We start from the raw sequence: 461,373 nt of genomic DNA on the forward strand, positions 1-461,373 counted from the left end.
TTCAAAAATAACACTCCCTTTTCATTATCTTACTTCTTCATTATCGGAGTGTTTTTTAATTTGTATAGAATAATTCATCTTTTTAAAGAGAAATTAATAGAAAAAACATCGAAAAAGTAACTTACTAAAGAGTCGCTTAAAATAATAGGTTCAATCAAAAACTGCCTGAGTCTATAATCAAAGAACACAATAAAAAACCCATGATTTCATGAGTTTCTTCTCAGTCCATTATTAAAAAATCCGTCACAAGGCAAGCGGGCTCTCCGTTTTGATCTAGCCCCAAAAGCTTGGATACATCCCGTCGCCGAAGCCTGTTGTAAACATGGCAATGTCCACTTTGTCATGAAAACGGGTGACGAGCCAGTCCCATGTGTGCTTGTAGTTTTGCTCAAGCGCTTCTGCAAATTCTTCATAAAGATAGAAATCATTGTCCTCTTTATATCGCTTATCCTCTTAAGCTTGTAAATATCGTGCTGCTTCCGCATCCATGAAACAACCCATTCCCGTATTTACACCGTAGCCGAAGAACTCGTCTTCTTTCAATTGATTGAGTTCCTGCCCTGCTCTTGTGGCAAGCTCCCATTCTGTTGCTTGCTCGTTTGTGAACTTGATCATTGCATAGGCAACGCGTTCGTCACCGCTTTGCAACCGCTTAACTATAAGTAGAATAGGATATTTTCCTAGAGCAACCTTCCTCGTAAACGATTGGTCCCCTTCTGAAACAAAAGGATCGCAGGCAACGATATGACCGCTCGTGATCTCGGTATAGCCTAACTGTTTGGCGAATAATTGATCACCCTCTTGACTGCTTGTTGTCTCTCCATTTCTATATAACAGGTGTGTTGGATTGATGTTGTACAAGTGACCATTCCTTTCTTTGTTTTTCTGGGACGTTTGGGATTATGTACTTTTCCACCATTTAACCTGTCAATTTTCTAAGGATAAATTTCAAAGTATGATCATCCATAAAACATCCATTTCCAGTATCAACTCTATAACCGGAGAACTGATCCCCCTGTAAATCACTTTCTAACTGTCCATTTGATAATGCAAGTTCCTACTTAAAACTCGATTCATCTTTTCCTTCTACTATACATCTTAATTTTTTTAGTTGGAGAAAAAATTATTCTCTCTTTTGAATATTTACCCTTTGCGATGTCTTTTTCATTAGTAAAAATAAATGGAAGGTTAATTAAAAAACGCCCTTCCAATGAAGGGCTGTGTTATTAACTATTTTCTTTTGAGTATTTCTTAATTAATGCTTCGCTAATCCTGCTTACGATATAGATCGCAACTGCTAAAATCAGCATCAACGGAAACATGCTTAAACGATCATCTGCAACATATACAATGATCCCCACAATGATAGCCACTACGATTGCCGTTAAAAAATGCTTCACCGCCATCTCACCCCTTTGTATAAATCATATACATTTTATTACACAAAAGGTTTAATTGAAATAATTTCCATGAAATCAGCAAGTTTCGTTTGTCCGCTCTTAAAGTAGATTGCTATCCCCTTATGTTGTTCGTGAAATTTCCATATGTTAAAATCAACTAAAATACCTATTTAATGGATCAATCAGGAGGTCATTAAGTGACACAGCAAAGCACGCCATCCAAAATGTTATTAATTACTTTACCCGGCGCTATTATTGCCCTTGTGATGATCTTAGGGAGAATTGATACACCTGTAACAAATGTTTTATTTTATATTGTAGCTTTCAGTGTGATGGGTTTAGTGGTTTCAAGCTTATTAAAAGACTACAGAAAAAAGAAAAATTAACTCCTCATCTTGGGAGCTGTCGTTTATGCAGCTCGCTGTCTGTTTGTGAAAGCTCCAAACTTTAAGGATTTAAGCAAACTTAATGATTCATAAAATAATTAAATGAAATTTAGACTTCACCGTGTTATCTAGCTTACCAGCCACCATACCAGCCGCCGTGTCCTCCACCGTGTCCTCCGCCGTGTCCTCCGCCGTGTCCTCCGCCGTGTCCTCCGCCGTGTCCTCCGCCGTGTCCTCCGCCGTGTCCTCCGCCGTGTCCTCCACTAGGTTGACATAACGTTCCGGGTTGATTAATTTGAGCAACATCTATAGGACTAACTCTTCTTCTAATTGGAGCACCACCACCTGGAGGATATTGGTCAAATGTCCAAAGAAAGTCATTAGGTGTAGCTGGTAGACCTGTTGGAGAAGCAATCATGTCTACACTTATAAAGCGTACATTACCAAAACATGTACCATCGTTCATCAGAATATCAACATTCTTATTAATCCATTCAGTTCCCGCTCCAGCTGGTTGGTAGTGAAATACACGCGTTCCTTGCTGCCTGTAAGGATCGTAATTATTATTCACTTATATCTCCTCCTCATTGATAAAAAGACCATTTGTCTAAATATACATATGGTTAATTTTCCTGCTGGTTTAGACTAATACCTATATGTAAAAGCCTAATTTTTTTAGATTCAAAAGAAAGATTGTTATATGTACTTTTTGAAACAAATTTGCTAATCGAAAACAACCGTATAAAAGCGGTGATATCTTTCCTTAGATAGCACTCAAGTATATAACATGCTATAGATTATTCTTATCGAGTAGCATTGATTGTTTTGTCACGTTACCGCACTAAAACATGCCCTTTATTCTTCAACTGTTGGTTTAGATATTGAATCGGTTAAAGTAGAACCAGGTAAATCTTCCAATAAACTTCTCACATCAACTTTTACATCAAACAAACCTTTTCTTTTGATCATACAAAAAACCTCCTATATCGTTAGTAAGTCGATATACGGAGTAATTTCTTACATGACCGTTATACTGACCGTTTGACTAAACGATATAAGAGGTTGATTTTATGGGCTTTAGCACCCGATTTATTAACGTCCCAGGAGAGATTCGAACTCCCGACCGACGCCTTAGAAGGGCGTTGCTCTATCCAGCTGAGCTACTGGGACATGTTGTTATGTAGTGTGCTGTGGTGTATTACCTCAGCGACAATATTTATTATATTACTATTGTTCTTTAAAGTCAACGGTTTTTCGAAAGTTTTTTCATAAGGGGCAAATGCTGCACCCTTATGAAATACCTTCCAATGTGACAGTGTTTTCGAGGTCTTGTATGGCTTGACCTTCGTCTGTGAAAAACTGTACGTTTGCTTCGCTTCCATCTAGTGTCAGTATAGCGTAGCTGCGCTCTTTACGTACTCTTGGCAGGTGCACGCTGCCTGGGTTAATGAGCAGTTTTCCTCTTAGCAGCTCACTGCCTGGGATGTGCGAGTGGCCAAAGCAGATAATGTCTGCGCCTAGCTCTTCTGCACGGTAGTAGACTTGAAGCAAGGATTGTTTGATGCCATGCAGATGTCCGTGAGTGAGAAATAGTTTTCCGCCTCCATCAAGTGAAAGCAGGAGCTCTTCTTCAAAATCGCCCATAAAGTCACAATTTCCTTTGACGACTTTGTATCCTTCGAGAGCTGGGTGGTTCGTGTCGAGTTCTGAATCTCCGCAGTGAATCATCATGTCGACTTCAGCCGCATGCCGTTTGGCAATGGTTTGAAGTTCGTCTGTGAGTCCATGACTGTCACTAATGATGAGTATCTTCATGGCTTCATTCCCCCTTATTCATTTGCGTCTAGCAGTGATGAAAGCTTTTGAAGCGCGACCGCTCGATGGCTGATCTTGTTTTTCTCCTCTGGTGATAACTCGGCCATCGTCTGGTCTTTGTCTTTGACGATGAAAATTGGGTCGTATCCGAAGCCGTTTTCGCCGATTGGTTCCTCTGCGATGAAGCCTTCTACTGATCCTTCTACCGTCTTTGTTTCTTTACCCGGTATGCTGACAGCCAGGGCACATCTGAATCTAGCTGTGCGGTCTTCTTTTTCAATGCCTTGAAGTTCGCTCAGCACTTTTTCTACATTCTCAGCATCGTTTTTATGTTCACCAGCGTATCTCGCTGAATAGACGCCAGGTTTTCCGCCAAGAAAATCAATCGACAAACCGGAATCGTCTGCAATGACCATTTCACCTGCTTTGGCTTGAATCGCCTCGGCTTTGATAATGGCATTTTCTTCGAAGGTTTGTCCTGTTTCTTCAATCTCTTCAGTAAAGCCGATGTCTGCTAGTGTTTTGACCGTGAATCCTTTTGGCTCAAGAATGGCTTTGAATTCTTTCGCTTTGCCCGCATTGTGCGTTGCAATGATGGCTGTTTTCATCCTGATCAAACCCTTCTCTTTATTCGATGACTTCTCCTGTCACTGCTTTTTGCTTTTCGATTAATTCTTTGATGCCCTTTTCGGCTAAATCAAGTAGTCCGTTTAGCTGTTCTCTTGAGAATGTCGCTTCTTCGCCTGTGCCTTGAAGTTCAACAAAGCGTCCAGCACCTGTCATGATGACATTCATATCTACTTCAGCTGAAGAATCTTCTTCATAATTTAAATCTAACAGAAGACCTTGCTGAGAATCAATTCCGACGGATATCGCCGCTAAATAATCAGTGATCGGGTTTTGTTTGATGACACCTTCTGCTCGAAGCTTTTGAATCGCAAGCGTCATGGCAACAAAAGCACCGGTAATAGATGCTGTGCGTGTGCCCCCGTCTGCTTGAATGACATCACAGTCAATCCAAATCGTGCGCTCGCCAAGCTTTTCTAAGTCAACGACTGCACGGAGTGCTCGTCCAATTAATCGCTGAATTTCCATTGTACGTCCTGTCACTTTTCCTTTAGATGATTCTCTAATGGTTCTTTGAGCGGTTGCTCTTGGAAGCATGCTATATTCTGCTGTAATCCAGCCTTTTCCTTGTCCTCTTAAAAAAGGAGGTACGCGGTCTTCGATGGATGCGTTACAAATCACCTTCGTATTGCCCGCTGAGATTAAGACAGAGCCTTCTGGATGCGTAATGTAGCCTGCCTCTATTTCAATTTTTCTTAATTCGTCATAGTGTCTTTCATCTAATCTCATGATTTACCTCCGTTACAATATACATTCCGCGCGGATGCCAGCGGGGTTCTCCTACTAACTTTGACAACCTCGGCTCGTTCTAATCGCTTGGAATAAAAAAGAGGCAGCGAATATGCATGCCTCTTTTTCTCCATTATATCAATGTGTGCCGTTAAAAACTACCTGTATTCACTTGTTCTGGTCTTGAAACCGGCTTTGTCAGCTCTGCTCCTTTTTCGTTCACAAGCTCAGCCTTGCCGTTTACCTTAACGGATACGCTTTTGACATCCGGCAGCTCTGTTAATGTGAGCACGATGCTATCAAGAACTTTTTGTGAAATCACCTTTTTCTTTTCATCTGCGCTGCCGAAAATGGATTCGTTGAAATCAAGTGTCACATGTCCGTCTTTTACTTTCGGGATATCATTCAGCTTTACATCTTGATCAAAGTCTGTGAGCAAATGGCTTTTTTTGCTTGGTCCAGAAACGAGCTCATCAATGGCCGCTGTAATTTGATCATCCTCATCTTTTGGCGCCCTTTTGGTCACCGGAACATAATACGTCTGTTCATCAGATTCAGCTAAGTAATAAACCGTCACTGGCTTTGTCGATGTCATATCAGCAGCAGCCTCGTGCTGAATATTAATACCGTCTTCTCTGCTTAAATCATCTGAAATCGGTGTACCGTTCACAGGCATTTCTTTTAGTTCATGACCATTCATTTTCAATTTGACTTTGGCGACAGAATCAAACTGCGTTAACGTCCAAGTGACAGATTGCAGGATGCGCTGTTCGTCTTCTTTTTTATAGTTTTTGAATTCATTTGAAAAATCCACTACGGCCGTTCCGTCTTTAATATCGACAGATACGCTCGTGTCGGCCGGCAAAACAGCCCGGAATCCATTTGGCATGAGGTTCGAAATCGGTCCTCCGTCCACGAGATATTCAAGTGTTTGTTTGGCACTTCCTTCGTTTTTCGGTAGTGGAATGGATTGAGAGACGACATACCCGTTTTTATCAATTAAATATAATTCTCTCATGACTGTATCTGCCTGCTTCTCTTCTTTTCCTTCTTTGGCTGTTTGTTTATCTTCTTTATTATCTTTCACATATGTGACGTTTTGTGGCGGGTCAATCTCTGTTTTCGCTTGGTCTGTTTGAAACAATCCGCATCCTGACAAAAGCATGGCTGACGCGATACACGTCACAGCTGCTGTAGATCCTTTTTTCAGCATACTTCACCCTCCTCTAGTAGTTTGTACTACTATGTATACGAGCTCCCTCTGCGGATTAGACCCTTTTCATAAAAAAATAACCCACTTCAAATAGAAGGGGGTTATTGCTGATAGACGTGTTCGAGTGATACGGTTTCGACCTTCCCTGGCAGGTAGCCAAACCAGTCACGAGCGATGTTTTCAAAATTTTGCTGCTGCCCTGTTGTATAAAATGTATGAACAGGCGCTTCTTTAGAGGTATTTAACAGCCCTTTATAGGAAAGAATCGTACTTGCTTCTCTCGCTGTCTCGTCCCCTGATGAAATGATGCTCACATCACTGCCCATAAAGCGCTGAATCGACTCTTTTAAAATCGGATAGTGTGTGCAGCCAAGAATGAGTGTATCAATTCCAGTTTCTTTCATCGGTTCAAGGGAATCTTTCACCACTTCATCTGCTGTCTGATCTAAAAACGTCCCGCTTTCCACAAAGGGAACAAGCAACGGACATGCCAGACTTTGAACCGCTAGTCCTGCTTTTAGGGATAGCAAAGCTTCTTTGTATGCCTCGCTTTTGATCGTATTGGCTGTACCAATGACACCAATCTGCTGATTGTTTGTCACCTTGATGGCTGTGCGGGCGCCGGGCTGAATCACGCCAATGACCGGAATATCAAGCGTTCCTTTGATTTCATCTAGTGCGATCGCCGTCGCTGTGTTGCATGCGATGACGAGCATTTTAATATGATGATGTCTTAATAAGTAGTGTGCCATTTCCCAAGTATATTGAAGAACCTCTTCTTCTTTCCGAGGGCCATACGGGCACCGTTTTGTATCGCCTACGTAAATGATTTTTTCTTTTGGCAGTTGTCTCATGATTTCCTTTGCAACGGTTAAACCGCCGACGCCGGAATCAATGACGCCAATTGGTTGATCCAACAAAATCGCCTCATTTTCTTTTCATTTGCTGCTGTAGTTTCGTTAAGGATTGATTGAAAACGATGGCTTCTTCTTCTGAGAAAGCCCCTAGAAGTTCACTGACGTATTCTTGGCGTTTAACAATCACTTCTTGAATGATCCGCTCGCCTTCAGGCAATAAATGAATGCGAACCACGCGGCGGTCAGAAGGATCTTTTACTCGTTCGACAAGTTCACTTTTTTCCATTCGATCAATTAAGTCGGTGGTTGTACTGCAAGCCAAATACATCTTTTGTGATAGCTCACCTATTGTCATATCTCCGAATTCATAAAGCCACTGAAGCCCTACAAATTGAGGAGGTGTAATCGTATATTGATTCAGGATTTCTCTGCCTTTTTGCTTAATAATTGCAGCAATATGGCGCAATGATTTTTCAATCTCTGCTACATGGTCGAACTCATTCGTTTCCATTTCATTGATACCTCACTATAGCATCTCACTTTGATTAAAACGTACATTCCTATTTTCCTCGTTTTTCAGAGAAAATGCAAGAAGAGACTCATGGAAACCATATAGAAATAACCGGCTCCTCCCTTGTATGGAAGGAAAACCGGCTGACTTTAGAGCTCTAGCTCACCCATACGCAGAAGCTCGACTACGGCCTGTGAACGACCTTTGACTCCTAGCTTTTGCATGGCATTCGAAATATGATTTCGAACAGTCTTTTCGCTAATAAAAAGCTCGCTTGCAATTTCTTTTGTTGTTTTATCTTGGACGAGCAATTCGAATACTTCTCTTTCTCTTTTGGTTAATAGCGGCTTGGATTGAAACTCTTTCTCCTTCAAGTATTGTAACCCTCCTTGCTAAGGTGAGAGCTCTAGTCTCTATAGAATGGGATTCTGTATAGTCGAGATATCATATGCCGGCTGCCCGAGGTAGGTGACGTTAAAATTGAGAATTCCTGCATATGAGCGTCCATTTTGTACGCTTTTATCCGCACAAAAAAGGACGAGTCTCCTACCTGAGACATCGTCCTTTTCATACATATATTTAAAAGATAGAAATGGCACCTGTCAACAAAGCGATCAATGTTGTAAAAAGGGCAGTTAACACGGTCCATAGCAGTGCATATTTTTGCAAATCACCAATATCTTTGTTCAGCATACTGACAAGAAGCAGCGTTGAAGCCACAAGAGGGCTAAGCAAGTGAACAGGCTGTCCTATAATAGAGGCACGTGCAATCTCCACCGGATCAATCCCGTATGCTGCACCGGCTTCAGCCAAGATCGGAAGCACCCCGAAATAATACGCATCATTTGAAAGAACAAATGTAAATGGCATACTCGTCAAAGCGACAATGAGTGGAAAAAATGAGCTGTAGGAATCTGGAATCATGTAAATGACCAAATTAGCAATGGACTCCACCATTTTTGTTCCCGAAAAAATCCCTGTGAAAATTCCAGCTGCAAACACAAGGGTAATGACCGTTAAGGCATTTCCTGCATGCGACAAAATTCTCTCGCGCTGATCTTCAACCTTTGGATAGTTGATCATGAGAGCGATGACAAATCCAATTAAGAAGAGAACTGGAATCGGTACGATATCTAAAACAAGTGTCGCCATCACCGCAATCGTCAAGAAGAAGTTCACCCAAATGAGGTTGGGTCTTTTCATGTCTTCTACTCCATCTTCGATTGACGCTGCCAATTCAGGGGAGATCGAGGTCTCTTCTTTGTACTGAATCTCTGCAACCCCAATTCGTTTCCGCTCTTTTTTTCCAAGCACATACGCAGTAAAAAGAATAAAAAGACCGCCTCCAACCATTGTTGGAATTAATGGAATAAAAAATTCACCAGCATCTAATCCAAGCGCCGCGATGGCACGGGTAGCCGGACCGCCCCAAGGCGTCATTCCGCTCATAATTCCTAAAGACAATAATGAAATCGTTCCTAAAATTAATGGGTTCATCCCAATTCTTAAGAAAAGTGGTAGCATTGCTGATACGGTAATCATATACGTTGTTGTTCCATCACCATCTAAAGCAACAAGCATAGACAAAATCGCTACCCCAAAAGCAATTTTGACAGGATCACCTTTTACAATACGTAAAATGAGTTTAATCAGAGGATCAAATAATCCAGCATCCAGCATGACACCAAAGAATAAAATCGCAAATAACAATAAAGCAGCTGATGGTGCAACAGTTTTCAGTCCATCAAGCATCATGTCCCCTAATCCTTTGTTAAAGCCACCAATCAATGCAAATATGATAGGTACAACGGTTAGAGCCACCACCGGATGCATACGTTTTGTCATAATGAGAAATGTAAATGTCAAGACCATCAAGATCCCTAAAATAGCTAGCACTTTATATCCCTCCATCCTCTTCTTTACATGATCTGCAAGCGCCCCCTTGCACTTGCGATCTATATGTTAGCGCTTTCTATTTCAAGGATATAATAGCTTTTTTCATAATGAAAATATTGATTTTTTCGTATATTCTATAAATTTCTTTTATAATCAGCCTTGCTGACTTCTTAAAAACTCAATGAATGCTTTCACAACAGATAAATGAAGGGAGTCTGGCTGGTACATAAGCCATGTATCTCTTAAAACAGGCTGTCCATCTTTATACGAAAGACCTTTTACAAATAGCTCATCACTTGGTCTGAGGCAAATTTCTGGGACAATGGCATAGCCTAAACCATGCTTGACCATCTCTTTTGATGTATCCTGGCGGTCTGTCTCCATCGTCACAAGTGGAGGCATGGTGAACGTTTCCTGCCACCATCTGTTAATCAATCGTTTTAATGAACTATCTGTATGATAGTCAATGAGCGGCAGATTTGGGAGGTCTTTCAGCTGGATTTCTGATTTTGAAATGATACAAAGCCGCTCTTTATCGAGCAAAAACCGCTCTCCATTCCAGTCGTAATCCCCTCTTAAAATCCCTAAATGGACACTTGATGTACCTAATAAATCCATGACTTTTGTGCTCCAGCCTGTATTCACCATGAATTGAACATGTGGATACTGCTTAGAAAATTCTCTTAAAATTTCTGGGAGCTTATACTGAGCAAAGTTACTTGAGACCCCTAACCGGATTGTCCCTTTGACCTTTTTTTGCATATTCAGCATGCCATCTTTCGTTTGCTGAAGCTGTTTGAGCATGTCATTTGCGTATGCAGCCAAGTACTCGCCTTCTGACGTAAATTCAATCCCTCGTTTTCTTTTGAAGAAAAGCTTCATATCGAACTCTTCTTCAAGCTGCTTCAACCGATAGCTTAAGGCAGGCTGAGAGACAAATAATTTTTCCGCCGCTTTTGTGATGTTCTTTTCTTCATAGAGCACCTTTAAAAACCGCCAGTCTTTCTCATCCATTGTGTGCCCTCCTTTTTCACTAGTTATAAAAAAAATTTATTGATTCATCTTAAAATAATGTATTTAACTTATTTCTTATTATACTTTACCATTTTGATTAGATAAACAGTTCATTAAAAATTGAGGGTGAGAGCAATGAGAAAAGTTCCAATCACAATCATGCGAGGCGGTACAAGTAAAGGGGTATTCATTCAAGCAAACAATGCACCATTTGAACACGATGAGCTCGAGGCATTCCTACTAGACATTATGGGCAGCCCTGACCGGTTGCAGGTCGATGGAATCGGCGGCGGTAATTCTTTAACAAGCAAAGTGGCCATTATCGATAAAGCCACACGTCCAGATGTGGATGTGAACTATACGTTTGCACAAGTCAGCATCAATGAGAGATATGTCGACTTTAAAGGGAACTGCGGGAATATCTCATCAGCGGTTGGACCATACGCCATCATTAAAGGACTTGTTCAAGCGGTTGAGCCCATTACGACTGTACGTATCCTCAATACCAACACAAATAAAGTCATTACAGCAGAGGTCGAAGTCGAAAATGGAGAAGTGAAATTTGAGGGACAGGCAGAAATTCCAGGAGTAAAAGGGACAGGTTCTCCCATTTATTTATCTTTTGAAAATCCTGAAGGCGCTGTGACAGGTAAAACCTTTCCGACTGGAAACAAAATTGATACGATTCAAACAAAGTTTGGAGAGATTCCCATCTCGATCGTTGACATTGCAAATCCCATTGCCTTTGTTCGTGCCAAAGATATTCAATTAAAAGGAACTGAATTGCCTGAAGAGTTTACAGACGAATTACTGGATGATTTAGAAGAAATTCGTTCCATCGCTGCTGAAATGTGTCACTTTGCACCAAAAGAAATGGCGACATTACAGTCTCCAGCTGTTCCAAAGCTTGCGCTCATTAGCGAGCCTGCTGATTATGTAGATACTAATGAAATCTTGAGAAGAGCAGCCGATATGGACATCATCGTTCGTATGCTATCGATGCAAAGACCGCACCAAGCACTCGCCATTACCGGCTCTGTCTGCGTGACAGCCAGCTGTTTCTTGGATGAAACGCTTCCGGCTCAGCTGTTTAAAGGGCAAGATGACACACTTCGTATTGGGCATCCTGCTGGTATTATGCAAACTGAAATTGACATCTCTCAAAACAGAGTCAAAGTCATTCGAACCGCAAGAGAAATTCTAGACGGGGTTGTCTTTACGAAACAAGATTATATTGTGCAGCCTCATATTAAAAGAGAAGCCTGAAGCAGACGAGAATACGTCTGCTTTTTTTAATGTTGAAGCGGGGCATCAATATCTCCGGCAGAATGAGCTTTGATCTGTCCTTTATCATCTTTTAGCTGAAGATGACCAAAGCGGTTAACGCCGTAGCAAATGCCTTCTTCCCATGTTTGTTTTTCACGATCTAACGAGATGCGAAGCGGCTTGTTGAGACGATATAACCGTTTATTATAAAGGGCAGTGAGTGCTTCAAACCCTTCATTCTGCCAGCGTGTATGGTATTTTTCAAAAGCCGCTGCCAGGTTTTTCACTAGCTGATCGGCTTTCACCTCTGTCAGCTCTGATAAGCAAATGGTTTTGTACGGGACATGCTCCGGCTTCGTCTCTACATTGATGCCAACACCGATATAAATGGCGCTGCGATCTGCTTCAATTAATGTGCCGGATACCTTTGCTTCATTAATGAGGATATCATTCGGCCATTTGATCGCCAGCTGATCGTCCGCTCTTATGAGTGGTTTCAGCACATCATAGATTGCTAGCGCTGTTAGCGGGGCGATCGTTGACTGGGTGGAGAGTTCTTCTGGCGGCATGACTGTCATGGTCACTGCCACATTCCCTAAAGGTGTTTCCCACGGCCTGCCGAGTCTGCCTCTTCCTTCTGTCTGCTGGCGTGCATAGACAGCAAATGAGGGCTTTTCTCCTTGCTGCATGAGCCTTTTCGCTTCATTATTTGTACTATCAATGGTGTCATATTGAAAAATCTTCATATGTTCTCCTCTTGTTTCTTCTTGATATGATGCTTTTATTATAACAAAATGAAGCGTGCACGTTGATGAGCCAGCATGCTACTCATTTCGCTGCGCCCTAAATGTCTCTTTTTCTTCTTCAGTAAATGGGACAGATGTGCCTGTATCTTTACTAATTTGCACCATGGTGACTGAGCCTGTAAAGCATGGTTCCTGCTGTTCATTTTCTCCTAAATAATGAAGAATGAGTGAGCTTGAGCCGACCTTCTCAGGCTTAACATACACTCGAAGCCTCTCTCCAATCTCTACCTGCTTGATGTAATCACATTGCAGGTTAGCGACGACTGTCATGGTTTCTCGCACACGTTTCATCCGTTTATCAACAATTCCTGTTTTTTGAAAAAAGGCAATGCGCGCCTCTTCAAAATACACAAAAGGGGTAACATTGTTCATGTGGCCAAACATATCCGTTTCTGAAAACCGAACGGTCGTTTCGACATAAAATCGAAAGGATGCCCTCCACTCTTCAAACGGTTCTTCAATATATGATGGCAATCTCACTTGATCATCTCCTCATTTGGAAACAAAACGCCTCTCCCGTATTGGAAGAGGCGTTTGTTTCAATATTGCATCCAGCCTCTTAAACACTCATCATGATTGGCAAAGAGGACTGAATGTGATGTTATTCTGCGTGATCGCTTCCGAAGAAGTTTCGGAATGCTTGTAAAGTTGTATCTCGGTTAAGTGCAGCAATTGACGTTGTCAGCGGGATTCCTTTCGGACAAGACTGCACACAGTTTTGGGAGTTCCCGCAGTTCGCAAGACCACCGTCCCCCATAATTTCTTCTAGACGGTCAGACTTATTCATCGCACCTGTCGGATGTGCGTTAAATAGACGAACTTGCGAAAGCGGTGCAGGTCCCATAAAGGAAGACTTATCATTCACGTTTGGACAAGCTTCAAGGCAGACACCACATGTCATACATTTAGAAAGCTCGTATGCCCATTGACGTTTTTTCTCAGGCATTCTTGGTCCAGGACCAAGATCATACGTACCATCAATCGGTACCCATGCCTTCACCTTTTTCAAGGAATTGAACATCCGGCTTCTATCAACCTGCAAATCTCTCACAACCGGGAATGTCTTCATCGGCTGAAGACGAATCGGCTGGTCTAACTTGTCAATCAAGGCTGTACATGATTGGCGCGGTTTTCCATTAATGACCATAGAACAAGCTCCGCACACCTCTTCAAGACAGTTCATATCCCAGTTGATCGCCGTTGTTTTTTTCCCTTGTTTATTGACTGGGTTCCGTCTAATTTCCATGAGTGCGGAAATGACGTTCATATTTGGGCGGTAAGGGATTTCGAATTCTTCATCATAAGGCTTTCCATCTGCTGTATCTTGACGTGTGATTATGAATTGAATCGTGTTTTTTTCACTCATCTTATTTCTCCACCTTTTTCTTCGAGTAATCTCGTTTACGAGGTGCAATTAACGATACATCGACGTCCTCATAGTGGAATGCAGGCTTTTGATTTTTTCCTTTGAACGTAGCCATCGTTGTTTTTAGGAACTCTTCATCGTTTCTCTCTGGGAAGTCCGGTTTGTAGTGTGCGCCTCGGCTTTCATTTCGGTTGTAAGCCCCGATCGTAATGACTCTTGCCAGCTGAAGCATGTTGTCAAGCTGACGTGTGAAGGCAGCGCCTTGGTTGCTCCATGAAGCTGTATCATTAATGTTGATCTGCTTGTAGCGCTCCATTAGTTCTTCGATCTTCTGATCTGTTTTTAAGAGTTTGTCATTGTAACGAACAACTGTGACGTTATCCGTCATCCATTCTCCAAGCTCTTTATGAAGCACGTACGCATTTTCTGTTCCATCCATGCCGAGGATGTTGTCCCATTTCTCCTGCTCTTTCTTCACAGCGCTGTCAAATGTTGCAGAAGATAGGTCTTCCGCAGACTTTTCAAGGCCGCTAATGTACTTCACTGCATTTGGTCCAGCGACCATTCCGCCGTAAATGGCTGAAAGAAGTGAGTTTGCACCAAGTCTGTTTCCGCCGTGCATAGAGTAATCACATTCACCGGCAGCGAATAGACCTTTGATATTTGTCATTTGATCATAATCAACCCATAATCCGCCCATTGAGTAATGAACCGCAGGGAAAATTTTCATTGGAAGTTTACGAGGGTCATCACCCATGAATTTTTCATAGATTTCAATGATGCCGCCAAGTTTAATATCAAGTTCTTTTGGATCTTTATGAGAAAGATCGAGATATACCATGTTCTCTCCGTTGATGCCAAGCTTTTGCTCGACACATACGTCAAAGATCTCACGTGTTGCAATATCACGCGGTACAAGGTTTCCGTATGCTGGATATTTTTCTTCTAGGAAGTACCAAGGCTTCCCGTCTTTATATGTCCAAACACGTCCGCCTTCACCACGAGCCGATTCACTCATGAGACGAAGCTTGTCATCTCCAGGGATCGCTGTTGGGTGAATTTGAATGAATTCTCCATTTGCGTAATGAGCCCCTTGCTGATAGACGATAGATGCAGCAGAGCCAGTGTTAATCATGGAGTTTGTTGATTTTCCGAACACGATTCCAGGACCGCCTGTTGCCATGATCACTGCATCTGAACGGAAGGATTCAATTTCCATTGTTGTTAAGTTCTGCGCGACAATGCCTCGGCATACTTCCTCGTCATCTAACACAGCGCCAAGGAATTCCCAACCTTCATATTTCGTGACAAGTCCTGCTACTTCATAGCGGCGAACCTGCTCATCAAGTGCATATAATAGCTGCTGACCTGTTGTAGCTCCAGCAAATGCTGTACGGTGGTGCTGTGTTCCCCCGAAACGGCGGAAGTCCAGTAATCCCTCTGGTGTTCTGTTAAACATCACACCCATCCGATCAAGTAAGTGGATAATGGACGGCGCTGCTTCACACATTGCCTTAACTGGCGGCTGGTTGGCTAAGAAGTCTCCGCCATACACCGTATCATCAAAATGTTCATAAGGTGAATCCCCTTCACCTTTTGTATTCACCGCTCCGTTGATTCCGCCCTGTGCACATACAGAATGTGAACGTTTTACAGGTACGATTGAAAATAGTTTAACAGCGGTTCCCGCTTCTGCTGCTTTAATAGTTGCCATAAGACCAGCTAAGCCGCCTCCGACAACGATGATGCTAGAATTACTCATTGTAGCCCCTCTCCCTCTTCTACTAATCTATTTCCTCTTAAACAAAAGCGAAAATTGCTCTTAGCCCTACATATGAAAGCGCTATAAATATACCTAATGTCACATATGTGGAGATTCTTTGTGAGCGTGGTGAAACAGTAATTCCCCAGCTGACAGCAAATGACCACAAGCCATTAGCAAAGTGGAAAATAGTAGATAAAACGCCGACAATATAGAAGCCTAGCATAAATGGAGAGCTTAAAATATTCGCCATCATGTCATAGTTCACTTCAGCTCCAAGCTGCGCTTGAATTCGTGTTTCCCATACATGCCAAGTGACAAAAATTAATGTGATGATACCTGAAACCCTTTGCAGTCTGAACAACCAGTTTCTTAAGTAACTGAAGCGAGACGTGTTGTTTTGTGCCGTAAAGGCTATGTACACCCCATAAACAGCATGATAGATCAGTGGTAAGAAAATCACGAACAGCTCAAGTGCATATCTGAATGGAAGCTGTTCCATAAAGTGTGCAGCTTTGTTAAACGCCTCTGGTCCATTCGTCGCAAAGTGGTTAATCACTAAGTGCTGAATTAAAAATAGACCGACCGGAATGACGCCAAGCAAAGAATGCAATCTCCGATAAAAAAATTCTTTGTTCCCCGACATTACTTTACCCCCTAGTAAAAAGTGCAATTGCTGAAAATTGTCTTACCCCCGCTTCTTTCAATTGTAAGCACTTTATTCAAATTTATTGACAATTTCATTTTACTCCTATGTCAAAAAAGCGTCAAGAAACCGCGTACATAAATTAAAATTTTCCGAAATTTAAAAGTTTTAAATCAAAATTCGTTTTACTACAATAAGAATTTCTTAGACTTCAGGGAAAACTCTGTCATCATATGCTCACATAAGCTATAATAAATTGTTGAAAGAGGGGAGCCGTACAATGAATAAATTCGAATCTAACTTAGAACAGCTAAAAGAAATTGAAGTCAATGGATTTGCCTACGAGCTGATACGCGAAGTTCTGCTGCCTGATATTTTGGGTCAGGATCATTCATCTATGATGTATTTTGCGGGTAAGCTGCTTGCTCGTAAATTCCCTCAAGAGTCATGGGAGAAAATCCCCGAATTTTTCCATGATGCCGGATGGGGAACTCTCACGATGGTCCATTCGAAAAAACAGGAAATTGAGTTTGAGCTCGAAGGACCACTTGTATCAAATCGACTTACCTATCAAAAGGAGCCATGCTTTCAGATGGAAGCAGGTTTTATTGCTGAACAAATCCAGCTTCTGAACGAGCACGTGGCTGAATCTTATGAACAAGTGAAAAAGCGTGCTGATAAAGTCATTTTAACCGTTAAATGGGATTTAAGAGACCCTAGCTAACACTCTTTATGAAAGGCGCGGACTTTAGGTCACGCCTTTTTTGTTTGCCTTCTTCTATCATAGCATACTTAGTGAATGGGTTTACGTACGTTTTCCTTTCTAGTATGGGGGTTTCGGATATAAAAAAGAGGTGCACTCTTTTAAGAGATACACCTCCCTGCCTGTTTAAGAATGGGCAGCTACCTTTGATAAATCAAACGCATCGTGCAACGCTTCAACTGCTTTGACCATATCGTCACGGCCAACCACTGTTGAGACTTTGATTTCAGACGTACTGACCATTTTCACTTGTATGTCTTTTTCCGCTAACACAGCGAACATTTCAGCGGCTACGCCTGGATTTGAAACCATACCAGATCCAACGATAGATACTTTGGCTAATTTGCTTTCTGTCTCGATCTGTTCGTAGCCAAGTGCTCCTTTATATTCTTCTAACACTTCAACTGTTTTAGACAAATCATCCGTTTTCACAGAGAAAGAGATCGACGTCTGATTGGTGCTTGTGACGGACTGAATGATGATATCCACATTGATATTTTGCTTCGCAAGTGTCGTAAAGATGGTCGACAATGTGGTGAGACCGCTTGAAAGACCGCACACCGTCACGCGTGTAATCTGATCCTCAAATGCAATGCCTCTGACGACTAAATTTTGTTCCATGGATGATTCCTCCTCAATTAACGTACCCGATTCATTTTCAATACTAGAACGGACTTCTAGTGGGACTTGATAATTTTTCGCAAATTCGACAGCTCTCGGATGCAAGACACCAGCTCCTAAATTAGCCAGTTCGAGCATCTCATCGTATGAAATACCTGCAAGCTTCCGCGCGGCCGGTACATAGCGCGGATCTGTCGTAAATACTCCTGGTACATCTGTGTAAATATCACATTTATCCGCTTTTAGTGCGGCAGCAAGTGCTACAGCCGTCGTATCTGATCCACCGCGTCCAAGTGTTGTAATATGCAGGTCATCTGCAATTCCTTGGAAGCCTGCTACAACCACTACTTTTCCTGCACTTAATTCCTCTTTTATTCTTGATTCATCAATATCGACGATTCTTGCGTTACCGTGTACCTGCTCTGTTTTCATACCAGCCTGCCAGCCTGTAAAGGAAATCGCATCATAGCCTTTTGCTTGCAGCGCCATCGTTAATAAGGAAATGGTCACTTGCTCTCCAGTTGCGAGCAGCATATCCATTTCTCTTTTTCTCGGATGATCTGTGAGTTCTTTCGCTAGGTCTACTAGAACATCCGTTGATTTCCCCATTGCCGACACAACCACAACCACATCATGTCCGGCCTCGCGTTCAGCGATGACCCTTTCTGCAGCATTGCGAATTTTTTCTGTCGATCCAACAGACGTTCCGCCAAATTTTTGTACAATTAGTCCCATGTCTACCACCCTTTTTCAAAAGATCACGTGTGAGAGAAGAGGCAAGAAGCGGCTTTGGAGACTGCCTGCTCACTGCAAATAAAAAAGCAATGAGAGAACAGATCTCCCATTGCTTTATAATCATCATCAAACGATGCAAACAATGAGATAGCCCTCCAAGAAATACATTCTTGACAGCCCTACATTTCTTCAATGTACAGCCAGCGAATAAAATGAGTGGATTTTATTCACTTCGGCGACGCTCCCCTTTCAGCCCTCTTCCTAGATCCCATCGATCTCTGAAGGCTTACTCTTGAAGTTCGCACCTCTATCTTCAACAAACAACACGTTCATTTATTAAATTTAGTCACAATCTTAACAGACTTTTGGAAAAAGTACAATCTATTTTTTTAAAGCTTCCATTAAAAGCTCGGCCGTTTGTTTCGGGATACCAGCCTCCTGAAAGTCTTGGATAGAGGCTTCTTTCATCTTTTTCACAGAGCCAAAATGTTTAAGAAGCTGTTTTTTACGCTTTTCTCCGATACCTGGCACATCGTCTAAAATAGATTGAAATGCATTTTTTCCGCGCAGCTGCCGGTGAAAGCTAATCGCGAACCGGTGCACTTCATCTTGAATACGCTGCAATAAATAGAAGGCCTGGCTATTTCGCTCTAGTGCAACAATTTCCAGTGTATCGCCCATCATCAGATTCGACGTCCGGTGCTTTTCATCTTTGACTAGACCTGCTACTGGAACAGACAGATTCAATTCATTTTCAAGCACATCTATCGCTGCATTGATCTGTCCCTTTCCTCCGTCAATTAAAATCAAATCTGGTAGCGGGAGCTCATCCTTTAACACGCGGGTATATCGCCTTCTAATGACTTCACGCATCGATGCATAATCATCTGGACCTGTGACGGTTTTAATTTTGTATTTTCGGTATTCCTTTTTATACGGCTTCCCGTCCTGAAAGACGACCATGGCAGAAACCGGGTCTGCACCTTGAATATTCGAGTTATCAAATGCCTCAATCCGGTAAGGCATATAAATATTTAGTGCATCTCCAAGCTGCTTCACTGCACCAATGGACCGCTCTTCATCACGCTCAATGAGCGAAAATTTTTCTTTTAAGGCGATTTTGGCATTTTGATGGGCAAGTAAAAGCAAATCCTTTTTCTTTCCTTTTTTCGGCTGATGAACGTTCGTCTCAAGCAACTGTTCAATCATCTCTTGATCTACGCTATCTGGCACCAAAATTTCCTTCGGCAGAAAGTGGTTGTTCTTTGCATAAAATTGTCCCATAAATGTGAGAAACTCTTCCTCAGGGTCTTGATACATAGGAAACAGGCTGACATCACGTTCAATCAATTTCCCTTGCCTGATAAAGAAGACCTGGACACACATCCAGCCCTTGTCATAGGCATATGCAAAAACATCTCGATCTGATAAATCGCTCATCGTCATTTTCTGCTTCTCCATCGTAGAGTCGATATACGCGATTTGGTCTCTGAGTTCTTTTGCCCGTTCGAACTCTAATTGTTCGGCGGCTTCATTCATCTTTTCGGTGAGTTCTTTTTTGATTTGCTGATGTCCTCCGTTTAGAAACCTTATGATTTCGTCCACGAGCTGCTTATTCGTTTCTTCAGAAATGTCATACACACATGGCGCGAGACATTGTCCAAGATGATAATATAAACAGACGCGATCAGGGAGGGTGGCACATTTTCTGAGAGGATATAAACGGTCGAGCAGTTTTTTCGTTTCACGTGCTGCCTGTACGTTCGGGTATGGTCCGAAATATTTCCCTTTGTCCTTTTTCACATGACGGGTGACGATCAGCTTAGGATGCCGTTCATTCGTAATTTTAATAAAAGGATACGTTTTGTCATCCTTGAGCATGACATTGTATTTTGGGTCGTATTTTTTGATTAAATTTAGCTCTAAAATGAGTGCCTCGATATTAGAAGAGGTGACAATGTATTCAAAGTCCTCAATTTCACTGACAAGCCGCTGCGTTTTGGCGTCATGAGATCCAGTGAAATAAGAGCGTACTCTATTTTTTAAGACCTTTGCCTTCCCCACATAAATGACTGTATTTTGTCGATCTTTCATTAAATAGCAGCCTGGTTGATCTGGCAAGACCGATAGCTTTTCTTTGATCATTTTGTTCATATTTTCATCCGTCCTTGTTTTCCTCTTTCACTCCTTCTAGTGTATCACGAACATTTGTTTTATACCATATTGAAAGAAAAGCGGCTCTCGTCTTTACGAGAACCGCTTTAGTGAGTATGCCGATTGGGCATAGACAGGTTTATAGATGTTTGTTAACAAGCTCAGCAAGTGCTTCTTTTGGTTTGAAACCAACAGAAGTTTCTACCACTTCACCGTCTTTTAAAACAAGAAGTGTTGGGATACTCATCACGCCGTATTTACCAGCAGTTTCTTGGTTATCGTCTACATCAATTTTTACAATTTTCATTTTATCGCCCATTTCTTGATCAAGTTCTTCAAGAACTGGAGCAATCATTTTACAAGGTCCGCACCATGGTGCCCAAAAGTCCGCAATAACAACACCTTCTGCAGTTTCTTGTGAAAATGTTGCGTCAGTAGCTTTTACGATTGCCATTATTCATTCCTCCAATGTAAATTATGATTTTTAGTATAGCATCTACCAATGTGACTTGCGAATGAAATGCTTACGAATCTTTTTTTATGAAATGAATTAAAAAACAAACCGTACAATCGCACCAATGACAACAATTGCACCGATAATCATGAGAATCGTTCTAAGCATATAAATAACTCCCTTTCCGCTTCGTTTACAATGTATGATGCCCCAACATCCTGCTCATCAAACATCTAAATATGCGATCAAGCGAGATCAATCGTAATCATCACCACAGACATTGGCGGCAGACCTATGGTCAACTCACCGGGTTTTACAGCAAATTGCTGAAACTCTGCTGGCTGGACAGCATGAGGGTCATCAAATGTGTTGTGCGCATTCATGCGGTTTGCTGTCAGCACGCGGCCCGTGACTTTCGTTTCTGCATCCACACCTTCAATGGCAAGGGATACTTCGTTTTGTTCATGCGGATTCAGGTGACAGAAGCTAATATGCATCTTATCTGACGAACGCGAAGCTGACACGCTAACCTGAGGTATTTTTTCTCCTCTGCGTTCATAAGGCGTTGACACGAATTCCACTTCAAGTGCTTCTTCCTCTTGATGCACTTGAAACATGTGAAACACATGATACGTAGGTGTCAGAAGCATCTTTTCGTCTTCCGTTAACACCATTGCTTGCAGAACATTGACCGTCTGGGCAATATTCGCCATATGAATCCGCTGGCAATGACGATGAAAGATATGAAAATGAAGGGCACAAACAAGTGCGTCCCTTAGTGTGTTTTGCTGATACAAAAATCCTGGATTCGTCCCTGGTTCTGGGTCATACCATGTTCCCCATTCATCAATAATCATCCCAATTCGCTTGTCTGGATCATAACGATCCATGATCTCTCCATGATCCACGACAAGCCGTTCCATCTCATAGGCTTTTTTCAACGTGATAAACCATTCATCTTCATCAAATTCAGTCGCTGACCCTTTCTTCTCCCACGTACCAGGTACAGTGTAGTAATGCAAACTGAGTCCATCCATCCAAGGTGCGGCGCGCTCCATTAATACTTTTGTCCAATTCACATCATTTGAATTGGCTCCGCACGCAATTTTGTATATGGATTGACCTGCAAACTCTCTCACATACGTTTGATATCGTTTATATAAATCGGCATAGTATTCAGGCGTCATATTCCCGCCACAGCCCCAGCTTTCGTTTCCTACACCAACATAGGTCAAATCCCAAGGTTCTTGTTTTCCATTTTGAATGCGCCAATCAGACATAGGTGTTCCCTTTGGAAAGGTGATGTACTCGACCCAGTCTGCTAATTCTTGAACAGTCCCACTTCCCACATTTCCGCAAATATAAGGCTCACATTCAAGCAGCTCACACAATTTCATAAACTCATGTGTACCAAATTCATTGGATTCAACCGTACCACCCCAATGAGTGTTCACCATCGGCTTTCGTTCGCTGAGATCTCCCACACCATTTGCCCAATGATACTCGTCTGCAAAGCAGCCGCCCGGCCACCTAAGCACCGGAATATGTAATGCTTGAAGGGCTTTTAGCACATCCGTACGAATCCCCTCAATATGATCGATCTCTGAATCTTTTCCGACCCAAATCCCATCATAAATCCCTCTTCCTAAATGCTCTTGAAAATGTCCATAGATGTGTTTAGAAATACGTCCGATCACGTCATTCACTTTTACTGTTCCCTTCACTTATCAACCGCTCCTTTGTGTATTGATTACATACAAAAAAACCCAGAATACCTAGGCATTCTGAGTGTATGAGCGTTACGAGTGGATATTCATCTTTTTTAACTCTTCATTCAAAAGCGGTACCACTTCAAACAAGTCACCGACGATTCCGTAATCGGCAATTTTGAAGATCTCAGCTTCTGGGTCTTTGTTAATCGCCACAATGACTTTACTGTTAGACATCCCGGCTAAATGCTGAATCGCTCCTGATATCCCGCACGCAATATAGAGATCAGGTGTGACGACCTTGCCTGTTTGCCCAATTTGCAGGGCATAATCACAGTAGTCTGCGTCACAGGCACCACGCGAGGCACCGACTGCTGCGCCCAGCGTCTCAGCGAGTTCATTCAGCGGTTCAAACCCTTCCTTACTCTTGACCCCGCGTCCCCCGGCGACGATAACTTTTGCTTCAGATAAATCTACACCTTCTGACGTTTTTTTAATGACTTCCTTCACGATCGTTCGCAGGTTCTGAATATCGACAGAAACCGGTGTAATGTCACCGTTTCGTGAGGCATCCCGCTCAAGAGGTGCCACGTTGTTCGGGCGTATGGTGGCCAAAAGCAGACGATCTGTTGAAATCACTTTTTCGAAGGCTTTTCCAGAGTAAATCGGTCTTGTGAAAACAAGATGTTCTCCGGTAACGCTTACATCAATCGCATCTGAAATTAAACCAGTCTGCAAGCGTGCAGCTATTTTCGGCGACAAGTCTTTTCCGATAGACGTATGGCCAAAGAGGACGGCATCTGGGTCAACCTGATCTAATATGGCTTGAAGTGCCTGCGCAAAACCATCTGACGTATAGTATGAAAGGTGCGGATGCTCCACAATCATGACATGATCCGCTCCATAGTATAGCAGTTCATTCGCTTGGTCTTTGACGTCATCCCCTATTAACACGCCAATGACTTCACCGCCATCTGCCACTTGATGAGCGGCAGCAATCGCTTCAAATGTCACATTTCTTAATTTACCGTCACGACTTTCTCCAAGTACAACAACTTTTTTACTCATCTTTCAAGTTCCCCCTTGTTCTCGTGATATCGTAAAGTGGATGTTTAGATGACCTTTGCTTCATTTCTTAATAAATCCGTCAGTTCTTTGACTTGATCCTGAAGCTCACCGCTCAGCACCTTGCCACCCTCTTTTTTCTCCGGTAAGAAACGTTCAATTGTTTTGATTTTATATGGCACATCGTCTTCATCCAGATCTAAATCATCCAGTTCCAATTCTTCTAAAGGCTTTTTCTTTGCCTTCATAATGCCTGGTAATGATGGATAGCGAGGCTCGTTGAGACCTTGCTGCGCAGTGACGACAAGCGGGAGCTCAGCAGAAATGACTTCCACATCACCTTCTGCATCTCGTTCAATCGAAGCAGAGCCGCCGTCAATTTGAATACTTGTAATCGTTGTGACATATGAAAACCCAAGTAATTCAGCAAGACGCGGGGCAACCTGTCCAGAGCCACCGTCAATTGCCACATTCCCTGCTAAAATCAAGGAAGCCTCTTTGTCTTTTAAATAATGGTAAAGAATCGTAGAAGCTGAATATTGATCCCACTCTTCTAAGTCGTCTTCCACATTTAATAAAACGGCTTGATCGCAGCCCATAGCAAGCGCTGTTCTCAGCTGCTTTTCCGCATCCTCACTGCCAACTGTCACAACGGTCACTTCTCCCCCGTGCTCGTCGCGAAGCTGGATGGCTTCTTCTATGGCGTACTCGTCATAAGGATTAATAATGAACTCTGCTCCATCTTCTTGAATTGCACCAGACTGAATGGAAATCTTCTCTTCCGTGTCAAACGTACGCTTCATCAAAACAAATATATTCATCCATTTCTCCCCCTTGTTTCGTTTGAATCCTTTATTCCCCTTTAAAATTCGGCTTGCGCTTTTCGATAAAGGCTTGTATGCCTTCTTTGGCATCATTCGATTGGAAAATCTCACCGAACTTTTTGGCTTCTAGCTTCATTCCGCCATCATATGAATACAATTTTGTTGCGTTCAATAAATCCAGCACATACTCGAGTGATTTTGGACTTTTCGTTGCAAATTTTGACGCAAGTGTTTTGGCTGCTTCGAGCGCCTCTTCCTCTGTTTCTGCCAACTTTGAAACAAGTCCGCAGGCAAATGCTTCTTCACCTGTAATCGGTTCAGCTGTACCCATCATTTCCAGCGCTTTAGCAGAACCAACATAGCGCGGCAGGCGCTGCGTACCGCCGAATCCTGGAATGATGCCTAGGTTTAGTTCCGGCAGTCCAAGCTTCGCATCTTTTGTGGCGATTCGGATATCACAAGACATGGCAAGCTCAAGGCCCCCGCCTAATGCCGCTCCGTGAATTGAAGCAATGACCGGTTTTGGACATTGTTCAATCCGTTCAAAGACCTGTTGCCCTCTGTCTGCAAGGCTTGAATAGTCAGATTCTTCCTGTAACGTCGTAAATTCCTTAATATCAGCACCTGCTGAGAAAAATCTTCCTTCCCCGTGGATCACAATGGCTCTTACTTCTTCATTTTGTTCGAGCTGGTCAAACATGTCATTAAGCTCGGTGAGTAGCTGAGAAGATAAGGCGTTTGCTGGTGGATGCTGAATCGTGATAAGTGCTGTCTGTCCTTCATGATGTAAGGTGAGTATCTTTTCCATGTCAATCATCCTTTTTCAAAATGTCTTTAAGATTGATGTATTCCGTTTAAGAGTAGATCACGTACGTTTTCTGCGAGTGCAGGAAGATCATATTTTTGATCATTCATGACCCATGTTGTAGCGGTTTCATCAATCGTCCCAAATACCATTTGTCTCGCTAAGCGGACATCTAGATTTTGTCTGAATTCTCCTGTTTTCTTTCCTTCTGCTAATATCGACTCGAGCATATTTAAATACCCTTTCAGCACCTCATTGATTTTTTGCCGCAGCTCAAGGTTTGACTGCCTGAGTTCAAGCTGTGTCACAAGAGCCAAATGATGATTTTGCGCAAGCATACGAAAATGCTCCTCAATAAGCAGTAGAAGCTTTTCTTTCGCCGACGGTTTCTTTTGAATATCTGTTTCCATTCGTTCGATGAATTGTCCCATTTTTTCTTTGAACAATGAGATCAAAATATCCTCTTTATTTTTGAAATAAAGATAAATGGTTCCATCTGCTACCCCTGCTTGTTTCGCAATTTTTGAAACTTGTGATTGGTGATAGCCGTTCTCTGCAATCACCACAACTGCTGCATCAATAATTTGCATGTACTTCGGTCTTTTCTGCTTCAATGTGCTTCGTCCCTTTCTGGATTGAATGAGTATTCATTCATAACTTTATGTTAAAAAGAAACGGGCGATTTGTCAAGTGATCTTCTTCTTTCTTTTCCACCTTTAGCATACCAGAGGAGGCGGTCAACATTCAAATCATCCGGCCGGTGGACCGGATGATGAAGCCGTTATGTTTTCGGTTGATCGGCAGGCGTTTCAGATGAAGAAGCGTGCTTTCTTTTTTCTTCTTCAATTAATACTCTGCGCAAAATCTTCCCGACGGCTGTTTTAGGCAGTGACTCTTTAAATTCATACACGCGCGGTACTTTAAATGAGGCAATTCTCGTCCTGACAAAGCGATCAAGTTCGTCCTCTGTTAAGTAGGCATCCTTTTTCGGTACAATAAATGCTTTCACTGTTTCTCCTCTGTACGGATCTGGAATACCTGCGACGACGACTTCTTGTACAAGCTCATGCTCATAAAGGGCTTCTTCGACTTCTCTTGGGTAAATATTATAGCCGCTCGCAATGATGACATCTTTTTTCCGGTCGACAATATAGAAAAAACCGTCCTCATCCATATACCCTATATCTCCGGTGAAAAACCAGCCATCTCGTAATACAGCCTCTGTCTCCTCTGGCTGATTCCAGTATCCTTTCATGATCTGGGGCCCTTTGACAATGATTTCTCCATGCTCATATGGTTCTTTGAAGCCTCCGGTTTCCTCGCAATAAATACCGGCATCTGTATTAGGCCACGGACAGCCAATGCTGCCTGTTTTGTTCGCTCCCCATAAAAAGTTAGAATGAGTGACGGGTGAGGTTTCTGAAAGTCCGTACCCCTCCACTAAGCGTCCTCCTGTTAATTTTTCAAAGCTTTGTTTGACTTCAACAGGAAGTGCCGCTGAGCCGCTTAGACATGCAGTGATGGACGATAGATCATACTTTTCAATGTTCGGATGATGCAGCAAGGCGATATACATGGTTGGTGCACCTGGAAAGAGCGTCGGCTTCTGTTTTTCAATCGTTTTGAGGGTATCAGCTGCGTCAAATCGCGGAAGTAGAATCATTGAATGCCCTTCTTTGACAGCAAGATTTAAGACGGTCGTCATTCCGTAGACATGAAAAAACGGAATGATGCCGAGGATGCGTTCTTTCCCCCTGGTCGTTTTATACATCCAGGAAGCGCACATTTCAGTATTCGCTAAAATATTTTCATGTGTGAGCATGACGCCTTTTGGTAACCCGGTCGTTCCGCCAGTATATTGCAAAACAGCGATATCCTCTTTCGGATCAAAGGCAAGTGCGGGTATCTGCTGTTCACCTTCCGATTCTTTCATAATCTGCGCGAAGTGATGAATGGTGTCATTTTTCTCCACTTGTATGATCATTTTATTTTTTCTTCTTTGCACAATAGGAAACAGTATGTTTTTTGGGAATGGTAAATAATCTTGTAGTTTGGTGACGATTAAGTGCTCCACACTTGTCAGCGCTTTCATTTTATAAGCCTTTGGATACAACAAATCTAGCGTGATCAGCACTTTGGCGCCGCTGTCTTCCATTTGATATTCCAGTTCCTTCTCCGTATAAAGCGGGTTTGTTTGAACAACGATGCCGCCTGCTATTAAAACAGCATAATAAGAAATGACCGATTGAGGACAGTTCGGCAGCATGATCGCTACTCTGTCACCTTTTTTCACGCCAATTTTCAGCAGATGACTGGCTAGTTTCAATACGTCTTCTTTTAGTTGTTCATAGGTGATGTTCTTTCCTAGAAAATGAATGGCTGTATGCTCAGGTGCAGCCTCTGCGGAGCTGAATAAGTAAGATTGTAATGTTTCATTTGGGATGGTGAGTTCGTGGGGAATTTGATTCGGGTAATGCAGAAGCCAACGTTTATCTGACTGCATAAAAACCCTCCTTCCTGAACTTTCGTACTATTATATTATAGCAAACTTTTCCTTAGGGCAGTTTGCTTTTTTCTAATAGGGCTTGGTTCAATTGCACATGTTTACTTGTTCGCCGGTGTTTCGATAGAAGCTCTTTTTCCTTCATGATGCCACTGTTCATATAAACCGCCAATTGTACGAAATGACTCGTTGACTCTATCCACGATCTGTTGATGGATACTTGGATCATTCGGTAAATGCGTCTGGATGTTGTCGACTTGATACTTCCTCATCATGTCGATGTAAACCGTGAGAAAAATGGTGTCTTCTAAAATCCAGTAAATGACTTCATCCGCCACTTTTGTTCTTTTATGCAGCATTTGAATTCCTCGTTCATATTGTATGAGGATATAACCACTCGAATCGATTTGAATATAGGGACTCAAATCATCAAAAAATCCTGACGTTTGAAATGGACGTGCAATATACGGTTTGTATATGTCTCTTGGAAGGGATGTCATTTGAAGACAAGTATCAATGCGCTTGATCAGTTCGTCTTTTTGCAGAATGTGCTTCATGTCATTCGCCGCCTTTGATGAGATAAAAGCTGCCAAGGGATTCCCTGACAGCTTTCTAACGCCTGTTTTTTTCATTTCACAAGAACAGATAAACGGCACCAATGACCGCAAAAGTGCAGGCAACTACGATTAATACTTTTGCTAGCTTTTCCATGTCGTCTCCTTAAATGCCGGCTGCTACTACGTAAGACAGCCCAACTGAAATGATGAGTGAAATAAACCCGACCGCTCTATTATCATTTTCAATCTCTTTGTCTACTTTAAAACGTGGTGTTAAAAATTCAAAAATGAAATAGCTGACAAGCAGCATCACAAAGCCGTATACGCCCCATCCAATCATTTGAAGAAGGGAATTGTGCTGAGCGATTGAATGCTGAAATACATTCGCAATCCCAAAGATTTTCCCGCCTGTTGCCATGGCAACGGCTAAGTTCCCCCGCTGAATCTCTTCCCAATTCTTATAGGAGGTGACGAGTTCAAAAATGGTTAGAAATAAGACGAGACACAGGACGGCCACGCTATAATAGGCGGCAATTTCCACAAGTTCATTTTCCCAAAAGGCTTTCATGCGTTTTCTCCTTTTTACTTTAATTCGACGATGGTGACGCCTGATCCTCCCTCACCTTGTTCGCCAAAACGGGCATTTTTCACACTTCGATGCTGTTTCAATAATTCCTGAACCCCTTTTCTAAGGGCGCCAGTTCCTTTACCGTGAATAATAGACACACGCGGATAACCAGCTAATACAGCATCATCTAAATATTTTTCGACTCTGCTTAAGGCATTTTCATAACGCTCGCCTCTTAAATCGAGTTCCAGCGAGACATGATAATCTTTCCCTTTGACTGCCGTGATGGCTTTTTCTTGCTTAAATTCAGGTGCTGATTTGATAAATTCCATGTCTTTTTCTTTTACCTTCATTTTCAGAATGCCCATTTGGACACTCCATTCTTTGTCGCCTGTTTGTTCAAGCAACGTTCCTTTTTGCCCGAAGGTAAGCACTTTGACTTCGTCGCCTGACTTCAGCTGTCTTACTGCTTTTTTCGCTGGCTCTGGCTTCTTTTTCCTGTCAAACTCAGGAACAGCTTCTTCAAGACGCTTTCGCGCATCGATGAGTTCATGCTCTTTGAATGAGCGGTGCTCACTTTTTATCGACCGGAGCTCTTGAATGATATCTTCTGCTTCTTTTGATGCTTGTTCAATTTTCTCTTTCGCTTTCTGTTCAGCTTCTTCAAGCAGTTTATCCTTTTGCTCATTCCATTCAAGAATTTGTCTTTGCAATTCTTTATGAAGCTTTTCTGCTTCTTTTCTATAGACTTCTGTCTCATGCAGTTCTTCTTCTGCTTGTTTCTTGCTATCTTCTAATGAAGCGATCATTTGGTCTACTTCATTATGCTCTGCATGCATATCTGCTTTTGCCCGGTCTATAAGGTGATCTGGCAAACCAAGACGCTTTGAAATTTCAAATGCGTTACTTCGTCCAGGCACACCGATGAGCAGGCGGTACGTTGGAGATAAGGTTTCAATATCAAACTCCACGCTTGCATTTGTGACGCCTTCCCGGTTATACCCATATGCCTTCAGCTCGGGGTAATGAGTCGTTGCGATGACACGTGCATTCGTTTGATGCACTTCATCTAATATGCTCATCGCAAGTGCCGCACCTTCAGCTGGGTCTGTTCCTGCCCCTAATTCATCAAATAAGACGAGAGAATTAGAAGTCAAATGCTTTAAGATATCGACAATATTGACCATATGAGATGAGAACGTACTCAAGCTTTGTTCAATGGATTGTTCGTCTCCAATATCAGCAAAGACTTGGTCGAACACAGCCACTTCAGAGCCTTCTTCAACTGGAATATGGAGGCCCGCCTGTGTCATCAGCGTCAGAAGACCTAGCGTTTTTAAAGTAACGGTCTTTCCCCCTGTATTTGGTCCAGTGATCACGATCGTTGAAAAATCTTTACCGAGCTCAATATCATTTGCGACAACTTGATCCCGGGGCAATAGAGGATGTCTTGCTCGTTTTAAATAGATTTCTCCTTGATCATTCACAGCAGGTTTTGTGGCTTTTTCTGTCTTTGCATATTTAGCTTTAGCAAAAATAAAATCTAGCGTCTGCAGTTCCTTTACATTGTGAAGCAGTTCCCCAATGTGCTCTGAAACGCTCTCTGTCAGCATTTGCAGAATCTTTTCAACCTCTTGCTTCTCTTTTAAACGGGTTTGCTGCAAGGTGTTATTTACATCCACGACCACTTGCGGCTCAATAAAAAGGGTCGCCCCTGATGAAGATTGGTCATGAACAATTCCGCCGTAATTCGAGCGGTACTCTTGTTTCACAGGAATAACAAACCGGTCATTACGAATGGTGACAATTGTGTCTGACAGCATTTTCGAAGCCGATTGTGAACGAATCATCGATTCTAATTTATCGCGGACCTTTGATTCTAGTGAGCGTAATTGAATACGCAATGAACGAAGTGCAGGAGTTGCATGATCAAGCACTTCTCCATTATCACCAATACAGCTTTCGATTTCTTTTCTGATTTCAGGCAGTAATATCAGTGTCTCAGCATATGTATGAAGGCGCGGTATATCTACTCCATCTTCATACATGGACGTGAGAAAGTGCTTCATATTTTTCACCGCATATAATAGTCCTGCGATTTCCATCAGCTCAGAAGGACTTAATGTACTGCCGATTTCTGCCCGTTTCACTGCGCGTCTAATATCCGTAAGCCCGCCAAATGGCGCTGATCCCTTTAAGCGGATCACATCTTGTGCTTCTGCTACCTCTTCCAGCAAATGCTGAATGGTTTCTATATCTGTCAGAGGTGTTAAATCCTGCGCTCTTTCTTTTCCTAATGTGGATGCGGTATAGGACATCACTTTTTCTTTTACTTTATGAAATTCTAATGATGCTAACACTTTTTGTTGCAGCATGGTCCAGCCTCCTAACGACTACCTGTCACGCGTTAAAAACTTTTTGATCTCGTTTAGAGTAAAAGTATTCACGACATTTACTTTTGGTGTCCAGCCCTTTCTTGCAGCTGTTACACCGACTTCCATATGTTCCAGCATGGCGATGTTGTGCGCATCTGTATTGATCATGATGTGCACACCCGCTTCATTTGCTTTCATTAAATGCTCTGTTTTCAAATCAAGTCTTGACGGATTACTGTTGAGCTCAAGTGCAGTGCCCGTTTTCTTCGCAAGCTCTATGAGTTGGTCTATATTTAAGGCATAGCCATCCCGTCTGCCGATCAAACGGCCTGTTGGATGTGCAATTAAATCGACATGCTGATTACGCAAGGCATTTTCAAGGCGTTCCATAATGACTTCTTCCGGCTGAGAGAAGCTAGAATGGATAGACGCAATGACAAAATCCATGTTTTTTAAAAAGTCATCATCATAATCTAACGATCCATCCGGCAGGATATCCATTTCGACCCCTTTGAAAATGTGAAAATGCTCGAATTCCTGATTAATCTTATCAATTTCTTTTGCTTGCAGACGCAAACGTTCTTTTGTTAAACCGTTTGCTACTTTTAAATATTGCGAGTGGTCTGTAATCGCCATGTATTCATAGCCTTTGGCAATACATGCTTCCGCCATTTCACGAATAGAGAATGCTCCGTCACTCCATGTCGAGTGCATATGAAGGTCGCCTTTAATATCTTTCAGTTCTACAAACTGCATACTTTCTTTATACGTATCAATCTCCGCTCCGGTTTCACGAATTTCTGGCGGAATGAGCGGAAGTTGAAAATGTGCATAAAAAGCGCTTTCGTCTTCAAACGTTTTTACTTCTCCAGTTTCAATTGTTTCCACACCATATTCGCTAATGCGCTCTCCGCGTTCCTTCGCAAGCTGACGCATTCGAATATTGTGATCTTTTGAGCCAGTGAAATGGTGCAGTGTAGTTGCGAATTGGTCTACTGTCACAAGCCGGAAGTCGACACTGATCTCAAAATCAAGGGCAAGCACAACAGATACCTTCGTATCACCGCTTGCGATAACATCTTTGACATCATCAAGTGCAACGAGCTGCTCTCTAACTTGCTCAGGATTGTCTGTTGCAATGATATAATCTAAATCTTTGACGGTTTCGCGTGCACGTCTTAAACTGCCGGCTCTTGAAAAACGGATGATACCTTTCATCTCTTCAAGGGCATAATCAATCCGCTCTGCCACATCTAATGCAAAGCCAATTGGCAGTCGTTCCGGCTGCTTTCCTGCTTCCTCAAGCGCTGCGAGAATCTTTTCTTCTGTTTTTTTGCCGAAGCCAGCAAGCGCTTGTACCTTTTCCGCTTCGCATGCTTCTTTTAGAGATTGTGCATCATGGACGCCAAGCTCTTGGTAAAGCTTAGCGATCTTCTTCCCGCCGAGTCCTGGTAATTTCAAAAGCGGGACAAGTCCTTCGGGCACTTCCGTTTTTAATTGTTCGAGTGTTTCTGATTGTCCTTTTTCGATATACTCAGTGATCACAGCAAAGGTTCCTTTTCCAATGCCAGGTAATGCTAATAGATCATCTATTTGAGAAAGGCTGCGGTCATCTTGCTCCAGTGCCGCTGCTGCTTTACGAAAGGCAGAAATCTTAAAAGGATTATCTCCTTTTAGCTCCATATATATTGCAATTGTTTCAAGAAGTTTGATAATATCTTTTTTATTCATCTCTCATCCTCCAGCCGCTTTGGCATCTTCCTTTATAAATATACAAACTTTTCCTTCATCCTACAACTTTCTGTCATGGAATGAGAAAAAACTTCTCCAAGAAAGGAGAAGTTTTTAAACTCCATACGTCGTCCATAAGTCTTTGACAAGACCGGACAGATAAGGGGTGTTGCTTACGATCGCATCTGCTAATATGGATTTACTCAACATTGTTTGCAGTGCATCGACTGGAAGTAATGCAGCGACAAACAAGAGAATAAATACAAATAGATAGGTTTCAAGAAATCCTAAAACACCGCCAAGCAGTTTGTTGACCTGCTTAATCACAGGTATACTTGCAATGGTTGTGAGCAATCCGCCAATGATGGCGAGCAGGATTTTGGTCAAGATAAACAGAATGATAAACGCAATGGTATTATAGTAAGCTGTTTCTAGATTCCCACTAAAGAAAGCGAGCTGCGCTTGACCGCCGCTAAAATTAGGTGCTGGAATCCACGTAAGCTGTGGTGCAAGTGACTGATAAAACATGGAAGCCACTAAGATAGAAACAACAAAGCTGATCAATTTAATAAATTGAAGAATAAACCCGCGTTTTAGACCGACAAGCGTTCCCATAAGAAGCAAAAACAAAATGATGATATCGATCACGGTAATTTCATTCCTTTTCTTTAAGCTGAATCTCTAGTTTTTCGTATTGCTCTTTTAATTTCATGTAGTCGTGGACGACATTGACTGCTGTCAGTACAGCTAATTTGTTTATATCAAGGTATGGGTTTTTTTCATTTATTTCTCTCATTTTATCATCAACAATTGAAGCAACGTGTCGCATATGCATCTTCGTTTCTTGACCGATGATCGTATAGGACTGTCCGTAAATCTCAACTGTTGTTTTCGTTTTACCGCCGTCAGACAACGTTTCTCCTCCATTCCACGAGAATCCTAGTCTCTATCATAACATGTTTAGACATTGAATGGAAAGACGAGCCCTTCCCTGTTATGGTACACTTTAGAAATCAATGATATCAAGGTAAAAAGGAGTTATCCACTGTGCCCCAATCCGTCTTAAAAGCAACATCAGAAGACCTTAAAAAAATGAAGAGCGCGTATGCGCACCACTTAACTGATACGTTACCACCAGGCGCCCTTTTTCAAGCAAAGGTCTCTGGCTGTACAATTACAGCCTATCGATCTGGAAAAGTGCTGTTTCAAGGACAAAAGGCTGAAGCTGAAGCTAGTCAATTCAGCCATTTAAAAGCAGCTGATACGAAAAGCCCAAAAGCACCGGCTGTCACAAAATATAGTCCGCCGTCAGGGATTGCTTCTATGTCCGTCATCGGTTCAGATGAAGTAGGAACAGGTGATTATTTTGGACCGATGACGGTCTGTGCCGCTTATGTTGATGCCAGCCAGCTTGCTCTTATGAAAGAGCTTGGCGTAAAAGACTCAAAAGGTCTAAAAGACCCGCAGATTATCAATATTGCCAAAGATCTCATCAAAACCATTCCGTTCAGCCTTCTTGTGCTCCGAAATGAAAAGTACAATGCGATGCAGGAAAAGGGCATGAGCCAAGGGAAAATGAAGGCGCTTCTTCATAACCAAGTCATCACCTCTGTGCTAGAGAAATTAGACGGGAAGCAGCCTGAAGCTATTTTGATTGACCAATTTGCAGAACCAGGTATTTATTTCAAGCATCTTGCTGGGAAAAAAATCATTCGGGAGCGGACGTACTTTAGCACAAAAGCAGAAGGCATTCATTTGTCAGTTGCTGCTGCTTCCATTATTGCAAGATACGCTTTTTTAATTGAAATGGATAAGTTATCTAAAGCAGCAGGGTTTGACATTCCAAAAGGAGCCGGTCCTCATGTGGACAAGGCGGCTGCAAAGCTCATCAAGCTGCACGGCGAAGAGGCTTTACGTCAATTTACAAAACTGCATTTTGCCAACACACAAAAAGCGAAAAAATGGCTATAAAAAAGAGCTAGGCCCATATGGCCTTAGCTCTTTTTTCTTTAACCGCGCAAGACGGCTTGATACGTATCTTCTAATGCTTTCAATACGTTTGTATGAACAGCCGTGACTTCTTCCTCTGTCAATGTTTGTTCCGGATTTAGATATTGGAGAGAGAATGCAACAGATTTTTTGCCTTCTTCCATATGTTCACCTTCATACACATCAAAGACGGATAGGTCTGTCAGTAAATCCCCGCCTGCCTCATAGATGACGCGCTCCAGCTGTCCGCTTGAGATATTCTGATCTACAACAAGTGCAATATCTCTTGTCACAGCAGGGAATCTCGGAATCGCTGTATATTTCATATCCTTCGATTCAGATGTCATCACATCTGTTAAATCAAACTCGAAGACATATGTTTCTTTTAAATCTAATTCCTTTTCAATGACTGGATGAAGTGCAGCAACAAACCCAATGACTTTTCCATTTAAATGAACATCTGCTGTTCGACCTGGGTGAAGACCCTCACGCTCTGCTTGAACATATGTGATTTGGTCTGATACACCAAGCTTTTCAAATAGACCTTCTGCAATTCCTTTCGCTACATAAAAATCGACGGCTTTTTTCTCGCCCTGCCAAAGATTTTTATGCCATAAGCCTGTCAGCGCACCAGCGACATGCTCTTTTTCCACCGGTTTTGCTCCTTCAGCTTCTGCTAAGAACACAGAACCCGTTTCATAAAAACCAAAGGAATCAGCTTGTCTTGCCAAGTTATATGCAACTGAATCAAGTAAGTTTGGCAGAAGACTTTGTCTGAGTACACTTCGTTCCTCACTCATTGGCAGGGAAAGTCTTGTTTTATAAGCTGGATTCAATGCAAGGGCAGTAGACTTATGCTGATTTGTCAATGAATACGTGATCGCTTGAGAAAGACCTGCGCCTTCTAAGAAGCGTCTCACCTTTCTGCGCTTCACTTGATATGGCGTAAGACCGCCAACTGTACCAGCTGTCGCAGGCAGTGTAGACGGGATATTATCGTAGCCATATAATCTCGCAACTTCTTCAATGAGATCTTCTTCAATCGTAATATCCATTCTGCGAGAAGGAACCGTTACAACAAGAACGTCATTTGATTCGCCTACTGTAAAGCCCAGTTTGTTGAAAATTTGAATCATATCTTCTTTTGAAATGCTCATGCCAAGCACCTTGTTCACACGCTCAGTAGATACTTGGATGACATTCATACTTGTTTCAAGGTGGTTTTCCTCCACAGTCCCGCTTAGCACTTCACCACCTGCATAGAGACTGATCAGTTGCGCTGCTCTTTCGGCTGCAGATTTCGTACGCTGCGGATCAAGTCCTTTTTCAAATCGTGTGCTTGATTCACTGCGAAGCCCTAAGTCTCTAGATGCTTGACGGACTGTTTGACCGTTGAAATATGCCGCTTCTAAAAGAATTGTTGTCGTTTCATCACGCACCTCTGATTCAAGACCGCCCATGACGCCTGCGACAGCGTGCGCTTTCGTTCCATTAGTGATCACAAGATGCTTTGATGAAAGTGTACGTTCTTGCTCATCAAGTGTTTGAATGCTTTCGCTATCAGTCGCTTTACGTACGACCACTTGCTTTGAACCAAAGCGGTCATAATCAAATGCATGAAGCGGCTGACCGTATTCAAGCAGTACAAAGTTCGTAATATCGACGACGTTGTTAATTGGGCGAATGCCTGCATTCATCAATCTTGTTTGAATCCAAAGCGGTGCTGGTCCAATCTTTACATTTTTAATGATCTTCGCAGCATAAAGTGGATTCGCTTCTTGATCTTCAATTTTCACCGAAATATAATCTGCTGCTTTTTCTGAAGACGTGTCATGTGCTGTATCAGGAAGTTTGATGTCTTTCCCTAAAATGGCTGCAACCTCATAGGCGACACCTAGCATATTCAGGGCATCCGCACGGTTTGGCGTTAAGCCAAGCTCAAGTACCGCATCGTCTAATTGAAGTGCCTGAAGGGCATCATCTCCGGGTTTGACGTCATTTGGGAAAACAAAAATACCTTCTGCATATTCCTTTGGTACGAGTTTGCTTTCTACACCTAATTCTTGCAGAGAACAAATCATTCCATGAGACTCTTCGCCGCGCAGCTTTGCTTTTTTAATTTTAAAATTCCCAGGAAGGACTGCGCCAACCGTTGCGACAGCCACATATTGTCCTTTATCCACATTCGGAGCTCCGCAAATAATTTGAACAGGTTCGTCTTCTCCGATATCCACGAGACATTTGTTTAATTTGTCAGCATTTGGGTGCTGTTCTCGCTCCACGACGTGTCCAATGACAACTCCTTTAATGCCTTCGCCTTTATATTCAACGGCTTCCACTTCAATTCCGCTTCTTGTGATTTTTTCTGCTAATTCATCCGGCTGAATGCCTTCTAAATCGACATAGTCTTCTAACCATTTATATGAAACAAACATGTTGATTTCCTCCTCTTAGTCCTGCTTGAATTGCTTTGTGAATCTAATATCATTTGTGTAGAAATGGCGAATATCATCAATGCCGTATTTGAGCATTGCAATCCGTTCAACACCCATTCCAAAAGCAAAGCCTTGGTAAGTTTCTGGATCAAATCCGCTCATCTTCAGGACATTTGGATGAACCATCCCAGCTCCTAAAATTTCAATCCAGCCTGTTCCTTTACATACAGAACAGCCTTTCCCGCCGCATTTAAAGCAAGACACATCCACTTCGACAGATGGTTCTGTGAATGGGAAAAAGCTTGGACGCAGTCTAATTTCACGATCTTCACCAAACATTTTTCTCGCCACTGTCTCTAGCGTACCTTTTAGATCACTCATACTAATATTGTGATCGACAACAAGCCCTTCAATCTGCATAAATTGATGTGAATGAGTCGCGTCATCACTGTCTCGTCTATATACTTTCCCAGGGCAGATGATCTTCACAGGACCTTGTCCTTTATATTTTTCAAGTGTACGTGCTTGAACTGGTGACGTTTGTGTTCTGAGTAGTGTATCCTCGGTAATATAGAAGCTGTCCTGCATATCACGTGCCGGATGCTCCTTTGGAAGATTCAGCGCTTCAAAGTTATAATAATCCGTTTCTACCTCAGGACCTTCCTCAACGGTATAGCCCATACCAATAAATAAATCTTCAATATCTTCGACAACAATCGTTAATGGATGTCTTGCCCCCATTTTGATTGGGCTTGCTGGCAATGTAACATCGATCGTTTGTGACGCAAGTTTCTTCTTCACTTCTTCTTTTTCTAGCTGTTCATTTTTTTCAGCAATAGCACCAGCAATCTGCTCTCTCACTTCGTTTGCGAGTGCGCCCATTTTTGGTCTTTCTTCTGCGGAAAGCTTGCCCATTCCGCGAAGCACCTCTGTGATCGGCCCTTTTTTCCCTAAATATTGAACACGAATGTCATTGACTTCTTTGAGCGAGCTAGCTGCTTCAACCTTCGCTATCGCTTCTAATTCAAGCTGTTTTAACGTTTCTTGCATGAGTGTAATCCTCCTTTTGATATACAAAACCGTCTGGATAAACGGCTGTTTGATCGTTTGAAGACAATAAAAAAACCCGTCTCCTCTAGAAAAGAAGGGACGAGTTGTGGTCGCGGTACCACCCTTGTTAAGCACAAATACATGTGCGAATAAGCTTCATTGACATAACGGAATCAAACGAATCCGGTTCACCTTTACGCAAAGCTTGCGGTCCCGGTGACAACTCCAGAGGTGAATTCCTGTTTCAGCATTCCTTAAATGCACTTTCAGTCTACGATGCATTCTCCCTATAAGGCCGCTCCTTGAAACAATCTTCCTCTATCATGGTTTTTAAAATATTAGTTTCATTATAGTGAAAATAAGCGCATGTTGCAACACTATCCACGCAAATGATAGACAAGAACAGCTGCTGCAACAGCCACATTTAATGATTCTGCCTGTCCATACATTGGCACATATAAATTATGGTCTGTCATTTGCAGAATCTCTGGGTTTATACCCGCGCCTTCATTGCCCACAATTAATGCAAACGAACCTTCTGCCGTTACGCTTCTATACGCTTTCGCATTGTTTAGAGCACTTCCGTATACAGGAATGCCTTGCTCCTTACATGCTGGTATGGTCTGCTGAAGGCTTTGCTTTAAAATGGGCAGGTGGAAATGTGACCCTTGTGCGGAACGGAGCGTTTTTCCGTTAAACGCATCCACTGTTCCATCGCCTAAGATCACAGCATCAAGTCCAGCGGCATCTGCTGTCCGAATGAGTGTGCCTAGATTCCCTGGGTCCTGCACTGCATCTAATAGAAGAAGTCGTTCATACTTCTTTTCTTCAAATACAGGAACTGTACAAACTGCCGCGATGTGCTGAGGCGTTTCCGTTTCGGTCATGGCAGAAAAGGCTTCCTCGCTCAGTTCATAAAGTTCAATGTCCGGATCAATATGAAAAGGAAGCTTATCAGGCGATGTGACCATTAATTCTTTCACAACTCCGCTCTTCAATGCTTCTTCCACTAAGTGGATTCCCTCCACGAGAAACAGCCCCGTTTTCGTTCGTTCTTTTTTCGTATGGAGCTTTTTCCACTGTTTAATGTTTGTGTTTTTAGCTGATTCTATATATTTCAAGCGACTTTAACTCCTTTAAATATCATGAATTTATTATATCTCATGCACACTACATAATAAACCTGTCTTTGAGACAGAATAGGGCTATTACCATCAAAAAAGGAGTGTGGGCAATGGATTTTAATTTAAGAGGCGCAGTCATTCAAAACATCACTGGCCATAATCAAGAGCAGCTTGAGCATACGATTTTAGATGCCATTCAAAGCGGTGAGGAAAAAATGCTGCCAGGCCTTGGCGTGTTGTTCGAAGTGCTATGGCAAGAAGCATCAGAAAACGAGAAAAACGAGATTCTTGAAACATTAGAGCAAGGCTTAAAGCCTCATCAGCAGCAATAAAAGAAGCCGGTTTGCTTATCATAGCAAACCGGCTTTTTCATTTAGCCAGTGATCGGTGTTTCCATCCGAAGCGCTGGATCACGCCAAATGTCGACCCATTTTTTAATCGCAAACACAATAATCACAAATCCTAAGATCAGCATAATGATTGACAGCACAGCATTCAGCACGCTGTAACCTGCTGCCTCGGGATTAAGGTATACATTTGCTACCATCCAATAGCCCGCATAATTCACTGTCACATATAAGTAAGCAAGTGGAATTAAACAAGTCAGCATATATCGCCTTTTATCTGCAATTTTTAAGACAACGGTTGCTCCTATGATGAGACCGACCGATGCCATTAACTGGTTTGATACCCCAAATAGTGCCCAAATGGACCCGATGTCTCCAGAGTAAAGCAAGTACCCCCACATAAAACAAGCAAACGCACTTGCGAACACCGACCCAGGGACCCAGTCATTTCGTTTAAGCGGTTTATAAGCTTCGCCAAAGAAGTCTTGAATCAAATATCGTGCCACACGTGTCCCTGCATCAATAGCGGTTAAAATAAAGACGGCCTCAAACATAATGACGAATTGGAAAAAATAAGACGCCAAATGACTAAAGAACGGAATTCCCGTAAAGATATACGCCATCCCTACAGCTAATGTCACAGCTCCACCCGTTCTTCCTTCTAAATCAAGACCAATTTCCTTACTCAGCTGCGGAAGGTTCTCGACACTCATCCCGAGTGTTCTGAACACTTCTGGCGTACTGTTTATCGCAAAATAATCGCCTGGATGAAGAGCGGTAGCGGCAATTAACGCCATAATTCCAACTAGACATTCTACTAGCATTGCGCCAAAAGCGACAGGCTTCATATCACTCCAGCGGTCAAGCATTTTAGGTGTTGTCCCAGATCCAACAAATGCGTGGAAACCAGATATGGCACCGCAAGCAATGGTTATTGAAATAAAAGGCCAGACAGGACCAGCTAAAACAGGACCTCCTCCATTCACAAACTCCGTAAAGGCTGGGAATTGAATCGTTGGATTGACGACAAAGATTCCAGCAATCAATGCGATAAAAACACCTATTTTCATAAAGCTGCTTAAATAGTCCCTCGGTGCGAGCAGCAGCCAAACCGGCAATGCCGCAGCAAAAAAAGCATAGATCGGCAAGGCAAGAGCAAGTGTTTTTGTATCAAGTGTTAAAAGATCGCCAAGTGCCGTTCCTTGAATATTCGGCCCAAGGAATACACCAACCATCAGCAAAATAAATCCCGCAGTTGTCGCCAGTTTTAAATTGCCTGTCTTTTTATAATAAAGACCAACCCCCATCGCAATTGGAATCGTGATTCCGACTGCAAATGTCCCCCAAGGGTTACGTTCTAACGCATGAAGCACAACCATAGACAGTCCTGCCATTGTGATCGTAATGATAAACAGCATCGCAAGCCCTGTACAAAATCCTGCGACAGGTCCTAGCTCTTCCTTCGCTACCTCTGATAACGATTTCCCCTTTTTTCGCATCGACGCAAATAAGACGACAAGATCATGTACAGCTCCGCCTATCACTGCGCCAATTAACAGCCAAAGGAGACCCGGTAAATACCCGAATTGCGCAGCTAAAATCGGACCCACTAACGGACCTGCAGCTGCAATCGCAGCAAAGTGATGCCCAAATGTGACCCATTTATTGGTTGGCACATAATCCTTCCCGTCCTCTAATGTGTGAGCCGGTGTAGGATGATCGTCTGTCACCTTTAAGACCTTGACCATCATAAATGTGCCATAAAGACGATAGGCAATCGCTAAAATACACATAGATGCTATGACAATTGTAACCGCATTCATTTAACCATCCCCTTTGCACAAACAATTTGTTACAAATATAACATAAATTGATTGATTTTTCTCTCCTTTAAAACCAAGTTGACAAATAAGAATAATATGTTTATTCTTAAGGTAGCTTCACCTACTTCCATAAACTCTCTTTTGACAGGGCTTTCTTTAGGCTCTGTCCTTTTTATTGCTTTCATCTTACAAAAATAAAAGCCAGATCACATGTGCCTTATTCACTAGAATATTTTTTCTTCTTCTCTCAAAAACAGTTCTTTTGGCGTAACTTAAAATGACAGTTCATTTCCTGGGAAATTCAATGAAATAAAAAAAGCCCTTCCCCTATACTGAGGAAAGGCTTTCTTACTTAAGAACCGTACGTGATCTGCTCAACCGTTTTTTGATCAAGTCTTTTGATCACTTCTGTTAAAAGCTTCACTGCATTTTCATAATCATCTCGGTGAATCATCGCTGCATGGGTATGAATATATCTACTTGGTATCCCGATCGATAGTGATGGCACACCATGACCTGTTAAATGGATACCGCCAGCATCTGTCCCGCCGCCAGGCATAGAGTCATATTGGTACGGAATGTTCAATTCATCCGCTGTTTGGACAACAAAATCCCGAAGCCCTTTATGCGATACCATAGAAGCATCAAATACAACAATCGTTGGTCCTTTGCCAAGTTTGCTTGTTGCTTCTTTTTCAGTAATGCCCGGTGTGTCTCCTGCTACACCAACATCAATGGCAAATCCAATATCAGGCTGGATTGTAGCCGCTGCTGTTTTGGCACCACGCAGGCCAACTTCCTCTTGTACAGTTGCAACACTGTAAGCAATATTCTCATGCTGAGTATTGTGTAAGTTCTTCATGACATCAATCGCAACTGCACAGCCGATACGGTTGTCCCATGCTTTTGCAAGGAGCATTTTTTCATCATTCATCACTGTAAACTCAAAATAAGGGACGATTTGATCTCCAGGCAGAACGCCCCACTCCATTGCCTGTTCTTTGCTTGATGCACCGATATCAATAAACATATCTGTCATCTCGATCGATTTTTTTCGAGCTTCAGGTGACAAGACGTGCGGCGGCTTTGAGCCAATCACACCTGTTATGTCTCCCTTTTTCGTTACAATCGTCACACGCTGCGCGAGCATGACCTGTGACCACCATCCGCCGACAGTTTGGAAGCGAATGTAGCCTTTGTCATCAATTTTTGTCACCATGAATCCTACTTCATCTAAGTGACCAGCAAGCATAATTTTAGGTCCGTTTGCGTTTCCTTCCTTCTTAGCAATTAAGCTGCCAAGGCGGTCACTGGAGACTTCATCTGCATATGATTCTATGTATGTCTGCATGACTTTTTTGACATCACGTTCATTTCCTGGAATCCCTTTTGCATCCGTTAGGTCTTTCAGCATAGTTAATGTTTGATCTAGCTTTGTCATTCCATATATCCTCCTTTATCTTCATGGTGCATTCTTATTATACAAAACCTTTTTCGTTCAATACGATCTTTTTATGAATATTTTTTCGTTTTCCGAAATATTTTTTTAAAAAAAGTTGAAACCTTTTGGCCTTTTCATTCGTAGTACATCAGATAACGGTATTGGAGGTGCATCCTGTCATGTTTGTAATCCTCATTAGACTAGCTCTTGTTGCACTGCTTGTCTACATCTTCTACATGGCGGTAAAATTCTTCTCAAATCCGAGAAGAAAGCTGAAACAAGCACAATTAAAAGAAGGCTTTTATTTTATGGACGAACAACAAAATGCACGTAAAAATTTTAATTTCGTCTATAAAGGTGTCTTGTTTGAAGGGGAGAAGCATGTTCCTTCTAAGGATCATCCTCTATTTGTCCACTCCATTTACGTTTGGACGGAGTCACCTGAGAAGCTAAGTGAATTTACATTAGAAGACTTTGAAAAATTGGAGGAAAACATTATCGAGCGTTATCCTCAAACAAAAATTGATTGGGATCAGCCCATTAAAAAAATCAAACAAAAAAAAGGAGCAGACACGCCGTCTTGATGGCGTCTGCTCCTTTTTCAGATGAACTTGATATATCCTAATATGATCAACTGCACCATGATTAACACTGGCATGCCAATTTGAAAGGCAGGATGCTTTGTTTTATGACGGAAATACTGCATCCCTAGATACGATCCGAAAGCCCCAAAAAGCACGGCAGCACTCCATAAGTGCGCCTCTGAAATTCTCCATTTATGCGCTTTTGCCCGGCGTTTGTCCTCTCCCATGAGAAAGAAACCATAGCCATTTACCAAGATCAGCAGCACAATCAACGCGATATTCATTCATTTCACCTCACATGATGAGCAAAAAAGATCACCCCTCGACGGAATGATCTTTCATATGACTTACTTGTCTAGTTGTGCTTTTGCAGCATCAGCAAGCTGATTGAATGCACTTAGGTCATTCACAGCAAGGTCAGCAAGCATTTTGCGGTTTACTTCGATACCAGAAAGCTTTAGGCCATGCATTAAACGGCTGTAAGAAAGACCGTTCATACGAGCTGCAGCATTGATACGAGTGATCCATAGTTTACGGAAGTCACGTTTTTTCTGACGACGGTCACGGAAAGCGTAGTTTCCAGATTTCATCACCTGTTGGTTTGCTACTTTGTATAATCTATGTTTTGAACCGAAATAACCTTTTGCTAATTTAAGAACCTTTTTACGACGCTGACGCGACACAGTTCCGCCTTTTACTCTTGGCATTGTAATTCCCTCCTATGATTCCTATTCCAAATTACTTGATGTTTGCAAGTTGTTGTTTGATACGTTTGAAATCTCCAGCACTTACGATTGCGCTCTTACGCAATTTACGTTTTTGCTTTGTAGATTTGTTAGCGAACAGGTGACTTGTGTACGCATGAGAACGTTTAAGTTTACCAGAACCTGTTTTTTTGAAACGTTTAGCAGATCCGCGGTGAGTTTTCATTTTTGGCATTGGATATTTCCTCCCTCTGTTACTTTACTTTTCGACTTTTGGTGCAAGCATGAGGAACATGCTACGTCCGTCCATCTTAGGTTTTGTTTCTACTGTTGCTACTTCAGCGCAAGCTTCAGAGAAACGGTCTAACACGCGCTGTCCGATTTCTTTATGCGTAATCGCACGCCCTTTAAAGCGGATAGAAGCTTTCACTTTATCGCCCTTTTCAAGGAATTTGATTGCATTACGGAGCTTCGTGTTAAAATCATGTTCATCAATTGTCGGGCTCAACCGAACTTCTTTTAAGCTAATGATTTTTTGATTCTTACGTGCCTCTTTATCCTTCTTCTGCTGTTCGAATCGGAACTTACCATAGTCCATGATTCGGCAAACAGGTGGTTTTGCATTTGCAGCAACTAACACAAGGTCAAGATTGGCTTTCGTAGCAATTTCCAGAGCTTCCTGGCGGGTTTTAATCCCCAGCTGATCGCCATTTTGTCCGATCAAACGAACTTCACGCGCACGAATACCTTCATTAACTAATTGATCTTTGCTAATAGTGAGCCACCTCCATGAGATTTTGAATTGAGTTCACAATTCATTTTGACCATTTCGTTGTATGTTTTACAGGCAAACAAAAAGTGTGGGCATATAAAACACCCACACTGCGAACATTTGCATGAAAAAATAAATGTACGGTCAACCTGTCAACTACAAACACGTGTCAATCAGGTGAGAAGCGGGTGCTTCTGCTTGTGATATCTATTCAATTCGTTAATTATTCTACACAATTTTCATTTGTCCGTCAAGTAACCGAACTCTTGAAACAACTTTTTCATTTTAGCATGATTAAACGAATTGGGCAAGGCTTTTCAAAACAATGACGTCATCAAAGAATCAATTGCATAAAGATTGGGATGACGATGACGGTCACAACCCCTACGACCACAACAGCAATACTTGCCATGGCCGCTTCCACTTCACCCATCTCAATCCCAACAGAGACGCCAAGTGCATGTCCTGATGTACCGAGTGCAAGCCCTTTTGCCACTGGATTTTTAATTCGAAACCATTTTAAGAAGAAAGCACCTAGTGCATACACAATGACTGCATTAAATATGACCGCAAAGGCTGTGATATCTGCAATTCCGCCAATATCCTTTGCAATCGGAAGAGCAATCGCTGTCGTCGCTGCCTGTGGGAGCATACTTTTCATTACAGCCGCATCAAGATGAATGCCTTTTGCTACGACATACACAATTGTAATGGAACAAAGTGATCCTACAAAAATAGCGGATAAAATCTGCCACCAATATTTTTTAAGCAATGCGCGCTGCTTATAAAGCGGAATAGCGAAAGCAATGGTCGCAGGCTCTAAGAAAAACTTGATAATCTTGCCGCCCTCATTATAATCTGCATAAGAAAAACCGCCAATTTTCAAAAATAAAATACCTAACACCATGGCGACAAAAAGTGGTGTAAATAAGAAGAAGCCTTTTGATTTTTTAAATAAGAATGTACCGATTCCAAAGGCGACCAATGAGACGACTATACCAAAATAAGGACTCATTGTACTTGTACCCATCCTGCATCTCTCCTTTAATGCGTACTTGAAGCTGGTTTATTAGAATGAGAAGGAGTCGATTTGCTCTCCTTTGTCTCTTTACGTTTCTGTGGTTTGTCTGATAATTGCATGAGAAGCTGCGTGAATAGCCCTGTCGCTGCAAGTAACATAATCGTTGCAATGATAATGACACCGACGACTTGCACACCTACTTCTTGCATGACACCTAGTGATTGAATAACCGAGATACCAGAGGGAACAAATAGAAAGCTAATGAGCCCTGTCAATGATGTACCTAATTGCTCCACTTGCTCCAGTTTGACGATTTTCGTTGTCAGCAAAACAAATAATAGAACCAGACCAATCACAGATGCAGGCATCGGAATTGGTAAATACATTGAAATGAGATTAGAAACGAACATTACGGTTGCAAAGATAAATGCTTGAGATAGAAATCCGTATACTTTAGTGGCACTCATGCCCCTTCACCTCTTTCTTCGACTGCCCTCAGTATACGGCATGAAATAAATGAATGAAGCGTTTACAATCAAACTCGCCGGATTCAATGAATGAAATGCAGAAAACGAGTATTGAAATACAATTAAAAAAAGCCGTCCTACTCTAGCAGGAGCGACTTCTTTAGTTCTTTGGCGTAAGTGCGGCTGACAGGAATAATCGACCCGTCTGTCATATGTAGATTATACGTCGAATTAAACCACGGCTGTACTTCTTTCATATGAGAGGTGTTCACGATATAGCTTCGATGAACCCTCATAAAGTAAGCCTCAGGGAGTTTCTTTTCAATGACCACAAGCGGTTCTGTGACCTCATACATGTGATCCTTTGTTTTCACGACCTTTTTCCCTTCACTGAGCCCTACATACATGATCTCTTCTACTTGCAGAATGACAATTGAGTCATCAACTGAAATGGCTAGCTTTTGCTGATGGGGTATTCTCTCATCTGACAGCTGGTGGTCTTGCGTCTCAACAGATTTCCACTTTTTAAACTTTTGGATCGTTTGCAAAAGCCGTTCTTCATCAAATGGTTTTGTTAAATAATCGAGCGCACTGACCTCAAACGCCTTCAGCGCATACTGATCAAAGGCTGTCGCAAATACAATCGCTGGCGGATCAGACATCCGGTTGAGCCTTTTGGCAATATCAAATCCATTTTCACCAGATAAATCAATGTCTAAAAAGAGCAGGTCCGGCTTATGATCCACCATCCGGTCAAAAGCTGATTCTATATTTTCTGCTTCCTCTATTTGAACATCCTCTTTCGTTCTGCGTAATAAGTATTTTAATTCGTCTCTTGCTAACACTTCATCATCTACGATTAATACATTTATCAACGAAAATCATCCTCTTTTACATAGTCCATTGGAATGCGAAATGAGATGTCAGTGCCTTGGCCGCTATGAATAGATAGAGCGGCTTGTCTGCCAAAAATCCCTCTTAACCGCTGATCTAAATTAAAAAGAGCCGTACCTGTTCCTTCTTTGGATTCAACAGGCGCTTTTAATAACTGAGCCATCTTGTCATTCTCGATTCCCTGTCCATTATCCGTCACTTTCATATAAACATGCCCATCTTTCATCACAGCAGATACGATGACTTCACAGCTCGTTTGATGTTTAGGAAATGCGTGTCTCACTGCATTTTCAACAAGCACCTGAAGCACAAATGGCGGAATCATCACCTGCTCTAGCTCCTTTTCAATTTGAAAGGTCACGTGGTATTTATTTGGAAACCTTGCTTGTTCAAGTGACAAATATGCTTCTACATGCTGAATTTCTTTATGAAGTGGAATGAGCAGCTGGCGGGCGCCTTGCAAATTGGATCGAAAATATATACTCAGCTGAAGCAGCAGCTTCCTAGCCATCTCTACGTTCGTTCTGCACAAGACAGAGATGGTATTAATGGCGTTAAATAAAAAGTGCGGATTCACTTGCGCTTGAAGTGCTTTGATCTCTGCATCTTTTAGCAGACGGCTTTGGGTTTCTGCCTCCCCAAGCTCAAGCTGTGTGGAAAACAGCATCGCCAAGCCTTCTGCAAGCTCCTCCTCTACCCTGCTTAATCCGACCGGAGAATTGAAATACATTTTTAACGTTCCGATCGTTTGACCATTGGAGGTGAGGGGCAGCACAATCGCCGCTTGAAGCGGGCAATGGGTGACTGAACAATTGATTTCATCTTTCGAATGCGCCTTCATAATTTTGCCGCTCATCAATACTTGTTTCGACAGTCCTGTAATGAGGCTTTTCGATGGAATATGATGATCTGTCCCATCTCCAACATGCGCTAAAATCTTTTCTGTATCGGTTAAGGAGACCGCATCTGTTTCTGTTAATCGATGAATGATCTCCGCCACGCTTTTACATGACTGTTCATTTAACCCTTGGCGGAAGAAAGGCAGCGTTTGATCGGCGATTGAAAATACACGGTGTGTCTGCATCGCCTTTGCCTGCTCTTCTTGCCGAATGACTGACTGTAAAATCGATAAAAAGATAAAGCTGCCAATTCCATTCACAAAAATCATCGGCAGGGCAATAATACTCACAAGCCCCCAAGCATCAACAAATGGCTTTGCAAATAGAAGGATAATAATCATCTGCAAGGATTCCATTGCCACACCAAAAAGTGCGGCTTGGCGAGGTGTCACCATTCGATTCTTCCGCTTAAACCTGCTGCCGACATAACCTGCAATCACACCGGCTAAAATCGAAGAAATCGCACAGCTGAGTGCCGTGCTTCCTCCTAATGAATAGCGATGAATACCAGCTAGAAGCCCTGCACCAATGCCAACAAACGGCCCTCCTATTAATCCGCCCATTTCGATTCCCATGATTCTCGTATTGGCAATTGAGCTTGACGAGCCGAGATGATAGGAAAACTCATGATTCATGACCATCTGCTGCTGGATTTCAATTCCTGTGTAATTGCTGATAATACTAAAAGAAGCAAAAATAAAGACAAGGACTGCCTTTTTTTGAAATCCTTCATTATGAAGCAATAGATTGCGAAAGCCCTTCACATGGGCAAGCACAAACCCTAAAATAACGATGATCCCAACACGCTCGATCATCATAATAATTAAATGAAGCAAACCTGCCACCTCAATTGATGTATGTATTATTTACTGTCTTTCTATTCTATCATGTGCGGTCAATGTTCAAATATCTCTCAAATCTTTTCTTTATTGCCCTCATCTTCTATTGTAAAATGAACTTGAGCCGTCACTTGCAATTGAAGGTAACACATACATAACAAGGGAGAAGATCATGAAAGCCGTAATTTTCGATTTAGATGATACTTTGCTTTGGGATGAAAAAAGCATTCACACCACTTTTCAGGAAACATGCCGCGAAGCGGAAAAGAAATATGGACTGAATCCAGAAACATTTGAACAGATTGTTCGTGAAGAAGCAAGAAAGCTGTATTCGTCCTATGAAACATATGATTATACTGTCATGATCGGAATTAATCCTTTCGAAGGACTGTGGTCCAATTTTAGTGAACCGATTAGCGAAGGCTTTCAAAAATTGAATGCCCTTGCACCAGAGTACCGCAAGAACGCTTGGACCAATGGCTTAAAAGAAGCAGGAATTGACGATGAGGCATTTGGACAATATTTGGCTGATTTCTTTGCAGCAGAGCGGAGAAAACGCCCATTTGTCTATGAAGAAACGTACCCTGTTTTAGACCGTCTGAAAGGCAGCTATGAATTGCTCCTTTTAACAAACGGAGATCCTAGTCTTCAAAAGGAAAAACTGGCCGGTGTTCCTGAGCTTGCACCTTATTTTAATGAAATTGTCATTTCAGGAGATTACGGGAAAGGCAAACCTGACCCTAGCATCTTTGAGCACTGCCTTCAGCTGTTAAATCTAACAAAAGACGATGTGATCATGGTAGGAGATAATCCAAAAACAGATATTCTTGGGGCATCTCGAGCCGGGATTCAAACCGTTTGGATCAATCGACATGGCAAAAAGAACGAAACAGATGTAACGCCAGATTATGAAATCAAAGACTTACATGAATTGTTTGATATATTAAAATAGAACAAACGAGAAAACACCCTTCTCCTAACGAGATTGGGTGTTTTTTGTGTGCTCAAACTACACAATTCCCGCTAGACTTTGCGCTTGCTTGTCTAAGCTGCGGGCTGCTTCTCCTACATTCATAAATTCCTCACTTGCCTGCTTTACAAGATCGCGATTTGTAAACACCGTTGTCTTGGCCCGGCTCGTTCCGCTGCTGACCTTCTCTACTTCCGCATGAATCGCCTTTACATATTGATCTACTTTGACGATCGCTTCTTTTGCATCAGTTGCAAGCTTTCGAATTTCTGCCGCCACTACACTAAAGCCATTTCCATAGGAACCTGCATGGGCTGCTTCGATCGCCGCATTTAATGCAAGGAGCTGGGTTTGTGAGGAAATGCTGTTAATCGTTGTAGCGATGGAACTGATGGACTCTACCTGCTCTGTTAATCCTTCTAGTAAGCTCATATTTTGATCTGTTTCGTTTGCTATATGATCAAAGGAGACATTGACTCTTTGACTATGCTGGATGCCCACTTCTGCTCGCTCCATTAATTTCGCAGACATGTCCTTTAAATCGCCTACGACCTGTTTCATCGTGCTTTCTCTTTCTGTTATGTCTGTTGCGACTTTCACAACACCCACTACGCGTTCCTCTTCATTGCGGACAGGTGTATATGTCGCTTCAAGCCATAAATTGTCACCATTCTTCGTCGTCCGCTGCACCTTTTCCTGAAAGACTTGCCCCTCTTTCAAACGCTTCCAAAACATTTGATAGCTTGCGTGTTCTGCAATATGAGGAGGACAAAACTGTCTATGTTTTAAACCAATCATCTCTTGCTTTGAATATCCCATGGCTTTTGCAAAAATATCATTGACCCATAGCACTTCACCTGTCACATCAAATTCAATCATCGCCAGTGAGTGTTCCAATGCACGAAGTACTGCTGATCGCTCCAATACTTGTGATGATAAAGTGTTTGTTGTTTTCATCATCGCTTTCATACCCCCAATTTAACTCGAACCAATAGTACATACTTACCCATACTTTCATACTATCTAAACGTATCATTCAAGGGACTGGATCACTAGTGGAGAATTTTTCCCAAAAAGAAAAAGCCAGTGATCTAAGGAGAAAGATCACTGACTGCTTCGCTTGAAAAAGATTATTTTTTCGCTTCTGCTACTGCATGTTTCACAAAGGCTTCAAGATCCATTGTTTCTGAATCTTGCTCTCCGTATTTTCTTACATTGACTGCGCCATTTTCTGCTTCTTGATCTCCGACGACTAGCATGTACGGAATCTTTTGCATTTGCGCTTCTCTAATTTTGTATCCGATTTTTTCATCACGGCTGTCAAGCTCTACACGAAGACCTTCAAGCTGCAAACGTTCTTGTACTTTTTTCGCATAGTCTAAATGGACAGAAGGTGAAACCGGGATGACTTGGAATTGTACAGGTGCCAGCCAAGTTGGTAGGGCTCCTTTGTATTCTTCAATTAAGAAGGCAACAAAACGCTCCATTGTAGAAACAACACCTCTATGAATCACGACTGGACGATGGTGCTTGCCATCTTCTCCGATATATGTGAGATCGAAGCGCTCTGGAAGTAAGAAATCAAGCTGTACAGTAGACAGTGTCTCTTCTTTTCCAAGAGCTGTCTTCACTTGAACGTCAAGCTTCGGACCATAAAATGCCGCTTCGCCTTCTGCCTCATAATAGTCATGACCAAGCTCGTCCATTGCATCCTTTAGCATCGATTGCGCTTTATTCCACATTGCATCATCGTCGAAATACTTCTCAGTATCTTCTGGATCACGGTAAGATAAGCGGAATGTGTAGTCATTCAAGCCAAAGTCTTGATACACTTCTTCAATTAGGCGAACTGTACGAATGAATTCGTCTTTGATTTGATCTGGACGTACAAAGATATGGGCATCGTTTAATGTCATACCGCGAACACGCTGAAGGCCGGATAAAGCACCTGACATTTCATAACGGTGCATTGTACCAAGCTCTGCAATACGAATTGGCAATTCGCGATAGCTATGCGGCTCGTTTTTGTAAATCATCATATGGTGAGGACAGTTCATCGGACGAAGAACAAGATCTTCGTTGTCCATTTCCATCACAGGGAACATGTCTTCTTGATAATGCGCCCAGTGCCCTGATGTTTTATACAATTCAACATTTGCAAGAACTGGTGTATACACATGCTCATAACCAAGGCGTACTTCTTTATCGACAATGTAACGCTCAATAACGCGGCGGATCGTTGCGCCTTTTGGCAACCAAAGCGGTAGACCTTGACCTACCTTTTGAGAGTTCGCAAACAGTTTCAGCTCTTTTCCTAGTTTACGGTGATCGCGTTCTTTCGCTTCTTCAAGCAGGCGTAGATGCTCATTTAGATCATCTTTGCTGAAGAAAGCTGTACCGTAAATACGCTGAAGCATTTGATTGTTGCTGTCACCTCTCCAGTATGCACCTGCAAGGCTTAACAGTTTAAACTCTTTGATTTTCCCTGTTGATGGCAAGTGAATGCCGCGGCAGAGGTCAAAGAATTCACCCTGCTCATAAATCGTGACAGCTTCACCTTCTGGAATCGCCTCTAACAGCTCAAGCTTTAATTGATCACCAATCGCTTCAAAGCGTTTTTTCGCTTCTTCTCTTGATACTTCAATTCGCTCGATTGGCAGATTGCTGTTAATGATTTTTTTCATTTCTTTTTCAATCTTTGGTAAATCTTCCGGTGTGATGGCAACATCGATGTCCACATCGTAGTAGAAGCCATTTTCAATCACAGGACCTACGCCAAACTGAACGTGATGCTCTTTTCCATACAGGCGTTTGATTGCCTGTGCTAGCAAATGAGCTGTGCTGTGGCGCATAATGTCGAGTGCTTCATCACTTTTATCTGTGATGATCTCAATTGTTCCACTTTCTAGTAGCGGCGTACGCAGATCTATTTCTTTGCCGTTCAATTTACCGGCAAGCGCTTTTTTCTTTAGGCCTGGGCTAATTGATGCCGCGATGTCTTCTGTTGTAGCTGTTTTGTCAAACTCCTTGACTGCTCCATCTGGAAATGTAAGTTGAATTTGTTCTGACATCTCTGGTCACTCCTTTTTTTGGCAATATAAAAACCCCGCCCCCTGGAAAGGGACGAGGTTGAATAAAACGGAATCGTGGTTCCACCCTTTTTCCCGTATTTGCAGCTTACTTTTTCATAAGCAAACACGGCTTGTGGTTCGATAACGGGAATTCCCGTCAGCCATTACTAAAACGTTCACAGCTGATGTTCAAAGGTGGTAAAGCAAATGGTCCTCTGCTAGGAAGCTTTCAGCCGCGGCTTCCCTCTCTTTAAGCGGGTGTTCATTTGTTCATGTCCTTATCAATACGGTCTTTGTATGAAGTTACACCGTATTATAAAACGTTTTTTCGTGAAAATCAAGAAAGCTTTTCACTTTTCTGTTCCAAATGGTCATGGACAAATTGAACATTGTGTTCTTGAAATGAATGAGCCGGGAATACCTCGACCCTTTCTTGAAAAATATTTTGAATGGTCTGTACCATCGAGTGACCTGTATCATTTGTAAACAGGTCAATCTTTTTGGGCGCTATGGATACGAGTGGTGCAATCAGCTGCGAATCAATATACATTGGATGCTCTCTTACAAACTGTCTGTCTATGTATTGTTTTTGATCACGCTCAGAAGCGTACCGAAATTCCCAAATCATCAGGCGATCCTGATGCACAACATGTACTTTTTCGAGCTTCGGTTCTTTTGCCATCACATAGTCTCGAAGCGATTGAATGAAGTTTTGATATTCTTGTTCCATTTTGTATTCTTCAATGGAGACTTCAACATAGTTCTTCAGCCTCCTGTCATACTCTGACAGTCTGAATGTCATAAATGAACCAATTGAAAAAATACCTTGCTGTAAAGAAATCGTCTCGAGCTCCTTTGTTAACAGGGCTTCTCTTGACGGTTCTTGATGAATGCCGGGAATATCATCTAAATCCCCGTTCATGATGCTGTGGGCAATTGAAAGAATTTGGTGCTGCTCTTCAGGATCTTTAAATAAATACGTGTTTTCAAGAATGCTGCGCATGCGCTCATTTTCTTTGCATTCCAAAAAAAAGTGAACCAGTAATGGCCGCACAATGGACTCAAGTCCTTCCTTTGATTCCTTCGCCTCTATGAGAAGCCGGTCTTTCCCTTGTTGAATTGACATGTGATGCCGACTGTCCAAGTGTTCAGCAAGATGTAAAAAAGCGGCGGTATCATATTCATCTTCAAAGATTATTTCAAGCATGTTTGTCCCCCCTAACGACATCTGTTACATATATATGGGGAGAACATAAAAAATAGACGCCTAAAATAAATCAGGCATCTTTCTTTTTAAAATGAGCGGAACTGAGATAAAGATTAGATAAATCAAACAAACGATTGCTAAAGCGGCATAATTGCCGCTGACAAAGCTTGAGCCAAGGACATTTAATGCAACTGTACCCGGTATTAAGCCTAAAAAGGTAGCTGCCGTAAATGCACGATAATTTGCACGTGAAGCTGCTGCCGCATAGCTGACAAAGTCAAAATGGATTGGGGCAATTCGCAATAACAAAATGTAAAGAAACCCATGCTCCTGAATGCGGGACGTCACCGCTTTCAGCTTCCGGCTGCTTGATTGTGTTTCCTTCTTTTTTGCACGAAAGGTTGTGGCAAGCAGGAAGGAGCATGTTGCTCCGGCGGTAGCACCAACGAGGGCATAAATCGTCCCAAGAACACTGCCAAATGCCAAACCTGCTGCCAGCGAAAAAACCGTAATAGGGACGAGAACAAACGGGCGAAAAAGAGATAAGAAAAGAAAAACAAAGGGTGCCAGCATCCCAAATTGAAGCACCCAATTTTTCACATCTTTTGGCGCCAGCTGAAGATGCTGTTTGTTCAGCCACCAAAGTAAAACAGCGAGACCTGCAATCACGAGAAAAAGCAGCCATTTTCTTTTGTTCATTTCATTTGCTCCTCCTTCAGGTGATAGACGCTTTTATAAATGACGGCGGTTTTCTCCTTCGAGCAAGACTGTCTCTGCTAAATAGAGAATCCGTTCCATTAAACGAGCGGCTTTGACCTCTTCTTTTTCCCCGCGCTGTGAGTACGTAAAGTGATGCTTCAGTTCACTTGGTGAGAAATTAGAAGAGAAGAAAGTCGGCAGCTGCTCTGCCATACGGTATTGTAAAATCGTTCCGAGTAGTTCATCTCGAACCCAGCTTGTCATCGACTCTGCCCCAATATCATCAAGCATTAAAATAGGTGTGGATTTGACCATGTTCAGTTTTGATTCTAGTGTATGATCGGCTAACGAATTTTTTAGCTCTCTCACAAATTCAGGCACGTACACAAGGAGAGATGGGTATTCCTTCTCCGCTAACTGCTGCGCAATGGCTGCCAGAATATACGTTTTTCCTACTCCAAACTTTCCGTGTAAATATAAGCCCTTCCCTTTGCCCGTCTCATCATAGCTTTGCAGGAATTGCCCTACTTTTTGAATGACTTCCTGTCTTCCCACAACGTTCAAATCAGCGAACGTCGCTTGAAGAACATTTTGCGGAATGTACATGCTTTTCATGAGCTCTTGCTGTTTTTTCTGTCTATCGAGCCGCAGCTTGACTGGACAAGGGGAATATTCAATATCAATACTCTGACCTTTGATCACAAGCTTCGGGTGATAACCGTCTAAAATCGCATTGACGTTCTCTTCATCTAAGCAATATGAACAGCCCTTCGACTGCTGCACATATTCAAAAAGCCGGTTCAAGCTGCGATTGATCATGTCTTCGTGTATGTCTTCTTGGTGCTCCTGTAAAAAGGCTTTTACATCTTCATCAGATAACACACTCTCTTTAATCTGATTGTATCTCACACGAAAATCTACGCGCCCTTTTAGCTGTTCAAATGAACGACCGATCGGTTTCATCCTCATCTCACCTCATCTTAATGTGCATTGTACTTTTTCATATTTTTAAACTGATCTAACAGTTTTTCTTTTTCTCGTTCGAGGTCTTCTGTCGACAGGCTGTCTGTTTGTTCTTTTGCTGGCTGTTCTTTCGTTTCGGTTTCTTTCATCCAGTCAGGAAGCTTCTCTTCACGGACAACTTTCCCTGATCCGTATGTGCTACGCTGCTTTTTCTGCTGCGCCCACTCTGTCATTTGCCTGTTCTCTTCTTTGGCCATTTTCATGGCCGCCGCTACGGTTTTAATTTTCTTTCTCACCCAATGAGCGGCGATTTTTTGCATATATGTTTTCGACAGCTTCATATCTGTTTTCAATAATGTATAGTAGATCAAAACGTTCATGACACCTGGCTCTAGCTGTTGCTCAAGCATAATATCTTCGACAATTCTTAAGTCGGCATATGTTGGCTCAATGCCGTCAGCCATATCTTTTAGCAGCTCCCTAGGCGAAATATGATCAAGCTTTTCAATCAATTTGGCATCCGTCGTATCTGCCACTGGCGCTTTTGAAGCATCTTGACGCAAGTGTCTCGGCTGTTTTTGATCAATGAGTTTTGGCTGCTCGCCTCTGTATTCAATTTGGTACCAGTCTCTTGCCGCTTTTCTCAGCTCTTCTGTTGAGATCATTTGATCCGAACCACAGGCGCCTGCTACAATATTTTGCATTTGAAGCGGGGTGATGCCGTATACAACGGCTAACTTCTTAATGGTTTCTTTCACCTGCTTTGTCAAAGCCTTTCTTGGAATCATCATATCAGACATGCCTGCTAACAATAAATCGAAATCAAAGGATTCGTCTGAGAGAGGAGCCGGCTGACTCGATCCAACGGTCACATATTCATAGCCCTGATCAAGTGATGACGCCTGATTGATTTCTTCTGTCATCCTGCGTTCACCTGGCTGCAATACGTGAAAAACTTCTTCAAACGACCGCGAGATGTTCTTTGCCTCTGCCGGAACACCGGGATATGAGAAATAATCACGAAGCTGCATATATTTCGCTTTCTCTACACGATGGTACAGCAGAACATTCAGCATACCATCTTGGAAAAACTCATCTGGTCTTAACGGCGGCACAAGCTCATATGTAAACAGTCTGCCTTCTTCCGTTTCCTGTTCATATGTGCGGAGTAAACCAATCGCTTCAAGCTTTAAACGTTCCTCAAAAATATCATTCAAATTCGTTTGCAGCATGACCATGAGCTGCCGATGAGGTGCGGGTTTCCCCCACATACGATTTTGTTCCAGCTCTCCCCACAGCGTCATATATAAGCTGAAAGCGGACATGCCTATAAGCGGCTGATATAAAAGAGTGATGAGCTGTCTATCGATGTCACCGAGCAATGAAGCGCTTTTGACGACATACGGATCGACGGCTAGCATTTCCTTCCAATGCTCTGTCATATGCTGATCCTCCCCATGAATTGCAATTGTTTCTATTGTACACCCTTTTTGCGTTTTACGCTTTACGCAGGAAAAAGAGCATGAAGAATCTTCAGCTCTTTTTTAGCGTTCTTTCTTTAATAAATCTTTTAATTCATCAATAAAGACGTTGATATCTTTAAACTGCCGGTAAACGGAGGCAAACCTGACGTAAGACACTTCATCAATTTTTGCCAGCTCGTCCATCACCATTTCACCTACAAGCTCACTTTTCACTTCTGACATGCCTTGATTACGCAGTTCTTTTTCAATATTAAAGCAGACATCCTCCAGCTGCTTTAAAGCAACAGGTCGCTTTTCACATGCTTTAATGAGTCCTCTCAGCATCTTTTCGCGGCTGAATTCTTCTCGAATTCCTTCTTTTTTCACCACAATCAGTGGTAATTCTTCTAATTTCTCAAACGTCGTAAAGCGATATTGGCAGCTTTCGCACTCTCTTCTACGACGGATGGATTTCCCTTCATCTACTGGTCTTGAATCAAGCACCCTTGTGCCAAGGTGCTGACATGTGGGACATTTCATTTCATCAGCTCCGATCTATTCTTGGAAGTTGTTTGTCTAATTCATCATAAAGGGAAAAAACCGTTTTCTCACTATAGCCAAAATCTGTTGGCAAGGCTGTTTCTGTTGTCACATTAAAATCGACAGCTGTTTCAAAAGGACGAATTGAAATGACAGTCGCTACGAGAAAGGCTTTTTTCGGCATACTGATGTTTGCGCTAATTTCACCTCGTTCTGCTGAAACAGATGTCACTTGATAGGAAGCGTGCCCAGAAAGCATGGCTTCCAGCGCTTGAAAAACTTGCGCATCCGTCGATTTGTAGTAATGGCTTTTCAGTTCTGACACTGGATGCTCGTCAGATGTTTCTGTATGGTTTGACATGAACCGTTTGAACTTTTGTCCTAAAATCATCTACGTATCCCCTTTGCCATAATGCCTCTTCTTTATTTTATAAAAAAAACCTTTGTTTTCCTAGAACAAAAGTATAGGCAAGTTGGGGAATGTTGGATTTTCTCTATCAAACAAATATAAAAAGGAGCATAACACAAAGGCATTTCAATGCTTTTGGCCAGCTCCCATTGCGATCTTTTTTTATGTTTACAGTGCTTTGGCTTGCGCCTGTTTCACTTGTACAGGTCCCATGCCTCGAGGAATTTCAATGTTTTCTCTTGTTTCAGCACCTAATTCATCTCCGATATGATCTGCTGCGATATTCGGATCTAGGTCGCCGCAAGTATAAACATCTATGCTCGCATAACCATGTTCAGGAAAGCTGTGAATTGTCAGATGAGATTCAGAAATAATGACAACTCCACTTACTCCTTGAGGTGCAAATTTGTGAAAAGCAACCTCTCTTACTTCAGCTCCTGATTTCAAAGCTGCATTTACAAACGTTTTTTCAATAAAATCCATGTCGTTCAGTTTATCACAGTCGCATCCCCATAGCTCGGAGATAACGTGACGTCCGATTGTTTCCATCATGGACCCCCCTTAAACAAGAATGAAAGAGTGAAGTTCTAAGCAGCCGGACCGGACATATACCACGGGGGAAAGTTAGTCCAAAGAGGTCCTAACCCTTTAAGTATACCCGAATGAGTCTGCGAACAAGAAGTTCACGAAAAATAGTATACTTTGTTTAGACCCATTTTGCAAGCTGTGTTTTCAATGGGATTTTCTCTCATTCCTTGAAAAGGGACGTTCGTCTTCTTCATTTCAAACAGCAGAAAGCTCTTTCATCTGCGATCCGACAAACTTCACGAGATCCACCACTCTGCATGAATAACCCCATTCATTGTCATACCATGCAAGAACTTTTACTTTTCTATCCCCCATCACCATCGTTGTCAGTCCATCTACGACAGCTGAATAAGGGTTCGTATTAAAGTCTGTAGAAACAAGCGGCTCATCCGTGTAATCTAAAATACCGGAAAGAGAAGTTTTTGATGCATTTGAGAAGGCTGCATTGACTTCTTCTGCTGTGACATCTTTTTTCAAGTCGACAACAAGATCAACCATCGATACATTGGAAACTGGCACGCGAAGTGCAAGTCCATGCAATTTCCCTTTCATGTGCGGCAGCACTAAAGAAAGCGCTTTAGCGGCACCCGTCGTCGTTGGAATAATGGACTGGGCACATGCTCTTGCCCGGCGCAAATCCTTATGCGGGTTATCGATATTTTTTTGATCATTTGTATACGCATGAACCGTTGTCATTAAACCGTTGTCGATGCCAAATTCATCATCTAACAATTTGACAACTGGTGCTAAACAGTTTGTTGTACAAGATGCGTTTGAAATAACGACGTGCTTTTCAGGATCAAGATCATCCTCATTGACACCCATCACAATTGTAATGTCTTCATTTTTACCTGGAGCTGTAAGTACGACCTTTTTCGCTCCGGCATCTATATGGCCCATCGCTTGATCTTTTGAATTAAATTTTCCGGTTGCTTCTATGACGATATCAATCCCAAGCTCTCCCCACGGAAGCTGCTTTGGGTCTCTGTTATTGAGCAAAAGCACTCTTTTCCCATTTACAATCAGTGCGTCATCTTCTGCTGTCACATCGCATTCGTAACGTCCATGATTTGTATCATATTTAATTAAATGTGCTAGCGTTTCGGCAGGATAGCTTGCGTTCACCGCTACAATTTGAATTTGATCATCAAGCATTGCTTTTCTGAAGACCATGCGTCCAATTCTGCCAAACCCATTGATCGCTGCTTTTACCTTCATGAACAGGTCACTCCTCTATTATGTGTTATACTCAATAAATTTATTTATGAAATTAGTATATCACATTAGATTGTAATTGCCAGTATATAAACGTATATTTTCTAAAAAGGGCTGTTCTTTTCATGAGAAATATAAAAAGCATAAAAAAAGAAGAGTACGTGTATGTACTCTTACTTATCAGTATGTTCCCATTCATTTAATATGTTCTGCAATTGCTTTCTAATAAAAGCAAGATCTTGTGTATTTTCTATCACCCGGTCTGCTTTCTTACATTTTTCCTCAAGAGGCTGCTGAGAGTGAATCCGATTCAGCGCTTCTTCCGCGCTAAGGTCGTTTCGATTTATGAGTCGTGATAGCTGTAATTCTGGTGTTGTATACACCACAATAATGCGGTCGACGAGACTTTCCAGCTGACTCTCAAATAAAAGCGGGATATCCAGGACAACGAATGTTTCTCGGCTGTCGATTCCTTCATCTCGCTGCCTGAGCATTTCCTTTCGCACTTCTGGGTGAACGATCGCATTTAGCTGCTTTCTTTTCTCTTCATTAGAAAAAATAATGGCTCCCAGCTGCTGCCGGTCTAGCTCTCCATTTGGCAGGAGGACACCCTCACCAAAGGTTTGAACGATATGATGAAGGGCGGGTGTTCCTTTGGCGACCGCTTCTTTTGCAATCACATCTGCGTCCACAACCCGGATGCCCTGCTCTTTTATCATCTGCGAGACTGTGCTTTTTCCGCTAGCAATCCCGCCGGTTAATCCAATGACAAGCGTCAATTGATTTCCTCCTTTTACAGCTTCCAAACCCCAATTAATATGAGCAGAAGCCCTGGTAAGCATGCGAGTTTATCGATCCAGCGCCAATTTGCCAAGTAATGACCGGCACGCAGACCGATACATACAAAAAGTGAGCTCATCACTGCGACCGTGATACTCATGACAATTGGAGAAAAGCCTAGTATCGCTGCGCCAATCCCTGCGCCAAATGCATCAATGGATAAAGCAATTCCAAGAAGTACCGCTTCTATTCCATTAATCGTCCCAGATCGGTCAATATCTGCACTTGTTGGCTTTCTTAAAATGTGAATGACAAGCCCAAGCGATTGGACTTCCACATTAAGCAATGTCTTTTCATGAAGAAGCAAATCACGCTCTTTCGCTGGTTTGTAAAATTGATACAGGACCCAAAGACCAATGGCAATTAAGATGCCTCCCCCCAGTTTATCGGTCACTGAGACAGGGAGAAATGTCGTCAGCAAGCTGCCAATCAGCATAGAAATGAGCAGCACAATCCCTGAGCAGCATGCAATAATGACGATGGCTTTAAATGGGATCCTCATTTTGCGGAGACCATACGTAAAGCCTACAGAAAAGCTGTCGATGCTGACTGCAATAGCTAAAAACAGGAGCGAAATCGAAATCATACCTGAACTCTTCCTTTCTGTTCATGCAACGATGATCAAGAGTCTCTAGGCGTTCTTAGACTCTTCTTCACTATATGAAGAGCAGGTGGGCTGTGTGTCAGTCTACACCTTGCTGAAAAATGAATGTTTTTTATCGTATGCATAGCAAAAAGGAAGCATGCTCATGGCTAAGCTTTATTGAGGACGTTTTTGGCAGGTCACACAAAAGTGTGTACCGCGCCCTCCGACTACTGTTTTCTCAATGATGCTTCCGCATGTTTGGCAAGGCTCTCCCCGCCGGTCATATACAAGAAGCTGCAATTGAAATGTGCCAATATCTCCTTGTGAGTTGATATAAGAACGAATTGTACTTCCTCCCGCATCTACCGCCACCTGAAGCGTATCGATGATCTGTTTGTGAAGCACTTTGCAAGATTCCAGGCTGAGCTGATTCGCTTTCGTTTCTGGATGAATCCCTGATTTAAACAGGACCTCATCTACGTAAATGTTACCAAGTCCTACGACAATCTTTTGATCAAGCAGTGCTGTTTTGACCACGCGAGTTGTTTTTTTCAATTGCTCCCATAAATACTCAGGAGTAAACTGTTCATCGAATGGTTCATATCCCAGCTGTGATAGCGGGAGTTCCCTTTCCTCTTCACCCGGCTGAAATAAATGCATCGTGCCAAATTTACGCACATCATGGTACCGAAGCTCCGTCCCATCTGTAAACGTAAAGACGACGTGTACGTGTTTATCATAAGGCTCATGCGCTTCATGTACACGATATTTCCCTTCCATCCTTAAATGGGAGACCATCACATAATGGTCTAAATGAAAGAGGAGGAACTTTCCTCTTCTTTCAATGGTTTGTATGGTTTCTCCAACCAATCTTCTTGCGAACTCTTCCGGCTCCCCAGGACGTTTGATGATGTTTGGCCATTTGATATCGACCGTTTCAATCGTCTTTCCTTCGACTAACCGCTTGAGAGTGCGCCGGACGGTTTCAACTTCTGGTAATTCCGGCATGCTCCTCGCTCCTTTTTCTCTCTCTATTATTTATTTCGCATCGTACCAAGATGGACCTGAAGCAAAATCAACTTTTAGCGGCACATCAAGCTGAAGTGCATTTTCCATGACTTCAGGAACAATCTTTTCAAGAATGGCGATTTCTTCTTTCGGCGCTTCAAAGATCAATTCATCGTGCACCTGTAATAAAAGATTTGTCTGCAGGTTTTCTTCTTTGAGCCTTCGCGCCATATCAATCATCGCTTTTTTAATAATATCGGCTGCGCTGCCTTGGATCGGTGTGTTCATGGCTGTTCGTTCTGCAAAGCTTTTGATATTAAAATTTCGGCTTGTGATATCTGGGATATACCGTCTGCGTTTAAGAAGCGTCGTGACGTAGCCTTTTTGTTTCGCTTCCTGAACGATTTCTTCCATATAGGTTTTCACGCCTTTAAAGCTTGTTAAATAGCGCTCGATAAATGCGGCGGCTTCTTTTCTTGTGATCCCAAGGTTTTGAGAAAGTCCATAGTCGCTGATTCCGTATACAATACCGAAATTTACCGCCTTGGCTTGTCTTCTCATAGCGGAAGTCACTTCTTCTTCTGAGACATGGAACACATCCATCGCTGTTTTCGTGTGAATGTCCATGTCCCTCGTAAATGCTTCGATCAAATTCTCATCTTGTGAAATATGAGCGAGTACACGCAGCTCGATTTGTGAATAGTCAGCTGCAAACATGAGCCAGCCTTCTTTTGAAGGAACGAATGCTTGACGAATCTTCCGTCCTTCTTCTAAACGAATCGGGATGTTTTGAAGGTTTGGATCTGTTGAGCTTAATCTTCCTGTTTGGGTGAGTGCTTGATTAAACCTTGTATGCACTTTATGGGTATCCTTGCGCGTTACTTTCATTAACCCTTCTACATAGGTCGATTGCAGCTTTCCGATTTGCCTGTAGTGCAGAATGGATCGAATGATTTCATGCTTATCTTCAAGCTTTTCAAGCACATCTGCAGACGTTGAATAGCCTGTTTTTGTCTTCTTGATAATCGGGAGACCTAATTTTTCAAAAAGGATGACACCAAGCTGTTTAGGAGAATTGATGTTAAACGTTTCTCCTGCTAAGCGGTGAATGGTTTCTTCATATTCTTTGAGCTTTTTCGTTAATTCTTCACCCATTTTCTCTAGGCGCTTTATATCTACCTTTACTCCAAGAGATTCCATTTCGCCTAAGATGAGTGCTAGCGGCAGCTCTAAATCTTCATATAGTTCATGCTGATCATTTTTTTCTAATGCTTCTAATGTTAAATCATGCAAGGCTGAGATCGCCGCTGCTTTTCGTCCGAGATGTCCCTTCAGTTCATCTTCAGGTGGAATCGCCTGTTTTGCTCCTTTTCCGTATACTTTTTCATCAGAAAGAGCGATATTCAGACCATATTCCTTCGCTACACTTGCGACGTCTTCGTATGATTTCTGCGGGTTGACGACGTAGGAAGCGAGCAGAACATCATTGTCGACACCTTTTAGGTCGACATCATGCCATCTGAGAGCGACAACTGCTCTTTTTGAATCAAAGACCCATTTTTTCTTCGTTTCATCCTGTACCCATTCTTTAAATGCATCTGATTGAAGCGCATCTTCTTTCGTCATAAAGAACGCACCATTTTCATTATGGATCGCAAAACCGATCAAATCCGCTTCGTGATAATTATCTCCAAGCTGTTCTACCACAAGGGCTGCATGATCTGTCAGCATGTCGCCTCCTGCAGCTGTCATTTTTTTCACTTCTAATGCGTCTACTTCAACCTGTTCATCTGTTTCTGGTGCTTCTCCTAGACGCTCTAGCAGGGTTTGAAAGCCTAGTTCTTTATAAAGAGAGATCACTTGATCCATGTGTGGACCTTCGTAGGCAAGATCTTTGCTCGACACATCAATAGGTGCTTCTACGAGAATGGTCGCCAGCTCTTTACTCATGACTGCTTGTTCTTTATATTCTTCAAGCTTTTCTTTGAGCTTTTTCCCGTTCACTTCATCAATATGTTCAAGCAGGTTCTCAACTGTTTCAAACTGCTTTAACAATTTAATGGCTGTTTTTTCACCTACACCTGGGACGCCTGGGATATTATCTGAGGAATCTCCCATCAGCCCTTTCATATCAATGATTTGATCTGGTCGCAGGCCATATTTCTCTTCAATATGAGCAGGTGTGTAGTATTCTACTTCTGTGATGCCTTTTTTCGTAATAGCGACTGTCGTATGATCTGTTGAGAGCTGTGTTAAGTCTTTATCTCCTGAGAAGATTTTGACTTCAAAGCCGTTTTTTTCTGCCTCGACAGCCAATGTACCGATAATATCATCTGCCTCATATTGAGGAAGCTCGTACCTTTTCACCTGATAGGCATCTAATAGTTCACGGATGAATGGCATTTGTTCTGATAGCTCTGGCGGGGTTTTTTGTCTTCCGCCTTTATATTCTTTAAATGTCTCGTGGCGGAAGGTTGTTTTTCCCGCATCAAATGCGACGAGCATATGGGTTGGCTTCTCGTCCTCCAGCATTTTCATTAAAATCATCGCAAAGCCATAAATAGCATTTGTATGTACGCCTTTATCATTTGATAATAGCGGCAAAGCAAAGAAGGCTCGATATGCGAGGCTGTTTCCATCCACTAACACTAATTTCTTTTTGTCTGTCATGTTTTAATCCTCCATCGGCTGAGCCATCTCAGCCGTCTCTTTCACACATTGTATCTTCATTTTATCAAAGTTTATTTTGAAAAGAAAATAGTCGAGCCTGCATAAAAAAGGGACGAAAACAACAAGTGTTTTCGTCCTTCCAAAATTGGCTCCTTGGATGAAGGGGTTCCTATTCATCCTATCAATGAATGTTTAACAAAACATGAATTCATTGTAAAGATCATGTAAATTTTAACGTGACTTTCCTTTTTTCTCTATGTCGATTTCAGGCTCACTGTAAAAGTCGTTCCTTTACCTTGTTTGCTGCCGACAGAAATTGTTCCTTCATGCGCCTCCACAAGGTGTTTGACAATGGCAAGACCAAGACCTGTACCGCCTGAATTTCTGCTTCTATCTTTATCAATTCGATAAAATCTCTCAAATATTCTTGGAATCTCACTTTTCTTCATACCAATTCCTGTATCTGCTACATCAAATTCATAGGCACCTTTTCGCGGTCTTGCTGAGATGGTGACACTTCCTCCCTCTGGTGTATAGGTAAGGGCATTATTAACGAGATTGAGAAAAATTTGCTTTAACCTTAGCGGGTCTGCCATGACATAGACCGGTTCTTTTGGGACACGCACATATAATTGAATGCCTTTTTCTGTAGCCTTTTGACTTAACAGCACTTGAATCTCTTGGATGATTTCTGTCGCATTGGCTTCTTGAATATTCAGCTTGAATTGCTGTTGCTCAATTTTAGAAAGATCAAGTAAGTCTTGAATCAATGTTTCTAGACGGACACTCTCTTTTAAAATGATAGAGAGGAATTCTGTCAGTGCTTCTTTGTCATCAATCGCGCCATCAAGAAGAGTTTCAGAAAATCCTTTAATCGACGTAATCGGTGTTTTTAACTCATGAGACACATTGGCGACAAAGTCTTTTCGCATCTGCTCCAGCTGCTTCGTTTCTGTCACGTCATGAAACACGAGGACAATTCCTTTCCATTCATCGTCTGTACTTAAAATGGGTACACCATCCACTTGGAAGTAGCGTCGTTCAATGTCAACGGCTAAACGTAAAAACTTCCGCACCTTCGTTTCTGTCATGAAAATTTCGTCAATTAATTCGATAATCTCTTCATGGGTAAACGCTTCGTGATACAGCTTGTGCATGTAAATGTGCTTTTGCACCTTAAACTGCTTGCGGAAGGTTCGATTGACAAGGTGGATATACCCCATCTTATCAATCAATATAATCCCCGCTCCAATATTTTCAATGACCGTTTGCAGCCGGTCTCTCTGCATTTCACCGGCACTTGTCATTTCTTGAAGACTTCCTGCCAAACGCTTCATGGAAGTATTCAGTTCACTTGTTTCAATCATCAGCTCTTCATAATTATTCGTATCATAGTTCCCGCGTTCTAGCTGTTTGGCTACCTTTGTCGCATAATCAATTGGTTTCACATATTTCATCGACATGCGGTACCCAAAGAAAACGATAATGATAATCGCCGAGCCAAGACAAAAGGCTAATGCAAGCCAAAGCTGGCCGTCAATTTCATTTAAAGGCTCGTATGACGCATGAAGAAATAAATAACCCGCTGGTTCGTTTTGTTTTAAGATCGGGACAGCATAATGGAAAAGCGCATCCTTCTCATCGTCAATAACGACTCCTTTTGTTTGGAGACGTTCATTGTTTAGTGTGTTTTGAATGACAGCCTTTTGTTCTGCTTGACCCGTTGTATGTATGATCTTCCCCTTTAAATCCACAATCGACGCATTCATGTCAAAATGCTGCTTTGCCTGATTGAGGACCTCTTTGTTTTGCTTCGCCTTTAAATCATCACCATTCATAGAAGACAGGAGAAAGCTCGATTCCTTTTCCATTCGTTCCGTTAATTTTGTTTCATAGAAAACATGGAACATGTGATCCAGGAAAAGACCAAGTGCCACAAACACAATAAAAAGGAGAAAAATGAGTCCCGAAAACAGACGGGTTCTAATTTTACTCATTTGACTTTGGCTCCTCCAATTTGTAGCCTAAGCCGCGAATCGTTTTAATGTATGTTGGTTTTTTTGTGTTCTTTTCAATTTTGTCCCGCAAGTGACTAATATGGACATCCACAATACGAGTGTCACCTGCAAAGTCATAATTCCAAACGGCACTTAGCAATAAATCACGCGTGAGGACACGTCCTTTATGCTTCGCCAAATAAAGCAGCAGTTCAAATTCTTTTGGCGTCAGCTCTAGACGTTCTTCCTGGAAATAGACTTCGTAGTGTTCTGGTAAAATACGCAGTTCACCAATTTTGATTTGATCTGCAATGATCTCATCCTTCTCCTCTTGCGTGGGGGTAGGCTGAGATTGCTGTGCTCTTCTCAAGATGGCTTTTACCCGAGCACCCACTTCTCTAGGACTGAATGGCTTTGTCATGTAATCATCGGCCCCAAGCTCAAGACCTAGCACCTTATCAAATTCATCGTCCTTTGCTGTCAGCATTAAAATAGGGAACATCATTTTTTGAATTCTCAGTTGTTTGCACACTTCAAGGCCGTCCATCTTCGGAAGCATTAAATCTAATACAATGAGATCAGGCTGTTCACTTGCTGCTTTTTCAAGTGCTTCTTCCCCGTCTCTTGCTGTGACGACATCATAGCCCGCTCTTTCAAGGTTATAGCTTAGAAGTGTTACAATCGATTCTTCATCATCCACAACTAATATTTTTTTATTCATGTTGTGCCTCCAATTAGTGATTTCCCCTGCATCCGTTTTTTGTATCTTATGTGAAAAGCGAGAAGTCATGCTTTCTCTTTCATTTTAACGAAAGCTTAACAAGAGAACAATTTAAAATTTCGACAAGATTTGTTTTGTAAACAAAAAGAAGACTCCTCATACGAGAAGCCTTCTTTTTTATTCATATTAAGACAATACTTTCATGACATTCTTAACTGATTCAACAGAACGGTCAAGCTGACTTCTTTCTTCTTCTGTCAGCTCAAGCTCGATGATCTGCTCAAGGCCGTTTCCACCTACGATTGTTGGTACACCTAGGTAAATGCCTTCGTAGCCATATTCACCTTCAAGGTAAGCAATCGTCGGCATGACGCGGCGCTGATCTTTAAGGATCGCCTCAACCATTTCGACTAGTGAAGCAGCAGGTGCATAATATGCACTACCGTTACCTAATAGGTTCACGATTTCGCCGCCGCCTTTTCTTGTTCTTTCAACAATTGCATCAATTCGCTCTTTAGGAATCAATGTTTCAAGCGGGATACCGCCTGCATAAGAGTAACGAACAAGAGGAACCATGTCATCGCCATGCCCACCAAGCACAAAGCCCGTCACGTCTTTAACAGATAGGTTTAATTCTTGAGCAACGAACGTACGGAAACGTGCTGTATCAAGAATGCCCGATTGTCCAATGACTTTTTCTTTTGGTAATCCTGATTCTTTATAAACTGCATACGTCATTGCATCAACAGGGTTTGTTAATACAACAATGATTGTTTCTGGAGAATATTTAACGATTTCGCGTGTCACACTGCGCATGATTTTTTCATTTGTTGACACGAGATCGTCACGGCTCATTCCCGGCTTTCTTGCAATCCCCGCCGTAATGACCACGACATCAGAACCGGCTGTATCTTCGTAGTTAGAAGTTCCTGTAATGTTTGCATCGAAGCCTTGAACAGGACTTGCTTCCAGCATATCAAGTGCTTTCCCTTTTGTTGGGTTCTCAAGCTGCGGGATATCGACTAATACGACGTCCGCTAATTCTTTTTGAGCCGTTAGAAATGCTGTAGTTGCTCCAGTAAAGCCTGCTCCGATAACAGATACTTTTTTACGCTTGTTTGCCATTTCCTTTTTCCCCTTTAACTTTAAAGTTTAAGAATCAAGACAAGTTTTTGATGAGCTCGTCAGCAAACTCAGAACATTTCACTTCTTTTGCGCCATCCATTAATCTAGCAAAATCGTAAGTGACGACTTTTGATGCAATTGTATTTTCAACAGATTGAATCACTAGATCAGCTGCTTCCTGCCAGCCAAGGTGCTCAAGTAAAAGCACGCCTGATAGAAGAACAGAAGATGGGTTCACTTTATCAAGACCAGCATATTTTGGTGCTGTTCCGTGAGTCGCTTCAAAAATAGCGTGTCCTGTTTCGTAGTTGATGTTCGCACCTGGTGCGATACCAATTCCACCAACTTGTGCTGCAAGAGCATCAGAGATGTAATCTCCGTTTAAGTTCATTGTTGCCACAACATCGAACTCAGCTGGACGAGTTAGGATTTGTTGAAGGAAAATATCTGCAATGCTGTCTTTGACAATAATTTTGCCAGCAGCTTCTGCTTCACTTTGCGCTTTGTTTGCCGCATCTTTTCCATCTTGTTCCACAATACGATCATATTGTGCCCATGTAAAGACCTTGTCGCCAAACTCTTTTTCAGCCACTTCGTAGCCCCAGTTTTTGAAGGCTCCTTCTGTGAATTTCATGATGTTTCCTTTGTGAACAAGTGTCACAGACTTACGGCCTTGGTCGATTGCATATTGGATAGCCGCTCTGACAAGGCGAGAAGTTCCTTCTTCAGAAACTGGCTTGATTCCGATACCTGATGTTTCTGGGAAACGGATTTTGTTTACACCTAATTCGTTTTTTAAGAAGTCAATTAACTTCTTCACTTCGTCTGATCCTTGTGCATACTCGATACCAGCATAGATATCTTCTGTATTCTCACGGAAGATGACCATATCTGTGTCTTCTGGACGTTTCACAGGAGACGGTACGCCTTTGAACCAGCGAACTGGACGTAAGCATGTGAATAGATCAAGCTCTTGTCTAAGTGCCACGTTTAACGAACGGATTCCTCCGCCGATTGGTGTTGTCAGTGGTCCTTTGATTGCGATTAAATATTCACGAATGTCTTCAAGTGTTTGCTCAGGAAGCCATTCTCCAGTTTTATTGTAAGCTTTCTCACCGGCATATACTTCTTTCCAAGTGATTTGCTTTTCACCTTTATATGCTTTTTCTACAGCGGCTTCAAGTACTCTTGATGCTGCTTTCCAAATGTCAGGACCGATTCCGTCCCCTTCAATAAACGGGATGATTGGATTATTTGGTACATTCAATACGCCGCCAGTAACTGTAATTTTTTCGCCTTGTGACAATGATATTACCTCCCAGGTTATGTAGTGAATATTTGAAACTTCTTGGCTTGATGTCTGCAAGCGAAGAAGTTTTTCACGTGATTCGTTTTTTGTTGATCTAGAGGCTGATTGGCCTTCGTGAGGATCAGCCCCCGCTTATTCTATAAACATTAGTCTCTTTCACTGATCGGAACAAACGTTTGAAGATCAGGTCCAATGTAGTCAGCTCTTGGACGGATGAGACGATTGTTGTCATACTGCTCTAAAATGTGAGCAATCCATCCAGAGAATCGGCTGATCACGAAAATTGGTGTAAACAAGTCATGATCAATCCCTAGACTGTGATATACAGATGCAGAATAAAAATCAACATTTGGTGGAAGATTCTTCTCTGATGTCACGATTTCCTCTGCACGAACAGACATTTCATACCATTTCGGCTCGCCAGTCAGGTTTGTTAAACGCTGGCTCATTTCTTTTAGATGCTTTGCACGCGGGTCACCTTGACGGTATACGCGGTGGCCAAAGCCCATAATTTTTTCTTTCTTCTCTAGCTTACCATGAATATAGGAATCTACGTTTTCAACTTCGCCAATTTCTGAAAGCATCTTCATCACGCCTTCGTTGGCTCCGCCATGAAGTGGTCCTTTCAGCGCACCGATAGCCGCTGTTACACCAGAGTAGATATCTGATAGTGTAGCAACACATACACGCGCTGTAAATGTCGATGCGTTTAATTCATGATCCGCATGTAGAATGAGTGCCTTATCAATTGCCTCAATTTCTACTGGTGACGGCTCTTCGCCATTTAGCATATACAAGAAGTTCGCAGCATAGCTGTATTCTTCTTTTGGCTGTACAGGCTCAAGTCCCTTACGAATGCGTGAAAACGCAGCGACTAGTCCAGAAATTTTCGCCTGTAAGCGAATGGCTTTTCTGTAATTTGCTTCTTTGTCCATAATCTCTGATTCGTCATCAAGTAATCCTAGTAAGGATACCGCTGTACGAATCGCAGACATTGGATGAACCCCATCCAGCGAATACGATTTAAAGTGCTCAATGATTTCTTGCGGAATGTGAGCATTTTCGTTGAGCTGCTGTTTTAACTCACTCAGCTCTTGCTCATTCGGCAGCTTTAAGTGCCATAACAGGTAGACAATTTCTTCGAATGTAGCTTTTTCAGTTAAATCATCGATATTGTACCCTACATAAGTAAGAGTATCATCAATAATTGAGCTTACGGATGAAGTTGTTGCCACGATACCTTCAAGACCTCTTGTTGCTGTCATGTTCAATCTCCCCTTTTTAAAAAGATTCCCCTTCGTTGCAGAATTCTCGCTTTTTGAAAGCGCTATCCAATCCGAATAAGTCGGCACGTTCAGAAAAGAAAATGCTTACATTTACCTATACGGTTAGAGCGCTTTTAGCCTCATATCTCTTGTGTGATCAATGAGTTCAAAATTAAGCCTATTCCCATTATAAACAATAATCAGACATTTGTTAAATGTTTAACTATAATTTTTTTTGATATTTTTTTTTCCAGTCTTCCATATCAGGCATGGAATAAAGGGATTTTGCTTCTTTTATTATATTTAATTATGTTTTTTTGCAAAAGCTCACGCAAGAAAAAAATAAAAAAGAAAGTGGCATGAACCACTCTCTTTTCAACCGCTGAAAAATTTCACAGCCTGCATCGCCAAATAAGCAATTCCTGCTCCGATCAGCGGACCGACAGCTACTCCTTTAAATAAGCTGACTGCCAAAATCGTCCCGAACACAAGCGCTGCTGTGATATGCGGATCATTTTCGAGTAGCACAATACCGTTTTTTGCGATTAATGCTACTAATATACCCGCTCCAAGTGCAATCCAAGCATAAGAGGATTTCATGGCTTCTCCAAGCTGCTTAAATCCAATGTCACCTGTTGCAATAGGAACAAGCACAGCAATTGTAATGACGGTGACCCCCCAATTGATGCCCTTCGACTGAAGAACTGGGAAAATTTTTTGATCCAAACCAATCAGCTTAATCCCAATGAGCACAGAAACCGCTAAAATTAATGAATTGTTTTTTGCAATAAGTGCTATAACGAGTAAAAGAACCAAAAATAAATTTGCTTGAGTAAACATACGCCGCCCCTTCCTTTCTTTTTATTGCGACCTTTTCATATTACTAATCTTTTTGAATAAAATGAAGTATCGGACATGCTTGTTTTTTGGAGGGGATTGTGTGAATCACACCTATATGGCCATTTTTCTACGAAGTTTGATGATGATCGGCATTGCTGTATTTACGGTTGTCTTTTTATATCAGTCTTTTCCTTTTTTATATCCTTTTTGGATTGCACTTATTGTATCCTGCCTCATTCACCCTGCTGTATGCAAAATAGAAGAGATCACCGGAATGCCAAGAGGATTTGTTGTCGTCATTGTACTACTGCTCTTTTTAGTAGTAGCAGCCGGTTTCATCACACTCTTAGTAGCAGAAATCATTTCAGGAAGTGCTTATTTGGCAAAGGTTCTGCCTGGTCACCTTGATCAAATGATTGGGATTGTGGAACAGTTTTTTACAGATAAGATCCTGCCATTGTACCATGATGTAACCGCCCAATTTAATACACTTCAAGCTGGTCAAAAGGAATCGATTTTGGGACAAATACAGGCGCTAGGCGATGAAGCTGCCGCAAAAATAGGGACTTTTCTTTCAAAAACACTCGAGCTCATCCCGGCTTTTTTAGGTCTTTTGCCTGATGCAGCCGCAACCCTTTTGTTTTCTGCATTGGCGACTTTTTTTATCACGAAAGATTGGTTTACATTAAAAAAATATGGTTCTCGTATCTTTCCCGCAAAATGGATGCAGCATACACGAGCCATTTTAACTGAAATCAAAAAAGCCATTACCGGTTTTATGAAGGCGCAGCTTTTGCTTGTTGCGATGACCATCGGCCTTGTCATCATTGGACTGATCATCTTAAAAGTCGAGCACTCCCTTGTCATTGCTTTATGTATTGGGTTTGTCGATTTACTTCCTTATATCGGGAGCGGCACCGTTTTTCTGCCGTGGATCATTTACTCCGCCATGACAGGAAACCTTTCACTCGCCATCGGGCTCGGCATTTTGTATATTGTCGTGCTCATTCAAAGACAAATATCAGAGCCAAAAGTCTTAAGCAAATCCATTGGGCTTAATCCTTTAGCCACGCTTGTGGCGCTATTTGTCGGGTTAAAATGGTTGGGTTTCCTCGGACTCGTCATTGGCCCTGCTTCCCTTGTCGTGTGGCAAGCATTTCGTAATGCAGGTGTTTTCAGGGATATCTATCAGTACATTAGGTACGGCATGCAAAAGTAAAAGAGACCTTCAGCTCAAGGTCTCTTTAGCGAATAATTGTATAGCGACTGCGATTAGACATGTTTCTAAGCCAGCGTTCAAAAAGCGGCTTGATTTGCTTTCTCGTCATCGGAATGAGCAGCAGCGCACCGATGATATCTGATAAGAAGCCGGGAATGAGTAGCAGCAGACCGCCGATTAGAATGCAAAAACCATCGACAATCGCTACCCCTGGCATTTTGCCATATTGTAAATCTCTTTGCACTTTTTGAAAAGCTTCGATTCCTTGTTTTCTTGCAAAATAAGCACCTAATGCACTCGTGAGTACGATCATCAGCATCGTTGGCAAAATGCCAATGATTTTACTTGATATTAAAAATAAACTGATTTCCACGGCAGGGAACAGAATCAATAATAGTAGCAAATATTTTTTCAAGCCATATCACCTCATGGGGTATCTTTCACCCGAAAGCTGTTTTACTTTTTTAGTGTAACATAAAAAAAGAGAGGAGTCAGACAACTCCCCTCGTGTGTATCAATTAAAGGACGCTTGCACGGCCTTTGTAGATCGCTCCGCGTGCCGGATCTACTGTAATCTCTTCGCCTTCTTTTAGCAGTGTTGTTGCACCATCAAGACCTACAATCACTGGAATGCCAAGGCTAAGTCCAACGACTGCTGCATGGCTTGTTAGTCCGCCTTCTTCAGTGATCAGGGCAGATGCTTTTTCTAAAGCACCCATCATATCACGGTCTGTACAGTTTGCAACAAGAATTGCACCATCATACATTTTTTCCTCTGCTTCTTTTCCGCTTTGCGCAATGACAACCGGTCCAAATGCAGATTTACGGCCAATTCCTTGACCTTTCGCAATGATGTCACCGACAACATAAACTTTCATTAAGTTTGTTGTACCTGTTTCACCAACTGGCACACCAGCTGTAATAACGATTAAATCGCCATGTCTCACGTAGCCTGTTTCAATCGATTTCTCGACTGCATTCTCAAGCATTTCATCAGTAGACGTCGTTTTTGAGCCGCTCTTTGCAAATACACCGAATACAAGAGATAGCTTTCTCGCAACTGATTCGTTTGCTGTAACTGCTACGATTGGTGCTTTTGGTCTATATTTTGAAATCATTCTCGCTGTATGACCGCTTTCCGTAGGTGTCACAATCGCTGCAACGTCAAGCTTCATCGCTGTATGTGCAACAGATTGACCGATGGCATCTGTAATGCTGACATCTACTTCTTCGCTTCTGCGAGAAAGAATGGCTTTATAGTTGAGTGCATCTTCTGAACGTGATGCAATGTTATGCATCGTTTGTACAGCTTCTACTGGATATGTTCCTGCTGCTGTTTCACCAGAAAGCATAATCGCATCTGTGCCATCAAAAATGGCATTTGCCACGTCACTTGCTTCCGCACGAGTTGGACGAGGATTACGCTGCATGCTATCAAGCATTTGGGTCGCTGTGATGACTGGTTTGCCTAAGCGATTGCATTTTTTGATCAGCATTTTTTGAACAAGCGGTACTTCTTCTGCCGGGATCTCTACACCAAGATCTCCACGTGCAACCATCAAACCGTCTGATACCTCAAGGATTTCATCGATGTTATCAACACCCTCTTGGTTTTCAATCTTAGGAATGATTTGAATGTCAGCCGCATTATTCTTTTCAAGAAGCTCACGAATTTCAAGAACATCAGAAGCTCGTCTCACAAAAGAAGCTGCGATGAAATCGACGCCTTGTTCAACTCCGAACAGAATATCATTGGCATCCTTTTCTGTAATACCTGGCAGGTTCACACTTACACCTGGTACGTTTACACCTTTTTTGTTTTTGAGCGTGCCTGTATTCATGACCTTTGTGACGATTTCTTTGCGGTCCATGTTAATTTCTTTCACTTCTAAACCAATAAGACCATCATCTAATAGAATCGTTGAGCCTACTTCTACATCATGAATTAACTCTTCATACGTCACACTAATTTTTTCCGTATTTCCAACAATGTCTTCCATACTTACGATAAGATCTGCACCAGCGACTAGCTCAATTGAGCCGTTTTCAACTGTGCGTGTACGGATCTCTGGACCTTTTGTATCAAGAAGGATCGCAATGTCCTTGCCTAATGTTTTACCTGCTTTACGAATGTTTTCAATGCGTGCACCATGCTCTTCAAAATCTCCATGAGAGAAGTTTAGTCTGGCTACATTCATTCCTGCTTCAATCAATTCAGTCAGCTTTTCAATAGTTTCACTTGCTGGACCGATTGTACAAACGATTTTTGTCTTTCTCATTACTGTTCCTCCTAAGGTCTTCTCGTTTTATATAGAGAGCTCTTGTGAAAGTCGGTACATATTTTGATCGACTGTATGTTTTTTATCTAAGATATCTAAAATATCGTGGTGAACGAGTTCGTTGCTTTGAATACCCACACAGCGTCCGCCTTTTCCTTCAAGAAGAAGTTCTACTGCGTATGCTCCTAAACGGCTTGCGAGTACTCGGTCAAATGCGCTTGGAGAACCTCCGCGCTGAATATGTCCTAAGACAGATACACGGGTTTCAAGGCTTGTCTCCTCTTCAATCCGCTTACCAAATTCAACACCGCTGCCTACGCCTTCTGCGACGATGATGATACTGTGCTTCTTGCCGCGCTCGTGTCCTCTTCTTAATCTCGCGATAATTTCATCCATGTCATAGTCTGCTTCAGGAATCAAAATAGATTCGGCTCCGCCTGCAAGACCTGACCAAAGAGCAATATCACCAGCATGTCTTCCCATTACTTCCACTACGTATGTACGTTCATGAGATGTGGCTGTATCACGAATTTTATCAATGGCGTCAATGACTGTATTCAGTGCTGTATCAAAGCCAATAGTGAAATCAGTACCTGGGATATCGTTGTCAATTGTACCCGGGACACCTACACATGGAAAACCGAGCTCAGTTAATTTCTTCGCTCCCATGAATGAACCGTCTCCGCCAATCACAACAAGTCCTTCAATACCGAATTTTTTTAAGTTCTCAATGCCTTTTTCACGACCTTCAACTGTCTTGAATTCAGGGCATCTTGCCGTGTAAAGTTTTGTTCCTCCACGATGAATGATATCGCCAACTGAACCTATTTCAAGTTTCTCAATTTTACCGTTAATTAGACCTGAATATCCATTATAAATACCGTAAACTTCAACATTATGGTAAATCGCTTTCCTTACAACTGCGCGCACAGCTGCATTCATTCCTGGGGAATCCCCACCGCTCGTTAAAACTCCTATACGCTTCATCTTTTTCACCTCAGAGACCATATATGAATTAAACATACCATTTCCACTGCTTGAAAACAATCATGAGCAAAACCAGATGTTTTCAATACGTATTTCTAAAACCGTACTTATTATACAATTAAATAAACCGTTTTTAAACAAAAGTTAAGAAAATCATGAAAGCAATTCTTTCAAAAGCGAGGAAGATCCAGCCTTCTAAAGCCCACCGTATCAGGGTTTTCAGACGTTTCAAACTTTATGAAAACAAAAGAAAATTATTTTCAAATAGCGCTTACATGAGGTCGGTTTTCATGAAAAAGGATGAAAAAAAAATAAACGCCAGCCAAAAAGGCTGTACGTTTATTTAGTTTACCCCAATATATTGATTTTCAACCGATACTTTCCCGATTGCTTTGTATTTTTGATATCTTTGTTCGACTAGTTCTTCAGGTGTTAGTTTGAGCAAAGATGTAAGTGACTGTTTTAATGTTTTTTCAATGTAGGCTGCTTGTTGTTTCACGTCTCGGTGTGCTCCACCTTGCACTTCTTTAATAACATCATCTATAATATCTAATTCTTTTAGGTCTGGAGCCGTAATTTTCATTGATTCTGCAGCTTTTTTCGCAAGTGATGAGTCCTTCCAGAGCAGTGCTGCTGCACCTTCAGGTGAAATCACTGAATACGTTGAATTCTCTAGCATGTATAGGTGGTTTCCTACGCCTAAGCCTAGTGCGCCGCCACTTCCGCCTTCTCCAATGACAATACAGACAACCGGTACACGAAGTCCTGCCATTTCGAATAGGTTTTTCGCAATTGCTTCACTTTGCCCGCGTTCTTCAGCTGCTTTACCAGGATAAGCTCCTTTTGTATCAATAAAGCAAATGATCGGGCGATTAAATTTATCTGCTTGTTTCATCAAGCGCAGCGCTTTACGGTAGCCTTCTGGATGAGGCATTCCGAAATTACGGCGCAAGTTTTCTTTTGTATCTTTACCGCGCTGATGGCCAATCACCGTGACAGGAAGCCCTTTAAACGTGGCAATTCCTCCAACGATCGCTTCATCATCGCCATAAAAACGGTCACCATGACACTCGAAAAAGTTGTCAAACAGCTCTTGAATGTAATCGAGAGTTGTTGGGCGCATCGCATGACGAGCAATCTGTACTCTGTCCCACGGTTTTAAATTTGTATAAATGTCTGCTTCAAGTTTGCTCAGACGTGTTTCAAGACGCTCAATTTCTGCACTTAAATCCATTTCTGAGTTTTGTGTGAACTTTTTCAGTTCATCAATTTTCGCTCGAAGTTCAATGACAGGTTTTTCAAATTCTAGTTCTCCAGCCACTCTCGTTCACCTCCTGTGCTGTGTAATGCTAAGATTCTGCCTAGTGTTTCTTTCATCTCTGCACGATGAATGACAGCATCCAATTGACCATGCTTCATTAAAAATTCAGCCGTTTGGAAGTCCTCTGGCAGGTCTTCACGAATGGTTTGTTCAATGATTCTACGGCCTGCAAACCCAATTAAAGCACCAGGTTCTGCAAAGTTGTAATCACCAAGAGACGCGAAACTAGCTGATACACCGCCAGTTGTTGGGTTCGTCATCACAGAGATAATCAAACCTTGATCCTCGCTGAACAACTTTAATGCTGAGCTTGTTTTTGCCATCTGCATAAGACTGAGGATCCCCTCTTGCATTCTCGCTCCGCCAGATGCAGTAAAGATGATAAATGGCACCTTGTCCGCTTTTGCTTTCTCGATCGCAAGTGTGATCTTTTCACCAACAACTGAGCCCATGCTGCCCATACGGAATGTGGCATCCATGACAGCGATCACAGCACGCTGGCCTTCAATTTCACCTTGACCTGTGACAATGGCTTCATTCAAAGACGTTTTTTCTCTGTCTTTCTCAAGCTTTTCTTCGTAGCCTGGGAATCCGAGCGGGTTTTCTGAGATCAGGTGCCCGTTAAATTCTTCAAATGTGCCTTCGTCAACAAGGCTGTCAATACGCTGTTTTGCATTCATTTGCAAATGTCTACCGCAATTCATGCAAACACGTAAATTTTTATCTAGTTCTTTGGTGAGCATTATTTTTTTACATTGCGGACATTTGGTCATGATGCCTTCAGGCACATCTTGACTTGCCTGTTCAGAGGGTACAGATGCATATTTTTTCTTTTTACTGAAAATATTTTTGATTGACAAATGACTACCTCCCTTTTTGAAGGGTTTTTTCTTTACACGCACATCCACTATTATAGGACATGTCATAACTGTACCGAAACTATTGTACTTTTTTTGTCAAACGCTGTCATCCTTCATTCAATTTTTTCAGTGGGGAATTGATGAGAAATGAGTATGTGTTTGGGGCGCTGAGCAGTTGATATATGTGAATTGTGAACGTCTACAAAAAAATATCATTCCGGATGAAAAAATTTTCGCGTATGAGAGGAAATGGTGCACGTCTTTCCTCCAATTTCAGAAAGAACGTGCACACTTTTCCAATTGATTATTCGCCGATAATCGTTAATTTTCTTGTTTTTTCAGCGACTTCTTCTGGGTCGACTTTGATTCTTGCAACGCCAGTTTCCATTGCTGCTTTTGCTACTGCTTTTGCTACCGCTGGTGCTACACGTGCATCAAATGGTTCAGGGATGACGTATTCAGCTGACAATTTATCATCTGAAACAAGAGAAGCAATTGCTTCAACGGCTGCAATTTTCATTTCTTCGTTAATGTGGGTTGCACGTACATCTAGTGCTCCGCGGAAAATCCCTGGGAATGCCAGTACGTTGTTTACTTGGTTCGGGAAGTCAGAACGGCCTGTTCCTACAACACTTGCGCCTGCTGCATGTGCATCTTCTGGCATGATCTCTGGATTAGGATTCGCCATTGCGAAGATGACAGGATCTTTTGCCATTTTGCCAACCATTTCTTTTGTTAGAGCGCCTGCTACTGAAACCCCAATGAAGACGTCAGCGCCTTCAATCACTTCTTCTAACGAACCTTCTTTACGGTCTTGGTTCGTGAATTTAGCCACTTCGTTTTTCACTGCATTCATACCGTTCGGGCGGCCTTCGTAAATTGCGCCTTTTGTATCACACATGATGATATCACGTACACCGAAATGATATAGAAGCTTGATAATCGCAATTCCCGCTGCTCCAGCGCCGTTTGCCACCACTTTGATAGAGGACATTGATTTTCCAGACAGTTTCAGTGCATTTACAAGTCCAGCTACTGTCACAATCGCTGTTCCGTGCTGATCATCGTGGAACACTGGAATGTTTGTCTCTTTTTTCAAGCGCTCTTCAATAATAAAGCAGTTTGGAGCTGCAATATCTTCAAGGTTGACACCGCCAAACGTTGGCTCAAGAAGCTTTACTGTTTCAACGATTTTGTCTACATCGTTTGTCGCAAGCGCGATTGGGAAGGCATCAACGCCAGCGAAGCTTTTGAATAATACAGCTTTTCCTTCCATGACTGGAAGAGATGCTTCTGCACCAATATTTCCAAGCCCTAAAACAGCACTTCCGTCTGTGACAACAGCGACCATATTGCCTTTCATTGTATAATCATACACTTTGCTTGTGTCGTCATAAATATCTTTACATGGTTCTGCAACACCAGGTGAGTAAGCCAAGCTCAAGTCTTTCGCATTTTTCACTTGTACTTTTGATTTTGATTCAAGTTTGCCTTGATTCTCTTTGTGCATATGTAATGCTTCTTCTCTTAATGACATGTGATGAACACTCCTTCAAGTGGAAAATGATTTAATGAATTGCTAAGTTGATAAGCACATACTGGCAGTTTTAAATACACAGAATCTTTAAAATGATAACACAATAGGTGAATTTGTAAAACATATTCAGGCGATTTGTCATCATTTAATCACAACGTTTTGTTCACCGAGTAGCTCTTTTAACTGGAAAATGACAGCATGATCTGCATGAACTTTGTATGCATCTGGAAGTCTCACTGTCTTTTTTTGCTTCTCATAATACAAATAGACATCTGCTTCTCCGCTGTGCATCGAGATCACCCGCTTTACTTGCTCTAGCAGCTCCTGCGTATGATTTTCTTCTTTCACTCGAATGTAGACAGACTCTTTTCTTTGTGTGCCCATCTCTTCAAGCAGAACGGCTTCTTGCACGATGATCTGGCTGCTGTCATTTCTGACATCTATTCTGCCTTCAACATAAAGCATGGCGCCCTCCTCAAGTAAGGGGGACAGCTTTCTAAATTGCTCTGGAAAGACGACGCCTTCCATTTCTCCCGTTTCATCCCCAAATGTGACAAATGCCATCGATTGTCCATTTTTTGTTCGAATCGATTTCACTTTTGTCAAAAGACCACCCATTGAGACCCTTCGCTTTATATAGGAAGAAAGTCTGATGATTTCCACTGCACCATTCTCTCTTAAGCGATCTCGGTACGCTTGTACAGGATGATTTGATAAATATAGTCCAAGTGCCTCTTTTTCAAATTGCAGGAGATCGACTAGCGGCAATTCTTCTATCTCCGCATATTTTGGCTTAATGGAGAAGGTTGTATCCCCTAGAAAGTCGAGCTGATCATCTGGATTTAAAAATGACACGTGGTCTAATGCAATATCTATTGATGCCAATAACGAAGCACGATTTGGATAAAGCTCATCCATCGCCCCTGAAAAAATGAGCGCTTCAATCGTTTTTCGGTTGACACTCTTTGCTGATACTCTTGCGCAAAAATCAAATAAATCTTCAAACGGCTTTTCCTGTCTTGCCCTGTATATATCCTTTACAGCTGACACTCCGACATTTTTGATCGCTCTTAAGCTGTAGCGGATCTCCCCTTTTTCAACCGTAAATGGAAATTCACTCTTATTAATAGAAGGCTTCAACACAGATATCCCTTTTTCCTTTGCCTCATAGAAATATTGAGCGACTTTGTCTTCATTTCCAATCACACTCGTTAAAAGTCCGCACATAAAATATAACGGATAATGCGCTTTTAAGTAAGCAAGCTGAAAGCCAATCATGCTATATGCAACAGCATGGCTTCTATTAAAACCATAGTTTGCAAATTTGACGATTAAGTCATAAACGTCATTTGCAATGTTAACAGGATACTCCTTTTTTAGGCATCCTTCAACAAAATGGCTCCGCTCTTCATCAAGGACCTTTTTATCCTTCTTCGAAACAGCTCTTCTTAATAGATCTGCCTCGCCAAGCTGAAAGCCTGCCATCTTCGCTGCAATCAGCATAATTTGCTCCTGATAGACGATGACCCCATATGTGTCTTTTAAAATGTCATATAAATCAGGATGCGGGTAAGAGACCTTGACTCTGCCGTGCTTTCGGTCGATAAAAAGCGGGATATTCTCCATTGGACCTGGGCGATAGAGGGCATTGACTGCCACGATGTCTTCTAAACTAGAGGGCTTAAGGCGTCTCAGCACCTGACGCATCCCTTGTGATTCAAGCTGGAAAATCCCAGTCGTATCTCCCGCTGATAACAATTCAAATGTTTTCTGATCTTCATATGAAATGTCACTAAAGTTAATGTGGACGTTTTCCTGTCTTTCAATCTGGTTTTTAATGGATTCAATTAAGGTTAAGTTTCTTAGTCCTAAGAAATCCATCTTTAAAAGCCCAAGATCTTCTAAATAATTCATCGCATACTGCGTTAAATACACACCATCATGACCGTCTTGAATAGGAACAATCTCTGTCAGCGGCTCCTCGCTCAGCACAACGCCGGCTGCATGTGTCGAGGTATGTCTTGGCAAGCCTTCTACCTTTAAAGCAGTTTGAAAGACTTGCCTGAGCTCTTCGGACTGCTGGAGCATTGCTTTTAATTCAGGAGATGCAGCTAGCGCTTCTTTCAGCGTCGTTCCTGGCTTTGATGGAATCAGCTTTGCAAGACGGTCCGCTGCCTTTGAATCAATCCCCATCACACGCCCGACATCTCTTAAGGCTGCTTTTGCTGCAAGTGTTCCAAACGTGACAATTTGCGCCACATGCATGTCTCCGTATTTGTCTTTTACATAAGAAATGATTTCATCTCTTCTCGTATCGGGGAAATCAATATCAATATCAGGCATACTGATTCGCTCAGGATTTAAGAAACGCTCAAATAACAGGCCGTGACGGAGCGGATCAACATCCGTAATAAACAGTACATAGGCAACAAGTGAACCTGCTGCCGATCCCCGGCCCGGCCCTGTGACAATGCCTTGGTCATGGGCATACTTCATAAAATCCCACACGATGAGAAAATAATCACTGAAATTCATTTTTTGGATAATGCTCAGTTCGTACTCAAGTCTTTTCACATACGCGTCATTTGAAGCAATCTTTTTTTGCTTCATCCCTTCTACACACACTTTGCGTAAAAACTGATCTGCTGTTGATTGATCAGGGGTCGGATAGGATGGGAGTTTTGTCTGCCCAAGATTTAAATCGACTTCACAGCGGTCTGCGATCTCCACCGTTCTTGATAGCAGCTCCGTATCCTGCGTATACCATTCCTTCATTTCTTCAAAGGTTCTGAAATGCTTTTCTGCTCGGTCTTCCTCAACCTCAGGCAGCTGCTGCCCTGCTTTAATAGCCTTTAAACACATATAGGCCGTTTTGTCTTCCATGTTGATGTAGTGGACATCTCCTGTCGCAACAAGAGGAATGTCGGCACTTTTTGAGACGTCCCTCAGTTTACCGGCGAGCGATTCGTCTTGCTGAAATGGCTGAAGTGCGATGTACACATGTCCCTCACCGAAAATATGTTTCAATTGTTTCGCCGCATCATGCGCTTCTTCTAGCTGATCATGCTGAAGCAGCGTTTCAATGTAACCAGAAACGCCTGGTGTGATGGCAATGAGCCCGCGGTGGTAGCTTTTCAGCCATTTTTCTTTCAGTCCAGCTTTTGATTTTGATTTCAGCACACTGCTGATCTTGATCAAATTTTGGTAGCCTTCATTGTTTTTGGCAAGGAGTACCAAGGGATAAGCCTCTGTCTCTTGTTCATCTATGAAGACAGAAGCTGTTAAACCGATGACCGGCTTGATGCCATGTTTTTTACATTCCTTATAAAATTCAACCGTTCCATACATCACATGGTCATCGGTAAGAGCGAGCGCCTTGCAGCCAAGTTCTTTCGCTTTCAGCACGAGCTCCTTTACTTTTGCTGCACTGCTTAATAAGCTGTATCCACTGTGGACCTGAAGATGAACATAAGACATGCTTAATCCACTCCTTTCGTCTAAAGTCATTCTTTCATTATAAAACGCGATGCGATGAGAAACAAATGTTCTTTCTTTTCTGTCCGTTCATACTTGTCCCGCACGCACCATATATTGAATAGAGTGAGGTGGACAAAATGGATGTGAAGGAAGCTTTTATTCCAAATTTTATTAGCTGTTATTTTATTGCACTTGGGGTCATTTTGGGTGGTGCCATTATAGGCGGTGTTGGTGCTTATTTGTCCGGTCAGCCGCCTTTATCCATTATTACGAGTCTTGCCAACCGTTTAAAGATTTGGGCGCTTGTCGCAGCTATCGGCGGAACGTTTGATGCTGTTTATAGCTTTGAAAGAGGTATTTTTGAAGGGAACACGCGTGATATTTTCAAGCAGATTTTATTAATTGTCTCTGCCATGGGCGGTGCGCAAACGGGTTATCTTATTATCACGTGGCTCACACAGGAGCATGTGTCATCATGAGGGTGCCGGAGCTGTACAAACGTCCAGGCTGGCAGCGTTTTTTTGCGGGGATGATGTTTGGCGCGATTGTGAGCTGGCTCATTTTCCTCTTTACATACGGAACCTTTCAGGAAAAGCAGGTGACACTGCTGAGAAGCCAGCAGCACCATATGGACAGTCTGAAAGAACAAATCACACTCTATCGGGAAGATTTGCATAAGTTAAATGAGGATAATAAGAAGCGGCTGCTGATCCAAAGCGTAGATGTCCATCTCGTCAATCGTGAGCAATATAAAATCCCAGAGCCAGATACGCTAAAATTTGAAGATCAGGTCAAGGAGGATATCTCAGAGGTTATTACAAAGGATATTGAAAGTGTCTATAAAACAAAGGAATTATTAAAACGCACGGTCGAAAACAAAGAATATACCATTCGGGAAAAGGCATACCGCGCCAAAGTGACAGAGCTGACAATTTATACAAAGCTTTCACTTGAAGTGCGCATTTCATTTGCTGAATAAATGATCATGTGGAATTTTTATGAATTTCTGCCCTCAATGATCGCTTTTCCCCCTTAATTTTTATACACTAAAAGTAGAACGAGATCTAAAACAGAAAGAGGTGAGGACAATGGAGGTTTATAGCTATCGTCAAATGGCACGAGACAAAGCAAGCCGGATCAAGGACGGCATGTGTGCTTATGCTGAGACAGAAATGATGGCTCATTTAATTAAAAAAGAATTAAAGCATCAAAATCTCCAAGCCTATGAAGATTCAACTGACATCGGCTGCTGGTTTATCCCTGTATGCAAGTAACCCTTTTCTCCATGACAAAAAAAGAGAGAGGGGACTTGAAGCCCCCCTCTCTCATGATGATGATTTACATACTTCTTCTAAATCACGCAAAATCTCATCTGCCACGGCCCAATCATAAATAGACGCACCAGCTGCAAGCGGGTGGCCGCCGCCATGATATTTTTTCGCAATGGTATTAATGACGACGCCTTTCGAGCGGAATCTAACACGAATCTGATCGTTTTCTTCCACAAAAAAGACCCATGCCTTAATCCCTGCAATATTTCCAAGTGTCCCAACAAGCTGTGAGGCTTGCTGCGCTGTCGTTTGGAACGATTCCAAAATATCCTGCTTAATGAAAACAGAAGCGACCCCATTCTCTGACAAAGAAATATGTTGAAAAATATAGCCATTTAATTTCACGACATTGAGATCCGTCTCATACAATTGATTGAAAAGGTCTGAAGATGAAAATGGATATTCAATCAGTTCTCCAGCATATTTGAGCGTCTTTTTCGTCGTGTTTGGGAAAAGGAAGCGGCCTGTGTCTCCTACAATGCCGGCATAAATGAGTTCTGCCGCCTTTGTATTCAGCTGATATCCTTCTTCTTTCCCCTCTAAATACAATTCATAAATCATTTCGCTCACAGAGCTTGCCTCTGTATCCACCCAAAGCAAATCACCATAAGGATCTTCATTTGGATGATGGTCAATTTTCATCAGCTTATCGCCCATTGAATAGCGCTGATCGTCAATTCTTGCTTGATTGGCTGTATCGCAGACAATGACAAGGGCGTCTTTGTACACGTCATCCGGCACTTCATCAAGTTCATATAAAAATGAAAGGGATGGCTCCGGGGTTCCTGTCGCATAAATATTTTTTTCTGGATAGGTGGCACGCAAGATTTCCGTAAGGCCGCACTGCGATCCATAGGCATCAGGATCTGGTCTTACATGTCTATGAATGATGATGGTGTCATATAATGATATGGTTCTAATCAGTTCTTTTTTCATAAAAACTCCTTCTTATCCGATACTCTTTTTATTATTAAATCATAATCTATCCTGACGGAAAAGTGAGGAATAGACAATTTATTCTAGTAAGCAAGCCTATTTACGTTTAAAATAGGGTTGTAACCACTTACAATGGAGGCTTGGCACATGCTTGTTTTGATTGTGTTTATTATTTGTTCTGCCATGTTTTATTTATACTACAAAGCAAAGAATGTACGTACGAACCGCCCAGTCGAAAAGAAATTCTGGTCGGCGAAATCCAGTATGGCACTTGGCTGCTTTGTCCTGCTCTTCGGTGTGAATCAATTATTTTTAAACCGCTCGTCACTCGCATTTGTCATTGGATTTATTTTTGTTGCTGTCGGTATCGGCAGTACGTGGGCTGGATATAAAGCCTACAAGCATTACCTTCCGCTCTTTTTAAAGGAAGGCGAAAAAGATCACGCATAATAAGAGAGAAGGGCTAAAATGATGTTTATTTTAGCCCTTTGTCTTTTTCAGCAGATTATCCTCTCTCCATGAGCTGCACCATCAGCATGGCTTTACCGACGATATTCGATTGATGATAAACTTCCACTTCCAGCTTTCCAAACTTGCGTCCTACTTCTAAAATATTTGGCTTGATCTGTATCGTGGATTCCATTTGAACCGGTTTTAAGAAGTAGACAGAGAGACTTTCGACAATCAGCTCCCCTTTTTTATGAGACTTTAAGAAGCGGTTGGCGGATTCAATTAAAATTTGCGTGAACACGCCATATGAAATGTTTCCGAGCTGGTTTGTCATTTGTGGTGTGACCTCATATTGATACACGGCATCTGCCTTTGGTTTTTCTGTATCGGTCTCTTTAAACCCTCTTGAGACAACATCATCCAGTTTTTCTCCGACCTGCGGCTGCTTTTGAATCATTTGAAGCGCCTTCAGCACGTCCTGACGACTGATCATTCCAATCAGTTTCGCATAATCATCTACAACAGGCAGCACCTCAATGCCTTCCCATACCATCATTTGAGCAGCAGAAGCGACAGAGGTTTTGCCAATGACTGTCAGTGGGTTTTTCGTCATGACCTTTTCAATCGGTGTGGAGCGGTCATGCCCCGCGATATCCTTTGAGGTGAGAATGCCGTGAATTTTCATTTGGTCGTCTGCGACCGGAAAGCGTCCGTGGCCAGTTTCATAGTTCTTTTCATACCATTTTTCAAGCTTATCCTCTGGTGATAAATACACTGTTCGTTCTATCGGCGTTAAAATATCTTCCACAAGCACAATCTCTTTTTTTATGAGTTGGTCATAAATGGCCCGGTTAATGAGAGCTGCTACGGTAAATGTATCGTAGCTTGTCGATAAGATCGGCAGCTCAAGCTCATCTGCGAGCTGAATGATTTCATCATCTGTTGAGAAGCCGCCCGTGACCAGCACAGCTGCTCCTGCCTCTAATGCTTGTCTGTGGGCATTGATCCGGTTTCCGACAATTAGCAGGTTTCCAGCTGCCGTATAGCGCATCATCGCATCAAGCTCCATCGCTCCGATGACAAATTTGTTTAATGTTTTATGTAAGCCCGCTCGTCCTCCAAGCACCTGTCCGTCAATCACATTGACCACTTCTGCATATGTCAGTTTTTCAATATTTTCTTTTTTCTTCTGTTCAATTCGAATGGTACCAACTCGTTCAATGGTACTGACGAATCCTTTATTTTCAGCATCCTTGATGGCCCGGTAAGCGGTCCCTTCACTCACTTTCATTTCTTTCGCAATACGCCGGACAGAAATTTTCTCTCCGACTTCTAATGAATCAATATACGATAAAATTTGTTCATGCTTTGTCGCCAATCCCGTTCACCCTTTTTGTTTTCAGCGTTTTCATCTAACTTTCATTATAAGGGCAGGAGGCTTTTAATAGCAATTTGTCTTTTTTCAGCGCGATACATGTAAACAAAAAAGCCGGCATTTGAGTGCCGACTTTCAGGTTGTTGACAAAGGGCTAAAATGATCTTGATTTTAGCCCTTTGTCTTCTTTTCAGCGTGATAGAAAACCTTTGCAGCCCTAGGAAGGACGAGTACTGGCGTGGAGCGAATTTGACATTCGTGAGCACCAGCACGCAGGACTGACACCGAATGCGAGGGTTTGTCTACACGCTGGAAGCCAGCATTTGAGTGCCGGCTTTTTGCTATGTTGATTAAATCTCTATCGATTCTCCGCTGTTTAACACATGACCGACGCCGCCATGCAGGCTGTCTGCAAATGCATGTGGGTCCTGCTCAATCGGCGGGAATGTGCTGTAGTGAATTGGCACGACTTGCTTCGCCCGAAGCCATTCGGCTGCGATTCTTGCATCGTCCGGTCCCATCGTGAAGTTATCACCGATCGGAAGGAATGCAAGCTCAATATGATTCAGCTCACCGATCAGCTTCATATCTGAAAAGAGTGCAGTGTCTCCGGCATGATAAATCGTTTTGCCCTCTGCAGTAAATAAAATACCTGATGGCATGCCTGTATACATAATCGTTTTTGCATCTTCATCAATGATAGCAGAACCATGGAACGCTTGAGTGAGCTTCACTTTACCAAATTCAAACTCACGTCCGCCCCCAATCGAAAGCGGGTGCGTTTTCACCCCTTGCCAGCTTAAATAAGTGGCAAGCTCGAATGGCGCAATAACGAGCGCATCATTGTTTTTGGCGATTTCAATGGTGTCACCGATGTGATCTCCATGCCCGTGCGTGAGCAAAATGACATCCGCTTTGACATCTTGCGGTTTGATATCTGTGTGCTTATTTCCATTTAAAAATGGATCAATCCAAATATGGTATCCGTTTGTTTCAATGTGTACGACTGAATGTCCGTGATATGTAGCTTTCATGTGAGTATATCCACCTTTCGAATTTGATCTCATTTCATCTATTCCCTGTATAAAAAACTGAAAAACTTAATGTCTGTGAATGACGTTAAGACCACCTGTTGCTTCAATAACGGTTCCTGTAATCAGATCAGAGCGGTCATCGCATAAAAAGGAAATGATGCGCCCGATATCTTCTCCAGTACCAGACCTGCCAATCGGCGTTTCATCGTCTTTCATCTGGCGCGCTTCTTCTATTGTCGATTCTTTCATGTCACCAACGATTTTGCCTGGACAAACCATATTGGCTGTGATGCCATTTTCGGCTTCTTCAATCGCAATGGTTTTCGTCAGTGACGCCAGCCCCACTTTTGCTGCTCCGAAGGCTGATCTGTGCATCCATCCCGGCGCATGGTCTGCGCCTTGAAAGCCATATGTGACAATTCGGCCGAAGCCTTGCTTTCTCATCATTGGGATGACCATACGGAACAAATGGAACACAGCAGATAGGTTGCCTTCCATCATTTGATACCATTCATCTTCGGAATAATCCGCTAGTTTTTTTCGTTCGAAAATATAAGGTCCGGCATTGTTAATCAAGGCATCGATCCGCCCAAATCGCTCGGCTGCCAGCTCGACCATATTTTTTAAATCTTCTTTGTTTGTCACATCGCCTTGGACAAATTGAATCTTCTCTTCATATTGCTGCAATTCTTCTTTCATCTGGCGCACAGCTTCATCATCACTTCGATAATTGACTGTCACAGAATACCCCATATTCAGTAAAGACTCGGTGACTTTCCTGCCAAGTCCCTTAGAACCCGCTGTTATTAATGCGTGTCGCACACAATCTCCTCCTAAAACAAAGGTTGCAAGTTCATGTGTTTCTTTTGTTATCTTTACTTTACTATAAACCAGCATCTGGCGCACTTATGAACCCTTTCTGCTATTTCTATTTAGAATGAAAAAATGAAGGATGATTCATCCACTTTTGGATATCCCACGAGTCATGAATATCAAGAAGCAGCGAAACAAAACGGTAGCATTCTCTCACCTCATAAAGCTGGCGAGGAAGCGGGCAAATCTCTTCATAGCCCAACTGAACATCGTGTGCAGCTTCTTTCGTCAAAAGGTATTCCAATGCAATAAAATCAAACGCAGCTGGTCCAAATACGACGTATTCCGTATCAACTAGACTCGTCACTTGATCATACTTTTCAATATATTGCGACGGATCTAAATCAATTAAAATGAGACTGGCTGAATCAGGAGTACTGAGGTGGTCTAGCTTTTGCTGCACCATTTCTCCATAGCACTGAAATTCAGGCTGATCAGCGTAATAGCGGCTTATAAGTTTAGACACAGCCCTTTTTAAAAGAGCATGGAATTCACTCAAATGTCTCTTTTCTGCTCCGTATATAGTACCGAAGGAGTGAGTTCGATGTGAATGAAGATGTGCTAGTTTCCTCCCGTAATTCAAATAGAAATCTGATGAACGTCCCTTAAAAGATGTTAAAGGTGTTCTTTCTACTTTTTCCATGACATCATAATGTCTCCCCGCCATCTTCACTTTACGAACAACTTCCGGAATATGAAAGGAATTCGTCAGAGCCAGCTTTTCATTGATTTGATCGAGATGCTATTGTCCCATATCGGCATTTACCCCATAGATCATGTTGATCCCATATACAAATTCACTTTCTGCTTTTGTCATTTTAGGAGATTTCACCACATATTCCGTTTTGTCTTGTAAGGAGATCAGCCACACATCATTGGCCCGTCCGTCGTACTGTTCTCCTAACGTCTTAACTGAGACGATGGGCTGGTCAAACAAAGCCTGAAGCGTTTTCTTCATGAACTGCTGTCACTCCCTCTTTAGCTTGGCACTGGTATGCTTTCAACTTCTCTAATGATGATCAATTTCCTTGTTCCATTACAAAAAACCATCCGTATAAACGAATGGTTTTGGTCAGTTATGCTAGGCAGGCTTTTGCTTTTTCTAAAGCGAGCTGAATTTGTTTAAATCCAGTTCCACCTGCGCTTGTTCTTTTTTCAACAGCAACATAAGGATCAAGAACGGTGTAAATGTCTTCTTCAAAAAGATCGCTCGCTTCTGTAAATGTCTCAAACGGAAGATCACTTAAGTAGATGCCTTTTTGAATGCATGTATACACGAGCTTGCCAACGATTTCGTGTGCTTCACGGAATGGCATGCCTTTTTTCGCAAGGTAGTCTGCCACTTCGGTCGCATTTGAGAAATCTTCTTTCGTTGCTTTTTTCATGACATCTTCGTTCACTGTCATTGTTTGAATCATGCCTGTGAAGATTTGCAGGCTGCCGGCGATGGTTTTGACTGTATCAAACATGCCTTCTTTATCTTCTTGCAGGTCTTTGTTATACGTAAGCGGCAAGCCTTTCATAATGGTGAGAAGCCCCATCAGGTTGCCATATACACGGCCTGTTTTCCCGCGGATCAATTCTGCCATATCCGGGTTTTTCTTTTGCGGCATCATGCTGCTGCCTGTTGCATATGTGTCATCAAGCTCAATGAATTTGAATTCTTGAGAGCACCATAAAATGATTTCCTCACAAAGACGTGAGAGATGCATCATGACAAGGCTGCTGTTAGACAAGAACTCTAAAATGAAATCCCGATCACTTACGCCATCAAGGCTGTTTTCGTAAATATGATCAAAACCAAGCAGCTCAGCTGTATATTCACGATCAATTGGGAATGTCGTTCCTGCTAGCGCTCCGCATCCGAGTGGAGACACGTTAATTCGTTTCAAAGAATCTTGAAAACGTGCTTTGTCACGCTCTAGCATCCAGAAATAGGCGAGCATATGATGCGCAAAGGAAATAGGCTGTGCACGCTGCAAGTGCGTATATCCTGGAAAGATTGTTTCAACGTGCTGTTCTGCTTTTTCCACAAGCACTGTTTGAAAGGAAGAGATCAGTTCAATGATATGCTCTACTTGGTTATTCAAATATAAATGCATATCAGTGGCAACCTGATCATTCCGGCTTCTCGCTGTATGCAATTTGCCGCCAAGCGGACCAATCTCATCAATGAGCATTTTTTCAAGGTTTAAATGGATGTCCTCATAATCCACTGAGAATTCGAGTTCATTTGCCTCTGCCTTTTTCATGAGCGTATTCAATCCATCTTTAATGGCAGCGGCCTCGTCATCGCCCAGGATACCGCATGTATTCAGCATACTTGCATGAGCAAGGGAGCCGGTCAGATCTTCTTTGACTAATTGTTTGTCGAAATGAATGGACGCGCCAAACTCATCGACCCATTTTTCTGGTGTTTTTTGAAATCGGCCTCCCCAAAGCTTTTTCATGCTTTAACCTGCTCCTTTTTATTCACGATGCTGTTCACTTTTGTTGGTAAGCCCCAAAGGTTAATAAATCCTACCGCTGCATCATGATCGAATTCATCTGCTTTTGTGTAAGTTGCTAAATTTTCATCATAAAGTGAATATGGTGATTTACGTCCTTCAACAATGGCATGGCCTTTAAATAGTTTTACACGTACAACACCTGTTACGTTCTGTTGTGTTTCTTGTAAGAAAGCATCTAGTGCTCCTTTAAGAGGTGAGAACCATAATCCGTTGTATATTAATTCAGCCATTTTTTGTTCAACGATTGGCTTAAAGTGTGCGACTTCCTTCACTAGCGTTAAGTCTTCAAGCTCTTTATGTGCTTTTAGAAGTGTGACAGCACCTGGGCATTCGTACACTTCACGAGATTTAATGCCTACAAGACGGTTTTCAACGTGGTCGATTCTGCCAACCCCATGCTGACCAGCGACTTCATTTAAATGAAGAATAAGATCTGATAAGGAATACTGAATACCATCAATAGCTGTTGGTTTTCCTTTTTCAAACGTGATTTCAATGATTTCAGGTGTGTCAGGTGTTTTTTCAAGTGGCGTCGTTAAATCATACGCTCCTTCTGGCGGTGCAGCCCAAGGATCTTCTAAAATGCCGCACTCGTTACTTCTGCCCCAAAGGTTTTGGTCGATTGAATATGGGCTGTCTAAGTTAATCGGAATTGGAATACCATGTTTTTGTGCATAATCGATTTCTTCATCACGAGACCATTTCCACTCACGCACTGGTGCAAGAACTTCTAGGTCTGGATTCAACGCTTTAATGGATACTTCAAAACGGACTTGGTCGTTTCCTTTTCCAGTACATCCGTGCGCAACCGCTACTGCATTTTCTTTCTCTGCGACTTCCACTAGTTTTTTTGCAATAAGTGGACGAGATAATGCAGATACAAGCGGATATTTCCCTTCATACATCGTGTGTGCTTGTAAGGCAGTTAGTGCAAATTCCTCTGCGAATTCTTCTTTTGCGTCAATCATGTAAGACTGAACCGCTCCGACTTGAAGTGCTTTTTGTTGAACGAATGCTAAGTCTTTTCCTTCACCTACGTCTAGGCAGCAAGCGACGACTTCGTATCCTTGCTCTTGTAACCATTTAACTGCAACAGAGGTATCAAGACCTCCGGAATATGCTAATACGACTTTTTTATTTTGTGACATGATTGAAAAGCTCCTCTCACTTGTTTTGATTCTGTGAATGTTTTTTTGCATAAAAATAAGTTTTAATTTATAAACATGCATTTAGTATGTATACACTGTAACAAGGAAAAATTGTTTTTTCAACCCCTTTATGAAAAAAACTCCGCCAAATTTTCTTGGCAGAGTCATTTTGGGCTATTTTTGATCCTTTTCAAGCTCTCGTAAGACGTGAGGAAGCTCTGGAATGATGAGTTTTGTCATGGCTAAACGAACAGCTCCAGTAGAGCCTGGTGTGGCAAAGACGGCTTTTTGATTGACGACCCCTGCCGCTGCCCGGGACAACATAGCGGCTGAACCGATGTCTTCTGTATAGCTTAGCATGCGGAAAATTTCGCCAAAGCCAGGCAGCTCCTTGGAGAAAAGCGGGGTGATCGCTTCAATGGTGACATCCCTTGCGGCAATTCCTGTGCCTCCGTTTAACAAGACGGCATCTATTTTTGGTTCGCTTGTTCCCTCTAGCACAGCGTCTTGGATCGCTCCAATGTCATCTTTTACAATATCATATGCAAGAATGAGATGTCCCTGTTCTTTAAGCAAATCAATCATCAGACGGCCGCTTTTATCTGTTTCTTTCGTTCTTGTATCACTGACCGTAATGACTTTCACATAAAGCCTCGCTTTCGCCTCACGTTTATGTTCTGTCACGCCCATTTTCGCACCGCTCCCTTTTGCTTCGTATTGGACAACATTATAGCATGCTGCTTTTAACAGAAAAAAGCTCTTTTCCTTATTGGAAAAGAGCTTCTTCATTTTGATTACGCTAAGCGCATAACGTCTCTTGCAATCATGACTTCTTCGTTCGTTGGAATAACGATCACTTTTACAGGAGAGTGCGGGTAGCTGATGAATGCTTCTTCGCCTCTCATGTTGTTAAGAGAAGGATCCCAGTAAACGCCCATGAATTCTAGACCACGAAGGACACGTGCTCTTACTTCTGAACTGTTTTCACCGATTCCAGCTGTGAAGATGATCGCATCTACGCCATTCATTCTCGCTGCATAAGAACCGATATATTTATGAATACGGCTTGCAAAAATATCAAGAGCTACTTCTGCACGGTCGTTTCCTTCTTCTGTTGCTTCTTCAATATCACGAAGGTCACTTGATAGACCAGACACACCTAAAAGACCACTCTTCTTATTCAAAGTTGAAAGTACTTCTTCAGCTGTATGTCCTGTTTTCTCCATAATAAATGGAATAAGGGCAGGGTCAATGTTACCTGAACGTGTTCCCATTGCAACACCCGCAAGCGGCGTGAAGCCCATTGAAGTATCGATTGATCTTCCGCCTTCAACTGCTGCGATACTCGCACCATTTCCAAGGTGACAAGAGATCAGACGAAGCTCTTCAAGAGGACGGCCTAATAGCTCTGATGCACGCTCTGTTACGAACTTATGGCTTGTCCCGTGGAATCCGTATTTACGAATACCAAAGTTTTTGTAGTAGTCGTACGGAAGGCTGTATAGGTAAGACTGCTCTGGCATTGTTTGGTGGAAAGCTGTATCGAACACAGCAATCGCTGGTACGTCAGGCAGAATTTGTTTGAATGCTTTGATTCCTACAACGTTTGCAGGGTTGTGCAGTGGTGCTAGCTCTGAAAGCTGATCAATGTCATTGATGACTTCATCAGTTAAAAGAACAGAGTCGCTGAATTTCTCTCCACCGTGAACAACACGGTGTCCTACGCCATCAATTTCATTAAAGTCTTTGATGATGTTAAATTCAATTAGTTTTTCAAGTAGCATTTTAACCGCTACTGCATGATCTGGAATATCTGTGACTTCTGTTTTCTTTTCTCCATCTACAGAAATCGTGAAGATACTGTTGTCCATTCCGATTCTTTCAACAAGACCTTTTGTTAAAACGGTTTCTTCTGGCATGTCGAACAATTGGAATTTAAGAGATGAGCTTCCTGCGTTGATTGCAATAATTTTAGACATTCTTGTCGCTCCTTTTACTCAGTTGTTATATAAGGTTTCACGTTTTTTCCGGTGCTATATTCAACCTGTATGACGGGTCTTTTATAGTTTAACGATAAGTCCGAAAAATATCTGACTTTTTCATTTAAACATTGAAAACTTTGCATTTCAAGTGCACCTTCGAACTGTTATCGCTTACATCGATAAGTCGATATTTTCTGAATAATAAAAAAGCCAGACATCACTCTGGCTATTCTTTCGTTTCTTTTTCTTCTATAAACCATTGGTCTAATTTTCTCATTACACCCAACATTGATTCTTTTTGTGAGAAAGACGGTAGATTGGCAAACAGCATCCGTTTTGGTGCTTCGAGCCCTTCCTTTTTCTTTTGCATCACAAACAAGCTTTTGGCGTGCTTTTTGTCCTTGAACATGGAGACCGGCAGCTGAATTAATGCATTCATATATGCATGATCTTTGATAAAGTCCTTTAATTGCACGCTTTCTTTTCCTTCAAACAAATCGTTTGGAATGATGAAGAACAAGAAGCCGCCTTCTTTTGTATAACGAAGGCTTTGTTCAATAAATAAATAATGCGCAAAGGCATGTCCTTCTTTTGCCTTTAATTCATAGTCTGCTGCACGCTCATCATTTGGATAATAACCAACTGGCAGACTGCATACAGTGACATCTACTGGAGAGATCAAAAGCGGCTCAAGACTGTCTTGATGGAAAAGCTCGACTTCCTTCTCTTCCAAGTTCGCCTGTGCCCATGCAATTTTAATGAGGACATCATCAATTTCAGACGCAAAGCCGCGCTTTGTTTCTGCAGTCAGATTATTTAAGACAGCAAGCAGTAAGTTCCCTGTTCCTGCTGCTGGATCAAAGACAACTAGCTCTTTTTGTCCTTCTAAAAATTTATTCACCAAGTAGCTGACAAACAGCCCGATCGTATCTGGTGTCATCTGACGATTTGGATGGGAAATATCCTTTTGTCCTTTCAATACGGCGAGCTGAAACGCTTTACGAATCTGCTCATGATCATAAGAGGCAAAATCTGCTTTCTCTATTAAATCCTTTAGTAAACCGTCTCGATCATTTGCTTGGAAAAAGGCTTCTCCTGCTTCAGCTAATGCCTCAATATAGGAAATGCTTTGGTCCTTTTTTAATCGAATAGAAGCTGTATCGAGCAGCTCGAAAATCGTACTTACTTGATCTTTCTGCAATGCTTTTCTCTCCTCGCTTTGTTAAAAGCTATATGTTCTCATTGAAAAGAGCCCCAGTATGAAGCCGGAGCTCTTGTCGATGCTGCTTTTATAACAGTGATTTTGCAGCTTCAATGGCTTTTTCATAATTTGGGTGATTCGTTGCTTCGCTTACGTATTCAGTGTAAACCACTTTCCCATTAGGGTCTAATACGAAAACTGCACGCGCCAATAAACGCAATTCTTTCATATACACACCGAATGCTTCACCAAATGACATATCTCTGTGATCAGATAATGTTTCGACATTTTCAATTCCGTTTGCTCCGCACCAGCGTGCTTGTGCAAATGGCAGGTCTGCACTAATTGTATAGATATTGACCGGACCTAAACCGGCTGCTTCTTCATTGAAACGTCTTGTTTGTGCGTCACACACACCTGTATCAATAGAAGGAATCACTGAGATGATCGTCACTTTTCCTGTTAAATCAGAAAGTGAAACTTCCCCTAGTGAGTTCGTTAATACCGTGAAATCTGGAGCCTGCTCGCCTACTTTTACTTCATTTCCTACAAGCGTGACAGAACTCCCTTTAAATGTGATCGATGCCAAAACAATTCCTCCCTTATCAAATGTATGGTTCTATCATAGTAGAGAAAGCAAAAAACTGCAAAGCCTAATCTTCGCTTTTGAAAAAAAAGTTAACTGCAGCGCAGCTAACTTTTTAAAGGTCTATGTCATCTAGTTTTCGTTCTTTATGACGGTTCTCCCGTTCATCCTTCTTAAACATGTGCTGAAGACGTTCAATTGCTTGAGGAGCAGAATCCAATATTTTATCAAGCAGATGTGTATGTTCATCCAAATGAAGCATTCGAACGCCGTTTGTTCCGACAATTAAGAAGGCGATTGGTGTAATAGACACACCTCCGCCGCTTCCTCCGCCAAATGGGAGTCTCGGTTCTTTTCGTTCTTGATCATCAGAACGTTTTTCTTTCTTTTGGTTCCCGTTAAATTCACTGCCGCCGGCTGCAAATCCAAAACCAACCTTCGACACAGTAAGGATGACACTGCCGTCAGGGGTTTCGACTGGATCGCCGATGATCGTATTCACATCTATCATTTCTTTTAAGTTTTCCATCGCTGTCTTCATAAGACCTTGGATTGGATGATCTGCCATTTTCGGGTTCCTCCTTAAACAGATGATTCATTCTTCGTTGCTTGAAGAGAGGCACTTTTTCTCGCCTTTCTTCCTTTTAACCAATGAACAAGTAAACGAATGGCTGCAAGCATAGCATGTCCAATACGAAAATAAGCTATACATGTAAACTGGGTCTGTGACACATTGTGCTGAAAGGCAGGAATGACTTCATATACCGGTTTATGCTTAAAGGTGAGATGCTCCTGCATAAAGGCAAGTAGTGCTCCTTTCACTGACCATACACCACCAGCTGCTACACCTGTCAAAGCAGCGTCATGAAAGCCGATCCATGTTGACCAGTGAAACGAGACAATTCTCATGCGAATGAAGAATTTACGCATGATCCGGTTTAAATCGACGATCTCTTTTGTGATGCGCTCCATTTGATGAAGGATTTGCTTCATATCACGTTTTCCCACTTTTTTATGTATGGATTCTTTTTCGTGACTAGGGGTTTTGGCGCTCGCCATTTTCTTTTCACGTATATCAATCGTTTGATCCTCTGGATTGACCCTCACCATCGGAATGTCTTTTTTGAGTCTGATGATTCCATATAAGGTGATGATCTTCAGTGCAAGATGATCATCGTCATTTGCATGTGAATAATCCAGTGAAATGGTCACTTTCATGAAGATTAATAAGATTCCAAGGAACAAAAAAGCTGCGATCCAAACGTAAAGCACTGTGCTCACTTCCTTCATAACAAATGATGCTTCCTCTACGATTATGGCTCTCATTCTGGATTTTATACCCAATCATAAAAAAAAGAGTTTGACCGGTACCCGGCCAAACTCCTCTGATTATACGTTTGCTTCTGTTTTTTCATATAGGTGTTCATGGACGACCACCGTATCAGCAAAGTAATCATGAACCCCTTGCTTTTTCGGTGTGAATCCAACAACAGCATAGAGAACAAAGAGCGTATTGATATAGCGTCCTACAATCTCTCTAAAGAAAATGACATCCCATGCCAGCTTCTTCTCAGGCTGAAGTGAGACCACTTTGATTCCAAACACCATTTTCCCAAGTGTTTGCTGAAAGAATTTCGTCATGATGGCGAAATAAAGCAGGAATACAATCGTCGTTGTGACGGAGAATGGAGAAAACCATCCTCCTCCTTTGAACCAGCCGAACAGACTAAAGATTGGAGAAACCGTCAAATGGTTGACACCCCAGACGACGAGCCAATCAAGAATAAACGCCCAAAACCTAATCCAAAAGCCTGCAAACGCCTGTGCTTCAATCACTGCACGTTTCGCAAGAGCCGGATTCGATTCTTCTTGGCTACGGCTTTCGGTTACTTCATCGAATGTAGAATCCATCTATGATCCCTCCTTTATTTTGAATAGAGATACATCGGTTTAGACCCATTTGAGCCAGCCAGTGTTTCTTTTAGATTGAGAAAATCAATTTCACTTTTAAAGAGTTTGCTTGCGCTCATATTGAAGAGAGAGTTCCAGCCAAAGCTTTGAGAATAGCTGATCACTGTCGCTCCTTTTAACCCTTTTTCATTTTTCTTCATTGCTTTGATTGCATCTTCATAATATCCAAGCTCATCGACTAATCCGTTCGATTTCGCCTGTGTTCCGTCATAGACCCGGCCGTCAGCAATTTTCTTCACGTCTTGTTTTGACATGCCGCGTCCTTCAGAGATCACTTTGACAAATCCTTCATACGAGTTATCGACCATGCTTTGCATGATGTCGCGCTCATCTTTCGTCATATCACGATTTGGTGACATGATGTCTTTGAATTTTCCGCTCTTAATTGTTTCGTATTTAATACCTAAATTATCTGCCAGCTTTGAATAGTTCAAACTTTGCATGATCACACCTAACGAACCTGTTAATGTTTCAGGTGAAGCAAAGATTTTCTTGGCTGGAGTTGATACATAGTAGCCGCCAGACGCTGCCATTGAGCCCATGGAGACGTAAATCGGCTTCTTCGCTTTTTTCACTTCTTCTAATTTTTTATGTATTTCTGCACTTTCATAGACACCGCCGCCAGGAGAGTTAACGCGCAGCAGTACACCTTTTACTGAAGCATCATCTTTCGCTTTTTCTAGTTCCTTGAGGAATGCACGATGATCGTAACCTTCTCCGCCTAATAGACTTGATGCGCCGCCATTATCTTGAATGGTTCCATTAATCTCAAGAACCGCTATTTTTCCAGCACCGCTTCCATCCTCTAGTACCTTCTCTTCTATTTCATCCCCAAATTGATAGCTCATTTTATTGTCATTGAAGCTTTCATACAAAGCCGTCGTGACACTAATCACAATTGAAAATCCGAAAACTCCAAGTGCAATGATTAACGCTACCCATCTTTTCGCATTCATCTTTTTCTCCTCCTTTTTGTCTCTCTTCATTGATACGAATATTCACATGAAATGTTTCACAGGAATTGTGGTTTTTTTACATTTCATTTCATCATATGATAGCACCTCTCTTCTTTCACGATCAACTTTACATCGTCTGCCAAGAGATACGTGTGACGAAAAATTGGCTTTTTTATCCTCTCTCTGCACCTATTAGGCTAGGTCTTCACCACAACAAAACACCTAATCCACTCTTTCATAAGAAAACAGCTATTCAATTATGCTCAAATTCTGCCCTTTTCAAATCCCTTACATTGACTCATTTCTAAAAATGAATGCCATCATCATGAAGGTTTTTCTAATGTTTTTACTTTCATATGAAAAAAGTGTAAAATGTGAGCAAGGCTTCATATGTAAGCCCTTTATTACTCTAAATCTACTTTTGACAACGAAGGGGAGAACGTCAATGACAGACAATCGTCGCAATGTATTTTTCTTTTACAAAAAAGATCATGAATTGGATGGACACATTTCTTCTCTGGAGAAGCTCGCTACCGATCAAGGCTTTCAAGTCGTCAAGCGTGCAGAGGATGCCCATATTATTGCTTCAATTGGCGGAGATGGCACATTTCTTCAAGCAGTCCGCAAAACGAACTTCCGGGATGACTGCTTGTATGTAGGGGTATCAAAAACAGAGAATTCGCATCTATACTGCGATTTTTCATTAGAACATTTTGATAAAATGATTGATGCCATGAACACTGAACAGATTGAAGTGAGAAAATATCCGATCATTGATGTAAGCGTTGACAGTACAAACCAATTCCATTGCTTAAATGAACTGTCGATCCGCTCAAGCATTATTAAAACATTTGTGATCGATGTGTATATAGATGATTTCCACTTTGAAACATTTAGAGGAGACGGAATGATTATTTCTACTCCGACTGGCTCAACAGCCTACAATAAATCGGTAAACGGTGCCGTGGTTGATCCGATGCTCCCTTGTATGCAAGTTACAGAGCTTGCATCGCTAAACAACAACTCGTACCGTACACTGGGCGCTCCTTTCATCTTAAGCAGTGACCGCAAGCTAACGCTGAAGGTTGTGCAGGACGGCAACGACCATCCGATTATCGGGCTTGATAACGAAGCGCTTGGCACAAAACACGTCAAACAAATCGACATCGGCCTTTCAGGAAAAGTCATTAAAACGGTAAAATTAAAAGACAACTCCTACTGGGAAAAAGTAAAACGCAGATTCCTTTAATCAAAAAGCTCCTTTATGGGGCTTTTTTTCATGTCTTTTCATTCACGGTCATGATTATGGTATGATGTCACAAGTATGAATGTACGAAAAGGAGAACACGATGACATTACAACAATTTGATCAATATCCATTAAGCGATGATTTAAAACAAGCGCTAAAAGCACTTCACTTCCATACACCTACACCTGTTCAGCACGAGACATTATCCGTTGCTTTTTCAAGGCAGGATCTGATCGTCAAATCTCAGACTGGCAGTGGCAAGACCGCAGCCTATGGTCTGCCGATTTGTGAAATGGTCGATTGGGCTGAAAATAAACCTCAAGCCCTCATCCTCGTTCCAACGCGAGAACTCGCCATGCAGGTAAAACAGGACCTTACAAGCCTTGGACGATTGAAACGAATTAAAGCCGCAGCCATTTATGGAAAAGCCCCTTTTCAAGCCCAAAAAGTAGAGCTTGCACAAAAAAACCACATTGTGTGCGGAACACCAGGACGAGTCTTGGATCACCTTGAGAAAGGTACTCTTTCCTTAGAAAACCTTAAATTTTTCGTGTTAGATGAAGCGGATGAAATGCTGAACATGGGATTTATTGAGCAAGTTTCTTCTATTATTGAGTATCTGCCGCCAAAGCGCATGTCAATGCTCTTTTCAGCGACCATGTCTGATGAGATGAAGAAATTAAGTGAACAGTTTTTACAATCACCAAAAGTAATTGAAATTGCACGCGCGGAAACGTCTGTACCACAAATCACCCACACCGTGATTGAAACGGAAGAAGAAGCGAAATTCTCTCTTCTTCAGCGTACGATCGTCATTGAAAATCCAGATAGCTGCATTATTTTCTGTAATACACAGGATCGAGTCAATGAACTCACGATGAAGCTGGATGATTGGGATGTGCCTTGTGACAAAATTCATGGAGGCATGAGACAGGAAGACCGTTTCGCTGTTATGGATGAATTCAAAAACGGGGAATTCCGTTATTTGATCGCAACCGATATAGCAGCCCGGGGCATTGATGTCAGTGACATGACACATGTGATTCATTATGACCTCCCCTATGAAAAAGAGCGCTATATTCACCGAACAGGAAGAACAGGCAGAGCGGGAAAAAGCGGAAAAACCATTGCGTTTATGACGAAAAATGCAAAACCTCTAATTGATGAATTAAAGCAGGAAGCAGGTATTGATTTCAAAACGCAGCCTTATCCAACAAAGGAAGATGCAGAGCAGCATGTAGAAGGCTTTGAAGAAAAGATTGAAACGCCAGTTCAAAAGGAAAATAAACAGGCGGGCGTTGAGAAAGATATTATGAAGCTTTATTTTAACGGCGGGAAGAAAAAAAAGCTGCGGGCCGTTGATTTCGTTGGGACCATTGCCAAAATAGAAGGCGTTGCCTTCGATGACATTGGGATTATTACCATTCAAGATACGAAAACATATGTCGATATTTTAAACGGCAAAGGCCCTCTTGTGCTGAACGCTATGCGCCACACAACCATTAAAGGCAAGCAGTTAAAAGTTCATGAAGCACGTTCATAAAAAAGTAAAGGCGAATCGCCTTTACTTTTTTATTTAAAATAAAATAAGCTTACAAACCCTGATACCATCAGCCTTTCCTGCAATCAACATGACAAATGTCATATCGAATACATGATGGGTGCTACTATGAGCATGACACCTTTCCTTCTATACTTTGAAGTAGAAAGAAACGGAAAGGACTTGAACGTTCATGACGACTTCAACAAACACACAGCAGCAAGCCACTTTAAGAAAACAAGTTGGCCAATTCTCTGGTGCTAATTCGAAAAAAAGTATCATTCAACTCTTTAATACATTCATTCCATTTTTGGGGCTTTGGTTTCTTGCCTATTATAGCCTGAACATCTCCTACCTTTTAACCCTCTTCTTTGCGGTTATTGCAGCTGGTTTTTTAGTACGTGTCTTTATTATTTTTCACGACTGCTGCCACCAATCCTTTTTTAAACAGAAGCCGCTGAATCACCTGTTTGGTTTCATAACGGGTGTACTCACCCTTTTCCCTTATCTTCAATGGCAAAGAGATCATTCAATTCACCATGCCACAAGCAGTAATTTAGACAAACGAGGTACTGGTGACATTTGGCTCCTGACAGTCAAAGAATATCAAGAAGCATCTGCATGGACGAAATTTCGCTACAGATTTTATCGCAATCCTTTTGTCATGTTTATTTTAGGACCGATCTTTGTTTTTCTCTTAAAAAACCGTTTCAACGTCAAAAATGCTCGTAAAAAAGAGCGCTGGAACACGTATTTCACAAACATATCAATTGTTTTATTGGCAGGAGCTACCTATCTTCTTTTTGGCTGGGAAGGTTTGTTACTTGTCCAAGGTCCAATCTTTCTGATTTCTGGATCAATCGGTGTATGGCTGTTTTATGTGCAGCATACGTTTGAGGATTCTTACTTTGAAGCAGATGAGAATTGGAATTATGTGCAAGCAGCTGTAGAAGGCAGTTCTTTTTACAAATTGCCAAAGCTTCTTCAGTGGTTAACAGGTAATATCGGTTATCACCATGTCCATCATTTAAGTCCGAGGGTACCAAATTATCACTTGGAGCATGCACATGAGCATAGTGAGCCGCTTCAAAATGTTCCAACCATCACTTTAAAAACAAGTATCGAGTCAATGAAATTTAGACTTTGGGATGAAGAAACGAAAGCATTCGTTACCTTTAAAGAAGCACGGCAATCTAAGAAGATGCCCGCACCTGTCATTAAAGGAGACATTCTAAAGAAAAATGCATAATTGGTGCAAGCTCTTTCTTACACTAGAAGGAGCTTGTTGTCATTTACAGGATGCAACCATAAGTTGAATTTGATAAAGTAAGGAAAAAGAACGAAAACGGAAAAGGTGGCACACGGATGAAAAAACAGTTAAAAATTCAAAAATTACATGGGATTTCTCCCTATATATGGGCCATTTTTTTCATCCTTCCCTTTTATTTTATCATTAAGGCTCCTTCGACTTTAGGCATTGTAATCGGCATTATTTTGAACGTTGTCTTTTTCGCTGTCTATCGTTTTGCCTTTATCGCAAAAGGCTGGTCTTTATATGTATTAGGCCTTCTCTTGATTGCGATTTCTACTGGCTATGTCATGCTCTACAGCTACATTTATTTCGCTTTTTGCATCGCCTATTTCAATGGGCATATTAAAAGAAAAGTACCTTTCTATATCTTATACTATATTCATGTCGGGAGCGCCGCCATTGCTGTAAACTTCAGTCTGATCTTAAAAAAGGGCTGGTTTCTCACGCAAATCCCCTTGGTTCTCATTACACTCATTAGTGCCATTCTCCTCCCTCTCAGCATTCGAAGCAGGAAGGAACGTGAACGGCTCGAAGAGAAATTAGAAGATGCCAATGAACGGATCGCTGACCTTGTAAAAATTGAAGAAAGGCAGCGCATTGCACGTGATCTGCATGATACCCTTGGACAAAAGCTTTCCCTCATCGGTTTAAAGAGTGATCTTGCCCGAAAACTGGTTTATAAAGACCCAGAGCAGGCACGCGCCGAACTGAAAAGCATCCAGCAAACAGCCAGAACGTCTCTCAATGAAGTGCGGAAAATTGTTTCCTCCATGAAAGGTATTCGGATCAAGGATGAAATGTCGAACATCGAGCAAATTCTCGAAGCAGCGGGGATTGAATTGATTTATGATGAAAAGGAAGCGCCAAAACACATCTCTCTTCTTAACGAAAACATTGTAAGCATGTGCATCAAAGAGGCCGTGACAAATGTCGTCAAACATAGTGATGCGACCGTTTGCAAAGTCACCATTCATCAAAAATCAAAGGAAGCTATCATCACCGTTGAGGATGACGGGACATTTAAAGGCGATGATCCACTCTCTCCAATGAAGGGGCATGGCCTTTTAGGAATTAGAGAAAGATTGGAATTTGCAAATGGGCGCCTGCGTATTGAGACAAAGGACGGAACAAAGCTGATCATGAGCATTCCAAATGATTCAGCAGCAAAAGACAAGGAGGGGATGAAATGATCAACATCTTTATCGCAGAAGATCAGCAAATGCTGCTCGGTGCGCTCGGTTCACTTCTTGATTTAGAAGACGATATGACGGTTGTTGGAAAAGGTACGAACGGTCAGGACGCCATCGATTTTGCCAAAAAACACCCTGTTGATATTTGCTTAATGGATATTGAAATGCCAGGAAAAACGGGACTTGATGCAGCGGAAGAGCTCAAAGGAACAGATGTAAAAATCATTATTTTAACGACCTTTGCCCGCTCTGGTTATTTCCAAAGGGCGCTCAAAGCTGGCGTCAGCGGCTATATGCTGAAAGATAGTCCAAGTGAAGATCTGGCAAGTGCCATTCGCAGTGTGATGAAAGGGAAAAAGGTGTACGCCCCTGAATTAATGGAAGACTTATATAGTGACGAAAACCCTTTAACAGATCGAGAGAAATCAGTCCTTGAACTCGTCGCCGACGGCAAAAACACAAAAGAAATTGCGAAGGAGCTCAGCATTAAAAGCGGCACGGTCCGAAACTACATTTCCATTATTTTAGATAAGCTAGAAGTGAAAAACCGCATTGAAGCCATTACACGCTCAAAAGAAAAAGGCTGGTTTAAATAAGAAAAAAGATCAGGACACATGCTGCCTTGATCTTTTTTTTCTACCAAAAATCTCCTCTCCTATTTTTTATCACCAACTATCAAAATGTAATTGACAACAGACCGCACTTCTATGATATGATATCCAAGTGATAATAATTATCATTATCACTCATGCAATCAAATACCCGGCTAATGTGCCGATTTCAAAGGAGTCTACATTCATGAAGAAAATATTGTTCCCTCTGATGCTCATCTTTGTACTTGCATTGAGCGCATGTGGCAATAGCAGCAGCTCTTCCTCAAATAAAGGAAATCAATCAACATCATCAGACAAAATTACATATGAATCTGAAAATGGCCCTGTGAAGCTGCCAGCGCATCCAAAACGTGTCGTTGTACTTGGTTCCTACACAGGTAATGTCATGTCACTTGGTGTGAACCTGGTCGGCATCGACTCTTGGTCAAAAAAGAACCCACGCTTCCAAAAGGAATTAAAAAATGTGGAAGAAGTGTCGGATGAGAATGTGGAAAAAATCATGAAGCTAAAGCCTGATGTCATCATTGGCTTAAGCAATACAAAAAATGTAGAAAAACTAAAAAAAATCGCACCAACCGTCTTGTTTACGTATAACAAAGTCGATTACCTTCAGCAGCATATTGAAATTGGAAAAGTATTAAACAAAGAAAAAGAAGCCAAATCATGGGTAAAAGATTTTAAAGAACGCGCAGCTAAAGCTGGAAAAGAAATCAAAGCAAAAATCGGTAAGGATGCGACGGTTTCTGTATTTGAAAGCGGCACAAAAGATCTTTACGTGTTTGGAGATGCATGGGGCCGCGGCACAGAAATTCTCTACCAAGAAATGAAACTAAAAATGCCTGAAAAAGTGAAAGAAAAAGCATTAAAAGCTGGCTACTATGCAGTTTCGCAAGAGGTCATCCCTGAATTTGCTGGAGACTATATGATCATTAGTAAAAACAGCGAAATGGACAATTCCTATCAAAACAGTGAAATTTACAAGTCCATACCAGCTGTGAAAAAACATCGTGTGTATGTGGCAAATGCAGAAGAATTCTATTTTAATGATCCGCTCACACTCGAGTATCAACTATCATTCTTTAAAAAGCACTTTTTAGGTAAATAAACAGAAGCAAGGGACTCCTTCCCTTGCTTTTTTCTTATCTGCTTCTAGCGGCAACATCTTTTTTCCGCTACAATGACATACAAGCGAATACAAAAAGTGTGGTGCTGGTTTTGTTTAAAATTCTACTCATTGAGGACGATACAACCCTCTTCCAAGAAATCAAAGAACGTCTAGTCAACTGGTCCTATGATGTTTATGGGATTCACGATTTTCAACAGGTGATGCAGGAATTCACTTCTGTTCAGCCTGATCTCGTCATTATTGATATACAGCTGCCAAAATACGATGGCTTTCATTGGTGCCGGATGATTCGGCATCATTCAAATGTACCAATCATCTTCCTCTCCTCTCGTGACCATCCTGCCGATATGGTCATGTCAATGCAGCTCGGTGCCGATGATTTTGTACAAAAGCCCTTTCACTTTGACGTGCTCATTGCCAAAGTCAGTGCTGTTCTTCGCCGCGTGCATGATTATAATGCAGAACCTGCCACCCTAAAGGTATGGTGTGGCGCTACGATTGATCTAGAAAAAAACACCGTCACAAATGACCACGGTGAAGTGGAATTAACGAAAAATGAACTGTTTATTCTTAAGGAATTGATTCAGCATAAAAATCATATTGTCAGCCGGGAATCACTCATTCAAGCATTGTGGGAGGATGAACGGTTTGTCAGTGACAACACACTGACCGTAAACGTCAATCGCCTTAGAAAAAAACTAGATGAGATCTCCCTTGGCACCTACATTGAAACAAAAGTGGGCCAAGGCTATCTTGCAAAAGAAAAGGATGATCAATGATGCTGCAAGCATTTTTAAAAGAACGAAGAAGCTGGATCCTGTTCTTTCTTGGTTTGCAGCTCCTCATTCTGTTTGTTGCTTATTTGGATACGACCATTCCAATGGCGTCGCTTTTTTATATTGTGTTATTATCTACTTTTTTCATGATCGTCTTTCTCTTTTTCCGATACCGTAAAGAAACGGCGTATTATGAGCGTCTGAAAGAATGGGACGATCATATTGATCATCAAATGCGGCTCACTCCATCTTCCCCATTTGAACAGCTTGTACATGATGCGACGTCTGAGCAAATTGCCCGCTACAGGCTAATGGCAGCAGAGCAGCAAATCGCCCTTGAAGAAGAGAAGGATGAATTGCTCTCATGGATACATGAAGTGAAAACACCTCTCACAGCGATGCACTTAATGATTGACCGTTTAACAGAACAGCCGCTGAAATCCAATATGACGTACGAATGGCTCAGAATTCATTTATTACTCGATGCCCAGTTGCATCAAAGCAGAATACGTCATATCGAAAATGATTTATTTATTGAACAGCTGGACCTGCAAAGCATCATAGCGAAGGAAATCAAAGCGCTCCAATCATGGTGCATGCAAAAAGGAATCGGCTTTGAACTCACGCTAGAAGAACGTCACGTATTAAGTGATACAAAATGGTTATCCTTTATGATCAGGCAGGTACTCACAAATGCAGTCAAGTACAGTCATTCGTCCGATATTGCCATTGAAAGCAAGAAAATGGATGACCAAGTGATGCTGACGATTACAGATCAAGGCAGAGGAATTGACCCAAGAGACATTCCACGTATTTTTGAAAAAGGCTTTACCTCAACTAGACATCACAATGACACAGCCTCAACAGGAATGGGACTCTATTTAACAAAAAAAGGAGCAGACGCTCTTCATATCAAGATCGAGGTCAACTCCACAATAGATCAAGAAGGCACAACCTTCACCTTCATCTTTCCGAAAAAGAATGATTTTGTGCATATTGCGAGCATGTGACAACAATGTCACATGCTCGTCTGTTTTGTTCGCCAAATCGAAGGAAGTGCGGCGGGCTTCTTTTTATACTAGAGGTATCAATTAAATAGAAAAGGGGATCGACAAATGAACATTTTAGAAGCTCGCAAAATATATAAAAGCTACGGAAATAAATTCAACAAACAAGAGGTGCTGAGTGGCATTGACTTGACCATTGAAGCCGGAGAATTCGTCAGCATCATGGGGCCATCAGGCTCGGGGAAAACAACCCTTCTGAACGTATTGTCCTCTATTGATCATGTATCCAGCGGATCCATTCGTATCGCAGATGCTGAGATGACGCAAATGAAGGATCAGCAGCTCGCAGAATTCAGAAAAAAGCAGCTTGGCTTTGTTTTTCAGGATTATAACTTACTTGATACACTCACGGTCAAAGAGAACATCCTCTTGCCATTATCTATCTCCAAAACGCCGAAGAAAGAAGCTTTCGAACGTTTTCAACAGCTTGCGGAGGACATGGGTATCTATGAACTAAGAGACAAATACCCGAATGAACTCTCTGGTGGACAAAAGCAGCGGACATCAGCAGTTCGTGCCTTCATTCATGAGCCGAGTCTGATTTTTGCGGATGAACCTACTGGAGCGCTTGATTCCAAATCTGCATCTGATTTACTCAATAAGCTGCAAGATTTCAATCAAAAACGAAAAGCAACCATTGTCATGGTGACACATGATCCTGTCGCAGCCAGCTATTCAAGACGCGTCATTTTTATCAAGGACGGACAAATCTATACTCAGCTAAATAAAGGTGCTTTAGAGAGAAAAATGTTTTTCGAGGATATTATGAAAACGCAAGGTGTTTTAGGCGGTGTGAAGCATGAACATTAATCAGCTCATCTTCCGTAACTTGAAGAAAAATTTAAAGAATTACTATTTATATGTGTTTGCTCTCGTGTTTAGTGTGGCGCTCTATTTTTCTTTTGTCACCTTGCAGTACTCACCAGCACTTGATGATGTAAAAGGGTCCATTAAGGGCGGTGCGTCGATCAAAGCCGCTTCGGTGCTACTCATTGCCATTGTTGGGATCTTCCTGTTATATGCGAACAGCATTTTTATTAAACGCCGAGGGAAAGAAATAGGTCTCCTGCAGCTCATTGGCATGACGAAACAAAAAATTTTCAAACTGCTCAATGCAGAAAATTTTATCCTATATGTGTTCTCAATGGCTGTTGGCATCATAGCTGGATTTATCGGTTCAAAGCTCATGTTGATGGTGTTATTTAAAGTAACCGGCGTGAACGCCATCGCCAACCTGCATTTTTCAGGCATGGCCCTTTTGCAGACACTCATCGTCTTTTTCATCATCTATGGATTAATTATGTTAAGAAATAGACGGTTTATTAGTAAACAGACAATTTTATCTTTGTTTAGAACCACGTCTTCTACAGAGCAGCGTGTGAAAAAAATCTCTGTGTTTGAAATCATCATTGGGGTTTTCGGTATTGTATTGATCAGCTCAGGCTATTATATTTCTTCTCAGCTTTTTAGCGGCTCATATACGTCCATGCTTGAGTTATTTTCAGCCATGATTTATATTCTAGCCTCTGTCATTATCGGTACCTTTCTTTTTTATAAAGGCTCTGTTTCTTTCATTGCCAATATTGTACGTAAAAGAAAAAATGGCTATCTCGCCATTCATGAAGTCCTGTCTTTGTCATCTATTATGTTCCGATTAAAATCAAATGCACTGCTTTTAACGATTATTACAACCGTATCTGCTCTTGCCATCGGGTTGTTATCTTTAAGCTACATTTCCTATTACTCAGCAGAAAAAACGGCTGAACAACAGATTCCATCACATTTTGTCATGGGCTCAGAGAAAGAAGCCAATACCTTCGCTCGTGCACTTTCTGACAAACATATTGCATATGAAAAAAAGCAGTTCAAGGTCATTCAAGCGGATTTTGACGCAAAGAAGATCATGGATTCGGAATTAGAAAGTTTGAAGAAGGATCCAGGAGTCTTGACACTGTCTGTGATCAGTGAGAAAAATGCACCTAATATTCATGTGGAGAACAACGAAGTCATTTTAAGCGGCTACAGTGATTTATTGAAGAAATTCATGCCGATTCAAAGCTCAGGTGATGTGAAACTTCTTATCAAGAAACCGCTTGATTTAAAAGTCATTGATATGAAGAAAGATTACATCATCTCTTACAAGTTCACTTTTGGCGGTCTGCCTGTTGCCGTCGTAAGTCAAAGTGTTTTTGAGCAACTTGACCAGCAGAAAGATTCTAAACTGCAGCTTGAGAATAACCAATATAACGCGGTCAATATAAAAGACGAGCAAAACCTTGAACAAGCCAATGATGTGTTTACATCTTTAAAACTAAGTGACAACAGCATGTCTCAATTAGCTTCAGCTCAGCAGCAAAAGCAAACAATGGGACTGATGATGTTTGTGGTTGGATTTTTAGGTTTAAGCTTCCTTGTCACATCAGGCTGTATTTTATACTTCAAACAGATGAATGAAAGTGAAGAAGAACAAAGCTCGTACACGATCTTACGTAAGCTTGGCTTTACAGAGAAAGATCTATTAAAAGGCATACGACTCAAACAGCTATTTAACTTTGGGATTCCGCTCATCATCGGATTGCTGCACAGCTACTTTGCCGTACAGTCAGGCTGGTTTTTATTCGGCGGTGAACTGTGGACACCAATGCTCATCGTCATGTCGATTTATACGGTGTTATATTCTATATTCGGATTCCTATCTGTCCAGTATTACAAAAAGGTCATTAAAGAATCCTTGTAATTTATTCCCCATAGGCCGCTGCCTATGGGGATATATTTGTTTATGATGGAGTTGATTCAAACTTATGCGATAGAATATGATCTCTTGCCGCATAAGCTTTCCGTTTGACCTCTTCTAGGTTCACACCGACAAGCTTTCCGTTTCGTTTCACTGCTTTTCCAGCCACATAGACAGAATCAACATTTGATGGGTGTGCCGTTTGGACAACCGCTCCAGCAGGATCTGTCATCGGTAGAAGATTCATGCTTGTCCGGTCGATCAGGATGAAATCAGCTTCTTTTCCAGGTGTGAGTGACCCAATTTTATGGTCAAGCTGTAACGCACGAGCCCCATTGATCGTTGCAGCTTCAAGCATTTGTTGAGCAGAAATTCCAAGTTCAGGTCCTGGCATAATGCCCTCCATCAGCAATGATTGATTTTGGAGCGCGCGCTCTGCCTGAAGTCCAAATTTCATTTGAGCAAACAAATCTCCGCCTGTCGCTGTGACCACGTCTACACCGAGCGTTGGAAGAACACCTTGTTCGATCGCAAGTCCTGTGACAGGATAACCGTGACCCATCATCATCTCAATTTCAGGTGTAATGGATATGGAGCTGCCGCTATCTGCCAGCATCTTCATTTGATCCGCATCAATTGCATTGATATGCACCATGTTGAGGTCAGGTCCAAGTAACCCTGCTTTGTGAAGCCGCTCAATCGAACGATCCTCCGCTCCCCAGTTCCCAAAGCCAATGTGCATACTGCATAGAGCATCTAGCGACCGGGCTGTTTCAATTTCAAATACTGACGTTTCCCATGAAGAAAACTCTGGTCCACGAATCGCAAGCCCCATTGTCAAAAGCTGATCTGATGATTGAAAATGTGCTTTTTTCACGCGTGCTGCGTCCTCCATATTGGTGAGCGTGCTCCCCCTATCCCAATACTCAGCATCTCCAGAGGAACCGAAAGCAAAAACAGCTCGAATGCCCGCATCCTTTAATCCTCCGATGAGTTCTTCTGTATGATCCATTGAATTGATCATCGTCCAGTCTAGAAATGTGGTCACTCCGGCATCTAATGCCTCTAATGCCCCTAAATAATTTGCGATTCGATCATCGGATGGGCGTCTCATCGCACCATAGTTTCCATAATAGATTTTGCTCAAATATGTCTGTAAAGACCAATCTGTGCCTATGCCTCTGATGACAGACTGCCACACATGACGATGTGTATCCACAAGCCCTGGCATGATCACCATGTCGGACGCATCGACGATGTCAGCATCATTTGCTTCAATTGAAGGTCCGACTTCTAAAATGTGTGTCCCTTCAATTAATAAATCTCCTTTTTCTAAAAAACCTAAAGTTGGATCAAGAGTTAAAAGCGCTGCATCTTTAAACAATGTTTTCTTCATCCATATCCCCCTTTTCAAATGACGAGGAAGAGTTCTCCCACCCTCACTGTTATTTTAAAACATAAAAGGATCGAATTAGAAGAAAAGTGACTTCGCTAACTGTTTTATGAGCTGATTTTTCTGAAATAGTTGTAAATACGTTTTAATTTGACGTCATGTTTTCCTTTTGGGCTTTCCATCATACCGAACTCAAAGAACTTCACAGGTTTGATTCCGACATAGTGTAAAAGGGCTCGTTTCATTAAGATCTTGTGTGCATTTTGCAAAAAGAACAAAGGGTAGTTGGTTGGCCCTTGCATCGTCGATACACAAACAGCACTTTTTCCTTTTAACAGTCCTTCAGGAAACAGCCCGCCTGTTTGACGATAAGCAAAATTCGCAGCAAACATGCGGTCAATAAAGCCAAGCAGCATGGCTGGAGGTCTTCCCCACCAAATAGGATATACGAACACGATTTTGTCCGCCCATTTGATCTTCTCCTGATACACCTGAATGTCAGGGTCCTTATGCATGTCACGCCTTTTTTTCTCTTTATTAAAAATCAGCACGGGATCAAATTCTTCTTTGTATAAATCGATGATTTTCACTTCATGAACTAGTGGATTTTCTTCAGTGCCTTTCATAATTTCTTTTAAAAAAGCACCATTTAAACTATTGTGATGGGGGTGGGTATAAATAATGAGTACATTCATGTGTTAGCTCCTTTTATTATCATTTGATAACTAAAGGATATACCTCCGTTATATAGTTGTCAAATGATAATTGTTTTTTGATAATAATTTTGGTATGTTACGTAGGAGGTGATAAACATGAAGCATCCCCATTTCTTCAAGGAATTCGTAGCATTTGCTTCTACTTTTTCAGAACTAAAACATGACCTGATGAACAAAGTCAAACCAGCTAACTTAACGACCTTACAATACTTAATACTAGAGCAACTAGCTGTCAGCGAGCCTCTTACGCCTAGTGAAATTGCCGACTGTCAGCACATGTCTCTTCCGAATGTCAGTAGAGAACTGAAAAAACTACACGAGAAACAATTCATAGATAAAAAGGAAGACAAAGATGATAAGCGAAAGCATGTGATCATGCTGTCTGACAAAGGTCGTACCTATATGAACGAAGCCTTTCAGCATATCGAAGGGATGCTATTAGACAGCCTAACTTCCTCGGATATAGAACAAATGGATGATATCGTACAAGCTTTCCGCCTATTAAATCAAACGATTTTCAAAAAATGACCTGATGAAAAAAGCATGAGCGCTACGCTCATGCAAAGGTTGCTAAACTTCAAAATACAAAAAAGCGCGGGCTCTCATCTACCCAAACGCTTCTCTCTTTTTTCTCTATGTACTTTTATACAATCAATTGATACGCAATATATAACGCGACAAGCCAGATCATGACCGCTGAAGCTTTATTGATACGGTTCATCCACTTACCGTTTGTATCTAACTTCCCTAGCATTTTTCCTAAAAGAGCGAGCCCAATAAACCATAACCAGGACACGATGATACAAGCGATTGTAAACGCCCATTTTTCTGACCCGTTATATTGAAGCGAATTTGTTCCAATCACACCAATGGTATCGAGAATGGCGTGGGGATTTAAAAGTGAAACTGAACAGGCAAAGAGAATTTGCTTTCTCGCAGGCATGAATTCCTGCTTCTCTTTAGCATCTGTTGATGAGCTTGTGTTCCACACGGACCATCCCATATAAACTAAAAAACAAAACCCAATGAGATAAAGACACATTTGCAGCACAGGAATGGTGAACACCACAACAGAAACCCCAATGACAGCTAACGCAATTAAAAGTGTGTCACAAAGAGCAGCAGTGATAACGACAGGTAAAGCCTGATATAATCGCGGCTGAAGCGCTCCTTGCTGAAACACAAATACATTTTGTGCGCCCAATGGTAAAATGAGGCCAAAAGCAAGCACAATTCCATGAATGATGGCAATGAACATCTTCTAACATTCTCCTTTTCCAGCAATTCCTTCACATTTTAACATAAAACATCATGATCGCTTCCAGCATATTTGATTTTCCATAAAAAAAGCGCTGGATGCTTTCATCCAAACGCTTTTCGTTTATTCATCAAGATCCTTTTCGTGCAAGTTCTCTTTCTCTCAGCTCGACACGGCGAATTTTCGCTGACGGTGTTTTTGGCAGCTCGTCGATAAATTCGATTTCTCTTGGGTATTTGTAAGGTGCTGTTGTGTTTTTCACATGCGTTTGCAGCTCTTTGATTAGCTCGTCACTTTGTGCAGTTCCATCACGCAGGACGACATATGCTTTGACGATAGATCCTCTGATTTCATCAGGGCTAGCCACAACCGCACATTCTTTGACTGCTGCGTGTTTGATCAGTGCATCTTCTACTTCAAACGGTCCAATGGTATAGCCTGAGCTGACGATGATATCATCTCTACGGCTTTCAAACCAAAAGTACCCATCTTCGTCTTTTTTCGCACGGTCACCGGTAATAAAGTAATTCCCGCGGCGCTGCGCCTTTGTACGCTCTTCATCTTTGTAGTATTCCTTAAATAGCGCTGGCGTTTCGAGATGAACCGCAATGTCACCAACTTCTCCAGGAGCGCATACGTTGCCGTCTTCATCAATGATCTCGACTTCGTTGCCAGGGGTTGGTTTTCCCATACTACCCGGCTTGATGTCCATTCCTTTTAGCACCCCTACGAGCAGCGTGCTTTCTGTTTGGCCATAGCCATCTCGCACTTCTATATCGAAATGCTTTTTGAATGTATCAATGACTTCACGGTTCAGCGGCTCTCCCGCAGAAACGGCACTATGCAATTTTGGAAGCTCGTACTGACTTAAGTCATCTACTTTCGCCATAAATCGGTATTCTGTCGGCGTACAGCATAGGACATTGATTTCATTTTTTTGAAGCAGCTCTAAGTATGTATTTGGATTGAATTTCCCTCCGTATACAAAGCCTTCTGCTCCACTTCCTAACACAGATAAGAGTGGGCTCCACACCCATTTTTGCCAGCCTGGTCCTGCTGTCGCCCACACTTTATCTCCTTCATTAATGGAGAGCCATGCTTTGGCAGCGGTGCGTAAATGTGCATATGCCCAGCCATGTGTATGAACAACCCCTTTTGGGTTGCCTGTTGTACCAGATGTATAGGATAAGAACGCCATGTCTGTGCGTGTTGTTGGAGCCATTGGAAGCTCGCTTGATTGGTGATCCTTTTCCGCAAGAATATTTGTCCAGCCATGATCGTTTTCACCGATTGAGAATGTTTTAAAATCGTTTGGCTGATTGGTTCCATCGAACGATTGAATGAATGAAGAGTAAACGATCGCTCCCTTTGCTTCTGCATGTTCAATTCGGTAATCTAAATCTTTTGCACGCAGCATTTCTGAACAAGGAATGACGACCATTCCTGTTTTCAAGATCGCTAAATAAATGCTGTATGCCTCTAGCATGCGCGGCACCATCACAATGATTTTATCGCCTTTTTTAAAGCCTGCATTTAATAATACATGACCAATTTTATTTGCTTCTTCCACTAAAGATGCATACGTCACATGTGCTTCGTAGCCATTTCCATCCTGCCAGTGCAGGGCCTTTTTCTCCTTGTCATGACTGAATGCTTCAATCTCACTGACTAAGTTATATTGTTCTGGTGCAATTAAGTCTTCTCTTTTCATGGTACAGCTCCTTTTAGCCTCTTTCTATGAAACGAAACATGTTTCAATTTACCTATTCTAACATTCATAACTGAAAAATGCTTGAATTAGGACCTACTCCTAGTATTATGCCATAATTTTTTCATTCCGTCTTCTTTTTTGTAAATATTCAAACTATTTTTATGTACAAAAAGAAAAGAGCGGGAATGATCCCGCTCCTAAGCCATAGCTTTTTAATTGTGTGTCTTAGAAAGATCCGCCACCCATATGTTGTTGAGCGTAAGATACAAGACGTTTAGTGATTTCTCCACCAACTGATCCGTTAGCGCGAGCTGTTGTTTCTGGTCCAAGGTTTACACCAAATTCTGAAGCGATTTCATACTTCATTTGGTCGATCGCTTGTGCAGCGCCTGGAACGACTAATTGATTAGAACTGCTTTGTCTGTTTTGTTGAGCCATGTGTTCTCACCTCCTTGTGAATATAGAATGTGTAGAAACACATGACTTCATGCGATTGATTTTATGGTAATTATTATGAAATTTTTATTTTAGAATAAATCAGCGAATTCGTCAGCCGTTTTCTTCTCATTTGTGACGATAATCGTTTCGATTTGATCCACTGCCTCATCAAGCATTGGCTCGAAATCAGCAAAGCTTTCGTAGCGTTCTACTTTCTCAAGCTTTGGTTTTGTTTTAGGAGACGGCGGCGTAAAGATCGTACAGCAATCCTCGAAAGGTTGAATACTTGTATCGTATGTGCCAATTCGTCTCGCTTCATCAATAATGTCATTCTTATCAACCGCAATAAGCGGGCGAATGATTGGTGTATTGGTTACATGGTTAATGGCATACATGCTTTCAAGTGTCTGACTTGCGACTTGTCCAAGGCTTTCACCGGTAATAATCGCAAGAGCATCACGCTTCTCTCTTATTTTATCTGCGATTTTCAGCATCATTCTTCTTGTTGATGTCATCGTATAGTTTTCAGGTACTTGTTTGTGAATCAGCTCTTGAATTTTTGTGAAAGGTACGATGTGAAGCTTCACTTCGCCCCCATATGCAGCTAAGCATTCTGTAAGATCAATGACCTTTTGCTTGGCACGTTCACTTGTATATGGGGGACTAAAGAAATGGACGGCCTCAATTTGAATTCCGCGTTTCATCGCTTGGTAGCCGGCAACTGGGCTGTCAAAGCCGCCTGAAAGCATGAGCATCGCTCTTCCGCTTGAACCCACTGGCAGTCCGCCTGCACCCTTGACATCTTTAAATGTAATGTATGTCGCATGTTCTCTTATTTCAATGCGCAAATGTACATCCGGCTGTTTGACATTGACCGTTAAGTTTTCCGTATTCTTCAGCACATGTCCGCCAATTTCCCGGTTCATTTCATTTGAATCAAGTTCAAATTGCTTATAAGAGCGTTTCGTTGAGACCTTAAATGTATTTCCTTGTTCATATACTTCCTGTACCGCTGTGAGTGCCGCTTCTTTGATGGCATCGAGATTTGTCTCACATTTCACCGCCAGACTAAAGCTCTGAATGCCAAATACACCTTTAAGCTGTTCTGAAATCGGTTCAGGGTCTTCACCGTTCAGCATGATCGTGATGCGGTCTCTGTCAGATGCATACTTTAATGCTTCAAAGTCTTTTAATACAAACCGGATATGTTGCCTTAGTTTTTCAATAAATTTCTTTCTATTTTTTCCTTTTGTTGAAATTTCACCAAAACGGACTAAAATATGATCATATTTCATGCTGTTATCTCATTCCTTTTAATTTTTTCACACTTTGTGCGATCGATGTGATGATTTGCGGCGCTAGTTCGGGTCCTTGTCCATACGTCAAACTGATTCTCATACTGCTTTTTGCCACTTCTTCCGGCCTCCCCATCGCTAGGAGAACTTGGCTTGGCTCTTTTTTCTTGGCTGAACAGGCAGATGTTGTAGAAACATACATGCCTTCTTTTTCAAGCATATGAAGAAGGACCTCAATTTGAATACCTGGTACTGAAAAATTCACAATGTGCGGCGCACTTTGCGTCAGCGGTGTGTTGATGACAATACCTTCTATTTCTCCAAGCTGCTTTTGCAGCTGCGTTTTTAAGTTTAACATTTCATCATGATGTTTTTTTTGCAGCTCGAATGATTGTTTCATGGCTTTTGCTAAGCTGACAGCACCAGCAGGGTTTTCGGTACCTGAACGTAGGCCTAATTCCTGCTCTCCTCCTGTGATAAAAGGGGCAAGCACTACACCTTTCTTTAAAAAGAGCGCTCCTGTGCCTTTTAAGCCATGAATTTTATGGCCAGATATCGTCAAAAGATCCACATCCAGTTGTTTATTAAGTGCTACTCTGCACATTCCCTGCACCCCGTCGACATGAAATAGGGCATTTTCAGCATGCTCACGAATCATGCCAGCAGCTTCTTCAATTGGCTGGGTGGCACCCGTTTCGTTATTGACGTGCATCATGCTGACAAGCACTGTATCAGGGCGAAGCACTTCTTTTAAATGATTCATATCTGCATGGCCATGCTCATTTACTTGAATATAGGAGATGTCAAAACCAAATAAAGCCTTCAGCTGTTCAAACGATTCGATGACAGACGGGTGTTCAATTGCTGTTGTCACAATATGTTTCCCCCGATTCATTTTGGCGAGAGCTGCTCCTTTAATGGCGATGTTATTTGCTTCTGTTGCACCAGAAGTAAAAATAACCTCATATTGTTTCAAACCTGTATAGTGAAGGATTTGTTTTCTCGTTTCACTTAGCAAGCGGCTCGCATCAATTCCAAGCTGATGTAGCGAAGACGGATTCCCAAAAAAACGTTCACTCACTTGCTGATATACTTGTAAAACCTCAGGGTACGGTTTTGTTGTTGCACTATTATCGAGATAAATCATACTTGGACTCCTTACAAAAAGCTTTAAAAATAAATGCATTTATATGTTACCATAATGAAGTCAGACAGAGAATTTTCTGAAAATGGCAGTTGACAACTTTTCATTTTCACTATATCATGCATAGTGCAATTGGCACATAAACACCTAAATTGTCAGAATATTTAAATTTAGCACATTACATTGGATAAGGAGGAACTATTTTGAAAAATAGTTTAAGTATAAAAGAGACATTAGCCATTGGTTTAATGCTTTTTGCATTATTCTTTGGCGCAGGAAATATGATTTTCCCGCCTGTCCTTGGACAATATGCAGGTGAGAATGTTTGGCTTGCTATCGGTGGATTTTTACTCACAGGAGTTGGTCTTCCGCTTCTAGGAGTTATTGCTATTGCCCTTACAGGTACCGGTGCAAAAGGTCTTGCGGATAAAGCCCATCCTATATTTGGAACCATTTTCACTGTCATTCTGTATTTATCCATAGGACCATTTTTTGCTATCCCGCGAACAGGTACGGTTTCTTACGAGATTGGTTTAGCACCGTTTCTGTCTGAAACACAAACCTCTTCATGGGTACCGCTTTTCTTATTCACCCTTGTGTTTTTCACGATTACGTATCTGCTCGCTTTGAACCCTTCAAAGCTTGTTGATCGAATCGGCAAAGTGTTGACACCTATCTTATTAACGGTCATTGCAATTATTGTATTTAAAGCCATAGCTACACCGATGGGAATAATCGGTGCGCCTGATGCGACTTATAAAGCAAACCCTCTCTTCACTGGGTTTTTAGAGGGCTATAAAACAATGGATGCTCTCGCTTCTCTCGTATTTGGAATCGTTGTTGTGACAGCTGTTAAAGAAAGAGGTATCACAGAGCGCAAATCTCTTGCGGCGGCCTGTATAAAAGCTGGCCTTGTTGCAGCAGCTGGACTAGCACTAGTGTATATCTCGCTTGCTTATGTCGGTGCTTCAAGTCCTGATACAACCGGAATGGTTGGGGCAAATGAAGGCGGCAAACTGCTTTCACTATCAGCAAACTTTTTATTTGGTTCTGCTGGTAACATTGTCCTTGGTGTAGCCATTTTATTTGCTTGTCTCACAACAAGTGTTGGGCTTGTCTCATCATGCGGCGAATATTTTTCAAAGCTTTTCCCAGCACTTTCTTATCGCACAGTCGTACTCATTGTTTCTTTATTTAGCACATTGGTTGCAAACCTTGGACTGGCACAAATCATCTCTCTATCGGTCCCTGTACTCGTAGCGATATATCCACTGGCAATTGTCATTATTTTATTGTCATTCCTTGACCGCTGGATTAACGGTAGACGAGTGATTTATGTAGTATCCCTCATCTTTACTGGTTTCTTTGCCATCATTGATGGATTATTAGCTGCCAAAATCAATCTCGGTGGGTTGCCTGCCTTCTTAGATGCATTCATTCCATTTTACGATTTAGGCATTGGATGGGTCGTACCAGCAATTATCGGCGCAGGTATTGGCGTACTCATCTCTATGTTGACTAGCCCGCCTAAACAGCTCGCATCATAATCATGCTTCAAACATCCCCTTCCAAAGATGAAGGGGATGTTTTTTTATTGTCCTCCATATACTAAAATAGAAAAATTCATGACTTTTGTACGAAAACACATGTTGACATCAGACGCACATCCTTTATAATTAGTGAATGTTAATGAAGAACGGTTTTAGCAACTAATTAACAGAATATTTCAACATAATATTGGAGGCTTTATATTCAATGAAGGCAACATTGTCGACGAAAGATACAGTTATTATCGGTTTTATGTTATTTGCTCTATTCTTCGGCGCGGGAAATATGATTTATCCACCAGAGCTTGGGCAATATGCTGGCACAAATGTATGGAAAGCAATGGGCGGATTTTTATTAACAGGTGTCGGTTTACCTCTTCTAGGGATTATTGCGATCGCTTTAACAGGTCGAGATGCGAAAGGATTAGCTGATAAAGCTCACCCAGCTTTTGGAACAGCGTTTACCGTCATTTTATATTTATCTATTGGGCCGCTTTTCGCTATTCCTCGTACAGGAACGGTTTCATATGAAATTGGTGCATTACCCTTTTTAGCAGGTGTACCAGCTTGGCTCTCCCTTCTTTTATTCACACTTGTCTTTTTTGGTATTACGTATTATCTTGCTCTAAATCCAACGAAGATTGTAGATCGTGTAGGGAAAGTGTTAACACCGATTAAATTTACGATCATTCTTATTATTATTGTCAAAGCCATTTTAACGCCTATGGGCGTCATTGGCACACCTGATGTATCCTATAGCAACGGATCATTTTTCAAAGGATTTTTAGAGGGCTATAAAACCATGGATGCTCTTGCTTCTATAGTGTTTGGGGTTGTTGTCATCAACGCCATTAAAGGACGCGGTGTGACAAGTAAAAAGGCACTGACATCTGCTTGTATCAAAGCAGGTCTGATTGCAGCCTGCGGATTAACATTTGTTTATCTATCTCTTGCTTATTTAGGCGCTTCAAGTACACATGCCATTGGTTTTGTTGGAGATGGTAGTAAAATCTTGGCTCAGTCTTCTCAATTCCTATTTGGCAGCTTAGGAAATATTGTGTTGGGTGCTGCGATTACGGTTGCTTGTTTAACAACAAGTATCGGCCTCGTTACATCATGCGGAGAGTATTTCTCGAAGTTACTACCTAAGCTTTCGTATAAAATGGTCGTTACACTCGTGACATTATTCAGTTTTATCATTTCGAATTTTGGACTTGCTCATATTATCGCTTTCTCTGTACCAGTTTTAACTGCGATTTATCCGCTAGCGATTGTGATCATTGTTTTGTCACTTGCTGATAAGTGGCTTGGACATAGAAGACCTGTATATGCTCTCTCTTTAATTTTAACAGGTTGCGTTAGCTTATTTGACGGCTTAGCAGCAGCGAAACTTCCAATCGATCCAATAAAAGACGTCTTCCAATCAATACTGCCTTTATATGACCTTGGCATAGGCTGGATTGTCCCTGCAATACTTGGAATCGTGATCGGATTTGTAATCTCTCTTTTCACTTCTTCTGCTTCAGAAGAGCGTCAAAAACAAGCGTCATAATATAAAAAAAGCTGAAGTCCATTGATAGGACTTCAGCTTAGATTGTTGACAAAGGGTTAAAATGATCTTTATTTTAACCCTTTGTCTTCGTTCAGCGTGATAGAAAACCTTTGAAGTCTAGGAAGGACGAGCACTGGCGCGGAGCGAATTTGACATTCGTGAGCACCAGCGCGCAGGACTGACAACGAATGCGAGGGTTTGTCTACACGCTGAGCTGAAGTCCATTGATAGGACTTCAGCTTTTTTATTGATGCTGATACTCTTTTTCTTGCTGAGCTAACAGCTTTTGAACAGCTCCGGGTGATGCTTTTTCAACAGCCGCTGCTGCTATATCAAATGATCCGTTGTAATCATAGGCGTAAAATCTTCGTTCAGCCTCTTTCAATTGTTCTGAAAGAATGTGGTTTTGACTTCTAAAACGATTGCCATATTGAATGATTCGTTCAATTTGATCCACTTTACCAAGCATTTCTTCTGTCTCATCCACAACATTTTTGACTGTGTCAGAGGCATCTTTTAATTGCTGATTTACTGCCGGCATGTTGAGTGGCAGGTTTTCCAGCTGCTCGTGCACTTGATGAATCATCTCCTGCGCTTTTTCAGCCCGCTCTTTCATCTCAGCAGGTACACCTGGAATATTGCTTTTATGCAGCTGGCGTACTGTATCTGTCAGCATAGTTTTAAGCTCAGTCAGTGTTTCTCTCGCCTGTAATTCTTCTTTTCTTAACGATTGGAGATGACCTTTAAATGTGTCATGCAATGCTTTTGCATCCTCGATAAAGGTGTCCAGCTGATTGATTTCATCCATTAATAATGAATACGCCACGTGATCACGATCAAGCTTCTCGCGGATTTGTTTCATCAGCTTTTCAATTTCTTCTAAACGTTTTTCGAATGCTTTCTGTTGATCGAGTTCTCCTGCTGTCAGCTTGTAGCTTTCTTTCACAAGAGCCGTTTCTGCCTTTGTTTGTGTATGATCTTGCTCGAGCTTTTCGAATGCTTCTGTGAGCTCAGGCATTCTGCTTTTGATTTCCTGACCTGCTTCTACTTCCGCCTCCAGCTGATCATACAGCGTCTCAATCGCATCATCGATCATTTGCAGAATGCTTGATGCCTCTTCTAAATTGAGTTCATCAATGAGCAATTTTTCTGCCCTCGCAAGCTGTTTGTTTAAAGTCTCCATCTCTTTCGTGATCTGAATGTGCTCCAGCTTGTAGCCTTTTTCTGACATTTCTTGATATCCGTCTTTCAGCTTCGTCAGCTGACCTGGTACGGTTTGTTTGCAGTCTGCAATAAGCTTTGGTACATCATTGATATATAGTTGAAGCTGGTCGAGTCTGCGGTCTTGCTCAAGCAAAATCTTTCTTGCTTTCATGTAGTTTCCGTTTTCTGTTTCTTCCTCGTACTGCTTAATCCCTTCCCAGGCCTCATCTAAGTCCTGCTCCATTTTGTCATAAAGGGTGCCATATAAATGGCTGTACGCAAGCAGATTTTTTCGAACCGTTTGATATTGCTCTTTGACCTTTTCAATGTCCTTGCGATTTTGCTCCTCGCTTGTGACAAGGTCTGCAATTTCTTTTAAAATGTCTTCAATGTTCGAATCAGCAGCACTCAGCAAATCCTCAATATGCGTTAGAACCTGCTTGGCTTTGGAGAATCGATATTTATCAGAATACTCTTCTGCGTCATATAATAGCTCCTCTACCTTTGGAAGATGGGCTGTGACGATATCGTCCCACTCTGCACGCCATCTTTCAAAAAATTGCTCTGTTTCTCCGGTCATTTTTAAGTGTTTGATTTTTGAAATTTCTTCTACAATTGATCTGTTTAAAATTTCAATTTTCCATGCTTCCAATCGGTCAATCTCTTTATATATATTTTTTCTGAGGAAATAACCGACTGAAAACAAAGCAAGCAAAATGACAATTAAACCGATGATAAACTCCATAATGAGCCCCCTTGTTGTGATCTAAGTGATGTCAGGGTAAAAGTGTCCCGAGTAGACCTGAGAACCCTTTCGTGTCCGCTTTGCATTTGTCTTTTTATAAACAGGATCGTATGTTTTCCAATACCATCCATTCACGGTTGTATGTATGTTTTTCAAGAAAGTATTTGAGCGCTTTCTATCATTTGATCACACGTATCCATGTGACCTGCTTTTATGTATGCGGAAGCTGTCGTTTTCATTGTTATTATGATACCATGTAACCAGCATTTTTGGTCATGATTTTTCATTATTTTCGCTGATAAACATGACGTTTTTCAAAATATCGACAAGAGGTGACGACATGCTGAAGCAAGATGCACATCTACATACACCGTTTTGCCCTCACGGCTCGCTTGATTCTTTTCATTCTTATATTGAAAAAGCCATCAAAAAGGGATTTGATTCCATAACCTTTACCGAGCATGCCCCTCTGCCTCCATCGTTTCAAGATCCAACACCAGAGCAGGATAGTGCCATGAAGCTCCAAGAACTTGACTCGTATATAACGAAATTGGATCAGTTGAAACAGGAATACAAAGGCCAATTAATAGTAAAAACTGGGCTTGAGGTTGACTATATCAAAGAGTATGAAGAGGAAACAAGTGCCTTTTTAGACTGCTATGGTCCAGAACTAGACGATAGCATTTTATCTGTTCACTTTCTTCCTGCTGGAGATGATTATATTTGCCTTGATTTTGACGAGCATGCCTTCCAGCAGCTAATAAGCCTCTATGGCAGCATCGAAAAGGTCTATCAAAGCTACTATGACCAAATTCATTCTTCTATTCTATCATCTTTAGGTCGCTATAAGCCAAATAGAATCGGTCATATCACCCTTGTTCAGAAATTCAAACAGCTTTTCCCATTTGAGATGACATCTGCACTTTGTCAAAAGATCACCCTTTGTCTTGAAGAAACGGCAAAAAAAGGCATGTCCTTAGATTTTAATACATCAGGTCTTCGTAAAACATATGCCAGAAGTATCTATTTAGATCAATGGATGATTGATCTTGCAAAACAGAAAAAAATTCCGCTCATTTTTGGGTCTGATGCCCATCAAGCGGAAGATCTCGGATATGCTTATGATCAATTCGAAGACATCATGAGTTTTAAATGAGAATCTAATGCCGGCTTTTTGGGTTCTAGTAAATGATGAAGCGAGCGGCTCAGTTCCTTAAAATACATTTGATAGAAATAAGGCTCATTTGGATTTAAATAAAGCACCTCCATTAAATATTGCGGCTGTAAATAGGGCATCATGAGTAGTGATTTTAGCTGAATCATAAAAGAGGAGATGGAGAGCTGCTCACAAATCACATGGGTGCTTTTTCCTTTTTCAATGATGAGCTGAAACAAATATTTTTCTTTCGTTAAATAGGTCGACATAATTTCTCTAATGAGCGTCGAATCAATCGTCACCTCTCGATAAACGAAACGGGTTAATTGACGGTGCTTGTGCTGATAAGATAAAATATCAAAAACCACATGTAGTAAGCATTCTTTTGCATGACGAGTTTCCATGTGATGGATATGTGATTCAATCATGTGAATATAGCCTTCATAAAAATCGGATACGAGCTGCTCAAGCAGCCCTCCTTTTCCTTGAAAGTAATAAGAAATGTGGGCAACGTTGACGTTTGCTTCCTTCGCAATCTCACGGACAGAGGTTCCAGAAAATCCTTTTTGGTTAAAAAGTCTGATGGCAGCTTCAATAATACGGTCTTTTGTTTGCACGGTTGTTGATGCTTTCATCCGCTCACCCCTCTTCATGTGTACATACTTCAAGATGAAGGCGGAAGTTCCTTTTACAATTGCTCGACAAATCCCACATGTGAGACGCAAGTTATGTATTTTTGAGATAGAAAGTAGGAGATTTTCATGTTTCATGTCGAAAAACAGTCTGGCGATCCATCAAAAAACTATCAATTGCTCGTTAAACAGGTCGAAGCCATTACAGATGGTGAGCCTGATCTAATTGCCAACCTAGCAAATGCGGCGGCGCTATTGTATCATTCACTCCCAGAGGTCAATTGGGCAGGGTTTTATTTGGCTAAAGGCGGCGAGCTTGTGCTCGGACCGTTTAACGGACTGCCTGCATGTGTGCGTATCCCATCTGGAAAAGGCGTTTGCGGTACTGCGTTTGCAACAGGTGACGTCCAGCGTATCGCTGATGTGCACGCATTCCCTGGACATATCGCATGTGATGCAGCATCACAATCTGAAATTGTCGTGCCGCTCAAAGTAAATGGAGAGATCATTGGGGTGCTCGACATTGACAGCCCCGTGAAAGACCGTTTCAGTGAAGTAGATGAAACCTACTTAATTCAATTTACCGAGGTACTCCAAAAGGCATTATCCGCTTCTACAAATGCGTAACCTTACAAAAAAGCAGGCAAATTGTCTGCTTTTTTATTTTTCTTCGCAGACGCGAAGCATCGCCATTGCCTCTAAATAGGTTGACTTCTCCTATCCAGCGTCATATAATAGAATTTGTGTGAAATATGGCAGCCTTTTTGTTCGGCTTTTTTGTATCATTTTGTTCCTTCTATATGAAGGTGCATCTTGTAACTCCCTGCTGCTGGAGCGAGGATGCATGAAAACATAATGACGGAAAAGACAAAGAACAGACGGTTTTTATTTTTCACAAATAAAAACAAATAAGGAGGAGTCACATTATGGCTCGCTATACAGGTCCAAGTTGGAAGATTTCCCGCCGTTTAGGCATTTCATTAAGCGGAACAGGTAAGGAACTTGAAAAACGCCCTTACGCTCCAGGCCCACATGGTCCAGGACAACGCAAAAAACTATCTGAATACGGTTTACAATTACAAGAGAAGCAAAAGCTTCGTCACATGTACGGTGTCAACGAACGTCAATTCCGTACACTATTTGACAAAGCTGATAAACTTCCTGGTAAACAAGGTGAAAACTTCATGATCCTTCTTGAAACTCGCCTTGACAACCTAGTATACCGTCTTGGCCTTGCTCGTACTCGCCGCCAAGCTCGTCAGCTAGTCAACCATGGTCACATCCTTGTTGATGGAAGCCGTGTAGACATCCCATCTTTCTCTGTGAAACCAGGTCAAACGATAGCTCTTCGTGAGAAATCTCAAAACCTTGCAGTTGTGAAAGAATCAGTTGAAGTGAACAGCTTCGTTCCTGAATACCTTACTTTCGATGCTGAAAAGCTTGAAGGAACTTTCACTCGTCTTCCAGAGCGTTCTGAATTAGCGCCTGAAATCAGCGAACAACTAATCGTTGAGTTCTACTCTCGTTAATTTCATGACTCTCCAAAGAGAGGTCAAACAAACCCTAGATCCCTTGATTGTTCAAGGTGGTCTAGGGTTTTTTGTTTGCATTCTCCTATGAACAAATGAATTTAAAACATATATAGAAAACAGACTATACACAAGACGAGCACCAGACAAAACTTCTAAAAGCATTTCTACACATTGAAGTTAGTCTAATTTTTTAATAATAATAGAAGCATTCACGTTTGTTTGAGTCCCTCCTGCTAGGGTTTGAAGAGTAACTGCTGCTGCGGAAGTATGGTTTACAAGAGTAAGCGTGTCACCCGCTGCTAGAGCGAGGATTGCCTGACCGTTATTCTGTTGAGTACCAGCTCCTGACCCATAAACTGTGTTCGTCACAGGACCTCCATTTACAAATAGGGTAAATTGATTTGGCTCTACGCCAGAAACTGAAAAAGTGACCTCGTAGTTTCCTGGATTGGTGACTATAATTTGAGAAGTTCCAGGGGCATGTGTAATACCAGAAGTAATAATTCCAGTTGAGTCAAAAATCACCGGGGCCTCTAAAGCTACTGTTTCAGCACTTAGATTGTATACATATGCAAATTCAGCTAGCCCTGCTCCTGTGGCTCCTGTTGCACCTGTTGGACCGGTTACTCCTGTTGCTCCCGTATCTCCTGTTACACCTGTTGGACCGGTTGCGCCTGTTGCTCCCGTATCTCCTGTTACACCTGTTGGACCGGTTGCGCCTGTTGCTCCTGTTGCACCCGTTGCACCGGTCGCTCCTGTAGCTCCCGTATCTCCTGTTGCACCTGTTGGACCGGTTGCTCCGGTTGCTCCTGTTGCTCCGGTTGCTCCTGTTGCACCGGTTGCACCCGTTGCACCGGTCGCTCCTGTAGCCCCCGTATCTCCTGTTGCACCTGTTGGACCGGTTGCGCCTGTTGCTCCTGCGGCACCCGTTGCACCGGTCGCTCCTGTAGCTCCCGTATCTCCTGTTGCACCCGTTGCACCTGTTGCTCCCGTATCTCCTGTTACACCTGTTGGACCGGTTGCGCCTGTTGCTCCCGTTGCTCCTGTTGCACCGGTCGCTCCTGTGGCTCCCGTATCTCCTGTTGCACCCGTTGGACCGGTTGCTCCTGTGGCTCCCGTATCTCCTGTTACACCTGTTGGACCTGTGGCTCCTGTAGCTCCTGCGGCACCCGTTGCTCCTGTAGCTCCCGTATCTCCTGTTACACCTGTTGGACCTGTGGCTCCTGCGGCACCCGTTGCTCCTGTTGCACCGGTCGCTCCTGTTGCTCCCGTATCTCCTGTTGACACCCGTTGGACCGGTTGCTCCTGTAGCTCCTGCGGCACACCGTTGCTCCTGTTGGACCGGTTGCTCCTGTGGCTCCCGTATCTCCTGTTACACCTGTTGGACCTGCGGCACCCGTTGCTCCTGTAGCTCCCGTATCTCCTGTTACACCTGTTGGACCTGTGGCTCCTGCGGCACCCGTTGCTCCTGTTGCACCGGTCGCTCCTGTTGCTCCCGTATCTCCTGTTGCACCCGTTGGACCGGTTGCTCCTGTTGCTCCCGTATCTCCTGTTGCACCCGTTGGACCGGTTGCTCCTGTTGCACCGGTCGCTCCTGTGGCTCCCGTATCTCCCGTTGCACCTGTTGGACCGGTTGCGCCTGTTGCTCCTGCGGCACCCGTTGCTCCTGTTGCACCGGTCGCTCCTGTGGCTCCCGTATCTCCTGTGGCTCCCGTTGGACCGGTTGCTCCTGTGGCTCCCGTATCTCCTGTTACACCTGTTGGACCTGCGGCACCCGTTGCTCCTGTAGCTCCCGTATCTCCTGTTACACCTGTTGGACCTGTGGCTCCTGCGGCACCCGTTGCTCCTGTTGCACCGGTCGCTCCTGTTGCTCCCGTATCTCCTGTTGCACCCGTTGGACCGGTTGCTCCTGTTGCTCCCGTATCTCCTGTTGCACCCGTTGGACCGGTTGCTCCTGTTGCACCGGTCGCTCCTGTGGCTCCCGTATCTCCCGTTGCACCTGTTGGACCGGTTGCGCCTGTTGCTCCTGCGGCACCCGTTACACCGGTTGCTCCTGTTGCTCCCGTATCTCCTGTTGCACCCGTTGGACCGGTTGCTCCTGTTGCACCGGTCGCTCCTGTGGCTCCCGTATCTCCTGTTGCACCCGTTGGACCGGTGCTCCTGTTGCTCCGTATCTCCTGTTGCACCCGTTGGACCGGTTGCTCCTGTTGCACCGGTCGCTCCTGTGGCTCCCGTATCTCCTGTTGCACCCGTTGGACCGGTTGCTCCTGTTGCTCCCGTATCTCCTGTTACACCTGTTGGACCTGTGGCTCCTGTAGCTCCTGCGGCACCCGTTGCTCCTGTTGCACCGGTCGCTCCTGTGGCTCCCGTATCTCCTGTTGCACCCGTTGGACCGGTTGCTCCTGTGGCTCCCGTATCTCCTGTTACACCTGTTGGACCTGTGGCTCCTGTAGCTCCTGCGGCACCCGTTGCTCCCGTTGCTCCTGTGCCCGTGCCTGTTGCACCTGTTGGACCGGTCGCTCCTGTGGCTCCTCGAACCCCTCGTAATCCCCGTAATCCTCTTCGTCCTACAATTACTTTTGTTTCACAAATGATGCAACAATTTGATTTTGATAGTTTCTGTTTACATTTAGGGCATTTTTTATACTTATCACAACCCATCAGTTATTCATCTCCTTTATCATTATAGATATGTTACATCTATAAATACGTGCAGATAAGTTAAATATCCAAAGAATAAAGATAAGCGTAGAATAAACATAATTTGCTAGACTCAGACAAAAGCCTTTTATGAAAATTTGATTGAATTTTGCGCTAAATTTGTCTATTTTTTTCATGATGACTAGAAACTGTTCAAATCCATAAAATCTATCATAAAAAAAATCCCCTAGAATTCTAGAGGATCTTTTGTTCCATGTTTCTCTCAAGTGTGATTTTTTATTTTTCCATCAAATCACTAATCAATTGCTCTGTTGTCATGACAGTAGCAAATTCATCATGCAATGTTGCAAGTGAGAGCCGATGGATCGTTTCTGGGTCAAAATATGTACCGGTTTGATCTGTTAGTCCAAAGGCGGCTGTTGCATCTGAGACTAGGTACGTATCAAAGCCAAGGTTTCCGCTCATTCTTGTTGTTGTAGATACGCAGTGCGGTGTTGTAAGTCCTGCGATCACAACAGTGTCGATCTCGTTTGATCTTAGTTGTTCCTCTAAGTTTGTGCCTATAAAGCTGCTGTTGACTTTCTTTTGGATGACCGTTTCTACCTCTAGCGGTCTGGCAATCTCTTTGAAAAGATGCCCTTCATTTGCCGGATGAAATACAGAGTCCGGATTGTCAGCTGTATGCTGAATATGAATCACTTTCCAGCCTTCTTCTCTCCAACATGTTAATAGGCGGTTGATATTCTTCTCTGCCTCTAGATTATTCCGTTCTCCCCATTTTTCATGCTCAAACGCCTTTTGTACATCAACAATGATCAAAGCCTTTTGGTTCGTTTGCACAAACGCCCACCTCCAAAAATTCTTACTCACTACATGTAGTGTAAGGAATGGTATTCGTTTTGTACATGTTTTTATTCGGCTATGCACAATGTTTTGTCTGTTTTTGCATCAAAAAGACAAATCACACACTGGTCATGATGTAATAGATACCAATAATCGATGTACAGTTAGACAGCACCTCGCCTATTTGAACTGATTTGATCATCTTCATCTTGCAGCTGTCATATATCGCGTGACATCAAAAAAGACAGCATATACCTGCTGCCTTTTTTCATTTTTTAATTCGTATTCTGTCCTCCGCCGTTCAGCCCTTCTTTAATATAGCCTTTCACTTGGCTTGAGGTTAATAGACCGATATGGCCAACGCCATGGATCAGGACGTTTCTTGCACCAATTAAACGAGAGAGGCTATTGACGACGATGAGATCTGCCGAGCTATAGACAGATGTGTAAAGTATTTTTTGATTTGGATCTGTGCCTGGTAATGCTCTGCTTGAAACGAGTCCGTTTGCTCCACCAATCGTGACAACGTTTTCAATTTTATCTCCGCCATCAAGATTCTTAATATAGTATAACGTGTTCGCCCCGCCCATACTATGACCTACAATATCTACTTTTTTGGCACCCGTTTTGTCTAACACATCTTGGACAAATCTGGATAGACGTGGACCATTGTTGCGGTTATTACCTGTTTTGTCTATGAAATCGATAGCATATAATTGGTTTCGATCCCAGCCTTGTGTGACCAAGTAACTTTTAATTGAAGCAAAGTTATAAGAGGCACCGCCAATGCCATGCACCATCACAACCGGATTATGCTCAGCCGCCTTCACCTCTTTCGGCTGGATAAAAGCCATTGAACCAATCACCAATGCAAGCGCAACGAGAATTTGCAAACTCCTTTTCTTAAAAAGAATCACTTTCATTCCCCCTTATTCATCTTATACAACTCTATTTTATACAAGAAAAATATGTCAGAAAAGTGAACAAGGTAATGTTTATGAGATGATTTCACAGCCCTATAAATAATCAAAAAGCACCTTGGTCTCTTGTAAATCAAAACTAAAAGACTACGAGATCTATTTTCTTTCATATATAATATGAATAGACAAAAGGAGGTTCTACTAGATGCTATTGACGCAAACACCTGCTCCACCCTACTATGCCGTGATTTTTACATCAAAACGAACAAATATCGAGCAGAAAGAATACGCTGCTGCTGCTCAAAAAATGGACGAATTAGCAAAAGATCTAGACGGGTTTCTTGGAATCGAAAGTGTACGAGATGAACATGGTGTTGGGATCACTGTATCTTACTGGGATTCATTAACAGCAATCAAAGAATGGAAAGCACATACAGCACATCAGCGTGTTCAAAAAAAGGGGAAAGTAGATTGGTATGAAGCCTATACCACCCGAATTTGCAAAGTAGAACATGCTTATACAAACGAAGATTCACTCCTTGAACAAGAAGCAAGCGAATGAGAGAAAACGCCCCTGTAAAATGGTGAGCCTCTTTTATTGAATCAGCCAGCATCATCTTTCTCGTGACGAGTGATATGGATGAAGAAGTCAAAGAACTTGCAGTAGTCTTCATGTTGATTCCTACTTCTCAAAAAGAAAAGCACCTCAATGTATCCTACCATTTGAGGTGCACTTGCTGTTTCTTTAAGATTTATTTATACGTGACGAGGAAGTATTTCTTTTTCCCTCTTCTTAAAACAGTAAATTGGTTTTCAATTCTATCTTCAGCTGAAAGGACATAGTCTTTATCTGTTTGTCTCTCTCCGTTGATGGAGACAGCACCATTTGTGATGTCTTCACGTGCTTGACGCTTTGATGGAGACAGCTTTGATTCCACTAGTACATCGACAAGTGTTAACTCTTCTGTGCTACTTTTCTCCATTGATGGAACATCTTTAAAGCCTACTTTGACTTCTTCGGCTGAAAGAGATTTAATCTCGCCTTTGAATAGCGCATTTGAGATGTTGACTGCCTGTTCTAGTGATTCACGGCCATGTACAAGTGTCGTAACTTCCTCTGCTAGACGGCGCTGTGCTTCACGTTTTTCAGGTGCTGTTTGCACTTTTTCTTCGTACGATGCGATCTCTTCTTTTGATAAGAACGTAAAGTATTTTAAGTATTTCACGACGTCACGGTCATCTGTGTTGATCCAGAATTGGTAGAACTCGTATGGAGACGTTTTTTCTTTATCTAACCAGATGGCGCCGCCTTCTGTTTTACCAAACTTCGTACCGTCTGCTTTCGTGACAAGCGGCATCGTTAAACCGAATGCTTTTGCCCCTTCTGCTTCAGACTTACGGATCAGCTCAAGTCCAGATGTGATATTTCCCCACTGGTCGCTACCGCCAATTTGCAGCTTACAGTTTTCATTTTTGTAAAGGTTTAAGAAGTCTAAAGATTGCAGGATGACGTAGCTGAACTCTGTGTACGAAATCCCTGTCTCAATCCGTGAGCTGACGATATCTTTTGCCAGCATGAAGTTCACACCGAAGTTTTTTCCAATATCACGAAGGAACGTGATGACATTCATTTGGCTGATCCAGTCGAAGTTATTCACGATAACGGCTGGGTTCTCACCTGCTTCAAAATCAAGAAATTGAGAGAGCTGTCCTTTGATTTTATCTGACCACTGTTCAACAATTTCTGCTGGGTTTAGTGAACGTTCTGCTTTTTTGAAGCTAGGGTCGCCGATTAGTCCAGTTGCGCCGCCAACAAGAGCAATCGGATGATGGCCTGCTTCCTGGAATCTGCGTAATGTTAAAATTGGCAATAGGTGACCAATGTGTAAGCTGTCCGCTGTTGGGTCAAAACCGGAGTAAAGCTTGATTTTTTCTTCCGATAATAATTTTGTTAAACCTTCTTCATCTGTTTGCTGCTGAATTAATCCTCTGAACGATAACTCTTCCATCAATTGACTCATATCCAATTCTCCTTTTTTTACAATTCAACATAAAAAACGCCCCTTCGAATGAACGAAGGGACGATATATATCGCGGTACCACCCTGCTTAAAAGACATAAATCACGCCTTTTCACTTACACTGATAACGGATAGATCCGTTCTTTCACTAATCAGGACAGCATACATGCTCCTTTTCGTAAAAGCGGTTCGTGAGGGTAATTCGAATATCTCTTTGTACTGACTCGCACCAGCCGTCAGCTCTCTTGGACAGGGAAAGATGATTCTACTGAATCTCAGTCAAAACCTTTACATATTCAACTAATGTCATTTTAAACATACTTTTGATATCAAGTCAACTGATGAAAAAAATTAATCTTCCATTGTCGATAGGTCGCCAGCCGGTAAATTCAGCTCCCACGCCTTTAGCACACGTCTCATAATTTTTCCGCTTCGCGTCTTAGGCAGTTTGTCCTTAAACTCGATTTCTCTCGGTGCTGCATGTGCAGCGAGTCCTTTTTTCACAAACGTACGGATCTCTTCTTTCAGCTCATCTGTCGGCTCATATCCGCTTCTAAGCGCAATGAATGCTTTAATAATTTCGCCGCGGACCGGATCTGGTTTTCCAATGACACCAGCCTCTGCAATGGCCGGATGTTCGACCAGTTTGCTTTCCACCTCAAAAGGACCAACCCGCTCTCCTGATGTCATGATCACATCATCGACACGTCCCTGGAACCAAAAGTATCCGTCTTCGTCCATATAAGCTGAATCTCCTGAAACATACCAATCTCCCGGCATAAAGTAAGATTCATATTTTTCAGGATTGTTCCAGATCGTATGCATCATAGACGGCCAGCCTTTTTTGATGGCGAGGTTGCCCATCCGATATGGCGGAAGTTCATTTCCGGCATTATCCACAATCGCAGCTTCTACGCCTGGAATCGGTTTCCCCATTGAACCTGGTTTAATGTCCATGCATGGATAATTACAAATCAGCTGTGCACCGGTTTCCGTCATCCACCAAGTATCATGAATTCGTTTGCCAAATACAGCGTCTCCCCAGCGGATGACTTCTGGATTAAGAGGCTCACCTACACTTAACACATGACGGAGCGAGCTGAGATCATATTTTTGAATGAGGTCATCTCCTGCCCCCATTAGCATTCTAAAGGCGGTCGGTGCACTGTACCAAACGGTCACACCTAGTGATTCAATCGTTTCATACCACGTATCAGGGCTAAATCTGCCGCCTAAAATGACATTCGTCGCCCCATTTAACCACGGTGAAAAAATGCCGTACACTGTGCCTGTTACCCAGCCTGGGTCAGCTGTACACCAGTAGACATCGTCTTCTTTCAGATCAAGCACCCATTTACCAGTCTGGTCTTGCTGTACCATTGCGCCATGGACATGCAGCACACCTTTTGGCGTACCTGTCGACCCTGACGTGTAATGAAGCAGAAAGCCGTCTTTTTCATCCATCCATTCGATTTCAAGGTCCTTCGCCGCCTGCGCAAAAGCCTCTTCATAATGGATTGTCCGAACGCCATCGACGTCTTCCTTTTCACCGCCGACAATGATGACAGATTCAAGTTTCGGAAGCTCTGCAAATGGAATTCGTTCAAGCAGATCCGGCGTTGTCACAATGACCTTCGCCTCACTATTTTCTAAACGGTCTTTGACCGCACCTTCCATAAATGCCTCAAATAACGGGCCAACGATCGCACCAATTTTGACTGCGCCAAGCAGAAGAAAATAGAGCTCAGGTGATCTTGGCATAAAGATAAATACGCGATCCCCTTTTTGCACATTCGCATTTTCTCTGAATAGATTTCCCGCTTTATTTGTGTTGATTTTCATATCTCTGAACGTATATTTTTCATCCCGCTGTGAATCTTTGTAGTGAAGCGCGACCTTGTTCTTACGAAACGAGTCCGCATGTCTGTCAATCGCTTCATAGGCTGCATTTATGTTTCCTGTTTCATACCATGAGAAGTTTTTTCTTGCTTCTTCCCATGAAAATTCTTTGTATGCCTGCTCATAATCATTTAAATGATAGTCCCCTTTTACTGATGGTAGCGTTTCCACTTTCATCAAACAGTCCCCCTTTGCATACGTTTACAATGACCATTATAGTATAGATGACTTTTTTTCTCAATTTTTAAAAAACTTATAGTGAAACCGTTTTAATTCTTGCAAGTTTTAAGATAAAATAGAGACGACTCACTAGAATTTGAGGCGGTGGATACGTGGAGCATCCTAAAACTTATTATTCAAAAACCATTAAGCGAGAAACAGGCACCATCCTGATTGAAGGTCCGGTACCTGCATCAGAGCTTGCGAACTATACGTTTCATGAAGGCCTAACGGCATTTCGCACGCCAGAGGAACAGAAACAAGCACTTGTTGAAATAGCAGACCTTCCAGAAGGACGTATTATCATTGCAAGAGTGGATGAGCTTGTTGTCGGCTATGTCACGTATTTGTATCCTGATCCGCTTGAGCGCTGGTCAGAGGGCAACATGGACAATTTAATCGAGCTTGGCGCGATTGAGGTCGCTCCTCCATTTAGAGGCTGCTCACTTGGTAAGCATTTACTTGATGTGAGCATGATGGATGAGCAAATGGAGAATTATATCGTCATTACAACTGAATATTACTGGCATTGGGATTTAAAGGGGACAAAGAAAAACGTGTGGGAGTACCGCAAGATGATGGAGAAAATGATGAACGCAGGCGGTCTTGTTTGGTTTGCAACAGACGAGCCAGAGATCAGCTCACATCCAGCCAATTGTTTAATGGCCAGAATCGGGAAAAACGTGAGTCCTGATTCGATTGAGCGTTTCGATCGTCTTCGCTTCCATCAACGCTTTATGTATTAACGTTCAATTCTTTTTTTGGCAAAGGGGATTGGTAAACAATGATGATTGAACAAATTATGGAGCGTGATGTGATCACGCTGCGAAAAACCGATACGATTGAAGAAGCCATAAAAAAAATGAGTGCACATCACATTCGGCATATTCCGATCGTATCTGATCAAGATTCTGTCATTGGGATGGTGACAGATCGAGATATTAAAAATGCCAGTCCAAGTATATTTGAAACAGAAAAAAGGAAGCTCTTTATTCAGCGGCCTGTTGAAGAGATCATGGTATTAGAGACCATTACTGCTCATCCGCTTGATTTCGTTGAAGAGATTTCTAGTGTCTTTTTTGAACACGGAATTGGCTGCCTTCCAGTAGTGAGACGCGGCAAGCTTGTAGGCATTATCACAAAGACTGATTTGCTTCGTACGTTTGTCAGACTGACAGGTGCAGATCAGCCTGGGTCACACTTAGAGGTTGAAGTGGACCAAATGACAGAAGGTCTTGCAGACATTACGACCATTTTAAAAGAGCAGCATATTCAAATGCTGAGTGTGCTTGTGTATCCGCATGCAAATGAATCGTCTAAAGTGCTCGTCTTCCGCCTTCAAACCATGCATGCAGATCATGTGACGAAGCTGATTCGTGCAAAAGGCTATAAGGTGCTGTGGCCTATGGAGCAGACGATCAAATGAAGGAAGCGACCTTTGTTTTTTCACCCTCTTTTCAAACGTACCAGTTTCACCAAGACCATCCCTTCAATCAGCTTCGTGTCTACTTAACATATGACCTGCTTCAAAAAATGAAGGCGTTAACAGATGATGAGATCGTCGCACCGCGTATGGCGACCCTCGAGGAATTAAAGCTCGTCCATACAGCCGATTATATTCAAGCTGTGCAGCGGGCTAGTCAAGGAAAGCTCTCTACAGCAGAGGGGGAGCGCTACGGTCTTGGCACGGAGGATACACCGATGTTTGCAGGTATGCATGAGGCAGCTTCTCTCCTTGTTGGCGGGACACTCACAGCCGTTGACCAAGTAATGATGGGACACTCGCAGCATGCACTGAATCTTGGCGGTGGACTTCATCACGGGTTTAAAGGGCGTGCATCTGGCTTCTGTATTTATAATGACAGCTCAGTGGCGATTCAATATATTCAAAAGACATATGGTGCAAGAATTTTATATATTGATACGGATGCCCATCATGGAGATGGTGTACAATTCAGCTTCTATGACGACCCTGAGGTATGTACGGTCTCGATTCATGAAACGGGACGCTATTTGTTCCCTGGAACTGGACAAGTACAGGAAAGAGGTCATGATAAAGGCTATGGCTACGCCTACAATATTCCGCTTGATGCATTTACAGAAGACGAATCGTTCCTTGAAGCATACCGAACAGCAGTGACGGAAATTGCTGCTTTTTTTAAACCAGATGTGATTTTGACGCAAAACGGCGCAGACGCACACTACTATGATCCGTTAACCCATTTATCTGCCACCATGAAAATATATGAGGAAATTCCTAGACTTGCCCATGAATTAGCGCATCAATATTGTGATGGCAAATGGATCGCTGTCGGCGGAGGAGGATATGATATTTGGCGTGTCGTGCCAAGGGCGTGGAGCCGAATTTGGCTTGAAATGAAAGGTATTACACCGCCTAATGAACTGCCTCAGGACTGGGTTCAGGCTTGGCATAAACAATCTCCTGTCACCCTGCCATCCACATGGAGAGACCCTGACGATTTATATCCACCGATCCCAAGAAAAGCAGAAATCACAGAAAAAAATGCTCAAACTGTAGAAAAAGCACTGATGCCCGTTAGAAGAGAAAAGAAAAATGCATAAGAAAAGCAGGCATTCACTGATGTGTAAGCCTGCTTTTTCGTTTTATTTTGTTGATTGTCTTTCTTCAATTCTGTGTGGAAGTTCCACAATTTGGTCATCTACTTGCTCTTTGTTCATCAGCTTTGTCAGCAGTCTCATTGCGACAGCACCAATATCATACGTCGGCTGAACAACAGTTGTCAGCTGAGGACGCACCATGAGAGAAAGTCTCGTGTTATCAAAGCCAATCACTTCTAAATCGTCAGGAATGGATACGCCTCTATCTTGTGCTCCATGAATGACACCTAGCGCCATTTCATCCGTAGCCGCAATAACAGCTGTCGGCTTGTCAGACTGCTCAAGCAAGTGAGCAAGTGATTCAATTCCAGAATCATACGAATAATCGCCTTCAGCGACGAGCGCATCGTCAAATGCGATGCCCGCTTCTTCGAGCGCACGCTTATAGCCTGCAAGCTTTCTCATAGAGTTAATCGGTTCTGACATTGGGCCAGATACGAAGGCAATTCGCTTATGTCCTTTTTCAACTAAAAGCTGAACTGAATCATAAATCGCTTGCTCGTAGTTGATGTTGACAGATGGTGTTTGAGCTTGCTCTTCAACAGATGCAGCAAGAACAATTGGCACAGGAGAGCGCTTAAATTCTTCAACAAGCACATCTGTGATATTTCCACCCATAAAGACAATCCCATCTACTTGTTTACCTAGCATTGTATTTAATAGATGAAGCTCTTTATCGGTATTTTGATCTGAGTTGCTCAAAATGATGTTGTACTTATACATCGTGGCGATATCTTCAATTCCGCGAGCAAGCTCTGAATAGAAGATACTCGAAATATCAGGGATGATGACTCCCACCGTTGTTGTTTTTTTACTTGCAAGGCCTCGTGCCACCGCATTCGGGCGATAGCCAAGGCGATCAATCGCTTCAAGTACCTTTTTTCTTGTTGTTGGTTTTACATTCGGATTCCCATTCACTACGCGTGATACCGTTGCCATACTTACATTTGCTTCTCTTGCTACATCATATATTGTAACATTATTCACATAAATCACTCCTTCAAATACACTTCATATCTATAGCATTCACCAATTGGATAGAGACATGTCAGATACGAGGAAAATAATATCCTATTTGTCATTAAAACGATGAAAAGAGACACATAATTTTTCAATCTACATCAAAATGACATTCTTTTATGAAATTATACACGTTTTTTCACCATATGAAAACGTTCCCTTTCTTTTTATAACTAAATTAAACAAACTTTAATGAGCTTGTTACCTGTAAATTGAATCATATTTCATGAAAAATCGTCGAGAACGTCAGCTATGACAATGATCTTAGCAGATTCTATTGAATTTTAAAAATGAAAACATTGTGAACAAGCACTTTTAAAGCTTGCAATGTGTTCTTTTCCTTTCATTCCCAATATCCATCATGTTTTATCCATAGAAAAACCGCCGGGCAGTCATCCGGCGGCTTTCTATCTATGATTACGCGTGAATGTTAACAAGTGGTCTTAACGCATCTAACCATTTTTCGAATTGAGGAATGTCCATTTGCTGCGCTGAGTCAGATAGAGCAACAGATGGATCTGGATGCACTTCTGCCATGACACCGTCTGCTCCAATCGCAAGAGCTGCTTTCGCTGTTGGAAGGAGAAGATCTCTACGTCCAGTTGAGTGCGTCACATCAACAAAGACTGGTAAATGTGTTTCTTGTTTCAAAATTGGCACAGCAGAAATATCTAGTGTATTTCTTGTCGCTGTTTCATATGTGCGGATACCGCGCTCGCAAAGGATGATTTGGTCATTTCCTTGGGCGATGATGTATTCAGCTGCATTGATGAATTCTGAAATAGTCGCTGCAAGACCACGTTTTAAAAGAACTGGTTTCTTCACAGATCCTGCTGCTTTTAATAGCTCGAAGTTTTGCATGTTTCGTGCACCAATTTGGATGACATCGATATGCTCAATCGCTTCTTCAATATGAGCAGGATTGACGATTTCACTAATGACAGCAAGACCGTATTCATCCGCTACACGCTTTAGAATTTTAAGACCGTCTACACCGAGTCCTTGGAAATCGTATGGACTTGTGCGAGGTTTAAATGCACCTCCGCGAAGTAGTTTTAGTCCTTGCTGTTTCGCTGCTGCCGCCACTTCTGCGACTTGCTCGTAGCTTTCAACAGCACATGGTCCAACGATGAAGCGCTGTTTCCCATCACCGATCGCTTCTCCATTGATGTTCACGATTGTATTTTCCGATTTTTTCTTACGAGAAACAAGAAGTGCTTTGCTGTGGTCATCTTCTTGAAGCTCTAGGCCTGCTTTGAAAATCTCTTTGAAAATATGCTGAATTGTTGAGTTTTCGAATGGTCCATCATTTGCTTCAAGAATTTGGTTCAGCATTGTGCGCTCTCTGACAGGATCATAACGGTTGACACCTTGCGCTTCTTTCGCCTTTCCAATTTCTTTTACAATGCTTCCTCTTTCATTGATCAGTTTTAAGATTTGAAGATTTAGTTCATCTGCCTGCTGTCTCAATTGTTCTAGTTCATTGTTGCTCATTTTTGTCATCCTTTCCTCTGCCTGTTCTCGCTTTTTTTTTTTTCATTCTCTCATGATAGGGTTTATTATAAACAAAGATTTCGGAATTGTCACGAAAATTTTCTTTATTACCCAAACGCTTTTAAGCGATAAAGTATTATGTGTAAGATTATAGCATAGTTTTGATTGAAGTAAACCTTTTTTATAAAAGAAACGTCAGCAGTTGCTGACGTTTCTTTTACACATTATGTTCAAGCGCTTCTTTTGTAATGCTTGAGTGGGATGCATGCCATTTTACTTTTCCACCGCTAAAGACGAGTGCCTGGGGACTTTCGTGCTTTACCCCTGACTTTTCTGTCACATAGGATGAAAGCTCTCTTGTGTTTTGAATTTGCAAGAAATAAGTTGGCACGTCTTCATGTGCAGACGCAAATGCTTCAAACTCTTGAAAAGCCGCTTGACTGATCGGACATGTCAAACTGTGCTTAAAAAAGACAAAGGTCCCATCTTGATTCGTTAGTTGATCAAACTGTTCTTCTGTTTCAATGAGTTGTTTTGACATGATGTTCTCCTTCTTCACTCTGTGCAGTAAGAGTTAGCCTTTAGTCGATTGTTCTACTTTTTCTTTGACATCTTTAATGCCATCTTCAATTTCTGATTTCGCTTCTTGTGCTCGTACTTTGGCTTCATCCGCTACATCTGATGCTTCACTTGCTATGTCAGCTGCCGCATCTTCTGCTTCACTTTTCACATGATTAGCTTTTCCAGCTGCACGTTCTTTTATGTCTTTCACTTTGTCTAAAATTTGGTTTGACTGTTCTGCCACCATTTGAGACAATTCAGACGTTTTATCTTTCGCAATCGTCACATATTCAGTGCCTCTTTCTTTTGCATCTGTTGTGAGTCGATCTGTTTTTTCTTTTAAAACATTCGCTTGGGTGTTCAAATCATCGCGAAGCTCTTTCCCTGACTTCGGTGCTAAAAATAAAGCTGTTGTTGCACCCACAATTCCACCAATAAGTGTTCCGATCAAAAAGTCTTTGCTATTGATTCCGTCTTTGCTCATGATTATTCCTCCTATGCGAAAATGGTTTATTTTTGGTGTTTTCGTTGTTTCCATTTTTTATAAATTTCAAGTGCTGCGTTACTCCAGCTTACCACATCCGTGACTTTTTCTTGATTTCGTTCAACGGATGAAGAAACCGCACCAGCTGCCTGCTTTATGCTTGTATTAAATTGGTTGATCGAGCCGCCAATTCCCTGCACCGCATCCACAACTGTGTTGAGTTTTGCCGATTTGTCTTGAATATCTTCAGCAAGCTGATTCGTCTTATGTAGCAACTGTGTTGTCTCTGTGGTGATCCCTTGCATCTGACCTTCAAGACCTTCTAAAGTTGATGCGACATTCTTTAATGTCAGCTGTAAGGATTTTAATGTTTTGGACAAGTAGATGACAAGAATGAGGAAAGCAATTGCGATCAGTGCAACGCTTAGATATAGAATAATAATCATCTGATACCTCCTTTGCTGCGGGCATATTCAATTCATTACCCTCTCGTTGTATCATTCAAACATCGCATAGAATGACCGATTGAATAATAATTCTACACTTATTCGCTGATTCCTGTCCACAGCGAACGAAAAAAAGCGGAAGATGTTGACACAATTAGTCGCTTTGTCACATTTTATTCAAAATAAAAAAAGTGCCGATCAAAACGGCACTTTTCGTTTAAGTATTTATACAGCGACTTTTTCATAAGCACGCAAATATTTTTGAATGTCTCCTGCTCCCATAAAGACCAGAATCCCATCTTTGTGCGCTTTCAGCACAGATGTATCTTCTTCTGCAATCAATTGGGCCTGCGGGATTTTTTCTCGTAAGTCTTCGATACTCAGCTTCCCGATGTTTTCACGGGCTGAACCGAAAATATCACATAGGTATACATAGTCCGCTTTTTTCAAACTGTCAGCAAATTCACTTAAGAATTGCTGTGTACGTGTGAAGGTATGCGGCTGGAAGACAGCGACAATCTCACGGTCTGGATACTTTTGGCGTGCTGCTTCAATGGTGACTTCAATCTCCGTTGGGTGATGGGCATAGTCGTCAATTAAAACCTGCTCACCGACTACTTTTTCATTGAAGCGGCGTTTCACACCACCAAATGTCGTTAGTGCCCCTTTGATGAGCTCTACATCAATGGCTTCATAGTGACATAATGCAATGACAGCTAATGAATTAAGGACATTATGATTTCCGTAGGCAGGAATGTAGAAGGTATCATAAAACGTATTTCGTACAAATACATCAAATGTAGTGCCTTCCGTGTTCTTCACAACATTGCGTGCTTGGAAATCATTTTCTTCATTGAAACCGTAGTATACAACAGGTACCTTCGCTTGAATCTTAGGCAGATGCTCGTCATCACCGCAAGCGATAATGGCTTTTTTCACTTGAAGCGCCATGTTTTGAAACGCATCAAACACGTCGTCAATGTCCGAGAAATAATCAGGATGATCAAAATCAATATTGGTCATGATCGCATAGTCTGGATGATAGCTGAGGAAGTGTCTGCGGTATTCGCATGCTTCAAATACAAAATACTCGCTGTTTTCTTTCCCCATACCAGATCCATCGCCGATTAAGTATGAAGTTGGTTTCGCTGATTGCATCACATGGGCAAGCAGTCCTGTTGTTGACGTTTTACCATGAGCACCAGTAATCGCAACGTTTGTGAATGTATCCATGTATTCTCCAAGGAATTTATGGTAACGAATGACAGGAATCCCTTCAGAAAGGGCGCGTTCAATCTCAGGGTGTGTATCAGGAAATGCATTACCTGCAATGACGGTCATCCCTGGCTGAATATTATCTGGGTCAAATGGAAGAATTTTAATATTTCGTTCTTCTAATGCTTTTTGTGTAAAGATATGTTTTTCGATATCCGATCCTTGGACAGTATACCCAGTATCATGAAGAATTTGGGCCAGTGGACTCATACCTGTCCCTTTTATTCCAACAAAATGATAAACAGTCATAATTGTACCTCCAACAAACGTCTATCTGACTTACAGTATATGACGCTCATTTCAATTTGCAACTTGTGATTTTCGCCTCTAGCGGCTCACAGATCGCAGCTCCAAATAAAGATTTTTTTCCGATCTTCCTATTCTAATCAATATTAACTATGATTAGTATCCGACAACTTTCCTATTTCTAACACCTGCTTTCGCTCATTTTACATAAAAAAGCGTTCTGACAGGCATGCGAAAAGCGTCCAATTCCAAAATTGCACTTATGTGCTATCATACCATGTTTATGAAAAAAATGAAGTGGTTTGTTTAGATCAGCTGTTCTAAGTCACTCAGTGTCATGAGGACTTCCCTTGGCTTACTGCCTTTTGCACCAGAGATCATGCCCTCGCGTTCCATCATGTCGATCAATCTGGCTGCACGATTGTAGCCAATTCTAAATCTTCTCTGCAAACTCGATGTACTAGCGCTATTCTGCTCAATGGCAAAACGGCAGGCATCCATAAACAATTCGTCTTCATCTGTAATCGCAGAGCCTTGGAGCATTAATTCCTCCTGTTCGAAAAGGAACACCGGCTTACGCTGTTTTCTAACATGTGCCACCACTTGATCGATCTCGCGGTCTGATACAAAGTTCCCTTGCAGCCTCGTCGGCTTGCCGGAGCCATTTTCTAAGAAAAGCATGTCTCCTTTTCCGAGAAGCTTTTCTGCACCTGCCATGTCGATGATCGTTCTAGAATCTACCTGACTTGAGACAGAGAATGCAATTCTTGTTGGAATATTGGCTTTAATCAGACCTGTGATGACATCAACAGAAGGTCTTTGTGTCGCAATCAATAAGTGAATGCCGCATGCCCTTGCTTTCTGCGCGATTCGGCAAATACTTTCTTCGACTTCATTTGGTGCGACCATCATTAAATCAGCGAGCTCATCGATCACTACAACAAGATAAGGTAGTTTTTCACCCATTTGTTTTTCTTTGACAAGCTCATTGAATCGTTTGATTTCTCTCACACCAGAGTGCGCAAACAGCTCGTAGCGTCTTTCCATTTCATCCACTACCCATTTCAGAGCAGCTGTCGCTGTCTTCGCATCGGTAATAACAGGACTCACGAGATGCGGAATATGATTATACGGCGCTAATTCGACCATTTTAGGGTCGATTAAAAGCATTTTCACTTCATCTGGTGATGCTTTAAACATTAAGCTCACTAAAATGGTATTGATGCAGACACTTTTTCCTGAACCGGTTGCTCCAGCAATTAAGCCATGCGGCATTTTTTGCAAATCAACGACAACAGGTTGTCCTGAGATATCTAATCCGAGTGCTGCTGTTAAAGGAGATGGATTATCTCTAAATGCACTGCTTCTGATCATCTCTCGTAAGAAAACCATTTTACTGTGAAGGTTCGGCACTTCGATCCCGATCGTGTTCTTTCCTGGTATCGGTGCTTCAATTCGAATATCCTTTGCGGACAAACTGAGTTTAATATCATCTGACAGGTTCGTGATTTTGTTCACTTTGACCCCTGGTTCTGGATGTACTTCAAACCTTGTCACAGATGGGCCTTGCGTGACATGAACCACACTTGCTCTGACATTGAAATTTTTCAGCGTGGCATTGAGCAGCTCTGCCCGCTCTTTCACCCATGTCCCGTCCTCTCCTTTTTGAGCCGGAGGTACATCTAAAAGGGCGAGGCTTGGAAACACATATCCTTGGCCATCTGCTGCTTTCTTTTGTCCTTGCACGCGCTGATCACTTTTTAACATCATGACGTTAAAAGGAACCGTTGAGGTTTGTCCATTTGTACGTTGTGGCTGAGGAGATGCCTGTTTCGATTTTTCTTCGATCACTTCATGCACTTGTTCTTGCTTTTCTTGCTGCTCTATGACAGATTCTACTCGTTCAGTAGCGGTCTGTTCGTCTGCTACTTGTTCTATTGGCATCACTTGATCTTCTACTATTTCCGCTTCTTCTATCAATTGCTCTTCTTGCAGATCATGCTCGGCAACTGGCTCTGTTTCTTCCAATGCTGCCGCTGGCACTTCTTCTTGATGGTCTTCTAAGGAATCAGCTGCTATTTCCTCGACTGGTTCTGCTGAGATGACGTCTAGTACCTCTACTTCTTCTGCCGGCATGTCTACTTCCATTTCAATTGCGGAATGCGTGTCTTCCGCTGTTTCGAATGTCAACGGTTCTATTTCCTTCGTATGATCTACAAACTGTTCTACCGGCTCGTCCTGTATTTCTTCGTTTCCACTGGAAACATCCTGTACAGGTACAGGCTCAGACTCTACCGGCGGCTTGTGATATACTTCGGCTTGCTGATGATGTAAGTCAGCTTCAATATGGTCTTGAGGCTCAGAAAAGGCTGGCTCTTTTTCCTCTGTTTGAATGAAAGGCTCGTCATTTAAACGCTCCATCGTCGATTGGACGTGATCGTGATAAGCGAGCTCCTCTTGCAAAGTAAGCGGGGTCACGTCTGTTTGCATGTCCACTCTTTCTTCTGCTGGCGCTGAAACTGTTTCTTCCATACGATTTTCTTTCCGTATTGATGGAATGTTCATTTGCTGTCTGACATTTCGTTCACGCTCTGCCTCTTCTGATAACAGGGTGACGCGCTGCGCTGTTTCTGCTGCTTTCATTTGAACAGAAGATGATTCTTCTTTCGACTCTGTTCGTTTCGGACGCATATCCTGATGATAGCCATAGATCGGTGATGGAATTTGCTCTGGTTTGAATGGCTTTTTATGAATGTCAGGCTGAACCGTTTGTTTTGACTCATAGGTCTTCTGCTTAGCCTTTGGCTGGCCTTGCTTTGGGCGTCTTCTTTCCTGCTTTACTCCGTCACGCTGAGGTTCATCTGGAACGAGCGGAAAGCGGAAGTTGCCTGTCGGATATTCATAATAGACTTTTGTATCTTCAATTTTTTTATATTCTTTATGCTGTTCAAAAACTGGCTGCTTTGGTGCAACTGGACCTTCCTCAGGTCTCACAGCTTTTTCTTCTTTCTTTTCTTCTCCTAAAAATACACTAAAAAATTTATCTAACCAACTCATCATTTATCACTCACTTTAACTCCCCTTACGTTTTCTTGGGCGATTTTTAGTATACCATTGCTTTTTCATGCAGAAAAGCGAGAAAAGTGCCGGTCTTTGCTATTTGTGCTGTCTGTAGATGAAAAAAAGTCACTAAGTACGTACTTAGTGACTTTTGGTATAACACATTCTTCGCTCTGATGTGCCCGTTTATGGGAGGTTATGCTTGAAAGGGTTCGCCAGCTTGATGGCTTCCTTCTAGAACAAGAATCCCTTTTTCAGCAGGCGCGTCTGGAAGATCTAGTTCTTTTGCTGAACAAATCATTCCGCTTGATGGAACACCTCTTAGCTCAGCATCTTTGATGATTAAACCGCTTGGCATCACCGCCCCAACCTTCGCAACCACGACATATTGCCCTTGATCAACGTTTGGGGCACCGCACACGATTTGTAATGTTTCATCGCCAACATCCACTTGGCAAATGTTTAATTTATCTGCATTCGGATGCTTTTCTTTTTCCTTTACATAACCGACAACAAATTTTGGTGATAGATCCACAGTCAACGTTTCACTGACACCGTTGCGGTTTAAAATTTCGTTGATATCTTGAACAAGTGTTTCAGAAAGCGGTACAGATCCGTTTTCTTCAATTTTCATGTAAGTGGATGCATTGAAGATATTAAAGCCTGTTGTTTCTTTTGTTTCTTGATTGAAGATTCTTACGACATCTCCAAACGTCTCATGACCTACTTCTTCTCTCGTCACATCTTTCAATGAAATAAGAAGTGTGTCGCCTACACCTTCTGCATTATAAAAAACGTTCATTCTTCAAAATTCCCTTCTACTGCTGTTTTGGTCTGCTTTTAGCAAGAATAAAGATCGGTTCAAGCTTGCCCTCATCATATAAAAATGACAATGCGGTAATCGGAACCGTGCCGCTGGCGAAGAAGCTCATCGACATCTGTCCTAAAATATCATAGCCTGATTCATTGCGAATATCTGCAATGATGAATACATCTTGATGGGGGACAGAGATGGCCATCTGTCCTTCTATTTTTTGCGCGTATTCTTGTAAAATCGATTCATTTAAAAGTCTGCTGGCATCATATCCGTCATTTGCACGGAAGAAATAAAACCGGTTGCCTGCCACTTCATCCATTTTCACCACAGTTTCAAGTGAGCGGACATTGAAGCTTGCAGTTTCCCTGATTCGTTCTTTTGTCCAGTTTTCCTTTTGAAGCATCTTTTCATCAATTAATCTATAGGTGCTTCCAAGGTCAAGTGCATAGTAGATTCTCGTTTCAGCTGTATGCTCATCAAACACGAGCGGAATCTCGTCACTTGATGCCTCAGGAAAGGAAGTGGATCGAATGACGGGATAAATTTGCTTTTCTTTTCCTGAGATGTGCTGCGCTTCGCCTTTCATGGCACTTAGCGCCTCTTTCACATAATAGACGATCTCATCCAATGTTTCATCAGGCTTTACTTCCCACTTTGCAATGATTGGCGGGAGCTCTAGTGTGATCCCTTTGCCTGTTTGTTTATCTTCAATACGAAGCGTATCTTTTTCTCGGTCAAACTGGTGTGACCAGCTGTCATTTGTCAGACGGCTTTTGAGTTCGTTCGCAAGCTGTCTTGATGTCATTTTTGCCATGATTTAGACTCTCCTTTCATTATTTAGAAAGAGAATCTGTTAAAAATGCTTCAATCTCTTCCTTCGTTTTACGATCCTTGCTGACAAAGCGGTTAATCTCTTGCCCATTTTTAAAAACTAAAAAGCTTGGAATGCCGTAAATTTCCCACTCTGCGCAAGTGTCAATAAATTGATCTCTATCCACATAGAAGTACTCAAATTCTGGGTAGTTTGCTTCAAGCTCTGGTAAGAATGGTTCGATAAAGGTGCAGTCCGGGCACCAGTCCGCTGAAAATAGCAATACTGTTAAGTCTTCTTGAATTACTTTTTGTAATTCTTCGTTAGATTCAATTTTTTTCATGTTTCATTCCTCCAGTTTGTATGGTTAAATCTCCGAATTGTATATAGCCTTTCTTTCGCATCCATTCTGATACTACCAAACTAATCACTGCCGGGCCAACGATATGCAAAAGAGCGATTGCTAGAAAAACGGATGGATGAAATCCCATAACGGTCAGTGTCATGAGCTGTCCAACAAGGCCACTCGTTCCCATTCCTGCCCCTGCCGCATTATTGACCATCCCAAAGCCAATAATACCAATTGGCGCGAGAATGAGGCCCGCTATCGTCGGTGGAATAAGGATAAGGGGATTTTTCACAATGTTCGGCAGCTGCAATTTTGACGTGCCAATACCGACAGCTGCAAGACCGCCAAAACGATTTTCTCTAAAGCCTGCAGCGGCAAAACCGACCATTTGAGCGCAGCAGCCAATCGTTGCAGCACCAGCAGCTGTTCCGCTTAAGTCAAGCATGAGCGCAAGCGCAGCGCTTGAAATCGGTGAGCTGAGGGCAAGTCCAACAATGGTTGCTACTAGCATGCCCATGATGAGCGGACTTTGGTCAGTCCCCCACATAATGAGCCTGCCAAGCCCTGTCATCATGGCTTCAATCCCTGGACCGATCAAAGTGGCGGTGGAAAAACCAGTGATGATGGTGACAAGCGGTGTCAAAATGATATCAATTTTTGTCTCACCACTGACCAGTTTGCCGAGTTCTACACCAATTAATGCTGCGACAAAGCTTCCAGCAGGTCCACCAAGCTCTGCTCCTGCAACGCCTGAGACAACACTTGCAAAAATGATCAATGGAGATGCCTGTAACCGGTATGCAACGGCTACGCCAATCGCTGGTCCCATGAGCCCCATTGCGAGTGTTCCCATTTTGATGATGAGCGGAAGTGATAACAGACCGCCTGCTGTTTTTAAAATCAGACCTACTACTAATGTAGCAAATAGACCTAAAGCCATAAAAGAGAGTGCTTCAATGAAATACACTTTTGGCGAAAGGGAGATCCCCTTTCTTTTCAAATAAGTCATCAACGTCGTCTTCCTGCTTTCTCATAGGGAAGACGAAGAGGCCTGTCCTTCCCATTATATGTAGTATTCTTACGATGAAAAATAGTTTCTACCATGAATATCATAATCATATTTTTTTTGCTTTATCAAGCACTTCTTGTGTAACATGAAAAGAAACAGGGCAAACCTTTACTAAGTTTGTACAAAAGGAGGAGATCGTTATGCAATTAACCGTCTATTTAGCAGGAGAAATTCATAGCCAGTGGCGCGATGAAATCAAGGAGAAAAGCCAATCGTTGAAACTGCCAGTGACATTTGTTGGTCCAATGGAGAATCATGACCGCTCCGATCACATTGGTGAGGACATTTTAGGTGAGCAGCCGAATGCCATATTCAAAGATGATGCCGCTTCTGATTTGAACAATTTTCGTACTGAGATCCTATTAAACAAGGCAGACGTCGTCATTGCCCGCTTTGGTGAGAAATATAAACAGTGGAACACGGCGATGGATGCATCTGCTGCCATCGCTAAAGGGAAACCTCTCATTTTGATCCGCCCAAAAGAACTGCACCATCCGTTAAAGGAGCTATCAAACAAAGCGAATATCACTGTGGAAACCGTGAACCAAGCGATCAAAGCGTTATCTTACGTGTTTGAACAGCAATAAAAAAAGGCTGCTCTCTTGAAAGAGGCAGCCTTTTGATTACATTTACACCTGTTGATAAATAGAATCCACTGTACTTTGATCACAGTTTTTCACAAGACGGACAATTAATTCTTTTGCCGCTGCATAATCATCCACATGCAATACTGAATGACTTGTGTGAATGTAGCGGGCACATACCCCAATGACAGCAGAAGGCACGCCTTGGTTTGAAATATGCACACGTCCAGCGTCTGTACCACCTGGTGATACGAAGTATTGGTATGGAATACTGTTTGACTCAGCCGTATCGAGCACAAAATCTCTCATGCCGCGGTGCGTAATCATGGTTCGATCAAAAATACGCAGAAGTGCACCTTTTCCAAGCTGGCCGAATTGGGTTTTGTCACCTGTCACATCGTTTGCAGGGCTTGCATCTAAAGCAAAGAACAGATCTGGCTGAATCATATTCGCAGCTACTTCTGCCCCTCTAAGACCTACTTCTTCCTGAACCGTTGCACCAGAATACAGATGACATGAAAGTGGTTCGTCTTTTATTTCTTTTAATAATTCAATCGCAAGTCCGCAGCCATAGCGGTTATCCCAAGCCTTCGCTAAAATCTTTTTAGGATTCGCCATTGGGGTAAAGACTGTTGCAGGCACGATTTGCTGTCCTGGACGAATGCCAAGCTCTTTTGCCTCTTCTTCACTGTCTGCCCCAATATCAATGAGCATGTCTGATGGTTTCACAGGTTTGCTTTTTTGTTCTGGTGTTAGAAGATGAGGTGGTGTACTAGAGACGACACCAGGAATTGGCCCGTGATCGGTATGAACATCGACACGCTGCGCCAGCATGACTTGACTCCACCAGCCGCCGAGTGTTTGGAAGCGGATCATCCCGTTTTTCGTAATGGATGAAACCATGAATCCCACTTCATCCATATGACCAGCCACCATGATTTTAGGTGCGTTCTCTGGCCCCTTGCGTACCCCAAACACACCGCCAAGACGATCCTGAATGAGTTCGTCAGAATATTTCTCAAGTTCCTTTTTCATAAAAGCACGCACATGGTGCTCATTACCTGGGGTACCTTGTAATTCTGTTAAATTTCGGAAAAGCGACAATGTTTCTTCATTCATTCTACGATTTACCTCGTTTCTATGTAATGACCATATATATTCCTATAAAAATAACACTCACTTTATACTATAAGAATTCTTTCGGTTTTCCAAGTATCTCTCCAGAAATTTTGAATATGCTTTCAAGTATTCGGATTCCTTAACATCAATGGACAAGTTTTGTATAATGGAAAAAACAGCAATACGGAGGTGCAGCACGTTGAAGTTAAAACATGTTCTGATTGGTGCGAGTATTGGCGTAGCCGCTGCAATTGTTGCAAAGAAAGTATTTTTCCCTACGTATATCTCGTCTGAAAAAGCATTAAAAATTGTGAAATCCGCTTTTAAACAGCGCGGCCCGATTGATGGCTCTTGGATTTATACTGTACCAGAACCATATACCGTAAATGGTGAAACGATTGATGTGTACAAATCTGGCATTACTCGCTCAGCCTTTGGCGAGCTTGAACAGTACGAAGTCATGATTGATGCCAAAACAGGCATGATTGTGGATGTCATTGATTCTGTGGCTTGATAAAGAAAGCTTCGCAAAGTTGTGTCCTTGCGAAGCTTCTTTTTTATATGGCTTTGATTTTTTTGTACACAGGATGCCACATAGCGTCCTGTACAGCCTGAATAAGGTCATCAGGCGTTTCCTCTGCAATTCCTTCATCGATCGCTGCTTGCGCCACACGAACAGCTACTGTCGCTGAAACGGTTCGAAGCTGATCGACACTTGGCAGCATCGCTGCACCCGGCTTTCCGACATTGACCATGCTGGCAATCGCTTCAGCACTCGCAACAAACATGCTGTCTGTCATGAGGCGTGCTTTAGACACAATCGTTCCAAGGCCAAGCCCTGGGAACACAAGAGCATTATTTGCTTGCCCAATTTCATATGTGACGCCGCCATATTCGACAGGATCAAATGGGCTTCCTGTTGTCACGAGGGCGCGTCCTTCTGTCCACTCAATGAGATCTTCAGGCTTTGCTTCTGAAAGAGGTGTCGGGTTCGACATCGGTAAAATCGCTGGGCGCTCTACGTGTGACGCCATTTCTTTCACAATTTCCTCTGTAAATGCTCCTCCTACTGTCGAGGTGCCAATTAAGATGGTTGGTTTTGCCTGTTTGACGACCTCTAATAAATCAATGGAATGCTTAGGACCGTTACGGGCATAATCCTTTACTTCGTCAGAACGTCTTGCATATGGCTTTTGAAATGGCTGAATGTCAGGCGAATCATCTGTAAGTAAACCTGTTTTATCAATACACCAGAAATGATCATATGATTCCTCTTCTTTGACTCCGTCTCTGACAATCGCATCACGGATCTGCTCCGCTATACCAATCCCTGCCGTACCCGCTCCGAAAATGACGATTCGGTGATCTTTCAGCGGAACCTTCGAAGCTTTTGCACATGCCATAACCGCAGCAAGTGAAACAGCTCCAGTCCCTTGAATGTCATCATTAAATGTACAAATCCGTTCCTTATATTTTTCCAATATGGCTCGTGCATTTTTTGTCCCAAAGTCTTCCCAGTGAAGGAGGGCATTTGGAAAGGTTGCGCGGGCAAGCTCTACATATTGATCGATAAACTGATCATAACGCTCGCCTCGAACGCGAGAATGCTGATTTCCAACATAAAGCGGATCATTCAAGAGACTTTCTTGGTTCGTCCCCGCATCAAGCACTACGGCCAGCACGCGGCTAGGATCAATGCCTGCTGCAGCTGTATAAACAGCAAGTTTCCCGACTGAAATGGCAATACCGCCAACACCCCAGTCTCCAATACCTAAAATGCCTTCTGCATCTGTCGCAACGATTAAGTCAATGGATTCATCCACACCGTAAGAGGCAAAGATCTCTTCCATGCCTTCCAAGTCATCAATTGATAAATAAAGCCCCCTTGGCTTTCGATACTCGTGGCTATAACGCTGAATGGCTGTTCCAACTGTCGGTGTATAGACAATCGGCAGCATCTCTGCCAAGTGCTCATTTAGTAATTTGTAAAAAAGCACTTCGTTTCTGTCATGAAGTGATGTTAAATACACATTTTTCCCCAGTTCATCTGGCTGTGCCTTGAACTGCTCATATGCACGCTTTGCCTGATCCTCTAATGTTAAAACTTTAGGTGGTAGAAAGCCCTTTAAACCAAGCTCTTCCCGCTCTTCCTTCGTAAATGCAACCCCTTTGTTTAAATAAGGGACGGACATGACTTCCATCCCTCTTAATGGTGTTTCAATGACATCACCATGTACACGATAAAATTGGTTCACCTGCACTCTTCCTTTCACAAGTTCATTTTGTCGTTATTTTGTGTGAAAGGCGAAAAAACATGCAGATGATCTTTTATTTTCCTGTTTCTCTTTTGACTTCATGTGTGATTTGCCCATCTTCATCCCACTTAACAGCGCGGTAAATCGCATCATGATAAAACAAGTACCACGCATTTTTTTCTTCTGCAAATGCCTGCCATTTTTGCTTAGCTGGAATTGAGGTCATTGGGTAATCATCATATGCCAAGACCCATAATGGATTTTTATGAGCGTGCGTTGGCATAATGTCAGCTAAATGAATCGCTGTTTCACCCTGACTTGTGAGCGTTAAGATGCTATGGCCATTGCTATGACCGCCTGTATGATGCAGCTCAATGCCTTCTATTACTTCGATGCTTTCTTCAAATGGCACCACTTGATCTGCTATAGGCTCCCAGTTTTCTTTCCAATATGTATTTCTTGAGCGGATGTTAGGCGCCCTCATTTCATCCCATTCGATTTTGGATGTGATGATTTTTGCTTGCGGAAAAACAGACACGAGCTTTTCTCCTTCGAGTTTTGTTAATCCGCTTGCATGATCAAAGTGAAGATGTGTCATTAAGACGTAATCAATATCTGCTGTTTGCAGGCCGAGTGCCGCGAGTGACTTTTCCAATTTTGTCTCTTCTGTTACGCCGTAATTGCGTTTTTGTTTATCCGTCAGCTTCCCTGATCCGATGCCAGAATCCACTAAAAAATGGAGACCATTCCACCGTATGAGGATTGGGTCACACCGCAGTTCAATTTGATTGCGATCGTTCACCGGGTATTTTTTTGACCATAACGGCTTTGGCACCACACCAAACATCGCACCTCCGTCCATGTGTGTATCTCCCCCGTTTAACCAGAACAGTTCCATGTCACCTATGTTCATTGTCTCCATTGCTGTCATCCCTCCTTTTTCTATCGTAGCAAATACAGCTGAAAATCGCATGCATCAATCTTTTCATGAAAAAAGCTGACTGCAATTCTTTTTGCAGCCAGCTTGATGTCACTTGTTATTCTGAAAATTTCACTTCTGATCGATAGATAGGTTGTCCCATAGACGAGAATTTCTCTTCGTATTCCGTCATCACATTTCCTTCTAGTCCGTCCTTATGTAAATCTAAGCTTACATACGTTAAAAGAAGGCCATATGCAGAAAAGCTCTTTAAGGAATATTCAAATAACCCGCGGTTATCTGTTTTGAAATGCAATTCACCGCCTGGACGGAGAATATGTTCATATCGCTCTAAAAAGGCCTTAAACGTCAATCTGCGCTTTTCATGTCTTGCTTTTGGCCACGGATCAGAGAAATTCAAATACACTCGGTCAATCTCATTTTCCGCAAACACATCTGTCAGCGTTTCCGCATTAATGTTCAAGAGCTTTACATTTTCAACATCTGTCTCTTTGATTTTATCTACTGCTGTCACAATGACACTTTTAAATAATTCAATGCCAATATAGTTGGTATCAGGATGAAGCTTGCCCATTCCAGCGATAAAGCTCCCTTTTCCTGTGCCAACTTCAATATGGATTGGATGATCATTTCCAAACAGCTCATGCCATTTCCCTTTATATTGCTCGGGGCTTGCTAAGGCAATATGAGCATTTTCAGCTAAGTAATCATCAGCCCATGGTTTATGTCGCATTCTCAATTTGATACACCTCTATTTTCTTTACATTTTATCAAGATACCATGAAACATAAAGACCCGCAAGACAGCATCTTTATGCGCATATGAAAAAGACCAGCCCTTCGCTTGAGCTGGTCTGCCGCATGTATAAATTGGGCGCTGAATGCACAGTTTAACCACATAAATGACACGCAGAAAAGGAGCATACGTATGGGATTAAACCGTCAACATCAGCTTCAATTAATCAAAGATATTTTAACCGATCACCAGTTGGATTGCTGCGGGACTGTTGCAGAATATGAACAGGTGGGACGCGTGATTCAATTCATGCTGGCAAAAGAAGACCTTGATGCCGACATTCGTCAATTATTAACAGATATTCATGATTACAGCCAAAAGGGTACTTCTGTCAGTTCAATCGATGCACATATTGAGGCGCATCAATCGCATTTGTCAGAGTGGATCGAGAATATTCCTCTGTCTTAATGAATGTTTAACCGCTGTAAGAGTGCGCTCAGCTCCGCTTGCACTTCTTGCTGCGCTTTTTCATTCCCTTTTCTTTTATGCCACACGACAAACGATACGGTTTCAGCGAGGACGTACCAAGCCATGCGTTTTCGCAAATTGTCTGTCAGCGGGGCACCGTACATTGAGAGCCAGCTTTCCCAGTTCTCTTCTTCAACATAATGGTATAAAAGTGGTCCAAGATCAATGGCTGGGTCAGCAATCATCGCCCCATCCCAATCGATCAAGTAAAGCTGGTTTTCATCTGTCAGCAGCCAATTATTATGATTCAGGTCACAATGACACACGACCTTGTCTTCAAATTGAACTGCCTCCACATGCTTCTCTAAGTACTGGATAGCACGTGTGACGTCGCGCGAATCAATTTGCTCTTTAAATATGGACTGTTTTAAATGCTTCAGAATGGATGCTGGGTCTAGAGAGTGCTTCTCTAATCGCTTCAGCATATCAAGCAATTCTTTCGATGTATGAATTTTTCTTAGCTGCTCTGCGACAGGACGGTCATTCATGTCCTTTGGCTTCAGCTCTCTGCCGCTCAGCCAGTGCTGCGCAGTGATGACATCCCCATTTTCCATACGTTTTGTCCAGACAAGCTTCGGCACAATGCCTTCAGCTGACAAAACCGCAAGAAACGGTGACGTATTGCGTTTTAAAAATAGCTTTTGGTCATTGTGTGTTGCGAAGTACGCATCTCCCGTAGCGCCTCCAGCAGGAGAGATGTGCCATTCGCTACCTAATATTTGTCCCAACCAGTTCATATCAATTTTCAACCCATCATTTCTTAAAATATTTTAAATCGTGCTTTTTTAGTCGACAAAATTCAGCCGATTGAAGGTCAATAGGCTGTTTCTTTTTTTATTTATATGATCATAAAAACAAAAAGGACAGCTATTGAGAATGAGATGCTAAACAATAGCCGTCCTATAGATTTTATCGTTACCTTCTTATACTCGTCAAGCAAAACTAGAAAATCAGGACAAGAACCTTATGAAAAGAAAGGCTTTTTTCATGGTTCTTTGACTAAGACATTCACGATAAGTGATTTAAGCACGTAATTTTAAGGAGTACTCACTCGCCTTCACAAAAACAGGCGTTGCGCCAATCACTTCTCCATCTGCATGAAATAAGATTTTTCCATCTGCCTCCAAGTACGCTTCTTCGTGCTGAAACAGGGTAACGCCCTTCATTCCAAGGTGCTTGCGAAACACCATCGCACTTAGAAACAAGAGCACTTTAAATGGATTCAAATCTGTGACAACGAGTGTTTGAAAGCCTGGCTGCCTTGCGCTTACTTCTGGCGCTGCTTCCAGCCCGCCTCCGTAATAGGGGTGATTACAAACAATCACAAACCACACTTGGCGAAAGACCTTCTTCTCGTTTTCAATAAACAGTGCAAGGTCGAACGGCTTAAAGGACCATAAAGAATGGAGAAATGACAGCGGGTAGATGATAAACCCAAGCCCCAGTCGTTTCAGCCACTTTTTTCCTCTGAAATGCACTGTTTTCCTTAGCACATGCGCATCAAACCCAGCACCAATATGATTGAGAAAGAGAACGGATTGTGCGCTTTCTGCGTGATCTTGAAAGGAGCCGAGTGAAAATGTTTTGGTGAGCATTCTTTTTTGCTTCCTCACTTCTTTTAGGACATCTTGACGATGGATGCCAAGGCCCTTCGCCGCATCATTCCAATGACCGGCGGGGACAAAGCTTAGCTGCACATGATCCATTTCCTTTAAGCCATTTAGGACTTCATGAATGGTTCCGTCACCGCCAATGACAATCAGGCGCTTTAGCCTGTCATCTTGCATGGCGCTAATTTGTCTTGCCAATACTTCTGCATGACCTTCATGCTGGGTGAGAAACGATCGATATGAGATCTCCACCCTTTGTAGTTCTTTCTCTATGCTCCTCCATGTACGAAGTCCTTTTCCATGTCCTGCTGCTGGATTAACGATAAAGTACCATTCATTCATATATTAGCTCCACTCAGGTCTCTTTTTTCGTGACCTTCCATTATGCCTTTAATCGAGCCATTCCTGCCTTCTTTTGCTGTCTGATTCACCATAAGCAAGCAATGCTTTTGTCGCCTTAAATTGCTGATGCTTTGTCGGCGCAGTATTTTTCCGCTGCTTTTCAAACCAATCTTCCGCCTTCTTCTTATCGACAACCTCCATCCCGTATGGAACTTCCGGTAAGTCAATATACGAGGTACGGCTGATCAGGATTTTTTTCACAGGAAGATGGACACCGCTTTGCTGTAAGATCTTTGACACGACGGTGCCAGAGCGTAGAAGGCTTGCGCAAGGATTCAAAACGGACTGAACCGCTTTCCCATTCGCCCGCTTTTCCCAAAAACGTTCTTTCGTTCCGATATATACGCTGTCAGGCTCTGCCTCTAAGAAGGATAAACAAATCACTTCCAGCGGCGTAATGAGGACTGGACATAATTCCATCTCTGCTTTTTGAATGAGCAGCACCGGTTTGTACATCACAAAATATGAATCCGGAAGCTGCCTAGCAAGCATGCGCAGCTTTTCGTCATACCGAATGTGATGGGAAACGGTCGAAATGTTGGAAATCGTCGAGCTCGCCCATTTTAATTGAACATCATATAGATGATCCTTAAAAAAATGAATGAGCTTCGTTTCATCTGTAGGAACGTTTGTAAAGACACCTTGCTCTATATCTGTCGGCTCGTTAAAAAGACTCAGGTCCCGTTCCTTCTTCATATCGGCTTCTTTTTGCTTTCTCTTTAAGGAGAATTTCTTTCTCTTTTCCTCCTCTTGTTCAGGCGCTTGTTCAGAGATTTGGTCAAATGAATGCTGCGTCTTCTCTTTTGAAGCTTTTTTTAACTCGTCCCACCTTTGCTTTTTCAATCGAATGAATTGATTGATGTAGTGATGCGGGTCTTGTTCATATCGTGATATATAATCTTGAATTTTGATAATTTGCGCCATCTGCTGCTCACTCCAACTTTTAGAATCATTTATGTAGTGCAAATTGTTTGATTGCGTGATAACGCGGGGTTTCTCTCGGGCGTATTTCATATAGAGTCATACAAGAAACCTCTATCACGTATGGCTCTTTGCGTAAAGGCGCTTGTTCTGCAAAAGAGTGATCCGCGTTCCATTTGCGCGCAATCGTCATATGCGGATGAAACGGTCTCTTTTCAACAGGATGTCCTGCTGACAATACGGCTTCTCTCACCTTTTCTCTTAATTGCATGAGTGGTTCACTTTCATTAGGTTTTGCAAAAAAGACTCTCGGGCGTTCCTTCGTGCCAAACTGTCCGACCTCATTCAGCTCTAGTGAAAATGCAGTGGCTTCCTTTGAGAGGATCTCAAGCAGCTCGATGATCTTCTTTAAGCGCTCATCAGGAATGGCACCTAAAAAGATCAAGGTCACATGATAATCATGTGGTGCTGTCCATTTTTGAAAAGACAGTCCGCTTCTTTGATCAATGTCTTTTTTGATTTGATGCGCAAGTTGTTCAGGGATGTGAACCCCAATAAAATAATGACGGTTTTCTGACACAATATCACCTGTCCTTTTATAACAAACTTTACGAATCCCCATTGATGATAGTATAACTAAAGAAATGCGGAATGAGAAGAAAGGGTGTCACATGATGAAGGTTGCACAAAATATAGCGGAGCTGATTGGCGATACACCACTTGTTCAATTACAGCGGCTTCAGCCAGACAATGCGGCAGCTGTTTATTTAAAGCTGGAATCGTTTAATCCTAGCGGCAGTGTGAAGGACCGCGCTGCTTACAATATGATCGTCGAGGCTGAAAGGCAAGGAAAGCTTACAAAAGGAGCGACCATTATTGAACCGACGAGTGGGAATACAGGGATTGGTTTAGCTATGAATGCAGCAGCTAGAGGGTATCAAGCCATCCTTGTGATGCCTGATACGATGACAAAGGAACGAATCAATATTTTGAAGGCTTACGGGGCGCAGGTCGTTTTAACCCCAGGAGAAGAAAAAATGCCAGGCTGTATTCGCAAGGCAGAGGAGCTGGCAGCTCAAATTCCTCATAGCTTTATCCCGATGCAATTTGATAATAGAGCGAATCCAGATGCCCATAGAGGCACAACGGCTGTTGAAATCATGGAAGCTGTCAAACAACTTGGCAAGCCCTTTGGAGCCTTTGTCGCAACAGCAGGAACTGGCGGAACCATTACAGGCACTGGAGAGGAATTAAAGAAGGCTTTCCCTCATTTGACCATACGTGTGGCAGAGCCGAAGGGATCTCCAGTCTTATCTGGCGGGACACCTGGCAAACATAAACTTGTTGGCACAAGCCCAGGATTTATTCCCAAAATTTTAAACGAGCATGTCTATGATGAAATCGTGCAAGTAAGCGATGAAGATGCGTACAATATCACACGTCAGCTTGCCCGGCTTGAAGGAATTTTAGTTGGTCCATCCTCTGGCGCAGCCTGCTATGCTGCGATTGAAACAGCCAAGCAATTGCCGGCAGATCAAATCGTGATCTGTATGACAGCAGATACAGGCGAACGATACTTATCAAGTGATGTTTTTCAAGATTAAAAAAGGAACAGGGTCATGAATCCCTGTTCCTTTCAGATTGTTGACAAAGGGCTAAAATGATCTTGATTTTAGCCCTTTATCTTCTTTTCAGCGTGTTAGAAAACCTTTGCAGCCCTAGGAAGGGCGAGCACCGGAACGGAGCGAATTTGACATTCGTGAGTACCGGCGAGCAGGACTGACACCGAATGCGAGGGTTTGTCTACATGCTGTTTCAAGGCTAGGACGATTTGTCGGACTTCACCTCAGCCTGCTCCCCTGTGATGAGTAAAGCCTGCTCATCAGTAAGCGGGCATAAATCGAGCGTCTGCTCATACTGCTCCATGATTTGCTGCGCAGCCTCGCCTAAATAGGTATTGTACATATGCGGTACCGGACAGTAGCTTATCTCATTGAATCCTTGATAAGATGAAAGCTCTGGTGCCTTCTGCCGATCATCCATCACGGAGATATATTCAATGCTTGGCGCCATAATGATACTCCCTGCGGATTCGCCGATGTACAACTTGCCTTTATTGATTTCTTCTTTTAGCACGTCATCGAGACCGTGCTTTCTCAATTCCTGCAGCAAATAGAAGGTGTTGCCTCCTGATACGTACACCACATCATTTTGTTTTATCATCTTTATGATTTCTTCGGTAGACTGCTCAGCTATTTGAACGATTTCTAGCTGCATACCGAGTTGATGAAAGGCTTCTTTCGCTGCCTCCACATAGTGCGTGACTTCTTCCACAGCACTAGCTGTTGGGAAAAATGTCACGCGTTTTCCTTTTAATGATTCACCCGTAAAGTCAGGTAAGAGAGAATAGCTGTCTTTGAATGAAGAGCATAAGAACATTTTTTTCACTGTGAATCCCTCTTCTCTTTCTCTATTTTGCCAATTCATACATGGCTTGTGCATATAGAGCGGTTGCTCTTAGTAGATCATCGATTTCGATATATTCATCCTTCTGGTGTGCGCAATCTGGTCTGCCAGGGAAGAGAGGACCAAAGGCAACGCCTGCTTCTAAAGATCTCGCATACGTTCCTCCACCAATGGCAATCAGGTGAGCTGGATCTCCCGTTTGTTCCTCATATACCCGCTGCAATGTTTTGACAAGCGGGTGATCTTTTGAGACGTGATGCGGGGGGCTGTCATCAAATTTTAGAAGGGTAGCCCCTTTGATGCCTTCGATCCCTTTTTTAACGTCCTTGCCGTCTGCTGTCACTGGATAGCGGACATTTAATCCTAGCTTCGCTTCCTCGCTTTGTGTATAGCGGATCGTGCCAACATTCAAGGTCAAATCTCCGCTAATGTCATCTTTGCAAGCAATCCCCAGCTTTTTCCCTCTTGTATCCTGATCAAATAAAGCATTGATTTGAGAGGTAAAAGCAAGCCCGTCTTCATCTAATTCTTGTCCACATAGGAAATTGGCCATATGAATGCCCGCATTGATGCCATGCGCCGGCTCCATAGCATGAACTGATTCACCTTTTAATGTGAAATGCAGTCCATCCGCTACATTCTTTACCTCACCTGATAATTGATTGTCAGCAAGATAAGCTTCAAAAGCTGTTTTTAATGATTCAGCATCGTGTTCTTGTGCCGCTGTCACAGTGGCAGTTGCCTCATCCGGCACCATATTCAGCCGCATACCCGATGTGAATTGCTTGAGCGTATAGCGCTGATGTTGTTCTGTATGTTGATATGTAAATGACACAATGGCATCAATGATCCCTTTTTCAGCATGAATAATCGGAAAATCAGCATCTGGTGCAAATCCAATTTGCGGCATCGCCTCATGCTTGAAATAATGGTCCACACAGCGCCAATCACTTTCTTCATCTGTTCCAATGATCATTCGAATCTTTTTTGACAGCTTCATCCCCGTATCTTTTAACATCTTCAGTGCGTAGAAAGCCGCCATGGTTGGCCCTTTATCATCAATGGCGCCTCGTGCAAATATTTTATTTTCTCTTATGTCCGCTGAAAATGGCGGGGTTGTCCAGCCGTCACCAGCAGGCACAACGTCCACATGGCATAGCACACCTACAATGTCTTCGCCTTCTCCATATTCAATATGACCTGCATAGCCATCCACATTCTTGACTGTGAATCCTTCGTCTTCCCCTTTTTTCAGCATATACTGAAGGGCCTGATCGACTTTTTCACCAAATGGCTTTCCTTCTTTTCCACCTTCTTCATCAAGGACACTTTCAATTTGTAAAAAAGATTGTGTGTCCTCAATCAAATCGTCTTTTTTTCGTATGACTTCAGCTTCCCAATTCATTTTTCCATTCCTCCTTGAAAAAAGGTTGCAATCCACCCTTAAAACGAATATTATATTAATTGTTTTGTAATAATGTTCGTAAATGGAGGATTTTATGTTTCAGTTAAAAGAAAACCAAACCAACATAAAGAGAGAATTAATCGCTGGTATGACGACATTCTTTACTATGGTATATATTGTTGCCGTTAACCCAGGAATTCTTTCAAAAGCAGGCATTCCTTTTGACCAAGTCTTTACTGCAACAATTATCGCTGCTGTCGTCGGTACGCTCTGGATGGCACTATTTGCAAACTATCCGATTGCGATTGCACCAGGCATGGGGCTGAATGTCTATTTCACCTTTACAGTTGTCGGTGGTGGCGGCATCAGCTATCAAACAGCGTTCAGTGCGGTATTTGTTGCTGGTATACTCTTTGTTATTTTATCGTTAACATCCCTTAGAAAACAACTGATTCAAGCCATTCCAGATAATTTAAAATACGGCATTACAGCCGGAATCGGGCTTTTTATTGCTTTTATCGGGCTCCGTCAGTCTGGGATTATCGCAGCTGACCCAGAAAATTTAGTGAAGCTTGGCAACTTAAGCTCGCCTGTTGTCATTTTAACGCTTGTCGGCTTAATGATCTCTGTTATTTTAATGGTACTTCAAGTAAATGGCGCTCTGTTTATCGGCATGTTAGCGACGACACTGATTGCGGTCGTAACAGGCCAGCTTCATTTTCCGAAAATGCTGATGGACATCCCTGCACTACCAGAAGGCATGCTGATTACAAACCCATTCGCTGCCTTCGGCGATGTATTCTCTCATCATTTATACGCTGTCGTCTTCTCCTTCTTACTAGTGACGATTTTTGATACAACAGGCACAATGATCGGAGTGGCCGAACAAGCAGGACTCATGAAAAATGGGCAGCTGCCAAAGGTACGCAGAGCCCTGCTCGCTGACTCTGCTGCAACGACGATCGGTTCTATGTTTGGAACAAGCCCAACGACAGCTTATATTGAATCATCATCTGGGGTTGCTGCTGGCGGAAGAACCGGGCTAACGTCTTTAACGGTCGCTGCATTGTTTATTGTGGCATTGTTTTTTGGCCCGCTCGTTCAAGCCATTTCTTCTTTACCATCCATCACATCACCTGTTCTCATCATTGTCGGGTGCTTGATGATGAACTCCGTGTCACGCATTCGCTGGAACGAGCTAGACGAAGCATTCCCTGCTTTTCTAGTGATCCTTTCCATGCCGCTGACATCTAGTATTTCAACCGGAATTTCACTTGGATTTATTTCATATCCACTTGTGAAACTGGCAAAAGGGAAATGGAGAGAAGTACATGTACTTGTTCTCATCTTTGCCATTTTATTTTTCATTCAGCTCTTTTTCTTAGAAGGATAACAGAAACAAAAAAGGCACATTCTAACAAGGGATGTGTCTTTTTAAGATGAGTGAATTTTTTATTTTGTAAATTTTCTGTGTTTCATTTTTGGACGTTTGAATGTGACAGTATTCTCCATACGCCTTACGCCCATTGGGTTGTAACCGAATTCAAAACATGGTATATACCATGTTTCGATTCATGAAGACAAGTTAAATAACATGTAAAGTTGACTTTTTGGTGGAACTAGATGCATAATAACGTGTATAATAGAATAAAACATTAAGAAACACGAACATTTACCATTGTTGCATGTCCTTATTTCGCAGTTTTAGTGTAGTAAGTTGTGGTTAGTCAAGTCCATCCGATCTTATTGATAGGGAGTGGTTTTTTGAAACCTTCAACAAACCGTATGATGACTCGAATAAAATCAGTCTATATGTTCATTCAAGAGAAAGGTCTTGTGACGACACAAGAACTGGTTGATGAATTCGGGATCACACCTAGAACCATTCAAAGAGACTTAAACGTGCTTGCCTATAACGATCTTGTTCATAGTCCAAGCAGAGGCAAATGGGAAACAACGAGAAAAAAAGTAAAAATATCATCTTAAGCGTATAATGAACTGTCCATATAACAAAAAGAACCGGCGACATGCCGGTTCTTTTCTTTTGTCTTCTTTTCTTTTGTTCTACATTTATGGTCGATTGATTAAGCTGTCTAATTCTTCGTCCGTCAATTCACGGTACTCCCCTGGCGCTAGATCTTCATCTAAAGAGACAGCCCCCATCGAGCGTCTTTTTAAAAAGATGACTTCATTTCCCACTGCTTGCGCCATCAGCTTCACTTGATGGTACTTTCCTTCAGTAATTGTTAAACGAATGCGTGTATCTTCACTTTCATTCGCATCTACTTCAACCTTTGCCGGCTTCGTGCGGTAATCATCTAAAATGACAACACCCTCTTCAAGACGCTTGATGTCTTGATCTCCTAATGGATATTTCAAATGAACCTCGTACGTTTTTGGCACATGCTTTTTTGGAGAAAGTAATTGATGAGCAAGCTGTCCATCATTTGTGAGGAGGAGAAGACCGACTGTATCCTTGTCTAGTCTCCCAACAGGAAATGGCTCCCTTGCGATATCCTCCGGCTCAAGTAAATCGACGACCGTTTCATCCCGCAAATCTTCAGTAGCTGAGATGACACCATCTGGTTTGTTCATCATTAAGTAAATGAATTCTTTATATTCTACACGCTCTCCGTGTACGAGCACTTTATCATTCGATGGATCAACATGATCTTTCACCTGCTTCGCCAGTTCTCCATTCACGGTGACTGCCCGTGCCTTGACCAGCTTCTTTACATCTTTTCTTGAACCAAAGCCGCTGCTAGCAAGCAATTTATCAAGCCTCATGAAACTCCACCTCTTCTTAACTCTTTTTTCTTAAAAATTTGGGCATACGGCTGCCGAGTACACGCTCAAGTAATCCTACCTTATATGACAAGAACAGATACACACCGCCGCCAGTGATCATTGAAATCAAAATGACGATACCCGCGTTAATAATTCCACCTTCATACGAAATCACTTGGCTCACAAGCTGACATGTCGCATACGCCACTACAGCCATAATCGCAGTCAAAATACCAATGAGAATAAATCGTTTGAAAATCCTGCGGAACGAATAGCCGGCATGGCGCTTAATCATGATAAACATATACAAGATGGACGCACTATAGCCTAACGCAGTCGCAAGCACAGAACCATTTCCTTGCAGCCAGCTGATTAGCGGAATGTTCAGAACCGTTTTAATGATGATCCCTAACAACAGACTGACGATGGCAAATTTTTGTTTGTTAATTCCCTGCAAAATCGCTGCATTAATGGTGAATAAGGAAAACAATAACGCAACAGGTGCATACCAGAACAAAATAGACATCCCAATCTCAGGATGAACAGACGGATAGAAAAACCAATAAACCGGTCCAGCCAATGCCGAGATACCAAATGAAGCAGGCAGCACGAAAAATAATATAACCTGCATCGTCTGATCAATTTGTCTATTGAGCAGCTTGTAGTTACGAGCTGTAAATGATTCCGTAATCGTTGGAATCAAGGTTAAGCCAAACGCTGTTGCAAGGGACACAGGAATCATCACGAGCTTCGGTAAATATAACGTCACAATAGACAATACCGCTGTACTAATATCCTGATGGCCTGATGCAATCATGGCTCTGTTAATCGTGTTTGTATCTATATAAGAATAAATTGGAATCGCCAGTCCAACAAACACATACGGTGCGGCATAGCTAAATAGCTCTGTAAACATTTGCTTATAAGATAAGTCAGAGGAAGCACCTGTATTCGGCTGCATGGATAAGAGCCGATCCTTGCGCTTCAGCCAATATAAATAAAGCGTGAATAAGCCGCCAAATGCGCCGATAAGTGCTGCAAATGTAGCATATCCGACAGCGATGACAAGACCGCCGTCAAGCACTTTTAAAATAATAAACGTTGCTGTTAATAGGAAGATGATTCTGACAAGCTGCTCGATGACTTGGGAAACAGCTGTCGGTCCCATCATAGAGTGTCCTTGGAAGAACCCTCGCACGAGACTCATAATTGGTACAACCAAAAGACCTAAACTGACCATCCGAATCACATATACCACTTGGTCGACGGTCAAACCGCCTGTTTCATTTGATCCGCCAAGCTGAATCTTGGCGAAAATTGGTGCACTCAAATATAAAAGAGAAAAAGCGATAATCCCGGTGACAAGCATGACCGACATACCCGCCCTGAACATTTTTCTCGTTGTCTCATAATCGCCAATTGCATTATATTTAGAAACAAATTTTGATACCGCTGTTGGAAAACCAAGCGTAGCAATACTTAAAAAGATCGTATACTGATTGTATCCATATTGAAATAGCGCTCCACCAGTAGCTCCAACCATTGCGCTAAATGGAATTAAATAAATCATACCAAGAATACGAGAGAGATAAGTCCCTATCGTTAAAACCAACGTACCACGAAGCAGTTTATTAGACATGCGCTTAACCACCATTTTTCTAATGAATATTCAACTCAACTATTTTACCACATCATTTCGACGCACAGGTAACAAATCCAATACAGAAGGCACAAAACCAATCAATTCATATTTCAGCCTTCCCCAATTTTCGTTATAATAGATGAATGACTGAAAGTAGAAAGAGGAATGTAACATGAAACATTATGATGTCATTGTCATTGGCGGTGGACCTTCTGGACTGATGGCCGCTATTGCATCAGCAGAGCACGGTGCAACTGTTCTGTTAATTGACAAAGGAACCAAACTTGGCAGAAAGCTCGCCATTTCTGGCGGTGGACGCTGTAACGTCACCAATCGCCTTCCAGTAGAAGAAATCATCAAGCATATTCCCGGAAACGGCCGTTTTTTATATAGTGCATTTTCTGAGTTCAATAACGAGGATATTATTTCGTTTTTTGAAAACCTCGGCATTGAACTTAAAGAAGAAGACCATGGACGTATGTTCCCTGTCTCAAACAAAGCACAATCTGTTGTGGATGCCCTTTTAGACAGGCTCCGTAACCTCAATGTGACCATTCGAACGAATGAGAAGATTAAAACAGTTCTGTATCAAGACGGACAAGCAGCCGGAATTGTTACAAATAATGATGAAAAAATTTCAAGTAAATCCGTTGTGATTGCTGTTGGCGGAAAAAGTGTGCCGCATACTGGTTCTACTGGTGACGGCTACGCATGGGCAGAAGCCGCTGGTCATACGATTACAGAGCTCTTCCCAACAGAAGTACCGGTCACATCAGATGAACGTTTTATAAAAGAAAAAGTGCTCCAAGGGCTTTCTTTAAGAAGTGTGGCTGTCAGCGTTTTAAATAAAAAGGGAAAACCTGTCGTCACACATGTCATGGATATGATCTTTACACACTTTGGCTTATCCGGCCCAGCTGTTCTTAGATGCAGCGGATTTGTGGTGAAAGAATTGAAAAAGCAGCAGGTCGTCCGTCTGCAAATAGACTTATATCCGAAGCTTAATGACGAAGAGCTTTTCCAAAAGCTTCATCGAGACCTAAAAGATGAACCAAAAAAAGCCATTAAAAATGTCCTAAAGTCTTGGATGCAAGAACGCTATTTATTGTTTTTGTTAGAGAGGAACGGTATAGATACGCAAGACACTTTTTCTGGTCTTGCTAAGGACAAACTGCGCGCATTCGCCCATGATTGCAAACATTTTATCGTTCATGCCAATGGTACACTCTCTTTGGACAAAGCGTTTGTCACAGGAGGCGGCGTTTCTGTGAAAGAAATTGAACCGAAGAAAATGGCGTCTAAAAAAATGCCCGGTCTTTATTTCTGCGGAGAAATTCTAGACATCCATGGTTATACAGGCGGATACAATATCACGTCAGCACTTGTGACTGGCAGACTTGCTGGTATGAATGCTGCACTCGAAGCAAAGGAGAGATTTTCATGATAAGACGTGCACTTCCGATTATCCTAGCAGTTGTGATTAGTTTGACAGCCGCTGTTTTCTTAAAGCTGTCCATTACCCCATTAAAAGTTGCCATTGTGTTGGCGTTTACCATCTTCGCTGTTTGTTTAAAAGAATACGTTTATCGTCTTCGTAAACGAATTGAAGAAAAATCATCTTCACATATCGATAGTTGATTAATGGAAGCAAAACATGTTACGGTAAAGTAGAGGTCGAGTGAGAAGCTCGCCTCTTTTTGTTTGAAATTAGTTGAGTTAGGGGATATTAAGTAAATCCTCTGCTTAAACGTGTAGAACAACAGGAGAGTGAGATGGTGTGAAAAACGTATCAAGTGTATTTTGGATTGTGATTGCGATCACATTTGTTGCCGTCATATGGGGAGCTTTTTCTCCAGAAACACTGCAAAATGTCACAGATCAAATTCAAACATACATTACAAATGACTTTGGCTGGTATTACTTGTTAGTGGTGTCACTACTCGTCGGCTTTTGTCTATTCTTTATTTTTAGCCCGATCGGTAAGATTACGCTAGGAAAACCTGGGGAAGAGCCTGAATTCGGCTTATTTTCTTGGTTTGCGATGCTATTTAGTGCCGGTATGGGAATTGGTCTTGTTTTTTACGGAGCAGCTGAACCGATCAGCCACTATGCCATCCAGTCACCAACGGGTGATACTGAAACGGCGCAGGCATTCCGAGATTCCCTTCGATATACTTTTTTCCATTGGGGGCTTCATGCATGGGCTATTTATGCCATTGTTGCACTTTGTATTGCTTACTTTAAATTTAGAAAAGATGCACCTGGCTTAATCAGTGCAACGTTGCAGCCGGTTTTAGGAAATAAAACGAATGGATGGATCGGAAAAACCATCGATTGTATTGCGGTATTTGCAACTGTAGTTGGTGTTGCGACAAGCCTAGGATTAGGCGCGGCACAAATAAACGGTGGATTGAATTACCTGTTTCACATTCCGAATGCTTTTAGCACACAATTGATCATTATCATGATTGTGACGGTGCTTTTCCTTGCATCTGCTCTAAGCGGGATTGGAAAAGGCATTAAATATTTAAGTAATATCAACATGGTATTAGCAGCTGTTCTGATGTTTTTCTTACTTTTGGTAGGTCCAACTGTTTTTATCTTAAATTCATTTACTGACTCAATTGGGCAATACTTATCCAACATCGTTCAAATGAGCTTCCGTCTATCTCCAAATGATCCTGAGAAGAGAGAATGGATTAATGGATGGACAATCTTTTATTGGGCATGGTGGATTTCTTGGGCACCATTTGTCGGAATCTTTATCGCAAGGGTGTCACGCGGACGAACGATTCGAGAATTTTTAGTAGGTGTCTTAGTGGCTCCTTCTATCCTAGTATTTCTATGGTTCTCGATTTTCGGTGTATCTGCGATGGATTTACAGCAAAAGAATATTGTCGATGTTGCGGGTCTATCAACAGAAACAATGCTCTTCGGTGTACTAAATGAATATCCGCTGGCGATGATCACATCGATTCTAGCACTTATTTTAATCGCTATATTCTTTATTACATCGGCTGATTCAGCTACATTTGTGCTTGGAATGCAGACAACCTATGGATCATTGAACCCTTCTGGCAGTGTCAAAGTTAGCTGGGGCATCATCCAATCTTCTGTTGCTGCCGTACTTTTATTTTCAGGGGGACTTGAAGCCCTGCAAAATACAGCCAAGCTCGCAGCCTTGCCGTTCTCCGTTGTCATTATTTTGATGATTGTCTCACTGTACAAGTCATTGAATGATGAACGAAGAGCCATCAAGCAAGCCAATAAAGTCAGTAAACCACGAAGTCCAAGAGTAAAAAAAGCATAATCTCAAGCGAAAAAGCCGTTCCTCATAAGAACGGCTTTCAGATTGTTGACAAAGGGCTAAAATGATGTTTATTTTAGCCCTTTGTCTTCTTTTCAGCGTGATAGAAAACCTTTGCAGTCTAGGAAGGACGAGCACCGGAACGGAGCGAATTTAACATTCGTGAGTACCGACGCGCAGGACTGACACCGAATGCGAGGGTTTGTCTACACGCTGAAAGCCGTTCCTCATAAGAACGGCTTTTTTCTATATAGACAATTTAAGATTGTTGCAAGCAGGAGGATTCCTGTAAAATAATAATGAAATCATTTCTACAATGGAGGTTTATATGACGCTGCCTACATTCAAGTACAACCCAGATCCAGTTTCGTTAAACGTGATCAAAAAAGAGCCTACGCCATGTCCTGTTTGTGAAAAAGATAGAGAATATGTGTATCATGGTCCATTTTATTCTGTTGAAGATGTGAAAGGAATTTGCCCTTGGTGCATTAAAGATGGTTCAGCCGCTAAAAAATACGATGGCACCTTTCAAGACGATGCAAGCTGTGATGACGTTGAGCAAGAGGAATATATAGATGAACTGATCTTTAGAACGCCAGGTTATCGCGGCTGGCAGCAGGAATATTGGTTAAGCCATTGCGGAGATTTTTGCGCGATCGTCCAGTATGTCGGTTGGAAAGAGATAGAACATTTAGAGGAAGAGCTCACAGAAGATATCGAAGACATTTGCAGCGGCGGAGGATTAACGAAAGAAAACCTAAAACAATGGCTCGTCAACGGCGGAGATCTGCAAGGCTATCTCTTTCAATGTGTTCACTGCAACAAGCATCGTTTATATATTGACGCTAGTTAAACAAAGTAAAAGGACCCTTCAAATAGGTCCTATTTTTTATATAAAATGAGGGCAGAAAAACAGTAGAGCTGTTCTCCTCCTTGCTCACAGATCACTGCTACATTGTACTTGATGTCAATGATTTGGTCGTCATCCATTCCTTTTAAAAAAAGATTGATTTCGCTCTGCAAATCTTTTTCGTGCTCTTCATCAAAGACAGCTACCTTTAGCACATATGCCACTCTCCCTTCTCTCGCTACTCTATCTTTATGCACATGAGGGCGGGCATATGAACAAAAAAAGCCTTTCATCTATGAGATGAAAGGACTTCTGTTTACAGCTTCGGTTTTGTTTCTCCTGTCCAAGCAAGCATTCCGCCAACGACATTGGTCGCTTGATAGCCTTGGTCTTCTAGGAAATAGCAGACATTTTCACTACGTTTACCAGAGCGGCAAATAATATAATACTCCTGCGTTTGATCGAATGCATCCAGTTTCTCGGGGATATCTCCCATTCGGATGTGGACAGCTTCTGGAATCATTCCTTCTGCTACTTCCTCGTCCTCACGCACATCAACAAGCTGAATGGCTTCTTCTTGCTCTAGCTTTTGTTTTAATTCTTCTATTGAGATTTCTTTTACTGACACGACGCTCATCTCTCCTTTTAATCACAGTGACACCATTATAGCAAATGAACCCCATTACTGTGTATTCACCCGCTTCGATTGCAGGAAAGACGGCAGGCGTTTCTTTACTTCGGCTGTCTGCTGCTCACTTTCAAACTCTACTTTTTTGAATACTTGATAGGCGAGCCACATATGACCATAGGCGAGTATACTCACACTAAAGAACGGCACGATTCCCGGCAAATAAGCAAAGAGAACAAACAGCAGAGCCGAGAAAACGAGCATACAGAGTGTATATTGCAAATATGAGATACCAAGCAAAAGAGAGAATTTCAGATAGAGACGTTTTTTCCAATCATAATGAGCCAGCAGCGGAAAAATATAAAACAAGCTCACAACAAAGAGAAATCCAAAGATATAAATGGCAAAACGAAGCACATGCAAAAACCAGCTCGTTGGATAAATATACGCAAGGTCTACATATATAATCGTTCCTATGATCAATAGCGCCAATCCAATCAAGTTAGAGCGTACAAACTCCTCACGGTACACCTTCCAAAAAGTCCGGAAAACGCTCACTTGCTCATGCCCTTGTATCCACTTTCTCATCACCGAAAATAACGCAGTGGTCGCAGGCATCAATCCAAAGATCCCAAGTCCCAGCATGGTGAACAGCAACCATAGCAAATTTGTATAGGCGAGTCGCATCACCCACTCACACATTCGAAGCATTCTGCTCATTGAACCATCATGATCCATCTCTTTCCCCTCCTCTCTTTTTTTATGACACCGTCTCTTTATGAAGCAACTCTTCTATGTCAATTGGGCGCTTCTCTGCAACAGACCGCCACATGCCTTCCCCAAGTGCAATTGAATAAGCACCAGCCTCTGCCCCTGCTGATATGTCATAGTGAATTAAAGGATCTTTCCCGATAAATAAATCGGCCAAAAGCAGAGGATCTCCGCCGCCATGTCCTCCTGGCTGCTTCACAACTTCAATCGTCTCTTTTGCTCCAAACATCGGATAATAAGAAATCGTCTGTTCTGGGAATTGAAAAGGAATTCTTGATGGCACATGAAACTCATTTGTTTCAATACGCCCCTTCGTCCCATTTATAGCAAGCCGGTATCCTTCGTAGGGTGCTGAGAATTGAATCGAATAGCTGAAGAGAGCCCCTTGGTCATATACCACTGATGCCACATATGTATCCTCAATGTCAATTTCCTCATCAAAAATACAGGCGTCTGGGCGATAATTGGTGTATTGCTGCGTTTGCTCCTGACCGGATTCGATATGATCGTCCTCGACATTTGAGCGTACTACCCTCGGATTCCACCTTGCTTCATAATGACATGTATCCTTCACATGACATGTTCCGCAATACCTGTTTTCTTCCCCCTGCAAAGGATTCCAAGGACTTTTATCTCCGTAATAGTTCAGCGCCCCGTAGGCAAATACTTGCTTCGGCTTTTGATTGATCCACCAATTGACCAAATCAAAATGATGCGTCGATTTATGAATGGATAGTCCGCCAGAGAATTGCCGCGTGCGGTTCCACCTTTTGAAATAACTAGCGCCATGATACGTATCAATGAGCCAGCTCAGTTCAACAGATGTGACCCTACCAATCTTTCCTTCTAAAATGAGTTCTTTGATCTTTCGATGAAATGGATTGTAGCGATAATTGAAAGTGACTGTGACCTTTCCTTTACTTTCCTTTTCTTTTTCCATTACTTTTTTGGCGTCTTTTGCTGTTGTGACCAATGGCTTTTCAGTGATGACATCGAGATCATGGTCAAGTGCTTGCAAAATATAGGTGACATGTGTGTCATCCCTGCCTGCCACAATGACGATATCTGGCTTTGCTTCCTTCACCATTTGGTCAAATGCCTCTTCATGAAAAAACGAGACGCCCCGCAGTGATGGAAAACGCTCCTGACAAAGGGTATACCGATGATGATCTATATCTAAAAGCCCTGTAATCCTGTAATGCTCATTGAAATCCTCTGTGAGCGGTTTAATAAACATATTGAACGCACGATGACTGAGTCCGCAAACCACGACCCGTTTCACAGGCCCCACCCCTTTTTCTATCGATTTTCACGAAGCTGTTTCATGAGAGACAGCGCCTCTTTAGACTTGTCTGCATACACGGGAATAAAAGCGACCATATCTCGATGTAATCGAAAGGTATAGCCGTTTAGCTTTTTCGTGCCTTTACTAACTTGAACCGCATAATCGACCGTTTTACCTGTCCTTTGATCCTCGATCGTATATGGCCCTGCCGCTTGATCATCAATACCCATCTCTTCAAGCAGCTGAAAGCTTTCAGGATCATCATATGTTCGAAACATTTCTTCAGGGACAAGCATGATGTCCCCCTCTTTGGCGGTAATTTCAACAAGAAGCTTTTCAGGAATCGCCGGGCAGATGTGGACGCTATACGTTTCTTGTTCCGTTTGAAAAGCCTTCTCGACTAATTGATCCTTCATCCCCTTTGACATGTCAGAAAAAATCAGAACATCGATACCGTTTGTTTTCCCATGACAGGCTGACAAACAAAAGGCAGCGATAAAGCTGAGGAGCCATGCTGTAGCCCTTTTTTGCCTCTTCATGCCTTTTGAAAAACAGGCAGCTTCTCTAGCTCAGTTAACGCCATAATAAAAGCGCCTGCCCCGTGCAAATCATTTGTGCTTCTTTCTCTACCGACGTAGTAATCATAAAATCCAGCGGATGTTCCGATACATATATCATTGATGGTAAGATCACCGTTTTCTGTCACAGCCGTCTTATGCTGAATTAAGCCTTGGTAAGCTTTCACCACATGATCTGTGTAGCGGGGGCTGACATACCCTTCGTTCATGGCTTTTGCCATGGCGTACATGAATAAACACGATCCAGAGCTTTCAAGCCAATTGTCGCTATGAGTACCTTTATCAATGATTTGATGCCAGAGACCTGTGTCTTGATCCTGGTACCTAGCTACACTCTCCAGCATGTCTGTCAGCGTTTCCTTCCACATCTTTCGCCCTTCATGCTGCTCTGGCAGATCCTCGATCATATCTGCTAATGCAAGGACATACCAGCCAAATGACCTTGCCCAAAACTCGGGAGAACAGCCTGTCTTTTGATCAGCCCATGGCATCACTTTTCGTTCGTCCCACGCGTGATAATACAGACCTGTTTTTTCATCTTTTGTATGCTTTCTCATGAGATGCTCTTGCTGGATCACCATATCCACCAGTTCCTCTTCATCTTTCAGCTTTGCATACTTTAAGGCAAAAGGTCCGCCCATGTAGAGACCATCCAGCCACATTTGATAAGCATAATTGTCTTTATGCCAAAATCCGCCCTCAGATGTGCGATTCAATGTGCGATAAAGCCCGCGGAGCTTCTCCGCTGCCAGCACATACCGCTTCTCTCCTGTTCGTTCATAAAGAGGGAATAAAATGAGCCCAGCTTGGATCGCATCAAGCTCATCTCTTCGAAATAACAGGTTTCCATACTCATCAATGAGCGAATCTGCGTAGCTTTTCACATAATTGAAATACGTCTCGTTCCCCGTTGACTCATATAGCTTCATCACACCGCAAAGAAAAACGCCTTGATGATAATGCCATCTTCCAGCTGGAGGTAGCTCGATTGGTGTATGCGCTTTCATAATTGTTTGTGCTAATTTCTCTGCATGCTCAAGTGGTGATCCCTTTTTAGTCGATAATGTCATTCTTTTTCATCTCCCTTTTTAGTAAATACCTTCTTCCCCAAATTTCTTCGCTAAACGGTTCGCCAGCATAACCAAAATGAGTCCAACGGCTGCTTTAAATAGACCAACAGCGGTACTATAGCTGAATTGCCCTTGCTTAAGACCAGCTGTATAAACGTACGTATCAAAGATTTCTGCTACTTCCCGGTTCGTTGCATTGAGTAATAAATAGACATGCTCAAAGCCAAGCTCTAATGTGTCACCTATTTTCAAAATAAGCAGAACGACAATCACACTTTTAATGGCAGGAAGCGTAATGTGCCACATTTGTCTCAGTCTGCCGGCTCCATCCATTTTCGCTGCTTCATATAGCTGCGGATCTACCGCTGTAATCGCCGCAAGGTAAATGATCGTCGACCAGCCTGCTTCCCGCCAAATCACTTGTAAAATGTACATCGGTCTAAACCATTCCTGACTAAGAAGGAAGTTAATCTTTTCCCCTCCAAAGAAAGCAATCAATTCATTGATTAACCCACCATCTACTGTTAACAAAACAAAGGATAAGGACACGACAATCACCCATGACATGAAGTGAGGAATGTATATCATCGTCTGCACAAATTTCTTAAACAATGCCAATCTGACCTCGTTTAAAAGCAGGGCCAATAAGATCGGAATTGGAAAGAAAATCACGACATTCATGGCAAATAAAATCAGTGTATTTTTTAATAAGATGAAAAATGTTGGTTCTGTAAACAATCGAATAAAGTGTTTGAAGCCAACCCACTCACTGCCAAGAATACCGAGAAACGGCTGGTAATCTTGAAAGGCAATGATCAGCCCCCACATCGGCACATATTTAAAGACAAGAAAATAAATGAGCCCTGGCAAAATCATGACATACAAAAACTTTTGACTAAGCATTTGATTAAGTAAGCGCTTTCTTCTTTCTTTTTTCAAAGCTGCCGCAGGCACACCCTTGGCAGTGACATCCTCTGTTTTCATAGATAAAGCCTCCCCTCATGCTGGTGCATGTGTTAACTGTATCTTAAGGATGAAAAATCCGTCTACAATCATATCATCAGATCATATTTGCTTAGGGGAAGCTACTCAAAACGTTACATAAAACATGAGAAAATGATCCTAATCTCAGAAAATGATTATTGACAAACCTACCAAATTTTTGGATTAATAAATAAAGAGGAAAAGATTGTTCCGTTTGAAATGGGGGGTTTTATGAAAAGAAGGCAATATAAATTTTATTACAAGCTCGTCACGTTTTTTTTCATGCTTAGTACGATTCCTGTCATCATTGTCGGTATTTTTTCTTATCAGCATTCACAAAAAACAGCACTCGAAAATATCTCAAATGAAAAGCTGGACAGCGTTAAACAAACGCAATCCAATATTGAGCATATTTTAAAGACAGTTGATCACTCTCTCACTCACTATGTCAGTTCGCCGCCTCTCCTTCAAACACTGGCAGAACCTTTAAATCCAGACCAATTCCAGCTTTATAATCAAGTACAGCAGGAACTGAACTACCTGCAAACCTTTGACACCGATCTTTCCAATATTACGCTCGTCAGTAAAATGGAAGACTGGTACATGAACAATTCGGGGCTTTATCATGTCACAAGCGGGGACCAAGAGAAAGCGCTCACCTCTTACCTCAATATTCCGAGTCATTCCAGCTGGGCACTTGAAGAGAATAATCCACTTGTTGCGACAAAGGAAGGTAAGGCCTCCTTTTGCAAATACAATGTGAACTTAATCAAACAACTCCCTATGAACAGTGTCCAGAAAAAAGGGATCGCTGTCGCCAGCATTCCGAGCTGCACGATTGCTGACAATATGCCTGACTTCTCTCAATCTGACAGTATGTTTGTCATTGATACTAACGGAAAAGTGCTGTTACATAACCGCAAAGAACAAATTGGTGAATCCTTGAAAAATCAAGAGTTCGTCAAGCATGTCCTATCGCGTGAAAAACGATCAGGTCAATTTAACATGAAGATCGAGGAACTAAACTATCAAATTACGTTTCAAAAATCAGACTATAACGAATGGACGTACCTATCCTTTGTTTCCATACCAGAACTCAAGGCACAAACGAAATCAATTGGGTGGATCACCTTTATTATCTGCTTTATTTTGTTAGCGCTTTCATTGCTATTTTCATGGTTTGGGTCCAGACATTTTTATAAACCAATCCGCTTGTTATACGAGTCCTTTGCACGCAATGAATCCTTTTTGCAAAAGCAGCCTTTTCAAAATGAATTTGAGTTGATTGAGTCGAGTATTAAACAAATGAAGGATCAAAACAATGATTTAGAGGAACGTATTGAGCAGCAAGTCACGCACCTCCAGCAATACTTTATGGTGCGGCTATTGCTCGGAAAGCTGACAGAAGAAGAAATTAACAACCGGTTCCAAAGTTTAGGATTCCCTCAGGGCTGGTCTCACTTATCCATGCTTGTGACCCAAATCGATACGCTAAAAGGGACACCTTATGAAAAAAAGGATGCTGACTTACTTTTATTTGCGATCAATGGACTAATTGAGCAGATTATTCCGCAAGAGGAGCACCTTCAGCCAACAGTTGTCAATCAGCATCAAACGACGATTATCCTAAATCACTCAAAGTCAGATGAAGAGTTTACTGAATATTTAAACCAATTAGCGGAAACGACTCAGCTACGTATCGAGGAAGAGCTTGGTTTATCGATCAGCATCGGAATCAGCCGTCAGTTTCAGGAGCTCACGATGGCAAAACAGGCTTACATTGAAGGAAAAGAGGCCTTAAAATACAGACTCAAAGCAGAGAAAAAGTCCATTATCTTATATGAACATATCCAGCAAGGAAAAACGTTTAAAACTCATTTTCCAAAGCAGCTTCAACATGATTTATTTGATGCGATGAAAGCAGGTGACCAAGGCAAGGCAGATCACTATTTACATGTGCTTCTGCAATCCATTTTCTCTAAAAATGCAGGACCGCACGAGTACCATATCGCCCTCGCCCGTTTTTTAAACAATTTGATTGAGTTGATGCATTTGCTTGGCATTGAATTATTTGAGGTCGAAGACAATAAAATGCTGTATGATACGATTTTTGAATTTAAAACGTTTGAAGATACCGAAGCATGGCTGAAACATGAGATCATTCGGCCGATAATTGACCAGCTAGGTGCACGCGAGGAATCACAATACAAAAACATCTCAGAAAAGATCATCCATATCATTCATCAAGAATTCGACTCAGATCTCACATTGGATGAAATCGCCACACGCCTGCATTACAACCCAAATTATTTAAGCAGTATCTTTAGAAAGGAAATGGATATCTCCTTTAGTGAATATCTCTCATCCTACAGACACCATGTCGCCAAAAACTGGCTCGTGGAGACCGATATGTCCGTCAAAGAAATTTCGGAAAAACTGAAATATAAAAACCCGCAAAACTTCATCCGTTCCTTCAAAAAACTAGAAGGCACGACCCCTGGCAAATACCGCGACCAGAAAAAAGGCATATAAGACAAAAAGTCCCGCTCTCATAGGAGGAAGCGGGACTTTTTTATTTAAATTGTTCATTTAAAATGCTGTCTTCTAGCACTGAAAGCGGCTCTCCGTACACACGTTCAATATGAGCTGCTCCCCAATCACATAGCGCATTCAGAATTCTTTCGAGCGACTGACCGTATTCACTTAATTCATATTCCACTTTAGGCGGTACTTGCTCATACACAATCCGGTTAATCACCCCATCACTTTCAAGCTCTCTCAGCTGCTGCGTGAGCATTTTTTGTGTGATGTTTGGCATGAGTCTCTTCAATTCACTTGTGCGTTTTTTTCCATGTGTTAAATGACATAAAATCACACACTTCCACTTCCCGCCAATGACCTCAAGGGTCGCTTCCACGGAGATATTATATTTTTTCTTTTCCATTAAATCCTCACTCCTCATTATACGAACAGGCACTTTTTAGTACCTATATTACAAAAAAGTACGTACTTTTTTTTTCGTCATCCATGTTAGATAATAACTCTTGCCGATCGGCTTCGTCTATCAAAATGTCATCTCAGAAGGATGTGAACTGATTCATGAAGAAAAAACAAAACCAATTTGCCCTTCTCGCACTAGCTATTAGTGCTTTTGCTATAGGAACCACTGAGTTTATTAGTGTCGGTCTTTTGCCGATGATTTCAGAGGACTTTGGAGTGAGCGTCAGCCAGGCGGGCTGGACCGTCTCTTTATATGCACTTGGTGTGACATTCGGCGCCCCTATTTTGACTTCTCTGACTTCAGCGATGAAAAGAAAAACATTGCTTTTGCTCATTATGCTCGTCTTTTTGATTGGAAATACACTCGCCACGATGGCTCCGACCTTTTCAGTACTATTAATCGGACGGGTCATTTCAGCCTTATCCCATGGAATCTTTATGTCCATCGGCACTACGATCGCTGCAAGCCTTGTAGTGAAAGAAAAACGGGCAAGCGCAATTGCCTTTATGTTCACTGGTTTAACAGTAGCGACTGTGACGGGCGTGCCTTTTGGGACATTTCTTGGTCATGAGCTCGGCTGGCGGACATCATTTGGTGTGATTGTCATTATTGGTCTGATCGCACTAATATCTAACTATTTTCTTGTTCCATCTCAATTAAAGCAAGGCGTGAAAACATCATTTAAGGATCAAGCTGTTTTATTAAAAACAAAAAGAATCTTGCTTCTATTTGTCATTACAGCAACAGGATACGGAGGAACCTTTGTCGTCTTTACGTATTTATCCCCTCTCTTACAGCATGTGACAGGTCTTGCGCCTGGGGCGGTGGCATTGATCCTGCTTTTATACGGGATCACGATCGCAGCTGGAAATGTCATTGGCGGAAAGGCTGCAAATGAGAAGCCAATGAAAGCACTCATTTACATGTTTATCATCCAAAGCATCATTTTGTTTATCCTTAGCTTGGCTGCTGGGTTTACGGTGCTAGGCATCGCAACCGTCATGCTGATGGGACTGTTTGCTTTCATGAATGTCCCAGGGCTTCAAGTAGCTGTCGTTGATTTTGCAGAAAGATACACACCAGGAGCAGTCGACGTCGCTTCCGCTATGAATATCGCTGCCTTTAATGCTGGTATCGCCATCGGCTCATTTTTAGGCGGCATCGTGACAGATACTCTTGGGCTTGTGCATACAGGCTGGGTCGGCGGTATCATGGTCCTCATCGCTGCGATTCTCACGATGATTAGTTTTCGAATCGAACAACAAGAACAAAATCAAACCATCTAAGGAGTGTTCAATATGAATCATTTACAAAGTACAAAAACATTAAACAATGGAGTCCACATGCCAGGATTTGGTCTCGGTGTATTCAAGGTGGAAGATGGTGCAGAATTAATAGACGCCGTCAAAACAGCCATTCAAATAGGCTATCGCAGTATTGATACAGCGGCTATTTATGGCAATGAGGAAGGGGTTGGACGAGGCATACAACTTGGTCTTGCAGAAACAGGACTGCGCCGCGAAGACCTCTTTGTGACATCAAAAGTGTGGAATGCCGATTTAGGATATGAATCCACTTTACAAGCATATGAGGAAAGCTTGAAAAAACTTCAGCTTGACTATTTGGATCTATATTTAATCCATTGGCCGGTTGAGGGCAAATATAAAGACGCTTGGCGTGCGCTTGAAACCTTGTATCGTGAAGGAAAGGTGAGAGCAATCGGTGTGAGCAACTTCCAGCCGCATCATCTAGACGAACTATTAAAAGATGCAGACATCATACCAGCTATCAATCAAGTCGAGTTTCACCCAAAACTAACGCAGGAAGCACTCTATACGTATTTGAACACACATGGCATTCAAATGGAAGCTTGGTCACCGCTCATGCAGGGGGAACTGCTTCATCATCCGGTGATCAAAGAACTCTCGGACACATACGGCAAAACACCTGCTCAAATTATTTTGCGCTGGGATGTGCAAAAAGGCGTCATCACCATTCCAAAATCAACGAAAGCGCATCGTTTAAAAGAAAATGCAGACATATTTGATTTTGTCTTATCTGATGAGGATATGAAACGTCTTTCTGACTTAAATGAAAACAAACGGATCGGTCCAGACCCAGACAACTTTGACTTTTAATAGAAACACCCCCGCTCTTTAACTGTGAGGGGGTGTTGATGTTGATTATTTTGATTTTTTAAAGGAAGCTTCATATTCTTCTATGATTTTATTGCCACCATTTGATTTCCACTTCTCTACATCTTTCTTAAATTGATCTTCACTGATGTCTCCAAGAATGAACTTATAGGTCGCATCATCGATGATTTTTTTCAATTCATTTCCTCGTTCTGAGGCTGTTTCTGAATACAGGCTTTCAGCAGGGTTGGCCACGATGATCTTTTGATTGTCTTCTTCCAGTTCTTCATATTTTGTACGAACCGCATCCCCTTTATTTTTCAAGTAGCGTTTATCAATGCCTACTAGACTGACAAGCGGCTGTACATCTGTCTGCCAGCTTTTCACTTGGCTTTCTTCCCTGACAAATGTATTCCCTTCTTCTTTCTTATAATGCTCACCATCTATACCGTACGTCATGAGACCATAGACATCTTCTTCTGCAATGCGATCAAAGAAGGCCAAAATTCGCTTTAATTCTGCCTCTGATTTCACGCTTGTTTTAGGGAATGCGAAGATGCCATTATGACCACCTGATGCCCACACCCGTTCTTTGCCATCTGGGCCTTTGATTCGGTTCAAGATATCGACTTTCATGTTTTTATCTGTCGCGTCATCTCTCAAGTTCACAGCATCAACCATATTTCCAACATAGATTCCTGCTTTTCCTTGTGAGAATAATTCCTGCTGCTGTGTTTTGCTTGTCACAGGGAAGTCTTTGTTGATATAGCCATTATCACGCAGTTTCTTCATATATTTCATCGTATTCATGTACTCATCTGTCATAAAGTCTGGTGTGAATTTGCCGTTTTCTTCTTTCCAGTCTGTTGGCATTCCCTCATATGAACCAAGTGTTTTAAATGCCCCATAAATCAAATCGTTCCGATCCGTAAAGCCAATTGTATCCGCTTTTCCGTTTTGATTCGGATCTTTTTCAGTAAAGGCTTTCGCTACCTCATAAAGATCATCCAACGTTTTTGGTGTATCCAAATTTAAATTTTCAAGCCAATCCTTTCGAATGACAATTCCTTGTCTTGAAAGTGGTCTCTCTCTATAAATACCATAAAGCTTACCGTCTATAGAGGCGTTTTTATTGATCAGTTCGTTCATCTTACTTAAATTTGGATAATCCTTCAAATACGGACCGACTTCCCAGAACATACCTGATCTGAATGCATTAATAGCAGATGAATTCTTAATGTCTTGAATCGTCACAATCTGCGGCAGATTCCCAGCTGCAAGGGCAGAATTTAACCGGTCTTCCTTCACAGCATCAGGCACCCACGTAATATCAAGTTCTGTATTTGTAAGCTTCTCAATCTCTTTTAAAACCGAATCTTTCGGCGGCTGCTGATGATACAAAATGGCCATCCATGTCAGCTTCACTTTTTTGTCTAAATCAACCTTTTCATCCGATGAACTTCCTTTGCTTGAACATGCGGATAAAATACCGCTTGCTGCAAATAACAGAACAAACGCAATCAGCCATAATTTCTTTCTCCCCATAAGATCCCTCCGTTGTTCCTTCTTTTTAACCTTTTACAGAACCTAGTAATGCCCCTTTGTTGAAATGCTTTTGAATAAATGGATAGACAAGCAGAACGGGAATGGTGGCTACCACAATGACAGCCATTTTAATCGTTTGGTCTGGCGGTGGTGTGGATGATCCCATATCCGACATATCTCCCTGCATTCCGCTCGAAACAATGACAATCTGCCTTAGAAGTACCTGAATCGGCCATTTCACTGAATCATTTAAATACAGGATGGCGGTCATGTACGTATTCCAATACGTCACGGCATAAAAAAGTGAAATGGTCGCAATAGCTGGCAAAGAAAGTGGCAGCACAATTTTAAAGAAAATCCCTAAATCGTTACAGCCATCCATCTTCGCTGATTCCTCAAGGCTTGCGGGAATGTTTTGAAAGAAGTTTTTCAAGATGATCAAATTGAACGCATTGATCGCAACCGGTAGAATCAGTGACCAATAGGTATCAAGTAGACCAAGTGTTTTCACAACAATAAACGTCGGAATCATACCTCCGCTAAATAGCATCGTGAAGACAACGAGAAACATCAATGTTCTCCGGCCTTTTAGCTCCTGACGAGACAGCCCATATGCCATGAGTGAGGACAAAAACATGCTGACAGCTGTTCCAACGAGTGTCACAAGAATGGACACGATAAGGCTGCGGTACACAATATCCGTAGAGAAAATATACCGATAGGCCTCTAAAGAAAACGTGGTCGGGAACAAGATAAACTTCTTCGTGATGACCTCTTCTACTGTAGCAAAAGAGGCTGCAATGACATGGATGAACGGAAGCACACATATTAATGCGAACATGAGTAGAAAAGAGTAATTAAATAAGTTGAACAATCGGCCTTTAATAGAACGATCTATGTTCATCACGCCCTTTCTTTGTAAGCGTTATCATTTTATCCGAAAATAAGCTGCAGCCTGTGACGATATCGTGATTAAAATGTAACAAATGGGGGAAGAAAGCGTCTATAATCATCTTGACAGTCCAACTGGGTCGATCCTGTCAGTCGTGCTTTTATGCTCATGAAACAAAAGAATAAGATCATCAGCTAATGACATGATTATGCCCTATGCCCGATCATTTTCTTCAAGGATTTCCGTCGTATTTACATCGGGTCTATAGTCTAACTCCTGCTTCGTGTTTTCCGTAGACCAAGGCTTTTCTTCGTTTTCTGATACGGCATAATATGTCCCAAAGGGAACGGTCGTTTCAATCGCTGCCTTTATCATCCGTGCTAGATCCTCGTGTGAAAGAAGTGTTCGTTTCGTCCGTTCTTTCTCGTGTAATGCCTCCATCTCATCTGTCACAACCGTTCCAATCCGTAAATTGATAACAGACATTCCCGTTTGATCGTGGAACAAACGGCCTAGCTGTTCAGAAGCAAATTTTAAAATGCCATAGACATTTTGAGTCGCAGGTACATCGTTTGTTGTAATATGTCTCCCTAGTAAGGAGCGTCCATCTTTTTCATAACGATCGGTCACGTGATTGCTGCTTGCAAAAATGACTTTTCGTATGCCGAGACTTGCAGCTGATCGAAACATAGAATAAGAGCTCCTCCAAAAAATATCATTCATTTTTTCAAACTCCTCATGATTCATCACATCATGCGTCATCTCCATGTTTAAAAGGTGTATGATGACATCTGTATCTCGCGGAATCGCCTCATATAATTCCTGTTCATTCGTTGCATCTGCTAAAATGTCTCCTTTTACACAGCCCGTTTGATCAATAATGGTGATCTCATACTCAGAAGAGAGCGTTTTTGTTAAAATACGGCCGATCACACCGCACCCGCCAATGATCGTGATCTTCTTCATGTGTCTCCTCCTTTCTAATGACGTAGTATGTCCAAGCCTTTATAGATTACAGCCATTTTTTTAAGAATCGAGTGGCCTCGTGACGCATAGCGGCTGTTTCAAAATGACCTGCATGAAGACCAACAAGCTGATACCGTTCTTTCAATGAAGCCGCTTGATAAGTTTGGCTCAATCCCTTTTGAATGCGAGCGACGCCTTCAGCAGGCGTGAGTGGATCAAGTTTTCCAACTAAGCTTAAATGCGGCCTTGGAAAAATCATTTCCTGAATATCAGTTGCCGTAAAGTGCTTTGCTAAGCTTGGTACATAGTAATAAAAGCCATGCCTGTCTAAATTGTTCGTTTCAATTAATGTGTGGTGATCGACCTGTGCGCAAAGATCAATACACACACTGACCCTCTCATCAAGCGCAGCCGTCCACCAGGAAAGAAGCCCGCCCATTGACATTCCAAAAATAGCTAACCGGCCCGGCAGCACATCAGGTCGAGACAGCACATAATCAATTGCACACATACTTTCATACAGCATCATGCCCCACATCACTTTCCCTGTTAAAAGCATTTCCTTAAAAATTTCACTTTCGGTTCTTCCTCTTCTCTCACCAAATCCTGCATGATCAATAGCCAGAACACTATAGCCTTTTGAGGTGAACTCTTTCGCATATGAAGGCGCTTGCAAATAATGAGCACCCTTGATGAGCTCTTCCTTCCCATCGACGTAGTTCCCGCCATGAGAGTGCTGAAACAGCACAACTGGTCTTTTTTTCACCGTATCCTTCGGCTTCACAAAATAAGCGGGCACTTCCTCTACACCATGGATTGAAAGAATGAGTGTTTCGATGACGTACGATTCACGATCCTCGACCTTTAACGTATATGCCTCCACGCGATGGCGTTCTGGCATTTCTCCTAACAGACTGAGCAGTTGTTCACGTTTGCTTTCCTTTTCCATTGACGTCACTCCTCCTTTTGTTGATCATCTGTTAACATACGAGATCGATCGTGCAATCACCTTGTTTTCGACAAAATTATGTCCCGGGAAATAAAGAACACCCACCGGTTCATACCGATGGGTGTCATCATTAATTCGCAACAATATTGACAAGCTTCCCAGGAACCGCAATCACTTTGCGAATGGTTTTCCCTTCAAGCTGTTCTTTTACACGTGCATCATTTTTCGCAAGCTCTTCTAACTGTTCTTTAGTTGCATCAGCAGGAACAGTTAATTTTGCTTTCACTTTCCCATTCAATTGTACGACAATTTCTACTTCATCGTCGACAAGCTTTGACTCGTCATATTGCGGCCATGCTTCATAAGAAATAGACCCTTCATGACCAAGTTTATTCCAAAGCTCTTCCGCTACATGCGGTGCAATTGGAGAAAGTAGTTTCACAAAGCCTTCTGCATATTCTTTCGGTAGTGTATCAGCCTTGTAGGCATCATTGATAAACACCATTAAGTGTGAGATCCCTGTATTGAAGCGCAGACCTTCATAATGGTCTGTTACCTTCATCACGGTTTCATGATAGCTGCGTTCTAATGCGCCTCCAGTTTGCTCCGTTACTTTATCACTGATTGTGCCATCTTCGTTTGTGAATAGACGCCATACACGATCAAGGAAGCGGCGAGCACCATCAAGTCCTGTTTCAGACCAAGCGATTGATGCATCTAAAGGTCCCATGAACATTTCATAAAGGCGTAATGTATCCGCACCATGAGATTCTACGATATCATCTGGATTGACGACATTTCCTTTTGATTTACTCATTTTTTCATTATTTTCCCCAAGAATCATTCCTTGGTTGAACAATTTCATGAAAGGTTCTTTTGTCGGAACAACACCGATATCATACAAGAACTTATGCCAGAAGCGCGCATATAGAAGATGAAGTACAGCATGTTCTGCTCCGCCAATATATACATCAACAGGAAGCCATTTCTTCAGCTTTTCAGGAGATGCAAGCTCTTCTGAGTTATGCGGGTCAATATAACGTAAGAAATACCAGCAGCTGCCTGCCCATTGCGGCATTGTATTGGTTTCACGGCGTCCTTTTTTACCTGTGACAGGATCGACAACCTCAACCCAATCTTTAATATTGGCTAAAGGTGATTCACCTGTGCCACTTGGCTTAATCTCAGTCGTTTTAGGCAAAATGAGTGGAAGCTCTTCCTCTGAAACAGCTGAAGACGTTCCGTCCTCCCAATGAATAATTGGAATTGGCTCACCCCAATAACGCTGGCGGCTAAATAGCCAGTCTCTTAAACGGTAAGTGACTTTCTTTTCGCCTTTTTGATGTTCTTCCAGCCATGCAATGACTTTTTCAATCGCTTCTTCTTTTCCTAATCCATCGAGGAAATCAGAGTTAATGTGTTTTCCATCACCTGTGTAAGCTTCTTTTTCAATGTCTCCGCCTTCGACAACTTCCTTGATTGGAAGATCAAATGTTTTGGCGAATTCATAGTCACGCTCATCATGGGCAGGTACCGCCATAATCGCGCCTGTTCCATAAGTAGCCAGCACGTAATCTGCAATCCAGATCGGCATCTTTTCACCATTTAATGGATTGATGGCATAAGCGCCTGTGAAAATACCCGTCTTCGTTTTTGCAAGATCTGTCCGCTCTAAGTCGCTCTTAGATTGAATTTCTTTCATATATGCTTCGACTGCTTCTTTTTGAGCAGCTGTTGTCATTTTTTCAACAAGTGCATGTTCTGGTGCAAGTACCGCATAGGTTGCCCCAAACAATGTATCAGGACGCGTTGTGAAAACAGTAAACTGTTCATCATGTCCTTCTACTTCGAAATGAACGTGTGCACCTTCCGAACGTCCGATCCAGTTACGCTGCATATCTTTAATGCTTTCAGGCCAATCAATGTCTTCTAAATCTTCTAACAGCCTGTCCGCATATGCCGTAATCTTTAGCATCCATTGCTTCATCGGACGTCTTTCAACCGGATGCCCTCCGCGTTCACTTTTTCCATCAATGACTTCTTCGTTTGCAAGGACTGTGCCAAGCGCTGGGCACCAGTTCACTGGTACTTCATCGATATACGCCAATCCCTTTTCGTACAATTTCAAGAAAATCCATTGTGTCCATTTATAATAATTTGGATCAGTCGTGTTGATTTCTCGATCCCAATCATATGAGAACCCTAGTGATTGAATTTGGCGGCGGAAGTTATTGATGTTCTCTTCTGTAAAGACCGCCGGATCATTCCCTGTATCTAGCGCATACTGTTCTGCTGGAAGACCAAATGCGTCCCATCCCATTGGATGAAGAACATCATATCCCTGCATACGTTTCATGCGTGATAAAATATCCGTTGCTGTGTAGCCCTCAGGGTGCCCGACATGAAGTCCTGCTCCTGATGGATATGGAAACATATCAAGTGCATAGAACTTTGGTTTATCTTCCGAGTCAGATGTGGCGAATGTTTTATGTGTCAGCCAATAATCCTGCCACTTCTTTTCAATTTCCCGATGCTGAAAACTCAATGTGAAAACCTCCTTTAATATGTACGGCTGTATCTGCTCAGATGACCACTGCGAGAATTCAGATTTTTCTAAAATCAACAAAAAACCCTCATCCCTGGAAAGGGACGAGAGATTTTTTGGTTCCCGCGGTACCACCCTTGTTAGCGTAACTTTCTGTTTGTACGCTCACTTAATATCTTTAACGCAGACATGCGACAGAAGCTTTAACGCAACTGCAACTCTGAGGCGAGTTCAGAAGCAGATTTGATTGACTTTCACCAGCCGTCAATTCTCTAAAGACAAATACTGCTTTCCTACTACTCCTCTTCACTGTTCTTATCGTAACCGTCATCTAAGTAGTATTTTATAGAATTATGATCATAAGTGCAAGCAGGTTTGTATACAATGGGAATGTACCCTAGATCAGGGTAAAGTAGAGGATATTATTCGTGTGGAGATCGGTTATGACGGTTGGAGTCTGCATTCTGTGAATGCTGTTCTCTTACAAAATCAAAGCTTCGCAGAACTGCTTCTCCTCCGTAACCTGAAATAATTGATAAGATGACCAAGTGCAGACTAGAATCGGGATTTGAGGATAAGACAAGCAGTGTAGCGGCAATCATCCCAACGAGCCAATCTTCAATAAACCCTAAATAAATAAACTTTTTTGTCATTCTGGGCTTCTCTAGCCTGCCTTTTTTCTTTACGTGACCGAGAATGCCCATGACCCCTCCAATGGCGCAAGCAATAATGACTTGTTGCAGCATTTTCATCACCTTCCTAAAGCCCTTAGAATAGTAAAGCGACTTCAGGCTGTCCAGCCCCCTGTAATGCCATTCTGCTGTTCCGTCATAATCCATGTAAAAGGTCTATTCTCTCTAACGAAGAAAAAAAGCTTGTTTCTTCCATTATATGTGAATGACCCAAAACAATCTTGATGCATTGGAATCATTTTTACCTAATCCATATTGACTATTTTTGTCATTTTATGAATTATGAGCAATTGATTCCTTCTTTTTCTAAAGAAAAGTCTCCTTACTTACTATATTCTAATGGAGGACAAACTATGATGACAAATTTAACAAAGCCATTGCAATCGTTGAAACAGAACATATGTTATGTTACGTTAGTAAGGAATACCTTTGGTTGAAAAGACAACCATTTGATATGTCTGATAGCAGCAACAAAGGAGGGTAATATGGTCAGCTCGAACATCTTCGGCTTACAAAAACAGCTTGAACTCATAAAAAAAGCGCTAGATCATGCGCGGATCGGTGTTGTCATTACAGACCCTTCTTTAGAGGATAACCCTATCGTTTATGTGAATCATGGCTTTACACACATGACTGGATACAAACCAGATGAGATTCTTGGGCGTAATTGTCGATTCCTTCAAGGGAAAGACACAGATCAAAAGCAGCTCGATTTAATACGTCATGGAATACAGAATAAAACACCTATTACCACACAGCTAAAAAATTATAAAAAAGACGGTACTTTTTTTTGGAATGAACTCAATATAGATCCTCTATACATTGAACAAGATGATAAAACATTTTTCATTGGCTTTCAAAAGGATATTACGAAACAGAAAGAATATGAACAGCTCCTAGAAGATTCCTTACAGGAAGTCACCTCTCTTTCGACGCCAATCGTCCCAATCAAAAATGGTGTATCTGCTCTGCCACTCATTGGAAAACTATCTGAAGAACGCTTTGATGCCATTGTCGCGAAGTTAACTTGTATATTAGATGATTCAAAGGATGATTATTTAATTGTCGATCTTTCTGGTTTAATCGATGTCGATGATTCCGTTGCAGCACGCATTTTCAAGCTGCATCGTCTTCTTAATCTAACCGGAACCGAACTGATCATCACAGGGATCAAACCGCAGCTTGCAATGAAAATGAAAGACTTGGATACAGATTTTCAGGATACAATCACTTATTTGACGGTTAAGGAAGCAATCAAAGGATTACCATTAGCTGAAAACCCTGTGTAAAACAGGGTTTTTTTAGTTGAAACGCCCCCTGAAAATGGAAAAATGAGGTATGATAGGTGTAATAAAGGATGTAGGGGGGCTACTAGATGATGATGTTACTCATCATAGGTCTTTTATGTGTTTGTTTTGCCATAGGATATGCCGTCAATTTCTTATTACTCAAACACCAGAATGCGCAGATCTTTTCAAAGAAACTATTTTATCCTTTCTTGATCTTGGGTCTCATCTTTTCCATTATGTCATTACCTTTTGCTGCCACAGATGCACCGAAGGCACAAGCAGATCCATCTTCAGAACAGCTGTTAAAGGATCAAAAGCAGCTCACATCTGACATAACGCGCTTAAAAGCTGATAAAGAGGAGCTTACCGCTTCTTTAGAGGACGCAACAAAGGATAAAGAAAAACTAGCGAAAAAGCTAGAAACCATCACCTCAGAAAAAGAAACAATCAAAAAGCAAGAAAAGACCATTCAAGCGCTTGAAGAGAAAATAGACAAGCTTGCCTCAAGCAACGAAACACTCAAAAAAGAGAACAAGAAAAGCAGCAGCGATACGGAGTCTTCTACCGTTCAGCGGTCCGCTCCTAAAGATGAAGGAAAAAGCACAGGCGGTCATGAGTCACAGAAGGAAACAAAAAAAGAATCTGCAGCCTGTAACATCAAAGGAAGTGTCAACGGTATTTATCACACACCGAGCAGCAGATACTACTCTAGAACAAAGAATGTAACCAAACTATTCTGCTCTGTAGAAGAGGCAGAGCGTGCAGGGTACCGGGCACCTAAGCAATAGCTATGTATCACGAAAAAAGAACCTCCTGTCAGCCCAATTGGGTGCCTTAGGAGGTTCTTTTTTTAGATTTCTCTTCTTAATGCTGCTAATACATTCGTTTTTGTTGCTTTACGTGCTGGGTTGAGCCCTGAAAGGATTGCTACCCCTGCGCTAATCACTGTTGCTGTAATTACAAGGCTGAGCGGAATATAGGAGAAGGTGATCGAGAATTGATCGCTTGCCCCTCCCTCTGACATGGACGACAAAATGGCTGGAATGATTAAATTGACGGCGAAACTAATGATATATGAGATGATAATACCGATGATCGACCCAATCACCCCAATGTAAGCACTTTCCATGAGGAACATTCGCTTGATAATCGATGGATTCGCGCCAATGGCTTTCATAATCCCAATTTCTTGTGTCCGCTCTGTTACTGCCATTGTCATCGTATTAAAAATACCAATTGCAGAAATAATGACCGCAATACATCCAACAAAAATAAGTCCAATTTTGAAGACTGTAAAGAACATATCCATTCCTTCGAGCTGATTCGTCACAGAGATGACTTGATAGCCCTCATCTGTCAGCTTATTCGTGAGTGCACCGACATTGTCGAATTTATCTGCATAAACAGAAGTCATTTTCTCGACATTTCCTGCTTCAGGAGATAGATCGAGTACTTGACCAAATTCCTTTTCATACGCATTCGGAATAAAAATTTTATGATCCTCTTGCCACTCCAGATTCGGCTTTTTCAAAACACCTACTACACGGAAATCAAATGTTTTTTCTTTGACGACTTCATTTTCTTCGTTGAGTTTTGGTACCTTGACTTGAATCACTTTATTTAAAATATCTTTCGTGTAGCCCTTAGGCTCTTTTGGTGTTTCTTCACCATTTGATGTCTGATTTAATTTTTTTTCATAGGCTTGGCGTTCTTTTTTTGTCCACAGTTGTTCAGCCAGATGATACCCGACCACAATTTCGTTCGCTGATGTTGGGACTTTTCCTCGGTCTAGCTCAAGCCCTGCTTCTTTTTCTTCTTTCATATCGGTTAGAGCAGCCTGCGTTTCACCTGAGCGATCATCGAGCTCGACGTTTACCAATGGAATGAGCGCCGTTCTTGAGACGACAGATTTCACATGATCATATTTCTTTAAATCATCTGTCTTGACGTCACCTTTTTCCTTGCCTAACACTTTCACTTCTGTGATGATTTGCTGTTTCATGATTTCATCTTGCGCCGATTTTTGCAGACCAAAACCAACAGACGCTAAAACGATTAAGAAAGAGCATGCCATTGTCGTCGCAAGAATGGTCATAAACACACGCAATCTATTTTTCTTCATGTTTCTTCTAATAAATTTGACCTGATCTCTAAATTTCAATGGATTGTTCCCCTTTCTTTAATACACCATCATGAAGCTGGAACGTTGTATCTGCGATTGAAGCGACTTCATCGTCATGTGTAATAATGACAAATGTGATTCCTTTTTCACGATTAAGCTGCTGGATAAAGGCTAAAATTTCTCCTTCGGTTTCTGAATCTAGACTGCCTGTTGGTTCATCCGCTAAAATAATAGATGGATTTAAAATCAAGGCTCTTGCAATACTCACACGCTGCTGCTGCCCGCCTGACAACTCATTCGGGTAATGCCCTGCATGATGTTCTAAACCTACTCGTTTCAGCATTTCTTCTACTTTCGCCTTTCGTTCAGACGGCTTCACACCTTTTAAAGTGAGCGGAAGTTCAACATTTTCATACGTCGTTAAGCTCCCGATCAATTGAAAGCTTTGAAAGATAAAACCAAAGTGATCTAAGCGGAAGTCCGCCCATTCTTTTTCATTAAACCCAGTCACATCGGTACCATCAATGACAATTTGTCCGCTCGTTGGCGTAATATATCCTGAAATTAAGTTCAATAGGGTAGATTTCCCCGAGCCACTTCGCCCAACTATACATGCAATGTCGCCTCTTTTGATGGACAGGTCAATCCCTTTCAGCACAGGAATCTCATTCTCTCTGCCCTTTTTACCAATTTTAAACACATGATCTAACGCTTGAATCTGAATCATCTCTACTCCCCTACTCTCTGTTTATCTTTTTCGATATATTAAGAAATAACTTGTTAGTGCACCTACAACGCCGCCGATGATCATGCCAACGATATAACCCAATATGGAAGTGTCAGAAGAAAATCCAACCCATCCAAATCCTAGAACACCGAAGACAATGACCAAAATCTGAATCGGTCTATCCATTTTTGAGTAAAGGAAGAAACGGCCATTTCGTTCAATAGGATGCTTCATAAAGCTAAACAAACCAATAAGATAGAATACAATCATCATCACAATAGGTATGATGAATTCTTCACCAGTGAACCAAAGTGGATATTTATCTATATCTCGAAATTGAAAACGGTCTGTTATATAAGTAATTGGGGCGATAGGCATAATAAAGTAGTCATAACTGACATCGACCCAATGCCTATTCGTTCTTAAAATAAAATCCAAATGAAACATCGGAAGCCAAATTAATAAATATGGCAATATCGCTGTACTGAATGTAACAATGGCTTGACTAATTGCGCTTCCTGTTAACGCACCTGCTGCAAGACACAAACTATAAATCATTAAGGTTGATACGAGTGCAATGAAGTAACCACTATTAAAGTCAAACGTCTCTTTTGGTTGAGTGCCTAATATGAGTAAGTAAGTGAGAAAATATGACAACACATGAACAAGCGTTATGATTCCGGCACCTAAGAAAAACTTTGTATGATAAATGGTACTTCTGCTAAACGGCAAGGATAAAGTAAAATCAATTTGTCCTTTATTTCTTTCATATCCCAGCTGGATAATCGCAAAAAGCAAGCCCATAAGCCATGAAAGGGCGATAAAAATATCAGAACTGAAATTATAATAAAAGTATTGATCTCCGATTGTACATGTGGGGTCGTTTACACAAGTTTGAAAGGACGAGTATCCCAGTAAAAAGGATAATGGCGTCGTAAAGACTGCAACCAGCATCACTAAAATAAATGTCAGCTCTGATTGCTTCCATTCCTTATATAATAATTGCCGCTTTACCATCTCCGTTTCCCTCCAAACTTTGCAATGAATACTTCTTCTAAATTAACAGGCAGTTCATGCCATACTTTTGGCTGCAGCGACTTCAAGTACTCTTTTGCCTCTACATCTGTTTTAAGAACAAGCGCTGTATAAAAAATGCCCGCTTGATCTAATATAGCAACGCCATTTTTTCGTATACTCAAGTTCATATCTTCTTCAAAAGCCATCTGGATTTTGACATAATCATTCTTTAATTCATCTAGATCCATGACACTTGTGAGTTGGTTTCCTTCTAAAAACCCGATTCGGTTACACATCCGCTCAATATCCTCTAATCGATGCGATGTGATGAGAATCGACGTTTCACGTTCCGCTACCTCGTCGATCATGAGCTGAAGAACATCATTTCTTGTGACGGCATCAATACCATCTGTCGGTTCATCTAACAGAATCACGGCTGGCTTGATCGCAAAGCTTAAAATTAATGACAGCTGCTTTTTTAACCCTGTCGATAGTTCACGGTATTTTACTTTTTCCGGTATTTCATAGCGGTTCACAAGCTCATTGGCATATGTCACGTCAAACTTCGGATAAATATGCTTTAACAGCTGGACAAGCTGCCCGTAATTGTATCTATCAAAGTAGGGATTGACGACTGGCATATACACAATATTTTGCTTTACTAACGGGTGGTCTTTCACAAGCACGTCTTTAAAATAAATCTCTCCTTCATCTGGAAGAAGAATTTGCTGAATCAAGCGGAGAAGTGTTGTTTTACCAGAGCCATTCCTGCCAAGCAAACCAAAGATCTCACCTTCGCCTATTTTGAAGGAAACGTTGCTGAGTACTTCACGTCCATTTAATGTCTTCGATACATTTCTAACCTCAATCAACTTTATTTCCTCCCTCGAGACTTGAGCCGATCTCTTCTATCCATTCCTTCAGTTGTTGAATATCAATACCGGCATAATGAGCTTCTATAATGAGTTGTCTTAATTGCTCCTTCATCTCCAATACCTTCCCTTCATTCAGCTTTAACCGAGCCTCTTCTGTTACATACGTACCGCGCCCTCTTAGTGTTTCAATAATCCCTTCCCGCTCAAGCTCCTTATATGCTTTACTGACGGTGTTAGGATTGGCGATGATAATAGTGGCGAGCTCTCTGACAGAGGGCAGTTTGTCACCAGGTTTCATTGCACCTTTTAGACATAAAATTTTGAGTTGCTCAATGATTTGTTCATATATTGGCGCAGCGCTTCGTGGATCTATTTGAATCATGATGGCTCCCTCTTTCCTCATTCATGCTTTTGCAGTCCTATTGCTTGTTCATGCCCTTGCATTAAAGGGATTGAATTAAGTATCAAATCTTTTTGAACTTCAAAACCAATGAAAACGAGAACGAAAAAAAATGTACATGCTAACACAACAGCCAGCACCATCCACTTCAAATTGATTGGTTTTTTTTCTTTTTTCATGGTTAAACACCTTTCTTCACTTTTTAAGTGTCTTTAGTGTATTAGTTGATGTAGTACACTTAATACAATATAGACACTTAAATAAAAAGTCAATAGCCTTTCAAAAAATAAAAAACAGACCCTTTAAAAAAGGATCTGTTCATCATTCGTTGTCGTAAGAAATGCCTAAAATCATTTGATTTTGCAAGCTTTGCATTTGAACACGTGCCCTGTCTAACCGCTCTCTTTGCTGGTCATTGGCGACATCTTTTAATTTTTCTAATTCGTTCACCGCATCTTCAAGCATAAGCTGTGCCTTAGAAAATTCGTCCTCATTATAATGCTCTTGGCGTAAGTTCAAATCAAATTGCTCATTTGCAAACTCAAGGGTTTCAGTACTTTTTTGGATAAATTCATCGATTGACTGCCTTGTTGCCATCTTGCATTCCCTCCATTTCATCATTGCTCCCGCCTATTTTGCCCACGTAAAGCTTTTTCACTAAAGAAAATGTTGGACAGATTCAATTGTCCTCCTTCATGATTTTTGTTAAACTTTAAGGATGCCTATTATTACGCAAGGAGGTTACTGACTTGGATCAGCATAACCCTTTTTTATATTCAAACAGCGAAAAACGCTATCACACATGGAACTATCATTTGCGAGAGCACTTTGGTCATAAAGTTTTTAAAGTGGCCTTAGACGGCGGCTTTGACTGCCCAAACCGTGATGGTACTGTAGCCCACGGAGGCTGTACATTTTGCAGTGCCGCAGGATCTGGTGATTTTGCAGGAAACCGTGCGGATGATCTCATCACTCAATTTAACGAAATCAAAGACCGGATGCATACTAAATGGAAAGACGGAAAATATATGGCGTATTTTCAGGCGTATACAAACACACACGCCCCGCTTCCTGTTTTAAAGGAAAAATTTGAAACCGTGATGAATTTGGATGGTGTGGTTGGCTTATCTATTGCGACAAGACCTGACTGCCTGCCAGATGACGTGGTGGAGTATTTAGCTGAATTAAATGAGCGGACTTATCTCTGGGTAGAGCTTGGTCTTCAAACGGTTCATGAACGGACAGCGATGCTTATTAACCGTGCCCATGATTATGAATGCTACGTAGAAGGTGTAGAAAAACTGCGAAAACACGGCATTCGTGTCTGCTCGCATATCATCAACGGCTTGCCTCTTGAAAATCGGGACATGATGATGGAGACAGCAAAAGCTGTTGCTGATTTAGATGTGCAAGGAATTAAAATTCATTTGCTTCACCTTTTAAAAGGAACCCCAATGGTCAAGCAATATGAAAAAGGCAAATTGGAGTTTCTAAGCCAGGAAGAATATGTCCAGCTTGTTTGTGATCAGCTGGAGATCCTGCCGCCAGAAATGATTATTCATCGTATTACAGGCGATGGCCCGATTGAATTAATGGTTGGTCCAATGTGGAGTGTAAACAAATGGGAAGTATTAAATGCCATTAATGCTGAGCTTGAAAGACGTAACAGCTACCAAGGCAAACGTTTCGTCAGATTGGAAGAAGCAGCAAAATGATCTTGAAACGCATGCTCCCTTTTAGTAAAGAGCTGTTAGAACGGGCTTGTCAAAAAGGCGACATCGTTATTGATGCAACGATGGGAAATGGCCACGATACACTCTATTTAGCTGATCTTGTCGGTCATGATGGACAAGTTTTCGCATTCGACGTACAAGAAGAAGCCATACAGCAGACGCGTAAAAGGCTTGGCGAGGGATATCCATATGTTCATCTCATTCACGATGGTCATGAAAAACTGGCTCAACACTTGCCAAGAGATGTTTATGGACATATCTCTGGCGCGGTGTTTAACCTTGGGTACTTGCCCGGAGGCGATAAAGCCGTCACCACTCAGGCCCATACAACCATTGAAGCCATTGAGCAGCTCCTCAACTGGCTTAAACCAGGAGGGCTGATCGTCCTTGTGATTTATCATGGACACCCCGAAGGGAAAAGAGAAAAAGAAGTGCTTCTCGACTATTGCAGATCACTTCCTCATGAAGAGGTACAAGTTTTATCATATCAATACATGAATATTCAAAACGACCCGCCTTTTGTGGTCGCCATTGAAAAAAAGCTAAAGCTCAAATCCTAATGGATTTGAGCTTTTTTATGAGGATTTCATCCAAGGCATTTTCTGATAGGTCCGGTAAGCTCTTCCGTTGATATAGAAAAAGAACGATGTTTTCCCGCTTGATTTGATCAGCCGTTTTGCCAGCTTATTCATCTCTTTTTGGGCTGTCACTTTTTCATCGGACAAATAGACTGCCAATAATCCTCTGTTAATTAATTTGTGAAAGTTTTCGTGCGGAATGCCTTTCAGCTGCTCATCCGCTTTTTCAATAAAATGCTGAAGTCTATCCATCATCTCATGATGAGAGGCATAGTAGGAGCAAAAGTTCAGATCTCCCCCCAGCCGGTCTTCTTCTTGGTCAATTAAATAATCAAGTAAAATGTGCAGACCTTGAATATAAGGGAAATAGCTTTCGTATATTTGCTTCGCCTGCTTTTCTGTAAAGTCCGGCTGCAACGCATACGCCACAAGACAGAAAATCCCTAACGTTGATCCTGCACAAGCTGAAAATTCATACCATTCCATCTTAGGCAAATCCTTTTCATATTGGCGGAACCACGATTCTAGCCGCGGAACCCGCTCATGGGGAACGACGTGTTTATGTACTTGCAAATCACTGTAGTAATCGCACAGCGTGTGTAAATATGGCTGAATGATCGGATAATGCTTAAGACGCGACAGCACGTCTTGGCATGTGCGGACAAGCGAGTGTAAATACCCATGATCCTCTTGATCATCACGGAATTGGTAGTAAGGCTTGAGCTCAGCATGAATATCAAGCGCATCTCTCATCGCTTGATGCAGCATATGAAAATCTTTTGGATCAAGCGACGTACTGCGGTCACACAGGTTATCTAAGTAATCACTGATGGTTTGATACGCCACAATGAATTCAATACACGTTTCTTTCGCCTCACCTGCTAGAAGAGATAAAATACCTCCGCCTTCGCAGTGGAAGGTTTTACTCGATATGCTCGCTAACGCCTGCGTACGCAGTTCTTCATTTTCAATCATTTCTGCATGAGCCCGCCACTTTCTTAGCTCCTGATGAACAAGCGGAAAAATATCTTTATACACCTTTGTCATCAGTGCAAAAGGACGCTCTGGTACTGACAAATCAATCCACCCCTAACTTAAAGCTCACCATCAAATATATTGATCTGTAAAGGCTCTTGCTGCCTTAAACACATCTTCTCTTTCCGGTTCATTAAAAATTTCGTGATACAGCTCTTCCCATTCACGATATGATTTATTGGTTGATTCAATGCCATTGAACCATTTGATCACCCTCGTTTTATCGACGATCTTATCATCGCCCGCCTGCATTAAAAGGAGCGGAATCGATTTAAATACATTCGTAGGCTGCATGGCTGCATCAATATTTTTGATCAGCTCTCTGTACCAGCGAACCGACACCTTTGTTACGTAAAGGGAATCATTTGAGTCTGCTTCAATCACAGCCTGATTTCGTGTGGCTAGTTCAATCGACAGCCCTGACTCGACTTTAAAGGACGGTGCGAGCACATTTAGACCTTTTGATGCAAAATCCATTAGCTTCTTCGGTTTAAATTGCAGACCTAAACAAGGTGATGATAAAATAAGGCCATCAATCTTCGTATGGGTATACTGCTTGACCCACTCAATTGAAATGAGTCCGCCCATACTGTGTCCAAGTAAAAAAGTAGGAAGCCTGAATGATTTCGCATGTTCGATCCATTCATCTACTGTATCAATGTATTCTTGAAACGAACGAATGTGGCCACGCGCACGTGTCGATGTCCCTTGCCCAGGCAGGTCACCCATGACGACGTGATAGCCGGCATTTCGCCACATTTCGATCAGCCATTTATATCGGCCGTGATATTCACTCGCACCATGTACTATCACAATTGTACCAACTGGTCTTTCAGCATGCCAAGTCCACAAAGTAAACACCTCACAAATGTTGTATTAAGAAAGGAAGTCGAAAAAGTGATTTATCCATATCATAAGTTTACACCTGAGATTCATGAATCGGTCTTTGTCGCAGATAACGCCACCATTACAGGAGATGTCACGATTGGAGAATATTCGAGCGTGTGGTTCCAAACCGTCATCAGAGGCGATGTCGCTCCTGTGAGAATTGGAAAAAACGTCAATATTCAAGATTTATCCTGTCTGCATCAAAGTCCTGGAAAAACACTTCTTATAGAAGATGGTGCTACCATTGGACACCAAGTCACATTACATAGCTCAATCATTCGAAAAAATGCCCTCATTGGTATGGGGTCTATCATTCTCGATGGTGCAGAAATTGGCGAAGGTGCCTTTATCGGTGCAGGTAGTCTTGTCCCTCAAGGAAAGGTCATTCCAAAAGGATCACTCGCTTTCGGCCGTCCAGTCAAGGTCGTCCGGCAGTTAACAGATGAAGATATCCAAGACATGGACAGAATCCGTAGAGAATATGTAGAAAAAGGACAATACTATCGTTCCCTTATACCCCGTTAACATCATACGCGTTATCTTCACTTTATCATGTTTTTTTCAGGATATTAAGCAATAACTATGAACCGCTTGTTATTTTACCCTTTTCCGCCGCTTTCTATCATAACAAAAAAGGTTTTCAGCTTTGTGCTGAAAACCTTTTTTCATTAACTAAAGATAACTTCTTTCGGTTGATGATTCAACTGCTCTGGATCAATGCTGCGCTCCACATAAATGCTGTGCCAAATCATAAAGATAAGGACGGTCCAAATCTTACGGCTATGATCTGCTTTACCAGCACAATGCTCATTTAATAAATCAAGCACATACTCTTTGTTAATGTATTCATCTGTTTGACTGTTTTTGATGATGTCTTTTGCCCAAGCATTCATCTCATTTTTCAACCAATGACGAATTGGCACAGGGAAACCAAGCTTTTTACGGTTTAACACATGGTCAGGCACAATGCCTTCTGCTGCTTTACGCAATAAATATTTCGTTGTGCCATCTTTTGTTTTCAGCTCTTCTGGAATTTTAGAAGCCGCTTCAAAAACGACCTTATCAAGGAATGGAACACGAAGCTCAAGAGAATTCGCCATCGTCATCTTGTCTGCTTTTAATAAGATGTCTCCGCGCATCCACGTATGGATATCAACATATTGCATTTTGTTAATATCACTGTAGCCTGCGCTTTCCTCGAAGTATGTCTTCGTTATGTCACGATATGTGATGCTTGGATCATAATGTTTGAGGAGATTTTTCTTCACTGGCTCTTCAAAGATTTTCGCATTACCGATATAACGTTCCTCTAATGGCGTACAGCCGCGAACGATAAAGCTCTTCCCTTTCATTCCTTCTGGCATTAAACGAGCCAGACGAAGAAGAAGCTTTTTCAGCATAGATGGTACAGATTCAAATGGTTTAAGAGAAAGAGGCTCACGGTAAATATTATATCCACCGAACAGCTCGTCCGCTCCTTCACCTGAAAGAACAACCGTCACTTGTTTCTTCGCTTCTTTTGCCACGAAATACAATGGAATCGCTGCCGGATCAGCTAAAGGATCGTCTAAATGCCAGACAATCTTCGGAAGCTCGTTCATATATTCCTCTGGAGAAATGACGGCGCTGAAGTTTTGTAAGCCTAGCTTGTCAGCTGTTTCCTTCGCGACATCGACTTCACTAAAGCCATCCTGCTGGAAGCCAACAGAGAATGTCTTTAGCTCAGGGTGTAATTCCTTTGCGACAGACACGATGAAGGAAGAATCAATACCACCTGATAGGAATGAACCAACAGGTACATCACTTCTCATGTGAACTTTCACAGAATCATAGATCGCATCTCGTACTTCTTCAATTAACTTCTGTTCTTGTGTTTGCTCAGGCTTGAATTGAACTTTCCAGTATGTCTTAAATTCGATCTCCTGTCCTGGGCGTAAAATAAACTGATGACCAGGCTCAACTTTATGCACCTTTTGATCAAGCGTATTTGGCTCAGGAACGAATTGGAACGACATGTACTGCTGCAATGAAGTCTCATCAAATAAAATGTTCTCGTTCACAGCCATCAAGCTTTTGCGCTCAGACGCAAAGTACACTTGCTCATCCATTTGTGTGAAATAAAGCGGTTTGATGCCAAAAGGATCTCTTGCGCCATATAATTGCTGCGCTTCTTTATCCCAAATTAAAAATGCAAACATGCCGCGAAGCTTAGAAGCCGCTTCTTCTTTATAATGACGGTATGTGGCAAGCAGTACTTCCGTATCAGAATCTGTGCTGAACGTATAGCCCTTTTTCACAAGCTCTTCCTTCAGCTCCACATAGTTATAAATTTCCCCGTTAAAAATAATCCAGTACTTTTCATCTTCATAAGAAAGCGGCTGCTTTCCGTGTTCAACATCTATAATACTTAAACGTCTAAATCCAAATCCTACATGCTCATCATGAAAGTACCCCTCATCATCCGGACCACGGTGAACGATGAGACGATTCATTTGTTTAATTAACTCTTCCTGCTCAGTAGTTTCGGACAATGGACGGTGATTAAACACACCAACAAACCCACACATATTATTGCCTCCACGTTATGTTATTTCTTAAAAGTAGACCTATAATTAGACAGTTATTTGTCCGATTTTGTTTCACATTTTTTCGCTTTTTGTAGAATTTTTTTTAATCAAAAGGAAAACCGCTTAAAATAAGCGGTTTTATATGTTGTTATTGTCCTAATGCTTCCTTGCGAAGCGTATCGGCTTTATCCGTTTTTTCCCACGGAAGATCTAAATCATGACGGCCGAAATGTCCGTATGCAGCTGTTTGTTTGTAGATCGGACGACGCAGGTCAAGCATTTTAATAATGCCAGCTGGACGAAGATCGAAGTTCGCACGAACCACTTCAATTAATTTTTCTTCAGAAGCTTTTCCTGTTCCGAAAGTATCAATTGAAATCGATACAGGCTGTGCAACACCAATTGCATAAGCAAGTTGTACTTCACAAGAATCTGCAAGGCCAGCAGCTACGATGTTTTTCGCTACGTAACGAGCAGCGTATGCCGCAGAACGGTCAACCTTTGTTGCGTCCTTCCCAGAGAAAGCACCGCCGCCATGACGAGCGTATCCGCCATACGTATCAACGATGATTTTACGTCCAGTTAAACCAGCATCCCCTTGAGGTCCACCGATCACGAAACGGCCAGTTGGGTTAATAAAGTATTTTGTCTGTTCATCAATTAGTTCACTCGGAACGACAGGGCGGATGACATGCTCTTTTAAGTCGCTTTGAATTTGTTCAAGCGTTACTTCTGGTGCATGCTGCGTTGAAATAACCACTGTATCAATACGAACAGGTTTATTTTGGTCATCATATTCTACTGTTACTTGTGTTTTTCCATCTGGACGTAGATAAGCAAGTGTTTGATCCTTGCGTACTTCAGTTAAACGGAGAGATAATTTATGCGCTAGTGAAATCGGCAGCGGCATCAGTTCTTCGGTTTCGTTGTTGGCAAAACCAAACATCAATCCTTGGTCACCTGCACCAATCGCATCAAGTTCTTCTTCAGTCATTGTGCCTTCACGTGCTTCAAGCGCTTTGTCTACACCTTGCGCAATATCAGCAGACTGTTCATCAATAGATGTGAGCACTGCACATGTTTCCGCATCAAAACCATATTTCGCACGCGTGTAGCCAATTTCCTTAATCGTGTCACGCACCGTCTTTGGAATATCGACATAAGTAGACGTTGTAATTTCTCCGCTTACTAATACGAGACCCGTTGTAACAGAAGTTTCACAGGCAACACGTGCATTTGGATCTTTCTTTAAAATTTCATCCAAAATGCTGTCTGAAATTTGATCACAGATTTTATCCGGATGTCCTTCCGTCACTGATTCTGAAGTAAATAAACGACGATTTTGACTCATAATGGCTATTTCCTCCTGTACAAGACCACATCATCCCAAGATGAGGTCTCCAATATGATACGGAACTCGTTCCCTCTTATATTTGAAAACGTTTCTATTAGAGATGTTATTGGCAATTTGTTCATATGATATCCCAAAAATAAAAAAACCATTTCCTTCATTGCGAGGAAAGGGTCTGAGATCGCATGCCTTTCACTCTTATCGCTCAAGGTGTTCTTGTACCTTGCATCAGGTTAGCACCTTGGTTTCTCAGCATATTCATGCCTTTTCATAAGAAACCGGTTGCTGGGCTTCATCGGGCCTGTCCCTCCACCAACTCGGGATAAGAGTATCCGTTCAATAAGATATCTTATCTTAAATACTTGCATCATGTCAATGCTTCATCAGAATTATCTTCCCTTTTTTTCACCACGTTATTAGCATCACCAAAAAGCATATTTTCATAGCAGAAATGAAAAAACACACACAAAAATATTTAAATAGTATAGACTATTGTTATTAATGTGTTATACTAATCGAAACAAAACAAATTCAACGGTAAAGGAAGGGTTTTTTTATGAACTCAGTGGATTTAAAAGAAGATTTGCAGTCATTGCTCTCATTAGAAAATACGCACCAAAATTTATCTGTTCCGAAACTTGTTGAAAAGATTTTGGCACGTGATGAAGGCGTTTTAACATCAACAGGAGCTGTCCGTGCTACAACGGGTGCCTACACAGGACGTTCGCCTAAAGATAAATTTATCGTGAAAGAAGAAAGCTCTGAACATAAAATTGATTGGGGTCAAGTCAACCAGCCGATTTCTAAAGAAGCATTTGACCGTTTATATACAAAGGTTGTGTCATACTTAAAAGAACGTGATGAACTATTCGTCTTTGAAGGATTTGCCGGTGCAGATGAAAGATACCGTATGCCAATTACAGTGGTAAACGAATTTGCATGGCACAATCTCTTTGCAAAGCAGCTATTCATCAGACCTGACGGATCAACACCTTCTTCAAACGAAAAACCGTTCACCATCTTATCTGCACCGCATTTTAAAGCAGATCCTGAAACAGATGGCACAAACTCTGAAACGTTTATTATCGTTTCTTTTGAAAAACGTACCATTCTGATCGGTGGAACAGAGTATGCAGGAGAGATGAAAAAGTCCATCTTCTCTGTCATGAACTACCTGCTTCCTGAGCAAGATATTTTATCCATGCACTGCTCAGCAAACGTCGGTCAAGAAGGCGATGTCGCACTATTCTTCGGCCTTTCAGGTACTGGGAAAACGACGCTTTCTGCAAGCGCAAGCCGCAAGCTGATCGGTGACGATGAACACGGCTGGTCTGGCTCAGGAGTCTTCAATATTGAGGGCGGATGCTATGCGAAATGTGTGAACTTAAGCGAAGAAAAAGAACCGCAAATCTACAAAGCCATCAGCTTCGGATCAGTTCTTGAAAATGTTGTGCTTGATGAAGAAACACGTGAAGCGGATTATGATGACACGTTCTTTACTGAAAACACACGCGCTGCTTACCCAATCGAAATGATTGATAACATCGTGACGCCAAGTATCGCAGGACACCCATCTGCCATTGTCTTCTTAACAGCTGATGCATTTGGCGTTTTACCTCCAATCAGCCGTTTAACAAAAGAACAGGCGATGTACCATTTCTTGAGCGGTTACACAAGTAAATTAGCAGGAACTGAGCGCGGTGTCACATCACCAGAAACGACATTCTCTACTTGCTTCGGTTCACCATTCTTGCCGCTTCCAGCTCACGTCTATGCTGAAATGCTTGGCAAGAAAATTGATGAGCACGGCGCAAAAGTATTCCTTGTGAATACAGGTTGGACTGGCGGAGGCTATGGTACAGGCAAACGTATGAACCTAGCGCATACAAGAGCAATGGTGCAAGCAGCGATCGAAGGCGACCTCGACAACGCCGAAATGATCACTGATGACATCTTTGGATTACACATCCCGCTTCATATTCCTGGCGTTCCAGATGAAGTGCTTCAACCTTCTAAAACATGGGATGACCAAGAGGCTTATCAAGAAAAAGCACACTTCCTTGCCAATGAATTTAAAAAGAACTTCCAAAAATTCAGCCACGCAGCAAGTGACATTGAAGCCAAAGGCGGACCACTCGTATAATCAAATGACAAAAGCTGAGGGGAATCATTCCCTCAGCTTTTTTTGTTAGTTTGTTGAATGTAATGAGACGAGACGGTAAGTGACCTTTGTCACATTGTCTGTAAGCTCTAACTTTTCAACGTGTGCTGTCCCTGTTTTTTCTCCGTCTTTCGTTTTACGCACCTCAAGCGGAATATTTAATGGATAAATGCGGTACCCTTCCTTCATGAGCTTAAATACATTCTCTTCAATTCTTGTCTCTTTTCCCTTCGTGACAATCATTGTATTAAATTCAACAGGCATTCCCATATTGAAAATCCCCCTACTTTCTAAAATTCGTTATACTGCTTATTTTACCACATTTCCGCTTTTCCGGCTGTGCATCCACGTCGTCAGCCTTCTGACAATTTCCCGATTATGCTGCGGCGGAAAATAATGGTTGTATCCATGGAAATACCAAGTCTCCACTGACTTTCCGTGCTGGCGCAGCGCATCTTCTAATAAATACGCATGCTCAATGGATACATTCTGATCCTCTTCTCCGTGGATGATGAGAACAGGCGCTTCAATTTTGTCTACATCATTTAAAGGGGTTCTGTTCTCATATGCCTCTGGCACCTTATGAGGCGGGCCGCCAATCACACGCTTCATCATTCGTCTCATATCCACACGCTCTTCATAAGTCAGTTTCATGTCACTAACGCCTCCCCATGTGACAAAGGAAGCGGCCTCCTGTTTCATTTCAACAGCGGTCCAAATGCCCATAATGCCTCCGCGCGAAAAACCAAAGATATGAATACGCTCCTGCTTCACCTTTTTATGATGCTTTAACAACTGAAAGGCAGCAAAAGCATCTTTCCGGTCCTCTCCGGCAAAGTCTTCGTTCCCTTCGCCTCCCTGATTTCCTCGGTAAAAGGGCGCAAATACAACAAATCCCTGCGCGGCAAATTGCACAATCCGGCCTGGTCTGACCATTCCCACATTTTTTATGCCGCCTCTTAAATACAAAAAGCCGTCATAGAGACCTTCTCCGGCCGGTTCTGCGAGCAGCCCTTTGATCCGAAGTCCATCTGCCTCATAGGTCACTGTAAATAAGTGAATATGCGGATGGGGGGACGGAAACCTTCTTTTTTCCACAATCACTTGATTTCTCTCCTTTTCATCTGTTCTTACGTCAAATGCTTGATGATCGCTTCTGCTACAAGCTGGCCTGATTTAGTCACCATCGGCGTGCCGCCGCCTGGATGACTCGTTCCTCCAACAAACCATAGCCCTTCAATGTCCTTTGACTGATTATTGATGCGGAAGAACGCCTGCTTGAACGAGTTGGAAGACATACCATAAATGGCTCCATGATATGCACCCGTTTTCTGCTGCAGATCAAGCGGAGTTTGAACCGCTTCATATTCGGCCACCTTATCCAGATCAAAGAGACCCTTTTCCTTTAATTTTGTTTTCATATGCTGCGGGTATGTCTCCTTTAGCATGTCCCAATCGTGTTCATTTGTCACATAAGGCGCATTCGCCAGTACAAACAAGTTGCTTCTTCCCGGTCCTCCGCTTAAAGCTGGTTCTGAATGACCTGAATAACAGATGTAAAGCGTTGGATCCTGAGGCAGTTGTTTTTTCTGAAAAATATCCTTGAATTCTTGCTCATAATTCTCTGGGAAAAACACATTGTGATGGGACAGCTGTTCATAGACTTTAGGTACACCTAATAAGAGAACAAAGCCAGATAGTGACGGTTCAATGGCAGTAAGCTTTTGATTTAAAAAGCTTGGGCGGTCTTTTTCATCAATCAGATGGCGGTAGACAGTCAGCGCGTCCGCTCCGGCAATGACTTGATCTGCTTCATACATCTGGTGAGCCGTTTCTACTCCTTTGATTCGCCGGTCCTTCACATGAATCTTGTTGACTTGTTCATTCAGGTGAATCTGTACGCCTAATTCCTTTGCCAAAGTCTCAAATGCTTCAACTAAACGATATGTACCGCCCTTTATGCCATATATCCCTTTCTCCCCTTCTAAATACGCCATCATATTAAAAATAGCCGGAGCCTGATAGGGAGAAGAGCCGATGTAAGTAGCATACCGTCCAAACATCGCCAATGTATGCGGATGATGGAAATATTGACGCAGCAAGCGTTGAACGGTTGTAAACGGTTTGACAGAAAGAAGGGCTTTCACGAGCTTTACATCCGCCTTATCCTTCCACGTCAATAACAAGCGATTTAAAAACTGATCCTCAGCCTTTTGAAAAAGCATCTTTGATTCCTGTAAAAATGCACGGTATTGCTTCGCATCTTCAGGACTGAATGCTGCAATTTGTGATTCCATCTGCTCAATATTCGGCGTAAATTCGACCGTATGTCCATCTGAAAAAACATTTTTGGTCAGAGGAGAAATCGGATAAAATGTGACGTAATCCTCCATCCGTCTATGACAGGAAGCAAATACTTCCTCAAAGTATGACTTCATTGTAATGGTACTCGGTCCTAGATCAAAAGAGTAGCCAGCCCCCTGATGACGCTGCAATTTCCCGCCTAAAGCCGCTTCTTTTTCTAATATGGTGACCTGAACTCCGCGTGACTGTAAGCGGATCGCTGCTGATAATCCGCCAAGACCGCCGCCGATGATGATCACTTTTTTCATTCGTACCTTCTCCCTTTCCATTCATACCCTTCTTTTTTCAGCCCGATTTTCATAGAAGCAAGGCCAATGGCGATCAGACTTAAAATGCTGATCGGTAATAAAAAGGCCATTGCAGATGTTCTTCCGTTCTCAATATCAATTGCCGCTTTGATCGACACACCCAGTCCGTAGCAAAGAATGGCTAAGCATATACTGAGCACATTCAGCTGCAGCAAAGCCATCATCAAGCAAATGACAGGAGCCAAATAAAGCAGGGTGTATAAACAAAAGACACTGCTTAACAAAGCAATGCTTCGATTCACACCTGGAAACAAATTTTTCCGGTAGCCTTTCCAAACCTCTTGTCCACTCTCATACATTCTCATATACACAAATGGATGAATGCTTGCTAGTGTGAACGGTAAGCCTTGTTCCTTCACCCGTCTAGCCAATGCCATATCATCCACTAGCGAATCCTTAATCGCTTCATGCCCGCCGATATTGTGATAGCAACTCTTTTCAATGGCAATAAAGCCTCCATGCGCGGCGGCAAAAGCCGGATTCTTTGATTTTCTGACCCACTTCACAGGTAGATGACAGCCAATGGTAAACATCATCATGGGAACGACAAGATGCTCAAAGAAAGTGCCTGTTTTTTGCTCTGGGAAGCCTGACAGCATGCCCGTTTTTTGCGCGCATAACTGCTCGTACACAGCTTCAATTGCTCCCCGTTTCAACCGGACATCCGCATCTAAAAAAAGCAGCCAATCAGAAGCCGCCACCTCAGCGAGCTGAGAACAGGCGTATGATTTTCCTAGCCAGCCTGGCTTTAACGGCCGGCCTGACTGCACACGAATCCATGGATATGTTTGTGAGAAGCGCTCCACAATCGCTCTTGTCTGATCGGTCGAATGATCATCAAGTACAATCACCTCTTTCGGATAAAGACGTTGATTAACGATCGACTGAAGACAGGCTTCTATCCGTTTCTCCTCATTTCTAGCCGGAATCAGTATCGATAACGAAATGGGTTCATCTGATGAAAAGGAAGCGGGCTTTAACACGGGAAACTGCTTCATATTCCATATGGTGAATAGAAACTGACAAAGCAACAGCACACTGATTACAGTTAAGAAGAGTGCCATGTTCTCACCCACTTTTTAAAAGAATCAAACGCATCACTTGTTGACTGACTTGTCCTTGTGATCTGTTTAAATTCTTCGTTTATTGAAAAATCAGGATCCGCAATGACCTGTGCTTGATGCCTGTTTAACTGCGTTTCAAGCAGATCGCCAAGCATACGCGTCATATCCTTGCTTCGCAGGGAGCTTCCAGATACGATGGCATCATCACCGAACACAACAGAAACTATCGGCTTTTGATATTGATTAAATGTATACTGCAAGGTTACAGGCTTCACCACGACTTGCTCAAATTGCCTCACTAAAAAAGAAGCCCCGCCTTCCAGTTCAAGCGGTCTCACGTCCTGATGCATAATTTTCCCCTGTGGAAAAAGCCATACCGCTCCGCCATCCTGCATGTTCTCTTTTGCTGTCATTAAAGCTTGTTTCACGCTTCTCAGGTTCTCTTTATGAACCGGAAACGCCCCAAGCTTACGGAAAAAAGCATATTGCTTCAGCTGCTTCTCTTCCATCATCATGTAGTGATCAAGTTCAGACGCCTTTTCTGTTAAAAGAAAAATGATCAGTCCATCCCACCATGAGCTATGATTGGCGAGATAAAGAACAGGCAGGTTTTCCTTCGGGTCCACCGAGCCTTTCATCATCACACAGCGGAAATGCTTATGGAGCAAATATCGCTCTAGATAAAGTGAAAATAGACGTCTAAACGATCGGCTTTTGTCGCTTTCTTCCAAATCGAACCCTTCCTTCACACAAAATGACAATGATCAGTGCTAAATAAAAAATGACATCGAGTCCGCCCTTTAATGCCAAAAGACCAAAAAAGAACACCATCGCCTGATAAATACGACTCGTCCAGCTGAGTGCCTTTTGATCAATTGAGACAAGCGGGAAAAGAAATGAAAGTCCTGCTCCAATCATACCCCAGCTCACAAAATTCTCAAAAGGAATACCATAAAACCCACCGCCGTCATACCACACCCAAAACTTCCGCTCAGCTGCTACTGGATCTAATATGAGGTCAAGCAACACAATCCATATCCCCGTTTCGACGGCTCGTCTCCACTTTGACTGCTGACTGGATAAAAAAAGGCTGTTTAAAAACACGCCAACCCAAGCAAATGCAATGGTTAACGGCACCCCCGCCACTAGAAAACCTAGCGTCGGATAATAGTCATAGGCCCCAAATGGGAACCCCGTTGTGATCCCTACCCACTCCACCGTAAATGTAAGCACCCCGACAATGACTGCCCTTTTGATGACAAATCCCCATGAGCCATAAATCTGTCGCCCAATCTCTATGACGCAGCAAGCATACAGCACAAGAAAGATTCCGTTTGCAAACTGAAGCCATGCTGGCACTTCAAAAAAGACCATTAAGATCAGACCTACTAAATACCATCCAATAAATACCCAACTCAATCTATACACGAAACCGCTCCTTTATTTCTGCCAAATTCAAGAAAGTCTTCATGCCTCTAGTATAGAAAAAAAGACGCGTTCTATAAATAAACAATGCGCTTCTTATTTTCATCTAGGCACTCACCAAAAATCCCTTTTCACATACTTTAATAGTGATCTAGAACAAAGGAGGCGAATTACTCTTGAATCGTTCCATCAAAGTCAGACTGGCATTCATCGTCGTCGTCCTGCTCTTTATTCCATTTGTCGCCTGTAAAAAAGAACAGGAGCAGACCGTACAAGTAGCCGAGGTGACCCATTCGGTCTTTTATGCTCCGCTATATGTCGCCTTATCAGAGGATTTCTTCAAAGAAGAAGGCCTGGAGGTTGAACTAAAAACCACTTGGGGCGGCGATAAAACGATGACAGCTCTCTTATCAGGCGGTGCTGATATCGCCCTGACCGGGTCTGAATCCTCTATCTATGTAGAGGCTCAAGACACAAAGGATTCTGTCATAAACTTTGCACAGCTGACGCAAACAGACGGCACATTTCTTGTTTCAAGGGAGAAAGTAAACCAATTCTCTTGGGATCAATTAAAAGGTAAAGATTTCTTAGGACAGCGGAAAGGCGGCATGCCGCAAATGGTCGGTGAATATGTCTTGAAAAAAGAAGGCATTGATGTAAAAAAGGATCTTCGTATGATTCAAAATATTGATTTTGCCAACATTTCAGGTGCGTTCTCCTCTGGAACTGGCGATTTTGTACAGTTATTCGAACCGACCGCTTCCTTACTCGAAAAAGAAGGTAAAGGGTACATTACCGCCTCCTTTGGAGAAGCTTCTGGCAAGGTGCCATATACCACCTTCATGGCAAAGAAGAGTTACTTAGAGGAAAACAAAGAGACCGCTGAAGCCTTCACCCGAGCCATTTACAAAGCGCAGAAATGGGTAGAAGCCAAGCAGCCTGAGGAGATTGCAAAGGCCATTCAAGCTCATTTTCCTGATACAGACCTTGATGTCTTATCAACTGCCATCAAACGCTACAAACAGCAAGATTCCTATGCAACGGATCCCCTTCTAAATGAAGAAGAATGGAACAAATTGCAGGAAATCATGAAGGAGAGCGGTGAATTGCCGGAATTTATTCCGTACAAACAACTTGTCGATTCATCCATTGCAAAGAAGGTCACAGATCACAAATAGAATAGGAGGTAGCACATGTCTTTCCTTCAAATTGACCATGTGACCCATACGTACTTCTCTTTAAAAGAAAAAACAACAGCTATACAGCACATCAATATGGAGATAGACCAAGGTGAATTCATCTCATTTATTGGTCCCAGCGGCTGCGGAAAAACCACCTTGCTGTCTATCATCGCAGGAATTACGCCGCCCTCTGAAGGTCGAATTTTAATCGAAGGAAAAGAACCAAATCAACAGGAGCATCAAATCGGCTATATGCTCCAGCAAGATTATTTGTTTCCTTGGAAGACCATCAAGGAAAATGTCATTCTCGGGTTAAAAATTGCGAAACAAGATTCACATGAGTCCGTCTCAGCTGCCCTTGATTTACTGCCAAAGCTTGGACTGCCTGAAGTCGAGGAAAAATATCCGAAGGAGCTGTCTGGCGGAATGAGGCAGCGTGCGGCTCTCGCCCGAACGCTTGCAGTTGATCCCGGTCTGCTTTTACTAGATGAGCCATTTTCAGCGCTAGACTACCAAACCAAACTCACATTAGAAGATCTCGTCTTTCACACATTAAAAGACTATCAAAAAACAGCGGTTCTTGTGACACATGACATCGGTGAAGCCATTGCGATGAGTGACCGCATTTTCTTATTCTCAAAGCACCCAGGCTCTATCCAGCGAATCTTTACCGTTCCAGACGACATAAGGGCTCTCTCTCCATTTGAAGCGAGACAGACCCCGCATTTCCAAGAGCTCTTTCAAACGATTTGGAAGGAGCTGAAAACAGTTGAAACACAGTGACCTTTTACATGAAGCCTATCGCAAAAAATATCGAATGGAAAAACGGATCACACGTATCTATCAGCTCATCATATTCGCCAGCTTCTTTTCGCTTTGGGAGCTTGCCAGTCATTTCAGGTTCATTGATCCGCTTATTTTCAGTTCGCCATCTGCGGTCTGCCAATTGTTTGTGCAAAAAATTCAAGATGGTTCTCTAATGAATCATATGAGTATTACATTATTTGAAACGGTGCTCGGTTTTCTACTTGGTACCTTTTGCGGCATTTTGCTCGCTGCCGCCTTATGGTGGTCCACCCGATTAGCAAACGTTCTTGATCCTTATTTAGTCATTTTAAATGCCATGCCGAAAGTTGCCCTCGCCCCCATTTTAATTGTTGCCCTTGGACCTGGTATGATCAGCATCGTCGCCATGGGTGCGATCATTAGTGTGATCATTACGACGATCGTCATTTACACTGCCTTTCAAGAGGTCGATGAGAATTATTTAAAGGTGATGAAAACCTTTGGCGCGAAAAAAAGCGTCGTCTTTCGTGAGGTCATTTTGCCAGCTAGTATTCCAACGATGATTTCTGCCATCAAAGTGAATGTTGGTCTTTCTTGGGTTGGGGTCATTGTAGGGGAATTTCTTGTATCCTCAAAAGGGCTCGGCTACATGATCATTTACGGCTTTCAAGTCTTCAACTTTACACTCGTGTTCTTAAGTCTTTTCATTATTGCTGTGTTTGCGACCATCATGTACCAGCTTGTGGAATGGCTCGAACGCCGTTTTCTCCAAAAATAAAAAGCACAGGGATGATCTCCCTGCGCTTTTTTTAACGAATCAAACCGTTCTTTTCTAAATAAGCAAGACTTTGTCTTAACACATCATCTTTCATAATAAAACTGAAATTCTTATTTTTTGCGATGGATCTTGGCAAGTCTGCGAAAAGAACAGGTCCTTTCGTTTCAAAATACGTGTCTTGCTTCACTAGCCTTTCAATATCAGCGAAATAAATATTTTTTACGATGACCTTTTCTCTGCCTAGCACCTGATACTGACCAATATACGTTAATTCACGAACAACAGCACCCGTCTCTTCTTGAATCTCACGTATAGCGGCTTGGTCTGCTTCTTCATTTGGCTCAACTTTCCCTCCTGGAAACTCATAGCCCCGATCCTCATGTTCAGTGAGCAGCCATTTCCCCTGGTAACGGCAGATAGCCCAAACATGCTTTGGATGACTTGAAAAAGGCTTCTCTTCAAAGGAGAGCTTGACCGTATTATGATAATAGTCTTTAAATACATGCATGTAAAATCCCTCATATCCTGTCCTTGCTTCTTGTAAAACATCATACCACAGATCACATTTCTCTGAAGAATTTTTATCAAAAGTGAAACAAACGAGTGGTTTCATTTCGTCTGTATTTAAAATGAGGTCTTGTTGCTAAAACCTTTTTATCATCCCCAACTTCACCCTATTTTAATCATGAAACCTTTTATCCCTTGATGACGTAAATCAATTAGTGTTTGTCCTATTACGACAAGGAGGAAAACAGCATGAGGATAACAAATGGGTCAAAACAAGAAAAAGATCAATCGCTTACGCCCAGTAAAATTGAAAAAGATGACGCCCCTCATGAGGTGATCAAGAAACACCTCATCAAAGGGCAAAAGCTAGATTTAACTAAAGACAATCCAAATATCGACCAAATTCAAATCGGGCTTGGCTGGGATTTGGCTGGCCAGCCAATTGATTTAGATACGCAAGTGTTTCTCTTAAATGAAGAGGACAAACTGTTGTCTCCAAGCCATCTGATCTATTATCATCAGCAGCAGAGCTTAGACGGAGCTGTTCGCCATCTTGGTGATCATCAAGTTGGCGGCGGATATCGAGACAATGAAATGATCATTATGCAATTAAGCAGAGTCTCTCCTGATATTCATAAAATCGTTGTAACAGCCACGATACATGATGCACACGAGCACAAGCATCATTTTGGACAAGTGACGAACGCTTATGTGCATCTGACTGATCAAATATCACAACAAGAGATTTGTACCTTTCAATTAACAGAAGATTATTCGTATTGTACCTCCATCATTTGCGCCCAACTCATAAGAGATGAGGAAGAATGGAAAATTATCGCCACCGGACAAGGAACTACGCTAGATTTAAATGATTTATGCCGCATCTATGGATTCACATCTTGACGCAGGAAAGGAGCCGGCACCAATGGGATTTCAATTCAACACAATAGAAGAACTCACTTTACAAGCAGAAGGCAGCGGAATCTTTTTTGCGAAAAAAGGCGCAATGATTGCCGATCAAGGTACGTTTCAATACCGCAAACGACTACTCGGTACGAACAAAGGAAATATGGTCAGTCAAGTATTTAACCATATCAGCAGAAAATTGACAGGTGAAAACCTTGAGGTGATGGAAGTAAGTGGACAAGGTACTTGTTATTTGGCTGATTCCAGCGAGCACGTGACAGTGATTAACCTTGAGCCGAGCGGTCCTTGGCAGCATGTAAGTGTAGAAAGTGAGGATTTACTTGCCTTTACTGAGGAATGTCATTACGGCGTGACACCAGTAGGCGTAGGGATTTTATCACAGAAAGGACTGTTTACATCAAAGCTCTCCTATCAAGGCCACGGGGCGCAGGTCGCCATTAAAACAAATGGAAACCCGCTCATTTTAAAAGCCCCTTGCCGTGTAGACCCTGACGCCATCGTCGCTTGGACAGGTAAAGCACCGAAGGTCAAATTAGATGTGAACTGGAAGACCCTCATCGGACAAACATCTGGTGAATCCTACTTATTTGAGTTCCAAGAACAAGACCAAATTGTCATTATCCAGCCATCTGAGCGTACATCCGGCTTACGGGTTGGTTTAGATGATAACCGTTATAAGCCTCAGAGCCAGAACTCCTCCCATGAATTCACTAATTCACAGACATCTCAGCAAGAGAATAGAGGCGGGCTTAGTGATCTGATCGGAGGCATCTTACAACCGCGAAAATAAAAGCATGTAGAAAATCTCTACATGCTTTTTCAATTCATTAATCCATTTGTTTCAATAAAGTTCTTTGTCTCTTCATTCCCGAGCTCGAAAATCATTGAGTATATCTCTTTTCTTTTTCGATCCATTTCATCATTCGGACTGTCATAATGATATTCAAGATACGGAACATGCGCTCGAAAGAAGCCTTTCCAATCTGTCATATACTGTTCATCGAAATAGTCTCTCAGCTGCAAAATTTGATCATCGTCTGCTTCTATTTGAAATTGCCAAGCCGCCGCATCTCTATGCTGAGATATCGACCCATCCTGTACGGATACATAATATGTGTGTCTCGTCATCTGATTCATCCTTTTTCCTTTAGTATGACCAGATATGAAGAAATTACGGCTTTTTGCGCAATTTATTTTTTAACATGTCCAACACATCAATAAACAACTGTGGAATGGGAATTCCGAGGGCATTGGCTGTCGAGACGATTTGGTAAGATTCATAAATAATATAGAAGATGATCGCTAAATCCTTAATCATCCCATTTGTCTTCAGCATGACATCGAAGAAATGCGCCATGGATATTAAGGAGACCGTCACAATCTTTCGAACAAGCCGTGTAGAAAAACGTTTCATTGTGAGCTGTCCTGTCAAAGATTCTCTTAGGCTTGAACAAATTAATTCAATGGCCATGAGTGTTACTAATATCATCAGTAAATATCCTGCTCCACCAAACAGAAAGCCCATCGCTGACAAACTGACTGTAAACAACGAAAAGATGCCTAAATCTTTGCTCACTTGGCATCAACATCCTTTCAGAGTGGAACTCCTTACCTCAATAGTATATGTCAGATCCTCGCAATAGCTTGGACGACAAAAAATAAAGGCGTCGCCTTTTAAATCAGAGAGAGTGATGACAAGAAAAAAAGCCACCTTGTGCGGCGGCTTCCATCTTTAGACTCTCACATCAATAAAGCGAGCGTCTGAATCCTTTGGTTGAACAGCTTGAGGCTGCTGCTGAACTTGATCCAGCATGACCATGGCTTGTGCTGTATTCGTAGCAAGCTGTGAATTCAACAAACTAATATTAAGTGTTTTTTGAATGCTCGCGACTTGCTGACTCATCATTCCTGCAATAGAAGACATCTTCTCCCCTCCCTTCTCTTTTCTCTTCGGCTGAAAGCCCTATGATTTCAATGGGCTGTCTGTCCCGATTCCAACAAAAAAGGAATGTCGATCTCTTCATGATCGACATTCCTTCCACATACGTATTATCCCAAAAATGCTTTAAGCATCCAGTTGTGTTTCTCAATAGATTGATGAATCGCAAGCAGCATATCACCTGTTGTTTCATCGCCAACTTCTCCAGCCAGCTCCATTCCTTGCTTTAATTCCTCAGCGATATTGGAGAAATCATCATATAGATTTTTCACCATTTGCTCCGCTGATTCATTACCTTCAGCTTCTTGAATGCTAGAAATTTCTAAGCATTCTTTCATTGTCGCAACAGGCTGTCCATTTAACGCAAGCATACGCTCAGCCAAATCATCAATGTACGTCGCTGTTTCTGTATAAAGTTCCTCAAATTTCTCATGGAGTGTAAAGAAGTCTTTTCCCTTTACGTACCAGTGATAGTTATGTAATTTTACGTAAAGCACAGTCCAATCAGCTACTTGTTTATTAACGACGTTTAATAATTTTTCAGACATGTTTATTCCTCCTTATGTAATTGCGTTTAGTATGAGAATACCCTTTTCCTATTATACTGAAACCTGCCATGAATTTCTTCTATTTTGACTGCATGAAATATATGTTAATATGGAAATAAGGAGGGAGTTAGATGCTGCTACTTGGGATTATCAGCTTTATCATTATCTCAATCGTTGTCTTTTTATCACTATGGACAACATCGAAGGCTTATGAATATAAGCATAAAGTCGATTCACCACAGGATGCTGAACCAAACCAACGTCCTAACCCGAAATAAAATGACACTTAATGATGTGAGGTTTCTTCTTCAGTAGATGAACTCTCTTTTTTCACATCACCTACATGGATATTTGTCTTTGGCATATTATGCTGCTGTTTAGCTGTCACATGGACTTGTATGATATAAAGGCCATCTTTTTTAAAGGCTGTATGCAATTCATATACACCTTTGTTCTCTTTCTTTGGCTGAATCATCTTGCTGTTATCCTTATCGCCATCTTTCCACACTTCAAATTGAACTTCGTCTGCATCATCAACAGGCGTATCACCATATGTGACAGCTGCTTTTACTATAACGCTTTCATTTTTCTCCACTTGTTCAGGTCCTGTAAGCTTCACTTCTAATAGCTCAGGTACCTCCCCTTCGCCACTATTTGCTGCAGAGTTCCCACATGCACTTAGTAACAAGAGCATCAATATCATTCCCAACATTTTTCGCATCCCGAGTTCCCCCTTCTTTTACTGACATGTCCATTTTAACAAATATCCCCTATTTTGACATCTCATGATCGAATACAAAAAAACCGGACATCATCATGTCCGGTTTATGATCGATTAACCAAATACTTTGAGAAGCTCTTCTTGATCTTGAGAAAGCCAGAAACGCATCAAACGTTTTGCCCCTTCAAGGTCATGAAGCTTCGCTTGACCGCATTGCTCTTCGTTTGCAGCAGGAATCTCTGTTACCTCAACTGCATCCTTGAATGTTGCATCAAGAAGTTCAACGATTTCTTTTGGAGTTGGTGCACCACTGACCACTAAATAGTAGCCTGTCTGGCAGCCCATTGGAGAAATATCAATGATATCAAAATGGTCGTATTTCTCTGAGTGTGTTCTAATGTTAAACGCAAGTAAATGCTCTAATGTATGAATCGTATCAGGTTTCATTGCTTGTTTGTTTGGCTGACAAAAACGAATATCAAATTTATTGACTTCTCCATCTGATCCCACTTTATGAACGCCACAATGACGAACGTATGGCGCTTTTACAGCATTATGATCAAGTTCAAAGCTTTCAACTGAAGGCATAATCACCACTCCTATAATTGCAATTTCCTATATTATAACATATTTCTCCGACCAGTTTAGTTTATAAAACTTTCCTTCCTTGTCCTTTTTTCTTATACTGTGAAAGACAGACAAGGAGGAACTTCTATGAAACAAATTTTTATCGGCATCATACGCTTTTATCAAAAGTGTATTTCCCCTCTTACACCGCCTAGCTGCCGGTTTTACCCAACATGCTCAAACTACGGGCTAGAAGCGATCAAAACGCATGGCGCTTTAAAAGGCGGCTGGCTCACCATCAAACGGATTTTAAAATGTCATCCGCTCCATCCTGGCGGCATCGATCCTGTCCCGCCAAAAAAGGAAAAATAAATTATTTTTCTTCATATCCGTTGACGACTACGTCAAGCTTGCCAGTTCCTGGATCAATGACAAGACCGTGCACAGGCACATTTGATGGGAGAAGCGGGTGATTTTTCACAACGGACACACTGTCCTTCACGCTCTCTTCAACCGAACTAAAGCTTTTGAGCCACTGTTTAAAATCGATTCCTGAGTATTCCAGTACTTCAATACGTTTTTCTGGGATACCACGCTCAATGGCTTTGTTTAAAAGTGTTTGGCTGTCTATTTTGCTCATACCGCAATCATGATGCCCAATGACATAAACCTCGTCAGCATTTAATTCATAAACAGCCACTAAAATGCTTCGCATAATACTTCCAAATGGATGAGACACAAGAGCACCAGCACTTTTAACGATCTTGATATCTCCATTTCTCATGTTCATTGCACGTGGAAGCAACTCGACAAGTCTTGTATCCATACATGACAGAATGACAGCTTTTTTCTGTGGAAACTTCGTTGTTGTAAATTCTTCGTATTTCTTTTCTTCAATAAATTGTTGATTATATTCGATGATTTCTTCTAAAAGTTTCATACGTTGTCCATTCCTTTATCTTTTTTTAAAAATAAATATAGCACAATGTGAGAAATTTCGTCACGTTTTGCAGTGCATTTTTTTAAAAGGAAACATCTGCTGTTGAAAATTTTTTATTTTCCTCTTTTCAAATCGTAATTATTACGATACAATAACTCAGGACATTAAATCGTAATCATTTCTATCTAATAGATTGAGAGGAGACATTTTTCACATGAAAAAAATCTTTTATATGTTAACAGCTGCTTTATTTGCGATCGGTCTTGCCGCTTGCTCAAGCAGTGCGGGGACAAATGCTTCAAAAGGGAAAGCAGACGGAAAACTAACCGTTTACACCACAATTTTCCCGATTCAAGATTTCACTGAAAAAATTGGTGGTTCTCATGTTCATGCGCAAAGCGTGTACCCTGCCAATGCAGATGCACACAGCTTTGAACCAAGTTCAAAAACGATGGTTGAAATGGCTGAAGGAGACGCCTTCATCTACAGCGGCACAGGCGCTGAATCATTCGCTGACAAAACCGCTTCTACGTTAAAAGACCAAGGCGTGAAAACAGTCAAAGCAGCCGAAGGCATCAAATTGTTATCGACAAAAGAAGAGCATTCACATGAAGAAGGCGAAGACCATGATCACGATCATGAAGGGGAAGATCATGACCATGATGGACACGATCACGGAGATAAAGATCCTCATGCATGGTTAGACCCTGTTTATGCACAGCAAATGGCAAAAAACATTAAAGATACACTCGTTTCATTAGATCCAGATCATAAAGACGAATACACAAAAAACTATGAAAAACTAAAAAAGGATTTGCAATCGCTAGATCAAGAGTTCAACACAACGTTATCTAAAGCAAAACATAAAGAAATCCTTGTTTCCCACGCAGCCTACGGTTATTGGGAAAAGCGCTACGGCATTGAACAAATCAGTGTATTAGGGTTATCCGCTTCTGAAGAGCCTTCACAAAAGCAGCTCGAAAGCATTGTACAAAAAGCTGAAAAGCATCACATTCAATATGTGATTTTTGAAAACAACGTCAGCAGCAAAGTCTCAGATACGATCCGCAGTGAAATTGGGGCAAAAAGCCTCACACTTAAAAATCTAGAATCTATTACTGAAGATGATGCCAAAAATGGCGAAAGCTACGTCAGCTTAATGAAACAAAATCTAAAGACCTTAAAAACCGCTTTAAATGATTAATTGTTAAAATCCCGGATGATTATTCGGGGTTTTTTGCTGTAAAAAAAGCACACCATTGTAGGGTGTGCTTTTTATATTACATTTGATACTTTTTCTTAAACAACTCGGCTCTTCCGCCTTTTTCTCCGAACTTTTGGCGTCCTGTATAAAAAGGATGCGTATCAGAGCTTGTTTCTACTTTAATGACAGGATACGTTTTCCCATCTTCCCATTCTACTGTCTCATTGGATGACTTTGTCGATTTACTCAAAAAGCGGTAACCGCTGTTTACGTCCATAAATACAACTTCATGTGAGGTTGGATGAATATCTCTTTTCAATGTCAAAACTCCTTTCGTTATCAAAACGTAATTATTACGTTTTATAATTATATTCTACTCCCTCTTTTACAACTTGTCAAAAATCAAGCTTTCTTAGTCAGGAAGAATAATCTAAAAATGGTGGAGAATAATAACATCATGAAAAAGAGAAGCGATAAGAAAGGCGGAGAAAAAAATTGACTGATCTCGTTTTAGCTAGAAGCCTGTTCGGCACAACCATGGGCTTTCATATTATTTATGCCTCGCTTGGTGTTGGCATCCCTCTAATGATTTTGTTAGCTGAACTCATCTTCCAAAAAACGAAGGACCCACACTATGCTGTCATGGCGAAACGGTGGACGAAAGCACAGGCTGTCTTGTTAGGCGTTGCCATTCCAACAGGCACGATTGCTGGTACCCAGCTCGCTCTTCTATGGCCAGGTTTTATGGAGGTCATCGGAAAGGTCATGTCACTGCCATTTCAGATTGAAATTTATGCGTTCTTTATAGAAGCATTATTTATGTCTATTTATGTGTACGCAGCGGATCGCCTATCACCTGCTATGCGCATCATTACCGTTATTTTTGTCGTGATTGGCGCAGCCGCTTCAGCGATTCTGATCACAAACGTACATGCGTTTGAAGGTACTCCTGCTGGCTTTCAAATGGTCAATGGAGAAATTACGAATATCGAGCCCTGGAAGGCCTTTTTCAATCCAAGCTTTGTCGTAACTGCGACACATGTCGTGCTGTCTGCTTTTACAACAGGTGCTTTTGTGATTGCATCAGTGGCAGCTTTTAAAATGCTTAAAACAAGAAAGAATGAGAAACTCTATACGTTTCATCGAAAAGCCCTTTTTCTTGGACTTATTGTAGGCGGCCTCTTCTCATTTCTTACGGCCATAAATGGTCATGAGTCTGCTCAGCTTCTGTATGAATATCAGCCAGAAAAATTAGCTGGTGCTGAAGGTTTATTTGAAACACAATCACATGCGCCGCTCGCAATAGGTGGTTTCACTGATGCTGATTCAAAGGAAATTAAAGGAGCAATTGAAATCCCTTGGGCGCTTAGCTTTCTGGCAGGAAATAGCTTTGATACTGTGGTCAAAGGCTTAAATGATTTCCCTCGTGACGAGTGGCCGCCTTTATTTATTCACACGTTATTTAACGGCATGGTCATTATTGGCTCAGTTCTCATTTTGTTTGCGGTGTTAGCACTGCTTTACCGTAAAATTTTAAAACGCGAGCATTATCCGAAGTGGCTCCTTTTTCTTTACTTATTCGGCGGGCCCCTTAGTCTTTTGGCCATTGAGTTCGGCTGGATTTTTGCATGTACAGGCCGTCAGCCATGGGTCATTTATCGAATGCTCAAAACCTCAGAGGTCGTCACATCATCAGGCTCGATCGGTACGCTCTTTATCCTTTTTGCCATTGTCTATCTCATCTTAGGCATAGCAACTGTGATTGTGCTGACGTACTACTTTAGAAAACATTCGATTGAAGAAGACCTACGGTTAACAGAATCTTAAAAAGGAGCGATCAAGATGCAAATGGATGTGACAACTGATGCACTCATTGCAATCACCATCTTATGGGGGTTCGTTTTTATCTATGCAGTGATGGCATCAATGGATTTCGGCGCAGGATTTTGGTCCATGATTTATATGAATAAAGAACAAACAAAGGCCGCTAATATCGCAAATAAGTACCTTTCTCCAACATGGGAAGTAACTAACGTATTCATTGTGGCAATTGTTGTCGCATTGTTTAGTATGTTTCCAGGTGCGACCTTTGTCCTTGGTACTGTTTTATTAATACCCGGCAGCATTATATTATTGCTTCTTGCACTGCGAAGCGGGTTTCTCGTGTTTTCTCATTCTCTTCCTAAGAAATACAGAAAAGCAGTGACTTACATTTCAGGGATTAGCGGCTTTATTATTCCATCGATCCTGATCATGGTTCTTCCGATTACTCATGGTGGATTTATCTTTGAGGAGAACAACAACTACTCATTAGATCTTGGACTGGTCTTTACGAGTGCAAATGTCTATTCTTTTGTCGGCTTTGCCATTTTCAGCACCCTTTTTCTTTCGTCATTGCTTTTAGCTGATTTCTCGAATGTGGCTGATGAAGATGAAGCTTACAGCATTTATAGAAGAGGAGCGCTCATTACGGGTCCGCTTTCACTCATGATGGCCTTTTTCATCATGCTGACATTAAGAAGCGAGGCAAATTGGCTGTTCACAAAAATGATGCAGAACATCCCTATTCTTCTTGTATCACTCCTGATGTTTTTGCTAGCAGGGCTGGCTCTATTTTTACCAAATAGTCGGTTTAAGCATAGAAAAGGCCGGCCTCGTTTAGCTGTCATTGCGATTACCATTCAATATTTTTTAGCAAGCTATGTGTACGGACGTGCCCATTTGCCTTATATGGCCTATCCGGATATTACAATCATGTCTGGATTTACAGACCCTGTGACATTTAGAGCATTATTTATCACGTATATTGTAGGTTTTATCATCTTATTCCCTGGGTTCTATTTCTTCTGGAAATTGTTTATGAAGGATAAGCGCTATATTCGCCAGGAAGATTAACGTGAATGGATGAGGTTCATTTCGGTTACATTATAGAAGAAAGACATACTCAAAAGGAGGTCATCTGTATGAGTCAAAAAATCCTTTGTGAAGTCAATAACTGTTCCTATTGGAATGCTGGAAACCGCTGTGGGGCAGATGCAATCTATGTCGTCAGCCACACAGGAAATACGGCTGAAAAAAGTGAAGAAACGGATTGTAAAACGTTTAAACCACAAGATCTTTAAGTCTCATTTAAGGAGGCGCTTCGCATTGAAACACGATCGGCTGCTTCAAACGTTTTTTTATGAAATTCACGACGCGGACGAAGCCGCATTTTATCAGGCTGCTCACTCCTTTTTAAACCTTTGGGATTATGAATATGGCCATGCAGCAGACATGCCCAGTGAAATGAATCACTATATTGGACAGCTTGCTTATGACAGCGAACTGGTAGAAGAGTAAGAAAGAGCGGATCACCGCTCTTTCTTTTTTGTTGAGACAGGAAGGAAAAACTTTCTCTCACTATATATAGATTTTATTGGATGTGCAAAAGGTGAATACCTTATTTTCACATCACAAAATCATGTTTTGTAAAGACGTCAATTTTATCTGAAAAGGAACGAAGCGCTTGATAATCCACTTCTACGCCCATTCCTGGGGAACGAGGCACCTCAATAAAACCATTTTCAACCTTGATTTCAGGAAAAATGATATCTTGCTCCCAATATTTTGACGAAGCGGAAATATCACCTGGAATTGTAAATTGCGGAAGCGAAGCAAGTGCCACGTTCTGCGCGCGGGAAATGCCTGTTTCAATCATTCCTCCGCACCATAACGGAATTTGATGCTCCTTACTGAATGTATGGATTTTGAGGGCTTCTGTCAGCCCTCCAACTCGTGAAGGCTTCACATTAATAATTTGACAGCTGCCAAGCTCTACAGCTTTTCTAGCATCATCTAAGGAACAAATACTTTCATCCAAACATATCGGTGTTTTTAAGTGCTTTTGCAAATGGCGATGATCGACGATATCATCTGCAGCTAATGGCTGTTCAATCATTAATAAACGAATGTCATCGAGCTGTTTGAGCTTGCTAATATCCTTTAATTCATAAGCAGAGTTTGCATCCGCCATTAGTGGAAGGTGAGGGAAAGACTCTCTAATTTTTTTAAGGAGTCCGATATCCTGCCCCGGCTTAATTTTCACCTTCACCCGCTGATAACCTTGGTCCACAAATTGCTGTATTTGCTTCAGCATGTCATCAATGGGTCCTAACCCCGCCACAACACCAGAAGGTATTCTATCCTTGGTGCCGCCTAATACATCTCGTAACGACTTATTCTCACGCTTCGCATAAATATCCCAAACAGCCGCTTCAATTCCCGCTTTCGCCATCCTATTGCCTTTAAATTGGTACAGGCTGTCTGGTATTTCTGAAGGGTGTGTAAAGGTGCGTGTCAGCACATTTGGTATAAAAAAGGCTCTCAGCATATGGTAACAAGTCTCAATGGTTTCTTCTGTATACCACGGAGAAGAAAAGGCTGACACCTCTCCCCATCCAGTCAATCCCGTTTGATCTTTTACCTCGACAATAATAAACTCACGCTCTGAGATGGTCCCAAGACTTGTGGTAAATGGCTGCTTGAGCTTCATCGTGACATGATATAAAATTACTCGTTCAATTTGAATCATCTAAAAACCCCTTTGACTTGAGTCTGTGCCTCTGCAATTTATTTGACGCATTTCTTGGCAGCTCGTCCACAAAGTGAAAAGCGGCAGGCCATTTATATTTTGCTAGATGCGACTCACATAAAGCATAGAGCTCGTTCTCCGGTATTTTATGGTCTGTGACAAGAAAGGCAGCTGGTACCTCTCCCCATCTATCATCATACATACCCGTCACTCCGGCTTCCTTTACATGCGGATGTGTTAACAGGATCGCTTCAATTTCAGCAGGATAAATATTCTCACCGCCAGAAATAATTAAATCTGAACGGCGGTCAAGCACAAATAAAAATCCTTCCTCATCCACATAGCCGATATCACCCGTTTTCAGCCAGCCTTGATCAAAAGCAGCCGCGGTCGCCTCTTCGCGGTAAAGGTACCCTTTCATGACATTTGCCCCTTTCACCATAATTTCGCCATGCTCAAAAGGACGACAAATGCGCGTACCATCTTGAATTTTCAGCTCACATCCAAAAAGGGGTTTTCCCGCTGATCCAAGCTTCTCTACACTAAATTCAGGCGCAAGGGTCACAATTTGTGAACAGGTTTCTGTCATGCCGTACGATTGAAACACAGGGAAGCCTTTCTCTTTGCTTTCTTGAAGCATCGCAAAAGGCGCAGGTCCTCCGCCTAATAACAGACAGCGCAAAGAAGACGGACATTCTTCCAGCCTGCTTAATAAACGGGATAACATCGTTTGAACAACAGATATCATCGTCACACGATGCTGTTCAATCGAACCCTTTACTTCATCGACATCAAACTTTTGATGAAGTACGACAGTCATCCCATAAATCACAGACTTAAATAAAGCGGATAACCCGCTAATATGAAAAAGAGGCAGTGCAATAAGCCAGCGGTCATCCTCTCTGAGGCCCATATTGAGTGCAGAGGAAACAGCACTATAAAAATGATTACCAAACGTTTGCTCGACCCCTTTTGGTTGTCCTGTTGTGCCAGACGTATACATGATCGTTGCTGTTTCATTCAAATCAAATTCGCTTTCGATTTTCTTTCCATTGTCGTGACCTGCTTCTGGTAAAGTCTCCATTATATAAACGGGTAGATCACCCTTATGATCACTTGCATAAACAGGTTCAGTAAATAAAGCGGCTGCTTTTGCATCTTCAAGTTGATAGCGCCTTTCAGCTTTTGTTAACTTATTGTTCAATAGCACGATTTTGAATCCTAATGAAAAACAAGCATGAACAAGCATCACCATTTGAGGCTGGTTGTTCATCAAAAGCCCGACCGTTTCCCCTTTTTTTAATGATGCTTGTGCAAGTCTATTTGAAAGCTCATTGACTTCATCAGCTAAATCGCGAAATGTCCACTGTTTATCCTGATAAATGAGTGCGACTCTTTCTGGTGTTAAATAAGCACGGTGCAGCAGCCAATTCGGTTGCTTCATCATGACACCTCCTTTTTGTAAAAGAAAACAGCTTAGTCTGATGCACTAAGCTGTTTTTCATCGCTATGATTGAATCAAGGGAAACGCGGGAACTGACCGAAGTCCGGCTTGCGTTTTTCCTTAAAGGAATCGCGTCCTTCTTTTGCTTCATCTGTTGTGTAATAAAGAAGTGTCGCATCTCCTGCAAATTGTTGAATTCCAGCTAATCCATCCGTATCTGCATTAAATGCAGCCTTCAAGAATCGTAAAGCAGTCGGGCTCTTTTCTAGCATCTCCTCGCACCACTTCACTGTTTCCTCTTCAAGCTGCTCTAATGGTACAACAGTATTAACAAGTCCCATATCAAGCGCTTCTTGTGCATTGTATTGACGGCATAAGTACCAGATTTCTCTCGCTTTCTTATGACCAACAATACGTGCAAGGTAGCCTGAGCCATAACCAGCATCAAAGCTGCCTACTTTTGGACCAGTTTGTCCAAAAATCGCATTATCTGCTGCAATTGTCAGGTCACATACAATATGAAGAACGTGCCCGCCGCCGATTGCATAACCAGCAACCATCGCAACAACAGGTTTTGGAATCACACGAATTAAACGCTGTAAGTCGAGTACATTTAGACGCGGAATTTGATCGTCTCCTACATAACCGCCATGACCGCGTACTTTTTGATCTCCACCAGAACAGAATGCTTTGCCGCCAGCACCTGCAAGTACGATCACACCAACATTCGAATTATCACGAGCACGTGAAAATGCATCAATCAATTCACTCACAGTCTTTGGTGTAAACGCGTTATGTACATGTGGACGATTAATCGTGATCTTTGCAATCCCATTGCATGTTTCATATAAAATTTCGTCATATTGACGCTCAGTTTGCCATTCAATAGCCATCAATAGTTCCTCCTCTAATCTTGCGTAATAAACTCACTTACTATTTTACCAAAAAAATGTGGTTGTTCCACATGAACTGTATGCCCAGCCTGCTCAGCCAATATGAATTGACTGCCTTCAAGCTCCTGCTGCATACGTGTGGCGATCTTGCAGAACTTTTCATCAAGCGCTCCGCACATCAACAAAACAGGTAAATTCATATGCTTTAACCCCTTCCAAACAGAGGGCTGCGAACCTGTTCCTATGCCTTCTAAGCTGCGAGCCAGTCCAAGTGGATTGGCTTTTAGCCTTTCCTCTCGTAGTTGAGCCTGCGTGTCAGCTGATAAAGTTTTCTGAGAAGCAAACAGTGGAATACTCTCCCAAAAATCCACAAACTTCACTAAACCTTCATGTCTCATTTTCTGAGCCAGCTGATGATCATGTTTGAGTCTTGCCATCCGCTCTTTAAACGTGCGAAGCCCTGGAGAGGTACTCTCTAGAATCAACTTGTTGACTCGCTCTGAATAACGAGAGGCAAATGATAAAGCAATACGTCCTCCCATAGAATATCCGAGAATATTCACTTTGTGAAGCTTTAATTGGTTTAAAATCTCTGCAAGATCTGCTAGCTGATGCGACATCGCATATCTTCTTATACTTTCTGGTGAGTCCGTGCGGCCATGTCCAAGCAGGCTAACTTGAATCAATCTTGTATTTCCCATATAAGCATTCAAGAATGTCCAAGAAGCCGCGCTTCCAGTGAAGCCGTGTAAGCATAGCGTGGCATTCTCACCTGATGGATTCTGATCCACCACCTCGTACGCCACACCATCACGCATCCGTATTATGAAAGAAGACATTCTTTTTTCACTTCTTCCAATATGTCATCCATCATTTGACGATGCTTGCTTACACGAGAATGCCGATCTGTTTCAATTTCAATTAAATGAAGTCCAGGCTCTTCTATATACGCCTTGTAGACATCATGTAATTCTTGTTTCGTTGACGGTTTCGCATAGGTTCCCCCATACAACTTCGAAGCATACTCAAAATTCAGTCCAGTCGGTGTACCAAAGAGTTTTTCATAATACGGTTCCTCAGACGCCTGCGGAAGGAAAGAAAAGATGCCTCCTCCGTCATTGTTTAACAACACAACCGTCAGTGGAATGTCCATTAACTTCGCTGCAAGGAGACCATTCATATCATGGTAAAATGATAAATCTCCAATCACTAAGGTGACCGGCTGTTTCAAAGCTGCATACGTGCCAAGTGCTGTAGACACAACACCATCTATACCATTTGCTCCTCGATTCGCCATCATTCGAAAAGGCTTCGATTGCGCTTCAAAAAATGTATCCACATCACGAATCGGCATACTATTCCCGATAAAAAGGACACTCTCCTTCGGCAAAAGATGCTGAAGCTGACGGTACACATTCCCCTCAAATGACAGATCCTCATCAGAATAATGGGAAGCATGCGTTCTGAATGATGAATTTGCATCCTGCCAGCGCTTTAGAAAACTTGTATCCTCACGTTGATCCGATCTATTGACTACTTCATCTACAAAAGCTGCCACATCACTTTCAATGACATATGAAGCACTCAGCCCAGGATCTCGAAAACCTCCGGCAGCATCAACAACAATCTGATTCACTTCCGCATGTTTTTCCAGCCACTTGAATAAAGGCTTAGACACAGGCATCGGTCCAAAACGAATGACCATATCCGGCAATAGGTGCTGCTGCAATGCTTCATCTTTCAATAAAGAATCATACGCATCAATAATAAGATCTGCTTGCTCATGACCATTTCGCAAATGAGAAAGCGGGTCCGCTAAAATCGGCATATGCAAGGCTTTTGAAAGACGTAATACTGCCTCTTTCTCTTCCTCCGTATGAAGCTCGCCACACACAATCAGTCCCTTTTTGGAACGGTTCATAACCGTCACAATTTCATATATCGCATCATCATTTGGGAAAGCCTGTCCTGTAGCTAATACTTTTTTCCGGTCTGTTTCTTCTCGCTCGAAAGGATCAATAGACAAATCAGGAAGCAATGGTTCTCTCAGAGGGACATTGATTTGTACAGGTCCCTTCGGCTCTTGCATCGACATATGATTTGCTCTTGCCGCAGCCGTCTGAACATAGCGTAACATCTTCTGACTTTCTTCTGGCAATGCTAAGTCTGTGAACCATTTAACAAACTTACCGAATAAGAATTGCTGATCAATCGCTTGAGGTGCTCCAACTTCCCTCAATTCGTGCGGCCGATCAGCAGTTAAAACAATAAGTGGGACACGGGAATAATGTGCCTCTACAATGGCTGGGTAAAAGTTAGCTGCTGCTGTACCTGACGTACAAATAAGCAGCACTGGTGTTTGACTTGCTTTTGCAAGACCAAGCGCATAAAAAGCAGCAGACCGTTCATCCACTAATACATGGACATTGATGTCTTGGTGGGCTAGAGCCAGCATTGCAAGCGGGGTCGAACGAGAACCTGGACAGACAACTGCCTCTTGTACGCCACCTTGGACAAATTCATCCATCAATCTGCCAATATATGTTGTCATGATTTGATTATTCAATAGGACGACCTCCAAGGGCAGATAGCATTGGTCTTAATTTCACTTGCGTTTCCTCGTACTCCTGCTTTGCAAGGGAATCCTCTACAATGCCGCAGCCAGCGAACAAACGAACATGGTCTTCCTCAATAAGACCTGACCGAATGGCAACAGCAAATTCTCCATTATCCTGAGAGTCAATCCACCCTACCGGCGCTGCGTACCAGCCACGTTTCAACGGTTCGATTTCACGAATGACCTCAACCGCCTTTTCCTTCGGATATCCGCCTAATGCTGGCGTCGGATGGAGCTGTTCAATTAATGAAAAGAGAGAACAGCTGCTTTTAATTTCTCCTACAATCGGTGTAAACAAATGCTGAATGTTTTTTGTTTTATAAAGACTAGGTTGATTTGGTTTATGCACGCGAAGGCAATTAGCCTCAAATGCTTGCTCAATCATATTGACAACAATTTGATGTTCAATCAAATTCTTCTCATCATGCAGCAGTTCCTCGCCTAATGCTCGATCTTCCGCTTCATCTTTTCCACGAACAATCGAACCTGCTAAACAAGATGAAAAGACCTCTCCGCCGCTTTTTTTCACTAAGCGTTCCGGCGTAGCTCCGACAAATGCTTGTTTCCCCTGTTCAACCGCAAATACATAACTCGTTGTTTGATGCTTTAATAATTCTGATAACAGTGGAGCGAGTTCAATTTGATTTTTATAGTGAAGCAAGACTTCTCTTGCTAAAACAACCTTTTCATATTCGTTTGCACGAATGTGGTCTGTCGCTTCTTGGATCGCCTTCATCCATTCCTTCACATCTCGTTCTTCCATATGAACAAGTTCAGCTTGTCCACCATGTCTGAGCGGTAATGTTTCGTAATGAGAGGCTTTTTGTTCTAATTCTTGAATGAGCTGATGAACATTCCCGTCCACCTGCTTCCATTCATTGATCGTCAGAAACGTGCCTTCTTTCGAGACAGTAAGCATCATCGATGGCACAAAAAAATGAGCCTCGCCAAAAGCTTCCCAGTGACACGCCTTCTCTTCATACGGATCAAATGAGAATCCTCCAAATAAAAGCGGACCAACAGCCGCTTGCCTTAACTCCTTCTCATCATGAAAATGGAACATGTGCTGCTTCAGCTGTTCCCATTCTTGATGGACTGTATCAAATCGTTCCTTGCCTTGCTCAGATGATTTAATAACGGCCGCTCTGCCAAGTCCAGAAAATATCATTTGGCTTTCTGGATCAGACCAAAAAAACCGCTCGCCTAAAAAATCCGCTTCGCCGCTTTGGAAAAAGGCAAGAGGATCCAGATCGTCAACTCTTCTGGAGTAGCTTATCAAAACAGCATGGTTGACGTTATTCGCTTCTTCTAATGTCGCAAGCGCTTCCTGCCGGAAAGTACTTTGCACTGTTGTCACCATGATACATTCCTCCAAAATCCATGAAATAACATAAAAAAATAAAACCATAATGAAAAAATACGTGAACATTCGAGTATGTCGAATGACCTGCTTTTCTATTATAAACCTTAACAGATGAACTTAGTAAAGAAAACAGCTTTTTAAACCTAGAATCCTTATTATATCACGCTTTCTAGATTTTTTCGCTCCTGCTTCTTGAAACGAGAGCATCTATAAGAAAAATGGAAAGTCTTGTTCTAAGATCAAGCTTTCTCTCGATATGGCAACGATTAGCAAACATCTTTTTCAGGTTTCATCGCATCAATATATTGACACCTTTTTGAACTTTGCTAAACTGGAATTTGGACGTGTACGTATTTTTTTATTTAAAGGAGTATATTTTATGCAGCATCAATCGATATCAGATCAGCTTTCACCGATTAAGCCTGATAAGAACTGGCGGATTTGGTGGAATTTACTACGACCGCATACATTAACAGCAGCATTTATTCCCGTTACTTTAGGAACTGTTCTCGCACTTCCAAGTGGTCAAATACATGTTGGGCTATTTTTAGCTATGCTGTTTGCATCTATGTTTATCCAAATCGCAACGAACATGTTTAATGAGTACTTTGATTATGTTCGCGGATTGGACAACGAGAAATCTGTCGGCATCGGCGGCGCCATTGTCAGAAATGGTGTGAAACCTAAAACCGTTCTCAGCCTTGCTTATGCACTATTTGCGCTTTCTTTACTACTAGGGGTGTACATTTGCATGATGTCTAGCTGGTGGATTGCACTGATAGGACTCATATGTATGGCAGCAGGCTATTTCTATACAGGCGGTCCTGTTCCTATTGCATATACACCGTTTGGAGAAGTTGTGTCAGGTGCTTTTATGGGACTAGGAATCATCCTGATCAGTTTCTATATTCAAACAGGCACACTGACGTCTAAAGCTGTTCTCGTCTCATTACCAATTTCTATTTTAGTTGGTGCCATCTTACTATCGAACAATATCCGCGATTTAGACGGCGATAAAGAAAATGGACGAAAAACACTTGCTATTCTTGCTGGGCGAAAGGCTGCTGTGAACATTTTACTTTCCATGTTTTTGATCTCTTATGTACTTATTTTTGTTTATATCTTCACAGATATTGTCGGCCTTTGGAGTCTTCTTGTTTTACTCAGTGTCCCAAAAGCATATACAGCTATCAAAGAATTTAAGCAAAAAGAAAAACCAATTGAATTAATGAATGCCATGAAATCTACAGCTCAAACCAATACATTTTTCGGTTTCCTGCTGACAATCGCTTTGATCTTACAATACTATATCGCGTAACAAAGAACGCCTGCAGCCGCAGGCGTTTTTTCATGAGGAATTGCTTCAATTTGGAACTAGTCTTACAGACAAAATTGCTCATACTAATATTATGTTTGATATGAAAGGATGATCGCTTTGTTGTCTAAAGACGAATTACATCATTTGAAGCAGCGACTTCTCGATGAAAAGCACGAACTCGAAGCCAAAAGCCATGACGATGAACAAAAAGTATCATTTCCTTATGATTCGGTCGGAGACCTGTCAGCCTATGATAATCACCCAGGTGATCAAGGGACAGAGCTGTTCGAACGCGGGAAAGATATTGCGTTAAACAGTTTGGAACATGAACATCTGTTAGACGTTAATGAAGCACTTCAAGCCATCACAGACGGCTCTTATGGGCTATGCAAGGTCTGTAAATCCCCTATCCCAAAGGAACGCTTAGAGGCCTTACCTAGTGCCGTCACATGCACAGAGCATTCAAAAGAACAAACCGTTTCACAAAACCGTCCGATTGAAGAGGATTTATTAAGTCCGCCATCAGGGCAATTCGAAAATGAAGAAAGTGCAGCCTATGATGGAGAGGATGCATATCAAGACGTAGAACGCTACGGAAACTCTGATACTCCGTCCGATATGGAATTTCCTCCATTGACATACGATGATGTGTATACACAATCAGAAGATGAAGATTATGTCGAAGACTATGAAGGATTCGCAGCTGCTGATATTGAGGGCAAAGCAAGCAAAGTATATCCAAATAAAGCCCACGAAGCCTATGAAGAGGCATTGGACGAAGAAGGCGTCATGACCGTATTTGGTGACTTGAAGCCGTACGAAGAAGAACCTTATACAGAAGAAAATCATTAGTCCCCTCATAATGGGGGCTTCATGTTTATATCATGTAATGATTGGGAAATCACTTTAAGAGTGAATTTGATTGGAGGAGATTCTTAATGGCGAGAAAAAGTATCATTTGGGCAGTGGTTGTCTTCTTTATTACATACGCATTATTCTCTATTGCCGGATTCTTGTTTCCGATTGACAGAGAGTGGTATGATGCATTAAATAAACCGGAATGGACACCGAGTGGTGGAGTAATTGGCGCTGTGTGGGCTGTCTTATTTGCTCTCATCTCGTTGTCCGCAGCGATCATTTATGGAAAATATGGATTTCAAAAAATCACTTTACCCTTTTGGATTCTTTTTCTTTTAAATTACGTATTTAATCAAGCCTTTAGTTTTTTTCAATTTACACAAAAAGATTTATTCGCAGCTACGATCGACTGCCTGCTTGTAGCGCTGACAGCACTTGCTCTTGTTATCGTCTCGCGTAAACTAAGCAAAGTCGTTCCAATTTTACTAATTCCTTATGTCTTATGGGGCTTCTTTGCAACATACTTGTCTTATACGATCTATTCCATGAACATGTAAAAAAAGACCGCTATAATGGCGGTCTTTCTTTTTTGAAGAAAATAAAAAAGAGATCTTTGACAAGACCTCTTTCTAAACATGACCCGTACGGGATTCGAACCCGTGTTACCGCCGTGAAAGGGCGGTGTCTTAACCGCTTGACCAACGGGCCAGATAAATGGCGGAGAAGGAGGGATTTGAACCCTCGCGCCGCTCGCGCGACCTACACCCTTAGCAGGGGCGCCTCTTCAGCCACTTGAGTACTTCTCCATTTGGCTCCGCAGGTAGGACTCGAACCTACGACCGATCGGTTAACAGCCGATAGCTCTACCACTGAGCTACTGCGGAATATCATGGTGGGCCTGAGTGGACTCGAACCACCGACCTCACGCTTATCAGGCGTGCGCTCTAACCAGCTGAGCTACAGGCCCATGAATGGATATACAAATGGAGCGGGTGATGGGAATCGAACCCACGACATCAGCTTGGAAGGCTGAGGTTTTACCACTAAACTACACCCGCAAATATATGTATGGGGCGATTGATGGGAATCGAACCCACGAGTGCCAGAGCCACAATCTGGTGCGTTAACCACTTCGCCACAACCGCCATACTATCAATATTTTTTTATAAAAGTGGCTCGGGACGGAATCGAACCGCCGACACACGGATTTTCAGTCCGTTGCTCTACCAACTGAGCTACCGAGCCAAGTATTCATTTTAAAAATGGCGGTCCGGACGGGACTCGAACCCGCGACCTCCTGCGTGACAGGCAGGCATTCTAACCAACTGAACTACCGGACCATTTTGGTTGCACACATTGAGCACTCCCTATTGGTGTATAAAATAATTTGGTTGCGGGGGCAGGATTTGAACCTGCGACCTTCGGGTTATGAGCCCGACGAGCTACCGAACTGCTCCACCCCGCGATGATATAAGTTTTTGAAAAATATGGCGGAGGAAGAGGGATTCGAACCCCCGCGGGCTTTGACACCCCTGTCGGTTTTCAAGACCGATCCCTTCAGCCGGACTTGGGTATTCCTCCGTATAGATGGTGGACCTTGTAGGACTCGAACCTACGACCGGACGGTTATGAGCCGTCTGCTCTAACCAACTGAGCTAAAGGTCCTTTATAGCGGCGGAGGGGATCGAACCCCCGACCTCACGGGTATGAACCGTACGCTCTAGCCAGCTGAGCTACACCGCCATGATCAAAATAATCTTTTAAAAGTGGAGCCTAGCGGGATCGAACCGCTGACCTCCTGCGTGCAAGGCAGGCGCTCTCCCAGCTGAGCTAAGGCCCCATAAAAGATGGTCGGGAAGACAGGATTCGAACCTGCGACCCCTTGGTCCCAAACCAAGTGCTCTACCAAGCTGAGCTACTTCCCGATCTTAATGGCGCGCCCGAGAGGAGTCGAACCCCTAACCTTTTGATCCGTAGTCAAACGCTCTATCCAATTGAGCTACGGGCGCTTATTTTATAATGCCGAGGGCCGGACTTGAACCGGCACGGTAGTCACCTACCGCAGGATTTTAAGTCCTGTGTGTCTGCCAATTCCACCACCCCGGCGTGGATGGTATAAGCGGAAGACGGGATTCGAACCCGCGACCCCCACCTTGGCAAGGTGGTGTTCTACCACTGAACTACTTCCGCATTACAGGATTTCTTTATTTTATTTGGCAATGCGGGTGAAGGGACTTGAACCCCCACGTCATAAAGACACTAGATCCTAAGTCTAGCGCGTCTGCCAATTCCGCCACACCCGCATGAAACATGGTGAGCCATGAAGGACTCGAACCTTCGACCCTCTGATTAAAAGTCAGATGCTCTACCAACTGAGCTAATGGCTCGCTTTAAAAGCGACTTGTCTATCTTACCATATGAAACTGGTGCCGGCAAGAGGACTTGAACCCCCAACCTACTGATTACAAGTCAGTTGCTCTACCAGTTGAGCTACACCGGCTTTATCTATCCTAACATTATGTAAGAATAAATATGGTGGAGGATGACGGGCTCGAACCGCCGACCCTCTGCTTGTAAGGCAGATGCTCTCCCAGCTGAGCTAATCCTCCACTATGTAGGAATCTCTCGATCCGACAAAGATTATTATATACAGGTTTTCATCATTTGTAAAGGCTATATTAAAAAAATTTTATTTCAATTTTCATTACGTATTTCTTTTAACAAATGACCTTTATTTCCTCTATTCAAACAGCGTGATCTAACGTTCATCACTTAAACTTCTCCACTCTATATTCTCTTTAAAAACGGGCAATTCCTTTATAAATATGAACATCTCACATTAGATACAGTATGTCCGAAATGGAATTATCTACTAATAACGATATAGAGCTCTTCTATCATTTATTAATCTAACTCTCTACTGGTTTAACTGAAACGCTCGATCTCTTTTGTTTTAATGTGTTTCACATGCTTGTAAATGAGTTAGAGTGTCGAAACGTTCATCAAACAAGTGCAATCAGCAGCATATTTTCTCAAGAAGCACAAAAAAGACCAGTTCCGTATGGAACTGATCCTTATACAAGCTTGGCGGCGTCCTACTCTCACAGGGGGAGACCCCCAACTACCATCGGCGCTGAAGAGCTTAACTTCCGTGTTCGGTATGGGAACGGGTGTGACCTCTTCGCTATCGCCACCAAACCTGATGGAGAGAATGTTCTCTCAAAACTAGATAACAATGTTCAAACTTCACATTAGAATATAGGTTAAGTCCTCGATCTATTAGTATCTGTCAGCTCCACGTGTCACCACGCTTCCACCTCAGACCTATCAACCTGATCATCTTTCAGGGATCTTACTTCCTTGCGGAATGGGAAATCTCATCTTGAGGGGGGCTTCATGCTTAGATGCTTTCAGCACTTATCCCGTCCGCACATAGCTACCCAGCGATGCCCTTGGCAGAACAACTGGTACACCAGCGGTGCGTCCATCCCGGTCCTCTCGTACTAAGGACAGCTCCTCTCAAATTTCCTGCGCCCGCGACGGATAGGGACCGAACTGTCTCACGACGTTCTGAACCCAGCTCGCGTACCGCTTTAATGGGCGAACAGCCCAACCCTTGGGACCGACTACAGCCCCAGGATGCGATGAGCCGACATCGAGGTGCCAAACCTCCCCGTCGATGTGGACTCTTGGGGGAGATAAGCCTGTTATCCCCGGGGTAGCTTTTATCCGTTGAGCGATGGCCCTTCCATGCGGAACCACCGGATCACTAAGCCCGACTTTCGTCCCTGCTCGACTTGTAGGTCTCGCAGTCAAGCTCCCTTGTGCCTTTACACTCTGCGAATGATTTCCAACCATTCTGAGGGAACCTTTGGGCGCCTCCGTTACATTTTAGGAGGCGACCGCCCCAGTCAAACTGCCCACCTGACACTGTCTCCCTGCCCGATAAGGGCAGCGGGTTAGAAGGTCAATACAGCCAGGGTAGTATCCCACCGATGCCTCCACCGAAGCTAGCGCTCCGGTTTCCAAGGCTCCTACCTATCCTGTACAAGCTGTACCAACATTCAATATCAGGCTGCAGTAAAGCTCCACGGGGTCTTTCCGTCCTGTCGCGGGTAACCTGCATCTTCACAGGTACTATAATTTCACCGAGTCTCTCGTTGAGACAGTGCCCAGATCGTTGCGCCTTTCGTGCGGGTCGGAACTTACCCGACAAGGAATTTCGCTACCTTAGGACCGTTATAGTTACGGCCGCCGTTTACTGGGGCTTCAATTCGCACCTTCGCTTACGCTAAGCGCTCCTCTTAACCTTCCAGCACCGGGCAGGCGTCAGCCCCTATACTTCGCCTTACGGCTTCGCAGAGACCTGTGTTTTTGCTAAACAGTCGCCTGGGCCTATTCACTGCGGCTTCTCGGGGCTTTAACACCCTAAGAAGCACCCCTTCTCCCGAAGTTACGGGGTCATTTTGCCGAGTTCCTTAACGAGAGTTCTCTCGATCACCTTAGGATTCTCTCCTCGCCTACCTGTGTCGGTTTGCGGTACGGGCACCTCTCACCTCGCTAGAGGCTTTTCTTGGCAGTGTGGAATCAGGAACTTCGCTACTAAATTTCGCTCGCCATCACAGCTCAGCCTTCACGGGAAACGGATTTGCCTATTTCCCAGCCTAACTGCTTGGACGCGGATATCCAATACCGCGCTTACCCTATCCTCCTGCGTCCCCCCATTGCTCAAATGGTGAGGAGGTGGTACAGGAATATCAACCTGTTGTCCATCGCCTACGCCTTTCGGCCTCGGCTTAGGTCCCGACTAACCCTGAGCGGACGAGCCTTCCTCAGGAAACCTTAGGCATTCGGTGGACGGGATTCTCACCCGTCTTTCGCTACTCATACCGGCATTCTCACTTCTAAGCGCTCCACCAGTCCTTCCGGTCTGACTTCACAGCACTTAGAACGCTCTCCTACCACTGTTCGTAAGAACAGTCCGCAGCTTCGGTGATACGTTTAGCCCCGGTACATTTTCGGCGCAGAGTCACTCGACCAGTGAGCTATTACGCACTCTTTAAATGGTGGCTGCTTCTAAGCCAACATCCTGGTTGTCTAAGCAACTCCACATCCTTTTCCACTTAACGTATACTTTGGGACCTTAGCTGGCGGTCTGGGCTGTTTCCCTTTCGACTACGGATCTTATCACTCGCAGTCTGACTCCCAAGGATAAGTCATCGGCATTCGGAGTTTGACTGAATTCGGTAACCCGGTAGGGGCCCCTAGTCCAATCAGTGCTCTACCTCCGAGACTCTTACCTTGAGGCTAGCCCTAAAGCTATTTCGGAGAGAACCAGCTATCTCCAGGTTCGATTGGCATTTCACCCCTACCCACACCTCATCCCCGCACTTTTCAACGTGCGTGGGTTCGGGCCTCCATTCAGTGTTACCTGAACTTCACCCTGGACATGGGTAGATCACCTGGTTTCGGGTCTACGACCACGTACTCATGCGCCCTATTCAGACTCGCTTTCGCTGCGGCTCCGCATCTTCTGCTTAACCTTGCACGGGATCGTAACTCGCCGGTTCATTCTACAAAAGGCACGCCATCACCCTTTAACGGGCTCTGACTACTTGTAGGCACACGGTTTCAGGATCTATTTCACTCCCCTTCCGGGGTGCTTTTCACCTTTCCCTCACGGTACTGGTTCACTATCGGTCACTAGGGAGTATTTAGCCTTGGGAGATGGTCCTCCCGGATTCCGACGGAATTTCACGTGTTCCGCCGTACTCAGGATCCACTCTGGAGAGAACAACATTTCAGTTACAGGGCTGTTACCTTCTTTGGCGGGCCTTTCCAGACCTCTTCGCTTATATCGTTCCTTTGTAACTCCGTATAGAGTGTCCTACAACCCCAAGAGGCAAGCCTCTTGGTTTGGGCTGTTCCCGTTTCGCTCGCCGCTACTCAGGGAATCGCATTTGCTTTCTCTTCCTCCGGGTACTTAGATGTTTCAGTTCCCCGGGTATGCCTTCTCATACTCTATGTATTCAAGTATGGATACTACTCCATTACGAGCAGTGGGTTTCCCCATTCGGAAATCTCCGGATCAAAGCTTGCTTACAGCTCCCCGAAGCATATCGGTGTTCGTCCCGTCCTTCATCGGCTCCTAGTGCCAAGGCATCCACCGTGCGCCCTTTCTAACTTAACCATTTCTTACTTTAGAAAGAATCACTATGTGTGATGAACTTTGCATTGCATTCAATGTGAATGTATTACTTATTGTTATCTAGTTTTCAAAGAACAATCCTGTCTCGCTAGAGACATGTCTTGAAGGAATGATCCTTCAAAACTAAACAAGACGAAAACGCACACTGCTCCATATATCCTTAGAAAGGAGGTGATCCAGCCGCACCTTCCGATACGGCTACCTTGTTACGACTTCACCCCAATCATCTGCCCCACCTTCGGCGGCTGGCTCCATAAAGGTTACCTCACCGACTTCGGGTGTTGCAAACTCTCGTGGTGTGACGGGCGGTGTGTACAAGGCCCGGGAACGTATTCACCGCGGCATGCTGATCCGCGATTACTAGCGATTCCAGCTTCACGCAGTCGAGTTGCAGACTGCGATCCGAACTGAGAACAGATTTATGGGATTGGCTAAACCTTGCGGTCTCGCAGCCCTTTGTTCTGTCCATTGTAGCACGTGTGTAGCCCAGGTCATAAGGGGCATGATGATTTGACGTCATCCCCACCTTCCTCCGGTTTGTCACCGGCAGTCACCTTAGAGTGCCCAACTAAATGCTGGCAACTAAGATCAAGGGTTGCGCTCGTTGCGGGACTTAACCCAACATCTCACGACACGAGCTGACGACAACCATGCACCACCTGTCACTCTGTCCCCGAAGGGAAAGCCCTATCTCTAGGGTTGTCAGAGGATGTCAAGACCTGGTAAGGTTCTTCGCGTTGCTTCGAATTAAACCACATGCTCCACCGCTTGTGCGGGCCCCCGTCAATTCCTTTGAGTTTCAGTCTTGCGACCGTACTCCCCAGGCGGAGTGCTTAATGCGTTAGCTGCAGCACTAAGGGGCGGAAACCCCCTAACACTTAGCACTCATCGTTTACGGCGTGGACTACCAGGGTATCTAATCCTGTTCGCTCCCCACGCTTTCGCTCCTCAGCGTCAGTTACAGACCAGAGAGTCGCCTTCGCCACTGGTGTTCCTCCACATCTCTACGCATTTCACCGCTACACGTGGAATTCCACTCTCCTCTTCTGCACTCAAGTTTCCCAGTTTCCAATGACCCTCCCCGGTTGAGCCGGGGGCTTTCACATCAGACTTAAGAAACCGCCTGCGAGCCCTTTACGCCCAATAATTCCGGACAACGCTTGCCACCTACGTATTACCGCGGCTGCTGGCACGTAGTTAGCCGTGGCTTTCTGGTTAGGTACCGTCAAGGTGCGAGCAGTTACTCTCGCACTTGTTCTTCCCTAACAACAGAGCTTTACGATCCGAAAACCTTCATCACTCACGCGGCGTTGCTCCGTCAGACTTTCGTCCATTGCGGAAGATTCCCTACTGCTGCCTCCCGTAGGAGTCTGGGCCGTGTCTCAGTCCCAGTGTGGCCGATCACCCTCTCAGGTCGGCTACGCATCGTCGCCTTGGTGAGCCATTACCCCACCAACTAGCTAATGCGCCGCGGGTCCATCTGTAAGTGACAGCCGAAACCGTCTTTCATCCTTGAACCATGCGGTTCAAGGAACTATCCGGTATTAGCTCCGGTTTCCCGGAGTTATCCCAGTCTTACAGGCAGGTTACCCACGTGTTACTCACCCGTCCGCCGCTAACATCCGGGAGCAAGCTCCCTTCTGTCCGCTCGACTTGCATGTATTAGGCACGCCGCCAGCGTTCGTCCTGAGCCAGGATCAAACTCTCCGAGGTATGCAGGATGCATATCACACATGCGTTGCTACACGATGTAGCGAACTTAGCATGTGATCATTTCCTGCCTCGTCAGCGTTTGACTGACTACCTATGATGTTTCATAGGATTTTTTTATAAAAACTCGAATTAACAGGTACGTTTTGTCTTGTTTAGTTTTCAAAGATCATCTTCGCCGTCTCTCAGAGGCGACTTTATTAATATAACATTCTATCAAGATAAAGTCAACAACTTTTTTCTTTATGTTATTTAATAACCGCGCTGTTTTAGCGGCGAATACAAATATAACACCTTTTGAGAAAGGAAACAAGTATTTTTTCTAAATAATTTATTTTTTCTTATCTCTTCCTATATAATCATACAAAAATTAATTGTCACAGGAATTCTCTATTGTTGATCCTGAAGGTCTTTAGTATATTTATAATAGAAGAAAACTAAATAACCGCAGGGGGAGCTTTGTGCTGAGAGTGAACACTCGTTGTTCTGACCCTTTGAACCTGTCAGTTAATACTGAAGTAGGAATGTGGATTCAATTGAATACATGTGGTGTATTCAACTCGATATGTTTTTCTATGAATAACATACTCATCCTTACACGGTCTCTCCTTGCTCAATTCATGAAAAGGGAGATTTTTTTATGCAGCAATCAAATCAATTGGTACGACTGATGGAAATCGCAATTATGACTTCACTTGCACTAGTATTAGATTACTTATCAGGTCTCTTTTTAAGAATGCCGAACGGCGGATCTCTTGCGCTGATTATGATACCCGTCATTCTTATGTCTATTAGATGGGGAATATCAACCGGGTTTATCATTGGTGTGCTTATTGCAGGCCTTCAACTGATGAATGGCCCTATTATCGCTACACCAGTTCAAGGATTTCTCGATTATTTCGTCGCATCTGTTGTCATTTCCCTAAGCGGCCTCTTTTCTGGATTGATTAAAAAAACCATTCAGGACCAAAAGCGAAAGCAGCAATTCATCTATATTACCTTATCCGTATTTGTTGCAAGTTTCTTTAGACTGTTGACGTTCTTTATTTCTGGTGTTGTTTTCTTTTCTCAGTATGCACCAAAAGGAACACCGGGTTGGGTTTACTCTTTAATTTATAACAGCACATATATGGTTCCTTCATTTATTATTTGCAGTATCGTTCTTTGCATACTCATACCAAGTGCATCTCGTTTGGTTTTTCCTCACAAAAAATAACTGGCTGATTTCAGCTGGTTATTTTTTTATGCATAAATTGCCGCTCTATGGAATCTATTAATAGTAGAAGATTTCATGTTGGAGGTACGCCAATGAACCCTTACTCCATTATGCTGTGCTGTTATATTCTCAGTCTTGCTTATTTTTTGGCAGGTTTCTATGAAGCTTTAAAGATAGCAGGAATAAAAGGAAAAGTAGAAGCTTCTCCTCTTATCTCTTATATGCTTTTAGCTATGCTTTTCACTTTTTTCTCTCATTATTATTGGAAGCTGACGATTTAATTCGGTGTAGATGGTCATTTAATACAGGCAGCTCCCACCCATACCCTATTTCATCATGCTTCTCGCCAGCCAGCTCGAACTGGCTGGTAACGACAAAATGAGGTTGAAGCTTTTGATAAAAATGCTTTGCCGAATTTTGTTCAAATACCCACAGCATGATATTCTGATACCCTTTCTCTATTAAATAGCTCACTCCTTCTGTAATTAAAGCGATACCTGCTCCTGATTTCTGTTTCTCTTGCAATAAATAGATCGCATAAAGTTCTCCATCATATGTTGGATAGCGCTCATCACGTTGTTTTCCAAAAGAAGCAAAACCAAATACCCCCTCGTCATCTTCTGCGACAAACGTCCCTTGAAGTGACCTTCTTCTCCAGCTCTCTTCTCGATCTTCTATATTTAAACCATCCAAATAATCCTGATTAATAATGCCTTGATAAGTCGTCTGCCAGCTCTTCACATGTATTTCGGCAATTTTAGGAATATCTTTTTGTACAGCATGTCTCACCTTCATCCGCGCCACTCCTTCTCACTGTTTTCATCCTATCTTTATTATGATAAATTCCTATTTCCTAAAATTCAATCAATAAAGGATATTCGTTGACATTTTGTCAACACACCTTTATATTGGGTACGACTTCTTCTATAGAAGAGTTGATACATCATACAAAGGATGGCGTAAAATGGATTCTAAAACAACTGAGCTTGGGTCTCTCTTAAAGGAAAGATTGCAACAACGTTCTTTATCTTTAAGAGAGCTCAGCACATACACAGAAATTGATAAAGCGACACTGTCTCGAATCATGAATGGAAAAAGAAAACCAACTTTGAATCATCTGCAGCGGCTTTCAGATTCTCTGAACCTATCATTAGATCAACTATTAGCTGCTTCAGGGTTTCCAATCAAAAACGAAAAGGTACATAGTGATACGTTCATACAAACGGTCGTAGAGATCGAAAAAACACTGAAAGATGAGGAGGTCTACGACGGTACATTTAGTCAGACCAAATTGAAACAAAAGCTAAACGAATATGAGACCTATAGCCAAACAAACGAGGGAAAAGAAACGATCTCGGCAAAGTTTGAGAAAAAGATGGAATCGGTAAACGGCGCCGGGCCATTCCTTCAGCATTTGAAAGACATGTACAGCTTATTTATGACCGGACGAGGTACTTCTCGAGAATTAATGATGATGGGGAGCGCACTCCTTTATTTCATTATGCCTGTTGACTTAATACCAGATTTTATTTTTCCGATCGGCTATATTGATGATGCTGCGGCTGTGAAAATCGTCATAGACCAGCTGACAAATAGGTAGCAGGACAAGACGCTATGAAAAAACAGTACAGCATTGACTTCGTACTTTTACTCACTGTGATTTGTTTATTTGTCATCAGCCTAATAGCTGTATATAGCGGATCAGGACAGTATGAATCGCAGGATATGTTTTATTTCGTCAAAAGACAAATTTTCTGGTATATCGTCGGTTTCGGTCTTATGGCCGCTGCTGCATACTTTGATTATGAACTTCTTGAGCGTTTATCTTTTCGGTTATTTACAGGTGGTATTTTTCTCATTATTCTTGTGCACTTTTTCGGAACGAGTCAAAACGGATCCCAAAGATGGATCAGCTTCGGTTCAATCAAAATTCAGCCATCAGAGTTCATGAAAATTTTTGTGATCCTGCTACTAGCGGCTGTCTTGAACCAATACAAGCATCAGCGATTTTCGTTTAAAGAAAGTATCATTCCTACAAGTAAAGTCGTTTGCTGGACCGTTGTCCCTTTTTTCCTCATCTTAATTCAGCCTGATTTAGGGACAGCGCTCGTGATATTATCTATCGCCTTTACACTGATGCTTGTGTCAGGAATTTCTAGCAAGATGATGGCCGCATTAATGGCTTCTTTTATTGCACTTCTTTCATTTTTGGTCTACTTACACAACGAACACTTTGAGCATTTCACAAAAATCATTAAGCCACATCAGCTTGATCGCATTTATGGCTGGCTCTCCCCCGATGAATTTGATTCAACATACGGGTATCAGCTGAAACAATCGATGCTCGGTATTGGATCAGGTCAATTATCAGGAAGCGGTTTTACAAAGGGGCATCAAGTACAAGGCGGTAATATCCCCGAAGCGCATACTGATTTTATATTTGCCGTCATTGGTGAAGAGTTTGGTTTTATCGGCGCCTCCCTTTTGATGTGTTTGTACTTAATGATGATTTACCGAATCATTCATGTGGCTATGCATGCTAATACGCTTTATGGTTTGTACATATGTGCAGGAGTCGTTGGGCTGATCGTGTTTCAAGTTTTCCAAAACGTAGGGATGACAATCGGTTTAATGCCTGTGACAGGACTCGCGCTTCCTTTTATCAGCTATGGAGGCAGTGCGCTACTCACTAACATGATCGCCATTGGCCTCGTGTTTAGTGTCAATATCAGGTCATCATCCTATATGTTTGGAGACAACTGGAATTGAAGATGATGGCATTCCTTCTATCTCATCTCAAAAGAGTCGACCTCGTTCTTGTTGGAACGATTGTGTTCCTCTGCTTATTTGGTTTACTGATGGTGTACAGTGCAAGTTATCCTTTAGGAGAAGTGAAGTATGAGAAGGGTAGCTATTTCTTTATCAAACAATGGCAATGGCTCCTGATTGGGGGATTCTTTTTTTTCATTGCCGCTCTTTTCCCTTATCAGATTTATCGTAAATGGATGAAATGGCTTGTCATGCTGTCATTGCTATGTCTCATCCTAGTCCTGATTCCTGGAATTGGTGTTGTCAAAAACAATTCACAGCGGTGGATTCAGCTGGGCTCTCTTATGCTCCAACCTTCTGAAGCTGTGAAACTAGTGATGGTGATCTATTTTGCCTATGTGTACGCGAATAAACAGGCGTACATTACATCTTTTAAAAAAGGCGTACTGCCGCCACTCATCCTTTTAAGTCTTGTTTTTTTATTAATCTTAAAGCAGCCTGATTTAGGCACAGCTGTGTCTATTTTATTAAGCTGTGGCATCATTTTATTATGCGCTGGGTTGAAAACGCGCCATCTCATTTTGCTAGGATCGACTGCCGTAGCATGTATCACTTTTTTTGCAGTGACTGCTCCTTACCGTTTGAAGCGGCTGACTTCTTTTCGTGATCCTTTTCAGTATGAAGATGGGGATGGCTATCAGCTGATTCATTCGTATCTCGCAATGAATTCCGGCGGGCTGATAGGGAATGGCTTAGGCGGGAGTATTCAAAAGCTAGGCTTTCTTCCCGAAGCGCATACGGATTTTATTATGGCCATTATCAGTGAAGAGCTGGGCATTATGGGGATTTTGATTGTGATAGGTGCATATCTATTCATCATGTATCGCGCAATGCGAATTGTGCAGGCTTTACATGACCCTTTTGGAAAACTGTTAACGATTGGGCTTACGTTTCAAATCATGCTCCAAGCAGTCTTTAATTTAGGCGCTGTCTTTGGTCTTCTTCCGATCACAGGCATTCCGCTTCCTTTCATTAGTTATGGTGGCTCCTCCCTAGTGTTCATGATGATATCTGCTGGTATTCTCGTAAATCTTTCTTCATATGTAAAAAGGAGCCCATATCGGGCACATGCCAAATAGACACCTTCTGATGGAAGGTGTCTCAGCGTGTAGACAAACCCTCGCATTCGTTGTCAGGTCTGCGCGCTGGTGCTCACGAATGTTCAATTCGCTCCGCGCCAGTGCTCGACCCTTCCTAGACTTCAAAGGTTTTCTATCACGCTGAATTGATTTTATTCTTCTATTTGAGTATCAGCGATCTCTTTTTTTCTTGGCTGTTTGATTTCATTCGTTAGTTCCTGAATGCTTTGCTTCACATTACCTTTGCCGGAAAAGTTCTCAATAATTTCTTTGACATCAATTCCAGAGGATGCTTTCAGGCTTTCTTGCAGACTGGACATAAGGTTTGTAGCATAGCCAGTGACTTTATTGGCACCGCTGCCTTCTCCGTTACCTCCCGTATCCACAACCGTAATTTTATCAATGTTAGAAAGTGGTGCAGATACTTGCTTCGCATATTCAGGAAGCATTTTCACAATCATATCAAGAATCGCTGCCTGACCATACTGTTCGAATGCTTCAGCGATTTTCTCTTTCGCTTCGGCTTCCGCAAGTCCTTTCAGTCTAATGACTTCTGCCTCTGTTTCCCCTTTTGCACGATCAGCTTCCGCTTTGGCAAGCCCGTCAATTCGGACTTTCTCAGCTTCTGCTTTTGCCATTGCTTCAATGCTGTATTTCTTGGCATCTGCTTCAGCGAGGCGTTTCGCTTTTTCCGCTGCAGCTGACTGCTCAACCGCATAACGATCCGCATCTGCTTTCTTTTTCACTTCAGAATCGTATTGACGCTCACGACGCTGGATCTCTTTTTCTTCTAATTCAATTTGCTTCTGACGTTCAATGATTTTTACTTGCATTTCTTGTTCAGTTACGTGCTGACGGTTACGTGCTGTTTCAAGATCGTACGCTTGGTCGGCACTTGCTTTTGCTGTATCTTGTTCACGTCTGAATTCTGCTCTTTTCAGCTCATTGATCTTTTCTGCTTCAGCGATTTCAGTGGCACGCTCAAGCTCAGATTTCTTCGCATCTTTATCTGCTTCTGCACGTTTGATACGTGTTTCTTTATCTGCTTCTGCTGTTGCAATATCTGCATCGCGTTTCACTTGGGCAATTCTAGGTTTACCTAGTGATTCTAAATAGCCATTTTTATCACGGACATCTTTGATTGTAAACGATACAATGACAAGACCCATTTTCGCTAGATCTTGAGAAGCGACACGCTGTACTTCTTGAGAAAATTTCTCTCTGTTTTTATAAATCTCTTCAACTGTCATTGACCCTAAAATGGAGCGAAGGTGTCCTTCTAAAACTTCTCTCGCTTCGTTTTCGCGGTCTTCTTTTGTTTTACCTAAAAATTGCTCTGCAGCAGTAGCAATTTCTTCAATCGATCCGCCGATTTTAATGATGGCTGTTCCGTCCGCCATGACTGGTACACCTTGTTCAGTATAGACTTCAGGTGTTGAAACATCTAGCTTGCTAGATAGTAAGCTGAGCGGCTCTGCTTGTTGAAAAACAGGGAGTACAAAGGTACCTCCGCCTCTTACAATCTTAATCTTGTTTCCACCTTCATCCACGTGGACATTTTTACTTCCGAGGTAACTTCCTGTGACGATTAACGCTTCATCTGGACCTGCAGTCCGGTATTTCGAAACAAATACACCAATAAGTGCAATCAGAATCACAAGCACAATTCCAATGATTATCAAAATGGTTGTTCCTGGCATAGCATTCCCTCCTAGATTTCTTCATTTGGTATAACTGATAAGACGCCTTTGTTCACTTCGACGACCAGTACCCGAGTTCCATATGGAATCTCCTCTTCGTCGAAGCTGACGGCAGGCTTTGAGATTTTCCCGCTATTACTAATTAACAGCACTTCTCCAAACCCGTCTTTTGGAACAGATACAATGATCTCCCCAGTTCTTCCTTTTAAGTCGGCCTCCGTATATGAGAGAGATTCTTCAGCAGAGGAAAGCGGGACTAAGACAAATACATTCAAACAGGTCACAAGAACCACTGCGAGGATGGCAGATAAGACTGCGCCAAGTCCACTTCCTACAATTGCTGTTTTTTCAGAGATAAACCCTCCAGCCGAGAAAAAGGTAAGAAATGCGAGGATTAATGTTGGTTGAAGGAATGGAACAGGAATCGCTTCAAACAATCCATCAAATACATCGCCGAAAAAGACGAAAACAAGTGTCAGGATTCCTGATATCATCAATATGTATAAATACAGCGTCTGAAGTGGCAGCCCGAACACATCCATCTTCCTCACCCTTTCTTCATGAAATGAACAGCCTTTGTTTCATTTAGACCATGCTCACCTCCAATGTATTCCTTCTAACAGGTAATACGAACCACTTTTGTAAAGGTTTCAAATTTCCTCACAATTCTTCATAGGAATTCGCCGATAGCTCAAGAATGATTGTCATGTACCAGTGTGTTAAAATTTGATCTTGAGGTGATGAAAATGAGTTTATTACATGATGCAAGACAAGAATTGTGGCAAGAGCTACAAGGTTTGAACGAAGAGCAATTGAATCAAAAATTATCTGATGATACTTGGAGTATTCAAGAGGTGGCAGATCATTTAAAGAAGATGGACCTCGTGGCAGCAAAACATCTAGCTGCTGAGGGAAAAAAAGCACCGATCAAAGAATATGAGCCAAAGCCGGTGGAAATGGCAGAGGATCGTTCTAGAAAAGCGACTGCGCCTAGTATTGTTGAGCCTGAGCGCAAGCATGTGACACCTACACATTTAAAAGATGAACTCGATACAGCCCGTGAGCAGCTCAATCAAATTCTATCAACGTTTACTGAGGATGATTTCAAACGCGTCATTGCACACCCTGTGTTTGAAGAGTTATCGCTTAAGCAATATCTTGATTTTATCGGCGCACACGAAAAACGCCATATCCATCAAATCAAAGAAATTAAAGAACAGCTATAAGACATAAAAAAGACTCCCTTTTGGGAGCCTTTTTTCATTGTTACACTGTTTTAGGTGTTAGATCAAAACAGCGAGCATAAATCCAGTTGTACGCTTTTTCGTTTAGATCTCTTGGGTTTCCAATTGTTTGCGGATCTTTCATTGCTTCTTTAGATAAACGGTCAATCATATCTTTTGATACACCTTGTTCTTCTAATGAAGGAACTTCTAGGTCTTCCACTAAATCATACATCCAGTTCACTGCTGCTTTTGCGGCTTCCTCTGTTGACATTCGGCTAATATCAATTCCAAATGCTTGCGCAATACGAGCAAATTTTTCGGGATACCCTTTCCAGTTATACTCCATCACCGGTCCCATCATTGCTGCGACACACTGACCATGCGCTACAGGAATAATGCCTCCGAGTGTTTGACTCATCGCATGTGCAGCTCCAGCTGATTCGCTTCCATAAGAAAGCCCGGCAAGCATTGCAGCTTGTGCCATTCCATACCTGGCTTCTAAGTCCTCACCATCGGCAAAGGCACGGCGAATATAATGAGCTGCATATTCAATGGCCATGAGCGCGACCGCATCTGTAATAGGCTGAGCAAATTTCATTGTATAGCATTCAATGGCGTGTGCAAGTGCATCAATTCCAGTCATTGCCGTCACATGAGGCGGCATGGATACATGTAGCTTTGGATCAATGACTGTGAGGTGAGCTGCAATGAGCGGGCCACCTGTGTTGAATTTGAATTCTCTTTCTTCATCTGTAATCACTGCCCACTGCGTGACTTCTGAACCTGTACCAGCTGTTGTCGGAATAGTGGTTAAAGGCGGGATTCTGTTTTCAAGCGGTTTTTTCCCCTCTGCCGCTTCGTAATCAAGGACTGAGCCTTCATGCGTCGCTTCTACACCGATCGCCTTCGCTGTATCCATTGAGCTTCCGCCGCCTACTGCAACTAATCCATTACAGCCTTCTTTTTCATATAACGCAGAGCCTTCATTCACTAAACGGACTGGCGGGTTTGGCTCTACTTTATCAAATAGCACCACATCGATTTGCGATTCTTTTAATGAAGCAATCACTGGGTCTACCACGCCCGCCAGGTAAATACCTGGGTCTGTTACAAGTAATACTTTTGAGACACCGTATGCTTTTACTTCTTCCCCAACATGTTTCACTGCACCGATGCCATGTTTGATGACAGTCGGAATTTCAAATGTATGGAATTTCTGCATGCTTTCAATTTTCATATTTAATGTCATATAGAATCTCCTCCAAATGTGTGATTTTTATTGAAACCAACGAATCGCTTCAGGTTTTGTATTACGATATACATGCTTCAGTTCCGTATATTCCTCAAGACCGGTGCGTCCTAATTCACGTCCTAGACCTGATTGCTTATATCCACCCCAAGGTGCTTGAGCGAAATAAGGATGGAAGTCATTGATCCAAACTGTGCCTAATCTTAATTGACGAGCGACTCTTTCGGCCTTGCTGATATCAGTAGACCACACGGCTCCTGCTAATCCATAAATCGTATCGTTTGCCAGCTCAATCACTTCTTCCTCTGTACGAAAGGATTCAACTGTCAATACTGGGCCAAAGACTTCTTCCTGGACAATCCGCATCTCTGACGTGCAGCCTGAGAATATCGTTGGCAAGTAGAAGAACCCATTTGAAAGCTCCTCTGCGTCCGGTCTTTTTCCGCCTGTTTCTAATTTGGCGCCTTCATCTAACCCAATGCTGACGTATTTTTCTACTTTTTCTCGATGCTCAGCTGAGATGAGCGGGCCGCTTTGGGTTTCTTCATCAAAGCCGTTGCCTAGCTTGATTTTTTTCGTGCGCTTCACCAGTACTTCTAAAAATTCAGCATGAATGGATTCTTCCACTAGCAAACGTGAACCTGCTGAACACACTTGCCCCGCATGGAAAAACACAGCATTCATTGCCTGGTCAACCGCTACGTCTAAATCAGCATCTTGAAACACAATATTCGGATTTTTCCCGCCGAGCTCAAGGGCGATTTTCTTCACATTCCCACTGGCTCCCTGCATGATTTTCTTACCTGTTTCAATACCGCCTGTAAATGAAATCAAATCGACTTGATCATTCACAGCAAGCTCATCACCAACCGTTGCACCTGGCCCAAGGACTAGGTTCGCAACCCCTGCTGGAATGCCTGCTTCTTCCATGAGTTTGAATACTTTGATCGTGGTGAGTGGTGTAATTTCACTTGGCTTTAATACGATTGTATTCCCCGCCGCTAGAGCAGGAGCGATTTTCCAGCTTGCTTGAAGCAATGGATAGTTCCATGGAGTAATTTGCCCGCATACACCGACAGGCTCTCTGACCAATTCGCTTTTAGAGTTCGGAATTGGCGATGCAATGATTTCCCCGCCATCTTTGTCGGCAAGACCGGCGTAATATTGGAACACGTTCGCAATATCGTCCATGTCTGCTTTGCTTTCCTCTACTGTTTTACCAGTATCAAGCGATTCTAATTTGGCTAGTTCATCAAGATCACGTCTAATCAATTCAGCAATCTTAAACACCATATTTCCTCTTTCAAGTCCAGGCAAGTTTGCCCAGTCACCTTGATCGAAGGCTTTTCTCGCTGCCTTAATGGCTAGCTGCGCGTCATTTCTTGATCCTTCACTGACTGTCGCGATCACTTCTTGATTAAATGGATTAATGATATCCCGCGTGTCGCCACTTTTGGCGCCAACCCATTGTCCATCTATAAATAGTGTTTGACTCATAGAAGGAACCTCCTCTGATTCTTTTCGATAAGTTTGTTAAATAAAAATTTAACGTTTTGAACATAATTAACGTATCATGTTCAAATTTTTCTGTCAAAGGGAGATATGCTTCATTTTCTTTTGACATTTTGCATTCTTTCGTTAACATATAGTCCATAAAGATTTTTTTGAACGTATTGAATTCTCTTAATAGAAAGCAGGGACAGGATGAAAAAGCAGGAACAGCCGCAAGCAGAAGAACGTATTTTAGCTGCTAAAGATCTAGTCATTGATTCCATAGCTGAAACGATGGATCTCTATGGAATTACACGAAGTGCTGGTATTCTCTATGGGACCATGTATTTAAATGAGGAAATGACGCTGGATGAAATGCGTGAAGAGCTGCAAATGAGCAAGCCAAGTATGAGTACAGGTGTGAAAAAGCTTCAAGACATGAATATTGTCAAAAAGACCTTTCACCGAGGACGAAGAAAACATAGCTTTGTTGCTGAAAAAGACTTTTTTAAGTTTTTCATGAACTTCTTTCCACAAAAGTGGGAACGAGAGGTCGAGGTCAATTTAGCGGCGATAGAAGAAGCGCAAGTGCGGCTTCAAGAGGTGGCTCGTGATGATCAGCTGGAGGAACATATTAGAGAGGAAGCGCAGCAGCTCATAGAGCAGCTTGAAAGCTCAAAAGCCTACTATGACTGGCTGAGACGCTTAGCAGACTCTGTTCATTCAGGGGAAATCTTTGACTATATCCCGATTGATCAGAAAGAAAAATAGACGATGTGTGTGCGTTTTAAAGCTTGAATTTTACAGGAGGATTGATTATAATAAATTAAGTCGTAACACATCCCGGGGCATTAGCTCAGCTGGGAGAGCGCTACGCTGGCAGCGTAGAGGTCAGCGGTTCGATCCCGCTATGCTCCATACGAAAAACCATTCTTGAGAAATCAAGGATGGTTTTTTTATGTATATATTTCTTACAGCTCTGTTTGTTCTTTGTTTTTTCTTGAGCCTAATATCTTTATGGTGCGGTACGCGATCACAGAAACATAAGCCGTGATGAGAATGATTGTGTAAGACACAGGATAATCACTCGTCATTCCGTGATAAAAGAAATAGATGAGCAGCACTGACAGCATGATGACTTGGAACAGTTCCTTTTTCATTTTACTCTCCCCTCATGATAGTGATTCGGTCGATTATATCACAAATGATGTCATTTTTTGCTAGCTATCAGCAAGGGAAATTCCATTCACCTGCTGATAGCCCTTTATGAATGATTACTTTTTTAGCAATTGTTCCATTTTGTTCTTCGTCTTCGGACCATAAATCCCGTCTGCCGCTAGACCATTCATGAGCTGGAACCGCTTGACCGCATTCGCTGTTTTTGGTCCATAATAGCCATCAACTCCGTTGTTTTTTGCCCCTTTGTCTGGGTAGAAATAGAGGGAGGATAAGGCTTTTTGCACGGCTATGACTTGTGATCCTTTTGTTAAGGGCTTGGTTATTTTTAAGATGCCAGATGGCAAGATATCTAACTTTTTAGATGTACTTGTTTTAGATTTTATCGAGCCATTTGCTAATAATTTTTCAACAGACTTTGTCTTAATTGGCTTTTCAGAAACTTTATTTGATATAAATGACACCAAGAAAGGTCGTTTACCCGCTTGAAGCTGCGTTAAAGTCAAACTGCCCATCATTTCAAGGTGTGGGTAGTCCTTAAAACTCTTCCAGTCTCCACCCCACGAAAACCCTAGTGATTTTCCGATTTGAGCTACTCGACGCCATTTTTCGTTGACTGTCCAAAGTGCTTTTTTTCCATCCGCACTTAATAGAACGTAATCGATCGCTAAACCATAGTTGTGATTTGATTGACCACCTTTAGCGTTGGTGACAATCTTCCCAGGAGCGGTACGACCTTGAGCGTAAAGCTTGTTTTGTTCTGCAAACGAACGGTAGCCAGAAGTAATCTGAACAAAGATACCTTCTTTATATGCTTGCTTGATCATTTCAATCGCACTTTTTTTTACAACCCTGTGAATGCCGGAACCCATATTTCTAATGGAACGGTCGATAAGAGTTTGCAATCCAATTTTTTCAGCCATGTTCTTTCTTCTCCTTTGATTAGTGTATTGAGCATTAAAAAAAGCCCCTGCTAAGGGACTTAGAAATTTGTATTTTTTTCTTCTGCTTTTGGTTTTAATAAAGATGTTAATTTTTTGATTGTATTATATGGGGAAGTGATGAACCAACTGACTGCCGCAAAAAGATTGGAGCCTAGACAGCTCACAATGATAAATGCTAATGCGAAATAAAAAACAAGTTGAGTATCTCCGCTCCATTCATTCATGAATTCAGTCTTTCTTAATATAAACACAAAAACAGGATGGAACAAGAAAATTCCTAGTGAATAATCCCCCCACTTTGTCAGAATGCTCTTCTTACTATTTACTGCGATAAGAACAAGCAAACATATCCAAGCTGACAAGAGATAATGAAGGAGCATTTTCATTAAATAACTTTCATCATGAGCCAAAAATCGTTTTATTCCAAAGCTGCCACGAAACAGCCATTCTAAGTTTGGTGTGTACTCAATCAATAAAATTGTTAATGATCCCGTTACTATGAGTAACACCTTTGCCATTGAGGGTTTTATAATCTTATAAACAGCATTCAAGCTTTCCTTTGTCATAAAAAAGCCAGCAAAAAAGAAGGGTGCAAATGAAATTGTCCTTTGATAACTAAGAGTGTAAGATGTAAAATTCGGATAAAGCTCTTTCACTGTATTTACGATCACACCTGTGTACTGGCGTGAAATAAAACAGACAATGAATATAATAATAAAGATACTTAATTTCCCTATTAAACTTAGTCTTAACTTTGATAACCCCCAAGCTAGTGCATACCAAAAGAGCATACTTACGATATACCACAAATGAAATTGCGGCTTACCATAATGAAAGGATAGGGTTTTATATTCTCCTATAAAATAAAGAAACCAGTCAAAAAACGACTGAAATATAAAGTATAAAAGAAATAGATTAATCATTTTACTTACTTTCATTCTTTTAGCTAAATACCCACTGATAAAAATAAAAAGTGGCATATGAAAAGCGTAAATAAACACAAAAAGCTGATAATAATTCTGCTTATTGAGTTCTATTAAGTGTCCGAAAACAACTAGAAAAATCAACAAGCCCTTTATATTACTTAATTTTAAATCTTTTTCTAACAACTGGCTTCCCTCCAACTCCAATTTTAGGATATATGAAGAAGGAAGCCAGCGCAACTATACATTTATTTTGTTAGCCCTCTTTGTTTCAGGGTATCTTTTTGTAATTGACCTTTGTAGGTCACATAATTGTTTTTAAACCAAGCGATAATGGCTGTCACCATCGTAAAAATGGTGGAACCTGCTACATATAGTGCCTCACCAGCGGTTTGTACTTGCTCCTCACTAATCGGCAGCACCGTCTGTCCAAACATGACAAGCGTTTGATTGATGAGCGCAATAAAAAGAAGCACTGTGCGAATCACAGTGCCTTTGTCGAATGTCTTCATGATTTTTCCTCCTATTTTAAATTCCGTTCAATTTTGTCGAGCTTGTCGATCACAACATCATATTTCTCACTAAACTTTGCTAACACATCATTTTGCGCCTCGATTTGTGCATTAAGCTTGTTTTCTCGTTCCTTTGTTGTGTTGAGAACATAGAACAGAACCCAGCAAAAGAGAACGGCAAAAGGACCTTGTGTCATTAAGTTTTGGACGACATCTACTTCCATTGGAATCACCTTCTTCCCGAAATAAATTACCCACATTGCACCAATTTGTCCATTTCGGATCTGGATTGTAACTTACTTTTTACCATCTTAATTGAGATAAGGTAACGTAAGCTGTTCCAATAGTGATGGTTCTGCCAGTATTTTTGGGAGTAATATAAAATGTTAACTTATCTCCTGCTTTAAATTTTTGTTGAAGGAACATCACATAGACACTGGATGAAATAACTGGATTCCAATTTCCAAAGCGTTGATATTCTGATCCATTCACGTAGCATGAGATAATACTATCTGATCCAACCGGAATATTCGTACTTGTCAAATAAAGTCTTATTAAATATAAGCCGCTATTTTTCAAAGAAATTTCAGACCGTGAACGATCATATTCGCCCAAATCATCTGATCTTGTATCTCCAAAAAGGAGTTTTGTTGGAATATTTTCAGATGCTACAGTTGTAGAATTATTCTGATCATACGAATCAACAAAAGAAGTATTTGACATATCCTCCACTGTTAATATCCGTTTCCAGCCTCTGAAAATCCCATCTGTATGAGTCGTTCCGTACCAATGACTATTATCATAGCTTCGACTCACATGAAATGTTTTGCGGTTATTTCCCGTTTCTATAATATCTACATTAAACCAAGAAGCATCGGTCGTTGATGGCATATTCACTGCGTTCGTTCCAGAGACATAATAAAAGCCAGATGGCAGTGTTAATATATCTGTACCAGTAGGGATAAGCATTCTATTTCCATTCGCCTTCAATAACGGATGCTCGTTCAACCTCTTCCATCCGCTCCATTCTTGCTGAGTACCAGTAACATCTGTCGTGGATCGATTGATGTACACATCACCAGTATTATTTGCCCCAATAATCCAGCCATAGGTATTTTCACTAAAGACTGATAAGGCTCTCATAGAACTTCTTGTCGGCAAATCAGGATGTGCTTCGTGGATATACCAAGAATGCACGCCTGGTAATTTGATGAGTTTATCCAAAATACTAGGATCGTTTGCATTAATTCTTTCGTATGCTCTTCCATCGTCAGCGGTAATTTTAGATAGTTGTCCTGCGTCCCATTTGTTTTTTTCGTTTTGACTAGGTATTTGCAGCCAATTGATCGCAATGTCATTCACATGATAGGAAAAACAAAATGCATTGCCTGATGTGTCAATCGCGATTCCTACGCCAATATTATTTTGACCCACAAGCTGAAAGCCTCTTAATGCAGCATTACCTATAGCAGGAGAATCGACTACTCCAGAACCACCTGGGGCATAGAAAGAGCAGGCACCTAACGATTTAATTCCGTTATAAATACTGCCGCCAGCTGGAATATTGACCAATTGGGATCCGTTATCATTCGTCATTTTATATAACTGAGATTGATTCCATTTCTTCTTTTCTGTTTCAGATGCGTGTACTCTCGCATCATTTGTATGTTTTAAGAACTGCTCTATTAATCCATGATCATTTTCAAGAAGTACTTTGACCATGTCATTAAACAAATCAGCATGTGCTTTATCATTTACTTCAAAAGGTTTTGGTTGTTTTATTTCCATTCAGTTTTCACTCCCTTGCTTTGATGCTTGGTTCCATTTCTTGTAGCTGCTCTAGAGTGAGCATCCTTTGCTCATATCCTGTTTTTAAATCTTCCATTGAACAATCGCCTAGTTCCACCGCTTGCTTGACCAATTCAGGAGTCACCCATTTAAAATACAACGCCATCACCCAATAATTCATGATTCACGCTCTCCTTTATATAAAAGGATCTCATTTTTTAGCGCTTTTATTTCGTTTGTTAGATGATCACATTGATGTTCAAGCTGTTTTCTCATGAGCTTTTCTTTGGCTACTTCTTGTGCTAGATAATCTAGCGGAAGAGGCGGTTGATACCTTGGATTGATTTGAGATTCGTCCCACCATTCTTTCAATTCTTTTGCCGTTGGCTTTGGCACATCTAGATGCCACTCGTTAATGTAAGAACCGTCTCCATCATTTCTAAGTTCAAAGTCCTTTTGCGGATCCGCATCGGGGTATTTATACTTAATGGCTTCATATAAAATCATAGAATCCTCCTATCCTCTCAGGAAATTTCTGCCGCCTACTTCTGTAATATCAAAATAGTTGTACCAGCCTGAATTTTCAGATACATAACGACTAACATCTCCATCATATCCTGCATACATGTAAATTTCTAAATAATCCCCTTTATTAGCCGGTACATTCGCAGCACCATAAAGTCCCATACTAAAGCTCAACGTATCAGATGGGCTGGTCGGGCTCTGTCTTTGATGTGCAATATTTTTATACCTTTTTCCATTTAAATAGATCGATAATTCAAAGTTTGCGTATCGTTGAAAGGTTTCAATATAAACACCTGCATTCACTGAATACATTCCGTTTTCAGGGCAGATGAAGCGATTATTTTTGATATCAAAATTGTTATGACTGTCTTTTATCTTTCGATTAAAAAGGATTTTTTGATACTCACCTTTGGTTAATAACTGTTTTCCAGTTGTACCTATATTGGCATGACAGAATCCAGAGAGCTTATGCCAGTCGGTCCAACCAGATCCAGTCCACCAATGACGGCACCACGTACCTGTGCTATCAAAATAACTGCCCGCTTCGTTTCCAGTCCCATAGTAATATTGAACAAATCGAAAGTTACTATATTTTTCATTTTTCACAAAGCCAAATCTCGTAGGATATCCGGTATCATTCGCTTGTCCAATATCCATGAACGTAATGCCATTAGGATATTCCTCACCGCTGACTGATGCATCTTGAATGGCTTGATCGCCTGTTAGTTTAAATAAGCTTTCATTTGTGATTCCTTCTATTTGTAGCCTGAGCGCATTGTCATTCTCTACTAGAGTGTCGACCATCCGGTTAAATAAGTTGGCATGTGCTTTGTCAGAGGTTTCAAACGGTAAAGGTGATTTGATGTCCATTTCATTCCCCTCCATTAATAAATATCATCAATCTCAAAAACAAATTCGATGTCGCCGTCTTTTTGTTTGTCTGTCATGGTGCGGATGGCGGTGAATTTGCCGGCTTCGTCGACAAGTGCTAGTTCGTTGATGACTTCTCCTGCAAGTTCTCCTTCGGCGATCGTGCAGGTGTAGCGGATTTTTGCTGGTTCCATGAAGGTAAACGAATCAATCTCTTTTTGGACGAGTTCTTTTTTGAGTTTTTGTTCAGTGCCGTCTAGTGAGATCGGTTTCCCATCCTTCGTCCCACCATTTCCAAATGCCATTTTGACGACTTTTGTGAGTTTTGTTCCCTCGGCTCTTGCCTTTGCCATTTGTTGACGTGCATATAATGTTGTTACGGTTAATTGATCAGCCATTGTGATCCTCCTTATAGTTCTATTTTTTGAGAAGTAGCTGCTAGCATTTTTGATCCGTCGAGCGGAACAGATCCGTCGAGAATCCAGTAATGATCCTTAATCAGTAAGCTGCCGCCCTGTTCAGTTTGGACATGTACTGGCAATCGGAACGTCATTTTCTTCTTGGTTTGATGCTGGAGCTGATTTTTTATGCGTAAAGTCAATGCCGCTCCTTGCTTCGTTTCATGTACCGCTCCAGTCATGACATAATTCATTCGGTATGTGTTCTCTGACTTATGCTGAAGCGGCATTCTCATCTTCAACGAATGCCGAAAACGAGCAGGTACATCGGTTGTCCCTCGTGTTCCGCTCAGATAAAACGACCCATTTAATAAAAATTCACCATTGAGTAAAATCGGAATATGATCGAAAAAACCCACTCTGCTTCGCAATGTGAGCCTCCCGTGATGATCATTTATTTCATGTACATCGGTATGATGAAATGCAGTGAATGTATAAGCCAAATGAGCTGGCTTTAACGTTTCAAGTAATTCTACAATATATCTAGTGTTTTGCAGATCATCTAGATTCACACGTAAGGCGAAATGGTAGCGATTGGTGGTCAGACGGATGATGGCACTTGGATTTTTCAGAAAACGATTCACCGATTTCTCTAAAGAAAGATACGTGATCGGTGGAATGTTTGACATCATATTGAGTAAGCGTGCTCTGCGAAGTTCAATGGAATCATCTGATTCTCGCTGCACCTTCAGCATTCTTTCCCATCTATTCAATCCCCATGTCGCTGTCAAAGGGAAGAACTGATCCGTTAAATCGAAAATGGATTCATCCAATTGCTCAAACTCTGGCGCTTCTGTTTTGAGCAGGTGATCGACTTCATAAATCTCTGTAAAATATGGCGGCAAGTAGTTTCTCATTTCATCTTGTTTGCTCAATAACCTTCACCTGCCTCAGACGCGGTATCTCAATGTCCTGTAACACTAAGTTTTTTGACTCCCCATTCAATAACACGTTTGCATAATCTGATACACTTTCTGAATGGTACAGAATGTCATTTAATGCGGACATTCGAATGGTACTCTTTTCAAATGCAATTGATTTCAACAGCGCTTTGACCTTTTCTTCTATTTCTTTCTGCGCTCCTTCAAGGGTCCAGTCCATTTGAAGTTCGACGGCTACTTCTATGTCAATGTCCAGCCATTTGGCGCTTTCGACGGTCGCTTTTGAACCAATAGGCGCTTGTCCTTCTCCTTCGCCTGGTACTGGGTCGATATATTCCTGTACTCTTTTAACAAGCAGATCTGATGCAACATCTAGATTGCCGTCTGTGATGACAATCTTGACTGTTCCTTCTCCATTCCAAAGCGGGAATACCTTCGCTCTGCCAACCCCTGTCACTTCCTCAGCCCATTTTTTATAATGCGCCTTGTTGGCACTGACAGCCTCTCGCCTAGCACGTATTAAGTAGCGATCATATAACGAAGCGTCATCTTCTTCCTCTTGTCCGGGTATTACCAAATCTTTCATGATAATTGATTCAAGCCCCGGGATTGTATCAAGTGAAAGCAGCGCCTGATCTGTTAATTGACCATTGCCGACTTTGCCAGGTGTCTCGCATTCTAGCGTGCCATCGTTCGAATATTGGAAATAGACGTCTTCAATAAAAAACCGTGAGCCAGCTGGGATGTTGATATCCTCCGGCTTAATAGCTGCGGACCAAACCGCTTTAGTCGCTGGTTTTCTTTCAATTCCTACTTCAGCGGCCCGCCGATCTAGAAACTCTCCTTGTGCTGTATCTGCAAAGACCAGCTCGAATACTTGATCAAGCCAAATATAGGACTGGGCCAGTTCAGCAGCAGCAGGTGCCAAGGCATTCCAAATGACGCTGTTTTCTCTTTTATCTATGTCATCTGGCAGTCTGTCTAGCATTCTTTCCATTAATGCTTCGTACGTTTGTTCCTCAAACATCGCTCTCCATCACCTCCTCTATTTCTAATGTGCCTTCATCTGTGACTATAGCTAGCTTGACATGAAACGAGTCATTTTCCTTTGTGACCTCTATCTCTTCAATATGATCAATCCGTTCGTCCACAATCAATGCTTCCTCTAGCAGCCTCGGAATCTCCATTTCTTTGTATTCATCCGTGGCTTCTGTATCCGTCAAGAGCTCCTGAATTTCAGTGCCAATGTCGTGGCTGTAAATAGGATGTGCATACCGCTCTGTCCTAAGTGTCATATAAACGAATTGACGAATTGCTTCAATGCCTGAAATGGTTTCACCTGTCAATCTGCCAGTTTCAACATCTATTCGATACGTCGTCGAGGTTTCCACCTCTTCGTCTTCTTCTGTTTCCTCAATTTCTTCCTCTGGTGAAAGTGCCACGTTCATCACCTCCCTTACAATTTGTCGATGATGTAGAAGGATTGCCCTCCTGCCATTGCCAGCACCATAATGCTGTCTCCCCTTTTCAGTTCATCATCCTCACCCTTATTTAGGCGCTTTGGCCAAATCAGTAATTCTTCCGGGATGATCAGTTTATGGTTTTCATTTAACCGGATGCTTACAGGAGAAACTGCCGTGACTTCTCCAATCACCAGATCAATTGGAGAGGCGGCGTCTACAGCATTCACTGCTAATCGTTTAATCGCTTCACTTAACCTCACGCTTGATCACCCTTTGGAATGGAATTTTTCTCAACGACATCAATTGTCATGGTGTGTTTCACTCCACTGAATTCATGTTTGTCTTGATCGATCCAGTACGTTTTTTTTACGTTGATTTCTGGGATTTTCAAATAGATTGGAAGACCGCTTTGCAGTTCAGGAATGCCTAGCGCTTGGATGCTTTTGACTTCTTGTTTCACGCCTTTTTTCTCTGCCAGCCGTACTTTGGCTCTTTTTTGCAGCTGCGGCTGGTTGATTTGCCCTGTAACCGTCTCAACATGCTGTAAAATACCGTATTTACTCTGACCTGCTTTATCCTGTTCGACCACTACAATCTCTGATTTGCTACCTTTTTTCTTATTTTTCCCCTGTTCATCCGCAGACGTGCGCAGCTTGACACGAGTGGCTGTTTCTTCAATCGAGGTGCTGTACTGATAGCCAATGAGATTGACACCTGATTCAATGACCCATACGTCCTCTGGATCTGGCCAAGCTCTCAGCCCCATCTTTCCTTTAGCAGAATAGATTTGATAGTTTCTGCCGGTTTGCCGCTTTGTCTCTTTTAATGCTTTCAGAATCATGTCATATAGGCTCGTATCGTTTTTAAACACTAGTGATTTTATGACATGACCTGTATTGGCGATGGAGGTCATGGGAATTTGAAAGTCAGCTCCAATCCGTCTCAAGATTTGATCTGCTCTTTGTTTTGAAAAAACATAGACATCTTGGTTTTTCACCAAATATTGAAGCATGTCGTATGCGGTAAAGGTCAGTTTCCCTTCAACAGGCGTCCGAGAAAACACAATGCCTCTGAACAGCTCTTTTCCTTTCCATTTAAAAAGAACCGTGTCCCCTTCTGAGACACGGTAATATGTTTGACTCCCTTGCTTTGTGATAATATTTGCTTGAATAGAGCGAGGGGCTTGATACCTTTGCCCCTGAAGTGTCACACTCTCTGTGACAAGCTCATACATGGTGCCGCTTCTGATAGCAAAAAGCTCGATCAATGCCAGCCCCCCTATTGTGGTATTTTTAACCTTTGTCCAGGGAAAATCCAATGCCCCGGCTGCTTAATATTGCGTTTGCTACGTTTAATCATCGCTAATTTGTTGGCATTCCAAATACGTCGCCATTTTGTACTGTCGCCATAAAACCTGCCTGAAATAGCCCATAGCGTATCCCCTTTTTTGACGGTGTACATTTTTGGCGGTGTTTTTGAAGGCCTTTTCTTTTTTGTTTGTTTTGCTTTTTTCTTTCGTTTAATTTTCCTAGGTGATGCGGTTTTGTATTCCTTTAACTCGATCGTAAATTCACGATCGCCAATATCATATGATCCTTCTTTATGGGTGAAGCTTTCAATGCTGCACGTCATATTGATTTTTGTCCCCGTTACAATCAACCGCACAGACTTCTTTGAACGCATCATTCGTTCTATTTTCGCTATCGCATTCTCCGGTGATGGAATGCTTTTATATTCAGCAATTGGCGAATATTTCTTAGGAAATAATGAAGTGAATGATACTTGCTTAGCCGATGGGACATCAATAAAGGTCAGTTCTCCAAAAGAGGCAACCTTTACCGTTTCATTTTGTACGTTATTTGTGATTTCAAGTTCGGATGGAAGGACAGGGAATCGCAACTTGTCCTTTCCTTGGGAAATCCACAATTGATACACTGATTTACCCATCAATCACGACCCCCTTCGTTCCTGTATGAAGCTCTACTTCCAGTTCATCTACGAGCATTTGTCTGATTTTTTCGACTAGCGATTGCTGATCTTGTCCATTATGGAAATGCTGATCCCCATTGAATTGAATGGTGATTTGTTTATTACTTGACGATGCTGTACGACTAGAAGACTGAGCTGAGGTGACTTGCTGCATTTGTGATTCTGGTAAAGGAGCAGACGCATTTGCTGGATCATATACTTGCATTCCAAGTGCCTTGGCTGCCTGCGTTAATAAATACCTTCCGCGTATGCCTCTTTCTTCAGGAATGATCCATTCGCGTTTGTTTCCTTCACCGACTCTAGCAACCTGCTCCTGAGTAATCAGTCCACCATTTGCGTAGCCTTTATAAGGCCCGCCTCTTCTCATACTTCGTAATCCCGGTGTATTGAAGACTGTTCCATATCTGCCCTTAATGTAGTTAATGGCTGCTACGGCATTATGAATTGGGTTCCAAATGTCATTCATGCCTTTGCCTTTATTGGAGTTAAACGTCGTTCCAATGGTTTGCATTAAGCCTTTAGAAGGCGTTCCCTTCTTGGCGTTAGAATCCCATAAGTTGATTGCTCTCGGATTTCCATTCGATTCATGCTGCGCAATGGTCATAAGTCCTGGAAGCCAGTTCATCGATGTGCCAGTTGCCATGAGAGCTGCCATGAGCCATTGCTGAACACTAAGACCTGAAGCCCCCATACCGCTGAAGGCACCGATTAATGAACCAGCCTGATTTTCAGCAAACTTTTTCACATCAACTGAGTCGAGTCCTTTGACGACACCGATCGATGCGAATTTCCCAAGACTCATCATGACGCGTGAAGGGGAATGAATATCTAATTCCTCTCTAAACGCCTGCTCTACTTTCTTCGCCATTTCTTTAGCGGCTTGTGTGACTTCACTTGCTTTTGAACGCATGCCACTGTTAAAGGCATCCATCATTCCTGAGCCCCAGCCTGGTGATTCTTGTTTTGCTTGTAGAAATGGTTGTTTGATGTGCTGATCTACGTATTGGCTAGTACCAACTGAAGTGGCATTTTGACCTGTGGCAAAACCACTAACCGTTCCAGAACCCCAAGTTGGCGATGCTGTCATCACTTGTTGGTATGGTGCTTTTACACGACTTTGCAAAAAGCTATCTGTTCCTGTTGGTGTCATCTGCTGACCATTCGCAAAAGCAGCAACTGTTTGCTGACCATACTTATTTGAGTCTGAGGTCAATTGACCAAAAGGCTGCTGAATATTCTTTTGCTTCCATTGATCAAGTGTAATCATTTTTTGATTTAATCCTTGTTCAAAATCCTTATTAAATTGCTCGCCTATGCTGGAGGCTTGAATGTTCCCAGTCATCGAGACCGATCCGTCTATTGAACCGACAGAAGATGATGAAGCTACTGCTGTAGGAGCTGGAGAGCTTGATACTTGATTTCCAGCTGCTCCGCTTGGCATAACAGACATCCCAAGATGAGAAGCAGCCTGAGCAAGCAGCATCTTCCCGCGCCCTCGGTTATTTTGAGTTGGAATGACAAATTCGTTACCTGCTTCACCGACCCATGATAAGGTTGGCTGGGTGATATAGCCGCCTGTGGCTTTTTTATCAGGGTCTCCAAAGACATGTTTCAATACAAAATCAACCCCACCGCCAGCCTTATTAAACAAATCTTTGACCCACCCAAACGCTTTAGAAAACCCATCACCAATAGCTTCTGCTACTTTTACAATCGGCTTTTGAATGTTGTCCTCAAACCATTTGGATAATCCATCCCATATATCTGTCACCACTTTATACGCTTCTTCGAACTTTTTCCCGAAACTGTCTTTAATGGTTCCTACGGTATCTACAAGTGGATTCCACACATTTTCCATAAACCATGACGATAAAGCTCCAAAGATTGATTGTATCTTTTTCCATGCATTTGATAATGCTGTCCAAATCCCTGTAGCGACTGTAACAACTGTACTGCTCAGTGGTGTCCAAACGTTTTCAATAAACCAACCTGCAACTGCACTGAACGTTTCTTGTATCCATGTCCAGGCATTGACTAGACTTGTCCAGATGGTTGTTGCTACCGTAACGACTGTGTCGCTGAGCGGTGTCCAAACGTTTTCGATAAACCAGCTTGCAACTGCCCTAAATGTTTCTTGAATCCATGTCCAGGCATTGACTAGATTTGTCCAGATGGTTGTTGCTACCGTAACGACTGTATCACTTAGTGGCGTCCATACGTTTTCGATAAACCAGCCTGCAACTGCACTAAATGTTTCTTGAATCCATGTCCAGGCATTGACTAGATTTGTCCAAATGGTCGTTGCTACTGTAGCGACTGTATCACTTAGTGGCGTCCATACATTTTCTGTGAACCAAGCCGCGACTGTTGACCAAACTTCGACAATTTGATTTTTGATTTCGATGGCTTTTTGGCCAATCTTTTCAAATCCGCCGCCATCAAACCATTTTCCAATTGTTTCACCGATAGATTCTCCGCCCATACTTCCAGCAATGCCGCCTACTAGACCGCCGATGGCTGTACCTACCCCTGGGACTACGCTTCCAATAGCTGCACCTGCTGCAGCACCTGCCATTCCGCCGGCGATGCCGCCTCCAGTCGTACCAATCTTTTCACCAGCATTCTCTTTGTTCATACCAATTAGATTTGTTGCACTAAGTACACTTCCTAGAATAGGTACTTTCTTTAATAATTTTCCGCTCCCTTTACCTATACTTTTCATTGCATTCCCTAATCCACTTAACCCCTTGCTACCTTTCACTAAACCCGTAAGTCCGCCAGCTGAAGCTGCGATACCCGCACCTTTCTTTAGTCCAGTAGGGATTTTTCCAAATAATTTACCTGCATTTGTTTTCAGTTTCCCTAATCTACTTGGAGGTCTTCTATTCATTTCGGCCCTTGATGTAGCATTTGGATTTCTTGTCTGTCTTGGTGAGCGACCATTTCGATTTTTAGTTTTAGTAGATCCTCCCCTGCTTAAACCTCTTGCACAGCAGGGGCAACAACTATTGCGAAACAAGCCTTTTCCACCTCGCGACTGAGGTTTCGTTTTGGGAGCTGGATTTGATGGTGTTGATGTTGGTGTTGATGTTGGTGCTGTTGTTGGTGCTGTTGTTGGTGCTGTTGTTGGTGCCTGAGTGGTACTTTCACTTGATTGATCACTTGCACCTAAGAGTCGATCTAATCCAGCCTTCACCAATTGATCTAGTTTTTCTTCAGGATTAAATTTAATTTTCTCTTTAATTCTTCCGATCACATCTTGCTTGTACTCTTCTATTTTATTTTCAACCCAAGGAAGTGCTTTTTCATCCCAAAACTTTCTAGGACTCAATTTTTCCTTCACTTTATCTGCAACGTCACCTGCATATTTTTGAATTTCACTTAATCCCTTATTGGCAAGGTTCTGGAGCCAGCTCTGTTTAGGATCTTCTGTTTTCACTGACGGACTAACAGCCTCAGGTTCTTTTTTTATGTTTTGTTCTTTCACAACCGACTCTGCTTGATCTCGTTTTTTCAACTTACTCTTTGCATTGTCTTGAACAGACACTCTGATTTCGTGTTTAGACATCGTCAAGCTTTTGAGCGTCTTTTTGATTCGTTGAATTGCAGCGGTGGCTTGGTCAACCATGTTTAATCTCATATAGTACGTTCTGTTCATGAGCTGAAAGATAGATTTTTTGATTGATGACATTTTACCTGACAATTGATCGTTTAGTTTAAACGTCAGCATAATGGGGCTTGTTCCCGCTTGCTTTAAACGATTTATGCTCGATTTAATGACATCTAATCCCTTCGCTTGAATGGATATGACCAAGTGATTCGGGAACATATTTAACTGATTGTTTAATGCTTTAAGATCACGATAGATTCCTTGATCCAGTCTCATGGAAATCACTGACATTTTCCGAAGCGATAAACTAAAGTTTCTTAATTTCTTGTCATCTATATCCAGGTTTATTTTCACCGGTTTTCTAAATGGTTTGAGCTGCTTCTCAAATGTTTGAAATCGTTTTTGTATGCGCAGCAGCTTCTTCGATACTTTGTCTTCTAATTCAAATCGTGCAGTGAGTTTCGCCAATTATTTCCCTCCTTTCTTTGCTTCTTTTTCTAGCATGTCGAGTTTGTAGCTGATGAGTCCAAATAGGAGTGCTTTGAATGGTCTTGGTGATTCGTATAAATCTAGGAGTTCAGATGGGGAATAGTGAAGCTCGTGCATGGCGTAATATAAAAACACGGCTTCCTTATCCCCATCTTTTATTAGTTTTTTGCTGCGTCTTCTAAATCTTCGATTTCGTCTTCGAATCCGTTGATTTCAATCGCTTTGTTTAACCAGTTTGCGTATTCACCGCCGACAGATAACACACGTTTTGCGACTTCAACTGGATCTTGTGTGCTGTAGGCTTCTCTTAATTCCTTCGAGCGGAAATCTGGATAAATAGTCGATTCAATGGCAATTCGTGCGTAGAAACGCTGGCTGTCTAAGTCCTTCACGCGGCCTCTGCCTTTGACATTCTTGAAGGTCGTGTTTTCTTTTTCCAGTTCATCAATGCGTTCAGTTGTAATGGCTTTAAAGACAAAAGGGATGACATTCCCTTTTTTATCAACAAAACGCTTAGAAATTGGTACTTTGACCTCTTCCGCTTCTACTGTTTGTCCTGGCATAAAAAATGAAAGATCAAATGTTTGTTTTTCGCTCATGTTTAAAAACTCCCTTTGTTATGTTTTTTTGAATGCAAAAAAGCACATCCATTTTTTGAATGTGCTTTCCAATCTTTTCATGTATAATCTAATTGTACAATTGAACGGCTTGCTCAAGGGTGTCTGGCTCATCCCCGATAGGAAGGGGGTGATGCCAATGTCAACATTTGAAGCGATTTCCCTAATGCTTTTATTCGGGATGTTTATCTTTACTTTGTTGACGTATATAGACAAAAAATAGACTCCCCTTGAGCTTTGGACGGTTGAAGGGAAAGTCTATCCTTAAAACTATCTAATTGATTAGCCAGCCCCTTGAGGGCCTCATTGTACATTGCCGGGATGTTGTCGCATCCTGGCTTCTTTTTATTGTATGCAAATCGCTTTGCATGTAAACACGTTTTCTTAATTACTACATTGTTTAAGGATTACAGTTAAGTGTAATTACAGAATCCGTAATTTGAATTCATTATAACATAACGATAATTTTCTCAACAAAGAAATGTTACTTTTTTTATCTCTTTTTAAAATGTATCTTTCAACTTCTCAGGAAGATCAAAGTCCTCAAACGTGAAAGGAACTTCTTCTTCAAGTGCTTCTGAATCGACATCCAGTCCAGCAATTTTAGCCGAATCAAAGTTGACATCGAATAACGTCACACGCTCTGTGCCTCTGCCTGATGATTTATCATCAATCACCGCTTGAAGAGTGAAATAAGGATCTTCCCCTTTTTTCACATAGTTGAGCATGAGTTGTACGAAACGTGAAGTGACTTTATAGAATGTTGCCGTTCCTGTTCCATTTGCCCCAGTTGTTTTATGACCCGTCATTCTTCGGCCCATCACGTTGACTTCTGATTTGTTTTTCTCCACGTTTGCTTCAAACGTTTTGATAAAGGCAAGCTCCTCACCTTCTAAGAAAAGACGACCCTCTTTACCTGAAATTGTATTTTGCGCTTTAAAAGCCATCTTACTTCACCTCCACATTGAAATAGAATTTTTCTGCTGCATCTACTGGTTGAACAGCTAGATCGATAATAAATCCATCACGATCTTCATTAAGACCGATCACGATATCTGTTTCTGAGTTAAAGCCTGTAATGCCGCTGCCATCTTGAAGCTGTGTGAGATACTGTGTAATCAGTGTTTTCACAAGCTGCACTCCATCATCAGATGCTGGGATGTCATTGCCATTGGCTTTGCGTAATTTAATCAGATTTTTTAATTCAAACGTTAAATCATTGTTGATGGCATCAAGCACACGAATGATTTTGTTTTTCGCCATTTGCTGATTCTTTTCAGCTGTGAAGCTTGTTAAAGAGTTAATATCTTTTTCAACACTCACCGTGCGGTCTCTCGCATCAAAAGTAAAGAGGAACTCCCCTTGTGATAATCGGTATTCTACTTGATCATTATCAAGGCGTTCTAATGTATCCACTGCTCCTTCGTATTCAACAAAGGTGAGTGACTGATTGAAGTTTGCACCTGCACTTGCCCCTGCAACCCAAGCTGTTGTTTGAGCAGGTGTTAGTTCTGTTCCATCTTCCAGCACAACACCGCTTGTCACATTAATGATGCCTTCTTGGTCAGCTGCATAGTTCGCCACAACGCCTTGCACCTTACGTCCTTGCTTATCACGTAGACGCTCGATAAATGAAGCGAAGGTTGCTTTTAATTGCTCACTATTATCGACTGGGAGCGCAATGACATCAAAGTATTCTGTTTCTGCTGCTTCTAGGAAAGCTGTATAATCTGCGACACTTGCCACACCGTTTTTCCCGCCGCTTAGTGCCACACCAGCCGTGATAACTGCTTCACCTTCACCAGAAAATTGAACATATTTGTTTTCTACAAGATCTTTGACATCCGTGACAACCTGCTTATCGACAATATCTGTTCCAAGATAAGTGATGACGTCACGTTTTGTGCTGTCGAGTACATTTTCTGCCACTTGGATAGTGATCTCATTTCCTTTTTGACCGCCATAATTGGCTGTGACCACAAATTTTTCTGCGATTTCCGCTTTGGCTTGTACCCCTTCGTTTAGGCGGTAAAGCAAGACAGTTTGTGCTTTTTTCTTTGCTTCACGGAAAAGAAGAAGAGACTTGTCATCAATGTTGAGTCCAACCTTTTTATTTAAGTCTTCCATATTGGAAACGGAAATAAAGGTTTTTGGTTCTCCCCAGCTCATCACAAGAGGAAGTGCCACCGTACCTCGATCGCCTAAAGTAATTCGCTGCTCTGCTGTTGTTTTAAAATTAAAGTAAATGCCAGGACGCTTTTTCTCTGTACCTGGTGTAAATGTGCCTCCGTTCATCCTTTAAACCTCCTTGGACAAAAAAGCATCAATGTGCTTTTTCGCTTCTGTTTTTGTAATTGGTTGATGTTTGATATAAAAAAGAGCACCTTCAAGGATTTCTGGTTTAACCCCAAAAAGATCCTTACTGTGCTCCTTTAAGGCTTCAAATGAAAAGCCAAATTCTTTTTCTTCGCCAGCTGTTTGAGCAGGCTCTGCTTTTTTAGTCTTGCTCACGTTTGATCACCCCATCTGAAAAGTTGATGTCTTCAAGGCTCGCTTGTTTGTCTCGGTTATACCAATAACTGCTATCCCACGTCAGGACAATCGCTGCTACGCCTTGATCTAACATTCTGGTTTCCACTCTTTTTATGCGGACATAATCATCAAGCACCTCTCCATCTTCACTCATCATCTGAATCATTTGACGATCAGCAAGCAATGCATCAACAATTATTTCTGCCGCGTCATGTGCTTTTTCTGAATCCATATGAAACACTTTCACTTGCAGCGAATAAGATTTCATAAATGTAGATACCGTATCTGGACCGCTGATGACTGTTACGGGCGGCACATAAACGGATGGCACTTGAAAACGCTCTGGCAAAAGTCGATCATACATTGTCACAGGAAAGTGTGTGTAAATATAATGCATGATTGCCCCGACTTCTTGATTCATTTCATCACCTCCCAAAATGTCGATCGAACCAGCTTTGAAGCTTTCGATCCAGCGACTGTTCAAACATTTGCTCATAGAGCATGACAGCATGATCCCAGTAGCCATTTCCATCTACCCATTGAGAGGCAAGCATCATTCCTGTCTTTGCATTCGGATCATATTCAAAGCGACTGCCAGCCCATCTGCCAGGCACCCATCTTCGCTCTCCACTTGAAGAAGTAGCATGTCCGTCATTGACATAGGAGGCATATTCAAGCTTCGTTCCCACTTCAAGTGTGAGACCACCTTTTGACATGAGAAAATGATTCTCCTTGTCTCCTTGCGTAAAGGAGCTTAGAAGCCGACCTGTATCGACAGCATTCTCCTTGATTAACTCATCCTGAATGATGTCCAAAAGCTCTAGACCCATGTCCTCTAGCCAATCTTGATATTCTGCTTTTAAGCCGCCGGCACACGCTGTTTCCAGCTGTGAAAGCAGCCGGTCAAGTCCATCAATTTTCATAGATTTTCCTTCCTGACTGCCATCACTTCAATGTGATGATTTTTCACTTTTTTGGGCTGCTGTAACTTAAGTGAGACGCCGTTCCACACCATTTTGTCATGCAGGCGAATATCACTTGCTAAAGGGAAATGGACAAGATAGGACTGATAAATCACTGTATTTGGCTCTTCTTGTACAAGTGACTGATTCTTTTCTATGACATAACAAGACAGATCTGTCAGGCTAGGCGCATCAGGATAGGAAAGAGTCATTTGTAAGTCATCAGCTGGAATCCCGAATTTTCCTCGGGAAGCCTCCTGATGTTCAAGGTGAAATAGATCACAGCGGTCTGTTAAGAGAGATTGATAACTCATAATGATCTCACCTTTAATTTGGTACTGCCGCGAGTTAATGATGGTTCAATGTAATCGACAAGCAGGGCATATACATAAGGTTTGCCTTTTACTTGATCAGCTGCCTTCGCATATGAATAATCACCCATTTTTTCTGACGTAAAGCCCTTCATCATAGATTCATCATCATTCAACATGGCAAAATATTGGGCCATCTTTAATAATGCGATTCTTGCTTTTTCAGGGAGTGGCTGATATTTTTCGCTTGAGAAATCATGACCTACGATTTGAAATACCGCAGCTTCTGCTTCGATAATATCTGCTGTCAGTCTTTCTACAGATCGATTTTTCACACGCTCAAATACAGAATAGGCTTGCAGTTCTTCAGGAGAAATAATCATGGCCTGATGTCACCTACTCTTTCACTTTCATCACTTTTGCTACAGCATCCTCTTCCTCAAATTTGCTGTCTAGCTTCGCTGTTAGGACAATAATAAATTTACGTCTGCGAATATCTTTTTCTACTTCAATTCGAATATGACGAGAAAAACCTACGATAATATTTTTAGGGTGTGTCAGCAAAATATCTGATACGTCTGTTCCCGCTTCGTCATATGGCTGCATATTGGCAAGACCTTTGACCGGCACACCGAATGCAGAAGAAAGTCCGCCTTGAATCACCGCATCTCCGAGAGTTGTCTGACGGTTTGCTACTTGATCCTTCCACTCCACCTCTAAACTTGGAGATGTGTAGAAACGGAAATCCTGAGGTACACGTAAATATTTTGACGGCATCGCTTTATAGGCTTGTTTCAACATTTGGCGGCTAATTTCCGCTCCATTGGCATCCACAATATGAGATACTGCTTGTTTTCTGACGCCATCCATTTGGGCTAAAAACGGATCTGCTGAAGTCGTATCCCCATTGACGATGAGCTCTTCAATATCAACGGCCGCTCGTTCAGCAAGCATTTGCATAATGGTCTGCTGAATTCCGTCTTTTTCAATATTGTTTTCAATGCTGTCGTAGGTCATATGAATTTCTGCAATGACCTCTTTTGCATTTAGCTGGACAGTGCTTGTCGCTGGGACAACACGGTCTTTCGCATCAAGCGCTTTGCCTTCCTCTGCCGGGCGCAAAATACGCTGGCCAAAGCCGATTTTTTCGATTTTTTGTGAATCACTTTCCATCGGAATGATGCGTGCATCATTTAAAACGGTTGGTGTGTTTTGCATCATTCTAATGAATGTGTTGGATTGGGTTGCGTTCATGAGACCGCCGGTTTTTAAGCTGGCAAGTGTCATTTCAGCCTTACGAATCAACTCTTGATTTCTCACACTGTTTCCTCCTTATTTCGGCTTATAGTAAGCCATCCCATATGGGTTTTGTCGTGTCGTTTTGTGTATCGTGGATTGTTTGTTTTGATATGCCCCTTGCCTTTTCAAGCATGTGAATCCGCTCTGAAATAGGCAAAAGCTGCTGCTGAAGCACTTCCTGCATTGCTGCTTTTTCTCTGCTAGCTGATTTCTCTAAGGAAGAGAGCTGATGACGAATCGGTGCAACGACTTGCTCGAGCACTTTTTGGACAGGTTCTTCCCCTGTTTGTTCTGTTTCCTGCTTTTCAGCCTGCTGCAAGACGTTTTCGATGGCCTTTTTTGCTTTTTCGAGCTCTCGCACTTGATCCGTCGTCAAAGCGGCCTCTTCTTTTTGTACGTCTGCTTGCCTTTCACCAATCGTTTGAAGTACATCCTCTGTCTTCAGGATGTCCTGCATGATTGGAATGAGCTGTTCTAAGGCCGCTCTTACATCCGCCTCATCACCATCACTTGACTGTAAGGTTTCCAGCAGATGGTCTAAAATGTTCCAAAATGGTTGTGACATGTTTTCACCTTCCTCTTTTAAAAAGAAATTTTTCAGCAAAGAAAAAAGCCCTCTCTCATTTGTGTCTTGAGATAGAAACTGATCTTGTTCTTCTATGGCGACGATGTCCGCCGTTCCGGCCATTGAGTAGCCTGTAATGTGGCCTTTTTGAATTTGATCCCAAATCTCTTGGGAAGCCTTTGTCACAAGCACCCAAGATCCTTTGCGAATCAGCTCCCCGCCCACTTCAACATCAGCCGGAGCAATATATGATTCAACCACTTCGCCAACACCATCTTGAAAATCATGCTGCTTGTCAATATGACGGGCATCCTTCATAAAGCCGTGTGCCGCTCTTTCAATTTCCTTCGCTGTCATAAAGTCTTGATGTGCATCAGGCGTATTCGGCTCATACACGACACCGTACACGAGGCGATGAGCATCTTCTGCCTTTGTCAGGACACTGACCTCTTTTTGAAAGTCAGGCTGCTTTTTCTTTGCTTTCATCAAAAAGAATTTCCTCTTGTTCGCTGCTTTGTCCACGTAGGAAACATGCGTAATTTTAGCGTTTTTTAGTTCTCTTGGCATATGTTCACCCCCTTTCAAAAAAGCGCACCCGCTTCTGTTTATTTCGTCAGCTGGTCCGGCTCTGGTTGAGGCTTTTCTTCAGCTGATTTCATGCGGCTTTCTAAAGGGCGGTGATACAGTTCCTCAGGCCATTCCTCTAGCGTTTTTCCGAGGATTCTTCCTGCTAGATCGCGCAAATCGTTTGGTGACACTGCTCCCGCCTGAATAAATGGTGTCAGTACTTTGGCAATCTCTAATGGGTCTCTAAAATCAGGACCATTTAATAGAAAACGGACATGCCACATATCAAGATCCGGTAGGAAAAGCGTATTGAGTTTTCCTGTGATGAGATGTCGTTCCGGCTGAAATACTTGCTCTTCTGTTGTTTTACGCGCGGTATCTGCTGTCGCTTTGTTATAGTCTTGAGACTCACCTGTGTAAATTGGCGGAAGGCGAAACGCCGAGCGGATTTTGTTTCTTGTTTTTTCATCGTATTCTAAAAAGAGCGCATCTTCTTGCAGGATCTCGGCTAGAGATTTGAAGTTTACTTTGACATTTGAGACATCTTCTTCTCCGGTTAACCCTTTTTCTGTCGGCAGACCTTCAACTTCAAGCAATAGAAATTTATGTGCATGATCAGATCCTTCAATATCGTCCATATAATCTTGAAGCTGCTGATAAGAGGATTCTGACAGCATCCCATTTTCGACAATGATGGCACCTGGTACATGCCGTCCTTGTTTAAAATAAAGATAGTTCAGTTCCTCTGCCTTGCGTGCTCCGTACATATTGACGATGTTGCCAATCCAGCGGGGAATCCCATACGTTCCGCTGCCAATTTTAAAATGAATTACTTCTGTTGCGCGAAGCGGCTCTGGTGTGGTGTCATCGTACTTGCCTGTTTCACAGTGCAAAATGCGCGGATCACCATACTCCTTGAAGAAAACTTTCTTTTCGTTGATCACCTGCACATATTTGCGGAATCGTTTCTTTCGATTCATTGTTCTTAATTCGCCATTTTCTGTGTAACTGAATTCAACGTCGACTGGCTCACTAAGCTTGCAAATGCGGATATGGAGCGCATCTAAATACTCGATTCCGGCCGGCTTTCCTTGTCCATCTCTCAGCACCTCTAAAAAGCCATTGCCCGTTTTCTCTCGGTCTTCGAGGACATAGCCAAGAATCACATCAGCGGACTCATCATAGTTCATGTACTTCGTAAACTCTTCAAGTCTTGTCCATTCCTTTTCTGCGGCTTTCTTTTTTGCCGGTTTTACACCTTCTGCATTAAAGTCAAAGGCATATTCCACCCCAAACCCAAAACCCAAAATATTCGTTTTGTACGCATCAATACATTGCTGAAGAATGGTTGAATATTCTGCCATGCTTTTTAATTCATTGATGTTGTAAGGCGGGGGCACAATGTCATCTTTTTCATAGGAAAATTCATCTGCATACATTTGTTTTGTATGATCAGACATGTTTGCCTTCATAATCGTTGCTTTCAATTGTTTCATTGTATGGACCTCCTCTCTCTGTTTGGACGGACACGCTCCGAGGCGGTCTGTTTCAAGTCCGTCACTTCATAATCATCCAGCGCATACCAGATCGCTGATAATGTATGCGGATCGATTTGAAATGCATCTTCCTCTAAACGTCCATCCTTATCTGCCTTATAGGTCAGTGATTGAAGTTCATAGATTGTGTATGGACAAGCATCAGAGCAAATGATTTTCTTAAACCGTTTGATCTTTTTCGTATATTGCAAACGCGAGCCTTGGAACTTATGTGCTGCCACCATTTGAAATCCGCGCTGCCGAAAATAGTGAATGGTTTTAGGCTCGGCTGCATCGGCTTTGATGAGTTCCTTTGATTCAATGAACTCTTTTAGGTCAACAGCTGTTTCATCATCTGTTTTCCCGCGGTCGTAATATTCCCAGTAAATATATAAGTACTTTTTTTCATGGTCGACGGCTAATCGAATGAGCGCATTGTATGATTTAACAAATCCAAAATCCATGCCTGCTCGTTTTAGCGGCCGGTCAATCTGCTGAATGGCTTCTAATACATCAGAATGACTTCTCACCTCAAATTGAGGAAAAACCTTTGTGCCGTTGATGCCGAAATAGCCCTTCCTCGCAATTCGATAGAGGTCTGGGTCGTATTCTTTCAGCTCATCCAGCTGCTCCACATAGCTTTTAGGGAGAAATAGGTTATCTTCCGCTGTGGAGTGATGATAGTACGTATCCTTGATCACAACGGTGCGTTTTTTGTATAAGGTTTCGTCATCTAGGACAAATCGCTTCAGCTGTTCATCTCGAAAGAAATGTCTGTACGTCCAATTATCTTGACCAACAGGATTGGTCGATAACATCATATAAAGCGGTAAGGACGGGTGCCTCAGCCTTCCAAGCAGCTCTTTAAAGCCTTCATAAGAAACCTCTGAACACTCCTCAATCCAAATCATCGAGATGTTGTTAATCGATTTCAATTTCTCAGGCTTGTCCAGCCCTTTGAATAAGATGCTGCTGCCATTTCGAAACGTCAAGGCAAGCGGCGAACTGCGGCATTTCACCACATGATCGATGCCAAGATCGCTGACGATCTCTTGTAAGAGAGAAAAGGTTGATTCGCGGTGCGTATCATATACTTCTCGAATGACAAGTGCTGTCCGTTTTTCTTCCAGCAGCTTTAAAATGAGTTTTAACGCAATGTGATAGCTTTTCGAGGAGCCGTAGCCGCCTACTAAAAATTGAAACTTTTGATTCCAATCGAATAGAAAGTGTTCAAAGTGAGGATTGACTTCTTTTTCAATCAATGGCGTCATGAGTTATCCTCTTTTCGCTTGATCATGATGTGAAGATCTTCCTCTTTTTCTTCGCGCACTGCTTTTTTTGTTTTTTCGATGGTCAGTTCAATTTGCTTTAGCCTTAATCTTCGTTCATCCTTCGCATGTGCAAGCTCTTCAAACTGTTTAATGAGACGCCTGAGCTCTCCCATTGCACGGGATTGGGCATTTAAAAAGGTGGCATGCCGATCCCATGAAAATTGAAACGAATATTCTTCTGTGCTGATTTCTTGTTCTGACTGAATGCCTTCTACTGTTTCTTCTAATGAAGAAGGCATGTATGCTGCCTTTTTCAGCTCTTTGATCATGTCATCTTGATCTGACACATACATGATTCGCTGCGCCCGAATAATGGCAGCATATTGAATTTGAATTTGATCCCAGATTAAATCAAGCGATGTACGCCCGCCCATTTTCTCCATGATTTCAATTGTTTCATCTGAAAGAAACTGATTGAAGATCGAGTGTGCCTGCTTTGACGAACCTTTTTGCCTTTGCCATCCGTATCGTCTTTTCCAAGATTTCACGGTATGGATCGAGACATTGTAATGATCAGCAATTTGCTGGTACGTCATCCCTTTCATATAATCTTGCTTGGCTCCTATCCGTTTATCTTTCATTTACATTCACCTGCCGCCTCCTTTTAATTCGAACGATTTCCTGTGAAGGAATCATTTGTGTAGGGCTAGCAAACTTCCGTTTGGTCTTTCTAACTATAGGTGGCAACTGTAAGACAAGTGTTGCTCCATTTATTTTGTAAAAGAAAAAACGCCTATTCAGCTGCTTCGAATAGGCGTTCTTGTACTTTCTTGGACATCTTTGTCCGAGCTCTCTCCATATGTTTTTGGACAGTTCCTTTTTTCACATCCAGCATAATCGCAATCTCGCTAAACGATAATCCTTGTGTTGTGTGCATGAAGAATACGTCCTTTTCTCGATCCGTTAAAACGGACAAGGCTTCGTCAATTCGTTTCTTGTCCCGCTTACTGAATTCTTTTTCATTTTCTTGGATGAGTGTATATTCATGTGATAAAGCCTCTAACACTTCTGGATTTGCTAGAATGGTGCGCTGATAGACTGAACGTCTGTCTAATCCTCTGCGTGCGCCTGGCTCTCTTCCAATTTGAAGCCATTCTACTACGTATTCGAGATCGCTCACCATACTGGCGATCATTTTTTTATCATGCTTGTCTTGAACGGACAGCTGATGTTCTTCTTTTTCTTTAAATGGTTCATATTGTTTTCTAGCATCCTTTAATGCTCGTTTGTATTCAATGAGTAAATCTTGCATATTGGCTCTCTCCCTTTTTTAAGAAAATAAAAAACGGACACCAATCAGTCCCCTTTTCATAGGGTCTTGATCAGTGTCCGCAGGCTTTCCGTCTTGGACGTATGATGTTGTGATCTGTTCAGTGATCTAGCTGATTTTAAAACCAATCTCGTGATCTACTCTTGCAAAATGACCTTTTGCCGTTTGGATAATGGTTTTTCCATGTTCAGGTACATCTATCTGATAAGCTGTTCCTACATTCCCATCTAATACGATGACTTGAATTTTTCCTGTTTCCATCTCACCGACAAATGTCTGGTTTTCTTGAATGAATAATTGTTTTGGCTCGTTCATATGCTTGTCTCCTTAATTGATGAGGACTTAGTGCCATCACCTATCGTATTTAAAATGATTTCAATTCTTGGACGCATACTATAAAACTGGGAAACTCTTAAATCAACGATCTGTAGAGGGGCCCTATCCGCAATAGAATGAAGTGCTTCTTGAATATGGTGTAGTCGTGGCTGAAAGATGCTGACGTTCACTGGGCGTATCAAACCTTTTTCTGCGTATGTACGCTTGATTTGACAGTCAGCTATGTCAAGCGGCATGTCGTCAAATAAACGAATCTCGAGTGATAGTGCGTCTTTTATTTTATGTGGGCATTGCGCTTTGGCAGCTGCTCGTATTCTTTTTATCAATGTATCTTTTGTTAACAATAACTCTGTCTCAATGATGAAATGGATGACCATGTTATGATCTCCCGTCATCCTTTTCCCACTGACGGATGTTTTGTTCGTTTTTACTCGCTTTGAGCAAGCATTTGAGGATTGTCAGGATTTTCCTCCATCGTTTCATGTCGTCTTGATTCCTCCTTTTTTGCTTCAGCGACCTTTTCCGCCAAGAGGGTCATGTATGTTTGCTTGTCTTCTGATGTGGAAAAAACAAACACCGGTTTCTGGTGATGAAAGGTCATCCAGCCGCCAGCTTGGACTAAACAGAGCTGCGCTTCCTTTCTGGCATCAAACGTCATCTGATGTTTCATCTTCTTCAAATCCCTCCAGACTTTCCTCAATCTCGGCTTGATACCCATAACGTGTCATGTCATATGACCAGTAGCTTTTTGGATATCCAAAGTCATTCATCTGCGCTACCATTGGATGTTCAATATTCATTTTGTTTGTCTCTCCTTTTCAAAGAAGTGCTCTTCCTTTAAAGAATTACTCATTTCGTGTAACTTTTGATCAAAAAAAAGCTCTTGAACACCCCTATTTAGCAAATCTGCAATATGCTTTGCTATTTCTAAGCTGGGCTTCGTTCTGCCCATTTCTATATTTGCATAGCCGCTCGTGTACTTATACCCTAACTTTTTCGCCATATAGGTTTGTGTTTTTCCTTGTAAAATGCGTTCTTCTCGTAAATTTTCAAGTTTCATCTTTCCACCTCTTACTCAATATGTGTAAGTTATATTCATTATGATAATATACACAAAACGAGTAAGTCAATCATTTTTTATTCTTTTTGTGTAATTATTTATCTTTTTTGTGTAATTCATGATAAAATTTACTCATAACATGAAAAAAGGTGTTTCCAATGGATAATTTGACTGGAAAGATTTTAACTGAATTAAGAGAGAAGCATGGATGGAGCAAGTCAACGGTTGCTAAAAAACTCGGATTAAAGGCGATGTCCACTTATGCAAATTGGGAATATGGCTTGAGAAAGCCCGACGGTGAAATGATTGTGAAAATCGCCGAGTTATACGGGGTCTCAACGGACTATCTTCTCACAGGTAAGGACAAAGGCGGAACTGATGCCGACCTTGCAGACGATCCTGATTTGCAAATTGCGTTTAAGGCTGCCTCCGATTTTTCCGAAGAAGCACGAAGACAAACCATCGATTTTATTCACTACATTAAAGAAAAAGAGAAGCAAAAAGGCCGTCAGCCAAAACAGCGAGACGACGATTGATCATCTCTTTTCATAAAGCTTTACATTGCTGGGATATGCCCAGCTTTTTTTATGTCTCTTTTTTCCCGAAAAAAGAGAAGACTCATGAATAATATGTGACAAATTTCACCATAAATACTCTTTTTTTCACATATTTTAATTGACATATAATGCTATTATTATTAATATATGTATATACCAAAAAAAGGAGTGTTACCGATGAAAAAATTAATGAAAGCTTGTACACTGTCTTTAGCTGCTTTAGGTGCTCTTACGTTCTCTCAAACTGAAGGGGCTCATGCAGCTGCTCAGCCAAAAGAACCAGTTATAGCAAAAGCTCCTATTATGAATAAAGTGATTACAGTGAACCGTACGCTTACTGTAGGTTCTTCAATCGCCGTCTCTCTTCCAGCAAGTCAAATTTCTGTGTCAGGCGCAACATATGCCATTCAATTAGATCAAACAGCTCCGAACTTCACTTGGATTCGTGCCGTACAACGTGGTTCTGTCACAGTTTCCTACTATAATTCACTAGGCGAGCTTGTGATTAACTATATTACTGTTCGATAAGCTATAAGGCTTTACATATAAAAAGGCGATGACTTCATGATCATCGCCTTTTTGTGTGTCTTCAAGTATTTTTGTAGACTTCATTTATCCAATGCTTGCCAACGACTATCCATTATGTTAACTTTTAATAAAAATAAGTTAACATAATGAGAGGAGCTTATGATGGGAAAACACATATCTTTGTCTTGGGAAGCGATAGCAGAGAAAGCGCTGAAAAATGAACGGATCACGCTGCAAGAAGGTCTAGATATTCTTGAAGCTGACGATAGAGAATTATTATCTATCATGCATGCAGCCTATCAAGTACGATTTCATTTTTTTCAAAATAAGGTGAAATTAAATATGATTTTTAACGCAAAAAGCGGTTATTGTCCTGAAAACTGTGGTTATTGTTCACAGTCGATCATTTCTAAAGCACCGGTTGAACGATATACAATGCTTGATCAAAAAACGATTGTGGCTGGCGCGCATGAGGCGCTCAAGAGAAAAGCGGGGACTTATTGTATTGTCGCGAGCGGCAGAGCACCTTCTCACAGAGAATTAGATGAGGTGACGGCAGCAGTAAAAGAGATCACTGAGACCATGCCTTTGAAGGTGTGTGCATGTCTTGGGTTATTAAATGAAGACAAAGCGAAGCGGCTGAAGGAAGCAGGGGTTCATCGGTACAATCACAATATCAATACACATCAAGATCATCATGCTCACATTACGACAACTCATACATATCATGACCGCTTGTCGACCCTTGAAGAGGTCAAACAGTCGGGCATGTCACCTTGCTCAGGGGTTATCATTGGAATGGGTGAAACCAACCAGCAAATTGTCGAAATGGCTTTTGCGCTCAGAGCCATTGATGCGGATTCTATTCCAGTCAACTTTCTTCATGCAATTGAGGGAACACCACTTGAGCATCAAGAACGAACACATCCGGTCAAAGCATTGAAAGTGTTGGCACTCATGAGGTTTGTCAATCCAACCAAGGAAATTCGAGTATCTGGAGGCAGAGAGTTCAATTTACGGACGCTTCAGCCGCTTGCTCTTTATGCGGCAAATTCCATTTTCGTAGGCGATTATTTGACAACAAAAGGTCAGCAAGTCCGAATGGATCATCATATCATTGAAGATTTAGGTTTTGACATAGAAGAATGTGCGTTATAAAAAAAGTCTGCCGGTGAAGCGGCAGACTTTTAACTATAAGATTAGAATCTTTTATGGAAGTCGACAGTGCCGCTTCCTTCCTCACGGTCAAAGCTGCCGACAAATGTCCAGTTAATATAGCCGCCGTCACCATTATTGACGAACGTCCCATCTTCAAATACCCAAATACCAAACGTAATACCATCATATTCAACACTATCATAGTAAACCACATTGTTCAGTCCGCTAAAGTCATGGTCTTGGCTTAAGTTTTGGACAACGACGTTATAGTTTTGACCTGCTTCATAGAAGGCGCTGTACGCCGCATTTTTAACGAATCCGTCACGATTTTGAGATGATTTTACTGCTTGTTCAATTTTATCGGCAATGGCTACTGGATCAATAGAGACACTTCCATCAACACCTGTTGTCGTTGCAGCTTCAGCCGTTTGACCAAAAGTCGTAAGAGATAGAGGGGCAGCAACCATTGACGTAGCGATCACAGAACTAACAAAAAATTTGCTTGTTTTTCTCATTATTCCTAACTCCTCCTTTAATTGGTATGTTTATGTACTACCCCTTCTCCTGTCTCTTAAACACTAATTTATGAAAAAACTTCTTTTTCTACCAAATAAGAGGGTGATTTTACTGTTTAAAATAGTTGAAACAACAAAAAACTACTCTTTAATAAGAGTAGTTTTCAGCATTACATGAATAGGATAAATAAAATCACACCTAGGATAATTCGGTATATTGCAAAAGGCACCAGCTTGATTTTATTGATCAGTTTTAGGAAGAATCGAACAACAAAGAGAGCCACAATAAACGCACTCACAAAGCCGACGATAAAGAATGGCAGCATGTCTGTTGTTAAATATTCGGCATTTTTCACCAGTGTTAACAAGCTTGCCCCCGCCATAATCGGCATCGCCATAATAAATGTAAAGTCAGCTGCCGCACGGTGATTCAAACCAAGAATAACCCCGCCTGCGATCGTCGAACCTGAGCGCGAGAAGCCTGGCCATAATGCCAAACATTGAAACAGTCCGATATAAAGTGCCTGTTTGTACGTCATGTTATCGACAGAGCTTGTTTCTGTTTTACGTTTATTAATCCAGTCAGCGACAAGCATCAGTACTGCGCCTAAAATCAAACCGACAGCAACTGTTCTCACGTCAAACAAGTATTTATCAATATAATCTTCAAATAAGAATCCTAAAATGATGGCTGGGACGAGTCCTACTGCAATTTGAGCAATGGTCAGCTTATGCCCGCTGCGCTTTTGTTCTTCAGTGATATTTTTCTTTAAGCCTAACAAGTTCAAAATCCGATCCTTGAACACAATCATGACAGCTAAAATAGAGCCTAACTGAATCACGACTTTAAATGTGTTTGCCGCCTCTGGCGTAATGATTTCCTTTGATTTTAACCATAGATCATCGACAATGATCATGTGACCTGTAGACGAGACAGGTGCATACTCTGTTAATCCTTCGACAATTCCTAAAACCAGTGCCACGAATAAATCCCATAGATTCATGATTTTCTTTCCTTTCAATTCTGATCTTTTGAACAGGCAACCATCTATGTCCACATAAAGACAAGCTTCCTATTTCGAAAGCTCGTCTTTATGATACTATATTTTTTTCAAAAAAAGATTATGACATCAAACCTTTTCTTCTTTATACAAATTGGATCGCATTTTAAACCAATCAAATAAGTGAGTCGTGATGACTTTCAGCACGGCGTACGTCGGAATAGCGACAATGATGCCGACCACGCTGAACAGTTTACCTGCTGTTAAAAGAACAAAAATGATGGTGATTGGATGGATGTGAAGATTTTTCCCCATGACCTGTGGAGAAATGAATTTCCCTTCAATCAGCTGGACAACCGTCCAAACAATGATCAATTTTAACAGCATAATTGGTGACGTGACAAGGGCAATCACAATCGCTGGTGTAATGGCAATCGTTGGACCAAGGTAAGGCACGATACTTGTACATGCCGCAATGATAGCTAACAAAAAGGCATAGTCTAACCCAATGATCATATAACCAATTAAAAGAAGAACACCTATACAAAAGCTGACAATGATCTGTCCGAGAATATAAGAGCTCAGGCGATGGTTCATTTCGTGAAGCACGATATGTGTATGTTCTCTAAACTTATTCGGAATAAATTTCAAGAAATAGTCAGGTAATTTTTTGCCGTCTTTTAATAAATAAAACAGAATGAACGGAACGGTCACGATTGAAATGATGACTTCAGTAAGCGCCCCTAGGAATGTCCCCACTCCGGTAAAGGTACTTTCCAAAATTTTCGTCGCTTGACTTGACGCTTTGCTCACCAATTCAGAAACGTTAAAATTCATCGCTTTTTGCGCTTGATTAATGAAGTTGCTTCCCGTTAGTTGTCTAATCTGATCTTCTACCGTATCAACATATTTCGGAAGGTTATGAAACAGACTCATCATTTGCGCTTGTAAAAACGGAATAATAGACACAATCGTCACTGTAATAATGCCAATAATGACAATATATAAAAGCAAAATCGAAAAGATCCGTTTGACTCTAAACTTCTCTAACAAATTGACAATTGGATTTAATAAATAATACACGACCCCCGTTAAAATAATCGGTAAGGCGATGGTTTTGACGAGTACAATGAGCGGTGTGAAAATAAAGGATGTTTTCATGAAAACAAGGATATTCAATCCAATTAATAGCAGGACGAGTAAAAAGAGAACAAACTTGTTATCAAGAAAAAATTTTCTAAATCGACTGCTCCACATTTGCATAGAATTCATATCGTTCCTCCAAACTCGGGCTATTTTATGAATAAATTGTACACTACCTGATCATGATATGTTGGTCATTGTTTCAGCTTTTTTTCCCATTTCGCAATGGACATCACCCATACAATCAGAATTGGCTGTCCTATCATTCTTATCCATAGCAAAGACTGCTCTGTGCTTTCTTGACCCGGAAATGGAATTCCCTCTCGTGCAGCAAATAAGTTTGCAGGGAAAATGAGGACAAGATAGACAGCAATGATTTTTGCTGCTCCGATCCTGACATTTGGCAAAAGCAGCAAGACAGCCAGCAGCCATTCTAGGCATGCCGTCGCATAGACCATTATATATGGATGTGGCCAGCCTGGCATCATATGGGCAAAGCCGCTCGGCTCTATCACATGAAAAATACCGGCTGCTATGAATAAAAGCGCAAAGACGTATGTACTTCCTATATGCAGGATTCGCTTCATGGTCGTTTCCTCCTCTCCCTTCTATCAGAGTATTACCCGAATGAAGGAAGAAACTACCCCTTTTCGTACATTTATATCCTTTATGTAAGACGCATCAGCCTATATAAAGGTTTCATCCGCTTTTCAATAAAAAGAATGTTCTTTCATACAAACGCTTTCAAAGGATGTATAATCAGAGAAAGTAGAAGGAGGGAACGACATGATTCGATTTGCTGTCATCGGAACGAACTGGATTACAGATCGATTCTTACAGGCCGGTGAAGGAGTAGCTGATTTTACATGTACAGCCGTCTATTCACGATCCGCTGAAAAAGGCCAGGCATTTGCCGAAAAATACGGTATTGATACAGTTTTTACGAACTTACATCAAATGGCGGAAAGTGATGCGTTTGATGCCGTGTATATTGCGAGTCCAAATGCCCTTCATAAAGAGCAGGCCATGTTGATGATGGAGCACCAAAAGCACGTATTATGCGAAAAACCATTTGCCTCTCACCGAAAAGAAGTAGAAGAAATGATTGCTGCAGCGAAGAAACATCAAGTGTGTTTGATGGAAGCGATGAAAACGACATTTCTGCCCAACTTCCTTCAAATCAAACAGCATCTTGATCAGCTTGGACCCATTCGGCAAGTGGTCGCTCATTACTGTAAATATTCCTCAAGATACGATGCCTACCGAAATGGCGAGATTCCAAATGCTTTTAAGCCTGAATTATCCAATGGTTCTTTAATGGATATCGGTGTGTATCTCGTCTACCCGGCGCTCTATTTATTTGGTCTGCCGAATCAAATCACCGCGAGAGGCTATAAGCTTTCTTCTGGTGTAGATGGGAGCGGCTCTGTCCTTATGCAATATGACGGACATCAAGCACTTCTTTTTCATTCTAAAATTTCAACGTCTCATTTATCTGCGGAAATTCAAGGAGAGGATGCGACGATGGTGATTGATCAATTCCACCGTCCTTCGCATATCACGATCCATGATCGGCAAGGACACCATACCGACATCTCTCTCGAAGATGATCAGCCAGCCATGTATTATGAAATCTGTCATTTTATTGAGTGTATTCAGCAAGGAATGAGGCAGTCTCCGGTCAATACATTTGCCTTATCTGTTCAAACCATGTCCGTCATGGACGAGGCGAGAAAACAAATGGGCGTGAGGTTTCCTGCCGATAGATAAAATGAATGGGCATGAAATGATAAACAAGGGGCGAACATGATGTGCAAGTTCGCCCTTTGTTTTTTTATTTTGGGTCCATTGTTTATGTTGCCGCTAACACATCCGCAAATGCTTTCACATAGGGAGGAAGATCCGGTGGACGTCTGCTCGAGACGAGGTGACCATCTGTGACGACTGCTTCATCAAACCAGTCTGCTCCAGCATTTGTCATATCATCTTTAATACCAGGTGTGCTCGTTACTTTTTTGCCTTGCAGGATGCCTGCTGAAATGAGCACCCAGCCAGCATGGCAAATTTGTCCGATTGGTTTCGCCTTTTCATCAAACGTACGGACAATGTCTAATACTTCTGGATAACGACGCAGTTTATCGGGCGCCCATCCGCCTGGGACGAGCACAGCATCATATTCATCCGCTTGAATGGAATAAAAATCTGCATCGGATACGGCAGGCACACCATACTTGCCGATGTACTCATGATCTGCTTTTTCTCCTACGAGATGGACGGTTGCGCCCTCCTCTCTTAAACGCAGAACCGGATACCATAGCTCTAAATCTTCAAAATCATCACTGACAAACGCAATGACCTTCTTATTTGATAAACGCATAACATCTCTCCTATTCTTTCAATTTCCTCTATTGTACGAGATGACCGCTTAAAAAGAAAAGCGGTTCCCCTTGAGGAGAACCACTTGATCTTATTCACTGATCTTGAATTTTTTAATTAAATCACGTAATTCTTCCGCCATTTGGGAAAGAGTCGTAGAGGAAGAACTAATCTCTTCCATAGAAGCAAGCTGCTCTTCAGCAGATGCAGCGATATCTTGGATGCTTGCTGAACTCTCTCGTGATACATCTGCAATTTCATTCACTGCTTTAGAAATTTGCTCAGATCCTTTTGAAAGCTCGCGTACTGTTGTATTCATTTCATTCATTCTTGTAGCGATTTCCGCTGTTTGCTGATTAATTTGTGAGAAGCTTTCTTTCGTTTGATCTGTAATGGAAAGACCATTCTTCACTTCTTCATTCACTGATTTGAACATATTTTGAGATGTTTCGATTTCAGATACAATTTCTTTCACAAGCTTTTCAATCTCTTTTGCTGAATCTGATGATTGAACTGCAAGTTTACGTACTTCCTCTGCGACAACAGAGAAACCTCTGCCTGACTCACCTGCACGTGCTGCTTCAATGGCAGCATTGAGTGCAAGTAAATTCGTTTGATCCGCAATGCCGTTAATCACGCCTAGGATGTTTGTGATGTCTTTTGATTTATGCTCTAGCCCGTTGATCACCCCTTCAGCTTCTTTCACTGAATGATCGATCGTCTTCATTTGGCCAACGGTTTGCTCCACAAGCTGTCCGCCTGATTCCGCGACTGTTCTTGATTGAATAGATGACGCTGTGATGACATCAGATGTTTCTGCGACTTCGTTCAGTCCCTCATTCATTTGTTTTAAATGAGCCGCACTTTGCTCCACCATTTCGCTTTGATTTTCGTTGCCGTTTGAGAATGTTTCAATAGATGATGTAATGTGTTCGGTTGCTTTTGATGTTTGACCTGCGCTTGCTGTCAGTTCTTCAGATGAAGAAGCCACGTTTTCTACAGATGTTTGTACTGCTTGGATGACATCTCTTAATGACTCACTCATTTCATTAAAGCTTGTGCCTAGCTGTCCAATTTCATCTTTTGACCGGACATCAATTTTTTCTGTTAAATCTCCCTCACTGATTTTCTTTGAAGAAGAGACAAGTATAGATAGTGGTTTTGTAATGGAACGGATGATCAAGAAGATCAGAATCCCGCCAATGATGAGCGCGCCAGCTAAAATGATAGCGGCCATGTTAAAGACTGGCTGTGCAGCTTCTTCTACTTCTGTCACAAACATCGTACCGACAATTTTCCAGCCAGTCGCTTTGTTTGTGGTGAATTCCATTTGTTTTTCTTTTCCTTCAAACATATAACTCATAGAACCTTCATCTTGTGAATAAAGCTTTTCTAGCCATTCACCAGATAGTTTTGTTCCCGCTTTTTTCGTAGGATGGGCAACAAAGGTACGATCCGGACTTCCGATAAAGGCATAGCCTTGTTTCCCGATATTTATGCTATTTGATTCTTTTACTAGATTTGCAATGTCTAAGTTCATTGCAATGACTCCTGATCCGTCCTCTAACTTTTTAGAGATGGTGACGACAAGCGTACCTGTGGAAGCTGTTGGATACGGTGCTGAAACAGACAGCTCTCCGTTTTTCTCCCAGCCGTCTTTATACCAATCCCGCTCCGTTGCGACATAGTCAGCAGGCATTTTTTTGTTAGGATATCTTGAAAACACTTTGCCATCACTTGAAGCGACAAAAATGCCTTCTGTGTCATCATTCATACTCATGAACTGCTCAAACCGTCCTTGAATATCTGTCGTGCCTTTTTGCTTAAGCTTTTTCTCCGTGATCCATTTGCTAAAGAAATCGGCTGCGTCTGTTTTCACTTTCACAACCTTCGTAATATTTTTATCTAGCTGCTCGACGTTCTCCTTTGCACTTTGCATGATTTGATCATTTAAGGAGGTGCTCGCCGTATGATATGAAGAGAATGCCAATACAATGATTGGGCATAAGAGAATAAATAAGAAAGAGAATACGAGCTTTTTTGAAATAGATGGCTTTCTGAAATACTGTATGAATTTCATAAAAAAGAAAACTCCTTTTAGTAAGATAGTATATATATCGGAAGCACTACTATGTTCTTTACTTTTTTAACTTATTAAAGTCTAAATAAGACCAAAATACCCAAATTATATGCATTGAATGGAAAAACACCTGACGCCAAACGTCAGGTGCTTTCCCTATACTCTTATATTTTAAATTGTTTAATGAGCTCTCTTAGCTCTTCTGCCATCTGAGATAACGTAGCAGAGGATGAGCTGATTTCTTCCATAGATGCCAGCTGTTCTTCTGCGGATGCTGCGATATCTTGGAAACCTGCGGAGCTTTCTCGTGAAAGCTCTTTGATTTGATTCACCGCATGTGAAATATCATTTGAGCCATGCGAGAGTTCTTTGGCCGTACCGTTCATTTGTTTCATTTGTTCTGTCATTTCTGATGTTTTATCGGTGATTTTCTCAAAGCTGATTTTCGTTTCATCTGTAATATTTAATCCAGATTGTACTTCACCTGCTACTTGTTTAAACATGTTCTGTGATTTTTCAATTTCCTCTACAATCTCGTTCGTCAGGCTTTCAATTTCCTTTGATGAGCTTCCTGATTGCTCTGCCAGCTTCCGAACTTCTTCTGCAACAACAGAGAAACCTCTACCTGCTTCTCCTGCCCGAGCGGCTTCTATTGCAGCATTTAAAGCTAGGAGATTGGTTTGGTCGGCAATGCCGTTAATGACACCCAGAATGTTCGTAATATCTTTTGATTTCTGCTCTAAGCCTTGAATCACAAGCTCTGCTTCTTTCACTGCCTGCTCGATGGTTTGCATTTGCCCTGCTGTTTTTTGAACAAGTTCTCCACCGGCCTGAGCCGTTTTGCTTGAATCAATCGACGATTCCATCATATGAGAGGTCGTATCGACCATATGGGACAAGCTGCGATCCATTTCGTTCAACTGAACTGAGCTTTTTTCGATCATATCATTTTGATGTTCATTGCTGTTTGAGAACTGTTCAATAGATGATGTGATATGCTCAGTCGCTTGAGCGGTCTGTCCCGCACTTGCTGTTAATTCTTCAGAAGAGGCGGCCACATTTTCAATGGAATTCTGGACAGCTTGAATGACTTGTTTCAGCTTAGCTGACATCTCGTTAAAGCTCTGCGCAAGCTTACCGATTTCATCGTGCGTACGAACTTCAATGTGCTGGGTCAGATCACCCTGACTGATTTTCTCAGCCGATTCAGAGAGTGCTATCAGTGGCTTTCGGATCGATTTAATAATAAAATAAATCGCGATTCCGCCTATAGCAATCGCAACTGCCAGTATGATCATTGTTAAATCGAGTACTGGCTGTGCAGCTTCTTGGATTTCACCAACATACATCGTTCCAGCAAGCTTCCAGCCTGTTGCTTCATTTGTGTCAAAAAACATTTGCTTCGTCTGTCCATTGTATTCATATTTGAAACTGCCTTGTTTTTTATCATACAATTTTGTGATGAAATCACCTGTCAATTTCGCCCCAGGCTTGTCTGTTTTATGGGCAATATAATGCTGATCTGGAGTCGCGACAAACGCATAGCCTTCTTTGCCTATTTTGATACTGTTTGTATCTTTCACGATCGTGTTCAAGCGCATATTGATTCCAGTCACACCAGATCCATCTGCTAACCGCTCTGATATTGTGATGAGCAGGTCATCTGATGACTTGTCGACAAAAGGATCTGATATGATGAGTTTCTCATCTCCCATCGATTGTTGAAACCACGGTTCGTTTTTTGCGCTCGCTTCACTACCTTTGTGAATCTTGGAATATTCGGTTAATCTACCATTTTGATCTGCAATGAATACCTCCACTACATCTTCATCTGTTTCCGATAATTGCTCTAATTTCACCTTGAGTAAATCCTTGTTTTTAGAAGCCAATTCACTCTTTTTCACCGATTTCGATAAATAAGAAACGATATCAATTTTAGGCTGTACATCTTTATTAATGAGTTCGTTTAATTGCTGAACACCATTTGCAGCACTAGACATAATCTCATCATTGAGAGACTTTGATGCCACTTCATAAGAAAATGCTGCCAATACGAGAATTGGCACTAGGAGAATCGCTAAGAATGCAGTAATTAATTTCTTCGACATTGTAAAGTGCTTAAAAAAGTTGATTTTTTTCATGACTCTACTCCTTTTGAATTATGATTTGTGGTATTCCCCTTCTATTCTTAGGTAATATGAATTATTTTTCAAGACTTAATGTTCGAAAATAAATAAAAATAAGTAAAATTACCTATTTCTTTTGATTTATTCAATTAGAAAAGAGCCCTCTAGCTGAAGGGCTCTTTTCATTATGTCTATTCGACTTTAAATTTGCTGATCAAATCACGCAATTCTTCTGCCATTGATGAAAGCGTAGCAGAGGAGGAGCTGATTTCTTCCATAGATGCGAGCTGTTCTTCCGCTGAAGCCGCAATGTCTTGAATGTTTGCGGAGCTTTCACGTGAGACGTCTGCAATCTCACGGACAGCCTCTGACACATGTGCAGAGCCATTTGAAAGCTGGACAACTGTTTGATTCATGGTTTGAAGCTGGTCAGAAATTTCTTTTGTCATTTCGAAAATATTGTGGAAGCTGACTCTTGTTTGTTCAGTGAAGCTTAGGCCTGATTGAACTTCTCGATTCACTGCAGTGAATACTTCCTGTGATACATCGATGTCTTGAACGATTTCTTTAATCAAATTCTCGATTTCTTTCGCCGAATTGGCTGATTGAACAGCCAGTTTTCTTACTTCTTCTGCTACAACGGAGAAGCCTCTGCCAGATTCCCCAGCTCTTGCTGCCTCAATTGCTGCATTTAGCGCAAGTAGATTCGTTTGGTCGGCGATACCATTGATGACACCTAGAATTTGTGTAATGTCTTTTGATTTACTTTCAAGAGCGCTGATGACATTCTCTGCTTTTTTCACGGACTGATCAATGACATTCATTTGAGAAGCGGTTTTTTCGACAAGCTGCCCGCCTTCCCCTGCGATACCTGTTGATTTGATCGATGAAGCAGTAATGGACTCAGCCGACTCATTCATGTGCTGAAGGCCACGGTTCATTTCATCTAACTCTTCTGAGCTGGATTCGACTTTGTCATTTTGACTTTCATTTCCATTGGAGAATTGTTCAATGGCTAGTGTAATATGCTCTGTTGCTTTACTTGTTTGCCCTGCGCTGGCGGTCAGTTCTTCTGATGAAGAAGCGACATTTTCGACTGAGGTTTGGACGGCACCAATGAGGGTTCTTAATGAGTCAATCATTGTATTAAAGCCTTTCCCAACTTGGCCGATTTCGTCATCTGATTGGATCTGAAGCTTATCGCGCAAATCACCTTCGCTGACTTTTTTCGAGAAGCGGGCAAGGTTGGATAATCTTTTAGATATAGAGCGGACGATAAAGAAGATGAGGGTACCTGCTACGATAAGTGTCACACTGAACACAATAATGGCTGTATTGAAAACGGGCTTTGCTGCATCTTCTACTTCTGATACGAGCATCGTTCCACCGATTTTCCAGCCGGTTAATTCGTTGGTCACATACGCAACCTTTTTATCTATTCCTTTGAGTGTGTAGCTGCCGTTTCCTTCTTTGTTTTGATAAATAATATTTGCTAGATTCTCATTGACCTGACTTCCTGGCTTTTGGGTCGGATCTGCTAAAACTGTTTTATCTTTCTCCATGATGAAGGCATAGCCTTTTTGCCCAATTTTGATTTCTTTTAACTTTTGAATCAGGGTGTCAATTTCCATATCAAGTCCAATAACACCTGACCCATCTTTCATTTTTTGAGTAATCGTGATGACCATTTTGCCTGTGGAGGCTGCTACGTATGGTTTTGTGATGACTTGTTTACCGTTCTCTGCATTGAGCGCTTCTTGATACCATGGACGCTCTCTTGGATCGTAGCCATCAGGCATCTTTTGAACTGGATATTGCATAAACAATCCCTTTTCGGAGCCTGCATAGATAGCAGAAACATCTTTTTCATTAATTTTTCCAAATTGCTGCAATTCTTTGATGGTCGCATTTCTATTTTTTTCTTGAAGATTAGACGCTTTGAGTGAGTCTGTAAACAGAGCCACAGCATCTGCTTTGTTTCCTATATTCTCATTGATTAAAGTATCAAATGCATTGACTTGACTCATCGCACTGCCCATAATCTGTTTGTCTAGCTCTGTCTTTGATGTAAAAAACGCACTAATTGTCAGTGCAGTGGTTGGCAGGATAAGGACTACCAAAAAGGCAATAATTAATTTTTTTGAAATGGATGGTTTTTTTAACCATTGAATCATTTTCCCCATTTTCTCTTTCCCCCTTTACTTCTCTAAAGTTATTATCGGATGAAAGGTTTATTTTTACAGGCTGAAAACGATGTTTAAAATATAAAAAAAATACCCAGACAATTCTGGGTATTTTTTCATCATTATTTAATCAATTTTAAATTGACTTGTGAGCTCTTTTAGTTCCTCTGCCATGTTAGAAAGTGTCACTGAAGAAGATGATATTTCTTCCATAGATGCCAGTTGCTCTTCAGCAGAAGCCGCAATGTCCTGAATGTTTGCAGCACTTTCTCTAGAGACTTGGCGCATCTCCTGCATAGCTTGTGAAACTAGCTTCGAACCGCTCGATAGATCAATGGCTGTATCGTTTAATTGCGTCAGTTTTTTCGACATTCCTTCTGCCGCCTCATAAATGTTCTGGAAGCTTTCTTTTGCTTCTTCTGTCATACCAAGTCCTGCATGTACTTCTCGATTGACCGTTTTGAACATATCTTGAGATTTAGCAATTTCTAACACAATTTCTTGAATGAGCTTTTCTATTTCTTTCGCTGAGTCTGCCGATTGGACAGCTAATTTTCTCACTTCTTCTGCCACGACAGAGAAGCCGCGTCCTGATTCACCTGCTCTTGCTGCTTCGATGGCTGCATTTAACGCAAGAAGATTCGTTTGATCTGCAATGCCGTTAATGACATTTAAAATGCTTGTAATATCTTTAGACTTATATTCTAATTGCTTCATGACTTGTTCTGCTTCTTGTACAGATGTATCAATATGTTTCATTTGGCTCGCTGTGCTTTCAACAATTCGGCCGCCTTGACCAGCTGCCTCTGTCGATTGAAGTGAGACAGTAGCCACTTCTGATGACGTTTGTGACATGCCTTGTAATCCTTCATTCATTGCCACAAGCTGATTCGTACTAGATTCGACTTTCTCGTTTTGTGCTTCATTTCCGTTTGAAAATTGTTCAATCGACATTGTGATATGCTCGGTTGCTTGACTTGTTTGGCTGGCACTTGCCGTCAGCTCCTCGGAAGCGGAAGCCACATTGTCGACAGATTGCTGTACCGCTCGAATGACGTCACGAAGGGATTCACTCATTTTGCTAAAGCTTCTCGTGAGATCTCCAATTTCATCCTTCGATTTGGTTTCAAGGGTTTCGGTTAAATCACCATCACTCACCTTTTCTGAGAAATCAACAAGCTTTCGAAGTCCAATTGTGATGGAGCGAACGATAAAGAAGATCGCAATACCGCCAAGGATAAAGGAAGAAATTAAAAGAATAATGGCAGAATTCCAAACTGGCTGTGCTGCTTCTTCTGTTTCTGATACAAACATCGTTCCAGCAATTTTCCAACCTGTTAAATCATTAGTCACAAAAACGAGACGCTTTTGTTCTCCTTTATTCTCATAAGTTGACGTTCCTTCTTTTCCGCTGTAAAGGATAGATGAAATATTTTCAGTGACCTTAGATCCTGACTTTTCTTCTGGATGGGCCACAATTTGTTTGTTTTTATTTGCAATAATTGGATATCCTTGACGTCCGATTTTAATCTCTTTTATTTTATCGACAATGTCTTGCACATCAATGTCAATTCCGATCGCTCCCGATCCGTCCTTCAGACGCTGGGCAATCGTGACAACCATGCCGTTTGTTGTGGCAGAGATGTATGGATTGGTAACGACTGGATTACCACTGTTATCCTGCATAGCTAGTTGATACCAATCGCGCGTTGTTGGATCATAGCCTTTTGGCATGTCTACTTTAGGAAACTGAATGAAATCACGCTTTTTACTTGCTGCATAAAATCCAACCACATCATCTTCATTGATTTTACTGTATATCTCGAAATGCTCATACAGTTCATCCTGGTTGTTCTTCTTAAAGTCTGCAGCAGTAGATGTTTCAGTAAAGAGTTTTACTGCGTTTTCCTTATTCATAAGCTTTTGCTGAATCATGTCATTCAGTTCATGGACTCTTGTGTTTGCTCCGTACATGATTTCATGATCTAATTCTTCTTTGGCAATCTGATATGAAATCGTACTGAGTGTAATAATTGGCAAGACAAGAACGAGAGTGAATGAAATAATCAGTCTCTTAGAAATCGATGGTTTTTTCAACCATTTTAGTGCATTTTTCATGTTTTTCCTCCTTTTAAACGATATGTTATATATCGGACATCTTCATATTATTTTCATGTTTTTCTAATAAAAAGGATGCCTTTTTGTTTATTTCCACAAATTGATTCCTTGCCCAAGCACCCTGCATACGCTAATACAAAAGGGGGCGCTTTTCATATGATTATCCTTTCAGGACAGCCAGTGACAAATGAGCAGCTGGCTTCATTTCAGCTAGAAGGACAAAAGCGGATCATTTTGATGCAGTTACAAGCCTCAAATGATACGTTCCGCTACAGGCAAGCATCTGATTTGTTATTTGAGGTCACATTGAGATCGAACATTATGAATGCTGCAAGAGATTTGCATAAAAGTGGTGCCTCATTTGCCATCTTTCAAAGGTCCCGTGCAAATGACGCCTTTTGGCGCGTATCGGAAGCAGGGGCATTAGAGCTGCGCTATCAAGTCGAACCATCTAGAGGCATTAAAGACATTTTTGAAAATGGCTCACAATATGCATTTGAATGTGCCACCGCCATTGTCATCGTGTTTTATATGGGCGTCTTGCAAACAGTAGGAGACGAGAAGTTTAACCGAAGGCTTCGCAGTCTAACCCTGTATGACTGGCATTATGATACATTGTCGATTTATACAGAGCGCGGGAATGATTTTATCTATGGGGATTGCTTATATTTCGAGAATCCAGAATTTAGCTATCAGCAGTCACAATGGCGCGGGGAAAATGTGATTTACTTAGGTGAAGATCAATATTACGGACATGGACTAGGGATTTTAACAGCGGCAGAAATTATCGATAAATTGAATAAGAGAAGGCGGCCAGGTGCTGTTCAATCTGCTTATCTATTGCCGCAGACTACTCGGATGGATGTGATTTATCTCAGGCAAATGTTTGGCAGCTAAAAAAAGCCTCTTGTCTAGTGGTTATGACAAGGGGCTTTTGTATGCCTTGCGCTTTCGATAATCTTGCAGCGTGCCAAGCATCGTGTTCGCAAGGAGCTCCATTTTTTCTAAGTCTTTTCTTGTGACCGGCGGATCGTGCCGGCTCCATTTTACATAACGAACAAAATAGTAATGACGAATGGGCGTAAGGACGGCAGGAGAGTGCGGAAATTCATCAAACCAAAATTCAATTTGTCCTTTTTTTCGGTATGAATGTTTTAAAATGTCCACCCTTTCACACCACCCAACATGATTTTATATGTGCGTCAGTTCATGCATGATTTCCTCAACGGTTAAAATCGAGTGAATACGACCGACGCCCTGTCCCGCCCAAAGAGCCATTTGATCAGGGTTTCCCGCAGCTGCTGCTGCTTTTCGCATCGGTGTCGTCCATACATGCTGAACCGGATAAGGAAGAACCCTATCTTCATTCTGTCTTTCTTCCTCCATCCACTGATTCACAATACCTCTTGCTCTTTTTCCAGAAAAAAGCCTTGTGATCTTTGTTTCACTGCTTTCTGCCTGTAAAATCGCCTTTTTGTATACGTCTGCCGCAGCACTTTCCTGACTGGCTAAAAATCGTGTGCCGATTTGCACCGCATCCGCTCCAAGCGCTAGAGCGGCTTCCACACCTGTTCGATCTGTAATCCCGCCTGCGGCGATCAATGGCACATGACAGAGCGTCTTGACGTCAGAGATCAGGCTAAAGAGTCCCATCAGGGCATCTTCTTTTGCAGGTAAAAAGGTACCTCGGTGACCCCCTGCTTCACTTCCTTGCAGAACAATGGCATCCATCCCTTTTTCCTCTAAAAGCTGTGCTTCCTCTTTTGTTGTGGCGGTTCCGATCAAAAAGATCCCCTTTTGTTTTAAGCGATGTATCGTTTGTTCATTTGGACAAGAGAAGGTAAAGGAAACGACCGGTACGTCTTCTTCCAAAAGAATGTTGATTTTCTGTTCAAAATCATTCCACAATTCCTCTTCGCTCGGCAGTCTATCAGCTACTGGTCGTGCTGGCAATCTCTTCTCCCAAAAAGCCACATCCTCTTTTTTGACTTCAGAAATTGGCTCTGGTACAAATACATTGACCTGAAACAGGCACGTTGTCAGCTGTTTGACCTGTTTAATCTGCTGCCTCAAATGGTCAGGCTGCACATATCCACTTGCCAAACTGCCAAGTCCTCCGCATTGTGAAACAGCGGCTGCCAACTGCGGTGTCACGGCACCTCCTGCCATTGGCGCTTGAATAATCCCATATTTGATTTGCAGTAATTTCGTCATATCTCCCATTTATTTCCCCCATCTCTTACTCGTTTGATGATACCTGTATATAAAAATGGCGATGTCTCGGCCCGTCAAACTCACAGAAATAGATTCCCTGCCATGTGCCAAGGACAAGATCACCATGATGGATGAGAACATGCTGCGAGGCACCCATATAGCTCGCTTTCATATGTGCGGCTGTATTTCCTTCCATATGGCGGTCCTTCGGATGTTCCCACGGAAAGACTTCGTCAAGCCTCCGGAGCATATCTCGTTTCACATCTGGGTCTGCATTTTCATTAATGGTCATCCCTGCTGTCGTATGGGGACAGTAGACGATGACACTTCCGTTTTGAATACCTGTTTCCTTAACATATTGATGGACCTCATTCGTCACGTCGATCATCTCATCGCGTCTATTTGTTTGTACATTGATTTTTTTCATATGAGCGGCTCCTTTTTGTCATTTCTATCAAACCATACCCTTTTTATGTGGAATCAATCACTGTTGATCGGTGGAAGGCATTATCTCACCTAAAGTTTACCAAGTAAAAAAACCTCGTCAAGTGTTACGAGGTTTTTAGGAAAAGTGGACCTTTTTGATGTCAATGGTCCGAATATGATGGTCTTCTGCATCCATGATGGTAAATTCACAGCCTTCTGCTTCAATCGTATCTCCAATCTCAATATCAAATTTATGTGTCATCATCCAGCCAGCAATTGTATCAACATCATCATTCTCAATGGCTAAATCCAATAAATCATTTACTTCATCAATCAAGGCTTTCCCATCCATTACATAGTGGAAGTCACCTTTTTTGACGATATGAGGTGTTTCATCCTGATCATATTCATCTCGAATTTCGCCCACGATTTCCTCTAATATGTCCTCTACTGTGACAAGCCCGGCTGTTCCTCCATATTCGTCTACGAGCACTGACATATGAATTCGTTCCTTTTGCATCAAAATGAGCAATTCTTGAACAGGCGTACTTTCAATCACCCGTATCACAGGACGCATTAAGTCTTCAATCGTCACATCTTGATTCAGGAAACTCGCCTTAAACACATCTTTGCTATTGATGACACCAATCACATGATCTTTGTCTTCTTTAATGACGGGGTAGCGTGTGTATCTTTCGTTCAGCATATAATGTGTCACGTCTTCAAGCGTCTGTTCAATCTCTATGGCTGAAATTTCTGTACGAGGAATCATGATCTCTCTCGCCACTCGGTTATCAAATTCAAAAATTTTATTCACATATTTGTACTCAGATTGGTTAATCTCACCCTTTTCATAGCTTTCAGATAAAATGAGACGCAATTCTTCCTCACTGATCGCCACTTCATGTTCTTTGACAGAATGAAAACCGAATAATTTCACAATGCCTCGCGCAGATCCATTTAATGCTTTAATAAACGGGTACATGACTTTATAGAAAAAGATGAGTGGCTTTGCTGTCACAAGGCTGACCGCCTCTGCCTTTTGAATGGCAATCGTTTTAGGCGCCAGTTCTCCCACAACGACATGTAAAAACGTAATGATCACAAATGCGATGATAAACGATAGGATGTCGGTTAATGCGGAATGAAGCCCCAAATCCTCAAACAGTGGATGCAGAAAATGCTCCACCGTCGGCTCGCCTAGCCACCCTAAGCCTAAAGCGGTAATGGTAATGCCGAGTTGACAGGCGGATAAATATTCGTCGAGATTTGATATAAGCTTTTGTACGTGAATGGCTCTCTTATCTCCGCTCTCAATCAGTTGATTGATTTTAGACCCTCTAATTTTCACAATCGCAAATTCAGTGACAACAAAAAATGCTGTCGCAGCAATGAGTAATATGACTAAAAATACGTTTAAAATATACAAAAAAACCCTTACCTAACAATGGTAAGGGCTCACCTCCTCTGGCATCAATTAATCATTACGGCCATTTAGGAAGATCATTACAAAACGGAGCAATTCAAACAAGGAGACAAGGGCTGCTGCGACGTACGTAAGAGCGGCAGCATTTAACACCTTGTTCACGCCTCTTTCTTCACTGCTTCTAATGATTCCTTCTGAAACTATGATATCTTTCGCACGAGAACTTGCATTAAACTCGACAGGCAATGTCACAAGCTGAAAGAACACAGCCGCTGAGAACAAAATGATCCCAAGCCCGATTAAGTTAAGGCTGCCAAGTAAGATTCCACCAAGGAAAAGAAGCGGGGCAACACCAGATGCAAAGTTCACAACAGGAAAGATCTTATGTCTCAAGACAAGCGCACCATAGGATTCCTGATGCTGCAAGGCATGTCCAACCTCGTGTGATGCGACTGAAATGGCCGAAATGGAATGGCCGTAGTACACAGGTTCAGATAAGCGAACCACACGCTGCGTCGGGTCGTAATGATCAGTCAAAGTTCCTCTTACCGGTTCAACAGGCACGTCGTATAACCCGTTGCGATCTAAAATATGTCGAGCGGTTTCCGCACCTGTTTTCATACTGGATGCTTCAACCTTTGAATACTTTTCAAAATTATTCTTCACTTTAAATTGTGCCCAAAATGATAATCCCAATGCGGCAAAAGTTAAAAAATAAAAAAACAGCATGCTCATCAGCTTCCTTTTTATTTTATATATTTATTTACAATTTTAATGACTTTTATGTAACGTGTACAGAAAAAAGCACTAGGTCTTTTTAAGGGGGATCACCACGCCAATGAAAAAGAAGAACACACCTAAGCATGCTGTATAAAAGGTCACCGTTCCGTATAGGTTTTGAAAAAAGTGCAGCCATGAAAAATCATTCATAAAATGATTCACGGCATTTAAGTCAAACACTAGTAAGATGACAGCTGATGATAAAAAGTGCGCGCCAATAAAAAGAAGTACGGTCTTTTGAACGAACGACATTCGAATTCCCTCCTTCTTCTCCCTTATTTTAAGATATGGGTTCTGTTTCAATACATGACGAAGATGAAAAAATGTTTCCGCAATCGGGCATACTGACATTAGCAGTCTCCTGAAAGGAAGAGTTCGATGAAATCAAATCGTATCTTTATCGCTTGGCTAAGGTGGCCTCTCTATCTTCGAATTGCCATCATCATCTGTTTCTTGCTTCTTTTTTTTGGACAATTAATCGTCTTGCTTGAACCGAAGCAGTATCATACGATCTTTGATGGGATCTGGTGGGCTCTCATTACAGTCGCGACGGTCGGCTACGGTGATTTTGTGCCGCAAACCATGCCCGGGCAAATCGCAGGTATGGCGCTGATTCTGATCGGGGCAAGCTTTGTCACGGCTTATTTTGCCACACTCGCTGCCGCTGTGTTCAGCAAGCAGCACCATTATGTAGAAGGGAAGGTCGCCTTTAAAGGAAAAGGACATCTCATTATCGTTGGCTGGAATGAGAAAACGAACAAATTGCTTCAATCGTTTCAAACGATTGATCCAGCTATGCCGATTGTGCTAATTGATGATTCCTTGAAGGAAGGGCCGCTTCTAGAGAATGTTCATTTTATTAAAGGGCATGGCACCGAAGATGGCACACTTCGCAAAGCCAATATTTCAGGTGCAGATGCACTGATGATTACCGCAGATCAGCACGAGAATGAAGTGACAGCTGATATGCAGAGTGTTTTAACATTACTTGCAGCAAAAGGATTAAACCCTTCTCTATACTGTTTAATTGAAATTTTAACAGATCGTTACGTGAAAAATGCCGAGCGGGCTGGCGCCAATCAAGTCATTCATACCTCTGATGCAGTCAATCATTTAATGGTCGAGCATTTTCTTTTAAAGGAACAGTTCAAAGCGTTAAAGAAAAAACGACATATGACCTTGCATAAACAGATCACCATCATACCGGTTCCAGCTTCGTTAGCCGGAGAAACATTCTTAACAGCGCTCCATCATTTTTTAGAGCATCATGTGATCATTGTCGGTGTACAAAAAAAAGAAGGACCCATGATGAATCCTCCCTTTGATTATGAGCTTCATCCAGAGGATGAACTAATCAGCCTTTAAAGCAGTGCGTCTTCTAATTCCTTGACGAGCGAAAAGCCAATCTCAGTATAAGCTTTTGATACATCTCCATCTTTCTCTTTTGGTTCTTGGAATTGGTTAAAGGATGCTCCCACATTTCCAACCATCGCATGATCATCTAACTTATCTTGATAGACATGCTTTAAGAGAAATGGATCTCCCAGTTTCACCACAACGCCTGGCTGATCCAGCTGGCCCTTTTCGGCTGTAAAAGGAACTCTGAGAAAGGTATAGCCATCACGATTATCAATTTTATAATCAAAGTATCCGTGATCGTAATCCCAGTTACCATTAATGACATAGCCGAGCGGCTTCATCGTCTCTTCTAAATGGTAAAGTGAAAAGCTTTCACCAGTCAGCCTGGATGGTACATGAATCATACGAAACCCTCCTTTTTGTCTAATAGGTTTCGTTAAAGAGAGGAATTCATACATCTATCTCTCGTGATTTGTACATTGTTTGAAAAAGTGGCATCAAATAAGCTTTGATTGGATGATTGATTCGTCTCGTTCGCACTGCCGGACCCTGATGTTTCCTTCGTAGCACTCATAGGACAAATGCGTCCGACATTGCCAAAGTTGACGATTGCCTGGCCAGAAATATCGTGAATGTAAATATGATTCGTTCTCATGTTTCACCCTCCTCTACTCATTATTCTATGTACAGAGCGTAAGGAGGCTTGCACAGGAACCGTGCGAAAATAAAAAAGGCACACCCTTCAAAGGTGTGCTCAGCGTGTAGACAAACCCTTGCATTCGTTGTCAGGTCTGCGCGCTTGGTGCTCACGAATGTTAAATTCGCTCCGCGCCAGTGCTCGCCCTTCCTAGACTTCAAAGGTTTTCTATCACGCTGAAAGGTGTGCTTTTTATTCTTACGATTGTTTCAGTCGGCTTTCAAGCTCGGCTTTTTTCTCTTCGAAGCCTGGTTTTCCTAATAAAGCAAACATATTCACTTTATAAGCTTCTACGCCAGGCTGGTCAAATGGATTAACGCCTAGTAGATATCCAGACATCGCGCATGCTTTCTCAAAGAAGTAAACGAGATATCCGAATGTATAAGCATCCATCTCAGGAATTGTGACGATCAAATTCGGTACTTTTCCATCTGTATGAGCAAGCATCGTTCCTTCAAATGCTTTTTTATTGACGAAATCAACCGTTTTTCCTGCTAGATAGTTCAAGCCATCAAGGTCTTGTTCTTCTGCTTCAATGACAAGCTCATGACGAGGCTTGTCTACATTAACGATTGTTTCAAACAAGTCTCTTCTTCCTTCTTGGACATATTGACCAAGTGAATGAAGATCTGTTGAGAAGTTCGCAGATGAAGGGTAGATTCCTTTTTCATCTTTCCCTTCACTTTCACCGAATAATTGTTTCCACCATTCTGCAAAGTATTGCAATCCTGGCTCATAGTTAATCAGCATTTCAATCGTTCTGCCTTTATTGTAAAGGACATTACGGACGACAGCATATTGGTATGCCGCATTCTCAGAAAGCTCAGATGAAGCGAAGTCTTCGCTTGCTTTTGCCGCACCTTCCATCATCTGATCAATGTCTGCACCGCTCACAGCGATTGGCAATAGACCCACTGCTGTTAAGACTGAATAACGTCCACCTACATCATCAGGGATGATAAATGATTCGTAGCCTTCTTCTGTTGCTAATGTTTTCAATGCACCGCGTGCCTTGTCCGTTGTTGCATAAATACGTTTTTTCGCTTCTTCGGCACCGTATTTTTCAATGAGGAGCTTTTTAAAGATGCGGAACGCAATCGCTGGCTCTGTTGTTGTACCAGATTTTGAAATGACGTTAATAGAGAAATCTGCATCTTCCAATAGATCCATTACATCAGTTAAATAAGAAGAACTGATGTTGTTTCCAATAAAGATGATTTGCGGCGTCTTGCGTTTGCCTTTTGGCAGCGTGTTATAGAAAGAGTGGTTCAAAAATTCAATCGCCGCACGTGCGCCGAGATATGAACCGCCGATTCCGACAACAAGTAAGACATCAGAGTCTGACTTAATTTTATCTGCACTTTTTTTAATGCGGGCAAATTCTTCGCGATCATATTGCTTCGGCAAGTCAACCCAGCCTAAATAATCACTGCCTGTACCCGTTTGTTCATGAATATTATGATGGGCCACCTTCACAAAATCTTTTAAATATGTAAGCTCATGCTCTTGAAAGAAAGGTAACGCTTTTGAGTAGTCAAATTGAATATGTGTCATCGCTTGTAAGCCCTCCATTACGTTAGTTCTATCCCTTTCACTTTAGCGGAACTAGCTATTGAAATCAAGTGATCGTCACTCCATAGCAAAAAGCCGTTTCTCATAGAGAGAAACGGCACGAAGGATTATAAAGAAGCTTTCAAAATAGAAAGAATGTCATCACGATCAAGTTTCATAAAGTTACCAAAACCACCGTATTCCATTTCTTTCGCCGCAATGTCGGCAATTTTGTCCAGCTGATCTTCACCAATGTCATAATCTGCTAGACGGCTTGGTGCACCGAGGCTTGTCCAGAAGGCTGACAGCTTGTCGATTCCTTCTAATGCGATATCACGATCAGATTTTCCCTCTGTCTCGATGTCAAACATGTTTAGCATGAGATTTTTAAAGCGATCCACATTGTGATCGAGTGTATGACGCATCCAATTTGGGAAGAGGATCGCAAGTCCGCCTGCATGCGGAATGTCATAGACAGCCGATACTGCATGCTCAATCGTATGGGACGCCCAGTCGCCAAAGTAACCCATTTGCAGCGTTCCATTTAAAGCGATCGTTCCTGCGTAAAGGATCGTTTCACGGTGCTCATAGTTTTGTAAGTCTTCAAGCAGTTTTGGTGCTGTCTCAATGACTGTTTGAAGAACAGCAAAACACATTCGATCCTGTAAAGGCGTGTTTTTCACATTATGGAAGTATTGCTCGAAGACGTGGCTCATCATATCGACCATGCCGTACACCGTCTGGTTTTCTGGCACTGAATAAGTATGCTCAGGGTCTAAAATTGAAAAAGCAGGATGAGTGACTGAACTGCCCCACACATATTTTTCATTTGTTTCCCAGTTTGTGATGACAGAGTCTGGATTCATTTCTGAACCAGTTGCCGCAAGTGTGAGCACTGTGCCAAACGGCAATGCTTTTTGAGCGGTTGTTTTCTTTGAGATAATGTCCCACACATCTCCGTCATATTCCGCTCCGGCTGCAATCGCTTTTGTACAGTCGATCACACTGCCGCCGCCAACAGCTAATAGGAAATCAATTTTTTCATTTTGGCAGATGTCGATTCCTTTTTTCACTGTGGTGAGGCGCGGGTTTGGTTCAACACCTGACAGCTCAAATACGTCAGCTTCTGCTTCATTTAACGCGCTGATCACATTATCATAAAGACCATTTTTCTTAATGCTGCCTCCACCATATACAAGTAACACTCGTTTTCCATAACGAGCGAGTTCGCTTTTTAGTCCGTCTAGTTGTCCTTTTCCAAACATTAATTTCGTTGGATTATAATAAATAAAATTTTCCATCTGTTGATACATCTCCTTACAGCGTATATATCCAAAAACATGAAAGACTACTTTAACATATGTACACGTCGAACTCAAAAAAAGATAACTGCTCGAAAGCAATTATCTTTTTTTTGTTTGATTATAAAGAAGCATTCAAAATAGCTAGAACATCTTCTTTGTTTAGCTTTTTAAATTGACCAAATTCACCGCGTGCCATTGCACGATCTGCGATTAAATCAATTTTCTCATCGTTGATATCATAGTCCGCTAAACGGTTCGGTGCGCCAAGACTTGTCCAGAAAGCTGACAATTTGTCGATTCCTTCTAAGCCCACTTCTTCGTCTGTTTTGCCCGCAGGATCCACATCGAATACGCGTACCGCTAATTGTTTAAAGCGGCCTGGGTTTTCCTGAATGACATGCTTCATCCAGTTCGGGAACAAGATCGCAAGTCCGCCTGCATGAGGGATATCATAGATAGCAGATACCGCATGCTCGATGTTGTGAGATGCCCAGTCACCGCGTGCTCCCATTGACAGCATACCATTGAGCGCAATGGTCCCAGTGAATAAGATCGTTTCACGCAGCTCATAGTTCTCAAGATCGTTGATCAGCTTCGGAGCTGTTTCAATGACCGTACGAAGAAGCCCTTCACACATACGGTCTTGATAAGGTGTATTTTCCGTGTGATGGAAATATTGTTCGAACACGTGAGACATCATATCAACCATGCCATAAATCGTATGGTTTTTTGGCACAGTGAACGTGTTCACTGGATCAAGAATAGAGAATTTAGGGAAAACTGCTGGACTTCCCCAGCCATATTTCTCATTTGTTTCCCAGTTTGTGATCACTGATCCAGAGTTCATTTCAGAACCTGTTGCAGCAAGGGTTAACACCGTACCGAACGGAATTGCTTCCATTGGGACATGCTTACGCGTCACGATATCCCAAGCATCTCCATCGTACTTGGCTCCGGCTGCGATCGCTTTCGTTGCATCAATAACACTGCCGCCGCCAACTGCCAAAATAAAGTCAACGTTGTTCTCTTTGCAAAGCTCAACCCCTTTTCTTACCGTTGTTAAGCGCGGGTTTGGCTCAACACCAGCAAGTTCAGTGATTGCAGCTCCTGATTCTTTTAGGATGCTGACAACTTGGTCATAAAGGCCGTTTCGTTTAATACTGCCTCCACCATATACAAGTAATACGTTTTTTCCGTAGTGTTTGAGTTCATCTGAAAGGGCTGAAACTTCTCCCTTTCCAAATATTAATTTCGTTGGGTTCCAATAAGTAAATCGATCCATTTGATCTCCTCCTCGCGCTACATTATGCGCCTCAATCATTCCAAAAGTAAAGTAATTTGCTTTAATCCATTTTCTTACGCATAGTTTGGCTAAAAATCTGCAAAATATAAATGTATTGATGCTGTAGCGAAAGGAGGAATCACGATGAGTGCTATTCAGCGTATTGCCCTCGTGCTCACGATTATCGGTGCTATTAACTGGGGACTAATCGGCTTTTTTCAATTTGACTTAGTAGCAGCGATCTTTGGCGGACAAGGCTCTGCATTATCACGTATTATTTATGGTCTTGTTGGAATTGCAGGTCTTGTTAACCTTGGTCTATTGTTCAAGCCAAGCGAAGAAGCTGTTCGCCGTGACGAGCCGAATCCAGAGGTTCGCTAAACAAAAAGACATAAAAAAGGCCGCCTATACGAGGCAGCCAAAGGCACCGTTTGAAGCGGTGCTTTTTTTTATTTCTTGATCAAATCTTTACGGTTAGATTGCTCAATCCACTCTTCAAGTTTATCTTTAAGTGTATTGAAACCTTGTGGTGTAGCAGCTTCTTCTTTCACTTGCTGTGGTCTTTGTTTCTTTGGTTTGCTTTCTTTTCTTTCAGGTGCTTCTTGTGTAGCACGGATAGAAAGGCTGATTTTACCAGCTTTTTCATCAACAGAAAGAACTTTCACTTGAACTTCGTCACCAATTGAAAGATGCTCGTTGATGTCTTTTACGAAACCATGTGTTACTTCAGAAATATGCACAAGTCCTTGAGTTTCTTCATCTAATGCAACAAACGCACCATACGCTTGTAATCCTGTTACTTTACCAGTGTAAACACTGCCTACTTCAAACTTTGTCGCCATGATAACAACTCCTAAATAAATGTTTTAATATTCGTTTATACGCAATTAAAAACTATATCACAGAACGGTCTTTTACGCAAAATATTTTTTAATTGGGTTTAGATCAGTTCAAAAGGGGGAATACCTGAAAACAAGAATGCTTTCTAGTATTCCCCCCTAATTTGAGAGGCATGGGTCCTAATGGATTGATGCCTTTTTTTATTTGATGATAGCAGGTGCTTCTTCTTTCACTTGTCGTTCCTGCAAAAAGCGCTGGATTCTTGAAAGTGATTCCTGAAGATGGTCAAGAGACGAAGCATATGAACAACGAATATGACCTTCACCACTCGGTCCGAAGACATTACCAGGGACTACGGCTACTTTTTCACTTAGGAGCAGCTCCTCAGCAAATTGTTCTGACGTCATGCCCGTCGTTTTAATGGACGGGAAAGCGTAAAATGCACCGTTTGGCTGGTGACATGTGAGCCCCAGTTCATTCAAAGAGCCGACAAACAAATTTCGCCGCCTTCTGTAGCTTTTCTTCATTTTCTCTACATCTTCAAGCCCGTTTTTCAAGGCTTCTTCTGCTGCATATTGTGCCATAGAGGGCGCGCACATCATAGAATATTGGTGTATTTTCAGCATGGCATCGCGCAGTACAGGTGGTGCTGCCACATATCCTAAGCGCCAGCCAGTCATAGCAAACCCTTTTGAAAAGCCTGAAATGAGGATCGTTCTTTCCTTCATATCTTGAATTGCCGCAACGCTTGTAAAAGCTTCATCGTACGTCAGCTCTGCGTAAATCTCATCTGTGATAATGAGAAGGTCATGCTCTTTTGCAAATTGAGCAATATCTTCAAGCTCTTCCTTTGAATAGACAGAACCAGTTGGATTTGACGGTGAGCAAAGCAGGATCGCTTTTGTCTTAGGCGTCAGCTTCGTGCGAAGATCCGTAGAGTCTGCTTTGAAATCTTTTTCAGCGGATGTACTTAAATAGACAGGCACTCCGCCTGCAAGTGTCGTAAGTGCCCCGTATGCTACGAAACAAGGCTCTGGAATGATCACTTCATCCCCGCTGTTTAAAATCGCACGAAACGCCAAATCAAGTGCCTGGCTTCCGCCAACTGTGATAATCAGTTCTTCTTCAGGACTGTAGTCAATGTGAAACCGCTTATATAAATAGTTGCTCAATTCTTTTCGCAAAGATAATAACCCTGCATTCGCCGTATAAGAGGTAAGTCCTTGTTCTAATGACATAATACTTGCTTCTCTGACATTCCAAGCTGTCACGAAATCTGGCTCGCCAACACCAAGGGAAATGACCCCTTCCATTGTGGCTGCCAAATCAAAGAATTTCCGAATACCTGACGGCTGAATGCTTTGCACCGTTTCAGATAAATAAGACTTTTTCATTTAAGGTGACACCACGATTCTTTTGTCATCGTCTCCTGTTTCAAACACTTTCCCATCATGTTTATATCTCTTCAAAATAAAGTGGGTAGTTGTTGAAACAACGGAATCAAGTGTCGATAATTTTTCAGACACGAAGCGGGCAATATCAGACATAGATCTTCCGCGGATCACAACAGATAGATCGTAAACACCTGACATGAGATAGACAGACTCCACTTCCTGAAAGCGATAAATACGTTCAGCAATTTCATCAAATCCGACGCCTCTTTTTGGTGTCACTTTGACATCAATCATGGCTGTGACGCCTTCATGACCATCTACTTTACGCCAGTCAATCATGGTTGAGTAATCAATAATGACTTTTTGATCTTCAAGTTTTTGAATAATCGCTTCTGCTTCTTCTGTTGTCACGCCTGCCATTTTTGCAATTGTATTTAAATCGGCACGGCTGTTTTCATCTAAAATCTCTAATATTTCAGTTTCTTTTTCTGTTAGTTTCATTTGATTTCACACCTCAGATTGTAAAAAGCTAGTTTTAAAAAATCTTCTGAACATTATAGCACGTTTTTCCCATTATGCTAAGCAGGGAAAAGATGCTAACCATAGCTTAAAATCCACTTTTTAGGGTACAATACAGTCACCTAACAGAGAGTATCAAGTATCGGAGTGATGAGTATGGACATTGTTCAGCCAGCTTATATGAAAAGTAAATTCGGTTTAGACATCTATTACGAGCACTATCCAAATCAGGGGAAGAAAACATTGATCTTAATTCATGGTCTTTTCTCTTCTACCTTCAGCTATCGAAAGCTCATCCCGCTTCTGAAACAAGACTTCAATTTAATAGCGATCGATCTGCCGCCATTTGGACAGTCCGAGAAGTCGAATACGTTTATTTACAGCTATCGCAACATGGCAAAGATCATTATCGAGCTAGCTGGTTACTTACAGATTCAGCATGCGATCCTTGTGGGTCATTCGATGGGCGGCCAAATTGCTTTATATGCCGCATCTGAACGGCCAGACCTATTTGAAAAGGCGATCCTTTTGTGCAGCTCAGGATATTTAAATAAATCAAAGAGATCAGTTGTTTACAGCACATATATTCCTTATTTTTATCTCTATCTTAAAAGAAAGCTCTTGAAGCAAGGCATCATGAAAAATTTAACGGCTGTTGTGCATGATCATTCCATCATTGATCAAGAGATGGTGGATGGATATTTAAAGCCTTTTTCTGATGATCAAATTTTCCGAGGGATTTTCCGCTTGATTCGGCACCGGGAAGGGGATTTGACCTCGGATGTCCTAAAGAAAATGGAGACACCCGTGCTGCTCATTTGGGGTGAGGAAGATCGAATCGTTCCCATCCAAATAGGAGAGAGGCTACACAAGGATCTGCCAAACTCGACCTTGCACGCATTAAAAAAAACCGGGCACCTCGTTCCTGAGGAAAATCCGGTCTTTGTGTCTGATCAAATCGGACATTTCAGCCTGTCTTAGCGTGTGCAGGAGCTGCTGTCTCGTATGACGAAAAGCTGATTCGCTATATGTTGACAGCTCTCAAAAGGCAGGAGCTGCTCAAATGAGTGATGATAAATGGCTTGAATGTCTTTTGCTAAAGATAAAGAGTCTTCTGCGTCGTATAATGCACTGATGACGTCAGCAGGCTCCGTTTCATAAAAGTCCTCCCCATATTGAAAAGGGTCCCATGCCTTAATGAGTTGAATCATCTCTTCTACAGCTTGACTATCTTTCATCGGTATCACCGCTTATAATAAATTTTGTGATGTTTATTTTAGCACAACCAACAATGGTTGAAAAACGGCTAGAGGTGGGTTTCATGAATTTCGACGAACAGATCATACGTAAAGGTTCAAAATCAGTGAAATGGGATCAAGCAGAGTCTTTATTCCTTACAACAGATGCGCTGCCAATGTGGGTAGCCGATATGGATTTTAAAGCGCCGCAGGTCGTCCTTGATGCATTAAAAAAGCGATTGGATCATGGCGTATTTGGCTATGCCTTTCAAGATCAGGATACGCAGCAGGCAGTAGCAGAATGGCTCAAAAGAAGACACGGGTGGTCGATTCAGACAGAAGACGTCACCTTCACACCTGGAATTGTCACGGCACTTAGTTTTGCAGTCCAAGCCTATACAAAACCAAGTGACGAAGTCGTCATACAGTCCCCTGTGTATACACCTTTTTATCAAATGATTGAACAAAATGGACGAACAGTCTCAACCAATCCTTTAAAAATAGAAAACAACCGCTATGTCATGGATTTTGATGATTTAGAGAAAAAATTAAGCAGACCTGAATCGAAGCTCATGTTCCTCTGTCATCCGCATAATCCGTCCGGAAGAGCGTGGTCAAAAGAGGAATTAAAGCAAGTTGGAGACCTCTGTATCAAGCACGGTGTCACAGTCGTTTCAGATGAGATTCATTCTGATTTGATGCTATACGGAAAGCAGCATGTACCATTTGCTAGTCTTTCTGACGACATAGCACATATCACAGTGACGTGCATTGCACCAAGTAAAACATTTAATTTAGCTGGCCTCCAAGCATCTGCCATTATCATTTCCGATGAAGAAAAAAGAACCCTTTTCAACAATGAAATGCAAAGAAACGGACTGGCCAAACTGAATGCTTTTGCGATCCCTGCGATGGAAGCAGCCTACCGCCATGGCGACGAGTGGCTTGATGCACTTGTTCTTTATCTCGAAAGCAATATGAAAATGGCAATGGACTATATTGACGAACATCTTCCAAACATGCGTTATATGAAACCAGATGCTTCTTATTTATTATGGCTGGACATTCGGGATTATCAATTCAGTCAAGCGGAATTGAAACGCAATTTGCTAAAAAAGGGCAAAGTGATCCTAGAGCTTGGTCACGTGTACGGACTCGAAGGAGACGGCTTTATTCGGATGAATCTCGGCTGTCCTACTTCAACAGTCAAAGAAGGATTGAAACGCCTTCATCAAGCGTTTACGCAATCATCAGATTAAGACCTATATGATCGAAAGAACATCCTCACGGGTGTTCTTTTTAAAGAAAAAAACCCTCCTTTTATCATATCTACTTTGTACATGAAATGATATAATGAGAGGAATTACTATTATTTACGAGGAGAGCATTTAAATGGAAATGTTCAAGGATTTTCTGCTCCATGTATCTTTTATTCTATTTCCAATCTTTTTATATCACGCGCTATGGCTAAGCCGGACCCCTGCTCATTTCCCAAAAACGAATAAACTGCTCATCACAGTATTCGCATCCATCTCTTCAGCACTATGTATTATGTATCCAGTTGGTTCGATTTTAGACTTGCAGACTGGCCTTCAATCCATCCCTCTTGTACTTGCCATTTTATACGGAGGCTACACAGCTGGGATCGTCGCCATCTTGATAAGTTCCATGGTCAAATTCGTGATGTATGGCTCTTTTTTATGGGTTGGACTCATTGTCGTACCGATTTACTTTTTCATCCCATTTCTGTTCTACCGAAAATGGCGTCAATATTCGAAGCTGAAAAAGCTGATGTATGGAGTGCTTATCGGTTTATCCAAAGGATTCTTTATTTACATTGGACTATTTGCGGTCAGCTTAATGGAATACAGCCCGGCCTTTATTATGCAGCAGAAGTTACTTGAGTTATTTTTCTCAACTCTTTACTACATATTCTTTCTCGTGCTAAGTATCTATTCCATTGAATTCGTGAAAGAAAATGCGCAAATGAGAACACAGCTCGTCCAATCAGAAAAGCTGACCATTGTAAGTGAACTCGCTGCAAGCGTTGCCCATGAAGTACGTAATCCGCTGACAGTGGTGAGAGGCTTTATCCAATTGCTCTTTTCTAGTGACAATACAAAAGAGACGTCAACCAATAAAGATTATAAAAATCTCGTTCTGTCCGAGTTAGACAGGGCGCAGGATATTATTACGAGTTATCTTGACATTGCGAAACAAAATTATTATCAAATTGAATCTCTCAACCTATCTAAATTACTCGAGGAATGTGCATCACTAATGACATCCTATGCGAATTTCAAATCGGTCACGATTCATCAATCCATTGAACCAGACTTATACATTCAAGGTGATGAAACGAAGATTAAGCAAGTCATGATTAATTTAATCAAAAATGCGATTGAAGCAGCCCCAGAACACGAAGGGAAAATTGAACTTTTTGCTTCAAAAGAAAATCATAAAATATGCATTTATTTCGTAGATAACGGTGTAGGAATGACAGAAAGCCAAATGAAAAAGCTTGGCGAACCCTATTACACATTGAAAAATAAAGGGACTGGACTTGGGCTGACCGTGACATTTTCTATCATTGAAAATCACCATGGAACCATTCGTTTCAAAAGCTCGCTGCAGTCTGGTACAACCGTTACCGTGAAGTTTCCTGAAGATACAAGAAGAAAATGATCAATCCATTTTTTTTGTCTTTTTTTCATCTATCCGCTCCTGCTTCTTAGACGCACGAACGATCAGACGAAAGCAAATAAATGCAGCCATAAAGAAAATCACAGTGGTGATTGCCGCTGGGATGTACTCCCTTTTATCTTCAGGAAAATACAGTAGAAAGAGTGCGATGAACGACAACATTCGCCATTCCCCCTTTTGCTCGTTTACTTCACTATATTGGCTAAAAGAAATGAAATACCTTCCTACGAGAAGGAAATGGAGGAATTTCACATGACAGACATTCAAATTGGACAAGTTGTGAAAGGATTTTATAAAACAGGTGTTTACATTGGGGAAGTGACAGCAGTGAAACCATCGGCCTATCTCGTTCAAGTAAAAGCCGTTCTGACACATCCCACTCAAGGCGACCTGCATCACCCAAAAGAAGCAGACGTGCCTTTTTTCCAAGAAAGACGGGCTTTGGCCTATCGTGAACAGACGAATATCCCTCATCATATGGTGAAGCCTTATGATGGCGTTATACCAGATTATCAAGTATCACTAAAAGAAGCTGTAGAAAAATTAAAACAAGCGCTCCATGCGGATGAATCCAAATGGGCGGAAAAATCAAGAGCATGCCTATCTTCTCTCGAAAAAGATTATTTTCCAGAAGACGCCCGCTAATCAGCCGATTCAAAAAAATGTGAGAAATCGATCAGCTCACCAATTTTGGTTGTTTGCGGATTTTCCACATAGGCTCTGTCTTTTTCAAAAAGGGTTAACAGCTGATAAGTCGTCATGGCATCATCTAGTGCTTTATGATGCTTACCAGCTCCTTCACTGCCGTATTCCTTTGCCGCCTTGCGAAGCCCTGTCAGTGTGCGATCACCAAAAAAGGTTTTATATTCAAAGGCAAGGTCCCTCAGCTTCCCCTTAAAAGGAAAGGCAATGTGATTGAGCATACAGTTTTGCTTCAGCACTTTCATGTCCATATTGCCCCATGTAATAATCTCACAATCCTCTCCCCCATCTAGCGACACAAGCTTCTCGATAAATGCCTCAAAGGAAATTCCGCTCTCTACATCCTGCTGCGTAATACCGAGGAACGATTTACAGCGCTTCGTCAGCTTCGGGAACTTTTTCGGTTTGACGTAGCTAGAGAACGTGTCTATGATCGTTTCACTTGCCGCTTTCACTACCCCAGCTTCAATAATTTCAGGAAAAAAATTTTGCGGATGATACTTTCCATCAGGCATCGTAAATTCAAAATCGACCACAAGCACCGTCTTCTGTTCCACCAGTCTCACCTCACTTTTTCATCAGTTTTTCATTCTGATACCATTATATTAAGACGGACCTTGAAATCACTTCATTTTCTTGAAAATAATGCAGATTCACTATGCCCAACCTATTCATCAGATGAAAGATCGTTTAGTTTCCTTTATAATTATTAAGGAACACGAAATAAATAAAGAAGGTGGTCTCTATCACAAACAGGAAGAAAAACTTGTACATCATGTGGTTTGTGAACTTTTTTGTATCTGCCAGCATTACAATGATCGTCCCTTTTTTATCACTTTACATAGAATCTCTTGATAGCAGTTATTCAAATGAATTTGTCCAAAGATGGAGCGGCTATGTCTTTGGCGTCACGTTTTTAACGGCCTTTCTGATTTCTCCGATTTGGGGACGGATTGGAGATCGGCATGGCTATAAAAAGATTTTGCTCATTAACGGGATTGGGATCGCAACAAGTATTCTATTAATGGGGCTTGTGCAAACCGTTTATCAGCTATTCGCCCTGCGGCTCTTCATGGGGCTTGTCACAGGTTTTATCTCGACTTCAATGGCACTCATCTCTGCACAGACGGAAAAGGCAACTGCAGGTAAAACCCTTGGAACGATGCAGATGAGTAATGTCGCCGGAGGATTGTTTGGTCCATTAATGGGCGGATTCATGGCAGACAGCGTCGGATTTATTTATACGTTTTTCCTCACAGCGGCTGTCATTTATGTGTCAGCAATTGTGATTATTTTCGGAGTGAAAGAACATCCCATCCGTTCAAAAGAAGCGAGGCGCGTTTCTTACTCACGGAAGGATGTGCTCGTTCATATTTTCAAACAGCCTTTGCTTGTCGTCACGATGCTTTTAACGTTTATTACACAAGTAGGGAACTTTAGCATTCAGCCACTTTTGGCTTTATACATTCATGATTTACACGGTCCTGTTAATCTCGCATTTTATGCAGGTCTTGCGTTCTCTGCAACTGGGCTTGGCAACCTGCTCTTTACACGAAAATGGGGAGATCTCGGAGATCGAATTGGTCACGACAAGGTGCTGCTTGCCCTTCTCATCCTCTCCTCTATTTTATTCATCCCGCAAGCAATGGCGGATTCCTATGCGATGTTAGTACTTTTCCGTTTTCTATACGGGATGGCACTTGGCGGGATTATTCCATGTACGACGGCATATATTCGGATCAAAGCACCTGCCTCTATGCAAGGGGAAGTGCTTGGATACAATGTCAGCTTCCGTTTTCTTGGGAATGTTGTCGGTCCGGTAATTGGCGGCATTGTGGCGAGTCATTACGGGATTCCAGCTGTCTTTTATGTCACCGCCGGCATTTTTCTATTTGGCGCATTATTTTTATGGGCAGTCCGCTCACAGTCGAAGGCAAAAGAAAGGAGTGTCTGATCCAGCATCAGATACTCTTTTTTCTTGTGTAGAAGCCTTATTCACTAGACTTCAAGCCCATTCTTTTCTAAAAATAACCTTCTCGTATTCGCAAAAGAATGGTACGATATGGCTAGAAAATTGAAGAAAGTGAGTGACCTCATGTTTCGTGCAATGATTGGTTGGTTATTACTTGCTGCCCTCATTCCATTATTTGTTCTGACTTTTTATCTATCAAAGGAAGAAGCTGCAAGTGTGAAGCCTGTGAACGAAGTGCTTGATCAAAAAATCAAGCTGGAAAAGATAGATTTTTCCCAAAACAGTTATATGTATGATCGGGATGGTTCCCTCATCTCCGAAATCGTATCAAACGATGAAAACCGAGTGTTCGTCACGTATGATAAAATTCCTGATCATGTGAAGGAGCTGTTCCTCCGCTCAGAGGACCGTAACTTTTATGACCATAAAGGCATTGACTTTATGGGAGTTGTTCGTGCCCTTGCCTCAAATGTGAAAAACCATGGCATCAGCCAAGGCGCAAGTACGATCACACAGCAATTATCTCGTAATTTATATTTAAGCCATGAACGTTCGTTCACCCGAAAGTTTACAGAGCTGCTCTATTCCTATGAATTAGAGCGGAAATTCTCGAAAGATGAAATACTCGAAAGCTATTTAAATACGATTTATTTCAGTAATGGTGTTTACGGTGTCGGTTCTGCGGCTAATTACTATTTTGATAAGCCACTTAGTTCTTTAACGCTTGCACAGATGGCATTTATCTCTGCGATTCCAAACAACCCAACGCTGTATGACCCATTGAAGCAATTCAAACACACAAAGAAACGCCAAGAACGACTGCTTGGCATTTTAAAGAAAGACGGCGTCATCACCAAAAAGCAATACAAAAAAGCCATCAAACAAAAAATCAACCTGTCCTTAAGTGAAAAGAAAAACCTTTACCCTGACTATGTGACATATGCCAATGAGGAATTTACCGATCTTGTGTCAGATCAGGAAGGCTTTACAAAACGCTTGAAGAAGGCCAAAACAGATGGAGCAAAAAAAGCCATTCAAAAAGAATTATCTGAAAAGGTCAGTGCCCTGCTTCAGGATGGGGTCAAAATTTATACAGCACTTGATCCTTCCTTACAGCAACGAGCCGTCTATCAGCTCAATGCGCAGCTACCTTACCAAGGTGTAGAAGGCGGATCAGCGGTCATTAATCATGAAACGCATCAAATTGTCGCACTTGCTGGAGGCAAGAACTATAAAAAGTTTGATTTCAACTACGCCTATCAAGCGCAAAGACAGCCTGGTTCTGCGATTAAGCCGCTTTTAGACTATGGTCCTTACATCGACCAAACCGGTGCAACAGCTTCAAGCAAAATTAGTGCCGGCAAGTTTTGTAGCAGCGGATACTGTCCGCAGAACTATAATCATAAAACGTATGGAACCGTCACACTTGAAACAGCCTTTAAAAACTCTTACAATACCCCTGCGATCCGAATGCTAGATACAGTTGGTGTCAAAAAAGGCTTTAGCTATTTAGAGAAATTCTCATTCGAGCATATCGTAGCGGATGATTACCGCCTTCCTTCTGCACTTGGCGGATTTACGAAGGGCTTCTCGCCGCTAGAAATAACAGATGCGTATACCGTCTTTGGCAACCAAGGTGCTTACACGCAAAATCATTCGATCACAAAGGTGACAGACTTAAACGGCAAGACACTTTACAAGTGGAAAGAGTCACCGAAGCAAGTGTATTCTCAGCGGACAAATGACACCATGCGTAAACTGCTTGCCTCCGTTGTAAAAAGCGGAACAGGGAAAAAAGCGAATTTCAGTTCCCCTTACATTGGTGGTAAAACAGGAACATCCAATGACTACAAAGACATTTGGTTTGTTGGACTGACAGATCAATATACAATGGGTGTATGGGTTGGAAGAGATAGAGGAACGGTTGAATCTATTTACAGCTCAAGTCCGCACTTACGTATTTGGAAAAATACGATGCAATACGCCAGGTAAACAGGAGGTTTGATTGCAATGCATTCAACACATCCATCCCATTTGATTTTATTTGATGGTGTCTGCAACGTGTGCAGCGGCGCTGTTCAGTTTGTGATTAAGCGTGATCCAAATGAGCGAATGATGTTTGCTTCATTACAATCAGAGACAGGGCAGCGCATTTTAAAAGAAAACGGTTTGCCTTTAGATGAGTTTAATTCATTCATTTATATTGAAAAAGGCACCCTTTATACGAAGTCGACAGGCATCTTAAAAGCCACGCGGCATTTAAAAGGAATCTACAGATGGAGTTATTTATTCCTTGCCATTCCGCGCCCTATCCGTGATTGGTTTTATGAGCGGATAGCGAAAAATCGCTACAAATGGTTCGGTCAAAAAACATCTTGTATGATGCCTACACCTGATATTCAAAAACGGTTTCTATCATAAAAAAAGCATCCTCCACTATCGGAGGATGCTTTCTTTGTCTGTTTATGAAGGCAGACTTGCCATAACACTGTTATAAAGCTTAATAAATAAGTACAAAATGCCGATTAAAAACGTGGCCCAAAACAGCAAAATAAACATCATAAATCCAATTAAATTCAGCATGGAAAGCGATTGATAAATGCGGACTACTACCCAGATAAAATAAACAAGACCTGCTAAAACAAATAGTCCGACAAGCAAAATCAGCTGCTGCGTCAGCAGAAATGCAAGCAAGCTGGCAAATAAATAAACAACGGATGCAATCCGAATTTTCTTTAAGTTCTCTCCTTCAGGATCTTTCGCGAAAAAGAGTAGCGCCAGCTCTAACACCGTATCTGCAATCAGTTTCAAGGCAGATAAAATCATAAAATAAACAAGTGCAAAAGCAGCAAAAAGAGCAAGCCGGATGCCCTGTTCCGAGAAGAATTCCAGCATTCCTTTTAAAATACCTGCTTGAGTCAAGAAATCAGTCATAATCCCTACTGTGAAAATCGAAAAAGCAGAGCTGAATAGTAAAATCGAAATCAGCGGAAAATATCCAGTCAAATATGTATTTTTCATAAATAGATCCTTTCTCATAAGCTCACATTTATTATGGCTCACTTAAAACGGATTGACAAGATGCTTTCAAAGTAAACTGGTAGCAAAATCAAATTTGTGATTTTGCACGTACATTCCTTCACAAACTTACATTTTCCCGTTAAAGTATTACTATTACGAAAAAATCGTGCGTTAGGGGTATACTCGTGAAAAAAACATTAAGATTGCAAACACGACTGACGATTTTTGTTTGTATCGTTGTCCTGATCTCCCTTTGTATCACTTTCTTTACGATCTGGTCAGAAACAGCTAAAAACATTCATCAGCAGGAACGTGACATCGCCCTCTCCACTGCCAAAATGGTCGCAGAGGCTCCAATCACAGCGAAATCATTAGAAGAAAATCAATCGTATTCAGCACTGCGTCAATATACAACAAGTGTTCAGCGAATCACCAAAACCGAATTCGTTGTCGTGATGGATATGAACGGCATTCGCAAAACCCATCCAAATCCGCAGAAGATCGGAAAGCGGTTTGCTGGCGGTGATGAAAAACTAGCATTACAGGGTAAAGAGCATATTAGTACGGCTTCTGGAACACTTGGCAGATCCATGCGTGCTTTTGTTCCGGTTTATGATCAAAATGGGAAGCAGCTCGGGGCTGTGGCAGTAGGGATTACGTTAAAGGAAATTGACTTGATTATTCATCAAAGCTTACTTCCACTCTACTTCGTCATATCGCTTAGTCTTCTTTCTGGTATCATTGGAGCACTCATTGTGGCAAGAAAAGTGAAGAAAATTATGTTTGGACTAGAGCCAGATGAGATTGCTACATTATTAAAAGAACGAAGCGCCATGCTAGAATCAACAAAAGAAGGGATTCTTGCCGTCGATCAGCACGGTAAAATCAAGCTCGCCAATGCTGAAGCGAAACGACTCTTTCATAATATGGGCATTATGGTTGATCCTAGAGAACAAGATGTTCAGGTGCTCCTCCCTTCAAGCGGTCTAAAGCAAGTCATTGAAACACGCAAGCCGCTGCTTGACCGCGACGTGAGAATGAACGGACTGGAGCTCGTATTTAACGAAGTCCCGATTACGGTAAAGGGCGAGATCGTTGGAGCAATCGCCACCTTCCGTGACAAAACAGAAGTCAAACACTTGGCTGAGCAGCTGAGCGGAGTCAAAATGTATGCAAATGCCCTCCGTGCCCAGTCACATGAATTTATGAACAAGCTTCATGTCATTTTAGGATTGGTTCAGCTCAAAAACTACGATGACCTTGGCACTTATATCAAAGATATTGCGATCTATCAGCAGACGGAAACAAATGAAATCATCAACCATGTGAAAAACTCTGTTTTAGCAGGATTCTTACTAGGAAAACAAAGCTATATCAGGGAACAAGGCGCGACCTTAGAAGTCATATGCAGCACACAAGTCCCAAATTCAGAGGACCCGGCAGTGACGCATGATCTCATTACCGTCATTGGCAACCTGTTAAATAACGCACTCGATGCTGTTTCTCATACTGAGACGAAAAACATCTCGATCTCATTCCGATACGTTCAGGAGCAGCTTCATATTGAAATTACAGACACAGGTGTTGGTCTCACAAAAAAAGAACAAGACATCATGTTTGATCAAGGCTTTTCAACTAAAGGAGAAGACAGAGGATTCGGTCTCTACTTCGTTGATCAAAGCATCAAAAAATTGAACGGTCATCTGATTGTCACGAGTGAAAAAGGAGAAGGAACGACCTTTAGTCTCCGTATTCCGTATAAACAAAAGGAGGATTCACATGATTAATGTGTTAATAGTAGAAGACGACCCAATGGTTGGGGAGCTGAACAAACGCTACCTGACCCAAATCGACGGCTTTGAATTAAAAGGGATTGCCACCTCTTTTCAGCAGGCACTGGACATCTTAAAAACAGAAACCATTCACCTTGTACTGCTCGATATTTATATGCCTGGACAAAATGGCCTTGCCCTATTATCAGAAATTCGCAAGCAAAATCATTCGGTTGATGTCATTGTCATTTCAGCTGCCAATGAAGTCGACGTGATCCAGCAAACGATGCGAAACGGGGCTGTTGATTATTTGATCAAGCCGTTTGAATTTGAACGTTTCCAATCAGCGCTCTCAGAATATAAACGAAAACACGCCTTGTACCAAACGATGAACAGCATCTCGCAAAATGATTTAGATGCGAAACTCTTTCATAAAAAAGCAGAGACGGAAAAAGTCCTTCTGCCAAAAGGCCTGACCAAAAGCACACTCAAACTCATCTGGACAAGTATTCAATCATTCGGTCATCAGGCTTTCACGACCGAAGACCTAGCGAATCATACAGAAATCTCTCAAGTCTCTATTAGAAAATACTTGAAATTCCTTGAGGACATCGAAGTAGTTGATGTTGAAATGGCATACGGGACAATTGGACGCCCTGTTTTCCAATATAAACTCAGTACAACAAATATGAATTTAATTCAGCAATATCTATAATTTTACACATCTGACCTTATACAGAGGCCAGATGTTTTTTTATGGAACACGATGTGACAAACCCCTTGATATCAGTGGTTCCACTGTAGTAGATCACATCACAAAAGCGGCATTATATCATATTTCAGCACATAAAAAGACATCGAATTTAGCCTTTTAACATTTTTTTTAAAATAAAACAAATTTCTATTTATTTATTGGATTGGAAATGATAAATTATGATTGATTAGTTCAACGAGATATAAGTCTGATGTCTTACATCTTCTCTCCTGTCCTCCATAAGTTTCAGGAGAAAGCAGGATAAAATACCCTATTCAGAAGGGTGAGAAGAGATAGGTCGGTCTTTTTTCGCGAGACTTTTCTGAAACTTTTAAATTTTATAGGGGGTTATGTTTTGAAGAAGCGCAAAATTGGACTAGCATTGTCCTTAGTCGTAGCAGCAGGAACCATCCTTGGAGCATGCGGCAACTCTGGCTCAAACAGCGGTGAAAGCAAAAAAGATAAAGATCAATTCACTGTTGCAATGGTAACTGATGTCGGTGGTGTCGATGACAAATCGTTTAACCAATCAGCTTGGGAAGGTTTACAAGCATTTGGAAAAGACAACAATCTAAAAAAAGGTAAAAACGGCTTTGATTACTTACAATCTAAATCAGACGCTGACTATACAACAAACTTAAACACACTTGCTCGTGAGAAATTCGACCTTATTTACGGAATTGGTTTCTTAATGCAAGATTCTATTAGTGAAATTGCAGATCAGCGTAAGAAAAACCACTTTGCCATCGTTGATGCTGTCGTGAAAAAAGACAACGTAGCCAGCATTGTGTTCAACGAAAATGAAGGATCATTCCTTGTGGGTGTTGCGGCTGCTCTTTCTACAAAATCAAATAAAATTGGTTTTGTTGGCGGCGTTGATTCTGAATTAGTCAGAAAATTCGAAGTTGGTTTCCGTGCAGGCGTTGAAGCAGCTAACCCGAAAGCAAAAGTTGAAGTGAAATATGCTGGTGCATTCGATAAGGCAGACATCGGGAAAGCAACAGCTGAAAGCATGTACAAATCCGGCGTCGACATCATTTATCATGCTGCTGGCGGCACTGGAACTGGTGTTTTCACAGAAGCGAAAAACCTGAAAAAAGCGGATCCTAACCGTAAAGTTTGGGTCATCGGTGTAGATAAAGACCAGTATGACGAAGGAAAAGTACCTGGAACAAAACAAAGTGTCACCCTTACTTCTATGGTTAAGAAAGTAGACAAAGCGGTACAAGACTTAACAACGAAAGCTAAAGAAGGTAAGTTCCCTGGCGGCGAAGTGATCACATATGGTCTGAAAGAAGGCGCTCTTGACATTTCTCCATCTCAGGACAACCTTAATAAAGATGTATTGAAGAAAGTAGAAGAATGGAAACAAAAAATCATCAAGGGCGAAATTAAAATCCCTGCAACACGTGATGAACTAAAAGATTTTAAAGCTTAATTTGAACATCGGGATAAGCGCGCCTTATCCCCTTGTTTCTCCTTTACCTCCTCTTTATTCGTAAAAGGTGGTAAAAGAAAAGCTGCAGCCTCGTTTTGCAGCTTTTCTTTTGCTAGTTTTTATCTTCATCAGCACCCTAAAAAAGGAGCGGTTAAACCTGTGGATTATGTCATTGAAATGTTGAATATACGCAAAGAATTCCCTGGCATTGTAGCAAACGATAACATTACGTTGCAGCTGAAAAAGGGCGAAATTCATGCGCTGCTTGGTGAAAACGGCGCTGGAAAATCAACGCTCATGAACGTGCTTTTCGGTCTTTACCAGCCTGAAAAAGGTGAAATCAAGGTTCACGGAAAACCTGTGACCATCTCTAGCCCGAATGATGCTAGTGATTTAGGCATCGGTATGGTGCATCAGCACTTTATGCTTGTCGATACCTTCACCGTCGCTGAAAACATCATTTTAGGAAAAGAGCCCAAGAAATTTGGAAAGATCGACAAAGAACAAGCCATACAGCAAGTACAAGAGCTTTCTGACCGCTATGGTTTAAAAATAGACCCTGCCGCCAAAGTATCTGACATCTCTGTTGGCATGCAGCAGCGTGCAGAAATTTTAAAAACTCTTTACCGCGGCGCTGATATTTTGATCTTCGACGAACCAACAGCCGTCTTAACACCTCAAGAAATTAAAGAACTCATACAAATTATGAAAAACTTAATCAATGAAGGCAAATCCATTATTTTAATTACCCATAAGCTGAAAGAAATTATGGATGCCTGTCACCGCGTCACCATTATCCGAAAAGGCCAAGGCATTCGTACACTTGATGTGGAAAGCACAAACAAAGATGAGCTTGCAAGCCTGATGGTCGGCCGTGAAGTTTCATTTAAAACAGACAAAAAAGAAGCATCTCCTGCTGAAGAAGTGCTTCAAATTCAGGATCTTACGGTAAAAGATGCACGAGGAATTGAAGCGGTCAAACATCTCAACCTCTCAGTTAAGTCTGGAGAAATTGTCGGTATTGCTGGAGTCGATGGCAATGGTCAATCTGAATTGATTGAAGCCATTACTGGTCTAAAAAAATCAGAATCTGGCACGATCATGCTAAACGGGAAAGCCATTCAAAATCTTCCGCCTCGTAAGGTGACCGAATCTGGAATTGGACACATTCCTCAAGACCGTCATAAACACGGACTGGTGCTTGATTTTTCAATAGGAGAGAATATTTCGTTACAAACGTATTACCAGCGTCCATACTCAAAATTTGGCTTGATGAATATGAAAAATATATACCAAAAGGCAAAGCAAATCATTGCCGAGTATGACGTAAGAACACCGAGTGAATATACAGAGGCACGCGCCCTGTCAGGCGGGAATCAGCAAAAAGCCATTATTGGCCGTGAAGTTGACCGCAATCCCGATTTATTAATTGCCGCTCAACCGACACGTGGACTTGATGTTGGTGCGATTGAATTTGTTCATAAGCGCCTCATTGAGCAAAGGGACACAGGCAAAGCCGTCCTCCTCATCTCATTTGAGCTTGATGAAATTATGAATGTCAGTGATAAGATTGCTGTTATATTCGAAGGTAGCATTATTGCCATCGTTGATCCAAAAGAAACAACAGAGCAAGAGCTTGGTCTATTAATGGCTGGAAGTACGCAACAGGAAGTGGGGAAAGAAGCAAATGTCTAATCGCTTAACAAATCTGCTTATTCCGCTTATAGCCATTGTACTTGGTCTTTTTGTTGGGGCCATTATTATGCTGGCAAGCGGTTATAGTGTCATCGAAGGCTATGGCGCCCTTTGGAATGGCGTCTTCGGTGAAACCTATTATATGGGAGAAACCATCAGACAAGTGACACCTTACATTTTATCAGGGCTTGCTGTTGCTTTTGCATTTCGGACAGGTCTCTTTAATATCGGTGTAGAAGGTCAAATGCTGATTGGCTGGGTAGCTGCTGTATGGATCGGTACAACTGTCCATGCACCTATGTACATCCATCTGCCACTTGCACTCATCACCGCAGCTGCTGCTGGTGCATTATGGGGCTTTATTCCTGGGTTTTTAAAGGCTCGTTTTTATGTTCATGAAGTGATTGTCACGATCATGATGAACTACATTGCCCTTCATGTGACGAACTATTTGATTTCAAATGTCTTAACAAATAATAAAGATAAAACAGAAAAAATCGATGCCACTGCCTCGCTTCGCTCTGGTTTCTTTGAACAAATCACCGATTTCTCCCGGATGCATAATGGTATTTTTGTTGCCATTATAGCTGCGGTCGTGATGTGGGTCATTATTCAAAAAACCTCTAAAGGCTTTGAATTGCGGGCTGTTGGAATGAACCAGCAGGCATCCCATTATGCCGGTATGAATGTTCGCCGCAATATCATTTATGCGATGCTCATTTCAGGTGCTTTTGCAGGTCTTGCAGGCGCAATGGAAGGTCTTGGTACATTTGAATATGCATCAATTAAAGGCTCGTTTACCGGTGTAGGTTTTGACGGAATCGCCGTCGCTTTATTAGGTGGAAATACTGCTGTTGGTGTAGTTCTTGCTGCACTGCTGCTTGGTGGATTGAAGGTCGGCGCTTTAAATATGCCACTTGAATCTGGCGTACCAACTGAGGTCGTTGATATTGTCATTGCGATCATTATTCTTTTCGTCGCCTCAAGCTATATTATCCGTCTTGTGATGAACCAAATGAAGAAAAAGGGGGGGAAATAAGTGGGATTTCTGCAAATTCTTGAAATCATCGTCCCAGCAACACTTGTCTATGCTGCACCACTTATTTTAACCGCTCTTGGAGGCGTCTTTTCAGAAAGATCAGGTGTTGTGAATATCGGTCTTGAAGGTTTGATGGTCGTCGGAGCATTTTCCAGTATTATCTTTAACTTGTTTTTTGCTGATACATTTGGCGCCTTGACCCCGTGGCTTGGGCTCCTCGTTGGAATGGCGATTGGCGGATTGTTCTCTCTCATTCATGCAGTTGCGACCATTACATTCCGTGCAGATCAAACGGTCAGTGGTGTTGCGATTAACATGCTGGCACTTGGCGCTACGCTGTTTGTCGTGAAACTCATTTACGGGAAAGCTCAAACAGATAAAATTACAGAGCCTTTCTATAAAGGTGATATTCCCCTTTTAAGTGACATTCCGATAATTGGCGATATCTTCTTTAAAGATGTTTATTATACGTCCATACTCGCATTAGCGCTTGCGGTTGTTGCTTGGTTTGTTTTATTTAAAATGCCGTTTGGTCTTCGTCTTCGTGCAGTCGGAGAACATCCAATGGCTGCTGATACAATGGGAATCAAAGTGTACCGGATGCGCTATATCGGTGTCTTTATTAGTGGACTGTTTGGTGGTCTTGGCGGAGCTGTTTATGCGTCAACCATCGCTCTTGATTTCTCACATGCAACCATTACTGGACAAGGCTTCATCGCACTAGCTGCACTTGTCTTCGGTAAATGGCACCCATTCGGCGCAATGGGCGCTGCTTTATTCTTTGGATTTGCTCAAAGTTTAAGCATTATTGGCTCTCTCCTGCCGCTCTTCCAAGATATACCGAACGTGTATATGCTCATTGCACCATATGTGCTGACCATCCTAGCACTCACTGGCTTCATCGGCCGAGCAGATGCACCGAAAGCACTTGGGACACCTTATTTAAAAGGAAAACGATAATAACGATGCATGATCAATCCCCTGAAGGATAAACTACCTTCAGGGGATTTTTGTATGATAAAAACATAAAAACTCCTGTTTATTTTACTTTTATTACACTTAATTTAGTTTAATAAATAGATGAGTGTCACAGAATCTTCTACAATTGAGACAAATAGCATTTGGGGGTGTTTATGTGGCTAATACACAACAATTGAAATCGATTACAGACGATTCTGACAATAATAAAAGCGTTTTCCGTAAGATCATGTCTTGGAAAATTGGTGTTATTGACTTACCTGTGTATTTAGTACTTGCAGCGATTATTTTAACTGCCGCTTATTTTAATAAAATTCCAGCAAATATGCTTGGTGGTTTCGCTGTTATTATGATTTTGGGGATTTTCCTTGGAGATATAGGACAACGTATTCCGATATTAAAAGATATTGGTGGACCGGCGATTCTTTCTTTATTCGTACCATCGTTCCTGGTCTTTTTTCATGTTCTGAATCCGAACTCGTTGGAAGCGGTTACGTCTCTTATGAAGACGTCGAACTTCCTTTACTTCTATATTTCTGCTCTTGTAGTAGGTAGTATTCTTGGGATGCAGCGAACTGTTTTAGTACAAGGCCTTATTCGTATGTTTGTTCCTCTTGTTGCAGGTACAATTGCAGCTGTGACTGCCGGAATTCTTGTTGGTCTTTTAGTTGGTTACACACCGCATCATTCGTTCTTCTTTATTATTGTTCCGATTATTGCCGGTGGTGTTGGAGAAGGGATTTTGCCATTATCTATTGCTTATTCACAAATTCTTGGTGTATCAGCAGAGTCATTAATCTCTCAATTAATTCCTGCTGCCGTCATTGGGAACGTCATTGCCATTATCTGTGCTGGCGCAATGAAGAAGCTTGGTGAAAAACGTCCTGAACTAAACGGGAATGGTCGTCTTGTAAAATCTAAAGAGGCAAATGAAATTTTTGAACAGCCTGATATGGATCCAAAAGTTGATTTTGGGTTAATGGGTGCTGGTGTACTCGTGGCTTGTACAACGTTCATTTTTGGTGGTTTATTAGAAAGCTTTGTTCATATTCCAGGTCCAATCTTAATGATTGTTCTTGCCGCTTTAATCAAATACTTAAACGTGATGCCTCAGCATCTGCAAGATGGCTCACAGCAGTTCTACAAGTTTGTATCAAGAAGCTTTACATGGCCGCTTATGGTCGGTCTAGGGATTCTATACATTCCACTTGATGATGTAGCAACAGTGATTTCTATTCCATTCGTTTGTGTATGTATCGCTGTCGTTCTTGGAATGGTGGGTTCTGGTTACTTCGTTGGGAAATTGATGAACATGTACCCTGTAGAATCTGCGATTGTGACAGGCTGTCACAGCGGACTTGGCGGTACTGGTGACGTTGCGATCCTTTCAGCTTCTGGAAGAATGGGTCTCATGCCTTTCGCACAAGTATCTACACGTCTTGGCGGAGCAGCAACTGTGATCTGCGCAACAATCTTACTTAGAATGTTTACTTAAAACATTGAAACATCAAAAGCATGTGCCCTCTCATAGGCACATGCTTTTTTATATTTCTTTTATCCTATATGATTTTATTCATCAGCTAATACAATTCGTAAATATTCCCTAGGCTGAAAAGGATACAGCTTAGTTTCCTGATAGCTCATGCGGAAAAGGTGCTCAGAAAATAGCGGCCATTCACTGCCGTCCTGCCACCTTTTTTGATCATTTCGGTCAATCAAGAATGCTCCTCCTAAAATCGTGCAGAATATGCTTAAGCTGATGGCGATCTTTCGTTTCATTTAATCAGCTCCTTTAAGAAAAGCATGTACGAAAAACAAAACAATATACAATGAGTTTCATTTTTGATAAAATTATTTTTGTGGTCAAAAGAACCCAAAACAAATACAGTTTGCTCGAAATCGTTTCAAACCAATGCACTATGGCTGTATTTAAGATATAATTTTAATTACCAGTTCTTTAGAACGTGAATTTATATTGATCAAAGGAGGTTCATTTTCTTGCAGCTTATTCACTTCGCCATCCTATCACCTTTTTTACTCGCCTTTGTTGTACCTTTCCTTTTTAAATATGTAAGGCGTATACATACAGGGTGGTTTGTTCTCATCTTGCCGATTCTTTTATTCACCTATTTCATCCAAATGTTACACATTACCTCGAATGGACGAACGCTTTTCTCACAAGCTGAATGGATTCCATCTTTAGGGATGAATTTTACTGTATATGTTGATGGCCTTAGCTTGTTATTTGCATTATTAATTACAGGTATTGGCGCACTTGTGGTCTTGTACAGTATTTTCTACTTATCAAAAGAAAAAGAACAGCTTGGCTCTTTCTATACGTATTTGTTAATGTTTATGACCGCTATGCTTGGTGTGGTTCTCTCTGACAATATGGTGGTTCTGTACTTGTTTTGGGAGCTAACGAGTATTTCTTCCTTCCTCTTAATTGGGTATTGGTATAAGAGGGAGCGCTCTAGATATGGGGCAACCAAATCACTGCTTATTACTGTTTTTGGCGGATTAGCTATGCTTGGTGGCTTCATCCTCATCTACCTGATCACTGATTCATTCAGTATTCGTGAAGCAGTCAATCAGCTTCAGCTCATTATGGCATCACCTTACTTTATCCCTGCCATGATCCTGATCTTACTAGGTGCCTTTACGAAATCAGCGCAATTCCCATTCTATATCTGGCTGCCTGATGCAATGGAAGCACCTACCCCTGTGAGCAGTTATCTGCATTCTGCTACGATGGTGAAAGCTGGTATTTATCTTGTTGCCCGCTTCAGTCCGATCTTTGCTATATCAGAGGTGTGGTTCTGGACCATATCCATTGTCGGACTTATCACATTATTCTGGGGATCATTCCATGCCGTCCGGCAAAATGATTTGAAAGCCATTCTGGCCTACTCGACAGTTAGTCAGCTCGGCATGATTATGCTCATGCTTGGCGTCGGCGCAGCTGCGATTCATGAAAACAACTCTGCCTTTTTTGGCGCAGCCGTTCTTGCTGCTATTTTTCACCTCATTAACCATGCTACGTTTAAAGGCAGTCTCTTTATGGCAGCAGGTATTATCGATCACGAAACAGGTACTCGTGACATTCGGAAATTAGGTGGTTTAATGACCATCATGCCGATTACCTTTACGATTACGCTAATCGGTACATTTTCAATGGCTGGACTACCGCCATTTAACGGCTTCTTAAGTAAAGAGCTGTTTTTCACAAGTATGTTACGTATTTCTGAGATCAACTTTACAGATATTTCGACATGGGGCGCTATTTTTCCAGCAATTGCTTGGCTCGCTAGTGTCTTTACGTTCATTTACAGTATGATGCTTCTCTTTAAAACATTTAGAGGCAATCTTCAGTTAGATCAATTAGAGAAAAAGCCGCATGAAGCACCAATTGGCATGCTCATCCCGCCAATCATTCTCGCTGCACTTGTGGTCACTTTCTTCTTTTTCCCTAATATTCTTGCCTACTCGGTCATTGAACCCGCGATTGCTGCGATCATCCCGGAAGCCATTGAAACAGGAAGCCGTTTTGCAGTAAAAATTGAAGCGTGGCACGGTTTCCAGCCAGAGCTCTATATGACGATAGGTGTTGTTGTACTTGGTACAATCGGCTATTTAACGTTGTCAAAATGGCGTCCAATGTACAATATATTTAAGGAAAAATGGTCATTTAACACGTTATATGATCGTTCTCTAATCGGTTTAGAAAAAGGTTCATACCGCCTGACAAACAGTTATATGACCGGTTTCCTTCGTGATTACCTTGTCTATGTGTTTGGGTTCATGATTATTGTACTTGGCAGCGTGATGTTCTATCAGCAAGCTTTCTCATTTGAAACAGAAAAAGCTGCGCCAATTGGCACGTATGAAGCCATTCTTTCACTTGTGATGGTGGCGGCGACGGTCACGACCGTATTCGCCCGCTCACGCTTAACTGCCATTATTGCTCTAGGTGTCATGGGATACACGCTGTCATTATTCTTCGTGATTTTCAGGGCACCTGACCTTGCCCTGACACAGCTGATTATTGAAACGATTTCTGTCGCACTGTTTTTACTTTGCTTCTATCATTTACCGAAGCTGAGCTTGAAGCAAAAAACGAGAAAATTCAAATTAACCAATTTGATCATTTCAATAGGTGTTGGTCTCACTGTCACTTGTCTTGCTTTTGCTTCCACAAGTCAGCAGTCACTTGAGTCCATTTCAACTTACTTTATTGAAAACAGCTATAAACTTGCTGGCGGCGACAACATTGTCAATGTCATTCTTGTAGATTTCAGGGGCTTTGATACACTCTTTGAAATTACCGTACTTGCCATTGCGGCACTCGGTATTTATGGATTATTAAAGGCACAGGCACAAGGAAAACGGAAGAGAGGCGTGCGGCGATGAGGAAGATTGATACGAATGATATGCTCTTACAAGTCACAACAAAAATCACAGCATTCATCATCTTGCTTTTTTCCCTTCACTTATTTCTTGCGGGACATAACAATCCTGGCGGGGGGTTCATTGGCGGCCTGATGAGTGCCAGTGCTGTCGTCCTTCTGCTTTTAGCCTACGATCTGAAAACAGTGAGACGTATTCTGCCCTTTAACTTTATTTATGTTGCAGCGACCGGGCTGCTCGTCGCGATCCTGACGGGTATGGGATCCTTTCTATTCGGTGCACCTTTTCTATCCCATGCATTTGATTATTTTCAACTGCCGTTTTTAGGGAAAACAGAACTGGCGACAGCCGTACTGTTTGATATCGGTGTATATTTAGTTGTTGTCGGTGTCACCATGACCATTATTCAAACGATTGGAGAGAAGGAATAATGGAATTTCTAATGTCTATTATCGTCGGTATTATTTTTATGGCGGCGACCTATTTAATGCTTTCAAAAAGCCTTCTACGGGTCATCGTCGGTACTGCTGTTTTAAGTCACGGCGTCCATTTGCTTCTTTTGACAATGGGCGGCTTAAAAAAAGGAGCTCCACCTATTTTAAAAGAGGGGCTCACATCCTATGTAGATCCATTACCACAAGCATTAATTTTAACAGCCATTGTCATTGCTTTTGGTGTGACATCCTTTTTACTTGTCATGGCCTTCCGTGCCTTCCAAGAGCTGCGAACAGATGACATGGATCAAATGAGAGGAAATGATCAGCATGAATAATCTCGTGATCCTGCCAATTTTAATTCCATTATTAGCTGCTACACTATTGATCTTTATGAATAAGAACATCATGCTGTCGAGAGGCTTTAGTGTGTTTGCTTCGCTCTTAGCCATTGTCTGTAATGTGTATTTAGTCCAAACCATCTTTACTAATGGGATTCAAACTCTCTATTTAGGAGGCTGGAAAGCACCATTTGGGATTGCCCTTGTGGCCGATCAGTTTGCTGCGCTCCTTGTGCTCACCGCTTCCGTTGTTGGGCTAGTGACAGTTCTATTCTCCTTTCAAACAATTGGGAAGGAAAAGGAGCGACTTTTCTATTACTCTGGCGTACAATTTTTGTTAGCTGGCGTAAGTGGGGCCTTTTTAACAGGCGATATTTTTAACCTGTTTGTCTTTTTTGAGTTGCTGCTAATGGCGTCTTATATGCTCATTGTGTTAGGCGGATCAAAGCCTCAGCTTCGAGAATCACTCAAATATATTGTATTTAATATCATCTCGTCGGCATTATTTATTGTCGGTGTCGCTTGCTTATATGCAGTCACGGGCACTTTGAATATGGCTGATTTAAGTGTGAAAATAGCTGAATCAGGGCAAACAGGATTAATCACTGTCATTTCTATTCTGTTTCTCATTGTATTTGGCTTAAAAGCTGGGATCTTCCCGCTTTATTTCTGGCTGCCAGGATCATATCATGCACCGCCAGCGGCTATTTCTGCTCTATTTGGTGCACTGCTGACAAAGGTTGGCTTATATGCGATTGCCAGAGTCTTTACGTTAATTTTTATACATGATACAGGGTTTACACATACACTCATGGCTTGGTTTGCCGCACTAACGGTGATATTCGGTGTGATTGGCTCTATTGCCTATTCTGATGTGCAAAAGATCGTCATCTATAACATTGTCACAGCAGTTGGGGTCATTTTGTTTGGGATTGCAGCCAATACACCCGCCTCACTCCAAGGGGCCATTTATTATCTCATTCATGACATGGTGATTAAAGGCGCTTTATTTATGCTGGCAGGTGCACTCTTTGTATACGCTGGCACAAACCACTTGAAAAAGATGGGCGGACTGATTCAATCTCAGCCTTTACTAGGGTGGATGTTTTTCATTTCGGCTTTATCCCTAGCAGGAATTCCTCCTCTGAGTGGGTTTGTTGGAAAGCTAAAGATTGTAGAAGGTGGATTTTCTGCTGGACACATGACCTTTTCTATCCTTGTCTTAATGTCCAGCCTTCTTGTCCTGTATTCGATTATGAGGATCTTCATACTCGCATTTTGGGGCGAGGATCAAGATATGCGAAGAAGGAAACCGTCGATTAAAGGAATGGTGTACCCTGGCGTACTGCTTGTGATCTTGTCGCTTGCCATTGGGTTAGGGACAGAGTTCATTGCCCCTTATATCAATCAAGCAGCGGAAATGCTCTCAACACCAGAAAAATATATTCAAGCTGTGCTGAAGGAGTAGATGAACATGGCCTTTCAAATATTACTAAACGCTCTCCTCGCCTTTACATGGATGTTTATGAATGATACATACAGAGCCGCAGACTTTGTATCAGGCTTTGTACTAGGGATGGTCGCCATTTTTATGCTTCGGCGGTTTTTCCCGCAGCGTTTTTACGGCTATGCCCTGTTTGCGATTTTCAAGCTCGTCATGATATTTATTCGAGAGCTGCTTCTTGCCAATTTAAGTGTATTAAAGACCGTATTATCTCCAAAGCTCACCATTAAGCCCGGTATTTTCGCCTTTCGTACAGACTTGAAAACGGATTGGGAAATCACCATACTGGCTAATATGATTACATTGACACCAGGCACACTCGTCATTGATATTTCTGATGATCGTTCCATTTTATACATTCATGCGATGGATATTGAAGATGCAGAAAAAGCCATTCACGATATCCGGGTTTCATTTGAAAAAGCGATTCAGGAGGTGAGCGGTAAGTAATGGAGCTCATATTACAAATTTCACTTGGCATTCTTGCACTGTCCACCTTTCTTTTTGTGATACGGGTTATCAAAGGTCCCTCTATTCCTGATCGTGTAAGTGCGCTTGATGCGATAGGAATCAATTTAATTGGGATGACAGCTATCGTTTCTATTTTGCTGAAAACGACAACGTTCTTTGAAATTATTTTACTGCTCGGTATCCTTGCCTTTATCGGCACTGTCGCTTTTTCCAAATTCCTTGAGAAAGGGGAAGTGATTGAAAATGATCGTCATCGCTAAAGCTATTGTCATTTTCTTTATCCTGCTCGGCGCCATCCTTTGTCTCATTTCAGCCATTGGCGTTCTTCGCCTGCCGGATGTTTATACACGTATGCATGCTGCATCAAAAGCATCGACACTTGGTGTTGTCCTCATATTAGTTGGGGTATTCTTTCACGAATGGTTTCTTGCAGGCATTATTTCTGCGAAGATTCTACTTGGGATTGTCTTTATCTTTTTAACAGCTCCGGTCGGCGCACACTTGATCGGAAGAGCCGCCTACAATACTGGTGTCAAGATGGACAAACGAAGTGTACAAGATGATTATGGTGGTTTTCGTAACTTCGTGATTAAACGCAAAGAAGACTCGTACTTATAAACCGAAAGAAGGACCTCACATGTGGGGTCCTTTCTTTTATTTCTATGGAAAAACCTTTTTATGAATCAATCCAACCTAAAAAAGCTTCCGCTGCACCGGGAGCTTTTTTATATGCGATCAATGACAGCAAGTGTGCATCTTGACGTACAGATGTGCCGGTCTCGATCATCTTTAATATCAATTTGAAATACCATTGTACGGCGCCCGACATGTACAGGAACAGCCGTCGCTGTCACTACTCCATCACGTACAGATTTTAAGTGATTGGCATTGATTTCAATCCCTGAGCAAACTTGCTGAGTTAAGTCTAAATGAGCCGCAGCTCCCATGCTTGCCACTGTTTCTGCTAGAGCAGCAGAAGCTCCTCCGTGCAGCAGTCCAAATGGCTGTTTTGTTCTGTGATCAACTGGCATTGTCGCTACGCATCGAGACTCATTACACTCTACAATCTCAATCCCCAGTGCCTCAAGCAGTGTATTTGATCCACTCACTTCCATCAGGGTTCTCTCCCTTCACACGTTTACAGCACACTTTCAGATTTTGCAATTAACACCGCTTCGGTTCGAGAGCCAACATTCAGCTTATTAAAGATGGACGTCAAGCTGTATTCAATCGAGCGTTTGCTCAAATGCAGCACATCGGCAATCTCTTGGTTCGTGTATCCTTTTTCCACTTCTCTGAGGATCAAACACTCTCGCTCTGTTAACAGCTCGTGATCGGTCTCCTGCGCCTGTTCTGGCTTTTCTTGCTGCTGTGAAATTAATTTCTTTAAATAGGATAGCTGAATGACAACTTCTCCTTGCAATGTGCGGTGTATGTATTCAATAATTTTGTCTTTTGTCTCTGTTTTACTAATTGCACCGTGCAATCCAGCCCGAATGGCCTCTTCAAAATAATCATCTACTTCATACCCTGTATAAATGATGATTTTCACTTGTTGGTTGGTTTCTAGAATTTGTTTCGCAATGTCCATTCCATTGATATCCCCGAGATTTAAATCCATCAAAATCACATCATAGATGGAAAAGTCATGCGTCTTTAAAAAGGCGGCTTCTGCATCAGGACTTAAACAATCGACTGATAGCTGCTGATCTGATTCTAATATGCTTTTTGTCCCTTCCATGACAGCCGGATGATCATCAATGACCAATATCTTCTTCATGTCTTCCTCCCTTTAAATCACTCACTTCCATTTTATATAAAAGACTTGGCAGATGCCAAGTCTTATTCCTTAATAAATCGTTACAATTCCATTTCAATTTTCACCTTCAGCCCTTTTTCAGGTGCTGTGTGAATGTGAAGCTTCCCATTTAACGCCTTGACTCGTTCTCTGATGCCAGAAAGGCCCATGCTCATGGTGTGCTGATCAAGATGTCTTGCGTCAAACCCAACTCCATCATCCTCGTAGTGAAGAACAACCTGATCTTTAATACAAATCAGCATTACGAGCACTTGGCTGGCTTGAGAATGTTTCAAGGCATTGGATAACAGCTCCTGAACAATTCGGTAAATATTGAGCTGGGAGTCAATATCAATGTCCAGCTCCTTATCAAAGCGTGTCGTATTCAGCCGAATATGAAATGGTGCTTCCTCCTGAATTTGAGAAGTCAGCTTCGATATCGCCTTCACTAAACCTAAATCGTACAGCAGCTGCGGCCGAAGTTCATGACACGTTTCTCTCGTCGTTTGAATCACCTTAGACATTTGCTCATTCCATGAGATAAGCGATTGTTCAATAGAAGTCGGGCATTGGTCATTTTGGAAATTCGTTAAAAACATCTCTGACTGCCTTTTCAGTGATATCAAATCCTGCAGCACAGAATCATGAAGATCTCTTGCTAAATCTGATCGCTGCTTTTCTTCCATCGCAAACATGACTTTTTTCAGCCAAGCTGGATTCGCTTCACGCTGCTTCAAATCTTCAAGATGCTCCATCAATTCTTCAATCTTGACGACATTTTCTAAACTGACACTTGTATAAAATGCCAATGTTTTCAGCCAAGAAATCTCATCACGCGTCAATTTTGGTATCCGTAAATTAGATAAACAGCAAATCACAAAAGAGTGACCGCCCCGCTCGCCAATTTTCATCATGAACCCTTTATCAAGCCCGACGATTTTTCCAACTTCACCTAATAATTCTTGAAATTGGTCTACATACTTTTTCCATAGCTCACTATCTCCTGAAGATTCATCAATCTCTTCTATTTGTCCATCTGGCTTCACTTCAAGCACAAAGGCTTTATTAACAACTAGCACTTCTAAAATGGTGTATTTCAAATGATATAACACTTGGTGAAGTGATGATGCCTCGCGAATGAGCTGCGTAAATTTAAACACACTGTCCTGATAATTATGCTTCTCTGAAAAACGCTTCAGGCGAAAGCGAAAATCGATGATTTCTTTAAAGTAAAAGACTGTCAACATAAGAATATACGTGATAATCGTAAACTTCACTGTATAAAAGTTAGCACTAGGTTTTTGAATGAAATCAAATATGATAACCACTACTATAGTTGGTGTAATGGCTAAAAGGCAGTAATATTTGATCCTCCCCATAAAGAAATCCACATTATACAATTTATTTGACATAAATTGATAGACTAAGAAAAACGGAATTAATAATGCAAACGAAGCAAGAATATAAGGCGAAATAAAATACTTATGAAAAAAATATGGAATGATAAAGAACAGCATAAAAGGACTGAATGACGTGATTAAGACAAGTCCAAATGCACTAAGGACATTACCAATTTCCGTGCCTTTCCACCTTTTAGCTGATCTGAATGTGATAATAATCGTAATAAATGCAAGTGCAAAAAACGAAAGTAAGTTGAAAGCAGCTAAAACCATATTTTTAAAATAAATTTCTAAAACAAGATTTATAAATGGAACTGCATACAAAGAAAGAAGCACACGTACACTAATAATTTTCGTACCCAATTCCTTCAAATACTGATACATAAAGTGCATATATAAAGGAGGTACACAAGTCATCGTAGAAATGACGATAAAACCACTAATATACTCACCTTTACCAGAACCACCAGAACTGACATATGCTACAGCAACAGCCAATAAAAAAAGGGCAAGAATATATGCAGACTCTTTTTTCCTAGATTTGTTGATTTTTAAAATCATAAATATACAAAATAGACAGATTGAATAAAAAATGATCGGTATTAAATAGATAAATAGATTTTCTTGACTTAATAACCTCACATTCTCTATGACAATTTCATCACCATGTCTATCAACAACTAAACTTTTGACGTTTGCTAAATAACCTCTTCTTACTTCTTCGGTTGGTTCTTTATTACCGTTCACTTCAAGGATGATATCGCCTTTTCTAACACCAGCATAATAACTGTCTGTAAAATCAACAACATCCTCTATTTCAAGTTGTCCGTCACTATTCACCGAAACGACTGCTCCTACAAAGATATTAAACACATTGATGTAAGAAATATAAATCACATAAATGAAGCTAAGGATGATTAAAATAACAGTTAATTTCGAGTAAAATTTTTGCATAGAGCCTCAATAATCACCAGCATCTCTCCATTTTTTTGATCTAATGGTATCTTCTTTCTGAAAACCTTCAACAATAATACTCGCAGTCACTTGATCAACGTGAAGTAACGATGCATTTCCATTAGCAACTTGCTTTAACGCCGAGGGGTTTCCCACTAGATAACTAACCAGTTTCTGAATGTTCATCTTCTCCATCTCCAATTAAAAAGAGTAACAGCTTTTCCTTTTTAGAAGCCTCTAAATGTAGTTTCTTGAATGATTCTTTAAACTTATTTCTGAGGAGGTTTCTCATAATAAATACATATTGTTGAACACCAGATTCTTTTAATTTATCCTTGAATTCTTCAGAACCTATGCTCTTATTCTCTGATTGAAAATAACTGAACAAGCCTGAACTGGATGGGTTAAATTCATTTTTTAAATAGACAAGCGGTAGTGTTTGCATTCTTTTAAAATCAATATTCTCTTTATTAAAAAGACCTAAATAGTCATTTTCAAGCTGTTCTGCCATACCTAGATAATACGCATATTCTTCTACATTCTTTTCAAAAGAACCTGTTGCCAAAATAACCCCTAACACACAGGGTAACACAAACAGTGATCCTGCTTTTGACTTCATGATATCTAAACAATCCTGCTCATTCTTCGGCTCCAGTGTCATATCCATATGCTGCCCTTGCATTGACTGAATGGAATAGGAATATACATTGTTTAACAGCTCTGTTGCATGGTCGAGCATTGAAAAGACTTCAAAACTCAATGTAAAAAGAACATTCGCCGCATTAATCGCAATTCCGCTCTGACGCTTCATCCAAGGATACGAATCTTTATCCTGATCTTCGATATCATCTAATATATCGGCTGATAAGATGAGAAGTTCAATCCCTGCTGCCAATTGTGTAATCGCTTGCTTGTCTTGTCCGCCAAATGCCTCATAATGCTTGTAAGCCAATTGCCCAAAGGGAAATTCATTCTTTATATCTGTAAATTCTAGAAGCAGTTGTTGTAAATCTTTCTGCCTGACTGCATGTTGAATAAAATCAGACATATTCTGCTTGATTTTTGTATTCTCTAGATAGTTTAGCATACTCGGTCTTGTCCCTCACCCTTCCGCCTTTTATTTTACTAAAAAGACATGAGCAAATGTCCACTGACATCACTATTTAACAATTATATAATAATATATCCTTTTTTTGTATGTATTTGGATAAAAAAAAGACTTGATGATTATCAAGTCTTTAAGAAATTTTCACATATTCATATTTGTCGTATTGATCAATGCTTTTGTTAATGTTATGAAGAGAAGCCGTTGTTTCTCTAATTTCGTTTTCAAGTTTCCATAATAATTGTTTAAGTTCTTCGATTTCATACTTTTCCATCGATTCCACTCTCCTTTTTTGGAAGATCAATGTATTTGTGTATGGTGATTGGGTCATAAGTATTTGATCTGTTACTAACAGTGTAAATGTAATTGAGTATTTTTTCACCGAAAAGTATGCACAAAATGTGTGCGTGATACCGCAAAATTCAATAGGTCTTTTTTCATCATTTTCTGACTTTTCAAATCATACTTTTATCTTAATTTCAAAGGAACTGCGTCATTTTTGCGACAAGAATAAGCATCATTCGTCACACTTCTCTCACAATAGAACATACGATCCCTTCTGTAACCTCGGTTTTGCGTGTTATAGGTCAGACGACAGACCCCATTGTGGACACCGCAATTTTTTGGCGACATTCACCGAAATTTACCGCAAAAGTACCTATTTTTATGTTGGATTTATAAAGATAGAAAGATCATTTTGATTCTTTATTCTGATTTTCTACATACATTTAGAACAGATATCCGTCCAATTTCACGTCAATGAGAGAAGAGGTGACGATGTGTTTTACTATGTTCCTTATCCTGCTTTGCAGGGTCCCGCAATGAGCCGTGCATATCCGCGCACGCCTATGACTTTTCCTCCAGTAGATGCCCACTCGTTTCAACGAGCCGCAAAGGAATCAGCCCGACTTGTTGCTGATGCTTCACTTATTACACAGCAAATTTCCAGCTCGCTTTCGTTTGCACAGCGGATCATGGAGGCTGCTGAGCGCTCTGATTCGACAAGTGTCATCAGAATGCTGAAACAAATCGGTGTGAAAAGTGGTATTGACATCCGCTTTAGTCCAGAAGGCATTCGTATCTACTTGTCTCTCGCCTCTAGCAGACTGTTTCTTCTTTTGCAGTGGGCATAACAAAAAAAGCCGCTCTGACGTGGGCGGCTTTTAAGATTCAAACATTTTATGACACCATTCAATGGCTTCTATATAACATCCGTAGGCTTCTTGCTTCGGGAGATTCCCATCTAACATCTCATCATCCCATTCATTTCGTTCAATCCGTTTGGCTACACCGAGTACAAATGAATAATCATTTTCATAGCCAAGCAGTGCCTCGCCCACTTCATCAGAAAGCGGCAGCTCTTTTACAAGTTCTGTGATATCTGCCCTGACAAGTGTATCAATGAGAGAAAACATGCCTGTCAGCATATAAGAGGCTGGGTGCTCTCGTTCGGTACGACTCGCAATCAGTTCACACGTTTTCGCCCGAATGAAGGACATTTTAATAATTTCTTTTTGGCTTGAGTTGGCTTGAACATTCAATTCTTTAAATGAAAGAATAAAGATCCAACGCCTAATTTCATTAAAACCAAGCAGAATAATCGCCTGCCGGATACTTTTGATTTGATAAAGACGTCTCATGCCGCCTGAATTGAGCATTTTTAATAATTGGTATGATAGCGAAAGGTCACTTTCAATAAAATGTGTCACGACCTGGATATTCGGCTGTTCCTTGCTCAGCTCATTTAATAGCTGGTGGTACGCATGGAAGCTGGTCGATAATGCTCGTCCTGATATAACATGCGGCTCACTAAAGAAATACCCTTGAAACAAATGGAAGCCGGCTTCTAGCGCTTCTTCATATTCTCTTCGCGTTTCCACCTTTTCTGCAAGGAAACGAAGTCGATATTTTTTATAGGTATGTAGAATTTTTCTACGTTCTTCCGAAGTGGTCTTTAGAAAGTCAATTTTTAAAATATCAATGCAATAGAGGAGTTCGTCAAGCAACTTGTCACTGAAATGTGATCCGCTTAGAAAAAAATCATCAAGTGCAATCGTATATCCCCATTTTTTTAATTCCTTACATCTCATAATAAGTGCCGGGGTAATCGGGACATTTTCTAATATCTCGATCACAAGCTGATGCGGATCAAAATAGGTGAGCAGATCAGACGAAAGTAAGCTTTCGGTGAAATTAATGTAGCATCTTTTGCCTTCTGTCAATGTTTCGATGCCGATATTTAAAAAACTGTTAATAATGAGGTCCGTTGTCGCTTTGTCACCATCTTCAGCGCTATATGTATTGGTTTCACTATCTCTATAAAGTAGCTCGTATGATACGACTTGTTCTTTTCTGTTAAAAATAGGCTGTCTCGCAACAAACACCCTCAACTGCTCCAATCCTCCTTTATGCAATGACAAACAAGATGTGCTTTCAGTATACCAAATGATTGCGCTTATGGTTCAATTTGAATCGGTCAAAAAATAAAAAAAGAGATCACCTGACTGGATGATCTCCTTTCTTCCAACGTTAGCTTTCATAAAGCTCTAGTTTAATTTTATTTTTCACGTCATGGATAAACTGCATCTTGTTATCCCAGCATTTTTGACTCAAATCGACTGGATATTCTTCTGGTTTGCTGATTCGTTTATATTCCTCCCAGAAAAGTCCGAGGCTATCCTGCACATAGGCTTGAATCGTTTGAATATCCGGATTGTCATATACAAGTTTTCCTTGTTCGAAAATCGGGACATGTAGATCCTTCGCCACAAAGTTTGTGACAAATTTGCTGATAAATGTATGCACAGGGTGGAACATTTTTAGCTTATCCTCACTATGAACATCTTCCTCTTCGAGCGCAATGTAGTCACCCTCTGAGTGATGATTCAATTGGTTGATAATGCGGTACACACGTTTACGTCCTGGTGTTGTCACTTTCTCTGGGTTGGACGAAATTTTGATGGTATCATTCATTTTGCCGTTTTCTTCAATGGACACAAGCTTATACACTGCACCGAGAGCTGGCTGATCAAATGCTGTGATCAGTTTTGTTCCAACACCCCACACATCAATTTTGGCACCCTGTGCTTTTAAATTCATGATGGTATGTTCATCGAGATCACTTGATGCAATGATTTTTGCGTCATGGAATCCAGCTTCATCCAGCATCGTTCTAGCTTTTTTAGACAAGTAGGCAAGGTCACCACTATCAAGTCTGACACCAATAAAGTTGATCTTGTCTCCGAATTCTTTCGCTACCTTAATGGCATTCGGAATACCGGATCTCACGGTATCATACGTATCGACTAAAAAGACACAGTCTGTATGGGTTTCAGCGTATTTTTTAAATGCCGTATATTCATCACGGTATGCTTGTACAAGTGCGTGAGCATGTGTTCCTGACACTGGGATGTTGAAGCGCTTCCCAGCACGAACATTACTTGTCGCCTGAAAACCGCCGATGAGTGCCGCCCTTGCTCCCCACATTGCTGCATCCATTTCATGTGCACGTCTTGTTCCAAATTCTAGTGCTGTCTCGTCTTCAATGATTCCTTTAATCCGAGCTGCCTTTGTTGCAATCAGCGTCTGGAAGTTCACAATATTCAGCAAAGCGGTTTCGATTAGCTGCGCTTCGACAAGCGTTGCCTCGATACGCATAATTGGTTCATTTGCAAAGACAATTTCGCCTTCCCGCATTGAATGAAGGGAGCCTGTAAAGGATAACCCGCTTAAATAATCAATGAAATCGCTTTTATAACCGAGTTCGTCTTTTAAATACGCTAGATCACTTTCGGTAAAGGAGAAGTCCGATAAATACTCAATCGCTTTCTCTAAACCAGCAAATACAGCGAAGCCATTGTCAAATGGAAGCTTTCTGAAGAAGAGTTCAAACACTGCCTTCTTCTCATGAATGCCGTCTCTCCAATACGTTTCTGCCATGTTAATTTGATAAAGGTCTGTATGTAGTGATAAACTGTCGTCAATAAACCGATGCTCCAACTTCCATTCTCCTTCCCTTACTTAACCACTTTCGCACCAAGCGACTGCTCAAAGTGAGAAAGTGCCCACTCGTGCCCCGCTTCATTAAAACTCGCTACAGCATTCTCGTGAATCACAAGTTCAAAGCCTTTATTGTACGCATCAACAGCTGTATGAAGTACACAAATATCGGTACATACGCCGGCTAAATGAAGTTCAGTGATGCCACGCTCGCGCAGTTTCATTTCTAATTGAGTGCCTGCAAAAGCAGAGTATCTTGTTTTTTCCATATAGTAGACATGTTTTAAATGCTTTGACGTGTGAAATAGTGAACTTAGTTTGCCATAAAGTTCAATTCCCTTTGTCCCGCGAATATTATGGGGCGGAAATAACTTTGTCTCTGGATGATAAAGGTCTTGCTCCTCATGATGATCGACTGCAAAGACGACAAAGTGCCCTTCATCAATAAACGAAGAAGTGATCTCTGTGATCTTAGGCTCAATCGCCTGTCCAGGCTTTCCGCATGTCAATTTTCCATCGTCTGCAACAAAATCAACGGTATAATCAATACAAATCAATGCTTTGCCCATCCGCATCTCTCCCATATGCTCTTTTGACTCATTATAGCTTATTCATTTCACTAGGGAAACCTATTCAACAGATTCGTGAGAAAAAGCCTTTTGAAACAACTCATCTTCTATATAGATGTGCTCTTGATTGACCGCATTCGGCAGCTCTATCACAAGACCAAAAGGAGAATGTGCCTCATGATGATTCACCACTTTAAAGGAACATCCAGCGGCATTAGCCATTTTCACATATTGAGAATAAGAAGCATAGGACAACTCACCATTTAAAAGAACAGTGGCCTGACGGTTGGCCTTTAATATTTGTTCGACCTCTTGATACGGTTTATTTCGTGATACCTGTCCCTTTGTCAGGGCAAGAAGCGCTCGTTCCCTTAATGAACCGAGAAACATTCTTCGTTCATCGGGTTTTGTTTCAGCATGTCCAAATATCCCTTGCTGCAAATAAAAGTCTACGGATTCTTCTTTCATCGCTGTTTTCACTCCTGGTTTTAAAATTTACATTTCTGTGACCCAGTGCACAATCTTTAGTGCAAGTTCACGGGCTTCGTCTGTTTCTGCTCTTTCCATTAAGGATTGCTCAAGCGTATGGATCAGCTGCTCTTTTTCGTCCTCGTACGCAATGGAAATACTCCATTCAATATCAGGTACGGCAACAAGCGTTTTATATTCTTTTTTATTTTCATGTAAATATACATTGTAGGTCTTTGGCTGCCGGCTTGTGATGTGTGCTTTTCTAATTTTCATTTAACTCTGTTCACACCTCTTTTTTCTTCTTACATCCATATCCATTGTACCATAAAAAAAGACAGCTTCAGAAAAGGAATACCCTTTCAAAGCTGGCTACGCATTGAAGCTCTTTTGCTGACTAATCAGATTTGAATCCCAAACAAATGTGACGTTTGGACTGTTAAAAAATTGGACGAGGTCCCCTGCATTATAGGTACCTGAACCACCGGCGGAGTGATCAACACTTTTTGGTGAAATAGCAAAAACATCACCGAAATGTGCCGCCCCATTTCCGTACACACGATCTATATGAATAGGTCCAACAATCGCTGGCATTGCTCCACCACCTTTTCTATCTACATCATATGCCCAGCTCAACAATACGTGTATCACAAATAAAAAAGACAGCTGATATGTCATCACCAGCTGTCTTTCTATGCATTAAATGATTGAGGCTGGCCAAACAATGTGAAGTCCCAAAGCATCGTCGCATTTGGATCACTTGTAAGAGACATATAATCACCTGAATTAAAGGCTCCAGCCCCGCCAGTCGAGTGGTCTACAGCTAAAGGAGCAATGGCCAGTACATCACCAAAAGTAGCTGCACCATTTCCTCCTAATGACTCGATATGAATAGGTCCAACGATGGCAGGCATCAGAATCTCCCCCTATCTGCTTATGTCAATCATCTTATGCAGAAAGGGAAAAGTTGTGCATTTGCCCTGCCTTAGACGTTTAAATGCTGTTCTTTACGAGACCGCTGACGCAGCTGAACCAATCTGACAATATTCAGGGTGATGGCTTTGAGCAGTGCATAGACAGGAACCGCAAAGATCATGCCAAGGATGCCACCAAAGCTTCCTGCCCCAATTAATAACAGGATAATGGTCAAAGGATGTGTGTTCAGGCGTTTCCCAATGATCAATGGAGAAATGACATTTCCGTCAATTTGCTGCACGACAAGAATCACAATCACTGTCACCACTGCTTTTCCAGGCGAATCAAGAAAGGCAATAAGCACAGCTGGTGCCGCTCCAAGATATGGTCCAAGGTATGGAATCACATTGGTGACCGCAATGATAATACCGAGAATAAGCGCATATTTCACACCAATTAATAAGTATCCAATAAAACAAGCGACTCCGACAAACAAACAGACAATAATCTGCCCCTGTATGTAGGCTGCGAGCGTGTCGTTTAATTCTTTGAAGATCTTGAGCCCTTCCTTGCGGTAAGGCATTGGTAAGAACTGAACGAGCTTGTCCGGAAACTTATGCCCGTCTTTCAGCATATAAAATAAAATAAATGGAACTGTGATGACGGCTAAGGCAATATTCGCAATCACGCCAAACACCGCAGACATGCTTGAAGCAATGTTTTCCGGTAATGCCTTTAATGTCGAAACGACCGTCTGTTCAAACTTTGAGACAGACACATAATCTTGGCTCATCATCCAAGTAAATGTTTTAGAATGCGAAAAGTCATTGATAAATTTCTGCATGTCCGTCACATATCCAGGGAAGCTTTTGACAAGTCCGCCTAACTGCGTGACAATGACAGGTCCGGCAGCATTGACGATGAATGTGATGAGTCCGATGAACAGGAGATAAATAATCAGGATGGCGAGTGACCTAGGAATCTTCTTGGACAAGAATCGCACAATTGGATTAAAAATGAAAAAGAGAATACCTGCCAGCAAGATAGGAACAAACAGTGTTGACGCAAATAAAATAATCGGCTGAAATAAAAACGAAACCTTTGTTGATACATACACAATGAGTAAAACAAGTAATATTTGGAATGTCCAAAAATGAACTTTAGATTTTAACAAAGATGCTCCTCCTGTTACATATTGATCTTATTAAAAAACTACTATTCAACCCACCTTCTGTCAACTGCTTCTTGTTTTTAGAACCTCATTTTTTGAAAAAAAAAGAACAATTGGTATATCATGCACTTTTTCTAGATATACATTCTATAAGCATGAAAAAAAGCAGACACCTATGCGTCTGCTTGTTACACTCTTTCACTGTGATCAGGCATCACCGACACGATTTGCTGGATCCGCACATAAAAAACTGATTTCGCCCCCGCTTCTATCACAATATGATCCGGCATGACTTCCTTCAATTTCCCACGGACCGTATCTTTCACTGTTTGCACAATTAATCTCATACCGACCACTTTCTGCAATGTTTGATAAACATATGGATCAACTAATGAAACAAGCTGTGGACTTCCTTGTTGTGCCATACTACCCGCCCCTTTACTTGTGTATTTACCCACAGCGTATGCATGAACCCATGTGAATGTCACTCAGGGCAATCCCACAACATTAATACCATATTTTAACAATTGATACGTTTTTACATTTTTTAGAAGTATAATAGATTGGTGCTGCCAACCATTTAAAACATTTGAAGAGGTGAATTGTCTTGAAAAAACTCATCTGTATTGTTGCTGTCATGCTCTTTCTATCCTCTGCATGTTATGCGCATGCAGGGACAATTGGAGACCCACCAGGGACGCCAGGAAAGTGGTTTAAAGGCGAAGAGCCCGTTCAAAAAGACGGATCAAAACCACCACTTGTTTTTGTTCATGGCATTAACAGCTCCTCCTCCACTTGGTCCAATCGAAACGATATGGCAAAGCAGGCTGTTTTGAACGGATACGAAAGCGCATTCATAGATTTGCACCCAGATCAGGACATGAAAAAGAACGGCAAACTATTAGCGGAAAAGCTCAAAGAAATCTATGATGCGTTTGGTAGAAAACTCATTGTGATTGGTCATAGTAAAGGAGGGGTCGATACACAGTCCGCACTGGTGTATTTCAAAGCCCATCCCTATGTGGAAAAAGTCATTACTCTCGGCTCTCCTCATAACGGGACACCGCTTGCGGATCTAGCGTATAGCAAGGGCGGAAGCTGGCTTGCGGAAATTCTTGGACAAAAAAGCGACGCGCTTTATTCTTTGCAAACCGGTCTGATGGCGGCTTTTCGAAGTGAAACCGACCAGCTTGAGGCGTTTCCCAATAAATATGTCACCTACTCTGGCTCGGAATGGGGAACATTTGGCGGTGCGCTGTATTTAGGCGGCATGTATTTAAAGAGCTTTGGTACAAATGATGGTGCCGTCACGGTAAACAGCACAAAACTATCATATGCAAACAATATTTTAACAGGAAAATGGGATCACTATTCAATCAAAAACGGCACAAGTATGTTTCCTGTGTTCCAGCATCAGCTGCTGGCAAATGCCGCGAGCGCTGGAAATAAACATAAAGAGGAACAAGAGCCCGTTTCTGCTGAGCTCAATACAGATGTTTATGTGAAAGGTGGAGAAAGTGAAAAGGATCAAACAGAAGCGTTCTATGTAGAGGAAGGAACGAATGGCTTATCGATCCAGTGGTTAAATGAAAGGCAGGAGACGCAGCCCGAAATCATTGCCCCAAATGGAGATGTCTTAACAAACCTTAAGACATCGGAAGCATCTTTCCCATATGAAGGCGCATATTCACACCATGTGAAAATCAATAAACCCGTTCCTGGAAAATGGACGATTCAATCGAACTCAGGAAAAAGAGCTCCTTATCTGCTGCTTGTATCCTTTGATTCACCGTTAAATGAAGAAATTAAAGAAGCTGCATCGAAATCAGGAGGTGCATCGACCCATTCAAGCGGTCTGATTAAGCGGTTAAGCAAATCAGTGGAAACCAATTACTTTAAAGACGCACAAAAGGATCATCCACTGAAAACAAGTACCTCATCAGCTATTCAATTGAAAAAAGAAGGTGCTTATTCCGTCACGGTGCAATACACTGGACTCACTACGTCAGGGACATCTGCGTTTAACCGTACCGTTATTCGAACATTGTATGTCGATCAGCACGGAACGATTCATGGAGACATTCCATATTAAACAGAGCGTTTCATGGGCTGAAGTGCCTGCTGCACTTTCTGATCCAAATCGGCAATTTTTTTCATTGCGAGTGATTCGTCTATTTGTCTGTAATGGTGGTGTCCGCCAGGCTCTTCATCCATTTCATCTGCTTTCTTCACAATTTGTTGAAGTGTGTCCTTATGAAGGTCGCCCTCTGGCAAATAGGAATCTGTATGAAGCAGAATCGCAAGTGCAATATCTTTGGCTGCTTTTGGTTCCTCTCCTAGTCGTATGAGCAGTTTATGTGCCCGCTCTGCACCTTTAATGGCATGAATATCATTTCGTCTATATGTCTCGTAATCCCACTCTCCGCCGGCTGTATACCATTCATAATGGCCAATGTCATGCAAGAGTGCTGCTTTCACAGCAAGATCTGGGTTAATTCCAGCCTTCATCGCCAGCTTGAATGCGTGATAAGCACAAGCAATCGCATGGGCTTTTCCTGAACGATTTAAATACTTTTGAGCAACTGGATGGGTGTAAACATCCATTAATGTAACCTTTCTCATGGAAACCCCTCCTTATCTATATTTTTAGCATCCTAACATATTCTGAAAAGAAACTCAAATGTTCTGTTATATTTTCTATGAGTCTCAAGATTAGCTTATGTCAAATTAGCCGGTTTTGCTTGTACAAGACGGAAAAAAGCAGTCGTTATGACTGCTTTTTTCCATAGTCACGTGCATCGTATACGCAGCCGCCAGCTGGATCATCCGCTAATAGATCGAGCAAAATACTTGCGACTTCATCTGGACTCTTCAAAGTACCTGTTTCATATAATTGCTGAAAACGTTCAATTTGTTCGAAGTCCTGTTTTGATGATTTCCGAATCTCTCCTTGCATATCTGTATCAATCGTGCCTGGGGAAAATGAAAACGTGTTGATTGGATACGCCTCGTCCTGCTGTTCCTCATGCAAAGTCCTCATAAACATATCAAGTCCTGCCTTTGAGCTGCAATACGCACTCCAGCCTTTATATGGATTTTTCGCCGCTCCAGAAGAAAGGTGAACAATCGTTTTCTTTCCATTAAATGATTGAGTCTGCTTAACAAACACATGGCTCAGCAAAACAGGAATCACAAGATTCAGCGTATAATGCTGATGAAGCGTATCCTGTCCGCCTTGCCCCACACGCTTGATTGGTGTCACCATGCCTGCATTATTGACGAATAAGATGTCATCAGCTGCTGTCAGTGTTTGCGGCGTGAGACAATCTCGAAGCCATTTGGCTGCTGCTTGCTCATCTGTCAGGTCGACCTGTGTATGTGTAAGCTTCGGATGAGAAATTGGTGATGCACTTCTTGCTGCCGTGTACACATGATCTCCGCTTGAAAGCAGCCGGTTCACAAGTGCTAGGCCAAATCCTTTTGATCCGCCTGTAACGATTGAAACTCGAATGACAATCTCCTCCCTCGATAACTCTATTTTACGTAGTGAAACGGTACGACTTCAAGCAATCTGCATAAAGAAAAACCTGCCTCTTTTTAAAGAGACAGGCTATTTCTTTTCAGCCTTCACATTCACCTTTGGAATTAGAATGACCATCACAACGATGCCAAAGACGATTAAGAAACCAAAGATGATCGGAAGCAGTGCGGATGACTGCTTCTCATAATCATCTCCAGAAGGTGCCGATACAGCGGCATCACGAAAAGAGATATTCATCTCTTCCATCATGTGAGCTGATGTTTTGGGCGGATTCTCTTTTAGATCACTGAAAAGCTGCGGAGAAAGAGACCCTCCCGGAGTTTTAGGCGGTTCAGCAAAATGAATGTCTGTTTTAACTGTTGATGTCTTTTTGCTTTGTTCGTATTTCGTTTGATCCCTCAATATACTTGAGTTAATATTGAGTTCTTTTTCTTGATATTCATTCGGCTTGACATTTGTATCCGTATCTTCACCAGCAGCGAAAGCAGCAGGAATGAGGAGAAAAAGGGACATGACACCAAGTGCCATCCCTTTCACGAACAGATTAAGCCTCATGAGTCACATCACGTTCCTCCGTTTTATCTTTCCATAGCTTTGTCACAAGCGGGATGGCCATGAAGAGGACAGTTAAAATCACTAATCCTGTAACACCCATTCCAAAGTGATCTCCATTTCCATATTGGATGGACAGGTACACGTCTGTCACTGGATTTGTGAAATGGAAATTCGGCATCACCAAATCAATTAATGGTGCGACAAAGAAGAAAATAAGCGCCGTTGCTGCCATCCATCCGGCAATAGAGCCGAAAAGGAACGCCGTGCGAATAAAGGCGGAACAAGCCACTAATAGTAAAATCGTGAAAATGGACCACTGAATCGCTTGATCATCTGCAAGCTTGTAAATGTTCAGTCCGAACAGGCTGATCATGAGTCCGACTAATAGATTTAAAATGCCAAACAGTGCACCTTTAACCAGCATCGGAGCTGCCGCATAATACGAGCTGAAAAAGCCAATTAACAAACTACTGATCATCACAATGACCAAAATGACCACTGGCGGTACAGTCTGCGTTTTTTCTTCTGGTACATCACCGCTAATTTTCAGCGGATTGGCTAAGTGATTATACACATAGTTGCTGTTGCCTTGATCGCTTAATGTGTTTCCTAAAATACCTTTCAAATCTTGCTGAACAAGCTTCGTGGAATGAACATTCTTGCTCCAGTTTTCATTCAGCGTATCCGCTTTTTCTTGAACTGTTGTCACACTCTCTTCAATGTTATTCGTATAATCCGCCACCCCTTTTTGGCGGTCGGTTAACGAACTCATATTTTCAGAAAGTCGAAGCACTTCCTGACCAATTGAATCCTGTGCACTGACAACAATAGAACTGCCTGCAAGGTCTGCCGTATACACTGCATCTCCTTGATCAGCCATTTGCTCCGCAACATTGTCCGCACTTTCAGAAATTGTGTTTAATTCCTGTTCCATGCTTGCCTGCTGAGTCGAAATGTATTCTGCATAGCCATCTGAAAACTTCTGCATCTCATCAATAAAAGTAGACACATCATCGTTTGACGTCAGCATTTGTTTTTTGAGCGTATCCCAGTTTTCTGTTTCCTCTTTTTTGATGGAGAGGATGGACTGGATATTCTCTTCTTTTGCGTCATATAAAGAAGAGTTATTAGATGGTTGATAGACATTTGCGATCATCAGCTCTAGCTGAGAGAGTTGATTGGAATACTCCATTAATTTTTTAGTTCTTGTTGATTTTGTTTCGAACTTTTTCTCAAAAAGATTGTCATTAAAAGCTTCACCAATCGGTGAGTTTCTGCGCTTCAGCTCTTTTACTTTGCTTAAAATAGTGGATTCCTGATTTTTGATTTCATTTGGAATCACATTATATCGATCTTGTAACCATAGGAACATCTTTTCAAGCTTTTCTACTTTTTTCGTAAGTTTCTCAAGCTCTTTACTCATTTGACTCACTTTGTCTTTCAATTCGTCATTATGAGCGGAAGCTTTTTCTTGAATTTTCTTTTTCACTTCATCTAAGCGGGTTGAGAGTGCTTTTAGGTCATCCTGCGATGAATTCTTGTTGCCGGTATCTGGCTGAGCAGGATTTTCGCCCGCTTCACCTTCTTCCCCATCTCCGGTCGAAGGAGGTGTCTCCTGTTCTCCTAATTGATCCGCAAGGTCGTTCATTTCTATTGAAATTTGTGAGAGCTCATTTGTTTCTTCATCTAGGTTAATCCCAATCTCTTCTGGGTTTTCATTATCTTGATCTGATGGCCCGTCATCTTCAGAATCAACTGGCGGCTCAGGCTCGTCCATCAACTCTTGCCTTTTTGCCAATAGCTTTGTCTGCAAGGATGATATCTTATTTCGATAGTATTCTAAGTAACTCTCTTCATAGTTTTTAATTAGTTCCTTCTGAGACGCTATCACAAGATCCGTTAATCCCGTTGATTGCTTAGGAATGGCTTCTTCTCTTGACTTTTGAACAGATTGGATGGCGCTGTCCGTTGTGTTCAGCTGACTTTGTACCCCGTTGATGTCTGTTTTGAGTCCGCCCATTTGATCACTAAAGCTGCGGGCATTTTGGTTTTGGATATCAGCGAGCTGTTTGAGCCCCTGCTGGATTTGTTTTTGGTTTGTCGATTGCGCTTTGATCAAGAGGTCCTTTTGTTTGTCTTGATACTGCTGGTATTGATCGACTACTTTCACAAAGTCCTTTAACTGGTTCTTTGCTTCTTCTGTTGTACTCAGACCGTCTTTATACTGTTTCTGCGAGTCGGTCATCGCATTTTTTAATTCTTCTATTTGTTTCTTCTGCTGCTGAACGGCGTCTGATAGTTTGTTTGAGTTTGGCTTATAGAAGTTATACATCGTGTTTTGGAATTCGACTTCTTTGCCGACAATATGCTCAAACTCTTCTCTGACATTGCCGATTTCCTGTGATACAAAACTCCAGTATAATGTCGACATCTGTTCATTCATTTTCTTTTGCGCATTTTCCAGCTCTCTTTGCACTTTCTCTTTATTGACTGAATTGAGCTGATCTTGAATGGAAAATTGAATGGATGCCTTTTCAGGATGGTCTTTATCATAGCTCAGCACATTTTTAGAGAAATCAGACGGGATATAGAGGACAGCGTCATACTTTCTGCTTTTCAGTCCATTTTCCGCCGCACTGCGGTTCACTACGGTCCATGTATAATCTGGACGCTCTGATAATGCGGCGACGACATCTTGTCCGAAACGAGCGGTGTTTTCACTTTCGCTCGCTCCCATATCCTCATTGACCACAGCAATATTACGTGTGGCATTCTTTTTTTGTTTTGCCGGGTCATCTCCAATGAGGTGGAAAAATAAAACCGGCAGAACAAGAATCAATATCATCGTCGATACGATTTTGATGGAGCTTTTTTGCTGCTCTGTCATTGAACACTCTTCCTTTCTACCGCACATAAAGGAACCTGAATTTTCTTCTCTTTCCCGTTCTCAACCAAATACCCGAAGCCTGGCTGAATATCTGGTTCTTGTCTTGCATACGGAAGCGGTATGATGTTTTGCTCTGATTTTTTCATGAGTAACATGGCATGACGAACTTGTTTGATTTCGTTTGTGAGTGCATCATAGCCTTTACTGAATTCGGTATGATTTCCTGATGCGATCAGGCTAAAGCCTAGGTGCGCATATGATTTCATGAAATCAGCCAATTGATCTTGAAGACGCGGGTCGATTGTCTGCTGAAAACGCGTGATCCCATCAACCACAAGCACAATTTGAGGGAACGACAACTGATCAGTCTCTCCCCGGCGCACAGCTTCGACGTACATCTCTTCCCGCACCTTGAATAAACGGTCTATTTCCTCTGCCCATTCGGTGATATCATCTTTTGTTTCAAGGTAATCAATGTTCTCTTCTTTTGCATAATGAGAGAGACCCCGATCAATCGAATCAAAGACGGCTAGCTTCTCAGGTTTTGCTGCTAAAAGCTGATCAAGCATCAGTTTTGTCACGTTTGTTTTCCCTCGCTGCGTTTGACCGATGATGAGGCAGTGTTTATTCTTCTTCAAGTCAAAGTAAACAGGAGCAACAGATTCCTCATCTAGTCCGACTGGAATGTCATACGGCTGTTTTTGTTCTTCTAAGCGACTCTCTAGCTCCCAAATGGTTAGTTTATCAGGAAGCATTGGTACAGGTTTTGGTTTTTCAGCTGATGCAAAGCGATCATGAAGAAGCTGGATCTCTTGTTTCAAATGCTCAAACAGCTCGAGGTCGTTATCTCCTTCAACTGGTAGGAACATTTGTGCAAAGTAAAGCTCTTCTTTGTTGATAATAACTCGTCCTGGAATCGGCTCTAAGCTAAATTTCGGTCTGCCAATAATCGAGTACGCCTCTCCTTGATCCATTAAGTAATGAACGACCTTTGTTTTCAAGTTGTTCATAAGAGATTGACGGACTGCGTTTACCCGAGTCGCTGTAATTAAGAAGTAAATTCCTAATGATTGTCCGTCACGGCTCAGCTGGATAAATTCAGATTCAAGTTCATGCATTTCGTCTTTGACAATGTCAAAGTTGTCGATCACGATGAAAATGAATGGGAGCTTTTTCTCATTTAAGGCGTTGTACATTTTGATATGACTCATTTCTTGCTGCCTGAATAAACGCTTGCGGTATTCAACCTCTTCCCGCAGACGCGTCATCGACTTTTGAATCTTTCTCATTTGATCCATTAAGAAATAATCCGCCGTGTGCGGCAGCTTGGCCAACGGAAGCAATGTTCCATTTCCGAAGTCATAAATATACGCATGCCATTCTTCAGGTGAATATCTCTCCGCAAAGCTCATGAGTAGTGTTGTTGCAGCAAGTGATTTTCCGTAGCCAGAGGAACCAAAGATCCCAATGTTCCCATCCTCCATCATTTGATAAGAAAGTGGATGCTGGCTTTGCTGATCTGGCTCATCGACAAGCGCAAAATGGAAGACATGCTCTTCACTCGACGCGTAACGTGATTTTGGAATCCGTTCTTCGAGCGGTGGAAGCCAAGGACTTGGGAGCTTCTCAATCCCAAGCTCCTGCTGCATACGTTCAATTTCATCCACAACAGCAGAAATCTCCGACACTGTCTCTTTTTTCACAGCCGGCTCTGTGCTTACCCCTGATAACGGAATAAGTCCAGTATCAGTCACAATGGCAATATCATCTTCTGATCCGTAGCCATCTTCCATATAAGGCGCACCGCTCCAAGCTGATTGGAACAATTCATAGATTTCATTGTTCCCCACTTGTAAGTAGCCGCGGCCTGTAACGGTAATAGACGCCGCATCACTATTTTTCAATATTTCCTTACTGTCTGACGCATCTTGTACTTTTAGTGCGACCTTAAAGCGGGAGTTACTCCAAATCTGATCATCAATGACCCCGCCTGGCTTTTGGGTAGCCAAAATAAGATGAACCCCAAGGCTTCGGCCGATACGTGCAGCACTGACAAGCTCTCTAATAAAGTCCGGCTCTTCACTTTTTAATTCAGCGAACTCATCAGAGATTAAGAATAAATGAGGCATTGCCTGTTCAGCTTTTTTCTCCTTATAGAGCTTCGTATAATCATTGATGTGATTCACATGATATTGATCAAACAAGCGTTGTCTTTTCTTCAATTCACTTTTAATTGAGGCAAGCGCCCTTTCACTAAAGTTCTTACTGCCTTCAATATTGGTGATCGTGCCAAGTAAATGTGGAATATTCCGGAACGGCTGCGCCATTCCGCCTCCTTTATAGTCAATCAATAGGAAAGCGACTTCATGCGGGTGAAAGTGTACAGCGAGCGATAAAATGTACGTCTGTAAAAATTCACTTTTCCCTGATCCTGTTGTTCCCGCCAACAGGCCGTGCGGGCCATGTGCTTTTTCGTGCAGGTTCAGATCCACAATGTCATTTTTCCCTTTATAACCGATTGGCACAGAGAGTGATTTGGCCGTTTCTGATGTGAGCCACTTTTCACGAATGCCAATCTCGTCTACCTGTTTGGCATGAAAAAGATCAAGGAAGGAGACCGTTTCAGGAATCGAATTGGTCATGCCAACTTGATGATCTAATGTTCTCAGCGTTCTGGCAAATAGCTCATTGTCCCCTCGCTCATGTGTATCAAGCTGAAATGGAATTCGGACGGCTTTCTTGTGCTGAATGAGAATATCTCCTTCTTCCTCGTTAATATAACGGACAAGCGTAGAGATATTTTCAGCTAAGCTTTCCTTTGTTTCAGCAGCAAAAATAATGGAGATGCCAAGGTCAGTTCGGCTGCCTTCTAAATATTCTAAAATCACATGTTCCGCAATGAGCTCATGATTTGTCACGATAAACACAAAGTGAGGCGTAAAGATCTTCTTCTCTTTTTCTTCTTCTAGATCACGCTCACGTAAAATTTCATAAATCGAGGACAACAGCTGATCGCGTGTTTGTTCGTTGTAAATAAACCCTTTGCCGTATGTATGAGGCAGCTGGAAATGCGGAAGCCATTTCATCCATTCCCAATTCTCATACTCTTGCTCATGAAAAATAAACACAAATCTTAAATCATGATAGCTATGCGAGAAAGCAAGCTGTCCGACAAGCTGATGAAGCTCCTTTTTCACAATGGCTGGCTTTCCAATCAATCCAGTTGGGCCATCGGCAAGACCGAATGTGATGGGTACATCCTTTACTTCACGATAGACCTGTTGCATGTGCTGCGTTTGTTCCATTAATTCATCGATATCACGATTGGCCATATCGCCGCCGCTCATCGATAGTTCATAGCTTGACGGGACTGCGCCCGTCCCAAGACGCAGCTGCAAGAAATCATCACTCATCAGTGTTTTTTCCCAAATTCGGCCGCTAATTTCTGACGTTAAATACTTCATTTGTTCAAATGACGGATAATGATACGTCAAAATATATTGCTGGCGGTCGTAGAGCTCTTGCAGCTCTTTTCGTTTATTTTCTAAGTAAAGAGAATAGACTCGCTGCCGTTTCTCTTCCCTTCTTTTGCGTTGTGATTTCTCTTTAAAGTATTGAACAGACGATGTGATTAACGTCATGATAAACATCGCCATCGACACGACAATAAAGATCCCGCGCGGCTGGACAAGAGCGACAATTCCCATCACAAGAAGCATCACAAGTGGCGGGAGGACAACAAGCCAAAGCCCTCTGCTGTTATTTTCACTCTCCTGCGAAGGAAAGCTAAAGGAAACCCGGTCATCTGGCAGATCATAAATTAAACGCGGTGTTCGTCTATATAAAGGATATTTTTGTTTTGTTTCTGTGCTTGGTGCTCTTGTTTTTTCCAAACGTGTTTGAAATGGTTCATATGCAGTCACCTGCAATAAATCATCCTCTTTCAATGTCACCGTTAGAAAGTTCCAGAACAGCTCATCTCCAGCATCAATTGTCTCTGGACCGTGAATTTTTTGCCCGTTCACATAAATCGTTTCGTCCTGAGGCATGACATACCAAGTTCCTTCGATTTTCTCCAAAGTAAATTGGCTCGCATCTTGAAACATGGAATGCGCTTGTTCTTTCCACACATCAATATCACCTTTGTTCTCACGTGAAAAAGACAGCTCGACTCTATTTCCTAGGTAATAAATGTGTTGATCATGATGTGCTTCCATTAAAACAAGTGTCAGTGTACCAAGCTTATATGGTTCATGTGGAAGTAATGTGCCTTTCTTCTCTTCACCCTGATAAATGGAAAAGCCATCATTCGGTTCATCAGGAGTTAAACGGATGACCCCTTCATCAAACGAAAGTGAAGGGATTGTCACCGTATGCTCTATTTCAGGTCCAATCACAGCTTCTCGATTGAACTGCTCGTCTAAACGGACGGTTTGATAATCCTCCTCATAAAAAACCCAAAGAAGACTCAAACGCTCCACCTCCTCATGGGACAGCACCAACTGTCAGTTGTATCGAAAGAATTATTTTTTCTCATCTTTTTTCGTCTGAGAGGTTTTCTTTTTCGCTTCAGATTCTTTCTCTTTTTTCTCTTGATCGGCTTTTGACTGCTCTTTTTGTTCAGCTGTTTCATCTGTTTGACTTGCGCCCGAGGATTCATTGGTGCTTGTCTCCGTTGTTTCTTTTTCTTCATATTTCGCCATTTCCTTAATGATCGGATCTAGCTGTTTTTGTTTTTCTTCCGCAGAAAGACTGTCATCGTTTTGAATGTCGTTGCGGTAGGCGACGAGTGCCGTAAATATGTACCGGTCGTCTCCAAGTACCCGTGCAATATCAAGTGCTTCCTTGCTATTGCCTTGTCCAATATGAATCCAGAAAAGGAAATATTGCGGATCAGTCTGTAATGTGTATGTATCTGTGATTTCTTTTTTATGCTGATCGAGTAACAGGTTGCCTTGATTTGTTTGTACATACGAAATGGCCAGTTCATATTGAAGAGAGACCGGCATTTGATTGGCTGAATATTTTTCTAACGTATCCACCACTTGGCTGTACTGTTTGTTGAGATAATATTTGTTTGCCTCGACATACGCTTCTTGTTTCGGCATCGCAAAAAAGAAGGTGTAAATGGTGTACACCAATGCAGGGATTAATAGGACAAGCAGACCTAGTCCGATATATCGTTCGACCTTCCATTTCTTTTTCGGAATGGTCAATAGCGTTTTCTCTTTCGTTTCAATCGCTTCGATCTTTTGCTGAATCAGGGCAGACAATTCTTCCAGAGACTGCGTTTCGCTGATCTCTTTTGCCAGTTCAGATAATTTCAGTGTCTCGCTGTAAGCCACATATTCTTGAAACTGATATTCATGGTCCACCACTCGAAGAATGACGGCTTTGACCTCTTTTAACAGACGATGCTCATCCGTTTCATATGGCGGGATGCTTTCTTTGACGCCGTAATGCAAAAATGCAGGAGCTAAGCCTTGATGAAAAACAATGTTTTCAGGAGAAACAATAGGATGCAGCCGCTTCACGTCGTGTTTGCACACTGCATCGACAAGCTGGTATGAAAAAATCCATTTGCTTTTTTCATCCTTCGCATGGATGAAACGAAATTCCTGATAGGCAGGAGGCGGTTGAATCGAAATAATGACCTCATCTTCAGTTAATTGAATCTCTTTTTTGAATGAAGGGTTGATGTCTTTGATCGGTGCCGCTTCTAAACCGTCTAAGAGTTTAATGGTCTCTCTTTGAAAAATGAAGCTGTAGGTTACGCCCTCTTTTTTCATCACTGCTTCTAATTGTTCTTCTAAATAGGAACTCTTTTTATCTGCCATTTACAAAAGTCCTTTCATAGTATTTCCAGCCTGTCTCCTGTGGTGATTCCACAGTCTGACAGCTTATATTCGCCTGAAAACACAGCTTTCTTATTGACTACTCGCACCCAGCCGCCTTCTCGCTTAGGAAGTGAGATTTGTTTTGCCTGCCAGGCGATATGGATGACTTGTTTAATATGTAAATAATTTGATAGTCTCAAATCAAACACACTGCCATCATAATTTTTTAAGTCGATGGTAATATCGATATACACAAATTTCCACCTCACAAAATAGAAAGAGCGCCGGCATCCATTGACAGACTCGGCGCTTTTTCTGCTTTTCACACTTAGAAAGGAAATCCCTTTGATTAGCCGCGGATTTGGCTAGCGATGTCTTGGTCAGTGCTTTCAAGTGTATTTGCCGTTTGATCAAGCTGATTGCTGACATCTGTTAATAGATCAGACATTTTGATGAATGAAGGCTTTAACTGCTCGTATTGATCAGCAAATGCTTCACTAGAAGCACCTTCCCACATTCCTTTTAAATCTGAGATCATTCTATTTAGACGATCAACTTGGTTTAACACTTCTTGACTTTCAACACCATATTGCTTAGCGGTCGCTCTTAGTTCTTCTGGGGTTACGCGAATAATTCCTGACATATTCCTCATTACCTCCCGTGCATAGCCGCCATATAATGGGCTAATCCACTTATTTTTTGACGTTATTATTATAAAAACAGAAATGATACACAGTCAAACAAATCTGTTTTTATTTTACAAAATGAGTCTATAGAATTACTGTATTTTCGCTTTTTATCTAGTATTTAACATTTTTTTGGTCATATATTCTTAATAAGTGTAGACACACTTCACTGAATCTTTCCGCCTATTGATTTATTACTACGTTATTATTGTACTATTTCTTTTTCGCCTTCTTTCAGCATGATACGCTCGCTTCTCATAGCGATCTCTTTTTTAAATTTATGGCATTTTGTTATTGATTTACGTACCGCTTTCTCTTCATAATGTAAGTACGTGAAATATTCGAAAAAGCAGGGGTTTTTATGAAAAAAAAGACAGATCCATTTAAGTATAGTCTTGATCGTTTAGAGGATGTGGCAGACCAAATTAGTGATGTGCTCAATTGCCCTATTACTATAGAAGATACGCATCATCGATTGCTCGCTTATAGCACACATAATGATTTTACTGATCCCGCCAGAACTTCAACCATTATCTCCCGCCGTGTACCGGAAAAGGTCATTAATCGGCTTTGGAAGGACGGCATCATTCCTACACTCCTTAAAACAGACGAACCGCTTCGTGTCCCTCAAATTGCAGAGGTGGGTTTATCTAGCAGGGTTGCCATTTCAATCTGGAAGGACAAAGAAGTACTCGGATTTATCTGGGCGATTGAATCCACACAGCCTTTTTCAGAAGAAGAAATAGACCTTTTGAAGATGGCAGCACATGCTGTTAAAAACAAATTACTTAACTTACAAATTCGCAAAACGAAAACAGAAGAACGCAATCAGGAGCTTTTTTGGAAGATGCTCACAGGTCATATTCATGAAAAGGATGAGATGCTCGACCTATTTTTAAGACTCGGCATCAGATGTCCAGACACGTATGCCATCATCATCTTCCGACTTCGTGACGAACTCACAGAGGACACAGAAAAAAAGCTATCTTATCTGCTTGAAACAACACAGCAAGTCCAAGTGCTGTTAACGACTGTTGATTTTCACGAATTCATTATTCTTGTCTCACCAAAAACAGAGCACCCGCTGCAGGATATTAAACAATTCACAAGCGGCATGCTGCAGCAGCTGTCTGATCGTTATCATATCCATCACGTTCAAGCAGCGATTGGTGGAATTTACGATAACATCTCTCATATTCAGCCATCCTATAAAGAAGCACTCGCTGTATTAAAAACAAAAGAGCGCTTCCCTGTTGAAACCGAACGTTTACACAGTTTTTCTGAGCTTGGTATTTATCAATATTTAGATGTCCTCGCTGAAAAACGAAGGGGCTCATCTTACTCCAGTTACTCTTTATCAAAGCTGGAAGATTACGACCTGAGGCATCATTCCAACCTAGTCGAAACCCTTGAACGGTTTATTGACTGTGACAGCAATGCCAATATTGCCGCAAAGCAATTAAACATCCACATCAATACATTGAATTACAGATTAAAACGCATTACGGACATTGCAGAAATCGATTTAAAAAACATGAATGAGAAAATGACCATATACCTTGATATGAAGCTAAAAAACGTCCATTTGTGAAATTTCACAAAGAGGCGTTTTTTTATTTTTTATTTCAACCGAAGCATTTTTTAAACATTCAGGATACACTAGACATACAATATGAATAGATAAGCATGGGAGGAATAAACATGATCATCGGCATTCCGAAAGAGATTAAGAACAATGAAAACCGAGTGGCATTAACACCAGGAGCAGCTTCTCAATTACTTTCAGCTGGACATCAGATTTTGATTGAAACAAACGCTGGTTTTGGAAGCGGATTCACTGATGACGATTATGTATCTGTTGGTGCAGAAATTCTTGATCAAGCGAAAGATGTGTGGGCATCTTCTGATATGATCATGAAGGTAAAAGAACCATTACCTGAGGAATATTCATATTTCAGAGAAGGACTCATCTTATTTACGTACCTGCATCTTGCCGCAGAGCCCTCCTTGGCTGAAGCGTTAAAACAAAAAGGCGTTACAGCTATTGCTTATGAAACAGTAACGGACGGAAAATCACTCCCTCTCTTAACACCTATGTCTGAGGTGGCAGGCAGAATGGCCGCCCAAATCGGTGCACAATTTTTAGAAAAGCCAAAAGGCGGTAAAGGCATCTTGCTCGCAGGCGTACCAGGGGTATCAAGAGGGAAGGTCACGATTATAGGCGGCGGTGTTGTTGGAACAAACGCAGCGAAAATGGCGATTGGACTTGGCGCAGATGTCACTCTGATTGACGTAAACGCAGAACGCTTACGTCAGCTGGACGATCAATTTGGTCATCAAATGAAAACGTTAATGTCTAACCCTGTCAACATCGCCGATTCAGTCAGCGAGGCAGACCTTCTCATTTGTGCGGTGCTGATCCCAGGTGCCAAAGCGCCGACGCTTGTGACGGAAGAAATGGTGAAGCAAATGAAGCCTGGTTCCGTCATCGTAGACGTAGCCATTGACCAAGGCGGCATTGTCGAAACAATCGATCATATCACAACACATGATCAGCCTACTTATGAAAAACACGGTATTTTACATTATGCTGTCGCCAATATGCCTGGAGCCGTTCCACGGACATCGACTGTTGCTTTAACGAATGTCACCGTTCCATACGCACTGCAAATTGCTCATAAAGGCGCTGCAAAGGCCATTCAAGAAAACAAAGCCATTGCAGAAGGTGTCAATGTCATGAACGGACATATCACTTATGAAGCCGTCGCTCGTGATCTCGGCTATGATTATGTACCTGTTCATCAAGCGATCGATGCGTCTTCTATGACAGAAGCTTAATACAGACCCGCCCTTTTGATGGGCGGGTTTTATTGTTAACCAATATTAAAAACAGGTTGACAAATAACCTTCATCCCCTTAATCTATTTGTACAGATAAGACAGGGGGAAACATCATGCAACAGAAAACAAGAACCGCTGATTTTGTGCTAGTCGGAATGTTTGCTGCACTCATGGCGATTGGAGCGAATATCACATCCATTGTGCCGTTTTTACAAGTCGGCGGAATTCCACTTACGATGCAGCCATTTTTTTGTGTACTTGCTGGTCTTTTGCTCGGCAGACGGCTTGGTGCTTTAGCGATGATTGTATATGCCTTGGTCGGAATTGCTGGCGCACCTGTATTCGCACAGTTTTCAGCAGGCTTTGGGGTGATTTTAGGCAAAAGCGGTGGTTTTGTCTTATCGTATATTCCTGCTGCCTGGCTAGCTGGATTCATTTTAGAAAAAAGAAAACATCCTGGATTTGGCCGCTTTTTACTTGCAGCTATTGCAGGTACGACCGTCATGTATGTGATCGGAACGACTTATACGTACCTCGCATTAAATGTGTGGCTGAATGCCCCGATTTCTTATCAAACCACGTGGTTCTTTATGATCTGGTTTATGGTGAAAGATTACGCATTGACGATATTACTTGCGATGCTGGCACCTAAAATTTATCGCTCTGTTTCAAAAGCCACGTCCTTTCGAAAACAACAAGCCGCATCATAAGTGCAGACATCATCTACAAGTTGAACATAGAGAAAAGAGCCTATCTTCATTTAGGCTCTTTTTTCATCATTTATTCAGCGTATTGGTCGATGATTCCTTCTAGCATCCCTTCAAGCACTTCTACATCTTCAAGATCTGATGGACTGAAGCGGTAGCGCACAAGCTGTTCTCCATCATGATACATCTCCTCAAGCCACCCTCTGAGTCCTCTTGCTCTGCGGTCGACTTCGAAAACAATGTCTAATCCACCTTCATCTATCAGAAAAATCAGCTCTAATTCATCAAGCATATAACGATAGTCATCTGATGTCGGAATAAACTCAAATTCTTGAACAAATGGAAGACGACGCTGGAAGTAAGGTGCTTGTTCACAGTCTGCTTCGTTCAAGTGGAAGCCAAGATTTCTAGTGGCTTCTAGCACATTTTTCACCCAAGGATGTGCTTCAACGAAAATGCGATCATAGTCCGATTTATCAATTCCGCCTTGGATATCAAGGTCCGTCTCTACGGCAATTTCTACTTTTCCGATCGTCATCGGGGTATCAATAGGAAGAATAAATGAGAACGGAAATTCATGCTTTTCGCCAGGCTGGATGGTAAAAGAATCCGTCACCCGTAAAGTATAGATGTTCGCATATTTTCTACGCTCTTCATCATCTTTCACAATCACATACTGTGTTTCAATCTTGACATTGATATAGCGGATGTCCTGAGAGATTTTCCCGCCTTTTGCATGGACAGTTCCCCTTACCTCTTGTCCAGGATAATAAGTGTTTTTCTCCAAAATGGTATCTACCTTTGCCGCACCAATCCCTGCACTTGCCGCTAGCTTTTTAAAAAATGACATCTCTCATCTTCCCCTTTTCGTTTTTATCAGCATATATACGTAAGATAGAGGAAGAAAGATTCATTTAATTCATACTTTAGTCCTAATTATTTTTTCGCTTGTGAACAACAAAAAAGCTTATAGAAAAAACATCATCGTTTTCTCTACAAGCTTTTCATCTTACAGGATAATCGCTGCAAGCCAGCCGAATAGAACAAGCGGGATATTATAATAGATAAAAGTCGGGACACATGTACCCCAAATGTGGTGATGCTGTCCATCCATGTTCAATCCAGATGTCGGTCCAAGCGTACTGTCACTTGCAGGTGAACCTGCATCCCCAACAGCCGCAGCTGAACCAATAATGGCAATGGTCGCCATTGGACTAAATCCAAGGTGTAAACAAAGTGGAACAAAGATGGTCGTAATAATCGGAATCGTGGCAAATGATGATCCGATCCCCATTGTCACAAGCAGACCCACAAGCAGCATTAAAATGGCCGCGAGACTTTGGCTGTTGCCGATAAATTGAGAAGATGCTTTAACAAGCGTTTCAATGTCTCCTGTTTTGGTTAAAACGTTGGCAAATCCAGCCGCAACAAGCATGACAAAACCGATAAATGCCATCATGTTCATTCCAGATGTAATCAGTTGATCTGCTTCATCGCGTTTCATCATTCCGGTTACAAACAAGACAAGCAGTCCTGCAAGTGCACCGAAGATCATTCCTTCCACGCCAAGGCTTTGAGACAGATAAAGCTGGACAATCAAGGACACGAGAATGGCAAGACCGGCAAAGAATAGACTTTTTGTCGTATAGGCTGATTTCTCTACATCTGTAATATCGCGATCCTCATATACTTTTGGCTTACGATACATGAATAGAGAGACGATCAATCCTAGTACCATCCCCCCAACAGGGATCAGCATGGCATATGGAATATCTGCTAAATTCACAGCTAGACCTGCATCCTTCATATTGTCACGGAGCATTCCGTGGAAAATCTGTCCAAAACCGACTGGAAGTAAAATATATGGTGCAGTGAGTCCGAAGGTCATGACACACGCTAGCAGTCTACGGTCAATTTGAAGCTCGTTAAACACTTTTAATAATGGCGGAATTAAGACTGGAATAAAGGCAATATGAACAGGAACGACGTTTTGTGAAAAACAAGATACGATCAAAATCACAAGAATGATCAGTACTTTTGATAATGTTTTTCTTCTTGAGTCGCCTTCTTTTCCTAAAAGCTTCACTGCTCCTTCAACCATGGCATCTGGAAGACCCGTTTTTGTCAGCGCCGCAGCAAATGCCCCTAAAAGCGCATAACTAATCGCCACTGTCGCATTTCCTCCGAGCCCGTCAGTAAAGGCTTCCACTGTTCCTCCCAGGCCTAATCCACCTGCAAGTCCGCCAGCTAAAGCACCAAGTGCCAGCGCAATCACGACATTGACCCGCAGCAAGCTTAATATCAACATTAAAACAACCGCTAAAACAACTGCATTCATGGTGAAACCCCCGAAATCCTTTAGTTTACTAATGTAGTAGATAATTAAAGTACCAACGTATGTTACCATAGAAAAAATACTACGTCAAATGGCGTTTGACCTACATAAAAAAGGCCCTGCCATTTGGCAGAGCCTCATCCTTTATTTCTTTCCTTCAAATCGTTCCACAAATGTGGCCAATGACCGTACCATCACACCTGTCGCCCCTGTTGGCCCAAAGCATGAAGGCTTTTCTGTTGTGGCTGTTCCTGCAATATCCAAGTGAACCCAAGGCGTATCCTCAGCAAATTCACCGATGAAAGCTCCTGCCATGATCGCATGTCCATCACGTCCTGGTGAGTTATTGAGATCTGCCATTTTGCTGTTTCGTACGCGCTTTTTATCTTTTTCAGTGATTGGCAGCTGCCAAATCATTTCACCGCATTCTTCTGATGCCTCTTTAAACTGGGCATACAGTTCATCGTTATTTGTCATGACGCCTGTTGTCTCATTTCCAAGTGCCACAATGACTCCGCCTGTTAATGTCGCCACGTCTACAAGAACAGAGGCACCGTGCTGCTTCGCATATGTCACCCCATCTGCTAAAACAAGACGGCCTTCTGCATCCGTATTCAGCACTTCGATTGTTTTACCGCTAAGCGACACAATGACGTCATCCGGCTTCATAGCGTCAGCCGAGATCATATTGTCTGTCGAGGCAATGACAGCAATGACATTTTGCTCTGGGCGCAGTTCACCGATGATTTCCATAGCACCTAAAACAGAGGCTGAGCCGCCCATATCAGTTTTCATCCCAACCATACTGGCTCTTGGCTTTAACGAATAGCCACCAGTATCATATGTGATGCCTTTACCGACAAGCCCAATCACGTCCGTCCATTCTTCCTTGCCTTGATATTTCAGAACGATGAGCTTTGGTGGTTCTGTTGAGCCTCTATTGACAGCTAGAATCCCGCCCATCCCGAGCTCTTCCATTTGTTCTTTATCTAAAATTTCAATCTCAAATTCGTATTTATACGCAAGCTCTGCCGCGTACGAAGCCAGATCAGAGGATGTGAGCATGTTCGGCGGCATATTCACAAGGGTACGAGCCGAATTGACGGACTGTCCGTAGACCTCGCCCACTTTCAGACTTGCCTGAATTTCAGTCGTATCATGATCCGTCATTGCATAAACAAATTCGATGAAGCGATCCGGCTCATTTGTTTTATGTTTAAAATCTTGTAATTCATATGTAGCTAAAAGGCAGCTTTCAGAAAGGGCATGGGCTGCATCTTGGGCAGGCAGATCCTTTCCAATAAACGTGTCCAGAAAGACCGAAACCGCTTGCTTTTTATCTTGATGAAGCTTTTTAAATAAATGGGCAAATCCTTCTTTTGCCTCTTCAAACGTGTAATCTGATTCCTTCCCAAGCCCGACAAAATAAATGCGTTTGATGCCTGTTTCAGGGGATGGGAAAAACTTCGAAAGCTGATTTCGTTTAGATGAAATATCGCCTTCTTTTAATAATTCAGTGATTCGTCCTTCAAGTAATTCATCCATTTCCTTTGCTTTTCCTGATAATTGGCTCTTTTGAAAAAGTCCGATCGCCAGTGTATCTTTATGTTGCCATTCATTTGTCGAGAAAAACATATTTATCACACGCTCCTTCAATGAACTCCATTTTTCACATTGGAACTTCTATTATATCAAAATTTGCGGGTCTATACGATCATTGCCAGTCTGTCTTTACTTGATGAACATTTATATTTTCACACGCGGAAGGGCATCATGAAAAAGCGATGAAAACTTGTACAGCCCGTCCGCGTCTCCTCGTTCCACATCTACTTTCTTTAATGTTATAATTGAACATGGACTTGGCAGCATTTGAATCTGCTATCATTTTTTCATCATACTAGGGTACACAGTCCACCATTTTGCACGATATTTTTTCTTACAGAGAGGATGTTTCTTGTTCATGAGCGTACTGACGAATTTTCCGCTGCTTGCCAGCCTTGCAGCCATCTTTTTTGCTCAATTTGTAAAAGTACCGATTCAATTTATCATTTCTAGACGACTAGATTGGTCGCTCATTACAAGCACAGGCGGAATGCCAAGTTCACACTCCGCAGCCGTAACAGCACTCTCAACAGCAGTGGCTTTAGAGCACGGGCTAAATACATCAATCTTTGCGATTTCCGCCATCTTTGCGATTATTACCATGTTCGATGCGACAGGTGTGCGCAGACAGGCAGGAGAACAGGCAACTGTACTGAACAAGCTGGTAACAGATTTTAACCGATTTGTTTCTGAAGCAAAGAATTTCCCGAGTGCGGAAGAAAAAGAAAAGCAAAAGAAATTGAAAGAGCTTCTTGGTCATAAGCCGATTGAAGTTTTCTTTGGCGGCTTAACAGGGATCTTGCTGACACTTATCTTAGATTATTACTTCATGTAGAAGCGAAAAAAGCTTTGGACCTAAAACTTGTCCAAAGCTTTTTTATTCTTTATTGGCTTGAAACTGCTGACGGAATACTTGCATTGATTTTGCTTCATTAAGCTGGTTTAAGTCTTTTTCCGTTAACGTTCCTTCGCCCTTTTTAATGATATACACATCGAGCACTTTTTTACCCCATTCTCTATACACATCATCTACGGTTTCATAGTATAAATCAAGCTTATGACCTTTAATGGCTTTTCCCGTATCTGCGACCACTCCGTAGCCATAGTTTGGGATAAAGAGCACTGTTCCAATCGGAAAGACTGATGGGTCCGCAGCCACAGTTGAATATAAATCACGTTTCACTTTGACGCCTGAATATGTAATGCCATATGCATGGTGTTCCTTCGTTTTACCTGTTGATTCCACACCTGCTGTATAGCCTGTGGCGACAACCTTTTGCTTCGGGTAATCGTTCCAATTGAACGCTTCTTCGAGAGAAATAGCCCGCAAGTCATCACTTTTGAGTGCCATCGTTTCTCTTTTTTGCTGTTGGAAAAAAGAAGATACTTGCTTGCCAGGATCAGTCTCTTTCACCCAGGCAGCTACATCACTTGGTTCAACTCCAGATATGCCCGTAAAGCTTGTCAAAAGAGCAAGCATAAAAAGGGCTGTCATGAACAATCGTTTCATCCATGTTTTCATCTTTATTTGTCACTCCTCTACCCATCTATTTGTTTCCAAACAAAATGGAAACTATGCAAAGGAGAAACAAAAAAACCCACTTGCCTATCTACAAGTGAGTTAAAACATTTGATACCCTCTTTTTCGAAGTGCATTAATGACAAAACCTGATGCAATTGCACCAATCAGACCGCTTAACAAAATAATGATATCAGCCGCTGCGAGAGAGACAATGCGGTCCCCTATTCCTGAAAAAGCGATGCCCGGTTCTCTGACATAAGCAATCATCTTTTGATTGTTGATAATGAAAAGGCATACAATTGGATATAAAATAGCCATAATCCATGACATTCTCAGCAGCATATTGAGCAAAAAGCCAATGCCGAAGAATAACACGAAAAATAAAATAACGGAAATAATAACGACTGGTAAACTGATCACTTCATCTCCACCCCCAAATATCCCATCATTAGTTTAACTTGGAAATAGAGATGAAGTCAATCAATGGAAAAAGCAGATGGATTAAAGCTTCTTTCCTGTCCCTTTACATTCCTCACATGTTTCAGATCCGCCGAGCAATAGCTGAAAATATCCTTTCCCCGAACAATATTGACAGGTGGACTTCTTTTCTTTTGTATGTGCATTCATATTGCTCACTCCCTTAATCTAAATTTTCTGATAATTTATCATACCATACTTTACTGCCGATAACCAAGTAAGAAAATATGTCAAAAAAAACGTGTATCACGAGGATACACGTTTTTGTCTATATCGGTTTAGAAGAACTTGAATTTTCCTTTTTTCAGAACAAGTCCTGGTCCGCCAACCATGAATAAAGAGCGGTTGTCGATGATTTTCTTCATTGCTGAAGCTTTTGTTCCTTGAAGTTTTTTACCAAACGCAACACCTACAGCGTCGTGTTCACCAAGTGAAGCAACTGTTCCTTTGATGTCTGGCTTAAAGCTTTCAAGAGAACCACCTTTCACTAGTGCTGCAAGGTTTTTCGCTACTGTTTCACCTTGCTGCATAGCGATTTGTGCAGTTGGTGGGTATGGACGGTTGATTTCTTCATTGATGATCAATGAACAGTCACCGATGATGAATACATCATCATTTTCTGGTACACGAAGATCTGGAGATACTTTTACGCGTCCGCGCATGTTTTCAAATCCAGCTTCTTCAACGATTGGGTTACCGCGTACACCAGCAGCCCAAACAACAGTTTCAGCTTTGATTTCTTCAGTATCATCGTCTTTTCCAACAATGATGCCTTCTGGCGTACATTCTTTGATCGCTGTACCAATTTTGAACTCAACGCCTTTACCTTGAAGGTAGTTCATTGCATAGTCGATCAATGCAGGATCGAATCCTGGAAGAGCTGTTGGTGCAGCTTCTACACAGATGATGCGCACATCTTTTTGATCAATATCATACTCTTTGCAAAGCTCAGGCACACGGTTTCCAAGCTCACCAAGGAACTCAATACCTGTAAAGCCCGCACCGCCGACAACGATTGTCAAGCGCTCTGGACGTTTTTCAGCTTCCGTATTATACGTCGCAAATTGAAGCTCAATATGCTCACGAAGCTGACGAGCAGAGTTGATGTTAGAGATTGAGAATGCGTATTCTTTCAGTCCTGCAATACCAAATGTTTCAGGAACAGCACCAAGCGCAACAACAAGGTAGTCGTAAGAAAGTTCGCCATCTGATGTCACGACTTTCTTCTCTTCCTTATTAATGCTTTCAACTGTTGCTTGTACAAAGTTGACACGGGAACTGTTAATCACATCTTTGATTTGATAACGACAGCGGTCATGATGAAGTGTACCTGCACTTGCTTCATGTAACCATGTTGTTTCGTAATGATAATTATGCTTGTTCACAAGAGTAATGTCCGCATCATTTGTGCCAAGCTGTTTTGTTAATCTTGTTACAGTCATTAATCCGCCATAACCTGCACCTAATACAACGATTTTCGGTTTATTCACTGGAATCACATCCACCTTTTTTAAATTTGCTGTAAAACGGATAAAGAATTACATATCGTTATTCTCAACCGCTTTGCGGCATTTTATGAAATTTAAACAAAAAAATAAGTATGTGAAAATCTGAACTTTCACCTACATAAAACGAAAGCATTTGACCGTATCCGACAAAAATTCATAAAAAATTAATATTTAGTTCCCTTAACAATAATAGCGAGTTCTGATTCAATTTTCAAGGCTTTAAACTGAAAATCCTTATGATAAACGGTCTTTCTCACTTTTTCCTCTTTTTCAAAGCTTCGACATCAAAAAACGACAAGTTTTTCAAAACAAGTCAAACGACGATGTGTGGTATGATATGATATAGTGATAACAATTTTCATTTGGGAGGATTAAAGGAATGCAAGAAGATTCTAAGGTATATGACATTACCGTTATCGGGGGCGGCCCAGTAGGATTGTTTACTGCGTTTTACGGTGGCATGAGACAGGCAAGTGTGAAAATCATTGAAAGCCTTCCTCAGCTCGGCGGTCAATTATCCGCTCTTTACCCTGAAAAATACATTTATGATGTGGCTGGTTTTCCAAAAATCCGCGCACAAGAATTAATTGATAACTTAAAGGAACAAATGGATAAATTTGATCAAACCATTTGCTTAGAGCAAGCAGTTGAAACAGTTGAAAAACAGGCAGATGGTATCTTTAAACTTGTGACAAATCAAGAGGTTCATTATTCTAAAACGATCATCATCACAGCTGGTAACGGTGCATTCCAACCGAGAAAGCTTGAACTAGATGCAGCAGAATCATTTGAAGGAAGCAACCTGCATTACTTCATTAATGATTTGAATCAATTTGCTGGCAGACGTGTCGCTGTTCTTGGCGGCGGAGACTCTGCGGTGGACTGGGCACTGATGCTTGAACCTATCGCAAAAGAGGTTTCCATTATTCACCGCCGCGATAAATTCCGTGCGCATGAGCACAGTGTAGAAAACCTGCACAATTCGAAAGTCAATGTCGTGACGCCATTTGTTCCAACCGAGCTCATTGGTGAAGACCGCATTGAACAGATTGTGCTAGAAGAAGTCAAAGGCGACAAAAAACAAGTGCTTGATGTGGACGACGTGATCGTCAACTTCGGTTTTGTTTCCTCTCTTGGGCCAATTAAGCAATGGGGTCTTGAAATCGAAAAGAACTCGATCGTCGTGAAATCCACAATGGAAACAAACATCGAAGGCTTCTATGCGGCAGGAGACATTTGTACGTATGAAGGAAAAGTCAAATTGATTGCCAGCGGATTTGGTGAAGCACCAACGGCTGTCAACAATGCGAAAGCCTACATGGACCCGAAAGCCCGTGTACAGCCTCTTCATTCCACAAGCTTATTTGAAAACAAATAAGCGAAATCAAAAAAAGGAGTTCCCACTAGCGGAACTCCTTTTTCGTTTATTTAAAAATCCCAATATAGGCATTCGCCATTCCAAGTACCATTGCAGCAAGCAGCACCACAACAATCCCTGCCACAACCAAAATCACCCGATCCTTCACACGTTCCTTTTTCGGAAGCGGCTTCTCAATCCCGCAAGCTGGACACGTTTTGGACCGATACGGAATCAGTTCATGACAGTTCCTGCAATTGATTTGTTCACTCAAACCTTAGCAACCTCTTTTCTACCTACAGTTTATGTTTGGTTCTCATGATACTCTTTTCGGGTGGAAATAGCCAGTTGTGAGAGCAAGCTGTAACAAAATTGAGCGATTTATAAATTGTTGAAGAGAGAATGAAGGTTTTATGTGATCAACCGATATAGGAAAAGAAGAAGATCATAATGAAGGATAGGTGGAAAGATGTTAAAGCGTTTCATGATCAGTTTGATCTTGTTACTGATGATTGGTGGCTCAGTTGAGCTGTTTGCAAAAGACTATAACAAACATTATGCGCAGTTCGCAGCAGGACTGAATATTGATGTTGATCAACTAGAACCTTTTTTAAAGCATGTGTCCACTTCAATTTTAGATTCTGGTTTGAGTGATCAAGAAATCAAACAGATACTCTCTAAAGTCCAAAAAATGAATAAAAACAATGAAACGAAAAAAGTGGGTACTTTTGAAGTAATGTATCATGAAAAACCAGCAAATATTAAAATTGTGATTGAAGTCCATGTGGAAGATGGCAATAAAGAAATGGTGATCTATATGTTTAGCACCCAAGAGCTGGTGGATGTCTTGGATAAAGAGCTGTTGAAAATAGAAGAAGCAATATGAGAAAGAGACAATGGGTGAGTGTCTCTTTTTATGGTTGATTTTCCTCAATAAAAAAGCCTCCTCGATCGTGTTGTTTACAAAAACAAACGAAAAAGAAGGCTTATCTTAATCAACGATCAGTTGTTAGCAATCTTCCGGCGTACCGGTATTCGTGGCTGTTCTGAAAGAAGAACCACATCCGCATGAAGCAATCGCATTCGGATTGTCGATGGTGAAACCGCCGCCCATTAGTGATTGTTTGAAATCAATGATAGTGCCGTTCATGATATCAAGGCTTTCGGAGTCGACAAGGACCTGGATGCCTTGCTGTTCGAACTGCGTGTCTTTCTCTGAAACTTCATGGTCAAAGCCCATTCCGTATGAAAGACCGCTACAGCCGCCGCCTTTTACGCCAACTCGTAGGAACGCATTTTCTTCTTCATGTTCTTTCATCATATCTTTAATCTGCAGTGCAGCAGCTTCTGTAATGGTTACTGGTGTACTCATGATCATCCCTCCTTTTGACTGGATGTTTCTTTTCAATTATAAACGTGATGGTGCCTTTTCTCAAATAAATGGTTTACAGATAAAATGTGCCGTCACAAATCGTTTCAGCAGGCCCTGTCATGAGCACATGGTCGTTGTCTTTCCAGCGAATGATGAGATCTCCGCCTGCTAAGTGAACCGTCATGTCTGTTTCCTTTTTCGCCTGTCCATTCACAATCGTGGATACGGCAGCCGCGCAAGCTCCCGTTCCGCAGGCTTGAGTAATGCCAGACCCTCTTTCCCACACACGAAAATGCAGTTCTGTTTCACTAACCACTTCTACAAATTCTACATTGACGCCTTCTGGGAACATGTCGTGTTTTTCGATGATTGGCCCAAGTGTATCAAGCGGTGCTTTTTCAATGTCCACTAAATAAAACACGATGTGCGGGTTTCCCATTGAAACGGCCGTTCCATTTAAGGTTGTCGTGCCAAAATCAAGCGGTTCATTAATCGTAGTGCTTGTTGGTTCACCTAGCATCGGCATCGCTTCTTTTTCAAAACGAGGTTTCCCCATATCTACTGTTACTAAATGAACGTGATCATCCTGTACATGAACGGTCGCTTCAACGAGTCCTGACAATGTCTCAATCTGGAACGTTGTGTCAGTTACGATTTGATGCTCATACACATATTTTGCGACGCAGCGCAGACCGTTGCCGCAGTTTTTTCCCTCTGATCCATCATTGTTGAAAATACGCATTTTCACAGGTGCAACATCTGATGGGCAAATAAGGATCATTCCGTCTGAACCGATTCCTGTATAAACAGAAGAAACCTGGATCGCTATCTCTGATAGCTGCTCTTCTGGAAGCTGTTCCTTCATCTGATTGACGTAAATATAATTATTTCCTAATCCATGCATTTTCGTGAATTGAAATGATGTCATGAGCTTCCTCCAAAAATGTTGTTTCTTTATAGTATAAAAGGAGTCGATTCAGGAGACAATCTTATCATCCCCCGTTTTTCATACATAAAAGCTCTTTGCTGCCATGGCAAGGGGCTTTTATTATGCATATGCCTCATTTTCTCTCGTGTGATGCTTCATTTTAATGATATTTTATTAGCATAACATATTGGATGCGCTTTCTATTCATTCTCCTTAAAAATGGAAACTTAAAATATGAAAAAAATGCACCTCATGACCCATGTGGTGCATTTAAAACATCTCATTTTCCTCTATAAAAGCATAAATACGCTCAACTAGCTGCTCTGCATTTTCTCCGGAAACAAATTCTCCATTCACGAGTGCAAATGGGGAGTCCATACATTTGCCGCAGTAGCTTAAACAGCCGTATTCCATAACGTCTAGGTTTGGGTCTTTATCAAGCTTCTCTTTTGCTTCTTGAGACCCTTGTGCAAGATTACTTACACAAAATTCGATCAGTGGGAACACTTTGCTTCACCTCACATTGCTTTACCATCCTACCGAAATTCCTTCTATTAGTCAAAACATGAGCTTCACCTGTATCGTTACGCCTATTCCTCGTAAAATGTTTTACTATTTAGGACTAACTAATGAATATGTAGGTTATTTTGAAACAATTATTGTGGTTTCACAGTAAATTCGATATAATTTTATTTGGTATTTTAACTTAAAGTTTTTTAGTATAAGTGTTTTTCAATGTCTACGGGGAAAAGGAGAATCGTCATGAAAAATTTAGTCTTGATCGGCGGAGGTTACGGGAATATGCGGGTTCTCCACCGCTTATTGCCAAATCAATTACCTGATGATGTTACTATCACATTAATTGATCGAAATCCTTACCACTGTTTAAAAACAGAATATTATGCACTCGCTGCTGGAACGATCTCTGATCATCACATTCGAGTATCTTTTCCAGAGCATCCGAAGCTGGATATTCAATATGGGGAAGTAGAAAAAATTGATATTGAAAACAAACAGATCTTATTCAGCGACCGTGAACCCATTCCTTATGACGACACGGTGATTGGACTCGGCTGTGAGGACAAGTATCATAATGTCCCTGGTGCGAAAGAACATACATACAGTATTCAAACCATTGATCAGTCAAGACATACGTATAACAAATTAAACAATTTGGGTGCAGGTGCAACGGTTGGTATCGTCGGTGCTGGACTTAGCGGGGTAGAGCTAGCCAGTGAATTAAGAGAAAGCCGTGCTGATTTAAACATTATTCTTTTTGACCGCGGAGAGCTGATTCTATCAAGCTTCCCAAAAAGATTAAGTTTATATGTGCAAAAGTGGTTTGAAGAAAATGACGTAAAGATCATTAACTGTGCCAATATTACGAAGGTTGAAGAAGGTGTTGTTTACAACCATGATGACGCCATTGAAGCAGAGGTCATCGTATGGACAGCAGGCATTCAGCCAAGCAAAGTGGTACGGGAGATGGATGTTGAAAAAGACGCACAAGGCCGCGTCGTATTAACACCTCATCACAATCTCCCTGGAAATGAGCACGTCTATGTCGTGGGTGATTGCGCAAGTCTTCCGCATGCCCCAAGTGCACAGCTTGCCGAGGCGCAGGCAGAACAAATTGTCCAATCTCTGCAAAAACGCTGGAAAAACGAGCCGCTTCCTGAGGCTTATCCTCAGTTTAAGCTAAAAGGTGTCTTAGGCTCTTTAGGGAAAAAAGCCGGCTTTGGCTTAGTAGCAGATCGTCCACTTATTGGCCGTGTACCAAGACTTCTAAAATCCGGACTCCTTTGGATGTATAAGCATCACAATGGCTAACATCATGTGAATTTTATCTCAAAGCTCCTTCTCGTCGAGGGAGCTTTTTTCTATGAAACGGCATGTGCCGATGAACGGGTCCATTTGATCGGAGCAAGGGCAAGGATGCAGTCTTTACGAAACGTTCTCATCGTCTTTTTTGATAAACAATACGCTTGGATGAGCTGGTCTGTTTGACGGTGGACAATGATTTTACGCTTCGTGCACTCTCCGTTTTTCTTCATATAAATCATCTCAATTGGTATTTGCTGTTGAAGAGATTGTTTCAGTAAATAATTCATGATGCTCACGCTCCTTTCATTTCATTATAATCGAACAAACGTTCTTTTTCAACCCGAAAAGGAACGTTTGTTCTGTTTATTTTCTCAAAAAAAGAACAGTTTATTCACTGCTCTCCGTGTAACCGTATTTCTCCATTTCTTGATAAATGTCTTTTAATTTTGGATTGCCCTCTCCGACAATTTGATCCTCCACTAAGACAAGCGGATAAAAGAATTCATCATCAAGAATTCGTTCAGACAATTCCTTTTGGTGTTCGTTTTCTGGTGGGTGCGCAATATCAATATATGTGATGCGAAACGGCTGATTCGGATATTTTCGTTTTAACGCTGCATCTAACCACTCAAATGTGTCTTTTGATGAAGGCAGATTCACGCAGCTAGCGCAAAGTACATCTCTTCCATATACATAAAGATCGACGGTTTGATTCATTTGACAAGCCCCCTATTCTTTCTTTATTTTAGCTGAATTTTCTGTATGAAAAAAGTCAAAATCACTTTTTGTTTCAAGATGAGATTGTGCTATAATGAGAAGGAAACTTTGAAACCAATCAATAGATTTTTATCGTCCAGATGAATATAATGGTGATATGTTGTGAAAGGAGCGATTGTATCTAATGACTGAAGTCGAAATGAAAGACCAAGTACAGGAAGTACTAGACAAACTTCGTCCATTTCTATTACGTGATGGTGGAGACTGTGAGCTTGTAGACATTGAAGATGGCATTGTGAAATTACGTCTTCTTGGTGCATGCGGCAGCTGCCCAAGTTCAACCATTACATTGAAAGCCGGTATTGAGCGCGCATTATTAGAAGAAGTGCCTGGCGTTGTAGAAGTTGAACAGGTTTTCTAATTCATATATGACATGAAAACGACCCGAATTTGGGTCGTTTTTTATTAGCTTAACTTCTCGCTAAACCAATCCTTTATAAAGGTCAGTCTTTGAATACGCTGCCCCGGATGGCCGCTTCTGGATAAATCATGAGATGCTTTCGGGAATTTGACGAGCCTTGTGTCTTTCCCAAGCTCCTTCAGTGCTACAAAAAGCTGTTCTGCTTGATCGACTGGGCAGCGATAGTCTTCGTCGCTGTGTAGGATGAGAAGCGGCGTATTTACCTGCTTCACATACTTTAGCGGCGAACGATCCCATAGCTTATCGGCTGAATCATAAATATCCCCATCCATCTGCCACCTTGTGAAATAATAACCGATATCACTGATGCCATAAAAGCTAATCCAGTTTGAAATGGACCGCTGTGTGACGGCTGCGCGAAAACGGTCGGTCTGTCCGACAATCCAGTTGGTCATAAAACCGCCATAGCTGCCGCCTGTCACTCCAAGTCTTGTCTCATCAAGGAAATCATAGGCTTTCAGCACATGATCAACAGCCAGCATGACATCCTCATAATCAACGTCACCATAGCTCCCTCTCACACGGTCGGTAAACATTTGTCCGTATCCATGACTGCCATGAGGATTGATATATACGATGGCATAGCCTTCAGCGGCGAGCATTTGAAATTCATGAAAATACGTATAACCATACATGGCATGTGGTCCGCCATGAATTTCTAAAATAAGCGGATAAGTCTTCCCCTCTTCCATTTGGGAGGGCTTCATAAACCAGCCATGCACCTCGTCGCCTTCTTTTGACTGAAACGAAAATGGCTCTGGTACCGATAGGACATGCTCCTTGAGGAATTCATCATGCTCGAACGTGATTTGCTTTAGATCCGCCTCCCCTAATGTCAGCTCATACAGCTCACTTGGTGAAACGGGTGACAGTCGGCTCAGCAGCAATTTGGATTCATCTGGATGAAGGCTGAAGTTTGTGATATGTTCTGCCTCTAATCGAACAGGATAGGCTAAACCTTCAACAGAGAAATAATAAATCCCTGTACTGCCTTGATCAGAAACAAGTGCATAAAATCCCTGGCTATCCTTTGTCCACTGCGGAAGCTGATTGGCTTCGCCCATAACGCTATCCCCTGCCATACAGTTGCCCACATACATATCGAGCATTTCTGACAACTGAACGACATTTCCCTCCTTCAGATCATACAGCCATAATGCTGGGAAAGTAGCATTTTGAAATTCGCGCTCATGTCCGATATACACGAGGCTTTCTCCATTAGGAGCAAAAGACATGGTAGAATAAGCGCCTGATGATTGTGTGATTTTCTTTGTCGTACCATCCTCTAATGATCGGAGGCACACGTCACTTATGTAAGGTTTCTGAGGATTTGATTGAATATAGGCAAGCCATTTCCCGCACGGAGAGAGCGTGTGATTCACATGATGATGCTGCCCGCTTGTGACAGCCTCTACCTCTTCTGAGTGAGCATCCACTTGAATGATCTGCGTAGAACGCCCATCTAAAAAACCTCTGCCATCTGCTTTATAGGTTAAATCATCATATACCGCAGGAGCGAAATCATCTCGCTCTTCCTTTTTTTCATCATGTATAGACTCTGTTTGTTTCAGTGACACAGCCGCATAAATGAACGCTCCATTTGGTGAAAAGACAGGATGAGATACTCCGTATGGAATCGCCGTTAAGGTACGCACACCGCCTCCCTCGCTCTGAATCAGTGCAAGCTGGGGAGCTTCCTTTGGCTTTTGCAAAATAAACGCAAGCTGCCTGCTGTCTTTTGACCACACTGGCTGATGATGCTTTCCATCCTCAAATGTCCATTGTGACAGCTCCTCTGTCTCTTCATCTCGAACCCATAAATGGATATTGTAATCATCCTTTTTGTCATTCACCGTGACCTTTGTAAAAACCGCCTTTTTTCCATCTGGTGAATAAACCGGATGAGAAACAGAAACAATCTTCGTTAAATCTTCTGCTGTCATCAGTTTCTTCATGAATGTATCTCCTCCTTTTATGCATAAAAAATAGTTCGATCCTCTAAATAATAATCCCTGCTTTATCCTATAAAAACAAGGATAAAAAAAGAACGTGCATTTTTACAGCACGTTCTCAGGTTATTGAAAAAGGGCTAAAATAATCTTTATTTTAGCTCTTTTTCTTCTTTTCAGCGTGATAGAAAACCTTTGCAGTCTAGGAAGGACGAGTACTGGAGCGGAGCGAATTAATATTCGTGAGCACCAGCACGCAGGACTGACACCGAATGCGAGGGTTTGCCTACACGCTGGAATGTGCATTTTTACAGCACGTTCTTTACTTGATTGACTGGATCATGCTCCACGACAACACCTTCTACTGGTACTGTCAGCAAATCTACTTCGCAATGCGGGAAGTTTTGGGCAAGCTGCTTTTTCAGCGCTTCTCCCTTCCCTTTTTCAACTAAGGTTAAGATTGTCGGACCAGCACCGCTTAATGCCGTTCCATACGCTCCTTTTAGCGAAGCGACATGCTCTACCTTCGACAGCTCTGGGACGAGCATTGTGCGGTAAGGCTGATGAAATAAATCCTTATTCATCATTTCTCCAACAAGCGGCCAGTTTTGCGTCATTAAGGCGGCAACAAGCACGTTGCTCACAGCACTCGCACTGACAGCATGTTTATAGGAAAAATCCTCTGGCAGGACATCACGGGCGTCCTTTGTCAGTACTTCATAAAAAGGAATCACGACAACAACATCTATATCCACATGCTTCACTTTGACAGCATGTGTCTTGTCTTCTTCATGAAGACCAATCAGTAAACCTCCGAATAAAGAAGCACCCGCATTATCTGGATGACCTTCTACCTCACTTGCAAAAAAGAGCTTTTGATCATCCGGCATATTTAATTCGAGAAGCTGATTGGCTAGCTCAATGGCTGCCACAATTGCAGCAGCACTGCTGCCCAGCCCCCGTGCCAATGGAATATCACTCCACACTTTGACATAAACAGGCGGGAGTGTTTTTCCAAAGTGATCTGCGACCTTTTTGGCTGTTTGATAAATGAGGTTGTCGGTGCCTGATGGAATTCCAGACACGACATCTGATTCTGCTTCAAACAGCCAGCTATCATGGTCATAGACCGATAGCTTTAAATAGCGGCTGAGCGCCATTCCAACTGAATCAAAGCCTGGTCCTAAATTGGCAGTGCTTCCCGGTACTGTGATTGAAAAAAGCATGGAGGCTTTACTCATACGCGCGCGGCCTTTTCTAAGTGTTCAAGAATTTGATCTTCATCTGCATCAAGTGTGACCGGCTTAATTTGTGAAATATCAATGGCCGTATTCGGATCTTTCAATCCGTTGCCTGTTAATACCGCAACAACTTTACTGCCTGGCTTGATTTCTCCGGATTTCACCTGCTTTAGCACACCTGCGATAGACGCACATGAGCCTGGCTCTGCAAACACACCTTCTTCACGAGCAATCAATTGATATGCATGGAGAATTTCTTCGTCTGTCACTTCATCAATCTTTCCGTTTGATTCATCTGCCGCTGCCACAGCTTGTTTCCAGCTTGCAGGATTTCCGATACGGATGGCAGTTGCCACTGTTTCTGGCTGTTCAATCACTTCATTTCGCACGATCGCTGCTGCGCCTTCTGCTTCAAAGCCGCGCATAACAGGCAGTCCAGTTCCTTTTTTCTCATGGTATTCCTTGAAGCCTTTCCAGTAGGCGGTAATATTCCCCGCATTTCCAACAGGAATCGCCAGTACGTCCGGGGCCGAGCCTAGCTGCTCACAGATTTCAAATGCCGCCGTTTTTTGTCCTTCAATTCGGTACGGATTGACAGAGTTAACAAGGGCAATCGGCGATTTTTCACAGATGCTGCGGACGATTTTCAGTGCATCATCAAAGTTACCGTCAATTGCAATGATCTCTGCTCCGTACATCACAGCCTGTGCAAGCTTGCCAAAGGCAATTTTTCCGTCTGGAATGATGACGATACATTTCATATCAGCACGAGCAGCATAAGCCGCTGCCGCTGCAGAAGTATTCCCTGTCGAAGCACACATGACCGTATCATTGCCTTCTTCTTTTGCCTTTGCAACAGCCATGACCATCCCGCGGTCCTTGAAAGAGCCTGTTGGATTGACGCCTTCTGTTTTCACATGAAGCTCAATCCCTAGCTTTTCCGAAAGCTTGGCAAGGTGGATCAGCGGTGTATTCCCTTCATTTAATGTTAGTTTTGGTGTTGATTCGTTTACTGGTAAGAATTCTTGGAATTCTTCAATAAGTCCATTCCACTTCATCAGCTTAAACCGTTCCCTTCTACTCGGTACGTGCTCTTCACTTGAACCACCACGTCGAGATCGTTTAATTTTTGCAGGATATTTGAGAAATCTTCTTCTGAGGTCCGGTGTGTAATAATCACAATTTCAGCCAGCTCATCATGCCCTTTCACAGGAAGCTGAAGGATCTTTTCAAAGCTGATGCCTCTTTCAGAAAAAATAGATGTAATGCGGGAAAATGCCCCGACTTGATCTCTAACATGAATTCTTAAAAATTGCTGAGCAAATACTTCCGACGGTGATTTGATCTTTTTCTCAAACTCCGGTGCGATAAATCCGCTTCCGTTCACGCCAAGGCGCATGTTTTTCATGACTGCGACTAAGTCTGATACCACAGCGGTTGCCGTTGGCAGACTTCCAGCTCCAGGTCCGTAAAACATCGTTTCCCCTACAGCACTCCCATAGACATACACCGCATTGAATTCATTGTTGACTGATGATAACGGATGGTGATCAGGGAGTAAGGTTGGCTGGACACTGACTTCCACTTTCTCTCCGTCCCGCTGGGCTATTCCGATCAGCTTCATTGTGTAGCCAAATCGTTTACTGAAATTAATGTCTTCATCAGAAACGTCAGAGATGCCTCTCACCTTCACATCGTCTAATTCCACATTCATGGAAAAACCGAGTCTTGCAAGAATCGCCATTTTCCTTGCTGCATCCAGTCCTTCTACATCAGCTGTTGGGTCTGCTTCTGCAAAGCCAAGATCCTGCGCTTCTTTTAAGACATCCTCATATGCGCTTTTATCGACGTTCATTTTCGTTAATATAAAATTGGTTGTGCCGTTCACAATTCCCATCATTTTCGTAATTCTGTCAGAGGCCAATCCTTCCTCCAGCGTACGCAGGATCGGAATTCCTCCGGCGACACTTGCTTCATAATAAAGATCACAGCCATTTTCTTTCGCCACATGTAAAAGTTCTGTTCCGTAAAGTGCCATTAAATCTTTATTGGCGGTAATGACATGCTTCTTTTCATTTAACGCATCTATTAAATATTGTTTTGTCTCTTCAATGCCGCCCATCACTTCAATAATGACGTCGACCTCTGGATCTCTAATCACATCGTATACTTCAGTTGTGAAGACTTCTCTTGCCACATCCACATCTCTCTTTTTATCGGGATTGCTCACAAGCACTTTTTGTATTAATACCGGACAGCCGATCTGGTGCATTAATTTATCCTGATGATCTTGGATAATCTTGACGACACCGCTTCCCACTGTTCCTAATCCTAATAGTCCAACTCGAATTGCCTTCACCTGAAATTCCACCTTTCTCCGTCAATGTCCTCTCTAAAAAGACATTTGTTAACCTAACACAGACATTCAATGTACACACATTATAAAGGGGTATCCTCATTTTGACAAGGTAATAAAATATGAGATTGTTAGAATGAAACCGCTTAACAGCTATTTATATCAAGATTCTATATTTTCAAAATATTTTTGTCAGAAAAGCTCCCGAAACTCAGGGAGCCTGAAATGATGAACGAACCGGCGTTTTGGCTTGCTGACCTTGTAGGACAAGCGCAATATTATCAGCACATAAACGCATCATCGTTTTTCTCGTTTCGACACTTGCACTTCCAATATGAGGGAGAACCGTGACGTTACGTAATGTTGTTAACGGATGAGATGGGCTGACAGGCTCCTGTCTAAATACATCCAGACCAGCGCCGGCAATTTTTCCTGTCGTGACTGCCTCATATAAAGCATCCTCATCCACCGTCTGTCCTCTTGATACGTTAATGAAATAAGCAGAGTTCTTCATCAGATCAAATGCCTTTTCATTAAACATGTCTTTCGTTTCTGGGGTTAACGGCGTCAGGCAGACGATGAAATCAGACTGCGTGAGCAAGTCCTCAAAAGCCGCATAGGTCACGCCGAGCTGCGCTTCTGCCTCTGGCTTTCTTGACCGGTTATGGTACAGCACCTTCATGTCAAAGCCTGCTGCCCGCTTGGCAAGCGCTGTTCCGATACTGCCCATGCCGACAATTCCAAGGGTTTTGTGATGAACATCAGCTCCTGCAAGAAGAAGCGGTCCCCAGCCTGTCCAATTTCCTTCCTTAATCCAATCACTCGCCTCGACAATCCGTCTAGCTGACGTCATCAGAAGGGCAAAGGCTAAATCAGCCGTGGATTCCGTTAATACATCAGGCGTATGACAAATGTTGATGTTGCGCTTATTAGCGGCTTCAAGATCAATATTGTCATAACCCACAGCAAGGTTTGCGATCACCTTAACATGTGGAGCCTTTGATAAAAGGGCTTCATCTACTTGATCTGACAGCATGGTGAGAAGCGCATCCGCTTTCGCTGCTTGTTTTTCTAATTCTTCTCGTGGACATGGCTCATCTTCGCTTGGCCACATCTCGATATGAGCGACTTCTTTTAGTGGTGTAAGTGATGCTTCATCCAGCTTTCTTGTGATATAGACATAAGGTTTCGTCAAGAAGAACACTCCTTTGATTGATTTCTTTAAGCATAACGAAAAACGCCTCAAGAGAAAAGAGACGTTTCATCTGTTCACTGAAACTTCAAATCAGTGGACCTGTGATCCAGCCAACAGGTGGAATGAGGCTCCCGCCGCTTCGCATGGCACTCATTTCTTGAAAGACCTTGAGAAAGTATTCATAGCGATTGGCATCATTTAAGACGTAATCTAGCCGTTCTTCATAATATGATTTTTCATTTTCTCCCGACATGTAGTAGCCTTCCACAATTTCAAAGTAATGAAGCGGGAACAACAGGCGGCTGTATAACAAACGCTTAGAAAAGGAAGAAAGTGGTGTCACCTGCTCATATTGCTGTAGAAAAGAGAAGCCCTCCTCAATTAAATCTTCCTTATGCTGGACAAAGGTTTCTCTTAAGTATTCGGCAATATCCCGGGTTGGATGATCAAAGACCCAATCTACAGGTAAACGAAGCGGCTGCTCATGCGGCCACGTCCTCCGCGAAAAACGTTGGTGACAGACAGTGCCTGAGTCACATTCTTTCGGTTCATCATCCAGCTCAGTATCCACTAAATATTGAATGGCGTTTTCCGTTAATCCAAGATAATAAGGAAAGGATTCGATGAATTTTTTTTCAAACCGTTCTAGTGGTTTTTGGTGCATTTGCTGCATCCAAAAGCCTTCAAGCTGATCTAACCGTTTTGCCCATAATTCCTTCCACGCTCCCACACGTTTTGTTTCAGACACCTCATATGGAAATCCTCTTCCCCTGACATGAAAGGCCGCCAGCTCTGACGCCTGTTGAAACGAGCGGCTTGAGATCGGCGGTGCTGCCTTTAGTAAAGCATACAGTTCCTTTCCGTGAGTAAAGGTGGGCTTCTCTTCATTTGTTAATTCAAACACAGCAACGTATGGGTCTCCGGCATTCAGTAAATACTGACTGATATGAAACAGCTCTGTGAGTTCTTCTTCTCGCAAATGAGACACAGGAACAATGATAAAGAGAGCCTCCGACGTTTGAAAGCTCTGATAACTGCCATATGGCATAAGTTGACGCACATCAATACCAAATGTGTGATAAATGGTTTCTTTCATATTTTCACCTGCGTTCATATGATCGATCTCTTACCATATCGTAGTCGCAGGTTGAGGGATTTATGAATACTATTTACTATCCGAAGCTTTTTACACGTTGTGGACAAATTACGAGGATTGGGTGAGGAATATATGCCGCATCATCATGAGATGAACGAAGTAGAAAAAACAGCAAGACGCCGTTTACAAGAACGAGGCGTATCCATTCAAGATATAGCAGACCTTGTCTACTTTTTACAGGAAAAATATCATCCTGGCTTAGACATGACAGAATGCATCCACAATGTGGAGCGTGTCATCGCAAAACGAGAAGTCCAAAATGCGATATTAACAGGCGTCGAACTAGACGTACTCGCCGAGCAAAAAAAACTGACCGAGCCGCTTCAGTCTATTCTAGAAACAGACGAAAGCCTGTATGGTGTTGATGAAATTTTATCGTTTGCTATCGTCAATATTTATGGTTCGATCGGCTTTACGAATTACGGATATATCGATAAAGAAAAACCAGGAATTCTCGGGACACTCAACGACAAATCCACAGGAGAGTGCCACACCTTTTTAGATGACATTGTCGGCGCCATTGCTGCTGCAGCATCAAGCAGGCTGGCACATAGTGCGAGAAATGTGGAATAAAGCAAAAAAGAGGACGCGCGCATAACGCTTGTCCTCTTTTTTTATGATAATCGTTCAATCCACTCAGATAATGAATCAATGACATAGGTTGGCTGTTTGTCATATTTGTGAAGCAGCTCTTTTGTTGTCACGCCTGTATGAACGAGCAATGTGTCCATTCCTGCATTCATCCCTGCCATAATATCCGTATCATAGTTATCGCCTACCATGAGCGTCTCAGACACATCCGTCCCGAGCACTCGCATGGCTTGTTCCATGATGATGGATTCTGGTTTTCCGATAAATGTTGGCTGGACTGTAGTGGTGACGGTTAATACAGATGTTAACGAGCCGTTGCCTGGCAAAAGCCCTCTTTCAGTTGGAATGGCAATGTCTCCATTTGTTGAGACAAATTGTGCGCCTTGACGAATGGCAATCGCACCGACTGCGAATTTTTCATATGTAATGCTGCGATCAATTCCAACAACAACGAAATCAGCGTTTTCCTGACCAAACGTCAGCCCTTTTTCTTCAATGGCCTGCTTGATTCCTTCTTCACCGATGACGTAAACAGACGCGTCTTTCTTTTGTTCGGCAATATAATTGGCTGTTGCCATACTTGTTGTAAAGACTTGTTCTTCAGTTGCTGGGATATTGAATGAAACAAGTTTTTCTGCTACCTGCTTTGGCGTGCGTGACGAGTTATTCGTGACAAACAAGTAGGGAATGTTTAGCTCATTTAACTTTTGAACAAATTGACCTGCTTCTTCGATCTTTTCTGTTCCTTTATACATGGTTCCGTCTAAATCAATTAAATAGCCTTTGTATTTCATGATGTTCACAACTCCAATGGATTATTTAAACGCTGATACTGGGCCTAGCTCCTGCTCTAAGTAGGTACGGATGCGGTTTGGGAAAACCTGTAGCGCATGCTCAACCTCGCTGATCACCTGCAGCAAGTCGTGATGAACCACTTCTTGGTATTGCTGTACAAGTGTTTTGCGGCACGAGACAAGCTTTTTCAGCTGACTGCCTTCCTCTTCTGGTACAACCTTTTCATCAACAAGAATATCCATGATGTCATCATAGCTTCCTGGATCACGCATAATAAAGCCATCAATCATGTCATTTCCCGTATCAAGAATACATTCGACGAGCAAATGGACAATTCGTTCCAGCGCTTTTTTCTCTAGTGGACTTGTCCATGTTTGATGACTGCGCATCAACTCATATTGCTCCTCGAAAAAACGTAATGTCTTTTCAATCTTTTTCCTATCTACGAAATACATCATGACGCTCCCCTTTGCGTTATTTTCTGATTCGTTTTAAGACAAAATAGGCACAGCCAAAATTACAGTATTCATAAATGTATTCATCGAGTGTGCTGATTTTTGTATCAAATGTGGCCTTTTGGTTTTGGTCATCAAAGAACCCCTTCAATCTCAGCTGATTGTAGCCCCAGTCCCCCACAATATAATCATACTTATTTAAAATATCTGAGTACCTTGCTTTAAACGCTTCTTCATCAAAACCGTCTTTAATATCTCTTACAAGATCAAAAGTAGCATTCTGAATGACGATCATCTTCTCACCTCTTTTTAAACGATCCATCTTTAATGATAATTCATTGGAAGAACTCCATCAATTGCTAAAGCATGTTTTTTCCGATTTAGCCGAAGCTAAAGAAAAAAGGAGGTCACTTTTATGAAGAAACAACTGACAGCCGCGATTCTTCTCAGCATGCTTTTAGGCGGGTGCGGCTTTCAATCAGGTATGAACCGGCAAGTGGATGAAGATTCTTCAAGTAAAACCATCCGTCTGTCGGATCGTCATGAAGGAAATAATTCCAACATGCCAGAAGCAGACACAAACAGAGCAGGGTATGTTCGTTATCAGCACCAGCAAGTAACGGATCAGAAAGAAAGAACACCTGCTTTAAATCGCGAGCATCTTGCCCACGTCATTACAAGTTTAACTGTGCAGCTGCCAAACATCAAAGATGCAGCCACACTTGTGACAGATGAGGATGCACTGATTGTGTATCGAACAGGCAACAAAAACCGGGATGAATCTGCCGATCAAGTAAAGAAAACGGCGGTTTCTGTTCTCCCTCGTTATTATCATGTATACGTCTCTGATAATCCAGAGCACTTTCAATCCATTGCCAATTTTTCACGTCTTCAAACCAATTCACGTGATTTTGATCAAATCTTAACCAAAACAATTCAACAAATGAAGTATTCCCCTCAAGGTGGAGATATTTCTACGAAAGAAGATGCAAATGGTATGACGAATTCCGACCGTACCATGAGAAGAAATGCCCCTTACGGCCAAAATTAACACGAGAAAAAACGCCAGAGAGCTCTGGCGTTTTCTTGTTATGCTTGCGCCTGACGCTTTTTAGACGCTTCATTTACTTGTTCATCTGCATGGTAGGAAGAGCGCACAAGCGGTCCAGCTTCACAATGGCTGAAGCCTTTTGACATCGCAATTTCTTTCAGCTCTGCAAACTCATCCGGATGATAGTATTTTTGAACTTTTAGATGTTTTTTCGAAGGCTGTAAATACTGACCAATCGCCATAATATCGACGTTGTTAGCAAGAAGATCATCCATGACTTCAATGATTTCTTCCTTCGTTTCACCGAGTCCAATCATAATGCTTGATTTCGTTGGAATGTCGGGCTGCATTTCTTTTGCACGGCGCAAGAATTCTAATGAACGATCATATGTAGCACGCGCACGAACCCTTGGCGTTAATCTGCGAACTGTTTCAATATTGTGATTTAAAATGTCAGGACGTGTGTCCATTAACGTCTTCAAATTATCATAATTGCCGCCCATATCTGAAGGGAGAACTTCAATTGTCGTAAATGGGCTTTTTCTTCTAATGGCACGAACGGTTTCAGCAAACACACCTGCTCCGCCATCCTTTTGGTCATCCCTTGCAACCGCTGTTATGACAGCATGCTTTAAGTTCATCAAAGCCACTGAATCTGCCACGCGTTCTGGCTCTTGCAGGTCTAGCTCAGTTGGAAGTCCAGTTTTCACCGCACAGAAACGGCATGCGCGCGTACAAACAGATCCAAGGATCATAAATGTAGCGGTTCTTCTCACTGCCCAGCATTCATGAATATTCGGACATTTTGCTTCCTCACAAACGGTATTCAGGTTGTTTTCCCGCATCATTTTTTTCAAACCGGTATAGTTTTCATTCGTATTCAGCTTAATTTTAAGCCAGTCCGGTTTTCTTACGTGCTCTTCCTTCTTTGCCAATTCCATCATCTCCATATGAATTCGTTAAAGGTGCATCTACAAAAATCTTCCTGCTATATACGATGGATGCAGCTAAGAAGCTGCAAAAAATTGAATCTTCGGCCTAAAGCCTTTTCTTTAGACACTTTAACATAGTACAGATTGAACAACAAGGGAATGAGCTGCAAAAATACCCAAAAGCCTCCTAAAAAATCACAAGAAAATTACTAACATTTTCTTCTTATGAAATAGGGTGATCTAACCACACTAAACGGTAGAAGACGATGCTTGATGAAAGGAGATGGACGTTTGTGAAAGTGGTTTTAGCCATCATGATCGCTCTTTCAATGCTTCCTTTACCTGTTCATGCACAGGGGGAAGGCAAGCAGCCAGATGTACTGAAGCAGCGAATGGCACTTTACGAAAAAGTCGCCATCACGACACAAGTTCCATGGTATGTACTTGCTGCGGTTGATCAGTATGAGCACAATATTCGAAAAAGCAGAAGAGATTTACCGAAACAAAAAGGCGTCATTGGCATCTACATTCCCCGGGAAATGTGGATCGGCCCTGAAAACCCGAATAAGCAGGATACCTCTCCTTTAAGCATTAAAGTGTTTGATGGAATTGGACTTGATGGAAACGGGGATGGAAAAGCGAACAGCGATGACGATGAGGATGTATTATTCACGTTTGCTCAATACTTGCTTCATTACGGCAACAGCATTGATCAATTAAAAATTGCTTTATGGGACTATTATGGACGAGATCAAACCGTTGGAATCATTTCATCTTTTATGAAGCTATATCAGCACTATGGCCATCTTGACCTCGGAAAGCACGCTTTCCCTCTTCCAGTCGGAGCTGACTACAGCTACCGGAGTACATGGGGAGATGCAAGAGGATTTGGAGGCAGAAGAATTCATGAGGGTACGGATTTATTTGCCCATTATGGACTTCCCGTTCGTGCGACATCGTATGGTGTGATTGAAATGAAAGGCTGGAACCGCTTTGGCGGCTGGCGGATTGGGATTCGAGATATTCATAACCATTATCATTACTTCGCTCATTTAAATGGCTTTGCAAAAGGACTCAAAACAGGTCAAATTGTTGAACCCGGACAGGTCATTGGATCTGTCGGAAGCTCCGGTTATGGCCCCCCAGGCACAGCAGGAAAATTTCCGCCGCATCTTCACTATGGCATGTATAAAGACAACGGCAGAACTGAATGGTCTTTTGATCCATACCCTCATTTAAGGGCGTGGGAAAGAGCTGAGCGAAAACGACATTAAAGAAAAGGAGAAGTTTAGCGTTTTCGCACCCTTCTCCTTTTTCATGTCTAAGCAAGTTACTGCTCATTTTTCTCCTTCAAACCTAAAATTAAAAATAGAATTCCCATGATGAGAAAAATGAAATACACAACGGTTACTTCCAATGGAATCATGTCAAACATACCTCTAAAAATATCGATACTTAAGCTTTCATTTCTGACCAGTAAAATGGATGCTGTGATATATTTAGCACTAAATACTATAGCAAAAACCAAAAAACAAATACCACTTACATAAAGTTTCTTCATAAAGCTCCCCCCCTAATAACAATTAAAATTGATCATGACACATTCATCTATATGGAATCAAGTAGTGAATGAGGTTTTTATTTCCAATGACTGCACATCAAAAAACAGCCCAATCATTCCTTGGGCTGTTATTCTTTCTTCTCCTTTTTCTCTGGGAGAACAATCGATGGGGCGCCTGAGTTCGTTCCGCTGCCATTGTAATAATCTGGTACGTCTCCTTGAACAGCTTGGATGGAGACGGGTACTGAGTTTTTGACCACGATTGTTTCAGATGCAAACGGGATGATGACTCTCACCTTGACCTCGATTAGAACACTAATATCAATCAAGGCATTGTTGATGCCATAAGGCTTAATGTTTTTTTCAACGTCCGTATGCGGATCGCCAATGAGACTAAACCGTACAGGCACTTTTGGTCCTAGGTTGGCGATGAGTGCATTTCCGGACGCTTGCCCAAGCGGAATGTTATATATAATGCCGTCATGTCCATCTGTTTGATCCTTTAATGCTTCTTTTGCCTCTTTTTGAAAATTCCCCTTTTCAATGTCCTCTAAATTTTTTTGAAGATGACGTGACAGGTCAGCCATTGCTTTCGATGTTGCTTGCGCATTAAAATCGATGGTCGTTACTTTTCCGTTCTCACTTGTATTCATGACCACCATATCCTTCATATTCTCCTGATCTTCTGCAAAGTCTTGGACGGAATATTGAATCAGATGATTGGCGATACGCTCTGTTTCTAGTTCAGCAATGTGAATAAGGGTTGGTTTAATGGAGCGGTTAATAAAAAATAGACTTATGACGGTTGAGAGTACAAAGAATAAGATCGCAAGCAGCATGACGTATCGGAATGGCAAAGGGCCCTTTTTATAGGGGCGATAGCGGCGGTTCATTCTCAATAAAAAATCCCCCCTTCTCCATTACAAGTGTATGCAGACAGGCGGGGGGATAGGAATCATCTCTTCATTTTATTTCACCATTTTTAATAAGGCGTCTCTTCCAATGGTTCCAACTGTAATGCCTAACGCTTCTGCAGCGTATGTCACAGATTCTAAAGGGGCATCAAGCAATTGCTCTATCGTTCTCACACCAACTGCTCTCCCTGCGATAATACCTCTATCTGCAAGCTTTTCATTTAAGAGCCCGACATCCAGTGCACCGCACATAATATACCCATGTTCATTTGTCACTGCCATAAAATTCGTCTTCGGCAGTTTGACGGTGACGGCTGTAAAGGAATGTCCATCAATATTAATAGGTGTTAAATTCACCAAATCCCTTCACTCCTCTCATCACAATCTATGTGACAAGAGGGCGAGTGTTGTTAGGCTAAAGCGGATTTCATGTGGCTTCCTTCAGGCGCCAAGTAAGCACATCACGTAAAAATTCTGGCATGAAATATTCAATGTGTTCATGATCACGGATATGAGGAAATAGAGAGCCTAATGTATACATATCGACTGTGCCAACCGTATATAAGGCGTCTTTTCTGATCAATTGATCATGCACAAAAACATCCTTTACTCGTTTGGTTTCACCTTCTTCTACTGTATAGGTGAGGCCGCTATACAGCATTTTCCCCATCAGCTCGCCTCTAAAGCCGAAGCCCTTGATGCGTAGCTGTTCCATTTTTTCTTCACAGGCACGCCGAACGGTTTCGATGAGCTGTTGACCGGTAAGCGTCACCCGAATTGGATTAATTGGGTGCGGGCAGATTCGGTGGACTTCTTCTCTAGTCACGATTCCTGCCTCTAATGAATCAAGCACCATACCTGCATTCATCATGCCGATATCTGCCCCGCACCAATCTTTAATGGCATCTGTTAAGAGCTGCGGAAGCGGGGATTCATCAAACCACTTCGTTTCTAACCTTGACTCAATCGCGGTTACTTTTTCCTGCATGAGGGCTTTCGCTCTTCTCCCTGCTTGCTGTAAGGTTGTGATCGCTTCATCTGATTCACTGATCAGCTGCTCCACTGACTGCACCGTTGCTTTTTTCTCGATTAACTCTTTGCTCGCTGTGTCAACGGTCAGCTCGACACAGCCAATATAATGCCCATACTTTTCAGCGCATGCAAGCAGTACGCCATTGTCCATTTCACCCTGTTCTAACAAATGATGCGTGTGTGAGCCTAGGATAATATCGATGTCAGGAAAATCACGGGCGACCTCCCGATCATGGATGATACCAAGATGGGATAAGAGCACAATGATATCCGCTTGTCCCTTCACTTCCTGCAGCATGTCCCGTATGCTGTCAAACGGATCTGTAATCTCCCAGCCCAGCTTTTCATAGACAGGTGTATACGCAATGGTCACGCCTAAGAGACATATTTTCAGTCCGTTTTCCATTTGGATTATATGATAGGGCTTTGCCCACGCTGGCCTTTTGCCTTTCTCAAATAAATTAGACAGGATCACTGGAAATTGTGCATGCTCGTATAATTGATCGAGCTGATCATGAGGCAGCGTAATGCCTTCATTATTCCCAATCGTGACCCCATCATAGCCAAGTTGATTGAGAAGCTTGACGTTTACCTTTCCATAATCAGCTTCTGACACAAGGTTCACTCGGTCCATATGATCGCCAATATCAAACAAGAGCATCTGATCGTGAACTTGACGCTTTTCCTCAATATAAGCTGCGATTTTGGGCCAGTTCTCAAAGTGGCTGTGCAAGTCGTTTGTATGATATAACCATAGCTTCTGCAGCATGTTGATCTCTCCCTCAAGTTGTCACTGAACCGTCTCATTCAAGTTGAAAGCCGCAGCTCTCATTTAACTAAATAAATCTAACTGCTTCGGAGAAAGGCTTGAATACGTAATATCCAGCAAATCAATCATCTGCTGACCATTCGCCGCTGCATCTCCGCCGGAGTTATTATTAAACACGACATACACATCTTTTGATTGCTGATGCAGGATGTCGAGATTCTTTTTCCACTCTTTTAATTCAGCTTCGTTATATAAATATAAGTATCGCACTTCACGCCAATTCTCATGGTCTGCTGGGTGAAGCCAGCCCTGTTTATTTCTTCCGTGAAAACGGACCAATGTTTTATCACGGTGTGTAGCTTGTATGACTGGCGGAATGGAGCCTTCTCCAACTTGCGGCTCATCACAGACAGAATGAATCCAGCCTTCTTTTTCCATAAAGGACAAGGTCTGCTCATAAAATTCATCTGAGAACCATGTGCGGTTACGGAACTCGAGGGCACACGGAATGTCCCCCATCTTCTCTTTACACCATCTTAAATAAAGGACGTGCTCTTTTTTGCAATCAAACCATGGTGGAAATTGAAATAGAACCATGGCTAGTTTCCCTTCACGAATAAGCGGAGTCAATGAAAGAATAAATGCGTCAAACATCTCTTCCTTCGAAGCAAACGGAATTTCGCCTCTCTGATGACCGGTCATTCCTTGATATGCTTTCACGACAAATTGAAAGGTATCTGGCGTATCCTTGATCCACTTTTCATGATTACGTTCAGGCTGAACTGCATAAAAGCTGGCATCCAGCTCCACAATGGGAAACGTAGACGAATAGTGAAACAGCTTTTGCGCGCTGCCGATTTTCGGCGGATAAAGACTGTCATGGTCACCCCAGCCAGTTAATCCGATATAAATCATGTTTCTCACCTCTTGCCACTCTCATGTATAGACGGCTTCCTCACATGAAAGCCTTTTTCTCTTGTCATACCCATCTTTCTGAAAGAAATTCTTCTGTCTACAACATATCATATTTGCCGGTAATTCTGAATGAAGATGACTGGTGGTGCGTGATTTTATCAAGAACTCTGTTTGTTTGTAATATTAGTTGACAACTTTCTATCTTAAATGATTTGAGCTGATAACATAAAATGCATATCAGAGAAGTGAACAGTGATTGTCCATTTATTTATTCATCTTCACCAAGAACTAAAGTTCTCAATAAAGGAGACTTAGTGGATATGAACTTAGACGATAACCAGTTTGAAGCATTGCAAAAAATCGCCGAAAGGATTCACAAGCCTGTCTATTTGTGTAACCAGCATGGGCGCCTTCTCTGCAACTCGCACATCATCATCACGAGCCCAGATTGGATTCGCATTCTCCCCTTTTTCAAAAGCCGGACACCCCATTATTTTTCAATAATAGATACGAAGCAAACCTTTTCTGTCTTTCCGATTGATCTAACCGAACAAACATGTGAGTATGTGGTCATTCCTTCCTTCATCCTTCCGCTGGATGAAACACTGCAAGTCATCATTGAACAAGCAGTACACGAAATCTCGATTGCGCGAATGAGACAATATTCTGCCCAGCAAACGGCCAAGCGTGCCAGAAATGAAGGATTTCGCAGATGGATAGAGGGTTCATCGTATTCTCAGCAAGACGCTGCAAACATTGCGAAGGCGTTTGGATTAAATGTAGATAGCAGCTATCTATGTATGATCTGTCAGCTTGATCAGTGTCATGAGACCACTCATTTTTTGAAGCAGCAACTGATGTTAGAACAAGTCGTTGATCTGCTCGACAGCGCACTTCCAAGCTCTCCTTTCCCTTCCTTTTTATTTGTCAAAGGTGATATGAGCATTGTATTAATGGAAGAGACGGGCAGTTGGTCAGAGATGAGTGACAGACTCCTTTCTTTTTTGAAACAGCTGCAGATGCTCGTTAGCATTCAAGTGAATCACACCATTTCCTTTGGCGCGAGCTTGACTAGTTGTCGCATCAATTACCTGTCTGAGGGGTACAGAGAAGCATTAGAAGCGCTTCAAGCCGGACATCTCTCGGCGCAGTCGGAATATATACACTTCTATCAGGCAAAGGATGTGCCAGATTTATTAAAGCTTATTCCAAGAAAGGATTTAGTCACGTTTCACCAGATGCACCTTCACCCGTTATATGAAGCCGGTCAAAATCTCCTCCACACCTTATCTGTCTATTTAGAAACGCATTGCCACATTTCAGAAACAGCGAAACGTTTGTCTATTCATCGCAACACGGTCATTTATCGATTGGAGAAGTGTGAGGAGCTGCTGCGGATCAGCTTAAAAGACCCTGAAACCACATTAAGGCTGCGCTTAGCATTACGTATTCACATGCTTCTTTCACCCCATCCTGAGTGAATGTTTTCTTCCGAAGTTTCATATAGTTTGGAGGAGAAAAATGATACAAGAGGAGGGATGATAAATGGATGATGAGCTGCGTCACATCCCGCAGCCCATTCGAGAGGATGGTGCTGGTGCCACCGATCTAGGCCCGCGGGACGTCCTTCGAGATATCGAGAACCCAGATATGCTTGTTCCACCTAAAACCGATGCCGGAATCATTCCTAATTTAAAATTTTCATATTCCGATACACATATGCATTTAAATCATGGCGGCTGGTCGAGAGAAATTACGAAGCGAGAGCTGCCTGTTTCCACAACGATTGCGGGTGTCAACATGCGGCTGACTCGAGGCGGAGTGCGAGAGCTCCATTGGCATAAGCAGGCTGAATGGGCGTATATGATTTTAGGAAAAGCCCGCATCACCTCTGTAGATGCAGAAGGGCGAAATATGATCGCTGATGTAGCAGAAGGAGATTTATGGTATTTCCCCCCAGGTATTCCGCACTCCATTCAAGGACTTGAGGACGGGTGTGAATTTCTTTTAGTCTTTGATGATGGCGCTTTTTCTGAATTTGATACGTTCACCATCACAGACTGGTTTGCCCATACACCGAAAAACATTCTCTCCGACAATTTTGGCGTTCCTGAGAAGCTGTTTGACCATATTCCGAATAAGCAGCGCTACATGTTTCAAGGCTCTCCGCCAGCATCAATAGAAAGCCAAACGGTATCTGATCCATACGGAAGCATCGAGCCGCCATTTACGTACCAGCTGCTTCGCCAAAAACCGCTGACGACCTCTGGGGGAACTGTCCGCATTGTCGATTCACGAAACTTCCCTGTTTCAAAAACCATTGCAGCTGCGCTTGTTGAAGTAAAGCCTGGCGGCATGAGAGAAATGCACTGGCACCCTAATAATGATGAGTGGCAATACTATTTAACCGGTACAGCCAAAATGACGGTCTTTGGAGCCGGGGGCACTGCCCGCACCTTTAATTACAGAGCAGGTGATGTCGGATATGTTCCTTTTGGTATGGGACATTACATCCAAAATATCGGCCAAACGAGCCTTTGGTTTTTAGAAATGTTTAAAAGTGATCGCTTTGCAGATATTTCGTTGAATCAGTGGATGGCCTTAACACCTCCTCAATTAGTGAAAGAGCATTTGCATGTAGATGATGCCATGATTCGTGCGCTTCATAAAGAAAAATCACCTGTCGTGAAATATAAGAGATGATGCGCATCAAAAAACCGATCAAGCCGTACTGATCGGTTTTTTATAAACAAATTTTAAGAAACTGTCGAAGGATGCTGCACTTTTTTCCCCCACACGATGGATGCAATGAAGCTTATGCAAAGCACCAGTGTTCCGAGCATAAAAGGAAACTCGATATTCACATCAAATAAAATGCCCGCAAGGCTCGGTCCGACAATATTGGCAAGGCTCATAAAGGATGTATTGAGGCCACCCGCTACTCCTTGCTGATTACCTGCCATTTTGGACAGCAATGTATTGAGGGCTGGACGAACAAATGATGTAGCCGACAAAAATAAAATAGAGCCTGCAAAGATCAGCCAAAAGGACGGCGCAACACGGCAGACGATGAGCATCAAAGCCGCTCCTAGCAGTGCATAACGCACGACGCGCATTTCACCAAATCGTTTCACAGAGGCATTCACCAACGCACCTTGGACAAGCACGCCTGCAAGACCCGCAACCGTAATCACAAACGCAATATCCTTCGGTGTAAATCCATGTTTTTGGTCTACATATAAGCCGAAAATCGATTCAAAATGAATGATGCCAAAATTGAGGACAAACGCCAATATAAACAAAAAACCGTAGGATGTCTTTAAAGCTTGCAGCATTTGTACAAACGGGTTGAAATGAATGTCTTTGTTTAACCTCGCTTCTTCCTGCTTTTCCTTTGTTAATGTTTCAGGTAAAAATAGGATGGACAATAGGGTAGAAAGAGCTGCAAAGGAACCTGCGATGAGAAAAGGAAAAGCGATTCCGTACTCGACCAAATAGCCGCCTACGCCTGGTCCAATGACAAAGCCTAACGTCATTGCAGCACTAAATAGCCCCATTCCTTTCCCTCGATCCTTCTCACTTGTGATATCAGCGATGTATGCAAACATGGCTGGCATGAGTAAAGCCCCGGCAGCACCACCTAAAAACCGAGACACAAACAGCATCCAAAGCTGATCAGCAAATGCAAAAATAAACTGGGCAATCGTAAAGCCGGCAATCCCCGCAATGATCAATTTTCTACGTCCAAATCGATCGGTCAATGCGCCTGCGACCGGCGATAAAGCAAACTGTGTGAGACCTGTTGCAGCGACAAGAAAACCGAGTGTTTTTCCTGTTGCGCCAAAGGCTTCAATGTAACTTGGCATGACAGGGACAATGAGGCCAAAGCCAAGCATGGCAATAAAAATATTGAGCATCAAAATATATAATCTGCCCATTTTCTTCATATCAAAAAACCTCTTTCTGCAAAATAAATGAAAATGATGACAAAAATGATCAGAACTTCTTCAGTATAGCGATATCACTGTCTATAAGTCTAGTTTTTCAAAATTTAGTTTTCTTTTCCAAATAAAAAATACCCGCAAATAGCGAGTATCCTTATGACTTTATTCACCTTGTTCATAGATAGAAAGAGCCGCCTGAAGCCCTGCGCCGCAATGGATGGATGCACCATGCTTGATTAAAATTGCTTCTAGCCCTGCTAACACAAACAGCACATTTTCTTTTCGGCAGCTATAGCCCATTGTGCCAATTCTCCATATACGTCCGGCTAGCGGTCCAAAGGAGCTGGCAATTTCGATACCAAAATGCTTAAGCAGATCGGCACGTACCGCTTCTCCATCCATACCACTTGGAATCTCAATACATGTCACAACTGGCATTTTACAATGTGGATCACCGAACAATTCAAATCCCATCGCTTCAAGGCCTTTCATCAAGGCTTTCTCGTGAAATGCATGCCTTTGGAAACGCTCAGACAGACCTTCTTCCAGCACAACACGAACCCCTTCTCGAAGTGCATAGAGCATCGTTGTCGCTTCTGTATGATGATTTAATCGCCTAGGGCTCCAATAATCCTGAAGCTGGCTGAGATCAAAGTAATTGCTTTTAATTGGAGAAATATCCATTTGCTCCTGCAATTCATCCTGTGTCGCAATTCCCTTTTCCACTTTCTTTCTCGATTCAACGACAGCTGCAACCCGGTCATTATACGTGATAGGGGACATACCTGATGGAACAGACAAGCACTTCTGCGTACCGCCAATCGCCGCATCAATCTTCCATTCATCCACTTTCACCTGAACCCCGCCAATGGTTGCTACAGCGTCTACAATGAACAATGCATCCAGTGCCCGGCACGCTTCACCAATTTGCTCAAGTGGCTGCAACCGCCCGGTGGATGTTTCACCATGGACCATCGCAACGATTTTAGGCTTGACCTGCTTCATTTCCTGAATGATATCGCTAGGGTCAAAAACGGTTCCCCATTCACATTCCATTGTATGTACCTCAGCACCATAGCGCTGTCCTATTTCAATGAGAAGATGACCGAACCGGCCAAAGACAGGCACAAGCATCGAATCTCCCGGCTCAATGACACTGGCAAGCACAGCTTCAAGCCCTGAACGAGACGTGCCGTCAATTGGAAAAGCCCATTCATTTTCTGTTTGGAAAAGGGACCGCAATAAGGTCATCGTCTCATTCATGATATGTGTAAATGCTGGATCAAATTGACCGAGAATTGGCGTACTCATTACACGGAGCACCCTGGGATCTACTTCAACAGGTCCTGGTGTCATAATCGTTCTTGAAGGTATTTGCAGTTCTTTCACGTTATCCATCCTTTCCCTTGCTGTCATCCTATATGCCCACTTATACAGTAATGCTGATAAAATAGCAATCTCTTTTCCTATGAACTCATTACATAAAATTTACGAGAAATCCATTTATTTCTTTCTGACATTATGATAGAAATAAAGAGAATACATTCCCTATCAAGGAGGAAATCGAATGAAGAGAACCTTATTTGGAACTGTGGCTGCCGGAATCATGATATTCGGTACGTTAGCCGCCCCGCTGCCGCAAACTGCGAATGCTCAAAGCTTTACTTTGAATGAACCGAGCCAAACCATCACATTTTCCCCGTTACAGCTTCAAAACGAAACATCTACACAACAAGCGAAAACAACCGCTACAAGTCAAATCGATTCCTATTATCAATCTGCTAATGGCAAATTAGGACCCGCTTTAAAGAAAGCTTTACACGATATTATTGATGATCATAAGCAGCTATCCTACAGCCAAGTTTGGGATGCCTTAAAGAAAACAGATGAAGATCCAAAAAATCCAAACAACGTGCTCTTGCTCTATAGCGGTGTCTCCCGCTCAAAGCAATCGAATGGCGGAAATGTTGGCCAGTGGAACCGGGAGCATGTGTGGGCTAAGTCACACGGCAATTTTGGGACAAGCCAGGGCCCTGGTACAGATCTCCATCATCTGCGAGCAACAGACGTGCAAACGAATAGCACACGAGGAAATTTAGATTTTGATCTGGGCGGAAATGAATACAAGGGAGCGCCGGGCAATTTTTACGATAGCGACTCATTCGAACCTCACAGCCGGGTGAAAGGGGATGTGGCAAGAATGCTCTTTTATATGGCGGTGCGGTACGAGGGCGATGACCGCTTTCCAGATTTAGAATTAAACGACAAAGTGAATAATGGTAGCGCCCCTCTTCACGGCAAAATGTCCGTACTTCTCAAGTGGCACAAACAAGATCCTGTCGATCAAATCGAACGAAACCGCAACGAGATTATTTATGAAACGTATCAGAACAACCGCAATCCCTTTATCGATCACCCAGAATGGGCAAGTGCGATTTGGGAATAAAAAAGAAAGGCACTGCTACGAACAAGCAGTGCCTTTTAAAATAAAATGACTTCACCGCTCATACACATTCTGGATATTCCGTTATTCCTTAAATTCACTAATGATTATTCTCTCTAAATTTTTATCTAAGTAGAAAAATTCTATTTTGATATCATGCTCCGAATCCTTATAACCTATTATGTTATATCCTTGGTCATCGTCTCTACCGTATGTATTTTCACCAAAATAATCATATATATCTTTCTTAGTTGAATGAATATTTATTGTGTTGTTTATATTACTTTGATTATTTTCTAAAGAAATTGCCACTATTTCTTTTCTTCTATTCACTTTAAAATAATTTGAATTTGAAGTTTTCATCCATTCATTTTCACTGCTTTTTTCCTTTTTCAACCCCAACTTCAAATGTCCTACCTTTAATTCAGTCAGATTTGTATTTTTTACTGTAAGAAAAGAAATTTGGTTTTTAAGTGGTTGAATAAAAAACAAGCCCACGATGATTGTCATCATAAAAATGATACATATTATAATTTTTTTCATATGAGTTCCTTCCATAAAATATGAGATGATGAAATAACAAAAAAACTTTATTTAATTTTACACCTAACTATTTAAACCAATAAAAAAACACCTTCAGTATAAGGTGTTTTTTTATTTTAGCGGACAGACAAGACAATAATCGAGACTCTCAGATTTTTTCTCGAGCTTATAATACATACAGCAAGTCTTTCGGTTGGATGTTTCTAGTAAACTGTCATCTAAGTTTAAGCTGTGATGAAATGGATTTTGTTTTGCTCCAAATACATCACCAGCTGCTTGCTTCAGATACAGATAATCCTCTCGCACGCGCTGCTTCACCGCAGGGTCTTCAGCCTCTCGCATCATGCTGCGATAAAGAGAATTGATGCGAACTGCTATATTCTCCCACAAAATGGTATACGGAAGTCTTGACGTACGCTTCAGTACATCTAAAAGAGGTGTGACACACTCCGTAAACAGCGCATGCACAACCTGCTCTCTCCATTCATTCCGATCTCCTTCTAATGGAACAAACGAACACAATGACTCATCAATTTCGATTTTCCGATCCTCTCTAAAGACACATGCCTCTGGTGGAAACTGATAAACACCGTCATACAGCGTCATCATGTACAAAGAGGAACTGACCGCTAAGTAGGCATAACGCTTTGAAAACATCGACGCTGCTACCGCCACATTCGGTGCATGCATAGCTTCCTTTTCAGCCTCTAATAAACGCAGGACAGATGCTTCTGAAAAAAGCGCAGCAAGTGTGCGATCAGATGTCATTGGTCCATTTGTGATGTGTACCCCGAAATCAAGTAATTCTCTCTCAACCCACTCTGGCCTCATATCAAAACCTCCATCTTTCGTTTATCGATTTCTCTGCTGGTATAACAAATAAATAAAGAACGGTGCCCCAATTGCAGCTGTGAATACACCTGCTGGTACATCTAACGGTAGAAAAGCCGTTCTAGCGACTAAATCTGCGAGCATCACGAGAATACTTCCAACAAGCGCAGATGCCGGGACCAGCGCAATGAAGGAACGGCCGATGATCATCCGTGCAACATGCGGCGCCATCAGTCCAACAAATTCAATACCGCCAGCAAAGGCAACAGCAATCCCTGCCAATGTCACACTCATCAGCAGAAAGAATAACCGTTTTGCCTGCACTTTTACCCCGAGACCTGTTGCAAGATCATCTCCAAGCTCCTTCACATTCATCGTTCTTGCTAACACCATGACAATCGGTAAAATGATCATGATCCAAGGAAGCATCGACGTGACGTCCTTCATCGTAGAACCATATAAACTGCCTGTCAGCCAGATATATGACTTTGTCGTTGTCATCGTATCACTAAGAACAAGAGTAAACGTCACACACGCCTTCATAATGGCAGAAATCCCAATGCCCATTAGGACAAGTGTGATCGGCTTGACCCCTTTTTTCCATGAAAGCAAATAAATCAGACACGAGACAGCAAACGCACCTGCAATCGCCCATAAGGATTGATATGCAATAGGCACAGTGCCCATCCAAAAGACAATAAACATAATCGCACCGAACGAAGCACCACTCGTAATCCCAATGATGTCAGGCGATGCAAGCGGATTGCGGATTAATCCTTGCAAAATGAGCCCTGATACCGCAAGTGCGGCCCCTACTAAGACAGCCAGCAGTGTTCTTGGAATCCTCAGTGTATTGAGCACAAAGGTATTTCCCTCTCCCTGACCGATTATATGAAGAAGCACATCCACAGGCGAAATAAATCGGCTGCCCATACAGAGACTGAGAATAAATAACCCAAAAGCAATGGCCGTCAATAAAAGTAAAATCAAAAACGTCCGCTTTGAAAATTGAAATGAAATGCGCCCGCCCTTTGAACGCACTGTATATGTTTTAGCCACCTGTCTTCAACCCCTTGCGCACGAGATAAACAAATAGAGGCGCTCCTGCTACCGCCGTCATGACACCAATCGGTACTTCCTGCGGCATGATCAGAAAACGAGCCGCAAGGTCTGCGACAAGTAAAAGCGACGCCCCCACTACGGCACAATACGGCAGTACCCAGCGGTGGTCAGGTCCGACAAGCTTTTTCACAATATGCGGCACTAGAAAACCAACAAATCCAATCGATCCTGCGACAGCGACGGAACCACCCGCTAAAAAGACGACGAGAACTCCCATCGTGATTTTCAGCGCCAGCGTACGTTGACCAAGTCCCTTCGCAATATCATCTCCTGACAAAAGGACATTGATGGAGCGTCCAAGAAGCAGCGCGACAACTGTCGCACCTAAAATATAAGGCAAAACAGGCAGCAGCATATCAATGCTTCTTCCAGACACTGAACCCGCCATCCAAAACAGGATGCTTTGAATCGACTGTTCATTCACGATTAAAAGACCTTGTGTAAAGGACGCAAACAGTGCAGATATCGCCGCACCTGCAAGGACAATTTTGACCGGTGTCAATCCATCTCTTCCAATGGAGCCCAAGAGAAAAACGAGCATCCCTGCAATTGCCGCACCTAGAAAGGCTGTCCACATATAGCCTGTTAATGACTCTGTTGAAAAGAAAACAATTGAAATGACGATAAAAAATAGTCCACCTGCATTAATTCCTAACAAATCTGGCGCTGCAAGCGGATTTCTCGTTAATGCCTGCATCAGTGCACCTGAAATGGCTAGACTTGATCCAACAACTGTTGCAATTAAAGCTCTTGATAATCTGGATGTCATGACAATGACACTGTTTGGATCCGATTCATCAAAATGAAGAAACGCATGGATGGTGGCTTTGAGGGAAATCGAGGTTTGCCCAAGAGAAATGCTGAGTATAAAAAAGACCACCATCAATACGACGAATCCAGCAAACAGCAGCGCCTTGCTCGAATCCTTTTTTAATAAACTTCTCATCTGATTCCCGCTTTCAATCTGTTATGGAAAAAGGAGAAAATGGTTTTTCACATTTTCTCCTCTGTTATCCTTATTTATCAATTCCGAGACGATCATCAATATCATCAAGCATCATGTTTGCAGCAATAATACCGCCGCCCATGTTCCAAGTAATTTCATCGACTTTATGCACTTGTTTCGCTTTCACTGCGTCAAGCTGCTTCCATAAAGGATGACTCGTCCACTCTTTATATGCTTTTTCAACGGCTTTATCCTGATCATCCATGAAGTAATAGATCACATCTGCATCCATTTGCGGAATGCTCTCTTTGTCTGTCAGTGTAATGATGTCTTGCTTTTTATCTTTGACATTCTTAGGTCCTTCAAAGCCTAGCTCTGTTAAAATGGACCCTGCGAATCCAGTTTGATAGATTCTAGCATGATCTGCACGGAAGTTCACTACAGACACACTCATTGGCCAGTTTTTGATGTCTTTTTTCGCTTTTTCTTTGAAGTCAGCGACGCGGTCATCCCACTTCGTTAGCAATTCTTTTGATTTGTCTTGCTGGTTTAACGCTTCACCCATTAATTTCACTGTATCTTTAAATGTGAACACTGTTTCTGTTGCAACAGTTGGAGCGATTTCTTTCAGCTGATCAAAAATTTGCTCGTGGCGGACTTTTGATGCAATGATCAAATCTGGGTTAAGTTTTTCAATTTCCTCTAAGTTCGGCTGTATTTCCTGCCCAACAATTTTGACATCCTTTAAGTCATCTCTTAAATATTTATACGTAGGTGCTTCAAGCCAAGATTCTACAACACCCACTGGTTTAATGCCCATCGCGACTGCTGCATCTGTTGCTCCTTGGTACAGCGTCACCACACGTTTAGGCGATCCTTTAATTTCAGTTGAACCGATAGCGCTTTCAACGGTTCTTGCTTTTTCTTTACTGTTTGACTTGCCTTCACTGCTATTGCTGCCGCAAGCTGCAAGTAAAACGATGGAGAGCACAACTAATAGCGACCAAAAAGATTTTTTGAACATGTACCTCACCTATCCATTCTATATGTAGTCATATCGTTTGATAACGATTCTCATTATCACACTATGATTTTATCATAGAAAAGGATGGTGTCAATGTAAATTTTTAAGAAAAAGGGAGAGTGTTGACTAGTTGTTCATACTAAATAGAACGATTCCACATTTGGATGGTCCTTCCAATTCGTTTTCCCGCTTCTAGTAACACCGACAAATGGGTATGTCCATCCATCACTTCATAGACTGATTGTTTTCTAATCGTTTCATCAGGCAGCTCATGATAGGCAGGAAATTTTTCTATATCATACAGCTCATCATCACTTCCTACTAACATCGCATATGGCCGATCCATCATCGCAAATTGTTTTTTAGGTACAGATGGGGTTAAGGCAAGTGCTAGATTGACGGTGATGGCTGTCAACAAAAGCGGGTCTTGCTCAACTGCCCATGCCGGATAATGAAAACGCACGGCTTCAGAATGACTCATCAACAATCCTTTTGTCATGGCAGACAAAACGAATTTCCATACTTGAACGCTCGCAAAAGGGATTTGATCAGGCCTTGCTGTGCCTGATTGATAGCCAAATTCAGGGGCAATAAAAAAGTAACCATCTACTTCTCTTTTTTTCGGCCAAGATAGGTAGTTTAGCAGTAATCCCGCTCCAGATGAATGCCCGCAAAGATAAACAGCTCCTTTATGCTGCTGTTTGACCGTATCCACAAACTGCGAAATATCGTGCCACACATCTGTGACACTAGGTGTATCACCCTTTTTCCCTTCCGAATGGCCGTGACCTCTTAAATCGATTAAAAACGTATTCACATGAAAATCATGTTGCAGCGTATCGGCAATATGCTCATAACCAGCTAGGCTGTGAGCGCCTCCGCCATGGATCAAGATGACATTTGCCTCGTTCTTTTTTTCTGCTAAAAACGGATAATACGCAAGGCTTGTGCCGTCGTGTGATGGCATGAATTGTCTTTCTGGAATATGAACAGGAGCTGCCTGCTTCATAATTGCAAATGAGAATGGTTCGGTCTTAGTGTCTGTCAATTTTTTCGCTCCTTCAAACAGAAACGAGAATGGCAAGCGATACTGGCCATTCTCATGACTACATTCTATTAAGTAATCTCCCACAAAGGGAAGGTCTTGCTTTGAATAATGGCAACAATTTATTTTAACGCTTTTTTTGCATCGGAGATAGGGAAGACAGGAAAGACGTCATTTACTTCACAGCTTTTCATGAACAAATCCATTGATTTCATTTTTATGTATTGTCCGTGTTTTATGATGAGCTGTATGTATTGAATCTAATTGTTTACTAAATATACATTTTCTATTTTTGTTATAGACTTAGATTGAAAACTGTGATTATCCATTTCTACGTAAAGGGAAAAATCATTGTTTTTAACAAAAATTATATCGCTTCCATTATTAAGTTTTATTTTTAATGCATTGCCTTCTTTTTGAGTATTACGAAAGGTATTCTCAATCATATTGTAGTCTAATTCAGTCCACTTGCCATTGATTATAATTTTGGTCATCCCCATTATCTTATGACTGATACTATTGGGGATCATTTTCTTTTGAAATTTTTCAGAAATTTCTTCGTTATCTAATTGCTGAAATCCAATTTGAAAGGCCTCTTTTTCAAAATAAGGTAAGTACATGTTTCTCCATCGTGATGAAATTTTAAGTAGTCCAAATAATTTATATTCGATTCTTTCTGGCGTTTGTACATCAAATGCTTTGTCTAAAAGCGATTGATGTAAATAATCAATATCTGATACATCAATCATTAAGCATATTGCTCCTCTTGTGCCTCGATTATACAACTCTGTCCAATCTTTTTTCCAGCCACCGCCATCCTTCTGTGTTATATTCACTAATTCAAGATACTCCTTTCCAATCCAAAGATTGCTTATTTTAAAGCCTTTTGTTCTTTTACCTTTTTTAGGTGCATACGGAAAACCATTTTGTTGTATCATATCTATCATTTTTTTGTCTTTTTGATATTTCTCATCAACATTGATAACAATATGATCGATTTTATTCATCGGTTAACTCCCTCGTCTTAATTAAATGAATAGCTTCATAAAGATACTTCATTTTCATTTCTTCCATTTCATAAATGTAATCAAACGTTAGTCTTGTTAAAGGAGGTAGATTCATTTGTTTCTCTTTTTCTTCTTCACCCTTTTTTATTTCTGCTAAATGTCTTTTTTGCGCTTCAATTTGAATATTTAATGATTTAACAGCTTCTTGTTTTTCAATTTCGTCAGCAAACATTAGTCCAGCAAAAAGTTGAGTTGGATAAGTATTTTGAGATTCTACAAGACATTTCATCACACATTCTTTCTTGTGTTCTTTTCCAAGTTCTGTAATCTTGTAAATTTTAGTACTCTTTTTCCCTACCGTCCTAGTTTCACAAACTTTTATATAGTTTCCTTTTTCTAATTTATTTAGCGCATAATAGATTGAGCCAACTAGAATTCCTCCCCATCTATCGACCATTGTATTTTTTAAATTCTGCTCAACATCATACCCTGACATCGGTTTCATCGATATTAATCCTAATATATATAAGTCCGTCATCAGATTCCTCCTATTCAATATCTATTTACACAATACTCAACATTGAGTATTATTTCAAGATTAGATTTAAATTTTCTTTCATGCTAAGCACTTTTTCAGAGCTCTCAAAAAATCCTGTAAGCAAGCGTTAGCGTGATGTTTATAGAGGTGTGCAATACGATGAGTGAGCCACCTTGATCAAACAAAAAAAAGACGAACGGCAACCGTTCGTCTTCTTCCCTCACTTCACTTCTTCATGCTCCTGAACAGCATGTCGTTTACTGGCGATAAAGAGTGCAACGGTCATGGCTAGAATGGTCAGCGCCCACCAGAAGGTCGATACAGCCTCTTTATGATCGATGATAATCAAACGGATGACGGCTGTGATGCCAATATAAATAAAATAGCGAAGCGGAAAATGAAAGTTTGATTTAAAGTACTTAATAATTAAGGCAATAAACTCAAAGTACATAAAGAAGATCAGCAGCTCACCAAGCATTTCATAATAGCTTTCTCCTTTGTTGACCACATTCTTGTAGACAAATTGGACAATATACCAAGTTTCACTAATTAAGAGGACGCTTAAAGCAAGGGCTAGAAAGAACAGACAGATATTCAGAAGACCTTGCAAGAGATCGGGTACTTTTTGGAAGTTGTTGAATCGTTTCATTAGATTGTCTCTCCATTCCATGTTATTCATTTGTCATCTATATTTTGATGTGCCAGAAGCGCAGCACGATGTAGTAAACATCGTTCTTTTCCATCTTTTCAAACTGCCCGTGCATGCGGGTCATCATTCGTTTTATGCTTCGTTCACCAAGTCCAGTGCTTTCCTGCGTGCCATTTGTCTCTTTTATCGCATTGCTGACATGGATCTCAAACATTTCTTGATCGGATAGAAAGGTGAAATTGATGTCTTTTTTCGGATCGGCGTATTTCAGTATGTTGGACATCAGATTATCAAACACTCGGCCAAGTTCCTCGACATTCACGTTGATATAGCTGTCAGGAAGCTCTCCTAAAAGATGAACCTTGAATGTCTCTTGCTGCAAGATCGCCACCTGATCTGATAAAAGATCGTAAATGACCTCTTTGACTGCAACGGTCTCAAGCTCAGGTTCTTGTTCTTTATCAAGTAGAAAATAGGCAAACAGATTATCAGACAGATTTTTCAATTGCAATGCTTTCTCATAAGCACTTGCTATATATTGATCTTTACGGGGATCCGCTCCAGCCTCCTCTTTTTTCGCAAACTCCAGGTTCATCATGAGCGACGTCAGCGGTGTTCTCATATCGTGTGACATTTCGGTCACCAGACTGCGACTCTCTTCTTGCAACTCGTCAATGGCTTGGAGCTTGTCCAGAAAAGCTTTACGAAGATCCTCAATACTTTTGGCAATCATCGCTAATTCATCATGCCCTTTTACCGTCATCTCATAGTCTAGCTCGCCGCCTTCAAGAATATGAATGTCTTGGTGAATCGTTTGCAGATAGCGTAAACTTTTGCGAATGCCAAGCAGAACAATGAGGAGAAAAATAAGCGTCGCCCCGAGCAGCTCGAGTGTAAAGGCAAGATCGTGGTAGCGAGATGAATAGAAACCATCCACCATGACGCGACCTTCACCGTCGCTAAACTGAACTGGATACGAATGATGCTCAGCGTACTGGGTCACCTTTTCTTTTCCATACGCCGATTCATCAGCAGCCGAATAGATGGAGTCATATTGCAGCACTTCATCCTTGAAGATGGTCAAATTAATGTAATTCTCTTTTTTTACCCACTCACCAAACGCTTTTCGGTCTGTTGAAGACAGCTCATTCTCAGACACATAGTGGCTGAATTTTTGAATATACCTGGCTGACTCCTCCTCGTAATACTCGTCCGAACTCAAGTATCCATCAATGAGGTCATTGGTGATCTTTTGCAGCGTCAAAAAGACAAGTCCACTCACGACCGTAGCTGTCAAAATCAATAGTGCTAGCTTTTTGGCTAGTGTATATTTACGATGTGCCAAATCGGTATCCTCTTCCCCATTCTGTTTTGATATATACAGGACGTGCAGGATCATCTTCAATTTTGGCACGCAGCTTTCGAATATGCACCATCACCGTATTGTTGGAACAATAGAAATAAGGCTGTCCCCATACACTCTCATAAATATTTTGGGCTGAAAAGATTTTGTTTCGCCTGCTCATGAGCAGCTTCAACATACGATATTCTAAATCAGACAGCTTGAGTTGTTGATTTCCTTTCCACACTTCATTAAATTCTTCGCTCACCCTCAGCTTGCCCCCAACAAGAAACGTTTCTTCCTGTTCCTTCTTTTCCTGATAGACGGTGTACCTGCGTAATTGTGCAATCACTCTAGCATGAAGCTCCTCTTGTGAAAAAGGTTTTGTCATATAATCATCCCCGCCGGCAAGTAAGCCTTCGGTTTTATCGAATGTACTTGATTTGGCTGTTAGAAATAGAATCGGGACATTAGAAGAGGCTCTCATCTGCTGGCACGTTTCAATGCCTGATATGCCTGGCATCATCACATCCAAAATCACCAAATCGAGCGAATCGTCCACAAACTTCAATGCTTGCTCGCCATTCATCGCTCTTTGCACCTCATATCCAGCACGTGTAAGGGATTCCTGCAAAAGGTCTCCAATATCTTGATCATCTTCTACGATTAATATTCGATGCGTCATGTCTCTCTCACCTCATGATACGTGATGTACTTTCTTTTATGTCTTTACTATATATCATCTAGCTATGTGAAAAGATACAGCATAAACCTTAACAGTTTATGAATTTGCCCCTCTGCCATCAATTCGTCACATTTATTTTCAAAATATTGGATCTTCATAAATTGTTAAGAATTGGACCGTATATTGATTCATTGTAGGGATCGATGAATTGATTCGAATGACATTTTTATCATAACAAGAAAAGGAGCATGGATATGAATACAAACAAAGTAGCACACGCGATGAATTTGAAGGATCGGGTTCATTTCTTAGACATCGTACGGGGATTTGCCTTAATGGGAATTATTTTGGTCAATTACTTTTTAATCGTGGATTCGGCGAAGGGGTTCGATATGGAATCAAATGATGTCTTTCATAACTTAGTGAATTGGTTTGCCTCTGGGAAATTCATTACGTTGTTCTCCTTCCTATTCGGGGTTGGGTTTATGATTTTTATGGATCGAGCTGCTCAGAAGGTGGACAGTCCGAACAAGCTGTTTGCCCGCAGATTAACCATTCTCTTAGGGTTTGGCCTTCTGCATTTAACTTTTGTTTGGATTGGTGATATTTTGGCCTATTATGCAGTTGCTGGCTTTTTATTGCTTTTCTTTTACAAACGCACAGCCAAAACCATCCGAAACTGGCTGATCACACTCTTTGTGATTCAATTGCTCACACCCTTTTTCACAATGCTGCTCAATACCATCAGTTCAGGATCATCAGGCAAGCCGGACTTTGCCGATTTTGAATTAATCAGCCACAACAGTCTGACTTATTTAGCATCTATTGGTGACCGGTGGGCAGATATGGTGACAATGGCTTCCAGTTCATTTTTCACTGTCTATTCCATGTTCTTCATGTTTTTACTTGGTGTGTATTTTGTGAAAATGGAGTTTTTCAAAAACATGGAGGCGAAAAAAGCAATTTGGAATCGCATTTGGATCATCTGTACAATCGCTTTTCTCATCACTCAAAGCAGTACGATCATAGTAGCGATCAATCCTTTTGAACATACACTCTGGGTGAACATTGCCACTGCCCTTGAACAAAACGGAGGACTAACTGGCAGTATGTTTTATATGAGTACACTTGCGATGCTGTTTCTGCACGTTCCTCAGCTGCGAGGTGCTTTGATGGTCTTTACAAAAGTCGGACGGATGTCCCTGACCTGTTACTTGCTTCACTCGATCATTGGAACCTTGCTATTTCTAAAGTATGGAGCGGGGCTTGTCGATCATCTTCAGCCGGCTGGTACGTTTTTCATGGCTATTGGCGTGTATGTCTTCCTTGTGCTTTTCAGTACGTTTTGGTTAAAGCGGTTTAAGTATGGACCGATGGAATTTATTTGGCGTCAGCTGACGTATGGGAAGGTCAATGACAGATCGAAAACCAATACATTTCATGCGGCGAAGTAAAAGAAAAAAGGCGAATGGCTACAGTTCGCCTTTTTTAATATGTTAAGTTTGTGATTCAGAGACAATCCGTTCACTTTCAATACTGCTCAATCATTTCTTGTAATTGAGTCAAATAACTCTCTTTTAATTCATCTGGGTATTCAATTTTCACATGCTTCCCAAATGAGATCAAATAGTGAGTCATATACGATAATTCTTCTTGGTTGTACCCACCCATAATATATGGAGTATCATCAATGATCTCCAATCTCATATTCGGGTAATGATTCTTCAAAAACTTTTCTTTTCCTTGTTCCGTTAATCGACATTTAAATGAGATGTCATGATAAGTTTTTTCGTACTCGAGCTGCAGTGCTTTTAATTCTTCCTTCGTAAAGGTGTCTCTGCCTTCTTCAATGATCAAGTCCTTCATAAAGTCACATCTATAGATGTCCCACTTTTTATTTTGAACATCATATGCTTTGGTGAACCAAATCCCATTTCGATAAAACAACTCAAGAAATTGCAGCCTGATCCTTTTATTTTCATATTGCGTGTACGTCATCTTCACGATTTGATCTTCCATCATCGCCTGTAAAATCAATTCCAAATGATTTTGTTCACTAACTGGTGCGACATTATAGTAATGAATCACATCCAAAGTCTCTGTGATCATTTGTTTTCTCTCATCAGACATTGTGGCAAACAGCTTTTGCCGAATTTGTGAGTAGGACTTTTTAAATGGTGTTGCTGACACCAGGTCTAGCGCTTTAAGCGCGAAAAAAATAGCTTGAACTTCATCGGTATTGAAATAAATAGGGACCATTGGAGATTGTTTCACCAGTCGATATCCTCCATGTCTGCCATTTTCAACGTAAAAAGCTAAGCCCATGGACTCTAGCTCTTCCATATCTCTCAAAGCCGTACGTTTCGATATGCCAAATTCGGTTTCTAAATCCTTTAATTGAAATGAGTATTTATCACTTAAAAAAATAAGCTCTTGGTTTAATCGTTCTGATTTTTTCATTTGAATTTCCTTTTAAAAAAGGTGACATGTTTTGTCACCTTTATATTTTATACTCAGTTTATCAAAAGAAAAGGAGCATGTATATGCAAACATTAATCATTAACGCGCACCCTGATTTCACTCATCGAGAAAGTTATTCAAACAAACTGCAAACACTATTTTTAGAACAGTTTAAAGAAAGATACCCTCATGATGAACCAACCATTTTACATTTACATGAAACTGAAATTCCTCGTATCGAAAAAGACCAGCTGTTACGTATTTGGAATAAGCAAGCATCTGAACAAACATTAACAGCTACCGAAGAAAACATCGCTGCTGCTTCATCTGCTTTATTGGCTCAATTCAAAGCACATCATCGAATCGTCATTGTGTCACCTGTTCATAATTTCAATGTGACGTCACGTATGAAAGATTATATAGATAATATTTTTATTGCGAGAGAAACGTTTAAATATACAGAAAATGGTTCAGTTGGTCTGATGACTGACGATTATCGTGTACTTTTGCTTCAAGCAAGTGGCTCAATTTTCACAAATAACGATCGATACACACCTCTGGAATTTTCACATTACTACCTAAAAGAAATATTCCAAAACTTGATGGGCTTTCAACAATTTCATATTGTCCGAGCACAAGGAACAGCGATTTTAGAGGAAGAAACGATCTTGACATCTGCAACTGACGATTTGTCTAAAGCCTTTGATGCGTTTTACCAGCCTAGCGGGATGTAAGCAAAACAAAAAGACCAAAAACGTTTGATATCACGTTTTTGGTCTTTTTTTATTAACCGATTGAACCTTCCATTTCAAACTTAATCAAACGGTTCATTTCAACGGCATATTCCATTGGTAGTTCTTTTGTGAATGGTTCGATGAAGCCCATGACGATCATTTCTGTTGCTTCTTCTTCAGAAATTCCGCGGCTCATCAAGTAGAATAGCTGCTCTTCTGATACTTTTGAAACCTTGGCTTCGTGCTCTAATGAAATGTTGTCGTTTAAGATTTCATTGTAAGGAATCGTATCAGATGTTGATTTGTTATCCATGATGAGTGTGTCACACTCGATGTTTGAGCGTGCACCTTCTGCTTTACGTCCGAAGTGAACGATTCCGCGGTATGTGACTTTACCGCCTTGTTTGGAAATCGATTTCGATACGATCGTTGAAGATGTGTTTGGTGCAAGGTGAATCATTTTTGCACCTGCATCTTGGTGCTGACCTTTACCTGCTAGGGCAATACTTAATGTCATACCACGTGCGCCTTCACCTTTTAAGATGACTGCTGGGTATTTCATTGTCAGCTTAGAACCGATGTTTCCATCAATCCATTCCATTGTCGCATTTTCTTCACATACTGTACGTTTCGTCACAAGGTTGAAAACGTTGTTTGCCCAGTTTTGAATCGTTGTATAACGGCAGTAGCCGCCTTTTTTCACGACGATTTCAACAACCGCACTGTGAAGTGAGTTTGTTGTGTAAACTGGTGCTGTACAGCCTTCTACGTAATGCACATGTGCGCCTTCATCAACGATGATCAGTGTACGCTCGAACTGACCCATGTTTTCAGAGTTGATACGGAAGTATGCTTGAAGTGGTGTATCTACTTTGACGCCCTTCGGTACGTAGATAAATGAACCACCAGACCATACAGCCGAGTTAAGCGCAGCAAATTTGTTGTCAGTCGGAGGAATGACTTTTGCCCAGTGCTCACGGAAGATGTCTTCGTTCTCTTTTAATGCGCTGTCTGTATCTTTAAACACAATGCCTAGATCTTCAAGGTCTTGCTTCATGTTGTGATACACAACTTCAGATTCATACTGAGCAGATACACCTGCTAAGTACTTTTGCTCTGCTTCAGGGATACCAAGCTTATCAAAGGTTTCTTTGATTTCTTCTGGTACTTCATCCCAAGAACGCTCAGAGCGCTCTGATGGCTTTACGTAGTACGTAATTTCATCAAAGTTTAATGCATTTAAATCTCCGCCCCATTGTGGCATCGGCATGTTGTAAAAGAGCTCAAGAGATTTCAAACGGAAGTCGAGCATCCACTGAGGCTCTTCTTTCATACGAGAAATTTCTTCAACGATCTCTTTTGTCAGTCCGCGCTCTGAACGGAAAATGGAAACGTCTTTATCAGAAAAGCCGTATTTATATTCACCAACATCTGGCATTTTTTTAGCCATCCATTTTCACTCCAATCTTATGATTTGCCGTTATCTTCGGCAGATGCGCCTTTTTCAAGCGCCTTCCAGGATAATGTTGCACATTTGATGCGGGCAGGGAATTTTGCCACTCCCTGCAGCGCCTCAATGTCACCAAGATCAATGGAATCGTCGTATTCTTTTCCTAGCATCATATCGGAGAAAATCTGAGACATTTTCAAAGCTGTTTCAATATCTTTCCCTTTAATCGCCTGCGTCATCATAGAGGCAGATGCCATCGAAATGGAGCATCCTTCTCCTTCAAATTTCGCATCCATGACTTTTTCGTCTTCGATTTTCATCGTGAGACGAATGCGGTCACCACACGTTGGGTTGTTCATATCGACGACAATGCTGTCGTTTAACACACCTTTGTTTCTCGGATTTTTATAATGATCCATAATCACTTGTCTATACAGTGTGTCTAAGTTTACATTAAAAGACATTCGTAAAATACTCCTTTGTCTTACGGAGCGCTGCAATGAGTTTGTCAATCTCTTCTTCTGTATTGTACAGATAGAAGCTTGCTCTTGCAGTCGCTGATACACCAAGCCATTTCATGAGCGGCTGTGCACAGTGGTGTCCAGCACGAATGGCGACACCTTCCGTATCCAGAACAGTCGACGCATCATGCGGATGGACGTCATCTAAATTAAACGTCACAAGCCCAGCTCGGTGCTGCGGTCCATAAACAGTCGCACCTTCAAGCTCCTTGAAGCGCTCAAGCGCATAAGTGGCAAGCTGATGCTCGTAACGGCTGACTTCCTCCATACCAATGTCATTTAAGAAATCAATCGCTTTTCCTAGTCCAACTGCTCCGGCAATAATCGGTGTTCCCGCTTCAAATTTCCACGGGAGCTCTTTCCAAGTAGAATCATACAGATCCACAAAGTCGATCATTTCACCGCCAAACTCAGCAGGCTCCATATTATTCAAAAGGTCCTTCTTCCCGTAAAGTACACCGATGCCAGTCGGTCCACACATTTTATGCCCAGAGAATGCGAAAAAGTCACAGTCTAGATCCTGAACGTCAATTTGCATGTGCGGCGTGCTTTGCGCACCATCGACGACAATGATTGCCCCATGATCATGGGCTATTTTGGCGATTTCTTTAATCGGGTTGATGGTTCCTAATACGTTTGAAACATGTGTGACAGCGACGATTTTCGTTTGATGTGTGATTGTTTGCTTCACATCTTCCAGCGATAGCGTGCCGTCTTCCTGTAACGGAATATATTTCAATGTGGCGCCAGTTGCTTTTGCTGCTTGCTGCCAAGGGATGATATTTGCATGGTGCTCCATGTGCGTAATGACAATCTCATCGCCTTCTTTGAGGTTTGCTCTAGCATAGCTGATCGCCACTGTGTTTAGTGCAGTTGTTGTCCCTCTAGTAAAAATAATTTCTTGGACAGATGAAGCACGGATGAATGCACGAACTTTCTCTCTCGCACCCTCGTATGCGTCCGTTGCTTTTGTGCCAAGGGTATGAACACCCCGGTGGACGTTCGAGTTGTAAGACCGGTAATACTCATTCATTGCATCCATGACCACTCTTGGTTTTTGAGAAGTCGCTGCACTGTCCAAATACACCAAATCATGTCCGTTCACTTGCTGATGAAGGATTGGAAATTGCTCACGAACGTCTTTGATATTCATTATTTTACTTTCCTTTCAATCACAGAAACGAGCTGCTTTTTAACTCCTTCAATCGGCAGTTCTTTGACGACTGGATTTAAGAAGCCATAAATCACAAGTCTTTCTGCATCTTCTTTGGAAATCCCGCGGCTCATGAGGTAATAGAGTTGAATTGGATCGACACGTCCAACAGAAGCAGCATGCCCTGCTGTTACATCATCTTCATCAATTAATAGAATTGGGTTTGCATCACCGCGTGCTTTCTCACTCAGCATGAGAACACGTGATTCCTGCTCGGCATTTGACTTCGTTGCGCCATGCTCGATTTTACCAATTCCGTTAAAGATAGAGGATGCTTGATCCTTCATCACACCATGCTTCAAGATATACCCCTCAGAGTTTTTACCGAAGTGGATGATGCTTGTTGTAAAGTTTTCCGTTTGATTCCCGCGGCCGACAACAACTGATTTTGTATCACCGAATGTCCCGTCGCCCATAAGCTTTGTGATGTTTTCAGACACGACGTCTCCATCATTCATAAGGCCAAGCGCCCATTCGATTTTACTGTCACGGCCACTTGCCATACCGCGTCTGTTCACATAGACTGTGACACCTTCTGAAAGGTTATCTACTGCGCCGTATGTGACGCGGGCATTAGCTCCCGTGAACACTTCGGACACGATATTGAAGATTGCTTCTTCAGGTTTTGCTGTACTAATGTAGTTTTCTACATATGTCACTGCACTATGATCGTCTGCTACGACGATGACATGATTGAACAAAGTCGTGTCGTCATTTTCATGCAGGTAGATGGCTTGAATTGGCGCTTCAAGTTCTACATTTTTTGGTACATAGAGGAAAGCTCCGCCATTGACTAAAGCAGCATGTAATGCTGTTAGTTTATGCTCATCTACTTTCACTGCATCCGTCATGAAGTATTTCTTCACTAGATCACCATGTTCGCGAAGCGCTGTATGAAGATCAGTGAAGATCACGCCTTTGTCTTTCGCTTCTGTTGAAAGAGACAAGTATGCTGGCGTTTGATCACGCTGAATGTAGACTGTCTTATCCGTGTCCTCTAAATCAATGAGAGATTTCACTTCTTCAGGAAGCTCTTCTAATGATCCAAATGGCGCACTTTCGACTGTGTGCTGTTTGAAATTGGTTAAATTCCATTTAGAAATATTCGTTTTGTCAGGCTTTGGCATTGGAAGGTCTTCTGCTTTTTCAAGAGCCTGTAAGCGAAGGGAACTCATCCATGCCGGTTCCTGATGCTTCTCGGAGAAGCTTTTGACATAATCTTGATCTACTGATAATTTCGTTTCTAATGTCATCAATAATCCTCCTAACGCTTACGCTTCTTGACCAACAGTTTCGTCTTCAATTCCTAACTCTTTTTTAATCCAGTCATAGCCTTCTGCTTCTAGACGTTGTGCAAGCTCTGGTCCGCCAGATTTCACGATACGTCCTTGCATCATGACATGAACGTGATCTGGTGTGATGTAGTTCAGTAGACGCTGATAGTGAGTGATCATTAAGCAGCCGAAGCTTTCGCCGCGCATTCTGTTAATTCCTTTAGAAACCACTTTCAACGCATCGATATCAAGACCAGAATCGATTTCATCAAGGATCGCAATTTTAGGTTCAATCATCATTAATTGAAGAATTTCATTGCGTTTTTTCTCTCCGCCTGAGAAACCTTCGTTTAGGTAGCGTTGCGCCATGTCTGGGTCCATTTCAAGGAACTCCATGTTTTCGTCCATTTTGCGGATGAATTTCATTAGAGAGATTTCATCGCCTTCTTCTCTGCGAGCGTTAATAGCAGAACGAAGGAAGTCCGCATTTGTCACACCACTAATTTCAGATGGGTATTGCATCGCAAGGAAAAGACCTGCTTGAGCGCGCTCATCTACTTCCATTTCAAGTACATCTTCGCCATCAAGCAAAATGCTACCTTTTGTTACTTCATATTTAGGGTGACCCATAATGGCAGCAGATAAAGTTGATTTACCTGTACCGTTTGGTCCCATTACTGCGTGGAATTCTCCACCTTTTATCTCGAGGTTTACACCCTTTAAGATTTCTTTCCCTTCAATCTCAACGTGCAAGTCCTTAATTGTTAATGTCGAAGCAGTCATATATCGATACCTCCAAAATAATCATTATTCTCAATTTATTCTCATTCTAATTTTATAACAAATTAAAACTGAATACAACACATTCACGATATGCGTGAGAGGATGCTCTCAAAATTCTAACAAAAAAAGCCGGTAGATAAAAGGATTTATGTCGAAAAGACTGTTTTCATAAAGAAAGGACGGGAATCTGTTCTCCCCGCCCCTTAGCTATTTAATAGCCTCGTATATTCATTTTTGCGAGCTGTCTTTTCTCATCTCGATAGGACTGCTCTCGTTTATATTCCACTTTCATCCGTAAGTCATGGTCTCTTTCGTACTCTGCATAGCTCATGCCATGAGCCTTATGCATGGCCTTTTCCATCTCGGCGGTATAATCCAATCCCAGTGTACTATGGTCCGAACAAATAATAAACCATTCCCTTCTTTGAGTGTAGCTTCATTGTATCAAAGACATGTGGCTTCACTCAAAAGGGATATGACGCGCTATGCTGGCATATTTTCTCACACAATCGGCTGAGAAGGACTCAACTCCCTGATATGGATAAATGCCATCTTATCCTTCCCTTAATGCGTCTGTCCTCCAAATTCGTCAATACATTGCTGAACAACTGTGATGCCTTGACTTAGTGCAGCACCGCCGCCGAACGCTGCCGCCACACTGACGACCTCTAGCAAATTCTCTTCTGTCGCGCCTTGGTCGAGCGCTCCCTTTGTATGATAAATCATGCAGTATTCATCCTGTGCATGAATACTGATGCCAAGGGCAATCATTTGTTTTTCCTTTTGCGTTAATGAATCGCTCTGAAAGCACTGCTCCGTGAATTCATTGAATTTCTTCCCAAACACCGGCATTTTCTTCTGAAATTCACCCATTGCCGTTTTATAATCAGTCAGTGATTGCTGCATGGATCCGCTCATATGCTGTTCATTCATCTTCATTCCATCCCTTCAGGTCATTTGTACATTTTTATTATGAGCGAGATTTGAAAAAATACACAAAAAAACCTCGCTTTGATGAAAGCGAGGTTAACACATTGTTATTCAGATACCGGTAGTACAGCACCGTCAAATTTTTTGTCGATGAATTCTTTGATTTTATCAGAGTGAAGAACTTCCATTAATGTCTTGATCTTATCTGATTTTTCTTCACCTTTGCGAACCGCCACGATGTTTGCATATGGGTTGTTCTTTGTTTGCTCAAGTTCAATTGAATCTTTTTTCGGATTCAATTTATTTTGAATCGCATAGTTGACGTTAATAAACACAGCATCGCCTTCACTGTTTTCATAAGCTTTCGCTGTTAGTTCAGGAGCGATTTTTTTGAACTTTAGGTTCTTCGGGTTTTCTTTGATGTTCTTTACTGTTGCGTTGATTGTATCAACTTTAGGATCAATCTTAATGACACCAGCATTTTGCAATAGTGCAAGCATACGGCCTTGTTCAGCCACGTTGTTTGTCATGATGATCGTTCCGCCGTTTGGAATATCTTTTACTGATTTGTATTTCTTAGAGTAGATACCGAAAGGCTCAAGGTGAACCGCACCAGCACTAACTAGGTTGTAATCTTTGTTTGATTTATTTTCTTCATTTAAGTAAGGGATATGTTGGAAAAAGTTTGCATCCACTTCTTTTTCAGCTAACGCTTTGTTGTACATTTTATAATCACTAAGTACTTTCACTTTTAGATCGTAGCCTTTTTCTTTTAGAAGTGGTTTTGCTTCTTCAAGAATTTCGGCATGTGGTGTTTTTGAAGCGGCAACCGTAATGGTTTTGCTATCACTTGCGTTATTAGATGAACCGCATGCAGCTAAGATGCCTGCAAATGCTAGAAATAGTGCACTTAAAATCAATTTCTTCATGAATAAATCCTCCCTTATCGTTTATCAATTTTATTTGTAATCAAATCACCGATTATTTGAATAATAAAGACGATGATGAGAATAAACACAGTGGCAACAAGTGTGACATCTGTATTACCAGATTGGTATCCTTCCACATAAGCAAGGTCACCAAGTCCGCCTGCTCCAATTGCACCTGCAATCGCAGTTGAGCCAATTAAAGCAATCGCTGTTACGGTAATACCTGAAATGAGGGCTGGCAATGATTCTGGCAGCAATACTTTGAAAATGATGGTCGACGTTTTCGCTCCCATTGACCGTGCTGCTTCAATGACTCCTTTGTCTACCTCACGCAGTGCAATTTCGACAAGACGTGCATAGAATGGAGCTGACCCAATGACAAGGGCAGGGAGTGCTGCATTTGGACCTAGAATTGTATGCATTAAGAATTTCGTGAACCCTAATAAAAGAATAATTAAGATGATAAAAGGAATCGATCTGAAAATGTTGACGACTGCACCGATGACAGCATTGATCGGTTTATTTTCCCAAAGACCGCCTTTTCCTGTAAGGAAGAGCAGGAGTCCTAGGATAATCCCGATTGCAAAAGCAAATGCCAATGAAATGAGTGTCATGTACACCGTTTCACCCGTTGCATTCCAAATCACATCTAGGTCAACGTTCGGAAACCATTTCTCAAACATGTGTCATCACCTCAATTTCAACCTGTTTACTTTGGATATAGGCGATGGCTTTTTCAACCTCGGTCTCTTCTCCATTAATATGGATAAAGAGTGTTCCAAACGCGCCTTCCTGCGTTTGAGAAATCTTTCCTTGAAGGATGTTTACATCGACCTTGAAGGATCGAATGATTTCAGTGATGAGCGGTTGCTCGGCAGAATCGCCAATAAAGGACAACCGTACGACCTGACCTTCTTTTACACGCTCTAAGACGTGCTCGATTGTTTCTTTCGCTTCCTCTGGTTCAGCAAGCTGCTGTACAAATCGCTTCGTCATCTCTTCCTTCGGCTGTCTGAAGACGCGTAATACTTCGCCTTCTTCGACAATGCGTCCATTTTCCATGACCGCGACGCGATGACAAATTTTGCGAATGACGTGCATTTCGTGTGTGATGAGCACAATTGTCAGCCCTAAACGTTTATTGATATCCGCTAAAAGATCAAGGATAGAATCCGTTGTTTGCGGATCAAGCGCTGATGTTGCTTCGTCACAAAGAAGAACCTTTGGATCATTTGCTAATGCTCTCGCAATCCCCACACGCTGCTTTTGTCCGCCGCTAAGCTGAGACGGATACGCATTTTCTTTTCCTTCTAGACCGACTAATTTAATCAGTTCATTCGCACGCTCTCTCCGTTTCGATGTAGGTACACCTGCGATCTCAAGCGGGAACATAATATTTTGTCTCACTGTTCTTGACCAAAGTAGGTTAAAGTGCTGGAAAATCATGCTGATTTCTTGTCTTGCTTTCCGAAGTTTCGCATTCGATACTTCATTGATCCGGTTGCCTGCCACTTCAACAATTCCTGCTGTTGGCAGCTCCAGACCGTTTAATAGGCGAATAAGCGAGCTTTTTCCGGCACCGCTATACCCGATAATTCCGAATATTTCACCTTTACCAATATCCAAGTTGACGTCTTTCACGGCATCAACATTTCCGCTTTTTGAGTGGTACGTTTTTGATACATTCTGTAAATGGATCACAGTCTGTTCACCTGCTTTCTTGCTGAATCTATAGGTTGCCATCACATACGTTATTTATTCTTCCTGCTGTAATGCTTCGCGCCTGACGTGAGGTCAGTAAAAAAGACCTAACTGCAATGCAAGCAGAAAGGCCTTTTATGTTCAATACGCCTTTCTCTCATCTTTCAAAGCATTGCGGCTTTGAGTGAATTGGCACCAATTTCAGCTATGCTGACGGTTGCCGGGTTTCATAGGGCACGTCCCTCCACCTCTCTTAATAAGAGAAAATATGTTGTTTTATGTGATGTTCATGTTTTTACTAACGTAGAATATCATGCCACCCGAGATATGTCAACGCTGTAAATCGCTAATTTCCAAGTAAACGACTAAGTTATCATTTTTCGAAAAAAACCGTTCGTCAGCCAAAGTACCGCCTCTAGTCTTAGGAGCGCACGGAATGACCCTTTTACTTTCACTTGTCCCCTGCTAATTAACTGCTGTAAGGACATATCTCCATCTAATAATTGAAGTATTTCTTTTCTCTCACCATAAAAGATGAGATCCGATAACTCAATTGCAGGTAGTTTCTTCACTTCACCACGCTCATCCACAATCAATGTACAAGAGTCAGTTTCCGCCTCAAATGTAATCTTCAAGGATGATGATGAGAGCAGCGGTTTTAGCAATAATCGCTGCCCTGTGTTTCCATGGGTTTTCACTTTTTCCACATGTATAACCTCCCTGTCATTTGGTTATACATAACATTTCTCTACAAACATTCGCTTGTCCTTTATAAATAACTCGACAAATTTTCAGATGAATTGCTTGAAATATGACAAAAAACCGCTTTATTTAGCGGTTTCAATCATTTCATGAAGATATGGTACGGAGTGAAAGGCATAGCCTTTTTGCACCAGCTCACCTTTTTTAAACAGTAGAAAGCAAGGAACGCTTTCGATCTCAAAAGCCTTCGCAAAGCCTGGTGAGTAGTTTAAGTTATTTTCATAAAAAGGTACATCCGGCTGCATGGTGTCTACGACAGCCAGCATTTTCTTTGCCAGCTGACATGTTCCGCAAAACGGTGTATATAAGTATAAAAGAAATAAATCGTCCTTTATCTCCTTGAATTCGTATTCTTCAATCTCTTTCATATACGTCCACCCTCATAAATATTTCGAATGAACATCAATGTTTGCAGCTAATAGGATAGATGCAATGTGGGCTGACGGTGAAGCGGCCACTTCGCGGTACGTTCTGTCGACAAAAAGATGAAATGCTTCAGGGAATTCTTTTCGAAATTGCTTCCGCAGTTTGTCGCCTGCATCGTCACTGTCTGCTAATATGTAAACGTCTTTCCCCAATAATTCGTCTACGAGCTGATCCAGCTTCGATGTACTGATCGTGCCATTGGTGCAAATGATGGTAACAGGTTCACTTATGACTTCTTTTAGCTTTTGTTTGTCTGTTTTACCTTCTACAATGATGACCTTTTCTACCTCTACATTCATCACGATCACCCGGCCCTTTTGACGTTGTTCACTTCTCCCTTAGATTACAATTTTTCATTCAGGTTGTAAAGATTGGGCGCTTGCACTAAAAAGACTGCAGCTTATGCTCACTGCAGCCTCATCTGTGATTAGCACCAGCCATTTTCATCATCACAGTCTACATATTTTTCTGTTCCGTGGGTCAATGTATCCGTCAGACGATAAAAACGATTTTGCTCATAGGAATAACCTGATTTTAACTCATATTGGTTTTCACTAATCATCGTGCCAATCTCTTCATTTTGATGATACAGCACCATGCCGCTTTCTTTGAATCGTCCAGTGACATGATCTGTTATATCCACATGTTCTTTTTGAAAAGACAAATTGGACACCCCCCCATAAAGGTAGAGTGTCCAATTTCACGTGAATTAGTCTTCTTTTGTCATTTCTTCATATTGCTCAGCAGTCATCAAGTTCTCAATTTCAGATGTATCAGCTGGCTCTACCACGATCATCCATGCTTTTTCGTATGGAGAGTCGTTGACGAATTCAGGGCTGTCATCCAGCTCATCGTTCACTTCGACGATTGTACCGTTGATCGGTGCGTAAAGCTCAGAAACTGTTTTCACTGATTCTACACTTCCGAAAGGCTCGTCCGCTGTAATTTTGTCTCCTACTTCAGGAAGCTCAACGAACACGATATCGCCTAGCTCAGATTGAGCAAAATGCGTAATACCGATACGCACCTTATCTCCTTCTACTTTGACCCATTCATGTTCTTCTGAATAACGTAAATCTTTTGGTGTGCTCATTCAATACCCCTCCAGTCTTTTCTTTCAATCTATATTGAAGATACCACAATCTGAATGAAAGTTACATCATTTCCAGACGCTTTTAAATGTATCTTCATTAAATCCAACTGTGACTCGTTTACCGTCTGTTGTAATCGGGCGCTTGATCAGCATTCCGTTAGATGCGAGTAATTCTAGCTGCTCGCCTTCTGACATTGCAGGAAGTTGATCTTTCAGCTGTAGCTCTCGGTATTTCTGTCCGCTTGTATTAAAGAACTTCTTCAGCTCTAAGCCACTTTTTTCGTAAAGCGCTTTTAATGTTTCTTTATCAGGCGTCTCTTCGACGATATGTATGCTGTTGATATCTTTATTGTGTTCTTCCAGCCATTTTTTTGCTTTTCGGCATGTACCGCAAGATGGGTATTCATAAAAATCTAAAGCCACTATTTTCACCTCCTGCAAGTAGTGAGAACATTTTATCACAAAATATTTTAAAAACCTAAATGTATGCTTACAAAAAGGTGCGGAGTGATACCCGCACCTTTTCAGCCGTCTTATACGATATATTTCTCTGCTTCAAAGATTCGTTTCGCCACTTCGCGCTTTTTGGCGATGACATTGATCGGGGTGAATCTTGTCAGTTTGCGAAGAGCTGACAGACTCATGCGGAGTGCATCTCCTTCTTCCATCGCGATCAAGGATTCTTTTGCATGAGCTTCAATTTTTAAGAAGGCTTCCTGCGTGAAAATTTGTGTGTAAGCAAGCTTTTGAGTATTCTTATCTAGCCCTGATGCAGCGATTGCCTTTTCAGTACGCAGAATCGCCGATTCAGCAGCAAAAATTTCATTGACGATATCCGCTATGTTCACAAGAATCTCTTGCTCTTTGTCTAATGCTTTTCCATACTTCATCGCCGCCATTCCAGATACCATTAAGGCGATCTTTTTCGCATGGGCGAGCAAGTATTTTTCTTGATCGAGCGGCTGATCACCTGGCTCTTCCGGCATCATCATCATGAGCTCTTCCTGTAAGGTTTGCGCCTTTTGAAGCAGCGGAAGCTCTCCCTTCATCGCTTTCTTCAAGAATGTGCCTGGTACAAGCAGACGGTTGATTTCGTTAGTCCCTTCAAAAATACGGTTAATCCGCGAGTCACGATAGGCTCTTTCGACCTCGTATTCTTGCATGAATCCATATCCGCCGTGAATCTGCAAGCCCTCATCCGCTATATAGTCTAAAGTTTCAGAGCCAAGTACTTTACAAAGAGAGCATTCAATCGCATATTCTGCAATGGACTGGGCAATTTGTTTGCCATCCTTTTGCTCTTCTTCACTTAATAGACCCATGCGCTGTTCAAATAATCCGACTGTGCGGTAAACAGCACTTTCCATCGCATAGAGCTTTGCCGACATGTTGGCTACTTTTTCACCAATTAAGCTAAATCGAGAAATTGGCGTTTGGAATTGCTTACGTTGGTTTGCATATTCTGCCGATAATTGAATGACACGTTTTGACGCACCAACTGTTCCGACAGCCAGCTTGTAGCGTCCGATATTCAAAATGTTAAAGGCAATGACATGACCTCTGCCAGCCTCACCTAGTAAATTCTCCTTCGGCACTTGAGCATCTTCGAGAATTAACGTTCTTGTCGATGAACCTTTAATGCCCATCTTTTTCTCTTCAGGTCCCGTTTTGACACCTGGAAAATCCTTTTCTACGATAAAAGCAGAGAAGTGTTCACCATCAATTTTCGCATATACGACAAAGACGTCGGCAAATGCGGAGTTTGTGATCCACTGTTTTTCCCCATTCAGCACATAATGAGTTCCGGCTTCATTTAAGACCGCAGTTGTCTTTGCTCCAAGGGCGTCAGAGCCTGATCCTGGCTCAGTGAGGGCGTACGCTGCAATTGTTTCTCCAGAAGCGAGTCCAGGAAGATATGTTTCCTTTTGCGCTTGATTTCCAAACAGCACGATTGGCAGAGACCCAATGCCGACATGGGCGCCATAGGAAAGCGAGAAGCTCCCTGCTCTGGAAAATTTCTCGGTAATAATGGCTGAACTGATTTTATCTAATCCGAGCCCGCCGAATTCTTCAGGCACGTCAGCTCCTAGCAGCCCAAGCTCTCCAGCCTTTTTGAGAAGCCTGACAGAATGCTCAAATTCATGGTTTTCAATTTGATCTATATATGGAACAACGTCTTGTAAAATATAATCCTCTGTTGTCTTTCCAATCATTTGATGCTCATCAGAGAAATCCTCTGGTGTAAAGATATGCTCATAATTCGTCTCATCAATTAAGAAGCTTCCACCCTTTTTTACCTCTTCCATTGCTTTCATTCTGTTTTCCCCCTTTAGATCAATTCAAAAATTCCTGCTGCTCCCATGCCCCCGCCGATACACATTGTGACGATGCCAAATTGCTCGTTTCGCCGCTTCATTTCATGAATGAGTGACAGTGTCAGTTTTGTTCCTGTACAGCCGAGCGGATGTCCTAGCGCGATTGCCCCGCCATTGACATTCACTTTCTCTTCATCAATCCCTAAATGACGAATAACTTGAATGGCCTGAGAGGCAAACGCTTCGTTTAATTCAAACAGCCCGATATCCTTCAGCTCAAGTCCAGCGATTTTCAGCGCACGCGGAATGGCTTCAATTGGACCGATTCCCATCACCTCAGGCGGTACACCGCCAACAGCAAACGCCCGAAACTTGGCGAGCGGACGAAGGGAAAGTGAGGATGCTTTCTCACGATCCATCATCATCACACACGCAGCACCGTCACTTGTTTGTGAAGAGTTTCCTGCGGTCACCGTGCCTTTTGTCGAGAAAGCCGGACGCAAAGTAGAAAGAATCTCTTCCGTTGTCCCTGCTCTCACGCCTTCATCCTGTGAAAACTTAAATTGATGTTCTTCTAATTGATATTGCTCCCCTACCCGCCGCTCTGTTACATCAACGGAGACAATTTCATCTGAAAATTTTCCTTCCTGTAATGCTTTGGCTGCCTTTTGATGACTTCTTACCGCAAAGGCGTCCTGATCTTGACGTGTGACCTGATACTTTTGCGCCACCTGCTCTGCCGTGTGCCCCATGCTCATATAGTATTCAGGCGCTTGTTCTGCCAATTGAGCATTCGGACGAATGGAATGACCCATCATCGGCACCTGTGACATCGATTCGACTCCTCCAGCTAAGATCGTTTCTGCCTGACCGAGCATAATCCGCTCACCTGCATAAGCGATTGACTGAAGACCAGATGAGCAGTAGCGGTTGATGGTGATGGCAGGTACTGTATACGGAAGTCCTGCTAACGCCCCAATATTCCGAGCCACATTTAACCCCTGCTCTGCTTCTGGTGTTGCACATCCGATGATCAAATCATCTATCTGTCCGTCGTAATCACCAGCACGCTTTAATGTTTCTTTTACACACAACGCGCCCATATCATCAGGTCGAACATGTTTTAACGATCCTTTTTTCGCCTTCCCTACTGGTGTTCTCGCGCCAGCGACAATGACTGCTTCTCTCATTTTGACTCCCCCTTAGTTACGTAAAGGTTTTCCTTTGACGAGCATGTGCTGCATGCGTGCTTGTGATTTCACTTCTCCTACAAGACTTAAAAAGGCTTCCCTTTCAAGCTCTAATAAGTATTGCTCCTCTACCTCTGTTCCAAATGGCAGTTTCCCGCCGGAAATAACATGAGCTAATTTTTTAACTATGGTCATGTCATGCTCTGAAATGTATCCAGACAGTCTCATATTTTCAGCAGCCAATATCATCGCTGCATAGCCTGTTTCTCCCATGACGGGCACCTTTTGCGTAAGCGGCGCACGATAACCCGATTCATCAAGAGAGAGCACGAGTTGTTTCGCATCATAGATCAGGTGGTCTCCGTTCATGCTGATTCGGTCACTCGCGCGCAGCATGTTCATATCCCGCGCTTCCTCTGCCGAAGTGGATACTTTCGCCATTGCAATTGTTTCAAATGTTTTCATCGTGGCGTCTTGTATAGCGGTCTGCGATGGCTTCGCTGATCCTTGCAGATGGCGAAGGTATAATTCTTTGTTTCCACCGCCGCCTGGAATCAGTCCAACTCCCGCTTCGACAAGACCCATGTATGCTTCACTCGACGCCTGAATAGCTGCTGCCGGCAGACAAACCTCTGTTCCGCCTCCAAGTGTCATACCAAACGGAGCAGCAACGACTGGACGGTCGCTATATTTCACCTTCATCATTGCCTGCTGGAAGCGGCGGATCACAAAGTCAATTTCAAAGAAATTATCGTCCTGAGCCTCCATTAAAATGAGAGCAAGGTTGGCACCAACACAGAAGTTCTTCCCTTGGTTTCCGATGACAAGCCCTCTATAATTCTGTTCCACCTCATCGACAGCGCGATTGATCATGTCAATGACATCTAGTCCAATGGCATTGCTTTTGGAGTGAAATTCGAGCAAGGCGACATCATCACCGATATCAATCAAGCTCGCACCAGCATTTTTGAAAATCACGCCGTTCTTCTTTTTCAATTTCGCTAAGGAAATATTCTTGTCGTTTCCTTTTTCCTGTTCGTAAGCCCCATTGTGATAAAACGCACGCTCTCCATCAGCATTTTCTTGATAGAATGTGTCGTGTCCTTCTGACAGCATGTCTTGCACCCACTGCGGGATGCTGTGACCTTCTGCTTCCATGCGCTCGACTGCTTTTTTCACACCAATTGCATCCCATAGCTCAAATGGACCGTGCTGCCAGCCAAATCCCCATTTCATTGCGTTATCGATGGACTGAATATCATCCGCAATTTCGCCTGTTAACTGAGCTGAGTAAAGGAGCACAGGTGCCGTCATGTTCCAGAGCAATTGTCCTGCACGACCATCTTGATAAATAAGCGCTTTCAATTTCGCTTTCGTTCCCTTTTGCTGCTTCGCCATCTCAATGCCTGGATCTTTCAGCTTCGTTCGTTCTCCGTATGTGAGCGTCACAGGGTCAAGTTCTAAAATGGTCTTCCCATTTTTTTGATAAAATCCTTGCCCTGCCTTGCTGCCAATCCATCCCTTTTCAAGCATTCTTTCAATAAACTCAGGCAGCTGGAAAATATCTTTTTCCTTTCCTTCTACTTGGTCATATACGTTGCGGGCTACATGGAAAAACGTGTCGATCCCTACGACATCAAGTGTACGGAAGGTCGCACTTTTCGGTCTTCCAATGAGGGGTCCTGTGACCGAATCCACCTCTCCAATGGTGTATTTGTTTTCAAGCATTTCACGCACTGTCACAAGGAGTCCATAAGTACCAATACGATTGGCAATAAAGTTCGGCGTATCTTTCGCTTCAACGACGCCTTTCCCAAGTACATCCTCGCCAAACGTTTTCATAAATTGAAGTACTTCTGGATCTGTTTCTTGAATAGGAATGATTTCTAAAAGCTTTAAATAACGAGCTGGGTTAAAAAAATGTGTGCCTAAGAAGTGGCGTTTAAAATCCTCTGATCGGCCTTCTGCCATTTTTTCAACCGAAATTCCGGATGTATTACTTGATACGATACTGCCTTCTTTGCGGTGTTCGTCGATGAGAGAGAATACGTGCTTTTTGATGCTGAGCTTTTCAGTAACGACTTCAATAATCCAGTCAGCGTCATGTAATAAGGAAAGGTGGTCTGTGAGATTTCCCGGTGTGATGTATGATAGGTTTTTTGCTGAAGTAAGAGGTGCTGGCTTTTGCTTTAATAATTTTTTCATCGCTTCTTGACTTAATCTATTCCGAACACTAGGGTGATCAAGCGTTCGCTTTTTTGCCGTTTCTTCCTTTGTCAGTTCGTTTGGCACAATATCTAGCAATGTGACTGGTATCCCGATATTGGCTAGATGCGCAGCAATGCCTGAGCCCATGACACCTGAACCAATGACAGCTGCCTTGCGAATATGTTTGCCCATAAATATCCCCCTAAACATTTTGAATGAACAGTCATTCATTTTTTGTCCAAAAAAAAGCAATGCCTCTTTCTTTATCTTAAAAGATTTTCCGAAACAGTTCAAGAGCGGATTTCAAAATTTTACACATTCTCATGTGCCTTATTTTACGGCGTATGAATTAAAGAGGAGAGGGCATTGTAAGAATGGAGGTGATGTCCACATGTCTCGTTTGAAGAAAAATCCATCGAAAGCAGGCGTAAGTGCTGCAAGTGTAAAAGGAAACGCAGGTCCATCACAGGAAGCAGACCTAGGCGGAAAAAAGACCAGTCAAAATCAGCAATATAAAAAGAATCAGTAAGGAAACAAAATTGTAAGGAGGAACACACCTTGAACAATCAGCAAATGAATATGCCCCCGCAAGTCATTTCAGTAAAGGATTCCTTGTACTTAGAGGATATGCTGAATTGGAACTTGATCGCTATGAAAAAGGCTCACTTTATGGCCGAGCATTGCCAGGACCAAACATTGAAACAAGAATTAAACCAAGTGGGCCAAATGCACCATCAGCATTACACACAAATTCTTCAGCATTTAGGCAGCTCAGGGCAAGGCCAGTCTACTGGCTTTATGCAATAGGAGGAAAAAAACATGGAACAACAAAACCAACAAAAAATCGGGAATCCTCAAACTCCGGTTCCCACGACAACAAACATGAATGATCGTGATTTTATCACAGATCTGCTGTCGACTGAGAAATATATGACAAGTGGATATAACACAGCGCTCAATGAATTCAGTCATGAATCTCTTTACCAAGATATTCAGCGAATTGCGCTAGAAACTCAGAAAACACAAAGACATTTATATGATGTCATGTTCCAATACGGCTGGTATTCTGTTGAAGCCGCTGAACAGCAAAAGCTCCAGCAGGCGCACCAGAAATTTCAGCAAACACTGACAGAACAATCTCCATACGGACCATCACAGATGTCATAAAGAAAAACTGCCAGTATGTAGCTGGCAGTTTTTTTAACGATCTTGATTCGCTCGATGAGCTTCGTTCATTTGTTTGATTCGCTGAATGGTTTCTTTGATTTCTTCCTTAGCCTCTGGATACGATTCATTAAAATGCTTTGCTAGAGGCGGCATGCTTTTTGCGATATGAGAGTAGATCACCCATTGTTTCACATCTTGTTTCAGTGCGTCTGTTGATTCGCCAAGCAGTAGCTCAGTATATTTCTCAAGCAAGCCTTCCAGCTTTTCATCTAGTTCATTTCCCATTGATCTTCCGCTCCTTTTTTCAGAAAAAAGCCTGACTCTGTACGTAACAGATGTCAGGCTTTTGACATATGATTATCTTGCAGCGAGAAATGTCTCCGCTTGCGCTTGCTGCACAATACAGCGTCCTCTTCCATGCGGAATACATAATGGAGTTCCGAATAAAGGATCTGTTGTCACTTGGCAGTTCATATCGAAAACATTTTTCACAAGATCACAATTAATGACCGTTTCTGGTCTTCCTTCTGCATAAATCGTCTTGTCTTTAATCGCTACAAGGTGATGAGCATATCTACATGCGAGATTCAGGTCATGAAGTACCATGACGATCGTGCGCTGCTCTTTTTCATTTAAGTCAAACAGAAGGTCGAGAATTTCAATTTGATGCGTCATATCTAAATACGTCGTCGGCTCATCTAACAAAATGATATCCGTCTCCTGCGCTAACGTCATCGCAATCCATGCACGCTGCCTTTGTCCACCTGATAATGAATCGACCGTTCGATCAGCGAGGTCTTCCATCTTTGTTGACTTCAGTGCACGATTCACTGCTTCTTCGTCTTGCTTTGACCACTGCTTCAGCCAATTTTGATAAGGATATCTGCCTTGCTTCACTAGCTGATGCACGGTTAATCCTTCTGGCGCTTCTGGTCCTTGCGGAAGAATAGCGAGCTGTTTCGCTACTTCCTTTGTTGGTAATTTGGCAATGGAATGACCTTCAAGCAGGACAGACCCACCCATTGGCTTCATGAGACGGGCCAAAGAGCGAAGTAGCGTGGATTTACCGCATCCATTGCTGCCAATAAATACTGTGATTTCACCCTTAGGGATTGATACATTTAGTTCATCTATGATCATTGTTTCTCCGTAGCCTAAGCTTAAACCTTCAGTAGAAATGGCACTCATTCCGCTCAAACGCTCCTTTTCTCATGCAAATTTTTTATATGAAATATCGTCTATATATAGACGCAAAAGATCACTTATCTCAATTTAGTGTATCAGATTTAAGTGATTTTGAAAATCATTTTCAATTAAAAAATGAGAAAGTTCCGTTTTACTTCTTCTTTTGGAATGTACGTTTGGTCCCATCTTCAAGCTTCATATCGACCTGAATTCGCTGATAATCATCGTCTAAATTAAAAGCAGCTAATAGCTCATTGACATACGTTTCATTGATCTTCGCACTAGGAATCGACATATCATTTAGCTTCATCTTCATCTCGCGTAAAGCTTCTTCACCTTCATAGCGGACACCGTTCATATGATCACGAATCAGTGCTTCTTCTTTTCCTTTCGCCTGACGATAGGTGGCTTCGTATAATTCGCTTTTCTGCCCGTATTGAACATGCAGGTGGAGATGCTCAAATGGAAGTTCCTTCATTTGAATCGCTGAGAGACTCTCTGCTTCTGCTTCCTTTGTTTGCTGGAGCGGCTCAATCGATTGGCAGCCAGACAGCATAAAAAGCAGCACTCCTATTTGTCCCGCCTTCTTCCAACACATCATGCGCTTCCTCCTATTTCTTATCATCGCTTTTTATTCTTCTCCATCCTTCTTTTCGTTATTCAATAAAAGAGCGGTCTATGGTAAATTGAAACAAAAAGGAGGTACGAGATGATGAAAAGGACAGCCATTGTAACTGGTGCCAATAGCGGCTTTGGCAAGCTCATCACGACTGGTCTCGCCAAGCAAGGCTATACAGTGATTGCAGGTGTCAGGCAGGAAGCCAATGCGAAAAAGCTTGCTGAAGAAATCGAGCAAGCCTCGTTAGCCGAAGCGATACATATTGAAGCATTAGATGTGACAGACACGCAGTCAATTCAAGCATTTCAGAAAAAGTTGCATACTTACGCCCCCATTACCTTGCTTGTCAACAATGCTGGAACAGCCTATGCGGGTTTTGCTGAAGAGGTTCCTGTTGACACGTACCGCCAGCAATTTGATGTCAATGTTTTCGGAGTCATGGAAGTGACACAAGCCGTCCTTCCGCTGATGACAAATGGTGCAAAGATATTCAATATGAGCAGCATCAGCGGATTAATGGGAATGCCCGCACTTTCTCCTTATGTATCCTCCAAGTTTGCTTTAGAGGGCTACACAGAGAGCTTGCGCATTGAACTGGCATCGTTCGGTATACAGGCAGCCTTGATCGAGCCAGGCTCTTTCCAAACGAATATTTGGAACACGTCTATGAACGAGCACATGTTGCAGCCAGAGGAAGGCTCGAAATACATTCACCTCTATCAAAAAATGATGGCCCATATCAATGCCCAGAAATCAAACTACGGGGACCCGCGTGAAGTCGCAGAGCTTGTGATTCGATTAGCCGAGAAGAAGCGGCTGAAAAAGCTGAGATATCCGATTGGGAAAGGAGTGCGGCTTTCATTCACAGCAAAGCAGCTCCTGCCTTGGAGCATGTGGGAAAAGATCATATTACGTACACTCTCTTCAAAAAAATAAGCATAAAAAAACAGGTAGACCTTTAACGTCCACCTGTTTTTTCATTTATTCAGTTTCAGACTGTCCTAGGGTAATGTCTAGGTTCTTGTTTTTCCCTTCACGAATAACAGTCATTGTCGTTTTATCGCCGACTTTTGTTTCTTTGTACAAAATTTCTTTCAGCTGAGAGCTATTCGCTACGTTTTTTCCTTTAAACTTGATGATGACATCTCCAGACTTCAAGCCTGCTTTTTGTGCAGGTGATCCTTTTGATACATCCTTTACGTAAATCCCTTTGCCGATTTGTTTATCAAATAGGCCGAGCGTATTTTCTTGATACGTTTCAGGCACTTGCTCAAGGTCAATCATTTGTACGCCAAGATAAGGACGTTCAACCTTTCCGTTTTTCAACAGCTCATCTACAATCGGTTTGACATCGTTACTTGGAATCGCAAAGCCGAGTGATTCCACACCGCTTTCGCTAATTTTTAAGCTGTTGATACCAATGACTTGACCATCTGTATTGATAAGCGGTCCCCCGCTGTTTCCTGGATTGATCGCTGCATCTGTTTGCAGTACATTCATTTCCACCGTACCAGATGATGTGTTCGCTTCAACTGTACGATCAAGACCACTAATAATCCCTTCTGTCACAGTACCAGAGAACTGGGCACCAAGAGGGTTCCCAATTGCGATCACTTTGTCTCCAGCACGGAGCTTAGAAGAATCACCAAAGCTCGCCACTTTATCAATGCCGTCTGCATTGATTTCGACAACAGCTAAATCTGTCATCACGTCACTGCCGACAAGCTTCGCGTCTTTTGTTTTTCCGTCATAAAGTGTGACCTTCAATTTATTGGCACCCTCGACTACGTGGTTATTTGTAATAATGTACGCTTTTTTGCCATCTTTTTTAAAGATGACACCAGAACCCGTTCCAGCTTCAGCTTCTGTTGAATCACCGCTAAGGCCAAACGAATTTTGGGTAGATTGATAGTTTGAGACTCCCACAATGGTTGGCTCTAAATCTTCTACCATATCAGAGACATTCGTGGCATTGGTGATTTGTTTTGTTGAGAAATTTTCAGAGGCTGCCGGTTCACTTGACGCTGTTTGCGTTTGAGTGTTTGCTGCTGTGTTCTGTGACTGCGGCAAAAGCGGTGTAATGCCAAGCACAAGGCCTCCGCCAATAATTCCTCCAAGGATCGGACTGAGCCATGCTGCTTTCCGCTTTTTCTCCTTTTTCGACACACGGTCATCCTCCATTTGAGGAGAATGGTTTGTCACACTCTCCTGAGTGGCAGAAGCTTCGTTTTCATGAGGTTGAAAAACGAGTTCCTTTTCTTTTTCAGGTTCGTCTATTTGTTTCTCATTTTCTTGATGTACATCTTCTTGTTGATTCAACTTCTTCTCTTCATCTTCTCTTCGGAAATCCATCGCTTACACTCCTTTACATCATGTTCATGACTTGCTTGATTCATATGTGTAGATCGGACTCATGTCCTCTTAATGGCAACATCATTGAAAATACTACATGACAATATGTCAAATTATATAATACTTATTCATAGAAAAAAAGCAAGGTGCGCACATTCGTGAAAAGCACCTATTGATCTGCCTTTTGTCTATGCCCTTTTTTCCCTTGAGCTTATCATAAACAAACATTATGGGATAATAATGAGAAGAATATGTGAAATTGTGAAAAAAGCATGTGATTGTTGACATGCCGCCTTTGTATCCCGTTATAATGACGTTGAGAGGATGTGGAAGACTTTGTCGTACACCATTTATTTAGTGGAAGATGAACAAAACTTAAACGAACTTTTAACCAAATATTTAGAAAGTGAAAATTGGAATGTCTCCTCTTTTTTAACCGGAGAAGCGGCACGCGAAGCAATGAATAAGCCGCCGCATCTATGGATTTTAGATATCATGCTGCCTGATACAGATGGCTACACACTGATTAAAGAAATCAAAGCCGCATCACCTGACGTACCGGTCATTTTCATTTCAGCACGCGACGCTGATATTGATCGTGTCCTCGGTTTAGAGCTGGGAAGCAGTGATTATATTGCGAAACCATTTCTTCCGCGCGAGCTGATCATTCGAGTGCAAAAGCTGCTTGAGCTTGTGTACAAAAACAGCGATACTCCGCAGCAGCAAAGTGTCACACCCGTCTCCTCATATGTCATTCATGAGGATATAAGAGAGGTGTATGAAGGAGATCAGCTGATTAACTTAACTTCTAAGGAATTTGACTTGCTGCTTTTATTTACACATCATCAAGGACATGCTTTTTCTCGTGAAGATATCCTCATCAAAATTTGGGGACACGATTACTTCGGGACAGATCGTGTGGTCGATGACCTTGTCAGACGATTACGCAAAAAAATGCCCGACTTAAAGGTCGAGACCATCTATGGATTTGGCTATAGGATGCTAAAAGGATGAAGAACAAACCACTCGCTTTTCAAATTTGGATCGTCATCTCTGGTATTTTGCTCACCATCTCGATTGTTCTGATCATCCTATTTTCCAATACATTACGAAATTTTTTCACGAATGAAATTTATAAAAATATCGAAAATGAACAGCAGGTGCTCACAGAATATCCGTTGAACCGAGACGGCTCGCCAAAGTCGACACCGGAAAACCGCTCGGTGCAACACATTCTGATTCCGTCAGATGAATTAAACCAAATGAGGCAGTTTTTCCCGCACGCCTTTATTGAGAAAATCCAAGCCTTTGTGAAAAAACAAAAAAGCGCAACGAAACGCTATTCTGAAGAGGTGAATGGCCAGCACATCTTTTTTGTCATCAAAAAAGTATCAACAGGCAATACACAATATATTCTTTTGTCTTATGCGCCAGACTCTTATCGAGATGACCTGTCCTTTACGCTGTTTAAACAGCTGATCTTTATCTTGGGCACCGTTATTTTATTAAGCTGGATTCCATCGATTTGGCTTGCCCGCTACTTATCCCGTCCAATCGTTGCGTTTGAAAAACACGTGAAGCGGATTGCACAAGAGGACTGGGACGATCCTGTCATCGTTGACCGGCAAGATGAAATTGGAAAGCTTGGTCATACCATTGAAGAAATGAGACAAAAACTCATTCAAAAGGATGAAACAGAACGGACTCTTTTGCAAAATATATCACATGACTTAAAGACACCTGTCATGGTCATCCGCGGCTATACGCAGTCGATTAAAGATGGTATTTTTCCTAAGGGAGATCTTGAACAAACAGTGGAAGTCATTGAAGGTGAAGCGGAAAAGCTTGAGAAGAAAATCAAGGATTTGCTGTACTTAACAAAGCTTGATTATTTATCAAATCAACACCCTGCACATGCTTCCTTCCTACTCAGTAATACGATGCTGGAAGTGGTCGACCGAATACGCTGGTCGAAAAATGAATTACAGTGGAACGTGGACTTAGATGATGAGGCTGCTCTTGAAGGCGATCCAGAACAATGGAGCAAATTATTTGAAAATGTCCTAGAAAATCAACTTCGCTACGCAAAAAGGAAAATTGATATTCAAATGAAACAGGAAGAGGATCAAATACGCATTGTCATTCGTAATGACGGTCCTCCAATTGAAGAACATATGCTATCCAGCCTATACGAACCTTTTAGTAAGGGAAAAAAGGGCGAATTCGGTATTGGATTAAGCATTGTCAAAAAAATTCTCTCCATGCATCAAGCGTCTATATCAATTGAAAATGATGATCTAGGTGTACGTTATACGATCACGGTACCAAAGAAGAGACTGTAGGTTTTTGACCGCAGTCTTTTTTAGATGAATGAATACCCATTGAAATCACGGTATGTGGCTTTGATTTTCTTGCCAGCTTGATACATCCATTTCTTTTCAATGGTTGTCTCTTTCGGCATTTTGACTTTTTCTACTTGAATTCCTTTTGTTCGCAAGCGTCTTATCATATCATCGATTTCTCTCATGGAACATCATCCTTTCACATTTTTTGACCAGTTGGTCACCTTACTTTATAATATAAAGAATTACACTGTAAAAAACAAGTTACAATCTGATTAATTTTTGAAAACTTTCGTCGTTTATGACCGATAAGTCACATCTCTTTGCGCACGTTTCCTAAGACATTTGTCTCTCGGTAAGAAAGGATGACATTCATATTGAAAAAGAAAGAGAAAATGATCATTGAGGCTGGCATGAAATTGTTTGCCAGTAAAGGCTACAATACAACGTCTGTTCAGGAAATTGCGGATGAATGCCACATGTCAAAGGGTGCTTTTTATCTTTATTTTAAATCAAAGGAAGCACTGCTCATTTCAATCTTACATTACTATTACGATAAGGTATTTACCCGGATCCACGAGGTTCAAACAGAGGGCGGCACACCAAAGGAAGCCTACCGCAAGCAGCTTACTGTCTACTACGATAATATTTTGCAGCAAAAGGATTTTATTAAAATGCAGCTGAGCGATCGAGCACTGCCAATGAATGAAGAAACGCAGCAGCTCGCAAAACAAATCAGACTTGCCACCATTCAGCTTCACATTGATAACATTAAGCAGGTATATGGAGATGCAGCGATTCCTTATATGGCTGATCTTTGTTTGACAATTGAGGGCATGAGCCACGTTTATTTCGAGCTTGCGATTTTATATGATTTTCAGCTGGAGGCTGAGGAGCTAGCCGCAACGATGATTCACCGTATCGATGATTTGATGGGCGGTATGATGGCGCGACATGATCTTCCGCTCATCTCTGTAGATCAAGCGAGCGATTGGTTTGGTCCTATTTATGAACGGTCATTCGACCCGCTGACAGAATCTCTTTTAAAAGAATTAAGAGAGCAAGCTGAAGCACACTATGAAGTGAAAGACGAGCCTGATTTATTTGAAGCACTCGGCATTCTAGAAAATGAATTAAACAAACAAAAACCTAGACAAGTCATCGTGAAAGGTATGCTGCATCAACTGAAATTGTTCGCACCGCTCCAATCCGTATCTGAGTCACTTTTGCGTATTTTGAAAGAGGATCATTTGTAGAACCTTGGTTTCATTTTTGTCCACATCACGTTCAATGAAAAAAACCAAGGGCAGCCGCCCCTGGTTTTTATTTTGCTTTCGGTGTCACCATTTCTTCTGGTTTCACAAACTCTTCAAACTGCTCTTCTGTTAACAGCTCTAATTGAAGTGCTGCTTCTTTTAACGTTAATCCTTCTTTGTGAGCAAGTTTTGCAATTTTCGCTGCATTTTCATATCCGATGTGCGGGTTAAGTGCCGTCACAAGCATCAATGAATCGTTCAAGTTTTTCTCGATTGTTTCTAGGTTTGGTTCGATTCCAACTGCACACTTGTCATGGAATGAGTTCATGCCGTCAGCAAGTAATTCAACTGATTGCAAGAAGTTATAGATGATGACCGGCTTAAATACGTTCAGCTCAAAGTTTCCTTGGCTCGCGGCAAAACCGATTGTTGCGTCATTCCCCATGATTTGTGCTGCGATCATTGTTAAGGCTTCACTTTGAGTTGGGTTGACTTTACCTGGCATAATGGAGCTTCCTGGCTCATTTTCAGGAATGATCAATTCACCAATTCCGCAGCGAGGACCACTTGCCAGCCATCTCACATCGTTGGCAATTTTCATTAAATCAGCTGCAAGTGCTTTTAGGGCACCGTGTGCATACGTAATTTCATCATGGCTTGTCAGCGCATGGAATTTGTTTGGTGAAGAATTGAAATTTTGACCTGTCAGCTTGCTGATTTCCTCAGCGACATATTGACCAAACTCAGGATGTGCGTTAATTCCTGTACCAACAGCTGTTCCGCCAATCGCAAGCTCTCTCATTTTTTCAGTTGATTCTAGAATCATTTCTTTTGAACGGTCCAGCATGTACACCCAGCCGCTAATTTCTTGACCTACTGTCAGTGGAGTTGCGTCTTGCAAATGCGTACGACCGATTTTAACAATCTCTTGATATGCTTTTGCCTTCTCATCAAGAGTCGCTCTTAATTGATCAATCGCAGGCAATAATTTTTTGTACACAGCTAAAACAGCTGCCACGTGCATAGCAGTTGGGAATGTGTCATTTGAGCTTTGGCTACGATTGACGTCATCATTCGGATGAATGCTGAACTCACTATTTTTATCTTTCAAGTAAGCAGTTGCTCTATTTGCAACGACTTCGTTCATATTCATGTTACTTTGTGTCCCGCTACCTGTTTGCCATACAACAAGCGGGAAATGCTCGTCATACTTTCCGCTGATGATGTCATCACATACAGCAGCAATTGCTTCTGCTTTTTCGCTCTCAAGGTTGCCAAGACGTTCGTTGGCAATCGCTGTGCTACGTTTCAAAATTGCAAACGCATTCACAACTTCCTTTGGCATTTTCTCAGAACCGATTTTGAAATTTTCTTTGCTTCGTTGTGTTTGTGCACCCCAGAACTTGTCCTTTGGCACCTTGATTTCGCCCATTGTATCTTTTTCGATTCTAAATTCTGTCATTATGTATCCCTCCATAGCTTTATACACTCAACTCTATTCTATACAAAAAACCAAAATCCTTTAAGCGTTTTCAATTAAAATTTTATCTTTATTTTAATTTTAGTTCAATATAAACGCGGACATCTTTCGAATATTTGTATTTTGGGTTCGTTTTTCCGTAATCCTTTGATGTATATGTCACTTCATAATGCTTGTCAAACGACTGTAGAATACGGTCAATCTCCTCTTTTGTTCCTGCTAAACGAATTTGTGCCATCTTGTTTCCTCCAAAACCCTCATTCTTTCTTTTACCACAAAATAATGTAACACAGAATATTGTTTTTTCAAGCAGGTAATGCTAAGAAAAAGTTATTTGAGGCGGGTGATCCTTTTGAATCAGACTCCATTGAAAGAACACTTATACGATAATCTCTCCGTCATTCTCCCGCAATTAAAGGAAATGGATGATTTGGTCCATGAGAAAAAAACGCTGCCTCACGGGCAGGTTGTTTACTATTTATACATAAAAGAAATGAACGAAAAGATGGAGATTCAAACCTTTTTAAAGCTGCTTCTCCAAGATCATACCTCTCTTACAAAAGAGAAGTTGGAATCTAATTTATCCATGATGACGACACGTTCGGTGAAGACCTCTGAAGAATTGGTCGATGCGATTTTTGAAGGGCATTGCGTGGTGCTGATTAATGGATTTCAGCATGCGTATATTTTAGAAACGCATGGAACGAAGAAACGCAGTTTAGGGGATTCTACATCTGAAACAGTCGTAAGAGGGCCGAAAGTTGGCTTCATTGAAGATTTAAACACGAACTTAGCTCTCGTGCGACAGCGCTTGAAAAACCCTGACCTCAAAACAGTAAACATGAAGATCGGGGAAAAAAAATACACCCAAGTGACCATCATGTACATTGACGGTATCGTTGAAACCTCTGTTTTAAAAGAGGTAAAAAAACGGCTCAAGCAAGTCACCATTGATGATATACAGGACTCTGGTGTTCTTGAGGAGCTCATTGAAGACAATGTGTACTCTCCTTTCCCGCAAATTCAAAACACAGAACGGCCGGATAAAGTCGCGTCTGCTTTAAATAATGGCCGGGTCGCCATTTTTGTCGATCATTCACCTTTTGTGTTAATTGTACCTGCTTCGCTCGCGACGATTATGCAATCACCGGATGATTATTATGAAAGATGGATCGCCGCCTCTCTCATTCGTATGCTGCGGTTTACCTCGATCTTTCTGACATTATTTTTATCAGCCATTTATATTGCGCTTGTGTCGTTCCATCAGGGACTTTTACCAACAACTCTGGCTATTTCGATCTCAAGTACAAGAGAAAATGTCCCCTTTCCGCCTATTGTGGAGGCACTCATCATGGAGATGACGATTGAGCTTCTACGGGAAGCCGGCTTAAGGCTGCCAAACCCGCTCGGTCAAACGATCGGACTTGTTGGCGGGGTTGTCATTGGGCAGGCAGCCGTTCAGGCTCATATTGTGAGCTCAATCATGGTGATTATCGTCAGTGTGATGGCCCTTGCGTCCTTTACTGTTCCTCAATACGGGATGGGCATGTCCTTTCGTGTGCTCCGCTTTGTGTCCATGTTTGCTGCGGCTACCTTTGGTTTATACGGGATTGTGCTGTTTATGCTCGTACTCCTTACTCATCTCACACGGCAAAAAAGTTTTGGCACACCGTATTTCTCACCAGATTTTGTGTTCAGCTATAAAAACGAGGACAATTCCATTATTCGATTGCCCTTAAAAAATCAACAGAAAGGAGAACGAGATGGTCAATCATAAAGAGTCGATATCAAGCTATCAGGCAAGTGCCATTATTGCAAATACAACACTAGGCGCAAGTATGATGATTCTGCCACGTTCAATGGCTCAGGCTGCGGCTACACCTGATGGCTGGATTGCACTCTTACTTATGAGTGTCATTTACATTGTGTTTATTTTTGCAAATGTCCTGATGATGAAAAAAGTCCCCTTCTCCTCATATTATGATTATACGAATGAGGGACTTGGAAAATGGATTGGCGCGCTTGCCAATCTTTTGATTATTATTTATTTTCTTGGCGTTGCCAGCTATGAAGTACGGGCTATGTCAGAAATGGTCAAATTCTTTCTGCTTCAAAACACGCCAGTAGCCGTGACAATGATCAGCTTTATTGTAGTTGGGTTTTATTTGGTGATTGGCGGAATTGGTGATTTAGCCCGGCTTTTCCCTTTTATACTGATTGTGACGCTCATCATCTTATTTGTCGCTTATGGGCTTAGTCTCCAAGAATTTAAGTTAGATAACCTCCGTCCCGTTTTAGGAGAGGGGTTCTCCCCTGTCTTCAATTCCTTGAATGCATCTGCCATATCGTTTGTCGGCATTGAAATGATACTGTTTATGCCTGCTTATCTGAACACACAAAAACACACCTTTGCTTATGGGACAGTCGGCTTTTTGATTCCTGCGATTATTTATATTTTCACTTATATGATGGTGATTGGTGCGCTGACTGTTAAAGAAACGGCGACTTTGACTTGGCCGACCATTGCCTTATTTCAATCATTTGATATTCAGGGGATTTTTATTGAACGAATTGACTCCTTTTTGCTTATCGTTTGGCTGATTCAGCTTTATACAAGCTTTGTCGGATATACATTTTTTGCTGCAATCGGGGTGTCTAAACTGACCAAGTTTCCTAAAAAAGTGGTCCTTGTTTTAATGGGAATTGTGATTTACTTTGCAGCGATTTTTCCAAAGGATGTCGATACAGTGCGAAATTATTTAACCTATGTGAACAACCTCTTTTTCCTGCTGTTCGGCATTCTCCCGTTTCTCTTATTTATCATCGTATTTTTCAAAAGGAGGCGGAACACAACATGAAAAAGAAAGCAGCTGTTGCTCTTTTGACGCTAGTTCTATTAAGTGGATGCTGGGATAGCACAAATATTGAGGAGCTTAACATGGCGATTGGATTTGCAGTAGACAAAGGGGACCAAGGGAATAAATTAAAGGTATCTATGCAAGTCCTCGTTCCTCAAAAGATCTCTCAGGAATCAAACATCAAAGACCCTACGAAAATCATTGAAACAAACGGGGATTCTGTGCATCAAATATTCCGCACAACGGCGCTGAAAAGCCATCGCATTTTCGCACAGCAGCTACGGGTGTTTTTGTTTTCTGAGGAACTCATCAATGAGAATGATTTCGACCTCGTCATTAATCAATTCATTCGAGACAATGAAACGAGGAGAGGAGGCCTCGTCTTTATGACCTCTAAGAATCCTGGAGACATGCTGAAAATCAATGACGACGGACAGCCAGCCTCTACGATCTTATACGATCTTTCTGAGAATAGAAAATCGACCATTCGCATGTTTAAGACTAGCTCATTAGGAGATATTTCTTCTGCCATGCAAAACAATGTATCTTTCGCTATTCCGAAAGTCAGCGTCGATCAAGGAAAATTAATGATCGATGGAGCCTCTATTATTAAGAATAAGCGATTTCTCACCAATATCTCTCCGTTAGCAGTACAGTCATACAATCTGTTAACTGGAGACGGACTGGGTGGAGTCATTGAATTTGAATATGAACACAGCATCTACTCTTTTGAGATTTTCAAACTCAAGCACCATATTAAAACCAATAAATCAGCCAACGGAAAATATCAATTTGATGTGTCAGTGGAGCTTGATGGACGATTGTCTGAGGATTGGAATGAACGTGAAAACGCTTTTAATGAAAAGTATCTCAGAGAAATTGAAGGCGTTGTCAAGCGTCGAATAGAGACAAGCGTTAAAGATTTCATCGGTGAATTACAGCACGAGATCAAAGCAGATATTTGCGGATTCTATCAAAAGGCAAGTATTGCCTACCCGAAGGATTTTCGAAAAGAGGCAAAACATTGGGATGAGATTTTTAGTGAATCAGATATTCGTTACAAAGCAAATGTGAAAATCCGTGACTTCGGGACTAAGGGCGCAACACAATCCTTATAGAGTATGTTAAAATGGTAAGAAAAAAGGGTGTCAATCATGAAACGAGCTTTACTTTCGGCCGGCATTCTATTTTTGATTCTAGGAATACTCCTGTTAGTCGTTGTATTCATGCAATCAAAAGAAGATTTCTTCATTGAAGCCGACAGCTTTTCGAGCACATTTTTGATCGTGATTTATTATGGACAAACCCCTGCGCTCCTTCTTGTTGGAGGCGGTATATTCGTCGGACTTTCACAGATCATTGGTTTGCAAGAGAAAAAGGCAGCATTGGCAAAGGAGAGCGTAAAGCTATTATCCGAGATGAAGAAAGCCCTAGAAGACAAATCGGCCAAGGAGCAGGAGGCTTTTCCAGTTCCTGAGCTCCATCAACTATCCGAACGTCCGATCACAGGACAGAAGGACTAAATTTACGCATGTTCTAGCAGCTTTCTTTTGAAAGCTGTTTTTTTATTTTATTGAATCAGCTTATGACGATGCGCATACACAGCCGCTTGCGTCCGGTCTTCTACATCGAGTTTGGAAAGAATGTTTGTAATATGTGTCTTCACTGTTTTAATTGTAATAAATAGTTCCTCAGCAATGACCTTATTCGATTTCCCATCGGCAATCAGCTTCAAGATTTCCATTTCCCTTGCTGTTAATGCATCATGAAGGATCGATCCATTTGAGGAATGACGAAGTTTATTCATCACCTTTCCAGCTACTTTTGATTCTAGTCTTGGTTCGCCGATACTTGCAGACCGAATGGCATCTGCAATTTCTCCTGCCTTGGATGTTTTTAATAAATAACTTAAAGCACCTGCTTCAATCACTGGATAAACTTTATCATCGTCAATAAAGCTCGTCAGAACGATAATTCGAGCATCTTCAATTTCCTGACAAATTCTTTTCGTTGCTTCGATGCCATCCATGCCTTCCATGACAAGATCCATTAAAATGACATCTGGCCTTAATTCAACTGCGAGCTCTACACCTTTTTGTCCATCTGACGCTTCACCAATGACTTCAATATCAGCCTGTGCCTCTAAAAAAGCAGCAAGCCCCATTCTCACCATTTCGTGATCGTCGATTAAAAGCACTCGAATCATCGAACGTTCTCTCCTTTTCCTTCATCAAAAATGGGAACCTTCACATCAATTTGTGTTCCTTTTCCCTCAAATGACATAATCTCTGCGACACCGCCTACTTCACTTGTTCTTTCACGAATTGATTCCAGTCCGTAGGAGGCCGTCTTCACATGATCGGTTTGAAAGCCGATCCCATTGTCGATAATCTTCAGCTGCACCTGCCGATTTCGAATGAGCAGACGAACCGTCACCTTTGTCGCCTTTGCATGCCTGAATACATTTGACAGGGCTTCCTGTACAATTCGGAAGAGGTGATCCTCTACTCCTTTTGAGAGCGGAACATCATCTTCTATTTCCCAATCAATATCAATCGGCTGTTTTGCTTGAAATTCATTTAGGAGCTCAATCAAGCCCTTTTTCAAGTCTTTTCCTTCAAGGGTGATCGGTCTGAGATGAAGCAAAAGCGCACGCATTTCATTTTGTGCATCGCCAGCCATTCGTTCGACTAGGCGCATTTGCTTTAAAATCTTTTCATCCTTTTCCTTCATGACTTCAAGAATCGCAGAGGTCATCATCGAGATCGCAAATAACTGCTGGCTAACCGCATCATGCAGTTCTCGTGCTAAACGCTGACGTTCTTCTGAGACGACCGACTTTTTCATTTGCACCTGCCATTCTGCCCGCTCATTCGAGAGCTTTTGCAAAGAGGCTACTTGACCTTCCACTCGTTTCGCCATTTCATTTAATTGATCAGCCGCTAAGCCAATTTCATCGTCGCCAAGAGACGGCAGTCTGTATGCAAAGTTCCCATTTTCAAACTTTAAAATCGACTCTACAAGCTGATCAAGACGCTTTTTATGCTGATAGCCAAATACATGTGAGGCAGAAAACCCAATGGCAAGACTAATGATCAGTAAAATACAAAAAAACGGGATGCCAAACCAGCGGGTAGAGAGGAGAATCATCGGATCAAGCTGATAATAAAAAAACATGGGCAGCATCGTCATGATGACAACACCAAGCGAGATCCCTACTCCAAGACGAATAGATTGCCACTGGATACCTAGATGGAGTTTCCTCATAAGTATCTCACATCCACATCTCCGATCAGTAAAGAGATGGAGATTTTCACTTTTCGTTTGCTCTCATCGTAATTGTCTGTCATCACATACACTTTACTGCCGAATCCGCTTCTTTTTTCATCAATAATTTTCATATCACCAATGGCAGCTGAAGCACTCACACATACTTCAATATCCTGCGGTACGAAAATATCCACATCTCCGATGAGCCCGCTTATCACGATCGTGCTCTCTTCTTCTGCGATGATGGCCTTTGATAAGTCGATTTTGACATCCCCGATAAACCCTGAAATCGTCAAATCACTTAATTGAAACGGCTTTTTCATCAGCCTGACTTCACCGATAAAAAAGTCATGCTCCTTGCGCGGCTTTGTCTGGCTCTTTGTTTTCTTTTGCTCGCCCTCTTTTTCAAGATTGACTTTCAATGAAGGCTTATCGCTCTCCGGTGCTTCCTTTTTATCGACATCAAAAACAGGTTTGTTTTTCAATAAGCGATAGCCGGCATATATCAAAAAGGCCGCAAATAAATATCCTGTGAGACTAAATGTAATATTGAGCAGGAATTTTAAAAAGAGAAAGCCGGCAAAAATATAGGAAACTGAACCGAGCCAACGTTTGGATCTTGAGTGCAGCCAATAGCCCGCAAGCGCAAAAAACACAGGCCAAAACAAATCGGCTCCGATCCCAATAATTTTGAGAAATAGATTAATACCAAAAATCACGACAATGATGCCTAAAATTTGATTCCTTGAAAAACGCAGTTGACTCGCCTCCTTCCTTTGTTTCGTTCATTACCGCAGCTTTAAGTTTCCGCTTGTCATTTCAATATCGACTAAGTGTGTCCCTTTTCCCCGCGTGCCTGTAAAGCCTCGACCTTCACTATCTGCTTGATCAAAGTGATAGGTGTGATCGACACTTCCACTTGTTTTTTTCACTTGGACATTAAAATCTCCTTCATCCGGCAGGTTAAATTTTGCGCTGCCTGATGTCATGTGAAAAGAGACAGGTGATTCAATGGTATCAAAACTTGCCGTCAATCTACCACTTGTCATTTCTAGCTGCATTTCGCCTTTGACATCTTTAATATCGGCACGCCCTGAGGTTGCTCCAATATCGCTATTTTTCGCATCGATGTGAGACACAGAGAGTCTGCCAGATGTCGCTTTGATTTCGACATTGTTTGCTGAGAAATTCTCGGCATTGAGGTTTCCGCTTGTTGATTTGAGGATCACATCTTCAAGTGCCAGCTTCCCTTCGCCGTCCATCTCACTGACCCCGCTTCCACCCGTAATCTTCACATTTTTATGATAATCTGTTGGCATTTTGACTAAGAGTTCTCCTTTTTCAAATGAAGTGAAAAACAAGAATCCTTTATTTTCAGCACGGATTTTAAATGTACTGCCTGTTTGTTCCGCATACATTTTCCCTTTTCCACCTACGACCATCACGGAAATATCGGAACGATTTTCAGGTTTTACCTTCACGCGAAATCCAGAAAGAGAAATATCTAATTGATCAATTTCATCTTTTTTCGCTGAAGCTGTTGTGACTGCTTTTTCACGGGAGAAACTCAAATGAAAGAGATTTTCGTTTTTGAAAAGCATCCCAATCATTAAAAAGACACCTACAAGTATACAAATTAGACCGATTAACCGCTTCATTCATACCATCCCTTTATCTTCTGACCTTTTCATTATAAGGAAAAGCGAAACAGAAAGAAATCAAATATCGGAAGAAAAATCCTGCTTTTCTTCCGATCTGCCATTGATTTCTTAGTTTGCTTGCTGCTGCTCAGGCTTCTTCTCCAGCTTGAGCTTCTGCCATTCTTTTTCAACCTCATCAGCATAGTCTAGATGAGCATATGCTCCTTGATCCTCAAATTGTGTATAGCTGCCCGCTTTTGTCTCCATTTCTTCGATACGGTTCTCCATTCGAAGAAATTCTTTATATGCACTTTCACTATCTACTTTATTCATAGATTCGTTCATATGCTGCTTTGCCTGTGCGGCATTTGCTCTTGCTATGAGTGCCTGCTTCTTGTCTTTAATATCACGCAGCTTCGTTTCTAACTGTTGCAATTGCTCTTTCAGCTCTTTTAATTGTTTCACAGATTGCTGATAAGCTTCCTGATATTCCTGATGCTTTTCTTCAAAATACTTCATTTCTGTGAGCGCTTTTCGTGCTAATTCTTCTTCTCCTGCATGAAATGCCAGCTCAGCCTGCTTCTTTCTTTTATCAGCAAATGCTTCCGTCTCTTCTGCTTTGCGCAGGAAGCCTTGTTGAATCGTTTGCTGTTTGATGATCGCATGTTTCGCTTTGGCAATATCGTCCTCCATATCACGAACGTACTGATTCAGCATGACACGTGGATTCTCCATTTTATCTAAGCCCTCATTGACCGTTGCAACAAACATATCTCTCATTCTTCTGAATACCATTTGAATTTCCTCCTCTTATTTTTTCTTTAAAAAATCTTCCCATTCTTGATCAAATGACGTATGCATAGGTTCTTCCATTTTCGGTGACGTGTTTGGCTCCATATATGATCTACTTGATGATTCTTTTGCCTGTTTACCATTGATCATCGTCCAGCCGAAGTAGAGAAGCCCCCCAGATAGTGCGATTCCAAGGATAAATGGCAGAGCTTGCACAACGAACATGACACCAATGACTGCTAGAATGACGCCGAAGGTTTTACTGCCTTTTTCATATTTCTTTACACCTACATAGATGAGCCACGCCCCAATCAGAATTGGGATCAGCCCTCCTAGTGAGCCACCGAAGAAGATGGATAGACCGACAAACATTAAAATCGAACCGATGATGGTTTTACTTGTTATTTTCATCTTCATGCCTCCTTTCTTACTCCTTGCTTTTACTATAGTCAAAAAAGAAAGCTGGCAAAACGTGTCGCAGATTGATCTTTCATTGCGACCAGAGTCGTAACTTCGCTCAGACTGAGCGGTAGAATCAAACAAAAAACACTCTTCGAAAAGAAGAGTGTCCAGATTGTGGACAAAGCCGCTAACTTATTTGCTATTTTTAGCTCTTGTGGGTGCTAAACGTATGGTAGAATCACAGAATAAGTGGTATTTAGATCAAGTCAAAGGCAGGTGTCGTACATTGATAAATAGAGATCAACTAGCTGATCTATTTGCTAGTCATTCTTTTCACATACAAGAAATCTATCGTTTAGTTATCCAGCCCCATAGTACATTAAGTGAGTTTAAGACAGAAAGTGCTGGCTTTCTTTTAAGCATTCGCGGGGAAGCTAGACTGAATATCAATGGGAAGAGCTACGATTTGCAGCCAGGGTCCGTCATGCATGTAACACCAGGATGCCAGCTGGCCCTGCAGGTGATCAGTCAATCAGAATACGAGTACCATTCACTTTTCTATCATTTGAATTGTGATAAGGAATCTGACTGTGACACTGCTTTCAAGCTGGAAACGGGAGCAAATCCGAGAATCATTGAATTACTCACCATGCTCCACCAAAATGTTCATGCACCTGGCGGGATGGGAAAACTTCGAGTCAAGGAATTATTTTTGCGCATCCTATATCAAATGCTAATGGGCTGTAAGCAGAAAGAGAGCTCTCCTAATGAAAGGATCATCGAGGAAGCCGTCGCTTATATTAGAGGGCAATATATGAATCCATTAACACTCCAGGATCTCGCTGAACTGTGCGATATGAATCCTAAAAGCTTCTCATACTTTTTCCATAAATATACCGGACTTCACCCAATTGACTATGTCATCCAGTATCGTATGGAAAGAGCGCGTGAAATACTAAAAGCAGGTAATATTCCCATCCGTGATGTTTCTATGACTGTCGGCTATCCCAATCCGCTATATTTTAGCAGACTATTTAAAAAGAAATTCGGAGTGCCGCCTAGCGCATATACCGCTAAATAAATCTGTAGTATTTCTCCTCAAAACAATGGATGCTAGCCTCATTCCTTAAAGAGTTTCTTCAGCTCTCTATGAAACAATCAGCCTAACTCCTCAGAAATAGATCATCCCTCTTTTGTCAGCCCTGATTAGATAATAATGCATATGATATTCGTTATTTGTGTATTCGCATTTCACGAGGTCCTTGCTATACTAGTCGATGATAATGATTATCAATATCAATTATTGCTGAGGATATACAAAGTGACTCAGCAACGACAGGGAGGCAGATGATATGAACAAAAAAAGGCAGCTTTGTATTGGGTTGTCCTTGTCAGCGACCTGGCTGAAGGGAAAAGGATGGCGGCATCCGAGCAGCATGGTAGAACACTTATTCTCAACCAACTTCTACGTCGAGCTGGCAAAGATTGCAGAGATGGCCAAGCTTGACTTTCTTTTTAAGCCGGATGCACTCGTGCTCAACATAGAGTCATTGGATCACTCCCCTGGCTTTGGCGGTCTTGACCCAACGGTTCTGCTTGCTTCGATTGCTCATGAGACGGATCGAATCGGACTTGTTTCAACCGCCTCGACTACGTTCAACCCTCCCTATGTAGTGGCGAGACAGCTTCAGTCCTTGCATTGGATCAGCAATGGGCGTGCCGGCTGGAATATTGTCACTTCGATCGACGGAGCCGAAAATTTTAGCCATTCACCCATGCCAACCTCAGAAGAACGATATAAGAAGGCGATGGAATTTACGGATGTTGTACGCAAGCTTTGGGAGAGCTATCCAAATGAGGCGCTGCTCATCAATCGGACGACAGGACAGTTTACTGACAGGGAGAGAATTTCTTCTATTCAACATGAGGGGCATTTCTTTCATATTAAGGGTCCGCTCAATGTGCCGGCCCATCCGTCAGGAACCATTCCTTTGTTTCAGGCAGGTGCTTCGGAAATGGGGCGGGATTTTGCCGCTTCAACCGCAGATGCGATGTTTGCAGCAACCCCAGATATTGCCTCAGGCATTGAATTACGGAAAGACATGAGGAGAAGAGCATGCAAGCATGGCCGCCAGGCGGATGATATCCGTGTGCTGCCTGGCTTGTACTTTTTTTTAGGAAAAACACGTGACGAGGCACATGAAATGTATCGAGAGGCGCATTCCCATCTAAGCACTGCACAAGGTTATGCAGCGATTCAATCGATTCTAGGTCTCGATATTCGTCACCTCCCCTTAGATCAACCCGTTCCTACCGATATGCTGCAAGGAATTGATGAGCAGGTACGCAGTCAAACCCATGCTGATTTGCTGCGCAGGTTGATTGTACAAACGCAGCCTACCGTAAGAGAACTACTCTCTAGGCCTGAGGTCATTGAATCTGCACACTGGGTGATCGTGGGAACAGCTCATGATGCACAGAGAGAAATAACCAGATGGTTTGAAACGGGTGCTTTAGACGGATTCATTGCTCTTCCGGGCTCAGTACAATCACTAGAATTATTTTTTGACGAATTGGTCCCCTTACTCGTCCAACATGGCTTGTTTAGGAGTGAATATACAGGGTCCACCTTGCGTGAGCATCTGGGGATGAAATAAAGCACGACCACAATAGACAGTTTGAGAGGAGTTTTAGAAAGATGAATAAAAAATTAATGATCATCGGCTTCATTTCCTTATTGATGCTGATCATGGCGGCATGCGGCGGAGGAGACAAGCCTAAGCAATCAACTACAGTCTCCGGAAGCAAAAATGCCGGAATTGAAGATTCAGGAGATACTGCTACGAAAACAATAGAGTATCTTGGGAAAAAGTATACCCTCCCGAAAAAAACCGAAAAAATCGTCATTACTGGGGCGATGGAAGCAATGGAAGATGCCGTTGTACTTGATGTTCATCCAGCAGGGGCAATATCAGTAGGAGGGAAATTCCCGGAAATATTTGCTTCAATCACAAGCGATTCCGAATCAATCGGTGAAAAACAGCAGCCGAATTTTGAGAAAATATTAAAATTGAAACCTGACGTTATTTTAGGCTCCTCTAAATTTCAACAAGTCGTATTAAACAAGTTAGAGAAAATTGCTCCGACCATTCCAATATCCCATATCGCGACAAATTGGGAGGCTAATTTAGAGCTAATGGCCGATTTAACAGGGAAACAGAAGAAAGCAAACAAAATCCTCACTCAATACAAAACAGATGTCAAAGACGCAAAAGCATCGTTAAAGGAGAAGCTCAAGGATAAAAAAGTAGCCATCATTCGAATTCGGGGAGCACAAGCCTTCGTATATCCAGAAGATGTGTATTTCAATCCTGTCTTGTATAAAGAATTGGATCTCACAGTTCCTCAACCGGTTAGCTTAGCAAAAACGCAAGAAGCAATCTCTGTCGAGCAGCTAGGGGAAATGAATCCGGATTATTTATTTGTACAATTTTCTACGGATGAAAATCAAGAGGCACAACAAGCATTTGATGACATGAAAAAGAATCCTGTTATTCAAAACATGACGGCCTTTAAAAAGGATCAGGTTTATATCAATGTGGTTCACCCACTCCTTGAAGGAGGACCTGCTTATAGCCGCATCCAATTTTTAGAAGCCTTGCAGCAGCAATTAGAAAATAAATGAGACTGCTGAAATCATGTGGCTGTTCCAAAACGATGCCCCATCGTCATTTTAAAAAATAAATGAAGCAAAAGAAGCGAGGCGAAGTGTACGATGCAGGACATGGAAGTATATGATGTAACGATTATTGGCGGAGGACCTGCTGGATTGTTTTCCGCTTTTTATAGCGGATTGCGTGAAATGAAAACGAAGCTGATTGAATTCCAGCCATTCCTTGGAGGGAAGGTTCATGTTTATCCGGAAAAGATGATCTGGGATATAGGAGGACTAACACCTGTTCCAGGCTCGCAGCTAATTGATCAAATTGTTGCTCAAGGACTGACGTTTGAACCAAAGGTCGTACTCGGAGAAAAGGTTACCTCTCTTTCTCAAGACGAAAGAGGTCACTTTGTTCTCCACACCGCGTCAAATCAAAAACATTACTCCAAAACCGTCATTTTAGCTGTTGGAGGAGGTATCCTCAAGCCGATTAAATTGGATATTGAGGGTGCAGAACGATTCGAGGTTCAAAATTTGCATTATACGGTCAAATCCCTTGCTCGCTTTAAAGATAAAACCGTGTTGATCTCAGGAGGTGGTAATTCAGCCATTGACTGGGCGAATGAGCTGGAGCCTATTGCCAAGCAAGTGTATTTGACCTATCGGAAAGAAGCCTTAAAAGGACACGAAGCCCAAATATCGCACCTTAAAAACAGCTCTGTCCAATTCCTGCTTCATACATCGATTGAAAAGCTCATCGCAGCAGACGATCATGAGCGGATTAAAACGGTTGTCCTCAAAAATAATCAGGACGATGCCTTATTTGATCTAGCCATAGATGAAGTCATTATCAATCATGGATACGAGCGAGACAAAGAATTACTTGCGAATAGTACCATTAAACTAGAGCAGAAGGATTACTGGATTGCAGGAACTCCACTGAGTGAGACGTCAGTCCGAGGCATTTACGCTGCAGGCGATATTTTGCATCATGAAGGAAAATTGCATTTGATTGCTGGCGCTTTCCAGGATGCTGCGAATGCGGTAAACCAAGCCAAGCAATATGTAATGCCTGATGCAAGCGCTCGTGGAATGGTTTCTTCGCATAATGACATATTTATTCAAAAAAACAAAGAGCTGATGAAGCATTTGTATACGAAATAAAGCGTTCATTGAACAAGCAAGACTTGTAATCCCTTCTGCGCTTACAGAAGGAAAACGTTTAGCACTCTTCTCATTCGAAGAGTGCTTTTTCTTATTTAGAACGAAACACGTTAGCACTTCGTTCATATTCAACATCCGCTTCACCGAGCCGATGATTCACGATTCGGGCGGCTGCAAATAAATAGTCAGAGAGCCGGTTTACATATGTGAGCGCAACTGCTGGAATCTCCTCCTGCTTCGCAAGCGTCACCATATGCCGCTCTGCTCTTCTGACGACTGTCCGCGCCACATGTAAGAGAGCTGCACCTTCCTGGCCGCCCGGTAAAATAAACTTCGTGAGAGGCGCGGCTTCTTCTACATAGACATCCATTCTTTGCTCAAGGACTGCTACAGACGCTTCAGTTAATTTACCTTCTTTCGGTGGTTTGACTGCTGCCAAATCACCGCCGCAGTCAAACAGCTCGTGCTGTATCACAATCAGCTCTGACAAAATGTCTTGAAACAATTCGCCATGCTGACGTAAGTGTGCATGTGCGAGTCCAATGAAGCTATTCGCCTCATCTAACGTGCCGTACGCCTCTACTCTCACATCATCCTTATCGGCTCTCCCGCCGATCAAGCCTGTTTGACCTTGATCCCCTGTTTTTGTATAAAGTTTCATTGGTGTTCCTCCTTTTCTTTTGCTTTGTCCTTTTAGTATATCCTGAAGTGAAAAGGATGTATTTGTTTAACTAAAGTACTGTGATCGCATCATAAACAAAAAGCGAACCATTTGGTTCACTTTTAAATGGCATTCAATGAATAAAGAAGAAGGTGCACTTTCTGCTTTAATCTTTCGTGTAAATGCTCATCACCTTCTGTTTCCTGCATACCCGCAGCAGCGATACAAAGATGATGAATGGACATGCTCGTCTCCTGTTTTATCATGTGGACAAGCTGCCCCATAAGCTGAACAGACGATCCGTCTGATATAGACTCTTTCAATACAAGCCAAATGGTCAGCTCTTCTTGATGACGCATACCGTAAAGCACCATGTCGTCGTCTGTGTCTTCAGCAGCAAATTGTTTTGGTCCACTCGTTAGGTTATAAAACAATAGTCCCTCACGATCATCCAACTCGTCACGAAGCATGTCACTTCCCGTTCCGAGAGACCTTTTCCAAAAGAAGCCGCCCTTTTTCTGATGTGAGGAAAGGATGCGGAGCGGCTGTTTGAGGGAAAACGTCATTCCTTCTCCTCCATACGTTTTCCACCCATCCGCTAACTTTGCATTTGATGCTACAGAAGCCCCCGCAGGTTCAATGATCAGCTGAGGATTTGCCCTTCGCGGGTGTTGGAGCGGTGTTACATCTGTTTCATACACACGGTTGATTCGCTCCGGCGTCAAGACGTGATGCGGCAGCCCTACTATTTCCGTCTTTCCTTCATCAAGCAGCAGCAGCCGGTCACAATACAAACTGGCGATGTTCACATCATGAAACACACCGATCACCGTTAGCCTAGAGGAAGTGGTCTCTTCTTTAATTAAATCAAGCAAATCCTTTTGATAGGCCAAATCAAGAAAACTGGTTGGTTCATCCAGCAATAAATATTCAGGCTGCTGGGCTAATGCCTGTGCCAAGTACACACGCTGCTGTTCTCCCCCGCTTAGCTCATGAATAGATTGATTCTTAAACTGTGCAACATCCGTTTGTTCCATTACTTTGTTTACGATTCGCATATCCTCTTGGGTAACAGATTGTAGCCATCCTTTTTGATATGGATAACGACCGAATTGAACCGTTTCTTCCACTGTAAATGAGAAGGCTTGGTCCGTTTTCTGCGGTAGAACAGCCATTTTTTGCGCAAGCGCCTTTGGACGATAGGATTGAATCAGTTGACCGCTCAGGCGTACTTCACCACTATCAGGTTCCAGCAACCCAGAGATCATTTTAAGCAAGGTCGACTTCCCGCTTCCATTTGGACCAAGTATACCGAGAAATTCCCCTTGATTTACCTCAAAACTGATGCCACGTATGACCTCTTTCTCTCCATATCCACCTTTGATTTCCTTCACTTGAATCATAGATGCGTCCCTCCTCTGTATTTACGGATGAGGATGATGCCGAATACAGGGGCACCAATTAACGCTGTGATGATGCCGATCGGTAATTCAGTCGGCTCAATGATCGTACGTGATAACACGTCTGCTAAAACGAGAAAGGAAGCGCCATTCAGCATAGACAAAGGCAGGAGGTGCCGGTGGTCTGTGATCGCTAAGAGGCGAATAAAATGCGGAATCACAAGTCCCACAAACCCAATTGTCCCTGACACTGCTACTGCACTACCAGTCAGAATCGATCCAGCAAGCAGCACGATATATTTGCTCCTTTTCACATGTACACCTAATAGCTTTGCCTTCTCCTCGCCATACGTCATGACATTCAAATCTCGCCCCATCAGCATTAATGCAAAGGTCCCAATCAGAAAGAAAGGAAGGAAAAGCACAATATAGCGCCAGCCCCTCATGGACACACTGCCAAGAAGCCAATGAATAATCTCTTTTAAATCATCACCCGTTAAGGCAATCATCAATGATATAAGCGCTCCCAAAAAAGAACTGAAAATCACCCCTGTTAAAATTAAAGAGGAGATGCTCATCCCCCGATGGACAAGACGCGCAAAAAAGAGGACGAGACATAGGGTCACAAGCGCTGTTGTCATACTGAAAAAAGGCAGTGTGAAACTGCCGAGCAAAGGGAGCTGCAAACTGAAAAATAGGGTCGCGACGGCTCCAACTGATGCCCCTTGTGATACACCCAGTGTATATGGGTCAGCAAGAGGATTTTTTAATAAACCTTGAAATGCTGCACCAGATAACGCCAACGCTGCTCCGACTAATGCCGCTAATATCACTCTCGGCAGCCGGATATTCATCATAATATTGCGATCAATTGAATCTATTGTGCCTATCTGCACACCGAATAGTTCATGAACAAATATACGGAGAATAGAAGGAATGGGAATCCCTAAGCTTCCAAAGGAGATTCCCATTCCAATGCTCACCACAAGAAGTAAAGCACTTAGTGTGTATGCGATGATGAATTTATTTGAACTTGTCAGGATAGATGCTTTTCGCAAGAGCCTCGACTCCTTCAACCAATCGCGGTCCCGGTCTTGATGCGAGATCCGTATTCAATTGAAAGACTTGTTTTTCCTTCACTGCTTTGATCGCATTCCAGCCGTCTCTCTTTTTCAGATCAGCTAAGCTGGAACCATCAATTGTGACGATTACGTCAGGGTTTCGTTTGATAATCGATTCTTCTGTCATTTGCACCCAGCCAGTTTGATCACCAGCAGCATTTTTCGCATGGATAA

At 42.0% G+C, this 461,373-nt stretch carries 475 protein-coding genes, 23 tRNA genes, 3 rRNA genes, 2 pseudogenes, 4 riboswitches and 3 other annotated features (2 of these 510 only partly in view); of the genes and pseudogenes, 134 read left to right on the top strand and 369 right to left on the bottom strand.

The window, feature by feature from the left end:
• The 3 genes and pseudogenes from MHH54_RS12795 to MHH54_RS12805 form a co-directional block, all read right to left on the bottom strand.
• Nucleotides 1-5 carry the start of a kelch repeat-containing protein gene (locus MHH54_RS12795; RefSeq protein WP_003216587.1) on the bottom strand. The gene continues 1,225 nt to the left of window position 1, outside the view, so only the first 5 of its 1,230 coding nucleotides appear in the window; its start codon is at nt 3-5; its stop codon lies off the left edge, out of view.
• A gap of 268 nt (nt 6-273) precedes the next feature.
• Nucleotides 274-861: pseudogene (locus MHH54_RS12800) on the bottom strand (DUF4241 domain-containing protein).
• A gap of 365 nt (nt 862-1,226) precedes the next feature.
• Nucleotides 1,227-1,406: a hypothetical protein gene (locus tag MHH54_RS12805; protein WP_003216276.1), complete on the bottom strand. Its 180-nt coding sequence runs from the start codon at nt 1,404-1,406 to the stop codon at nt 1,227-1,229.
• A gap of 191 nt (nt 1,407-1,597) precedes the next feature.
• On the opposite strand from MHH54_RS12805, the gene MHH54_RS12810 reads away from it, so the two are divergent.
• On the top strand, nt 1,598-1,786 hold the full coding sequence (locus MHH54_RS12810) for a hypothetical protein (protein WP_003216499.1): 189 nt from the start codon (nt 1,598-1,600) through the stop codon (nt 1,784-1,786).
• Nucleotides 1,787-1,919: 133 nt separating this feature from the next.
• Here MHH54_RS12810 and MHH54_RS12815 read toward each other — a convergent pair whose 3' ends face one another.
• The 11 genes from MHH54_RS12815 to MHH54_RS12865 form a co-directional block, all read right to left on the bottom strand.
• Entirely contained in the window at nt 1,920-2,357 is a 438-nt protein-coding gene (locus MHH54_RS12815; RefSeq protein WP_003216612.1) for a hypothetical protein, read from the bottom strand.
• Between the two features lie 525 nt (nt 2,358-2,882).
• Nucleotides 2,883-2,956 (bottom strand) — tRNA-Arg (locus MHH54_RS12820).
• A gap of 120 nt (nt 2,957-3,076) precedes the next feature.
• Entirely contained in the window at nt 3,077-3,601 is a 525-nt protein-coding gene (locus tag MHH54_RS12825) for a metallophosphoesterase (RefSeq protein ID WP_340866418.1), read from the bottom strand.
• Between the two features lie 14 nt (nt 3,602-3,615).
• Nucleotides 3,616-4,218: an XTP/dITP diphosphatase gene (locus MHH54_RS12830; protein WP_169901759.1), complete on the bottom strand. Its 603-nt coding sequence runs from the start codon at nt 4,216-4,218 to the stop codon at nt 3,616-3,618.
• A gap of 10 nt (nt 4,219-4,228) precedes the next feature.
• Nucleotides 4,229-4,957 carry a ribonuclease PH gene (gene rph / locus MHH54_RS12835; protein WP_003216792.1) on the bottom strand — a complete coding sequence of 243 codons (729 nt, stop codon included), beginning with the start codon at nt 4,955-4,957 and terminating at the stop codon, nt 4,229-4,231.
• 151 nt (nt 4,958-5,108) lie between these two features.
• On the bottom strand, nt 5,109-6,170 hold the full coding sequence (locus MHH54_RS12840) for a GerMN domain-containing protein (RefSeq protein WP_342500309.1): 1,062 nt from the start codon (nt 6,168-6,170) through the stop codon (nt 5,109-5,111).
• Nucleotides 6,171-6,271: 101 nt separating this feature from the next.
• Nucleotides 6,272-7,090: a glutamate racemase gene (gene racE / locus MHH54_RS12845; RefSeq protein ID WP_095117850.1), complete on the bottom strand. Its 819-nt coding sequence runs from the start codon at nt 7,088-7,090 to the stop codon at nt 6,272-6,274.
• A 7-nt stretch (nt 7,091-7,097) separates the two neighbouring features.
• Entirely contained in the window at nt 7,098-7,538 is a 441-nt protein-coding gene (locus MHH54_RS12850; protein ID WP_003216546.1) for a MarR family transcriptional regulator, read from the bottom strand.
• 149 nt (nt 7,539-7,687) lie between these two features.
• Nucleotides 7,688-7,912 carry a spore germination transcription factor GerE gene (gerE, locus tag MHH54_RS12855; RefSeq protein WP_003184172.1) on the bottom strand — a complete coding sequence of 75 codons (225 nt, stop codon included), beginning with the start codon at nt 7,910-7,912 and terminating at the stop codon, nt 7,688-7,690.
• A gap of 205 nt (nt 7,913-8,117) precedes the next feature.
• Nucleotides 8,118-9,434, bottom strand: coding sequence for a citrate:proton symporter (locus MHH54_RS12860; protein ID WP_034620662.1), 1,317 nt, complete (start codon nt 9,432-9,434; stop codon nt 8,118-8,120).
• Between the two features lie 153 nt (nt 9,435-9,587).
• Entirely contained in the window at nt 9,588-10,448 is an 861-nt protein-coding gene (locus MHH54_RS12865) for a LysR family transcriptional regulator (RefSeq protein ID WP_003216318.1), read from the bottom strand.
• A 135-nt stretch (nt 10,449-10,583) separates the two neighbouring features.
• On the opposite strand from MHH54_RS12865, the gene MHH54_RS12870 reads away from it, so the two are divergent.
• Complete coding sequence (locus MHH54_RS12870) at nt 10,584-11,714, top strand: PrpF domain-containing protein (RefSeq protein WP_342500310.1); 1,131 nt, start codon at nt 10,584-10,586, stop codon at nt 11,712-11,714.
• Nucleotides 11,715-11,740: 26 nt separating this feature from the next.
• Here MHH54_RS12870 and MHH54_RS12875 read toward each other — a convergent pair whose 3' ends face one another.
• The 5 genes from MHH54_RS12875 to MHH54_RS12895 all read right to left on the bottom strand — a co-directional run bounded on the left by MHH54_RS12875 (nt 11,741) and on the right by MHH54_RS12895 (nt 16,294).
• Nucleotides 11,741-12,460 (bottom strand): biotin--[acetyl-CoA-carboxylase] ligase, encoded by a 720-nt coding sequence (locus tag MHH54_RS12875; RefSeq protein WP_342500311.1) that lies wholly within the window; start codon nt 12,458-12,460, stop codon nt 11,741-11,743.
• Between the two features lie 78 nt (nt 12,461-12,538).
• On the bottom strand, nt 12,539-13,000 hold the full coding sequence (locus tag MHH54_RS12880; RefSeq protein WP_111911240.1) for a thioesterase family protein: 462 nt from the start codon (nt 12,998-13,000) through the stop codon (nt 12,539-12,541).
• A gap of 121 nt (nt 13,001-13,121) precedes the next feature.
• Complete coding sequence (gene sdhB / locus MHH54_RS12885; protein WP_003216443.1) at nt 13,122-13,886, bottom strand: succinate dehydrogenase iron-sulfur subunit; 765 nt, start codon at nt 13,884-13,886, stop codon at nt 13,122-13,124.
• A 1-nt stretch (nt 13,887) separates the two neighbouring features.
• A complete protein-coding gene (gene sdhA, locus MHH54_RS12890) occupies nt 13,888-15,648 on the bottom strand; it encodes a succinate dehydrogenase flavoprotein subunit (RefSeq protein ID WP_003216403.1) in 1,761 nt (586 codons plus the stop codon).
• A 37-nt stretch (nt 15,649-15,685) separates the two neighbouring features.
• Nucleotides 15,686-16,294 (bottom strand): succinate dehydrogenase cytochrome b558 subunit, encoded by a 609-nt coding sequence (locus tag MHH54_RS12895; protein WP_003216544.1) that lies wholly within the window; start codon nt 16,292-16,294, stop codon nt 15,686-15,688.
• A gap of 280 nt (nt 16,295-16,574) precedes the next feature.
• On the opposite strand from MHH54_RS12895, the gene MHH54_RS12900 reads away from it, so the two are divergent.
• Entirely contained in the window at nt 16,575-17,018 is a 444-nt protein-coding gene (locus tag MHH54_RS12900; RefSeq protein WP_003216293.1) for a YslB family protein, read from the top strand.
• 165 nt (nt 17,019-17,183) lie between these two features.
• Here MHH54_RS12900 and MHH54_RS12905 read toward each other — a convergent pair whose 3' ends face one another.
• The 15 genes from MHH54_RS12905 to zapA all read right to left on the bottom strand — a co-directional run bounded on the left by MHH54_RS12905 (nt 17,184) and on the right by zapA (nt 34,071).
• Nucleotides 17,184-18,413 (bottom strand): aspartate kinase, encoded by a 1,230-nt coding sequence (locus tag MHH54_RS12905; RefSeq protein WP_003216445.1) that lies wholly within the window; start codon nt 18,411-18,413, stop codon nt 17,184-17,186.
• Between the two features lie 140 nt (nt 18,414-18,553).
• Nucleotides 18,554-18,731: riboswitch (Lysine riboswitch) on the bottom strand.
• A gap of 63 nt (nt 18,732-18,794) precedes the next feature.
• A complete protein-coding gene (gene uvrC / locus MHH54_RS12910; protein ID WP_106029053.1) occupies nt 18,795-20,567 on the bottom strand; it encodes an excinuclease ABC subunit UvrC in 1,773 nt (590 codons plus the stop codon).
• A gap of 139 nt (nt 20,568-20,706) precedes the next feature.
• The gene (gene trxA, locus MHH54_RS12915) at nt 20,707-21,021 is read right to left on the bottom strand and encodes a thioredoxin (RefSeq protein WP_003216330.1); all 315 of its coding nucleotides are present in this window, start codon (nt 21,019-21,021) and stop codon (nt 20,707-20,709) included.
• 245 nt (nt 21,022-21,266) lie between these two features.
• Nucleotides 21,267-22,745 carry an alpha-N-arabinofuranosidase gene (locus tag MHH54_RS12920; protein WP_342500312.1) on the bottom strand — a complete coding sequence of 493 codons (1,479 nt, stop codon included), beginning with the start codon at nt 22,743-22,745 and terminating at the stop codon, nt 21,267-21,269.
• Between the two features lie 75 nt (nt 22,746-22,820).
• Nucleotides 22,821-23,798 carry an electron transfer flavoprotein subunit alpha/FixB family protein gene (locus MHH54_RS12925; protein WP_106032630.1) on the bottom strand — a complete coding sequence of 326 codons (978 nt, stop codon included), beginning with the start codon at nt 23,796-23,798 and terminating at the stop codon, nt 22,821-22,823.
• 44 nt (nt 23,799-23,842) lie between these two features.
• The gene (locus MHH54_RS12930; RefSeq protein WP_012010823.1) at nt 23,843-24,616 is read right to left on the bottom strand and encodes an electron transfer flavoprotein subunit beta/FixA family protein; all 774 of its coding nucleotides are present in this window, start codon (nt 24,614-24,616) and stop codon (nt 23,843-23,845) included.
• Nucleotides 24,617-24,647: 31 nt separating this feature from the next.
• A complete protein-coding gene (locus MHH54_RS12935; protein ID WP_003216795.1) occupies nt 24,648-25,427 on the bottom strand; it encodes an enoyl-CoA hydratase in 780 nt (259 codons plus the stop codon).
• A 26-nt stretch (nt 25,428-25,453) separates the two neighbouring features.
• Nucleotides 25,454-26,038, bottom strand: coding sequence for a TetR/AcrR family transcriptional regulator (locus tag MHH54_RS12940; protein WP_003216590.1), 585 nt, complete (start codon nt 26,036-26,038; stop codon nt 25,454-25,456).
• Nucleotides 26,039-26,205: 167 nt separating this feature from the next.
• The gene (locus MHH54_RS12945; protein ID WP_342500313.1) at nt 26,206-27,927 is read right to left on the bottom strand and encodes an AMP-binding protein; all 1,722 of its coding nucleotides are present in this window, start codon (nt 27,925-27,927) and stop codon (nt 26,206-26,208) included.
• A gap of 101 nt (nt 27,928-28,028) precedes the next feature.
• Nucleotides 28,029-28,484 (bottom strand): immunity 63 family protein, encoded by a 456-nt coding sequence (locus MHH54_RS12950; protein WP_044139947.1) that lies wholly within the window; start codon nt 28,482-28,484, stop codon nt 28,029-28,031.
• 163 nt (nt 28,485-28,647) lie between these two features.
• Complete coding sequence (locus tag MHH54_RS12955) at nt 28,648-29,052, bottom strand: DUF350 domain-containing protein (protein WP_008345990.1); 405 nt, start codon at nt 29,050-29,052, stop codon at nt 28,648-28,650.
• Nucleotides 29,053-29,066: 14 nt separating this feature from the next.
• Entirely contained in the window at nt 29,067-31,424 is a 2,358-nt protein-coding gene (locus MHH54_RS12960) for an endonuclease MutS2 (RefSeq protein WP_342500917.1), read from the bottom strand.
• 21 nt (nt 31,425-31,445) lie between these two features.
• On the bottom strand, nt 31,446-33,158 hold the full coding sequence (gene polX, locus MHH54_RS12965; RefSeq protein WP_342500314.1) for a DNA polymerase/3'-5' exonuclease PolX: 1,713 nt from the start codon (nt 33,156-33,158) through the stop codon (nt 31,446-31,448).
• A 114-nt stretch (nt 33,159-33,272) separates the two neighbouring features.
• On the bottom strand, nt 33,273-33,806 hold the full coding sequence (locus MHH54_RS12970; RefSeq protein ID WP_003216761.1) for a CvpA family protein: 534 nt from the start codon (nt 33,804-33,806) through the stop codon (nt 33,273-33,275).
• A gap of 7 nt (nt 33,807-33,813) precedes the next feature.
• Nucleotides 33,814-34,071: a cell division protein ZapA gene (gene zapA / locus MHH54_RS12975; RefSeq protein WP_003216811.1), complete on the bottom strand. Its 258-nt coding sequence runs from the start codon at nt 34,069-34,071 to the stop codon at nt 33,814-33,816.
• Between the two features lie 134 nt (nt 34,072-34,205).
• On the opposite strand from zapA, the gene rnhC reads away from it, so the two are divergent.
• The gene (gene rnhC / locus MHH54_RS12980) at nt 34,206-35,129 is read left to right on the top strand and encodes a ribonuclease HIII (protein WP_003216625.1); all 924 of its coding nucleotides are present in this window, start codon (nt 34,206-34,208) and stop codon (nt 35,127-35,129) included.
• A gap of 38 nt (nt 35,130-35,167) precedes the next feature.
• Here rnhC and pheT read toward each other — a convergent pair whose 3' ends face one another.
• From pheT to MHH54_RS12995, 3 genes are all read right to left on the bottom strand, one after another.
• The gene (gene pheT / locus MHH54_RS12985; RefSeq protein ID WP_342500315.1) at nt 35,168-37,582 is read right to left on the bottom strand and encodes a phenylalanine--tRNA ligase subunit beta; all 2,415 of its coding nucleotides are present in this window, start codon (nt 37,580-37,582) and stop codon (nt 35,168-35,170) included.
• Nucleotides 37,583-37,597: 15 nt separating this feature from the next.
• Entirely contained in the window at nt 37,598-38,632 is a 1,035-nt protein-coding gene (pheS, locus tag MHH54_RS12990; RefSeq protein ID WP_050943608.1) for a phenylalanine--tRNA ligase subunit alpha, read from the bottom strand.
• Between the two features lie 377 nt (nt 38,633-39,009).
• Nucleotides 39,010-39,753: an RNA methyltransferase gene (locus MHH54_RS12995; protein WP_106029045.1), complete on the bottom strand. Its 744-nt coding sequence runs from the start codon at nt 39,751-39,753 to the stop codon at nt 39,010-39,012.
• 113 nt (nt 39,754-39,866) lie between these two features.
• On the opposite strand from MHH54_RS12995, the gene sspI reads away from it, so the two are divergent.
• The gene (gene sspI, locus MHH54_RS13000) at nt 39,867-40,088 is read left to right on the top strand and encodes a small acid-soluble spore protein SspI (protein ID WP_003216243.1); all 222 of its coding nucleotides are present in this window, start codon (nt 39,867-39,869) and stop codon (nt 40,086-40,088) included.
• Nucleotides 40,089-40,129: 41 nt separating this feature from the next.
• Here the strand turns inward: sspI and cstA are convergent, their stop codons facing one another.
• Together cstA and MHH54_RS13010 are read right to left on the bottom strand one after the other, a co-directional pair.
• Nucleotides 40,130-41,926 (bottom strand): carbon starvation protein CstA, encoded by a 1,797-nt coding sequence (cstA, locus tag MHH54_RS13005; protein WP_342500316.1) that lies wholly within the window; start codon nt 41,924-41,926, stop codon nt 40,130-40,132.
• A 352-nt stretch (nt 41,927-42,278) separates the two neighbouring features.
• Nucleotides 42,279-43,367 (bottom strand): M42 family metallopeptidase, encoded by a 1,089-nt coding sequence (locus MHH54_RS13010; protein ID WP_003216206.1) that lies wholly within the window; start codon nt 43,365-43,367, stop codon nt 42,279-42,281.
• Nucleotides 43,368-43,546: 179 nt separating this feature from the next.
• On the opposite strand from MHH54_RS13010, the gene MHH54_RS13015 reads away from it, so the two are divergent.
• Nucleotides 43,547-43,951, top strand: coding sequence for a hypothetical protein (locus MHH54_RS13015; protein WP_003216690.1), 405 nt, complete (start codon nt 43,547-43,549; stop codon nt 43,949-43,951).
• 17 nt (nt 43,952-43,968) lie between these two features.
• Here the strand turns inward: MHH54_RS13015 and MHH54_RS13020 are convergent, their stop codons facing one another.
• The 8 genes from MHH54_RS13020 to MHH54_RS13055 form a co-directional block, all read right to left on the bottom strand.
• Nucleotides 43,969-44,235 (bottom strand): DUF1294 domain-containing protein, encoded by a 267-nt coding sequence (locus tag MHH54_RS13020; protein WP_044139938.1) that lies wholly within the window; start codon nt 44,233-44,235, stop codon nt 43,969-43,971.
• Between the two features lie 63 nt (nt 44,236-44,298).
• The gene (gene rplT, locus MHH54_RS13025) at nt 44,299-44,658 is read right to left on the bottom strand and encodes a 50S ribosomal protein L20 (protein WP_003216409.1); all 360 of its coding nucleotides are present in this window, start codon (nt 44,656-44,658) and stop codon (nt 44,299-44,301) included.
• Nucleotides 44,659-44,689: 31 nt separating this feature from the next.
• Nucleotides 44,690-44,890 carry a 50S ribosomal protein L35 gene (gene rpmI / locus MHH54_RS13030; protein ID WP_003216324.1) on the bottom strand — a complete coding sequence of 67 codons (201 nt, stop codon included), beginning with the start codon at nt 44,888-44,890 and terminating at the stop codon, nt 44,690-44,692.
• Nucleotides 44,891-44,914: 24 nt separating this feature from the next.
• The gene (infC, locus tag MHH54_RS13035) at nt 44,915-45,430 is read right to left on the bottom strand and encodes a translation initiation factor IF-3 (protein ID WP_034620611.1); all 516 of its coding nucleotides are present in this window, start codon (nt 45,428-45,430) and stop codon (nt 44,915-44,917) included.
• 71 nt (nt 45,431-45,501) lie between these two features.
• Nucleotides 45,502-45,633 (bottom strand) — a sequence feature (ribosomal protein L20 leader region).
• 128 nt (nt 45,634-45,761) lie between these two features.
• Nucleotides 45,762-46,457 (bottom strand): antiholin-like protein LrgB, encoded by a 696-nt coding sequence (gene lrgB / locus MHH54_RS13040; RefSeq protein ID WP_189282658.1) that lies wholly within the window; start codon nt 46,455-46,457, stop codon nt 45,762-45,764.
• A gap of 14 nt (nt 46,458-46,471) precedes the next feature.
• A complete protein-coding gene (lrgA, locus tag MHH54_RS13045; RefSeq protein ID WP_003216712.1) occupies nt 46,472-46,915 on the bottom strand; it encodes an antiholin-like murein hydrolase modulator LrgA in 444 nt (147 codons plus the stop codon).
• A 137-nt stretch (nt 46,916-47,052) separates the two neighbouring features.
• Entirely contained in the window at nt 47,053-47,790 is a 738-nt protein-coding gene (locus MHH54_RS13050; RefSeq protein WP_003216174.1) for a LytTR family transcriptional regulator DNA-binding domain-containing protein, read from the bottom strand.
• Nucleotides 47,787-49,544, bottom strand: coding sequence for a sensor histidine kinase (locus tag MHH54_RS13055; RefSeq protein ID WP_003216542.1), 1,758 nt, complete (start codon nt 49,542-49,544; stop codon nt 47,787-47,789). The genes MHH54_RS13050 and MHH54_RS13055 overlap by 4 nt, the downstream gene beginning before the upstream one ends.
• A gap of 175 nt (nt 49,545-49,719) precedes the next feature.
• On the opposite strand from MHH54_RS13055, the gene MHH54_RS13060 reads away from it, so the two are divergent.
• A complete protein-coding gene (locus MHH54_RS13060) occupies nt 49,720-50,499 on the top strand; it encodes an HAD family hydrolase (protein WP_342500317.1) in 780 nt (259 codons plus the stop codon).
• A gap of 57 nt (nt 50,500-50,556) precedes the next feature.
• On the opposite strand, the gene MHH54_RS13065 is transcribed toward MHH54_RS13060, so the two are convergent.
• The 20 genes from MHH54_RS13065 to MHH54_RS13160 all read right to left on the bottom strand — a co-directional run bounded on the left by MHH54_RS13065 (nt 50,557) and on the right by MHH54_RS13160 (nt 73,033).
• Complete coding sequence (locus MHH54_RS13065; protein ID WP_003216740.1) at nt 50,557-51,477, bottom strand: methyl-accepting chemotaxis protein; 921 nt, start codon at nt 51,475-51,477, stop codon at nt 50,557-50,559.
• A 170-nt stretch (nt 51,478-51,647) separates the two neighbouring features.
• Entirely contained in the window at nt 51,648-53,588 is a 1,941-nt protein-coding gene (thrS, locus tag MHH54_RS13070; RefSeq protein ID WP_065098569.1) for a threonine--tRNA ligase, read from the bottom strand.
• A 337-nt stretch (nt 53,589-53,925) separates the two neighbouring features.
• Nucleotides 53,926-54,795, bottom strand: coding sequence for a putative sporulation protein YtxC (ytxC, locus tag MHH54_RS13075; protein WP_050943599.1), 870 nt, complete (start codon nt 54,793-54,795; stop codon nt 53,926-53,928).
• Between the two features lie 60 nt (nt 54,796-54,855).
• Nucleotides 54,856-55,494, bottom strand: coding sequence for a TVP38/TMEM64 family protein (locus tag MHH54_RS13080; RefSeq protein ID WP_003216366.1), 639 nt, complete (start codon nt 55,492-55,494; stop codon nt 54,856-54,858).
• Between the two features lie 33 nt (nt 55,495-55,527).
• The gene (gene dnaI / locus MHH54_RS13085) at nt 55,528-56,457 is read right to left on the bottom strand and encodes a primosomal protein DnaI (protein ID WP_342500318.1); all 930 of its coding nucleotides are present in this window, start codon (nt 56,455-56,457) and stop codon (nt 55,528-55,530) included.
• 17 nt (nt 56,458-56,474) lie between these two features.
• The gene (locus MHH54_RS13090) at nt 56,475-57,899 is read right to left on the bottom strand and encodes a replication initiation and membrane attachment family protein (RefSeq protein ID WP_342500319.1); all 1,425 of its coding nucleotides are present in this window, start codon (nt 57,897-57,899) and stop codon (nt 56,475-56,477) included.
• 102 nt (nt 57,900-58,001) lie between these two features.
• A complete protein-coding gene (gene nrdR / locus MHH54_RS13095) occupies nt 58,002-58,460 on the bottom strand; it encodes a transcriptional regulator NrdR (RefSeq protein ID WP_003216720.1) in 459 nt (152 codons plus the stop codon).
• A gap of 4 nt (nt 58,461-58,464) precedes the next feature.
• Entirely contained in the window at nt 58,465-58,851 is a 387-nt protein-coding gene (locus MHH54_RS13100) for a cytosolic protein (RefSeq protein WP_342500320.1), read from the bottom strand.
• Between the two features lie 186 nt (nt 58,852-59,037).
• The gene (gene speD, locus MHH54_RS13105) at nt 59,038-59,418 is read right to left on the bottom strand and encodes an adenosylmethionine decarboxylase (protein ID WP_003216492.1); all 381 of its coding nucleotides are present in this window, start codon (nt 59,416-59,418) and stop codon (nt 59,038-59,040) included.
• Between the two features lie 234 nt (nt 59,419-59,652).
• Complete coding sequence (locus MHH54_RS13110; protein ID WP_003216683.1) at nt 59,653-60,675, bottom strand: glyceraldehyde-3-phosphate dehydrogenase; 1,023 nt, start codon at nt 60,673-60,675, stop codon at nt 59,653-59,655.
• 170 nt (nt 60,676-60,845) lie between these two features.
• Complete coding sequence (coaE, locus tag MHH54_RS13115; protein ID WP_003216794.1) at nt 60,846-61,451, bottom strand: dephospho-CoA kinase; 606 nt, start codon at nt 61,449-61,451, stop codon at nt 60,846-60,848.
• Nucleotides 61,452-61,465: 14 nt separating this feature from the next.
• The gene (gene ytaF, locus MHH54_RS13120; RefSeq protein WP_003216274.1) at nt 61,466-62,098 is read right to left on the bottom strand and encodes a sporulation membrane protein YtaF; all 633 of its coding nucleotides are present in this window, start codon (nt 62,096-62,098) and stop codon (nt 61,466-61,468) included.
• A gap of 174 nt (nt 62,099-62,272) precedes the next feature.
• Nucleotides 62,273-63,106, bottom strand: coding sequence for a DNA-formamidopyrimidine glycosylase (gene mutM / locus MHH54_RS13125; RefSeq protein WP_003216358.1), 834 nt, complete (start codon nt 63,104-63,106; stop codon nt 62,273-62,275).
• 30 nt (nt 63,107-63,136) lie between these two features.
• Nucleotides 63,137-65,776 (bottom strand): DNA polymerase I, encoded by a 2,640-nt coding sequence (gene polA, locus MHH54_RS13130; protein ID WP_342500321.1) that lies wholly within the window; start codon nt 65,774-65,776, stop codon nt 63,137-63,139.
• 254 nt (nt 65,777-66,030) lie between these two features.
• Nucleotides 66,031-67,773 (bottom strand): ATP-binding protein, encoded by a 1,743-nt coding sequence (locus MHH54_RS13135; RefSeq protein ID WP_342500322.1) that lies wholly within the window; start codon nt 67,771-67,773, stop codon nt 66,031-66,033.
• A complete protein-coding gene (locus MHH54_RS13140) occupies nt 67,766-68,494 on the bottom strand; it encodes a response regulator transcription factor (RefSeq protein WP_342500323.1) in 729 nt (242 codons plus the stop codon). The genes MHH54_RS13135 and MHH54_RS13140 overlap by 8 nt, the downstream gene beginning before the upstream one ends.
• Nucleotides 68,495-68,680: 186 nt before the next feature.
• Nucleotides 68,681-69,619 (bottom strand): malate dehydrogenase, encoded by a 939-nt coding sequence (mdh, locus tag MHH54_RS13145; protein ID WP_003216833.1) that lies wholly within the window; start codon nt 69,617-69,619, stop codon nt 68,681-68,683.
• Nucleotides 69,620-69,653: 34 nt separating this feature from the next.
• Nucleotides 69,654-70,925: an NADP-dependent isocitrate dehydrogenase gene (icd, locus tag MHH54_RS13150; RefSeq protein ID WP_044139289.1), complete on the bottom strand. Its 1,272-nt coding sequence runs from the start codon at nt 70,923-70,925 to the stop codon at nt 69,654-69,656.
• Nucleotides 70,926-71,074: 149 nt separating this feature from the next.
• Nucleotides 71,075-72,193, bottom strand: coding sequence for a citrate synthase (gene citZ / locus MHH54_RS13155; protein WP_008346063.1), 1,119 nt, complete (start codon nt 72,191-72,193; stop codon nt 71,075-71,077).
• Nucleotides 72,194-72,568: 375 nt separating this feature from the next.
• A complete protein-coding gene (locus MHH54_RS13160; RefSeq protein ID WP_044139290.1) occupies nt 72,569-73,033 on the bottom strand; it encodes a DUF441 domain-containing protein in 465 nt (154 codons plus the stop codon).
• Nucleotides 73,034-73,133: 100 nt separating this feature from the next.
• Here MHH54_RS13160 and ytvI point away from each other — a divergent pair, with 100 nt between their 5' ends.
• On the top strand, nt 73,134-74,252 hold the full coding sequence (gene ytvI, locus MHH54_RS13165) for a sporulation integral membrane protein YtvI (protein WP_342500324.1): 1,119 nt from the start codon (nt 73,134-73,136) through the stop codon (nt 74,250-74,252).
• A 25-nt stretch (nt 74,253-74,277) separates the two neighbouring features.
• On the opposite strand, the gene MHH54_RS13170 is transcribed toward ytvI, so the two are convergent.
• The 7 genes from MHH54_RS13170 to dnaE form a co-directional block, all read right to left on the bottom strand.
• Complete coding sequence (locus MHH54_RS13170; protein WP_003216718.1) at nt 74,278-74,667, bottom strand: FxsA family protein; 390 nt, start codon at nt 74,665-74,667, stop codon at nt 74,278-74,280.
• 103 nt (nt 74,668-74,770) lie between these two features.
• Nucleotides 74,771-76,531: a pyruvate kinase gene (pyk, locus tag MHH54_RS13175; RefSeq protein ID WP_050943588.1), complete on the bottom strand. Its 1,761-nt coding sequence runs from the start codon at nt 76,529-76,531 to the stop codon at nt 74,771-74,773.
• Nucleotides 76,532-76,558: 27 nt separating this feature from the next.
• Entirely contained in the window at nt 76,559-77,518 is a 960-nt protein-coding gene (gene pfkA / locus MHH54_RS13180; protein WP_012010865.1) for a 6-phosphofructokinase, read from the bottom strand.
• A gap of 343 nt (nt 77,519-77,861) precedes the next feature.
• Nucleotides 77,862-78,839 (bottom strand): acetyl-CoA carboxylase carboxyl transferase subunit alpha, encoded by a 978-nt coding sequence (gene accA, locus MHH54_RS13185; RefSeq protein ID WP_003216264.1) that lies wholly within the window; start codon nt 78,837-78,839, stop codon nt 77,862-77,864.
• Nucleotides 78,824-79,699 carry an acetyl-CoA carboxylase, carboxyltransferase subunit beta gene (accD, locus tag MHH54_RS13190; RefSeq protein ID WP_034661853.1) on the bottom strand — a complete coding sequence of 292 codons (876 nt, stop codon included), beginning with the start codon at nt 79,697-79,699 and terminating at the stop codon, nt 78,824-78,826. The genes accA and accD overlap by 16 nt, the downstream gene beginning before the upstream one ends.
• A 304-nt stretch (nt 79,700-80,003) precedes the next feature.
• Entirely contained in the window at nt 80,004-81,236 is a 1,233-nt protein-coding gene (locus tag MHH54_RS13195) for a malic enzyme-like NAD(P)-binding protein (protein WP_003216785.1), read from the bottom strand.
• Between the two features lie 141 nt (nt 81,237-81,377).
• Nucleotides 81,378-84,713 (bottom strand): DNA polymerase III subunit alpha, encoded by a 3,336-nt coding sequence (gene dnaE / locus MHH54_RS13200; RefSeq protein WP_342500325.1) that lies wholly within the window; start codon nt 84,711-84,713, stop codon nt 81,378-81,380.
• Nucleotides 84,714-84,850: 137 nt separating this feature from the next.
• Between dnaE and MHH54_RS13205 the strand changes: the two genes are divergently transcribed.
• The 3 genes from MHH54_RS13205 to MHH54_RS13215 all read left to right on the top strand — a co-directional run bounded on the left by MHH54_RS13205 (nt 84,851) and on the right by MHH54_RS13215 (nt 85,987).
• Entirely contained in the window at nt 84,851-85,192 is a 342-nt protein-coding gene (locus MHH54_RS13205; RefSeq protein WP_034661856.1) for a YtrH family sporulation protein, read from the top strand.
• Entirely contained in the window at nt 85,189-85,692 is a 504-nt protein-coding gene (gene ytrI / locus MHH54_RS13210; protein ID WP_003216226.1) for a sporulation membrane protein YtrI, read from the top strand. The genes MHH54_RS13205 and ytrI overlap by 4 nt, the downstream gene beginning before the upstream one ends.
• A 109-nt stretch (nt 85,693-85,801) precedes the next feature.
• On the top strand, nt 85,802-85,987 hold the full coding sequence (locus MHH54_RS13215) for a hypothetical protein (RefSeq protein ID WP_003216400.1): 186 nt from the start codon (nt 85,802-85,804) through the stop codon (nt 85,985-85,987).
• A gap of 51 nt (nt 85,988-86,038) precedes the next feature.
• Here the strand turns inward: MHH54_RS13215 and MHH54_RS13220 are convergent, their stop codons facing one another.
• Nucleotides 86,039-86,980: a bifunctional oligoribonuclease/PAP phosphatase NrnA gene (locus MHH54_RS13220; protein ID WP_003216520.1), complete on the bottom strand. Its 942-nt coding sequence runs from the start codon at nt 86,978-86,980 to the stop codon at nt 86,039-86,041.
• Between the two features lie 147 nt (nt 86,981-87,127).
• Here MHH54_RS13220 and MHH54_RS13225 point away from each other — a divergent pair, with 147 nt between their 5' ends.
• Nucleotides 87,128-87,430, top strand: coding sequence for a YtpI family protein (locus MHH54_RS13225; RefSeq protein ID WP_003216665.1), 303 nt, complete (start codon nt 87,128-87,130; stop codon nt 87,428-87,430).
• Between the two features lie 55 nt (nt 87,431-87,485).
• Here MHH54_RS13225 and MHH54_RS13230 read toward each other — a convergent pair whose 3' ends face one another.
• The 15 genes from MHH54_RS13230 to sppA form a co-directional block, all read right to left on the bottom strand.
• A complete protein-coding gene (locus tag MHH54_RS13230; RefSeq protein WP_003216834.1) occupies nt 87,486-88,808 on the bottom strand; it encodes a CBS domain-containing protein in 1,323 nt (440 codons plus the stop codon).
• A gap of 347 nt (nt 88,809-89,155) precedes the next feature.
• The gene (locus tag MHH54_RS13235; RefSeq protein ID WP_003216753.1) at nt 89,156-89,839 is read right to left on the bottom strand and encodes a metal-dependent hydrolase; all 684 of its coding nucleotides are present in this window, start codon (nt 89,837-89,839) and stop codon (nt 89,156-89,158) included.
• Between the two features lie 66 nt (nt 89,840-89,905).
• A complete protein-coding gene (locus MHH54_RS13240) occupies nt 89,906-90,661 on the bottom strand; it encodes an SDR family oxidoreductase (protein ID WP_003216208.1) in 756 nt (251 codons plus the stop codon).
• A gap of 106 nt (nt 90,662-90,767) precedes the next feature.
• Complete coding sequence (locus tag MHH54_RS13245; RefSeq protein ID WP_223251138.1) at nt 90,768-91,178, bottom strand: hypothetical protein; 411 nt, start codon at nt 91,176-91,178, stop codon at nt 90,768-90,770.
• Between the two features lie 276 nt (nt 91,179-91,454).
• Nucleotides 91,455-91,670, bottom strand: a complete 216-nt coding sequence (locus MHH54_RS13250; RefSeq protein WP_223251137.1) for a hypothetical protein — start codon at nt 91,668-91,670, stop codon at nt 91,455-91,457.
• Nucleotides 91,671-91,788: 118 nt separating this feature from the next.
• On the bottom strand, nt 91,789-93,162 hold the full coding sequence (gene argH / locus MHH54_RS13255; RefSeq protein ID WP_003216440.1) for an argininosuccinate lyase: 1,374 nt from the start codon (nt 93,160-93,162) through the stop codon (nt 91,789-91,791).
• Nucleotides 93,159-94,370, bottom strand: a complete 1,212-nt coding sequence (locus MHH54_RS13260) for an argininosuccinate synthase (protein WP_003216486.1) — start codon at nt 94,368-94,370, stop codon at nt 93,159-93,161. The genes argH and MHH54_RS13260 overlap by 4 nt, the downstream gene beginning before the upstream one ends.
• A 174-nt stretch (nt 94,371-94,544) precedes the next feature.
• Nucleotides 94,545-95,060, bottom strand: a complete 516-nt coding sequence (locus tag MHH54_RS13265) for a MogA/MoaB family molybdenum cofactor biosynthesis protein (RefSeq protein WP_034620671.1) — start codon at nt 95,058-95,060, stop codon at nt 94,545-94,547.
• A 104-nt stretch (nt 95,061-95,164) separates the two neighbouring features.
• Nucleotides 95,165-96,349: an acetate kinase gene (locus tag MHH54_RS13270; protein WP_003216471.1), complete on the bottom strand. Its 1,185-nt coding sequence runs from the start codon at nt 96,347-96,349 to the stop codon at nt 95,165-95,167.
• Nucleotides 96,350-96,578: 229 nt separating this feature from the next.
• Nucleotides 96,579-97,553, bottom strand: coding sequence for a class I SAM-dependent methyltransferase (locus tag MHH54_RS13275; protein WP_003216620.1), 975 nt, complete (start codon nt 97,551-97,553; stop codon nt 96,579-96,581).
• 88 nt (nt 97,554-97,641) lie between these two features.
• The gene (gene tpx, locus MHH54_RS13280; RefSeq protein ID WP_003216787.1) at nt 97,642-98,142 is read right to left on the bottom strand and encodes a thiol peroxidase; all 501 of its coding nucleotides are present in this window, start codon (nt 98,140-98,142) and stop codon (nt 97,642-97,644) included.
• A gap of 112 nt (nt 98,143-98,254) precedes the next feature.
• Entirely contained in the window at nt 98,255-98,707 is a 453-nt protein-coding gene (gene ytfJ / locus MHH54_RS13285) for a GerW family sporulation protein (RefSeq protein ID WP_003216488.1), read from the bottom strand.
• 14 nt (nt 98,708-98,721) lie between these two features.
• A complete protein-coding gene (locus MHH54_RS13290; RefSeq protein ID WP_106032619.1) occupies nt 98,722-99,429 on the bottom strand; it encodes a DUF2953 domain-containing protein in 708 nt (235 codons plus the stop codon).
• 99 nt (nt 99,430-99,528) lie between these two features.
• Nucleotides 99,529-100,050, bottom strand: a complete 522-nt coding sequence (locus MHH54_RS13295; protein WP_342500326.1) for an RDD family protein — start codon at nt 100,048-100,050, stop codon at nt 99,529-99,531.
• Between the two features lie 14 nt (nt 100,051-100,064).
• Nucleotides 100,065-101,066 (bottom strand): signal peptide peptidase SppA, encoded by a 1,002-nt coding sequence (gene sppA / locus MHH54_RS13300; protein WP_012010881.1) that lies wholly within the window; start codon nt 101,064-101,066, stop codon nt 100,065-100,067.
• A 445-nt stretch (nt 101,067-101,511) separates the two neighbouring features.
• On the opposite strand from sppA, the gene MHH54_RS13305 reads away from it, so the two are divergent.
• From MHH54_RS13305 to MHH54_RS13350, 10 genes are all read left to right on the top strand, one after another.
• Nucleotides 101,512-102,315: an NAD kinase gene (locus tag MHH54_RS13305; RefSeq protein ID WP_003216672.1), complete on the top strand. Its 804-nt coding sequence runs from the start codon at nt 101,512-101,514 to the stop codon at nt 102,313-102,315.
• Between the two features lie 100 nt (nt 102,316-102,415).
• Nucleotides 102,416-103,858 (top strand): DEAD/DEAH box helicase, encoded by a 1,443-nt coding sequence (locus MHH54_RS13310; protein ID WP_106029034.1) that lies wholly within the window; start codon nt 102,416-102,418, stop codon nt 103,856-103,858.
• A 190-nt stretch (nt 103,859-104,048) separates the two neighbouring features.
• Nucleotides 104,049-105,104, top strand: a complete 1,056-nt coding sequence (locus MHH54_RS13315; RefSeq protein ID WP_106029033.1) for a fatty acid desaturase — start codon at nt 104,049-104,051, stop codon at nt 105,102-105,104.
• Between the two features lie 116 nt (nt 105,105-105,220).
• On the top strand, nt 105,221-106,357 hold the full coding sequence (locus MHH54_RS13320; protein ID WP_003216252.1) for a sensor histidine kinase: 1,137 nt from the start codon (nt 105,221-105,223) through the stop codon (nt 106,355-106,357).
• Nucleotides 106,354-106,953, top strand: coding sequence for a response regulator transcription factor (locus MHH54_RS13325; RefSeq protein ID WP_058015072.1), 600 nt, complete (start codon nt 106,354-106,356; stop codon nt 106,951-106,953). Before MHH54_RS13320 ends, MHH54_RS13325 begins: the two co-directional genes overlap by 4 nt.
• Before the next feature lie 202 nt (nt 106,954-107,155).
• Nucleotides 107,156-108,076 (top strand): iron-hydroxamate ABC transporter substrate-binding protein, encoded by a 921-nt coding sequence (locus tag MHH54_RS13330; RefSeq protein WP_342500327.1) that lies wholly within the window; start codon nt 107,156-107,158, stop codon nt 108,074-108,076.
• A gap of 110 nt (nt 108,077-108,186) precedes the next feature.
• Entirely contained in the window at nt 108,187-108,876 is a 690-nt protein-coding gene (locus tag MHH54_RS13335; RefSeq protein ID WP_342500918.1) for a response regulator transcription factor, read from the top strand.
• Nucleotides 108,876-109,883, top strand: coding sequence for a sensor histidine kinase (locus MHH54_RS13340; RefSeq protein ID WP_342500328.1), 1,008 nt, complete (start codon nt 108,876-108,878; stop codon nt 109,881-109,883). Before MHH54_RS13335 ends, MHH54_RS13340 begins: the two co-directional genes overlap by 1 nt.
• Before the next feature lie 105 nt (nt 109,884-109,988).
• A complete protein-coding gene (locus MHH54_RS13345) occupies nt 109,989-110,750 on the top strand; it encodes an ABC transporter ATP-binding protein (protein ID WP_044139317.1) in 762 nt (253 codons plus the stop codon).
• A complete protein-coding gene (locus MHH54_RS13350; protein WP_342500329.1) occupies nt 110,740-112,677 on the top strand; it encodes an ABC transporter permease in 1,938 nt (645 codons plus the stop codon). The genes MHH54_RS13345 and MHH54_RS13350 overlap by 11 nt, the downstream gene beginning before the upstream one ends.
• Nucleotides 112,678-112,717: 40 nt before the next feature.
• On the opposite strand, the gene MHH54_RS13355 is transcribed toward MHH54_RS13350, so the two are convergent.
• Both MHH54_RS13355 and MHH54_RS13360 read right to left on the bottom strand, forming a co-directional pair.
• Nucleotides 112,718-114,070, bottom strand: a complete 1,353-nt coding sequence (locus MHH54_RS13355) for an amidohydrolase family protein (RefSeq protein ID WP_342500330.1) — start codon at nt 114,068-114,070, stop codon at nt 112,718-112,720.
• 104 nt (nt 114,071-114,174) lie between these two features.
• Nucleotides 114,175-114,762 (bottom strand): NAD(P)H-dependent oxidoreductase, encoded by a 588-nt coding sequence (locus tag MHH54_RS13360; RefSeq protein ID WP_106033054.1) that lies wholly within the window; start codon nt 114,760-114,762, stop codon nt 114,175-114,177.
• Between the two features lie 117 nt (nt 114,763-114,879).
• On the opposite strand from MHH54_RS13360, the gene MHH54_RS13365 reads away from it, so the two are divergent.
• Nucleotides 114,880-115,311 (top strand): MarR family transcriptional regulator, encoded by a 432-nt coding sequence (locus tag MHH54_RS13365; protein ID WP_106033053.1) that lies wholly within the window; start codon nt 114,880-114,882, stop codon nt 115,309-115,311.
• Between the two features lie 115 nt (nt 115,312-115,426).
• On the opposite strand, the gene MHH54_RS13370 is transcribed toward MHH54_RS13365, so the two are convergent.
• From MHH54_RS13370 to MHH54_RS13390, 5 genes are all read right to left on the bottom strand, one after another.
• Complete coding sequence (locus MHH54_RS13370; protein WP_342500331.1) at nt 115,427-116,041, bottom strand: LysE/ArgO family amino acid transporter; 615 nt, start codon at nt 116,039-116,041, stop codon at nt 115,427-115,429.
• Between the two features lie 130 nt (nt 116,042-116,171).
• On the bottom strand, nt 116,172-117,752 hold the full coding sequence (locus MHH54_RS13375) for an acyl--CoA ligase (RefSeq protein WP_342500332.1): 1,581 nt from the start codon (nt 117,750-117,752) through the stop codon (nt 116,172-116,174).
• Between the two features lie 225 nt (nt 117,753-117,977).
• Entirely contained in the window at nt 117,978-118,190 is a 213-nt protein-coding gene (locus MHH54_RS13380) for an alpha/beta-type small acid-soluble spore protein (RefSeq protein WP_003216385.1), read from the bottom strand.
• A gap of 89 nt (nt 118,191-118,279) precedes the next feature.
• Nucleotides 118,280-119,485 (bottom strand): tRNA uracil 4-sulfurtransferase ThiI, encoded by a 1,206-nt coding sequence (thiI, locus tag MHH54_RS13385; protein ID WP_106065757.1) that lies wholly within the window; start codon nt 119,483-119,485, stop codon nt 118,280-118,282.
• Nucleotides 119,486-119,489: 4 nt separating this feature from the next.
• Nucleotides 119,490-120,632 (bottom strand): cysteine desulfurase family protein, encoded by a 1,143-nt coding sequence (locus tag MHH54_RS13390; protein WP_106033050.1) that lies wholly within the window; start codon nt 120,630-120,632, stop codon nt 119,490-119,492.
• Nucleotides 120,633-120,832: 200 nt separating this feature from the next.
• On the opposite strand from MHH54_RS13390, the gene brnQ (MHH54_RS13395) reads away from it, so the two are divergent.
• Complete coding sequence (gene brnQ / locus MHH54_RS13395) at nt 120,833-122,176, top strand: branched-chain amino acid transport system II carrier protein (RefSeq protein ID WP_050943561.1); 1,344 nt, start codon at nt 120,833-120,835, stop codon at nt 122,174-122,176.
• A 208-nt stretch (nt 122,177-122,384) separates the two neighbouring features.
• Nucleotides 122,385-123,728, top strand: a complete 1,344-nt coding sequence (brnQ, locus tag MHH54_RS13400; RefSeq protein WP_003216733.1) for a branched-chain amino acid transport system II carrier protein — start codon at nt 122,385-122,387, stop codon at nt 123,726-123,728.
• Between the two features lie 244 nt (nt 123,729-123,972).
• Here the strand turns inward: brnQ (MHH54_RS13400) and ezrA are convergent, their stop codons facing one another.
• On the bottom strand, nt 123,973-125,676 hold the full coding sequence (gene ezrA / locus MHH54_RS13405) for a septation ring formation regulator EzrA (RefSeq protein WP_003216241.1): 1,704 nt from the start codon (nt 125,674-125,676) through the stop codon (nt 123,973-123,975).
• 340 nt (nt 125,677-126,016) lie between these two features.
• Here ezrA and hisJ point away from each other — a divergent pair, with 340 nt between their 5' ends.
• Nucleotides 126,017-126,832: a histidinol-phosphatase HisJ gene (gene hisJ, locus MHH54_RS13410; protein WP_003216431.1), complete on the top strand. Its 816-nt coding sequence runs from the start codon at nt 126,017-126,019 to the stop codon at nt 126,830-126,832.
• Here hisJ and refZ read toward each other — a convergent pair.
• Nucleotides 126,802-127,467 (bottom strand): forespore capture DNA-binding protein RefZ, encoded by a 666-nt coding sequence (refZ, locus tag MHH54_RS13415; protein WP_003216407.1) that lies wholly within the window; start codon nt 127,465-127,467, stop codon nt 126,802-126,804. The two genes, hisJ and refZ, sit on opposite strands and share 31 nt — an antisense overlap.
• A 126-nt stretch (nt 127,468-127,593) precedes the next feature.
• On the opposite strand from refZ, the gene MHH54_RS13420 reads away from it, so the two are divergent.
• Both MHH54_RS13420 and rpsD read left to right on the top strand, forming a co-directional pair.
• Nucleotides 127,594-128,091, top strand: a complete 498-nt coding sequence (locus MHH54_RS13420) for a GAF domain-containing protein (RefSeq protein WP_003216603.1) — start codon at nt 127,594-127,596, stop codon at nt 128,089-128,091.
• 299 nt (nt 128,092-128,390) lie between these two features.
• Nucleotides 128,391-128,993 (top strand): 30S ribosomal protein S4, encoded by a 603-nt coding sequence (gene rpsD, locus MHH54_RS13425; RefSeq protein ID WP_003216816.1) that lies wholly within the window; start codon nt 128,391-128,393, stop codon nt 128,991-128,993.
• 180 nt (nt 128,994-129,173) lie between these two features.
• Here rpsD and MHH54_RS13430 read toward each other — a convergent pair whose 3' ends face one another.
• From MHH54_RS13430 to MHH54_RS13445, 4 genes are all read right to left on the bottom strand, one after another.
• The gene (locus MHH54_RS13430; protein WP_342500919.1) at nt 129,174-130,283 is read right to left on the bottom strand and encodes a collagen-like protein; all 1,110 of its coding nucleotides are present in this window, start codon (nt 130,281-130,283) and stop codon (nt 129,174-129,176) included.
• A complete protein-coding gene (locus tag MHH54_RS13435; RefSeq protein WP_342500333.1) occupies nt 130,196-131,209 on the bottom strand; it encodes a hypothetical protein in 1,014 nt (337 codons plus the stop codon). The genes MHH54_RS13430 and MHH54_RS13435 overlap by 88 nt, the downstream gene beginning before the upstream one ends.
• Nucleotides 131,210-131,933: 724 nt before the next feature.
• Entirely contained in the window at nt 131,934-132,497 is a 564-nt protein-coding gene (locus tag MHH54_RS13440) for a cysteine hydrolase family protein (protein ID WP_342500334.1), read from the bottom strand.
• 278 nt (nt 132,498-132,775) lie between these two features.
• Nucleotides 132,776-133,423, bottom strand: a complete 648-nt coding sequence (locus MHH54_RS13445; RefSeq protein ID WP_034620877.1) for a triacylglycerol lipase — start codon at nt 133,421-133,423, stop codon at nt 132,776-132,778.
• Nucleotides 133,424-133,625: 202 nt separating this feature from the next.
• On the opposite strand from MHH54_RS13445, the gene MHH54_RS13450 reads away from it, so the two are divergent.
• On the top strand, nt 133,626-133,982 hold the full coding sequence (locus tag MHH54_RS13450) for an antibiotic biosynthesis monooxygenase (RefSeq protein ID WP_106035225.1): 357 nt from the start codon (nt 133,626-133,628) through the stop codon (nt 133,980-133,982).
• Between the two features lie 190 nt (nt 133,983-134,172).
• Here MHH54_RS13450 and tyrS read toward each other — a convergent pair whose 3' ends face one another.
• Nucleotides 134,173-135,441 carry a tyrosine--tRNA ligase gene (gene tyrS / locus MHH54_RS13455; RefSeq protein WP_342500335.1) on the bottom strand — a complete coding sequence of 423 codons (1,269 nt, stop codon included), beginning with the start codon at nt 135,439-135,441 and terminating at the stop codon, nt 134,173-134,175.
• 53 nt (nt 135,442-135,494) lie between these two features.
• Nucleotides 135,495-135,732: a binding site (T-box leader), on the bottom strand.
• A gap of 59 nt (nt 135,733-135,791) precedes the next feature.
• On the bottom strand, nt 135,792-137,516 hold the full coding sequence (acsA, locus tag MHH54_RS13460) for an acetate--CoA ligase (RefSeq protein WP_003217543.1): 1,725 nt from the start codon (nt 137,514-137,516) through the stop codon (nt 135,792-135,794).
• A 155-nt stretch (nt 137,517-137,671) separates the two neighbouring features.
• Here acsA and MHH54_RS13465 point away from each other — a divergent pair, with 155 nt between their 5' ends.
• The 3 genes from MHH54_RS13465 to MHH54_RS13475 are packed head-to-tail and all read left to right on the top strand — an operon-like array spanning nt 137,672 to nt 140,141.
• Nucleotides 137,672-138,304 carry a GNAT family N-acetyltransferase gene (locus MHH54_RS13465; RefSeq protein WP_003217598.1) on the top strand — a complete coding sequence of 211 codons (633 nt, stop codon included), beginning with the start codon at nt 137,672-137,674 and terminating at the stop codon, nt 138,302-138,304.
• 38 nt (nt 138,305-138,342) lie between these two features.
• Nucleotides 138,343-138,984 carry a CBS and ACT domain-containing protein gene (locus tag MHH54_RS13470; protein ID WP_003217690.1) on the top strand — a complete coding sequence of 214 codons (642 nt, stop codon included), beginning with the start codon at nt 138,343-138,345 and terminating at the stop codon, nt 138,982-138,984.
• Complete coding sequence (locus tag MHH54_RS13475; RefSeq protein ID WP_003217659.1) at nt 138,981-140,141, top strand: acetoin utilization protein AcuC; 1,161 nt, start codon at nt 138,981-138,983, stop codon at nt 140,139-140,141. Before MHH54_RS13470 ends, MHH54_RS13475 begins: the two co-directional genes overlap by 4 nt.
• A 42-nt stretch (nt 140,142-140,183) precedes the next feature.
• On the opposite strand, the gene ccpA is transcribed toward MHH54_RS13475, so the two are convergent.
• The 11 genes from ccpA to MHH54_RS13530 form a co-directional block, all read right to left on the bottom strand.
• Nucleotides 140,184-141,185 carry a catabolite control protein A gene (gene ccpA / locus MHH54_RS13480; RefSeq protein WP_003217727.1) on the bottom strand — a complete coding sequence of 334 codons (1,002 nt, stop codon included), beginning with the start codon at nt 141,183-141,185 and terminating at the stop codon, nt 140,184-140,186.
• 450 nt (nt 141,186-141,635) lie between these two features.
• Complete coding sequence (locus MHH54_RS13485) at nt 141,636-142,712, bottom strand: bifunctional 3-deoxy-7-phosphoheptulonate synthase/chorismate mutase (protein ID WP_003217626.1); 1,077 nt, start codon at nt 142,710-142,712, stop codon at nt 141,636-141,638.
• A gap of 217 nt (nt 142,713-142,929) precedes the next feature.
• The gene (gene ytxJ / locus MHH54_RS13490) at nt 142,930-143,253 is read right to left on the bottom strand and encodes a bacillithiol system redox-active protein YtxJ (RefSeq protein ID WP_003217729.1); all 324 of its coding nucleotides are present in this window, start codon (nt 143,251-143,253) and stop codon (nt 142,930-142,932) included.
• Nucleotides 143,254-143,286: 33 nt separating this feature from the next.
• Entirely contained in the window at nt 143,287-143,757 is a 471-nt protein-coding gene (locus tag MHH54_RS13495) for a YtxH domain-containing protein (RefSeq protein ID WP_003217681.1), read from the bottom strand.
• A 26-nt stretch (nt 143,758-143,783) separates the two neighbouring features.
• Nucleotides 143,784-144,203 (bottom strand): DUF948 domain-containing protein, encoded by a 420-nt coding sequence (locus MHH54_RS13500; protein ID WP_003217556.1) that lies wholly within the window; start codon nt 144,201-144,203, stop codon nt 143,784-143,786.
• A gap of 225 nt (nt 144,204-144,428) precedes the next feature.
• Nucleotides 144,429-145,727 carry a UDP-N-acetylmuramate--L-alanine ligase gene (gene murC / locus MHH54_RS13505; RefSeq protein WP_003217748.1) on the bottom strand — a complete coding sequence of 433 codons (1,299 nt, stop codon included), beginning with the start codon at nt 145,725-145,727 and terminating at the stop codon, nt 144,429-144,431.
• A 303-nt stretch (nt 145,728-146,030) separates the two neighbouring features.
• Nucleotides 146,031-148,784 (bottom strand): DNA translocase FtsK, encoded by a 2,754-nt coding sequence (locus tag MHH54_RS13510; protein ID WP_342500336.1) that lies wholly within the window; start codon nt 148,782-148,784, stop codon nt 146,031-146,033.
• Nucleotides 148,785-148,980: 196 nt separating this feature from the next.
• The gene (gene ytpR / locus MHH54_RS13515) at nt 148,981-149,586 is read right to left on the bottom strand and encodes a YtpR family tRNA-binding protein (RefSeq protein WP_044142204.1); all 606 of its coding nucleotides are present in this window, start codon (nt 149,584-149,586) and stop codon (nt 148,981-148,983) included.
• Between the two features lie 16 nt (nt 149,587-149,602).
• Nucleotides 149,603-150,415 carry a DUF1444 domain-containing protein gene (locus tag MHH54_RS13520; RefSeq protein WP_003217622.1) on the bottom strand — a complete coding sequence of 271 codons (813 nt, stop codon included), beginning with the start codon at nt 150,413-150,415 and terminating at the stop codon, nt 149,603-149,605.
• 19 nt (nt 150,416-150,434) lie between these two features.
• Entirely contained in the window at nt 150,435-150,755 is a 321-nt protein-coding gene (locus MHH54_RS13525) for a thioredoxin family protein (RefSeq protein ID WP_003217665.1), read from the bottom strand.
• A complete protein-coding gene (locus tag MHH54_RS13530) occupies nt 150,742-151,770 on the bottom strand; it encodes a PTS sugar transporter subunit IIC (RefSeq protein ID WP_342500337.1) in 1,029 nt (342 codons plus the stop codon). Before MHH54_RS13530 ends, MHH54_RS13525 begins: the two co-directional genes overlap by 14 nt.
• A gap of 200 nt (nt 151,771-151,970) precedes the next feature.
• Between MHH54_RS13530 and MHH54_RS13535 the strand changes: the two genes are divergently transcribed.
• Nucleotides 151,971-152,417, top strand: a complete 447-nt coding sequence (locus MHH54_RS13535; RefSeq protein WP_003217634.1) for a YtoQ family protein — start codon at nt 151,971-151,973, stop codon at nt 152,415-152,417.
• Between the two features lie 42 nt (nt 152,418-152,459).
• Here the strand turns inward: MHH54_RS13535 and MHH54_RS13540 are convergent, their stop codons facing one another.
• Nucleotides 152,460-153,533 (bottom strand): M42 family metallopeptidase, encoded by a 1,074-nt coding sequence (locus MHH54_RS13540; protein WP_003217679.1) that lies wholly within the window; start codon nt 153,531-153,533, stop codon nt 152,460-152,462.
• A gap of 199 nt (nt 153,534-153,732) precedes the next feature.
• Between MHH54_RS13540 and MHH54_RS13545 the strand changes: the two genes are divergently transcribed.
• Nucleotides 153,733-154,047, top strand: a complete 315-nt coding sequence (locus tag MHH54_RS13545) for a PepSY domain-containing protein (RefSeq protein WP_003217759.1) — start codon at nt 153,733-153,735, stop codon at nt 154,045-154,047.
• 43 nt (nt 154,048-154,090) lie between these two features.
• On the opposite strand, the gene MHH54_RS13550 is transcribed toward MHH54_RS13545, so the two are convergent.
• The 3 genes from MHH54_RS13550 to trmB form a co-directional block, all read right to left on the bottom strand.
• The gene (locus tag MHH54_RS13550; RefSeq protein ID WP_003217562.1) at nt 154,091-155,788 is read right to left on the bottom strand and encodes an NAD-dependent malic enzyme; all 1,698 of its coding nucleotides are present in this window, start codon (nt 155,786-155,788) and stop codon (nt 154,091-154,093) included.
• A gap of 73 nt (nt 155,789-155,861) precedes the next feature.
• Entirely contained in the window at nt 155,862-156,710 is an 849-nt protein-coding gene (locus MHH54_RS13555; protein ID WP_106033039.1) for an MBL fold metallo-hydrolase, read from the bottom strand.
• A 115-nt stretch (nt 156,711-156,825) separates the two neighbouring features.
• Complete coding sequence (gene trmB / locus MHH54_RS13560) at nt 156,826-157,467, bottom strand: tRNA (guanosine(46)-N7)-methyltransferase TrmB (RefSeq protein ID WP_034620874.1); 642 nt, start codon at nt 157,465-157,467, stop codon at nt 156,826-156,828.
• A gap of 188 nt (nt 157,468-157,655) precedes the next feature.
• Between trmB and MHH54_RS13565 the strand changes: the two genes are divergently transcribed.
• The gene (locus MHH54_RS13565; protein ID WP_003217549.1) at nt 157,656-157,931 is read left to right on the top strand and encodes a YtzH-like family protein; all 276 of its coding nucleotides are present in this window, start codon (nt 157,656-157,658) and stop codon (nt 157,929-157,931) included.
• On the opposite strand, the gene MHH54_RS13570 is transcribed toward MHH54_RS13565, so the two are convergent.
• The 4 genes from MHH54_RS13570 to thpR form a co-directional block, all read right to left on the bottom strand.
• Nucleotides 157,928-158,728, bottom strand: a complete 801-nt coding sequence (locus MHH54_RS13570; RefSeq protein ID WP_189286481.1) for a phosphotransferase family protein — start codon at nt 158,726-158,728, stop codon at nt 157,928-157,930. The genes MHH54_RS13565 and MHH54_RS13570 overlap by 4 nt on opposite strands.
• Nucleotides 158,729-159,013: 285 nt before the next feature.
• Nucleotides 159,014-159,943 carry a YegS/Rv2252/BmrU family lipid kinase gene (locus MHH54_RS13575; RefSeq protein ID WP_003217628.1) on the bottom strand — a complete coding sequence of 310 codons (930 nt, stop codon included), beginning with the start codon at nt 159,941-159,943 and terminating at the stop codon, nt 159,014-159,016.
• A gap of 48 nt (nt 159,944-159,991) precedes the next feature.
• Nucleotides 159,992-160,927 carry a hypothetical protein gene (locus MHH54_RS13580; protein WP_106033037.1) on the bottom strand — a complete coding sequence of 312 codons (936 nt, stop codon included), beginning with the start codon at nt 160,925-160,927 and terminating at the stop codon, nt 159,992-159,994.
• Nucleotides 160,928-160,952: 25 nt separating this feature from the next.
• Complete coding sequence (gene thpR, locus MHH54_RS13585) at nt 160,953-161,504, bottom strand: RNA 2',3'-cyclic phosphodiesterase (protein WP_003217661.1); 552 nt, start codon at nt 161,502-161,504, stop codon at nt 160,953-160,955.
• A 91-nt stretch (nt 161,505-161,595) separates the two neighbouring features.
• On the opposite strand from thpR, the gene cysK reads away from it, so the two are divergent.
• On the top strand, nt 161,596-162,528 hold the full coding sequence (cysK, locus tag MHH54_RS13590; RefSeq protein ID WP_095117854.1) for a cysteine synthase A: 933 nt from the start codon (nt 161,596-161,598) through the stop codon (nt 162,526-162,528).
• Between the two features lie 217 nt (nt 162,529-162,745).
• Here cysK and MHH54_RS13595 read toward each other — a convergent pair whose 3' ends face one another.
• Together MHH54_RS13595 and pepV are read right to left on the bottom strand one after the other, a co-directional pair.
• Nucleotides 162,746-163,372, bottom strand: a complete 627-nt coding sequence (locus MHH54_RS13595; RefSeq protein ID WP_106029011.1) for a Type 1 glutamine amidotransferase-like domain-containing protein — start codon at nt 163,370-163,372, stop codon at nt 162,746-162,748.
• A gap of 22 nt (nt 163,373-163,394) precedes the next feature.
• Nucleotides 163,395-164,795, bottom strand: coding sequence for a dipeptidase PepV (gene pepV / locus MHH54_RS13600; protein ID WP_003217592.1), 1,401 nt, complete (start codon nt 164,793-164,795; stop codon nt 163,395-163,397).
• A 94-nt stretch (nt 164,796-164,889) separates the two neighbouring features.
• Here pepV and MHH54_RS13605 point away from each other — a divergent pair, with 94 nt between their 5' ends.
• Together MHH54_RS13605 and MHH54_RS13610 are read left to right on the top strand one after the other, a co-directional pair.
• Complete coding sequence (locus MHH54_RS13605; RefSeq protein WP_003217731.1) at nt 164,890-166,188, top strand: NCS2 family permease; 1,299 nt, start codon at nt 164,890-164,892, stop codon at nt 166,186-166,188.
• 371 nt (nt 166,189-166,559) lie between these two features.
• On the top strand, nt 166,560-166,781 hold the full coding sequence (locus MHH54_RS13610; protein ID WP_008356419.1) for a DeoR family transcriptional regulator: 222 nt from the start codon (nt 166,560-166,562) through the stop codon (nt 166,779-166,781).
• 84 nt (nt 166,782-166,865) lie between these two features.
• On the opposite strand, the gene MHH54_RS13615 is transcribed toward MHH54_RS13610, so the two are convergent.
• Together MHH54_RS13615 and MHH54_RS13620 are read right to left on the bottom strand one after the other, a co-directional pair.
• The gene (locus tag MHH54_RS13615; protein ID WP_342500338.1) at nt 166,866-167,582 is read right to left on the bottom strand and encodes a pseudouridine synthase; all 717 of its coding nucleotides are present in this window, start codon (nt 167,580-167,582) and stop codon (nt 166,866-166,868) included.
• A 16-nt stretch (nt 167,583-167,598) separates the two neighbouring features.
• Nucleotides 167,599-169,221: a polysaccharide biosynthesis protein gene (locus MHH54_RS13620; protein ID WP_003217649.1), complete on the bottom strand. Its 1,623-nt coding sequence runs from the start codon at nt 169,219-169,221 to the stop codon at nt 167,599-167,601.
• Between the two features lie 175 nt (nt 169,222-169,396).
• On the opposite strand from MHH54_RS13620, the gene MHH54_RS13625 reads away from it, so the two are divergent.
• From MHH54_RS13625 to MHH54_RS13640, 4 genes are all read left to right on the top strand, one after another.
• The gene (locus tag MHH54_RS13625; protein ID WP_342500339.1) at nt 169,397-170,668 is read left to right on the top strand and encodes an NAD(P)/FAD-dependent oxidoreductase; all 1,272 of its coding nucleotides are present in this window, start codon (nt 169,397-169,399) and stop codon (nt 170,666-170,668) included.
• The gene (locus MHH54_RS13630; protein ID WP_050943538.1) at nt 170,665-170,862 is read left to right on the top strand and encodes a hypothetical protein; all 198 of its coding nucleotides are present in this window, start codon (nt 170,665-170,667) and stop codon (nt 170,860-170,862) included. Before MHH54_RS13625 ends, MHH54_RS13630 begins: the two co-directional genes overlap by 4 nt.
• Before the next feature lie 139 nt (nt 170,863-171,001).
• A complete protein-coding gene (locus MHH54_RS13635; protein ID WP_003217541.1) occupies nt 171,002-172,534 on the top strand; it encodes a BCCT family transporter in 1,533 nt (510 codons plus the stop codon).
• Between the two features lie 325 nt (nt 172,535-172,859).
• Nucleotides 172,860-173,384, top strand: a complete 525-nt coding sequence (locus tag MHH54_RS13640) for a CbrC family protein (RefSeq protein ID WP_342500340.1) — start codon at nt 172,860-172,862, stop codon at nt 173,382-173,384.
• Between the two features lie 29 nt (nt 173,385-173,413).
• Here the strand turns inward: MHH54_RS13640 and MHH54_RS13645 are convergent, their stop codons facing one another.
• The 7 genes from MHH54_RS13645 to MHH54_RS13675 form a co-directional block, all read right to left on the bottom strand.
• Entirely contained in the window at nt 173,414-173,596 is a 183-nt protein-coding gene (locus MHH54_RS13645; RefSeq protein WP_003217582.1) for a sporulation protein Cse60, read from the bottom strand.
• A 101-nt stretch (nt 173,597-173,697) separates the two neighbouring features.
• Complete coding sequence (locus tag MHH54_RS13650) at nt 173,698-174,009, bottom strand: rhodanese-like domain-containing protein (protein WP_003217560.1); 312 nt, start codon at nt 174,007-174,009, stop codon at nt 173,698-173,700.
• Between the two features lie 54 nt (nt 174,010-174,063).
• Nucleotides 174,064-174,747: a YesL family protein gene (locus tag MHH54_RS13655; protein ID WP_050943535.1), complete on the bottom strand. Its 684-nt coding sequence runs from the start codon at nt 174,745-174,747 to the stop codon at nt 174,064-174,066.
• A gap of 22 nt (nt 174,748-174,769) precedes the next feature.
• Entirely contained in the window at nt 174,770-176,062 is a 1,293-nt protein-coding gene (locus MHH54_RS13660) for a Gfo/Idh/MocA family oxidoreductase (RefSeq protein WP_342500341.1), read from the bottom strand.
• Nucleotides 176,063-176,079: 17 nt separating this feature from the next.
• Nucleotides 176,080-176,604 carry a lipoprotein YteS gene (locus MHH54_RS13665; RefSeq protein WP_106035211.1) on the bottom strand — a complete coding sequence of 175 codons (525 nt, stop codon included), beginning with the start codon at nt 176,602-176,604 and terminating at the stop codon, nt 176,080-176,082.
• On the bottom strand, nt 176,601-177,713 hold the full coding sequence (locus MHH54_RS13670) for a glycoside hydrolase family 105 protein (RefSeq protein WP_003217717.1): 1,113 nt from the start codon (nt 177,711-177,713) through the stop codon (nt 176,601-176,603). The genes MHH54_RS13665 and MHH54_RS13670 overlap by 4 nt, the downstream gene beginning before the upstream one ends.
• A gap of 18 nt (nt 177,714-177,731) precedes the next feature.
• On the bottom strand, nt 177,732-178,697 hold the full coding sequence (locus MHH54_RS13675; protein WP_003217645.1) for a sugar ABC transporter permease: 966 nt from the start codon (nt 178,695-178,697) through the stop codon (nt 177,732-177,734).
• A gap of 231 nt (nt 178,698-178,928) precedes the next feature.
• Here MHH54_RS13675 and MHH54_RS13680 point away from each other — a divergent pair, with 231 nt between their 5' ends.
• A complete protein-coding gene (locus MHH54_RS13680; RefSeq protein ID WP_095117858.1) occupies nt 178,929-181,229 on the top strand; it encodes a helix-turn-helix domain-containing protein in 2,301 nt (766 codons plus the stop codon).
• A gap of 40 nt (nt 181,230-181,269) precedes the next feature.
• Here MHH54_RS13680 and MHH54_RS13685 read toward each other — a convergent pair whose 3' ends face one another.
• A complete protein-coding gene (locus MHH54_RS13685; RefSeq protein WP_003217763.1) occupies nt 181,270-181,641 on the bottom strand; it encodes a winged helix-turn-helix transcriptional regulator in 372 nt (123 codons plus the stop codon).
• Nucleotides 181,642-181,796: 155 nt separating this feature from the next.
• Between MHH54_RS13685 and MHH54_RS13690 the strand changes: the two genes are divergently transcribed.
• Together MHH54_RS13690 and MHH54_RS13695 are read left to right on the top strand one after the other, a co-directional pair.
• Entirely contained in the window at nt 181,797-182,984 is a 1,188-nt protein-coding gene (locus MHH54_RS13690; protein WP_342500342.1) for an MFS transporter, read from the top strand.
• A gap of 12 nt (nt 182,985-182,996) precedes the next feature.
• Nucleotides 182,997-183,836: an aldo/keto reductase gene (locus MHH54_RS13695; protein ID WP_050943528.1), complete on the top strand. Its 840-nt coding sequence runs from the start codon at nt 182,997-182,999 to the stop codon at nt 183,834-183,836.
• Between the two features lie 45 nt (nt 183,837-183,881).
• On the opposite strand, the gene MHH54_RS13700 is transcribed toward MHH54_RS13695, so the two are convergent.
• The 6 genes from MHH54_RS13700 to MHH54_RS13725 all read right to left on the bottom strand — a co-directional run bounded on the left by MHH54_RS13700 (nt 183,882) and on the right by MHH54_RS13725 (nt 191,482).
• The gene (locus MHH54_RS13700; protein WP_106035207.1) at nt 183,882-185,378 is read right to left on the bottom strand and encodes an extracellular solute-binding protein; all 1,497 of its coding nucleotides are present in this window, start codon (nt 185,376-185,378) and stop codon (nt 183,882-183,884) included.
• Between the two features lie 25 nt (nt 185,379-185,403).
• Nucleotides 185,404-186,264: a carbohydrate ABC transporter permease gene (locus tag MHH54_RS13705; protein ID WP_087976618.1), complete on the bottom strand. Its 861-nt coding sequence runs from the start codon at nt 186,262-186,264 to the stop codon at nt 185,404-185,406.
• A gap of 219 nt (nt 186,265-186,483) precedes the next feature.
• Entirely contained in the window at nt 186,484-187,236 is a 753-nt protein-coding gene (locus tag MHH54_RS13710) for an NAD(P)-dependent oxidoreductase (protein WP_342500343.1), read from the bottom strand.
• A 46-nt stretch (nt 187,237-187,282) separates the two neighbouring features.
• Complete coding sequence (locus MHH54_RS13715; RefSeq protein WP_342500344.1) at nt 187,283-188,185, bottom strand: dienelactone hydrolase family protein; 903 nt, start codon at nt 188,183-188,185, stop codon at nt 187,283-187,285.
• Nucleotides 188,186-188,315: 130 nt separating this feature from the next.
• A complete protein-coding gene (gene leuS / locus MHH54_RS13720) occupies nt 188,316-190,730 on the bottom strand; it encodes a leucine--tRNA ligase (protein ID WP_268494359.1) in 2,415 nt (804 codons plus the stop codon).
• A gap of 97 nt (nt 190,731-190,827) precedes the next feature.
• Nucleotides 190,828-191,049: a binding site (T-box leader), on the bottom strand.
• Nucleotides 191,050-191,152: 103 nt separating this feature from the next.
• Nucleotides 191,153-191,482, bottom strand: coding sequence for a DUF4257 domain-containing protein (locus tag MHH54_RS13725; RefSeq protein ID WP_223250657.1), 330 nt, complete (start codon nt 191,480-191,482; stop codon nt 191,153-191,155).
• Nucleotides 191,483-191,907: 425 nt separating this feature from the next.
• Here MHH54_RS13725 and MHH54_RS13730 point away from each other — a divergent pair, with 425 nt between their 5' ends.
• Nucleotides 191,908-192,711 (top strand): STAS domain-containing protein, encoded by an 804-nt coding sequence (locus MHH54_RS13730; RefSeq protein ID WP_003217570.1) that lies wholly within the window; start codon nt 191,908-191,910, stop codon nt 192,709-192,711.
• Between the two features lie 86 nt (nt 192,712-192,797).
• The gene (locus MHH54_RS13735) at nt 192,798-193,499 is read left to right on the top strand and encodes a hypothetical protein (RefSeq protein WP_106033025.1); all 702 of its coding nucleotides are present in this window, start codon (nt 192,798-192,800) and stop codon (nt 193,497-193,499) included.
• A 62-nt stretch (nt 193,500-193,561) separates the two neighbouring features.
• Here the strand turns inward: MHH54_RS13735 and MHH54_RS13740 are convergent, their stop codons facing one another.
• From MHH54_RS13740 to MHH54_RS13770, 7 genes are all read right to left on the bottom strand, one after another.
• Entirely contained in the window at nt 193,562-194,872 is a 1,311-nt protein-coding gene (locus MHH54_RS13740; protein ID WP_342500345.1) for an FtsX-like permease family protein, read from the bottom strand.
• A complete protein-coding gene (locus MHH54_RS13745) occupies nt 194,862-195,560 on the bottom strand; it encodes an ABC transporter ATP-binding protein (RefSeq protein WP_003217638.1) in 699 nt (232 codons plus the stop codon). Before MHH54_RS13745 ends, MHH54_RS13740 begins: the two co-directional genes overlap by 11 nt.
• Nucleotides 195,561-195,581: 21 nt before the next feature.
• The gene (locus MHH54_RS13750) at nt 195,582-196,577 is read right to left on the bottom strand and encodes an ABC transporter permease subunit (RefSeq protein WP_106033023.1); all 996 of its coding nucleotides are present in this window, start codon (nt 196,575-196,577) and stop codon (nt 195,582-195,584) included.
• The gene (locus MHH54_RS13755) at nt 196,571-197,449 is read right to left on the bottom strand and encodes an ABC transporter ATP-binding protein (protein ID WP_003217564.1); all 879 of its coding nucleotides are present in this window, start codon (nt 197,447-197,449) and stop codon (nt 196,571-196,573) included. The genes MHH54_RS13750 and MHH54_RS13755 overlap by 7 nt, the downstream gene beginning before the upstream one ends.
• Nucleotides 197,442-197,834: a GntR family transcriptional regulator gene (locus MHH54_RS13760; protein WP_342500346.1), complete on the bottom strand. Its 393-nt coding sequence runs from the start codon at nt 197,832-197,834 to the stop codon at nt 197,442-197,444. Before MHH54_RS13760 ends, MHH54_RS13755 begins: the two co-directional genes overlap by 8 nt.
• A 17-nt stretch (nt 197,835-197,851) precedes the next feature.
• On the bottom strand, nt 197,852-198,031 hold the full coding sequence (locus MHH54_RS13765; protein WP_003217546.1) for a hypothetical protein: 180 nt from the start codon (nt 198,029-198,031) through the stop codon (nt 197,852-197,854).
• 142 nt (nt 198,032-198,173) lie between these two features.
• Complete coding sequence (locus tag MHH54_RS13770) at nt 198,174-198,449, bottom strand: YtzC family protein (protein WP_003217632.1); 276 nt, start codon at nt 198,447-198,449, stop codon at nt 198,174-198,176.
• 152 nt (nt 198,450-198,601) lie between these two features.
• Here MHH54_RS13770 and MHH54_RS13775 point away from each other — a divergent pair, with 152 nt between their 5' ends.
• Nucleotides 198,602-199,567 (top strand): TIGR01212 family radical SAM protein, encoded by a 966-nt coding sequence (locus MHH54_RS13775; protein ID WP_003217704.1) that lies wholly within the window; start codon nt 198,602-198,604, stop codon nt 199,565-199,567.
• A complete protein-coding gene (locus MHH54_RS13780; RefSeq protein WP_106033022.1) occupies nt 199,564-200,145 on the top strand; it encodes a class I SAM-dependent methyltransferase in 582 nt (193 codons plus the stop codon). The genes MHH54_RS13775 and MHH54_RS13780 overlap by 4 nt, the downstream gene beginning before the upstream one ends.
• 15 nt (nt 200,146-200,160) lie before the next feature.
• On the opposite strand, the gene MHH54_RS13785 is transcribed toward MHH54_RS13780, so the two are convergent.
• Together MHH54_RS13785 and MHH54_RS13790 are read right to left on the bottom strand one after the other, a co-directional pair.
• Nucleotides 200,161-201,240 (bottom strand): tetraprenyl-beta-curcumene synthase family protein, encoded by a 1,080-nt coding sequence (locus MHH54_RS13785; protein WP_106033021.1) that lies wholly within the window; start codon nt 201,238-201,240, stop codon nt 200,161-200,163.
• A 30-nt stretch (nt 201,241-201,270) separates the two neighbouring features.
• Nucleotides 201,271-202,050, bottom strand: a complete 780-nt coding sequence (locus tag MHH54_RS13790) for an alpha/beta hydrolase (RefSeq protein WP_003217757.1) — start codon at nt 202,048-202,050, stop codon at nt 201,271-201,273.
• Nucleotides 202,051-202,095: 45 nt separating this feature from the next.
• On the opposite strand from MHH54_RS13790, the gene MHH54_RS13795 reads away from it, so the two are divergent.
• Nucleotides 202,096-202,611, top strand: coding sequence for a gamma carbonic anhydrase family protein (locus tag MHH54_RS13795; protein ID WP_342500347.1), 516 nt, complete (start codon nt 202,096-202,098; stop codon nt 202,609-202,611).
• A gap of 143 nt (nt 202,612-202,754) precedes the next feature.
• On the opposite strand, the gene asnB is transcribed toward MHH54_RS13795, so the two are convergent.
• Together asnB and metK are read right to left on the bottom strand one after the other, a co-directional pair.
• Nucleotides 202,755-204,653, bottom strand: a complete 1,899-nt coding sequence (asnB, locus tag MHH54_RS13800) for an asparagine synthase (glutamine-hydrolyzing) (protein ID WP_106028996.1) — start codon at nt 204,651-204,653, stop codon at nt 202,755-202,757.
• Nucleotides 204,654-204,801: 148 nt separating this feature from the next.
• Complete coding sequence (metK, locus tag MHH54_RS13805; protein ID WP_050943510.1) at nt 204,802-206,004, bottom strand: methionine adenosyltransferase; 1,203 nt, start codon at nt 206,002-206,004, stop codon at nt 204,802-204,804.
• A gap of 195 nt (nt 206,005-206,199) precedes the next feature.
• Nucleotides 206,200-206,333, bottom strand: a riboswitch (SAM riboswitch).
• Between the two features lie 227 nt (nt 206,334-206,560).
• Here metK and pckA point away from each other — a divergent pair.
• Complete coding sequence (gene pckA, locus MHH54_RS13810) at nt 206,561-208,147, top strand: phosphoenolpyruvate carboxykinase (ATP) (protein ID WP_003217554.1); 1,587 nt, start codon at nt 206,561-206,563, stop codon at nt 208,145-208,147.
• A 45-nt stretch (nt 208,148-208,192) separates the two neighbouring features.
• On the opposite strand, the gene MHH54_RS13815 is transcribed toward pckA, so the two are convergent.
• The 6 genes from MHH54_RS13815 to MHH54_RS13840 are packed head-to-tail and all read right to left on the bottom strand — an operon-like array spanning nt 208,193 to nt 213,329.
• The gene (locus MHH54_RS13815; RefSeq protein WP_342500348.1) at nt 208,193-208,435 is read right to left on the bottom strand and encodes a DUF2584 domain-containing protein; all 243 of its coding nucleotides are present in this window, start codon (nt 208,433-208,435) and stop codon (nt 208,193-208,195) included.
• Between the two features lie 39 nt (nt 208,436-208,474).
• Nucleotides 208,475-209,269 carry a prolyl oligopeptidase family serine peptidase gene (locus MHH54_RS13820; protein ID WP_106033018.1) on the bottom strand — a complete coding sequence of 265 codons (795 nt, stop codon included), beginning with the start codon at nt 209,267-209,269 and terminating at the stop codon, nt 208,475-208,477.
• 26 nt (nt 209,270-209,295) lie between these two features.
• A complete protein-coding gene (crtI, locus tag MHH54_RS13825) occupies nt 209,296-210,777 on the bottom strand; it encodes a phytoene desaturase family protein (RefSeq protein WP_106033017.1) in 1,482 nt (493 codons plus the stop codon).
• Nucleotides 210,774-211,901, bottom strand: a complete 1,128-nt coding sequence (locus MHH54_RS13830) for a glycosyltransferase (protein WP_106035201.1) — start codon at nt 211,899-211,901, stop codon at nt 210,774-210,776. Before MHH54_RS13830 ends, crtI begins: the two co-directional genes overlap by 4 nt.
• Nucleotides 211,886-212,632: a lysophospholipid acyltransferase family protein gene (locus MHH54_RS13835; RefSeq protein WP_342500349.1), complete on the bottom strand. Its 747-nt coding sequence runs from the start codon at nt 212,630-212,632 to the stop codon at nt 211,886-211,888. Before MHH54_RS13835 ends, MHH54_RS13830 begins: the two co-directional genes overlap by 16 nt.
• Entirely contained in the window at nt 212,601-213,329 is a 729-nt protein-coding gene (locus MHH54_RS13840) for a carotenoid biosynthesis protein (protein ID WP_342500350.1), read from the bottom strand. The genes MHH54_RS13835 and MHH54_RS13840 overlap by 32 nt, the downstream gene beginning before the upstream one ends.
• A gap of 173 nt (nt 213,330-213,502) precedes the next feature.
• Between MHH54_RS13840 and MHH54_RS13845 the strand changes: the two genes are divergently transcribed.
• From MHH54_RS13845 to MHH54_RS13855, 3 genes are read left to right on the top strand one after another with little or no spacing between them, the layout of a single operon-like run.
• The gene (locus MHH54_RS13845) at nt 213,503-214,504 is read left to right on the top strand and encodes an ABC transporter substrate-binding protein (protein WP_003217688.1); all 1,002 of its coding nucleotides are present in this window, start codon (nt 213,503-213,505) and stop codon (nt 214,502-214,504) included.
• A gap of 15 nt (nt 214,505-214,519) precedes the next feature.
• Nucleotides 214,520-215,290, top strand: coding sequence for an ABC transporter ATP-binding protein (locus MHH54_RS13850; protein ID WP_106035199.1), 771 nt, complete (start codon nt 214,520-214,522; stop codon nt 215,288-215,290).
• Complete coding sequence (locus MHH54_RS13855) at nt 215,277-216,071, top strand: ABC transporter permease (RefSeq protein WP_003217647.1); 795 nt, start codon at nt 215,277-215,279, stop codon at nt 216,069-216,071. Before MHH54_RS13850 ends, MHH54_RS13855 begins: the two co-directional genes overlap by 14 nt.
• 31 nt (nt 216,072-216,102) lie before the next feature.
• Here the strand turns inward: MHH54_RS13855 and ytkD are convergent, their stop codons facing one another.
• On the bottom strand, nt 216,103-216,579 hold the full coding sequence (gene ytkD / locus MHH54_RS13860; RefSeq protein WP_034665337.1) for an RNA deprotection pyrophosphohydrolase: 477 nt from the start codon (nt 216,577-216,579) through the stop codon (nt 216,103-216,105).
• A 248-nt stretch (nt 216,580-216,827) separates the two neighbouring features.
• Here ytkD and MHH54_RS13865 point away from each other — a divergent pair, with 248 nt between their 5' ends.
• Nucleotides 216,828-217,481 (top strand): TerD family protein, encoded by a 654-nt coding sequence (locus tag MHH54_RS13865; RefSeq protein ID WP_003217746.1) that lies wholly within the window; start codon nt 216,828-216,830, stop codon nt 217,479-217,481.
• A gap of 22 nt (nt 217,482-217,503) precedes the next feature.
• Nucleotides 217,504-218,295, top strand: coding sequence for an AIM24 family protein (locus MHH54_RS13870; RefSeq protein WP_003217675.1), 792 nt, complete (start codon nt 217,504-217,506; stop codon nt 218,293-218,295).
• A gap of 29 nt (nt 218,296-218,324) precedes the next feature.
• Here the strand turns inward: MHH54_RS13870 and MHH54_RS13875 are convergent, their stop codons facing one another.
• The 4 genes from MHH54_RS13875 to MHH54_RS13890 form a co-directional block, all read right to left on the bottom strand.
• Nucleotides 218,325-218,633, bottom strand: coding sequence for a hypothetical protein (locus tag MHH54_RS13875; RefSeq protein ID WP_003217683.1), 309 nt, complete (start codon nt 218,631-218,633; stop codon nt 218,325-218,327).
• A gap of 43 nt (nt 218,634-218,676) precedes the next feature.
• Complete coding sequence (locus MHH54_RS13880) at nt 218,677-219,081, bottom strand: phage holin family protein (RefSeq protein ID WP_003217754.1); 405 nt, start codon at nt 219,079-219,081, stop codon at nt 218,677-218,679.
• A 156-nt stretch (nt 219,082-219,237) separates the two neighbouring features.
• Nucleotides 219,238-219,429, bottom strand: a complete 192-nt coding sequence (locus tag MHH54_RS13885) for a hypothetical protein (protein ID WP_003217712.1) — start codon at nt 219,427-219,429, stop codon at nt 219,238-219,240.
• 125 nt (nt 219,430-219,554) lie between these two features.
• Nucleotides 219,555-219,992 carry a Dps family protein gene (locus tag MHH54_RS13890; protein ID WP_003217576.1) on the bottom strand — a complete coding sequence of 146 codons (438 nt, stop codon included), beginning with the start codon at nt 219,990-219,992 and terminating at the stop codon, nt 219,555-219,557.
• Nucleotides 219,993-220,123: 131 nt separating this feature from the next.
• On the opposite strand from MHH54_RS13890, the gene ytzI reads away from it, so the two are divergent.
• Nucleotides 220,124-220,270, top strand: a complete 147-nt coding sequence (gene ytzI, locus MHH54_RS13895) for a YtzI protein (protein ID WP_003217544.1) — start codon at nt 220,124-220,126, stop codon at nt 220,268-220,270.
• Nucleotides 220,271-220,278: 8 nt separating this feature from the next.
• Here the strand turns inward: ytzI and MHH54_RS13900 are convergent, their stop codons facing one another.
• Together MHH54_RS13900 and MHH54_RS13905 are read right to left on the bottom strand one after the other, a co-directional pair.
• Nucleotides 220,279-220,713, bottom strand: coding sequence for a FixH family protein (locus tag MHH54_RS13900; RefSeq protein WP_003217735.1), 435 nt, complete (start codon nt 220,711-220,713; stop codon nt 220,279-220,281).
• A gap of 114 nt (nt 220,714-220,827) precedes the next feature.
• The gene (locus MHH54_RS13905) at nt 220,828-221,301 is read right to left on the bottom strand and encodes an S-ribosylhomocysteine lyase (RefSeq protein WP_003217624.1); all 474 of its coding nucleotides are present in this window, start codon (nt 221,299-221,301) and stop codon (nt 220,828-220,830) included.
• A 126-nt stretch (nt 221,302-221,427) separates the two neighbouring features.
• Between MHH54_RS13905 and yidD the strand changes: the two genes are divergently transcribed.
• Nucleotides 221,428-221,652: a membrane protein insertion efficiency factor YidD gene (gene yidD / locus MHH54_RS13910; RefSeq protein WP_003217666.1), complete on the top strand. Its 225-nt coding sequence runs from the start codon at nt 221,428-221,430 to the stop codon at nt 221,650-221,652.
• Between the two features lies 1 nt (nt 221,653).
• Here yidD and MHH54_RS13915 read toward each other — a convergent pair whose 3' ends face one another.
• Nucleotides 221,654-222,220: a carbonic anhydrase gene (locus MHH54_RS13915; RefSeq protein WP_106028995.1), complete on the bottom strand. Its 567-nt coding sequence runs from the start codon at nt 222,218-222,220 to the stop codon at nt 221,654-221,656.
• A gap of 214 nt (nt 222,221-222,434) precedes the next feature.
• On the opposite strand from MHH54_RS13915, the gene MHH54_RS13920 reads away from it, so the two are divergent.
• Nucleotides 222,435-223,424: a zinc ABC transporter substrate-binding protein gene (locus MHH54_RS13920; protein ID WP_342500351.1), complete on the top strand. Its 990-nt coding sequence runs from the start codon at nt 222,435-222,437 to the stop codon at nt 223,422-223,424.
• Nucleotides 223,425-223,500: 76 nt separating this feature from the next.
• Here the strand turns inward: MHH54_RS13920 and MHH54_RS13925 are convergent, their stop codons facing one another.
• Nucleotides 223,501-223,743 (bottom strand): type B 50S ribosomal protein L31, encoded by a 243-nt coding sequence (locus MHH54_RS13925; protein ID WP_003217579.1) that lies wholly within the window; start codon nt 223,741-223,743, stop codon nt 223,501-223,503.
• A gap of 176 nt (nt 223,744-223,919) precedes the next feature.
• Here MHH54_RS13925 and MHH54_RS13930 point away from each other — a divergent pair, with 176 nt between their 5' ends.
• The 4 genes from MHH54_RS13930 (at nt 223,920) to MHH54_RS13945 (ending at nt 226,763) form a co-directional block, all read left to right on the top strand.
• The gene (locus tag MHH54_RS13930; RefSeq protein WP_003217550.1) at nt 223,920-225,251 is read left to right on the top strand and encodes a cytochrome ubiquinol oxidase subunit I; all 1,332 of its coding nucleotides are present in this window, start codon (nt 223,920-223,922) and stop codon (nt 225,249-225,251) included.
• Between the two features lie 21 nt (nt 225,252-225,272).
• Nucleotides 225,273-226,319: a cytochrome d ubiquinol oxidase subunit II gene (locus tag MHH54_RS13935; RefSeq protein WP_170966031.1), complete on the top strand. Its 1,047-nt coding sequence runs from the start codon at nt 225,273-225,275 to the stop codon at nt 226,317-226,319.
• A gap of 68 nt (nt 226,320-226,387) precedes the next feature.
• The gene (locus MHH54_RS13940; RefSeq protein WP_008360682.1) at nt 226,388-226,546 is read left to right on the top strand and encodes a DUF1540 domain-containing protein; all 159 of its coding nucleotides are present in this window, start codon (nt 226,388-226,390) and stop codon (nt 226,544-226,546) included.
• Between the two features lie 25 nt (nt 226,547-226,571).
• Nucleotides 226,572-226,763 (top strand): hypothetical protein, encoded by a 192-nt coding sequence (locus tag MHH54_RS13945; RefSeq protein ID WP_050943488.1) that lies wholly within the window; start codon nt 226,572-226,574, stop codon nt 226,761-226,763.
• A gap of 106 nt (nt 226,764-226,869) precedes the next feature.
• Here the strand turns inward: MHH54_RS13945 and menC are convergent, their stop codons facing one another.
• The 6 genes from menC to MHH54_RS13975 all read right to left on the bottom strand — a co-directional run bounded on the left by menC (nt 226,870) and on the right by MHH54_RS13975 (nt 234,308).
• Nucleotides 226,870-227,994, bottom strand: coding sequence for an o-succinylbenzoate synthase (gene menC / locus MHH54_RS13950; protein WP_003217663.1), 1,125 nt, complete (start codon nt 227,992-227,994; stop codon nt 226,870-226,872).
• Nucleotides 227,981-229,441, bottom strand: coding sequence for an o-succinylbenzoate--CoA ligase (locus tag MHH54_RS13955; protein ID WP_003217578.1), 1,461 nt, complete (start codon nt 229,439-229,441; stop codon nt 227,981-227,983). The genes menC and MHH54_RS13955 overlap by 14 nt, the downstream gene beginning before the upstream one ends.
• Before the next feature lie 71 nt (nt 229,442-229,512).
• The gene (gene menB, locus MHH54_RS13960; protein ID WP_003217719.1) at nt 229,513-230,331 is read right to left on the bottom strand and encodes a 1,4-dihydroxy-2-naphthoyl-CoA synthase; all 819 of its coding nucleotides are present in this window, start codon (nt 230,329-230,331) and stop codon (nt 229,513-229,515) included.
• Nucleotides 230,332-230,345: 14 nt separating this feature from the next.
• Entirely contained in the window at nt 230,346-231,170 is an 825-nt protein-coding gene (menH, locus tag MHH54_RS13965) for a 2-succinyl-6-hydroxy-2,4-cyclohexadiene-1-carboxylate synthase (protein ID WP_106028993.1), read from the bottom strand.
• The gene (gene menD / locus MHH54_RS13970) at nt 231,155-232,897 is read right to left on the bottom strand and encodes a 2-succinyl-5-enolpyruvyl-6-hydroxy-3-cyclohexene-1-carboxylic-acid synthase (RefSeq protein WP_342500352.1); all 1,743 of its coding nucleotides are present in this window, start codon (nt 232,895-232,897) and stop codon (nt 231,155-231,157) included. The genes menH and menD overlap by 16 nt, the downstream gene beginning before the upstream one ends.
• Nucleotides 232,890-234,308 carry an isochorismate synthase MenF gene (locus MHH54_RS13975; protein ID WP_003217738.1) on the bottom strand — a complete coding sequence of 473 codons (1,419 nt, stop codon included), beginning with the start codon at nt 234,306-234,308 and terminating at the stop codon, nt 232,890-232,892. Before MHH54_RS13975 ends, menD begins: the two co-directional genes overlap by 8 nt.
• 382 nt (nt 234,309-234,690) lie before the next feature.
• On the opposite strand from MHH54_RS13975, the gene MHH54_RS13980 reads away from it, so the two are divergent.
• The 3 genes from MHH54_RS13980 (at nt 234,691) to MHH54_RS13990 (ending at nt 237,044) form a co-directional block, all read left to right on the top strand.
• On the top strand, nt 234,691-235,629 hold the full coding sequence (locus MHH54_RS13980; RefSeq protein ID WP_003217744.1) for a 1,4-dihydroxy-2-naphthoate polyprenyltransferase: 939 nt from the start codon (nt 234,691-234,693) through the stop codon (nt 235,627-235,629).
• Nucleotides 235,630-235,746: 117 nt separating this feature from the next.
• Entirely contained in the window at nt 235,747-236,481 is a 735-nt protein-coding gene (locus MHH54_RS13985; protein ID WP_003217716.1) for a TraR/DksA C4-type zinc finger protein, read from the top strand.
• Nucleotides 236,482-236,567: 86 nt separating this feature from the next.
• The gene (locus MHH54_RS13990; protein ID WP_034620862.1) at nt 236,568-237,044 is read left to right on the top strand and encodes a tryptophan-rich sensory protein; all 477 of its coding nucleotides are present in this window, start codon (nt 236,568-236,570) and stop codon (nt 237,042-237,044) included.
• Nucleotides 237,045-237,123: 79 nt separating this feature from the next.
• Here MHH54_RS13990 and MHH54_RS13995 read toward each other — a convergent pair.
• The 24 genes from MHH54_RS13995 to MHH54_RS14110 all read right to left on the bottom strand — a co-directional run bounded on the left by MHH54_RS13995 (nt 237,124) and on the right by MHH54_RS14110 (nt 244,408).
• Nucleotides 237,124-237,195 (bottom strand) — tRNA-Glu (locus MHH54_RS13995).
• Nucleotides 237,196-237,202: 7 nt separating this feature from the next.
• Nucleotides 237,203-237,293, bottom strand: a tRNA-Ser gene (locus MHH54_RS14000).
• 3 nt (nt 237,294-237,296) lie between these two features.
• A tRNA-Asn gene (locus MHH54_RS14005) sits at nt 237,297-237,371 on the bottom strand.
• Between the two features lie 6 nt (nt 237,372-237,377).
• A tRNA-Ile gene (locus MHH54_RS14010) sits at nt 237,378-237,454 on the bottom strand.
• A gap of 17 nt (nt 237,455-237,471) precedes the next feature.
• Nucleotides 237,472-237,545: transfer RNA gene (locus MHH54_RS14015), tRNA-Gly, on the bottom strand.
• Between the two features lie 11 nt (nt 237,546-237,556).
• Nucleotides 237,557-237,632, bottom strand: a tRNA-His gene (locus MHH54_RS14020).
• A 27-nt stretch (nt 237,633-237,659) separates the two neighbouring features.
• Nucleotides 237,660-237,732: transfer RNA gene (locus MHH54_RS14025), tRNA-Phe, on the bottom strand.
• 18 nt (nt 237,733-237,750) lie between these two features.
• Nucleotides 237,751-237,827, bottom strand: a tRNA-Asp gene (locus MHH54_RS14030).
• A gap of 48 nt (nt 237,828-237,875) precedes the next feature.
• Nucleotides 237,876-237,952: transfer RNA gene (locus MHH54_RS14035), tRNA-Met, on the bottom strand.
• A gap of 23 nt (nt 237,953-237,975) precedes the next feature.
• Nucleotides 237,976-238,068 (bottom strand) — tRNA-Ser (locus MHH54_RS14040).
• A 7-nt stretch (nt 238,069-238,075) separates the two neighbouring features.
• Nucleotides 238,076-238,152 (bottom strand) — tRNA-Ile (locus tag MHH54_RS14045).
• 4 nt (nt 238,153-238,156) lie between these two features.
• Nucleotides 238,157-238,230 (bottom strand) — tRNA-Met (locus MHH54_RS14050).
• 24 nt (nt 238,231-238,254) lie between these two features.
• A tRNA-Ala gene (locus tag MHH54_RS14055) sits at nt 238,255-238,327 on the bottom strand.
• Between the two features lie 8 nt (nt 238,328-238,335).
• Nucleotides 238,336-238,412 (bottom strand) — tRNA-Pro (locus tag MHH54_RS14060).
• 7 nt (nt 238,413-238,419) lie between these two features.
• Nucleotides 238,420-238,496, bottom strand: a tRNA-Arg gene (locus tag MHH54_RS14065).
• A gap of 11 nt (nt 238,497-238,507) precedes the next feature.
• Nucleotides 238,508-238,593, bottom strand: a tRNA-Leu gene (locus tag MHH54_RS14070).
• A 12-nt stretch (nt 238,594-238,605) separates the two neighbouring features.
• A tRNA-Gly gene (locus MHH54_RS14075) sits at nt 238,606-238,677 on the bottom strand.
• 30 nt (nt 238,678-238,707) lie between these two features.
• A tRNA-Leu gene (locus tag MHH54_RS14080) sits at nt 238,708-238,790 on the bottom strand.
• 8 nt (nt 238,791-238,798) lie between these two features.
• Nucleotides 238,799-238,874, bottom strand: a tRNA-Lys gene (locus tag MHH54_RS14085).
• A gap of 37 nt (nt 238,875-238,911) precedes the next feature.
• A tRNA-Thr gene (locus MHH54_RS14090) sits at nt 238,912-238,987 on the bottom strand.
• Nucleotides 238,988-239,020: 33 nt separating this feature from the next.
• Nucleotides 239,021-239,096 (bottom strand) — tRNA-Val (locus MHH54_RS14095).
• 473 nt (nt 239,097-239,569) lie between these two features.
• Nucleotides 239,570-239,685, bottom strand: a 5S ribosomal RNA gene (gene rrf / locus MHH54_RS14100).
• 61 nt (nt 239,686-239,746) lie between these two features.
• Nucleotides 239,747-242,677, bottom strand: a 23S ribosomal RNA gene (locus MHH54_RS14105).
• A 182-nt stretch (nt 242,678-242,859) separates the two neighbouring features.
• Nucleotides 242,860-244,408: ribosomal RNA gene (locus MHH54_RS14110) — 16S ribosomal RNA — on the bottom strand.
• Together the 16S, 23S and 5S rRNA genes with 21 tRNA genes alongside form the textbook arrangement of a ribosomal RNA operon.
• A gap of 437 nt (nt 244,409-244,845) precedes the next feature.
• A riboswitch (TPP riboswitch) is annotated at nt 244,846-244,947 on the top strand.
• A gap of 98 nt (nt 244,948-245,045) precedes the next feature.
• On the opposite strand from MHH54_RS14110, the gene thiT reads away from it, so the two are divergent.
• Nucleotides 245,046-245,621 carry an energy-coupled thiamine transporter ThiT gene (gene thiT / locus MHH54_RS14115; protein WP_003213462.1) on the top strand — a complete coding sequence of 192 codons (576 nt, stop codon included), beginning with the start codon at nt 245,046-245,048 and terminating at the stop codon, nt 245,619-245,621.
• Between the two features lie 240 nt (nt 245,622-245,861).
• On the opposite strand, the gene MHH54_RS14120 is transcribed toward thiT, so the two are convergent.
• Nucleotides 245,862-246,416 (bottom strand): GNAT family N-acetyltransferase, encoded by a 555-nt coding sequence (locus tag MHH54_RS14120; RefSeq protein ID WP_342500353.1) that lies wholly within the window; start codon nt 246,414-246,416, stop codon nt 245,862-245,864.
• A 169-nt stretch (nt 246,417-246,585) separates the two neighbouring features.
• Between MHH54_RS14120 and MHH54_RS14125 the strand changes: the two genes are divergently transcribed.
• From MHH54_RS14125 to ftsW, 3 genes are read left to right on the top strand one after another with little or no spacing between them, the layout of a single operon-like run.
• Entirely contained in the window at nt 246,586-247,221 is a 636-nt protein-coding gene (locus MHH54_RS14125; RefSeq protein ID WP_003212948.1) for a DUF1232 domain-containing protein, read from the top strand.
• Nucleotides 247,222-247,235: 14 nt separating this feature from the next.
• On the top strand, nt 247,236-248,390 hold the full coding sequence (gene rodA, locus MHH54_RS14130; RefSeq protein WP_342500354.1) for a rod shape-determining protein RodA: 1,155 nt from the start codon (nt 247,236-247,238) through the stop codon (nt 248,388-248,390).
• Complete coding sequence (gene ftsW / locus MHH54_RS14135; protein ID WP_342500355.1) at nt 248,387-249,529, top strand: putative lipid II flippase FtsW; 1,143 nt, start codon at nt 248,387-248,389, stop codon at nt 249,527-249,529. Before rodA ends, ftsW begins: the two co-directional genes overlap by 4 nt.
• 152 nt (nt 249,530-249,681) lie before the next feature.
• Here the strand turns inward: ftsW and MHH54_RS14140 are convergent, their stop codons facing one another.
• Nucleotides 249,682-251,229: a flotillin family protein gene (locus MHH54_RS14140; RefSeq protein ID WP_003213366.1), complete on the bottom strand. Its 1,548-nt coding sequence runs from the start codon at nt 251,227-251,229 to the stop codon at nt 249,682-249,684.
• An 11-nt stretch (nt 251,230-251,240) separates the two neighbouring features.
• The gene (locus MHH54_RS14145; protein ID WP_034620073.1) at nt 251,241-251,771 is read right to left on the bottom strand and encodes a hypothetical protein; all 531 of its coding nucleotides are present in this window, start codon (nt 251,769-251,771) and stop codon (nt 251,241-251,243) included.
• Between the two features lie 204 nt (nt 251,772-251,975).
• Between MHH54_RS14145 and MHH54_RS14150 the strand changes: the two genes are divergently transcribed.
• Nucleotides 251,976-252,455: a DinB family protein gene (locus MHH54_RS14150; protein ID WP_003213650.1), complete on the top strand. Its 480-nt coding sequence runs from the start codon at nt 251,976-251,978 to the stop codon at nt 252,453-252,455.
• Nucleotides 252,456-252,495: 40 nt separating this feature from the next.
• Here MHH54_RS14150 and MHH54_RS14155 read toward each other — a convergent pair whose 3' ends face one another.
• Both MHH54_RS14155 and betB read right to left on the bottom strand, forming a co-directional pair.
• On the bottom strand, nt 252,496-253,704 hold the full coding sequence (locus MHH54_RS14155; protein ID WP_251191351.1) for an iron-containing alcohol dehydrogenase: 1,209 nt from the start codon (nt 253,702-253,704) through the stop codon (nt 252,496-252,498).
• A gap of 27 nt (nt 253,705-253,731) precedes the next feature.
• Entirely contained in the window at nt 253,732-255,201 is a 1,470-nt protein-coding gene (gene betB, locus MHH54_RS14160; protein WP_342500356.1) for a betaine-aldehyde dehydrogenase, read from the bottom strand.
• 207 nt (nt 255,202-255,408) lie between these two features.
• Here betB and MHH54_RS14165 point away from each other — a divergent pair, with 207 nt between their 5' ends.
• A complete protein-coding gene (locus MHH54_RS14165; RefSeq protein WP_106029201.1) occupies nt 255,409-255,966 on the top strand; it encodes a GbsR/MarR family transcriptional regulator in 558 nt (185 codons plus the stop codon).
• Nucleotides 255,967-256,040: 74 nt separating this feature from the next.
• Nucleotides 256,041-256,113, top strand: a tRNA-Ala gene (locus MHH54_RS14170).
• 53 nt (nt 256,114-256,166) lie between these two features.
• Here MHH54_RS14170 and MHH54_RS14175 read toward each other — a convergent pair.
• The 37 genes from MHH54_RS14175 to MHH54_RS14355 form a co-directional block, all read right to left on the bottom strand.
• Entirely contained in the window at nt 256,167-256,355 is a 189-nt protein-coding gene (locus MHH54_RS14175; protein WP_106036166.1) for a hypothetical protein, read from the bottom strand.
• 114 nt (nt 256,356-256,469) lie between these two features.
• Nucleotides 256,470-257,294: a peptidoglycan-binding protein gene (locus tag MHH54_RS14180; protein ID WP_339160391.1), complete on the bottom strand. Its 825-nt coding sequence runs from the start codon at nt 257,292-257,294 to the stop codon at nt 256,470-256,472.
• Between the two features lie 59 nt (nt 257,295-257,353).
• Nucleotides 257,354-258,424 (bottom strand): acyltransferase family protein, encoded by a 1,071-nt coding sequence (locus MHH54_RS14185; RefSeq protein ID WP_189286506.1) that lies wholly within the window; start codon nt 258,422-258,424, stop codon nt 257,354-257,356.
• 62 nt (nt 258,425-258,486) lie between these two features.
• Nucleotides 258,487-258,750, bottom strand: coding sequence for a phage holin (locus tag MHH54_RS14190; RefSeq protein WP_003212734.1), 264 nt, complete (start codon nt 258,748-258,750; stop codon nt 258,487-258,489).
• An 11-nt stretch (nt 258,751-258,761) separates the two neighbouring features.
• Nucleotides 258,762-258,974 (bottom strand): BhlA/UviB family holin-like peptide, encoded by a 213-nt coding sequence (locus tag MHH54_RS14195; protein ID WP_106029229.1) that lies wholly within the window; start codon nt 258,972-258,974, stop codon nt 258,762-258,764.
• A gap of 79 nt (nt 258,975-259,053) precedes the next feature.
• A complete protein-coding gene (locus MHH54_RS14200; protein WP_223251268.1) occupies nt 259,054-260,538 on the bottom strand; it encodes a hypothetical protein in 1,485 nt (494 codons plus the stop codon).
• Between the two features lie 7 nt (nt 260,539-260,545).
• Nucleotides 260,546-260,719 carry a hypothetical protein gene (locus MHH54_RS14205; RefSeq protein WP_003212881.1) on the bottom strand — a complete coding sequence of 58 codons (174 nt, stop codon included), beginning with the start codon at nt 260,717-260,719 and terminating at the stop codon, nt 260,546-260,548.
• Nucleotides 260,716-261,045 (bottom strand): XkdW family protein, encoded by a 330-nt coding sequence (locus MHH54_RS14210; RefSeq protein WP_003213655.1) that lies wholly within the window; start codon nt 261,043-261,045, stop codon nt 260,716-260,718. The genes MHH54_RS14205 and MHH54_RS14210 overlap by 4 nt, the downstream gene beginning before the upstream one ends.
• A 9-nt stretch (nt 261,046-261,054) precedes the next feature.
• Complete coding sequence (locus MHH54_RS14215; RefSeq protein ID WP_003213185.1) at nt 261,055-261,933, bottom strand: hypothetical protein; 879 nt, start codon at nt 261,931-261,933, stop codon at nt 261,055-261,057.
• A 14-nt stretch (nt 261,934-261,947) separates the two neighbouring features.
• Nucleotides 261,948-262,331, bottom strand: a complete 384-nt coding sequence (locus MHH54_RS14220; protein ID WP_003212666.1) for a phage tail protein — start codon at nt 262,329-262,331, stop codon at nt 261,948-261,950.
• Nucleotides 262,332-262,342: 11 nt separating this feature from the next.
• A complete protein-coding gene (locus MHH54_RS14225) occupies nt 262,343-263,266 on the bottom strand; it encodes a YmfQ family protein (RefSeq protein WP_342500357.1) in 924 nt (307 codons plus the stop codon).
• Nucleotides 263,250-264,299 carry a baseplate J/gp47 family protein gene (locus MHH54_RS14230; protein WP_113387316.1) on the bottom strand — a complete coding sequence of 350 codons (1,050 nt, stop codon included), beginning with the start codon at nt 264,297-264,299 and terminating at the stop codon, nt 263,250-263,252. The genes MHH54_RS14225 and MHH54_RS14230 overlap by 17 nt, the downstream gene beginning before the upstream one ends.
• Complete coding sequence (locus MHH54_RS14235) at nt 264,292-264,714, bottom strand: DUF2634 domain-containing protein (RefSeq protein WP_012011034.1); 423 nt, start codon at nt 264,712-264,714, stop codon at nt 264,292-264,294. Before MHH54_RS14235 ends, MHH54_RS14230 begins: the two co-directional genes overlap by 8 nt.
• A gap of 14 nt (nt 264,715-264,728) precedes the next feature.
• Entirely contained in the window at nt 264,729-264,995 is a 267-nt protein-coding gene (locus tag MHH54_RS14240; protein WP_106029232.1) for a DUF2577 family protein, read from the bottom strand.
• Nucleotides 264,992-266,002, bottom strand: a complete 1,011-nt coding sequence (locus MHH54_RS14245) for a hypothetical protein (protein WP_044140764.1) — start codon at nt 266,000-266,002, stop codon at nt 264,992-264,994. Before MHH54_RS14245 ends, MHH54_RS14240 begins: the two co-directional genes overlap by 4 nt.
• Before the next feature lie 11 nt (nt 266,003-266,013).
• Nucleotides 266,014-266,682 (bottom strand): LysM peptidoglycan-binding domain-containing protein, encoded by a 669-nt coding sequence (locus MHH54_RS14250; protein ID WP_003213616.1) that lies wholly within the window; start codon nt 266,680-266,682, stop codon nt 266,014-266,016.
• A complete protein-coding gene (locus MHH54_RS14255; RefSeq protein WP_342500358.1) occupies nt 266,675-270,802 on the bottom strand; it encodes a transglycosylase SLT domain-containing protein in 4,128 nt (1,375 codons plus the stop codon). Before MHH54_RS14255 ends, MHH54_RS14250 begins: the two co-directional genes overlap by 8 nt.
• The gene (locus MHH54_RS14260; RefSeq protein WP_088002055.1) at nt 270,803-270,940 is read right to left on the bottom strand and encodes a hypothetical protein; all 138 of its coding nucleotides are present in this window, start codon (nt 270,938-270,940) and stop codon (nt 270,803-270,805) included. It abuts the gene before it with no gap.
• Nucleotides 270,941-270,981: 41 nt separating this feature from the next.
• On the bottom strand, nt 270,982-271,422 hold the full coding sequence (locus MHH54_RS14265) for a phage portal protein (protein WP_008344099.1): 441 nt from the start codon (nt 271,420-271,422) through the stop codon (nt 270,982-270,984).
• A gap of 521 nt (nt 271,423-271,943) precedes the next feature.
• Nucleotides 271,944-272,387 (bottom strand): phage tail tube protein, encoded by a 444-nt coding sequence (locus MHH54_RS14270; protein ID WP_106029234.1) that lies wholly within the window; start codon nt 272,385-272,387, stop codon nt 271,944-271,946.
• A 1-nt stretch (nt 272,388) separates the two neighbouring features.
• On the bottom strand, nt 272,389-273,735 hold the full coding sequence (locus tag MHH54_RS14275) for a phage tail sheath family protein (RefSeq protein WP_050944006.1): 1,347 nt from the start codon (nt 273,733-273,735) through the stop codon (nt 272,389-272,391).
• Between the two features lie 3 nt (nt 273,736-273,738).
• On the bottom strand, nt 273,739-273,951 hold the full coding sequence (locus tag MHH54_RS14280; RefSeq protein ID WP_003212736.1) for a hypothetical protein: 213 nt from the start codon (nt 273,949-273,951) through the stop codon (nt 273,739-273,741).
• Nucleotides 273,938-274,393, bottom strand: a complete 456-nt coding sequence (locus tag MHH54_RS14285; RefSeq protein WP_050944007.1) for a hypothetical protein — start codon at nt 274,391-274,393, stop codon at nt 273,938-273,940. Before MHH54_RS14285 ends, MHH54_RS14280 begins: the two co-directional genes overlap by 14 nt.
• A gap of 4 nt (nt 274,394-274,397) precedes the next feature.
• A complete protein-coding gene (locus MHH54_RS14290; protein WP_050944008.1) occupies nt 274,398-274,895 on the bottom strand; it encodes an HK97 gp10 family phage protein in 498 nt (165 codons plus the stop codon).
• Nucleotides 274,892-275,248: a YqbH/XkdH family protein gene (locus MHH54_RS14295; RefSeq protein WP_342500359.1), complete on the bottom strand. Its 357-nt coding sequence runs from the start codon at nt 275,246-275,248 to the stop codon at nt 274,892-274,894. Before MHH54_RS14295 ends, MHH54_RS14290 begins: the two co-directional genes overlap by 4 nt.
• On the bottom strand, nt 275,245-275,628 hold the full coding sequence (locus tag MHH54_RS14300; protein WP_106029236.1) for a DUF3199 family protein: 384 nt from the start codon (nt 275,626-275,628) through the stop codon (nt 275,245-275,247). The genes MHH54_RS14295 and MHH54_RS14300 overlap by 4 nt, the downstream gene beginning before the upstream one ends.
• Nucleotides 275,629-275,641: 13 nt before the next feature.
• The gene (locus MHH54_RS14305; RefSeq protein WP_095117868.1) at nt 275,642-276,565 is read right to left on the bottom strand and encodes a phage major capsid protein; all 924 of its coding nucleotides are present in this window, start codon (nt 276,563-276,565) and stop codon (nt 275,642-275,644) included.
• A gap of 22 nt (nt 276,566-276,587) precedes the next feature.
• Nucleotides 276,588-277,676, bottom strand: coding sequence for an XkdF-like putative serine protease domain-containing protein (locus tag MHH54_RS14310; protein WP_003212716.1), 1,089 nt, complete (start codon nt 277,674-277,676; stop codon nt 276,588-276,590).
• A 38-nt stretch (nt 277,677-277,714) separates the two neighbouring features.
• Nucleotides 277,715-279,172, bottom strand: a complete 1,458-nt coding sequence (locus tag MHH54_RS14315) for a phage portal protein (RefSeq protein WP_003212960.1) — start codon at nt 279,170-279,172, stop codon at nt 277,715-277,717.
• A complete protein-coding gene (locus MHH54_RS14320; protein ID WP_162013623.1) occupies nt 279,169-280,470 on the bottom strand; it encodes a PBSX family phage terminase large subunit in 1,302 nt (433 codons plus the stop codon). The genes MHH54_RS14315 and MHH54_RS14320 overlap by 4 nt, the downstream gene beginning before the upstream one ends.
• 8 nt (nt 280,471-280,478) lie before the next feature.
• Nucleotides 280,479-281,123 carry a phage terminase small subunit gene (gene terS / locus MHH54_RS14325; protein ID WP_169055585.1) on the bottom strand — a complete coding sequence of 215 codons (645 nt, stop codon included), beginning with the start codon at nt 281,121-281,123 and terminating at the stop codon, nt 280,479-280,481.
• A gap of 152 nt (nt 281,124-281,275) precedes the next feature.
• On the bottom strand, nt 281,276-281,794 hold the full coding sequence (locus tag MHH54_RS14330) for a sigma-70 family RNA polymerase sigma factor (RefSeq protein ID WP_342500360.1): 519 nt from the start codon (nt 281,792-281,794) through the stop codon (nt 281,276-281,278).
• A 126-nt stretch (nt 281,795-281,920) separates the two neighbouring features.
• On the bottom strand, nt 281,921-282,127 hold the full coding sequence (locus tag MHH54_RS14335) for an XtrA/YqaO family protein (protein ID WP_012011053.1): 207 nt from the start codon (nt 282,125-282,127) through the stop codon (nt 281,921-281,923).
• Nucleotides 282,124-282,525, bottom strand: coding sequence for a holliday junction resolvase (locus MHH54_RS14340; RefSeq protein WP_342500920.1), 402 nt, complete (start codon nt 282,523-282,525; stop codon nt 282,124-282,126). Before MHH54_RS14340 ends, MHH54_RS14335 begins: the two co-directional genes overlap by 4 nt.
• 50 nt (nt 282,526-282,575) lie before the next feature.
• Nucleotides 282,576-282,818 (bottom strand): hypothetical protein, encoded by a 243-nt coding sequence (locus MHH54_RS14345; RefSeq protein ID WP_342500361.1) that lies wholly within the window; start codon nt 282,816-282,818, stop codon nt 282,576-282,578.
• Entirely contained in the window at nt 282,796-282,948 is a 153-nt protein-coding gene (locus MHH54_RS14350) for a hypothetical protein (protein WP_165840216.1), read from the bottom strand. Before MHH54_RS14350 ends, MHH54_RS14345 begins: the two co-directional genes overlap by 23 nt.
• Complete coding sequence (locus MHH54_RS14355) at nt 282,945-283,208, bottom strand: helix-turn-helix transcriptional regulator (protein ID WP_012011056.1); 264 nt, start codon at nt 283,206-283,208, stop codon at nt 282,945-282,947. Before MHH54_RS14355 ends, MHH54_RS14350 begins: the two co-directional genes overlap by 4 nt.
• Nucleotides 283,209-283,366: 158 nt before the next feature.
• Between MHH54_RS14355 and MHH54_RS14360 the strand changes: the two genes are divergently transcribed.
• From MHH54_RS14360 to bioB, 3 genes are all read left to right on the top strand, one after another.
• On the top strand, nt 283,367-283,744 hold the full coding sequence (locus tag MHH54_RS14360; RefSeq protein ID WP_003213241.1) for a helix-turn-helix transcriptional regulator: 378 nt from the start codon (nt 283,367-283,369) through the stop codon (nt 283,742-283,744).
• A 198-nt stretch (nt 283,745-283,942) separates the two neighbouring features.
• Nucleotides 283,943-284,293 carry a hypothetical protein gene (locus tag MHH54_RS14365; RefSeq protein WP_106029242.1) on the top strand — a complete coding sequence of 117 codons (351 nt, stop codon included), beginning with the start codon at nt 283,943-283,945 and terminating at the stop codon, nt 284,291-284,293.
• 162 nt (nt 284,294-284,455) lie between these two features.
• On the top strand, nt 284,456-285,451 hold the full coding sequence (gene bioB / locus MHH54_RS14370) for a biotin synthase BioB (protein WP_003213491.1): 996 nt from the start codon (nt 284,456-284,458) through the stop codon (nt 285,449-285,451).
• 41 nt (nt 285,452-285,492) lie between these two features.
• Here bioB and MHH54_RS14375 read toward each other — a convergent pair whose 3' ends face one another.
• The 4 genes from MHH54_RS14375 to MHH54_RS14390 form a co-directional block, all read right to left on the bottom strand.
• Nucleotides 285,493-285,966 (bottom strand): hypothetical protein, encoded by a 474-nt coding sequence (locus tag MHH54_RS14375; RefSeq protein ID WP_003212767.1) that lies wholly within the window; start codon nt 285,964-285,966, stop codon nt 285,493-285,495.
• 170 nt (nt 285,967-286,136) lie between these two features.
• Nucleotides 286,137-286,970 carry an undecaprenyl-diphosphate phosphatase gene (locus MHH54_RS14380; RefSeq protein ID WP_342500362.1) on the bottom strand — a complete coding sequence of 278 codons (834 nt, stop codon included), beginning with the start codon at nt 286,968-286,970 and terminating at the stop codon, nt 286,137-286,139.
• 126 nt (nt 286,971-287,096) lie between these two features.
• Nucleotides 287,097-288,239, bottom strand: coding sequence for an AI-2E family transporter (locus MHH54_RS14385; RefSeq protein WP_003213553.1), 1,143 nt, complete (start codon nt 288,237-288,239; stop codon nt 287,097-287,099).
• Nucleotides 288,240-288,304: 65 nt separating this feature from the next.
• The gene (locus tag MHH54_RS14390; RefSeq protein WP_342500363.1) at nt 288,305-288,697 is read right to left on the bottom strand and encodes a hypothetical protein; all 393 of its coding nucleotides are present in this window, start codon (nt 288,695-288,697) and stop codon (nt 288,305-288,307) included.
• A 199-nt stretch (nt 288,698-288,896) separates the two neighbouring features.
• Between MHH54_RS14390 and MHH54_RS14395 the strand changes: the two genes are divergently transcribed.
• The gene (locus tag MHH54_RS14395) at nt 288,897-289,880 is read left to right on the top strand and encodes a Gfo/Idh/MocA family oxidoreductase (RefSeq protein ID WP_003213546.1); all 984 of its coding nucleotides are present in this window, start codon (nt 288,897-288,899) and stop codon (nt 289,878-289,880) included.
• An 82-nt stretch (nt 289,881-289,962) separates the two neighbouring features.
• Here MHH54_RS14395 and MHH54_RS14400 read toward each other — a convergent pair whose 3' ends face one another.
• From MHH54_RS14400 to MHH54_RS14420, 5 genes are all read right to left on the bottom strand, one after another.
• Entirely contained in the window at nt 289,963-290,487 is a 525-nt protein-coding gene (locus MHH54_RS14400) for a type 1 glutamine amidotransferase domain-containing protein (RefSeq protein WP_003213715.1), read from the bottom strand.
• A gap of 90 nt (nt 290,488-290,577) precedes the next feature.
• Nucleotides 290,578-292,566, bottom strand: coding sequence for a methyl-accepting chemotaxis protein (locus tag MHH54_RS14405; protein ID WP_342500364.1), 1,989 nt, complete (start codon nt 292,564-292,566; stop codon nt 290,578-290,580).
• 164 nt (nt 292,567-292,730) lie between these two features.
• Nucleotides 292,731-294,707, bottom strand: a complete 1,977-nt coding sequence (locus MHH54_RS14410) for a methyl-accepting chemotaxis protein (RefSeq protein WP_106032251.1) — start codon at nt 294,705-294,707, stop codon at nt 292,731-292,733.
• A 176-nt stretch (nt 294,708-294,883) separates the two neighbouring features.
• Entirely contained in the window at nt 294,884-296,875 is a 1,992-nt protein-coding gene (locus MHH54_RS14415; protein WP_268492724.1) for a methyl-accepting chemotaxis protein, read from the bottom strand.
• 126 nt (nt 296,876-297,001) lie between these two features.
• Entirely contained in the window at nt 297,002-298,993 is a 1,992-nt protein-coding gene (locus tag MHH54_RS14420) for a methyl-accepting chemotaxis protein (protein ID WP_268492722.1), read from the bottom strand.
• Nucleotides 298,994-299,149: 156 nt separating this feature from the next.
• On the opposite strand from MHH54_RS14420, the gene MHH54_RS14425 reads away from it, so the two are divergent.
• Nucleotides 299,150-299,890, top strand: coding sequence for a protein-glutamine gamma-glutamyltransferase (locus MHH54_RS14425; RefSeq protein WP_044140789.1), 741 nt, complete (start codon nt 299,150-299,152; stop codon nt 299,888-299,890).
• Nucleotides 299,891-299,911: 21 nt separating this feature from the next.
• On the opposite strand, the gene MHH54_RS14430 is transcribed toward MHH54_RS14425, so the two are convergent.
• From MHH54_RS14430 to MHH54_RS14455, 6 genes are all read right to left on the bottom strand, one after another.
• Entirely contained in the window at nt 299,912-300,160 is a 249-nt protein-coding gene (locus MHH54_RS14430; protein WP_050944026.1) for a hypothetical protein, read from the bottom strand.
• A gap of 24 nt (nt 300,161-300,184) precedes the next feature.
• Nucleotides 300,185-301,216, bottom strand: coding sequence for a nitronate monooxygenase (locus MHH54_RS14435; RefSeq protein ID WP_342500365.1), 1,032 nt, complete (start codon nt 301,214-301,216; stop codon nt 300,185-300,187).
• A 16-nt stretch (nt 301,217-301,232) separates the two neighbouring features.
• The gene (locus tag MHH54_RS14440) at nt 301,233-301,634 is read right to left on the bottom strand and encodes a secondary thiamine-phosphate synthase enzyme YjbQ (RefSeq protein WP_058013821.1); all 402 of its coding nucleotides are present in this window, start codon (nt 301,632-301,634) and stop codon (nt 301,233-301,235) included.
• A 135-nt stretch (nt 301,635-301,769) separates the two neighbouring features.
• Nucleotides 301,770-303,062, bottom strand: a complete 1,293-nt coding sequence (locus tag MHH54_RS14445) for a hemolysin family protein (protein ID WP_342500366.1) — start codon at nt 303,060-303,062, stop codon at nt 301,770-301,772.
• 48 nt (nt 303,063-303,110) lie between these two features.
• Entirely contained in the window at nt 303,111-303,785 is a 675-nt protein-coding gene (locus tag MHH54_RS14450) for a zinc metallopeptidase (protein ID WP_041816317.1), read from the bottom strand.
• A gap of 81 nt (nt 303,786-303,866) precedes the next feature.
• Nucleotides 303,867-304,091, bottom strand: a complete 225-nt coding sequence (locus tag MHH54_RS14455; protein WP_268492716.1) for a hypothetical protein — start codon at nt 304,089-304,091, stop codon at nt 303,867-303,869.
• A gap of 126 nt (nt 304,092-304,217) precedes the next feature.
• On the opposite strand from MHH54_RS14455, the gene MHH54_RS14460 reads away from it, so the two are divergent.
• On the top strand, nt 304,218-305,204 hold the full coding sequence (locus tag MHH54_RS14460) for a potassium channel family protein (protein ID WP_003213017.1): 987 nt from the start codon (nt 304,218-304,220) through the stop codon (nt 305,202-305,204).
• Here MHH54_RS14460 and MHH54_RS14465 read toward each other — a convergent pair.
• The 5 genes from MHH54_RS14465 to MHH54_RS14485 all read right to left on the bottom strand — a co-directional run bounded on the left by MHH54_RS14465 (nt 305,201) and on the right by MHH54_RS14485 (nt 310,032).
• A complete protein-coding gene (locus MHH54_RS14465) occupies nt 305,201-305,602 on the bottom strand; it encodes a YugN-like family protein (protein WP_003212880.1) in 402 nt (133 codons plus the stop codon). The two genes, MHH54_RS14460 and MHH54_RS14465, sit on opposite strands and share 4 nt — an antisense overlap.
• 32 nt (nt 305,603-305,634) lie before the next feature.
• Entirely contained in the window at nt 305,635-305,853 is a 219-nt protein-coding gene (locus tag MHH54_RS14470) for a spore germination protein (RefSeq protein ID WP_003213169.1), read from the bottom strand.
• Between the two features lie 240 nt (nt 305,854-306,093).
• The gene (locus MHH54_RS14475) at nt 306,094-307,449 is read right to left on the bottom strand and encodes a glucose-6-phosphate isomerase (RefSeq protein ID WP_012011080.1); all 1,356 of its coding nucleotides are present in this window, start codon (nt 307,447-307,449) and stop codon (nt 306,094-306,096) included.
• Nucleotides 307,450-307,574: 125 nt separating this feature from the next.
• Nucleotides 307,575-308,747, bottom strand: a complete 1,173-nt coding sequence (locus MHH54_RS14480) for an iron-containing alcohol dehydrogenase (protein WP_050944031.1) — start codon at nt 308,745-308,747, stop codon at nt 307,575-307,577.
• A 121-nt stretch (nt 308,748-308,868) separates the two neighbouring features.
• A complete protein-coding gene (locus tag MHH54_RS14485; RefSeq protein WP_050944032.1) occupies nt 308,869-310,032 on the bottom strand; it encodes an iron-containing alcohol dehydrogenase in 1,164 nt (387 codons plus the stop codon).
• Nucleotides 310,033-310,176: 144 nt separating this feature from the next.
• On the opposite strand from MHH54_RS14485, the gene MHH54_RS14490 reads away from it, so the two are divergent.
• The gene (locus tag MHH54_RS14490; protein ID WP_003212952.1) at nt 310,177-310,413 is read left to right on the top strand and encodes a DUF378 domain-containing protein; all 237 of its coding nucleotides are present in this window, start codon (nt 310,177-310,179) and stop codon (nt 310,411-310,413) included.
• 68 nt (nt 310,414-310,481) lie between these two features.
• Here the strand turns inward: MHH54_RS14490 and yugI are convergent, their stop codons facing one another.
• The 3 genes from yugI to MHH54_RS14505 form a co-directional block, all read right to left on the bottom strand.
• Nucleotides 310,482-310,874: a S1 domain-containing post-transcriptional regulator GSP13 gene (gene yugI / locus MHH54_RS14495; protein WP_003213420.1), complete on the bottom strand. Its 393-nt coding sequence runs from the start codon at nt 310,872-310,874 to the stop codon at nt 310,482-310,484.
• 198 nt (nt 310,875-311,072) lie between these two features.
• Complete coding sequence (locus MHH54_RS14500; protein WP_003213272.1) at nt 311,073-312,266, bottom strand: aminotransferase; 1,194 nt, start codon at nt 312,264-312,266, stop codon at nt 311,073-311,075.
• Nucleotides 312,267-312,767 (bottom strand): Lrp/AsnC family transcriptional regulator, encoded by a 501-nt coding sequence (locus tag MHH54_RS14505; RefSeq protein WP_003213765.1) that lies wholly within the window; start codon nt 312,765-312,767, stop codon nt 312,267-312,269.
• A 174-nt stretch (nt 312,768-312,941) separates the two neighbouring features.
• Between MHH54_RS14505 and MHH54_RS14510 the strand changes: the two genes are divergently transcribed.
• Nucleotides 312,942-313,766 (top strand): alpha/beta hydrolase, encoded by an 825-nt coding sequence (locus tag MHH54_RS14510; protein ID WP_003213663.1) that lies wholly within the window; start codon nt 312,942-312,944, stop codon nt 313,764-313,766.
• On the opposite strand, the gene MHH54_RS14515 is transcribed toward MHH54_RS14510, so the two are convergent.
• Nucleotides 313,763-314,023, bottom strand: coding sequence for a YugE family protein (locus MHH54_RS14515; RefSeq protein WP_003213422.1), 261 nt, complete (start codon nt 314,021-314,023; stop codon nt 313,763-313,765). The genes MHH54_RS14510 and MHH54_RS14515 overlap by 4 nt on opposite strands.
• 83 nt (nt 314,024-314,106) lie before the next feature.
• On the opposite strand from MHH54_RS14515, the gene MHH54_RS14520 reads away from it, so the two are divergent.
• Entirely contained in the window at nt 314,107-315,282 is a 1,176-nt protein-coding gene (locus tag MHH54_RS14520) for a MalY/PatB family protein (RefSeq protein ID WP_003213773.1), read from the top strand.
• 133 nt (nt 315,283-315,415) lie between these two features.
• Entirely contained in the window at nt 315,416-316,708 is a 1,293-nt protein-coding gene (locus MHH54_RS14525; protein WP_044140803.1) for a sensor histidine kinase, read from the top strand.
• Here MHH54_RS14525 and MHH54_RS14530 read toward each other — a convergent pair whose 3' ends face one another.
• Nucleotides 316,709-316,888: a hypothetical protein gene (locus tag MHH54_RS14530; RefSeq protein WP_003213469.1), complete on the bottom strand. Its 180-nt coding sequence runs from the start codon at nt 316,886-316,888 to the stop codon at nt 316,709-316,711.
• 90 nt (nt 316,889-316,978) lie between these two features.
• On the opposite strand from MHH54_RS14530, the gene MHH54_RS14535 reads away from it, so the two are divergent.
• The gene (locus MHH54_RS14535) at nt 316,979-317,371 is read left to right on the top strand and encodes a kinase-associated lipoprotein B (protein WP_003213196.1); all 393 of its coding nucleotides are present in this window, start codon (nt 316,979-316,981) and stop codon (nt 317,369-317,371) included.
• Here the strand turns inward: MHH54_RS14535 and kapD are convergent.
• Nucleotides 317,368-317,985 (bottom strand): 3'-5' exonuclease KapD, encoded by a 618-nt coding sequence (gene kapD / locus MHH54_RS14540; protein ID WP_342500367.1) that lies wholly within the window; start codon nt 317,983-317,985, stop codon nt 317,368-317,370. The two genes, MHH54_RS14535 and kapD, sit on opposite strands and share 4 nt — an antisense overlap.
• A gap of 218 nt (nt 317,986-318,203) precedes the next feature.
• On the opposite strand from kapD, the gene MHH54_RS14545 reads away from it, so the two are divergent.
• From MHH54_RS14545 to MHH54_RS14555, 3 genes are all read left to right on the top strand, one after another.
• The gene (locus MHH54_RS14545; RefSeq protein WP_249118190.1) at nt 318,204-319,382 is read left to right on the top strand and encodes an MFS transporter; all 1,179 of its coding nucleotides are present in this window, start codon (nt 318,204-318,206) and stop codon (nt 319,380-319,382) included.
• Between the two features lie 108 nt (nt 319,383-319,490).
• Nucleotides 319,491-321,392: a transglycosylase domain-containing protein gene (locus tag MHH54_RS14550; RefSeq protein ID WP_003212628.1), complete on the top strand. Its 1,902-nt coding sequence runs from the start codon at nt 319,491-319,493 to the stop codon at nt 321,390-321,392.
• Between the two features lie 18 nt (nt 321,393-321,410).
• Complete coding sequence (locus tag MHH54_RS14555) at nt 321,411-321,821, top strand: thiol-disulfide oxidoreductase DCC family protein (protein WP_003213597.1); 411 nt, start codon at nt 321,411-321,413, stop codon at nt 321,819-321,821.
• A 42-nt stretch (nt 321,822-321,863) separates the two neighbouring features.
• Here MHH54_RS14555 and MHH54_RS14560 read toward each other — a convergent pair whose 3' ends face one another.
• Entirely contained in the window at nt 321,864-322,421 is a 558-nt protein-coding gene (locus tag MHH54_RS14560) for a YufK family protein (protein ID WP_003212871.1), read from the bottom strand.
• A gap of 185 nt (nt 322,422-322,606) precedes the next feature.
• Between MHH54_RS14560 and malK the strand changes: the two genes are divergently transcribed.
• The 7 genes from malK to MHH54_RS14595 all read left to right on the top strand — a co-directional run bounded on the left by malK (nt 322,607) and on the right by MHH54_RS14595 (nt 331,592).
• Entirely contained in the window at nt 322,607-324,208 is a 1,602-nt protein-coding gene (gene malK, locus MHH54_RS14565) for a malate sensor histidine kinase MalK (protein WP_342500368.1), read from the top strand.
• Nucleotides 324,201-324,908: a response regulator gene (locus tag MHH54_RS14570; protein WP_106029256.1), complete on the top strand. Its 708-nt coding sequence runs from the start codon at nt 324,201-324,203 to the stop codon at nt 324,906-324,908. The genes malK and MHH54_RS14570 overlap by 8 nt, the downstream gene beginning before the upstream one ends.
• Nucleotides 324,909-325,302: 394 nt before the next feature.
• On the top strand, nt 325,303-326,385 hold the full coding sequence (locus MHH54_RS14575; RefSeq protein WP_044140813.1) for a BMP family protein: 1,083 nt from the start codon (nt 325,303-325,305) through the stop codon (nt 326,383-326,385).
• Nucleotides 326,386-326,544: 159 nt separating this feature from the next.
• A complete protein-coding gene (locus MHH54_RS14580; RefSeq protein WP_106029257.1) occupies nt 326,545-328,080 on the top strand; it encodes an ABC transporter ATP-binding protein in 1,536 nt (511 codons plus the stop codon).
• The gene (locus tag MHH54_RS14585; protein WP_003212654.1) at nt 328,073-329,119 is read left to right on the top strand and encodes an ABC transporter permease; all 1,047 of its coding nucleotides are present in this window, start codon (nt 328,073-328,075) and stop codon (nt 329,117-329,119) included. The genes MHH54_RS14580 and MHH54_RS14585 overlap by 8 nt, the downstream gene beginning before the upstream one ends.
• Nucleotides 329,120-330,079: an ABC transporter permease gene (locus MHH54_RS14590; protein ID WP_003213713.1), complete on the top strand. Its 960-nt coding sequence runs from the start codon at nt 329,120-329,122 to the stop codon at nt 330,077-330,079.
• Between the two features lie 175 nt (nt 330,080-330,254).
• Nucleotides 330,255-331,592 carry a 2-hydroxycarboxylate transporter family protein gene (locus MHH54_RS14595; protein ID WP_003213451.1) on the top strand — a complete coding sequence of 446 codons (1,338 nt, stop codon included), beginning with the start codon at nt 330,255-330,257 and terminating at the stop codon, nt 331,590-331,592.
• 74 nt (nt 331,593-331,666) lie between these two features.
• On the opposite strand, the gene MHH54_RS14600 is transcribed toward MHH54_RS14595, so the two are convergent.
• Nucleotides 331,667-331,876, bottom strand: a complete 210-nt coding sequence (locus tag MHH54_RS14600) for a hypothetical protein (protein WP_003213300.1) — start codon at nt 331,874-331,876, stop codon at nt 331,667-331,669.
• Nucleotides 331,877-332,095: 219 nt separating this feature from the next.
• Between MHH54_RS14600 and MHH54_RS14605 the strand changes: the two genes are divergently transcribed.
• From MHH54_RS14605 to mnhG, 7 genes are read left to right on the top strand one after another with little or no spacing between them, the layout of a single operon-like run.
• On the top strand, nt 332,096-334,507 hold the full coding sequence (locus MHH54_RS14605) for a Na+/H+ antiporter subunit A (protein ID WP_342500369.1): 2,412 nt from the start codon (nt 332,096-332,098) through the stop codon (nt 334,505-334,507).
• A complete protein-coding gene (locus MHH54_RS14610) occupies nt 334,504-334,935 on the top strand; it encodes a Na(+)/H(+) antiporter subunit B (protein WP_034620105.1) in 432 nt (143 codons plus the stop codon). The genes MHH54_RS14605 and MHH54_RS14610 overlap by 4 nt, the downstream gene beginning before the upstream one ends.
• Entirely contained in the window at nt 334,935-335,276 is a 342-nt protein-coding gene (locus MHH54_RS14615; RefSeq protein ID WP_003213576.1) for a Na(+)/H(+) antiporter subunit C, read from the top strand. Before MHH54_RS14610 ends, MHH54_RS14615 begins: the two co-directional genes overlap by 1 nt.
• The gene (locus MHH54_RS14620) at nt 335,269-336,747 is read left to right on the top strand and encodes a Na+/H+ antiporter subunit D (protein ID WP_034620106.1); all 1,479 of its coding nucleotides are present in this window, start codon (nt 335,269-335,271) and stop codon (nt 336,745-336,747) included. The genes MHH54_RS14615 and MHH54_RS14620 overlap by 8 nt, the downstream gene beginning before the upstream one ends.
• Nucleotides 336,748-336,753: 6 nt before the next feature.
• Nucleotides 336,754-337,233: a Na+/H+ antiporter subunit E gene (locus MHH54_RS14625; protein ID WP_003213059.1), complete on the top strand. Its 480-nt coding sequence runs from the start codon at nt 336,754-336,756 to the stop codon at nt 337,231-337,233.
• Nucleotides 337,233-337,514 carry a Na(+)/H(+) antiporter subunit F1 gene (locus MHH54_RS14630; RefSeq protein WP_003213177.1) on the top strand — a complete coding sequence of 94 codons (282 nt, stop codon included), beginning with the start codon at nt 337,233-337,235 and terminating at the stop codon, nt 337,512-337,514. Before MHH54_RS14625 ends, MHH54_RS14630 begins: the two co-directional genes overlap by 1 nt.
• The gene (gene mnhG, locus MHH54_RS14635; protein ID WP_003213369.1) at nt 337,498-337,872 is read left to right on the top strand and encodes a monovalent cation/H(+) antiporter subunit G; all 375 of its coding nucleotides are present in this window, start codon (nt 337,498-337,500) and stop codon (nt 337,870-337,872) included. Before MHH54_RS14630 ends, mnhG begins: the two co-directional genes overlap by 17 nt.
• A 107-nt stretch (nt 337,873-337,979) precedes the next feature.
• On the opposite strand, the gene MHH54_RS14640 is transcribed toward mnhG, so the two are convergent.
• From MHH54_RS14640 to degQ, 6 genes are all read right to left on the bottom strand, one after another.
• Nucleotides 337,980-338,369: a hotdog fold thioesterase gene (locus MHH54_RS14640; protein WP_003213775.1), complete on the bottom strand. Its 390-nt coding sequence runs from the start codon at nt 338,367-338,369 to the stop codon at nt 337,980-337,982.
• Between the two features lie 23 nt (nt 338,370-338,392).
• Nucleotides 338,393-339,034, bottom strand: coding sequence for a response regulator transcription factor (locus tag MHH54_RS14645; RefSeq protein ID WP_003213500.1), 642 nt, complete (start codon nt 339,032-339,034; stop codon nt 338,393-338,395).
• Nucleotides 339,035-339,114: 80 nt separating this feature from the next.
• Nucleotides 339,115-341,406 (bottom strand): ATP-binding protein, encoded by a 2,292-nt coding sequence (locus tag MHH54_RS14650; protein WP_106036183.1) that lies wholly within the window; start codon nt 341,404-341,406, stop codon nt 339,115-339,117.
• A gap of 6 nt (nt 341,407-341,412) precedes the next feature.
• Nucleotides 341,413-341,592, bottom strand: coding sequence for a competence pheromone ComX (gene comX, locus MHH54_RS14655; protein ID WP_034620107.1), 180 nt, complete (start codon nt 341,590-341,592; stop codon nt 341,413-341,415).
• Complete coding sequence (locus MHH54_RS14660; protein ID WP_003212977.1) at nt 341,570-342,493, bottom strand: polyprenyl synthetase family protein; 924 nt, start codon at nt 342,491-342,493, stop codon at nt 341,570-341,572. The genes comX and MHH54_RS14660 overlap by 23 nt, the downstream gene beginning before the upstream one ends.
• A gap of 151 nt (nt 342,494-342,644) precedes the next feature.
• A complete protein-coding gene (gene degQ / locus MHH54_RS14665) occupies nt 342,645-342,785 on the bottom strand; it encodes a degradation enzyme regulation protein DegQ (RefSeq protein WP_003213123.1) in 141 nt (46 codons plus the stop codon).
• 505 nt (nt 342,786-343,290) lie between these two features.
• Here degQ and MHH54_RS14670 point away from each other — a divergent pair.
• Nucleotides 343,291-343,644: a hypothetical protein gene (locus MHH54_RS14670; RefSeq protein WP_034620108.1), complete on the top strand. Its 354-nt coding sequence runs from the start codon at nt 343,291-343,293 to the stop codon at nt 343,642-343,644.
• 30 nt (nt 343,645-343,674) lie between these two features.
• Here the strand turns inward: MHH54_RS14670 and MHH54_RS14675 are convergent, their stop codons facing one another.
• The 9 genes from MHH54_RS14675 to MHH54_RS14715 form a co-directional block, all read right to left on the bottom strand.
• Nucleotides 343,675-344,901 carry an HDOD domain-containing protein gene (locus MHH54_RS14675; protein WP_106032245.1) on the bottom strand — a complete coding sequence of 409 codons (1,227 nt, stop codon included), beginning with the start codon at nt 344,899-344,901 and terminating at the stop codon, nt 343,675-343,677.
• Between the two features lie 139 nt (nt 344,902-345,040).
• Nucleotides 345,041-346,510, bottom strand: coding sequence for a nicotinate phosphoribosyltransferase (locus MHH54_RS14680; RefSeq protein ID WP_003212630.1), 1,470 nt, complete (start codon nt 346,508-346,510; stop codon nt 345,041-345,043).
• 17 nt (nt 346,511-346,527) lie between these two features.
• Nucleotides 346,528-347,079 (bottom strand): isochorismatase family cysteine hydrolase, encoded by a 552-nt coding sequence (locus MHH54_RS14685; RefSeq protein WP_003213138.1) that lies wholly within the window; start codon nt 347,077-347,079, stop codon nt 346,528-346,530.
• A 60-nt stretch (nt 347,080-347,139) separates the two neighbouring features.
• On the bottom strand, nt 347,140-347,547 hold the full coding sequence (locus MHH54_RS14690) for a YueI family protein (protein ID WP_050944045.1): 408 nt from the start codon (nt 347,545-347,547) through the stop codon (nt 347,140-347,142).
• Between the two features lie 27 nt (nt 347,548-347,574).
• Nucleotides 347,575-347,823 carry a YueH family protein gene (locus tag MHH54_RS14695; RefSeq protein WP_034660684.1) on the bottom strand — a complete coding sequence of 83 codons (249 nt, stop codon included), beginning with the start codon at nt 347,821-347,823 and terminating at the stop codon, nt 347,575-347,577.
• A gap of 96 nt (nt 347,824-347,919) precedes the next feature.
• Nucleotides 347,920-348,141 (bottom strand): spore germination protein, encoded by a 222-nt coding sequence (locus tag MHH54_RS14700; protein WP_050944046.1) that lies wholly within the window; start codon nt 348,139-348,141, stop codon nt 347,920-347,922.
• 98 nt (nt 348,142-348,239) lie between these two features.
• Complete coding sequence (locus MHH54_RS14705; RefSeq protein WP_003213446.1) at nt 348,240-348,461, bottom strand: spore germination protein; 222 nt, start codon at nt 348,459-348,461, stop codon at nt 348,240-348,242.
• A gap of 71 nt (nt 348,462-348,532) precedes the next feature.
• Complete coding sequence (locus MHH54_RS14710; RefSeq protein ID WP_003213254.1) at nt 348,533-349,636, bottom strand: AI-2E family transporter; 1,104 nt, start codon at nt 349,634-349,636, stop codon at nt 348,533-348,535.
• 185 nt (nt 349,637-349,821) lie between these two features.
• Complete coding sequence (locus MHH54_RS14715) at nt 349,822-350,058, bottom strand: YuzF family protein (protein WP_003213721.1); 237 nt, start codon at nt 350,056-350,058, stop codon at nt 349,822-349,824.
• Between the two features lie 182 nt (nt 350,059-350,240).
• Here MHH54_RS14715 and MHH54_RS14720 point away from each other — a divergent pair, with 182 nt between their 5' ends.
• Complete coding sequence (locus MHH54_RS14720; RefSeq protein ID WP_226803975.1) at nt 350,241-351,725, top strand: alpha/beta hydrolase; 1,485 nt, start codon at nt 350,241-350,243, stop codon at nt 351,723-351,725.
• On the opposite strand, the gene MHH54_RS14725 is transcribed toward MHH54_RS14720, so the two are convergent.
• The 8 genes from MHH54_RS14725 to MHH54_RS14760 form a co-directional block, all read right to left on the bottom strand.
• Entirely contained in the window at nt 351,722-352,255 is a 534-nt protein-coding gene (locus MHH54_RS14725) for an HD domain-containing protein (protein WP_003212819.1), read from the bottom strand. The two genes, MHH54_RS14720 and MHH54_RS14725, sit on opposite strands and share 4 nt — an antisense overlap.
• Nucleotides 352,256-352,400: 145 nt before the next feature.
• Nucleotides 352,401-353,144, bottom strand: a complete 744-nt coding sequence (locus MHH54_RS14730; RefSeq protein ID WP_342500921.1) for a (S)-benzoin forming benzil reductase — start codon at nt 353,142-353,144, stop codon at nt 352,401-352,403.
• 99 nt (nt 353,145-353,243) lie between these two features.
• Nucleotides 353,244-353,729, bottom strand: coding sequence for a type VII secretion protein EssA (essA, locus tag MHH54_RS14735; RefSeq protein WP_050944050.1), 486 nt, complete (start codon nt 353,727-353,729; stop codon nt 353,244-353,246).
• Nucleotides 353,719-356,616: a type VII secretion protein EsaA gene (gene esaA, locus MHH54_RS14740; protein ID WP_342500370.1), complete on the bottom strand. Its 2,898-nt coding sequence runs from the start codon at nt 356,614-356,616 to the stop codon at nt 353,719-353,721. The genes essA and esaA overlap by 11 nt, the downstream gene beginning before the upstream one ends.
• Nucleotides 356,613-361,088, bottom strand: coding sequence for a type VII secretion protein EssC (gene essC / locus MHH54_RS14745; protein WP_342500371.1), 4,476 nt, complete (start codon nt 361,086-361,088; stop codon nt 356,613-356,615). The genes esaA and essC overlap by 4 nt, the downstream gene beginning before the upstream one ends.
• A 51-nt stretch (nt 361,089-361,139) precedes the next feature.
• Nucleotides 361,140-362,453, bottom strand: coding sequence for a type VII secretion protein EssB (gene essB, locus MHH54_RS14750; RefSeq protein WP_106029268.1), 1,314 nt, complete (start codon nt 362,451-362,453; stop codon nt 361,140-361,142).
• 14 nt (nt 362,454-362,467) lie between these two features.
• Nucleotides 362,468-362,707 (bottom strand): EsaB/YukD family protein, encoded by a 240-nt coding sequence (locus tag MHH54_RS14755; protein ID WP_003213579.1) that lies wholly within the window; start codon nt 362,705-362,707, stop codon nt 362,468-362,470.
• Between the two features lie 95 nt (nt 362,708-362,802).
• Nucleotides 362,803-363,096: a WXG100 family type VII secretion target gene (locus tag MHH54_RS14760; protein ID WP_003213769.1), complete on the bottom strand. Its 294-nt coding sequence runs from the start codon at nt 363,094-363,096 to the stop codon at nt 362,803-362,805.
• A 404-nt stretch (nt 363,097-363,500) separates the two neighbouring features.
• Here MHH54_RS14760 and MHH54_RS14765 point away from each other — a divergent pair, with 404 nt between their 5' ends.
• The 3 genes from MHH54_RS14765 to MHH54_RS14775 all read left to right on the top strand — a co-directional run bounded on the left by MHH54_RS14765 (nt 363,501) and on the right by MHH54_RS14775 (nt 366,689).
• On the top strand, nt 363,501-364,730 hold the full coding sequence (locus MHH54_RS14765) for a PucR family transcriptional regulator (RefSeq protein WP_003212688.1): 1,230 nt from the start codon (nt 363,501-363,503) through the stop codon (nt 364,728-364,730).
• Nucleotides 364,731-364,840: 110 nt separating this feature from the next.
• On the top strand, nt 364,841-365,977 hold the full coding sequence (gene ald, locus MHH54_RS14770) for an alanine dehydrogenase (protein ID WP_044140831.1): 1,137 nt from the start codon (nt 364,841-364,843) through the stop codon (nt 365,975-365,977).
• 115 nt (nt 365,978-366,092) lie between these two features.
• The gene (locus tag MHH54_RS14775) at nt 366,093-366,689 is read left to right on the top strand and encodes a biotin transporter BioY (protein WP_342500372.1); all 597 of its coding nucleotides are present in this window, start codon (nt 366,093-366,095) and stop codon (nt 366,687-366,689) included.
• A gap of 70 nt (nt 366,690-366,759) precedes the next feature.
• Here the strand turns inward: MHH54_RS14775 and MHH54_RS14780 are convergent, their stop codons facing one another.
• From MHH54_RS14780 to MHH54_RS14790, 3 genes are all read right to left on the bottom strand, one after another.
• Nucleotides 366,760-367,536, bottom strand: coding sequence for a sporulation protein (locus MHH54_RS14780; protein WP_003212856.1), 777 nt, complete (start codon nt 367,534-367,536; stop codon nt 366,760-366,762).
• 159 nt (nt 367,537-367,695) lie between these two features.
• Nucleotides 367,696-369,024, bottom strand: a complete 1,329-nt coding sequence (locus MHH54_RS14785; RefSeq protein ID WP_003212911.1) for a Na+/H+ antiporter family protein — start codon at nt 369,022-369,024, stop codon at nt 367,696-367,698.
• Nucleotides 369,025-369,165: 141 nt separating this feature from the next.
• Nucleotides 369,166-370,656, bottom strand: coding sequence for a leucyl aminopeptidase (locus tag MHH54_RS14790; RefSeq protein WP_003213038.1), 1,491 nt, complete (start codon nt 370,654-370,656; stop codon nt 369,166-369,168).
• Nucleotides 370,657-370,981: 325 nt separating this feature from the next.
• Between MHH54_RS14790 and MHH54_RS14795 the strand changes: the two genes are divergently transcribed.
• On the top strand, nt 370,982-371,458 hold the full coding sequence (locus MHH54_RS14795; RefSeq protein WP_003212726.1) for a divergent PAP2 family protein: 477 nt from the start codon (nt 370,982-370,984) through the stop codon (nt 371,456-371,458).
• Between the two features lie 42 nt (nt 371,459-371,500).
• Here MHH54_RS14795 and MHH54_RS14800 read toward each other — a convergent pair whose 3' ends face one another.
• The 4 genes from MHH54_RS14800 to MHH54_RS14815 all read right to left on the bottom strand — a co-directional run bounded on the left by MHH54_RS14800 (nt 371,501) and on the right by MHH54_RS14815 (nt 374,118).
• A complete protein-coding gene (locus tag MHH54_RS14800) occupies nt 371,501-372,145 on the bottom strand; it encodes a 3D domain-containing protein (RefSeq protein ID WP_003212854.1) in 645 nt (214 codons plus the stop codon).
• 99 nt (nt 372,146-372,244) lie between these two features.
• Nucleotides 372,245-372,565 (bottom strand): YuiB family protein, encoded by a 321-nt coding sequence (locus MHH54_RS14805; protein ID WP_003212933.1) that lies wholly within the window; start codon nt 372,563-372,565, stop codon nt 372,245-372,247.
• 81 nt (nt 372,566-372,646) lie between these two features.
• Nucleotides 372,647-372,772 (bottom strand): YuiA family protein, encoded by a 126-nt coding sequence (locus tag MHH54_RS14810; RefSeq protein ID WP_157957789.1) that lies wholly within the window; start codon nt 372,770-372,772, stop codon nt 372,647-372,649.
• 128 nt (nt 372,773-372,900) lie between these two features.
• A complete protein-coding gene (locus tag MHH54_RS14815; RefSeq protein WP_161792789.1) occupies nt 372,901-374,118 on the bottom strand; it encodes an NAD(P)/FAD-dependent oxidoreductase in 1,218 nt (405 codons plus the stop codon).
• A gap of 391 nt (nt 374,119-374,509) precedes the next feature.
• On the opposite strand from MHH54_RS14815, the gene yumC reads away from it, so the two are divergent.
• On the top strand, nt 374,510-375,508 hold the full coding sequence (gene yumC, locus MHH54_RS14820) for a ferredoxin--NADP reductase 2 (protein ID WP_003212844.1): 999 nt from the start codon (nt 374,510-374,512) through the stop codon (nt 375,506-375,508).
• A gap of 46 nt (nt 375,509-375,554) precedes the next feature.
• Here the strand turns inward: yumC and MHH54_RS14825 are convergent, their stop codons facing one another.
• Entirely contained in the window at nt 375,555-375,761 is a 207-nt protein-coding gene (locus MHH54_RS14825; protein WP_044140840.1) for a hypothetical protein, read from the bottom strand.
• A gap of 195 nt (nt 375,762-375,956) precedes the next feature.
• Here MHH54_RS14825 and MHH54_RS14830 point away from each other — a divergent pair, with 195 nt between their 5' ends.
• Nucleotides 375,957-376,373 (top strand): hypothetical protein, encoded by a 417-nt coding sequence (locus MHH54_RS14830; RefSeq protein WP_342500373.1) that lies wholly within the window; start codon nt 375,957-375,959, stop codon nt 376,371-376,373.
• A gap of 123 nt (nt 376,374-376,496) precedes the next feature.
• Here MHH54_RS14830 and erpA read toward each other — a convergent pair whose 3' ends face one another.
• The 3 genes from erpA to MHH54_RS14845 form a co-directional block, all read right to left on the bottom strand.
• Nucleotides 376,497-376,859 (bottom strand): iron-sulfur cluster insertion protein ErpA, encoded by a 363-nt coding sequence (erpA, locus tag MHH54_RS14835; protein WP_106032242.1) that lies wholly within the window; start codon nt 376,857-376,859, stop codon nt 376,497-376,499.
• A 73-nt stretch (nt 376,860-376,932) separates the two neighbouring features.
• On the bottom strand, nt 376,933-377,787 hold the full coding sequence (gene dapF / locus MHH54_RS14840; RefSeq protein WP_050944063.1) for a diaminopimelate epimerase: 855 nt from the start codon (nt 377,785-377,787) through the stop codon (nt 376,933-376,935).
• 270 nt (nt 377,788-378,057) lie between these two features.
• Nucleotides 378,058-378,294 (bottom strand): YuzB family protein, encoded by a 237-nt coding sequence (locus tag MHH54_RS14845; protein WP_003213414.1) that lies wholly within the window; start codon nt 378,292-378,294, stop codon nt 378,058-378,060.
• A gap of 255 nt (nt 378,295-378,549) precedes the next feature.
• On the opposite strand from MHH54_RS14845, the gene MHH54_RS14850 reads away from it, so the two are divergent.
• A complete protein-coding gene (locus MHH54_RS14850; RefSeq protein WP_003213534.1) occupies nt 378,550-379,617 on the top strand; it encodes an NAD(P)/FAD-dependent oxidoreductase in 1,068 nt (355 codons plus the stop codon).
• A 50-nt stretch (nt 379,618-379,667) separates the two neighbouring features.
• Here the strand turns inward: MHH54_RS14850 and MHH54_RS14855 are convergent, their stop codons facing one another.
• Both MHH54_RS14855 and MHH54_RS14860 read right to left on the bottom strand, forming a co-directional pair.
• Complete coding sequence (locus tag MHH54_RS14855; RefSeq protein WP_003213664.1) at nt 379,668-379,898, bottom strand: hypothetical protein; 231 nt, start codon at nt 379,896-379,898, stop codon at nt 379,668-379,670.
• 100 nt (nt 379,899-379,998) lie between these two features.
• Nucleotides 379,999-380,328 carry a YuzD family protein gene (locus MHH54_RS14860; protein WP_342500374.1) on the bottom strand — a complete coding sequence of 110 codons (330 nt, stop codon included), beginning with the start codon at nt 380,326-380,328 and terminating at the stop codon, nt 379,999-380,001.
• A gap of 121 nt (nt 380,329-380,449) precedes the next feature.
• Here MHH54_RS14860 and MHH54_RS14865 point away from each other — a divergent pair.
• A pseudogene (locus MHH54_RS14865) lies at nt 380,450-380,749 on the top strand (NifU family protein).
• A gap of 44 nt (nt 380,750-380,793) precedes the next feature.
• Here MHH54_RS14865 and MHH54_RS14870 read toward each other — a convergent pair.
• The 6 genes from MHH54_RS14870 to yutH form a co-directional block, all read right to left on the bottom strand.
• Nucleotides 380,794-382,764: a S9 family peptidase gene (locus tag MHH54_RS14870; protein ID WP_342500375.1), complete on the bottom strand. Its 1,971-nt coding sequence runs from the start codon at nt 382,762-382,764 to the stop codon at nt 380,794-380,796.
• 302 nt (nt 382,765-383,066) lie between these two features.
• The gene (thrB, locus tag MHH54_RS14875; RefSeq protein WP_034620114.1) at nt 383,067-383,999 is read right to left on the bottom strand and encodes a homoserine kinase; all 933 of its coding nucleotides are present in this window, start codon (nt 383,997-383,999) and stop codon (nt 383,067-383,069) included.
• On the bottom strand, nt 383,996-385,057 hold the full coding sequence (gene thrC, locus MHH54_RS14880) for a threonine synthase (RefSeq protein ID WP_044140848.1): 1,062 nt from the start codon (nt 385,055-385,057) through the stop codon (nt 383,996-383,998). Before thrC ends, thrB begins: the two co-directional genes overlap by 4 nt.
• The gene (locus MHH54_RS14885) at nt 385,057-386,358 is read right to left on the bottom strand and encodes a homoserine dehydrogenase (protein WP_003213524.1); all 1,302 of its coding nucleotides are present in this window, start codon (nt 386,356-386,358) and stop codon (nt 385,057-385,059) included. Before MHH54_RS14885 ends, thrC begins: the two co-directional genes overlap by 1 nt.
• Nucleotides 386,359-386,566: 208 nt before the next feature.
• Nucleotides 386,567-387,550 (bottom strand): D-glycerate dehydrogenase, encoded by a 984-nt coding sequence (locus tag MHH54_RS14890; RefSeq protein WP_342500376.1) that lies wholly within the window; start codon nt 387,548-387,550, stop codon nt 386,567-386,569.
• An 85-nt stretch (nt 387,551-387,635) separates the two neighbouring features.
• A complete protein-coding gene (yutH, locus tag MHH54_RS14895; RefSeq protein WP_034620180.1) occupies nt 387,636-388,646 on the bottom strand; it encodes a spore coat putative kinase YutH in 1,011 nt (336 codons plus the stop codon).
• A 132-nt stretch (nt 388,647-388,778) separates the two neighbouring features.
• On the opposite strand from yutH, the gene MHH54_RS14900 reads away from it, so the two are divergent.
• Nucleotides 388,779-389,279, top strand: a complete 501-nt coding sequence (locus MHH54_RS14900) for a phosphatidylglycerophosphatase A (RefSeq protein ID WP_106066291.1) — start codon at nt 388,779-388,781, stop codon at nt 389,277-389,279.
• Nucleotides 389,280-389,320: 41 nt separating this feature from the next.
• Here the strand turns inward: MHH54_RS14900 and MHH54_RS14905 are convergent, their stop codons facing one another.
• From MHH54_RS14905 to MHH54_RS14915, 3 genes are read right to left on the bottom strand one after another with little or no spacing between them, the layout of a single operon-like run.
• Entirely contained in the window at nt 389,321-390,094 is a 774-nt protein-coding gene (locus MHH54_RS14905; protein ID WP_342500922.1) for a TIGR01457 family HAD-type hydrolase, read from the bottom strand.
• Nucleotides 390,095-390,112: 18 nt separating this feature from the next.
• Complete coding sequence (locus MHH54_RS14910; RefSeq protein ID WP_113387334.1) at nt 390,113-390,547, bottom strand: DUF86 domain-containing protein; 435 nt, start codon at nt 390,545-390,547, stop codon at nt 390,113-390,115.
• 19 nt (nt 390,548-390,566) lie between these two features.
• On the bottom strand, nt 390,567-390,842 hold the full coding sequence (locus MHH54_RS14915; protein ID WP_003213192.1) for a YutD family protein: 276 nt from the start codon (nt 390,840-390,842) through the stop codon (nt 390,567-390,569).
• Nucleotides 390,843-390,962: 120 nt separating this feature from the next.
• On the opposite strand from MHH54_RS14915, the gene MHH54_RS14920 reads away from it, so the two are divergent.
• A complete protein-coding gene (locus MHH54_RS14920) occupies nt 390,963-391,598 on the top strand; it encodes a YhcN/YlaJ family sporulation lipoprotein (protein ID WP_050944070.1) in 636 nt (211 codons plus the stop codon).
• A 38-nt stretch (nt 391,599-391,636) separates the two neighbouring features.
• Here MHH54_RS14920 and lipA read toward each other — a convergent pair whose 3' ends face one another.
• Nucleotides 391,637-392,533 (bottom strand): lipoyl synthase, encoded by an 897-nt coding sequence (gene lipA, locus MHH54_RS14925; RefSeq protein WP_034317455.1) that lies wholly within the window; start codon nt 392,531-392,533, stop codon nt 391,637-391,639.
• Nucleotides 392,534-392,859: 326 nt separating this feature from the next.
• Between lipA and MHH54_RS14930 the strand changes: the two genes are divergently transcribed.
• Complete coding sequence (locus tag MHH54_RS14930; protein WP_223251234.1) at nt 392,860-393,804, top strand: M23 family metallopeptidase; 945 nt, start codon at nt 392,860-392,862, stop codon at nt 393,802-393,804.
• Nucleotides 393,805-393,860: 56 nt separating this feature from the next.
• Here the strand turns inward: MHH54_RS14930 and MHH54_RS14935 are convergent, their stop codons facing one another.
• The 5 genes from MHH54_RS14935 to MHH54_RS14955 all read right to left on the bottom strand — a co-directional run bounded on the left by MHH54_RS14935 (nt 393,861) and on the right by MHH54_RS14955 (nt 397,721).
• A complete protein-coding gene (locus tag MHH54_RS14935) occupies nt 393,861-394,091 on the bottom strand; it encodes a hypothetical protein (protein ID WP_003212760.1) in 231 nt (76 codons plus the stop codon).
• Nucleotides 394,092-394,219: 128 nt separating this feature from the next.
• Nucleotides 394,220-394,990 (bottom strand): sporulation protein YunB, encoded by a 771-nt coding sequence (gene yunB / locus MHH54_RS14940; protein ID WP_003213497.1) that lies wholly within the window; start codon nt 394,988-394,990, stop codon nt 394,220-394,222.
• A 69-nt stretch (nt 394,991-395,059) separates the two neighbouring features.
• A complete protein-coding gene (locus MHH54_RS14945; protein ID WP_050944071.1) occupies nt 395,060-395,365 on the bottom strand; it encodes a YunC family protein in 306 nt (101 codons plus the stop codon).
• A gap of 67 nt (nt 395,366-395,432) precedes the next feature.
• Entirely contained in the window at nt 395,433-396,806 is a 1,374-nt protein-coding gene (locus MHH54_RS14950) for a bifunctional UDP-sugar hydrolase/5'-nucleotidase (protein ID WP_003213502.1), read from the bottom strand.
• Nucleotides 396,807-396,869: 63 nt separating this feature from the next.
• On the bottom strand, nt 396,870-397,721 hold the full coding sequence (locus MHH54_RS14955; RefSeq protein ID WP_003212748.1) for a DUF72 domain-containing protein: 852 nt from the start codon (nt 397,719-397,721) through the stop codon (nt 396,870-396,872).
• A gap of 320 nt (nt 397,722-398,041) precedes the next feature.
• On the opposite strand from MHH54_RS14955, the gene MHH54_RS14960 reads away from it, so the two are divergent.
• Both MHH54_RS14960 and MHH54_RS14965 read left to right on the top strand, forming a co-directional pair.
• Nucleotides 398,042-399,202, top strand: a complete 1,161-nt coding sequence (locus tag MHH54_RS14960) for a helix-turn-helix domain-containing protein (protein WP_342500377.1) — start codon at nt 398,042-398,044, stop codon at nt 399,200-399,202.
• A 64-nt stretch (nt 399,203-399,266) separates the two neighbouring features.
• Complete coding sequence (locus MHH54_RS14965; protein ID WP_003213134.1) at nt 399,267-400,424, top strand: oxalate decarboxylase family bicupin; 1,158 nt, start codon at nt 399,267-399,269, stop codon at nt 400,422-400,424.
• Nucleotides 400,425-400,477: 53 nt separating this feature from the next.
• Here the strand turns inward: MHH54_RS14965 and MHH54_RS14970 are convergent, their stop codons facing one another.
• Entirely contained in the window at nt 400,478-401,668 is a 1,191-nt protein-coding gene (locus tag MHH54_RS14970; RefSeq protein ID WP_003213581.1) for a tetracycline resistance MFS efflux pump, read from the bottom strand.
• A gap of 159 nt (nt 401,669-401,827) precedes the next feature.
• Nucleotides 401,828-403,063, bottom strand: coding sequence for an alanine--glyoxylate aminotransferase family protein (locus MHH54_RS14975; RefSeq protein WP_034620181.1), 1,236 nt, complete (start codon nt 403,061-403,063; stop codon nt 401,828-401,830).
• Between the two features lie 169 nt (nt 403,064-403,232).
• On the opposite strand from MHH54_RS14975, the gene MHH54_RS14980 reads away from it, so the two are divergent.
• A complete protein-coding gene (locus MHH54_RS14980) occupies nt 403,233-404,111 on the top strand; it encodes an endonuclease (protein ID WP_106036194.1) in 879 nt (292 codons plus the stop codon).
• 81 nt (nt 404,112-404,192) lie between these two features.
• Here MHH54_RS14980 and MHH54_RS14985 read toward each other — a convergent pair whose 3' ends face one another.
• The 11 genes from MHH54_RS14985 to MHH54_RS15035 form a co-directional block, all read right to left on the bottom strand.
• On the bottom strand, nt 404,193-404,651 hold the full coding sequence (locus MHH54_RS14985) for a hypothetical protein (RefSeq protein WP_003212829.1): 459 nt from the start codon (nt 404,649-404,651) through the stop codon (nt 404,193-404,195).
• A 111-nt stretch (nt 404,652-404,762) separates the two neighbouring features.
• Nucleotides 404,763-405,482 (bottom strand): IucA/IucC family C-terminal-domain containing protein, encoded by a 720-nt coding sequence (locus MHH54_RS14990; protein WP_003213057.1) that lies wholly within the window; start codon nt 405,480-405,482, stop codon nt 404,763-404,765.
• Nucleotides 405,483-405,503: 21 nt separating this feature from the next.
• Nucleotides 405,504-406,541, bottom strand: a complete 1,038-nt coding sequence (locus MHH54_RS14995; RefSeq protein WP_003212627.1) for an iron ABC transporter permease — start codon at nt 406,539-406,541, stop codon at nt 405,504-405,506.
• Entirely contained in the window at nt 406,534-407,550 is a 1,017-nt protein-coding gene (locus tag MHH54_RS15000; protein WP_003213394.1) for an iron ABC transporter permease, read from the bottom strand. Before MHH54_RS15000 ends, MHH54_RS14995 begins: the two co-directional genes overlap by 8 nt.
• Before the next feature lie 70 nt (nt 407,551-407,620).
• Nucleotides 407,621-408,574 (bottom strand): iron-siderophore ABC transporter substrate-binding protein, encoded by a 954-nt coding sequence (locus MHH54_RS15005; RefSeq protein ID WP_003213260.1) that lies wholly within the window; start codon nt 408,572-408,574, stop codon nt 407,621-407,623.
• A 139-nt stretch (nt 408,575-408,713) separates the two neighbouring features.
• Complete coding sequence (locus tag MHH54_RS15010) at nt 408,714-409,622, bottom strand: alpha/beta fold hydrolase (RefSeq protein WP_342500378.1); 909 nt, start codon at nt 409,620-409,622, stop codon at nt 408,714-408,716.
• Nucleotides 409,623-409,879: 257 nt separating this feature from the next.
• A complete protein-coding gene (locus tag MHH54_RS15015; RefSeq protein ID WP_106035553.1) occupies nt 409,880-410,626 on the bottom strand; it encodes a transporter in 747 nt (248 codons plus the stop codon).
• On the bottom strand, nt 410,619-411,164 hold the full coding sequence (locus tag MHH54_RS15020; RefSeq protein ID WP_106035554.1) for a PadR family transcriptional regulator: 546 nt from the start codon (nt 411,162-411,164) through the stop codon (nt 410,619-410,621). Before MHH54_RS15020 ends, MHH54_RS15015 begins: the two co-directional genes overlap by 8 nt.
• A gap of 220 nt (nt 411,165-411,384) precedes the next feature.
• Nucleotides 411,385-411,813 (bottom strand): phosphate-starvation-inducible protein PsiE, encoded by a 429-nt coding sequence (psiE, locus tag MHH54_RS15025; protein WP_003212694.1) that lies wholly within the window; start codon nt 411,811-411,813, stop codon nt 411,385-411,387.
• 37 nt (nt 411,814-411,850) lie between these two features.
• The gene (locus MHH54_RS15030; RefSeq protein ID WP_003213249.1) at nt 411,851-413,158 is read right to left on the bottom strand and encodes a HAMP domain-containing sensor histidine kinase; all 1,308 of its coding nucleotides are present in this window, start codon (nt 413,156-413,158) and stop codon (nt 411,851-411,853) included.
• On the bottom strand, nt 413,145-413,840 hold the full coding sequence (locus tag MHH54_RS15035; protein WP_003213710.1) for a response regulator transcription factor: 696 nt from the start codon (nt 413,838-413,840) through the stop codon (nt 413,145-413,147). Before MHH54_RS15035 ends, MHH54_RS15030 begins: the two co-directional genes overlap by 14 nt.
• A 254-nt stretch (nt 413,841-414,094) precedes the next feature.
• Between MHH54_RS15035 and MHH54_RS15040 the strand changes: the two genes are divergently transcribed.
• Nucleotides 414,095-415,294, top strand: a complete 1,200-nt coding sequence (locus tag MHH54_RS15040) for a DUF418 domain-containing protein (RefSeq protein ID WP_003213374.1) — start codon at nt 414,095-414,097, stop codon at nt 415,292-415,294.
• A 76-nt stretch (nt 415,295-415,370) separates the two neighbouring features.
• Here MHH54_RS15040 and MHH54_RS15045 read toward each other — a convergent pair whose 3' ends face one another.
• Nucleotides 415,371-416,300, bottom strand: a complete 930-nt coding sequence (locus tag MHH54_RS15045; protein ID WP_003213589.1) for a WYL domain-containing protein — start codon at nt 416,298-416,300, stop codon at nt 415,371-415,373.
• An 83-nt stretch (nt 416,301-416,383) separates the two neighbouring features.
• Between MHH54_RS15045 and MHH54_RS15050 the strand changes: the two genes are divergently transcribed.
• Nucleotides 416,384-417,034 (top strand): NAD(P)H-dependent oxidoreductase, encoded by a 651-nt coding sequence (locus tag MHH54_RS15050; protein ID WP_003212749.1) that lies wholly within the window; start codon nt 416,384-416,386, stop codon nt 417,032-417,034.
• 52 nt (nt 417,035-417,086) lie between these two features.
• Here the strand turns inward: MHH54_RS15050 and sufB are convergent, their stop codons facing one another.
• From sufB to MHH54_RS15145, 19 genes are all read right to left on the bottom strand, one after another.
• Nucleotides 417,087-418,484 (bottom strand): Fe-S cluster assembly protein SufB, encoded by a 1,398-nt coding sequence (sufB, locus tag MHH54_RS15055; protein WP_003213112.1) that lies wholly within the window; start codon nt 418,482-418,484, stop codon nt 417,087-417,089.
• Between the two features lie 17 nt (nt 418,485-418,501).
• Complete coding sequence (gene sufU, locus MHH54_RS15060; RefSeq protein WP_003212941.1) at nt 418,502-418,948, bottom strand: Fe-S cluster assembly sulfur transfer protein SufU; 447 nt, start codon at nt 418,946-418,948, stop codon at nt 418,502-418,504.
• Entirely contained in the window at nt 418,938-420,158 is a 1,221-nt protein-coding gene (locus tag MHH54_RS15065; RefSeq protein ID WP_342500379.1) for a cysteine desulfurase, read from the bottom strand. Before MHH54_RS15065 ends, sufU begins: the two co-directional genes overlap by 11 nt.
• Nucleotides 420,158-421,471 (bottom strand): Fe-S cluster assembly protein SufD, encoded by a 1,314-nt coding sequence (sufD, locus tag MHH54_RS15070; protein ID WP_003213450.1) that lies wholly within the window; start codon nt 421,469-421,471, stop codon nt 420,158-420,160. The genes MHH54_RS15065 and sufD overlap by 1 nt, the downstream gene beginning before the upstream one ends.
• A gap of 18 nt (nt 421,472-421,489) precedes the next feature.
• On the bottom strand, nt 421,490-422,275 hold the full coding sequence (sufC, locus tag MHH54_RS15075; RefSeq protein WP_003213654.1) for a Fe-S cluster assembly ATPase SufC: 786 nt from the start codon (nt 422,273-422,275) through the stop codon (nt 421,490-421,492).
• Nucleotides 422,276-422,486: 211 nt separating this feature from the next.
• Nucleotides 422,487-422,624 carry a hypothetical protein gene (locus MHH54_RS15080; protein WP_162839378.1) on the bottom strand — a complete coding sequence of 46 codons (138 nt, stop codon included), beginning with the start codon at nt 422,622-422,624 and terminating at the stop codon, nt 422,487-422,489.
• Nucleotides 422,625-422,839: 215 nt separating this feature from the next.
• Nucleotides 422,840-423,208 (bottom strand): carboxymuconolactone decarboxylase family protein, encoded by a 369-nt coding sequence (locus MHH54_RS15085; RefSeq protein WP_003212803.1) that lies wholly within the window; start codon nt 423,206-423,208, stop codon nt 422,840-422,842.
• A 104-nt stretch (nt 423,209-423,312) separates the two neighbouring features.
• On the bottom strand, nt 423,313-424,134 hold the full coding sequence (gene metQ, locus MHH54_RS15090) for a methionine ABC transporter substrate-binding lipoprotein MetQ (protein WP_342500380.1): 822 nt from the start codon (nt 424,132-424,134) through the stop codon (nt 423,313-423,315).
• Nucleotides 424,135-424,148: 14 nt separating this feature from the next.
• Nucleotides 424,149-424,817, bottom strand: coding sequence for a methionine ABC transporter permease (locus MHH54_RS15095; RefSeq protein ID WP_003213651.1), 669 nt, complete (start codon nt 424,815-424,817; stop codon nt 424,149-424,151).
• Nucleotides 424,810-425,835 (bottom strand): methionine ABC transporter ATP-binding protein, encoded by a 1,026-nt coding sequence (locus MHH54_RS15100; protein ID WP_065098093.1) that lies wholly within the window; start codon nt 425,833-425,835, stop codon nt 424,810-424,812. The genes MHH54_RS15095 and MHH54_RS15100 overlap by 8 nt, the downstream gene beginning before the upstream one ends.
• A gap of 154 nt (nt 425,836-425,989) precedes the next feature.
• A riboswitch (SAM riboswitch) is annotated at nt 425,990-426,098 on the bottom strand.
• A gap of 102 nt (nt 426,099-426,200) precedes the next feature.
• A complete protein-coding gene (locus MHH54_RS15105) occupies nt 426,201-426,542 on the bottom strand; it encodes an SCP2 sterol-binding domain-containing protein (RefSeq protein ID WP_003212918.1) in 342 nt (113 codons plus the stop codon).
• A 120-nt stretch (nt 426,543-426,662) separates the two neighbouring features.
• Nucleotides 426,663-426,965 (bottom strand): thioredoxin family protein, encoded by a 303-nt coding sequence (locus tag MHH54_RS15110; RefSeq protein WP_342500381.1) that lies wholly within the window; start codon nt 426,963-426,965, stop codon nt 426,663-426,665.
• 12 nt (nt 426,966-426,977) lie between these two features.
• Entirely contained in the window at nt 426,978-427,322 is a 345-nt protein-coding gene (locus MHH54_RS15115) for a toprim domain-containing protein (protein WP_003213068.1), read from the bottom strand.
• A gap of 128 nt (nt 427,323-427,450) precedes the next feature.
• Nucleotides 427,451-427,687, bottom strand: coding sequence for a YusG family protein (locus tag MHH54_RS15120; protein ID WP_003212882.1), 237 nt, complete (start codon nt 427,685-427,687; stop codon nt 427,451-427,453).
• Between the two features lie 45 nt (nt 427,688-427,732).
• Complete coding sequence (gcvH, locus tag MHH54_RS15125) at nt 427,733-428,116, bottom strand: glycine cleavage system protein GcvH (protein ID WP_003213614.1); 384 nt, start codon at nt 428,114-428,116, stop codon at nt 427,733-427,735.
• Between the two features lie 66 nt (nt 428,117-428,182).
• On the bottom strand, nt 428,183-428,539 hold the full coding sequence (locus tag MHH54_RS15130) for an arsenate reductase family protein (RefSeq protein WP_003213086.1): 357 nt from the start codon (nt 428,537-428,539) through the stop codon (nt 428,183-428,185).
• 110 nt (nt 428,540-428,649) lie between these two features.
• Nucleotides 428,650-430,431, bottom strand: coding sequence for an acyl-CoA dehydrogenase family protein (locus MHH54_RS15135; RefSeq protein WP_342500382.1), 1,782 nt, complete (start codon nt 430,429-430,431; stop codon nt 428,650-428,652).
• Nucleotides 430,432-430,445: 14 nt separating this feature from the next.
• Nucleotides 430,446-431,621, bottom strand: a complete 1,176-nt coding sequence (locus MHH54_RS15140) for an acetyl-CoA C-acetyltransferase (protein ID WP_342500383.1) — start codon at nt 431,619-431,621, stop codon at nt 430,446-430,448.
• Between the two features lie 12 nt (nt 431,622-431,633).
• Nucleotides 431,634-434,021 carry a 3-hydroxyacyl-CoA dehydrogenase/enoyl-CoA hydratase family protein gene (locus MHH54_RS15145; protein WP_106032224.1) on the bottom strand — a complete coding sequence of 796 codons (2,388 nt, stop codon included), beginning with the start codon at nt 434,019-434,021 and terminating at the stop codon, nt 431,634-431,636.
• A gap of 199 nt (nt 434,022-434,220) precedes the next feature.
• On the opposite strand from MHH54_RS15145, the gene MHH54_RS15150 reads away from it, so the two are divergent.
• Genes MHH54_RS15150 through MHH54_RS15160 form a run of 3 tightly spaced genes read left to right on the top strand, consistent with a single transcriptional unit; the run spans nt 434,221 to nt 434,996 of the window.
• A complete protein-coding gene (locus MHH54_RS15150; protein WP_003212904.1) occupies nt 434,221-434,358 on the top strand; it encodes a YuzL family protein in 138 nt (45 codons plus the stop codon).
• A gap of 44 nt (nt 434,359-434,402) precedes the next feature.
• Nucleotides 434,403-434,636 carry a hypothetical protein gene (locus tag MHH54_RS15155; RefSeq protein ID WP_223250686.1) on the top strand — a complete coding sequence of 78 codons (234 nt, stop codon included), beginning with the start codon at nt 434,403-434,405 and terminating at the stop codon, nt 434,634-434,636.
• A 12-nt stretch (nt 434,637-434,648) separates the two neighbouring features.
• Nucleotides 434,649-434,996 carry a spore coat protein gene (locus MHH54_RS15160; RefSeq protein WP_003213219.1) on the top strand — a complete coding sequence of 116 codons (348 nt, stop codon included), beginning with the start codon at nt 434,649-434,651 and terminating at the stop codon, nt 434,994-434,996.
• Between the two features lie 33 nt (nt 434,997-435,029).
• Here the strand turns inward: MHH54_RS15160 and MHH54_RS15165 are convergent, their stop codons facing one another.
• From MHH54_RS15165 to MHH54_RS15175, 3 genes are all read right to left on the bottom strand, one after another.
• Complete coding sequence (locus MHH54_RS15165) at nt 435,030-435,281, bottom strand: YusU family protein (RefSeq protein WP_003213733.1); 252 nt, start codon at nt 435,279-435,281, stop codon at nt 435,030-435,032.
• A gap of 72 nt (nt 435,282-435,353) precedes the next feature.
• Complete coding sequence (locus MHH54_RS15170) at nt 435,354-436,184, bottom strand: ABC transporter ATP-binding protein (protein ID WP_003213584.1); 831 nt, start codon at nt 436,182-436,184, stop codon at nt 435,354-435,356.
• A gap of 148 nt (nt 436,185-436,332) precedes the next feature.
• Entirely contained in the window at nt 436,333-436,779 is a 447-nt protein-coding gene (locus MHH54_RS15175; RefSeq protein ID WP_189282639.1) for a YusW family protein, read from the bottom strand.
• 114 nt (nt 436,780-436,893) lie between these two features.
• On the opposite strand from MHH54_RS15175, the gene MHH54_RS15180 reads away from it, so the two are divergent.
• Nucleotides 436,894-437,736, top strand: coding sequence for an oxidoreductase (locus MHH54_RS15180; RefSeq protein WP_080550309.1), 843 nt, complete (start codon nt 436,894-436,896; stop codon nt 437,734-437,736).
• 45 nt (nt 437,737-437,781) lie between these two features.
• Here MHH54_RS15180 and MHH54_RS15185 read toward each other — a convergent pair whose 3' ends face one another.
• Nucleotides 437,782-439,152, bottom strand: coding sequence for a trypsin-like peptidase domain-containing protein (locus tag MHH54_RS15185; RefSeq protein ID WP_003213179.1), 1,371 nt, complete (start codon nt 439,150-439,152; stop codon nt 437,782-437,784).
• 336 nt (nt 439,153-439,488) lie between these two features.
• Here MHH54_RS15185 and MHH54_RS15190 point away from each other — a divergent pair, with 336 nt between their 5' ends.
• Nucleotides 439,489-440,166 (top strand): response regulator transcription factor, encoded by a 678-nt coding sequence (locus MHH54_RS15190; RefSeq protein WP_050944097.1) that lies wholly within the window; start codon nt 439,489-439,491, stop codon nt 440,164-440,166.
• Nucleotides 440,163-441,494 (top strand): HAMP domain-containing sensor histidine kinase, encoded by a 1,332-nt coding sequence (locus MHH54_RS15195; RefSeq protein WP_342500384.1) that lies wholly within the window; start codon nt 440,163-440,165, stop codon nt 441,492-441,494. The genes MHH54_RS15190 and MHH54_RS15195 overlap by 4 nt, the downstream gene beginning before the upstream one ends.
• Before the next feature lie 20 nt (nt 441,495-441,514).
• On the opposite strand, the gene spxO is transcribed toward MHH54_RS15195, so the two are convergent.
• The gene (gene spxO, locus MHH54_RS15200) at nt 441,515-441,679 is read right to left on the bottom strand and encodes an anti-adapter protein SpxO (protein WP_003212782.1); all 165 of its coding nucleotides are present in this window, start codon (nt 441,677-441,679) and stop codon (nt 441,515-441,517) included.
• Nucleotides 441,680-441,871: 192 nt separating this feature from the next.
• On the opposite strand from spxO, the gene MHH54_RS15205 reads away from it, so the two are divergent.
• The gene (locus tag MHH54_RS15205; RefSeq protein WP_050944099.1) at nt 441,872-442,750 is read left to right on the top strand and encodes a TetR/AcrR family transcriptional regulator; all 879 of its coding nucleotides are present in this window, start codon (nt 441,872-441,874) and stop codon (nt 442,748-442,750) included.
• 67 nt (nt 442,751-442,817) lie between these two features.
• On the opposite strand, the gene fumC is transcribed toward MHH54_RS15205, so the two are convergent.
• Both fumC and MHH54_RS15215 read right to left on the bottom strand, forming a co-directional pair.
• Nucleotides 442,818-444,212 carry a class II fumarate hydratase gene (gene fumC / locus MHH54_RS15210; protein ID WP_137054422.1) on the bottom strand — a complete coding sequence of 465 codons (1,395 nt, stop codon included), beginning with the start codon at nt 444,210-444,212 and terminating at the stop codon, nt 442,818-442,820.
• 88 nt (nt 444,213-444,300) lie between these two features.
• Nucleotides 444,301-444,468: a YvzF family protein gene (locus tag MHH54_RS15215; RefSeq protein ID WP_003213147.1), complete on the bottom strand. Its 168-nt coding sequence runs from the start codon at nt 444,466-444,468 to the stop codon at nt 444,301-444,303.
• Nucleotides 444,469-444,582: 114 nt separating this feature from the next.
• On the opposite strand from MHH54_RS15215, the gene MHH54_RS15220 reads away from it, so the two are divergent.
• The 4 genes from MHH54_RS15220 to MHH54_RS15235 are packed head-to-tail and all read left to right on the top strand — an operon-like array spanning nt 444,583 to nt 448,611.
• Entirely contained in the window at nt 444,583-446,007 is a 1,425-nt protein-coding gene (locus MHH54_RS15220; RefSeq protein ID WP_034620118.1) for a spore germination protein, read from the top strand.
• On the top strand, nt 445,994-447,088 hold the full coding sequence (locus MHH54_RS15225; protein ID WP_003213739.1) for an endospore germination permease: 1,095 nt from the start codon (nt 445,994-445,996) through the stop codon (nt 447,086-447,088). The genes MHH54_RS15220 and MHH54_RS15225 overlap by 14 nt, the downstream gene beginning before the upstream one ends.
• On the top strand, nt 447,085-448,206 hold the full coding sequence (locus MHH54_RS15230) for a Ger(x)C family spore germination protein (RefSeq protein WP_106029298.1): 1,122 nt from the start codon (nt 447,085-447,087) through the stop codon (nt 448,204-448,206). The genes MHH54_RS15225 and MHH54_RS15230 overlap by 4 nt, the downstream gene beginning before the upstream one ends.
• 36 nt (nt 448,207-448,242) lie before the next feature.
• Complete coding sequence (locus MHH54_RS15235) at nt 448,243-448,611, top strand: hypothetical protein (RefSeq protein ID WP_106029299.1); 369 nt, start codon at nt 448,243-448,245, stop codon at nt 448,609-448,611.
• Between the two features lie 47 nt (nt 448,612-448,658).
• Here MHH54_RS15235 and MHH54_RS15240 read toward each other — a convergent pair whose 3' ends face one another.
• The 6 genes from MHH54_RS15240 to MHH54_RS15265 form a co-directional block, all read right to left on the bottom strand.
• Nucleotides 448,659-449,294 carry a response regulator transcription factor gene (locus MHH54_RS15240; RefSeq protein WP_003213157.1) on the bottom strand — a complete coding sequence of 212 codons (636 nt, stop codon included), beginning with the start codon at nt 449,292-449,294 and terminating at the stop codon, nt 448,659-448,661.
• Nucleotides 449,291-450,355, bottom strand: coding sequence for a two-component system sensor histidine kinase LiaS (liaS, locus tag MHH54_RS15245; RefSeq protein WP_003212649.1), 1,065 nt, complete (start codon nt 450,353-450,355; stop codon nt 449,291-449,293). The genes MHH54_RS15240 and liaS overlap by 4 nt, the downstream gene beginning before the upstream one ends.
• Entirely contained in the window at nt 450,352-451,116 is a 765-nt protein-coding gene (gene liaF, locus MHH54_RS15250; RefSeq protein ID WP_034620120.1) for a cell wall-active antibiotics response protein LiaF, read from the bottom strand. The genes liaS and liaF overlap by 4 nt, the downstream gene beginning before the upstream one ends.
• A gap of 30 nt (nt 451,117-451,146) precedes the next feature.
• Nucleotides 451,147-452,016 carry a DUF4097 domain-containing protein gene (locus MHH54_RS15255; RefSeq protein WP_003213634.1) on the bottom strand — a complete coding sequence of 290 codons (870 nt, stop codon included), beginning with the start codon at nt 452,014-452,016 and terminating at the stop codon, nt 451,147-451,149.
• A gap of 111 nt (nt 452,017-452,127) precedes the next feature.
• The gene (locus MHH54_RS15260) at nt 452,128-452,793 is read right to left on the bottom strand and encodes a PspA/IM30 family protein (protein WP_003213665.1); all 666 of its coding nucleotides are present in this window, start codon (nt 452,791-452,793) and stop codon (nt 452,128-452,130) included.
• Nucleotides 452,794-452,808: 15 nt separating this feature from the next.
• Complete coding sequence (locus tag MHH54_RS15265) at nt 452,809-453,201, bottom strand: hypothetical protein (RefSeq protein ID WP_003213314.1); 393 nt, start codon at nt 453,199-453,201, stop codon at nt 452,809-452,811.
• 220 nt (nt 453,202-453,421) lie between these two features.
• Between MHH54_RS15265 and MHH54_RS15270 the strand changes: the two genes are divergently transcribed.
• From MHH54_RS15270 to MHH54_RS15285, 4 genes are all read left to right on the top strand, one after another.
• Entirely contained in the window at nt 453,422-454,273 is an 852-nt protein-coding gene (locus tag MHH54_RS15270; RefSeq protein ID WP_308218251.1) for an AraC family transcriptional regulator, read from the top strand.
• 271 nt (nt 454,274-454,544) lie between these two features.
• On the top strand, nt 454,545-455,849 hold the full coding sequence (locus MHH54_RS15275; protein WP_342500385.1) for an NtaA/DmoA family FMN-dependent monooxygenase: 1,305 nt from the start codon (nt 454,545-454,547) through the stop codon (nt 455,847-455,849).
• 41 nt (nt 455,850-455,890) lie between these two features.
• Nucleotides 455,891-456,877 (top strand): ABC transporter substrate-binding protein, encoded by a 987-nt coding sequence (locus tag MHH54_RS15280; RefSeq protein WP_106035604.1) that lies wholly within the window; start codon nt 455,891-455,893, stop codon nt 456,875-456,877.
• 90 nt (nt 456,878-456,967) lie between these two features.
• A complete protein-coding gene (locus MHH54_RS15285; protein WP_003213117.1) occupies nt 456,968-458,017 on the top strand; it encodes an NAD(P)/FAD-dependent oxidoreductase in 1,050 nt (349 codons plus the stop codon).
• A 91-nt stretch (nt 458,018-458,108) separates the two neighbouring features.
• On the opposite strand, the gene MHH54_RS15290 is transcribed toward MHH54_RS15285, so the two are convergent.
• From MHH54_RS15290 to MHH54_RS15305, 4 genes are all read right to left on the bottom strand, one after another.
• Nucleotides 458,109-458,678 (bottom strand): cob(I)yrinic acid a,c-diamide adenosyltransferase, encoded by a 570-nt coding sequence (locus MHH54_RS15290; protein ID WP_342500386.1) that lies wholly within the window; start codon nt 458,676-458,678, stop codon nt 458,109-458,111.
• A gap of 122 nt (nt 458,679-458,800) precedes the next feature.
• Nucleotides 458,801-460,081: a heme ABC transporter ATP-binding protein gene (locus MHH54_RS15295; RefSeq protein WP_106029306.1), complete on the bottom strand. Its 1,281-nt coding sequence runs from the start codon at nt 460,079-460,081 to the stop codon at nt 458,801-458,803.
• Nucleotides 460,078-461,136, bottom strand: a complete 1,059-nt coding sequence (locus MHH54_RS15300) for an iron ABC transporter permease (RefSeq protein WP_106029307.1) — start codon at nt 461,134-461,136, stop codon at nt 460,078-460,080. Before MHH54_RS15300 ends, MHH54_RS15295 begins: the two co-directional genes overlap by 4 nt.
• A protein-coding gene (locus MHH54_RS15305) for an ABC transporter substrate-binding protein (RefSeq protein WP_342500387.1) crosses the window boundary here: on the bottom strand, nt 461,102-461,373 show its 3' portion. It continues 679 nt past the right edge of the window; the window shows 272 of its 951 coding nt (coding positions 680-951); its start codon lies beyond the right edge, outside the window — the gene reads right to left on this strand; the stop codon is at nt 461,102-461,104. Before MHH54_RS15305 ends, MHH54_RS15300 begins: the two co-directional genes overlap by 35 nt.

This window comes from Bacillus sp. FSL K6-4563 (assembly GCF_038630405.1).
GTDB classification, from domain to species: Bacteria; Bacillota; Bacilli; order Bacillales; family Bacillaceae; genus Bacillus; species Bacillus pumilus.

Bases quoted from the DNA above. Each gene is read 5' to 3' on its own strand.
- MHH54_RS14960 (WP_342500377.1), top strand. From the start codon at position 398,042: ATGAACTTAGACGATAACCAGTTTGAAGCATTGCAAAAAATCGCCGAA.
- MHH54_RS13690 (WP_342500342.1), top strand. From the start codon at position 181,797: ATGAAGAAAAAACAAAACCAATTTGCCCTTCTCGCACTAGCTATTAGT.
- MHH54_RS14600 (WP_003213300.1), bottom strand. From the start codon at position 331,876: ATGAAACGAAAGATCGCCATCAGCTTAAGCATATTCTGCACGATTTTA.
- MHH54_RS13475 (WP_003217659.1), top strand. From the start codon at position 138,981: ATGAAGGAAGCGACCTTTGTTTTTTCACCCTCTTTTCAAACGTACCAG.
- MHH54_RS14375 (WP_003212767.1), bottom strand. From the start codon at position 285,966: ATGAGAAAAACAAGCAAATTTTTTGTTAGTTCTGTGATCGCTACGTCA.
- MHH54_RS14210 (WP_003213655.1), bottom strand. From the start codon at position 261,045: ATGATTTTATATGAAGCCATTAAGTATAAATACCCCGATGCGGATCCG.
- MHH54_RS14970 (WP_003213581.1), bottom strand. From the start codon at position 401,668: ATGAAGAAAATGGGCAGATTATATATTTTGATGCTCAATATTTTTATT.
- MHH54_RS14165 (WP_106029201.1), top strand. From the start codon at position 255,409: ATGAAAAAGCAGGAACAGCCGCAAGCAGAAGAACGTATTTTAGCTGCT.
- MHH54_RS13760 (WP_342500346.1), bottom strand. From the start codon at position 197,834: ATGATTCAAATAGATCCACGAAGCGCTGCGCCAATATATGAACAAATC.
- MHH54_RS14765 (WP_003212688.1), top strand. From the start codon at position 363,501: ATGAAAAAAAAGACAGATCCATTTAAGTATAGTCTTGATCGTTTAGAG.
- rplT (WP_003216409.1), bottom strand. From the start codon at position 44,658: ATGCCAAGAGTAAAAGGCGGAACTGTGTCGCGTCAGCGTCGTAAAAAG.
- lrgA (WP_003216712.1), bottom strand. From the start codon at position 46,915: ATGAGTGCCACTAAAGTATACGGATTTCTATCTCAAGCATTTATCTTT.
- MHH54_RS14555 (WP_003213597.1), top strand. From the start codon at position 321,411: ATGCATTCAACACATCCATCCCATTTGATTTTATTTGATGGTGTCTGC.
- thrB (WP_034620114.1), bottom strand. From the start codon at position 383,999: ATGAGTAAAGCCTCCATGCTTTTTTCAATCACAGTACCGGGAAGCACT.
- degQ (WP_003213123.1), bottom strand. From the start codon at position 342,785: ATGGAAAAGTATGAAATCGAAGAACTTAAACAATTATTATGGAAACTT.
- MHH54_RS14380 (WP_342500362.1), bottom strand. From the start codon at position 286,970: ATGAATCTATGGGATTTATTCGTGGCACTGGTTTTAGGAATTGTCGAA.
- MHH54_RS13265 (WP_034620671.1), bottom strand. From the start codon at position 95,060: ATGGGCGTGACAGAACATAAACGTGAGGCGAAAGCGAGGCTTTATGTG.
- MHH54_RS13580 (WP_106033037.1), bottom strand. From the start codon at position 160,927: ATGGCGCAAATTATCAAAATTCAAGATTATATATCACGATATGAACAA.
- MHH54_RS15115 (WP_003213068.1), bottom strand. From the start codon at position 427,322: ATGAATGTAGAGGTAGAAAAGGTCATCATTGTAGAAGGTAAAACAGAC.
- MHH54_RS13730 (WP_003217570.1), top strand. From the start codon at position 191,908: ATGGTCAGCTCGAACATCTTCGGCTTACAAAAACAGCTTGAACTCATA.
- MHH54_RS14155 (WP_251191351.1), bottom strand. From the start codon at position 253,704: ATGACATTAAATATGAAAATTGAAAGCATGCAGAAATTCCATACATTT.
- MHH54_RS13685 (WP_003217763.1), bottom strand. From the start codon at position 181,641: ATGGAAAAGAAAAAATATAATATCTCCGTGGAAGCGACCCTTGAGGTC.
- yidD (WP_003217666.1), top strand. From the start codon at position 221,428: ATGAAACAAATTTTTATCGGCATCATACGCTTTTATCAAAAGTGTATT.
- MHH54_RS14200 (WP_223251268.1), bottom strand. From the start codon at position 260,538: ATGGAAATAAAACAACCAAAACCTTTTGAAGTAAATGATAAAGCACAT.
- MHH54_RS15185 (WP_003213179.1), bottom strand. From the start codon at position 439,152: ATGGATTTCCGAAGAGAAGATGAAGAGAAGAAGTTGAATCAACAAGAA.
- bioB (WP_003213491.1), top strand. From the start codon at position 284,456: ATGGGAAAACACATATCTTTGTCTTGGGAAGCGATAGCAGAGAAAGCG.
- MHH54_RS14690 (WP_050944045.1), bottom strand. From the start codon at position 347,547: ATGAAAGAAGAATCCGTAGACTTTTATTTGCAGCAAGGGATATTTGGA.
- MHH54_RS13620 (WP_003217649.1), bottom strand. From the start codon at position 169,221: ATGTCTAATAAACTGCTTCGTGGTACGTTGGTTTTAACGATAGGGACT.
- MHH54_RS15140 (WP_342500383.1), bottom strand. From the start codon at position 431,621: ATGAGAGAAGCAGTCATTGTCGCTGGCGCGAGAACACCAGTAGGGAAG.
- MHH54_RS13205 (WP_034661856.1), top strand. From the start codon at position 84,851: ATGGATGTGAAGGAAGCTTTTATTCCAAATTTTATTAGCTGTTATTTT.
- pheS (WP_050943608.1), bottom strand. From the start codon at position 38,632: ATGCAAGAAACGTTAAAACAGCTTGAATTAGAAGCGATAGCGAAGGTT.
- MHH54_RS13250 (WP_223251137.1), bottom strand. From the start codon at position 91,670: ATGAAGAAAACGCTTCAGGCTTTGTTTGACCAGCCCATCGTCTCAGTT.
- MHH54_RS13625 (WP_342500339.1), top strand. From the start codon at position 169,397: ATGAAACATTATGATGTCATTGTCATTGGCGGTGGACCTTCTGGACTG.
- rph (WP_003216792.1), bottom strand. From the start codon at position 4,957: ATGAGATTAGATGAAAGACACTATGACGAATTAAGAAAAATTGAAATA.
- MHH54_RS14615 (WP_003213576.1), top strand. From the start codon at position 334,935: ATGGAATTTCTAATGTCTATTATCGTCGGTATTATTTTTATGGCGGCG.
- MHH54_RS13365 (WP_106033053.1), top strand. From the start codon at position 114,880: ATGAAGCATCCCCATTTCTTCAAGGAATTCGTAGCATTTGCTTCTACT.
- MHH54_RS13815 (WP_342500348.1), bottom strand. From the start codon at position 208,435: ATGGGAATGCCTGTTGAATTTAATACAATGATTGTCACGAAGGGAAAA.
- MHH54_RS14395 (WP_003213546.1), top strand. From the start codon at position 288,897: ATGATTCGATTTGCTGTCATCGGAACGAACTGGATTACAGATCGATTC.
- MHH54_RS14920 (WP_050944070.1), top strand. From the start codon at position 390,963: ATGAAGAAACAACTGACAGCCGCGATTCTTCTCAGCATGCTTTTAGGC.
- MHH54_RS13320 (WP_003216252.1), top strand. From the start codon at position 105,221: ATGAAAAAACAGTTAAAAATTCAAAAATTACATGGGATTTCTCCCTAT.
- MHH54_RS15135 (WP_342500382.1), bottom strand. From the start codon at position 430,431: ATGAAAGCAATGGAAGAGGTAAAAAAGGGTGGAAGCTTCTTAATTGAT.
- MHH54_RS13710 (WP_342500343.1), bottom strand. From the start codon at position 187,236: ATGAAGAAGATCACGATCATTGGCGGGTGCGGTGTGATCGGCCGTATT.
- psiE (WP_003212694.1), bottom strand. From the start codon at position 411,813: ATGAAACGATTCAACAACTTCCAAAAAGTACCCGATCTCTTGCAAGGT.
- MHH54_RS14570 (WP_106029256.1), top strand. From the start codon at position 324,201: ATGATTAATGTGTTAATAGTAGAAGACGACCCAATGGTTGGGGAGCTG.
- betB (WP_342500356.1), bottom strand. From the start codon at position 255,201: ATGAGTCAAACACTATTTATAGATGGACAATGGGTTGGCGCCAAAAGT.
- MHH54_RS14365 (WP_106029242.1), top strand. From the start codon at position 283,943: ATGAAAAAATTAATGAAAGCTTGTACACTGTCTTTAGCTGCTTTAGGT.
- MHH54_RS14715 (WP_003213721.1), bottom strand. From the start codon at position 350,058: ATGGCACAACAAGGAAGTCCACAGCTTGTTTCATTAGTTGATCCATAT.
- MHH54_RS13445 (WP_034620877.1), bottom strand. From the start codon at position 133,423: ATGAAAGTGATTCTTTTTAAGAAAAGGAGTTTGCAAATTCTCGTTGCG.
- MHH54_RS15285 (WP_003213117.1), top strand. From the start codon at position 456,968: ATGCAGGACATGGAAGTATATGATGTAACGATTATTGGCGGAGGACCT.
- sufB (WP_003213112.1), bottom strand. From the start codon at position 418,484: ATGGCTAAAAAAATGCCAGATGTTGGTGAATATAAATACGGCTTTTCT.
- mdh (WP_003216833.1), bottom strand. From the start codon at position 69,619: ATGGCAAACAAGCGTAAAAAAGTATCTGTTATCGGAGCAGGCTTTACT.
- MHH54_RS14955 (WP_003212748.1), bottom strand. From the start codon at position 397,721: ATGATTTATATCGGATTAACTGGCTGGGGTGACCATGACAGTCTTTAT.
- MHH54_RS14230 (WP_113387316.1), bottom strand. From the start codon at position 264,299: ATGTTTGAGGAACAAACGTACGAAGCATTAATGGAAAGAATGCTAGAC.
- MHH54_RS13340 (WP_342500328.1), top strand. From the start codon at position 108,876: ATGCTGCAAGCATTTTTAAAAGAACGAAGAAGCTGGATCCTGTTCTTT.
- MHH54_RS14480 (WP_050944031.1), bottom strand. From the start codon at position 308,747: ATGGAAAATTTTATTTATTATAATCCAACGAAATTAATGTTTGGAAAA.
- MHH54_RS14265 (WP_008344099.1), bottom strand. From the start codon at position 271,422: ATGAGCGAAAAACAAACATTTGATCTTTCATTTTTTATGCCAGGACAA.
- dnaE (WP_342500325.1), bottom strand. From the start codon at position 84,713: ATGTCTTATGTTCATCTTCAGGTCCACAGTGGATACAGCTTATTAAGC.
- MHH54_RS13955 (WP_003217578.1), bottom strand. From the start codon at position 229,441: ATGATGAAGCAACCGAATTGGCTGCTGCACCGTGCTTATTTAACACCA.
- sufU (WP_003212941.1), bottom strand. From the start codon at position 418,948: ATGTCTTTTAATGTAAACTTAGACACACTGTATAGACAAGTGATTATG.
- MHH54_RS14640 (WP_003213775.1), bottom strand. From the start codon at position 338,369: ATGGAAGTGAGTGGATCAAATACACTGCTTGAGGCACTGGGGATTGAG.
- MHH54_RS14315 (WP_003212960.1), bottom strand. From the start codon at position 279,172: ATGAAACAATTGAAAGCAACGATTATGAAGGCAAACATGTCTGATCAT.
- menB (WP_003217719.1), bottom strand. From the start codon at position 230,331: ATGGCTATTGAATGGCAAACTGAGCGTCAATATGACGAAATTTTATAT.
- MHH54_RS15095 (WP_003213651.1), bottom strand. From the start codon at position 424,817: ATGTTTGAGAAATGGTTTCCGAACGTTGACCTAGATGTGATTTGGAAT.
- MHH54_RS13565 (WP_003217549.1), top strand. From the start codon at position 157,656: ATGGGATTAAACCGTCAACATCAGCTTCAATTAATCAAAGATATTTTA.
- MHH54_RS13700 (WP_106035207.1), bottom strand. From the start codon at position 185,378: ATGGGGAGAAAGAAATTATGGCTGATTGCGTTTGTTCTGTTATTTGCA.
- MHH54_RS13745 (WP_003217638.1), bottom strand. From the start codon at position 195,560: ATGATTCAGATTCAAGCGTTAGATCATGTGTTTAAAATTGGTAAAAAG.
- MHH54_RS12805 (WP_003216276.1), bottom strand. From the start codon at position 1,406: ATGGCGGTGAAGCATTTTTTAACGGCAATCGTAGTGGCTATCATTGTG.
- MHH54_RS14625 (WP_003213059.1), top strand. From the start codon at position 336,754: ATGGCCTTTCAAATATTACTAAACGCTCTCCTCGCCTTTACATGGATG.
- MHH54_RS15005 (WP_003213260.1), bottom strand. From the start codon at position 408,574: ATGTTCAAAAAATCTTTTTGGTCGCTATTAGTTGTGCTCTCCATCGTT.
- MHH54_RS15175 (WP_189282639.1), bottom strand. From the start codon at position 436,779: ATGTGTTGGAAGAAGGCGGGACAAATAGGAGTGCTGCTTTTTATGCTG.
- MHH54_RS14980 (WP_106036194.1), top strand. From the start codon at position 403,233: ATGAAGAGAACCTTATTTGGAACTGTGGCTGCCGGAATCATGATATTC.
- dapF (WP_050944063.1), bottom strand. From the start codon at position 377,787: ATGACATCATTTCAATTCACGAAAATGCATGGATTAGGAAATAATTAT.
- MHH54_RS15065 (WP_342500379.1), bottom strand. From the start codon at position 420,158: ATGAATATCAAAGACGTTCGTGAGCAATTTCCAATCCTTCATCAGCAA.
- MHH54_RS13305 (WP_003216672.1), top strand. From the start codon at position 101,512: ATGACAGACAATCGTCGCAATGTATTTTTCTTTTACAAAAAAGATCAT.
- acsA (WP_003217543.1), bottom strand. From the start codon at position 137,516: ATGAAAGTGGAAACGCTACCATCAGTAAAAGGGGACTATCATTTAAAT.
- MHH54_RS13900 (WP_003217735.1), bottom strand. From the start codon at position 220,713: ATGCGAAAAATGTTGGGAATGATATTGATGCTCTTGTTACTAAGTGCA.
- MHH54_RS13350 (WP_342500329.1), top strand. From the start codon at position 110,740: ATGAACATTAATCAGCTCATCTTCCGTAACTTGAAGAAAAATTTAAAG.
- MHH54_RS12840 (WP_342500309.1), bottom strand. From the start codon at position 6,170: ATGCTGAAAAAAGGATCTACAGCAGCTGTGACGTGTATCGCGTCAGCC.
- MHH54_RS13330 (WP_342500327.1), top strand. From the start codon at position 107,156: ATGAAGAAAATATTGTTCCCTCTGATGCTCATCTTTGTACTTGCATTG.
- MHH54_RS13510 (WP_342500336.1), bottom strand. From the start codon at position 148,784: ATGATGAGTTGGTTAGATAAATTTTTTAGTGTATTTTTAGGAGAAGAA.
- MHH54_RS15045 (WP_003213589.1), bottom strand. From the start codon at position 416,300: ATGAAAAAATCAGAACGATTAAACCAAGAGCTTATTTTTTTAAGTGAT.
- MHH54_RS15040 (WP_003213374.1), top strand. From the start codon at position 414,095: ATGAATACAAACAAAGTAGCACACGCGATGAATTTGAAGGATCGGGTT.
- MHH54_RS14390 (WP_342500363.1), bottom strand. From the start codon at position 288,697: ATGAAGCGAATCCTGCATATAGGAAGTACATACGTCTTTGCGCTTTTA.
- ytrI (WP_003216226.1), top strand. From the start codon at position 85,189: ATGAGGGTGCCGGAGCTGTACAAACGTCCAGGCTGGCAGCGTTTTTTT.
- MHH54_RS14620 (WP_034620106.1), top strand. From the start codon at position 335,269: ATGAATAATCTCGTGATCCTGCCAATTTTAATTCCATTATTAGCTGCT.
- ytxC (WP_050943599.1), bottom strand. From the start codon at position 54,795: ATGCTTGAAATAATCTTTGAAGATGAATATGATACCGCCGCTTTTTTA.
- MHH54_RS13500 (WP_003217556.1), bottom strand. From the start codon at position 144,203: ATGATTATTATTCTATATCTAAGCGTTGCACTGATCGCAATTGCTTTC.
- MHH54_RS13905 (WP_003217624.1), bottom strand. From the start codon at position 221,301: ATGCCTTCAGTTGAAAGCTTTGAACTTGATCATAATGCTGTAAAAGCG.
- MHH54_RS14780 (WP_003212856.1), bottom strand. From the start codon at position 367,536: ATGTCATTTTTTAAAAAGCTAGCGGCAAGTGCAGGGATTGGTGCGGCA.
- MHH54_RS12850 (WP_003216546.1), bottom strand. From the start codon at position 7,538: ATGGAAACGAATGAGTTCGACCATGTAGCAGAGATTGAAAAATCATTG.
- MHH54_RS14900 (WP_106066291.1), top strand. From the start codon at position 388,779: ATGCCGCATCATCATGAGATGAACGAAGTAGAAAAAACAGCAAGACGC.
- MHH54_RS13870 (WP_003217675.1), top strand. From the start codon at position 217,504: ATGGGATTTCAATTCAACACAATAGAAGAACTCACTTTACAAGCAGAA.
- MHH54_RS13360 (WP_106033054.1), bottom strand. From the start codon at position 114,762: ATGAATGTACTCATTATTTATACCCACCCCCATCACAATAGTTTAAAT.
- MHH54_RS14410 (WP_106032251.1), bottom strand. From the start codon at position 294,707: ATGAAAAAAATCAACTTTTTTAAGCACTTTACAATGTCGAAGAAATTA.
- MHH54_RS13225 (WP_003216665.1), top strand. From the start codon at position 87,128: ATGCTTGTTTTGATTGTGTTTATTATTTGTTCTGCCATGTTTTATTTA.
- terS (WP_169055585.1), bottom strand. From the start codon at position 281,123: ATGAAAGATAAACGGATAGGAGCCAAGCAAGATTATATGAAAGGGATG.
- MHH54_RS15295 (WP_106029306.1), bottom strand. From the start codon at position 460,081: ATGATTCAAGTGAAGGAAATCAAAGGTGGATATGGAGAGAAAGAGGTC.
- MHH54_RS13315 (WP_106029033.1), top strand. From the start codon at position 104,049: ATGACGACTTCAACAAACACACAGCAGCAAGCCACTTTAAGAAAACAA.
- MHH54_RS12935 (WP_003216795.1), bottom strand. From the start codon at position 25,427: ATGGAAAAGATACTCACCTTACATCATGAAGGACAGACAGCACTTATC.
- MHH54_RS13470 (WP_003217690.1), top strand. From the start codon at position 138,343: ATGATGATTGAACAAATTATGGAGCGTGATGTGATCACGCTGCGAAAA.
- MHH54_RS13630 (WP_050943538.1), top strand. From the start codon at position 170,665: ATGATAAGACGTGCACTTCCGATTATCCTAGCAGTTGTGATTAGTTTG.
- MHH54_RS14470 (WP_003213169.1), bottom strand. From the start codon at position 305,853: ATGAGAACGAATCATATTTACATTCACGATATTTCTGGCCAGGCAATC.
- MHH54_RS13520 (WP_003217622.1), bottom strand. From the start codon at position 150,415: ATGGCAAAAATGACATCAAGACAGCTTGCGAACGAACTCAAAAGCCGT.
- MHH54_RS13485 (WP_003217626.1), bottom strand. From the start codon at position 142,712: ATGAGCAACAATGAACTAGAACAATTGAGACAGCAGGCAGATGAACTA.
- MHH54_RS14790 (WP_003213038.1), bottom strand. From the start codon at position 370,656: ATGTTTTTCTCGACAAATGAATGGCAACATAAAGATACACTGGCGATC.
- MHH54_RS12865 (WP_003216318.1), bottom strand. From the start codon at position 10,448: ATGGATGAGAAAGACTGGCGGTTTTTAAAGGTGCTCTATGAAGAAAAG.
- MHH54_RS14175 (WP_106036166.1), bottom strand. From the start codon at position 256,355: ATGAAAAAGGAACTGTTCCAAGTCATCATGCTGTCAGTGCTGCTCATC.
- MHH54_RS14520 (WP_003213773.1), top strand. From the start codon at position 314,107: ATGAATTTCGACGAACAGATCATACGTAAAGGTTCAAAATCAGTGAAA.
- MHH54_RS14180 (WP_339160391.1), bottom strand. From the start codon at position 257,294: ATGGCTGAAAAAATTGGATTGCAAACTCTTATCGACCGTTCCATTAGA.
- MHH54_RS14285 (WP_050944007.1), bottom strand. From the start codon at position 274,393: ATGAATCAAGAAGTCGGGGCAATCATGCATTATATTTACACACACTTT.
- MHH54_RS14645 (WP_003213500.1), bottom strand. From the start codon at position 339,034: ATGAAGAAGATATTGGTCATTGATGATCATCCGGCTGTCATGGAAGGG.
- sufD (WP_003213450.1), bottom strand. From the start codon at position 421,471: ATGACATTAGAAACGAAATTATCAGTAGATCAAGATTATGTCAAAAGC.
- MHH54_RS13780 (WP_106033022.1), top strand. From the start codon at position 199,564: ATGATCTTGAAACGCATGCTCCCTTTTAGTAAAGAGCTGTTAGAACGG.
- MHH54_RS13675 (WP_003217645.1), bottom strand. From the start codon at position 178,697: ATGAAAACAGAGGATGTCACTGCCAAGGGTGTGCCTGCGGCAGCTTTG.
- MHH54_RS12945 (WP_342500313.1), bottom strand. From the start codon at position 27,927: ATGCAGTCAGATAAACGTTGGCTTCTGCATTACCCGAATCAAATTCCC.
- MHH54_RS13090 (WP_342500319.1), bottom strand. From the start codon at position 57,899: ATGACAGAGCATTGGAAGGAAATGCTAGCCGTCGATCCGTATGTCGTC.
- MHH54_RS15165 (WP_003213733.1), bottom strand. From the start codon at position 435,281: ATGGGAAATGAACTAGATGAAAAGCTGGAAGGCTTGCTTGAGAAATAT.
- MHH54_RS14975 (WP_034620181.1), bottom strand. From the start codon at position 403,063: ATGGATAACGTGAAAGAACTGCAAATACCTTCAAGAACGATTATGACA.
- MHH54_RS14215 (WP_003213185.1), bottom strand. From the start codon at position 261,933: ATGGACATCAAATCACCTTTACCGTTTGAAACCTCTGACAAAGCACAT.
- dnaI (WP_342500318.1), bottom strand. From the start codon at position 56,457: ATGAAACCGATCGGTCGTTCATTTGAACAGCTAAAAGGGCGCGTAGAT.
- MHH54_RS13670 (WP_003217717.1), bottom strand. From the start codon at position 177,713: ATGACATTATCGACTAAAAAGGGATCACCACTTGAGCATGCAGAGAAA.
- MHH54_RS13695 (WP_050943528.1), top strand. From the start codon at position 182,997: ATGAATCATTTACAAAGTACAAAAACATTAAACAATGGAGTCCACATG.
- MHH54_RS13355 (WP_342500330.1), bottom strand. From the start codon at position 114,070: ATGAAGAAAACATTGTTTAAAGATGCAGCGCTTTTAACTCTTGATCCA.
- MHH54_RS15050 (WP_003212749.1), top strand. From the start codon at position 416,384: ATGCAAACATTAATCATTAACGCGCACCCTGATTTCACTCATCGAGAA.
- ytkD (WP_034665337.1), bottom strand. From the start codon at position 216,579: ATGCATGTATTTAAAGACTATTATCATAATACGGTCAAGCTCTCCTTT.
- MHH54_RS14465 (WP_003212880.1), bottom strand. From the start codon at position 305,602: ATGATTCATGTACCATCCAGGCTGACTGGTGAAAGCTTTTCACTTTAC.
- MHH54_RS14145 (WP_034620073.1), bottom strand. From the start codon at position 251,771: ATGGATGTGTTCGGGCTGCCACTTCAGACGCTGTATTTATACATATTG.
- sdhA (WP_003216403.1), bottom strand. From the start codon at position 15,648: ATGAGTAATTCTAGCATCATCGTTGTCGGAGGCGGCTTAGCTGGTCTT.
- MHH54_RS14950 (WP_003213502.1), bottom strand. From the start codon at position 396,806: ATGCTGCAGAAGCTATGGTTATATCATACAAACGACTTGCACAGCCAC.
- ytxJ (WP_003217729.1), bottom strand. From the start codon at position 143,253: ATGTCAAAACAACTCATTGAAACAGAAGAACAGTTTGATCAACTAACG.
- MHH54_RS13940 (WP_008360682.1), top strand. From the start codon at position 226,388: ATGAGTCAAAAAATCCTTTGTGAAGTCAATAACTGTTCCTATTGGAAT.
- ald (WP_044140831.1), top strand. From the start codon at position 364,841: ATGATCATCGGCATTCCGAAAGAGATTAAGAACAATGAAAACCGAGTG.
- MHH54_RS13020 (WP_044139938.1), bottom strand. From the start codon at position 44,235: ATGAATATCGCGTTGATTGTGCTGCTGATCTTGGTAAATGGCTATGGT.
- MHH54_RS13850 (WP_106035199.1), top strand. From the start codon at position 214,520: ATGTCTTTCCTTCAAATTGACCATGTGACCCATACGTACTTCTCTTTA.
- MHH54_RS14345 (WP_342500361.1), bottom strand. From the start codon at position 282,818: ATGAAACATCAGATGACGTTTGATGCCAGAAAGGAAGCGCAGCTCTGT.
- erpA (WP_106032242.1), bottom strand. From the start codon at position 376,859: ATGAGTACACCAGTAACCATTACAGAAGCTGCTGCACTGCAGATTAAA.
- pckA (WP_003217554.1), top strand. From the start codon at position 206,561: ATGAACTCAGTGGATTTAAAAGAAGATTTGCAGTCATTGCTCTCATTA.
- rodA (WP_342500354.1), top strand. From the start codon at position 247,236: ATGAAAAAACAGTACAGCATTGACTTCGTACTTTTACTCACTGTGATT.
- tyrS (WP_342500335.1), bottom strand. From the start codon at position 135,441: ATGAGTCAATTGATGGAAGAGTTATCGTTCAGAGGATTAATTCAGCAG.
- MHH54_RS14290 (WP_050944008.1), bottom strand. From the start codon at position 274,895: ATGAAAATTGATGGACTTGACCGGCTGCTTTCACAGCTGGAAACAGCG.
- MHH54_RS14965 (WP_003213134.1), top strand. From the start codon at position 399,267: ATGGATGATGAGCTGCGTCACATCCCGCAGCCCATTCGAGAGGATGGT.
- MHH54_RS14660 (WP_003212977.1), bottom strand. From the start codon at position 342,493: ATGCTAAACTATCTAGAGAATACAAAAATCAAGCAGAATATGTCTGAT.
- MHH54_RS12870 (WP_342500310.1), top strand. From the start codon at position 10,584: ATGAGAAAAGTTCCAATCACAATCATGCGAGGCGGTACAAGTAAAGGG.
- MHH54_RS14490 (WP_003212952.1), top strand. From the start codon at position 310,177: ATGAGTGCTATTCAGCGTATTGCCCTCGTGCTCACGATTATCGGTGCT.
- MHH54_RS13080 (WP_003216366.1), bottom strand. From the start codon at position 55,494: ATGAACAAAAGAAAATGGCTGCTTTTTCTCGTGATTGCAGGTCTCGCT.
- comX (WP_034620107.1), bottom strand. From the start codon at position 341,592: ATGAACATTCAGAAACTGGTTAGTTATCTAGTGGGAAACCCCTCGGCG.
- MHH54_RS14300 (WP_106029236.1), bottom strand. From the start codon at position 275,628: ATGATTATTTCTCCTGAAGAACTGCAAGCCTATTCTGTATTTGAGCGT.
- MHH54_RS14460 (WP_003213017.1), top strand. From the start codon at position 304,218: ATGAAATCAAATCGTATCTTTATCGCTTGGCTAAGGTGGCCTCTCTAT.
- MHH54_RS13535 (WP_003217634.1), top strand. From the start codon at position 151,971: ATGCAATTAACCGTCTATTTAGCAGGAGAAATTCATAGCCAGTGGCGC.
- ytfJ (WP_003216488.1), bottom strand. From the start codon at position 98,707: ATGGCAGATCATCCAATCCAAGGTCTTATGAAGACAGCGATGGAAAAC.
- MHH54_RS13270 (WP_003216471.1), bottom strand. From the start codon at position 96,349: ATGTCTAAAATTATTGCAATCAACGCAGGAAGCTCATCTCTTAAATTC.
- MHH54_RS12955 (WP_008345990.1), bottom strand. From the start codon at position 29,052: ATGAAAGCCTTTTGGGAAAATGAACTTGTGGAAATTGCCGCCTATTAT.
- MHH54_RS13295 (WP_342500326.1), bottom strand. From the start codon at position 100,050: ATGGATTCTACATTCGATGAAGTAACCGAAAGCCGTAGCCAAGAAGAA.
- MHH54_RS15195 (WP_342500384.1), top strand. From the start codon at position 440,163: ATGAAGAACAAACCACTCGCTTTTCAAATTTGGATCGTCATCTCTGGT.
- MHH54_RS12930 (WP_012010823.1), bottom strand. From the start codon at position 24,616: ATGAATATATTTGTTTTGATGAAGCGTACGTTTGACACGGAAGAGAAG.
- essB (WP_106029268.1), bottom strand. From the start codon at position 362,453: ATGGCAGATAAAAAGAGTTCCTATTTAGAAGAACAATTAGAAGCAGTG.
- menH (WP_106028993.1), bottom strand. From the start codon at position 231,170: ATGTCTTCTTTCATAATACGGATGCGTGATGGTGTGGCGTACGAGGTG.
- MHH54_RS14785 (WP_003212911.1), bottom strand. From the start codon at position 369,024: ATGAATGCAGTTGTTTTAGCGGTTGTTTTAATGTTGATATTAAGCTTG.
- MHH54_RS13575 (WP_003217628.1), bottom strand. From the start codon at position 159,943: ATGAATGAATGGTACTTTATCGTTAATCCAGCAGCAGGACATGGAAAA.
- MHH54_RS13015 (WP_003216690.1), top strand. From the start codon at position 43,547: ATGTTTGTAATCCTCATTAGACTAGCTCTTGTTGCACTGCTTGTCTAC.
- MHH54_RS15180 (WP_080550309.1), top strand. From the start codon at position 436,894: ATGAAAAGGACAGCCATTGTAACTGGTGCCAATAGCGGCTTTGGCAAG.
- MHH54_RS13920 (WP_342500351.1), top strand. From the start codon at position 222,435: ATGAAAAAAATCTTTTATATGTTAACAGCTGCTTTATTTGCGATCGGT.
- MHH54_RS14140 (WP_003213366.1), bottom strand. From the start codon at position 251,229: ATGCCAGGAACAACCATTTTGATAATCATTGGAATTGTGCTTGTGATT.
- MHH54_RS14915 (WP_003213192.1), bottom strand. From the start codon at position 390,842: ATGATCGTCATTCAGAATGCTACTTTTGATCTTGTAAGAGATATTAAA.
- MHH54_RS13140 (WP_342500323.1), bottom strand. From the start codon at position 68,494: ATGAATAAAAAAATATTAGTTGTGGATGATGAAGAATCGATTGTAACA.
- mnhG (WP_003213369.1), top strand. From the start codon at position 337,498: ATGATCGTCATCGCTAAAGCTATTGTCATTTTCTTTATCCTGCTCGGC.
- MHH54_RS15225 (WP_003213739.1), top strand. From the start codon at position 445,994: ATGGTCAATCATAAAGAGTCGATATCAAGCTATCAGGCAAGTGCCATT.
- metK (WP_050943510.1), bottom strand. From the start codon at position 206,004: ATGAGTCAAAATCGTCGTTTATTTACTTCAGAATCAGTGACGGAAGGA.
- MHH54_RS13915 (WP_106028995.1), bottom strand. From the start codon at position 222,220: ATGAAACTTTTAGAAGAAATCATCGAATATAATCAACAATTTATTGAA.
- fumC (WP_137054422.1), bottom strand. From the start codon at position 444,212: ATGACAGAATTTAGAATCGAAAAAGATACAATGGGCGAAATCAAGGTG.
- MHH54_RS15150 (WP_003212904.1), top strand. From the start codon at position 434,221: ATGTCTCGTTTGAAGAAAAATCCATCGAAAGCAGGCGTAAGTGCTGCA.
- MHH54_RS15145 (WP_106032224.1), bottom strand. From the start codon at position 434,021: ATGGGCAAACATATTCGCAAGGCAGCTGTCATTGGTTCAGGTGTCATG.
- hisJ (WP_003216431.1), top strand. From the start codon at position 126,017: ATGCTGAAGCAAGATGCACATCTACATACACCGTTTTGCCCTCACGGC.
- sdhB (WP_003216443.1), bottom strand. From the start codon at position 13,886: ATGAGTGAAAAAAACACGATTCAATTCATAATCACACGTCAAGATACA.
- MHH54_RS15160 (WP_003213219.1), top strand. From the start codon at position 434,649: ATGGAACAACAAAACCAACAAAAAATCGGGAATCCTCAAACTCCGGTT.
- MHH54_RS13370 (WP_342500331.1), bottom strand. From the start codon at position 116,041: ATGTTCATTGCCATCATTCATGGAATTGTGCTTGCTTTTGGCCTCATT.
- brnQ (WP_003216733.1), top strand. From the start codon at position 122,385: ATGAAGGCAACATTGTCGACGAAAGATACAGTTATTATCGGTTTTATG.
- MHH54_RS13555 (WP_106033039.1), bottom strand. From the start codon at position 156,710: ATGGAGACAATGAACATAGGTGACATGGAACTGTTCTGGTTAAACGGG.
- cstA (WP_342500316.1), bottom strand. From the start codon at position 41,926: ATGAATGCGGTTACAATTGTCATAGCATCTATGTGTATTTTAGCGATT.
- MHH54_RS15255 (WP_003213634.1), bottom strand. From the start codon at position 452,016: ATGAAGCGGTTAATCGGTCTAATTTGTATACTTGTAGGTGTCTTTTTA.
- spxO (WP_003212782.1), bottom strand. From the start codon at position 441,679: ATGAGAGAAATCGATGATATGATAAGACGCTTGCGAACAAAAGGAATT.
- MHH54_RS14270 (WP_106029234.1), bottom strand. From the start codon at position 272,387: ATGGCTTTTAAAGCGCAAAATACAATTTCAGGTAAAGAGGGTCGTCTT.
- MHH54_RS14985 (WP_003212829.1), bottom strand. From the start codon at position 404,651: ATGAAAAAAATTATAATATGTATCATTTTTATGATGACAATCATCGTG.
- MHH54_RS14510 (WP_003213663.1), top strand. From the start codon at position 312,942: ATGGACATTGTTCAGCCAGCTTATATGAAAAGTAAATTCGGTTTAGAC.
- MHH54_RS14125 (WP_003212948.1), top strand. From the start codon at position 246,586: ATGGATTCTAAAACAACTGAGCTTGGGTCTCTCTTAAAGGAAAGATTG.
- MHH54_RS14475 (WP_012011080.1), bottom strand. From the start codon at position 307,449: ATGACACATATTCAATTTGACTACTCAAAAGCGTTACCTTTCTTTCAA.
- MHH54_RS14250 (WP_003213616.1), bottom strand. From the start codon at position 266,682: ATGGGTAAATCAGTGTATCAATTGTGGATTTCCCAAGGAAAGGACAAG.
- uvrC (WP_106029053.1), bottom strand. From the start codon at position 20,567: ATGAACAAAATGATCAAAGAAAAGCTATCGGTCTTGCCAGATCAACCA.
- sufC (WP_003213654.1), bottom strand. From the start codon at position 422,275: ATGACTGCTTCGACATTAACAATTAAGGACTTGCACGTTGAGATTGAA.
- MHH54_RS13325 (WP_058015072.1), top strand. From the start codon at position 106,354: ATGATCAACATCTTTATCGCAGAAGATCAGCAAATGCTGCTCGGTGCG.
- MHH54_RS13770 (WP_003217632.1), bottom strand. From the start codon at position 198,449: ATGGCAACAAGGCAGTCAATCGATGAATTTATCCAAAAAAGTACTGAA.
- MHH54_RS14150 (WP_003213650.1), top strand. From the start codon at position 251,976: ATGAGTTTATTACATGATGCAAGACAAGAATTGTGGCAAGAGCTACAA.
- MHH54_RS14275 (WP_050944006.1), bottom strand. From the start codon at position 273,735: ATGAACGGAGGCACATTTACACCAGGTACAGAGAAAAAGCGTCCTGGC.
- MHH54_RS12895 (WP_003216544.1), bottom strand. From the start codon at position 16,294: ATGTCGGGGAACAAAGAATTTTTTTATCGGAGATTGCATTCTTTGCTT.
- MHH54_RS14400 (WP_003213715.1), bottom strand. From the start codon at position 290,487: ATGCGTTTATCAAATAAGAAGGTCATTGCGTTTGTCAGTGATGATTTT.
- MHH54_RS13215 (WP_003216400.1), top strand. From the start codon at position 85,802: ATGGAGGTTTATAGCTATCGTCAAATGGCACGAGACAAAGCAAGCCGG.
- MHH54_RS12825 (WP_340866418.1), bottom strand. From the start codon at position 3,601: ATGAAGATACTCATCATTAGTGACAGTCATGGACTCACAGACGAACTT.
- MHH54_RS14505 (WP_003213765.1), bottom strand. From the start codon at position 312,767: ATGAAACTAACAGAAAAAGAAACTGAAATATTAGAGATTTTAGATGAA.
- MHH54_RS13525 (WP_003217665.1), bottom strand. From the start codon at position 150,755: ATGAAAAAAATTGAATCTAACGAAGAATTACAAAAAGTAATTCAAGAA.
- MHH54_RS13530 (WP_342500337.1), bottom strand. From the start codon at position 151,770: ATGACTTATTTGAAAAGAAAGGGGATCTCCCTTTCGCCAAAAGTGTAT.
- citZ (WP_008346063.1), bottom strand. From the start codon at position 72,193: ATGACAGCAACAAGAGGTCTTGAAGGTATCGTGGCAACAACTTCATCC.
- MHH54_RS14850 (WP_003213534.1), top strand. From the start codon at position 378,550: ATGAAAAATTTAGTCTTGATCGGCGGAGGTTACGGGAATATGCGGGTT.
- gcvH (WP_003213614.1), bottom strand. From the start codon at position 428,116: ATGAGCACACCAAAAGATTTACGTTATTCAGAAGAACATGAATGGGTC.
- MHH54_RS15265 (WP_003213314.1), bottom strand. From the start codon at position 453,201: ATGAAAATAACAAGTAAAACCATCATCGGTTCGATTTTAATGTTTGTC.
- MHH54_RS12875 (WP_342500311.1), bottom strand. From the start codon at position 12,460: ATGAAGATTTTTCAATATGACACCATTGATAGTACAAATAATGAAGCG.
- MHH54_RS14700 (WP_050944046.1), bottom strand. From the start codon at position 348,141: ATGCCAGCGATTGTTGGACCTATTCATATAGATCGTGTGTACGGAAAT.
- sspI (WP_003216243.1), top strand. From the start codon at position 39,867: ATGGATTTTAATTTAAGAGGCGCAGTCATTCAAAACATCACTGGCCAT.
- MHH54_RS13540 (WP_003217679.1), bottom strand. From the start codon at position 153,533: ATGAATGAAGAAACATTGTCGCTTTTCCGAAATTTAACAGAATTACAA.
- MHH54_RS13980 (WP_003217744.1), top strand. From the start codon at position 234,691: ATGCAGCATCAATCGATATCAGATCAGCTTTCACCGATTAAGCCTGAT.
- MHH54_RS14800 (WP_003212854.1), bottom strand. From the start codon at position 372,145: ATGAAAACATGGATGAAACGATTGTTCATGACAGCCCTTTTTATGCTT.
- MHH54_RS13375 (WP_342500332.1), bottom strand. From the start codon at position 117,752: ATGAAAAGAGAAGACTTAATTGCACCAGAACAATATAACTTAGTCAGT.
- MHH54_RS14870 (WP_342500375.1), bottom strand. From the start codon at position 382,764: ATGAAGAAACTGATGACAGCAGAAGATTTAACGAAGATTGTTTCTGTT.
- MHH54_RS14930 (WP_223251234.1), top strand. From the start codon at position 392,860: ATGCTTCCTTTACCTGTTCATGCACAGGGGGAAGGCAAGCAGCCAGAT.
- MHH54_RS13290 (WP_106032619.1), bottom strand. From the start codon at position 99,429: ATGAAGGAAGTGAGCACAGTGCTTTACGTTTGGATCGCAGCTTTTTTG.
- essA (WP_050944050.1), bottom strand. From the start codon at position 353,729: ATGAGGCTTAATCTGTTCGTGAAAGGGATGGCACTTGGTGTCATGTCC.
- MHH54_RS13100 (WP_342500320.1), bottom strand. From the start codon at position 58,851: ATGATTTTAGGACAAAAGTTCAAACGGTTCATGTCAAACCATACAGAA.
- MHH54_RS14205 (WP_003212881.1), bottom strand. From the start codon at position 260,719: ATGAATTATTGGGTGATGGCGTTGTATTTTAAATGGGTGACTCCTGAA.
- MHH54_RS14415 (WP_268492724.1), bottom strand. From the start codon at position 296,875: ATGGGGAAAATGATTCAATGGTTAAAAAAACCATCCATTTCAAAAAAA.
- MHH54_RS14695 (WP_034660684.1), bottom strand. From the start codon at position 347,823: ATGAAAATTAGAAAAGCACACATCACAAGCCGGCAGCCAAAGACCTAC.
- MHH54_RS14530 (WP_003213469.1), bottom strand. From the start codon at position 316,888: ATGTTGTCGTTCATCGCACTCTTTCTACTGTATTTTCCTGAAGATAAA.
- MHH54_RS13110 (WP_003216683.1), bottom strand. From the start codon at position 60,675: ATGAAGGTAAAAGCAGCGATCAATGGGTTTGGCAGAATTGGACGCATG.
- MHH54_RS13885 (WP_003217712.1), bottom strand. From the start codon at position 219,429: ATGTCTTCTATTGCAGGAATGATGAGTCAGCAAGTCGCGAGCATTCAA.
- MHH54_RS13875 (WP_003217683.1), bottom strand. From the start codon at position 218,633: ATGACGAGACACACATATTATGTATCCGTACAGGATGGGTCGATATCT.
- MHH54_RS14760 (WP_003213769.1), bottom strand. From the start codon at position 363,096: ATGTCAGGAATTATTCGCGTAACCCCAGAAGAACTAAGAGCGACCGCT.
- MHH54_RS15240 (WP_003213157.1), bottom strand. From the start codon at position 449,294: ATGATTCGAGTGCTTTTAATCGACGATCACGAAATGGTGAGAATGGGG.
- MHH54_RS14935 (WP_003212760.1), bottom strand. From the start codon at position 394,091: ATGAAGAAACTTTATGTAAGTGGTATTTGTTTTTTGGTTTTTGCTATA.
- MHH54_RS13975 (WP_003217738.1), bottom strand. From the start codon at position 234,308: ATGGTGACAACAGTGCAAAGTACTTTCCGGCAGGAAGCGCTTGCGACA.
- ytzI (WP_003217544.1), top strand. From the start codon at position 220,124: ATGCTGCTACTTGGGATTATCAGCTTTATCATTATCTCAATCGTTGTC.
- MHH54_RS14525 (WP_044140803.1), top strand. From the start codon at position 315,416: ATGGAAATGTTCAAGGATTTTCTGCTCCATGTATCTTTTATTCTATTT.
- MHH54_RS14560 (WP_003212871.1), bottom strand. From the start codon at position 322,421: ATGAAAAATACATATTTGACTGGATATTTTCCGCTGATTTCGATTTTA.
- thiT (WP_003213462.1), top strand. From the start codon at position 245,046: ATGCAGCAATCAAATCAATTGGTACGACTGATGGAAATCGCAATTATG.
- MHH54_RS12900 (WP_003216293.1), top strand. From the start codon at position 16,575: ATGAATAAATTCGAATCTAACTTAGAACAGCTAAAAGAAATTGAAGTC.
- polA (WP_342500321.1), bottom strand. From the start codon at position 65,776: ATGACAGACAAAAAGAAATTAGTGTTAGTGGATGGAAACAGCCTCGCA.
- MHH54_RS14855 (WP_003213664.1), bottom strand. From the start codon at position 379,898: ATGAATTATTTACTGAAACAATCTCTTCAACAGCAAATACCAATTGAG.
- MHH54_RS14455 (WP_268492716.1), bottom strand. From the start codon at position 304,091: ATGTCGTTCGTTCAAAAGACCGTACTTCTTTTTATTGGCGCGCACTTT.
- MHH54_RS13570 (WP_189286481.1), bottom strand. From the start codon at position 158,728: ATGAACTGGTTGGGACAAATATTAGGTAGCGAATGGCACATCTCTCCT.
- MHH54_RS12905 (WP_003216445.1), bottom strand. From the start codon at position 18,413: ATGGGACTAATTGTACAAAAATTTGGCGGAACGTCTGTTGGATCGACA.
- liaS (WP_003212649.1), bottom strand. From the start codon at position 450,355: ATGAGGAAACTCCATCTAGGTATCCAGTGGCAATCTATTCGTCTTGGA.
- MHH54_RS13725 (WP_223250657.1), bottom strand. From the start codon at position 191,482: ATGAAAATGCTGCAACAAGTCATTATTGCTTGCGCCATTGGAGGGGTC.
- thrC (WP_044140848.1), bottom strand. From the start codon at position 385,057: ATGAAGTGGAATGGACTTATTGAAGAATTCCAAGAATTCTTACCAGTA.
- MHH54_RS14310 (WP_003212716.1), bottom strand. From the start codon at position 277,676: ATGCCAAGAGAACTAAAAAACGCTAAAATTACGCATGTTTCCTACGTG.
- trxA (WP_003216330.1), bottom strand. From the start codon at position 21,021: ATGGCAATCGTAAAAGCTACTGACGCAACATTTTCACAAGAAACTGCA.
- MHH54_RS13450 (WP_106035225.1), top strand. From the start codon at position 133,626: ATGCTATTGACGCAAACACCTGCTCCACCCTACTATGCCGTGATTTTT.
- MHH54_RS12950 (WP_044139947.1), bottom strand. From the start codon at position 28,484: ATGAAGCACATTCTGCAAAAAGACGAACTGATCAAGCGCATTGATACT.
- MHH54_RS13160 (WP_044139290.1), bottom strand. From the start codon at position 73,033: ATGTTTACTCAAGCAAATTTATTTTTGGTTCTTTTACTCGTTATAGCA.
- MHH54_RS13605 (WP_003217731.1), top strand. From the start codon at position 164,890: ATGTTTCAGTTAAAAGAAAACCAAACCAACATAAAGAGAGAATTAATC.
- MHH54_RS15230 (WP_106029298.1), top strand. From the start codon at position 447,085: ATGAAAAAGAAAGCAGCTGTTGCTCTTTTGACGCTAGTTCTATTAAGT.
- MHH54_RS14515 (WP_003213422.1), bottom strand. From the start codon at position 314,023: ATGAAAGATAGTCAAGCTGTAGAAGAGATGATTCAACTCATTAAGGCA.
- ytpR (WP_044142204.1), bottom strand. From the start codon at position 149,586: ATGAACGTTTTTTATAATGCAGAAGGTGTAGGCGACACACTTCTTATT.
- MHH54_RS14440 (WP_058013821.1), bottom strand. From the start codon at position 301,634: ATGAAAAAAATCAATGTACAAACAAATAGACGCGATGAGATGATCGAC.
- MHH54_RS14485 (WP_050944032.1), bottom strand. From the start codon at position 310,032: ATGGATCGATTTACTTATTGGAACCCAACGAAATTAATATTTGGAAAG.
- MHH54_RS15270 (WP_308218251.1), top strand. From the start codon at position 453,422: ATGGTAGAATCACAGAATAAGTGGTATTTAGATCAAGTCAAAGGCAGG.
- MHH54_RS14500 (WP_003213272.1), bottom strand. From the start codon at position 312,266: ATGAAAAAGTCTTATTTATCTGAAACGGTGCAAAGCATTCAGCCGTCA.
- speD (WP_003216492.1), bottom strand. From the start codon at position 59,418: ATGGAAACAATCGGACGTCACGTTATCTCCGAGCTATGGGGATGCGAC.
- thrS (WP_065098569.1), bottom strand. From the start codon at position 53,588: ATGTCAGAACAAATTCAACTTACATTTCCAGATGGAGCAGTCAAGGAG.
- MHH54_RS13735 (WP_106033025.1), top strand. From the start codon at position 192,798: ATGATGATGTTACTCATCATAGGTCTTTTATGTGTTTGTTTTGCCATA.
- MHH54_RS15000 (WP_003213394.1), bottom strand. From the start codon at position 407,550: ATGAGAAGTTTATTAAAAAAGGATTCGAGCAAGGCGCTGCTGTTTGCT.
- MHH54_RS12925 (WP_106032630.1), bottom strand. From the start codon at position 23,798: ATGAGTAAAAAAGTTGTTGTACTTGGAGAAAGTCGTGACGGTAAATTA.
- MHH54_RS15155 (WP_223250686.1), top strand. From the start codon at position 434,403: ATGAATATGCCCCCGCAAGTCATTTCAGTAAAGGATTCCTTGTACTTA.
- MHH54_RS15215 (WP_003213147.1), bottom strand. From the start codon at position 444,468: ATGGCACAAATTCGTTTAGCAGGAACAAAAGAGGAGATTGACCGTATT.
- refZ (WP_003216407.1), bottom strand. From the start codon at position 127,467: ATGAAAGCATCAACAACCGTGCAAACAAAAGACCGTATTATTGAAGCT.
- MHH54_RS13990 (WP_034620862.1), top strand. From the start codon at position 236,568: ATGGCGAGAAAAAGTATCATTTGGGCAGTGGTTGTCTTCTTTATTACA.
- MHH54_RS14355 (WP_012011056.1), bottom strand. From the start codon at position 283,208: ATGAAACTTGAAAATTTACGAGAAGAACGCATTTTACAAGGAAAAACA.
- asnB (WP_106028996.1), bottom strand. From the start codon at position 204,653: ATGTGTGGGTTTGTTGGTGTGTTTAATCACCGTCCATTGTCCGAAACT.
- MHH54_RS13935 (WP_170966031.1), top strand. From the start codon at position 225,273: ATGGATGTGACAACTGATGCACTCATTGCAATCACCATCTTATGGGGG.
- pfkA (WP_012010865.1), bottom strand. From the start codon at position 77,518: ATGAAGCGTATAGGAGTTTTAACGAGCGGTGGGGATTCCCCAGGAATG.
- argH (WP_003216440.1), bottom strand. From the start codon at position 93,162: ATGAAAAAGCTTTGGGGAGGCCGATTTCAAAAAACACCAGAAAAATGG.
- MHH54_RS14725 (WP_003212819.1), bottom strand. From the start codon at position 352,255: ATGAGAAAGGTTACATTAATGGATGTTTACACCCATCCAGTTGCTCAA.
- MHH54_RS14405 (WP_342500364.1), bottom strand. From the start codon at position 292,566: ATGAAATTCATACAGTATTTCAGAAAGCCATCTATTTCAAAAAAGCTC.
- MHH54_RS13665 (WP_106035211.1), bottom strand. From the start codon at position 176,604: ATGAAGAGGCAAAAAAGGGCTACAGCATGGCTCCTCAGCTTTATCGCT.
- menC (WP_003217663.1), bottom strand. From the start codon at position 227,994: ATGATTCAAATTGAACGAGTAATTTTATATCATGTCACGATGAAGCTC.
- rpmI (WP_003216324.1), bottom strand. From the start codon at position 44,890: ATGCCAAAAATGAAAACTCACCGCGGATCTGCTAAACGTTTCAAAAAA.
- MHH54_RS13640 (WP_342500340.1), top strand. From the start codon at position 172,860: ATGACGCTGCCTACATTCAAGTACAACCCAGATCCAGTTTCGTTAAAC.
- MHH54_RS14385 (WP_003213553.1), bottom strand. From the start codon at position 288,239: ATGAATTCTATGCAAATGTGGAGCAGTCGATTTAGAAAATTTTTTCTT.
- MHH54_RS13220 (WP_003216520.1), bottom strand. From the start codon at position 86,980: ATGAAAAAAGAACTGATTAGAACCATATCATTATATGACACCATCATC.
- MHH54_RS13890 (WP_003217576.1), bottom strand. From the start codon at position 219,992: ATGTCTGAAAAATTATTAAACGTCGTTAATAAACAAGTAGCTGATTGG.
- MHH54_RS14795 (WP_003212726.1), top strand. From the start codon at position 370,982: ATGAGCGTACTGACGAATTTTCCGCTGCTTGCCAGCCTTGCAGCCATC.
- MHH54_RS14810 (WP_157957789.1), bottom strand. From the start codon at position 372,772: ATGAATGCACATACAAAAGAAAAGAAGTCCACCTGTCAATATTGTTCG.
- MHH54_RS14420 (WP_268492722.1), bottom strand. From the start codon at position 298,993: ATGAAAAATGCACTAAAATGGTTGAAAAAACCATCGATTTCTAAGAGA.
- MHH54_RS14705 (WP_003213446.1), bottom strand. From the start codon at position 348,461: ATGCCTGCCATCGTTGGACCTATTCATATCGAGTCATTAGGAGGAAAT.
- MHH54_RS14550 (WP_003212628.1), top strand. From the start codon at position 319,491: ATGGCTAGAAAATTGAAGAAAGTGAGTGACCTCATGTTTCGTGCAATG.
- sppA (WP_012010881.1), bottom strand. From the start codon at position 101,066: ATGAATGCGAAAAGATGGGTAGCGTTAATCATTGCACTTGGAGTTTTC.
- MHH54_RS14610 (WP_034620105.1), top strand. From the start codon at position 334,504: ATGAGGAAGATTGATACGAATGATATGCTCTTACAAGTCACAACAAAA.
- esaA (WP_342500370.1), bottom strand. From the start codon at position 356,616: ATGACAGAGCAGCAAAAAAGCTCCATCAAAATCGTATCGACGATGATA.
- pepV (WP_003217592.1), bottom strand. From the start codon at position 164,795: ATGAATTGGGAAGCTGAAGTCATACGAAAAAAAGACGATTTGATTGAG.
- MHH54_RS14775 (WP_342500372.1), top strand. From the start codon at position 366,093: ATGCAACAGAAAACAAGAACCGCTGATTTTGTGCTAGTCGGAATGTTT.
- yugI (WP_003213420.1), bottom strand. From the start codon at position 310,874: ATGGCGACAAAGTTTGAAGTAGGCAGTGTTTACACTGGTAAAGTAACA.
- polX (WP_342500314.1), bottom strand. From the start codon at position 33,158: ATGAATAAAAAAGATATTATCAAACTTCTTGAAACAATTGCAATATAT.
- MHH54_RS14195 (WP_106029229.1), bottom strand. From the start codon at position 258,974: ATGGAAGTAGATGTCGTCCAAAACTTAATGACACAAGGTCCTTTTGCC.
- MHH54_RS15275 (WP_342500385.1), top strand. From the start codon at position 454,545: ATGAACAAAAAAAGGCAGCTTTGTATTGGGTTGTCCTTGTCAGCGACC.
- MHH54_RS15015 (WP_106035553.1), bottom strand. From the start codon at position 410,626: ATGAATAAAATCGATCATATTGTTATCAATGTTGATGAGAAATATCAA.
- MHH54_RS13750 (WP_106033023.1), bottom strand. From the start codon at position 196,577: ATGGTAAAGCGGCAATTATTATATAAGGAATGGAAGCAATCAGAGCTG.
- MHH54_RS13615 (WP_342500338.1), bottom strand. From the start codon at position 167,582: ATGAGGCTTGATAAATTGCTTGCTAGCAGCGGCTTTGGTTCAAGAAAA.
- nrdR (WP_003216720.1), bottom strand. From the start codon at position 58,460: ATGAAATGTCCCACATGTCAGCACCTTGGCACAAGGGTGCTTGATTCA.
- thiI (WP_106065757.1), bottom strand. From the start codon at position 119,485: ATGAAATATGATCATATTTTAGTCCGTTTTGGTGAAATTTCAACAAAA.
- MHH54_RS13010 (WP_003216206.1), bottom strand. From the start codon at position 43,367: ATGACAAAGCTAGATCAAACATTAACTATGCTGAAAGACCTAACGGAT.
- crtI (WP_106033017.1), bottom strand. From the start codon at position 210,777: ATGAAAAAAGTGATCATCATCGGCGGCGGTCTTGGCGGATTATCAGCA.
- MHH54_RS14340 (WP_342500920.1), bottom strand. From the start codon at position 282,525: ATGGTCATCCATTTCATCATTGAGACAGAGTTATTGTTAACAAAAGAT.
- MHH54_RS15085 (WP_003212803.1), bottom strand. From the start codon at position 423,208: ATGAATGAACAGCATATGAGCGGATCCATGCAGCAATCACTGACTGAT.
- ezrA (WP_003216241.1), bottom strand. From the start codon at position 125,676: ATGGAGTTTATCATCGGTTTAATTGTCATTTTGCTTGCTTTGTTTTCA.
- MHH54_RS13390 (WP_106033050.1), bottom strand. From the start codon at position 120,632: ATGATTTATCTCGATAATAGTGCAACAACAAAACCGTACCCTGAGGTT.
- MHH54_RS15290 (WP_342500386.1), bottom strand. From the start codon at position 458,678: ATGAAACTTTATACAAAAACAGGGGATCAAGGTCAAACAGGCTTGATC.
- yutH (WP_034620180.1), bottom strand. From the start codon at position 388,646: ATGAAAGAAACCATTTATCACACATTTGGTATTGATGTGCGTCAACTT.
- MHH54_RS14685 (WP_003213138.1), bottom strand. From the start codon at position 347,079: ATGGGCAAAGCATTGATTTGTATTGATTATACCGTTGATTTTGTTGCA.
- MHH54_RS14350 (WP_165840216.1), bottom strand. From the start codon at position 282,948: ATGAATATTGAACATCCAATGGTAGCGCAGATGAATGACTTTGGATAT.
- MHH54_RS14295 (WP_342500359.1), bottom strand. From the start codon at position 275,248: ATGAGTTATCAATCTCTCTTAACAGACCGCTGTGATCTATTTCACCTT.
- MHH54_RS13380 (WP_003216385.1), bottom strand. From the start codon at position 118,190: ATGGCTCAACAAAACAGACAAAGCAGTTCTAATCAATTAGTCGTTCCA.
- MHH54_RS14360 (WP_003213241.1), top strand. From the start codon at position 283,367: ATGGATAATTTGACTGGAAAGATTTTAACTGAATTAAGAGAGAAGCAT.
- MHH54_RS14335 (WP_012011053.1), bottom strand. From the start codon at position 282,127: ATGAACGAGCCAAAACAATTATTCATTCAAGAAAACCAGACATTTGTC.
- MHH54_RS14650 (WP_106036183.1), bottom strand. From the start codon at position 341,406: ATGCAAAAATTTTACTCGAAATTAACTGTTATTTTAATCATCCTTAGC.
- MHH54_RS13345 (WP_044139317.1), top strand. From the start codon at position 109,989: ATGAACATTTTAGAAGCTCGCAAAATATATAAAAGCTACGGAAATAAA.
- MHH54_RS13060 (WP_342500317.1), top strand. From the start codon at position 49,720: ATGAAAGCCGTAATTTTCGATTTAGATGATACTTTGCTTTGGGATGAA.
- MHH54_RS14585 (WP_003212654.1), top strand. From the start codon at position 328,073: ATGTCTAATCGCTTAACAAATCTGCTTATTCCGCTTATAGCCATTGTA.
- MHH54_RS13715 (WP_342500344.1), bottom strand. From the start codon at position 188,185: ATGGAAAAGGAAAGCAAACGTGAACAACTGCTCAGTCTGTTAGGAGAA.
- MHH54_RS13310 (WP_106029034.1), top strand. From the start codon at position 102,416: ATGACATTACAACAATTTGATCAATATCCATTAAGCGATGATTTAAAA.
- cysK (WP_095117854.1), top strand. From the start codon at position 161,596: ATGATGAAGGTTGCACAAAATATAGCGGAGCTGATTGGCGATACACCA.
- MHH54_RS15035 (WP_003213710.1), bottom strand. From the start codon at position 413,840: ATGACGCATCGAATATTAATCGTAGAAGATGATCAAGATATTGGAGAC.
- MHH54_RS15235 (WP_106029299.1), top strand. From the start codon at position 448,243: ATGAAACGAGCTTTACTTTCGGCCGGCATTCTATTTTTGATTCTAGGA.
- MHH54_RS13830 (WP_106035201.1), bottom strand. From the start codon at position 211,901: ATGGCACTCTTCTTAACTGTAATCAGTGTGCTGTTGCTTTGTCAGTTT.
- yumC (WP_003212844.1), top strand. From the start codon at position 374,510: ATGCAAGAAGATTCTAAGGTATATGACATTACCGTTATCGGGGGCGGC.
- MHH54_RS13235 (WP_003216753.1), bottom strand. From the start codon at position 89,839: ATGAAAGCTACATATCACGGACATTCAGTCGTACACATTGAAACAAAC.
- MHH54_RS13420 (WP_003216603.1), top strand. From the start codon at position 127,594: ATGTTTCATGTCGAAAAACAGTCTGGCGATCCATCAAAAAACTATCAA.
- MHH54_RS14220 (WP_003212666.1), bottom strand. From the start codon at position 262,331: ATGGCTGATCAATTAACCGTAACAACATTATATGCACGTCAACAAATG.
- MHH54_RS15170 (WP_003213584.1), bottom strand. From the start codon at position 436,184: ATGAGTGCCATTTCTACTGAAGGTTTAAGCTTAGGCTACGGAGAAACA.
- MHH54_RS14860 (WP_342500374.1), bottom strand. From the start codon at position 380,328: ATGAATCAAACCGTCGATCTTTATGTATATGGAAGAGATGTACTTTGC.
- MHH54_RS14630 (WP_003213177.1), top strand. From the start codon at position 337,233: ATGGAGCTCATATTACAAATTTCACTTGGCATTCTTGCACTGTCCACC.
- murC (WP_003217748.1), bottom strand. From the start codon at position 145,727: ATGACTGTTTATCATTTTGTTGGAATAAAAGGGACAGGTATGAGTCCA.
- pyk (WP_050943588.1), bottom strand. From the start codon at position 76,531: ATGAGAAAGACAAAAATCGTTTGTACAATCGGTCCAGCAAGTGAAACT.
- MHH54_RS14545 (WP_249118190.1), top strand. From the start codon at position 318,204: ATGTGGTTTGTGAACTTTTTTGTATCTGCCAGCATTACAATGATCGTC.
- MHH54_RS15260 (WP_003213665.1), bottom strand. From the start codon at position 452,793: ATGGTATTCAGAAGAATGAGAGATATGTTTGTTGCAACGGTCAATGAG.
- MHH54_RS14830 (WP_342500373.1), top strand. From the start codon at position 375,957: ATGTTAAAGCGTTTCATGATCAGTTTGATCTTGTTACTGATGATTGGT.
- MHH54_RS13680 (WP_095117858.1), top strand. From the start codon at position 178,929: ATGAAAAGAAGGCAATATAAATTTTATTACAAGCTCGTCACGTTTTTT.
- metQ (WP_342500380.1), bottom strand. From the start codon at position 424,134: ATGAAGAAATTGATTTTAAGTGCACTATTTCTAGCATTTGCAGGCATC.
- MHH54_RS15280 (WP_106035604.1), top strand. From the start codon at position 455,891: ATGAATAAAAAATTAATGATCATCGGCTTCATTTCCTTATTGATGCTG.
- MHH54_RS13765 (WP_003217546.1), bottom strand. From the start codon at position 198,031: ATGAAAAAAGAAAAAAAACCAATCAATTTGAAGTGGATGGTGCTGGCT.
- MHH54_RS14535 (WP_003213196.1), top strand. From the start codon at position 316,979: ATGACAGACATTCAAATTGGACAAGTTGTGAAAGGATTTTATAAAACA.
- lrgB (WP_189282658.1), bottom strand. From the start codon at position 46,457: ATGGGTACAAGTACAATGAGTCCTTATTTTGGTATAGTCGTCTCATTG.
- MHH54_RS14435 (WP_342500365.1), bottom strand. From the start codon at position 301,216: ATGGGAGATATGACGAAATTACTGCAAATCAAATATGGGATTATTCAA.
- MHH54_RS15110 (WP_342500381.1), bottom strand. From the start codon at position 426,965: ATGAAAGAGATTGAAGAATACGAATTCAAGGAGATAAAGGACGATTTA.
- MHH54_RS13865 (WP_003217746.1), top strand. From the start codon at position 216,828: ATGAGGATAACAAATGGGTCAAAACAAGAAAAAGATCAATCGCTTACG.
- pheT (WP_342500315.1), bottom strand. From the start codon at position 37,582: ATGTTTGTTTCATATAAATGGTTAGAAGACTATGTCGATTTAGAAGGC.
- MHH54_RS14260 (WP_088002055.1), bottom strand. From the start codon at position 270,940: ATGCACGAGCTTCACTATTCCCCATCTGAACTCCTAGATTTATACGAA.
- MHH54_RS14425 (WP_044140789.1), top strand. From the start codon at position 299,150: ATGATTATCCTTTCAGGACAGCCAGTGACAAATGAGCAGCTGGCTTCA.
- MHH54_RS14990 (WP_003213057.1), bottom strand. From the start codon at position 405,482: ATGAGGCCAGAGTGGGTTGAGAGAGAATTACTTGATTTCGGGGTACAC.
- MHH54_RS13195 (WP_003216785.1), bottom strand. From the start codon at position 81,236: ATGTCATTAAGAGAAGAAGCATTACATATGCACAAAGAGAATCAAGGC.
- MHH54_RS14190 (WP_003212734.1), bottom strand. From the start codon at position 258,750: ATGAAGACATTCGACAAAGGCACTGTGATTCGCACAGTGCTTCTTTTT.
- MHH54_RS13655 (WP_050943535.1), bottom strand. From the start codon at position 174,747: ATGGATCATGATGGTTCAATGAGCAGAATGCTTCGAATGTGTGAGTGG.
- ytaF (WP_003216274.1), bottom strand. From the start codon at position 62,098: ATGATTTCGATTTCGCTCCTGTTTTTAGCTATTGCAGTCAGCATCGAC.
- MHH54_RS14330 (WP_342500360.1), bottom strand. From the start codon at position 281,794: ATGCAAGATTTACTCATTGAATACAAACGAGCATTAAAGGATGCTAGA.
- mutM (WP_003216358.1), bottom strand. From the start codon at position 63,106: ATGCCGGAATTACCAGAAGTTGAAACCGTCCGGCGCACTCTCAAGCGG.
- MHH54_RS13135 (WP_342500322.1), bottom strand. From the start codon at position 67,773: ATGAGTAAAATTAGAACCCGTCTGTTTTCGGGACTCATTTTTCTCCTT.
- MHH54_RS13495 (WP_003217681.1), bottom strand. From the start codon at position 143,757: ATGAGCAAAGACGGAATCAATAGCAAAGACTTTTTGATCGGAACACTT.
- MHH54_RS14910 (WP_113387334.1), bottom strand. From the start codon at position 390,547: ATGTATTTCGTAGATAGGAAAAAGATTGAAAAGACATTACGTTTTTTC.
- MHH54_RS14120 (WP_342500353.1), bottom strand. From the start codon at position 246,416: ATGAAGGTGAGACATGCTGTACAAAAAGATATTCCTAAAATTGCCGAA.
- MHH54_RS13260 (WP_003216486.1), bottom strand. From the start codon at position 94,370: ATGTCACAAAATAAAAAAGTCGTATTAGCATATTCCGGAGGTCTTGAT.
- rpsD (WP_003216816.1), top strand. From the start codon at position 128,391: ATGGCTCGCTATACAGGTCCAAGTTGGAAGATTTCCCGCCGTTTAGGC.
- MHH54_RS13065 (WP_003216740.1), bottom strand. From the start codon at position 51,477: ATGATGAAAACAACAAACACTTTATCATCACAAGTATTGGAGCGATCA.
- MHH54_RS15020 (WP_106035554.1), bottom strand. From the start codon at position 411,164: ATGACGGACTTATATATATTAGGATTAATATCGATGAAACCGATGTCA.
- MHH54_RS15080 (WP_162839378.1), bottom strand. From the start codon at position 422,624: ATGCATAAGGCTCATGGCATGAGCTATGCAGAGTACGAAAGAGACCAT.